Annotated in this window: 463 protein-coding genes, 8 tRNA genes and 5 pseudogenes (2 of these 476 cut by a window edge); 301 read left to right on the forward strand and 175 right to left on the reverse strand. The window is 70.7% G+C overall.

Translation table 11 applies throughout. The features are described 5' to 3' along the window. Positions 1-923: the 5' portion of a CCA tRNA nucleotidyltransferase gene (locus tag BLW76_RS07125; RefSeq protein WP_091305046.1), read on the reverse strand. The gene continues 514 nt to the left of window position 1, outside the view; 923 of the gene's 1437 nt are visible here — the first part of the coding sequence; its start codon is at positions 921-923; the stop codon falls past the left edge of the window. 101 nt (positions 924-1024) lie between these two features. Here BLW76_RS07125 and BLW76_RS07130 point away from each other — a divergent pair, with 101 nt between their 5' ends. Then, positions 1025-1579, forward strand: coding sequence for an NUDIX hydrolase (locus BLW76_RS07130; RefSeq protein WP_167384496.1), 555 nt, complete (start codon positions 1025-1027; stop codon positions 1577-1579). Beyond that, positions 1576-3732 (forward strand): DUF6049 family protein, encoded by a 2157-nt coding sequence (locus tag BLW76_RS07135; RefSeq protein ID WP_091305048.1) that lies wholly within the window; start codon positions 1576-1578, stop codon positions 3730-3732. The genes BLW76_RS07130 and BLW76_RS07135 overlap by 4 nt, the downstream gene beginning before the upstream one ends. A gap of 640 nt (positions 3733-4372) precedes the next feature. Here BLW76_RS07135 and BLW76_RS48315 read toward each other — a convergent pair. Continuing rightward, complete coding sequence (locus tag BLW76_RS48315; RefSeq protein WP_167384479.1) at positions 4373-4948, reverse strand: hypothetical protein; 576 nt, start codon at positions 4946-4948, stop codon at positions 4373-4375. A gap of 186 nt (positions 4949-5134) precedes the next feature. Between BLW76_RS48315 and murJ the strand changes: the two genes are divergently transcribed. The 7 genes from murJ to BLW76_RS07170 all read left to right on the forward strand — a co-directional run bounded on the left by murJ (position 5135) and on the right by BLW76_RS07170 (position 12923). Next, positions 5135-6952 carry a murein biosynthesis integral membrane protein MurJ gene (gene murJ, locus BLW76_RS07140; RefSeq protein ID WP_208613232.1) on the forward strand — a complete coding sequence of 606 codons (1818 nt, stop codon included), beginning with the start codon at positions 5135-5137 and terminating at the stop codon, positions 6950-6952. Between the two features lie 79 nt (positions 6953-7031). Next, positions 7032-8627: a protein kinase family protein gene (locus BLW76_RS07145; protein ID WP_091305049.1), complete on the forward strand. Its 1596-nt coding sequence runs from the start codon at positions 7032-7034 to the stop codon at positions 8625-8627. A gap of 31 nt (positions 8628-8658) precedes the next feature. Then, positions 8659-9282 (forward strand): RNA polymerase sigma factor SigM, encoded by a 624-nt coding sequence (sigM, locus tag BLW76_RS07150; RefSeq protein WP_086841008.1) that lies wholly within the window; start codon positions 8659-8661, stop codon positions 9280-9282. Next, complete coding sequence (locus tag BLW76_RS07155) at positions 9279-10061, forward strand: hypothetical protein (RefSeq protein ID WP_091305050.1); 783 nt, start codon at positions 9279-9281, stop codon at positions 10059-10061. Before sigM ends, BLW76_RS07155 begins: the two co-directional genes overlap by 4 nt. Positions 10062-10140: 79 nt before the next feature. Continuing rightward, the gene (gene trxB, locus BLW76_RS07160; RefSeq protein WP_091305051.1) at positions 10141-11133 is read left to right on the forward strand and encodes a thioredoxin-disulfide reductase; all 993 of its coding nucleotides are present in this window, start codon (positions 10141-10143) and stop codon (positions 11131-11133) included. 34 nt (positions 11134-11167) lie between these two features. Next, positions 11168-11491: a thioredoxin gene (gene trxA, locus BLW76_RS07165; protein ID WP_003082899.1), complete on the forward strand. Its 324-nt coding sequence runs from the start codon at positions 11168-11170 to the stop codon at positions 11489-11491. Positions 11492-11774: 283 nt separating this feature from the next. After that, entirely contained in the window at positions 11775-12923 is a 1149-nt protein-coding gene (locus BLW76_RS07170) for an N-acetylmuramoyl-L-alanine amidase (RefSeq protein ID WP_091305052.1), read from the forward strand. A gap of 210 nt (positions 12924-13133) precedes the next feature. Here BLW76_RS07170 and BLW76_RS07175 read toward each other — a convergent pair whose 3' ends face one another. Then, complete coding sequence (locus BLW76_RS07175; RefSeq protein WP_091305053.1) at positions 13134-13778, reverse strand: GNAT family N-acetyltransferase; 645 nt, start codon at positions 13776-13778, stop codon at positions 13134-13136. A gap of 211 nt (positions 13779-13989) precedes the next feature. Between BLW76_RS07175 and BLW76_RS07180 the strand changes: the two genes are divergently transcribed. Both BLW76_RS07180 and BLW76_RS07185 read left to right on the forward strand, forming a co-directional pair. After that, complete coding sequence (locus BLW76_RS07180) at positions 13990-15309, forward strand: aminotransferase-like domain-containing protein (RefSeq protein WP_091305054.1); 1320 nt, start codon at positions 13990-13992, stop codon at positions 15307-15309. A gap of 28 nt (positions 15310-15337) precedes the next feature. After that, entirely contained in the window at positions 15338-16282 is a 945-nt protein-coding gene (locus tag BLW76_RS07185) for a D-alanine--D-alanine ligase family protein (RefSeq protein WP_091305055.1), read from the forward strand. On the opposite strand, the gene BLW76_RS07190 is transcribed toward BLW76_RS07185, so the two are convergent. The 9 genes from BLW76_RS07190 to rpmH form a co-directional block, all read right to left on the reverse strand. Then, the gene (locus BLW76_RS07190) at positions 16279-16899 is read right to left on the reverse strand and encodes a hypothetical protein (protein ID WP_208613233.1); all 621 of its coding nucleotides are present in this window, start codon (positions 16897-16899) and stop codon (positions 16279-16281) included. The two genes, BLW76_RS07185 and BLW76_RS07190, sit on opposite strands and share 4 nt — an antisense overlap. A 79-nt stretch (positions 16900-16978) precedes the next feature. After that, entirely contained in the window at positions 16979-17983 is a 1005-nt protein-coding gene (locus tag BLW76_RS07195) for a ParB/RepB/Spo0J family partition protein (protein ID WP_091305056.1), read from the reverse strand. After that, positions 17980-18906 (reverse strand): ParA family protein, encoded by a 927-nt coding sequence (locus tag BLW76_RS07200; RefSeq protein WP_091305830.1) that lies wholly within the window; start codon positions 18904-18906, stop codon positions 17980-17982. The genes BLW76_RS07195 and BLW76_RS07200 overlap by 4 nt, the downstream gene beginning before the upstream one ends. Before the next feature lie 77 nt (positions 18907-18983). Continuing rightward, on the reverse strand, positions 18984-19667 hold the full coding sequence (rsmG, locus tag BLW76_RS07205) for a 16S rRNA (guanine(527)-N(7))-methyltransferase RsmG (RefSeq protein WP_091305057.1): 684 nt from the start codon (positions 19665-19667) through the stop codon (positions 18984-18986). Between the two features lie 367 nt (positions 19668-20034). Continuing rightward, entirely contained in the window at positions 20035-20607 is a 573-nt protein-coding gene (locus BLW76_RS07210; RefSeq protein WP_167384498.1) for a Jag family protein, read from the reverse strand. Between the two features lie 30 nt (positions 20608-20637). After that, a complete protein-coding gene (gene yidC / locus BLW76_RS07215) occupies positions 20638-21759 on the reverse strand; it encodes a membrane protein insertase YidC (protein ID WP_091305059.1) in 1122 nt (373 codons plus the stop codon). A gap of 5 nt (positions 21760-21764) precedes the next feature. Beyond that, positions 21765-22088, reverse strand: coding sequence for a membrane protein insertion efficiency factor YidD (gene yidD / locus BLW76_RS07220; RefSeq protein ID WP_091305831.1), 324 nt, complete (start codon positions 22086-22088; stop codon positions 21765-21767). 5 nt (positions 22089-22093) lie between these two features. Continuing rightward, positions 22094-22546, reverse strand: a complete 453-nt coding sequence (rnpA, locus tag BLW76_RS07225; protein WP_091305060.1) for a ribonuclease P protein component — start codon at positions 22544-22546, stop codon at positions 22094-22096. Between the two features lie 22 nt (positions 22547-22568). After that, positions 22569-22712 carry a 50S ribosomal protein L34 gene (gene rpmH, locus BLW76_RS07230; RefSeq protein WP_037363527.1) on the reverse strand — a complete coding sequence of 48 codons (144 nt, stop codon included), beginning with the start codon at positions 22710-22712 and terminating at the stop codon, positions 22569-22571. Positions 22713-23260: 548 nt separating this feature from the next. Here rpmH and dnaA point away from each other — a divergent pair. The 9 genes from dnaA (at position 23261) to BLW76_RS07275 (ending at position 35298) form a co-directional block, all read left to right on the forward strand. Beyond that, positions 23261-24922, forward strand: coding sequence for a chromosomal replication initiator protein DnaA (dnaA, locus tag BLW76_RS07235; RefSeq protein WP_091305061.1), 1662 nt, complete (start codon positions 23261-23263; stop codon positions 24920-24922). Between the two features lie 856 nt (positions 24923-25778). Continuing rightward, positions 25779-26912, forward strand: coding sequence for a DNA polymerase III subunit beta (gene dnaN / locus BLW76_RS07240; RefSeq protein ID WP_072475326.1), 1134 nt, complete (start codon positions 25779-25781; stop codon positions 26910-26912). A 32-nt stretch (positions 26913-26944) separates the two neighbouring features. After that, positions 26945-27835 carry a phosphogluconate dehydrogenase (NAD(+)-dependent, decarboxylating) gene (gene gnd / locus BLW76_RS07245; protein ID WP_091305062.1) on the forward strand — a complete coding sequence of 297 codons (891 nt, stop codon included), beginning with the start codon at positions 26945-26947 and terminating at the stop codon, positions 27833-27835. Positions 27836-27845: 10 nt separating this feature from the next. Beyond that, positions 27846-29000 carry a DNA replication/repair protein RecF gene (gene recF / locus BLW76_RS07250; protein ID WP_091305063.1) on the forward strand — a complete coding sequence of 385 codons (1155 nt, stop codon included), beginning with the start codon at positions 27846-27848 and terminating at the stop codon, positions 28998-29000. A gap of 208 nt (positions 29001-29208) precedes the next feature. Beyond that, positions 29209-29712 carry a DciA family protein gene (locus BLW76_RS07255; RefSeq protein WP_091305833.1) on the forward strand — a complete coding sequence of 168 codons (504 nt, stop codon included), beginning with the start codon at positions 29209-29211 and terminating at the stop codon, positions 29710-29712. 197 nt (positions 29713-29909) lie between these two features. After that, positions 29910-31877: a DNA topoisomerase (ATP-hydrolyzing) subunit B gene (gene gyrB, locus BLW76_RS07260; protein WP_091305064.1), complete on the forward strand. Its 1968-nt coding sequence runs from the start codon at positions 29910-29912 to the stop codon at positions 31875-31877. A gap of 51 nt (positions 31878-31928) precedes the next feature. After that, on the forward strand, positions 31929-34475 hold the full coding sequence (gene gyrA / locus BLW76_RS07265; RefSeq protein ID WP_091305065.1) for a DNA gyrase subunit A: 2547 nt from the start codon (positions 31929-31931) through the stop codon (positions 34473-34475). 49 nt (positions 34476-34524) lie between these two features. Continuing rightward, the gene (locus BLW76_RS07270) at positions 34525-35175 is read left to right on the forward strand and encodes a DUF3566 domain-containing protein (RefSeq protein ID WP_091305066.1); all 651 of its coding nucleotides are present in this window, start codon (positions 34525-34527) and stop codon (positions 35173-35175) included. Positions 35176-35224: 49 nt separating this feature from the next. Beyond that, positions 35225-35298 (forward strand) — tRNA-Ile (locus BLW76_RS07275). Positions 35299-35354: 56 nt separating this feature from the next. Here BLW76_RS07275 and BLW76_RS07280 read toward each other — a convergent pair. Next, on the reverse strand, positions 35355-35942 hold the full coding sequence (locus BLW76_RS07280) for a DinB family protein (protein WP_091305067.1): 588 nt from the start codon (positions 35940-35942) through the stop codon (positions 35355-35357). Between the two features lie 90 nt (positions 35943-36032). Between BLW76_RS07280 and BLW76_RS07285 the strand changes: the two genes are divergently transcribed. Beyond that, positions 36033-37007, forward strand: a complete 975-nt coding sequence (locus tag BLW76_RS07285; RefSeq protein WP_091305068.1) for a helix-turn-helix domain-containing protein — start codon at positions 36033-36035, stop codon at positions 37005-37007. Here the strand turns inward: BLW76_RS07285 and BLW76_RS07290 are convergent. Then, a complete protein-coding gene (locus BLW76_RS07290) occupies positions 36950-37294 on the reverse strand; it encodes an ArsR/SmtB family transcription factor (RefSeq protein WP_091305069.1) in 345 nt (114 codons plus the stop codon). The genes BLW76_RS07285 and BLW76_RS07290 overlap by 58 nt on opposite strands. Positions 37295-37377: 83 nt before the next feature. Here BLW76_RS07290 and BLW76_RS07295 point away from each other — a divergent pair, with 83 nt between their 5' ends. Continuing rightward, positions 37378-37857, forward strand: coding sequence for an ArsI/CadI family heavy metal resistance metalloenzyme (locus tag BLW76_RS07295; RefSeq protein ID WP_091305070.1), 480 nt, complete (start codon positions 37378-37380; stop codon positions 37855-37857). A gap of 99 nt (positions 37858-37956) precedes the next feature. Next, positions 37957-38538: a VOC family protein gene (locus BLW76_RS07300; RefSeq protein WP_091305071.1), complete on the forward strand. Its 582-nt coding sequence runs from the start codon at positions 37957-37959 to the stop codon at positions 38536-38538. On the opposite strand, the gene BLW76_RS07305 is transcribed toward BLW76_RS07300, so the two are convergent. Continuing rightward, positions 38522-39454, reverse strand: a complete 933-nt coding sequence (locus BLW76_RS07305; RefSeq protein WP_244170076.1) for an alpha/beta hydrolase — start codon at positions 39452-39454, stop codon at positions 38522-38524. The two genes, BLW76_RS07300 and BLW76_RS07305, sit on opposite strands and share 17 nt — an antisense overlap. A gap of 102 nt (positions 39455-39556) precedes the next feature. Between BLW76_RS07305 and BLW76_RS07310 the strand changes: the two genes are divergently transcribed. The 5 genes from BLW76_RS07310 to BLW76_RS07330 all read left to right on the forward strand — a co-directional run bounded on the left by BLW76_RS07310 (position 39557) and on the right by BLW76_RS07330 (position 42677). Next, the gene (locus BLW76_RS07310; RefSeq protein ID WP_244170077.1) at positions 39557-40522 is read left to right on the forward strand and encodes a helix-turn-helix domain-containing protein; all 966 of its coding nucleotides are present in this window, start codon (positions 39557-39559) and stop codon (positions 40520-40522) included. A gap of 96 nt (positions 40523-40618) precedes the next feature. After that, complete coding sequence (locus BLW76_RS07315; RefSeq protein WP_003100602.1) at positions 40619-40786, forward strand: DLW-39 family protein; 168 nt, start codon at positions 40619-40621, stop codon at positions 40784-40786. A 32-nt stretch (positions 40787-40818) separates the two neighbouring features. Then, a tRNA-Ala gene (locus BLW76_RS07320) sits at positions 40819-40891 on the forward strand. A gap of 104 nt (positions 40892-40995) precedes the next feature. Further along, a complete protein-coding gene (locus BLW76_RS07325; RefSeq protein ID WP_091305072.1) occupies positions 40996-41931 on the forward strand; it encodes an ATP-binding cassette domain-containing protein in 936 nt (311 codons plus the stop codon). Continuing rightward, the gene (locus BLW76_RS07330) at positions 41928-42677 is read left to right on the forward strand and encodes an ABC transporter permease (protein WP_091305073.1); all 750 of its coding nucleotides are present in this window, start codon (positions 41928-41930) and stop codon (positions 42675-42677) included. Before BLW76_RS07325 ends, BLW76_RS07330 begins: the two co-directional genes overlap by 4 nt. Here BLW76_RS07330 and BLW76_RS07335 read toward each other — a convergent pair. Next, positions 42661-45759: an ATP-binding protein gene (locus BLW76_RS07335; RefSeq protein WP_091305074.1), complete on the reverse strand. Its 3099-nt coding sequence runs from the start codon at positions 45757-45759 to the stop codon at positions 42661-42663. The genes BLW76_RS07330 and BLW76_RS07335 overlap by 17 nt on opposite strands. A gap of 99 nt (positions 45760-45858) precedes the next feature. On the opposite strand from BLW76_RS07335, the gene BLW76_RS07340 reads away from it, so the two are divergent. Both BLW76_RS07340 and lipB read left to right on the forward strand, forming a co-directional pair. Next, positions 45859-47079, forward strand: coding sequence for a cytochrome P450 (locus tag BLW76_RS07340; RefSeq protein WP_091305075.1), 1221 nt, complete (start codon positions 45859-45861; stop codon positions 47077-47079). Between the two features lie 9 nt (positions 47080-47088). Next, positions 47089-47724: a lipoyl(octanoyl) transferase LipB gene (gene lipB / locus BLW76_RS07345; protein WP_091305076.1), complete on the forward strand. Its 636-nt coding sequence runs from the start codon at positions 47089-47091 to the stop codon at positions 47722-47724. Here lipB and BLW76_RS07350 read toward each other — a convergent pair. Genes BLW76_RS07350 through BLW76_RS07365 form a run of 4 tightly spaced genes read right to left on the reverse strand, consistent with a single transcriptional unit; the run spans position 47708 to position 51631 of the window. Beyond that, positions 47708-49099, reverse strand: coding sequence for an alpha/beta fold hydrolase (locus BLW76_RS07350; protein WP_091305077.1), 1392 nt, complete (start codon positions 49097-49099; stop codon positions 47708-47710). The two genes, lipB and BLW76_RS07350, sit on opposite strands and share 17 nt — an antisense overlap. 44 nt (positions 49100-49143) lie before the next feature. Continuing rightward, positions 49144-50271, reverse strand: coding sequence for an SMP-30/gluconolactonase/LRE family protein (locus tag BLW76_RS07355; protein WP_091305078.1), 1128 nt, complete (start codon positions 50269-50271; stop codon positions 49144-49146). Positions 50272-50322: 51 nt separating this feature from the next. Then, a complete protein-coding gene (locus tag BLW76_RS07360) occupies positions 50323-50961 on the reverse strand; it encodes a pyridoxine/pyridoxamine 5'-phosphate oxidase (RefSeq protein ID WP_091305079.1) in 639 nt (212 codons plus the stop codon). 1 nt (position 50962) lies between these two features. After that, positions 50963-51631, reverse strand: a complete 669-nt coding sequence (locus tag BLW76_RS07365; RefSeq protein ID WP_091305080.1) for a hypothetical protein — start codon at positions 51629-51631, stop codon at positions 50963-50965. Between the two features lie 82 nt (positions 51632-51713). Here BLW76_RS07365 and BLW76_RS07370 point away from each other — a divergent pair, with 82 nt between their 5' ends. Together BLW76_RS07370 and BLW76_RS07375 are read left to right on the forward strand one after the other, a co-directional pair. Beyond that, the gene (locus BLW76_RS07370) at positions 51714-52247 is read left to right on the forward strand and encodes a DUF2020 domain-containing protein (RefSeq protein ID WP_208613234.1); all 534 of its coding nucleotides are present in this window, start codon (positions 51714-51716) and stop codon (positions 52245-52247) included. 146 nt (positions 52248-52393) lie between these two features. Then, entirely contained in the window at positions 52394-52846 is a 453-nt protein-coding gene (locus BLW76_RS07375) for a DUF6918 family protein (RefSeq protein ID WP_091305081.1), read from the forward strand. Positions 52847-52910: 64 nt separating this feature from the next. On the opposite strand, the gene BLW76_RS07380 is transcribed toward BLW76_RS07375, so the two are convergent. Beyond that, positions 52911-53447 (reverse strand): hypothetical protein, encoded by a 537-nt coding sequence (locus BLW76_RS07380; protein ID WP_091305082.1) that lies wholly within the window; start codon positions 53445-53447, stop codon positions 52911-52913. Positions 53448-53537: 90 nt separating this feature from the next. On the opposite strand from BLW76_RS07380, the gene BLW76_RS07385 reads away from it, so the two are divergent. Together BLW76_RS07385 and BLW76_RS07390 are read left to right on the forward strand one after the other, a co-directional pair. Then, a complete protein-coding gene (locus BLW76_RS07385) occupies positions 53538-54056 on the forward strand; it encodes a peptidylprolyl isomerase (RefSeq protein WP_167384499.1) in 519 nt (172 codons plus the stop codon). Between the two features lie 38 nt (positions 54057-54094). Next, on the forward strand, positions 54095-55054 hold the full coding sequence (locus BLW76_RS07390) for a rhomboid family intramembrane serine protease (protein WP_167384500.1): 960 nt from the start codon (positions 54095-54097) through the stop codon (positions 55052-55054). On the opposite strand, the gene BLW76_RS07395 is transcribed toward BLW76_RS07390, so the two are convergent. Together BLW76_RS07395 and crgA are read right to left on the reverse strand one after the other, a co-directional pair. After that, positions 55051-55464: a PH domain-containing protein gene (locus BLW76_RS07395; RefSeq protein WP_244170078.1), complete on the reverse strand. Its 414-nt coding sequence runs from the start codon at positions 55462-55464 to the stop codon at positions 55051-55053. The genes BLW76_RS07390 and BLW76_RS07395 overlap by 4 nt on opposite strands. Before the next feature lie 70 nt (positions 55465-55534). Beyond that, complete coding sequence (crgA, locus tag BLW76_RS07400) at positions 55535-55801, reverse strand: cell division protein CrgA (RefSeq protein WP_091305085.1); 267 nt, start codon at positions 55799-55801, stop codon at positions 55535-55537. Positions 55802-56078: 277 nt separating this feature from the next. Here crgA and BLW76_RS07405 point away from each other — a divergent pair, with 277 nt between their 5' ends. The 4 genes from BLW76_RS07405 to BLW76_RS07420 are packed head-to-tail and all read left to right on the forward strand — an operon-like array spanning position 56079 to position 58889. Continuing rightward, positions 56079-57191: a class E sortase gene (locus BLW76_RS07405; RefSeq protein WP_091305086.1), complete on the forward strand. Its 1113-nt coding sequence runs from the start codon at positions 56079-56081 to the stop codon at positions 57189-57191. Then, on the forward strand, positions 57191-57346 hold the full coding sequence (locus BLW76_RS07410; protein WP_091305087.1) for a hypothetical protein: 156 nt from the start codon (positions 57191-57193) through the stop codon (positions 57344-57346). The genes BLW76_RS07405 and BLW76_RS07410 overlap by 1 nt, the downstream gene beginning before the upstream one ends. Before the next feature lie 53 nt (positions 57347-57399). After that, positions 57400-57903, forward strand: a complete 504-nt coding sequence (locus BLW76_RS07415; protein ID WP_091305088.1) for a protein-tyrosine phosphatase family protein — start codon at positions 57400-57402, stop codon at positions 57901-57903. Next, positions 57900-58889 carry an LLM class flavin-dependent oxidoreductase gene (locus BLW76_RS07420; RefSeq protein ID WP_091305089.1) on the forward strand — a complete coding sequence of 330 codons (990 nt, stop codon included), beginning with the start codon at positions 57900-57902 and terminating at the stop codon, positions 58887-58889. The genes BLW76_RS07415 and BLW76_RS07420 overlap by 4 nt, the downstream gene beginning before the upstream one ends. Here the strand turns inward: BLW76_RS07420 and BLW76_RS07425 are convergent. The 3 genes from BLW76_RS07425 to BLW76_RS07435 all read right to left on the reverse strand — a co-directional run bounded on the left by BLW76_RS07425 (position 58858) and on the right by BLW76_RS07435 (position 60803). Continuing rightward, positions 58858-59259, reverse strand: coding sequence for an SCO5389 family protein (locus tag BLW76_RS07425; protein ID WP_091305090.1), 402 nt, complete (start codon positions 59257-59259; stop codon positions 58858-58860). The genes BLW76_RS07420 and BLW76_RS07425 overlap by 32 nt on opposite strands. A 99-nt stretch (positions 59260-59358) precedes the next feature. Further along, on the reverse strand, positions 59359-60093 hold the full coding sequence (locus BLW76_RS07430; RefSeq protein ID WP_091305091.1) for an ABC transporter permease: 735 nt from the start codon (positions 60091-60093) through the stop codon (positions 59359-59361). After that, positions 60090-60803, reverse strand: a complete 714-nt coding sequence (locus BLW76_RS07435) for an ABC transporter ATP-binding protein (protein WP_091305092.1) — start codon at positions 60801-60803, stop codon at positions 60090-60092. The genes BLW76_RS07430 and BLW76_RS07435 overlap by 4 nt, the downstream gene beginning before the upstream one ends. A gap of 169 nt (positions 60804-60972) precedes the next feature. On the opposite strand from BLW76_RS07435, the gene BLW76_RS07440 reads away from it, so the two are divergent. Both BLW76_RS07440 and BLW76_RS07445 read left to right on the forward strand, forming a co-directional pair. Next, a complete protein-coding gene (locus BLW76_RS07440; RefSeq protein WP_091305093.1) occupies positions 60973-62793 on the forward strand; it encodes a sensor histidine kinase in 1821 nt (606 codons plus the stop codon). Further along, positions 62733-63386: a response regulator gene (locus tag BLW76_RS07445; protein WP_091305094.1), complete on the forward strand. Its 654-nt coding sequence runs from the start codon at positions 62733-62735 to the stop codon at positions 63384-63386. The genes BLW76_RS07440 and BLW76_RS07445 overlap by 61 nt, the downstream gene beginning before the upstream one ends. Here the strand turns inward: BLW76_RS07445 and BLW76_RS07450 are convergent. Next, on the reverse strand, positions 63383-64729 hold the full coding sequence (locus BLW76_RS07450; protein WP_244170079.1) for an FAD-dependent oxidoreductase: 1347 nt from the start codon (positions 64727-64729) through the stop codon (positions 63383-63385). The genes BLW76_RS07445 and BLW76_RS07450 overlap by 4 nt on opposite strands. An 85-nt stretch (positions 64730-64814) precedes the next feature. Here BLW76_RS07450 and BLW76_RS07455 point away from each other — a divergent pair, with 85 nt between their 5' ends. From BLW76_RS07455 to BLW76_RS07470, 4 genes are all read left to right on the forward strand, one after another. Next, on the forward strand, positions 64815-65459 hold the full coding sequence (locus BLW76_RS07455; RefSeq protein WP_091305096.1) for an aminodeoxychorismate/anthranilate synthase component II: 645 nt from the start codon (positions 64815-64817) through the stop codon (positions 65457-65459). Next, positions 65456-66247 (forward strand): ABC transporter ATP-binding protein, encoded by a 792-nt coding sequence (locus BLW76_RS07460; protein WP_091305097.1) that lies wholly within the window; start codon positions 65456-65458, stop codon positions 66245-66247. The genes BLW76_RS07455 and BLW76_RS07460 overlap by 4 nt, the downstream gene beginning before the upstream one ends. Further along, positions 66235-66876, forward strand: a complete 642-nt coding sequence (locus BLW76_RS07465) for a hypothetical protein (protein WP_091305098.1) — start codon at positions 66235-66237, stop codon at positions 66874-66876. Before BLW76_RS07460 ends, BLW76_RS07465 begins: the two co-directional genes overlap by 13 nt. A gap of 100 nt (positions 66877-66976) precedes the next feature. Continuing rightward, on the forward strand, positions 66977-67294 hold the full coding sequence (locus BLW76_RS07470; protein ID WP_091305099.1) for an effector-associated constant component EACC1: 318 nt from the start codon (positions 66977-66979) through the stop codon (positions 67292-67294). Between the two features lie 55 nt (positions 67295-67349). On the opposite strand, the gene pknB is transcribed toward BLW76_RS07470, so the two are convergent. The 7 genes from pknB to BLW76_RS07505 all read right to left on the reverse strand — a co-directional run bounded on the left by pknB (position 67350) and on the right by BLW76_RS07505 (position 76805). Then, positions 67350-69317: a Stk1 family PASTA domain-containing Ser/Thr kinase gene (gene pknB, locus BLW76_RS07475; RefSeq protein ID WP_091305100.1), complete on the reverse strand. Its 1968-nt coding sequence runs from the start codon at positions 69315-69317 to the stop codon at positions 67350-67352. Beyond that, on the reverse strand, positions 69314-70660 hold the full coding sequence (locus tag BLW76_RS07480; protein ID WP_091305101.1) for a serine/threonine-protein kinase: 1347 nt from the start codon (positions 70658-70660) through the stop codon (positions 69314-69316). The genes pknB and BLW76_RS07480 overlap by 4 nt, the downstream gene beginning before the upstream one ends. 3 nt (positions 70661-70663) lie before the next feature. Beyond that, positions 70664-72133 (reverse strand): peptidoglycan D,D-transpeptidase FtsI family protein, encoded by a 1470-nt coding sequence (locus tag BLW76_RS07485; RefSeq protein ID WP_091305102.1) that lies wholly within the window; start codon positions 72131-72133, stop codon positions 70664-70666. Then, a complete protein-coding gene (locus BLW76_RS07490; protein WP_091305103.1) occupies positions 72130-73617 on the reverse strand; it encodes an FtsW/RodA/SpoVE family cell cycle protein in 1488 nt (495 codons plus the stop codon). The genes BLW76_RS07485 and BLW76_RS07490 overlap by 4 nt, the downstream gene beginning before the upstream one ends. Next, positions 73617-75014 (reverse strand): PP2C family protein-serine/threonine phosphatase, encoded by a 1398-nt coding sequence (locus tag BLW76_RS07495; RefSeq protein WP_091305104.1) that lies wholly within the window; start codon positions 75012-75014, stop codon positions 73617-73619. The genes BLW76_RS07490 and BLW76_RS07495 overlap by 1 nt, the downstream gene beginning before the upstream one ends. Further along, complete coding sequence (locus BLW76_RS07500) at positions 75011-75472, reverse strand: FHA domain-containing protein FhaB/FipA (RefSeq protein WP_091305105.1); 462 nt, start codon at positions 75470-75472, stop codon at positions 75011-75013. Before BLW76_RS07500 ends, BLW76_RS07495 begins: the two co-directional genes overlap by 4 nt. Before the next feature lie 100 nt (positions 75473-75572). Further along, positions 75573-76805 (reverse strand): DUF3662 and FHA domain-containing protein, encoded by a 1233-nt coding sequence (locus tag BLW76_RS07505; protein WP_091305106.1) that lies wholly within the window; start codon positions 76803-76805, stop codon positions 75573-75575. A gap of 130 nt (positions 76806-76935) precedes the next feature. Between BLW76_RS07505 and BLW76_RS07510 the strand changes: the two genes are divergently transcribed. Then, positions 76936-77018 (forward strand) — tRNA-Leu (locus BLW76_RS07510). A gap of 94 nt (positions 77019-77112) precedes the next feature. Here BLW76_RS07510 and BLW76_RS07515 read toward each other — a convergent pair. Next, positions 77113-77844 carry a S1 family peptidase gene (locus BLW76_RS07515; RefSeq protein ID WP_091305107.1) on the reverse strand — a complete coding sequence of 244 codons (732 nt, stop codon included), beginning with the start codon at positions 77842-77844 and terminating at the stop codon, positions 77113-77115. Positions 77845-77961: 117 nt separating this feature from the next. Further along, complete coding sequence (locus BLW76_RS07520) at positions 77962-78336, reverse strand: FKBP-type peptidyl-prolyl cis-trans isomerase (RefSeq protein ID WP_091305108.1); 375 nt, start codon at positions 78334-78336, stop codon at positions 77962-77964. A 141-nt stretch (positions 78337-78477) separates the two neighbouring features. On the opposite strand from BLW76_RS07520, the gene BLW76_RS07525 reads away from it, so the two are divergent. The 6 genes from BLW76_RS07525 to BLW76_RS07550 all read left to right on the forward strand — a co-directional run bounded on the left by BLW76_RS07525 (position 78478) and on the right by BLW76_RS07550 (position 85684). Then, positions 78478-81696 (forward strand): penicillin acylase family protein, encoded by a 3219-nt coding sequence (locus BLW76_RS07525; RefSeq protein WP_208613235.1) that lies wholly within the window; start codon positions 78478-78480, stop codon positions 81694-81696. Between the two features lie 60 nt (positions 81697-81756). Continuing rightward, on the forward strand, positions 81757-82797 hold the full coding sequence (locus BLW76_RS07530; protein WP_091305109.1) for a trans-sulfuration enzyme family protein: 1041 nt from the start codon (positions 81757-81759) through the stop codon (positions 82795-82797). A 60-nt stretch (positions 82798-82857) separates the two neighbouring features. Then, complete coding sequence (locus BLW76_RS07535; RefSeq protein ID WP_244170080.1) at positions 82858-83610, forward strand: hypothetical protein; 753 nt, start codon at positions 82858-82860, stop codon at positions 83608-83610. Continuing rightward, complete coding sequence (locus BLW76_RS07540; RefSeq protein ID WP_091305110.1) at positions 83607-84191, forward strand: class F sortase; 585 nt, start codon at positions 83607-83609, stop codon at positions 84189-84191. The genes BLW76_RS07535 and BLW76_RS07540 overlap by 4 nt, the downstream gene beginning before the upstream one ends. Before the next feature lie 214 nt (positions 84192-84405). Further along, complete coding sequence (locus BLW76_RS07545; RefSeq protein WP_091305111.1) at positions 84406-85074, forward strand: hypothetical protein; 669 nt, start codon at positions 84406-84408, stop codon at positions 85072-85074. A 4-nt stretch (positions 85075-85078) separates the two neighbouring features. Continuing rightward, positions 85079-85684: a class F sortase gene (locus tag BLW76_RS07550; RefSeq protein ID WP_091305112.1), complete on the forward strand. Its 606-nt coding sequence runs from the start codon at positions 85079-85081 to the stop codon at positions 85682-85684. Here BLW76_RS07550 and BLW76_RS07555 read toward each other — a convergent pair. Together BLW76_RS07555 and BLW76_RS07560 are read right to left on the reverse strand one after the other, a co-directional pair. Continuing rightward, positions 85670-86710 (reverse strand): patatin-like phospholipase family protein, encoded by a 1041-nt coding sequence (locus BLW76_RS07555; RefSeq protein ID WP_091305113.1) that lies wholly within the window; start codon positions 86708-86710, stop codon positions 85670-85672. The genes BLW76_RS07550 and BLW76_RS07555 overlap by 15 nt on opposite strands. A gap of 10 nt (positions 86711-86720) precedes the next feature. Beyond that, on the reverse strand, positions 86721-87467 hold the full coding sequence (locus tag BLW76_RS07560) for a FadR/GntR family transcriptional regulator (RefSeq protein ID WP_091305114.1): 747 nt from the start codon (positions 87465-87467) through the stop codon (positions 86721-86723). A 66-nt stretch (positions 87468-87533) separates the two neighbouring features. Here BLW76_RS07560 and BLW76_RS07565 point away from each other — a divergent pair, with 66 nt between their 5' ends. Genes BLW76_RS07565 through BLW76_RS07600 form a run of 8 tightly spaced genes read left to right on the forward strand, consistent with a single transcriptional unit; the run spans position 87534 to position 95821 of the window. Beyond that, positions 87534-89024: an ABC transporter substrate-binding protein gene (locus BLW76_RS07565; protein WP_208613236.1), complete on the forward strand. Its 1491-nt coding sequence runs from the start codon at positions 87534-87536 to the stop codon at positions 89022-89024. Then, on the forward strand, positions 89021-89965 hold the full coding sequence (locus tag BLW76_RS07570) for an ABC transporter permease (RefSeq protein ID WP_091305115.1): 945 nt from the start codon (positions 89021-89023) through the stop codon (positions 89963-89965). The genes BLW76_RS07565 and BLW76_RS07570 overlap by 4 nt, the downstream gene beginning before the upstream one ends. Continuing rightward, positions 89965-90771, forward strand: coding sequence for an ABC transporter permease (locus BLW76_RS07575; RefSeq protein ID WP_167384501.1), 807 nt, complete (start codon positions 89965-89967; stop codon positions 90769-90771). The genes BLW76_RS07570 and BLW76_RS07575 overlap by 1 nt, the downstream gene beginning before the upstream one ends. Beyond that, entirely contained in the window at positions 90768-91499 is a 732-nt protein-coding gene (locus BLW76_RS07580; protein ID WP_091305117.1) for an ABC transporter ATP-binding protein, read from the forward strand. Before BLW76_RS07575 ends, BLW76_RS07580 begins: the two co-directional genes overlap by 4 nt. Beyond that, positions 91496-92269 carry an ABC transporter ATP-binding protein gene (locus BLW76_RS07585; RefSeq protein ID WP_091305118.1) on the forward strand — a complete coding sequence of 258 codons (774 nt, stop codon included), beginning with the start codon at positions 91496-91498 and terminating at the stop codon, positions 92267-92269. Before BLW76_RS07580 ends, BLW76_RS07585 begins: the two co-directional genes overlap by 4 nt. Next, positions 92262-93674, forward strand: a complete 1413-nt coding sequence (locus BLW76_RS07590; protein WP_091305119.1) for an aldehyde dehydrogenase family protein — start codon at positions 92262-92264, stop codon at positions 93672-93674. Before BLW76_RS07585 ends, BLW76_RS07590 begins: the two co-directional genes overlap by 8 nt. After that, on the forward strand, positions 93671-94426 hold the full coding sequence (locus tag BLW76_RS07595; protein WP_091305120.1) for an SDR family NAD(P)-dependent oxidoreductase: 756 nt from the start codon (positions 93671-93673) through the stop codon (positions 94424-94426). Before BLW76_RS07590 ends, BLW76_RS07595 begins: the two co-directional genes overlap by 4 nt. Before the next feature lie 9 nt (positions 94427-94435). Continuing rightward, complete coding sequence (locus BLW76_RS07600) at positions 94436-95821, forward strand: amidase (protein WP_091305121.1); 1386 nt, start codon at positions 94436-94438, stop codon at positions 95819-95821. Positions 95822-95852: 31 nt separating this feature from the next. On the opposite strand, the gene BLW76_RS07605 is transcribed toward BLW76_RS07600, so the two are convergent. Together BLW76_RS07605 and BLW76_RS07610 are read right to left on the reverse strand one after the other, a co-directional pair. After that, the gene (locus BLW76_RS07605) at positions 95853-96704 is read right to left on the reverse strand and encodes an HpcH/HpaI aldolase/citrate lyase family protein (RefSeq protein ID WP_091305122.1); all 852 of its coding nucleotides are present in this window, start codon (positions 96702-96704) and stop codon (positions 95853-95855) included. Beyond that, positions 96701-97771, reverse strand: coding sequence for an HpcH/HpaI aldolase/citrate lyase family protein (locus tag BLW76_RS07610; RefSeq protein ID WP_091305123.1), 1071 nt, complete (start codon positions 97769-97771; stop codon positions 96701-96703). Before BLW76_RS07610 ends, BLW76_RS07605 begins: the two co-directional genes overlap by 4 nt. Before the next feature lie 422 nt (positions 97772-98193). On the opposite strand from BLW76_RS07610, the gene BLW76_RS07615 reads away from it, so the two are divergent. The 3 genes from BLW76_RS07615 to BLW76_RS07625 are packed head-to-tail and all read left to right on the forward strand — an operon-like array spanning position 98194 to position 100449. Further along, complete coding sequence (locus BLW76_RS07615; protein WP_091305124.1) at positions 98194-98844, forward strand: hypothetical protein; 651 nt, start codon at positions 98194-98196, stop codon at positions 98842-98844. Between the two features lie 10 nt (positions 98845-98854). After that, a complete protein-coding gene (locus tag BLW76_RS07620) occupies positions 98855-99505 on the forward strand; it encodes an SDR family oxidoreductase (protein WP_091305125.1) in 651 nt (216 codons plus the stop codon). Further along, complete coding sequence (locus BLW76_RS07625; RefSeq protein ID WP_091305126.1) at positions 99502-100449, forward strand: ribose-phosphate diphosphokinase; 948 nt, start codon at positions 99502-99504, stop codon at positions 100447-100449. Before BLW76_RS07620 ends, BLW76_RS07625 begins: the two co-directional genes overlap by 4 nt. Here BLW76_RS07625 and BLW76_RS07630 read toward each other — a convergent pair. Continuing rightward, positions 100446-101741, reverse strand: a complete 1296-nt coding sequence (locus tag BLW76_RS07630; RefSeq protein ID WP_091305127.1) for a D-arabinono-1,4-lactone oxidase — start codon at positions 101739-101741, stop codon at positions 100446-100448. The two genes, BLW76_RS07625 and BLW76_RS07630, sit on opposite strands and share 4 nt — an antisense overlap. An 86-nt stretch (positions 101742-101827) precedes the next feature. On the opposite strand from BLW76_RS07630, the gene BLW76_RS07635 reads away from it, so the two are divergent. Next, positions 101828-103012, forward strand: a complete 1185-nt coding sequence (locus tag BLW76_RS07635; protein ID WP_091305128.1) for an amino acid deaminase/aldolase — start codon at positions 101828-101830, stop codon at positions 103010-103012. A gap of 233 nt (positions 103013-103245) precedes the next feature. Here the strand turns inward: BLW76_RS07635 and BLW76_RS07640 are convergent, their stop codons facing one another. After that, complete coding sequence (locus BLW76_RS07640) at positions 103246-103893, reverse strand: TetR/AcrR family transcriptional regulator (RefSeq protein ID WP_091305129.1); 648 nt, start codon at positions 103891-103893, stop codon at positions 103246-103248. A gap of 130 nt (positions 103894-104023) precedes the next feature. Between BLW76_RS07640 and BLW76_RS07645 the strand changes: the two genes are divergently transcribed. The 3 genes and pseudogenes from BLW76_RS07645 (at position 104024) to BLW76_RS07655 (ending at position 107659) form a co-directional block, all read left to right on the forward strand. Then, positions 104024-105340, forward strand: a complete 1317-nt coding sequence (locus BLW76_RS07645) for a GH1 family beta-glucosidase (protein ID WP_091305130.1) — start codon at positions 104024-104026, stop codon at positions 105338-105340. Beyond that, positions 105333-106625, forward strand: coding sequence for an MFS transporter (locus tag BLW76_RS07650; protein WP_091305131.1), 1293 nt, complete (start codon positions 105333-105335; stop codon positions 106623-106625). Before BLW76_RS07645 ends, BLW76_RS07650 begins: the two co-directional genes overlap by 8 nt. A gap of 192 nt (positions 106626-106817) precedes the next feature. Further along, positions 106818-107659, forward strand: a pseudogene (locus tag BLW76_RS07655) (transposase family protein). 408 nt (positions 107660-108067) lie between these two features. Here BLW76_RS07655 and BLW76_RS07660 read toward each other — a convergent pair. Both BLW76_RS07660 and BLW76_RS07665 read right to left on the reverse strand, forming a co-directional pair. Then, positions 108068-108481, reverse strand: a complete 414-nt coding sequence (locus tag BLW76_RS07660; RefSeq protein WP_091305132.1) for a hypothetical protein — start codon at positions 108479-108481, stop codon at positions 108068-108070. Between the two features lie 12 nt (positions 108482-108493). Further along, positions 108494-108832 (reverse strand): hypothetical protein, encoded by a 339-nt coding sequence (locus BLW76_RS07665; protein ID WP_091305133.1) that lies wholly within the window; start codon positions 108830-108832, stop codon positions 108494-108496. Positions 108833-109150: 318 nt separating this feature from the next. Here BLW76_RS07665 and BLW76_RS07670 point away from each other — a divergent pair, with 318 nt between their 5' ends. Both BLW76_RS07670 and BLW76_RS07675 read left to right on the forward strand, forming a co-directional pair. Then, entirely contained in the window at positions 109151-110536 is a 1386-nt protein-coding gene (locus BLW76_RS07670; RefSeq protein ID WP_091305134.1) for a helix-turn-helix transcriptional regulator, read from the forward strand. Between the two features lie 22 nt (positions 110537-110558). Further along, positions 110559-111446: a phosphotransferase family protein gene (locus BLW76_RS07675; RefSeq protein ID WP_091305135.1), complete on the forward strand. Its 888-nt coding sequence runs from the start codon at positions 110559-110561 to the stop codon at positions 111444-111446. Between the two features lie 211 nt (positions 111447-111657). On the opposite strand, the gene BLW76_RS07680 is transcribed toward BLW76_RS07675, so the two are convergent. The 4 genes from BLW76_RS07680 to BLW76_RS07695 form a co-directional block, all read right to left on the reverse strand. Next, positions 111658-112686 (reverse strand): copper resistance D family protein, encoded by a 1029-nt coding sequence (locus BLW76_RS07680; protein ID WP_091305136.1) that lies wholly within the window; start codon positions 112684-112686, stop codon positions 111658-111660. A gap of 5 nt (positions 112687-112691) precedes the next feature. Further along, a complete protein-coding gene (locus BLW76_RS07685) occupies positions 112692-113258 on the reverse strand; it encodes a copper resistance CopC family protein (protein ID WP_167384502.1) in 567 nt (188 codons plus the stop codon). Continuing rightward, positions 113259-114020: a YcnI family copper-binding membrane protein gene (locus BLW76_RS07690; RefSeq protein WP_091305137.1), complete on the reverse strand. Its 762-nt coding sequence runs from the start codon at positions 114018-114020 to the stop codon at positions 113259-113261. It lies immediately after the preceding gene. Positions 114021-114091: 71 nt separating this feature from the next. Then, entirely contained in the window at positions 114092-114592 is a 501-nt protein-coding gene (locus BLW76_RS07695) for a hypothetical protein (RefSeq protein ID WP_091305845.1), read from the reverse strand. A 292-nt stretch (positions 114593-114884) separates the two neighbouring features. On the opposite strand from BLW76_RS07695, the gene BLW76_RS07700 reads away from it, so the two are divergent. From BLW76_RS07700 to BLW76_RS07715, 4 genes are read left to right on the forward strand one after another with little or no spacing between them, the layout of a single operon-like run. Continuing rightward, positions 114885-115532: an ABC transporter permease gene (locus tag BLW76_RS07700; RefSeq protein WP_091305138.1), complete on the forward strand. Its 648-nt coding sequence runs from the start codon at positions 114885-114887 to the stop codon at positions 115530-115532. Beyond that, positions 115525-116691: an ABC transporter ATP-binding protein gene (locus tag BLW76_RS07705; RefSeq protein ID WP_091305139.1), complete on the forward strand. Its 1167-nt coding sequence runs from the start codon at positions 115525-115527 to the stop codon at positions 116689-116691. Before BLW76_RS07700 ends, BLW76_RS07705 begins: the two co-directional genes overlap by 8 nt. After that, positions 116688-117467, forward strand: coding sequence for an ABC transporter permease (locus BLW76_RS07710; protein ID WP_091305140.1), 780 nt, complete (start codon positions 116688-116690; stop codon positions 117465-117467). Before BLW76_RS07705 ends, BLW76_RS07710 begins: the two co-directional genes overlap by 4 nt. After that, positions 117464-118423, forward strand: coding sequence for a glycine betaine ABC transporter substrate-binding protein (locus tag BLW76_RS07715; RefSeq protein WP_091305141.1), 960 nt, complete (start codon positions 117464-117466; stop codon positions 118421-118423). Before BLW76_RS07710 ends, BLW76_RS07715 begins: the two co-directional genes overlap by 4 nt. Before the next feature lie 146 nt (positions 118424-118569). On the opposite strand, the gene BLW76_RS07720 is transcribed toward BLW76_RS07715, so the two are convergent. After that, a complete protein-coding gene (locus BLW76_RS07720) occupies positions 118570-119031 on the reverse strand; it encodes a DUF6474 family protein (RefSeq protein WP_091305846.1) in 462 nt (153 codons plus the stop codon). A 91-nt stretch (positions 119032-119122) separates the two neighbouring features. On the opposite strand from BLW76_RS07720, the gene BLW76_RS07725 reads away from it, so the two are divergent. The 3 genes from BLW76_RS07725 (at position 119123) to BLW76_RS07735 (ending at position 122136) form a co-directional block, all read left to right on the forward strand. Beyond that, complete coding sequence (locus BLW76_RS07725) at positions 119123-120763, forward strand: TM0106 family RecB-like putative nuclease (RefSeq protein ID WP_167384503.1); 1641 nt, start codon at positions 119123-119125, stop codon at positions 120761-120763. 83 nt (positions 120764-120846) lie between these two features. Then, the gene (locus BLW76_RS07730; RefSeq protein ID WP_091305143.1) at positions 120847-121476 is read left to right on the forward strand and encodes a PadR family transcriptional regulator; all 630 of its coding nucleotides are present in this window, start codon (positions 120847-120849) and stop codon (positions 121474-121476) included. Positions 121477-121482: 6 nt separating this feature from the next. Next, positions 121483-122136, forward strand: a complete 654-nt coding sequence (locus BLW76_RS07735; RefSeq protein WP_091305144.1) for a class I SAM-dependent methyltransferase — start codon at positions 121483-121485, stop codon at positions 122134-122136. Between the two features lie 45 nt (positions 122137-122181). On the opposite strand, the gene BLW76_RS07740 is transcribed toward BLW76_RS07735, so the two are convergent. After that, positions 122182-122940, reverse strand: coding sequence for an SDR family NAD(P)-dependent oxidoreductase (locus tag BLW76_RS07740; protein WP_091305145.1), 759 nt, complete (start codon positions 122938-122940; stop codon positions 122182-122184). A gap of 143 nt (positions 122941-123083) precedes the next feature. On the opposite strand from BLW76_RS07740, the gene BLW76_RS07745 reads away from it, so the two are divergent. The 3 genes from BLW76_RS07745 (at position 123084) to BLW76_RS07755 (ending at position 126729) form a co-directional block, all read left to right on the forward strand. Then, positions 123084-124388, forward strand: coding sequence for a UDP-glucose dehydrogenase family protein (locus tag BLW76_RS07745; protein WP_091305146.1), 1305 nt, complete (start codon positions 123084-123086; stop codon positions 124386-124388). Positions 124389-124520: 132 nt separating this feature from the next. Next, positions 124521-124904 (forward strand): VOC family protein, encoded by a 384-nt coding sequence (locus tag BLW76_RS07750; RefSeq protein ID WP_244170081.1) that lies wholly within the window; start codon positions 124521-124523, stop codon positions 124902-124904. A gap of 58 nt (positions 124905-124962) precedes the next feature. Further along, the gene (locus BLW76_RS07755) at positions 124963-126729 is read left to right on the forward strand and encodes a gamma-glutamyltransferase family protein (protein ID WP_091305148.1); all 1767 of its coding nucleotides are present in this window, start codon (positions 124963-124965) and stop codon (positions 126727-126729) included. On the opposite strand, the gene BLW76_RS07760 is transcribed toward BLW76_RS07755, so the two are convergent. From BLW76_RS07760 to BLW76_RS07770, 3 genes are read right to left on the reverse strand one after another with little or no spacing between them, the layout of a single operon-like run. Then, positions 126726-127604, reverse strand: coding sequence for a VOC family protein (locus BLW76_RS07760; RefSeq protein WP_091305149.1), 879 nt, complete (start codon positions 127602-127604; stop codon positions 126726-126728). The two genes, BLW76_RS07755 and BLW76_RS07760, sit on opposite strands and share 4 nt — an antisense overlap. Beyond that, complete coding sequence (locus tag BLW76_RS07765) at positions 127597-128121, reverse strand: RNA polymerase sigma factor (protein WP_091305150.1); 525 nt, start codon at positions 128119-128121, stop codon at positions 127597-127599. Before BLW76_RS07765 ends, BLW76_RS07760 begins: the two co-directional genes overlap by 8 nt. A 52-nt stretch (positions 128122-128173) precedes the next feature. Next, complete coding sequence (locus BLW76_RS07770) at positions 128174-129598, reverse strand: MFS transporter (RefSeq protein ID WP_091305151.1); 1425 nt, start codon at positions 129596-129598, stop codon at positions 128174-128176. A 102-nt stretch (positions 129599-129700) separates the two neighbouring features. Between BLW76_RS07770 and BLW76_RS07775 the strand changes: the two genes are divergently transcribed. From BLW76_RS07775 to BLW76_RS07785, 3 genes are all read left to right on the forward strand, one after another. Further along, positions 129701-130534, forward strand: coding sequence for a helix-turn-helix transcriptional regulator (locus tag BLW76_RS07775; RefSeq protein ID WP_091305152.1), 834 nt, complete (start codon positions 129701-129703; stop codon positions 130532-130534). A gap of 67 nt (positions 130535-130601) precedes the next feature. Then, entirely contained in the window at positions 130602-131708 is a 1107-nt protein-coding gene (locus tag BLW76_RS07780; protein ID WP_208613237.1) for a sensor histidine kinase, read from the forward strand. Continuing rightward, positions 131705-132373 carry a response regulator gene (locus BLW76_RS07785; RefSeq protein ID WP_091305154.1) on the forward strand — a complete coding sequence of 223 codons (669 nt, stop codon included), beginning with the start codon at positions 131705-131707 and terminating at the stop codon, positions 132371-132373. The genes BLW76_RS07780 and BLW76_RS07785 overlap by 4 nt, the downstream gene beginning before the upstream one ends. A 168-nt stretch (positions 132374-132541) precedes the next feature. Here the strand turns inward: BLW76_RS07785 and BLW76_RS07790 are convergent, their stop codons facing one another. Both BLW76_RS07790 and BLW76_RS07795 read right to left on the reverse strand, forming a co-directional pair. Then, positions 132542-133789 (reverse strand): SHOCT domain-containing protein, encoded by a 1248-nt coding sequence (locus BLW76_RS07790; RefSeq protein ID WP_091305155.1) that lies wholly within the window; start codon positions 133787-133789, stop codon positions 132542-132544. A 154-nt stretch (positions 133790-133943) separates the two neighbouring features. After that, positions 133944-135260: an alginate O-acetyltransferase AlgX-related protein gene (locus BLW76_RS07795; RefSeq protein WP_341866469.1), complete on the reverse strand. Its 1317-nt coding sequence runs from the start codon at positions 135258-135260 to the stop codon at positions 133944-133946. A 66-nt stretch (positions 135261-135326) separates the two neighbouring features. On the opposite strand from BLW76_RS07795, the gene BLW76_RS07800 reads away from it, so the two are divergent. Both BLW76_RS07800 and BLW76_RS07805 read left to right on the forward strand, forming a co-directional pair. Then, positions 135327-136727 carry an SAM-dependent methyltransferase gene (locus BLW76_RS07800; protein ID WP_091305156.1) on the forward strand — a complete coding sequence of 467 codons (1401 nt, stop codon included), beginning with the start codon at positions 135327-135329 and terminating at the stop codon, positions 136725-136727. 10 nt (positions 136728-136737) lie between these two features. Next, entirely contained in the window at positions 136738-139917 is a 3180-nt protein-coding gene (locus BLW76_RS07805; RefSeq protein WP_091305157.1) for a glycosyltransferase, read from the forward strand. Here the strand turns inward: BLW76_RS07805 and BLW76_RS07810 are convergent, their stop codons facing one another. Beyond that, the gene (locus BLW76_RS07810) at positions 139918-141096 is read right to left on the reverse strand and encodes a hypothetical protein (RefSeq protein WP_091305158.1); all 1179 of its coding nucleotides are present in this window, start codon (positions 141094-141096) and stop codon (positions 139918-139920) included. Positions 141097-141321: 225 nt separating this feature from the next. Between BLW76_RS07810 and BLW76_RS07815 the strand changes: the two genes are divergently transcribed. The 4 genes and pseudogenes from BLW76_RS07815 (at position 141322) to BLW76_RS07830 (ending at position 144914) form a co-directional block, all read left to right on the forward strand. Further along, entirely contained in the window at positions 141322-141945 is a 624-nt protein-coding gene (locus tag BLW76_RS07815; protein WP_244170082.1) for a hypothetical protein, read from the forward strand. A 68-nt stretch (positions 141946-142013) separates the two neighbouring features. Next, positions 142014-143600, forward strand: a complete 1587-nt coding sequence (locus BLW76_RS07820) for a serine/threonine-protein kinase (protein ID WP_091305160.1) — start codon at positions 142014-142016, stop codon at positions 143598-143600. Between the two features lie 150 nt (positions 143601-143750). After that, positions 143751-144275: pseudogene (locus BLW76_RS07825) on the forward strand (DUF2716 domain-containing protein); the annotation flags it as partial. A gap of 237 nt (positions 144276-144512) precedes the next feature. Further along, on the forward strand, positions 144513-144914 hold the full coding sequence (locus BLW76_RS07830; RefSeq protein ID WP_091305162.1) for an immunity 7 family protein: 402 nt from the start codon (positions 144513-144515) through the stop codon (positions 144912-144914). A gap of 93 nt (positions 144915-145007) precedes the next feature. Here BLW76_RS07830 and BLW76_RS07835 read toward each other — a convergent pair. After that, positions 145008-145080, reverse strand: a tRNA-Gly gene (locus BLW76_RS07835). Between the two features lie 187 nt (positions 145081-145267). Between BLW76_RS07835 and BLW76_RS07840 the strand changes: the two genes are divergently transcribed. From BLW76_RS07840 to BLW76_RS07895, 12 genes are all read left to right on the forward strand, one after another. Further along, complete coding sequence (locus BLW76_RS07840; protein WP_091305163.1) at positions 145268-146824, forward strand: sigma-70 family RNA polymerase sigma factor; 1557 nt, start codon at positions 145268-145270, stop codon at positions 146822-146824. Between the two features lie 114 nt (positions 146825-146938). Beyond that, the gene (locus BLW76_RS07845; protein ID WP_091305164.1) at positions 146939-147379 is read left to right on the forward strand and encodes a DUF983 domain-containing protein; all 441 of its coding nucleotides are present in this window, start codon (positions 146939-146941) and stop codon (positions 147377-147379) included. 12 nt (positions 147380-147391) lie between these two features. Further along, entirely contained in the window at positions 147392-148252 is an 861-nt protein-coding gene (locus BLW76_RS07850) for an Fpg/Nei family DNA glycosylase (RefSeq protein WP_091305165.1), read from the forward strand. A gap of 99 nt (positions 148253-148351) precedes the next feature. Next, on the forward strand, positions 148352-149668 hold the full coding sequence (locus tag BLW76_RS07855; RefSeq protein WP_091305166.1) for a histidine kinase: 1317 nt from the start codon (positions 148352-148354) through the stop codon (positions 149666-149668). A 19-nt stretch (positions 149669-149687) separates the two neighbouring features. After that, positions 149688-150533 (forward strand): S49 family peptidase, encoded by an 846-nt coding sequence (locus BLW76_RS07860; protein WP_091305167.1) that lies wholly within the window; start codon positions 149688-149690, stop codon positions 150531-150533. Positions 150534-150599: 66 nt separating this feature from the next. Continuing rightward, complete coding sequence (locus BLW76_RS07865) at positions 150600-151061, forward strand: hypothetical protein (protein WP_091305168.1); 462 nt, start codon at positions 150600-150602, stop codon at positions 151059-151061. A gap of 335 nt (positions 151062-151396) precedes the next feature. After that, the gene (locus BLW76_RS07870; protein WP_091305169.1) at positions 151397-152782 is read left to right on the forward strand and encodes a carbohydrate-binding protein; all 1386 of its coding nucleotides are present in this window, start codon (positions 151397-151399) and stop codon (positions 152780-152782) included. A gap of 83 nt (positions 152783-152865) precedes the next feature. Then, on the forward strand, positions 152866-153699 hold the full coding sequence (locus tag BLW76_RS07875; protein WP_167384504.1) for a LytR/AlgR family response regulator transcription factor: 834 nt from the start codon (positions 152866-152868) through the stop codon (positions 153697-153699). 13 nt (positions 153700-153712) lie between these two features. Then, on the forward strand, positions 153713-154243 hold the full coding sequence (locus BLW76_RS07880) for a DUF485 domain-containing protein (RefSeq protein ID WP_091305171.1): 531 nt from the start codon (positions 153713-153715) through the stop codon (positions 154241-154243). A 30-nt stretch (positions 154244-154273) separates the two neighbouring features. Then, complete coding sequence (locus BLW76_RS07885) at positions 154274-156064, forward strand: sodium/solute symporter (protein WP_091305172.1); 1791 nt, start codon at positions 154274-154276, stop codon at positions 156062-156064. Between the two features lie 130 nt (positions 156065-156194). Next, on the forward strand, positions 156195-156554 hold the full coding sequence (locus BLW76_RS07890; RefSeq protein WP_086847539.1) for a rhodanese-like domain-containing protein: 360 nt from the start codon (positions 156195-156197) through the stop codon (positions 156552-156554). 2 nt (positions 156555-156556) lie between these two features. Continuing rightward, positions 156557-157594 (forward strand): DUF4328 domain-containing protein, encoded by a 1038-nt coding sequence (locus tag BLW76_RS07895; protein WP_091305173.1) that lies wholly within the window; start codon positions 156557-156559, stop codon positions 157592-157594. Here BLW76_RS07895 and BLW76_RS07900 read toward each other — a convergent pair. Then, a complete protein-coding gene (locus BLW76_RS07900) occupies positions 157591-158181 on the reverse strand; it encodes a TetR/AcrR family transcriptional regulator (RefSeq protein ID WP_091305174.1) in 591 nt (196 codons plus the stop codon). The two genes, BLW76_RS07895 and BLW76_RS07900, sit on opposite strands and share 4 nt — an antisense overlap. A 96-nt stretch (positions 158182-158277) precedes the next feature. On the opposite strand from BLW76_RS07900, the gene BLW76_RS07905 reads away from it, so the two are divergent. Then, positions 158278-159627, forward strand: coding sequence for a DHA2 family efflux MFS transporter permease subunit (locus BLW76_RS07905; RefSeq protein WP_244170083.1), 1350 nt, complete (start codon positions 158278-158280; stop codon positions 159625-159627). Continuing rightward, positions 159624-160463 carry a mycothiol conjugate amidase Mca gene (mca, locus tag BLW76_RS07910; RefSeq protein ID WP_091305176.1) on the forward strand — a complete coding sequence of 280 codons (840 nt, stop codon included), beginning with the start codon at positions 159624-159626 and terminating at the stop codon, positions 160461-160463. Before BLW76_RS07905 ends, mca begins: the two co-directional genes overlap by 4 nt. A gap of 200 nt (positions 160464-160663) precedes the next feature. Here the strand turns inward: mca and BLW76_RS07915 are convergent, their stop codons facing one another. After that, on the reverse strand, positions 160664-161830 hold the full coding sequence (locus BLW76_RS07915) for a cytochrome P450 (protein WP_091305177.1): 1167 nt from the start codon (positions 161828-161830) through the stop codon (positions 160664-160666). A 53-nt stretch (positions 161831-161883) separates the two neighbouring features. Here BLW76_RS07915 and BLW76_RS07920 point away from each other — a divergent pair, with 53 nt between their 5' ends. From BLW76_RS07920 to BLW76_RS07935, 4 genes are all read left to right on the forward strand, one after another. Continuing rightward, entirely contained in the window at positions 161884-162765 is an 882-nt protein-coding gene (locus BLW76_RS07920; protein ID WP_091305178.1) for a DUF5926 family protein, read from the forward strand. Positions 162766-162894: 129 nt separating this feature from the next. Further along, the gene (locus BLW76_RS07925; protein ID WP_167384505.1) at positions 162895-163248 is read left to right on the forward strand and encodes a DUF952 domain-containing protein; all 354 of its coding nucleotides are present in this window, start codon (positions 162895-162897) and stop codon (positions 163246-163248) included. A 210-nt stretch (positions 163249-163458) separates the two neighbouring features. Further along, positions 163459-163971, forward strand: coding sequence for a SigE family RNA polymerase sigma factor (locus BLW76_RS07930; protein ID WP_091305179.1), 513 nt, complete (start codon positions 163459-163461; stop codon positions 163969-163971). Then, positions 163968-164792 carry a hypothetical protein gene (locus BLW76_RS07935; RefSeq protein WP_091305180.1) on the forward strand — a complete coding sequence of 275 codons (825 nt, stop codon included), beginning with the start codon at positions 163968-163970 and terminating at the stop codon, positions 164790-164792. Before BLW76_RS07930 ends, BLW76_RS07935 begins: the two co-directional genes overlap by 4 nt. A gap of 86 nt (positions 164793-164878) precedes the next feature. On the opposite strand, the gene BLW76_RS07940 is transcribed toward BLW76_RS07935, so the two are convergent. The 3 genes from BLW76_RS07940 to BLW76_RS07950 form a co-directional block, all read right to left on the reverse strand. Then, on the reverse strand, positions 164879-165433 hold the full coding sequence (locus BLW76_RS07940) for a ferritin (RefSeq protein ID WP_167384506.1): 555 nt from the start codon (positions 165431-165433) through the stop codon (positions 164879-164881). Between the two features lie 150 nt (positions 165434-165583). Continuing rightward, entirely contained in the window at positions 165584-166768 is a 1185-nt protein-coding gene (locus BLW76_RS07945; protein ID WP_167384562.1) for an arginine deiminase, read from the reverse strand. Between the two features lie 40 nt (positions 166769-166808). Continuing rightward, a complete protein-coding gene (locus tag BLW76_RS07950; RefSeq protein WP_091305183.1) occupies positions 166809-167621 on the reverse strand; it encodes a CPBP family intramembrane glutamic endopeptidase in 813 nt (270 codons plus the stop codon). 22 nt (positions 167622-167643) lie between these two features. Here BLW76_RS07950 and BLW76_RS07955 point away from each other — a divergent pair, with 22 nt between their 5' ends. Then, positions 167644-168105: a PPOX class F420-dependent oxidoreductase gene (locus tag BLW76_RS07955; protein ID WP_091305184.1), complete on the forward strand. Its 462-nt coding sequence runs from the start codon at positions 167644-167646 to the stop codon at positions 168103-168105. Here BLW76_RS07955 and BLW76_RS07960 read toward each other — a convergent pair. Continuing rightward, positions 168097-168891 (reverse strand): DUF2470 domain-containing protein, encoded by a 795-nt coding sequence (locus BLW76_RS07960; RefSeq protein WP_091305185.1) that lies wholly within the window; start codon positions 168889-168891, stop codon positions 168097-168099. The two genes, BLW76_RS07955 and BLW76_RS07960, sit on opposite strands and share 9 nt — an antisense overlap. A 151-nt stretch (positions 168892-169042) precedes the next feature. Here BLW76_RS07960 and BLW76_RS07965 point away from each other — a divergent pair, with 151 nt between their 5' ends. Further along, positions 169043-170068, forward strand: a complete 1026-nt coding sequence (locus BLW76_RS07965) for a hypothetical protein (protein ID WP_091305186.1) — start codon at positions 169043-169045, stop codon at positions 170066-170068. On the opposite strand, the gene BLW76_RS07970 is transcribed toward BLW76_RS07965, so the two are convergent. Beyond that, positions 170035-171276 (reverse strand): MFS transporter, encoded by a 1242-nt coding sequence (locus tag BLW76_RS07970; protein WP_091305852.1) that lies wholly within the window; start codon positions 171274-171276, stop codon positions 170035-170037. The genes BLW76_RS07965 and BLW76_RS07970 overlap by 34 nt on opposite strands. 93 nt (positions 171277-171369) lie before the next feature. Between BLW76_RS07970 and BLW76_RS07975 the strand changes: the two genes are divergently transcribed. Next, on the forward strand, positions 171370-172266 hold the full coding sequence (locus tag BLW76_RS07975; RefSeq protein ID WP_091305187.1) for a LysR family transcriptional regulator: 897 nt from the start codon (positions 171370-171372) through the stop codon (positions 172264-172266). Here BLW76_RS07975 and BLW76_RS07980 read toward each other — a convergent pair. From BLW76_RS07980 to BLW76_RS07990, 3 genes are all read right to left on the reverse strand, one after another. Further along, positions 172263-173000 (reverse strand): hypothetical protein, encoded by a 738-nt coding sequence (locus BLW76_RS07980; RefSeq protein ID WP_091305188.1) that lies wholly within the window; start codon positions 172998-173000, stop codon positions 172263-172265. The two genes, BLW76_RS07975 and BLW76_RS07980, sit on opposite strands and share 4 nt — an antisense overlap. Position 173001: 1 nt before the next feature. After that, positions 173002-174810, reverse strand: coding sequence for a substrate-binding and vWA domain-containing protein (locus BLW76_RS07985; RefSeq protein ID WP_091305189.1), 1809 nt, complete (start codon positions 174808-174810; stop codon positions 173002-173004). A gap of 80 nt (positions 174811-174890) precedes the next feature. Then, positions 174891-176063 carry a homogentisate 1,2-dioxygenase gene (locus BLW76_RS07990; RefSeq protein WP_091305190.1) on the reverse strand — a complete coding sequence of 391 codons (1173 nt, stop codon included), beginning with the start codon at positions 176061-176063 and terminating at the stop codon, positions 174891-174893. An 85-nt stretch (positions 176064-176148) separates the two neighbouring features. On the opposite strand from BLW76_RS07990, the gene BLW76_RS07995 reads away from it, so the two are divergent. Both BLW76_RS07995 and BLW76_RS08000 read left to right on the forward strand, forming a co-directional pair. Beyond that, positions 176149-177003 carry a hypothetical protein gene (locus BLW76_RS07995; protein WP_279627673.1) on the forward strand — a complete coding sequence of 285 codons (855 nt, stop codon included), beginning with the start codon at positions 176149-176151 and terminating at the stop codon, positions 177001-177003. Next, positions 177000-177641 (forward strand): IclR family transcriptional regulator, encoded by a 642-nt coding sequence (locus BLW76_RS08000; RefSeq protein WP_091305192.1) that lies wholly within the window; start codon positions 177000-177002, stop codon positions 177639-177641. The genes BLW76_RS07995 and BLW76_RS08000 overlap by 4 nt, the downstream gene beginning before the upstream one ends. Here the strand turns inward: BLW76_RS08000 and BLW76_RS08005 are convergent. Next, positions 177625-178260 (reverse strand): DUF998 domain-containing protein, encoded by a 636-nt coding sequence (locus BLW76_RS08005; protein WP_091305193.1) that lies wholly within the window; start codon positions 178258-178260, stop codon positions 177625-177627. The genes BLW76_RS08000 and BLW76_RS08005 overlap by 17 nt on opposite strands. 56 nt (positions 178261-178316) lie before the next feature. Continuing rightward, positions 178317-178904, reverse strand: a complete 588-nt coding sequence (locus BLW76_RS08010; RefSeq protein WP_091305194.1) for a TMEM165/GDT1 family protein — start codon at positions 178902-178904, stop codon at positions 178317-178319. A gap of 187 nt (positions 178905-179091) precedes the next feature. On the opposite strand from BLW76_RS08010, the gene BLW76_RS08015 reads away from it, so the two are divergent. The 5 genes from BLW76_RS08015 to BLW76_RS08035 all read left to right on the forward strand — a co-directional run bounded on the left by BLW76_RS08015 (position 179092) and on the right by BLW76_RS08035 (position 187504). Next, positions 179092-180051, forward strand: coding sequence for a S41 family peptidase (locus BLW76_RS08015; RefSeq protein WP_091305195.1), 960 nt, complete (start codon positions 179092-179094; stop codon positions 180049-180051). Positions 180052-180122: 71 nt separating this feature from the next. Beyond that, positions 180123-181598 carry a cytochrome ubiquinol oxidase subunit I gene (locus BLW76_RS08020; RefSeq protein ID WP_091305854.1) on the forward strand — a complete coding sequence of 492 codons (1476 nt, stop codon included), beginning with the start codon at positions 180123-180125 and terminating at the stop codon, positions 181596-181598. Between the two features lie 409 nt (positions 181599-182007). Further along, a complete protein-coding gene (cydB, locus tag BLW76_RS08025) occupies positions 182008-183015 on the forward strand; it encodes a cytochrome d ubiquinol oxidase subunit II (protein ID WP_091305196.1) in 1008 nt (335 codons plus the stop codon). After that, a complete protein-coding gene (gene cydD / locus BLW76_RS08030) occupies positions 183012-186230 on the forward strand; it encodes a thiol reductant ABC exporter subunit CydD (protein WP_208613238.1) in 3219 nt (1072 codons plus the stop codon). Before cydB ends, cydD begins: the two co-directional genes overlap by 4 nt. Before the next feature lie 59 nt (positions 186231-186289). Then, the gene (locus BLW76_RS08035) at positions 186290-187504 is read left to right on the forward strand and encodes a GAF domain-containing sensor histidine kinase (RefSeq protein ID WP_091305198.1); all 1215 of its coding nucleotides are present in this window, start codon (positions 186290-186292) and stop codon (positions 187502-187504) included. Positions 187505-187694: 190 nt separating this feature from the next. On the opposite strand, the gene BLW76_RS08040 is transcribed toward BLW76_RS08035, so the two are convergent. After that, on the reverse strand, positions 187695-188321 hold the full coding sequence (locus BLW76_RS08040; RefSeq protein WP_043788689.1) for a response regulator: 627 nt from the start codon (positions 188319-188321) through the stop codon (positions 187695-187697). A gap of 285 nt (positions 188322-188606) precedes the next feature. On the opposite strand from BLW76_RS08040, the gene BLW76_RS08045 reads away from it, so the two are divergent. Both BLW76_RS08045 and BLW76_RS08050 read left to right on the forward strand, forming a co-directional pair. Further along, the gene (locus BLW76_RS08045; RefSeq protein WP_091305199.1) at positions 188607-189071 is read left to right on the forward strand and encodes an excalibur calcium-binding domain-containing protein; all 465 of its coding nucleotides are present in this window, start codon (positions 188607-188609) and stop codon (positions 189069-189071) included. Continuing rightward, positions 189068-189718, forward strand: coding sequence for a class F sortase (locus BLW76_RS08050; protein ID WP_091305200.1), 651 nt, complete (start codon positions 189068-189070; stop codon positions 189716-189718). The genes BLW76_RS08045 and BLW76_RS08050 overlap by 4 nt, the downstream gene beginning before the upstream one ends. Here the strand turns inward: BLW76_RS08050 and BLW76_RS08055 are convergent. Then, positions 189688-191961 carry a helicase-associated domain-containing protein gene (locus BLW76_RS08055; protein ID WP_091305201.1) on the reverse strand — a complete coding sequence of 758 codons (2274 nt, stop codon included), beginning with the start codon at positions 191959-191961 and terminating at the stop codon, positions 189688-189690. The genes BLW76_RS08050 and BLW76_RS08055 overlap by 31 nt on opposite strands. Positions 191962-191975: 14 nt before the next feature. Continuing rightward, a complete protein-coding gene (locus BLW76_RS08060) occupies positions 191976-192767 on the reverse strand; it encodes an excalibur calcium-binding domain-containing protein (RefSeq protein ID WP_091305202.1) in 792 nt (263 codons plus the stop codon). A 191-nt stretch (positions 192768-192958) separates the two neighbouring features. On the opposite strand from BLW76_RS08060, the gene BLW76_RS08065 reads away from it, so the two are divergent. Next, a complete protein-coding gene (locus BLW76_RS08065; RefSeq protein WP_091305203.1) occupies positions 192959-194344 on the forward strand; it encodes a 3'-5' exonuclease in 1386 nt (461 codons plus the stop codon). Positions 194345-194422: 78 nt separating this feature from the next. Then, positions 194423-194758: a DUF3024 domain-containing protein gene (locus BLW76_RS08070; protein ID WP_091305204.1), complete on the forward strand. Its 336-nt coding sequence runs from the start codon at positions 194423-194425 to the stop codon at positions 194756-194758. On the opposite strand, the gene BLW76_RS08075 is transcribed toward BLW76_RS08070, so the two are convergent. Beyond that, complete coding sequence (locus BLW76_RS08075; RefSeq protein ID WP_091305205.1) at positions 194755-195072, reverse strand: nucleotide pyrophosphohydrolase; 318 nt, start codon at positions 195070-195072, stop codon at positions 194755-194757. The genes BLW76_RS08070 and BLW76_RS08075 overlap by 4 nt on opposite strands. A 134-nt stretch (positions 195073-195206) precedes the next feature. Between BLW76_RS08075 and BLW76_RS08080 the strand changes: the two genes are divergently transcribed. The 3 genes from BLW76_RS08080 to BLW76_RS08090 all read left to right on the forward strand — a co-directional run bounded on the left by BLW76_RS08080 (position 195207) and on the right by BLW76_RS08090 (position 199205). After that, complete coding sequence (locus tag BLW76_RS08080; RefSeq protein ID WP_091305855.1) at positions 195207-196127, forward strand: nitrate- and nitrite sensing domain-containing protein; 921 nt, start codon at positions 195207-195209, stop codon at positions 196125-196127. 88 nt (positions 196128-196215) lie between these two features. After that, positions 196216-197532, forward strand: a complete 1317-nt coding sequence (locus BLW76_RS08085) for a hypothetical protein (RefSeq protein WP_341866470.1) — start codon at positions 196216-196218, stop codon at positions 197530-197532. A 164-nt stretch (positions 197533-197696) separates the two neighbouring features. Next, the gene (locus BLW76_RS08090) at positions 197697-199205 is read left to right on the forward strand and encodes a hypothetical protein (protein WP_091305207.1); all 1509 of its coding nucleotides are present in this window, start codon (positions 197697-197699) and stop codon (positions 199203-199205) included. Between the two features lie 3 nt (positions 199206-199208). Here BLW76_RS08090 and BLW76_RS48320 read toward each other — a convergent pair whose 3' ends face one another. The 3 genes from BLW76_RS48320 to BLW76_RS08100 form a co-directional block, all read right to left on the reverse strand. After that, positions 199209-199364, reverse strand: a complete 156-nt coding sequence (locus BLW76_RS48320; protein WP_167384507.1) for a hypothetical protein — start codon at positions 199362-199364, stop codon at positions 199209-199211. Between the two features lie 219 nt (positions 199365-199583). Further along, a complete protein-coding gene (coaA, locus tag BLW76_RS08095; RefSeq protein ID WP_004558577.1) occupies positions 199584-200516 on the reverse strand; it encodes a type I pantothenate kinase in 933 nt (310 codons plus the stop codon). Between the two features lie 114 nt (positions 200517-200630). Continuing rightward, complete coding sequence (locus BLW76_RS08100) at positions 200631-201251, reverse strand: macro domain-containing protein (protein ID WP_091305208.1); 621 nt, start codon at positions 201249-201251, stop codon at positions 200631-200633. A gap of 98 nt (positions 201252-201349) precedes the next feature. On the opposite strand from BLW76_RS08100, the gene pheA reads away from it, so the two are divergent. From pheA to BLW76_RS08115, 3 genes are all read left to right on the forward strand, one after another. After that, the gene (pheA, locus tag BLW76_RS08105; RefSeq protein ID WP_091305209.1) at positions 201350-202258 is read left to right on the forward strand and encodes a prephenate dehydratase; all 909 of its coding nucleotides are present in this window, start codon (positions 201350-201352) and stop codon (positions 202256-202258) included. Further along, the gene (locus tag BLW76_RS08110) at positions 202255-202872 is read left to right on the forward strand and encodes a histidine phosphatase family protein (RefSeq protein WP_091305210.1); all 618 of its coding nucleotides are present in this window, start codon (positions 202255-202257) and stop codon (positions 202870-202872) included. Before pheA ends, BLW76_RS08110 begins: the two co-directional genes overlap by 4 nt. A 118-nt stretch (positions 202873-202990) precedes the next feature. Further along, the gene (locus BLW76_RS08115; protein ID WP_091305211.1) at positions 202991-203629 is read left to right on the forward strand and encodes a DUF4232 domain-containing protein; all 639 of its coding nucleotides are present in this window, start codon (positions 202991-202993) and stop codon (positions 203627-203629) included. On the opposite strand, the gene BLW76_RS08120 is transcribed toward BLW76_RS08115, so the two are convergent. The 4 genes from BLW76_RS08120 to BLW76_RS08135 all read right to left on the reverse strand — a co-directional run bounded on the left by BLW76_RS08120 (position 203626) and on the right by BLW76_RS08135 (position 206956). Next, positions 203626-204102: a hypothetical protein gene (locus tag BLW76_RS08120; RefSeq protein WP_091305212.1), complete on the reverse strand. Its 477-nt coding sequence runs from the start codon at positions 204100-204102 to the stop codon at positions 203626-203628. The two genes, BLW76_RS08115 and BLW76_RS08120, sit on opposite strands and share 4 nt — an antisense overlap. A 39-nt stretch (positions 204103-204141) precedes the next feature. Further along, positions 204142-205407 (reverse strand): MFS transporter, encoded by a 1266-nt coding sequence (locus BLW76_RS08125; RefSeq protein WP_091305213.1) that lies wholly within the window; start codon positions 205405-205407, stop codon positions 204142-204144. A gap of 170 nt (positions 205408-205577) precedes the next feature. Continuing rightward, the gene (locus BLW76_RS08130) at positions 205578-205928 is read right to left on the reverse strand and encodes a metallopeptidase family protein (RefSeq protein WP_091305214.1); all 351 of its coding nucleotides are present in this window, start codon (positions 205926-205928) and stop codon (positions 205578-205580) included. Next, positions 205928-206956 (reverse strand): septum formation family protein, encoded by a 1029-nt coding sequence (locus BLW76_RS08135; RefSeq protein WP_091305215.1) that lies wholly within the window; start codon positions 206954-206956, stop codon positions 205928-205930. Before BLW76_RS08135 ends, BLW76_RS08130 begins: the two co-directional genes overlap by 1 nt. Positions 206957-207050: 94 nt before the next feature. On the opposite strand from BLW76_RS08135, the gene BLW76_RS08140 reads away from it, so the two are divergent. The 4 genes from BLW76_RS08140 to BLW76_RS08155 are packed head-to-tail and all read left to right on the forward strand — an operon-like array spanning position 207051 to position 210235. After that, a complete protein-coding gene (locus tag BLW76_RS08140) occupies positions 207051-207650 on the forward strand; it encodes a hypothetical protein (protein ID WP_244170085.1) in 600 nt (199 codons plus the stop codon). Beyond that, on the forward strand, positions 207651-208817 hold the full coding sequence (locus tag BLW76_RS08145) for a glutathionylspermidine synthase family protein (RefSeq protein ID WP_091305216.1): 1167 nt from the start codon (positions 207651-207653) through the stop codon (positions 208815-208817). 37 nt (positions 208818-208854) lie between these two features. Further along, positions 208855-209307 carry a DUF350 domain-containing protein gene (locus BLW76_RS08150; RefSeq protein ID WP_091305217.1) on the forward strand — a complete coding sequence of 151 codons (453 nt, stop codon included), beginning with the start codon at positions 208855-208857 and terminating at the stop codon, positions 209305-209307. 22 nt (positions 209308-209329) lie between these two features. Next, positions 209330-210235, forward strand: a complete 906-nt coding sequence (locus BLW76_RS08155) for a haloalkane dehalogenase (protein WP_091305218.1) — start codon at positions 209330-209332, stop codon at positions 210233-210235. 83 nt (positions 210236-210318) lie between these two features. On the opposite strand, the pseudogene BLW76_RS49480 reads toward BLW76_RS08155, so the two are convergent. The 4 genes and pseudogenes from BLW76_RS49480 to BLW76_RS08170 form a co-directional block, all read right to left on the reverse strand. After that, positions 210319-210519 (reverse strand): annotated as a pseudogene (locus tag BLW76_RS49480) (HNH endonuclease signature motif containing protein); the annotation flags it as partial. A gap of 109 nt (positions 210520-210628) precedes the next feature. Next, positions 210629-212086, reverse strand: coding sequence for a group II intron reverse transcriptase/maturase (gene ltrA / locus BLW76_RS08160; RefSeq protein WP_167384508.1), 1458 nt, complete (start codon positions 212084-212086; stop codon positions 210629-210631). A 587-nt stretch (positions 212087-212673) separates the two neighbouring features. Continuing rightward, positions 212674-213634, reverse strand: a pseudogene (locus tag BLW76_RS50665) (HNH endonuclease signature motif containing protein); the annotation flags it as partial. Positions 213635-214080: 446 nt separating this feature from the next. After that, positions 214081-215370 (reverse strand): aspartate aminotransferase family protein, encoded by a 1290-nt coding sequence (locus BLW76_RS08170; protein ID WP_091305220.1) that lies wholly within the window; start codon positions 215368-215370, stop codon positions 214081-214083. 118 nt (positions 215371-215488) lie between these two features. On the opposite strand from BLW76_RS08170, the gene serS reads away from it, so the two are divergent. Further along, positions 215489-216748: a serine--tRNA ligase gene (gene serS, locus BLW76_RS08175; protein WP_091305221.1), complete on the forward strand. Its 1260-nt coding sequence runs from the start codon at positions 215489-215491 to the stop codon at positions 216746-216748. A gap of 66 nt (positions 216749-216814) precedes the next feature. Next, complete coding sequence (locus BLW76_RS08180) at positions 216815-217816, forward strand: DUF3558 family protein (RefSeq protein ID WP_091305222.1); 1002 nt, start codon at positions 216815-216817, stop codon at positions 217814-217816. Here BLW76_RS08180 and lhgO read toward each other — a convergent pair. Next, positions 217813-219000 (reverse strand): L-2-hydroxyglutarate oxidase, encoded by a 1188-nt coding sequence (gene lhgO, locus BLW76_RS08185; protein ID WP_091305223.1) that lies wholly within the window; start codon positions 218998-219000, stop codon positions 217813-217815. The genes BLW76_RS08180 and lhgO overlap by 4 nt on opposite strands. A gap of 79 nt (positions 219001-219079) precedes the next feature. Here lhgO and BLW76_RS08190 point away from each other — a divergent pair, with 79 nt between their 5' ends. Then, positions 219080-219688 (forward strand): TetR/AcrR family transcriptional regulator, encoded by a 609-nt coding sequence (locus BLW76_RS08190; RefSeq protein ID WP_091305224.1) that lies wholly within the window; start codon positions 219080-219082, stop codon positions 219686-219688. Then, positions 219685-220161 (forward strand): nuclear transport factor 2 family protein, encoded by a 477-nt coding sequence (locus BLW76_RS08195; RefSeq protein ID WP_091305225.1) that lies wholly within the window; start codon positions 219685-219687, stop codon positions 220159-220161. The genes BLW76_RS08190 and BLW76_RS08195 overlap by 4 nt, the downstream gene beginning before the upstream one ends. On the opposite strand, the gene BLW76_RS08200 is transcribed toward BLW76_RS08195, so the two are convergent. After that, a complete protein-coding gene (locus BLW76_RS08200; RefSeq protein WP_091305226.1) occupies positions 220151-223243 on the reverse strand; it encodes an AfsR/SARP family transcriptional regulator in 3093 nt (1030 codons plus the stop codon). The two genes, BLW76_RS08195 and BLW76_RS08200, sit on opposite strands and share 11 nt — an antisense overlap. A 127-nt stretch (positions 223244-223370) precedes the next feature. Between BLW76_RS08200 and BLW76_RS08205 the strand changes: the two genes are divergently transcribed. From BLW76_RS08205 to BLW76_RS08225, 5 genes are read left to right on the forward strand one after another with little or no spacing between them, the layout of a single operon-like run. Continuing rightward, entirely contained in the window at positions 223371-224504 is a 1134-nt protein-coding gene (locus BLW76_RS08205) for a DegT/DnrJ/EryC1/StrS family aminotransferase (RefSeq protein ID WP_091305227.1), read from the forward strand. 23 nt (positions 224505-224527) lie between these two features. Next, positions 224528-225457 carry an NAD-dependent epimerase/dehydratase family protein gene (locus BLW76_RS08210; RefSeq protein WP_091305228.1) on the forward strand — a complete coding sequence of 310 codons (930 nt, stop codon included), beginning with the start codon at positions 224528-224530 and terminating at the stop codon, positions 225455-225457. A gap of 32 nt (positions 225458-225489) precedes the next feature. Then, a complete protein-coding gene (locus BLW76_RS08215) occupies positions 225490-226686 on the forward strand; it encodes a glycosyltransferase family 4 protein (protein WP_091305229.1) in 1197 nt (398 codons plus the stop codon). After that, the gene (locus BLW76_RS08220; protein WP_091305230.1) at positions 226673-227302 is read left to right on the forward strand and encodes an acyltransferase; all 630 of its coding nucleotides are present in this window, start codon (positions 226673-226675) and stop codon (positions 227300-227302) included. The genes BLW76_RS08215 and BLW76_RS08220 overlap by 14 nt, the downstream gene beginning before the upstream one ends. A gap of 60 nt (positions 227303-227362) precedes the next feature. After that, positions 227363-227938 (forward strand): Uma2 family endonuclease, encoded by a 576-nt coding sequence (locus BLW76_RS08225; protein ID WP_167384509.1) that lies wholly within the window; start codon positions 227363-227365, stop codon positions 227936-227938. Positions 227939-228085: 147 nt separating this feature from the next. On the opposite strand, the gene BLW76_RS08230 is transcribed toward BLW76_RS08225, so the two are convergent. Beyond that, complete coding sequence (locus tag BLW76_RS08230; RefSeq protein WP_091305231.1) at positions 228086-228634, reverse strand: hypothetical protein; 549 nt, start codon at positions 228632-228634, stop codon at positions 228086-228088. Between the two features lie 141 nt (positions 228635-228775). Between BLW76_RS08230 and BLW76_RS08235 the strand changes: the two genes are divergently transcribed. From BLW76_RS08235 to BLW76_RS08245, 3 genes are read left to right on the forward strand one after another with little or no spacing between them, the layout of a single operon-like run. Further along, on the forward strand, positions 228776-229285 hold the full coding sequence (locus BLW76_RS08235; protein ID WP_091305232.1) for a SigE family RNA polymerase sigma factor: 510 nt from the start codon (positions 228776-228778) through the stop codon (positions 229283-229285). Further along, positions 229282-229992 (forward strand): hypothetical protein, encoded by a 711-nt coding sequence (locus BLW76_RS08240; RefSeq protein WP_091305233.1) that lies wholly within the window; start codon positions 229282-229284, stop codon positions 229990-229992. Before BLW76_RS08235 ends, BLW76_RS08240 begins: the two co-directional genes overlap by 4 nt. A gap of 40 nt (positions 229993-230032) precedes the next feature. Beyond that, the gene (locus BLW76_RS08245; protein ID WP_091305234.1) at positions 230033-231421 is read left to right on the forward strand and encodes a M20/M25/M40 family metallo-hydrolase; all 1389 of its coding nucleotides are present in this window, start codon (positions 230033-230035) and stop codon (positions 231419-231421) included. Here the strand turns inward: BLW76_RS08245 and BLW76_RS08250 are convergent. Together BLW76_RS08250 and BLW76_RS08255 are read right to left on the reverse strand one after the other, a co-directional pair. Further along, the gene (locus tag BLW76_RS08250; RefSeq protein ID WP_091305235.1) at positions 231418-232374 is read right to left on the reverse strand and encodes a Gfo/Idh/MocA family protein; all 957 of its coding nucleotides are present in this window, start codon (positions 232372-232374) and stop codon (positions 231418-231420) included. The genes BLW76_RS08245 and BLW76_RS08250 overlap by 4 nt on opposite strands. Next, positions 232371-233477: a DegT/DnrJ/EryC1/StrS family aminotransferase gene (locus tag BLW76_RS08255; RefSeq protein ID WP_091305236.1), complete on the reverse strand. Its 1107-nt coding sequence runs from the start codon at positions 233475-233477 to the stop codon at positions 232371-232373. The genes BLW76_RS08250 and BLW76_RS08255 overlap by 4 nt, the downstream gene beginning before the upstream one ends. A 149-nt stretch (positions 233478-233626) precedes the next feature. Here BLW76_RS08255 and BLW76_RS08260 point away from each other — a divergent pair, with 149 nt between their 5' ends. From BLW76_RS08260 to BLW76_RS08290, 7 genes are read left to right on the forward strand one after another with little or no spacing between them, the layout of a single operon-like run. Then, complete coding sequence (locus BLW76_RS08260; RefSeq protein ID WP_091305237.1) at positions 233627-234346, forward strand: acyl-ACP--UDP-N-acetylglucosamine O-acyltransferase family protein; 720 nt, start codon at positions 233627-233629, stop codon at positions 234344-234346. Between the two features lie 11 nt (positions 234347-234357). Beyond that, complete coding sequence (locus tag BLW76_RS08265; protein ID WP_003096467.1) at positions 234358-234603, forward strand: acyl carrier protein; 246 nt, start codon at positions 234358-234360, stop codon at positions 234601-234603. Beyond that, entirely contained in the window at positions 234596-235324 is a 729-nt protein-coding gene (locus tag BLW76_RS08270) for an SDR family NAD(P)-dependent oxidoreductase (protein ID WP_091305238.1), read from the forward strand. The genes BLW76_RS08265 and BLW76_RS08270 overlap by 8 nt, the downstream gene beginning before the upstream one ends. After that, entirely contained in the window at positions 235321-236715 is a 1395-nt protein-coding gene (locus BLW76_RS08275; protein ID WP_091305239.1) for an AMP-binding protein, read from the forward strand. The genes BLW76_RS08270 and BLW76_RS08275 overlap by 4 nt, the downstream gene beginning before the upstream one ends. Beyond that, positions 236712-237764, forward strand: coding sequence for a LuxE/PaaK family acyltransferase (locus BLW76_RS08280; RefSeq protein WP_091305240.1), 1053 nt, complete (start codon positions 236712-236714; stop codon positions 237762-237764). Before BLW76_RS08275 ends, BLW76_RS08280 begins: the two co-directional genes overlap by 4 nt. Further along, a complete protein-coding gene (locus tag BLW76_RS08285) occupies positions 237761-239005 on the forward strand; it encodes an acyl-CoA reductase (protein WP_091305241.1) in 1245 nt (414 codons plus the stop codon). Before BLW76_RS08280 ends, BLW76_RS08285 begins: the two co-directional genes overlap by 4 nt. A 12-nt stretch (positions 239006-239017) precedes the next feature. After that, a complete protein-coding gene (locus BLW76_RS08290; protein WP_091305242.1) occupies positions 239018-239983 on the forward strand; it encodes a lysylphosphatidylglycerol synthase transmembrane domain-containing protein in 966 nt (321 codons plus the stop codon). 167 nt (positions 239984-240150) lie between these two features. Here BLW76_RS08290 and BLW76_RS48325 read toward each other — a convergent pair whose 3' ends face one another. Continuing rightward, complete coding sequence (locus tag BLW76_RS48325; protein ID WP_167384510.1) at positions 240151-242028, reverse strand: DUF2339 domain-containing protein; 1878 nt, start codon at positions 242026-242028, stop codon at positions 240151-240153. Between the two features lie 269 nt (positions 242029-242297). On the opposite strand from BLW76_RS48325, the gene BLW76_RS08305 reads away from it, so the two are divergent. Together BLW76_RS08305 and wsfD are read left to right on the forward strand one after the other, a co-directional pair. Next, a complete protein-coding gene (locus BLW76_RS08305; protein ID WP_091305243.1) occupies positions 242298-244019 on the forward strand; it encodes a hypothetical protein in 1722 nt (573 codons plus the stop codon). Next, positions 244016-245455: a glycan biosynthesis hexose transferase WsfD gene (wsfD, locus tag BLW76_RS08310; RefSeq protein WP_091305244.1), complete on the forward strand. Its 1440-nt coding sequence runs from the start codon at positions 244016-244018 to the stop codon at positions 245453-245455. Before BLW76_RS08305 ends, wsfD begins: the two co-directional genes overlap by 4 nt. Here wsfD and BLW76_RS08315 read toward each other — a convergent pair. Further along, the gene (locus BLW76_RS08315; protein WP_167384511.1) at positions 245442-245738 is read right to left on the reverse strand and encodes a helix-turn-helix domain-containing protein; all 297 of its coding nucleotides are present in this window, start codon (positions 245736-245738) and stop codon (positions 245442-245444) included. The genes wsfD and BLW76_RS08315 overlap by 14 nt on opposite strands. A gap of 132 nt (positions 245739-245870) precedes the next feature. On the opposite strand from BLW76_RS08315, the gene BLW76_RS08320 reads away from it, so the two are divergent. From BLW76_RS08320 to BLW76_RS08545, 49 genes are all read left to right on the forward strand, one after another. Beyond that, complete coding sequence (locus tag BLW76_RS08320; RefSeq protein ID WP_091305246.1) at positions 245871-246104, forward strand: hypothetical protein; 234 nt, start codon at positions 245871-245873, stop codon at positions 246102-246104. Next, the gene (locus BLW76_RS50370; protein ID WP_279627662.1) at positions 246101-246235 is read left to right on the forward strand and encodes a hypothetical protein; all 135 of its coding nucleotides are present in this window, start codon (positions 246101-246103) and stop codon (positions 246233-246235) included. The genes BLW76_RS08320 and BLW76_RS50370 overlap by 4 nt, the downstream gene beginning before the upstream one ends. A 76-nt stretch (positions 246236-246311) precedes the next feature. Continuing rightward, on the forward strand, positions 246312-247121 hold the full coding sequence (locus BLW76_RS08325; protein WP_143060545.1) for a hypothetical protein: 810 nt from the start codon (positions 246312-246314) through the stop codon (positions 247119-247121). Further along, on the forward strand, positions 247118-247591 hold the full coding sequence (locus BLW76_RS08330) for a hypothetical protein (protein ID WP_091305248.1): 474 nt from the start codon (positions 247118-247120) through the stop codon (positions 247589-247591). The genes BLW76_RS08325 and BLW76_RS08330 overlap by 4 nt, the downstream gene beginning before the upstream one ends. Beyond that, positions 247591-247884, forward strand: a complete 294-nt coding sequence (locus tag BLW76_RS08335) for a hypothetical protein (protein WP_091305249.1) — start codon at positions 247591-247593, stop codon at positions 247882-247884. The genes BLW76_RS08330 and BLW76_RS08335 overlap by 1 nt, the downstream gene beginning before the upstream one ends. Further along, a complete protein-coding gene (locus BLW76_RS08340; RefSeq protein ID WP_091305250.1) occupies positions 247884-248543 on the forward strand; it encodes a hypothetical protein in 660 nt (219 codons plus the stop codon). Before BLW76_RS08335 ends, BLW76_RS08340 begins: the two co-directional genes overlap by 1 nt. Beyond that, a complete protein-coding gene (locus BLW76_RS08345) occupies positions 248543-248929 on the forward strand; it encodes a hypothetical protein (RefSeq protein WP_091305251.1) in 387 nt (128 codons plus the stop codon). Before BLW76_RS08340 ends, BLW76_RS08345 begins: the two co-directional genes overlap by 1 nt. Further along, positions 248926-249465 carry a hypothetical protein gene (locus tag BLW76_RS08350; protein ID WP_143060546.1) on the forward strand — a complete coding sequence of 180 codons (540 nt, stop codon included), beginning with the start codon at positions 248926-248928 and terminating at the stop codon, positions 249463-249465. Before BLW76_RS08345 ends, BLW76_RS08350 begins: the two co-directional genes overlap by 4 nt. Further along, positions 249462-249953 (forward strand): SsgA family sporulation/cell division regulator, encoded by a 492-nt coding sequence (locus tag BLW76_RS08355; RefSeq protein WP_091305253.1) that lies wholly within the window; start codon positions 249462-249464, stop codon positions 249951-249953. Before BLW76_RS08350 ends, BLW76_RS08355 begins: the two co-directional genes overlap by 4 nt. Then, the gene (locus BLW76_RS08360) at positions 249950-250420 is read left to right on the forward strand and encodes a hypothetical protein (protein ID WP_091305254.1); all 471 of its coding nucleotides are present in this window, start codon (positions 249950-249952) and stop codon (positions 250418-250420) included. Before BLW76_RS08355 ends, BLW76_RS08360 begins: the two co-directional genes overlap by 4 nt. Further along, complete coding sequence (locus BLW76_RS48330) at positions 250417-250593, forward strand: hypothetical protein (protein WP_167384512.1); 177 nt, start codon at positions 250417-250419, stop codon at positions 250591-250593. Before BLW76_RS08360 ends, BLW76_RS48330 begins: the two co-directional genes overlap by 4 nt. Then, the gene (locus tag BLW76_RS08365) at positions 250590-250922 is read left to right on the forward strand and encodes a hypothetical protein (protein ID WP_091305255.1); all 333 of its coding nucleotides are present in this window, start codon (positions 250590-250592) and stop codon (positions 250920-250922) included. The genes BLW76_RS48330 and BLW76_RS08365 overlap by 4 nt, the downstream gene beginning before the upstream one ends. Then, positions 250919-251203: a hypothetical protein gene (locus tag BLW76_RS08370; RefSeq protein ID WP_091305256.1), complete on the forward strand. Its 285-nt coding sequence runs from the start codon at positions 250919-250921 to the stop codon at positions 251201-251203. The genes BLW76_RS08365 and BLW76_RS08370 overlap by 4 nt, the downstream gene beginning before the upstream one ends. After that, positions 251200-251505: a hypothetical protein gene (locus BLW76_RS08375; RefSeq protein ID WP_091305257.1), complete on the forward strand. Its 306-nt coding sequence runs from the start codon at positions 251200-251202 to the stop codon at positions 251503-251505. Before BLW76_RS08370 ends, BLW76_RS08375 begins: the two co-directional genes overlap by 4 nt. Next, positions 251505-252635 carry a DNA translocase FtsK gene (locus tag BLW76_RS08380; protein WP_091305258.1) on the forward strand — a complete coding sequence of 377 codons (1131 nt, stop codon included), beginning with the start codon at positions 251505-251507 and terminating at the stop codon, positions 252633-252635. The genes BLW76_RS08375 and BLW76_RS08380 overlap by 1 nt, the downstream gene beginning before the upstream one ends. Further along, the gene (locus tag BLW76_RS08385) at positions 252632-253213 is read left to right on the forward strand and encodes a hypothetical protein (protein ID WP_091305259.1); all 582 of its coding nucleotides are present in this window, start codon (positions 252632-252634) and stop codon (positions 253211-253213) included. The genes BLW76_RS08380 and BLW76_RS08385 overlap by 4 nt, the downstream gene beginning before the upstream one ends. Positions 253214-253216: 3 nt before the next feature. Next, a complete protein-coding gene (locus tag BLW76_RS08390) occupies positions 253217-253432 on the forward strand; it encodes a hypothetical protein (protein ID WP_091305260.1) in 216 nt (71 codons plus the stop codon). Then, positions 253429-253800, forward strand: coding sequence for a hypothetical protein (locus BLW76_RS08395; protein ID WP_091305261.1), 372 nt, complete (start codon positions 253429-253431; stop codon positions 253798-253800). The genes BLW76_RS08390 and BLW76_RS08395 overlap by 4 nt, the downstream gene beginning before the upstream one ends. A gap of 20 nt (positions 253801-253820) precedes the next feature. Next, the gene (locus tag BLW76_RS08400; RefSeq protein WP_091305262.1) at positions 253821-254315 is read left to right on the forward strand and encodes a hypothetical protein; all 495 of its coding nucleotides are present in this window, start codon (positions 253821-253823) and stop codon (positions 254313-254315) included. A gap of 20 nt (positions 254316-254335) precedes the next feature. Then, positions 254336-254653 carry a hypothetical protein gene (locus BLW76_RS08405; RefSeq protein WP_091305263.1) on the forward strand — a complete coding sequence of 106 codons (318 nt, stop codon included), beginning with the start codon at positions 254336-254338 and terminating at the stop codon, positions 254651-254653. 83 nt (positions 254654-254736) lie between these two features. After that, positions 254737-255819: an HNH endonuclease gene (locus BLW76_RS08410; RefSeq protein ID WP_091305264.1), complete on the forward strand. Its 1083-nt coding sequence runs from the start codon at positions 254737-254739 to the stop codon at positions 255817-255819. Continuing rightward, positions 255816-256043, forward strand: coding sequence for a zinc finger domain-containing protein (locus BLW76_RS08415; RefSeq protein WP_091305265.1), 228 nt, complete (start codon positions 255816-255818; stop codon positions 256041-256043). The genes BLW76_RS08410 and BLW76_RS08415 overlap by 4 nt, the downstream gene beginning before the upstream one ends. After that, positions 256040-256981 (forward strand): hypothetical protein, encoded by a 942-nt coding sequence (locus BLW76_RS48335; protein ID WP_091305266.1) that lies wholly within the window; start codon positions 256040-256042, stop codon positions 256979-256981. The genes BLW76_RS08415 and BLW76_RS48335 overlap by 4 nt, the downstream gene beginning before the upstream one ends. Before the next feature lie 209 nt (positions 256982-257190). Further along, positions 257191-257397: a hypothetical protein gene (locus BLW76_RS08425; RefSeq protein ID WP_091305267.1), complete on the forward strand. Its 207-nt coding sequence runs from the start codon at positions 257191-257193 to the stop codon at positions 257395-257397. A 37-nt stretch (positions 257398-257434) separates the two neighbouring features. Continuing rightward, positions 257435-257770: a hypothetical protein gene (locus BLW76_RS08430; RefSeq protein WP_091305268.1), complete on the forward strand. Its 336-nt coding sequence runs from the start codon at positions 257435-257437 to the stop codon at positions 257768-257770. Next, positions 257767-257892, forward strand: coding sequence for a hypothetical protein (locus BLW76_RS50375; protein WP_279627663.1), 126 nt, complete (start codon positions 257767-257769; stop codon positions 257890-257892). The genes BLW76_RS08430 and BLW76_RS50375 overlap by 4 nt, the downstream gene beginning before the upstream one ends. Before the next feature lie 220 nt (positions 257893-258112). Continuing rightward, positions 258113-258394, forward strand: a complete 282-nt coding sequence (locus BLW76_RS08435; protein ID WP_091305269.1) for an HNH endonuclease — start codon at positions 258113-258115, stop codon at positions 258392-258394. After that, positions 258391-258858 carry an AAA family ATPase gene (locus BLW76_RS08440; RefSeq protein WP_091305270.1) on the forward strand — a complete coding sequence of 156 codons (468 nt, stop codon included), beginning with the start codon at positions 258391-258393 and terminating at the stop codon, positions 258856-258858. The genes BLW76_RS08435 and BLW76_RS08440 overlap by 4 nt, the downstream gene beginning before the upstream one ends. Positions 258859-259036: 178 nt before the next feature. Beyond that, positions 259037-259669, forward strand: a complete 633-nt coding sequence (locus tag BLW76_RS08445) for a hypothetical protein (protein ID WP_143060549.1) — start codon at positions 259037-259039, stop codon at positions 259667-259669. Between the two features lie 103 nt (positions 259670-259772). Beyond that, positions 259773-261239, forward strand: coding sequence for a hypothetical protein (locus BLW76_RS08450; protein WP_091305272.1), 1467 nt, complete (start codon positions 259773-259775; stop codon positions 261237-261239). Between the two features lie 13 nt (positions 261240-261252). Beyond that, positions 261253-261528, forward strand: coding sequence for a hypothetical protein (locus BLW76_RS48340; RefSeq protein WP_091305273.1), 276 nt, complete (start codon positions 261253-261255; stop codon positions 261526-261528). Beyond that, positions 261528-263009, forward strand: a complete 1482-nt coding sequence (locus BLW76_RS08460) for a hypothetical protein (protein WP_091305274.1) — start codon at positions 261528-261530, stop codon at positions 263007-263009. The genes BLW76_RS48340 and BLW76_RS08460 overlap by 1 nt, the downstream gene beginning before the upstream one ends. A 17-nt stretch (positions 263010-263026) precedes the next feature. After that, the gene (locus tag BLW76_RS08465) at positions 263027-263581 is read left to right on the forward strand and encodes a hypothetical protein (protein ID WP_091305275.1); all 555 of its coding nucleotides are present in this window, start codon (positions 263027-263029) and stop codon (positions 263579-263581) included. Beyond that, on the forward strand, positions 263578-266373 hold the full coding sequence (locus tag BLW76_RS08470; RefSeq protein WP_091305276.1) for a phage major capsid protein: 2796 nt from the start codon (positions 263578-263580) through the stop codon (positions 266371-266373). The genes BLW76_RS08465 and BLW76_RS08470 overlap by 4 nt, the downstream gene beginning before the upstream one ends. 139 nt (positions 266374-266512) lie before the next feature. Next, on the forward strand, positions 266513-266923 hold the full coding sequence (locus tag BLW76_RS08475; RefSeq protein WP_091305277.1) for a hypothetical protein: 411 nt from the start codon (positions 266513-266515) through the stop codon (positions 266921-266923). After that, entirely contained in the window at positions 266920-267201 is a 282-nt protein-coding gene (locus tag BLW76_RS08480) for a hypothetical protein (RefSeq protein ID WP_091305278.1), read from the forward strand. Before BLW76_RS08475 ends, BLW76_RS08480 begins: the two co-directional genes overlap by 4 nt. A gap of 4 nt (positions 267202-267205) precedes the next feature. Continuing rightward, a complete protein-coding gene (locus tag BLW76_RS08485) occupies positions 267206-268171 on the forward strand; it encodes a hypothetical protein (RefSeq protein ID WP_143060550.1) in 966 nt (321 codons plus the stop codon). Then, entirely contained in the window at positions 268171-268620 is a 450-nt protein-coding gene (locus BLW76_RS08490) for a hypothetical protein (RefSeq protein WP_091305280.1), read from the forward strand. The genes BLW76_RS08485 and BLW76_RS08490 overlap by 1 nt, the downstream gene beginning before the upstream one ends. Before the next feature lie 15 nt (positions 268621-268635). After that, positions 268636-269379, forward strand: a complete 744-nt coding sequence (locus tag BLW76_RS08495; protein ID WP_091305281.1) for a hypothetical protein — start codon at positions 268636-268638, stop codon at positions 269377-269379. A 9-nt stretch (positions 269380-269388) separates the two neighbouring features. Next, positions 269389-269802 carry a hypothetical protein gene (locus BLW76_RS08500; protein WP_091305282.1) on the forward strand — a complete coding sequence of 138 codons (414 nt, stop codon included), beginning with the start codon at positions 269389-269391 and terminating at the stop codon, positions 269800-269802. Continuing rightward, positions 269802-270305: a hypothetical protein gene (locus BLW76_RS08505; RefSeq protein WP_244170087.1), complete on the forward strand. Its 504-nt coding sequence runs from the start codon at positions 269802-269804 to the stop codon at positions 270303-270305. The genes BLW76_RS08500 and BLW76_RS08505 overlap by 1 nt, the downstream gene beginning before the upstream one ends. Continuing rightward, on the forward strand, positions 270305-270736 hold the full coding sequence (locus BLW76_RS08510) for a hypothetical protein (RefSeq protein ID WP_091305283.1): 432 nt from the start codon (positions 270305-270307) through the stop codon (positions 270734-270736). Before BLW76_RS08505 ends, BLW76_RS08510 begins: the two co-directional genes overlap by 1 nt. Positions 270737-270905: 169 nt before the next feature. Continuing rightward, positions 270906-273062 carry a phage tail protein gene (locus BLW76_RS08515; protein ID WP_091305284.1) on the forward strand — a complete coding sequence of 719 codons (2157 nt, stop codon included), beginning with the start codon at positions 270906-270908 and terminating at the stop codon, positions 273060-273062. Then, on the forward strand, positions 273059-276256 hold the full coding sequence (locus BLW76_RS08520; protein WP_091305285.1) for a carbohydrate binding domain-containing protein: 3198 nt from the start codon (positions 273059-273061) through the stop codon (positions 276254-276256). The genes BLW76_RS08515 and BLW76_RS08520 overlap by 4 nt, the downstream gene beginning before the upstream one ends. Before the next feature lie 10 nt (positions 276257-276266). Next, the gene (locus BLW76_RS08525; RefSeq protein ID WP_091305286.1) at positions 276267-276743 is read left to right on the forward strand and encodes a hypothetical protein; all 477 of its coding nucleotides are present in this window, start codon (positions 276267-276269) and stop codon (positions 276741-276743) included. 36 nt (positions 276744-276779) lie between these two features. Continuing rightward, positions 276780-277118, forward strand: a complete 339-nt coding sequence (locus BLW76_RS08530) for a hypothetical protein (RefSeq protein WP_143060551.1) — start codon at positions 276780-276782, stop codon at positions 277116-277118. Further along, positions 277115-277948, forward strand: coding sequence for a collagen-like triple helix repeat-containing protein (locus tag BLW76_RS08535; RefSeq protein WP_091305288.1), 834 nt, complete (start codon positions 277115-277117; stop codon positions 277946-277948). Before BLW76_RS08530 ends, BLW76_RS08535 begins: the two co-directional genes overlap by 4 nt. Positions 277949-277956: 8 nt before the next feature. Continuing rightward, on the forward strand, positions 277957-278817 hold the full coding sequence (locus tag BLW76_RS49495; protein ID WP_244170088.1) for a glycoside hydrolase family 25 domain-containing protein: 861 nt from the start codon (positions 277957-277959) through the stop codon (positions 278815-278817). Between the two features lie 21 nt (positions 278818-278838). Next, on the forward strand, positions 278839-279132 hold the full coding sequence (locus BLW76_RS08545; RefSeq protein WP_091305289.1) for a hypothetical protein: 294 nt from the start codon (positions 278839-278841) through the stop codon (positions 279130-279132). Positions 279133-279265: 133 nt separating this feature from the next. Here BLW76_RS08545 and BLW76_RS08550 read toward each other — a convergent pair whose 3' ends face one another. After that, positions 279266-279562 (reverse strand): hypothetical protein, encoded by a 297-nt coding sequence (locus tag BLW76_RS08550; protein ID WP_091305290.1) that lies wholly within the window; start codon positions 279560-279562, stop codon positions 279266-279268. A gap of 122 nt (positions 279563-279684) precedes the next feature. Between BLW76_RS08550 and BLW76_RS08555 the strand changes: the two genes are divergently transcribed. Then, a complete protein-coding gene (locus BLW76_RS08555) occupies positions 279685-280005 on the forward strand; it encodes a hypothetical protein (RefSeq protein ID WP_091305291.1) in 321 nt (106 codons plus the stop codon). Further along, positions 279998-280252 (forward strand): hypothetical protein, encoded by a 255-nt coding sequence (locus tag BLW76_RS08560; protein ID WP_091305292.1) that lies wholly within the window; start codon positions 279998-280000, stop codon positions 280250-280252. The genes BLW76_RS08555 and BLW76_RS08560 overlap by 8 nt, the downstream gene beginning before the upstream one ends. 308 nt (positions 280253-280560) lie before the next feature. Here BLW76_RS08560 and BLW76_RS08565 read toward each other — a convergent pair whose 3' ends face one another. From BLW76_RS08565 to BLW76_RS48350, 5 genes are all read right to left on the reverse strand, one after another. Next, positions 280561-280902: a hypothetical protein gene (locus tag BLW76_RS08565; RefSeq protein ID WP_091305293.1), complete on the reverse strand. Its 342-nt coding sequence runs from the start codon at positions 280900-280902 to the stop codon at positions 280561-280563. A gap of 59 nt (positions 280903-280961) precedes the next feature. After that, positions 280962-281279, reverse strand: a complete 318-nt coding sequence (locus BLW76_RS08570) for a hypothetical protein (RefSeq protein ID WP_091305294.1) — start codon at positions 281277-281279, stop codon at positions 280962-280964. Between the two features lie 315 nt (positions 281280-281594). After that, positions 281595-281762, reverse strand: coding sequence for a hypothetical protein (locus BLW76_RS48345; protein ID WP_167384513.1), 168 nt, complete (start codon positions 281760-281762; stop codon positions 281595-281597). After that, a complete protein-coding gene (locus tag BLW76_RS08575; RefSeq protein WP_091305295.1) occupies positions 281759-282010 on the reverse strand; it encodes an HC3 family zinc finger protein in 252 nt (83 codons plus the stop codon). Before BLW76_RS08575 ends, BLW76_RS48345 begins: the two co-directional genes overlap by 4 nt. Next, positions 282010-282183 carry a hypothetical protein gene (locus BLW76_RS48350; RefSeq protein ID WP_167384514.1) on the reverse strand — a complete coding sequence of 58 codons (174 nt, stop codon included), beginning with the start codon at positions 282181-282183 and terminating at the stop codon, positions 282010-282012. Before BLW76_RS48350 ends, BLW76_RS08575 begins: the two co-directional genes overlap by 1 nt. A 231-nt stretch (positions 282184-282414) precedes the next feature. Here BLW76_RS48350 and BLW76_RS08580 point away from each other — a divergent pair, with 231 nt between their 5' ends. Together BLW76_RS08580 and BLW76_RS08585 are read left to right on the forward strand one after the other, a co-directional pair. Further along, entirely contained in the window at positions 282415-283317 is a 903-nt protein-coding gene (locus BLW76_RS08580; RefSeq protein WP_167384515.1) for a helix-turn-helix domain-containing protein, read from the forward strand. A gap of 11 nt (positions 283318-283328) precedes the next feature. Further along, positions 283329-283520, forward strand: coding sequence for a DUF397 domain-containing protein (locus tag BLW76_RS08585; RefSeq protein WP_091305297.1), 192 nt, complete (start codon positions 283329-283331; stop codon positions 283518-283520). Between the two features lie 45 nt (positions 283521-283565). Here BLW76_RS08585 and BLW76_RS08590 read toward each other — a convergent pair whose 3' ends face one another. The 4 genes from BLW76_RS08590 to BLW76_RS08605 all read right to left on the reverse strand — a co-directional run bounded on the left by BLW76_RS08590 (position 283566) and on the right by BLW76_RS08605 (position 285875). Then, positions 283566-283826 (reverse strand): hypothetical protein, encoded by a 261-nt coding sequence (locus BLW76_RS08590; RefSeq protein ID WP_091305298.1) that lies wholly within the window; start codon positions 283824-283826, stop codon positions 283566-283568. Next, on the reverse strand, positions 283823-284137 hold the full coding sequence (locus BLW76_RS08595) for a hypothetical protein (protein WP_091305299.1): 315 nt from the start codon (positions 284135-284137) through the stop codon (positions 283823-283825). Before BLW76_RS08595 ends, BLW76_RS08590 begins: the two co-directional genes overlap by 4 nt. Beyond that, positions 284134-284811 (reverse strand): zinc finger domain-containing protein, encoded by a 678-nt coding sequence (locus BLW76_RS08600; RefSeq protein WP_091305300.1) that lies wholly within the window; start codon positions 284809-284811, stop codon positions 284134-284136. The genes BLW76_RS08595 and BLW76_RS08600 overlap by 4 nt, the downstream gene beginning before the upstream one ends. Before the next feature lie 137 nt (positions 284812-284948). Further along, positions 284949-285875, reverse strand: coding sequence for a tyrosine-type recombinase/integrase (locus tag BLW76_RS08605; RefSeq protein ID WP_091305301.1), 927 nt, complete (start codon positions 285873-285875; stop codon positions 284949-284951). Positions 285876-286070: 195 nt separating this feature from the next. Here BLW76_RS08605 and BLW76_RS08610 point away from each other — a divergent pair, with 195 nt between their 5' ends. The 3 genes from BLW76_RS08610 to BLW76_RS08620 all read left to right on the forward strand — a co-directional run bounded on the left by BLW76_RS08610 (position 286071) and on the right by BLW76_RS08620 (position 288056). After that, on the forward strand, positions 286071-286799 hold the full coding sequence (locus tag BLW76_RS08610; protein ID WP_091305302.1) for a lysophospholipid acyltransferase family protein: 729 nt from the start codon (positions 286071-286073) through the stop codon (positions 286797-286799). Positions 286800-286884: 85 nt separating this feature from the next. After that, positions 286885-287508, forward strand: coding sequence for a TetR/AcrR family transcriptional regulator (locus BLW76_RS08615; protein ID WP_091305303.1), 624 nt, complete (start codon positions 286885-286887; stop codon positions 287506-287508). Then, on the forward strand, positions 287505-288056 hold the full coding sequence (locus BLW76_RS08620; protein WP_091305304.1) for an SRPBCC domain-containing protein: 552 nt from the start codon (positions 287505-287507) through the stop codon (positions 288054-288056). The genes BLW76_RS08615 and BLW76_RS08620 overlap by 4 nt, the downstream gene beginning before the upstream one ends. Here BLW76_RS08620 and BLW76_RS08625 read toward each other — a convergent pair. Further along, positions 288053-288859 carry an HAD family hydrolase gene (locus BLW76_RS08625; RefSeq protein ID WP_091305305.1) on the reverse strand — a complete coding sequence of 269 codons (807 nt, stop codon included), beginning with the start codon at positions 288857-288859 and terminating at the stop codon, positions 288053-288055. The two genes, BLW76_RS08620 and BLW76_RS08625, sit on opposite strands and share 4 nt — an antisense overlap. Before the next feature lie 96 nt (positions 288860-288955). On the opposite strand from BLW76_RS08625, the gene BLW76_RS08630 reads away from it, so the two are divergent. After that, positions 288956-289837 (forward strand): LLM class flavin-dependent oxidoreductase, encoded by an 882-nt coding sequence (locus tag BLW76_RS08630; protein WP_091305306.1) that lies wholly within the window; start codon positions 288956-288958, stop codon positions 289835-289837. Positions 289838-289839: 2 nt separating this feature from the next. Here BLW76_RS08630 and BLW76_RS08635 read toward each other — a convergent pair whose 3' ends face one another. Then, positions 289840-291849, reverse strand: coding sequence for a DUF6541 family protein (locus BLW76_RS08635; protein ID WP_091305307.1), 2010 nt, complete (start codon positions 291847-291849; stop codon positions 289840-289842). A 79-nt stretch (positions 291850-291928) separates the two neighbouring features. Here BLW76_RS08635 and glf point away from each other — a divergent pair, with 79 nt between their 5' ends. From glf to BLW76_RS08660, 5 genes are all read left to right on the forward strand, one after another. Beyond that, positions 291929-293152, forward strand: coding sequence for a UDP-galactopyranose mutase (gene glf, locus BLW76_RS08640; RefSeq protein WP_091305308.1), 1224 nt, complete (start codon positions 291929-291931; stop codon positions 293150-293152). Beyond that, a complete protein-coding gene (locus BLW76_RS08645) occupies positions 293145-293663 on the forward strand; it encodes a phosphatase PAP2 family protein (RefSeq protein WP_091305309.1) in 519 nt (172 codons plus the stop codon). The genes glf and BLW76_RS08645 overlap by 8 nt, the downstream gene beginning before the upstream one ends. Continuing rightward, positions 293660-294622 (forward strand): decaprenyl-phosphate phosphoribosyltransferase, encoded by a 963-nt coding sequence (locus BLW76_RS08650; RefSeq protein WP_091305310.1) that lies wholly within the window; start codon positions 293660-293662, stop codon positions 294620-294622. Before BLW76_RS08645 ends, BLW76_RS08650 begins: the two co-directional genes overlap by 4 nt. A 107-nt stretch (positions 294623-294729) precedes the next feature. Beyond that, complete coding sequence (locus BLW76_RS49500; RefSeq protein WP_244170089.1) at positions 294730-295473, forward strand: hypothetical protein; 744 nt, start codon at positions 294730-294732, stop codon at positions 295471-295473. 73 nt (positions 295474-295546) lie between these two features. Beyond that, on the forward strand, positions 295547-297064 hold the full coding sequence (locus BLW76_RS08660; RefSeq protein WP_091305311.1) for a hypothetical protein: 1518 nt from the start codon (positions 295547-295549) through the stop codon (positions 297062-297064). Positions 297065-297069: 5 nt separating this feature from the next. Here the strand turns inward: BLW76_RS08660 and BLW76_RS49505 are convergent, their stop codons facing one another. From BLW76_RS49505 to dprE1, 3 genes are read right to left on the reverse strand one after another with little or no spacing between them, the layout of a single operon-like run. Further along, a complete protein-coding gene (locus tag BLW76_RS49505; protein WP_244170090.1) occupies positions 297070-298419 on the reverse strand; it encodes a hypothetical protein in 1350 nt (449 codons plus the stop codon). Then, entirely contained in the window at positions 298338-299093 is a 756-nt protein-coding gene (dprE2, locus tag BLW76_RS08675) for a decaprenylphospho-beta-D-erythro-pentofuranosid-2-ulose 2-reductase (protein ID WP_091305312.1), read from the reverse strand. The genes BLW76_RS49505 and dprE2 overlap by 82 nt, the downstream gene beginning before the upstream one ends. Continuing rightward, positions 299090-300424, reverse strand: coding sequence for a decaprenylphosphoryl-beta-D-ribose oxidase (dprE1, locus tag BLW76_RS08680; RefSeq protein ID WP_208613258.1), 1335 nt, complete (start codon positions 300422-300424; stop codon positions 299090-299092). Before dprE1 ends, dprE2 begins: the two co-directional genes overlap by 4 nt. 161 nt (positions 300425-300585) lie before the next feature. Between dprE1 and BLW76_RS08685 the strand changes: the two genes are divergently transcribed. Next, on the forward strand, positions 300586-301053 hold the full coding sequence (locus BLW76_RS08685) for a GtrA family protein (protein ID WP_167384516.1): 468 nt from the start codon (positions 300586-300588) through the stop codon (positions 301051-301053). 6 nt (positions 301054-301059) lie between these two features. Further along, positions 301060-302979 carry a glycosyltransferase gene (locus tag BLW76_RS08690; protein ID WP_091305314.1) on the forward strand — a complete coding sequence of 640 codons (1920 nt, stop codon included), beginning with the start codon at positions 301060-301062 and terminating at the stop codon, positions 302977-302979. 52 nt (positions 302980-303031) lie between these two features. Here the strand turns inward: BLW76_RS08690 and BLW76_RS08695 are convergent, their stop codons facing one another. Beyond that, entirely contained in the window at positions 303032-303277 is a 246-nt protein-coding gene (locus BLW76_RS08695; protein ID WP_091305315.1) for a hypothetical protein, read from the reverse strand. A gap of 105 nt (positions 303278-303382) precedes the next feature. On the opposite strand from BLW76_RS08695, the gene BLW76_RS08700 reads away from it, so the two are divergent. The 4 genes from BLW76_RS08700 to BLW76_RS08715 all read left to right on the forward strand — a co-directional run bounded on the left by BLW76_RS08700 (position 303383) and on the right by BLW76_RS08715 (position 306788). Further along, a complete protein-coding gene (locus BLW76_RS08700; RefSeq protein WP_091305316.1) occupies positions 303383-304147 on the forward strand; it encodes an ESX secretion-associated protein EspG in 765 nt (254 codons plus the stop codon). A 129-nt stretch (positions 304148-304276) separates the two neighbouring features. Next, positions 304277-304723 (forward strand): hypothetical protein, encoded by a 447-nt coding sequence (locus tag BLW76_RS08705; protein WP_091305317.1) that lies wholly within the window; start codon positions 304277-304279, stop codon positions 304721-304723. 31 nt (positions 304724-304754) lie between these two features. Next, positions 304755-305297: a DUF3558 family protein gene (locus BLW76_RS08710; RefSeq protein ID WP_244170091.1), complete on the forward strand. Its 543-nt coding sequence runs from the start codon at positions 304755-304757 to the stop codon at positions 305295-305297. Between the two features lie 9 nt (positions 305298-305306). Then, a complete protein-coding gene (locus BLW76_RS08715) occupies positions 305307-306788 on the forward strand; it encodes a hypothetical protein (protein WP_091305319.1) in 1482 nt (493 codons plus the stop codon). Positions 306789-306822: 34 nt separating this feature from the next. On the opposite strand, the gene glfT1 is transcribed toward BLW76_RS08715, so the two are convergent. Genes glfT1 through wzm form a run of 3 tightly spaced genes read right to left on the reverse strand, consistent with a single transcriptional unit; the run spans position 306823 to position 309506 of the window. Beyond that, positions 306823-307731 (reverse strand): galactofuranosyltransferase GlfT1, encoded by a 909-nt coding sequence (glfT1, locus tag BLW76_RS08720; RefSeq protein WP_167384517.1) that lies wholly within the window; start codon positions 307729-307731, stop codon positions 306823-306825. Then, complete coding sequence (gene wzt, locus BLW76_RS08725) at positions 307731-308546, reverse strand: galactan export ABC transporter ATP-binding subunit Wzt/RfbE (protein WP_091305321.1); 816 nt, start codon at positions 308544-308546, stop codon at positions 307731-307733. The genes glfT1 and wzt overlap by 1 nt, the downstream gene beginning before the upstream one ends. A 6-nt stretch (positions 308547-308552) precedes the next feature. Beyond that, positions 308553-309506, reverse strand: a complete 954-nt coding sequence (gene wzm / locus BLW76_RS08730) for a galactan export ABC transporter permease subunit Wzm/RfbD (RefSeq protein WP_167384518.1) — start codon at positions 309504-309506, stop codon at positions 308553-308555. 129 nt (positions 309507-309635) lie between these two features. On the opposite strand from wzm, the gene BLW76_RS08735 reads away from it, so the two are divergent. Then, positions 309636-310661, forward strand: a complete 1026-nt coding sequence (locus BLW76_RS08735) for an N-acetylneuraminate synthase family protein (RefSeq protein WP_091305323.1) — start codon at positions 309636-309638, stop codon at positions 310659-310661. Then, complete coding sequence (gene neuC, locus BLW76_RS08740; RefSeq protein WP_091305324.1) at positions 310654-311784, forward strand: UDP-N-acetylglucosamine 2-epimerase; 1131 nt, start codon at positions 310654-310656, stop codon at positions 311782-311784. The genes BLW76_RS08735 and neuC overlap by 8 nt, the downstream gene beginning before the upstream one ends. On the opposite strand, the gene BLW76_RS48355 is transcribed toward neuC, so the two are convergent. Continuing rightward, positions 311781-312455, reverse strand: a complete 675-nt coding sequence (locus tag BLW76_RS48355) for an acylneuraminate cytidylyltransferase family protein (RefSeq protein ID WP_167384519.1) — start codon at positions 312453-312455, stop codon at positions 311781-311783. The genes neuC and BLW76_RS48355 overlap by 4 nt on opposite strands. A 102-nt stretch (positions 312456-312557) precedes the next feature. Here BLW76_RS48355 and BLW76_RS08750 point away from each other — a divergent pair, with 102 nt between their 5' ends. The 3 genes from BLW76_RS08750 to BLW76_RS08760 are packed head-to-tail and all read left to right on the forward strand — an operon-like array spanning position 312558 to position 315363. Beyond that, a complete protein-coding gene (locus tag BLW76_RS08750) occupies positions 312558-313250 on the forward strand; it encodes a hypothetical protein (RefSeq protein WP_208613239.1) in 693 nt (230 codons plus the stop codon). A gap of 47 nt (positions 313251-313297) precedes the next feature. Beyond that, positions 313298-313702 carry a hypothetical protein gene (locus tag BLW76_RS08755; protein ID WP_091305327.1) on the forward strand — a complete coding sequence of 135 codons (405 nt, stop codon included), beginning with the start codon at positions 313298-313300 and terminating at the stop codon, positions 313700-313702. Between the two features lie 26 nt (positions 313703-313728). Then, positions 313729-315363 carry a hypothetical protein gene (locus tag BLW76_RS08760; protein ID WP_091305328.1) on the forward strand — a complete coding sequence of 545 codons (1635 nt, stop codon included), beginning with the start codon at positions 313729-313731 and terminating at the stop codon, positions 315361-315363. Positions 315364-315422: 59 nt separating this feature from the next. On the opposite strand, the gene BLW76_RS08765 is transcribed toward BLW76_RS08760, so the two are convergent. After that, the gene (locus tag BLW76_RS08765) at positions 315423-315995 is read right to left on the reverse strand and encodes a bacterial proteasome activator family protein (RefSeq protein WP_091305329.1); all 573 of its coding nucleotides are present in this window, start codon (positions 315993-315995) and stop codon (positions 315423-315425) included. A 134-nt stretch (positions 315996-316129) separates the two neighbouring features. On the opposite strand from BLW76_RS08765, the gene BLW76_RS08770 reads away from it, so the two are divergent. Then, positions 316130-317329 (forward strand): cysteine desulfurase-like protein, encoded by a 1200-nt coding sequence (locus tag BLW76_RS08770; protein ID WP_004558816.1) that lies wholly within the window; start codon positions 316130-316132, stop codon positions 317327-317329. On the opposite strand, the gene BLW76_RS08775 is transcribed toward BLW76_RS08770, so the two are convergent. Beyond that, positions 317326-318303, reverse strand: a complete 978-nt coding sequence (locus tag BLW76_RS08775; protein WP_091305330.1) for an NAD(P)H-quinone oxidoreductase — start codon at positions 318301-318303, stop codon at positions 317326-317328. The genes BLW76_RS08770 and BLW76_RS08775 overlap by 4 nt on opposite strands. A gap of 81 nt (positions 318304-318384) precedes the next feature. On the opposite strand from BLW76_RS08775, the gene BLW76_RS08780 reads away from it, so the two are divergent. Next, the gene (locus BLW76_RS08780; protein ID WP_208613240.1) at positions 318385-319926 is read left to right on the forward strand and encodes a M28 family metallopeptidase; all 1542 of its coding nucleotides are present in this window, start codon (positions 318385-318387) and stop codon (positions 319924-319926) included. A gap of 93 nt (positions 319927-320019) precedes the next feature. Here the strand turns inward: BLW76_RS08780 and ypfJ are convergent, their stop codons facing one another. Then, entirely contained in the window at positions 320020-320949 is a 930-nt protein-coding gene (ypfJ, locus tag BLW76_RS08785; RefSeq protein ID WP_091305331.1) for a KPN_02809 family neutral zinc metallopeptidase, read from the reverse strand. A 526-nt stretch (positions 320950-321475) separates the two neighbouring features. Here ypfJ and BLW76_RS08790 point away from each other — a divergent pair. From BLW76_RS08790 to BLW76_RS47600, 5 genes are all read left to right on the forward strand, one after another. Continuing rightward, complete coding sequence (locus tag BLW76_RS08790) at positions 321476-321931, forward strand: MarR family winged helix-turn-helix transcriptional regulator (protein WP_091305332.1); 456 nt, start codon at positions 321476-321478, stop codon at positions 321929-321931. A gap of 437 nt (positions 321932-322368) precedes the next feature. Beyond that, positions 322369-322656 (forward strand): hypothetical protein, encoded by a 288-nt coding sequence (locus BLW76_RS47595; RefSeq protein WP_143060552.1) that lies wholly within the window; start codon positions 322369-322371, stop codon positions 322654-322656. Between the two features lie 382 nt (positions 322657-323038). Continuing rightward, positions 323039-323125: transfer RNA gene (locus BLW76_RS48360), tRNA-Ser, on the forward strand. 342 nt (positions 323126-323467) lie between these two features. Then, entirely contained in the window at positions 323468-323941 is a 474-nt protein-coding gene (locus BLW76_RS08795) for a hypothetical protein (RefSeq protein ID WP_091305333.1), read from the forward strand. 77 nt (positions 323942-324018) lie between these two features. After that, positions 324019-324540, forward strand: coding sequence for a glycine-rich domain-containing protein (locus tag BLW76_RS47600; protein ID WP_143060553.1), 522 nt, complete (start codon positions 324019-324021; stop codon positions 324538-324540). Here BLW76_RS47600 and BLW76_RS08805 read toward each other — a convergent pair. The 3 genes from BLW76_RS08805 to BLW76_RS08815 form a co-directional block, all read right to left on the reverse strand. After that, positions 324537-324722: a hypothetical protein gene (locus BLW76_RS08805; protein ID WP_091305335.1), complete on the reverse strand. Its 186-nt coding sequence runs from the start codon at positions 324720-324722 to the stop codon at positions 324537-324539. The two genes, BLW76_RS47600 and BLW76_RS08805, sit on opposite strands and share 4 nt — an antisense overlap. A 28-nt stretch (positions 324723-324750) precedes the next feature. After that, on the reverse strand, positions 324751-325677 hold the full coding sequence (locus tag BLW76_RS08810) for a hypothetical protein (protein ID WP_143060554.1): 927 nt from the start codon (positions 325675-325677) through the stop codon (positions 324751-324753). 185 nt (positions 325678-325862) lie between these two features. Next, positions 325863-326702 (reverse strand): patatin-like phospholipase family protein, encoded by an 840-nt coding sequence (locus BLW76_RS08815; RefSeq protein WP_167384520.1) that lies wholly within the window; start codon positions 326700-326702, stop codon positions 325863-325865. Between the two features lie 75 nt (positions 326703-326777). Between BLW76_RS08815 and BLW76_RS08820 the strand changes: the two genes are divergently transcribed. Further along, the gene (locus tag BLW76_RS08820; protein WP_091305337.1) at positions 326778-327212 is read left to right on the forward strand and encodes a VOC family protein; all 435 of its coding nucleotides are present in this window, start codon (positions 326778-326780) and stop codon (positions 327210-327212) included. A 1-nt stretch (position 327213) separates the two neighbouring features. On the opposite strand, the gene BLW76_RS08825 is transcribed toward BLW76_RS08820, so the two are convergent. Next, positions 327214-327495 carry a DUF2277 domain-containing protein gene (locus tag BLW76_RS08825; RefSeq protein ID WP_091305338.1) on the reverse strand — a complete coding sequence of 94 codons (282 nt, stop codon included), beginning with the start codon at positions 327493-327495 and terminating at the stop codon, positions 327214-327216. 101 nt (positions 327496-327596) lie between these two features. On the opposite strand from BLW76_RS08825, the gene BLW76_RS08830 reads away from it, so the two are divergent. Then, complete coding sequence (locus BLW76_RS08830; RefSeq protein ID WP_244170092.1) at positions 327597-328538, forward strand: Ldh family oxidoreductase; 942 nt, start codon at positions 327597-327599, stop codon at positions 328536-328538. 103 nt (positions 328539-328641) lie between these two features. Here BLW76_RS08830 and BLW76_RS08835 read toward each other — a convergent pair whose 3' ends face one another. Together BLW76_RS08835 and BLW76_RS08840 are read right to left on the reverse strand one after the other, a co-directional pair. Beyond that, complete coding sequence (locus BLW76_RS08835) at positions 328642-328866, reverse strand: RNA-binding S4 domain-containing protein (RefSeq protein WP_091305339.1); 225 nt, start codon at positions 328864-328866, stop codon at positions 328642-328644. Positions 328867-328883: 17 nt separating this feature from the next. Then, the gene (locus BLW76_RS08840; RefSeq protein ID WP_091305340.1) at positions 328884-329684 is read right to left on the reverse strand and encodes a trypsin-like serine peptidase; all 801 of its coding nucleotides are present in this window, start codon (positions 329682-329684) and stop codon (positions 328884-328886) included. 153 nt (positions 329685-329837) lie between these two features. Between BLW76_RS08840 and BLW76_RS08845 the strand changes: the two genes are divergently transcribed. Continuing rightward, positions 329838-330647 (forward strand): SDR family NAD(P)-dependent oxidoreductase, encoded by an 810-nt coding sequence (locus BLW76_RS08845; protein ID WP_091305341.1) that lies wholly within the window; start codon positions 329838-329840, stop codon positions 330645-330647. Between the two features lie 142 nt (positions 330648-330789). Continuing rightward, positions 330790-331416, forward strand: a complete 627-nt coding sequence (locus BLW76_RS08850; RefSeq protein ID WP_091305342.1) for a hypothetical protein — start codon at positions 330790-330792, stop codon at positions 331414-331416. A 1-nt stretch (position 331417) separates the two neighbouring features. Here BLW76_RS08850 and BLW76_RS08855 read toward each other — a convergent pair whose 3' ends face one another. Together BLW76_RS08855 and BLW76_RS08860 are read right to left on the reverse strand one after the other, a co-directional pair. Further along, complete coding sequence (locus tag BLW76_RS08855) at positions 331418-332077, reverse strand: response regulator (protein ID WP_091305343.1); 660 nt, start codon at positions 332075-332077, stop codon at positions 331418-331420. Next, positions 332074-333651: a sensor histidine kinase gene (locus BLW76_RS08860; RefSeq protein WP_091305874.1), complete on the reverse strand. Its 1578-nt coding sequence runs from the start codon at positions 333649-333651 to the stop codon at positions 332074-332076. The genes BLW76_RS08855 and BLW76_RS08860 overlap by 4 nt, the downstream gene beginning before the upstream one ends. 192 nt (positions 333652-333843) lie before the next feature. Here BLW76_RS08860 and BLW76_RS08865 point away from each other — a divergent pair, with 192 nt between their 5' ends. From BLW76_RS08865 to BLW76_RS08880, 4 genes are all read left to right on the forward strand, one after another. Beyond that, on the forward strand, positions 333844-334650 hold the full coding sequence (locus BLW76_RS08865) for an ABC transporter ATP-binding protein (RefSeq protein WP_091305344.1): 807 nt from the start codon (positions 333844-333846) through the stop codon (positions 334648-334650). Further along, entirely contained in the window at positions 334640-335554 is a 915-nt protein-coding gene (locus BLW76_RS08870; RefSeq protein ID WP_091305345.1) for an ABC transporter permease, read from the forward strand. The genes BLW76_RS08865 and BLW76_RS08870 overlap by 11 nt, the downstream gene beginning before the upstream one ends. A gap of 1 nt (position 335555) precedes the next feature. Then, a complete protein-coding gene (locus BLW76_RS08875; protein WP_208613242.1) occupies positions 335556-336611 on the forward strand; it encodes an ABC transporter substrate-binding protein in 1056 nt (351 codons plus the stop codon). Between the two features lie 186 nt (positions 336612-336797). Beyond that, a complete protein-coding gene (locus BLW76_RS08880; protein WP_091305347.1) occupies positions 336798-337490 on the forward strand; it encodes a G1 family glutamic endopeptidase in 693 nt (230 codons plus the stop codon). A gap of 1 nt (position 337491) precedes the next feature. Here the strand turns inward: BLW76_RS08880 and BLW76_RS08885 are convergent, their stop codons facing one another. Together BLW76_RS08885 and BLW76_RS08890 are read right to left on the reverse strand one after the other, a co-directional pair. After that, entirely contained in the window at positions 337492-338100 is a 609-nt protein-coding gene (locus BLW76_RS08885; RefSeq protein ID WP_091305348.1) for a DUF1345 domain-containing protein, read from the reverse strand. Between the two features lie 160 nt (positions 338101-338260). Next, the gene (locus BLW76_RS08890; protein WP_091305349.1) at positions 338261-341170 is read right to left on the reverse strand and encodes an ATP-binding protein; all 2910 of its coding nucleotides are present in this window, start codon (positions 341168-341170) and stop codon (positions 338261-338263) included. Between the two features lie 449 nt (positions 341171-341619). On the opposite strand from BLW76_RS08890, the gene BLW76_RS08895 reads away from it, so the two are divergent. Beyond that, positions 341620-342723 (forward strand): S1 family peptidase, encoded by a 1104-nt coding sequence (locus BLW76_RS08895; RefSeq protein ID WP_091305350.1) that lies wholly within the window; start codon positions 341620-341622, stop codon positions 342721-342723. Between the two features lie 97 nt (positions 342724-342820). On the opposite strand, the gene BLW76_RS08900 is transcribed toward BLW76_RS08895, so the two are convergent. The 3 genes from BLW76_RS08900 to BLW76_RS08910 form a co-directional block, all read right to left on the reverse strand. Next, the gene (locus BLW76_RS08900) at positions 342821-343225 is read right to left on the reverse strand and encodes an SsgA family sporulation/cell division regulator (protein WP_091305351.1); all 405 of its coding nucleotides are present in this window, start codon (positions 343223-343225) and stop codon (positions 342821-342823) included. 155 nt (positions 343226-343380) lie between these two features. Further along, positions 343381-344616 (reverse strand): MFS transporter, encoded by a 1236-nt coding sequence (locus BLW76_RS08905; RefSeq protein ID WP_091305352.1) that lies wholly within the window; start codon positions 344614-344616, stop codon positions 343381-343383. Further along, positions 344613-345086, reverse strand: coding sequence for an Lrp/AsnC family transcriptional regulator (locus BLW76_RS08910; RefSeq protein ID WP_091305353.1), 474 nt, complete (start codon positions 345084-345086; stop codon positions 344613-344615). Before BLW76_RS08910 ends, BLW76_RS08905 begins: the two co-directional genes overlap by 4 nt. A gap of 201 nt (positions 345087-345287) precedes the next feature. Between BLW76_RS08910 and BLW76_RS08915 the strand changes: the two genes are divergently transcribed. Continuing rightward, positions 345288-346274, forward strand: a complete 987-nt coding sequence (locus BLW76_RS08915; RefSeq protein ID WP_091305354.1) for a beta-ketoacyl-ACP synthase III — start codon at positions 345288-345290, stop codon at positions 346272-346274. Here BLW76_RS08915 and BLW76_RS08920 read toward each other — a convergent pair. Beyond that, complete coding sequence (locus BLW76_RS08920; protein WP_091305355.1) at positions 346265-347755, reverse strand: adenylate/guanylate cyclase domain-containing protein; 1491 nt, start codon at positions 347753-347755, stop codon at positions 346265-346267. The two genes, BLW76_RS08915 and BLW76_RS08920, sit on opposite strands and share 10 nt — an antisense overlap. Before the next feature lie 63 nt (positions 347756-347818). Between BLW76_RS08920 and BLW76_RS08925 the strand changes: the two genes are divergently transcribed. Then, on the forward strand, positions 347819-348316 hold the full coding sequence (locus BLW76_RS08925; RefSeq protein WP_091305356.1) for an FBP domain-containing protein: 498 nt from the start codon (positions 347819-347821) through the stop codon (positions 348314-348316). Here BLW76_RS08925 and BLW76_RS08930 read toward each other — a convergent pair. Further along, positions 348313-349125, reverse strand: a complete 813-nt coding sequence (locus tag BLW76_RS08930; protein ID WP_167384563.1) for a class I SAM-dependent methyltransferase — start codon at positions 349123-349125, stop codon at positions 348313-348315. The two genes, BLW76_RS08925 and BLW76_RS08930, sit on opposite strands and share 4 nt — an antisense overlap. Positions 349126-349161: 36 nt before the next feature. Next, positions 349162-349851 carry a FadR/GntR family transcriptional regulator gene (locus tag BLW76_RS08935; protein WP_091305357.1) on the reverse strand — a complete coding sequence of 230 codons (690 nt, stop codon included), beginning with the start codon at positions 349849-349851 and terminating at the stop codon, positions 349162-349164. Positions 349852-349933: 82 nt separating this feature from the next. Between BLW76_RS08935 and BLW76_RS08940 the strand changes: the two genes are divergently transcribed. From BLW76_RS08940 to BLW76_RS08950, 3 genes are read left to right on the forward strand one after another with little or no spacing between them, the layout of a single operon-like run. Beyond that, entirely contained in the window at positions 349934-350428 is a 495-nt protein-coding gene (locus tag BLW76_RS08940) for a hypothetical protein (RefSeq protein ID WP_091305358.1), read from the forward strand. A 35-nt stretch (positions 350429-350463) separates the two neighbouring features. Beyond that, a complete protein-coding gene (locus tag BLW76_RS08945) occupies positions 350464-351087 on the forward strand; it encodes a GNAT family N-acetyltransferase (RefSeq protein WP_091305359.1) in 624 nt (207 codons plus the stop codon). After that, a complete protein-coding gene (locus BLW76_RS08950) occupies positions 351084-351437 on the forward strand; it encodes a VOC family protein (protein WP_091305360.1) in 354 nt (117 codons plus the stop codon). Before BLW76_RS08945 ends, BLW76_RS08950 begins: the two co-directional genes overlap by 4 nt. Positions 351438-351447: 10 nt before the next feature. Here BLW76_RS08950 and BLW76_RS08955 read toward each other — a convergent pair whose 3' ends face one another. Beyond that, positions 351448-352254, reverse strand: coding sequence for a hypothetical protein (locus BLW76_RS08955; protein ID WP_091305361.1), 807 nt, complete (start codon positions 352252-352254; stop codon positions 351448-351450). Then, positions 352254-352778 (reverse strand): RNA polymerase sigma factor, encoded by a 525-nt coding sequence (locus tag BLW76_RS08960; protein ID WP_091305362.1) that lies wholly within the window; start codon positions 352776-352778, stop codon positions 352254-352256. Before BLW76_RS08960 ends, BLW76_RS08955 begins: the two co-directional genes overlap by 1 nt. Positions 352779-352913: 135 nt before the next feature. On the opposite strand from BLW76_RS08960, the gene BLW76_RS08965 reads away from it, so the two are divergent. Next, positions 352914-353687: a sulfite exporter TauE/SafE family protein gene (locus tag BLW76_RS08965; protein WP_091305363.1), complete on the forward strand. Its 774-nt coding sequence runs from the start codon at positions 352914-352916 to the stop codon at positions 353685-353687. On the opposite strand, the gene hisC is transcribed toward BLW76_RS08965, so the two are convergent. Then, positions 353668-354732: a histidinol-phosphate transaminase gene (gene hisC / locus BLW76_RS08970; protein WP_091305364.1), complete on the reverse strand. Its 1065-nt coding sequence runs from the start codon at positions 354730-354732 to the stop codon at positions 353668-353670. The two genes, BLW76_RS08965 and hisC, sit on opposite strands and share 20 nt — an antisense overlap. Before the next feature lie 146 nt (positions 354733-354878). Here hisC and BLW76_RS08975 point away from each other — a divergent pair, with 146 nt between their 5' ends. The 5 genes from BLW76_RS08975 to BLW76_RS08995 all read left to right on the forward strand — a co-directional run bounded on the left by BLW76_RS08975 (position 354879) and on the right by BLW76_RS08995 (position 359596). Next, on the forward strand, positions 354879-355508 hold the full coding sequence (locus BLW76_RS08975; RefSeq protein ID WP_091305365.1) for a dienelactone hydrolase family protein: 630 nt from the start codon (positions 354879-354881) through the stop codon (positions 355506-355508). Positions 355509-355593: 85 nt separating this feature from the next. Further along, the gene (locus BLW76_RS08980; RefSeq protein WP_091305367.1) at positions 355594-357573 is read left to right on the forward strand and encodes an acetoacetate--CoA ligase; all 1980 of its coding nucleotides are present in this window, start codon (positions 355594-355596) and stop codon (positions 357571-357573) included. A 37-nt stretch (positions 357574-357610) separates the two neighbouring features. Beyond that, positions 357611-359326 carry a phosphatidylglycerol lysyltransferase domain-containing protein gene (locus BLW76_RS08985; RefSeq protein WP_091305368.1) on the forward strand — a complete coding sequence of 572 codons (1716 nt, stop codon included), beginning with the start codon at positions 357611-357613 and terminating at the stop codon, positions 359324-359326. A gap of 65 nt (positions 359327-359391) precedes the next feature. Continuing rightward, positions 359392-359481 (forward strand) — tRNA-Ser (locus BLW76_RS08990). Positions 359482-359522: 41 nt separating this feature from the next. Beyond that, a tRNA-Arg gene (locus tag BLW76_RS08995) sits at positions 359523-359596 on the forward strand. A 96-nt stretch (positions 359597-359692) separates the two neighbouring features. Here BLW76_RS08995 and BLW76_RS09000 read toward each other — a convergent pair. Next, entirely contained in the window at positions 359693-362293 is a 2601-nt protein-coding gene (locus BLW76_RS09000) for a CHAT domain-containing protein (protein ID WP_143060555.1), read from the reverse strand. Between the two features lie 83 nt (positions 362294-362376). Between BLW76_RS09000 and BLW76_RS09005 the strand changes: the two genes are divergently transcribed. The 6 genes from BLW76_RS09005 (at position 362377) to BLW76_RS09030 (ending at position 368170) form a co-directional block, all read left to right on the forward strand. Next, complete coding sequence (locus tag BLW76_RS09005; protein WP_167384521.1) at positions 362377-363576, forward strand: S8 family peptidase; 1200 nt, start codon at positions 362377-362379, stop codon at positions 363574-363576. A gap of 1 nt (position 363577) precedes the next feature. After that, a complete protein-coding gene (locus tag BLW76_RS09010) occupies positions 363578-364150 on the forward strand; it encodes an RNA polymerase sigma factor (protein WP_091305372.1) in 573 nt (190 codons plus the stop codon). Between the two features lie 5 nt (positions 364151-364155). After that, positions 364156-364596 carry a hypothetical protein gene (locus BLW76_RS09015; protein ID WP_091305373.1) on the forward strand — a complete coding sequence of 147 codons (441 nt, stop codon included), beginning with the start codon at positions 364156-364158 and terminating at the stop codon, positions 364594-364596. A gap of 79 nt (positions 364597-364675) precedes the next feature. Further along, positions 364676-364966 (forward strand): hypothetical protein, encoded by a 291-nt coding sequence (locus BLW76_RS09020; RefSeq protein WP_091305375.1) that lies wholly within the window; start codon positions 364676-364678, stop codon positions 364964-364966. Between the two features lie 226 nt (positions 364967-365192). Then, a complete protein-coding gene (locus BLW76_RS09025; RefSeq protein ID WP_091305376.1) occupies positions 365193-366824 on the forward strand; it encodes a glycosyl hydrolase family 18 protein in 1632 nt (543 codons plus the stop codon). Then, complete coding sequence (locus BLW76_RS09030; RefSeq protein WP_091305377.1) at positions 366821-368170, forward strand: cellulose binding domain-containing protein; 1350 nt, start codon at positions 366821-366823, stop codon at positions 368168-368170. The genes BLW76_RS09025 and BLW76_RS09030 overlap by 4 nt, the downstream gene beginning before the upstream one ends. 53 nt (positions 368171-368223) lie before the next feature. On the opposite strand, the gene BLW76_RS09035 is transcribed toward BLW76_RS09030, so the two are convergent. Beyond that, positions 368224-369525 carry an aspartate aminotransferase family protein gene (locus BLW76_RS09035; RefSeq protein ID WP_091305379.1) on the reverse strand — a complete coding sequence of 434 codons (1302 nt, stop codon included), beginning with the start codon at positions 369523-369525 and terminating at the stop codon, positions 368224-368226. An 83-nt stretch (positions 369526-369608) separates the two neighbouring features. Between BLW76_RS09035 and BLW76_RS09040 the strand changes: the two genes are divergently transcribed. The 3 genes from BLW76_RS09040 to BLW76_RS09050 all read left to right on the forward strand — a co-directional run bounded on the left by BLW76_RS09040 (position 369609) and on the right by BLW76_RS09050 (position 372393). Then, complete coding sequence (locus tag BLW76_RS09040) at positions 369609-370547, forward strand: LysR family transcriptional regulator (protein WP_091305380.1); 939 nt, start codon at positions 369609-369611, stop codon at positions 370545-370547. A gap of 110 nt (positions 370548-370657) precedes the next feature. Then, positions 370658-371371: an HNH endonuclease gene (locus BLW76_RS09045; protein WP_091305381.1), complete on the forward strand. Its 714-nt coding sequence runs from the start codon at positions 370658-370660 to the stop codon at positions 371369-371371. A gap of 38 nt (positions 371372-371409) precedes the next feature. Next, the gene (locus BLW76_RS09050) at positions 371410-372393 is read left to right on the forward strand and encodes a NaeI family type II restriction endonuclease (protein ID WP_091305383.1); all 984 of its coding nucleotides are present in this window, start codon (positions 371410-371412) and stop codon (positions 372391-372393) included. Positions 372394-372447: 54 nt separating this feature from the next. On the opposite strand, the gene BLW76_RS09055 is transcribed toward BLW76_RS09050, so the two are convergent. After that, on the reverse strand, positions 372448-373707 hold the full coding sequence (locus tag BLW76_RS09055) for a DNA cytosine methyltransferase (RefSeq protein WP_091305385.1): 1260 nt from the start codon (positions 373705-373707) through the stop codon (positions 372448-372450). 101 nt (positions 373708-373808) lie between these two features. Between BLW76_RS09055 and BLW76_RS09060 the strand changes: the two genes are divergently transcribed. After that, positions 373809-374297: a very short patch repair endonuclease gene (locus BLW76_RS09060; protein ID WP_091305878.1), complete on the forward strand. Its 489-nt coding sequence runs from the start codon at positions 373809-373811 to the stop codon at positions 374295-374297. Between the two features lie 56 nt (positions 374298-374353). Here the strand turns inward: BLW76_RS09060 and BLW76_RS09065 are convergent, their stop codons facing one another. Both BLW76_RS09065 and BLW76_RS50380 read right to left on the reverse strand, forming a co-directional pair. After that, positions 374354-374821 carry a hydrogenase maturation protease gene (locus BLW76_RS09065; protein ID WP_091305386.1) on the reverse strand — a complete coding sequence of 156 codons (468 nt, stop codon included), beginning with the start codon at positions 374819-374821 and terminating at the stop codon, positions 374354-374356. Between the two features lie 38 nt (positions 374822-374859). After that, on the reverse strand, positions 374860-375891 hold the full coding sequence (locus tag BLW76_RS50380; RefSeq protein WP_091305388.1) for a tetratricopeptide repeat protein: 1032 nt from the start codon (positions 375889-375891) through the stop codon (positions 374860-374862). A gap of 178 nt (positions 375892-376069) precedes the next feature. On the opposite strand from BLW76_RS50380, the gene BLW76_RS09075 reads away from it, so the two are divergent. The 3 genes from BLW76_RS09075 (at position 376070) to BLW76_RS09085 (ending at position 378253) form a co-directional block, all read left to right on the forward strand. Next, positions 376070-376747, forward strand: a complete 678-nt coding sequence (locus BLW76_RS09075; RefSeq protein WP_091305389.1) for an HNH endonuclease family protein — start codon at positions 376070-376072, stop codon at positions 376745-376747. Positions 376748-376757: 10 nt separating this feature from the next. Continuing rightward, on the forward strand, positions 376758-377396 hold the full coding sequence (locus BLW76_RS09080) for an alpha/beta fold hydrolase (RefSeq protein WP_091305391.1): 639 nt from the start codon (positions 376758-376760) through the stop codon (positions 377394-377396). A 122-nt stretch (positions 377397-377518) separates the two neighbouring features. Continuing rightward, positions 377519-378253, forward strand: coding sequence for a 3D domain-containing protein (locus BLW76_RS09085; protein WP_091305392.1), 735 nt, complete (start codon positions 377519-377521; stop codon positions 378251-378253). Between the two features lie 43 nt (positions 378254-378296). On the opposite strand, the gene BLW76_RS09090 is transcribed toward BLW76_RS09085, so the two are convergent. Beyond that, positions 378297-378935 (reverse strand): nitroreductase family protein, encoded by a 639-nt coding sequence (locus tag BLW76_RS09090; RefSeq protein ID WP_091305393.1) that lies wholly within the window; start codon positions 378933-378935, stop codon positions 378297-378299. An 18-nt stretch (positions 378936-378953) separates the two neighbouring features. Then, positions 378954-379931 (reverse strand): aldo/keto reductase, encoded by a 978-nt coding sequence (locus tag BLW76_RS09095; protein WP_091305395.1) that lies wholly within the window; start codon positions 379929-379931, stop codon positions 378954-378956. A gap of 48 nt (positions 379932-379979) precedes the next feature. Between BLW76_RS09095 and BLW76_RS09100 the strand changes: the two genes are divergently transcribed. Next, positions 379980-380459: a MarR family winged helix-turn-helix transcriptional regulator gene (locus tag BLW76_RS09100; RefSeq protein WP_425266002.1), complete on the forward strand. Its 480-nt coding sequence runs from the start codon at positions 379980-379982 to the stop codon at positions 380457-380459. On the opposite strand, the gene BLW76_RS09105 is transcribed toward BLW76_RS09100, so the two are convergent. The 3 genes from BLW76_RS09105 to BLW76_RS09115 form a co-directional block, all read right to left on the reverse strand. After that, positions 380460-380879: an ATP-binding protein gene (locus BLW76_RS09105; protein WP_091305398.1), complete on the reverse strand. Its 420-nt coding sequence runs from the start codon at positions 380877-380879 to the stop codon at positions 380460-380462. A 62-nt stretch (positions 380880-380941) separates the two neighbouring features. Continuing rightward, on the reverse strand, positions 380942-381721 hold the full coding sequence (locus BLW76_RS09110) for a SigB/SigF/SigG family RNA polymerase sigma factor (protein ID WP_091305400.1): 780 nt from the start codon (positions 381719-381721) through the stop codon (positions 380942-380944). Continuing rightward, positions 381718-382134 (reverse strand): ATP-binding protein, encoded by a 417-nt coding sequence (locus BLW76_RS09115; RefSeq protein WP_091305401.1) that lies wholly within the window; start codon positions 382132-382134, stop codon positions 381718-381720. The genes BLW76_RS09110 and BLW76_RS09115 overlap by 4 nt, the downstream gene beginning before the upstream one ends. 165 nt (positions 382135-382299) lie before the next feature. On the opposite strand from BLW76_RS09115, the gene BLW76_RS09120 reads away from it, so the two are divergent. The 3 genes from BLW76_RS09120 (at position 382300) to BLW76_RS09130 (ending at position 384027) form a co-directional block, all read left to right on the forward strand. Further along, positions 382300-382608: a WhiB family transcriptional regulator gene (locus BLW76_RS09120; RefSeq protein WP_091305403.1), complete on the forward strand. Its 309-nt coding sequence runs from the start codon at positions 382300-382302 to the stop codon at positions 382606-382608. A gap of 218 nt (positions 382609-382826) precedes the next feature. Then, positions 382827-383180, forward strand: coding sequence for an STAS domain-containing protein (locus BLW76_RS09125; RefSeq protein ID WP_091305405.1), 354 nt, complete (start codon positions 382827-382829; stop codon positions 383178-383180). A 58-nt stretch (positions 383181-383238) separates the two neighbouring features. Further along, positions 383239-384027, forward strand: a complete 789-nt coding sequence (locus tag BLW76_RS09130) for a metal-dependent hydrolase (RefSeq protein ID WP_091305880.1) — start codon at positions 383239-383241, stop codon at positions 384025-384027. Here the strand turns inward: BLW76_RS09130 and BLW76_RS09135 are convergent. After that, complete coding sequence (locus BLW76_RS09135; RefSeq protein WP_091305406.1) at positions 383990-384421, reverse strand: nuclear transport factor 2 family protein; 432 nt, start codon at positions 384419-384421, stop codon at positions 383990-383992. The two genes, BLW76_RS09130 and BLW76_RS09135, sit on opposite strands and share 38 nt — an antisense overlap. 96 nt (positions 384422-384517) lie before the next feature. Between BLW76_RS09135 and BLW76_RS09140 the strand changes: the two genes are divergently transcribed. After that, on the forward strand, positions 384518-385090 hold the full coding sequence (locus tag BLW76_RS09140; protein ID WP_091305408.1) for a TetR/AcrR family transcriptional regulator: 573 nt from the start codon (positions 384518-384520) through the stop codon (positions 385088-385090). 197 nt (positions 385091-385287) lie between these two features. Here BLW76_RS09140 and BLW76_RS09145 read toward each other — a convergent pair. Then, positions 385288-386259, reverse strand: a pseudogene (locus BLW76_RS09145) (MFS transporter); the annotation flags it as partial. Between the two features lie 128 nt (positions 386260-386387). Here BLW76_RS09145 and BLW76_RS48365 point away from each other — a divergent pair. Continuing rightward, positions 386388-386711 (forward strand): hypothetical protein, encoded by a 324-nt coding sequence (locus tag BLW76_RS48365; protein ID WP_167384522.1) that lies wholly within the window; start codon positions 386388-386390, stop codon positions 386709-386711. Between the two features lie 38 nt (positions 386712-386749). Then, on the forward strand, positions 386750-387229 hold the full coding sequence (locus tag BLW76_RS09155) for a hypothetical protein (RefSeq protein ID WP_244170094.1): 480 nt from the start codon (positions 386750-386752) through the stop codon (positions 387227-387229). Positions 387230-387249: 20 nt separating this feature from the next. On the opposite strand, the gene BLW76_RS09160 is transcribed toward BLW76_RS09155, so the two are convergent. From BLW76_RS09160 to BLW76_RS09170, 3 genes are all read right to left on the reverse strand, one after another. Continuing rightward, positions 387250-388143 carry an IS982 family transposase gene (locus BLW76_RS09160; RefSeq protein WP_091304040.1) on the reverse strand — a complete coding sequence of 298 codons (894 nt, stop codon included), beginning with the start codon at positions 388141-388143 and terminating at the stop codon, positions 387250-387252. Positions 388144-388205: 62 nt separating this feature from the next. Then, a complete protein-coding gene (locus BLW76_RS09165; protein WP_091305411.1) occupies positions 388206-389843 on the reverse strand; it encodes an ABC transporter permease in 1638 nt (545 codons plus the stop codon). Beyond that, the gene (locus BLW76_RS09170) at positions 389840-390736 is read right to left on the reverse strand and encodes an ABC transporter ATP-binding protein (protein ID WP_091305413.1); all 897 of its coding nucleotides are present in this window, start codon (positions 390734-390736) and stop codon (positions 389840-389842) included. The genes BLW76_RS09165 and BLW76_RS09170 overlap by 4 nt, the downstream gene beginning before the upstream one ends. A 93-nt stretch (positions 390737-390829) precedes the next feature. Between BLW76_RS09170 and BLW76_RS09175 the strand changes: the two genes are divergently transcribed. Beyond that, positions 390830-391318, forward strand: a complete 489-nt coding sequence (locus BLW76_RS09175; protein WP_091305415.1) for a GbsR/MarR family transcriptional regulator — start codon at positions 390830-390832, stop codon at positions 391316-391318. Here BLW76_RS09175 and BLW76_RS09180 read toward each other — a convergent pair. Both BLW76_RS09180 and BLW76_RS09185 read right to left on the reverse strand, forming a co-directional pair. Further along, positions 391315-391893 carry an RICIN domain-containing protein gene (locus BLW76_RS09180; RefSeq protein WP_091305417.1) on the reverse strand — a complete coding sequence of 193 codons (579 nt, stop codon included), beginning with the start codon at positions 391891-391893 and terminating at the stop codon, positions 391315-391317. The genes BLW76_RS09175 and BLW76_RS09180 overlap by 4 nt on opposite strands. 98 nt (positions 391894-391991) lie before the next feature. Further along, positions 391992-392555: a TetR/AcrR family transcriptional regulator gene (locus BLW76_RS09185; RefSeq protein ID WP_091305418.1), complete on the reverse strand. Its 564-nt coding sequence runs from the start codon at positions 392553-392555 to the stop codon at positions 391992-391994. An 80-nt stretch (positions 392556-392635) separates the two neighbouring features. Between BLW76_RS09185 and BLW76_RS09190 the strand changes: the two genes are divergently transcribed. The 4 genes from BLW76_RS09190 (at position 392636) to BLW76_RS09205 (ending at position 395421) form a co-directional block, all read left to right on the forward strand. After that, positions 392636-393247, forward strand: coding sequence for an NAD(P)-dependent oxidoreductase (locus tag BLW76_RS09190; RefSeq protein WP_091305420.1), 612 nt, complete (start codon positions 392636-392638; stop codon positions 393245-393247). A 9-nt stretch (positions 393248-393256) separates the two neighbouring features. Next, entirely contained in the window at positions 393257-393922 is a 666-nt protein-coding gene (locus BLW76_RS09195; protein WP_091305422.1) for an SGNH/GDSL hydrolase family protein, read from the forward strand. Between the two features lie 423 nt (positions 393923-394345). Further along, positions 394346-394951, forward strand: a complete 606-nt coding sequence (locus tag BLW76_RS09200; RefSeq protein WP_091305423.1) for an RNA polymerase sigma factor — start codon at positions 394346-394348, stop codon at positions 394949-394951. Next, a complete protein-coding gene (locus BLW76_RS09205) occupies positions 394948-395421 on the forward strand; it encodes a hypothetical protein (protein ID WP_091305425.1) in 474 nt (157 codons plus the stop codon). The genes BLW76_RS09200 and BLW76_RS09205 overlap by 4 nt, the downstream gene beginning before the upstream one ends. On the opposite strand, the gene BLW76_RS09210 is transcribed toward BLW76_RS09205, so the two are convergent. Both BLW76_RS09210 and BLW76_RS09215 read right to left on the reverse strand, forming a co-directional pair. After that, positions 395418-396173 carry a polysaccharide deacetylase family protein gene (locus BLW76_RS09210; RefSeq protein ID WP_167384523.1) on the reverse strand — a complete coding sequence of 252 codons (756 nt, stop codon included), beginning with the start codon at positions 396171-396173 and terminating at the stop codon, positions 395418-395420. The genes BLW76_RS09205 and BLW76_RS09210 overlap by 4 nt on opposite strands. A gap of 116 nt (positions 396174-396289) precedes the next feature. Further along, positions 396290-396739, reverse strand: a complete 450-nt coding sequence (locus tag BLW76_RS09215) for an SRPBCC family protein (RefSeq protein WP_091305426.1) — start codon at positions 396737-396739, stop codon at positions 396290-396292. A 68-nt stretch (positions 396740-396807) separates the two neighbouring features. Here BLW76_RS09215 and BLW76_RS09220 point away from each other — a divergent pair, with 68 nt between their 5' ends. Beyond that, a complete protein-coding gene (locus BLW76_RS09220) occupies positions 396808-398775 on the forward strand; it encodes an FUSC family protein (RefSeq protein ID WP_091305428.1) in 1968 nt (655 codons plus the stop codon). Between the two features lie 23 nt (positions 398776-398798). After that, the gene (locus BLW76_RS09225) at positions 398799-399005 is read left to right on the forward strand and encodes an antitoxin (RefSeq protein WP_091305430.1); all 207 of its coding nucleotides are present in this window, start codon (positions 398799-398801) and stop codon (positions 399003-399005) included. On the opposite strand, the gene BLW76_RS09230 is transcribed toward BLW76_RS09225, so the two are convergent. From BLW76_RS09230 to BLW76_RS09240, 3 genes are read right to left on the reverse strand one after another with little or no spacing between them, the layout of a single operon-like run. After that, complete coding sequence (locus BLW76_RS09230) at positions 399006-399959, reverse strand: prephenate dehydrogenase (RefSeq protein WP_091305432.1); 954 nt, start codon at positions 399957-399959, stop codon at positions 399006-399008. Positions 399960-400009: 50 nt separating this feature from the next. After that, positions 400010-402022: an NADPH-dependent 2,4-dienoyl-CoA reductase gene (locus BLW76_RS09235; protein ID WP_091305434.1), complete on the reverse strand. Its 2013-nt coding sequence runs from the start codon at positions 402020-402022 to the stop codon at positions 400010-400012. After that, entirely contained in the window at positions 402019-402564 is a 546-nt protein-coding gene (locus BLW76_RS09240; RefSeq protein WP_091305436.1) for a PadR family transcriptional regulator, read from the reverse strand. The genes BLW76_RS09235 and BLW76_RS09240 overlap by 4 nt, the downstream gene beginning before the upstream one ends. A gap of 125 nt (positions 402565-402689) precedes the next feature. Between BLW76_RS09240 and BLW76_RS09245 the strand changes: the two genes are divergently transcribed. After that, positions 402690-403619, forward strand: a complete 930-nt coding sequence (locus BLW76_RS09245; RefSeq protein WP_091305437.1) for a patatin-like phospholipase family protein — start codon at positions 402690-402692, stop codon at positions 403617-403619. Here BLW76_RS09245 and BLW76_RS09250 read toward each other — a convergent pair. Together BLW76_RS09250 and BLW76_RS09255 are read right to left on the reverse strand one after the other, a co-directional pair. Beyond that, positions 403616-404458 (reverse strand): SAM-dependent methyltransferase, encoded by an 843-nt coding sequence (locus BLW76_RS09250; RefSeq protein ID WP_091305438.1) that lies wholly within the window; start codon positions 404456-404458, stop codon positions 403616-403618. The two genes, BLW76_RS09245 and BLW76_RS09250, sit on opposite strands and share 4 nt — an antisense overlap. Beyond that, the gene (locus BLW76_RS09255; protein WP_091305440.1) at positions 404455-404904 is read right to left on the reverse strand and encodes a MarR family winged helix-turn-helix transcriptional regulator; all 450 of its coding nucleotides are present in this window, start codon (positions 404902-404904) and stop codon (positions 404455-404457) included. The genes BLW76_RS09250 and BLW76_RS09255 overlap by 4 nt, the downstream gene beginning before the upstream one ends. 151 nt (positions 404905-405055) lie before the next feature. Between BLW76_RS09255 and BLW76_RS09260 the strand changes: the two genes are divergently transcribed. Continuing rightward, the gene (locus BLW76_RS09260) at positions 405056-406018 is read left to right on the forward strand and encodes an alpha/beta hydrolase (RefSeq protein ID WP_091305442.1); all 963 of its coding nucleotides are present in this window, start codon (positions 405056-405058) and stop codon (positions 406016-406018) included. A gap of 147 nt (positions 406019-406165) precedes the next feature. Beyond that, positions 406166-407374: an alpha/beta hydrolase gene (locus BLW76_RS09265; protein ID WP_091305443.1), complete on the forward strand. Its 1209-nt coding sequence runs from the start codon at positions 406166-406168 to the stop codon at positions 407372-407374. Between the two features lie 5 nt (positions 407375-407379). On the opposite strand, the gene BLW76_RS09270 is transcribed toward BLW76_RS09265, so the two are convergent. Further along, the gene (locus tag BLW76_RS09270) at positions 407380-408279 is read right to left on the reverse strand and encodes a serine hydrolase (RefSeq protein ID WP_091305444.1); all 900 of its coding nucleotides are present in this window, start codon (positions 408277-408279) and stop codon (positions 407380-407382) included. Positions 408280-408469: 190 nt separating this feature from the next. On the opposite strand from BLW76_RS09270, the gene BLW76_RS09275 reads away from it, so the two are divergent. Next, positions 408470-409102 carry a DUF4383 domain-containing protein gene (locus BLW76_RS09275; RefSeq protein ID WP_091305446.1) on the forward strand — a complete coding sequence of 211 codons (633 nt, stop codon included), beginning with the start codon at positions 408470-408472 and terminating at the stop codon, positions 409100-409102. Between the two features lie 15 nt (positions 409103-409117). On the opposite strand, the gene BLW76_RS09280 is transcribed toward BLW76_RS09275, so the two are convergent. Continuing rightward, the gene (locus BLW76_RS09280; protein ID WP_091305447.1) at positions 409118-410128 is read right to left on the reverse strand and encodes an SCO0930 family lipoprotein; all 1011 of its coding nucleotides are present in this window, start codon (positions 410126-410128) and stop codon (positions 409118-409120) included. 503 nt (positions 410129-410631) lie between these two features. Then, positions 410632-412056: a nitrosuccinate lyase gene (locus BLW76_RS09285; RefSeq protein WP_167384524.1), complete on the reverse strand. Its 1425-nt coding sequence runs from the start codon at positions 412054-412056 to the stop codon at positions 410632-410634. A 68-nt stretch (positions 412057-412124) separates the two neighbouring features. Between BLW76_RS09285 and BLW76_RS09290 the strand changes: the two genes are divergently transcribed. Next, positions 412125-412766, forward strand: coding sequence for a TMEM175 family protein (locus tag BLW76_RS09290; protein ID WP_091305450.1), 642 nt, complete (start codon positions 412125-412127; stop codon positions 412764-412766). 4 nt (positions 412767-412770) lie between these two features. Here BLW76_RS09290 and BLW76_RS09295 read toward each other — a convergent pair whose 3' ends face one another. Next, positions 412771-413313 (reverse strand): DinB family protein, encoded by a 543-nt coding sequence (locus BLW76_RS09295; protein WP_091305451.1) that lies wholly within the window; start codon positions 413311-413313, stop codon positions 412771-412773. A gap of 211 nt (positions 413314-413524) precedes the next feature. Here BLW76_RS09295 and BLW76_RS09300 point away from each other — a divergent pair, with 211 nt between their 5' ends. Beyond that, complete coding sequence (locus BLW76_RS09300; RefSeq protein ID WP_208613244.1) at positions 413525-414373, forward strand: COG1361 family protein; 849 nt, start codon at positions 413525-413527, stop codon at positions 414371-414373. A gap of 61 nt (positions 414374-414434) precedes the next feature. Here the strand turns inward: BLW76_RS09300 and BLW76_RS50390 are convergent, their stop codons facing one another. Together BLW76_RS50390 and BLW76_RS49520 are read right to left on the reverse strand one after the other, a co-directional pair. Next, positions 414435-414569, reverse strand: coding sequence for a hypothetical protein (locus BLW76_RS50390; RefSeq protein ID WP_279627666.1), 135 nt, complete (start codon positions 414567-414569; stop codon positions 414435-414437). Between the two features lie 38 nt (positions 414570-414607). After that, positions 414608-414913 carry a phosphotransferase-like protein gene (locus tag BLW76_RS49520; protein ID WP_244170095.1) on the reverse strand — a complete coding sequence of 102 codons (306 nt, stop codon included), beginning with the start codon at positions 414911-414913 and terminating at the stop codon, positions 414608-414610. 102 nt (positions 414914-415015) lie between these two features. On the opposite strand from BLW76_RS49520, the gene BLW76_RS09310 reads away from it, so the two are divergent. Then, positions 415016-415088 (forward strand) — tRNA-Lys (locus BLW76_RS09310). Between the two features lie 273 nt (positions 415089-415361). On the opposite strand, the gene BLW76_RS09315 is transcribed toward BLW76_RS09310, so the two are convergent. Next, entirely contained in the window at positions 415362-416459 is a 1098-nt protein-coding gene (locus tag BLW76_RS09315; RefSeq protein WP_244170096.1) for a hypothetical protein, read from the reverse strand. Next, positions 416452-416925, reverse strand: coding sequence for an RNA polymerase sigma factor (locus BLW76_RS09320; protein ID WP_167384525.1), 474 nt, complete (start codon positions 416923-416925; stop codon positions 416452-416454). The genes BLW76_RS09315 and BLW76_RS09320 overlap by 8 nt, the downstream gene beginning before the upstream one ends. Before the next feature lie 486 nt (positions 416926-417411). Between BLW76_RS09320 and BLW76_RS09325 the strand changes: the two genes are divergently transcribed. Beyond that, a complete protein-coding gene (locus BLW76_RS09325) occupies positions 417412-417648 on the forward strand; it encodes a hypothetical protein (protein ID WP_143060557.1) in 237 nt (78 codons plus the stop codon). Positions 417649-417655: 7 nt separating this feature from the next. Here BLW76_RS09325 and BLW76_RS09330 read toward each other — a convergent pair whose 3' ends face one another. Continuing rightward, positions 417656-418048 (reverse strand): hypothetical protein, encoded by a 393-nt coding sequence (locus tag BLW76_RS09330; RefSeq protein ID WP_143060558.1) that lies wholly within the window; start codon positions 418046-418048, stop codon positions 417656-417658. Between the two features lie 263 nt (positions 418049-418311). Here BLW76_RS09330 and BLW76_RS50395 point away from each other — a divergent pair, with 263 nt between their 5' ends. Continuing rightward, a complete protein-coding gene (locus BLW76_RS50395; RefSeq protein WP_279627667.1) occupies positions 418312-418443 on the forward strand; it encodes a hypothetical protein in 132 nt (43 codons plus the stop codon). A gap of 171 nt (positions 418444-418614) precedes the next feature. Here the strand turns inward: BLW76_RS50395 and BLW76_RS09335 are convergent, their stop codons facing one another. Further along, entirely contained in the window at positions 418615-419007 is a 393-nt protein-coding gene (locus tag BLW76_RS09335) for a hypothetical protein (protein ID WP_143060559.1), read from the reverse strand. 169 nt (positions 419008-419176) lie between these two features. Next, a complete protein-coding gene (locus BLW76_RS09340; RefSeq protein ID WP_091305459.1) occupies positions 419177-421744 on the reverse strand; it encodes a tetratricopeptide repeat protein in 2568 nt (855 codons plus the stop codon). Between the two features lie 230 nt (positions 421745-421974). On the opposite strand from BLW76_RS09340, the gene BLW76_RS09345 reads away from it, so the two are divergent. The 4 genes from BLW76_RS09345 to BLW76_RS09360 all read left to right on the forward strand — a co-directional run bounded on the left by BLW76_RS09345 (position 421975) and on the right by BLW76_RS09360 (position 424799). Then, complete coding sequence (locus tag BLW76_RS09345; protein ID WP_091305460.1) at positions 421975-422589, forward strand: hypothetical protein; 615 nt, start codon at positions 421975-421977, stop codon at positions 422587-422589. Between the two features lie 527 nt (positions 422590-423116). After that, a complete protein-coding gene (locus tag BLW76_RS47605; RefSeq protein WP_143060560.1) occupies positions 423117-423551 on the forward strand; it encodes an SAV_915 family protein in 435 nt (144 codons plus the stop codon). Beyond that, positions 423544-423846, forward strand: coding sequence for a hypothetical protein (locus BLW76_RS09355; RefSeq protein ID WP_091305464.1), 303 nt, complete (start codon positions 423544-423546; stop codon positions 423844-423846). Before BLW76_RS47605 ends, BLW76_RS09355 begins: the two co-directional genes overlap by 8 nt. Next, complete coding sequence (locus tag BLW76_RS09360) at positions 423843-424799, forward strand: hypothetical protein (protein WP_091305465.1); 957 nt, start codon at positions 423843-423845, stop codon at positions 424797-424799. The genes BLW76_RS09355 and BLW76_RS09360 overlap by 4 nt, the downstream gene beginning before the upstream one ends. Before the next feature lie 166 nt (positions 424800-424965). On the opposite strand, the gene BLW76_RS09365 is transcribed toward BLW76_RS09360, so the two are convergent. After that, positions 424966-425898 carry a hypothetical protein gene (locus BLW76_RS09365; protein WP_143060561.1) on the reverse strand — a complete coding sequence of 311 codons (933 nt, stop codon included), beginning with the start codon at positions 425896-425898 and terminating at the stop codon, positions 424966-424968. Between the two features lie 226 nt (positions 425899-426124). On the opposite strand from BLW76_RS09365, the gene BLW76_RS09370 reads away from it, so the two are divergent. After that, positions 426125-426619, forward strand: a complete 495-nt coding sequence (locus BLW76_RS09370; RefSeq protein WP_167384526.1) for a DUF2690 domain-containing protein — start codon at positions 426125-426127, stop codon at positions 426617-426619. Between the two features lie 242 nt (positions 426620-426861). Here the strand turns inward: BLW76_RS09370 and BLW76_RS09375 are convergent, their stop codons facing one another. Both BLW76_RS09375 and BLW76_RS09380 read right to left on the reverse strand, forming a co-directional pair. Next, the gene (locus BLW76_RS09375; protein WP_091305470.1) at positions 426862-427518 is read right to left on the reverse strand and encodes a hypothetical protein; all 657 of its coding nucleotides are present in this window, start codon (positions 427516-427518) and stop codon (positions 426862-426864) included. Between the two features lie 248 nt (positions 427519-427766). Then, positions 427767-428198, reverse strand: coding sequence for a hypothetical protein (locus BLW76_RS09380; RefSeq protein WP_167384527.1), 432 nt, complete (start codon positions 428196-428198; stop codon positions 427767-427769). Positions 428199-428337: 139 nt separating this feature from the next. Between BLW76_RS09380 and BLW76_RS09385 the strand changes: the two genes are divergently transcribed. Beyond that, on the forward strand, positions 428338-429816 hold the full coding sequence (locus BLW76_RS09385; protein ID WP_167384528.1) for a helix-turn-helix domain-containing protein: 1479 nt from the start codon (positions 428338-428340) through the stop codon (positions 429814-429816). 283 nt (positions 429817-430099) lie between these two features. Here the strand turns inward: BLW76_RS09385 and BLW76_RS48370 are convergent, their stop codons facing one another. After that, positions 430100-430237, reverse strand: a complete 138-nt coding sequence (locus BLW76_RS48370; protein ID WP_167384529.1) for a hypothetical protein — start codon at positions 430235-430237, stop codon at positions 430100-430102. 76 nt (positions 430238-430313) lie between these two features. Between BLW76_RS48370 and BLW76_RS47610 the strand changes: the two genes are divergently transcribed. After that, a complete protein-coding gene (locus BLW76_RS47610; protein ID WP_143060563.1) occupies positions 430314-430691 on the forward strand; it encodes a hypothetical protein in 378 nt (125 codons plus the stop codon). Positions 430692-430906: 215 nt separating this feature from the next. Here BLW76_RS47610 and BLW76_RS50400 read toward each other — a convergent pair whose 3' ends face one another. Beyond that, entirely contained in the window at positions 430907-431035 is a 129-nt protein-coding gene (locus BLW76_RS50400) for a hypothetical protein (RefSeq protein WP_279627668.1), read from the reverse strand. A 310-nt stretch (positions 431036-431345) separates the two neighbouring features. Here BLW76_RS50400 and BLW76_RS09395 point away from each other — a divergent pair, with 310 nt between their 5' ends. The 8 genes from BLW76_RS09395 to BLW76_RS09425 all read left to right on the forward strand — a co-directional run bounded on the left by BLW76_RS09395 (position 431346) and on the right by BLW76_RS09425 (position 446256). Then, positions 431346-433376, forward strand: coding sequence for a type I restriction-modification system subunit M (locus BLW76_RS09395; RefSeq protein ID WP_091305474.1), 2031 nt, complete (start codon positions 431346-431348; stop codon positions 433374-433376). Then, positions 433373-434743, forward strand: a complete 1371-nt coding sequence (locus BLW76_RS47615; RefSeq protein WP_143060564.1) for a restriction endonuclease subunit S domain-containing protein — start codon at positions 433373-433375, stop codon at positions 434741-434743. The genes BLW76_RS09395 and BLW76_RS47615 overlap by 4 nt, the downstream gene beginning before the upstream one ends. Positions 434744-435023: 280 nt before the next feature. Next, positions 435024-435227 (forward strand): hypothetical protein, encoded by a 204-nt coding sequence (locus BLW76_RS47620; RefSeq protein WP_143060565.1) that lies wholly within the window; start codon positions 435024-435026, stop codon positions 435225-435227. A 911-nt stretch (positions 435228-436138) separates the two neighbouring features. Continuing rightward, the gene (locus BLW76_RS09400) at positions 436139-437632 is read left to right on the forward strand and encodes a PD-(D/E)XK nuclease family protein (RefSeq protein ID WP_208613245.1); all 1494 of its coding nucleotides are present in this window, start codon (positions 436139-436141) and stop codon (positions 437630-437632) included. 31 nt (positions 437633-437663) lie between these two features. After that, complete coding sequence (locus BLW76_RS09405) at positions 437664-438776, forward strand: pPIWI_RE_Y domain-containing protein (RefSeq protein WP_167384564.1); 1113 nt, start codon at positions 437664-437666, stop codon at positions 438774-438776. Continuing rightward, positions 438769-442209: a pPIWI_RE_Z domain-containing protein gene (locus BLW76_RS09410; protein ID WP_091305479.1), complete on the forward strand. Its 3441-nt coding sequence runs from the start codon at positions 438769-438771 to the stop codon at positions 442207-442209. Before BLW76_RS09405 ends, BLW76_RS09410 begins: the two co-directional genes overlap by 8 nt. 24 nt (positions 442210-442233) lie before the next feature. Continuing rightward, the gene (locus BLW76_RS09415) at positions 442234-445008 is read left to right on the forward strand and encodes a pPIWI_RE module domain-containing protein (protein WP_091305481.1); all 2775 of its coding nucleotides are present in this window, start codon (positions 442234-442236) and stop codon (positions 445006-445008) included. A gap of 987 nt (positions 445009-445995) precedes the next feature. Next, on the forward strand, positions 445996-446256 hold the full coding sequence (locus BLW76_RS09425) for a hypothetical protein (RefSeq protein ID WP_143060566.1): 261 nt from the start codon (positions 445996-445998) through the stop codon (positions 446254-446256). 440 nt (positions 446257-446696) lie between these two features. Here the strand turns inward: BLW76_RS09425 and BLW76_RS09435 are convergent, their stop codons facing one another. After that, positions 446697-447419: a hypothetical protein gene (locus tag BLW76_RS09435; protein ID WP_143060567.1), complete on the reverse strand. Its 723-nt coding sequence runs from the start codon at positions 447417-447419 to the stop codon at positions 446697-446699. Between the two features lie 36 nt (positions 447420-447455). Continuing rightward, a protein-coding gene (locus BLW76_RS47625; protein WP_143060568.1) for a hypothetical protein crosses the window boundary here: on the reverse strand, positions 447456-447464 show its 3' end. The gene runs 198 nt beyond the window's last position; the window shows 9 of its 207 coding nt (coding positions 199-207); the start codon falls outside the window, past its right edge; it ends in the stop codon at positions 447456-447458.

Below are 447464 nucleotides of genomic sequence, written 5' to 3' on the forward strand. Positions count from 1 at the left end.
CCGCCCGGCTGGAACTCCCGGGTCGCCGGCTTGCCGACGTCGTGCAGCAGCGCGGCCAGCCGCAGGATCAGGTCCGGCTCCGACGTCGGCTCGTGCGTCTTCTCCAGGTCGATCGCCTGGGCGAGCACGGTCAGCGAGTGCTGGTAGACGTCCTTGTGCTGGTGGTGCTCGTCGATCGCCAGCCGCATCCCGGGCACCTCGGGCAGGATCCGGTCGCCCAGCCCGGTGTCGACCAGCAGCTCCAGGCCGGGCCGCGGGTCGGCGGCCAGCAGCAGCTTCGACAGCTCGGCCTGCACCCGCTCGGCGGTGATCCGGTCGATCTCCTCCGCCATCGACGTCATCGCGTCGACCACCCGCGGCGCGGCGGTGAAGCCGAGCTGCGCGGCGAACCGGGCGGCGCGCAGCATCCGCAGCGGGTCGTCGGCGAACGACTCCTGCGGCGTCGCCGGGGTGTCGAGGACCTTCTCCCGCAGCGCGCTCAGCCCGTCGTGCGGGTCGATGAACGTCCCGGAGGCCAGCTCGACGGCCATCGCGTTGACCGTGAAGTCGCGGCGCAGCAGGTCACCCTCGATGCTGTCGCCGAAGGTGACCTCGGGGTTGCGGCCGACGCGGTCGTAGCTGTCGGCGCGGAACGTCGTGATCTCGAGCTGCATGCCCTTCTTCGTCACGCCGACCGTGCCGAAGGCGATCCCGACGTCCCAGACCGCGTCGCCCCAGCCGCTGACGATCTTCAGCACCCGGTCGGGCCGTGCGTCGGTGGTGAAGTCGAGGTCACCGGAGTCGCGGCCGAGCAGCGCGTCGCGCACGCTGCCGCCCACGAGGTACAGGCGGTGGCCCGCCCGGGCGAACCGTTCCGCCAGCTCCGCCGCCAGTGGGGGAACCCGCATCAGCTCCACCACCTGCTCCTCGACCACGTCGTTCACGAAAATCCCACTACGTTCCAGGTGCGATAGCTGCAGGCACCGCCGGACACGGACACGGAGAGCCAGCCTACCGGGGCAACCGTTTGCTCTAGCATCGCAGCATGTCTGGATCAGCCGGCCGCCCCGGCGCCCCGAAGCCGCGCAGGCGGCGCAGGCGGCAACGCGGCAGGCGGCTGACCACGGTCGACGAGACGTCGGCCGGTGGTCTCGTGGTGGACCCGGAGCGCGAACAGGCGGTGCTGATCGGCCGGCTCGACCGGCACGGCAGACTGCTGTGGTCGCTGCCCAAGGGCCACATCGAGGACGGTGAAACGGTGGAAGAGACGGCCGTGCGCGAGGTGAAGGAGGAAACCGGCATCTCCGCGCGCGTCATGCGGCCACTCGGCACCATCGACTACTGGTTCGTGGCCGAGAAGCGGCGCATCCACAAGACCGTGCACCACTTCCTGCTCGAATCGCTCGGCGGTGAGCTTTCCGACGAAGACGTCGAGGTCACCGAGGTGGCCTGGGTCCCGCTGGCCGAGCTGGAGTCCAAACTCGCCTACTCCGACGAGCGCAAGCTCGTCCGGAAGGCCAGCCAGATGCTCACAGAACTTTTCGCGCGCCCGGACGTCCACGGACGAGACGAGCACGCCCCTGAGGGAGCCCCCGAGTGAAGCGGTTCGCCGCAGCCTTCCTGTCCGTCCTCTTCCTGGCCGTCCCCGCCCTCGCCGGAGCCGCGGCGGCCCAGGCGCAGGAGGGCGGCGCGCGCCTGCGCATCGACCTCGCCGAGCTCGCCCCGCGCGTGGTCACGAGCTCGACGACGACGCTGACCGTCACCGGCACGGTGACCAACACCGGCGACCGCAAGGTCACCAAGCCGCAGGTCCGGCTGCAGGTCGGGGACCGGGCGACGACCGAGCGCGGGGTCGGCGACGTGCTGTCCGGCGCCGTCATCAAGGACACCCCGCTGACCGAGTTCACCCCGGTCGCCGACGTGCTCGAGCCGGGCCAGAGCGCGCCGCTGAACATCAGCGTGCCGCTGACCGGGGCGCGGGCGAACCGGTTCAGCCTCCCCGGCGTCTACCCGCTGCTGGTCAACGTCAACGGCACGCCGGAGTTCGGCGGGCCGGCGCGGCTCGGGGCGGTCAGCATGCTGATGCCGGTGCTGGCCGGGCCGGGCAAGCAGGCCTCGAACCGGGGCGGCGCGCCGAGCATGACCCTGCTCTGGCCGCTGACCGGCAACATCCCGCACGTCTACGCGGCGCCGTACGGCAGCCCGATGGTCATGGCCGACGACCGGCTCGCCGCCGAGATCAGCGGCGACGGGCGGCTGAACGCGCTGGTGACGGCGGCGACGTCGGCCGTGCGGAGCAGCTCGAACCTCGCGAAGTCGATGTGCTTCGCGCTCGACCCGGACCTGCTCGCCACGGTCGACGCGATGAGCCGCGGCTACCTCGTCCACACCGAAACCGGGAACGTCGACGGCAAGGGCGTCGACGCCGCGAAGGGCTGGCTGGCCGCGGTGCGCTCGCTCGTCGGCACCCGCTGCGTGGTCGCGCTGCCGTTCGCCGACGCCGACCTCGACGCGCTCACCCGCATCCGGCCGGGCGACACCAGCTTGGTCACCCGGGCGGCCGGCGGTGCCGCGACCATCGAGCAGCTGACCGGCGCCACGCCGCTGACCGGCGTGCTCTGGCCGGGCGGCACGCCCGGCGAGCCGGTGCTCGGCGCGCTCACCGAGGCCGGCGTGCGGACCGTGCTCGCCGACGCGGGCAAGCTCGCGCCCGCCGCGGCCGGCGGCGGCGTCACCGTGCAGGGCAGCAGCGTCCGCGTGCAGCCGATCGACTCGCTGATCTCGGCCGCGATGACCGGGGTCCCGAGCGTGCCGGACTCGGTCACGGTGGCCGCCACGACCGAGCGGGCCGTCGCGAGCCAGAACGGCCTCGGCGCCCTCGCCTTCCGCGCCGGGCTCGGCCAGCCGGCCGGCCAGCAGCGGCCGGACCACCTGCTGGTGGCGCCGCCGCGGCGCTGGGACGCCTCGCCCGAGGAGTACGGCACGTACCTGCAGCAGGTCACCGCGTTCATCGACGCGGGCCTGGTCACCTCGACCGGCCTGTCGGCCCTGCTCGCCGACGGCCCGGCGACGTCCGGCTCGGTCGGCGACGGCGGCCAGAACCCGGCCGGCGGCATCGACCCCGGCGTCGTCTCGACGCTGGCCGGGCTCGACGCCCAGGCCACCGGGCTCGCGTCCGCGATGCAGATCGACCCGACCAAACGGGTGAAACCCGACGACGTGGTCGAGCCGGTCCGGCTGGCCGAGCTGCGCGGGGCCTCGCTGGCGTGGCGCGGCCTGCCCGCGGAGGCGGCGACCACGAACGCCCAGGCCGAGCTGGCGGCGATCAGCGGGCGGGTGACCGTCTCGCAGCCGAAGCAGACCATCGCGCTGGCGTCCGGCAACTCGCCGTTGCCGGTGTACGTCAGCAACGACCTGCCGGTCGGGATCAACGCCCGGTTCGCCCTCGACAACAACACCGGCCTGCGCCCGGAGGACGCGAAGGACTGGTTCTTCCCGGCGAGCGGCGGCAAGAACTACTTCTTGCCGGTGGAGGCGCTGCGGGCCGGCCGGTTCAGCGTCGATGTGTCGTTGCGCACGCCGACCGGTACCCCGCTCGGGTCATCCGCGCGGTTCGAGCTGACGTCCACGGAGTACGGCGCGATCACCATCATCGCGACCGTCGCCGCAGGTGTGGCCCTGCTTCTGCTCGCTTCCCGGCGCATCTACCGGAGGGTGAAGGACGCCCGCGCGGGCCGCGACGTCGTGAGCTGATCGCGCGGGCTTTGAGTGTTCCGAGCGGTTCGCGATTACCCTTGGTCCGCACGTGCGCGGCACCCGGCCGCGGCACCGGAGACGAGCACCGAGGATTGGGCACGCGTTGGAGAGAGAGCCGGGCTTACCACCCGAGCGTGCGGGTCGTCCTCGGCGCGAAGGCCCCCCGCCCCCACAACGGGGCGACGGGCCGCCGCCGGTCCGCCGCCAGCCGCCGCCTCCACCCCAGGAGCGCGGCCACCGCCAGCCGTCCCGCAACGGCCAGACGCGCGCGATGCCGACCCCACCGCAGGACGAGACGGTCCGCGACCAGCGCCCGATCCGCGAGGACGCGCCGGTCCGCGACGGCCGCCCCCGCCGTGGCGACCAGCCACCGCCGGACGGCCGCGGCCCCCGAGGCGAACGCCCGGTCAAGGACGACCGCCCGATCCGCGGCGAACGTGCGCCGGGTGACGACCGCCCGGCCCGGCGCGAGCGCGACCCCCGAGGGGAACGTCCGCTTGGCGACGACCGCCCGATCCGCGGCGAACGTGCGCCGGGTGAGGACCGCCCGGCCCGGCGCGAGCGCGACCCCCGAGGAGAACGTCCGCTTGGCGACGACCGCCCGATCCGCGGCGATCGCGATCCGCGCGGCGACCGTTCACCGGGTGAGGACCGCCCGATCCGAGGCGAGCGCGACCCCCGCGGTGGCCGCCCAGCTCGAGAACGCGCGTCCCGCGGCGACCGCCCGGTCAAGGACGACCGGCCTGCCCGCGGCGAACGCCCGGTCCCGAACGACCGGCCCGCCCGCGGCGAACGCCCGCGCGACGACTGGCCCCGCGACGACCGCGGCCCGCACGACGACCGCGCCCTCCGCGAGGACCAGCCGCCGCGCCGGGTGCCGCCGCCGCAGGGTGGCCGGCCGCCGCGCAACGCCGGTCCGGCGCCGACGCGGGTCCAGCCCGTGCCGCCGGGCGGTGCCCAGCCGGCCGGACCGCAGGGCAACCCGCAGCAAGGCCCGCAGCCGGGTGGTCCTCAGCCGGGTCTGCCGCTGCAGAGCGGCCCGCAGCCCGTCGTGCCGCCGCCAGGCCAACCCCTGAGCGGCGCCCAACCGGTCGGACCGCAAGGCAACCCACAGCAGGCCCCGCCGCCGGGCAACCCGCCGCCGGGCCTGCCGCAGCAAAGCGGCCCGCAGCCCGTCGTACCGCCGCCAGGCCAACCCCTGAGCGGCGCCCAACCGGTCGTCTCACCAGGCCACCCGCAGCAAGGCGGCCCACAGCCGATCCCGCCGGGCCCGCACCAGGGGCGGCTCCCGCAACCCAACCCGCCGCTGACCCCGCCCCCCGGCAACCCGGCCCTCGGCACCCCGCCGCCGGGCACTCCCGTCCCGCCGCGCGGGCGCGGGTCCCGGCGTCCGGCGCCCGTGCGGCCGTGGCAGGAGGAGGCCACCCAGGTCCAGCGGCCGCCCGATCCGGAGGCGACTCGGTTCATCCCGCGCACCGCCGGGGTGCCGATGAACTCGCGCTGGCCGGTCGCCGACCCCGATGTCATGCGGCCCTACGACGCGCTGGCCACCCAGGTCATGCCGGCGCTCAAGGGGCCGCTGGTCAAGCCGCGGCCGGACGGGGAAGCGCCGGAGGAGGCTCCGGCCAAGGCGCCGTCGCTGGCGAAGGCGTCCGGGCGGATGGCCATTGCGTCGCTGATCAGCCGGATCACCGGCTTCCTGTGGAAGCTGCTGCTGGTCGCGGCCATCGGCCAGGGCATCGCGAACGACTCGTTCAACGTCGCCAACACGATGCCGAACATCATCTTCGAGCTGCTGATGGGTGGCGTGCTCGCCAGCGTGGTGGTGCCGCTGCTGGTGCGCTCGCAGGACGACCCCGACGGCGGCACCGCCTACACGCAACGCCTGATCACGGTGGCGTTCTCGCTGCTGCTGGTCGGCACGATCGTCGCGGTGATCGCGGCACCGGCGTTCACGAGTCTCTATGTCGACTCGTCCGGCAAGGCGAGCGCGGACCTCACCACCGCGTTCGCCTACCTGCTGCTGCCGGAGATCTTCTTCTACGGCGTGTTCGCGCTGCTCTCGGCCGTGCTCAACGCCAAGCAGATCTTCGGGCCGACGGCCTGGGCGCCGGTGATCAACAACCTGGTCGTCATCTTCACGATCCTGGTCGTCTGGGTCATGCCCGGCGACATCGACACCGAAAACGTGTCGATCACCGACCCCAAGGTGCTGACGCTGGGCATCGGCGTCACGGGCGGCATCGTCGCCCAGGCGCTGCTGCTGGTCCCGCCGCTGCTGCGGTCCGGCTTCCGGTTCAAGTGGCGCTGGGGCATCGACAAGCAGATGAAGGAGTTCGGCGGCCTCGCGCTGTGGATCCTCGGGTACGTCGCCGTCAGCCAGATCGGCTACACGATCAACACCCGCGTGCTGACCAGCGGTTCACCCGGTGGTGTGACGGCCTACAGCAACGCCTGGCTGCTCTTCCAGCTGCCGTACGGCGTCATCGGCGTCTCGCTGCTGACGGCGATCATGCCGCGGATGAGCCGCGCGGCCGCCGACGGCGACCACAAGAAGCTGATCGGCGACCTGTCCTACGCGTCCCGGATCTCGACGGTGATGCTCGTCCCGATCTCCGCGGTGATGACCGTGGTCGGCGGCTCGATCGGCATCGCGCTGTTCACCTTCGGCAAGGGCACGCTCGAAACGGCCGAGCGGCTCGGCGACGCGCTCGCGATCTCGGCCTTCGCCCTGCTGCCGTACGCGCTGGTCATGCTGCAGATGCGCGTGTTCTACGCGATGAAGGACGCCCGCACGCCGACGCTGATCATGATCGTGATGACGCTGGTCAAGGTGCCGCTGCTGTACCTGTGCCCGGTGCTGCTGGCGCCGGACAACGTCGTGCTCGGCGTGATGATGGTCAACGCGCTCACGTTCGTGGTCGGCGCGATCCTCGGCCAGGTTTGGCTGTGGGTGACGCTGGGCAACTTGCGCAGCAAGCGGGTGATCGGCGTGATTCTCTTCACGGTGGTGGCGAGCGTCCTCGGGGTGGCCGCGGCGTGGGTCGCCGGCAAGCTCGTGCCGGACTTCTTCGGCCCCCGGCTGGGTGCCTGGGTGAAGCTGTTGCTGCAGAGCATCGTCGGCATCGTCGTCTCGTTCGGCGTGCTCATGGCGCTGAAGGTCGAGGAGCTGAAGCCGGCCACTTCGAGGTTCACCCGGTTGATCAAGCGCGGGTAACGATTGTGGTACGGAAAGCGACGACTCCCGCGTCGTATTCTGGGTAACCTTGGAGCGGGGAGCTAGCGGGAGAGTGCGGGTGGACACGAGGCGGAGCGAACAGGCGGGGGGTGCGAACCACGTGGGCAAGGCCCAGGTCGGATCGCTGGCCCCCGGGCGTGTGGTCGGCGACGGCCGCTACCGCCTCCTCGCGCAGTTCGGCGTGGACGAGCGGGGCGACGCGCACCTTTGGCGTGCCCGCGACGGGCAGCTCAAGCGGGACGTCGCGCTGACACTGCTGGTCGGCGACCCGGCGGATCCCGAAGCCGCCCGGCTGGCCCGGCGGACGCTGGAGCGCGCCACGCACGCGTCGAAGTTCGGCCACGGCGGTGTCGCCCGCGTGCTGGACGTGCTCGCCCTCGGCAGCGGCATCACCTCGAGCGAAGGCCTGCTCGGTGTCGTCGTCGCGGAGTGGACCAAGGGCAGTGACCTGGTCGACCTCGTCGCGCAGCGGCCGGTGGCGCCCGCCGCGGCCGCGCGGATGGTGCAGGCGCTGGCCGAAGCCGTCGAGCAGGCGCACCAGAACGGCCTCGTGCTCGGCCTCGATCACCCCCAGCGACTGCGGCTGACGCCGAACGGCGCGCTCAAGCTCGCGTTCCCCGGCCCGCTGCCGGAGTCGACGCTGCGCGACGACGTCAAGGCGCTCGGCGCGGTCCTCTACCTGCTGCTGACCGGCCGCTGGGCACTGCCCGGCGGCCCGCCCGCGATCCCGGCGGCGCCGATGACGCCGCAGGGCCGGGTGGTCCCGCCGCGCCAGCTGGTGCCGACGGTCCCGGCCGACCTGTCGTCGCTGGCCGTGCGCACGATCGAGGACGGCGGCAACGGTGGCATCCGCACCAGCGCGGCCATCCTCCGCATGCTCGAGCAGGTGGCCGAGGAAGAGGAGCGCACCCAGCTGATCAAGGCCGTCGGCGGCGACCCGGCCGAGAGCGAAGGCACCGTCTGGACCACGAAGAAGCCGGTCAAGGACGTCGCCCGGCGGCGCAAGCTCGCGCTCGGCGTCACCGTGCTGGTGGTCGCGACCGTCGTCATCCTCGCCTGGGGCGGGCTGATGCTGATCAACGTCTTCCAGGGCGATTCGAAGGCGAGCGGGCCGACGATCAACGTCGCCGCGCCGCCGGCGTCGAGCCAGCAGAACGGCACCCAGCCGCCCGCGTCGTCGTCGGCTCCGGCACCGCCGCCCACGCCGGCCGTGGGCGCCCCGGTGGCCCCGCAGTCGGCGGCCGTCTACAACCCCGAAGGCTCGGGTGACAACACCGGGCGGGCGAAGAACGCGATCGACGGCAAGCCCGAGACCGAGTGGCGCACCGAGAAGTACAAGCAGCAGTTCCCGGTCATCAAGCCGGGCGTGGGGCTGGTCGTCACCTTCAAGGACCCGATCAACCTCAGCCAGGTGAAGATCACCGGCGGCACCCCGGGCACCAAGGTCGAGATCCGCTCGGCGACCGGGAAGAACCCCGACCTGGCCGACACGAAGGTGGTCGGCAACGGCGACCTGAAGGACGGCGAGACGACGATCCCGCTGGCCCAGCCGACCCAGGGTGAGTACTTCATCGTCTGGATCACCCAGCTGGGCGGCGCCGACGGGCAGTTCATGACCGAAATAGGTGACCTGTCCTTCCTGCCTGCGGGGTGACGCACCCGACAGGGTCAGTAGGCTCTGCCGGGTGACAGCTGCAGCTCCCACGGATGCGGATCTGATAGCGGCTCACGCCGCGGGGGACCCTCATGCGTTCAGCGAACTCGTCCAGCGACATCGCGACCGGATGTGGGCGGTGGCCCTGCGCACGGTCCGCGACCCGGAAGAGGCCGCCGATGCCTTGCAGGACGCGTTCATCTCGGCGTTCCGCGCGGCCGGGAACTTCAGAGCGGAGTCGCAGGTCACGACGTGGCTGCACCGGATCGTGGTGAACGCCTGCCTCGACCGGATCCGCCGCCGCCAGGCGCGCCCGACCGTGCCGCTGCCGGAAACCGGGTTCAACGAGCCCGCCACGCCCCGCGACTCGATGGCCGAGCGGGAGACCAGCCTGCTCGTGCGCGAGGCGCTCGACCAGCTGCCCGAGGAGCAACGTGCCCCGATCGTGCTGGTCGACGTCGAGGGCTACTCCGTGGCCGAGACGGCGAAGATGCTCGGCATCGCCGAAGGCACGGTGAAGAGCCGGTGCGCCCGGGGCCGCGGGAAACTCGCGAAGGTTCTCGGGCACCTGCGGAACCCCGATGCGATTGCGAACGTCCCAACTCACGAAAGCAAACGGGCCGGGCGTCAGCCGGGTAGCGGGGAGGGACGATGACGGACGAAAGCCGGGGGATCGGGGGGACCATCGGTCCGCCCTGGTCTGTCGACGTGCTCGCCGACCTCCACGCCGGTGTCCTGGACGACACGCGGGCGGCGGAGCTGTGGCCGCTGGTCAACGCCGATCCCGAAGCCCGGGCGATCCTGGACGCCCTCGACGCCACGCAGGCCGACCTGGCCGCCCTCGCCGACGCGCCGGCCCCGCCGATGCCCGCGGAGTTCGCCGCCCGGCTGGACGCGGCGCTGGCCGCCGAAGCGGCCGCCGCCTTTCCCGGACAAGCGCAGGCGGCACCGCGGCAGGCCGGGCCCGGGAACGCCCCGGTGGTGGACCTCGCGGCGGCCCGGCGGCGCCGGAACAAGCGGCTCGGCTGGGCCGCCGGCGTCCTGACCGCGGCCGCGGCGGCGGTCGTCGCCGTGACCGTCGCGATCCCGAACACTTCGCAGCAGACAGGCACCCCGAACGTCGCCGCGCCCACGGGCCCGTCGGTCGGCAACGACGGCGCCGGCGCGCAAGCGCTGGTCGGCAAGGCGATCGGCGTCCGCGACTTCGGCCCGTTGCAGAACGAAGACCGCCTGGACGCGTGCATCGCGGCCGCCGGGCTCGACCCGAAGGTGCGGCCCGAGGGCATCCGCCCGGTGAACGTCGGCGGCAAGGCCGGGGTGATGATCATCCTGACCACCGGCAAGCTGGCCCAGTTCCGGCTGGTGGCCTTCGGCGCCGACTGCGGACCGGGAAATCCGGCTGTGCTCTTCGACAAGGTCGTCGGGGAGAAGTAGCGGCTGTCACGGCTGGGAACATGGCCACCTACGATCGTGTTGAGCCTGGTACACGGGTCACTACGAGCGGAGGTCACGGGTGGCTGCCGAGGAAATCAGGAACCTGATCATCGTCGGGTCGGGTCCTGCCGGATACACCGCTGCCGTTTACGCGGCGCGGGCCCAGCTTGAACCGCTGGTGTTCGAGGGCACGCAGTTCGGCGGCGCGCTGATGACGACGACCGAGGTCGAGAACTTCCCCGGGTTCCGCGACGGCATCATGGGTCCGGACCTGATGGAGGAGATGCGCAAGCAGGCCGAGCGCTTCGGCGCCGAGCTGCGCGCGGAGGACGTCGAGTCGCTGGAGCTGACCGGGGACGTCAAGTACGTCCACGCGAACGGCAAGCGCTACGCCGCCCGCGCGGTCATCCTCGCCATGGGTGCCGCGGCGCGGTACCTGAACGTGCCGGGCGAGCAGGAGCTGCTCGGCCGCGGTGTGTCGGCCTGTGCGACCTGTGACGGCTTCTTCTTCCGCGACCACGACATCGTGGTCGCCGGCGGTGGCGACTCGGCGATGGAGGAGGCGACCTTCCTGACGAAGTTCGCGAAGTCCGTCACGATCGTCCACCGGCGCGACGAGTTCCGCGCGTCCAAGATCATGCTCGAGCGCGCCCGCGCGAACGAGAAGATCAAGTGGCAGCTGAACTCGCAGATCACCGGGGTGCTCGGCGACGGCAAGGTCGAGGGCCTGCAGCTGAAGGACACCAAGGACGGCTCCGAGTCGACGCTCGACGTGTCGGGCTTCTTCGTCGCGATCGGCCACGACCCCCGCAGCCAGCTGGTGAAGGGGCAGGTCGACCTGGACGAGGACGGCTACGTCGTCACGAAGGGCAAGACGTCCTTCACGAACCTCGACGGCGTCTTCGCGGCCGGCGACCTGGTGGACCGCACCTACCGGCAGGCGATCACCGCCGCGGGCTCCGGGTGCAGCGCGGCGATCGACGCGGAACGATGGCTCGCGGAGCACGGCGAGGCCGACGCCCACGAGGCGGCCGAGCTGGTCGGCGGCGGCTACGGCGCGGGCACCAACTGACTTTCCGGCGTTCAACCCACTCGAAGGAGAAACCATGGCCAACACCGTCAAGGTGACCGACGCGACGTTCGTCGACGAGGTCCTGACCAGCGAGAAGCCGGTCCTCGTCGACTTCTGGGCCACCTGGTGCGGCCCGTGCAAGATGGTCGCCCCGGTGCTCGAGGAGATCGCGGCCGAGAACGGCGAGAAGCTGACCATCGCCAAGATCGACATCGACGAGAACCCGAACACGCCGCGTGACTACCAGGTGATGTCCATCCCGACGCTGATCCTGTTCCAGGGCGGCAAGCCGGTGAAGCAGATCGTGGGCGCGAAGCCGAAGGCCGCGCTGCTGTCGGACCTCGCCGACGTCCTCTGAACCGAACCAGCCCGGCGAACCCGGGGCCTGCGGGAATCCTCCTGCGGCCCCGGGTTCGTCTTCGTTCGGGCGAATCTGCCGCCGGTGGGTCAATCAGTGCGTGATCGCGACCACGCCGGGTACTCCACTAACGGGTTCTTGACGCACCTACCGGGCCTGCGCTGTCACCCAGAGTTGGCAAGGCACAATAGAGGGCCTGGGCTCATCCCAGCGAAGGTTTTCCGAAAGTCCTGCCACGCACCGAGCCCCCGAATTCGGTGCCTGAGGAAAGAGCGAGGAGTGCATGCGGGTACTCCGCCGCGGTGACGCCGGTCCGGACGTCGCCGAGATCAGGTCCATCCTGGCCGGGATGGACCTGCTCCCGCCGGTCACCGGTACCGACGGCTACGACGCGTTCGACGTCGCCGTCGAGCACGCCGTCCGTGCCTTCCAGCAGCGTCGTGGGCTGATGACCGACGGCATCGTGGGTCCGGCGACGTTCCAGGCGCTCAAGGGCGCCAGCTACCACCTGGGCAGCCGCCCGCTGTCGTACATGATCGCGTCGCCCGTCCACGGCGACGACGTCTTCACGCTGCAGGAGCGGCTCACCGAGCTCGGCTTCGACGCCGGCCGCCCCGACGGCTACTTCGGCCCCGCCACCGAGCGCGCGCTCAAGACGTTCCAGCGCGACATGCGCCTGACCCCGGACGGCATGTGCGGCCCGGCGACCATCCGCGAGCTGCACCGCCTGTCCTCGCCGCGGGCCCGGGGCGGACGCCCCGTGTTCCTGCGCGAGCAGGAGCAGGTGCGCCAGGCCGGTCCGCGCCTGCGCGGCAAGCGCATCGTGATCGACCCTGGCCACGGCGGCGAAGACCTCGGTGTGGTCGCCGGCGGGCTGCGCGAGGCCGACATCGCGTGGGACCTCGCCCGCCGCCTCGAAGGCCGGATGAAGGCCACCGGCATGGAGGCGCTGATCTCCCGCGGCCCGAACCACAGCCCCACCGAGCTGGAGCGCGCCAAGTTCGCCAACGACGCCGGCGCCGACCTGTTCCTGTCCCTGCACAGCGACAAGAACCCGTCGCCGCGCGCGCAGGGGGTCGCGAGCTTCCACTTCGGCAACGGCAACGGCACGACGTCGACGGTCGGCGAGCTGCTGGCCGGCTTCATCCAGCGCGAGGTCGCGGCCCGCACGGGCATGCTCGACTGCCGCACGCACTACAAGTCGTGGGACATCTTCACCCGCACCCGCTGCCCGGCGGTCCGGGTCGAGATCGGCTACCTGACGAACCCGGACGACGCCCGCAAGCTCGGCGACCCGGCGTTCCGCGACATCGTCGCGGAGGGCATCCTGATCGCCGTCAAGCGCCTGTACCTGCTCGGCGAGGGCGACCAGCCGACGGGCACGTTCACGTTCGCGGACGTCCTGGCGCACGAGCTCGCCAAGGCCGAATAGGGCCGACCACAACCCCTAGCGGCTCTCCTTCACCTGCCCCACCACACCTGGGGACGCGAAGCGCGCGTCCCCAGGTTCACGGGCAGTTCTCCACAGCTTTTCCACCGCTCCTAGCAGCGCTCTGTGGATAACTCGGCACTTCTTCCACAGTTGTGCACACCTCGGTTCCAGGCATGCCGAAGCACCGGCGCAAACGTTTGCGGTGAGGGTTCAGGCGCGGCCGAGGCTCGGCTCGGCGGTGGTGATCGTCACCTGGCCGAGCAGCCGTTCCAGGGCCGCCTCGACGTCTTCCTTCCAGGTGATCGCCGAGCGCAGCTCGAGGCGCAGCCGGGGCCACTTGGGGTGCGGGCGGACCGTCTTGAAGCCCACGCTCTGCAGGAAGCCGGCGGGCAGCACGCAGCTGTGGCCGCCGTCCGGGTCCGGCTCGTCGGGCTTCGCGTCGCCGAACGCCTCGATGGCGCGGACGCCGCGCTTGGTGAGGTCCTTGGCGACCGCCTGGACGAGCATCCGGCCGAGCCCGCCGCCGCGGAACTCCGGGAGCACCTGGAACGAGGTCAGCAGGACGGCGTCCGCGCTCGGCGGCGACGTCGGGAAGGCCAGCGCGCGCGGGACGGCGTTCGGCGGGGCGTACAGCACGAACCCGACCGGCAGCGTGTCGCTGTAGACGATGCGGCCGCAGGAACCCCACTCGAGCAGCACGCTCGAGACCCAGGCTTCCTTCTCGACCTCGGTCGCGCCGAACTCCTCGGCCTGGTGCTTCAGGTGGGGGGCGAGCTCCCAGTACACGCACCTGCGGCAGCTCTTCGGCAGGTGCTCCAGGTTGTCCAGTGTGACGCCCACGACGCGACGCGACACCCGCGACCTCCCTGACCTGCGCTCCCGACGGGCTGCCCGCCCGTCAAGCCGCGCGAGATCCACGGCACGAACACGGGAGCCAGGGTCGAGGATAGGCCGATGTGACGAGCACCGAAAGGCCAGGGGGTCCTGATGGGTGCCCGGTTACACTCGATGGGATCTACAGCTCCCGCGGGAGTGACCGTGTCCACCGAGCCCCGGGTGAACGTCGATGACCGAGAACCGCCCCAGCCAGCGCCCCAGCGGCCGCCAGAACCTCGACCCGCACCTCGAGCGGTACGCCGCGCGCACCGCGGGGATGACCGCCTCGGAGATCCGGGCGCTGTTCGCGGTGGCCAGCAGGCCCGAGGTGGTTTCGCTCGCCGGCGGCATGCCGAACCTGGCGGCGCTGCCGCTCGACACGCTGTCGGCGCAGGTGGCCGAGATCATCGCCGAAGACGGCATGGTGGCCCTGCAGTACGGCTCGGCGCACGGCGTCCCGGTGCTGCGCGAGCAGATCTGCGAAATCATGGCCCTGGAAGGCATCAAGGCGCACCCGGACGACGTCGTGGTGACCGTCGGCTCGCAGATGGGCCTGGACATGGTCACGCGGTTGTTCTGCGACCCGGGTGACGTCGTGATCGCCGAAGGTCCCTCGTACGTCGGCGCACTGGGCTCGTTCGCCGCGTACCAGGCGCAGGTCGTGCACGTGGAGATGGACGACCGCGGCCTGGTGCCTTCGTTGCTGCGGGAAGCGCTCGACCAGACCAAGAAGGCCGGCCGCCGGGTCAAGTTCCTCTACACGATCCCGAACTTCCACAACCCCGCCGGCGTCACGCTGGCCGTCGAGCGCCGCGCGGAGATCCTCGAGATCTGCCGCGAGCACAATGTCCTGGTCGTCGAAGACAACCCGTACGGGTTGCTCGGCTTCGACGGGCAGACGTACCCGGCGCTGCGGTCGACCGACCCCGACAACGTCGTGTACCTCGGCTCGTTCTCGAAGACGTTCGCCTCCGGCCTGCGCGTCGGCTGGGTGCTCGCGCCGCACGCCGTGCGCGAGAAGCTCGTGCTCGCCGCGGAGTCGGCGACGCTCTGCCCGCCGACGTTCAACCAGATGATCGTGTCGCGCTACCTGGCCACGCACGACTGGAAGGGCCAGATCAAGAAGTTCCGCGAGAACTACCGCGAGCGGCGGGACGCGATCCTGTCCGCGCTCGACCAGTACCTGCCCCCGGGCTGCTCGTGGACCAAGCCGGACGGCGGCTTCTACGTCTGGGTGACCGTGCCGGAAGGCGTCGACACGAAGGCGATGCTGCCGCGCGCGGTGACGGCACGGGTGGCGTACGCGTCCGGAACCGGCTTCTACGCCGACGGGTTCGGCAGCCGCCAGATGCGGCTCTCCTACTGCTACCCGACCCCGGAGCGCATCCGTGAGGGCGTGCGGCGGCTGGCGGTCGTGCTGGAGTCCGAAATGGACCTCGCCCGCACCTTCGGTAGCGTGAGCGCGCGCCGGATCCAGGGGCCGCAGAACCCGTCCCCGGACACGCTCTGAGATTCGTTCCAGCTAAGGAGTTTCCACGGTGGTCGACCGTACCGTTGCCGTGCTCGCCGGCGGGCTCTCGCACGAACGCGACGTCTCGCTGAGGTCCGGGCGACGGCTGTCCGCGGCCTTGAAGTCCGAGAGCTTCGGCATCGAGGAGTGGGACACCGACGGCGGGCTGCTGGAGCGGCTGCGCACCCACCGGCCGGACGCCGTGGTCGTCGCGCTGCACGGTGGTGAGGGCGAGAACGGTTCGGTGCAGACGGTGCTGGAGATGCTGGACGTGCCGTTCGTCGGCACCGGCTCCCAGGGCTGCCGCCGCGCGTGGGACAAGCCGACCGCGAAGGCGCTGCTGCAGAACGCCGGGTTCGTGACGCCGGAGTGGGTGGTGCTGCCGCACAGCACGTTCCGCGAGCTCGGTGCCCAGGCGGTGCTCGACGCGATGGTGGAGCGCCTCGGCCTGCCGCTGATCCTCAAGCCCGACCAGGGCGGCTCCGCGCTCGGCACCCAGGTGGTGCGCGAGGCGGCCGAACTGCCGGCGGCGATGGTCGGCTGCTTCGCCTACGGCGACACGGTCCTCGCCGAGCGCTTCGTGGACGGCGTCGAGGTGGCCGTGACGGTCATCGAGGGCGAGGACGGGCCCGAGGCCCTCCCCGCGGTCGAGATCGTCCCGGAGAGCGGCGTGTACGACTACACGGCCCGCTACACGGCCGGCCTGACCGACTTCTTCACCCCGGCCCGGCTCGACGACGCCGCGGCCAAGGCGGTGGCCGAGCTGGCCGTCGCCGCGCACCGCGTGCTCGGCCTGCGCGACATCTCCCGCACGGACGCGGTCGTGACGCCGGACGGCACCGTGCACTTCCTGGAGGTGAACCCGTCGCCGGGCCTCACCGAGACGTCGACGGTGCCGATGGCGATCGAGGCGGCGGGCAAGTCGCTCGGCGCGGTGTTCGCCGAACTGATCGCGCGGGCGATCACCCGCTAGTCCAGGCCGAAGTGGCCGGCCACGGTGTCGGCCACTTCTTCGGCGTCCGTCGTCCCGTCGATCTCCAGCACCCGGATGCCGTGTTCGCGCGCGCTGCGGACGGCGTCCTCGGCGAGCAGGCGGTCTCTCGCGATCCGGTTCTGCTGCGCCCGGACGGGATCGCTGACGCGCGGGGAGATCATTCCCGCGCGCGGCAGGGTGGCCAGCTGGTGCTGCCGGAACTCCTCGGTCGGCACCATGACCACCATCCGGCGCGGTGAGTCGAGCAGGGGCGCCACGAACTCCGGCCGCAGCCCCCAGCCCTCCGCGATGATCGGGCGGCCCGAGACGAGCGCGCGCAAGTCATCGAGCGCCCACTCGAACCGCAACGCGAAAACCTCGCGCGTCGCGGCCGCCATCTCCGCCGGCGTCGAGCGCACCCACAGCCGTTCGGGATCACGCGCGGGCGCGCCGCCGGCGAGCAGGCGGTCGTTGTGGGCCCGCGCGTCGTGGAAGTCGTAGTGGTACGCCGTCAGCCCGTGCCGGAGCGCGAGCAGCCGGGCGACGGTCGACTTCCCCGCCCACTGCGCACCGCCGATCCAGAGCGCGCGGCCGATCGAGCCCGTCGGATCCCACACGTTTCCCCCTGTTGCTCAGCGTCGCGGCGGAGTGATCCCTCCGCAATCATCACCGTGACGAAACACCCCGGGGTGATCCCTAATCGGTTTTCGGTGTCTGATTCGTCCCATTCGCGTCGATGATCGCGACGATCCGCTCGAGGTCGTCGACCGAGCCGAACTCGAGCGTGATCCGGCCCTTGCGGCGGCCGAGGTCGACCTTCACCCGGGTGTCGAAGCGGTCCGAGAGCCGGTTCGCGAGCTCCTGCAACCCCGGCGTCTGGATCGGCTTGCGCGGCGCGGGCTTCGGCTTGGCCGGCTTCTCGCTCTTCTTGAGCGTGACGGCTTCCTCGGTCGCCCGGACCGACATGCCCTCCGCGACGATGCGCGCGGCGAGCTCCTCCTGGCTCTCGGCGTCCTCCAGCGACAGCAGCGCACGCGCGTGCCCGGCGGACAGGACGCCCGCCGCGACCCGGCGCTGCACCGGCAGGGGGAGCTTGAGGAGCCGGATCGTGTTGGTGATGACCGGGCGGCTGCGGCCGATCCGGCTCGCCAGCTCCTCGTGGGTGACCGCGAACTCGTCGAGCAGCTGCTGGTACGCCGCCGCCTCTTCGAGCGGGTTCAGCTGGACGCGGTGGATGTTCTCCAGGAGCGCGTCCCGCAGCATCGACTCGTCGGCGGTCTGCCGGACGATCGCCGGGATCGCCTCGAGCTCCGCCTGCTGCGAAGCACGCAGCCGCCGCTCGCCCATGACGAGCTCGTACTCGTCGTTGCCGAGTTCGCGGACGACGATGGGCTGCATGAGCCCGAACTCGCGGATCGAGTGCTCGAGTTCGGCGAGCGCGTCTTCGTCGAAGACCTGGCGCGGCTGCTTCGGGTTCGGCTTGATCGAGCTGACGGGGATCTCGCGGTAGACGGCGCCGGCGACCTCGCCGCCGTGCTGCGGCGTCGCCTGGCCGTTCGCCGCGAACCAGCCCTTGTCCTCGGCCGCCTTCTTGTCCGCCGCCGTGCCGTCGGCCGGCGCGGGCAGCGGACCACCGCCGGTGGGGCCGGTCGGGATCAGGGCGGCGAGGCCGCGCCCCAGCCCTCCTCGACGCTCGGTCATGTCGAACTACCCTTCTCCATCTGTGCGCCGCGCTCGGCGATCTCCTTGGCCGCGTCGACGTAGCTCATCGCGCCGCGCGAACCGGGGTCGTAGGCGAGCACGGTCTGGCCGTACCCGGGCGCCTCGGACACCTTCACGCTGCGGGGGATGACCGTCTTGAGGACGGTGTCGCCGAAGTGGTTCCGCACCTCGTTCGTCACCTGGTCGGCCAGCTTGGTCCGGCCGTCGTACATGGTGAGCAGGATCGTCGAGACGCGGAGTTCGCGGTTGAGGTGCTGCTGCACGAGCTCGATGTTGCTCAGCAGCTGCCCGAGCCCTTCGAGCGCGTAGTACTCGCACTGGATCGGGATGAGCACCTCCTGCGCGGCGACCATCGCGTTGACGGTCAGCAGGCCCAGCGACGGCGGGCAGTCGATGAGGACGTAGTCGACGCCGATCTCGTCGAGGATCTCCGAGGAGATGGCCTCCTTGAGCCGGGACTCGCGGGACGCCATCGAGACCAGCTCGATCTCGGCGCCGGCGAGGTCGATCGTCGCGGGGACGCAGAAGAGGTTGGGGGACTGCTCGGTCGGCTGGGCCGCCTCGGCCAGCGTCACCTCACCGATGAGCACCTCGTAGATGGAGGGCGTCCCGGACCGGTGGTCGACGTCGAGCGCGGTGCTGGCGTTGCCCTGCGGGTCGAGGTCGACGACGAGCGTCTTGAGCCCGTGGAGCGCGAGGGCGGCCGCGAGGTTGACCGTGCTCGTGGTCTTGCCGACGCCGCCCTTCTGGTTGGCGACGGTCATCACGCGGCGACGTGCAGGCCGGGGAAGCGACCCTTCCTTCGGGTGCAGCAGACGCGCGGCGCGGGCGGCTTCTTCGGCGATCGGGGTCCAGCCCACGTCGTGGCTGGTCTCCGTGGAGTCGGACGGCGGGGGATTCACCGGTCTCGACACCTCCTCCATCTAGACGTCTGGTCGGTGGTCGAGTCGCTTCGTTTCACGTGGAACATCGCGGCTCGTTAGCGCTTCCTGCTCCGCGCCTTCGGCTTGCTGGCCGTCGGTAGGCGACGGATCTTCACAACCGTGCTGGGGACCTCGAGCACTGACACACCGCACTCGACGATCAGCGGATCGGCCCCGCCGGCCTTCCGGATGGCGGCACCGTCCCGCTCGATCTCGTCCGCCGCGCTGGCGCCCTTGAGGGCGACCAGGAAGCCATCGGGACGGACCAGCGGCAGGCACCAGTCCGCGAGACGAGCGAGCGGGGCGACCGCGCGAGCGGTGACGATGTCGGCACCACCGAGCTGCTCACGCACAGGCCGCTCCTCCGCGCGTCCACGGACGACGGTGATCGGGAGTTCCAGCTTCTCGGCCACCTCGGCCAGCCAGTCCACCCGGCGGGCCATCGGTTCGAGCAGAACGATATCGAGGTCCGGTCGCGCGATCGCCAGCGGTACACCCGGAAGCCCCGCGCCGGACCCGACGTCGACGACGCGGGCGCCCTCGGGCATCTGCTCGCCGATCACCGCCGAGTTGAGCACGTGCCGCTCCCACAGCCGCTCGACTTCCCGCGGGCCGATCAGCCCCCGCTCGACCCCGTGGCGCTCCAGGAGTTCGACGTACCCAGCCGCTTGGTCGACGTGCTCACCGAACACCCGCCCCGCCGCGGCCCGCACCGCCCCCGCGGCCTGCTCCAAGCTCACTCCGTCTACTCCTCGTCCGCCGGTTTCACGTGAAACCGCGCTCGCTCGATTGTCCCCGATGAACCGGAGAAGACGAGCCGACAGTCCGAAGATGTGGACAACTCCACTCAGCCGGCCGCCGTTGTGGAGAGTTCCACGTGAAACATCACGCGTGTAATTCGTTCGGCCGGGGCGCCGCGTTGCCTAAGCGGATCCCGCTGAAGCCGGTGCGCGAACAGCGGGCCGCCCGCATCACCTTGACCCGCACCGGACCCGATGATGGCGGGCAATCGCCGCTGCGCTTCCCGCCACCGCCGGGCGCATGGACACAAAGAAGCGGCCCCACCTGACCGAGTCAAGTGGGGCCGCTCTCAAGGCGAACCGGGTCTCACGCCTCCGGGAAGATCACCACACGGCGCTTCGGGTCCTCGCCCTCGCTCTCGCTCGTGACGCCCGAGACCGTCGCCACCGCGTCGTGGACCACCTTGCGCTCGAACGGGCTCATCGGCTGCAGCCGCACGCGCTCGCCGCTCTTCAGGACCGACTCCGCCGTCGAACGGCCGAGCTCCTTCAGTTCCTCGCGGCGGTCCGCGCGCCAGCCCGCGATGTCCAGCATCAGGCGGCTGCGGGAGCCCGTCTCCTGCTGGACCGCCAGGCGGGTCAGCTCCTGCAGCGCCTCGAGCACCGTGCCGCGCGGGCCGACGAGCTTCTCGAGGTCCTCGCCGCCGTCGATGCTCACGATCGCGCGGCCGGCTTCCACGTCGAGGTCGATGTCACCGTCGTAGTCGAGCAGGTCGAGCAGGCGCTCGAGGTAGTCGCCGGCGATGTCACCCTCCTGGACGAGGATGTCGTCACCGCCCGCCTTCCGCTCGTCCGCCGTCTCCGCTGCCTCCGCGGGAGCGGCGGTCTCCGGGGTCACGTCGTCCTTATCGGCGTCGATCGTGTCGATCGTCTCCGACATCATTCGTCTCCTCTCCGAACCGGTCGCGCCTCAGCGGCGCTTCCGGCCCGACTTCCTGGTCGAGTCTTTGAGAAGGCCCGGCACGCCCGTACCGTTGTCCTTCGAACCGTTCTGGCCGCTCGTGTCGGCCGGGGTCTGGGTGCCGTCGCCGTCGCCGGCGGCGGCCGCCGGAGAAGTCTGCGCGAAGCCGTGGGCCGAGCCGGCCTTCGTGACCTTCTTCTGGGAGCCGGTCTGGGCGGGCTGGTTCTTCTTCTGCTGGACCGGCTTCTGACCGACCTTCGGCGCGGTCGGCTTCTGGCCCGGCTTCGGCCCGAGCGTCGAGCGCTTCTCCGCGGCCTCCGCCTTGCGGGCCGCCTCTTCCTTGTCGATCTTCGTGTAGACGAGGCGCTGCTGCATCAGGGTCCAGCCGTTGTTCGCCAGCCAGTAGAAGAGGAGGCCGAGCGGGAACAGCGCACCGAAGACGAGCACACCGAGCGGGAAGATGTACATCGTCAGCTTGTTCATGATCGCGGTCTGCGGGGTGGCCGACGCGGCGTTCTGCCGGGCCACCGAGTGCCGCGCGGTGAGGTGCGTGGCGATCGACGCGACGATCATCAGCGGCAGCGCCACCGGGAGCACGCTCCAGTGCCAGCCGATGTTCGTCGCGCCGCCGCTGACGACGCCGACGCCGTTGTAGACGGCCTCACCGAGGTTGACGCCGAACAGCTTCGCGTTGACGTAGGACTCGACGTCGTGCTGGCTGAAGAAGTAGTTCTCGGTCTTCGGCCCGCCACCGGGCGGCGGCATGGTGAACGCGCGGAGGACGTGGTTCAGGCCGATGAACACCGGGATCTGAAGCAGCATCGGCAGGCAGCTGCCCAGCGGGTTGACGCCGTGCTCGCGCTGGAGCTTCTGCATCTCCGCGGCCTGACGCTGCCGGTCGTTCGCGTACTTCTTCTGGATCTTCTTCATCTCCGGCGCGAAGTCCTGCATCTTCTTCATCGACCGGACCTGGTTCACGAACGGCTTGAACATGATGCCGCGGACCGTGAACGTCAGGAAGATGATGCCGAGGATCCACGCGACCGCGGTCGATTCCCCGAAGACGAACCCGAAGACCTTGTGCCAACACCAGAGGATGAAGGACACGGGGTAGTAGATGAAATCGAGCACTGCTGCTACTCCTCGATCGGTGTATCAGGTCGTCGGTGGCGCCACGAGAACGTCTCGGGCACGGGGTCGCGGCCGGGTGGCGTCCAGGGGCCGCAGCGCAGCAGCCGGCGCAGCGCGAGGTAGGAGCCGCGACCGGCACCGTGCCGGGTGAGGGCTTCGACTGCGTACGCGCTGCAGCTCGGGTAGAACCGGCAAGCCGGGGGGAGGAAGGGCGAGATCGCCTTGCGGTAGAGCTTGACGGGAAGCAGCAAGACCCAGGCGACGGGGCCGGGCTTCGGGGGCTCGGGCGCTACATCGTGCTCGTGGTCGTGCTCGGGGGTGGCTCGCATGCCGGTCACACCGCTGATCCGTGGTCGGGGGCCGCGTCCGCGGGACGCGTCGGGCTGGGGACATCCCCGGCCGGACGGCGCGACGACAGAAGCCCCAGCCGACGCAACGCAGCATCGAGATCGGACCCGAGCTCGGCGCTGGACGCGGTCGACGACGGCGGCAATGCCCGTACGACCAACGCAGTACCGGCGGGCAGTGTTCCGAGCCTGGCCGAAACGAGATGACGCAACCGGCGGCTGACGCGGTGGCGGACCACCGAATTGCCGACGGCCTTGCTCACCACAAAACCCGCCCTGGCCGCCGGCGGTGCAGTGGTGGACTGCACGGCGTCGGCGGCCGCGGACGGGTCCGTGGTCAGCGCGTGGACGACGAGGCGGCGCCTGCCTGCCCGGGACCCGCGACGGAGAACCACGCGGAAATCCTCACTCCGCCGCAGGCGTGCGGCAGCCGGCAGCACGGCGCGCCTCGATCGGGTGCGATCAGGCGGACAGCTCAGCGCGGCCCTTGCGACGGCGGGCCGCCAGGATGGCCCGGCCGGCGCGGGTCCGCATGCGCAGGCGGAACCCGTGGGTCTTCGCGCGGCGGCGGTTGTTCGGCTGGAAGGTGCGCTTACCCTTGCTCACTGCTTCTCCTGTGTGTCGCGTCCGACGCGGGAATTCCTCCCCGTCGCCTGGCGTGTCGTGCGGGCGCACGGCAGTCTCTGGTGTCTCCTACCAACGTGTGGCCTCGTCACGACGAGCAACGACAACGTGGGCACGCGAAACGCACCCGTCGCATACGGGAGACCTTACGAGGGTACGCACCCCGCTCGGGCGGCTCGTAGGCACCCCCTCGGCCACGGTCCGCGACCGGCGCGCGCGGCCGTGGCGGTCGACGCCGGGACACCGAATGGCCACGTCCTGTACACCGTGAAATGCTGGCCGCCGAGGATGCCTTGTGGCGGCGGACGGGGCTTGTTAGCGTGCCTCTTCCGGGTCACCGGTCGCGGTGCCCAGTCTCCGAGTGGTGGAGTGCCCACCGGCGTACGACGAGCCCGCAGGTGGCGGCGCCGCGGGTCGCCGTACATTAGTGCACAGCTGTGGACAACTATGTGGATATCCGCTGTGCCGACGCGCACGCAGGTCGCCGGGGTTCGGCCGTCCACGCCGACGAGGGGAGGGGAGCCAGACAGGTGTCGGATCACCAGCACAATCTGGGTGTCATCTGGGAACAGGTGGTACGCGAACTGTCCGACGGGACCCTGTCCCCGCAGCAGCGCGCCTGGATGCGCGTGACCCGGCCCATCGGCCTCCTCGACGGCACGGCCCTCCTCGCGGCGCCCAGCGACTTCGCCAAGGAAGCGATCGAACGCGGGCTGCGCGGCGCGATCACCGACGCGCTCTCGCGGCGGCTCGGCCGCGCCATCTCCCTCGCGGTGAAGGTCGACAGCGCCGAAGCCGTCGCCCCGTCGCCCGCGCCGCGCTACGCGCCGTCACCCGGTCGAGTGGAAAACGGCGCCAGCCCCGAACCCGGCCCGCCGATGCCGGGCAACGGCGCGCCGATGATGCCGCCGCCGCGCCCCGCCGAACCGGCCCAGCCGATGCCGGCCCAGATGCCGACACAGCTGCCTCCCCAAATGCCGCCGCCGATGCCGGCGCACCAGGCCGTCGCGCCGAAGCCGGACGACGGCGACGACACCGACGAGGAAGTCGACGAAGAGGGCGAGGCGCTCGCCGCGGTCCACGAGATCTGGCCGACGTTCTCCGGCCAGCCGATCGCCGGCCAGCCGTACACCGCGCCGGCGCAGCCGCAGACGTCGAAGACGAAGCTGAACGAGAAGTACACCTTCGACACGTTCGTCATCGGCGCGTCCAACCGCTTCGCGCACGCGGCCGCGGTCGCCGTCGCCGAAGCGCCCGCCCGCGCGTACAACCCGCTCTTCATCTGGGGCGAGTCCGGGCTCGGCAAGACGCACCTGCTGCACGCGGTCGGCCACTACGCGCAACGGCTCTTCCCGGGCATGCGCGTCCGGTACGTCTCGACCGAAGAGTTCACGAACGACTTCATCAACTCGCTGCGCGACGACCGCAAGGTCGCCTTCCAGCGGCGCTACCGCGACATCGACATCCTGCTCGTCGACGACATCCAGTTCCTGGAGGGCAAGGAAGGCACGCAGGAAGAGTTCTTCCACACCTTCAACACCCTCCACAACGCGAACAAGCAGATCGTCGTCAGCTCCGACCGCCCGCCGAAGCGCCTCGAAACGCTGGAGGACAGGCTGCGGACGCGGTTCGAGTGGGGCCTCATCACCGACATCCAGCCGCCCGAGCTCGAGACGCGCATCGCGATCCTCCGCAAGAAGGCGGCGCAGGACAGGCTGGCGGTGCCGGGCGAGGTCCTCGAGTTCATCGCGTCGCGCGTCGAGGCGAACATCCGCGAACTGGAAGGCGCGCTCATCCGCGTCACCGCGTTCGCGTCGCTGAACCAGCAGCCGGTCGACAGCGCGCTCGCCGAGATCGTGCTGCGCGACCTGATCCCCGACTCGCACGCGCCGGAGATCACCGCCCCGACCATCATGGGCGTCACGTCCGAGTTCTTCGACGTCACGCTCGACGACCTGTGCGGCCCCGGCAAGACGAAGGCGCTCGCCACGGCCCGCCAGATCGCGATGTACCTCTGCCGCGAGCTCACCGACATGTCGCTGCCGAAGATCGGGCAGACGTTCGGCGGCCGCGACCACACGACCGTCATGCACGCGGACAAGAAGATCCGCAAGGAGATGGCCGAGCGCCGGCGCATCTACGACCAGGTGCAGGAGCTGACGTCGCGCATCAAGCAGCGCGCCCGCCAGTAGCACATCCCTTACCTCCCAACGACTTCGGGGCGTCCGCTCAATGTGGACGCCCCTTTCTCATGGGCACAGTCGTCTGTGGACCCCTGAAGCACGTGTACGCGCGCGAAGCAGCGAAGGCGCGTACGCGTGCTTCGCCAAACTCGCGAAAATTGTTTGTACACAAGGGGTTTTCCCCACCGTGTGGGCGGATTGCCCACAGTGCCAACGGATCTCCCACCAGCGCAGACACGAATTCCCTCCACACCCCGCCCACAGGCGATCCACAGCGCATCCACACCCTTGTCCACGCTGATTCCACAGGTTGCCCACATGCTGTGCACAGGAGGAGCCGATCACTCGGAAGAGGGGTTCGGACCCCGTCCGGCACCCCCAGACCCTGGGTACAAATCGCCCCACACCTGGGGACAACCGTGGGGACAACTGGGGACAACTGTGGATGGATCCGGGGACAGCCGAAACCATCCACGGACCGCCCGAACTACCCACAGGTCTGCCACCACGGTTCTCCACACGCCGCCGCGCCGTCCGACCTGCGCGAACGAGCTCGATCCACACAATCCACAGCACCTACTACTGCTACTGCCTTTAGATCTCTTCTAAGAGAGAAAAAGATAAAAACAGGCGGCGGACGAATCTGGGGACAGCCGCGAGATCGAGTCGTCATGTCGACAAAGTCAAGGGGAGGCCGAGGTGACGGCGGCGCCCGCGACGGCCTAACGTGGACGCCTGCACCTGGTCCGCGCTCCGGCCGCTCACGCGGAGGGCGGACCGGCCGGAGGGGGCAGCCGGTCACTGTCCTGCGAGAAGAGGCCTGGCCCGAGCCCGCACGGGGCTCGATCGTCGAAAGGATGCGCGCATGAAGATCCGCGTCGAGCGTGACGGGCTCGCCGACGCCGTCGCGTGGGTGGCCAGAAGCCTCCCCTCCCGGCCGCCGGTGCCGGTGCTGGGCGGAGTCCTGCTCGACGCCGGTTCGGACGGCGACACCGACGCGCTGACGGTCTCCGGCTTCGACTACGAGGTCTCGGCCACGGTCGGGGTCCCGGCGACGATCGCCGACGGCGGCCGCCTCCTCGTGTCCGGGCGCCTGCTCGCCGACATCACCAAGGCGCTGCCCGCGCAGCCGGTCGAGATCTCCGTCGACGGCGCCCGCGCCACCATCACGTGCGGCAGCGCGCGGTTCTCCCTGCCGACCATGCCGGTCGAGGACTACCCGCAGCTGCCGTCCCAGCCCGCCTTCGCAGGCGAGCTCGCCGGCGACGCGTTCGGCCAGGCCGTCACCCAGGTCGTCGTCGCCGCGGGCAAGGACGACACGCTCCCGATGCTCACCGGCATGCGGCTCGAGATCTCCGGCAGCTCGCTGACCCTGGTCGCGACCGACCGCTTCCGGCTCGCCATGCGCGAGTTCACCTGGCAGCCGGCCGAGGGCCTCGCCGACGCCGCGGTGCTCGTCCCGGCGCGCACCCTCGCCGAGGCGGCCAAGACGCTCGGCGCGAGTGGTGCCACGATCCGCCTCGCCCTCGCCAGCGGCGAAGGCCTGCTCGGCCTGTCCGGTTCCGGGCGCTACACGACGACCCGCCTGCTCGACGCGGAGTTCCCGCCGTACCGGCAGCTGCTGCCCGCGTCGCACACCTCGCGCGCGGTCATCGACGTGTCGGCTCTCACCGAGTCCATCAAGCGCGTTTCGCTGGTGGCGGAGCGGGGGACTCAGGTACGACTGGAGTTCGGGGACAACACGCTGCGGTTGTCCGCGGGCGGCGACGACGAGGGCAGCGCCGAAGAGGAGCTGCAGGTCGAGTACGAAGGTGAGCCGGTGACGATCGCGTTCAACCCGGGTTACCTCGTCGACGGCCTCGGCGCGCTCCACAGCGACCGGGCGGAGCTGACGTTCACCACGCCGAACCGCCCCGCGCTCATCAAGCCCGCCGACGCCGAGGGCAACGTCGTCCCCGGCTACCTGTACCTCCTGATGCCGGTCCGCCTGCCGGGCTGACCCGCATTTTCTTCAGCACGTAAGGGGATCTCATGGTTCAGCTCGGTCTGATCGGCCTGGGCAAGATGGGCTTCAACATGCGTGAGCGGCTGCGTGCGGCCGGTCACGAGGTGGTCGGCTACGACCGCAACCCGGACGTCAGCGACACGACCTCGCTCGAGGACCTGGTGTCCAAACTGGACGGCCCGCGGATCGTCTGGATCATGGTGCCCGCCGGCGAGCCGACCCGGGCGACCGTCACCGAGCTGGGCAACCTGCTCTCCGCCGGCGACATGGTGATCGACGGTGGCAACTCGAAGTACACCGACGACAAGCTGAACGCCGACCTGCTCGCGGCGAAGAGCATCGGCTACCTCGACTGCGGCGTGTCCGGTGGCGTGTGGGGCAAGGAGAACGGCTACGGCCTGATGGTCGGCGGCGCCGCCGCCGACGTCGAGAAGGCGATGCCGATCTTCGACGCGCTGCGCCCGGACGGCCCGCGTGAAGAAGGCTTCTCGCACGCCGGCGACGTCGGCGCGGGCCACTACGCGAAGATGATCCACAACGGCATCGAGTACGGCATGATGCAGGCCTTCGCGGAGGGCTTCGAGCTGCTCGAGGCCGCGAAGGTCGTCAAGGACGTGCCCGCGGTGATCAAGGGCTGGCAGCGCGGCACCGTCGTCCGGTCGTGGCTGCTCGACCTGCTCGTGCGCGCGCTCGACGAGGACCCGGAGCTGGACGACCTCGAGGGCTACGTCGAGGATTCGGGCGAGGGCCGCTGGACGCTGGAAGAGGCGATCAACAACGCGGTGCCGGCGCCGGTCATCTCGGCGGCGCTGTTCGCGCGGTTCGCTTCGCGGCAGGAGCACTCGGCCGCGATGCGCGCGGTCGCCGCGCTGCGCAACCAGTTCGGCGGGCACGCCGTGAAGAAGGCCGGCGGATAAGGAGCAGCTGGTGTATCTGCGACACCTGCAGGTCACCGACTTCCGCTCCTGGCCGCAGGCCGATCTCGCGCTCGAACCGGGGCCGGCCGTGCTGGTCGGCCAGAACGGCCGCGGCAAGACCAACTTGCTGGAGGCGATCGGGTACGTCGCGACGCTGGGTTCGCACCGAGTCGCGACGGACGCGCCGCTGATCCGGCACGGCTGCGAGCGTGCGCTGGTGCGGGTCGCGGTGGTCAACGACGACCGCGAGCTGACCGTCGAGCTGGAGATCACCGCGGGCCGGGCGAACCGCGCCCGGGTCAACCGCGGTGCGGTCGGCCGTCCGCGTGACGTGCTCGGGATCCTGCGCACGGTGCTGTTCTCCCCGGAGGACCTCGCGCTCGTGCGGGGCGACCCCGGCGAGCGAAGACGGTTCCTCGACGAGCTCCTGGTGCTGCGCGCGCCGCGGTACGCCGGGGTTCGGGCGGACTACGAGAAGGTGCTGAAGCAGCGGAACGCCCTGCTCAAGACGGCCGGGAAACGGCGTACGGGCCGCGAAGACCCGTACGCGCTGTCGACGCTCGAGGTCTGGGACGACCACCTGGCAGTGGCCGGCGCGGAGCTGCTGGCCGCGCGCCTGAACCTCGTCGCCGACCTCGCGCCGTACGCGGCCGCGGCGTACATGGGGGTCGCGCCGGACTCGCGGCCGGCGAAGATCGCCTACCGGTCGTCGCTGGGCGCGGCCCTGCCGGAGACGTACGGCGTACCGGATGGCGAACGGGCGCAACCCGAGGTCCTCAAGGACGTCCTGCTGAAGGCGCTGGGTGAAGCCCGCAAGGCGGAGCTCGAGCGCGGCATCAGCCTGGTCGGCCCGCACCGGGACGAGCTGGAGCTGATCCTGGGCCAGGCGCCGGCCAAGGGGTACGCGAGCCACGGCGAGTCGTGGTCGTTCGCCCTCGCGCTCCGGCTCGGCAGCTACGAGCTGCTGCGGGCGGAGGCGGGCGAGCCGGTGCTGCTGCTCGACGACGTGTTCGCCGAGCTGGACCGCAAGCGCCGGGCCCGGCTGGCCGAGGTGGCCGCGAGCGCCGAACAGGTGCTGGTGACCGCCGCGGTCGACGAAGACGTGCCCGGCGAGCTGGCCGGGCACCGGTTCGTGGTGGCGGACGGTGAGATCACGCGTGGCTGAGCAAGGCGACCGGGCACCCCGTGTGACGGGCAGCACAAACCGCACCCGATCTGGGGACAAACCTGTGGACAGTGTGGATAACACGGTGAATGAGTTATCGCTGCCTGTGACCTTGCGGCCGGATGGGTGGCACAAAGCGCCCAAAAACGGCGCCAAGCCTCCGGCGGACACCGAACGTGATGGCGACGCTGGGCCGAACGAGGCTCCGCTGACCGGGCGCGACCTGGCGCACGCCGCCCTCGAGGCCGCGAAGGCCAAGGCGAAGGAGCGGGGCGTGCCGCCCGGGCGCCGTCGTACCGCGGTCGGCGGGGGGCAGAACCCCCGGCGTCGCCGCTGGTCGGGGCCGGGTGCGGACCCGCGCGACCCGCAGCCGCTCGGCCGCCTCGTCTCGCGGCTGGTCAGCGACCGCGGGTGGAACGAGAGCGTCACGAGCGCCCGCGTCTTCGCGCAGTGGGCGCGGCTGGTCGGCGAAGACGTCGCCGAGCACGCGCAGCCGGTCGCGCTGAAGGACGGCGAGCTCACCGTCCGCGCCAGCTCCACGGCGTGGGCGACCCAGCTGCGGTTGCTGCAGGGAAAGCTGCTGGCCAAGATCGCGGCGGGGGTCGGCAACGGCGTCGTCAAGCGGATGCGGATCCAGGGCCCGACCGCCCCGAGCTGGCGGAAAGGACCCCGGCACGTGCCGGGCCGCGGCCCGCGTGACACGTACGGCTGACCCGGGTTGCGCGATGCTCGGTTGAATGCCCCGAGAACGCATCCAGACCTCCCGAGATACGTCAAGAGTCGGCTCGAACCGATTTCGTTCGTCTGTGACGCGTTCAGGGGTGTCCTTGCCGCATGTCAGCGGACGCGGCCAAGTACACTGGGAGGGAGCGAGCGTCCGCTCGGGCGAGACGAGGAGAAACAACGCCGGTGACCGAGAACAAGAGCGAGTACAACGCGTCGTCGATCACGGTGCTCGAAGGCCTCGAAGCGGTCCGCAAGCGCCCCGGCATGTACATCGGTTCCACCGGTGAACGCGGGCTGCACCACCTCGTCCAGGAGGTCGTCGACAACTCCGTCGACGAGGCGATGGCGGGGTACGCCACCAAGGTCGAGGTTACCCTGCTCGCCGACGGTGGGGTGCGCGTCGTCGACGACGGCCGTGGCATCCCGGTCGACATGCACCCCAAGGAGAACAAGCCGACCATCGAGGTCGTGCTCACCCAGCTGCACGCGGGCGGCAAGTTCGACAGCGACTCCTACGCGGTGTCCGGCGGCCTGCACGGCGTCGGCATCTCCGTGGTGAACGCGCTCTCGACGAAGCTGCTGGCCGAGGTCAAGTACGGCGGCCGCAGCTGGCGCCAGGAGTACACGAACCAGGTGCCCGGCCCGCTCGAGGACCTCGGCCCGGCGACCGAGACCGGCACGACGATGACGTTCTGGGCCGACGGCGACATCTTCGAGACCACGACGTACAACTTCGAGACCATCTCGCGCCGGCTCCAGGAGATGGCGTTCCTCAACAAGGGGCTGACGCTGTCCCTGCGCGACGAGCGCGTCGCCGACGAGGAGACCGAGGAGGACGCGGAGGGCAAGGTCGCCCGCGTCAAGGAGAAGGTCTACTGCTACCCGGGCGGGCTCGAGGACTTCGTCAAGCACATCAACGGCAGCAAGGACCCGATCCACCCCAGCGTGATCTCCTTCGACGCCAAGGGCACCGGCCTCGAGGTCGAGGTCGCGATGCAGTGGAACACCGGGTTCACGCCGTCGGTGTACACGTTCGCCAACACGATCAACACCCACGAGGGCGGCACCCACGAAGAGGGCTTCCGCGCCGCGCTGACCCGCGTCGTCAACGCGTACGCGCGCGACAAGAAGCTGCTCAAGGAGAAGGACGCCAACCTGACCGGTGACGACGTGCGCGAGGGGCTCGCCGCGATCGTCTCGATCAAGCTGGGCGAGCCGCAGTTCGAGGGCCAGACCAAGACCAAGCTGGGCAACAGCGAGGCCAAGACGTTCGTGCAGCAGCAGTCGAACGAGTGGCTGGCCGACTGGTTCGAGCGCAACCCCACCGAGGCGAAGACGATCATCAACAAGTCGATCTCCTCGGCGCAGGCCCGGATGGCCGCGCGCAAGGCGCGTGACCTGGTCCGCCGCAAGGGCGCGCTGGAGATCGGCGGCCTGCCCGGCAAGCTCAAGGACTGCCGCTCGACCAACCCGGCGGAGTGCGAGCTCTACATCGTCGAGGGTGACTCGGCAGGCGGCTCGGCCAAGGAAGGCCGCGACTCGATGTACCAGGCGATCCTGCCGATCCGCGGCAAGATCATCAACGTCGAGAAGGCCCGCATCGACCGCGTCCTCAAGAACACCGAGGTCCAGTCGCTGATCACCGCGCTGGGCACCGGCATCCACGACGAGTTCGACATCGAGAAGCTGCGCTACCACAAGATCGTGCTGATGGCCGACGCCGACGTCGACGGCCAGCACATCACCACGCTGCTGCTCACCCTGCTGTTCCGGTTCATGACCCCGCTGATCGAGCACGGCCACGTCTTCCTGTCGCGGCCGCCGCTGTACAAGATCAAGTGGCCGCGGACGGAACCGGAGTACGCGTACTCCGACCGCGAGCGCGACGCCGTCATCAAGGCGGGTGTCGAAGCAGGCAAGAAGCTGCCGAAGGACGACGCGATCCAGCGCTACAAGGGTCTCGGCGAGATGAACGCCGAAGAGCTGTGGGAGACCACGATGGACCCGGCGAACCGCCTGCTGGGCCGGGTCACCATGGACGACGCCGCCCAGGCCGACGACCTGTTCTCGGTGCTGATGGGCGAGGACGTCGAGGCCCGCCGCTCGTTCATCACGCGCAACGCGAAAGACGTGCGCTTCCTGGACGTGTAGGCGTCCCCCGCTCTTGTCCCGCCTGGACCACCCGCACCCGAGAAGGACCTCATGACGGAAACCCTGCCGCCGGCTCCGGAGAACGACCGGATCGAACCGGTCGACATCCAGCAGGAGATGCAGCGCTCCTACATCGACTACGCGATGAGCGTGATCGTGTCGCGCGCGCTGCCGGACGTGCGCGACGGCCTCAAGCCGGTCGCCCGCCGCATCCTGTACTCGATGTTCGACTCCGGCTTCCGGCCGGAGCGCGGGTACAACAAGTGCTCCCGCGTCGTCGGCGACGTCATGGGCAACTACCACCCGCACGGCGACTCGGCGATCTACGACGCGCTGGTGCGGCTCGCCCAGCCGTGGTCGCTGCGCTACCCGCTGATCGACGGCCAGGGCAACTTCGGTTCGTCGGGCAACGACCCCGCGGCCGCCATGCGGTACACCGAGTCCCGGCTCGCGCCGCTGGCCATGCAGATGCTGGCCGACATCGAAGAAGACACCGTCGACTTCTCCGACAACTACGACGGCCGCACGCAGGAGCCCGACGTCCTGCCGTCGCGGTTCCCGAACCTGCTGGTCAACGGCGGTTCCGGGATCGCGGTCGGGATGGCGACCAACATCCCGCCGCACAACCTGCGCGAGGTCTCCGAGGGCGTCGTCTGGGCGCTGGAGAACCCCGACGCGACCGACGACGAGCTGCTGGCCGCGCTGCTGGTCCGGATCAAGGGCCCGGACTTCCCGACCAAGGCGATGATCCTCGGCACCTCCGGCATCGAGGACGCCTACCGCACCGGCCGCGGCTCGATCCGCATGCGCGCGGTCGTCGAGGTCGAAGAGGACGCGAAGGGCCGCACGATCCTGGTCGTGTCGGAGCTGCCGTACCAGGTCAACCCGGACAACCTGGTCGAGAACATCGCGAACCTGGTCCGCGACGGCAAGCTCACCGGAATCGCGGACATCGCCGACGAGTCCAACAGCCGCTCGGGCATGCGGATCGTCGTCACGATCAAGCGCGACGCGGTCGCGAAGGTCGTGCTGAACAACCTGTTCAAGCACACCCAGCTGCAGCAGAACTTCGGCGTCAACATGCTGGCGCTGGTCGACGGCGTGCCGCGCACGCTGCGGCTCGACCAGATCATCCGCCACTACGTGAAGCACCAGGTCGAGGTCATCGTCCGGCGGACCAGGTACCGCCTGAAGAAGGCCGAGGAGCGGGCCCACATCCTGCGTGGGTACGTCAAGGCACTCGACATGCTCGACGAGGTCATCGCCCTCATCCGGCGGTCGCCCTCGGCGGACGAGGCCCGGCCGGCCCTGATGGAGCTGCTGGACGTCGACGAGATCCAGGCCACCGCGATCCTCGACATGCAGCTGCGGCGCCTCGCCGCACTGGAGCGCCAGCGGATCATCGACCAGCTGGCCGAGATCGAACTCGAGATCGCCGACCTCAAGGACATCCTCGAGAAGCCGGAGCGGCAGCGCGCGCTGATCCGCGACGAGCTGATGGCGATCGTCGAGAAGTACGGCGACGACCGGCGCACGAAGATCATCGGCTTCAGCGGCGACGTCACCGACGAAGAGCTCATCGCGGTCGAGGACGTCGTCGTCACCATCACCCGCACGGGGTACGCCAAGCGGACGAAAACGGACCTGTACCGCTCGCAGAAGCGCGGCGGCAAGGGCGTGCAGGGCGCGACGCTGAAGCAGGACGACATCGTCCAGCACTTCTTCGTCTGCTCGACGCACGACTGGATCCTGTTCTTCACGAACAAGGGCCGCGTCTACCGGACCAAGGCGTACGAGCTGCCCGAGGCCAACCGCAACGCGCGCGGCCAGCACGTGGCGAACCTGATGGCGTTCCAGCCGGACGAGCAGATCGCCCAGGTCATCGAGATCAAGAACTACGAGGTCGCGCCGTACCTGGTGCTCGCCACCAAGCGCGGCCTGGTGAAGAAGACCAAGCTCACCGACTTCGACTCCAACCGCTCCGGCGGCCTCATCGCCATCAACCTGCGCGAAGGTGACGAGCTGGTCGGCGCGGTGCTGGCCGGCGCCGAGGACGACCTGCTGCTGGTGTCGGCCGAGGGCCAGTCCATCCGCTTCCACGCCACGGACGAGGCGCTGCGGCCGATGGGCCGCCCGACGTCCGGCGTCATGGGCATGCGCTTCAACGACGGCGACGAGCTGCTCGGCATCAGCGTCGTCAAGGAGGGCAAGTTCCTGCTGGTCGCCACGGACGGCGGCTACTCCAAGCGCACGCCGATCGAGGACTACCCGGTCCAGGGCCGCGGCGGCAAGGGCGTGCTCACCATTCAGCACGACCGCAAACGTGGCAGGCTGGTGGGTGCGCTCATCGTCGACGCCGAGGACGAGCTCTACGCGATCACCTCGAGCGGCGGCGTGATCCGCACGCCGGCGGGCGACGTCCGCAAGGCGGGACGGCAGACGAAGGGGGTCCGGCTGATGAATCTCGGCGAAGGCACCACTCTTCTCGCGGTCGCACGCAACGCGGACGAGCCCTCGGACGTCGCCAATGGTGACACCCCCGAGGACGCTCCGGCTCCCGAAGCACCTGAGACGGGTGAAGAAACGACGGCGCAGTAAGTTCGGCTACGGACAGCGCCCCCACGGCACGGGTAAGGACTGACTCTTCGTGACACCATCCGAGAATCCCGAGGCAGCGGGTTCGAACGGGACTCCGGCGAGCCCACCCTGGCAGCGGGTCGACAAGGAAGGCGACTCCGAAGCGACGGTCAAGCTGGCCACGGAGGAAGCGCAGCCCGCCGCCACCACCGCGACCGAGCGTCCGGTGGTGACGGGCAGCGCGGCCCCCCGCCTGTTCGGAGCGGGCGACACCCCGCCGGCGCCCACCAGCGAGGTCCCTTCGGCATCGACGCAGCGCGCTCGCCCGAGCGCCCTGCGCCGCCCGGGCCGCGGCCCGCGCCGGGCGTCCCTGCAGGTGAAGCGCTTCGACCCGTGGTCGGTCCTCAAGCTGTCCCTGGTCCTGGGCGTCGCGATGTTCTTCGTCTGGCTGGTGGCGGTCGGAGTCCTGTACACGGTGCTCGACGGAATGGGCGTCTGGGACAAGCTGAACGGAACGTACTCCTCCCTGGTCGGCGGCGAGGGCGCGAACGCGTCGGCAGAACCCCTGATCAGCGCGGGCCGGGTGTTCGGCATCGCGGCCATCCTGGGCGCGATCAACATCGTCCTGGTCTCGGCACTGGCCACGGTGAGCGCGTTCATCTACAACGTCTCGGCCGACCTGGCCGGAGGCCTGGAGGTCACCCTGTCCGAACGGGAGTGACCCGGTTGCAGGGCCCCTTCGGGGGTCCTGTAAAGTTCTCCTCGTTCAAGGGCCTATAGCTCAGGCGGTTAGAGCGCTTCGCTGATAACGAAGAGGTCCCAGGTTCAAGTCCTGGTAGGCCCACGCAAGTCAAGCCCGGTTCGCGTCTCGCGAGCCGGGCTTTTGCGTGACCTTGGTGACTACGTGGGTGGCTGTCGGTCGCCGGGAATGCGGGCTGCCTCGCGGGCCGCGGTCTCGACTCGATCGTGGAACTCGGACCACCTGTCGGGCAGGTTGCTCACCGTGGGGTGGTAGCCGGCGTGGCCGTCGATGAGCTCGCGGATGATGTCGGCGTGACCGGCGTGGCGGTTGGTCTCCGTGATCATGTGGACGAGCATCCAGTGCAACGTCACGTCACACATGCCTTCGGGGAAGTGGGGCACCTTGCCGGGTGAGTCGAGGTCGAGTGCCGCGATGGTGGCGTTCGCGTGCTCCCACGATCTTTTGTACTGCGCGATGATGTCCTCGCGCGTCTCCTCGGGGCGGGCTAGGAAATCCTCTGCTTGCGTGCGGTCGACCAGCCACTCTCCCGCGTGGGCCGGTCGGTCGAACACTTCGCCGAAGTAGCCGAACTCGTTGCCCGTCAGGTGTTTCACCAGTCCGAGGAGATTGGTTCCGGTCGGGGTGAGCGGGCGGCGCGCGTCGTACTCGGACAGGCCGTCGAGTTTCCACACCAGGACTTCGCGCACCTGCTGCAAGTACAGGTGCAAATAGGTTTTCGGATCCACGTTCCGACCCTAGGAATCCGGTGCCGCCGCGGTCTTGGACACGCGTGCCGTCTCGATCGACGATGCGTGCCAGCGTGGTTGGATGGCTCGATGGACTCGGTGCGCGGCTCGGTTCGGCTCGACACCGAACAGGCCGGCGTCGACGCCTTCCGCGACGGCTGGGAAGCGCAGATCGGCGACGGTTTCACGTTGCCCGCGTTCAACCACGAAGCCACCGCCGGAGCCGTTGTTCGTGGTCTTGCCTCCCGCGTCGGGGACTCAGTCGTCACAGACTTCGAAACCGCCACGCGGGTACGGGTCGATTCCGCGTTTCCCGACACTGGCGAACTGCGGCTCTACGTGGTGCATCGCGGCGCCTACATCCTCAAGCGTGAACGCGACTCGATAGCTGTCGACGCCGGCCAATTCCTGCTGGGCCGCTCGACCGGGGTCACCGGCTACGAAGTCGCCGCGGGCACCTCCGCCCAGGTGATCGGGCTGCCCGCCGAGGCGCTGGGCCTGTTCGCCGACGGCACGCAGGCGACCGGCCCGGCCGCCGCCGCGGAGGTTCGTCTGCTGCTGGCACACACGCGTGTCGTCCACGCGACGCTCGGCGACCTCAGCGATGGCGGCGTCCAAGCCGGCCGCAACGCACTGGTGGAGCTGGTCCGCGGGGTTCTGCACGGGTATGTCGACGGCACCGAACCCGGCCTCGCTGGCCCGCTGGTCCACGCGGCAGGCAACCTCGCCGATCAACTGCTCACCGATCCGGACCTGACACCGGCGCTGCTGGCGCGCCACCTCAAGGTCTCGCTGCGAACGTTGCACCGGGCCTTCGCGTCAACCGGCGAGCCCGTCGCGGCGTACATCCGCCGACGTCGCCTCGAGCAGGCGCGCCGCGCGCTCCTCGCGCCGTCCCGCCCCACGGTTTCGGAGGTCGCGGCGCACTGGCAGTTCGCCGACAGCAGCCACTTCATCCGGATGTTTCGTCGCCAGTACGGCCGGACGCCGGCCCAGTACGCCCGCGATCACCAGGTGTCGCCCGGGACCAGCACCGCCGACAGGCGGGCCAGCACCTCGGGGTGAACGCGGTAGTAGACCCAGGTCCCACGCCGCTCGCCGGTGATCAGGCCGGATTCGCGCAGCACCTTGAGGTGGTGGGAGATGGTCGGGCCGGTCAGGTCGAACGCGTCGGTCAGGTCGCACACGCACGCCTCGCCGCCGCCGTGGGACGCGATCAGTGACAGCAACCGCAGGCGCACCGGGTCGGCCATCGCCTTGAACAGCTTCGACAGCTCGATGGCCTGGTCCTCGTTCAACGGCTCGCGGGTGAGCGGGGAGCAGCAGGTGGCGATCGGCAGCTGGTGAGCCATACCTCTATCTTGACAGTCTTCTAAGTAGAGAGCAATCTAAGTCTCGTCGCTGATTAGACAAACGTCTATCCAAGGAGGATGAGATGTCACGGGTGCAGCTGGCGTTGCGGGTCGGGGATCTCGAAGGCTCGATCGACTTCTACTCGAAGCTGTTCGGCACGGAACCGGCCAAGCTCCGCCCCGGGTACGCGAACTTCGCCATCGCCGAACCGGCGCTCAAGCTCGTGCTCCTGGAAGGCGAGCCGGGGCAGGCGACGGTGATGGACCACCTCGGCGTCGAGGTCGAGTCGACCGACCAGGTCAGCGAGGCGAGCAAGCGCCTCACCGGCGAAGGGCTCGAGACGCTGACCGAGGACAACACCACCTGCTGCTACGCGGTCCAGGACAAGGTGTGGGTGCACGGCCCCGGCCAGGAGCCGTGGGAGGTCTACACCGTCAAGGCCGACTCCTCGACCTTCGGCGCCGACAGCGCGGCACTCGCCACCCCGGCCGACTGTTGCACGCCCGACGCGGAAACCGGCCAGGTCGACAAGGCCGCTCAGCCCGAGGGCTGCTGTTCCTGACCACGGCGGAGCGGGTGGCCGGCCGGCCGCCCGCTCCTGCCGTTCGCACGAGCAAATAGCTCCGTGTCGTTTCGGCCGGTTCGGGCTTAGCTTCAGGCAATGGCGAACGAGCTGACCATTCCGCTGCTGCCCTGTCCTTCGATCGACGAGATCGCGTCGTTCTACGAAATGCTCGGCTTCGAGATCACCTATCGGCAGACGCGGCCGAACCCGCACGTCGCCGTGCGGCGGGAAGACATCAACCTGCACTTCTTCGGGATGGACGGCTACGACCCGGCGCAGTCGTACAGCACGTGCCTGGTCATCGTGGAGGACACCGGCGAGCTGTTCGAGGCCTTCGCCGCCGGAATGCGGTCCGTGCACGGGAAACTGCTCGTCTCCGGCATCCCGCGGATGACCCGGCCGCGGCTGCGCAACGACCGGTACACCGGGTTCACCGTCGTCGATCCGGGCGGCAACTGGATCCGGATCAACAAGGCCACCCAGGACCCCGAGGCGCGGACCAAGCTCGCCAAAGCCATGGAAAACGCCGCGCGGCAGGCGGATGCGCGCGGCGACGTGCGTCAGGCGCTGAAGATCCTGGAAGGCGCGTTGACGCGGGCGGCCGGCGACGAACCGGAGTTCCCGGCGGCGCGGGAGTACCGCGACGAGCTCGTCGAACGCCTCACTTCGCCAAGCTGACCGCGAAGTACTCGCTGAGCTTCTCGACCGCCGGGTCGATGTACTCGCGCTTGTCGTAGAGGTCGACGTGGCCGGCGCCCTTGATCCAGTGGACCTCGGCAGGCCCGGTCGCACGCCGGTGGGCTTCCAAGCCCATCCAGGCCGTGACCGCGTGCTCGCCGAGGACCTGCAGGATCGGGCGCGGCCCGATCAACGGCACCGCGTGGAACACGTCGCCGGCCGCCATCCGGTCGACGCTCTCCCACGCGAGGAACTTCGCCGAACGCTCGTGGCGGCCGCGCGGGCCGCAGTAGTACTCCCAGCCCTCGAGGCCGTGCTGACCGCCCAGGGCGGCGGCTTCCGCGGCGGTGTCCGGGAACATCGTCAGGACGCCGGGGTCTTCGCCGCGGGCGGCCGCCGTGCGGGCCTGCGCGGCCGCCGCCAAAAGACCCTGGAAGACCGCCGGGTCCTGGGTGCCGTCGGCGCCGTAGCGGAACTGGCGGGCCGGCTCCGCGGTGCAGACCGTGGCCACGGCCTTGACGCGGTGGTCGCCGGCGGTGGCGGCGAGGGAGTAGCCGCCCGAGGCGCACACGCCCAGGAGGCCGATCCGGTCGGCGTCGACCTCCGGGCGGGTCGTCAGGTACGAGACCGCGGCCTTGAAGTCCTCCACCCGCTGGGCCGGGTCCTCCAGACCGCGGGGCAGGCCGCCGGATTCGCCCTGGTAGGCGGCGTCGAAAGCCAACGTCACGAACCCGCGCGAAGCCATCAGCTGCGCGTACGTGCCCGACGTCTGCTCCTTCACCCCCGTGCCGGGGTGCCCGACGACCAGCGCCGGGAGCGGGCCGGCCGGCTCGGCGGGGAGGTAGAGGTGCGCGGCGATCTCGATGCCCGCGCTGTCGAAAGTGACGGTGGTCCTGGTCATGGGGTTCTCGGTCATGCCTCCACCATTGCCGTGGCCGGCCGGGGGCAGAAGGGAAAGTCCTTGCCTGGGAAAGATCCTGCCCCCGCACGGCCGCGGCGGAAACCGCACACTGGAGCCATGAACTCCGCGACCCCGTCCCACCTCGGCGCGTTCCTGAAGGCGCGCCGGGCGCAGCTGGCTCCGGGAGACTGCGGTCTGCCCGGCACGGACTCGGCGCGCCGGGTCGCCGGGCTGCGCCGGGAGGAGGTCGCCCAGCTCGCCGCGATCAGCGTCGACTACTACACGCGCCTCGAACAGGGCCGCGTCCGGGCTTCCGCGTCCGTGCTCGCCACCCTCGTCCGGGCCCTGCGCCTCGACGACGACCAGGAGCGCTACCTCTACGAGCTCGCCGGCCGCGGTGACGACCGGCCGCGGCGGCGCCGCGCGCCCCAGCGGGTGCGGCCCGCCATGCGCCGCCTGCTCGGCCAGCTCACCCACACGCCCGCCCTGGTCCTCGGCAAGCACCTCGACGTCCTGGACTGGAACCCGGCGGCGGTCGCGCTCTACGTCGACTTCGCGACGCTCGCGCGCCGCAACTACGTGCACCTGCTGTTCACGCACCCCGTTTTCCGCGAGCTGCACCGGAACTGGCAGCACGACGCCCGGGAAGCCGTCGCCGCGCTGCGGATGGAGGCCGACCCCGAAGATCCGGAACTGGCCCGGCTCGTCGGGGAACTGTCGGTGCGGGACGCGGACTTCCGCACCTGGTGGGCCGAACACCGCGTCAGCAACGCCGGCTACGGCACGAAGCACTACCGGCACCACCTCGTGGGCGACCTCACCCTCGACTGCGACACCTGGGCCAGCTCGGACGGCTCCGGCCAGCGCCTGATGGTGCTGACCGCCGAGGCCGGCAGCCCCGTCGCACGACGCCCTGCGGATCCTGACGTCGTGGAGCGCCGCCGGAAACGAGTCAGCCCTGCCGGGAAGAGAAGGCCGGCAGGGCTGAGCCGTCACGGCCGGGGCGTCCACCGGCCACTCGGTACAACGACCCGCCCGCGCCGGCTATTTCCCGCCGCGTGTGACGTCGCTTACCTGCGTTGATCGTGGTTCCACGTGGAACCACCGGCACCCGACACCGCCCGGCGCCGGTGCAGTAACATCACGGGGTAAGGGAAGCAAGCTGAGAAGGGGGCTTCGGTGAAGAAGCTGCTGGCACTCGCGGTCATCGCGGGCGGCGTCCTGTTCGTCGTCAAGCGCAACAAGGCGGCCAAGGCCGAAGCCGACCTCTGGCGCGAGGCGACCGCGCCGGTCCCCTCCACCAACGGCACCACCCCCGCCAAGCCGGCGGGCGCTTCCCACAACTGAGGTTTCCCGCGGGCGGCTCGCCGCCCGCGTCCGGGGCTGTAGCTCAATTGGTAGAGCACCGCCTTTGCAAGGCGGGGGTCAGGGGTTCGATTCCCCTCAGCTCCACACACCACCCCCTCGCTCGGGTTCCGAGCGAGGGGGTTTTGCTGTCAGCGGCCGTGTCAGGTCGGGGTCAGGTCGGTGTCAGGCCGTCCGAACACAGTGTTCCCATGACCGAAACCGCGATCACCGCCTCCGGGCTCCGGAAGGCCTACCAGGACAAAGTCGTGCTGGACGGCATCGACCTGGACGTCCCGAACGGGACGATCTTCTCCCTCCTCGGCCCGAACGGGGCCGGCAAGACGACCATGGTCAACGTCCTGACCACGCTGCTCAAGGCCGACGGCGGCACGGTTCGCGTCGCCGGGTACGACATCGCGACCGAGACCAGGAAAGTCCGGTCCGCGATCGGCGTCACCGGGCAGTTCGCGGCCGTCGACGAGCTGCTCACCGGTGAGGAAAACCTCCAGCTCATGGTCGACCTCGGCGGCGCGAAGGACGGCAAGCGCGTCGTCGGCGGCCTGCTGGAGCGGTTCGAACTCACCGAGGCGGCGAAGAAGCCCGCGTCGACCTACTCCGGGGGCATGCGGCGGAAGCTCGACCTGGCGATGACGCTGGTCGGCCGCCCGCGGATCATCTTCCTCGACGAGCCGACGACCGGTCTCGACCCGCGCAGCCGGCGGACCATGTGGGCGATCATCCGCGACCTCGTCGCCGACGGTGTCACCATCTTCCTCACCACCCAGTACCTCGAGGAAGCCGACCAGCTCGCCGACCGGATCGCCGTGCTCGACCAGGGCCGGCTGGTCGCCGAGGGCACCGCGGACGAGCTCAAGCGCCGGATTCCCGGCACCCACGTCCGGCTCCGGTTCGCCACCGCCGCCGAGCTCGACGCCGCCGCGCGCGTGCTCACCGACGCCACGCGCGACGACGAAACGCTCGCACTGCGCGTGCCCGGTGACGGCGGTTCGAAATCGCTGCGCCTGCTGCTCGACCGGCTCGACGAATACGCGCTCAGCGCCGAAGAGTTCTCCGTCCACACCCCCGACCTCGACGACGTCTTCCTCGCCCTCACGGGCCACACCACGGAGGTGGCTGCGAAATGAGCACCAAATCCCACTCGACCGTCATGCTGCGCCGCAACTTCAAGCACATCGCGCGCAATCCGACCTCGGTCTTCAACGCCGTCCTGATGCCGATCGTGCTCATGCTGATGTTCGTGTACATGCTCGGAGACGCTTTCGACGTCGGCGTCGATTACGTCGACTACGCGACGCCCGGCCTGATGCTGCTCGCCGTCTGCTACGGCCTCGGCGCCACGGCGACGTCGGTCAACTCCGACATGACCAAGGGCATCATCAACCGCTTCAAGGTCATGGACGTCTCGCGGGGCGCTGTCCTCATCGGACACGTCGTCGCGAGCGTGCTGACCAACGTCGTCGCCATCGCGGCTCTCGTCGGCGTCGCTTTCCTGCTCGGCTTCAGCCCTTCGGCGGGATTCCTCGACTGGCTCGGCGTCGTCGGCATGGTCCTGCTGCTCGCTTTCGCGGCCGGCTGGTTCACCGTCGCACTGGGCCTGGCCGCGAAATCGCCGGAAACGGCAGGGATGGGCGCGGTGCCGCTGGTGATGCTGCCGTTCTTCAGCAGCGCGATCGTGCCCGCCGACAAAATGGGCCCCGGTCTCCGGGAATTCGCCGAGTACCAGCCGTTCACGCCGATCATCGAAACCGTGCGCGGGCTGCTCAACGGCGCGCCGTCCACCGGCTACGCGATCGCCGCGATCGCCTGGTGCGCCGGGATCGCGGTGATCGGTTACGTCTGGGCGCGGGCGAAGTTCACGAAGCGAGCGTGACCTCGACCAGCTCCTGCCAGTTCCCTTCCGTCCCTTCCCGCGTCGCCTCGGTGAACCGCGTGTCACCGAGGCGACGTCGTGCGGTTTCGGCGATCCGGGTCGCGTCCGGGTGGGACCGGTCCGGCAGGCCCCGCAGGACGGCGCTCGCCGCGAGCAGCCGGGCGGCCTGCTCGGCTTCGCCGGTCCGCAGTGCGAGATCCGCGATCCCCACGATGACCTGGGCGAGCGTCAGCGGGTGGCCAGCCTCGACCGCAGCGCGGAAGGCCGCGACGCGGTGGCCACGGGACTCGCCGAGGTCGTCGGCGACGTAGCCGAGCAGGTCTTCGGCCACCGCGCGGACGTTCGCCGTCTTGGCCTCGTCGCCGAGCATCGCGGTCGCGATGTCGAGCTGGCGGCGGGCCTGCTCCGCGTCGCCGCGCCAGCGGGCGAGTTCGGCCTTCGACAGCGCCAGATCGGCCAGCGCGTTCGGCCAGGCGACCCGCTCCGCGGACCGGTGCGCGTCGGCCAGCGCGGCCGCACTGGCGGCTTCGTCGCCGAGCAGCCAGTACAGCTGGGCCTGGCGCATCCGCATCCGCACGACGTCCTCGATCGCCCCGACCTCGGTGACGATCGCGACCGCTTCCTCGTAGTGCGCGCAGGCCCGGCCGAACTCGCCGCGCACGGCGAGGTGGTCGGCCAGCTCGGTCAGCGCGAACGACGTCCCCCACCGCTCGCCGGTGGCGCGGAACTCGGCGAGCGCCGTTTCGAGGTGGGCGTCCACCTCTTCGCCGCCGCGGCCGAGCTGGATCCGCATCTTGCCGAGCTGCAGCCGGGCCACCGCGCGGACCCACGAATCTTCGTCGGCGAGCAGCGGCTCGAACGCGGTGAGCGCCTCGTCCGATCCGTGCAGCAGGCGTTCCAGCGCCGGGGCGAACCTCAGCTCCACGCCGGGGTCCGGCACCCGCAGGCTGATCTCGTAGGACTTGCGGATCCAGTCCACCGCCCGTGACTCGTCGCTCTGCTGCCCGGAAGTCACGAACTGCACGACGAACGAGTACACGATGCCGCGGATCTCCTCCGGCACCTCGCCGGGGACGGCGGTGGCCGCCAGGACCAGCTCGTTGCCCTCCGCGCGGTGGCCGCCGAGCCACCAGTACCAGGCGGCGCCCGCCGCGAGCCGCATCGCGTTCGCGGCTTCGCCTGCCGCGAGGGCCCCGCGCATCGCGGCGGCGATGTTCTCGTGCTCGGTCTCCAGCCTGGCCAGCCACTCCAGCTGCTCGGCCCGGCGGAGGTGCGGCTTCGCCGTTTCCGTCAGCTCGGTGAAGTACGCGAGGTGCGCGTGCCGCGCCTGCTCCGTCTCCCCGGCTTCCGCGAGGCGCTGCGCGGCGTACTCCTTGATCGTGCCGAGCATCCGGTACCGCGGCGCGCCGTCGCCGTCGATGACCACCACCAGCGACTTCTCGGTCAGCGCCGTCAGCAGGTCGAGGGCTTCCTCGCCGCAGACGCGCTCGGCCGCCGCCAGGCTCGCCCCGCCGGCGAAGACCGCGAGGCGGCGCAGGACCACGCGTTCGGCGTCGGTCAGCAGCTCCCAGCTCCAGTCGATGACCGCGCGCAGCGTCCGGTGCCGCGGCAGCGCGGTCCGGCTGCCGCCGGTCAGCAGGCGGAAGCGGTTGTCGAGGCCGTGGGCGAGCTGGTCGAGCGACATCGTGCGCAGCCGCGCCGCCGCGAGCTCGATGGCCAGCGGCATCCCGTCCAGTGCCCGGCAGACGCGCGCGAGCGTCGGCAACGCGCCGGCGTCGGCCGCGAGTTCCTTGCGCACCGCGCCGGCCCTGTCCCGCAGCAGCCGGACGGCCGGAGCCGCCTCGATCTCGGCGGGATCGGCGCCTTCCGGCGGCAGGGACAGCGGCGCGAGCTGCCACAGCGCCTCGCCGGTGATGCCGAGCGGTTCCCGGCTGGTCGCGAGGATCCGCAGCCGGCGGCACTCGCCGAGCACCCGGTGCGCGAACGCCGCCGCGGACTCGATGACGTGCTCGCAATTGTCCAGGACCAGGAGCATCTCGCGCTCGCGCAGGGCCGCGATGACGCGTTCCGTCGGTTCGGCGTCCGGTGCCTCGCCGAGCAGCGCGTCCCGCAGCTTGAGCGCGCCGAGCGTCGCCTGGGCGACGTCGCCGTCCGCGCCGATGCCGGCGAGTTCCACCACCCAGGCCCCGTCCGGCCGGCCGTCGAGCAGCCGGCGCGCGGTCTCCGTGGCCAGCCGGGTCTTGCCGGAGCCGCCCGGGCCGATCACGGTGGTGAGCCGGTGCTCGGTGATGAGCTCGCGGACCGCGGCGACGTCGGCGTCCTTGCCGACGTAGCTGGTCAGCTCGGCCCGCAGGTTGGTCTTACGGTCCGCCTCGGGCCGCGCCAGCTCGCCCCGCAGCAGCGCGACGTGCAGGGCCGAGAGTTCCGGTGAGGGGTCGACGCCCAGCGAATCGGCGAGTGCGTCCTTCGCGCGCTGGTACACGAGCAGTGCCTCGGTGTCGCGGCCGCTCGCGACGAGGGCCCGCATCAACGCGGCGACCAGCCGTTCGCGCATCGGGTTCGCGGCGACCAGATCGGTCAGCTCGGTGACCACCTTCGCGCCGTTTCCGAGGTTGAGCTCCGCGTCGAAGTACTCCTCCGTGGCCGTCAGGCGCAGGGCTTCGAGGCGGGTCACCGCCGCTTCGAGCGCCGCGCTTTCCGGCAGGTCGACGTCTTGCAGGGCCGAACCGCGCCACAGTTCGAGCGCTTCCCGGAGCCGGTTCGGATCGCCGGCGAGGCGTTCGAACCGCACGGCGTCGACGTCGTCGGGCGCCACCACGAGCCGGTAGCCGGTCGGCCGTCCGTCGACCGATCCATCGGGCAGGGCCTTGCGCAGCCGGGAAACCAGGCGCTGCAAGGCGTTCGCCGCTTCGGCGGGCGGCTGCTCGCCCCAGATCCAGTCGACGAGGGTGCTCTTCGGGACCACCTGACCCGGTTCGAGCGCGAGGGCGACCAGCAGGCCGCGCAACCGGGCACCCGGCACATCGGCGAGCGCGCCGTCGTCCGTGCGCACTTCGAAGGGCCCCAGGATCCCGATCTGCACCCGGCCGATCTTGCCACGGACCGCGCTGTCCGAGGCGTGTCAGGCCCGTGTCAGCCGGGTCGGCGATCGTCGTCGGCACACACCACGAAAGGAAAGCCGATGACCCAGGTCGACGTCCCGCACGGACTCCCCATGGACCGCGACGCCGGGCCCTTCGACCCGCCGCGGGCGATCACGCGGCTGCGTGCCGCCCGCCCGGTCAGCCCGCTCGTGTTCCCCGACGGTCACGAAGGCTGGCTCGTCACCGGCTACGAAGAGGTCCGGCAGATGATGGCCGACACGCGCTTCAGTTCCCGCCTCGACCTCGACATCGTCCACGTGCCGTACGAGACGGGCATGCCCGCCCCCACCGAGCCGTCCCCGCAGATGCCCGGCATGTTCATCGCCATGGACCCGCCGGACCACGGCCGGCTGCGCCGCAAGCTCACCGGCGCCTTCACCGTCAAGCGGATGAAGCAGCTCGAGGAGCACATCGCCGACATCGTCGAGCGGCAGCTGGACCACCTGGCGCGGCTGACCCCGCCGGTCGACCTGGTGCAGGAGTTCGCGCTCCCGGTGCCGTCGCTGGTGATCTGCGAGCTGCTCGGCGTGCCGTACGCGGATCGGGGCACGTTCCAGGCCAACTCCGCGCAGTTCATGCTCCGCGAGCAGACGCTCGAGGAGAAGATGGGCGCGTACATCGCGGTGAACACGTACCTGACCGAGCTGGTCACGAGCAAGCGCGCCGAGCCCGGCGACGACATCCTGTCCGACCTGGCCCGGCACGAAGAACTGACCGTCGAAGAGCTGACGGGAGCGGCCTTCCTGCTGCTGCTCGCCGGCCACGAGACGACGGCCAACATGCTGTCGCTGGGCACGTTCGCGCTGCTGGAGCACCCGTCGCAGGCGGCCGAGCTGCGCGCCGACGCGGAGCTGCTGCCGGGCGCGGTCGAGGAACTGCTGCGCTACCTGTCCGTGGCCGACATCTTCTTCCGCTACGCCACGGAGGACCTCGAGCTCGGCGGCGAGACGATCACCAAGGGCTCGACGGTGGTGGTCTCCCTGCTGGCCGCCAACCGCGACCCCCGCCGCTTCGAGAACCCGGACACCCTCGACATCCACCGCAACGCCCGCGGCCTCCTGTCCTTCGGCCACGGCGTGCACCAGTGCCTCGGCCAGCAACTGGCCCGCATCGAGATGCGCGCCGGGTTCGAGGGGCTGCTGCGGCGTTTCCCGACGCTGGCGCTGGCGGTCCCGGCGGAGGAGGTGAAGCTGCGGACCGACATGAACATCTACGGCGTCCACGAGCTGCCGGTCACGTGGACGGAACCGGCGGCGTAGCTTGGCACCGTGGGATGGCCGATCAAGCGGGTCGACCTCGGGGAGGTCGAGTACCACCAGGCTCTCGCCGACATGCGCACCTGGGTGGAAGAACGTCAGCAGGGCCTGGCCGAAGACCGGCTCTTCCTGCTGAGCCACCCGGCGATCGTCACCTACGGGCCGCGCACCGATCCCGCGGACCTGCCCGCCGATCTCCCGGCCGTCCAGGTCGACCGCGGTGGGTTCGCCACCTACCACGGGCCCGGCCAGCTCGTCGGCTACCTCGTTGCCGACGTCAAGGCGCGCGGGCCGGTCGACATCGTGCGGTGGCTGGAAAACGGTCTGGTCGAAGCCCTCGCGAGCCTCGGCTTTCCCGCGATCCGGCGGGATACGCCGAAAGGCGCGTCCAGCCTCGCCGGCGTCTGGACGCCCGACCTCCGCAAGGTCGCGTCGATCGGCATGCGGATCCGCCGGGGTGTCACCAGCCACGGCTTCGCGCTCAACGTCGACCCGGACATGGCAGCCTTCCACCGCTTCACGGCCTGTGGGCTCGCCGACGTCACGATGGCGTCCCTCGCCGAGCTCGCCGCCGAACAGCGGCGAGGGACTCCGTCCGGCTCCGAGGTACGAGACGCGGCTTTCGCCTCCCTCACCGCAGGAAGCTGATCACCGCGTCCCTCCCCGCGTGGCCGCGCTCGCGGTTCTGGATCGAGTGCGACTCGCCCGGCACGATCACCAGCTGCCCGCGCGGGGCCTGGGCCGCCTCCTCACGGGCCCACTCCAGCGGCGTCGACAGGTCGCGGTCGCCGTTGAGCAGCAGGACCGGGACGTCCGGCAGCGAGCCGGCCGGGTTCGAGCCCGGGCGTTCCGCCGGCCACGGCAGGCACGTCTGGACGAATCCCTGCTGCGTCGCCACTCCCGTCGTGTACGGCCAGGTCGCCGACTCCGGGAGCAGGCGGGACGTCAGGGACAGCAACGGCCTGCGGAGGGCGAGCGGGGTGGCCGCCGAACCCCACGGGAACCGGCCGTCCGCGCACAGCGTTGCCGCGTGGAGGCCGGAGCTGAACGCTGCCGGGTCGTCGCCGCCCGACTTGTACGCCTCCAGCAGGCCGTCCAAGCGGGCCGGGGCGCCGCCGCGGGCTTCGTGCAGGGCGCCGATGATGTCGCCCGCCGCCGGGTTGCGGTACGTCGGATCCACGAACTCGTACGTCACGATCGTGTCGAAGACGCGCACTCCGTCCGCCGTGCCGCGGTGGCGGACCACCCACGCCAGGTCCTCGGCCGGGTCGTAGCCGCAGGCCGGGGCCACCGCGCACGCCTCGCGCAGCACGCGCGCCTCCGCCGTCAAGCCCGTCAGGTACAGCGACGCCGAGGCGGAAGTGTGGTGGGGCAGCACCGAATCGAGGATCACCTTGCTGACGCGGTCCGGGTGCGCGATCGCGTACCGGGCCGCCGTGAAGGAGCCGTACGAGACGCCGTCGACGACCAGCTTCGGCACGCCCAGTGCCTGCCGGAGCCGGTCGAAGTCCGCCACGCTCTGGTCGGTCGAGTACAGCGGAGCCGTGTCGCCGAGGATGCGCGCGCACTCCTGCACCGCGGCCACCGACGGCGTCGCGATGTCCGAGCTGCCCATCTCCGCCTGCAGTCCGGGACACCGCAACGCCCCCGACGGCCCGGTGCCGCGCTGGTCGAGCATCACGATCCGGTAGTCCTTCGCGACTTCCGGCAGCCGTTGCCTGGCGATCCGCGTGATGGTGCCGACGCCGCCCTGGCCGGGGCCGCCGGTGAGGAACAGCAGGACGCCCTTGGGCGCGTCGGCGTTGTCCGCGGTCGCCACCGGCAGGGCGAGCGTGCCCGGCACGCGGCCGGTGTGGTCGAACGGCACGGTCAGGGTCGAGCACGTGAAGCCCGGCTGGCCCGGGCACGGGTGCGGATCCGCCAGCTTCGGTCGTCCCCCAGGACGCGCGTCGGCCGGGGCCGCACCCCCGAGTGCGGCGGTCAGCGCCAGGACCAGCCCGGCGGTCAGCATCTTCGAGCGCATGCCTGCATCATGCGCACAGCCGCCCGCGCGCGGGCTACCCCCGATCAGGGCTTGACGCAGGAAACCTTCGCCCGCACTGCGCCCGCGGGAGCGGCTTCGCCCGCGGTGTTCGGGGCGTTGTCGCGGCGGTTGCCGTCGGACTGCGTGACGCACAGGCGGCCGTCCGGCAGCAGCACCGGGCTGGTCGGGAACTCCAGCGGCCCGCCGTTGCGCAGCTTCGACGTCGTGTCGGCCGGGTTGCGGAAGTACTCCGTCACGCGGCCGTCGCGGCGGGCCACGACGATCGCGTTGCGCTCGTTCACCGCCGTCCAGACGCCGCCGGCGCGGTCGAGGACGATCCCGTCGGCGCCTTCGAGGTACGGGTGCTGCACGCCGAGGTTGTCGAGGCAGAGCGTGTTCGGCGGGAAGGCGACGTCGCAGCCGGTCGTCGCGCGCGGGCGGCCCGCGCGGTCCATCGGCACGCGCCACAGCGCGCCCCGGGCGGTGTCCGCGACCAGCAGCGTGCCGTCCGCGGTGAAGGCGAGGCCGTTCGCGACGATGTGCTGGGAGCCCGCGGTGTCCGCCGCCGTCCGGCCGTTGGGAGTGATCGTCACCGTCCCCGGCGGCAGGCCGCGCACGTCCCGGCCGACCCCGCCGGGGATCACGTCGCTGACCATCGGCTGCACGCGGAACGCCTCGGCGGCCACGCCGTCCGCGCCCGCGCGCCACACCCGGCCCTGCCCGGTGGTGCCGTCGGAGATCCACAGCGCGCCCGCGGAGTCGAAGGCCAGGCCGTTCGCGCCGGGGACGCCGCTGGTGAACACGGTCGCGGACGGCGGGTTCGCCGCGTCCGGCACGAACGACACCACGGTGTCGCCGTTCGCCACGTACAGCCGGCCACGGCGGTCGAACGCCAGCCCGGCGGGGTTGCACGGCACCGGGATCGTGCCGACGACGGCCGCGGGACCACCGGCGGCCGCGACCCGGAAGACCGGGCAGGGATCGGCGCCGCGGGCCGGCGTGTAGAGGTTGTCGCGCCCGTCGGTGGTCAGCCCTTCCAGGCCGAGCGGGGACGCGAACACCGTCTCGAAGACGGCGGGCCGCGGTGGCGGGGCGAATTCACCGGCGGAAGCGCCGGACAGCAACCCGGCGGACAGCGCGGCAGTGACGGCGAGGACGACGATCCGGCGCATCAGGGCCTCCGTTTTGTCGGATTTCCTGCCTACGCCGCCGCGTCCGGGCCGTCAAGGCCAGAGGCGCTCGCGGACCCAGCCGCCGCCGGCCTTCCGGTACCGCAGCCGCACGTGCCGCCGGTCGTGACTGGCCTGCCAGAACTCGACCTCGTCCGGGTCCACGAAGTACCGCGTCCAGGTCTCCGGGGCGACGTCCGGGTTCGCCTCGACCCAGCGCTCCGCCTCCGCGGCCGCCGCGTCGAGCTCGGCCGGGTCGGTCAGCACCTGCGACTGGTGCCCGATGAACGCCTCGACGCGGGACGCCGGCGGCCGGGCGAGGAAGTCCGCCGCCGACACCTCGGGCGCGGCGGGGGAGACCGGGCCGCGCAGCCGGACCTGACGGCCGCGGCCGGGCCAGAAGAACGTCAACGCCGCGCGCGGGTCCTTACCGAGCTGTACGCCTTTCGGGCTCTCCGAGCTGGTCGCGACCGCCCAGCCCGCCGGGCCGACGTCCTTGAGGATCACCACCCGCGCGTCGGGCGCGCCGTCGGCATCCACTGTGGACAGTGTGACGGCGTGCGGGGCCAGCACGTGCTCGCCGGCTTCGGCCAGCCACTCCAGGAACAGCGCCTGCGGGCCCGGCGGCGCCGTCTCCGGCGTGAACACGGGAAGCTCTTCGGGGAACGACGGCCAGCCGCGCAACTGCACCATGTCAGTAACCGTACGGACCCTGCTGGGGCGCGTGCCCGGGCGGTGGGTAGACCGGCGGCTGCGGACCGGCCGGGCCGCCGGCGTACGGCGGGGGCGGCACCTGCGGCGCGGGCGGGACCATCGGCGGCTGCTGCTGCGCGGGGTACTGCTGCTGCTGCGCCTGCTGCCACTGCAGCTGCTGGTAGACCTCGGCGGGCTGCGGGAAGCAGTACGTCAGCTTGGCGTTGACCGAGCCCTGGACAGCGGCGCCCCAGAGCTTGCCGCCGACGAACGCGTACATCTGGCCTGCCGAGAGGTCGACGGCGACCATCCGCGTCTCGCCGCCGAACTGGTTGCCCGACTTCGCCGACGCGGCCTGCGCGGCGTCCGGGTACACGCGGCCGCCGACGAGCCCGGCGATCACGACCGACGCCGCCGTCCAGCCCATGGTGCCGACCAGGTTCGCGCGGGCGTGCTGGGTGGCGCGGCCGGTGAAGTCGTACAGCGCGGCCGCGCTGACCTCGGGCACGGCGGCCGCGATCACGCAGTAGTTCATCGTCGACAGCAGCACCGATTCGGTGAACAGCCCGACGACGGCCGTGGCGGGGCCGATCTGCACGGTGTTCAGCCGGCCGCCGGCCCGCTGGATGCGCTCGGCCATCGCGCCGAGGTACTGCTCGGGGGTGAGCATGGGGTCATCGTCGCACGTCCGGTGGTCACGCCGTCGTCAGCCAGCGGTTTTCACACATGCTTCGTGGTTGACTGTCCGCGCTATGCGACGACTCGTACTTCTCGCGCCCGCCGTGGCCCTGCTGGCCGGCTGCGGCGCCACCATCGTGACCGGCACCGCGGTGCCCGGCCCGCCGTCGGCGTCCGCGAACTCGAGCAACGCCGGCGGCCTGCCCCCGGACCCGCAACCGGGGGCGACGGAGGACTGCCCGTACCTCGGCAGCGAGTTCGTGGCCGAGTCGAACGGCCAGCACGTGTCGAAGGTGCGCGTGTCCGCCGACCAGCCGCACCCGGCGTGCTTCTTCTATCGCCCGGACGGGAAGATCCAGCTCACCGTCCGTGTGTACGTCGGCGACGCGCAGACCGCGACGGCGCTGGTCAACAAGGCGGCGCCGCTCGACTCGTCCAACCCGGCGAGCGACCCTTCCGGCTGGAAGGGGGGCTATTTGTCGTCCGACGACGGCGCTGTCTACGCGGTCGCCAAGGGGGCGACGGCGGTCATCGCGTCCACCAACCAGAAACAGAGCGTCAAGGCACGCACAGTGGTCAAGAAGGCTATCGCTGCCCTGAAGCTCTAGGTAGTGACCTCCACACGGGTGAGTGATGTTGATCTTGTATTACCCTGTGCGTCACGCGCAGGCTTCGTGGACTCGCGCACCGCAGCCACCGGGGACCCCCACCCCGGGGCGGGGCACCAACTCTGCAAGGACAAAGGACAAGATTCGTGGCTGACACCCTCAAGGAAATCCTGCTCGACTCCAGCCGTCGCCCGGCGGTCGTGACCGACTTCGAGACCCTCGTCGACGCCGAGGTCTCGGACAAGGGCGGCGTTTCGGGTGCCGTTGTGAAGACCGGCTTCGCCGCGGTCAAGAAGATCAAGCCGGGCATCATCCCCTCGGCCGTCGACACGCTGCTGCCGGACTTCGCGTCCGCGCTCGAGCCGTTCTACGGCGACTACAAGGCCCAGGGCGGCAACGACTTCGGCGCCTACCTGACCAGCCGCTCGGACGAGGCTTCCGACGCGCTGCTGAGCGTCACCGACTCGCGCGCGGAGAAGAGCAGCCGCGACAGCATCAAGAAGGTCTACTCGAAGCTGCGCCCGAACGGCAAGAAGAACGTCGAGGAGGCGCTGCCGCGTCTCGGCCAGCTGATCGACAAGCACGCCGCGGCCGTCTGATCGGTTCCCGAGCAACACTGAAGAGGCCCCCGGTTGCACCCCCGGGGGCCTCTTCGTGTGCTGTTCAGTTCTTCTTTTCGGCCGGCGCCGCGGAGGGCGCCTTGCCGTTCGCCTGCGGGGCCGGCTTCGCGGCTTCAGGCTTCGGCGGGGCCGGCGGGGTGGCCTTCGGCGGCGCGGGCGCGACCGGCGGCTCCTGCTTCGAGCGGAGGGCGTAGGCGGCACCAGCGCCGACCACGACCAGGCCCAGCAGCCACGGCCACTTGCGACGGCTGCGCGTGCCCTTGGCGGCCGACTTGGCCTCGGAGAGCGCGGCGTAGAAGTCCTTCTTCGCCGCCTTGAAGTCCTTCTTGCCGCGGCGCTTCGACTCGCCGGCCGCCTTCGCGGCCTTGATGGCGGCCTTCTTCGCCTTGCGACCCGGCTTGCGCAGCTCGGACAAGCGCGCGAGCGCCTCCTGGCGAGCGGCCTTCGAGCTCTTCTTGAGCTCCTTGCGGGTCAGTTCCGTCTTCTTCGCGAGCTTCTTCTGCGCGCGCCGCCCCTGCTTGACACCCTCGGTGACGAGTTTGTCGGCGGTCTCGACGGCCTGGGCTGTCGCCCGGGACATGGGCTTCACCTCATCATTCGTTTTGACACTGCTCTGTTACCCGTAACCTATCGTGCCCCTTTTCCGCGCCGCCCGCCCGCAGATGGCACGATGAGGTCTGTGAAAGCTACGCTGCACACCAATCAGGGTGACATCCACCTCAACCTGTTCCCGGACCACGCGCCGAAGACGGTCGCGAACTTCGTCGGGCTCGCCGAGGGCACCAAGGAGTACACCCAGCCCAACGCGGCGGGGACGAACTCCGGCCCGTTCTACGACGGGTCGATCTTCCACCGGGTCATCGACGGTTTCATGCTGCAGGGCGGCGACCCGACCGGCACCGGTCGCGGCGGCCCCGGCTACAAGTTCGGCGACGAGTTCCACCCGGAGCTGCAGTTCAGCAAGCCGTACCTGCTGGCCATGGCGAACGCCGGGCCGGGCACCAACGGCTCGCAGTTCTTCATCACCGTCGCGCCGACCACCCACCTGAACTTCCGGCACACGATCTTCGGCGAGGTGGCCGACCAGGAGTCGCGCACCGTCGTCGACGCGATCGCCCGGACGTCGACCGGCCCGGCGGACCGCCCGCTGACCGACATCGTCATCGAGAAGGTCAGCGTCGAGCACTGACGGCCTCTTCAGGTGGGTTTCGGTAGGTTGGTGCCATCGTGAACCAACCGCCGAACCCCGCCGCCGAACAAGCCGCGCTGCCCGGGTGCTGGTGGCACCCCAACCGCCCGACCGGACTGAGCTGTTCCCGGTGCGGGCGTCCGGCGTGCCCGGACTGCCTCCGCGAAGCCCCGGTCGGCTTCCACTGCACCGACTGCGTCCACTCCGGTGGCCAGGAGCAGCGCCGGCAGCACCGCGGGTACCAGGACGCCGGCTTCGGCCAGCGCACCGTCTTCGGCGCGCGGCTCTCGCAGTCCGTGCTCGTCACCCAGGTCATCCTCGCGGTGAACGTCCTGGTCTTCCTGGCCACGGTGCTCCAAGCGCAGAGCCTCAACGACAACGACCTGTCGTCGCTCTTCCAGTACGGCGCCCTCTACGGCGACGCGACCATGGGCCACGGCGAGTGGTGGCGGGTCCTGACCAACGGCTTCCTGCACTACGGGCCGATCCACATCGCGGTCAACATGTTCTCGCTGTGGATGATGGGCCGGTCGCTCGAGCAGGTGACCGGCCGCGGCCGCTACCTCGCGCTCTACTTCGTCTCCATGCTCGGCGCGTCCACCGCCGTGCTGCTGTTCGGCAACCCGGCAGGCTTCCCGGGCACGGCGGGCGCGTCCGGGGCGCTGTTCGGCCTGATGGGCGCGTACGGCGTCACGGTGCTGAAGCTGCGCCTGAACCCCACCGGCCTGATCATCACGCTCGCGCTGAACGCGTTCATCACCTTCGGCATCCCGGGCATCTCGATCTTCGGGCACCTCGGCGGGCTGGTGACCGGCGCGCTGGTGACCATCGCGCTGCTCTACGCCCCGCAGGTCAAGCAGGCGCGGTGGCAGGCGATCGGCATCGGGATCATCGTCGTCGCGCTGCTCGGCCTGCTGGTCTACCGCGGTGCGCAGGCCTCGCCGACGACCTGCGACTTCGTCCAGTACCGCGAGGGCCTGTACTACACCTGTCGCTAGCCGCGCAGCGTGCTGAGGACGTCCAGGACGTCCCGCGGGTCCTCGCCGAGGTCGAGCCACCCGAAGACGTACAGCTGCTCGTCGTGCTCGATCTCCAGCGTGACGCCGTCGCGGCCCATCCGCCGGGTGGTGCGCAGCCGGGTGCGCGTCTGCGCCCACGGCAGCCGGTGCGTGCCGCCGAGCGTCCGGGCCACCAGGCCTTCGGCGTCGGCGGCCAGCCGCGGCCGGACGACGGTGGCGTGGCCGGCGAACGCGCCGACGGCGACGGCCGCCAGTGCGAACAGCACCAGCCCGCCGCGGTCGCCGGTCAGCGCGTCGACGACGACACCGACCAGCAGCAGCGCGGTGACCGCCCACGCCGATACCACAACGGCCGGGCGGGGCGCCCAGGAGGTGGGGTAGTTATCCACAGGGGTTATCCACACTGGGGATGAGTCACACCGCTGTAATTCGACGTCAAGCCGCCATTTGGAGTAATAATCAGCGCCAGCGCATGGTCATGAGCAGACCCGCGATCATCAGCGCGAACCCACCGGCGAAGTTCCAGTTGCCCAGGTCGGCCATCCAGGAGATCTTGTCCCCGGCGATGTAGTTGACCAGCAGCCAGATCAGGCCGAGGATCATCAGCCCGAACATCGGGATCTTCCAGGCGAGGCCCGTCGGGCCTGCGGCCCGCACCTTCACCGGCGTGCGCCGGTCGGCGGGCGGGGTGTACGCGGTCTTCTTGCGGACCTTGGACTTGGGCATCGTGTGTTCCTCGCGGTGCTCTTCGGGCTCGTCTGGTGGCGATGTCCCGCTGAGGGTGCGCAACCGGCGCCACGTGCACACGTTAACGTAAACGACCGCAGGAAAGCAGCGGCCAGGAGTGGTCGGATTTCCCGGACCGTGACAACGGGGTCACCCAGGTGAACCTTATTCAGCCGTCGGCCGGCGCGAGGGTCACCACAGGTGGCAACGTGCGGTCCGCGGCGCCGTCCTAACCAGAATAAGGTTCAGGGTTCGACGCGGCTTGAGAGGAGCTTGCGTGGCTACGCGCGAAGGACCGGACGACGACCGGCGCAGATACCCCGGTCAGCCGCCGATTCCCCCACGTCGTCCCGCCACGCCCCCACGCGGCCAGGTGCCGCCCCAGCAGCCCCACCCGCAGCCCCGGCAGCCTCAGCGCGGCCCACAGGGCGGCCCCCAGGGCCAGCCGCCGCGGCGCCCGCAAGGCCCGCCGCCCCGCCGCTACACCAGCCCGCCCCCGCCGCCCGGCTCGAGCGAGGAGACCGTCGTCTTCGCGCCGGTCGGGAAGGGTGGCGCGGCGACCAAGGAGAAGCCCGCCCCGGCACCGCTCGGCAAGGGCGGCGTCGCGATCCGGACCGCCGGCGAAGTCCTCATCACGCTGGGCCTGGTCGTGCTGCTGTTCATGGTCTACGAGCTCTACGTGACCGACCTGTTCTCGGCGGGCAAGCAGTCGGAGGCGAGCGACCAGCTCGACGGCGAGTGGGCGCACGACCGCACGTTGCACCCCGAGCTGATCGACGGCAAGGCGTTCGCCCGCATCCACATCCCCAGCTTCGGCGTCGACTACAACTTCACCATCCAGGAGGGCACCGACGACGCCGCCCTCGAAGTCGGCCCCGGCCACTACAAGGGCACGGCGCTGCCCGGCGAGCCCGGCAACTTCGCCGTCGCAGGCCACCGCGTCGGCAAGGGTGCCCCGTTCAACGACCTGGACAACCTCTCCTCCTGTGACCAGATCGTGATCGAGACCTCGACGGACTTCTACATCTACAAGGTCCTGCCCTACGACGACGAGATGAAGGACTGGGCGGCGGGCAAGGGCGCCGACCCGAAGTGCAAGGGCGTCTCGACCCTGCGCGACGGCGGTGCCGAGGACGGCGGCGCCTACAGCGAGACCTTCGGCCGCAAGGTCGTGCTGCCCAGCCAGGGCACCGCGGTGAACCCGGTCCCGTACAAGGACGCCGACGTGCTGCCGAAGGCCCAGCAGGCCGCGCTGCTCACGCTCACCACCTGCCACCCCCAGTTCTCCGCCCGCGAGCGGCTCATCATCACCTCGGTGCTGACCCAGCAGGTGCCGAAGAACCAGGTCAAGGACTACGGCGACCTGCTGCAGAAGATCGGGGAGGCCTGATGTACGCCTGGCTCTGGCGGAAGTTCCCCGGCCCGTTCGCGGTGAAGCTGACGATCGCGGTCGTCCTGGTGCTCGGCGTGATCGCGCTGCTGATGTTCGTGGTGTTCCCGTGGCTGGAGCCGCGGCTGTGGTTCAACGAGGTCGCGGTCAACTGAGCCGGAACCCGCCGGGCGTGCGAACCGTTGCCCCTCTCGGGAGAGGGGTCGCCGTGAAGACACGCCAGAAGGATCGGCACAACCCGCCGCCGGAAGACCCGTGGAACGAGGTCGGGCCGCGGCTGTGGATGGGCGGGCACATCCGGGTCGGCGCCGACGGCGAGGAGCCGGTCGTCGTCGGGCGCGAGTTCGACCTCGTGCTGAGCCTGTACCAGCGCGAGGGCCACGGGCCGGCGCCCGGCGTCGAGCACCACTTCGCCGAGATGCCCGACGGGCCGCTGACCGAAGCGCAGCTCGCCGACGTCGAACGCTTCGTAGGGCTCGCGGTCGCGGCGGTCCGCGCGGGCCGGACCACCCTCGTCCGCTGCCACGCCGGGCAGAACCGGTCCGGCCTGGTTGTCGCGCAGGCGCTGGTCGAACTCGGGCTCGGCGTGCCCGCCGCGATCGAGCGGGTCCGGCAGCGCCGCTCGCCGGGCGCCCTGAGCAACCAGCTCTTCGTGCAGTACCTCGAGAGCGGCCTGCCGACGGCCCGGCTGCTGGCGGGGCTCGGTTCGTGAGGTTCGGCGTCTTCCTGGTCAGCGGCCGCTTCCCCGGCCAGTCGGACGGCGACGTGCTGCGCCGCTCCGTCCGCGCCGCGGAGCTGGCCGAAGAAGCCGGCTTCGACGACGTCTGGTTCGCCGAACACCACTTCATGCCCTACGGCGTCTGCCCGTCCGCCATCACCCTCGCCGCGCACGTGCTCGGGCGGACGTCGCGGATCGGGGTCGGGACCGCCGTCAGCGTCCTGTCGACCACGCACCCCGTCGCGCTCGCGGAACAGTGGGCGATGCTGGACGCCGTCTCCGGGGGACGGCTGCGGCTCGGGGTCGGCCGGGGCGGGCCGTGGCAGGACCTCGAGGTCTTCGGGACCGGGCTGGACCGGTTCGAGACCGGCTTCGAAGAGACCCTCGACGTCTTCCTGCGCGCCACCGCCGGCCGCGTCGAAGCGCACGGGCGGCACTTCGCCTTCCGCGAGGTGCCCGTGGTGCCCGCGCCGGAACGGCGGCCGGACGTCGTCGTGGCGTGCGGGGGACCGCGGTCGGCCGCCGTCCGGCAGGCCGCCGACCGGGACTTGCCGTTGCTGCTCGGCCTGCACGCCGATGACGAAGAGAAGGCGAACACGGTCGCCGCCTACGGGAAACCCGCGAACCACGTCTCGACCGTGCTCTGCCAAGTGGGTGACGCCGATGTGGTGCGGAAGGCCCTGCCGGGCTGGCTGAAGGACGGGCTCGGCGCCCACATCACGGTCGACGGACGGCCTGGACCGCAAAAGGACCCTGGCGAGTACACCGAACGGCTGTGCGCCATCCACCCGGTCGGCGACGCGGCCCACTGCGTCCGGACGCTGGAAACGAGCCTCCGGCGCACCGGCGTCTCCCACGTGCTGATGCTCGTGGAGGCGTCGGGTACGCCGGAGGGCACGTTCGAGAACATCGCGCGGATCGGCACCGAGGTGCTGCCGGCGCTGCGGGCTAGCAGTCCCGCAGTTCCGGGCTCTGGTTGAGCAGCTGGCCGCGCGGCGAGACGAACGCGCGGTAGCGGTCACCGTCCACTGTGCCGTCTTCGGACTGCTTGAACACGGCGACCCGGTGGCAGTTCTGGAACGCCAGCTTGACGCCGAAGTGGCGCTCGAGGCCGCCGCGGATCGCGTCGGAGGCCAGCGCCCGCAGCAGCTGCCCGCGGGCGGCCTCGCTCGGCGGCGGGGTCTCGTTGTCGGCGAAGCCGTCCGCCGCGCCCTCGGCGTCGGCGATGACGCCGGTGATGACCTCCCAGGCGTACGGCAGGGATTCCTTGACGCAGGTGACGAACTCGGCGTCGGTGACCTCCCCGCGCTCGGCCTTCTCCAGCAACGCGGGTGACACGTCCAGGGACATCGAACCTCCAGTTTGAGCAGGGCCACCTTCTTGGCTACCTGCCGGGTGGCCCCGCCACAAGAGAAAACGATGATCATCACCACTTTGGCGGAAGGCCCGTCACTCCCAGCGAAAGAGCCTCGCCGCCAGAACCGTTCCGAACACCGCAAAGGCGGCGAGGGCGGCCAGCTGCAGCGGCTGCACGCCGGTGCCGACCCAGGCGTCCTGCAGTGCCTGCGAACCCGGCGGCACGTAGTCGCCGATCCGGCGGAGGACCTCCGGCAGGAACGGCCGCGGCAGGTAGACGCCGCCGAAGAACATGATCGGGAGGAAAGCGATCATCGCGACCCCGGACGCGGCCTTGGACGTGCGGGCGACCGCGGCCGCGATCAGGCCGAGCGCGAACGTCGCGACGACCCCGAGCACCAGCGTCAGCGCGAACGACAGCGGGTGTTGCGGCAGCGGGACGTCGTAGACGGCGTTGCCCAGCCCCAGCACGAGCGCGATGCCCGCCAGCGACACGGCGACGTGGATGAGCAGCTGCGCGCCGAGCAGGTTGGCCGGGTGCACCGGCGTCGTGGCCAGCCGGCGCAGCACGCCCTGCTCGCGGTAGGTGGCGACGGCGGCCGGGATCGACTGCAGCGCGAGCATCGCCAGGCTGATCACGACCAGCGACGGCACCCAGGCGTCGATGAGCCGGTACCCGCCGGCGGCTTCGTGGGGCTCGCGCATGCCGGGGATGGCGCCGATGGCGAGCAGCAGGATCGACGGCAGCAGCAGGCCGCCGAGCGCCATGAAGGGCGAGCGCAGGAAGAGTTTCGTTTCGGTGCTGGTGATCTTGGCGAAGGTGTTCACCGGGCGCTCCTGGTCAGCGAGACGAACGCATCGTCCAAAGTGGATGCTCCGGCCGCGGCGCGGAGCTCGGTCGGGGTGCCGGTGGCGACCACGCGCCCGGCGTCGAAGATCGCCACGCGGTCGCAGAGCCGCTCGGCTTCGTCCATGAAGTGGGTGACGAGCAGGACCGTGACGCCGGTGGCGCGGACGTCTTCGACGAGCCGCCACGTTTCGCGGCGGGCGTGCGGGTCGAGCCCGGTGGTCAGCTCGTCGAGGATCGCCAGCTCCGGCCGGCCCACCAGGGCCAGCGCGATCGAGACGCGTTGCTTCTGGCCGCCGGAGAGCTTTCCGAAGTAGCTGCGGGCGTGGTCGCGCAGGTCGAGCTGGTCGAGCAGGACGTCGATGTCAGCCGGCTCGGCGTAGAAGGAGGCGAACAGCTCCAGCGCCTCGCGCACCCGCAGCGTCGCGGGCAGCTGGCTCTCCTGCAGCTGAACCCCGACGCGGCGGGTGAGCGCCGCGTGCTCGGTCGCCGGGTCGAGGCCGAGCACGGAGATCGTGCCGCCGTCGGCCCGGCGGAGTCCCTGGAGGCATTCGACGGTGGTGGTCTTCCCGGCGCCGTTCGTGCCGAGGATGCCGAAGATTTCGCCGCGCTCGACGGTGAACGAAACGCCGTCGACCGCGACCCGGGTGCCGTAGCGCTTGCGGAGGTCGGTGACTTCGATGAGTGGCATGGGAATCAAGCTACGAACCGGCGGCCGCCGCGGTAATGACGCTGAAACCCCAGCTCAGGTAGCGTTTTGCTGAGGCGGGGGTGGGGCTGGACCCACCCCGTTCGGGGGGCTTCGGGCAGTGCGCGGCCCGGTGCCGGTCGGCGAGGATCTCGGGGGAAGGAGGTGCCGGATGAGGTACCTGCGTGCGGTCGGCCGGGCACTGGCGCTGGCCGCGTACTCGTTGCTCAGCTGGCTCGACGTGCTCGTTCAGCTGATCGCGTTCGTGCTGCTCTGCGGCGGGCTCTTCTTCTTCCTCGGCCCCGCGGTCGAATGGGCACGCAGGCGGTCGGCGGTGGCCAGGACGCTGGCCGCGCGCTGGTGCGGCGTCGAGGTCGCAACGCCGTACCGGCCGGAGCCACCCGAGCCGGTGCGCGAGGACGACGGCTGGTACCGGGACGGCAAGCTGCTCTACAAGCGGGCGTTCTGGATCCGCTGGCAGCGCCGTCTCACTTGGGCGCTGGAGGACCCGGCGGCGAACCGCGAATTCACCTGGCAGCTGGTGAACCCGCTGGTGACGCTGCTGCTGCCGGTGGCCGTCCTGCTCGGCGGGCCGCGGGTGCTGCGCGGCTACGGCCGGTGGACGCGCTGGTGGCTCGGACCGCGCCCGCCCGCCGAACGGCCCCGGAACCGGGTGCACCGGCACCTCGAAGCGCTGGGCCACCAGTTCGGCATCCTCGCGCTTTCCGTGGTGCAGCTGGTCTTTTCGGCGGTCCAGCTGGTGGTCGTCGCCGTCGCCACGCCGCTGGCGCCCCCGGTCGTGCTGAAGAGCCGCTCGATCACCGACACCCTGCGCCGCGAAACCGAAAACTGGACCGGGGTGCGGATCGCCCGGCCGTACCGGCCGCCGCCCGGGGTGCCGCTGCCCCGCGCCGACGGGCTCTACCAAGTCGGCCGGCAGCTGTACGAAGAAATGTTCTGGCCGCTCCAGAACGCCCGCACGCGGTGGATCCTGGGTGACCGGGCCACCTGGCGGGACATGGCAGGCGGCGCACTGAGCACCCTCGTGTCGCTCGCTTGCTCGTTGCCGGCGCTCGTGTTGTTCGGCTGGGGCATGACCGGCGTCTGGCTGCTCTGGGTGTGGCGGCCGTTCGTGTCGTCACGTGTCCAGTGGTCCCCGCTGCCCGAGGTGTCGACGCACCTCGGTGCGCTCGCGCAGACGCCGTTGATCCTGCTCGCGTTGGCGGCGGCATTGGCGCCGGCACCGTGGCTCGCCCGGCTGCAGGGGCGCTTCGCGCGGGTGTGGTTCGGGCCGACCGAGTCGGCCCGGCTGGCCCAGCGCGTCGAACGGCTCAAGCAGACGCGTTCCGACGTCACGGTCACGCAGGCGGCGGAACTGCGCCGGATCGAGCGCGACCTGCACGACGGCGTCCAGTCGCGGCTGGTCGCCATGGGCATGAAGCTGGGCGCGGTCGAGGCTTTGGTGGACTCCGACCCGGAGGCGGCGAAGCAGCTCACGGCGGAGCTGCGCGCGGCGACGTCGGAGGCGCTCACCGAGCTGCGGGCGCTGATCCGCGGGATCCACCCGCCGGTGCTGTCCGAACGCGGGCTGCTGGACGCCGTCCGCGCGCTGGCGCTGGACAGCCCGCTGAAGGCGCAGGTCACCGGCTCACTGCCGGGACGCGTCGAGGAGCCGGTGGAGGCGTGCACGTACTTCGCGGTGTCCGAACTGCTGGGCAACGCGGCGAAGCACGGCGCGAAGCGGGTGACGATCGAGGTGGGGTTCGCCGACGATCTTTTGACAGTGGTGGTGACCGACGACGGCCCGGGCGGCGCGAACCCGGCTCGTGGTTCGGGACTGCGGGGAATCGAGCGCCGGTTGGGTGGCTTCGACGGTAGGTTGACGCTGACCAGCCCGATCGGCGGCCCGACGAAGGCGACCCTGGAGATCCCGTGTCAGATCGACCAAGAACCCTCGTCGCCGAGGACCAGTACCTCCTCCGAGACGGCCTGACGCATCTCCTGACCGCACACGGCTTCGACGTCGTCGCGGCGGTCGCCACCGGCCCCGAACTGGTGGCCGCGTTGCGCGCGCACCGCCCCGAGGTGTCCATTGTGGACGTCCGGATGCCGCCGACGAACACCGACGAAGGGCTGCAGGCCGCGCTGGCCGCCCGCCGGGAAGTGCCTGGCCTGCCGATTCTTGTGTTGTCCCAGCACGTCGAGCAGCTGTACGCGCGCGAACTGCTGGCCGACGGCACCGGCGCGATCGGCTACCTGCTGAAGGACCGCGTGTTCAACGCGGAGCAGTTCATCGACGCCGTCCGCCGGGTCGCGGCCGGCGGCACCGTGATGGACCCCGAGGTGATCGCCAAACTGGTGGCGGGCAACGCTTCCGACCCGCTCTCCGCGTTGACCCCGCGCGAGCGCGAGGTCCTGTCGCTGATGGCGGAAGGCTGCTCGAACGCGGCGATCGCGTCCCGGCTGCACTTCAGCGAAGGAGCGGTCGGCAAGCACACGGCGAACATCTTCGCGAAGCTCGGCATCTCGGCTTCGGACGACACGAACCGCCGCGTGCTCGCCGTGCTGGCGTACCTGGGTTCCTAGCCGCGCGAAATCCGGGTCATCTCGTCGCGCTCGACGACCTTCACCCGCTCGCGGCCCGCCGCCGAGCCCAGCGCCTTCTCGTGGGCGTCGAGCCGGCCCCAGCCGTCCCAGTTGGTGAACGGGATGCCGCGGGTCTCGAGGAAGTCGAGGATCGCGTCCGGCGAGGCGAACTTCGGGGCGGTGAGGGTGTCCGCGTCCGCCAGGAGGCTGGCGATCGTCTCCGCCGCGTCGCCCTTCGTGTGGCCGATCAGGCCCACCGGGCCGCGCTTGATCCAGCCCGTCACGTACACGCCCGGCAGCTGGTTCTCGTCCAGGTCGAGCACGCGCCCGGCCTGGTTCGGGACGACGCCCGCCACGTGGTCGAACGGCAGTTCCGGCAGGTGCGACGACAGGTAGCCGACCGCGCGGTACACGGCCTGGACGTCCCAGTCGTGGAACTCGCCCGTGCCGCGGACGTTCCCGTCGCCGGTCAGCTCCGTGCGCTCGGTGCGCAGGCCCGTCACGCGACCGTCCTCGCCGAGGACCTCGGCCGGCGAGTGGAAGAAGTGCAGGTGCAGCCGCCGCGGCCGGGTGCCCGGCTCGCGGATGGCCCACTCCTGCAGCGTCTTCACCACCATGTCGATCTGCTTCGACGCGCGCAGGGCCGCGATGCTGCCGTCGTCGAACTCGATGTCCTCCGGGTACACGATGACCTCGACGTTCGGCGAGTGGTCCAGCTCGCGCAGCTCCAGCGGCGTGAACTTCGCCTGGGCCGGCCCGCGGCGGCCGAACACGTGCACGTCGGTGACCGGGCTGGCCTTGAGGCCCTGGTAGACGTTGTCCGGGATGTCGGTGGTCAGCAGCTCGTCGGCCGTCTTCGCCAGGACCCGCGCCACGTCCAGCGCGACGTTCCCGACGCCGAGCACCGCGACCGAAGACGCGGTCAGCGGCCACGTGCGCGGCACGTCGGGGTGGCCGTCGTACCAGGACACGAAGTCGGCGGCGCCGTAGCTGCCGTCCAGGTCGATGCCCGGGATGTCGAGCGCGCGGTCGGCGGACGCGCCGGTCGAGAAGATCACCGCGTCGTAGAACTCGCGCAGCTCGTCGAGCTTGATGTCGGTGCCGTAGTCGATGTTGCCGAGCAGCCGGATGTTCGGCTTCGAGAGCACCTTCTCCAGCGCCGTCACGATGCCCTTGATGCGCGGGTGGTCGGGCGCGACGCCGTACCGGATCAGCCCGAACGGCGCGGGCATGCGCTCGAACAGGTCGATCTGCACATCGGCGTCGGACTTGTCCAGGATGTCGGCGGCGTAGATACCGGCGGGACCGGCACCGACCACGGCTGCGCGAAGAGAACGGCTCACTCGCTCCACGGTAAGTTAGGGTCGCCTTACTTGAAATGTGATTTGGCGTACGGTCCACGGACTGGGAGCCGGTAAGCTCGGCGCCATGCGCGTTCTCGTCGTCGACAACTACGACAGCTTCGTCTACAACCTGGTCCAGTACCTGGCCCAGCTCGGCGCCGACTGCACGGTCTGGCGCAACGACGTCGTCGACCTCGACCGCGTGCCCGAGTTCGACGCCGTGCTCGTCTCACCCGGCCCGGGCACCCCCGAACGCGCCGGCCAGAGCATGGACGTCATCCGCAAGTGCGCCGAGACGCGCACGCCGATGCTGGGCGTCTGCCTCGGCCACCAGGCGCTCGGCGTCGTCTACGGCGCCACCGTCGACCGCGCGCCCGAGCTGCTCCACGGCAAGACGAGCCAGGTGCGCCACACCGGCGCCGGCATCCTGGGCGACCTGCCCGAGGAGTTCACGGCCACCCGCTACCACTCGCTGACCGTGGTGCCCGAGACGATCTCCGACGCCGTTTTCGAGATCACCGGCCGCACCGAGTCGGGCATCGTGATGGGCATGCGCCACCGCGAGCTGCCGCTGGAAGGCGTCCAGTTCCACCCGGAGTCCGTGCTCACCGAGGGCGGCCACCGGATGCTCGCGAACTGGCTGGCCACCGCGGGCCACCCCGTCGACCCAGCCCGGGTCGACGAGCTCGAGCGCGCGACCAAGGCGCTCCAGAAGGCCGCTGTTGCGTGATCCGGCTCGCGGGGGTCGGCAAGCGGTACGGGCGCGGTGACTTCGTCCTGCGCGACGTCGACCTGACCGTCGAGCCCGGGCACGTCGTCGGCGTCCTCGGCAGCAACGGCTCCGGGAAGTCGACGCTGCTGCGGATCATGGCCGGCGTCTCGCACGCCACCACCGGCACGGTGCACGGCACCCCGCGGATCGGCTACCTGCCGGACCGCTTCCCGGCAGGCCAGCGCATGGGCGCCCGCGCCTACCTGCGGCACATGGCGCGCATCCACGGGCTCGCCGACCTCTCGGTGATCGACCCGCTGCTCGAACGGCTCGCCCTCGTCGGCGGCCCGGCCGCCCCGCTGCGGACGCTCTCCAAGGGCAACGCGCAGAAGGTCGGGCTCGCGCAGGCCGTCATGGTCCGCCCCGACCTGCTGATCCTCGACGAGCCGTGGTCCGGCCTCGACGTCGGCACGCACACGATCCTCGGCGAGCTCGTCGCCGAGACGCGGGCGCGCGGGGCGAGCGTCGTGTTCACCGACCACCGGCCGCAGGTGGTGCACGACCACGCCGACGTCGTCCACCTCATGCACGAAGGCCGGCTCACGGCGGAAAGCGCGGAGCCGACCACCCGGATCGTGCTGCGCGGCGGCGGCACCGGCTGGGCGGACGAGCCCGGCGTGCGGCACGCCGTCACCGAGGGCGCCCACGTCGTGCTCACGGTCGAGCTCGCCCGCGTCGACGCCGTCCTGCGGCGCGCCCTCGACGACGGCTGGTCGGTGCGGGAGGTGGCGCCGTGCTCGCCCTGACCCGCTACTACCTGGCGTTGCTCGGTCATTCGCAGCGGTACCTGCCGGCGCTGCTGGCCTACCTCGCGCTGTGCGTGATCCTCTACGCCGACCCGCATTCGCCGCCGCTGCCGCTGTTCGGCATCAGCGCCGGCGGGCTGCTGGTCGTCTCGTGCTGGCTGACGATCGCACTGCTCGACATCGAAGATCCGGTGCAGCGCCTGGTGACACTGAGCCACGCGCGGCAGTGGCGCCGGATGATCACCGGCGCGATCCTCACCGTGCTGGCCTGCTCGCTGGTCCTCACCGCGATCACCGAGGTGTGGTCGGCGCTCAAGTCGTTCAAGGTCCAGCCGGCCGCGCTCGGCATCGGGCTGCTGGCGCACCTGGCGTGCGCGCTGCTGGGCATCGCGATCGCGCTGCCGTGTTCGCGGCTGCTGGTCCACCGCATCGGCTGGACCGTGCTCGCCGCCGTGGTCACCCTCGTCGTCGTCCTGCTGGCGAAGATCCCGCTGGTCCACCCGCTGCTGCACGCCCTGACCGACGAGGAACCGGTCGGCGGTCCGCTGGTCCTGGCCCTGGTGACGGCGGTGGCGATGCTGGCCGTCAGCTTCTACGCCGTCTCGGCGCTCGTGCACCGGCGCTCCTGACTGCAAATTGCCATCTTCAATATCCGGCCCGGGCTTCCAGCCGGACCACGCGGGCGGCTAAGGTTCGGGGCCTCTCCGATTCTGGGTGAAGGGAGATCGGGTGACGGCTGGGATCGTCGCGATCACCGTCCCAAACTCCGCCGACGAGCTTCCGGAGCTCGCCGCCTGGCTGCGTGGCGAAGACGAGCTCCGCGGCCGCGTCCAGGTCTTCGACGCCGTCGTGGTCGGCGTTTCGAGTTCCTCGGCCGCAGTCTTCTGCCGCTCGCTCTTCGCGTGGTTGACGCGGGGGCGGGAAGCCCGCGTCTCCCTGAAGGTCAAACGCTCGGGCGCCGCCGAAGAGCTCGAGCTCGACTTCGGGGCCGCGAGCGACGCCGACCAGGTTCTCGGTGCCGTGCAAGGGTTCCTCGACAAGTCCTGAACAACGGAGAAGGCCCGCACGGCGAACCGTGCGGGCCTTCTCCGTTGGCTAGGGATCAGCCGGATGTCTTCGTCGTCGTCGGGAACAAGCTCTCCGCGACGCTGACGGTGACCTGCTGGTCGGGATCGATCTGGCTGCCCGCCTTCGGGTTCTGGCCGGTGATCGTGCCTTCCGGCTGCCCGCTGGTCCGGTCCGACCGCTGGCTGAGGTTTCCGGTCCAGCCCATGCTCTGCAGCTTCTGCTGCGCCTCGTCGGCGGTCATGCCGATCAGGCTCGGCATCTGGATCTTGGTCGGCTGGGTCTGGCTCGGCCCGGTCGACACGGTCAGCGTGATCTGGCTGCCGACCGCCAGCTGGCCGCCGTTCGGGTTCTGGGTGATGACCGAGTCCTTCGGCACCGTGTCCGAAGCCTGGTCGACCCGCTTCGTCGTGAAGCCCGCGCCTTCCAGCGACGACTTGGCCTGCGAGTACGGCTTGCCGGTGAAGTCGGTGACCGTCTTGAGCTGCTTCGACTTGCCCACCGTGATCTTCACCGGCTGCCCCTGCGCGAGCTCGGACCCCGCGGGCGGGTTCTGGCTCTGCACCAGGCCGGCCTGGTTCGGGTCGTCGACCTCGACGTAGTCGACGGTCGGGTCCAGTGCCAGTTTCACCTCGGCGAGCGCCTGCCCGGCCTCGGTGGGCGTCTTGCTCTTGAGGTCCGGCACGATGGCCTTGCCCGGGGAGGCGCCGACGTACAGCGTGATCTTCGTGTTGGACGCGACCGAGATCCCGGCCGACGGGTCGGTCTTGATCACCTTGTTGATGTCGTCCGGGCCGCACTCCGGAGTGCCGTCGGTCGGCTGCACCCCGCAGGGGATCGACTTCGGCTCGATGGTTCCGTCGAAGCCCTTGCTCTTCAACGTCTCCCGGGCCTGGGGCACCGTCTGGTGCAGCACGTCCGGGACCGCCACCAGCGTGGCGTTGTCGTTGCCCTTGAACGAGCCCGACAGCCACATGATCAGCAGCACCGCACCCAGCACGAACACCGCGGCGACCGCGGCGAGGATCGTGCGACGACGGCGCTTCGCCTTCGGGTCTTCGTCGTCCGGCTCGCTGTACTCGTCGTAGCGCTGCGGCTGCCGCCGGTCGGCGTTCATCACCTGCGTGCGCTCGTCCTCGGACATCACCATCGGCGCCACCGGGCGCTGGCCCGAGAGGGTGCGCACCAGGTCCGAGCGCATCTCCGCCGCCGACTGGTAGCGGTTCGCCGGGCCCTTGGCCAGCGCCTTCAGCACGACCGCGTCGAGTTCCGGGGCCACCGCCGGGTTGACCGACGACGGCGGGTTCGGGTCTTCGCGCACGTGCTGGTAGGCCACCGCGACCGGGGAGTCGCCGGTGAACGGCGGCTCGCCGGTGATCAGCTCGTAGAGCACGCAGCCGGCGGCGTAGACGTCCGACCGCGCGTCGACCGACTCACCGCGGGCCTGCTCCGGCGAGAGGTACTGCGCCGTGCCGATCACCGCGGCCGTCTGGGTCATCGAGGCCTGGCCGTCGTGCATCGCCCGCGCGATGCCGAAGTCCATCACCTTGACCGCGCCGTTCTTCGTGATCATCACGTTGGCCGGCTTGACGTCGCGGTGCACGATGCCGTGGCGGTGCGAGAAGTCCAGCGCCGCGCAGACGTCGGCCATGACCTCCATCGCCCGCTTCTGCGACATCGGGCCCTCGGTCTTGACGATGTCGCGCAGCGTCCGGCCTTCGACGTACTCCATGACGATGTACGGCAGCGGCCCGAACTCGGTGTTCGCCTCACCGGTGTCGTAGACCGCGACGATCGCCGGGTGGTTCAGCGCGGCGGCGTTCTGCGCCTCCCGGCGGAAGCGCTCCTGGAACTGCGGGTCCCTGGCGAGGTCGGCACGGAGGATCTTGATCGCGACTTCCCGGCCGAGACGCACGTCGTGGCCGTGATGGACCTCGGACATGCCTCCGTAGCCGAGCGTTTCGCCCAGCTCGTACCGGTTGGAGAGCAGTCTGGGTGTGCTCATCTCTGGATGCCGTTCCATTCCGTCCAAGGTGTGGTCATGAGGCCTTGCCGGCCGTCGTCGGTCCTGCCGGGGGCGCCAGCCGAGAAGCTCGAAGGCTGTTCCGCGGGCACCTGTCTGCCCGGGACCACCTGGCTCTGCGGCTGGCCGTTCTGCGACGGCGAGCCGGTGCCACCGCCCAGCATCTTCGCCACCAGGACGATGCCCGCCACCAGGACAACGAGCAGGATCGCCGCGAGAAGCGCCCACCAGCCCCATTGGGTCTTCTTCCTGGCGGCCGGCAGCATGACCTGCCGCGGGGCGGGCCGGGACGGCGGGCCGATGGCGACCATCGGGTTCATGGCGGGGGACGGCGGGCCGCCCGGCAGCTGCTGCTGTGGCGGGGGGAACTGCTGCTGCGGCGGGATCGGCACCGGCATCGACGGCGGCGGCTGCTGCTGCACCTGCGGCGGCACCACCGGCTGCTGGCCCGTCGTGTAGGTGGCGTTGACCAGCCCGGACGGTGTCGGCAGCGGCATCCCGGCGCGGACCGCGGCGACGGCGGAGGCGAACTCGCCGCCGTTGTTGTAGCGCTGCCGCGGGTCCTTGACCAGGGTCGCCTCGATCACCGCGCGCGCCGCGGGCGGCACGTCCGGCGGCAGCGGCGGCGGGATGTCGCGGATGTGCATCATCGCGACCGTCACGGCGTTCTCGGACAGGAACGGCCGGTGCCCGGCGAGGCACTCGTAGCCGCACACCGCCAGCGAGTAGACGTCGGACGCCGGCTCGGCCGGTTGCCCGAGCGCCTGCTCCGGAGCGATGTAGTGCGCGGTGCCCATGACCATGCCGGATCGGGTGACCGGGGCCGCGTCGGCCGCCTTCGCGACCCCGAAGTCGGTGATCTTCACCTGCCCGGCCGAGGTCACCAGGATGTTGCCCGGCTTGACGTCGCGGTGGACGAGGCCGTGGGAGTGTGCGGCCTGCAGCGCGTTGCCCGCCTGCTCGAGCATGTCGAGCGTGAACTCCGCCGACAGCCGCCCGTGCTTGGCCAGCAGGCCGGCCAGCGGGTCGCCGTCGACGAGCTCCATCACCAGGTACGCGATCGACAGGTCGCCGTCGAGGATGGTCTCGCCGTAGTCGTGCACCGCGGCGATGCCGGGGTGGTTCAGCGACGCCGTCATCCGCGCTTCGGTGCGGAAGCGGTGGAGGAACTCGGCGTCGCCGGACAGTTCGGTCTTGAGGATCTTGACGGCAACGGTCCGGTCGAGCCGGGTGTCGCTGGCCTGCCAGACCTCGCCCATCCCGCCGACGGCGATCCGGCTCGTCAGCTTGTAGCGGTCGGCCAGCAGCTGACCGGAGGACAGCATGCGCTATCCACCCCCGAGCTTCGCGTTGATGGCCGCGCGGCCGATTTCCGCCGCGACCGTGCCGCCGGTGGCCGCGAGGCCGCGGTTGCCGCCGTCCTCGACGATCACGGCGACCGCGATCTGCGGGTTGTCGACCGGGGCGAAGGCGGTGTACCAGGCGTGCGGTGCGGTGTTCTTGGAGTCCGTGCCGTGCTCGGCGGTGCCGGTCTTCGACGCGATCTTGACGTCGTCGCGCTTCCCGCCGCCCTTGGTGAAGCTTTCGGAAGCGACCATCATGTCCTTGAGGATCGCGGCGTTCGACGCCGACAGCGCCGGGGTGCCGGTGAGTTCGGTGGGGCTGTAGTCCTCGATGGTCGACAGGTCCGGCGCCAGCACCGACTGCACCAGCTGCGGCTTCATCGCCATCCCGCCGTTGGCCACGGTGGCCGCGAGGATGCAGTCCTGGAGCGGCGTGAGCCGGACGTCGCGCTGGCCGATGCCGCTCTGGTAGAGCGCGCCCTGCGAGTCGAGCGGGCCGACGGTCGACGCGGCGACCTTCATCGGCACGGTCAGATCGGTCTGCCCGATGCCGAAGTTCGCCGCCGTCTTCTTCAGCTTGTCCGCGCCCAGCTGGCCGGCGAACTCCGCGAACGGCACGTTGCAGGAGTGCGCGAGCGCGTCCTTGAACGTGTTGCCAGGGCAGGTTGCCCCGCCGTAGTTCTCCAGCGTCGTGTTCGTGCCGGGGAGCTTGGTGTTCGCCGCCTGGCTGACCTGGGTGTCCGGGCCCTTGCCGTCTTCGAGCACGGCCGCCGCGGTGACGAGCTTCATCGTCGACCCCGGCGGGTAGGTCTCGGAGATCGCCCGGTTCAGCATGGGCTTCTTCGGGTCCTTGTTGTTCGCGTTCCAGGCGTCGGTCTGCGCCTTCGACGTGTGCGAGGCGAGCGCGTTCGGGTCGTACGACGGCGTCGAGACCATCGCCAGGATCCGCCCGGTGCTGGGCTCCATCGCGACGACGGCGCCGGTGTAGCCCTTCTGCGTCATCAGGTCGTAGGCGGCCTTCTGGACGGCCGGGTCGATGGTCAGCCGGACGTTGCCGCCGCTGGGGTCGCGGCCGGTGACCATGTCCGAGAGCCGCCGCACGAACAGCCGCGGGTCGGAGCCGTTGAGCACGTCGTCCTCGGCGCGCTCCAGGCCGCCGGCGCCGTAGTTGATCGAGTAGTAGCCGGTGACCGGCGCGTACATCGGGCCGTCGGCGTAGGTCCGGATGTACTTGTACTTGTCGTTCGACGGCGTGATGCTCGCCAGCACCTCGCCGTTGGCCTGCGACACGATCTTGCCGCGCTGGCGGGCGAACTCGTCGTAGAGCACGCGCGCGTTGCGCGGGTCGGTGCGGTAGTCGTCGGCCTTCACGACCTGGATGTAGGTGGCGTTGGCCAGCAGCAGGACGACCATCACGAGCATCGCCATGCCGACCTTGCGGAGCGGGGTGTTCATGCCTGCGCGCCCCCGTCCGCCGGCGGGCGCTGCACGAGCACGGTGTGCGCTTCCGCGATCGGGGCCTGCGGCTGCTGCTGCGGCTTCGGGCGGGCGGCGGGCTTGCGGGCCGCGTCGGAGATGCGGAGCAGCAGCGCGACCAGGATGTAGTTCGCGAGCAGCGACGAACCACCCTTGGACAGGAAGGGGGCGGTGATACCGGTCTCCGGGATGAGTTTCGTGACCCCGCCGACGACGACGAAGATCTGCATGACCATGGTGAACGCGAGCCCGCCGCCCAGCAGCTTGCCGAACGTGTCGCGCACGGCCAGCGCGCTGCGCATGCCGCGCATCGCCACCAGCAGGTAGAGCATCAGCACCGCGGCCAGGCCGATGAAGCCGAGCTCCTCGCCGATCGCCGCGGTGATGAAGTCGGTGGCCGCCTCGGGCACCATGTCCGGCCGGCCCGCCCCGAGGCCGGTGCCGCCGACGCCGCCGGTACCGAGCCCGAACAGGCCCTGGGCGAGCTGGTAGCCGCCGCCGGCGTCGTCGTAGGTGGCCAGCGGGTCCAGCCAGTTGGCCACGCGCTGCTGGACGTGCGTGAAGAGGTTGTAGGCGATGATGCAGCCGACGGCGAAAAAGCTGAGGCCGAGGACGACCCAGATGATCCGCTCGGTCGCGACGTACAGCATCACGAGGATGACGCTGAAGAACAGCAGCGACGTGCCGAGGTCCTTCTCGAACACCAGGATGCCGATGCAGGCGAACGCGGCGATCAGGATCGGGCCGAGGTCGCGGGCGCGCGGCAGCTCGACGCCGACGAGCTTCTTGCCCGCCACCATGAACAGGTCGCGCTTCGACACCAGGAACGAGGCGAAGAAGATCATCAGCAGGATCTTCGCGAACTCGCCCGGCTGGATCGAGAAGAACGGCAGCTTCAGCCAGACCTTCGCGCCGTTGACCTCGGACAGGCTCGACGGCAGCAGGGCGGGCAGGGCCAGCGCGAAGATCCCGACCAGGCCGGCGGTGTAGCCGTAGCGGGTCAGCGTCCGGTGGTCGTTCACCACGATCAGGACCACGACGAAGAACACGAGCGAGATCACCGTGAAGAGCACCTGCGCGGTGACGGCCGGCGTGTAGTCCTTGCCGTTCTGCGTGGCGCGCTCGGCCAGTGCCAGGTCGATCCGGTGGATCATCACCAGCCCGATGCCGTTCAGCAGCGCGACGCAGGGGAGCAGCACGGGGTCGGCGTAGGGCGCCCACTTGCGGACGGCCAGGTGCGCGCCGGTCAGCACGCCGAGGTACGCCAGGCCGAGCCAGATGATCGACGCGGTGAGCTCCTGCTCCTGGTTCGCCTCCACCAGGACCAGCGCGATGGTGACGATGAACGTCGCGAACCCCAGCAGCACCAGCTCGGTGTTGCGGCGGGTCGGGACCTCGCGCGGCGGGTTCGTCTGGAACTGCGCGGCGAGCGGTTCGGCGGAACGCGCGACGGGCTGGCCCATCAGTTACCGCCTCCCGTCGTCGGTGCCGTCGAACTCGGCGTCGAGCAGTCCCTCCCCGCTGGCTGGTTCGCCGACGACGGAGCGGTTGAGCCGGCCGGAGCCGACGGAGTCGTCGTCGGCGTGACCGGAGGGGTCGGCGTCGAGGACGGCTGACCGCCCGCCGGCGCGCAGTTGTTCAGGCGCTTGCGCAGCTGGAGGAAGTCGTCGATGTACTTCCTGGCTTCGTCGAGGCTGTCCTTCTTGACGCCGTTCTGCACCGCCAGCCGGGCGTCCTCCTGGAGCTGGGTGACGCGGAGCTTGTCCGTGCACACCTGGCTCGGCGGGCAGGACCCCTGCTCGTAGGCGTGCAGGTCGATGCCGAGAATGCTGCCGGGGACGCCGCGGTAGATCACGACCTCCCCGTCCGTTCCCTCGCCGACATAGTACTGACTCAGCACGAAGTAGCGGGTCGCGATGGCGGCCGCGGCCAGCACCACGAGGACCACCAGGGCGCCCGCCAGCCAGCGGAACCGCTTCCGGCGTTTGGCCTTCGGGTCTTCCTGGGGCTGCGGCAGCTCCTGGCGCGGCGGCGGTGGCGGCTGGGTCAGCGCCCTGGCCCGGGCCGCAGGGGAGTCGCCCTGGTGCCGCTCGTCGCTGCCGTCCCCGGCGGCGCCGCCCACGATGGGCGCGTCATCGCCGAAGTCGACGTCGACGACGTCGGCGATGATCACCGTGACGTTGTCGGTGCCGCCGCCCTTGAGCGCCAGCTCGATCATCCGGTCCGCGCACTGCTGCGGGTCGGGGATCTGCACGGCCTCGGCCAGCGTCTCGTCGCTGACCATGCCGGACAGGCCGTCGGAGCAGATCAGGTACCGGTCGCCGGGGCGGGCTTCGCGCACGGTGAGGCTCGGCTCGACCTCGTGCCCGGTGAGCGCCTTCAGCAGCAGCGACCGCTGCGGGTGCACCGCCGCCTCTTCGGGCGTGATCCGGCCCTGCTCGAGGAGTTCGTTGACGAAGCTGTCGTCGCGGGTGATCTGCGCGAACTGGCCGCCGCGCAGCAGGTACGCGCGTGAGTCGCCGACGTGCACCAGCCCCAGCCTGGTGCCGGCGAACAGGACGGCGGTGAGCGTGGTGCCCATGCCGTCCAGGTCGGGGTCCTGGGAAACCAGCTCGGCGATCGCGGCGTTGCCGTTGGCCACCGCCTCGCGCAGCTGGGCGAGCAGGTCGTCGCCCGGCTCGTCGTCGTCGAGCGGGGCGAGGGAGGCGATGACGACCTTGCTGGCGACTTCGCCCGCCGCGTGCCCACCCATGCCGTCGGCGAGCGCGAGCAGGCGAGGGCCGGCGTACACGGAGTCCTGGTTGCTCGAACGCACCAGGCCCCGGTCGCTGCGGGCTGCGTAGCGGAGGACGAGAGTCATGGGCGAAGCTCGATCACCGTCTTGCCGATCCGGATGGGGACTCCGAGCGGGACCCGGAGGGGTGCAGTGACCTTAGCCCGGTCGAGATACGTGCCGTTCGTCGAGCCCAGATCTTCCACGTACCAGTCCTCACCGCGCTGCGCGATCCGCGCGTGGCGGGTCGACGCGTAGTCGTCGTCGAGGACCAGCGTGGAGTCGTCGGCCCGGCCGATCAGGATCGGCCGGCCGTCCAGCGCGATGCGCGTCCCGGCGAGCGCGCCGTGGGTCACCAGCAGCTGCTGCGGCGACTTGCTGTTGCGCGGCTTCTTTTCCTTCTTGCGGCCGAAGGACGGCACCTGGACGCGCATGCCGGACGCCGCGTAGAGGTCCGAACGGACGACTCTGAGCGCGGCGAACACGAAGAGCCAGAGCAGCACGAGGAAGCCCACCCTGGTGAGTTGTACGACCAGCTCTGGCACTTGGTGTGTCCGCTCCCGACTCTTCCGCGCAGCCGCGACGCGGGTACGCCGCGGTCCCCCCGCACGTCAATTCTGCGGGAACAGTATTCCGTGTCCCGAGTCAGCCCTGTGTACGGAACACGAGGGACGAATGACCCACCCGGATGACGTCGCCGTCGGCGAGCTGCCAGGTCTGGACCGGGGTGCCGTTCACGGTCGTGCCGTTGGTCGAGCCGATGTCCGCGAGCGTCGCGCTCTGGCCGTCCCAGGTGATCTCCAGGTGGCGGCGCGAGACCCCGGTGTCCGGCAGGCGGAAGTCGGCGTCCTGGCCGCGGCCCACGACGTTCCCGCCCTGCTTCAGCGAGTACGTGCGGTTGGAGCCGTCGTCCAGCTGCAGGCTCGCCGCGAGCTGGCGGCCGGCCGCGGGCTGGCCGTAGCCGCCCTGCTGGCCGTACGGGTCGCCGGCCGGCTGGCCGTACGCCTGCTGCTGGCCGTACTGGTCGTAACCGCCCTGCTGCTGGCCGCCGTACTGGTCGTACCCACCCTGCTGGTAGCCGCCCTGGTCGTAGCCGCCGCCCTGCGGCTGCGCGTAGCCGCCCTGGTCGTACCCGCCGCCCTGCGGCTGCGCGTAACCACCCTGGTCGTAGCCACCGCCCTGCGGCTGGCCGTAGCCCTGGTCGTAGCCGCCCTGCTGGGGCTGCGCGTAGCCGCCCTGGTCGTAGCCGCCCTGCTGCTGCTGGCCGTACTGGTCGTAGCCGCCGCCGGGCTGCTGCTGGCCGTACTGGTCGTATCCGCCCTGCTGGCCGTAACCCTGGTCGTACCCGGGCTGCTGGCCACCCTGCTGTCCGTAGCCGTACTGGCCCTGCTGGCCGTACGGGTCACCCTGGTCGTATTGGCCGTAGCCGGGGGGCTGGCTCATTGCTGGGTCTCCTGCGTTGCTGGGTCGTGCCGACCGCGGTGTACCGGCGCCTGAGGGGCGGGCGTCGGGATCGACGGACGAACGGGTCTTGAACTGTCCAGTATGCAGCGCCTCGTTGCGCTCGAGTGATACGACGACGTCACCATAGGTGTCCAGGCCCTCCGCGGCGAGGTGTTCGGCCACCGCCTTGGCGAGTACCTGGGTGACGCGTTGCTCGTCACCGGCCATGCGTTCGTGGTCAGCCGCTCCCAGTGACACGATGTAGTGATTGGGGGCGAGCTGCCGACCGCCTGCCAGCTCACGAACGTTCTCCTCACTCTCCCGCTCGAGGGCGATCGCCACTTCCTGCGTGACGACGTTGCCACCGAACATGCGCGCGAAAGTGTTCCCCACCAGGTTCTCGAGTCGCCTGTCGAATCTCTCGGCGCGGCCCACCGGGGAAAACCTCCTCACGCTCGTGCTTCCGCATCGATCCTATCCGGGTGAGCCAGCCTCTACACGGCCCCCGGTGAAAGCCGTTAAAACGACCTGCTAGTCTTCTCCTCGCTGCTTGAGAGAAGCGCTCGGGCGAGTGGCGGAATGGCAGACGCGCACGGTTCAGGTCCGTGTGTCCGAAAGGACGTGAGGGTTCAACTCCCTCCTCGCCCACAGCGAAAGGGCCCCGGCTGGTTGCCGGGGCCCTTTTTCATGCCTTGGACCAGGTCGTGGGGTATGTCACGAGCGCTGTTCGCCCTGGGCGAAGTTACGCCGTGTGGGTGGCGATCCAGTCCGCTATGACGTCCGCGCGGCTGGTCGTTTCGATGCCCGCGTGGGGGCAGCCCGGGCCCGTTGCCTCCAGGGAGACCAGCTGGGTGCCCGTGAAGTACGGGGCTCCCGAGTCGTACGTGCAGGCGCTCGTCGTGATCTCCGGGGCCGCGCCGCGGACGCCCAGTGTCGTCGGGTCCACCTTCGCCACCGCCACCGTGCCCTGCTGGAGGCGGGTGGCCGGCTTGGGGTTCGCGCCCGTCAGGCTGCCCCAGCCCGCCAGCGTCAGCTGCTGGCCGACCTTCGGGGTCGCGCGGCTCACCGACAGCGGCGTCACCGTGGTCACCGGGGAGTCGAGGCGGATCAGGGCCACGTCGTTCTCCTTGGCCTGCCGGACCTCGGTCGCCTTGCGGGCGATGCCCGACTCCGTTTCCTCGTCGGTCAGGCCCAGCGTCACCGTCGTCGGGTACGGGACCTTGCCCGAGACGCGCTCGCGGTGGGCGTCGTGGAAGCAGTGGCCGGTCGTGATGACCCAGGCGGGCGCGATGAGCGCGCCCGTGCAGTAGCTGCTGTACGTCGAGCCGTCCGGGCGGGGGACCTTCGTCATCGCGAGCTTCGCGACGAACCCGTACTGGCCCGGTGGGACGTCGGAGCCGTGGGCGACGGCCCCGGCGGCGGGAGCGGTGGAGACGGTCAAAACGGCAGCGGCGAGCAGGGCGCGCAGGCGCATTCTTCCCCTTCGTCGAGTCGGTGGTCGACGTTCGACGTTAGGGCCGCCGCCGCGGGCGGGGAATTCCCTGGCCGGGCGTCACCCGGTGGTCCATCGGGTGACGCCCGGCCCGCGAAGTCAGTTCACGCCGACCAGGTCGACGACGAAGACGAGGGTCTCGCCCGGCTTGATCACGCCGCCCGCGCCGCGGTCGCCGTAGGCCAGGTGGGGCGGGATCACCAGCTTGCGGCGGCCGCCGATCTTCATGCCCGCGACACCCCGGTCCCAGCCGGAGATGACCTGGCCGGCGCCGAGGCCGAAGCGCAGCGGCTCGCCGCGGTCCCAGGACGCGTCGAACTGCTCGCCCGTCGAATGCGAGACGCCGACGTAGTGCACGGTGACGGTCTTGCCGTTCGTGGCCTCCGCGCCGTCACCGACCGTGATGTCGGTGATCTCGAGGTCGGCCGGGGCAGGTCCGTCCGGGGGGTCGATGAGGGGCTTTTCCAAGGTCATGGGCCTCACCGTACCGACGCCGTTCCGGCTGCGCCGAACGGACTACGCCCAAGGAGGGGAAAAACGCGAAAACTCTTCACACTTAGCCTACTGCTCGGTAGCGTGCGCTTCGTCACTTTTCTGGACTGAGGGGAGCCCGGCATGCGACGTCGCATCCGCGCCCTGACCGTAACGGCTGTGGGGGCCCTCGTGGCCGGTCTCACCCAGGTCGCCGTCACCGCACCGGCCGCGCACGCGGCCCTGTCTCCCGACGACTACTGCGGCGGGCAGTGCAGCGACATCCTCCCGCCCGGTGAGCAGGGCAGTGCCACCCTCGCGGAAATCCTGGCACACAAGCTGCTCGGCACCCGGCCGGCGCACTCCGCGGACCAGCTCGGGAAGTACGCCTCGCTGGCCGGCGGCTACAAGACGCTGACCACCAGCGCGATCAACCAGTACTTCAACGACGCCTCCTTCGGCGTCCCGGCCGACCAGGTGGCGAGCACGATCAAGCCGCGCGCCGACGTCACGATCGTGCGGGACAAGGCCCTCGGCGTCCCGCACATCACCGGGACCACCCGCGCCGGCACCGAGTTCGGCGCCGGGTACGCGGCCGCGCAGGACCGGCTGTGGCTGATGGACGTGCTGCGCCACGCCGCCCGCGGCCAGGTCAGCTCGTTCGCCGGTGGCGCGGAAGCCAACCGCGAGCTCGAGCAGACGTTCTTCGCGAACGCGCCGTACACGGAAGCCGAGCTGCAGCAGCAGATCGACCGCACGGCCGCCAGCGGCCCGCGCGGCGCGCAGGGCCTCGCCGACGCGCAGGCCTACATCGAAGGCATCAACAAGTACATCAGCGACGCCTACAACGGCCGGTACTTCCCCGGCGAGTACGTGCTCACCGGGCACGTCGACTCGATCACCAACGCGGGCACCATCGAGCCGTTCAAGCTGACCGACCTGGTGGCGCTCGCCGCGCTGGTCGGCGCCCAGTTCGGCGCGGGCGGCGGCGGCGAGGTGCAGAACGCCATCGCGAAGCTCGCGCTGCAGGAGAAGTACGGCGTCGTGCAGGGCGAAAAGGTGTGGCAGAGCCTGCGCTCGGAGGACGACCCCGAAGCGGTCAAGACGCTGCACGACGGCCAGACCTTCCCGTACGGCAAGACGCCGGCCAACGCGGCCGGGCGGGCGATGCCGGACAAGGGCTCGGTGACCCCGCAGCAACTGGTGTTCGACAAGACCGGCTCGGCCGCCGCCGCCACGCCGTCCACTGTGGACGTCGCCGCGCCCGCCGAGCTGGAACCGGCCCGCGGGATGTTCGAGAACGGTGTGCTGCCGGGGAACCTGGTGAGCGAGAAGCACGGCATGTCCAACGCGCTGCTCGTCTCCGGCGCGAAGACCGCCAGCGGCCACCCGGTCGCGGTGTTCGGCCCGCAGACCGGCTACTTCGCGCCGCAGCTGCTGCTCCTGCAGGAACTGCAGGGCCCGGGCATCAGCTCGCGCGGCGCGGCCTTCGCCGGGCTGAGCATGTACACGCTCCTCGGCCGCGGCCAGGACTACTCGTGGAGCGCGACGACGTCGGCGCAGGACATCATCGACACCTACGCGCTGCAGCTGTGCGAGCCGAGTGGCGCGGCGCCGACGAAGGACTCGAACTACTACACCTACCAGGGCAAGTGCGTCCCGATGGAGACCGTGGAGGTCAAGAACGCCTGGAAGCCGACGGTGGCCGACGGCACCGCGGCCGGCTCCTACACACTGCGCAGCTACCGGACCAAGTACGGGCCGGTGCAGAGCCGGGCGACCGTGGGCGGCAAGCCGGTGGCGTACGCGGCCTTGCGGTCGTCCTACTTCCACGAGGTCGATTCGCTCATCGGCTTCCAGGAGCTGAACGACCCGGGCTTCATCAAGTCCGCGGCCGACTTCCAGAAGGCCGCGGCCGACATCAACTACACGTTCAACTGGTTCTACGCCGACTCCAAGGACATCGCCTACTTCAACTCGGGTGCCAACCCGGTCCGGCAGTCCGATGTGGACCCGAACATGCCGGTGTGGGGCGACCAGGGCCACGACTGGGCAGGCTGGAACCCGGCCGGCAACCTGGCGAACTACACGCCGGCGTCGCAGCACCCGCAGTCGATCAACCAGGACTACTACGTCAGCTGGAACAACGCGCAGGCGAACGGGTACGCCGCGGCCGGCGCGGACAAGTCCGCCGTGCACCGCGTCGATCTGCTCGACTCGCGGGTGAAGAAGCTGATCACCAGCGGCACCAAGGTCACCCGGGTCAACCTGACCCAGGCCATGTCGGAGGCCGCGCTGGCGGATCTCCGCGCGGAACGCGTGCTGCCGCTGCTGCTGCAGGTGCTCGACAAGGCGCCGACCACCGGTGCGGCGGGTGACGCCGTGGCGAAGTTCAAGACGTGGCTCTCCCACGGCCAGCTGCGCACGGAGACCTCGCCCGGCAGCAAGGTGTACGCGGACGCCGACGCGATCCGCATCTTCGACGCCTGGTGGCCGCTGCTGGTCCAGGCCGAGTTCAAGCCGGGCATGGGCGACGCCGCGTACAACGCCATGACGTCGGTGCTGGGCATCAACGAGAGCCCGTCGGGCTGGCAGAACGGCAACGGGCAGCACGCCGGCCAGCCGCACAAGGGCTCCTCGTTCCAGTACGGCTGGTGGGGTTACGTCAGCAAGGACATCCGGCAGGTGCTCGGCCAGCCGGTGGCCGGCCCGCTCGCGCAGACGTTCTGCGGCGGCGGCAACGTCACCGCGTGCCGCCAGGCGCTCGTCGACTCGCTGACCACAGCCGCCGGCCAGGCCGCGAACACCGTCTACCCCGGTGACGCGAACTGCTCGGCCGGTGACCAGTGGTGCGCCGACTCGATCGTCCACACCCCGCTCGGCGGCATCACGCAGGACAAGATCAGCTGGCAGAACCGCCCGACGTTCCAGCAGGTCGTCGAGTACGCCGCGCACCGCGGGGACAACATCGCGAACCTGGCGGCGACGAAGACGGTCAGCGCCACCAGCGCCGAGACCGGGGCGTACAACTCGCCGGCGTCGAACGCGATCGACGGCAACGCCTCGACCCGCTGGGCCAGCGACTGGAGCGACAACCAGGCGATCACCGTCGACCTCGGTTCGGTCCAGCAGGTCTCGCGGGTGCTGCTCAACTGGGAAGCCGCCTACGGCAAGAGCTACAAGATCCAGCTCTCGCCGGACGCGGTCCACTGGACGGACGCGGCCGTGGTGACCGACGGCGACGGCGGGCAGGACAACGTCTCGTTCGCCGCGACCCAGGCCCGGTTCGTGAAGATGCAGGGCGTCCAGCGCGGCACCAGGTACGGCTACTCGCTGTACGAGTTCGAGGTGTACGCGCACTGAGCCCGGGCCGGGGCACCCGCGGACGCGTGGGTGCCCCGGCACCGGGGTTACCGTGGGCGGATGGATCACTGGACGCCCCGCACCAAGGCCATCGCCGCCGGCCGGCCGCACGGTCCCGGCGAGCCGTTGAACACCCCGCTCGTCGCCACCAGCACGTACCAGGCCGGTGGCGACTTCGTGTACGCCCGCGGTGACGGGACGCCGACCTGGCACGCGCTCGAAGAAGCCGTCGGGGCGCTCGAAGGCGGGCACGCGACGGCGTTCGCCTCCGGCGTCGCCACCCTCTCCGCCGTGCTGGACCTGCTGCCGGTCGGCTCGCGGGTCGCCGTCCCGACGTTCAGCTACGCCGTGACGCGCGGGGTGCTGGCCCACGCGCAGAAGCTCGGCAAGCTCGCCGTCACCGAGCTGGCGCCGACGGACACCGACGCCTGGGTCGCCGAGGCGGCGACGGCCGACCTGGTCTGGCTGGAGTCGCCGACCAACCCGACCCTCGACGTGATGGCCATCGAGCCGATCGCCGCCGCCGCGCGCGGCCGGGTCGTCGTCGACAACACCTTCGCGACGCCGCTGCAGCAGCGGCCGCTGGAGCTGGGCGCGGACGTCGTCGTGCACAGCGCGACCAAGCTCATCGGCGGCCACAGCGACCTGCTGCTGGGCATCACCGTGGCCAAGGACCCGGCCGTCGCCGAGGAGCTGCGGGGCGCGCGGACGCGGGTCGGGTCGACACCGGGCGCCCTCGAAGCCTGGCTCGCCCTCCGGGGGCTGCGGACCATGCCCGTCCGGCTCGCCGAGCAGTCCCGCACGGCGGCGCTGCTGGCGGAGCGGCTCGCCGGGCACCCCGCCGTGCGGCGCGTGCGCTACCCGGGCTTCGGGATGATGGTCGCCTTCGACCTCGCCGACGCCGGAACGGCGGACCGCTTCTGCGCGTCGGTCCGGCTGATCCGGTCGGCGACCAGCCTCGGCGGCGTCGAGAGCCTGGTCGAGCGGCGGGCGTGGCTGGCGGGCGAAGAGCGCGTCCCGCCCGGGCTGATCCGGTTCAGCGTCGGCCTCGAAGATCCGGACGACCTGTGGGCGGACCTGAAGTTCGCCCTCACGGAGTAACGCGGGCCGCCGAATCGTCGATAGTCGCGACATCGCAGGTCAACGCGTTGGGAGTGCATCGTGGGCAGAACGCTGAGCCGGGTCGCCGGGGTCGTTTTCGCGGGTGCGCTCGCCACCTTCGCCGCCGCGCCCGCCGCGCTGGCACAGAGCGAAACCAGCACGTCACCCACGGAAACCTCGACGTCCCCGATGTCCACTTCGGAGACCCCGACGACCACCACGGTGCCGACCACGCCGGAGACCACCACGCCGGCCACGACCACCACGAGCCCGAAGACCACTTCGGCCGCCGCGAAGACCGGGACCACCTCCACCACGAGCCCGAAGACCACCTCCTCGGCGCCGGAAGCGGCCGAGCCACCCAAGGACGACTACCAGGACAACGTCGGCCACGGCTTCGTCGGCCTCGGCGGCGAGGGTGTCCTCGTCATCGCCTGCGCGGCCGGAGCACCCGGGAACGTGGCGACCCAGTACCTGAGTGTGACCGGTGGCCCGGATCAGGACGAGTCCGACGGCCGCTACTGGAACTACTCGGTGCGCGTGGTCGACGCCCCGGCCGGCACCACCACCGCCAAGTTCAGCTGGACCTGCGCCGGCGTCGAAGGCAACGGGATCGTCGAGTTCGAGCAGGACGAGCCGCCGACGAGCACGACCACGAGCAGCGCCTCGCCATCGAGCACCGCGCCGGTCACCACCGCGCCGGTCACCACGGCGACCAGCTCCGCGCCCGCCGGCAACGCCGCGCCGAAGGCCCAGGTCAAGGTCGCGCCCAAGGGTGGGGTCGAGACCGGCTTCGGCGGCACGGCCCGGTGACGCTCCGCCGGGCGGGCGCGGCGCTCGCCCTGGTGCTGGCCCTCGCCGGGTGCGGTACCGCCGAGCCGCCGCCCCCGGCCGCGGCGCCCGCTCCGGTGCCGTCCTCGGTGCCGGTGACCGTGCCGTTCAAGGGCCTGCGCCCCACCTCGGTGAAGATCCCGAAGATCGGCGCGGAATCGAGCCTGCTCGCGGTCGCCGTGAAACCCGACGGCTCGATCTCCGTCCCGTCGGTGCACACGCCGATGCAGGCGGCCTGGTACAAACTCTCGCCCGTGCCCGGCGACATCGGCCCGGCGATCGTGCTCGGGCACGTGGACGGCGACAAAAAACCGGGTATCTTCTTCAAGCTGAAGGACCTCGTGCCTGGCGACGAAGTCGACATCGACCGCAGTGACGGCAAGAAGCTGAAGTTCGTCGTCGACCGCGTCACCCAGGTCCCGAAGGACACGTTCCCGCGGGACGCCGTGTACGGGAACAGCGCAAAGCCGGAACTGCGGCTGATCACGTGCGGTGGAGCGTTCGACCACGCAGAGCACAGCTACCGGGACAACATCATCGTTTACGCGAACCTGGCCGGGTGAGCCACACCGAAACCGTCGCGTTCGACACTGTCCGATGTGGATTTCGCGGGCCCCGAACGTTACCGGTTTCCGCAGTGGTTTTCTTCACGTCGAATTCGTTTCCGGTATATACCAGTTCTAGGGCAGGATGTCGGAGTCGCCCGATCTTGTGCTTCTCGCACCGGGCGGCTCGCGTAGTGGGGGTCATTGCGCGTTTCCTTCCCTGGGAGTCACCTTGAAGATCACCCTGGGCCGTCTCGCGGGCGCTGTGCTCGCGGGGGCCCTGCTCACGCTCACCGTCGCCCCGGCCGCGCTCGCGCAGGAGGCTCCGGCCACCTCGACCGAGGCCGCGCCGACCTCCGAGGCGCCGCCGACGACGAACCTGCCCACGACCACCCCGGCCACGAGCACGTCGCAGCAGCCCACGTCGCAGCAGCCGACCTCGACGCAGCCGACGACGCAGCCGACCGGCACCGGCACGCCCACCTCGGGCAAGCCGACCCACACCAGCAGCACGCCGACCACCGAGCCGACGGACCCGTTCCCGCACGGCGACGACTACATCGACGACTACGCGTACGCGTGGGAGTTCGACGACGGCACCGGCATCCTCGTCATCGCCTGCGCGGCGGGCGAGCCGACGAACATCGTCGCCAACGACTTCACCGTGGCCGGCGGCCCGTTCCAGGACGGCGCGGACGGCCGCTACTGGGGCTTCGACATCCAGCTCAACGAGGGCAAGCACCTGACCGACGACACGAAGGTCTCGTGGACCTGCGAGGGCAAGCCGGTCACCCGCCCGGTCGGCCACGGCGGCGGCTCGGCCACGGCCGGCGGCCAGGTCAAGGTCACCCCGAAGGCCGGCGGTGTCGAGACCGGCGGCGGCGCGACGGCCCGGTCCTGACCGCATGACCACGCAGTTCCGCCGCGGCGGCCGCGTTCTCGCGGCCGTCCTGGCGCTCTCCTTCGCCCTGACCGCCTGCGGGCCTTCCGGCCCGGAGGCGGCCCCGGGCCCGTCCTCGTCGGCGCCCGCCCCGCCGCCGGTGACCAAGCCGTTCGCCGGCCTGCGCCCGACGCAGCTGAACATCCCGAAGATCGGCGCGCAGTCCTCGCTGGTCTCGGTGCTGCCGAAGGCCGACGGCGGGATCTCGGTCCCGTCGGTGCACACGCCGATGCAGGCGGCCTGGTACAAGATGTCGCCGGTGCCCGGCGAGACCGGCCCGGCGGTCGTGCTCGGCCACGTCGACGGCGACAAGAAACCCGGCATCTTCTTCAAGCTGAAGGAGCTCGTGCCGGGTGACGAGGTGGACGTCGACCGCAGCGACGGCAAGAAGCTGAAGTTCGTCGTCGAGCGCGTGGAGCAGGTCCCGAAGGAGACGTTCCCCCGGGACGCCGTCTACGGCAACAGTGACAAGCCGCAGCTGCGGCTGATCACCTGCGGTGGCGCGTTCGACCACGCCGAGCACAGCTACAAGGACAACGTCATCGTCTACGCGAAGCTAGCCGACGCCTGAGTCCGGATACGGGAACCGCGGGCTCAGCTCGGTTCCCGGGCACACCCAGCGGCGCATACCCGCGTCGCAGACGGCATACCCCCAGTTGATCAGGTTGTCCTGCACCTTCTCGGGCAACCTGGTCAGCCGGGTCTTCGTCTCGGCGAGCTTCCTGGTCCGCGCCACCGGCGCCGGCAGGGCGTCGGGCAGTTCGAAGTTTTCGATGTCGCTGTAGGTCGCCCAGTACGTCCCGGCGAACGTCTTGTCCTCATAGGACTTCAGCAGCGAGCCGGTGCGCAGCTCGCGGACCTGGTTGTCCATCACGGTCAGCACGCGCAGCAGCTGCATCGGCCAGTTGTGCCGCGGCTTGGCCTCGTGCTTCATCTTCTTGCCGGCGTCGCTGACCAGAACCGTCGCCCGCTGGTTCTCGATCGGGTCGAGGCCGAGGTTGTCGTAGACGCCCGCGTCGCTGAGCACGATCTTGCGGCCGGGCGCGTGCGGATCCGGGATCACGACCGGCGAGAGCATCGGCGGGAACGCCGACGACGCGGCGACCGCAGTGGCCAGCGGGATCTGCCCGTGCGCGCCGGGCTGCCGGAAGAACCACCACAGCGAGCCGTCCTGCAGGCTGGTCGCGGTGAACACGAAGTTCGGCCCCGCCGGGTCGAGGTCCGCGAGCCGGCAGTCGCCGAAGAGGTGCTTCGCGTAGCGCAGGGCCAGTTCCTCGCCCGCGCTGCGCCACGGGATCACCATCGCCTTCAGCGTGACCGGGATGTCGAGGTTGGTGCGCGCCAGCTTCCGGATCGGCTGCACGACCTCCTTGCCGAAGTTCTCCGCGACGCCGTCCTCGCCGAACCACAGCTTGTTCCACGCGTGTGCCAGCACGCCCGCCGCGATCGAGCCGCCGGAGACGCTGGAGACCGTGGTCAGCTTCGGCAGCCAGCCGAGTTCGTTGAGCCGCCAGAGCGCCCCCGCGTGGAAGAGCATCGCCCGGTAGCCACCGCCGGAAAGCGCGAGCCCGACACCGTCCCGTTTCGCCGCGTCCACCTCGCCGAGTTTAGGGCCGCAGCAACGGAGCGAGCAGCGGGCGTTGCCCGGCCGGCACGTATTCGGCGTAGTTGTCGTACAACGCCTGCTTCGCCAGGTGTGCCGCGGCTGTGCCGTCGGCCGCGCGGATCGCGTCCAGGACCTCCGCGTGGTGGGCGAGCCAGGCGCGCATCAGCGACGTCCGGTTGCTCGCGTGTTCCAGCTTGTCCTCGATCAGTTCGAGCACGACCCCGCGCACGACTTCTTCGCTGACCACCAGCAACGGGTTGCGGGAGATGCGCGCGATCACCTCGTGGAAGGCGACGTCGGCGCGGCTGAACTCGGCATACCCGCGGGAGACGCCTTCGCGCATCGACTCCAGGGCCGCGTCGAGGCCGGTGAGGTCGTCTTCGGTGCGGAGCTCGGCGGCGAGCAGGTGGGCCGAGCCGTCGAGGATCATCCGGAACTGCAGCAGCTCGGCGAGCCCGACGTGGTCGGCGCGCGCGAGCCGGTGCATCGAGCGGTGCAGCGCGGCGGGCGAGGCGGCCAGGACCTCCGGGCCGCGCGGGTCGCCGGGCCGCGACCGGATCATCTCGGCCGCCTGCAACACGCGCAGGGCTTCGCGGATCGTCGAGCGGCCGACGCCGAACTGCGTCATCAGCTCGCGCTCGCTGGGCAGGCGTTCCCCCGGCTTGAGCTCGCCGCTGATCACGGCCTGCTCGATCTGCTCGACGACCCGCTCGTACGCGCGGACCGGAGCCACCGGTTCGAACCGCATCCCTTGACCTCGTCGTCCGCTCGGTGCAGGCTACTGGTCAGACCAGTGTACTTACCTGGAGGCCGAATGAAAGCCCGGATTCCCCTGGTGGCAGCGGCGCTGCTGCTCGTGGTGTCCGGCTGCTCGGCCGGCTCGTCGGCCAGTGTTTCCGCAGGTCCGGACACGCTTTCCGTCGGCTTCACGGCGGAGCCGGCGAACTTCGACTTCACCCGCACCGACGGCGCCGCCATCCCGCAGGCGCTGCTCTACAACGTCTACGAAGGCCTGGTGAAGCTCGACGCGCAGGGCCGGATCGTGCCGCTGCTCGCGCAGTCGTGGACGATCAGCCCGGACCGTCGCACCTACGACTTCCAGCTGCGGCAAGGCGTCAAGTTCAGCAACGGCGCCCCCTTCACCGCCGAGGACGTCAAGTTCTCGCTCCTGCGCGTCAAGAAGGACTGGACGATCTCGATCAAGTCCACGATGGACGTCGTCGACCACGTCGACGTCGTGGCGCCGGACCACGCGCGGGTGGTGCTGTCGAAGCCGTCGAACGGCTGGCTGTTCAGCCTCACCAGCAGGCTTGGCGCGATGTTCAGCCCCACCGGCGTCGCCGATCTGGCGAACAAGCCGGTCGGCACCGGGCCGTACGTCGTTTCGGCGCGCAAGCGCGGCGACTCCGTGGTGCTCAAGGCGAATCCCGGGTACTGGGGCCGGAAGCCGGCGTACTCGACGGTGGTCCTCAAGTACATCAAGGACCCGACCGCGCTGAACAACGCGTTGTTCAGCAACGGCATCGACGTCATCGCCGCGATCACCGCGCCCGACTCGATCCCGCAGTTCCAGGCCGACGACCGGTTCCAGGTCGTCCAGGGCACGACGAACAGCGAGGTCACGCTGGCCATGAACAACGCGCGGCCGCCGCTCAACGACGTCCGCGTGCGCCAGGCCCTGACCTACGCGATCGACCGGAAGGCGTTGCTGGATACGGCGTGGGCCGGCCGCGGCACGCTGATCGGCAGCATGGTCCCGCCGACGGACCCCTGGTACGAGGACCTGTCGAAGGTCTACCCGTTCGATCCCGCGCGAGCCGAGGCGCTGCTGTCCGAAGCCGGCGTGACGAACCTGAACCTGCGGCTGCGGATCCCGAACCTGCCGTACGCGGTGTCGGCCGCGCAGGTCGTGCAGTCGCAGCTCGCCGACGTCGGCGTGCGGACCACGATCGAGCCGCTCGACTTCCCGGCGGTGTGGCTGAAGCAGGTGTTCACCGACCACGACTACGACCTGTCGATCATCCAGCACGTCGAAGCCCGCGACATCACGACGTTCGGGAAGCCCAAGTACTACTGGGGGTACGACAACAAGCGCGTCCAGCAGCTGCTCGCCGAGGCCGACAGCGGGACGCCGGAGCAGCAGGTCGCGGACATGAAGCAGGTGGCGCGGCAGCTGAACGCCGACGCCGTGGCGGACTGGCTCTTCCTGTTCCCCAACGTGATCGCCGCGAAGACGAAGGTCGGCGGCATCGCGGGGAACCAGGTCAGCGAGTCGTTCGACCTCACCGGGCTGGCGCCGCGATGACGGCCAAGGTGCTGCGCCGGGTGGCGATCTTCGTGGTCAGCGTGCTGGCCGCGTCGATCGTGGTGTTCCTGTTCATGGCCGTGCTGCCGGGCGACCCGGCGCAGGTCGCGCTCGGCGTCAACGCGACGCCGGAGCTGCTGGCCAAGACGCGCACGGAGTTCGGCATCGACCGCCCGCTCCTCACGCAGTACTTCGACTGGATCGGTGGCGTGCTGCACGGCGACTTCGGCCGTTCGTACGTCACGCGGGACGCGATCGGCCCGCAGCTGCTCGACCGCCTCGGGGTGACGCTGTGGCTGGTCGGCGCGGGCATGCTGGTGGCGCTGGTGATCGCCGTGCCGGCCGGGACGTTCGCCGCGGTCAAGCACCGGAAGGCGTCGGGCGCGGGCGTCTCGGGCCTGTCGCAGATCGGGGTCGCGATCCCCGCGTTCCTGGCCGGGATCATCCTCGTGCAGATCTTCGCCGTGCAGCTGCGCTGGCTGCCGTCGGGCGGGTGGACACCGCCGGACCAGGACTTCGGCGAGTTCTTCCGGGGCCTCGTACTTCCAGCTTTGTCGCTCGGTCTGGTGCAGGGCGCGGTGTTGACGCGCTATGTGCGGTCCGCCGTGCTCGACACGCTCGGCCAGGACTACCTGCGCACCGCGCGGTCGAAGGGCCTGCGGCCGGGGCAGGCGCTGGTGCGGCACGGCCTGCGCAACGCGTCGGTGCCCGTGGTCACCGTGCTGGGCCTGCAGCTGGCCACGCTGCTGATCGGCGCGGTCGTCGTCGAGCGCGTCTTCGTGCTGCCGGGCCTCGGCTCGATGCTGCTGGACGCCGTCTCCGCGCGTGACCTGCTGACCGTGCAGGGGATCGTCCTGGTCCTGGTGGTCGGCGTGCTGCTGGTCAACTTCGTCGTCGACGTCCTCTACACCGTGCTCGACCCGAGATTGCGGGGTTCGTGATGCGCAATCTCGTCATCGGCGGAGTGCTCGTCGGCTTGGTCGTGCTGGCCGCGCTGCTGTCGTTCGCGTGGACGCCGTTCGACCCGGTGAAGGTCGACGCGGCCCACCGGCTGCTCGGCTTCTCCGGCTCCCACTGGTTCGGCACCGACAAGTTCGGCCGCGACCTGCTGAGCCAGCTCATGGTCGGCGCCCGGACGACGTTGTACGTCGGGGTCGTCGCGGTCGGCATCGCCGCGGTGATCGGCACGCCGCTGGGCATCCTCGCCGGTATGTCGCCGCGGTGGCTGGGCGAATTCGTCATGCGGGTCAACGACCTCGTGCTCGCGTTCCCCGCGCTGCTGCTGGCCATCATGTTCGGCGCGGTGTTCGGCGCGGACACGCTGACCGCGATGGTCGCGATCGGCATCGCCACCATCCCGTCGTTCGCGCGGATCGCCCGGTCCGGGACGTTGCAGGTGATGAGCGCCGAGTTCGTGCTCGCGGCCCGCGCGGGCGGCCGGTCGCGGCTGAACATCGCCGTGCGGCACGTGCTGCCGAACATCTCCGGGCTGCTCATCGTGCAGGCTTCGGTGTCGTTCGCGATCGCCGTGCTCGCCGAAGCGGCGCTGTCGTTCCTCGGCTTCGGCACGCGGCCGCCGACGCCGTCGTGGGGCCGGATGCTGCAGGAATCCCAGGAACTCCTGACCGTACAGCCGCGGCTGGCGCTGGTCCCGGGCATCGCGATCGCCGTCGCCGTCCTCGGCTTCAACCTCCTCGGCGACGGCCTCCGCGACCGCCTCGACCCCCGATTGGCGGCGCGCGTATGACGCTTTCGGTGCGTGGCCTCAGCGTTTCGTCTCTCGTTCGGGACGTGTCCTTCGAGATCGGCGCGGGCGAGCGCGTCGGCCTGATCGGCGAGTCCGGGTCCGGGAAGTCGCTGACGGCCTTGTCGATCATGGGCCTGCTGCCCGAGGACCTGCCCGCGTCCGGCTCGATCACGCTGCACGGCCGCGAGCTAGTCGGAATGTCCGAAAAGGACCTATCGCGGCTGCGCGGCGACGAGCTGGCCATGGTGTTCCAGGAGCCGATGACGGCGTTGAACCCGGCCATGCGCGTCGGCCGCCAGGTCACCGAGCCCGGCCGCATCCACGGCCGCCGCCACCGCGCGGAAGACCTCCTCGACGCGGTGGGCCTGCCGGGCACCGCCCGCGCGTACCCGCACCAGCTCTCCGGCGGCCAGCGGCAGCGGGTGGTGCTCGCGATGGCACTGGCCAACGAGCCGTCGCTGCTGATCTGCGACGAGCCGACGACCGCCCTCGACGTCACCGTGCAGGCCCAGATCCTCACCCTCATCAAGAGGGCACTTTCACGTGAAAGTGCCCTCCTCTTCATCACGCACGACCTCGCCGTGGTGGCTTCGGTGTGTGAACGCGTGCTGGTGATGCTGGACGGCGAGATCGTCGAAGCTGGCTCGACACGCGAAGTGCTGACGCAGCCTTCGCATGCCTACACGCGGAAGCTGCTGGCCGCCTCGGACCTGGAGGCCCGGCGATGACGATCATCGAAGTCCGCGACCTCGAACGCCGGTACGCCCGCCGGGACGTCCACGCGTTGCGAGGGGTCAGCTTCGACGTCGAGGCGGGGCAGCGGTTCGGCATCGTCGGCGAGTCCGGTTCCGGGAAGTCCACGCTGGTCCGGCTGCTCGCCGCGCTCGACAAGCCGACCGCGGGCACGGTGTCGTTCCAGGGTCGCCGGATCGACAACCTGCCGGAACGCCGGCTCGGCTTCCTGCGCTCGGAACTGCAGATCGTCTTCCAGGACCCGATGGGCTCGCTCGACCCGCGGATGCGGGTCCTCGACATCGTGTCCGAGCCGATCGGCCGCCGGGAGCCCGACCGCGTCGCCGAGCTGCTCGCCGCCGTCGGCCTGCCCGCGGACGCCGCGGGGCGGTACCCGCACCAGTTCTCCGGCGGCCAGCGGCAGCGGATCTCGATCGCCCGCGCGCTGGCGCCGAACCCGAGCGTGCTGATCGCCGACGAGCCGGTCAGCGCCCTCGACGTCTCCGTGCGCGGCCAGATCCTCGACCTGCTCGGCTCGCTGGTGGACCAGTTCGCGCTCACGCTGGTCTTCGTGTCGCACGACCTCGGCGTCGTCCGGCACCTCTGCGACCGGGTCGCGGTGCTGCGCCGCGGCGAGCTCGTCGAACTCGGTGACGTGGCGCAGGTCTACGACGCGCCGCAGCACGAGTACACGCGGGAACTCCTGAAAGCCGCGCCGAACCTGCGCGCGGAACTGGCCCGGCTGCGCGGAGGTGACGATGCCTGACTACCCCGAGGGCCTGCCGGTCGGCGCCGGCTGGGTGTCCACTGTGGATGCCGAAGAAATCGTTTTCCCGTACGACGGGAGCGTCATCGGGACCGCGCCCGTCGGCACGCCTGCGCTGGCTACTCGCGCAGTCGACGAGGCTGTCGCGGTGGCCCGCGAAGTGGCTTCGCTGCCTTCGCGGGTTCGGCGTTCGCTGCTCAACGACGTCGCTGCCGCGGTGCGCGCTCGCCGCGAGGAGTTCGAGAACCTGCTCGTGCTGGAGACCGGCAAGCCCCTGATCGATTGCCGCGTCGAGGTGGCGCGCACGATCGTCACCTGGGAAGCCGCGGCCGAAGAGGTGTCGCGGCTGCACGGCGAAACCGTGCCCCTCGACCTGCTGCCGTCCGGCGACGGCCTGGTCGGGTTCTGGAAGCGCAAGCCGATCGGGGTGGTCGTCGGCATCGCGGGCTTCAACTACCCGCTGCTGCTGGCGTCGCACAAGATCGCGCCCGCGATCGCCGCGGGGTGCCCGGTGATCGTCAAGCCCGCGCCGCAGACGCCGCTGGCCACGCTGTGGCTGGTGCACCTCGTGCGCTCGCACGCGCCCGTGCCCGCGATGGTTCAGTTGATCACCGGGGACGCCGCGGTGGGTGCCGCGTTGACGACCGACCGCCGGATCGGCGCGGTCTCGTTCACCGGCTCGGCCGCGGTCGGCCACCGCATCGCCCGCGACGCGGCGCCGACGAAGACGTTGCTGGAGCTGGGCTCGAACGCGGCACTCGTGGTGGCCGAAGACGCCGACCTCGACGCCGCCGTGGACGCCGTGCTGCGCGGCGGGTTCTACGCGTCCGGCCAGGCGTGCATCTCGGTGCAGCGGGTCCTGGTCGTCGCGTCGGTCGCCGCGGACTTCACCGAACGGCTGCTGGCGCGGCTCGACGAGGTCGTCGTCGGCGATCCGCGGGACGAGAAGACGCGGGTGTCCGCGCTGATCGACCCGGCTTCCACCGAGCGCGTGGCCGGGTGGATCGAAAAGTCCGGCGCCCGCCAGTTCGGCGGCGGTGTCGACGGCACGATCCTGCGGCCGACCGTCCTCCTCGACGTCCCGGACGGCGTCGAAGCCTGGGACGAGGAGATCTTCGGCCCGGTGGTCTGCGTGCGCACGGTGTCCGATGTGGACGAAGCCTTCGCCGCGGTGAACGCGTCCCGGTACGGCCTCCACGCGAGCGTCTACAGCAAGTCCCTGAACACGGCGTTCCGCGCGCTGGACGAGCTCGAAGTGGGCGGGGTCGTCGTCAACGAGGTGCCCGGCTTCCGCTCGGACACCATGCCCTACGGCGGCGTGAAGGACTCCGGCATCGGCCGCGAAGGGCCGCGGTTCGCCGTCGAGGAACTGACCGTGACGAGGATGGCGGTGCTGCGTCCGTGAACTACGAAAACCTGTTCCGGCTCGACGGACGGCGGGCCGTCGTGCTCGGCGCGGGCGGCATCGGCCGCGAAGCCGCGCGGGCGCTGGCCGCGCACGGCGCCGACGTGGTGTGCGCGGATCGCGATCTCGAAGCCGCGCGCGAGGCGGGCGTCGGCGAGGCGTACGAACTCGACCTCCTCGCGCCGGGCGCGATCGACCGGGCCGCGAGCGATCTCGGCCCGCTCGACGTCGTCGTGCTGACCGCCGCGACGAACGTCCGCAAACGGCTGCTCGACTACACGCGCGAGGAGTTCGACCGCGTCCTCGCGCTGAACCTCGGCGTGACGTTCGAGGTCGTGCGGGTCTTCGGCGCCGGCATGGTCGCGCGCGGACGGGGCAGCATCATCGGCTTCTCGTCGATCCGCGGCACGACCGTCGAGCCCGGCCAGGGCCCGTACGCGGCGACGAAAGCGGGTCTCGTCCAGCTGTTCCGGACGGCCGCCGCGGAGTTCGGACCGGCCGGCGTCCGGGTCAACGCGATCGCCCCCGGCGTTGTCGAGACCCCGCTGACCGCCCAGATCAAGGCGAACCCCGAGTGGTACGACGCGTACGCGGCGAAGGGCGCGTTGGGTCGCTGGGCGCGTCCCGACGAACTCGCCGGAGCGGTCGTGTACCTCGCTTCGGACGCTTCGTCGTTCGTAACCGGCTCAGTGCTGGCCGTGGACGGTGGCTGGACCGCCGTCGACGGCCGCTTCGACCCGCCTGCCTCGTGAGGAGCGCGCATGACCGAGCTGCCTGACCTGACCGCCGTCGAGCTCGTCGCGCAGTACCGCGCGAAGACGCTCTCGCCGGTCGAGGTGACCGAAGCCGTTCTCGCCCGTATCGAAGCGCGAGAGCCGGAGCTGCACGCGTTGTACGCGTACGACCCTTCGGGTGCGCGTGACGACGCGAAGGCGTCCGAAGCGCGCTGGGCGGCCGGCGAACCGCTGGGCCCGATCGACGGCGTCCCGCTCACCCTGAAGGAGAACATCGCGACCCGCGGCACGCCGGTGCCGCTGGGCACCGCGGCGACCGCGCTGGTCCCGGCCGCCGAGGACGCCCCGGCGGCGGCGCGGGTCCGCGAGTCCGGCGCCGTCCTGCTGGCCAAGACGACCATGCCGGACTACGGGATGCTGACGTCCGGGCTGTCGAGCTTCCACCCCACGGCCCGCAACCCGTGGCTGCTTTCGGCCACGCCCGGCGGCTCCAGCGCGGGCGCGGGCGCCGCGGCCGCCGCGGGCTACGGCCCGCTGCACGTCGGCACGGACATCGGCGGCTCGATCCGGCTGCCCGCGGGCTGGTGCGGCTTGACCGGGCTGAAGCCGAGCTTCGGCCGGGTGCCGGTCGACCCGCCGTTCCTCGGCCGCGTCGCCGGCCCGATGACCCGCACGGTCGCGGACACGGCATTGCTGATGAGCGTGCTCTCGCGCCCGGACCCGCGTGACCACCTGTGCCTGCCGCCGTCGGACCTCGACTGGGCCTCGCTGGATCTGCCGGTCGCCGGGCTGCGCGTCGGCCTGCAGCTCGACGCCGGCGTCGGCCTCCCGGTGGACCCGGCGATCCGCGACGCCGTCACCACGGCGGCCCGGGCGTTCGAGGCGGCGGGTGCGGTCGTCGAGCCGGTCGAGCCGTTCCTCACCCGCGGCATGCTCGAAGGCCTCGACGTCTTCTGGCGCACGCGGGCCTGGTCGGACATGGCGGCCCTGCCGCCGGAGCGCCGGGCGAAGGTCCTGCCCTACATCGCGGACTGGGCAGCGGGCGGCGCGAACGCGTCCGGGGTGGACGTCTACCGCGGCTTCGCCCAGATCGACGTGATGAGCGTGGCGGCCCTGCGTGCGACCTCGGCGTTCGACGTCGTCCTGTCGCCGGCCTGCCCGGTCGCGGCGCCGCCGGCGGAGTGGGCGTCCCCGACGAACGACCCGGCCCGGCCGTTCGAGCACATCGCGTTCACCGTGCCGTACAACATGTCCGGCCAGCCCGCGGTGTCGCTGAACTGCGGCTACACCGACGACGGCCGCCCGATCGGCCTCCAGCTCGCCGGCCGCCGCTTCGACGACCTGGGTGTGCTCCGCGTCGCGGCGGCGTACGAGCGGCTCCGCCCGCCGCAGCGGCCCTGGCCGATCGGGTAGGGAAGGAGTTCCGGTCCTTCGTCGCCGGGGCTCAGCCCTTGACGGCCTCCGCCAGCGCCAGCACCCGCCGCGCGTTGTCGACGTGCAGGTTCTCGATCATCCGGCCGTCCACGGTCACCACGCCGCGGCCGTCCTTCTGCGCTGCCTCGAACGCCTCGATGATCCGCCGCGACCGGTCGATCTCCGCTTCGGACGGCGCGAAGATCCGGTTGCACGGCTCGACCTGCGCCGGGTGGATCAGCGTCTTGCCGTCGAACCCGTACTGGCGGCCCTGCTCGCACTCCGCCTCGAAACCAGGAATGTCCTTCACGTCGTTGTAGACGCCGTCCAGGATCACGCGACCGGTCGCCCGTGCCGCCAGCAGGCACAGCGAGAGCCCGCCCAGCAGCGGGCCGCGGCCCGGGACGAACTCCGCGTGCAGCTCCTTGGCCAGGTCGTTCGTGCCCATCACCAGCACGGTCAGCCGCTCGGACGCCGCCGCGATCTCCTCGGCGTGCAGCATCGCGACCGGTGTCTCCAGCATCGCCCAGATCTTCGTGTGGTCCGGTGCCCCGCCGAGTTCCAGCGCGCGCTCGATGTTGTGCACTTCGGCCGCCGAGTTCACCTTCGGGACGACCACCGCGGCCGGGCCGGCCGACGCGGCCGCGCGCAGGTCGGCGTCGTGCCACTCGGTGTCCAGGCCGTTGACCCGGATCGTCACCTCGCGCGAACCGTACGAACCCACCGCCGCGCACACGCGCTCGCGAGCGGCTTCCTTGGCGTCGGGGGAGACGGCGTCCTCGAGGTCGAGGATCAGCGCGTCCGCCGGGATCGTCTTGGCCTTCTCCAGCGCGCGCTCGTTCGCGCCGGGCATGTAGAGGACCGAGCGTCGGGGAGTGGTCATCCGAGGGCCTCCTTGGTGGCCGCGTCGTAGGCCGCGGCGAGTTCGGGGTCGTCCGCCGCGAGGGCGTCGGCCAGTTCGGCGACCACGCGGCACTGCTTCACCGACGCGTCGTCCTGCATCTTCCCGTCGATCATCACCGCGCCCGTGCCGTCGCCCATCTCGGCGATCACCCGGCGCGCCCAGGCCACATCGGACGGCGACGGCGAGAACACCTTCTTCGCGATGTCGATCTGCACCGGGTGCAGGCTCCACGCGCCGACGCAGCCGAGCAGGAACGCGTTGCGGAACTGGTCCTCGCACGCGACGACGTCGCGGATGTCCCCGAACGGCCCGTAGTACGGCAGGATCCCGTGCATCGCGCACGCGTCCACCATCCTCGCCACCGTGTAGTGCCAGAGGTCCTGCTGGTAGGTCGTCCGGCCGGCGGTCAGGTCGTCGCCGGTCGGGTCGGTGCGCACCAGGTAGCCGGGGTGCCCGCCGCCGACGCGCGTCGTCTTCATGCGACGGCTCGCGGCCAGGTCGGCCGGGCCGAGCGAGATGCCCTGCATGCGCGGGCTGGCGCCGGCGATCTCCTCCACATTGGCCACGCCGCTCGCCGTCTCGAGGATGGCGTGCACCAGCAGCGGCTTCGTCAGCCCGGCGCGCGCCTCGAGCTGGGCCAGCAGCCGGTCGACGTAGTGGATGTCCTGCGCGCCTTCGACCTTCGGCACCATGATCACGTCGAGCTTGTCGCCGATCTCGGTGACCAGCGTGACGAGGTCGTCGAGCACCCACGGCGAGTCCAGGCTGTTGACCCGCGTCCACAGCTGCGTCTTCCCGAAGTCGTTCGCCTTGGCGATCGCGACCAGCCCGGCCCGCGCGGCCTCCTTGCGGTCGGCGCGGACGGCGTCCTCGAGGTTCCCGAGCAGGACGTCGACCTTCTTCGCGATGTCCGGCACCTTGGCCGCCATCTTCTCGTTGCCGGGGTCGAAGAAGTGGATCATCCGGGACGGCGTCACCGGGATCTCCCGCACGGGGGCGGGCGCGCCCAGGGCGAGCGGGGCGAAGAAGTCCTTCGGGGAGCGCATCGGTCCTCCACGGCGGCGGCTAAGTGACTGGTCGGTAACTTTAGTCCCGCACGCGCGTGACCGCTGCGGCGCAAGTCACCGCCATGTGGGTGACGGCGGACCTTCGCAGCTCAGCGGCCCTCGTCCACTGTGGATTTCGGCCCTGTTGCGCCGAACGGGCTAGTCGCCGCGGGTTTGGCCGGTTCTGCCCCGGGTAACCGGCCGTTGCCGGTCCGTAATGCCACTCACCCCGCGATCACTCGGTTGGCCGCACCGTTCGACCGAAGTCCGATGACCGCCTACCGACCGGTCATCGACCGCTGGGCGCCGCCGATCGCAGCCACTCGCACTACCCGGCGACGCCGCGCCGCCGCGCTGTTAGACAGATGAGGTGCCGGTTTCCCCCGGTCACGAAGCGGTGCAGGGTTGAAGGAGGCGGACTCGTGGCGGCTACACCTCAGAACACCGAGCGCTCGACGGTCGCCGGTGGCGCGAAGCGCAGCCGGTCGATGCCGAGCCGCGTGGTGCCGCCGATCGAGCTCCCCGCGAGCGTCGACGAGCTCGCCCGCGCCGCCGCCGCCCAGCTGGGCTGGAACGGCGTCGTCCTCCCCGAGACCACGATCCTCGGCCGCAAGGTCTGCGTGGTCGCCAAGCTCCGCACCGACGTGCACGCCGAACGCATCGCGATGGGTGCCGGCCCGGTGGCCGACCGCGCCACCGTCGACACCTGGACCTGGCCGGAGCTGGCCGGAACCGCCCCCGCCCCGGCCGCCGAGATCGTCGGCGTCCTGGCCGTCGCGCGCCACTGGCGCACCGCGATGGCCTCCGCGGTTCCGTTCGCCCGCTACGGCGAGGCCGCGATGGTGCTGCCGTCGCCGGCGATCCTCACCGAGGACTACGTCGGCAACTGCCTGCCGCGGGCCCGCGCGTACGGCCTCGCCGTCGTGACCGCCGACCCGAACGCGGTCGTCGACCTCGACCTCGAGGGCCGCACCGAGCGCGTCGTGCTGGCCGAGGACCCGGTCTCCCGCCTGGTCAACGAGCTGGTCTACGACCACCTGCTGCGCACAGCCGAGGCGCCCGCTTCCCACTAAGGTCGGCTCCATGCGAGTCGTCATTGCTGGTGGACACGGTCAGATCGCGCTGCGGCTGGAGCGGCTGCTCACCGCGCGCGGTGACGAAGCGGTCGGCATCATCCGTAACCCCGCCCACGTGGCGGACCTCGAAGCCGCCGGCGCCCAGGCCGCCGTGCTCGACCTGGAGAACTCCGATGTGGACGCCGTCGCCGAAGTGCTGAAGGGCGCCGACGCCGCGGTGTTCTCCGCCGGCGCGGGCCCGGGCAGCGGCACGGCCCGCAAGGACACTGTGGACCGTGGTGCCGCGGCGCTGTTCGCCGAAGCGGCCGAGCGCGCCGGCGTCCGCCGCCACGTCCAGGTCGGTTCGATCGGCGCCGACAACCCGGACAACCCCGACGTCACCGAGGAATTCCGGCACTACCTGCGCGCCAAGCGCGCGGCGGAAGACGACCTCAAGGCCCGCGACCTCGACTGGACGATCCTCCGGCCCGGCTCGCTGACCGACGACCCCGGCACCGGCCTGGTCCTGCTGGCCGAGAACACCGGCCGCGGCCCGATCCCGCGTGACGACGTCGCCGCCGTGCTCGTCGGCCTGCTCGACACCCCGGCGTCCATCGGCCGCACCTTGACCCTGATCTCGGGTGAGGCCGCCATCGGCGAGGCGATCGCCGCGCTGTGAACGACACGTCGAGAGAGATCGCCGTCTTCAGCGGCAGCGCGCACCCCGAGCTGGCCGAGGAGATCTGCCAGCACCTCGGCGTGCCGCTGCAGCCGGCCGAGGTGCGCCGGTTCGCCAACGACTGCCTCGAGGTGCAGTTGCAGGCGAACTGCCGCGAGCGAGACGTCTTCATCATCCAGCCGCTGATCAAGCCGGTGCAGGAGCACCTCGTCGAGCTGCTGCTGATGCTCGACGCGGCCCGCGGCGCGTCGGCGTCCCGCATCACCGCCGTCATGCCGCACTACTCGTACGCGCGATCGGACAAAAAGGACGCGCCGCGCATCTCGATCGGCGGCCGCCTGGTCGCCGACCTGCTGGTGACCGCCGGGGCGAGCCGCGTGCTCGCGATGACCCTGCACTCGCCGCAGGTGCACGGCTTCTTCAGCGTCCCGGTCGACCACCTGCACGCCCTGCAGGAGCTGGCCAAGCACTTCCGCCAGTACGACCTTTCGCGCGCCACCGTCGTCTCGCCCGACCTGGGCAACGCGAAGGAGGCGTCGCACTTCGCGCGGCTCCTCGGCGTCCAGGTCGCGGCCGGGGCGAAGGAGCGTTTCCCCGACGACCGCGTCCAGATCACCTCGGTCATCGGCGAGATCACCGGGCGGGACGTGATCGTCCTCGACGACGAGATCGCCAAGGGCAGCACGGTGCTCGAACTGCTGGACCGGCTCGCCGAGCTGGAGCCGCGTTCGATCCGCGTCGCCTGCACGCACGGCCTGTTCGCGGCGAAGGCCATCGAGCGCATCGGCAGCCGGCCGGAGGTGCTGGAGATCGTCTGCACCAACACCGTCCCGGTGCCCGAGGAAGAGCGCACCGAAAAGCTGAAGATCCTCTCGATCGCGCCGGCGATGGCCGAGGCGATCCGCCGGATCCACAACGGCGAATCGGTGTCGGCGCTGTTCTAAGCCGGGCCGAGCACCCGGTCCAGGTAGGTGTTGGCGAAGACCCCGTTCGGGTCGGTTTCCTTGCGCACGCGCAGGAAGTCGTCGAAGTGCGGGTAGCGCGAACGGAGGACGCCGGCGTCGAGGTCGTGCATCTTGCCCCAGTGCGGGCGGCCGCCGACCGCGCCGGCGATCTTCTCGAACGCGCCGAAGTACTCGCGGTAGGGCATGCCGACGAACTGGTGGATGGCGATGTAGGCGGAGTCGCGGCCCTGCGCGGTCGACAGCCAGATGTCGTCGGCCGCGGCGACCCGCACCTCGACCGGGAACATCACCGGGTCCTTCAGCTTCGGCACCAGCGCGCGCAGCTCGGCGAGCACGTCGAGGACGGATTCGCGGGGCACCGCGTACTCGGTCTCGGTGAAGCGGACGTTCCGCGCGGTGACGAAGACGCGGTGCGAGAGGTCGCTGTACTCGCGGGCGCTCAGGACGTTGGAGGCGAAGCTGCCGAGCGACGGCACGAGCCTGGGCATCAGCCGCCCGGTCCGGCAGAGGCCGCCGAACGCGACGTTCTCCATGATCCGGTAGTCGACGAACTCGCGGACCTTGCTCAGCGGCTGCGCCGCCTCGGTGCGGTTGTTGCGCTTGACCAGGGCGTTCTTGCCGTAGGGGAACCAGTAGAACTCGAAGTGCTCGTTTTCGTCGGCGAAGTCGTGGAAGCCCTCGAGGACCTGCTCCAGCGGCTCCGGGCGTTCCTGCGCGCGCAGCACGAAGGACGGCTCGCACTTGAGTGTCACCGTGGTGATCACGCCGATCGCGCCGAGCCCGACGCGGGCGGCGGCGAAGAGGTCGGGCTTGTCCTCGGCCGAGCAGGTGACGAGCGAACCGTCGGCGAGGACGAGCTCGAGCGCGGCGATCTGCGTCGCGATGCCGCCGAGCTTCGCGCCGGTGCCGTGCGTCCCGGTGGAAATCGCGCCGGCGATGGTCTGTGCATCGATGTCGCCGAGGTTGGTCATGGCCAGCCCGAGCGCGTCGAGGGCGGCGTTGAGCTCCCGGATCGTCGTGCCCGAGCGGACGGTGACGTGCCCGGTCTCGAGGTCGGCGCGCTCGATGCCGGTCCAGTGCCGCAGGTCGAGCGCATCGGAGTCGGCGGCGGCGATGGCGGTGAAGGAGTGCCCGCTGCCCCAGGGCCGCACGGTCCGGCCGGCCGTGGCGACGCGCTCGACGGCCGCCGCGATCTCAGCCGCGGTGCGCGGCTGGTGAACGTGCTGGGGCGAGGCGGACGCCGTGCCCGCCCAGTTGGTCCACCGGGTCATCCGCGCGCACCCTTCATAGTCGAGTGCCCGAAACAGTAAGTGAATAGTATTCGCGTTTCAAGCCTTCGTGTCGTACTTTAGACCTCGTGACCAGTGCGACGGTGTACGACTTGGCGACCAAGGACCTCGATCCCCCCTTGGCCGTGGTCGACTTGGCGGCGTTCGACGCGAACGCCGCCGACCTCCGGCGCCGCGCGAAGGGCAAGCCCATCCGCGTCGTCAGCAAGTCGGTGCGCTGCCGCGCGCTGCTGGAGCGGGCGCTGACGATGCCGGGCTTCGAGGGCCTGATGTGCTACTCGCTGGCGGAAGCGATCTGGCACGTCGAGCAGGGCACGACGGACGACATCGTCGTCGCCTACCCGACGGCCGACCACGAAGCCCTCCGCCGCCTGGCCGCGTCCGAGCGTGCCCGCGCGGCGATCGCGATCATGGTGGATTCGCCCGCGCACCTCGACCTGGTGGACGCGGCCCTCGGCCACGGCCACGAGGAGATCCGCGTGTGCCTGGAGCTGGACGCGTCCTGGCGCCCGCTGCCGGGCATCCACGTCGGCACCCGCCGATCCCCGGTGTTCACCCCGAAGCAGGCGGCGGCGTTCGCCCGCCAGATCGTCGACCGCCCGGGGTTCCGCCTGGTGGGCGTGATGGCGTACGAAGGCCAGATAGCGGGCCTCGGCGACGCGGCGGGCCACCGCGTCAAGCGGGCACTGGTGGGCTGGATGCAACGCCGATCGGCGGCCGAGCTGGCCCGCCGCCGCGGCGAAGCGGTCCGGGCGGTCCAGGAGGTGACGCCCCTGGAGTTCGTCAACGGAGGCGGAACGGGCAGCCTCGAGTCAACGGGCGCGGACGCGGTGGTCACGGAGATAGCGGCCGGGTCGGGCTTGATCGGCCCCACGCTCTTCGACGGCTACACCCGGTTCCACCCCCGCCCGGCGGCGTTGTTCGCCCTGCCCGTGGTCCGCCGCCCGACCCGCAACATAGCGACGCTCTTTTCGGGCGGCTACATCGCCTCGGGCCCCACGGGCCCGTCCCGCCAGCCGGCGCCGTACTTGCCGAGGGGCTTGAAGTTCCTCGGCTTCGAGGGAGCGGGCGAAGTCCAGACACCGGTCACCGGCCGGGCGGCGCGGAACCTCAAGCTGGGCGACCGGGTGTGGTTGCGCCACGCCAAGGCGGGCGAGCTGGCGGAGCGGTTCACGCACTACCACCTGGTGCTGGGCGACCGGGTGGAACGAACCGTCCCGACCTACCGGGGCGAGCACCAGAACTTCGGCTGACCCGGGCCCCCGGCTGCGCAGTCCGCCGCCCTGGAAAATCGGCGGCGTTCCGAAGAGGTGGGCTGCTTCGGTCCTGCACCGGCGGCCGATGCACTGAAAGAGTCGTTCATGACGTCTGACGCCATGAAAGAGTCGTTCATGACGTTCGGACCTCGGCCCCCACCGACAACCCACCCCGAAACCACAGCGTTGTCCACAGCTGTGCATACCTGTGGACAACTTCTGTGGACAACCTACGACCGCTCCCCGAACCGGGCCGCCAGGTACCCCTTCACCACATACTTGGCCTCGGCCACGATCTTCTCGTCCCCGCTCGGCTCCCGCCGGAACGCCAGCTTCATCAGCGCGTCGGCCACCTCGTTGGCGATCGTGATCGCGAACTGCAGGTCCTCCACCGGCCGGTCGACCTGCTTGGCCACCAGCTCCGTCAGCGAGTCGACGATCACCGCGTTGTTGTCGCGTGTCTCGTCGAGCAGCTGGCGGTCGATGATGTCGCCGAAGTGGACCTTCGAAAATCCCGGGACCGTCCGGTGCATCTCCAGGTAGATGTCGAGGATCGAGTCCACGACGTCCCACCAGTGCTCCGGCCCCAGCTGCTTCAGGCGCTCGTTGACCGCGCCCACGAAACGCTCCAGGTTGCGGGCGGTCAACGCTTGCACCACCGCCCGCTTGTCCGGGAAGAACTGGTACAGCGAACCCACCGCGACGCCCGCCCGCTTGGCGATCAACGTCGTGGTCAGGGCGTCGTAGCCGAGCTCGTCGATCAACGCCGCGCTCGCGTCGAGCATCTGCTCGACCCGCTTCGCACTACGCTGCTGAACCGGTTGGCGGCGTAAGGGGGTGGCTTCTGCCGGCACCTTCGCGGCCTGGATGTCGGACACGGCGCTCCTCCTCGTCTGATCTGGGACTTTATCGTGCCGACGGGCTTCCCCACGGACGAGTGAAGACCTAGTATATGAGAACTTTTCATGTTCACCCGTACGGGTGCCCTGACGAAGGGGTCAGCAGCCGGTGCAGAACCCGACCTTCCCGTCCGACTTCCTCTGGGGTGTTTCGACATCGGCGTTCCAGATCGAAGGTGCCACCAGCGAAGGTGGGCGCGGACCGTCCATCTGGGACACGTTCACCGCGACCGAAGGCAAGATCGCGCGCGGTGAACATGCCAACGTAGCCGCCGACCACTACCACCGCTACCCCGAAGACATCGCGCTGATGGCGGAACTCGGCGTGGGCGCCTACCGGATGTCCGTTGCCTGGCCACGGATCCAGCCCGAGGGCAAGGGCGCGCCCAACCCCGAAGGCCTCGGCTTCTACGACAAGCTCATCGACGCCGTCTGCGAAGCCGGCATCGCGCCCGCCGTCACGCTCTACCACTGGGACACCCCCCAAGCCATCGAAGACGACGGCGGCTGGCTCTCCCGGGCGACCGCTGAGCGCTTCGCCGAATACGCCCAGATCCTCGGAGAGCGCTTCGCCGATCGGGTGAAACTGTGGATTCCGCTCAACGAGCCCATGGTCATGTCGATCTTCGGCTACGGCATCGGCGAGTACGCGCCCGGCCAGGTGCTCCTGCTCGACGCCATCCCGACCGCGCACCACCAGAACCTCGCGCACGGCCTCGCCGTCCAGGCCCTCCGCGCGGCGGGTGCCACCACCATCGGCACCGCCAACAACCACTCGCCCATCTGGCCCGCGGACGACGACGCCCAGGACGCGGCGGAATACCTGGACGCCCTGCTCAACCGGCTCTACGCCGACCCCATGCTGCTCGGCAGCTACCCCGAGCAGCTCCACCCCCACCTGCCCGCCGGGTTCGCCGACGACCTGCCGACCATCGCGCAGCCGCTCGACTTCTACGGCATCAACTACTACGAACCGCAGGGCGTCGCGATGCCCGGCCCGGGCAACCCGCTGCCCTTCGAGCTGCGCGACATCCAGGGCTACCCGATGACGACGAACGCCTCGCCGATCGTCCCGCACGCCCTGCGCGAACTGCTGCTCGACTTCCACCACCGCTACCGCGAGCAGCTGCCGCCGATCCAGATCACCGAAAACGGGTGCAGCTTCGCCGACGAGGTCGCCGAGGACGGCGGCGTGCACGACCCCGAACGCATCGACTTCTTGCACGGCCACCTGGTCGCGCTGCGCGAGGCGATGGACGCCGGCGTCGACGTCCGCGGCTACTTCTGCTGGTCGCTGCTGGACAACTTCGAGTGGTCCAAGGGTTATGCGCCGCGCTTCGGCCTGGTGCACGTCGACTACGAGACCCTGCGGCGGACGCCGAAGGACTCGTTCCACTGGTACCGGAAGCTGGTGCGGCATGAGTGAGCTTGCGAACGAATCAGGCCGGCGCACGAGTGAAACGACCCAGGCGCTCCCCGAGGCGCTCGCCGAACCCACCGTGCGGGTGCGGCCCGGCTGGATGAGCCTGCTGTTCTTCGCGAACATCGCGCTCTGGCTGGGCATCTACGCGCCGATCCAGGTGCTGTTGCCGCAGCAGGCCGAACTCCTCGACCAGGTGAACAAGGAGTTCGTGCTCGGCCTGGTGATGGGCGTCGGCGCGGTCGTGGCGCTGGTCGTCAACCCGGCCGTCGGGCTGCTGTCGGACCGGACGACCTCGCGGTTCGGCCGTCGCCACCCGTGGACGGTGGCCGGTGCGGCCGTCGCCACCGTCGGGCTGCTCGTGCTGGCGTTCGCGCCGAACGTCGCGCTGATGATCACCGGCTGGTGCCTCGTGCAGGCCGGGCTCAACGGCATGCTCGCGACGCTGATGTCCGCCATCGCCGACCGCGTCCCGGTCGGCCAGCGCGCGCAGGTCGGCGGGCTCGTCGGCATCGCGCAGATGCTCGGCACCGTGCTCGGCGCGGTCGTGGTCGTCGTCATGCTCGGCATCGCCGGGCTGCCGCTGGCCTATGCCAGCTGCGCCGGGATCGTCTTGGTCGGCGCCGCGTTCTTCGTCCTGCGGACGCCGGACGCGCGGCTGCCGGTCGAGTTCCGGCCGTCGTCGCAGGCCGGCGAGGTCATCCGCAACCTGTGGGTCTCGCCGCGGCGGTTCCCGGACTTCGCGTGGGCGTGGTCGTGCCACTTCATGATCAACCTCGGCAACGCGTTCGGGACGCTCTACCTGCTGTTCTTCCTCAAGGACGCGGTGCACTACCCGGACCCGGACACCGGGCTGCTCATCATGATGGCGCTCTACGGCGTCGCCCTCGTGGTGGGCGCGCTGCTCGCGGGGCACTTCTCCGACAAGTCCGGACGGCGCAAGCCGTACGTCCTCGTGGCGTCCGGGGTGATGGCTCTGGCCGCCTTGCTGCTGGTCGTCTGGCAGAGCTGGCCGGTCGCGCTCGCGGCGTCCCCGCTGCTCGGCGTGGGTTTCGGGGCGTACATGGCGGTCGCGCTGGCGATGCTGACGCAGGTGCTGCCGACGGCGCAGGACCGCGCGAAGGACCTGGGCGTCATCAACATCGCGAACTCGCTGCCGCAGGTGGTCGCCCCGCTGGTGACGCCGCTGGTGCTGACGTACCTCGGCGGCTACTCGGGGCTTTTCGCGGCTTCGGCGGTCGCGACGCTGCTGGCCGCGGTGCTCGTGCTGCGCGTGAAGGCGGTTCGCTAGCGCCCCAATGTGGCGTTCGGTGCATCTGACGCACCGAACGCCACATTGGGTGCATCTGACGCACCGAACGCCACATTGAGGTTTTCTCAGTAGGGCTGGGCTCGGGTGGGCGTGTTGGCGTGGGATGAGGCGTGGGGCCCCTGGTAGGACTGGATTTGCGAAGATCGAATCCTAGAGTTCCAGAGGCCCCACGTGATCCATTATGGTGCCACGCTCGACGTGGCGCGTGAGCTGGTCTGCTTCGTTGCCCGTGTCCTGCGGGCCGAGCGCCGACGCTGTGGCACCCGCCGGGACCGGCGTGCGTTGACCCCGTACTGGCAGGCGGTGCTGGTGCTGCGCTGGTTCCGCGATGCCACCCCGGTGCACCGGCTGGCCACCGACCATCGCATCAGCGTCGCCACCGCCTACCGCTACCTGCACGAAGCGATCACCGCCCTCGCCGCCTGCGCCCCGGACCTGCACCATGTCCTGGCCGACCGGCGCACCCGGGGTGACACGCACGTGATCCTGGCCGGTTCCCTGATCCCCTGTGACCGGGTCGCGGCGACCACGATCAAAACCAAAGGTAAGAACCGTGGCCGGATCGTGCACCTGTGGTACTCGGGCAAGCACCGCGCCTTCGGCGGGAACATCCAGTTCCTGGCCAGCTCCGATGGGTTCCCGTTGTGGGTGTCGGCGGTGCTGCCGGGCTCCCGCAACGATCTCTCCGCCGCCCGCGACCACGGGATTGTCGGTGCGTTGACCGCCGCCGCGGGCCAGGGCCTGAAACTCTGGCCGACAAGGCCTACCACGCAGCCGGGATCAGGATCCTTACCCCGTTCAAGAAAACCGCAGGTCAACCACCCCTCGGCCCGCGCCAGCGGGTCCACAACCTGCTGCATGCCCGAGCCCGGGCACTCGGCGAACGCGCCATGGCCATCCTCAAAACCCGCTGGCGAGCACTCCGCCACATCAGCCTCTGCCCCCACCGCATCGGCACCATCGTCCAAGCCGCCCTCGTCCTCACCCACCACGAACACCACGGACGCTACTGAGAAAACCTCATTGGGTGCATCTGACGCACCGAACGCCACATTGGGTGCATCTGACGCACCGAACGCCACATTGGGGCGGATGCGGACGTGGAACCGCGGGCCGGTGCCGGTCGGGGGAGGGGAGTGCAACGGCACCGGCCCGCGGAATTCGAGGGCCGCTCAAAGCGGGGCACGAGCGCGATCTCCTGCGTGATCGCTGCTTCGCGTGTTGATCAATCTAGCGGGGGATTACCGCCTGGGCTAGGCCTAACGCGGAAATTTTTCGATTAATCGCGGTGGGGACCGGGGTGTTGGCCGAGGACTGGTTCGCGCTGCTCGGGGGTGCGGGCGAAACAGTCCTCGGCCGGGGCGAGTGCCGGCGCGGGTCCGATGGGGCGATCGGCCGGCCGCGGCTCGCCGGTCTGGGGGTCAGGCAGTGACCGCTCGGCGCGGATTCACCAGCGCGTGGCGACCGGTGGTCTCGGCCGCGGTGGGCGCCGGGTGCGGCGTGACCGGGCTCTTGCGGCGGCCCTGCAGACGGCTGTCCGTCGCGGACTGTTGCTGCGGGGCGAGTCCGCCGGCTACCAGGTGTTCGTGCGCGACCTGCCAGACCGAGCACGGCGCCTTGCAGCGGTGCCACCGGGTCGAGCAGGTCGGGCAGTCGCCGCGCTCGTCGGGCTCGTGCATCTTCAGCATCGCGCGCCACGCCTCGGTCAACCGGGGCAGTTCGGAGCGCGCGACCGAGACGAGCGACTGGGCGTCGGCGCGGTTCGCCAGGTCGGTCAGCATGTCGAGGCGCTCCCAGACCGCGTTGCGGAGGACCTGCCCGAGTACCTGATCCATGTCAGCTCACCGTTACCTTTCCGCCATCTTGGCGGCTTCGTTGAGCGCGGCGCGCAGCTGTCCGAGCTGGCCGGACGTCAGCCGCGCGGTCTCACCGGGAGGCGAGACCAGTACCACCTGGTTGTCTTCGACGAACACCGTCACCGCACGCTCGCGGCTGATGAGGTCGCCGCACTGCACGCGCCACACGAGCTGGCCGCCCTCGTAGTGACGGACGCTCGCGGTGCGGGGGTCGACCGCCGCGGCGGGCGTGACGGGGCGGACGGCGGGGGCGGGGGAGACCATCGCCGGCCGCACGGCGCGGGTCGCCGTGCCGGCATGTCCCCCTGCGAACGAGTCCACGAACTCCACGCCCTTCTCCGCTCTGTCGAAAGTCTCCGAAGATGCCTTCTGCAACATTGCTTCGGCGCAACGCTGCGGTTTCCGTAGCTCTCCGTGATCGCAACCGGTGTGCGGCCGGTGACGGAGATCTGACAACTACAGTGAGGTGAAACCGAGTGCGATAGAAGGTGGAATCGGCGTCATAGCGGTGACTGGGCTCGGTTCCACGGTAAGCGGTCAGCGGACTTCGCCCGGACCGATCAGGGCACCAGTTCGGCTGTTCACACGGTTCCACAGGTTTGCCTACGCTGTTTCACAGACGCCCGACCGGACAGTGGAGGGGGCGCGATGGACGCCAGTAACGGTGGCAGTGCCGACGCCCGGCAGAGCCACGCAGTTCCCGCTGACGCGTGGGAGCAGCCGGAGATGAGAACGGCTCTCGCGTCGCGCGAGATCAGCGCCGTGTACCGGCTCCTGCGCAAGCACGGTGTCTCGCAGCGCCAGATCGCCGCGATGACCGGCCAGTCCCAGTCCGAGGTGTCGGAGATCCTCAAGGGTCGCCAGGTCATGGCCTACGACGTGCTCACGAGGATCGCCGACGGCCTGGGTGTCCCCCGTGGATACATGGGCCTCGCCTACGACGAGGCCACGGCGATACGGGTCGTCGGCTCCGCCGACGGCCAGCAGGCTGAGGAGGACGAGTCCGTGAAGCGACGGAGGTTCCTCGCGCACGCTGCCCAGGTCACGATGGGTGCGGCGGTGTTCGGTCCGGAATCGGGCACCTGGTCGGCCGGGCCGGCCAGGACGCCGGCGCCCGGGCGCATCGGCATGACCGACGTCCGCCAGGTCGAAGCCGCGACGCGCGCGCTCCGGGCGCTGGACTACCAGTACGGCGGCGGGTTCTGCCGCGACGCCGTCGTGGCGCAGCTGTCCTGGGGACAGCAGATGCTCGAGGCGCACGGCACCGACATGGTGAAGAACCGGCTGTACGTCGCCCTCGCCGACCTGCACTCCCTCGCCGGCTGGACCTCCTTCGACACCGGGCTGATGGACTCCGCGCGCGGCCACTTCGCGAACGCGCTGGACCTGGCCAAACAGGGGGACAACCACCCGCTGGTGGCCAACGTGCTCTACCGCATGGGCCGCGTCTACCTGCACCAGGACGCCCCGAACGACGCGCTGAAGCTCTTCCAGCTGGGCCAGATCGCCGCCCAGAAAAGCGGCTCCGAGCTGGCGGTCTCCGTGCTCTGCGCGAACGAGGCCTGGGCCTACGCGATGATGGGCAACGAGGAGCAGGCGGTGAAGCTGCTCGGCCGGAGCAAGGACGAGTTCGAGCGCGCCAACCTCGCCGAAGCCGAGTCGTGGGTCAAGTTCTTCACCGAGACCGACGTCTACGCCATGGTCGGCACCGTCCACACGGTCCTCGCGCAGAAGAACGCCGAGCACACCAAGTACGCCATCCCGGCGCTGACCAAGGCCGTCGAGTCCTACGACGACGAAATGGCCCGCTCCAAGACGTTCATGCTCAGCGCGCTCGCCACCAACCACCTGCTCGACGGCGACCTCGACCACGGCGCCAAGGTCGGCGGCAAGGCCATCGACTGCGCCGAGGGCATCAAGTCCGAGCGGGTCAAGGACCGGATGCGGCCCCTGCAGGAAGAGGCCGAGCGCCGCCGCAACAACGCCGACGCCCGTGACCTCGCCGACCGCCTCCACGCTTTCTACGCCGCATAACCCCGAAGGCGCCGGCGCGGTTTTGGACGGCCGGTTCACCTCCGGGAAGCTGCGAGGCGTGCTGGCCGAAACCTGCGCGCTGCTGGGGCTCGACCCGGCGGGCGCGCGGCTGCTGCGGTTCACCAACAACGCGGTGTACGCGCTGGTCACGGCCCCTTTTGTGGTCCGGATCGTCGGCTCGACGCAGCTGCGGCACCGCGTCGGCACGGTCGTGCGCGTGGCCCGGCACTTCGAGCGCCACGGCGTCCCCGCGATCCGGCTCCTCGGCGACGTCGAGCAGCCCCTGGAGGTCGGCGGGCACCTGGTGACCGTGTGGCACCAGGTGCCGAGCATCGGCCGGGCGGCGACGTCGGTCGACCTGGCCCGGCTGCTGCGCCAGGTCCACGCGCTGCCCCCGCCGCCCGGCCTCGCCGAGTGGGCGCCGTTCGCCGCCGTGCGAGCCAGGGTGTCCGACGCCGAGGAGATCAGCGACGCCGACCGGGAGTTCCTCCTCGACCGCTGCGCCGAACTCGAAGCCGAACTCGCCGGGCTGACGTTTCCCCTGCCCAGGGGCCTGGTCCACGGCGACGCGTACCCCGGCAACGTCATCCCCGGCCCGGACGGCCCGGTGCTCTGCGACTTCGATTCCTCGTGCGTCGGCCCGCCGGAGTGGGACCTGACGCCGCTGGCGGTCGGCCGCGAGCGGTTCGGCGACCCGCCGGTGCGCTACCGGACGTTCGCCGCGGAATACGGCTTCGACGTGACGTCGTGGTCCGGGTTCGCCGTCCTCCGTGGCATCCGCGAGCTGAAGCTGACGACCAGCGTGCTGCCCATCCTGCGCAGCCGGCCGCAGGTCCGGCCGGAGCTCTTCCGCCGCCTGGACGATCTCCGGAGCGGCCGGACGGGCGCACGCTGGACGCGTTACCGCTGACCGTCATCTGTCACTTGGTGTGATCGGCGACACATGCTGCACGTGCATTCGCCGACTGCAAATGACCGTTCGTCGCATCAGAAAGGCGGTCCGCTCTGGGTAGAAAGTTCTGCCCGACCAGTCACCCCCAATGGATTACCGGTCAGCCCAATGCGCAATTTGCAGCTACTCGCGGTGACTTCGCACCCGGTCCTACCTGCGAGGACAGCGATCAGGAGGCGACAACCGGCGCCCGCGTCAGCACGACGGCGAACCCGAACGCCAGGCCCATGACCGTCAGTTCGAGCGTGGCCCACGCGGCGAGCGCCGTGCGGTCGTGCCGGACGATCCGCGGCATCAGCCGCCAGCGGACGTTCGCCCCGAGCAGCGCGATGACACCGGTGCACACGAGCTTCAGGACCAGCAGCTGCCCGTACGGCGTCGTGAAGATCGCCGCCCAGAACCCGATGGTCGGGTTGAGCGAGATCTCGACGAGGCCGTTGAACAGCCCGGTCGCCGCGGAGAGCACCAGGCAGAGCGTCGCCAGCTTCGAGAACCGGGGCAGCGCGTGCGCCAGCAGCGTCCGGTTCGCCACCAGGAGCACGGTCATCGCGCCGAGGCCGCCGGTCCAGGCGACGGCGCTCATGACGTGCAGCTCCATCGAGATCATCGTGTAGTCGTGGTAGTTCCAGTTCGACGCGTGCCCGGTGACCGGCAGGGGCAGCAGCGCGAACAGGCCGAGCCCGACGCGGACCTCGGCGGGCACCTTCTCGCCGAACCGCAGCGACAGCGCGCCGATGCCGGCGTGCACGAGCGCGAGCACGGCGACGATGACGAGCGCCTTCCCGGCGCCGACGTTCGCGATGTAGTCGCCGATGTCGGACGGTGAGAGCGTCGCCGAACCCGGCTTGTACTCCGCGGTCTGCAGGACCAGCGCGACGACGGCGGCCGTGGCCCAGACGAGCGCGGCCGCGACGCCGGCCGGGCGGGCCAGCCGCATGACCGGTTCGGTCAGCTTCGGCCGGTCGTAACCGACGAGCACGGAAAGCAGCGCGAGGCCGATCGTGGTGACCGCGGCGAGGTCGAGCAGGACCCGCACGACCGGGATGCCGGCCGAGACCACCGCGCTGGGCTCCACGACGCCGGGTACCGGCGCGGTGGACATGAGCGCGACGCCGATCAGGGCGCCGAGCAGGCCCGCCGTCACGACGCAGAGCAGCGTCGAATAGCGGGGTTTCGCGGTGGTCTCGGCCTGGGGCATCTGAGTTACTGCTTCTTCTCTGCTGTGTTTTCTTGACTGACGTTGCTGCCCGAACGCAGGGCCACGGTGAGCCCGATCGCCAGCAGCACGACGGCGCCGGCGATCCAGACCCAGATCGGCACCCCGGTCGACGACGACTCCGGTGCCGCCTGCGCCGAGCCGCCCGGCGAGCGGGCCGCGTCGACGGTCGCCGGCGTGCCGGTGCCCGCGGTCGTCAGGGTGAAGGTGAGCTCACCGGTCACCGGGTGGCCGTCGGCGGACAGCACCCGGTAGCCGACGGTGTACTTCCCGGCCGGGCCGAGCGGCCGCAGGGGCGCGCTGATGACGTTGTTCACCACGGTGATCGGTCCTTCGGCCCACTGGCCGCCGCCGGGGCCGGTCACCGCGATCTGGTTGACGTCCGCGCCCTGCACGTACTGGTCGAACGTCAGGCTGAGCTTCGCCGGGCCGGCGGCGACGGACGAGCCGTTCGCCGGGTCCGAGGAGATCAGCACGTTGTGCGCCAGCGCCGGGGTGGCCGTGCCGAGCACGGCCACCGCGGTCAACGCCAGCGCGACGAGCACACCGCGCATTTAGCTGTTGCCTCCCGACTTGGCCGTGGCCTTGCGGGCCCGGATGGTCGCGCCGGCCCCGACACCGAGGCCAACGGCGCCGACGAGCAGGCCGGCCCCGCCGAGCCAGCGGGCGGTGCTGTCCGACGTCGCGGCCGCGGCCTGGGTCTGGTCGCCGGTGGCCGAGGCCGTGTCCGCCATGTTGCCGTGCGCGTCGCCGTCCGCCGCCTTCGCGGCCAGCTTCACGACCGGCGCCGGGTGCTCCGGCTCCTCGCCACCGGCCGGCGTCGGCTGGTTCCAGTCGACGACCTTGCCGTCGCTGTAGGTCTGGTGCGCCGGGAACTCCACCTGGTCCACATTGGTCGGCAGCGGGCCGAAGCTCACCGAGAACTCCTGGTAGTCGGTGGCCTTGAGCTCGCTGCCCGCCTGCGCGGTCCACGTCACCGCGGTGACGGCTTCGGTGATCTGGGTGCCGTTGTCCTTGGTGATCGGGGCGGGCAGCTTGGACTTCGTCACCTGGGCTGTCCAGCCGGGGACCGGCTTGGTCCGCACCGAGCCGATGCCGTAGTCGGGCTTGAAGTCGACGGTGACCTTCGTGGTGGTGACGGGGTCCTTCTCCTCGCTCGGCACGCGGAAGACGATCGCCGCGTAGCCGCCCTTCGTGGGCTGCGGGCCGTAGACGTTGGCCGTGACGTGCGCGGACGCGATGCCGGCACCGAGCAGGCCGGCGGCACCGACGGCGGCGGCGAGGAAACCGGCGCGCTGGAAGACGTGCTGGGACATGGGTTCACTCCTGATGAACGCAAGAAGGGACAGCGGACTCGGGGGGCCGCTGGTTCGGGGAAAAGCTGGGTTCAGGAGTGAACGGGCGGCCCGCGCCGCCCGCGGATCCGGCGCAGGTCGACGCCGACGAGGTGGTCCGGACCGCCGACGCGGGCCGGGATGAGCGCGGGCGCCGCCGCGGGCACCGGCAGGGGCGTGAGCAGCCGCGGCAGGATCGCGCGCAGCACGGCCAGCACGGTGAGGAGCATCGTGTCGGCGCGGGCGAGCAGCAGGGCGGTGAGCACGGTCGCGACGACGTGCGCGGCCGTCATGCCGAGCCCGGTGGGTCCGGGTGCCGCGGCCATTTCGTGCGCGCCGTGGCCGGCGAGCGTGGTGAGCAGCAGGTGCATCACCAGCTGGGCGGTCCCCAGCAGGACGAGCGTGGCGAGCGGCCCGCGGGCCCGGCGGGCGAGCGCGGCCGCCGTCCAGCCGAACAGGGTGGTCAGCAGCACGGTCATCGCCGGGTCCGGCAGCCCGCCGTCGGCGAGCCGGTGTGCTGTCACGGAAAGTGCGCCGCAGCTCACGGCGAGCAACACCCCACGGGTAGCGCCGAGCACGGCGGGACGCCGTGCCGGATCGCTCATGCAGAGCAGCCTAAGGGACCTGCTCCCCCGTGAGCGTGTGATCCCGTGAAGTGAGCACACACCAGGTTCACGTCCGGCTCCCGTCGCCGGTTCAGGCAATTTGTTGCCGATCTCCGCCAGGTGGGCCACGGTGGCCGGAAGACGGGGGGTTTGGACCGGCCGTGTCGTGGGTACTGAGCCGCTGGTCAGGAACTAGCCCGTTCGGGTGAAGGCCGGCGCGAAGGGCGGGAGAACGACACGGATGAACCTCTTCGACTACATCTCCGACCGGGCGAGCAAGCTGTGGCTGGAGGCCTACCTGCACACCAGCATGGTGGTGCAGTGCACGATCATCGCCGCGGTCCTCGGCGTGCTGATCGGGGTCGCGGTCTACCGCAGCCCGATCGGTTCGGCGGTGGCCACGGCGCTGGCGAGCACGATCCTGACGGTGCCGTCGTTCGCCCTCCTGGGCCTGCTGATCCCCCTCTCGGGGCTCGGTCCGACGACCGCCGTGATCGCGCTGGTGCTCTACGGCCTGCTGCCGATCGTCCGGAACACGATCGTCGGGCTCGACGGCGTCGACCCGGCCGTCACCGACGCCGCCCGCGGCATCGGGATGAGCTGCTTCGGCGTGCTCACCCGGGTCGAGCTGCGGCTGGCCTGGCCGGCGATCCTCACCGGCATGCGGGTGGCCACGCAGATGCTGATGGGCATCGCCGTGATCGCCGCCTACGCGAAGGGCCCTGGCTTCGGCGCCGAGGTCTTCTCCGGGCTCACGAACGCGGGGAGCACGAACTCCCTGAACCAAGCCGTCACCGGCACGGTCGGGGTGGTCATCCTCGCCCTGCTGCTCGACGGCGTCTACGTCCTGATCAAGCGCTTCACCGTCTCGAGGGGTGTCCGTGGCTGAGAACGAGGAAGTCTCCGGCGTCGAAATCGAGCTGGAGCACGTGACCAAGCGGTACCCCGGCACCCGCGAAGCGGCGGTCGACGACTTCTCGATGGTCGTGCCCGCGGGCAAGATCGTGGTCTTCGTCGGCCCGTCCGGCTGCGGCAAGACCACGACCATGCGGATGATCAACCGCCTGGTCCAGCCGACGTCCGGCAAGATCACCATCGGCGGCGAGGACGCGCTCAAGCTCGACGTCGACACGCTGCGCCGTCGGATCGGCTACGCCATCCAGCAGGCCGGGCTGTTCCCGCACTTCACCGTCGCGCAGAACATCGCGGTGGTGCCGGGCCTGCTCGGCTGGGACAAGAAGAAGGTCAACGACCGGGTCGAGGAGATGATGGACCTGGTCGGGCTCGACCCGGCCGACTTCCGCGACCGGTTCCCGCGCCAGCTGTCGGGCGGGCAGCAGCAGCGCGTCGGCGTGGCACGGGCGCTCGCCGCGGATCCGCCGGTGCTGCTGATGGACGAGCCGTTCGGCGCGGTCGACCCGATCACCCGCGGCAACCTGCAGGACGAGCTGCTGCGGCTGCAGAGCGAGCTGAAGAAGACGATCGTGTTCGTCACGCACGACTTCGACGAGGCCGTGAAGCTGGGCGACAAGATCGCGGTGCTCGGCAACCAGTCGTCGATCCTGCAGTACGACACCCCCGAGGCCATCCTGGCGAACCCGGCGGACGACACGGTCGCGGGCTTCGTGGGCGCGGGCGCGTCGCTGAAGCAGCTGACCCTGCTGCGAGTCCGGGACGTCGAGCTCCAGCAGGACGCGCTCACCGTGACCGTCGACGAGTCGCCCGCGTCGGTGCGCGAGATGCTGCAGTCCTCGCGCAAGCACTTCGCGCTGGTGCTCGACGCGCGCCGCCGTCCGACGCGGTGGGTGCACGTCCGCGAGCTGACGTCGGCGACTTCGCTGGCCAACCTCGGGAAGCCGCTGCGCGACGTCGTCAGCCTGCAGTCGACCCTGCAGGACGCGCTCGAGGCGATGCTCGCCGAGGGCGGCTCGGTGCCGGTCACCGGCGCGCGCGGCGAGTACGCGGGCACGATCCAGCTGGACACCGTGATCGCGACCATCCAGCAGCTGCGCGAGGAGCACACGAACGACGAAGAGGTGCCGGCATGACGGCGGTCGTCGACACCGGCTTCAGCACCGAGTCGGGCTCCAAACGCGCGGAACGCGTCCGGCTGTTCGCCCAGCCGATCGCGGTGCTGGTGATCGTCGCCGTGACGCTGGCCGCGGTGTTCTCCAGCGGCCTGACCGCCACGGAGAAGGAGACCCTCAACGCGCCGACGCTGCTCACGGCGTTGTGGGACCACCTGCTGATGACGCTCGTGGTGACGGCGATCGTCGTCCTGGTCGCGGTGCCGCTCGGGGTGCTGGTGACGCGGCCGTGGGCGCGGTTCCTGGCGCCGCTCTTCCTGGCGATCGCGAACATCGGGCAGGCCGCGCCCGCGCTGGGCGTGCTGGTGCTGTGGTTCATCATCACCGGCGCGACCGGCGGCATCTGGGTGGCGGCGCTGCCGCTGGCGTTCTACTCGCTGCTGCCGGTGCTGCGGAACACGATGGTCGGCATCCAGCAGGTCGACCCGGCCCTGATCGACGCCGGCCGCGGCATCGGGATGTCGGCGGGCGCGGTGCTCTGGCGCGTCGAACTGCCGCTGGCCGTCCCGCTGATCCTGGCCGGCCTGCGCACGTCGCTGGTACTGGCGGTGGGCACGGCGACGTTCGGCATGTTCGTCAACGCCGGCGGCTTCGGGCTGCTCATCGACACCGGCTACAAGCTCAACCTGACCCCGGTGCTGGTCACCGGCTCGGTGCTGGCGGTCGCGCTGGCGCTGCTGGTCGACTGGGTCGGCGCGGTCGCCGAACAGTACTTCGGACCGAAGGGGCTGCGATGAAACTCCGGCGACTGGCCGTCGTGGCGCTGCTGGGGGTGACGCTGTCGTCCTGCGGCCTGACGGTCAACCAGGCGGTGCCGTACGACATCAAGCCGGGCTCGATCCAGCCGATCCCGGCGCTGCAGGGCGTGAAGATCACGGTGGGGTCGAAGGACTTCACCGAGAACATCATCCTGGCGTACATGGCCGAAATGGCGCTGACGGCCGCGGGCGCAGACGTCGTGGACCTCTCGGACATCAAGGGGTCGAACTCGTCGCGGCAGGCGCTGCTGTCCGGCCAGACGGACGTGACGTGGGAGTACACGGGCACGGGCTGGATCAACTACCAGGGCAACGAGCTCCCCGTCCCGGGCGGCGAGCAGGCCCAGTACGAGGCGACGGCCAAGGCGGACGAGGAGAAGTTCGGCGTCACGTGGCTGAACTATTCGCCGCTGAACGACCAGTACGCGTTCGCGGTGACGGAGGCGTACGGCGCGGCCAACAACCTGAAGACGACGTCCGATTTGGCGGCGTTCATCAAGCAGCGGCCGGACCAGGCGGTGTTCTGCCTGGAGACGGAGTTCACCAGCCGCCAGGACGGCTTCCCGGCCGCGGTGAAGGCGTACGGCTTCCAGAACCCGACGGTGAAGAACTTCGGCATCGGCACGATCTATTCGGCGGTGGCGAGCGGAACCTGCCCGGTGGGCGAGGTCTTCACCACGGACGGCCGCATCTCGGGGTTGAACCTGCGGGTGCTGGAGGACGACAAGAAGGCGTTCCCCCAGTACAACGCGGTGGCGACGCTGCGCACGGAGTGGCTGAAGCAGCACCCGGAGGTGCGTGGGCCACTGGAGAAGGTCAGCGCGGCGATCGACAACGAGCAGATGATCGAGCTGTGCAAGCAGGTCGACGTCGACGGTGAGGACGCCGGCAAGGTGGCCCACGACTGGATGGTCAAGAAGGGCTTCATCCAGTAGCCCGCCGGGGCGCCCCCCGTTTTCGACACTACCGGCCGGCACCGACAGTTTCGCGGTGCCGGCCAGGTGCCGCTGTCATGAACGAGTCGTTCATGACATCCGACGTCATGAACGACTCGTTCATGACATTTCGAGTCCCGCTGCCGTCAGAGGCCGAGCCGGTGCAGCAGCTGCCCTTCGAGCCGTTCCAGCTCCCCGGCCACCGCCCGGTGCACCGACTTCCGCCGCGCCGCCGGCATCCGCTCCGCCGCGCGCACCGACGCCGACAGCTGCTCCAACGTCCCCAGCGCCTCCGCCGCGAACTCGCGGTCCGCGGCGGACGCCTTCTCCGACTTCCGCAGGTCCTGGCAGCCCTCGGCCACCCCCGCGATCCGGGCGTGCAACGCCGCGCCGCGGCCGGTGTACTCGCCCAGCCTGTCGACCGAGACTCCCAGCTTGCGTGCCTGGTAGCGGTCGTACGCCTCGCGGGCCGCGCCCGCCGCGCGGACCGCCAGTGGTGCCACCACCGGGAGCACCGCCGGGCCGACCACCTTCGCCACCGCGATCGCGTTCTTCGCCCTCTTAGGGGTGAACCGGGCTTCACCCACGACCTTGGCCTTGCGCGCCATGGCACCTCCCTGCGACGTGTCGAGGTCGAACTTACTGGTCGCCTGGGTGGCGGGCATGTCGGCTCGGCGGTGGGAATCTAGAGTGATCTCCATGAACACCGAGGTGGTACTCGACGCGGGCGCGGTCAGCCGCTGCCGTCGGCGCGTGCACCTCGAACACGACCCCGCCATGCGGGAGGTGCCGCTTTCCCCGCCCGACCCCACCGCGCAGCAGCGGATCGACGATGCCACCGCGCACCGCGAAGACATCGTCACCCGGCTGATGGCCGCCAACGACGACCACTGGGTGAAGATCGGCCGCGACCTGCCCGCCCACGAGCGCGTCGAACAGACGCTGCAGGCCTTCGCCGACGGGGCGCGCTACATCTGGGGTGCGCTGCTGCCGGTCGACCCGGCCGGGCACCGGCGTGGCGGCATCGACCTGCTCGTCCGCACCGGCCGCGGCTACGTCCCGGTGCTCGTCGTGCGGCACCGCATCACCGACCGCGGCGCCGGGGCGATCGTCACCGAACTGACCGACCTCGACCCGGCGCACCGGAAAGCCGACGAAGGCCGCAAGGTCCGGTCGCAGCCGCGTGACCAGTTCCGGCTCGTGCACGTCCGCCGCATGCTGCAGACGCTCGGGCAGGCCGACGAGAGCAACACCCTCGGCGGCGTCATCGGGCTCGACGCCGACGTCGTCGTCTGGCACGACCTCACCGCGGGCACCTGGCCGGGCGGCCGCAACGCGCTCACCGAGTACCAGGCCCGGTTCGCCGACCGGCTCGCCATCGCCACCGCCGCCGCGAACGGCGAGGAGCCGCTCGCCGAACCGTCGCGCGTGCTGGAGTGCCGTCGCTGCCCGTGGTGGCCGACGTGCGAGGCCGTGCTCACCGAAACCCGCGACGTCAGCCTCGTCGTCCGCGGCGAGGACGCCGTCGAGCTGCGCCGGGCCGGCGTGTCCACTGTGGACAAGCTGGCCGCGCTCGACCCGGCGGGCGAGTCGCCGGAGGTCAACTGGACCGGCGTCACCTTCCCGGACGCCGTCGTGCTCGCCCGCGCCTGGCTGGCCGACCTGACGCTGGTGCGCCGCGTCGACACTGTCGAGGTGCCGCGTGCCGACGTCGAGGTCGACGTCGACATGGAGAGCTTCGGCGACGCCGGCGCGTACCTCTGGGGCTGCCTGCTCAGCGGCGCCGACATCGGCGTCCCGCAGGGCTACCGCGCCTTCGCGACGTGGGACCCGCTGCCCACCGACGACGAGGCCCGGTCCTTCGCCGAGTTCTGGGCCTGGCTGACCGACGTCCGCGAGCGCACCGAAGCGGCGGGCCTGACCTTCCGCGCCTACTGCTACAACGCGCTCGCCGAGAACCGCTGGCTCTTCGGGTCCGTCGAGCGCTTCGGCGACCACCCCGGCGTTCCCACGAAGAAGGACATCCAGTCCTTTGTGGATTCCGAGCAGTGGGTCGACCTCTTCCGCAGCGTCACCGACCAGTTCCTGTGCTCCCACGGCAAGGGCCTGAAGGTGATCGCCCCGGTGGCCGGCTTCTCCTGGCGCGACCCGGAGGCGGGCGGCGAGGCGTCGATGCGCTGGTACCGCGACGCCGTGGGCATGGACGGCGAGAAGCCGGACGACGACCAGCGCGAGCGGCTCCTGCGCTACAACGAGGACGACGTCCTCGCGACCCGGGCGCTGCGGGAGTGGATCGACGCCCGGGCGCAGGCCGAAGTGCCGTACATGTTCGATCTCTGAGTTGTTCAGCGACTAAGACACTTGCCTACTGACGCGTCCTGCGTAATACTCGTGCACGAGTACTCGTAGACGAGGAGTTCGAGATGAAGCGGCGGAAGGTCGCCAACGTCCTGGGGTTGGCCGTGCTGTCCGTCGTGCAGGAACGCCCCATGCACCCGTACGAGATGGCGGCCGTGCTCAAGCAGCGCGGCAAGGACGCCGACATGCCGATCAAGTGGGGCTCGCTCTACACGGTCGTCGCGAACCTCGAGAAACACGGGTTCGTCGAGGCGGTCGAGAGCGTGAAGGACGGCGGGCGGCCCGAGCGGACCGTCTACCGGATCACGCCGGCCGGGCGCGAAGAGTTCGAGGACTGGGTCCGCGAGCTCGTCGGCACGGTCGACCGGGAACCGCCGCGGTTCAAGGCGGGGCTGTCGATGATCGGCGTCCTGGGTCCGGACCAGGCGATCAGCCGGCTGCGGGAGCGGCTCGAGCAACTCGAACAACGCGCGGCGGCGCACCGCGCGGCGCTCGACCAGCTGCGGCCGCTCATGCCGCGGCTGTTCCTGGTGGAGGTCGAGTACGACCTCGCGATGACGGAAGCCGAAGCGCGCTGGGTGCGCGGCTTCCTCGAAGAACTGACCACCGGCGCCCTGCCCGGCCTCGACGCCTGGCGGCGCTACCACGAAACCGGCGAATTCCCGGACGACCTGGGGGAGTTCGTGGAGAGGTAGGAACCGATGGAGACGATCCGCAAGCACAAGGTGCCCGAGATGGAGGGCCTCCAGGCCCGCTGGTACGCCAAGAACCGCGGCACCGAAGCCCAGCTCGTGCAGTACCGGCGGCAGGCGGCCGAGGTCACGGCGGGCTGGCCCGAAGGCGCCGAAGTCCTGGAGGTCGCGCCCGGCCCGGGCTTCTTCGCCGTGGAGCTGGCGAAGCGCGGCTTCCGCGTCACCGGGCTCGACATCAGCCACACCATGGTCGAGATCGCCCGGGAAAACGGCGCGGGCCTCGACATCGACTTCCGGCAGGGCGACATCACGCACGCGCCGTTCGAGCCGGAGTCGTTCGACTACCTGGTCTGCCAGGCCGCGTTCAAGAACTTCCGGCAGCCGGTGGCGGCGCTGAACGAGATGCACCGCGTGCTGCGCCCGGGCGGGTCCGCGCTGATCCACGACCTGAACCACGAGGCCACCGCCGGCGACATCCGGCGCGATGTCGCCGGGATGAACCTCGGCGCGGTCGGCAGCTTCACGATCCGGCAGACCCTGGCGTGGCTGCGGCGGCGGGCGTTCACCCGGGAGCAGTTCGAGGCGCTGGCCGCGGAAAGCGCCTTCGGCGGCTGCTCGGTGACGACCGACGGCATCGGCATCGAGGTCCGCCTCACCCGCTGACCACTGGGGGCGGCACTTTCACGTGAAAGTGCCGCCCTCTCGGGGTCAGCGCGGGGCCATGCGGAGCGAGCCGTCCATCCGGACGACCTCGCCGTTCAGGTAGTCGTGGTCGATGAGCGACAGCGCGAGCTGCGCGTACTCGTCCGGCCGCGCGAGCCGCTTCGGGAACGGGACACCGGAGGCGAGCGACGCGCGGAACTCGTCGCTGACCGTGGCGAGCATCGGGGTGTCGACGATGCCCGGCGCGATGGTCAGCACGCGGATGCCGTGCGAGGCCAGGTCGCGGGCCGCGGGGAGCGTCATGCCGACGACGCCGCCCTTGGACGACGAGTAGGCGACCTGCCCGATCTGGCCGTCGAAGGCCGCGATGGAGGCCGTGTTGATGATGACGCCGCGGGCGTCGTCTTCGAGCGGCTCGGTCTTGGCGATCGCCTCGGCCGCGATCGTCAGCACGTTGAACGTACCGACGAGGTTGATCTGGATGACCTTCGCGTACAGCGCGAGGTCGTGGCGGCCCTTCTTGGACAGGATCCGGGCGGACGGCCCGATGCCCGCGCAGTTCACGACGGTCCGCAGCGGCACGCCGGAGCCCGCGGCCGTCGCGACGGCGGCCTCGACCTGCTCGACGTCGGTGACGTCGGCTTCGACGTAGGTGATGCCGTCGATCTGCTCGGCCTTCTCGATGGACGACGCCAGGTCCAGCGCGAACACCCGCGCGCCCTGGGCCGCGAGGGCCTTCGCCGTCGCCCCGCCGAGGCCGGACGCGCCGCCGGTGACGAGCGCCGCGGTGCCGTTGATCTGCATCTCTGCCGTTCCCTTCGCTGCTCCGATTCGCCGACCCAGGTTAACGCTCGTTCGCATCGCTGGTTCGTGTCTTCGCTCACCGCTCTCGGGCCCGACCGTTTCCGTTAGCGTCGTGGTCAACTCCGGCTGTCACCTTCAGCGGCATGACGCCAGCTCGGATCGTGGTGGTAGGAACCGGATACGTCGGCTTGACCACGGGGGCCTGCCTGGCCAGTCTCGGGCATTTCGTCACTTGCGTGGACGTCGACCGCGCGAAGGTCTCGCGGCTGGCCGCGGGACGCGTCGACATCCTCGAACCCGGCCTCGAAGACCTGGTCCACCGCGGGCTCGCGGCCGGGCGCCTGCAGTTCGTCGTCGGCGCGCGGGACGCGGTCCGCCACGCGCAGGCGGTGTTCCTCTGCGTGCCGACGCCGATGGGCGCCGGTGGCTCCGCCGACCTGCGTGCGGTCGAGGCGGTGACGGCCGAGATCGGCGACGTCCTGCCGCGCGGCTGCGCGCTGGTCACCAAGTCGACCGTGCCGGTCGGCACGTCGAAGCGGATCCGGGAGCTGGTCGGCCGGGCCGACGTGCCGGTGGTGTCGAACCCCGAGTTCCTCCGCGAAGGCACCGCGGTCGCCGACTTCCTGGGCCCGGACCGGATCGTCGTCGGTTCGGACGACCTCGCCGCCGCGCGCTGGGTCGGCGAGCTGTACGCCGAGCTCGATGCGCCGGTCGTCGTCGCCGACGCGGCCAGCGCGGAGCTGGTCAAGTACGCCGCGAACTGCTACCTCGCGCTGAAGCTGTCCTACGTCAACTCGATCGCCGAGCTGTGCGAACGGCTCGGGGCGGACATCTCCCTGGTCACCGAGGGGATGGGCCACGACAAGCGGATCGGCCGGACGTTCCTCAAGCCCGGCCCCGGCTGGGGCGGTTCCTGCCTGCCGAAGGACACCAGCGCGCTGGTCAAGGTGGCCGAGTCGGTGAACTACGACTTCACGATGCTGACGTCGGCGATCGACGAGAACCTCGCCCAGCGCGACCGGATCGTCGCGAAGATCGCGGGCGCGGTCGGCGGGACACTGGCCGGCGCCCGGATCGGCGTGCTGGGCCTGGCGTTCAAGGCCGGCACCAACGACCTGCGCGACTCGCCAGCGCTCGCCGTCTGCTCGGTGCTGTGCGCGCTGGGCGCCGAGCTGATCGCCTACGACCCGGCCGTCGACGGCGAGATCGCCGGGATGACCGTCGTCGACGACGCCTACCAGGTCGCCAAGGACGCGGACGCCGTCGTCGTGCTGACCGAGTGGGCCGAGTTCAAGCACCTCGACTGGGCCGCGATGGCCGAGCTCATGGACGGCATCGACGTCGTCGACACGCGCAACCTGCTCGACCCGCGGGTGATCGTGGAGGCGGGGTTGTCCTGGCAGGGCGTCGGGCGGCCGCGGGCGGCGGCGAGGATCAAGGTTCCCTGAGGCCCGGATCTTGGTTAGGCTGGCCGCACGGCATCGCGTGTCGGTCACCGGCTGGGTGAGACATGGAGGTGGCGGGAGTGCCCCGGAGGCATTTCAACCGTGTCAGTTTCTGTATCCGTTGAATTGAACCATTTGATCGTCCCGTCCCGGAACAACCGGGAATCCGCCGAATTCCTGGCGAACCTGCTCGGCCTCGAAGTCGGGGAGGAATGGGGTCCGTTCATCCCCGTCGAGACGCGCAACGGCGTCCGGCTGGACTTCGCGACCATCCCCGAAGAGGACCTGCGCCTGCAGCACTACTGCTTCCTGATCCCGGAGGACGACTTCGACGCCGTCTTCGCGCGGCTCGTCGAAACCGGCGTGACCTACCACGCCGACCCGATGGGAAAGCAGTTCGGCGAAATCAACCACAACCACGGCGGCCGTGGCGTCTATTTCCTCGATCCCGGCGGCAACGGGATGGAAATCATCACGCAGCCGTACGAGCCGGACCGCCGCCGTCCGGCGTCCTGGTAGCCCCAGGAGGGCACTTTCACGTGAAAGTGCCCTCCTTAGCAATGCGTACTATCGGGGCATGTTCACGACGAGGCCGGAGCTGACCGGCACCTTCGGGATGGTGGCATCGACGCACTGGCTGGCTTCGGCCACCGGGATGGCGGTGCTGGAGGACGGCGGCAACGCGTTCGACGCGGCGGTCGCCGCCGGCTTCGTCCTGCAGGTCGCCGAGCCGCACCTGTGCGGTCCGGCCGGCCAGGTGCCCGGCCTCTTCGTGACGGCGGACGATCCGACCCCGCGGGCGCTGGCCGGACAGGGCCCGTCGCCCGCGGGGGCCACGCCGGAGCACTTCGCGTCGCTCGGGCTCGACCTGATCCCGGGCAGCGGCCTGCTCCCGGCGACGGTGCCGGGTGCGTGGGACGCCTGGCTCCTGCTGCTTCGCGACTACGGCACGAAGCCGCTTCGCGAGGTGCTGAAGTACGCCATCGGCTACGCGCGCAACGGCGTCCCGCTGGTGTCGCGGGTCGGCGACACGATCCGCGCCGTCTCGCGGCTGTTCACCGAGCACTGGCCGACGTCGGCCGCGCTGTGGATGCCGGACGGCAAGCCGGCTTCGGGCCTGCACCGCAACCCGGCGCTGGCCGACACGTGGGAGCGGCTGCTGCGGGAGGCGGAGTCCGTCTCAGGCCGCGGAGCGCAGCTCGAGGCGGGCCGTCGGGCCTGGTCACAGGGCTTCGTCGCGGAGGCGATCGAGCAGTTCAGCCGCCAGGCCTTCCGCGACGACTCCGGTCGCGCCCACGCGGGCCTGCTGACCGGCGACGACCTGGCGTCGTGGTCAGCGTCGTACGAGGACCCGGCGTTCGCCGACGTCGGCGACTGGCGCCTGGTGAAGATGGGTGGCTGGACGCAGGGACCCGCGCTGCTGCAGCAGGCGTTGCTGCTGCACGGCCTCCGCGACGAGCTGTCCTATGTGGACGGCGTGCCGTCGGAGCGCACGGTCCACCTGGCGACCGAAGCGGCGAAGCTGGCCTTCGCGGATCGCGAGGCCTGGTACGGCGACACCGACGTGCCCCTGGACGTGCTGCTGTCGCCGTCGTACACCGACGCCCGGCGCGCGCTGATCACCGAGACGGCGTCCTCTGAGCTGCGCCCGGGCGACGCCCGCGGCCCGGCCCGCCTCCCGGCGATCCTGGACTCCCTGCAGGGCATCGAGGCGGGCGACGGCGCCACGGGCGAGCCCACGGTCGGCCCCCAGGGCCAGACCCGCGGCGACACGGTCCACCTCGACGTCGTCGACGCGGCGGGCAACCTGGTCTCGTTGACGCCGTCCGGCGGCTGGCTGCAGTCCAGCCCGACGATTCCATCGCTGGGTTTCTGCCTGGATTCCCGCGGGCAGATGTTCTGGCTGGAGCAGGGCCTGCCGAATTCGCTGGCCCCGCGCAAGCGCCCGCGCATCACGCTGTCCCCGTCGCTGGCTCTGCGCGACGGAGTCCCGACGCTGGCCTTCGGCACCCCGGGCGGCGACCAGCAGGACCAGTGGCAGCTGTGTTTCTGGCTGGCTCACGTCTACGGCGGCCTGAACCTCCAGGAGTCGATCGACAGCCCGGCCTGGCACACGAACGCGTTCCCCAGCTCGTTCTACCCGCGGTCGTGGAGCCCGCGCGAGCTGGTGGCGGAGTCGCGGCTGGGAGCGTCCACATTGGACGCACTGCGCGCCCGCGGCCACCAGCTCCTGGACGCGGGCGACTGGGCACTGGGCCGCCTGTCGGCGGTCTCCCGCACCGACGGCGTCCTCCGCGCGGCGGCCAACGCCCGCGGGATGCAGGGTTACGCGGCGGGCCGCTAGGGCTTCTCCCACAGCCAGAACTCGATGCCCTGGTTGTCGGTGCAGTCCGCGGTCGTCCCGTACGGGTGGCGCTCCACCTCGCCCGCCCGGCCGCCCTGCGCCCGCACCCGCGCCAGCGCCGACTCCAGGTCGTCGACCGCGTACATCAGCTTCCAGCCCACCTGCCGGTCGCCGGCCCACAGCCCGCCTTCGAGACCCGGCCCCGCGAACCCCCACGCGTCCGCCGTCGAGCCCGGCGTGAACTGCCAGCCCAGCACCGCCCCGTAGAACTCCTTCGCCGGCGCGGCTTCCGGGACCTGGAACGTGAAGTACATGGCCTCGCCGTGGCGGGCCGGCTGCGGGCCCGCGGCCGGGGTGGCCGCCTGGGACACCAGCCAGCGCTGGCCGAACGGGTCGCGGAACGAGCCGCCGCGGCCGTACGGCGAGTCGGTCACCTCGCGGATCAGCGTCGCGCCCAGCTCCAGCGCCCGCGCCACCGAAACGTCGACGTCCGGCACCTCCACCCGCACCGACGCGCCCCCCTCGCGCGGTGCCACGTGGCCGATCTCCGGGTACTCCTCGGCGAGCATCAGCACGGCGTCGCCGATGGCCAGCTCCGCGTGCCCGACGCGGCCGTCGTCCATCAGCATCGGCTCGCCGCGGCGGACCGCGCCGAACACCTCGACGTAGAAGTCGAGGGCGGCGCGGGCGTCGGAAACCGCGAGGTAGGGCGTCAGCGAACGCAGTGCGGCGGCAGCCGCGGGGGCCTCGGTGGTTGTCATTTCGGCTCCGTTCAAGATCAGGCGACGTAGGTTGTCGCGCAGTTCGGCGACGAACTCCGGGTCCGGCGCCACCCGCTCGGAGGGACGGCGAAGCGCGTCGAAAGGCTCAGGCATCGCGACCCTCCTTCTCCTCATAAGCCCGCCGGAACGCGGCGCGGGCCCGCACCAGCAACGCCTCGGTGGCGTGCACGCTGCGCCCCAGGTGGCCGGCGACCTCGGGGACGCCGAGGCCGTCGACGTACCGCAGCGTCAACGCGGCCCGGTGGTGCGGGCCGAGCGAGTCGAGCACCTGTCTCGCGCGCAGGGCGTCGAGCTGCTCGTCCCACGGGTCGTCGACGTCGGGCTCGCTGTCGTGCACGAGCCGCAGGCCGCGTTCCTCGCGTTCGAGCCGTCGCCAGTGGTCGGCGAGCTTGTGCCGGGCCACGCCGATCAGCCACCCGGTGCTCACCGCGGGCGCGTACTCCTTGCGACAGGCGGCGACCGCCCCGAGGAACGTCTCGGACGTCAGCTCCTCGGCGAGCGTGCGGTCGCCGCACCGGGACAGCAGGTACCCGTAGACCTCCGGCAGGGCCGTCTCGTACAGCCCGAGCAGCGCGAAGGCCGGGTCCGGTCGTACCCGAGGTTCCGTCACACCTTCATAGTCGTCCGGCGGCCGGATTTTCCGACGGGTGAATCCCGGATTTCTACGCCCGCGGGTCCGGCAGCCGCCGTCCGGTGACGGCGACGATCGCCGCCAGCACCGCCACCACGCCGATCACCAGCGCAAACGCGTCCCGGCTCCCCAGCGAGCCCGACAGCGTCGCGTACAAACTCCCCAGCGTCGCCACGCCCAGCGCCAGCGACGTCTGCTGGTTCGTCGTCATCACACCCGATCCCACGCCGGCCAGGTCCGTCGGCACGTGGGACAGCACGATCCGGAACAACGTCGTCATCGCCAGCGCGTTGCCGACGCCGATCGCCACCATCGACGGCGCCAGGTCGAGGATCGTCACGTGCGGCCACGCCGACAGCACCGTGCACAGCAGCGCCACCATGCCCATCGCCGTGATCGCGCCGCCGACCGGCACGACCTTCGGCCCGTAGCGCGCCACCAGGCGGCTGCTCAGCATCGACACCGTGAAGTACGCGACGGCCAGCGGCGTCAGCGCGCCACCCGCGCCCAGCGGGCCGAAGTGCAGGCCTTCCTGCAGCGTCATCGCGAACACGAACATGAACGACCCGAACGCGCCGAAGAACGGCACCGCCACCATCAGCCCGCGTCGCACGCTCGGCAGCCGCAGCACCGACGGCGGCAGCAGCGGCGTTCCGCCCTGGCGCTCCAACCGCCGTTCGACGTGCACGAGCGCCGCCGCCGCGAACGGGAACAGGACCAGCAGCGCGATCGTCCACAGAGGCCAGCCCAGCGCCCGGCCTTCCATCAGCGGCACCAGCAACGACAACAGCGTCACGGCCAGCAGTGCGGTGCCCAGCCGGTCGACGCCCAGCGGGTTGTGCGCGCGGCTCTCCGGCAGCCGCCGGGCCATGACCAGCACCACCAGGCCGATCGGGACGTTCACCAGGAAGATCGGCCGCCAGCCGGTGCCCCACAGGTCGGCCGCCACCAGCCCGCCGCCGAGCAGCTGGCCGACCACCGTCGAGATGCCGCCCGTCGCGCCGAACAGGCCGAGCGCGCGCGACCGCTGCTCGCCCGACGTCGTCGCCTGGATGATCGAGAGCACCTGCGGCAGCAGGAGGGCCGACGCCGCACCCTGCGCGGCGCGGGCCACCACCAGCGTGCCGGCCGTCGGGGCGATGCCGCAGGCCAGCGACGTCAGCGTGAACAGCCAGAGGCCCGCGAAGAACAGCCGCCGCCTGCCGAACGAGTCGCCGAGGCGGCCGCCGACCACCAGCAGCACCGCGTACGCGATGCCGTAGGCCGCCACCACCAGCTCCAGGGTGGCGGTGGACGCGTGGAGGTCGGCATCGATCGTCGGCAGCGCGACGTTGACGATGAAGAAGTCGATGATCGGCAGTGCCGCCCCCAGCAGCACCGTGACCAGGCCGGCGGGGGTCAGTCCCGGCCGGCCGGGGGCGCCGGTGGTCTCCGGCGCAAGGGAGGTCGTGGTCATGAGTACTACGATCAACCCGCTCGGAAACTGGTACCAGTTGTTGTTTATCCAGGTACCAGCCACTACCTGGTACCAGTTTCGGGAGCGTGTCATCCTGGCACCATGACCACCGCCGTCGAATCCGGCCTCCGCCGCCAGGAGCTGGCGCGGTTCCTGCGCAGCCGTCGCGAGCGGATCACGCCCGAGCAGGTCGGCCTGCCGATCGTGGGCCGCCGCCGGACGCCGGGGCTGCGCCGCGAAGAGGTCGCGCAGCTCGCCGGCGTCGGGGTCACCTGGTACACCTGGCTCGAGCAGGGCCGCGACATCAACGCGTCCGAGCAGGTCCTGCAGGCGATCGCCCGCACCCTGCGGCTCGACCCGCACGAGCACGTCCACCTCTTCCGCCTGGCCGGCGCGCCCGAGCCGGAGCGCGAGAAGGACTGCCAGGTCATCACGCCCGCGATGGAGCTCATGCTGAAGAAGCTCGAGCCGTACCCGGTCGCGATCCGCAACGCCCGCTGCGACCTGCTCGGCTATAACCGCGGCTACACCTGGCTGATGGGCGACGTCGACGCCATCCCGTTCGGCGACCGGAACACCCTGGTCCAGTGCCTGCTCAACCCGGAGTGGCGCAAGCGGATGCTCGACTGGGACGCGAACATCCCGCGCGTGATCGCCTCCTTCCGCGCGGCGATGGCCGACCACGTCGCCGAGCCGGCGTGGAAGCAGCTGGTCAAGCGCCTGAAGGCCGAGTCGCCGCTGTTCGCCGAGCTGTGGCCGCACCACGACGTCAACTCGGAACCGATCCGCACCAAGCGCTACCTGCACCCGGACGTCGGGCTGCTGCAGTTCAACTTCACCTACCTCTACTACGGCCGCCGGTCGGAGATCACCATGTCGACCTACACCCCGGCCGACGAGGAGACGGCGGCGAAGCTGCCGCTCGCGTTCGACTGACGACGTACGCCGGCGGTGCGCTCCGAGACGGACGCGCGGCCCGCCCGCGCCCGGTAGCTTTCGCGGCATGAGATGGCCGCCCTGGGTGGGACGCGTGGTGCGCACCGTCGTCGTCACCGTGTTCGTGCTCGGGGCGACCAGCGGTTCCTCGCGCTGGCAGCCCGGCGCCGCACCGATGACGCCGCTCGCGGCCGCGTGGCTGGCCGCCATCGGCCTGACGCTGCTGGCCGTCCACCGCTTCCCGCTGACGATCTTCCTGGTCACGACCGCGTCCGCGTTCGGCTACTACGCCTCGGGGCTGCCCGGCGGCCCGATCATCGTCGTCCCGACCGTCGCGCTGTTCCTGCTCACCCGGCAGCGCGGCCCGCTCACCGCGGGCATCACCGGCACCGCCGCGCTCGCCGTCCTCTACCTCGCGCACGTCGTGACGTCGGGGTCGTTCACGCTGGCGGTCGGCGCCGGGTTCCTCGTGGTCTGGCTGACCGCCGTCATCGGCGTCGGCACGGCCGTCCGGTACCAGCTCGACGCGCTCGCCGCCCGCCGCGCCCAGGCCGACGAGCACCGCCACCGGCTCGCCGAGCAGGAACGGCTCCGCATCGCCCGCGAGGTCCACGACGTCGTCGCGCACAGCCTCGCGATGATCAACGTCCAGGCCGGTGTCGCCGCGCACGTCGCCGACCGGCGGCCCGAGCAGGCGAAGGAAGCCCTGCTCAACATCAAGGCGGCCAGCGCGTCCGCGTTGAACGACCTGCGCGCGACCGTGGCGGTGCTGCGCTCCGGCGAAGGCAAGGCGCCCGCGCCCAGCCTCGCCCAGGCCGGCGAGCTGCTGGACCATGCCAGGGACGCCGGGCTCACGGTCGACGTCCACGGCGAGCCCGGCGACCTGCCCGCCCCCGTCGACGCGGCCGCCTACCGGATCCTGCAGGAGTCGCTGACGAACGTCGTCCGGCACGCCGACCAGCCGGAACACGTCGACGTCCGGTTCGAACGCCGGACCGGGACACTCACCATGAAGGTGCGGGACGACGGCCGCGGCACCGCTCAGCCGACGCCGGGTCACGGCCTCCGGGGCATGTGCGAGCGCGCCGCGGCGCTCGGCGGGCGCTGCACCGCCGGGCCGGTCGACGGCGGGTTCGAAGTGAGCGTCGAGCTACCGATCGAGGGGGAAGCATGATCCGCGTCCTGCTGGCCGACGACCAGGTCCTGGTCCGCGCCGGGTTCCGCGTGCTGCTGGAGACCGAAGACGGCTTCGAGGTCGTCGGTGAGGCCGGTGACGGCGAGCAGGCGGTCGCCGGCGCGCTCGAGCACCAGCCCGACATCGTCGTGATGGACGTCCGCATGCCGGGCGTCGACGGCCTGGAGGCGACCCGCCGGATCACCGCGAACCCCGAGCTCGCCGGGACGAAGGTGCTGGTCCTGACCACGTTCGACGTCGACGAGTACGTCTACGAGGCCCTGCGCGCGGGGGCGAGCGGGTTCCTGCTGAAGGACACCGAGCCGGTGGAACTGCTGCGCGCGCTGCGGGTCGTCGCGAGCGGGGAGGCGCTGCTGGCGCCGACGGTCACCCGCCGGCTGATCCAGGAGTTCGTCGGCCGGCCGGAGAACCGGCGCATCGACACCAGCGCCGTCCGCGAGATCACCGACCGCGAACGCGAGGTGCTCGGCCTGGTCGCCGGCGGGATGTCGAACGACGAAATCGCCGCCCACCTGGTGATCTCGACGGCGACCGCGCGCACCCACGTCAGCCGCATCATGACGAAGATCGGCGCGCGCGACCGAGCCCAGCTGGTGGTGCTGGCCTACGAGTCCGGGCTCGTCACACCGCGTCGCCCCGCCTGACCCGGCGCACCACGCGGACCGCGCGCACCAGGAACACCACGGCGAGGACACCGACCAGGCAGATCCAGATCACGGCGCCTCCTCTCCCGGCCGATGCTCTGCTCACTGGGCGGCCGGGCGGGGGACGACGTTCACCGACACGGCGAAAGTCACACTTTCGGGGTCAGGTCAGTTGTTGGTGCGCTCCGTCGGCGGCGCCTTCTGGACCTGCGCGGTCAGCAGCGTCTTGAACGAGCTGAGCGTCGCGTCCTTGGACGGGCCGAACGAGTCGATGATGATGACCCGGTTGTAGAGCACGTAGACCGCGCGGTACACCTGCTGGGTGCTGTCCGCCGCCGAGTAGACCGGCACCCCGTGCAGCGACAGGTTCCGGTTGACGGTCAGGCCGCCTTCCTGCTCGGCGTTGCCGTACTCGGCGGCCACCGCGGCCGCGGCCTGCGCGTTCGGCATCTCTAGCGCGAACAGGCCCAGCGTGACGTCGCCGTCCTTGGTCGTCTTGAGCAGGCCCTCGGTCATGCCGCCCGACTTGGCCTTCTCGATGACCGTGGTCGGCAGGTACTTGGCCGACTCCAGCTTGTCCATGTCGAACTCGCCGCCGCCGGCGCGGGTGGTGCCCGCCGGGGTGACCAGCGCCGACGAGTTGTCGCCCGGCTCCGGCTTGGGCGCGGGCGGCTCGGGGAGCGGCTTGACGGTCGGCGCGGGCGGCGGCTGCGGGCTGGAGCTCTGCGCCACCGGCGGCGCCGACCCGGTGCCGCCGTCCTTGATGAACAGCGCCCAGACGCCGAAACCGAGGCCCGCCACCACGAGCACCGCGACCACGGCGAAGGCGATCTTCTTGCCCTTGCCCGACGACGGCTGCGTCTGGAAGCTCTCCGGGCCCTGGCTGATCCAGTCCGCGTTGTTCGACGGCGGCGCCAGCGGCGGGAACTCCGAGCCACCCCACGGCGGGCTGGCGTCCTGCTGCGGCGCGCCCCACGGGTTCTGCTGCTGCTGCTGCATCGGCTGGGCGAACCCGCCGGCCGGCGAGTGCTGCGCGTACGGCGGCTGCTGCATCGGCTGCGGGAACCCGCCCGAGGGCGAGTTCGGGTGCTGCTGCTGCTGCTGTTGCTGCCACTGCGGGACCACCTGGGTCCGCTCGGCCCCCGCGGCGTCGGCCGCCGAGACGACCTGGGTCGCCTCGGCCGAGCCCGCCTGCTGGTCCGGCTGAGCAGGCGGGGACACCGGCGCGATGATCTGCGTGTCGGCCGCGGTGCTCGGCGCCTGCGGCTGCGCGGGCTGGGCCGCGGCCTGCGACTGGTCGCCGGTCGAGACGGCCATGGACAGCACCCGATCACGTCGCGCCCGGTATTCGTCGGCCGTCAGGTTGCCTGCCGCCAGCTCCTCGTCGAGCTTGCGCAGCTCTTCCTGCCAGGTCACCCCGGTACCCCCTTGGGTATATCGCCTGCGAATGCGAACGTGTCGGTGCTGCTCACGCCGAGCGTGGCCGCACGGAGTCATTGTGCACGGGTGTGCTCACCTGTTCGTCGCCCACCACCCCGTCGTTACCTTCGCGTGGCGGACGGCTCGCGGGTCAGCGGGGGTGGGCGGCCAGCACCTGGCCGAGCAGGTCGATGGTCTGGTCGCGCAGCAGTGCCGTCGACCCGCCGATCACGCTGCGTTCGACCAGTTCGAAAGTGACGATGTCGCGGTCGGCGAACAGGCTCGTCATCTCCTGCGCGGTGCTCTGCGCAACCGTTTCGGCGTGCACGATGGTGACGTCCTGGCAGGCGGCGGCCAGGAACGGGCTGGCGAACTGGGTGAACGAGTCGGCCACGACCGCCATGTTCGGGGCGATCGAACCGGCAGGCTTGGCGCCGTCGGGCTGGCTCAGCTGCAACGGGCTCTTGAAGTCGCTGGCGATGTAGCGGGTGCGGTCGGCCCCGCCGTCGGTGGACAGGCTGTACGTCGTCAGCTGCCGCTGCTCGTCGCGGCCGAGCACCCTGGCCAGGTCCGCGGGCCACGGCCGGACGCCGGTGGGCGCCGCCTGCCAGCCCGCGGTGCTGCCGGGCGCGATCGCCGCACCCAGCGCGTACGTCATGACCAGGCCGCCGTCGAACGACCAGTGCGTGTCGTTCTTGTCGTACAGCGGGTGCCCGACGCGCTTCTCCGCGTCGGCGAGCGCGGGCCGCAGGTCGATCGCGCCGGTCTCGCGCGGCACGCGGTTCCAGAACTCGGCCGTGCGCGCCTGGGCGCACGGCTTGCCGACGTAGGTGTCGGGCAGGTGCGCGGGCTCTTCGCTGTACTTGTCCGGCGCGAAGACCAGCTCGAACTTCCGCCCGGAGCGCTCCACGGCGGCCCGCAGCTTCCGCAGCGCGGCGATGACCTGGTCGGTGCTCATCACCGGGCGGCACCGGGCGTTGACGTCTTCGCCGAGGTACAGCCAGCCGTCCTTGCCCGGCAGCACGGTGGGGTAGACGTACCCCGGGATGTCGCCGTTGTCGGGCTTGCCCTGGTCGACGCCGACCGTGCCGCCGTCGTGGGCCGTGCCCTGCCCCGAGCCGGGCGGGTCGCCGAAGACGCCGGTGCTGACGGCGTCGGCGGCCTGGACCCCGGCCTGCCGCAGCGGCAGGTGGTCGGTCGCCCAGCCGGACATGCCGGTGAAGAAGCCCCAGCCGTCGGCCAGGCTGGGGAACTCGCGCAGCGGCCGGTTTTCGAAGGCGGTGGCGCGCACGCCGACCACCGAAAGCAGCAGCGGCGTGACGAAGAAGACGGCCGCGCAGGCCAGTGCCGTGCGCTGGCGCTTGCTGTGCCGGGGCCGGTAGAGGTTGTGCTCCTTCGGCAGGAACGACTCCGGGGTCCTCGGCAGGCCCTGCTCGGCGGGCAACTGCGACGGAGGACGGAACGACACAGCCGTATCCTAGCGCCGGGCCGGTGACGGACGGTCCCGAACGGGTGAACGCGAGGGGGACTGGCGATGAGCGGTGGCCGAGGACTTGGCTACGACCAGCGGCTGGCCAGGGAGCGCGAAACCTTCGCCGGCCAGGAGGAGATCCACGGCAACCTGCCGCCGTCGGCGCACCGGTGGTCCAACCGGCACGTGCGCCCGAAGCTCGAAGCGCTCGGCGTCCCCGGCCTCGACGAGCTGATCGTCGGGCAGATCGCCGAGCGCGCGCGGCAGCTTTCCCGCGACGCCGTCGTGCTTTCGCTGGGCAGCGGCAACGGCGACCAGGAGCTCGGCTGGCTGCGCGGGCTCGCCGCCGAAGGCCTGGCCAACGTGCGGCTGCGGCTGCTGGAGCTGAACCCCGAGATGCAGGCGCGCGCCGAGGCGTCGGCCCGCGAGCAGGGCGTGGCCGACCGCGTCGAGCTGATCACCGCCGACTTCAACACCTGGCGCGCCGACGCCGAACACGACGTCGTCGTCGGCTTCCAGGCCCTGCACCACGTGCTGGACCTCGAACACCTCTACGCGCAGATCAAGGACAGCCTCACCGCCGACGGCGTCCTGGTCGTGCACGACATGATCGGCCGCAACGGGCACCGCCGGTGGCCCGAGGCCCACGAGGTCGTCGACCGGATCTGGGCGACGCTGCCGCCGGAGCTGCGCCGCAACGGCCTCACCGGCGAGATCGACGCGCAGTTCGTCGACGTCGACTGCGCCGCGGACGGCTTCGAGGGCATCCGCGCGCAGGACGTCCTGCCGGTGCTCCTCGACTTCCTGCACCCGAGCCTGTTCCTGCCCTACGGCAACGTGATCGACCCGTTCGTCGACCGCATCTACGGCCACAACTTCGACATGGACGACCCGGCTCACGTCGCGTTGATCGACGAGATCGGCGTCCTCGACGACAGCCTGCTCGATCTCGGGCTCGTCACGGGCACCCGGCTGACCGCGCTCTTCCACCCCACACCGCAGCCGCTGCGCGTCCACGGCACCCGCACGCCCGAGCGGTCGGTGCGCGACACCCGGGTCGTCGACCCGGCCGGGCGTGTCTCCTTCCGGCCCGGCGGCACCAACGGCGAACGGCTGGTGCGCGGCGCCGGCCTGGTCACCGGCCGGATGAACGGCATCGCCCACGACGACTGGGCGGCGCCGTCGATCGAGTTCCCGGTGCTCACCACGGCCGAGGTCGACGCGCTCGAGTTCAAGACCTACCTGCCCGACGACGCCACCGAGTACGGCACCGTCACCGTGTCCGTCGACGGCGTCCCGGTCGCGAAGGCCGACGTCGGTCCGGGCCTGACCGAGCTGGTGCTGCCCGTCCGGCTGGCCGCGCACCGGCAGGTGCGGCTCTCGTTCGACGCGGACTGGTCGGTGACGGCGGGCGGAGATCGCCGCACCCTGGCGTACGTCCTGGTCGGACTGGGCCTCCGCTAATCTGCCCGCCATGGGCAAGGGGACGAGCGGTGACCGGCTGATCGAGTGGACCGGCGAGCGGTGCGTGCCGTGGACCGACGATCTCCAGGTGATCTACGAGCACTACCACCGCTACGCGTTCGCGAGCCGGTTCACCGCGGGCAAGCGCGTCCTCGACCTGGCCAGCGGCGAGGGCTACGGCGCCGCGCTGGTCGCCGCGTCGGCCGCCGAGGTCGTCGGGCTGGAGATCGACCCGCGGACCGTCGAGCACGCCCGCACCCGCTACCCGCGCGTCCGCTTCGAGGTCGGCTCGATCACCGACCCGGCCGCGCTCGACGGCGAGGTCTTCGACGTCATCACGTGCTTCGAGGCCATCGAGCACGTCGACGAGCAGGACCGGCTGATGGAGCTGGTCCGCAACCGGCTCGCGCCGGGCGGGGTGTTCCTCTGCAGCACCCCGGACATCGAGGTCTACACGCACGACCACGGCAACGAGAACCCGTACCACGTGCACGAGCTCACCGAGTCCGCGTTCCGCGAGCTGCTGGCGGGCAGCTTCGAGCACGTCGTCGTGCTGCGCCAGAACGTCGCCGTCGGCTCGCTGATCCACGACAACGGCGCGGGGACCGGCGCGGAGGTCTTCGCGCTCCAGGCCGACGACGCCGACGGCTGGGTCATCGAGCCCGGCGCGCCGCACACGTACTTCGTCTCCGTCGCGTCGGCCGAGCCGATCGACGTGCCCTCGACGTCGGCGATGATCGACCCGAAGCTGACCCTCGTGGCCCGCGCCGCCGCCGAAGCGGGCCGCCTGCGCGACGGGCTGGGCCGCGCCGAAGCCGAGCGGGACCAGGCGAAGACGGCGGTCACCCGGCTCACCGGCGAACTCGCCCAGGTCACCGCCGCCGAACGGCGGGCCGCGGCCGAGCGCGACGAGGCGCTCCGGCAGGCCGAACGCGCCCGCGAAGACCGGCAGCGCGCGGCCGACGAGCTGAACCGGCTGCAGCGCAAGGCGGGCTACGACCGCGAACGGCTGGAGTGGCTGGCCGGCAACAACACCAGCCTCAGCGAGACCATCGGCAGGCTCGCCGCCGAGAACGAGAAGCTGCGCGCCGAGACGTCCGCCCTGGTCCAGCGGGCGATCGGGAAGTACCGCGGCACCATCGAGAAGTACGCACCGCGCGGCACCCGCCGCCGCGACTTCTACGAGACGGCGCTCGGCCGGCCCGCCGGGGTGCTGCCCGGCGACCCGGTCGCGGTGCCCGGACCGGTCGCGGTGACCACCAGCGACCAGCCGATCGTCAGCGTCGTCATCCCGGTCTACGGCAACTGGCGGTTCACCCGCGGCTGCCTCGACTCGATCCAGCGCCACCTGCCGTCGACGCCGTTCGAGGTGATCGTCGTCGACGACGCCTCGCCGGACGACTCCGCCGACCGCGTCGCCGGCTGTGCCGGGGTCCGGCAGGTCCGCGCGCCGAAGAACCTGGGGTTCGTCGGCGCCTGCAACCTCGGCGCCGAGCACGCGCGCGGCGACTTCGTCATGTTCCTCAACAACGACACCGAGGTCACCGCGGGCTGGCTCGACGAGCTGGTCGCCGTCGTCGAGACGCGGCCGGACGTCGGGCTCGTCGGGTCCAAGCTGGTCTACCCGGACGGCCGCCTGCAGGAGTGCGGCGGCATCATCTGGGCCGACGGCACCGGCTGGAACTACGGCAGGCTGCAGAACCCGGACGCCCCCTGGTACCAGGCGCTGCGGGACGTCGACTACTGCTCGGGCGCGGCCCTGCTCGTCCGGCGGGAGCTGTTCGAGCGGATCGGCGGCTTCGACAAGCGCTTCGCCCCCGCGTACTACGAAGACACCGACCTCGCGTTCGCCGTGCGGGCGGCGGGGTACCGGACGATGGTCCAGCCCGCGTCGGTCGTCGTGCACCACGAAGGCATCACCAACGGCACGGACGTCTCCTCCGGCGTGAAGCGCCACCAGGAGCTCAACCGCGGCATCTTCGTCGACAAGTGGAGCGTCCAGCTGCGCGACCACTTCCCCGAGGCGAGCCCGCGCGCGGTGTGGGCCGGGCGGCAGCGCACGAAGGACGGCCACCGCGGCGGCACCGTGCTCGTCGCCGACCACCAGGTGCCGATGCCGGACAAGGACTCCGGCTCGGTGCGGATGTTCCGCATCCTCGAACTGCTCGTCGGCCTCGGCCACCGGGTCGTGTTCATGCCGCTCAACAACGCGCTCCACGAACCGTACGTCGATGCGCTGTACCGCGCGGGCGTCACGGTGATCACCGGGCTCGGCGAACAGCTGGAGTTCCTGCGCGACGCCGGCCCCGACCTGAGCCTGGCCGTGCTGTCGCGGCCGCACGTCGCCTGGCAGCTGCTGGAGCAGGTCCGCGAGCACGCGCCGGACTGCGTCATCGCCTACGACACGGTCGACCTGCACTTCGTCCGGCTCAACCGCCAGGCCGACCTGGCCGCGCAGCTGGGCAACACGCGCGAAGAGCTGACGCTGCGGCGGCGTGCCGAAGTGCTGCGGGAGTCCGAGCTCGGCCTCACCCGCGCCACCGACGTCACGTTCGTGGTGTCCGATGTGGAGCGTGCGTTGCTGCGGGAGCTCGTGCCGTCGGCGCGCGTCGAGGTGCTGTCCAACGTGCACTACGCCGACGGCTCGGTGGCGGTCCCGGAAGGACGGTCGGGCGTGCTGTTCGTCGGCAGCTTCGACCACCTGCCCAACCGGGACGCGGCGCGCTGGCTGGCGGAGGAGATCATGCCGCTGGTGCGGCGCCGCCGCCCGGACGCGGTCGCCCAGATCGTCGGCAGCAACCCGCCGCAGGAGATGTTCGACCTCGCCCGCGACGGCGTCGTCGTCCGCGGCTGGGTGCCGAACCTCGACAGCGCCTACGGCGAGGCCCGCGTGGTCGTCGCGCCGCTGCGCTTCGGCGCGGGCGTGAAGGGCAAGCTGGGGGAGAGCCTCGGCTACGGCGTCCCGGTCGTCGCCACCCCGCTGGCCGCCGAGGGCATGCACCTGACGCACGGCCGGGACGTCCTCGTCGGCGGCACGGCGCAGGAGCTCGCCGACGAGATCGTCACCGTGCTCGAGGACGACAAGCTGTGGCAGCGGCTGTCCGAAGAGGGCAAGACCGTCGTCGACCGCCTCTTCGGCGCCGACGTCGCCAGGGAGACGCTGGCCGGGGTGCTCGACCGGCGCGGGTGATCAGCTGGGCGGCAAAGCCTTCTTGAACACCGCCACGGCGTTGTCGAGGCTGGTCTTGAGCTGGTTCTTGTCCTTGGCGAAGGGCTGGGACGCCCAGAGGACGATCGCGACCTTGCCCGAGGTGTACCAGGTGCCGTCCATGCGCAGGTCGCCGTTGCGGCCGGTGACCGTGCCCGGGTCGGCCGGGATCGGGGAGTACCCGCCCGCCGCGGCGGCCTCGCGCAGGTAGTCGATGATCGCCTTCGCGCCTTCCTCGTTCTCGGCGGGGATGGCGTAGCCGAGGAAGCCGGTGTCCCCGGCCGAGGAGGCGCGGTACACGAACTGCGTGACACCGTGCTGCGAGAAGACCTGGGCGGCTTCCTTCGGGTACAGCTTCAGGTCGAGGCCGCGGGCCAGCGACATCGCGGAGCTCTCTGGGTGCGGCATCCCGGGCAGCGGCGGCACCTGGTCCTCCAGCTGCGGCTGGGCGGCGGCGGCAGGCGGCTGCGTCACGACGGGCGTGAACGTCGACAGCGCGTTGGGCTTGTCGTCGTCGCTGCCCAGCCACATCGTCGCGCCGATGATCATGCCGACCACCACGAGCACGCCGAGCACGACGAACGGCCAGGTCGCGCCGGAACGCCCGGACGGCTCGCCGTCGGTGGCCCACCGGTGCTTGCCTGCCGGCTCCTCCGGTTCGGGCACGGGCCGCGATTCGCCGCCGGGCGGCGTGATGGGCGGGAACCGGCTGCCCGGTCCCTGCTCGGCCGGGCCGTCGACGCGCAGGTAGCGGGTCGGCGTGATGTCGGCCGGGCTCGGCGCGGTCGTCATGTGGTCCGGGATGGCGGGCACGTGGCTGGTGGCCAGCGACGTCGGCAGCCCGGTGCGCTGCCAGGGCGGCGGCGGCACCGCGGGCCGCGGCGATTCGACGCGCTGCGGCGGCAGCATCGGCGGCCCGGGCTGGACGTGCTGGACCGGCTGGACCGGTTGGGTCGGCTGGGCGGGCGCCGGGTGGTTCGCCGGGTTGGTGCTCCGCCAGGTCTCGCCCGGACGGCGCAGCGGCGACGGCACCGGTGACGGCACCGTCGAACCGGAGGCCTGCGCGAGCAGCTCGTCCCGCTGTTTGCGGTGGTCAGCCGGCTCGATGCGACCTTCGGCAAGCTCCGCGTCAAGACGCCGGAGCTCTTCCTGCCAGCTCATCCTCTGGACCCCCATCCACCGTTCGGGGCATCAGTCTGGCACGCACGGCCGACCTGCAAGGTTGCGGTTTGAGGTTGATCGGCAACGTAGCGCAAGTCCGGCGTTTGCGGGAGACCCGTTTTCCCGGCCGGCCGGGTCACCCGTCAGGCCCCGGAAACTGTCGTACGTATGTTCTAAAATTGGCGTTGTCCAGGGGAGATGCCGCCCGCACCCGCGGGTGGCGTGATGGAGGAAGGCAGGGCCATGGCCTACATCACCCTGTCCACGTTCGTGGGCTACAGCGCGAGTTCCGGGCCGTCGCGGTCGTCGTTCGTACGGCGGCAGCGCCGTCAGTACCTCGATCCGGCGCGCGCGGCGTTCAACTACTACCGGCGGGCGGCCAACGCGGTGCGGTCCGGGCGGGCGGCGAACCAGGACGAGGTCGCGTTGCGCGCGCTCGTCAACGCCGCCGACGAGCGCACGAAACCGCACTACGCGGCGATCGCCGAGGGCTGGCTGCGCTACCTCGGCCGCAAGTCGCCACGGCTGGTCGAGGTCGGCCGCGGCCGGTGCGCGATCGGCGAACTCGAGATCGGCGTCAGCCCGCAGCTCGGGCTCCGCAAGAGCGACGGCCGCCGCTACGCGACCTGGCTCTACTTCAAGGAGGAACCGCTGACGAGGTCCTCGGCGCAGCTCGCGCTCTGGGTGCTGGAGCAGGCGATGCCCGACATCCTGCCGGGCGGCGAGGCACTGGTGATCGACGTTCGCCGGGCGAAGGAGTACCAGCTCTCCGCCCGCGACCGCGAACGGCTGCGGCTCTGGGCCCGCAGCGAGGCGTCGGCGTTCCTCACCCTCTGGGACGCGGCCTGACCAGGGGAGGCGCCGGGGCTCCCCGGCGCCTCCCTTAGCATCGCCCCGAGGGTTCTGGGGGTGGGGCGATGAGACTGGTCGCGGGGCGGTACGCGATCTCGGCCGAGCTGGGCCGCGGCGGGATGGGCGTCGTCTGGCGCGCCGAAGACACGGTGCTCGGGCGCCCGGTCGCGCTGAAGGAGCTGGCCACGCCGCCGGGGACCAACCTCGAACGCGTCATGCGGGAAGCCCGCACGGCCGGCCGGCTCAACGACCCCGGTGTCGTCACGGTGTACGACGTCGTCCGCGAGCAGGGCGCCACGTTCATCGTCATGGAGCTGGTGGTGGCGCCGACGCTCGCCGACGTCATCGGGCGCGAAGGCCCGCTGGCCAACGACCGCGTCGCCGCGCTCGGCCTGCAGGTGCTCGGCGCGCTGGAGAGCGCGCACCGGGCCGGGATCGTGCACCGGGACGTCAAGCCCAGCAACATCATGGTGCTGCCCGGCGACCGGGTGAAGCTCGCCGACTTCGGCATCGCGCGGGCCATGGACGACCCGGGACTGACGCAGACCGGCGGGGTCATGGGCTCGCCCGGCTACATGGCGCCCGAGCTGTTCGCCGGCGCGGGGCCGTCGCCCGCGTCCGATCTCTGGTCGCTCGGCGCGACGCTGTTCCACGCCGCGGAAGGCCGGGCGCCGTTCCAGCGCACCACCACGGCCGCGACCCTGCACGCGATCATGTACGACCAGCCGGTGCTGGAACGCTGTCGCGGTCCGCTCGCCGAAGCCGTGCGCGGGCTGCTCACGCAGGCCACCCCGGACCGCCTCGACGCGTCCGGCCTGCGGCGGTGGCTGGAGACGGCGCGCACCGCGATCACCGACGCGCCGACACAGGCGGTCGACCCGGCCGAGCTGCCGACCATCGTCTTCGAACCGGTCACGTCGAAGGTCGCCGCACCCACGCCCACCACGGCGGACTGGGATCCGCCCCGGAAGAAGCGCCTGCCACTGGTGCTGGCCGGGGCGGCGGTCGCGGTCGTCGCCGCGCTGGCCGCGATCTTCCTCCTCAAGCCCGGCGGGACGACCCCGGTGGCGGACGCAGGCGCGCCCCCGGCGTCCGCGGCACCGGTGGCCGAGCCGCTGCCCGGCCCGACCGCCGCGCCGAGCACCAGCGCAAGCCCGACGCCGGCCAGTGCGTCCTCGGCGCCGCCGGCCACGAGCCTTTCGGTGCTGCCCGGCGCGAGCACGGTCACGCCGCCCAGCACGTCCGCGAGCGGCGAGCCCGAGCAGCCGAAGCCGGCGATGGTGCCGCTGACCCGCTACCACCACCCGGACGGCGCGCACTTCAGCGCCACGAAGAAGATCGGCCCGCCACCCGGGTTCACGAGCGAGGGGGTGTTCGGCTCGCTCGTGGCCACGGCCGAGCCCGGGACGCGCAAGTTCTACGCCTGCAAGGTGACGGGCCAGAACGACTGGTTCACCTCGACCGACCAGAGCGGCAACTGCGAAGGGCAGCAGACGATCGGTCTGCTCGGGTACGCGTACGCGAACCCTCCGACGTGGGCGTCGGCGCGGGCGATCTACCGGTGCAACGCCGGTGGAAGCCACTTCGACTCGCTCTCCGCCGGCTGCGAGGGCAAGACGAAGGAGTTCCTGATGGGCTACCTCGTGTTCTGAAGCCGGCGGATCCGCGTGGTGACAACTTGGCAGGATCCACCCGGATGAGTGACACCGTTCGCAGTGAGCGGACGGGGACTGGACAAACCGGAGAGCGAACACGAAGCTTTCGCGTGTTCTTCCGTGCCTGGCCAACATGAGGTCGTAACAGTGAATGCTGCCTGGGAAGCCGTCTCCCGTGTCGTCGACGAGCCCGCCTGGTACTGGGTGTACGACAAGCTGGCGTTCTGGCCGAGCACGTACGCCCACGCCTGGCCGGGGTTCCGCGAGCCTGCGCCGTCGCGGACGTGGGACCTTTCGCCCGGGAACCTGGACCGCGCCTCGGCAGAGTTCCGGCTGGGCCCGTACGCGGTCGAGGAGCACCAGGTCGGGACGATCGCGCTGGCCGCGTTCCGCGAGGTCTGCGGCCCGGACGACTGGATGTGGGCGCTGCACTGGCAGCACCAGTCCTACCGCGTCCGCCCGCACCTGATGTCCGGCAGCGCCCGGTGGCCGGTCCCGGTGTTCCCGCGCGCGGACTACCACCTGTTCCTGGCCTCGGACTTCTCCTTCGGCACGCTCGGCCACCCGTGGGAGCGCACGCTGTGCGTGTTCGGCGAAAAGCTGGTGCCGGCGTTCGAGCGGCTGGGCGAAGGGGTGCTGACGAACGTGCTCCGCCAGGACGGGAAGCCCTCGGAGACAACCGGGGCTTCGTCCCGGGCCGGGGGCTCCGCCACCCGGACCCCCGAACAGCCCTCGGAGACAACCGGGGCTTCGCCCCGGGCCGGGGGCTCCGCCACCCGGACCCCCGAACAGCCCTCCGAGACAACCGGGGCTTCGCCCCGGGCCGGGGGCTCCGCCACCCGGACCCCCGAACAGCCCTCCGAGCTGGCCCGCTGAACCGCTGGTTGATCTCTTGCTACCGTCTTGCGGGTGTTCGAATATCACGGCTGGGTGACCATCCAGGCGACCGCGAGCGGCGACGACGACGCGGCGCTCCTGGAGCGCTTGGTCGACCGCGTCCACCGGGCCATCCGCGACGCGGCCGACTTCGACCTGGTCGACCTCCGCTGGAGCGCGGGAATCCCCATGCTCCACTTCGGCGGCTTCGACAAGCACGGCGGCCACCTGGGCCCCGAACTCCTGACGTTGTTCACCCGAGCGGGCGAGCTGGCCCCCGGCTCCTACGGCCTCCTGTACACATGGGACGACCAGGACACGGAGAACGACAACAACTTCCGCGTCTACCGGATGGCCCGCGGCCAGGTGACCGAGCGCGAAGACCCCCACCTGACCCCGGTGGCCCCCACGGTCCTCGACACCTACGAGCTCTGAAGAAGCCAGCCGCGACCCGGGAGCTCAACCTCCCGGGTGAAATAGCAAAAGGGCTGTATCGGCACTTCCTGCCGATACAGCCCTTTAACCGCGAGCGGATGACGGGATTCGAACCCGCGACCCTCACCTTGGCAAGGTGATGCGCTACCAGCTGCGCTACATCCGCGTTGTCTTGCTGATGGAAGGAACTCTATACCCTCCGTGTGGGGGGCTCTTCACCGGGTCCCCCCTCGCTCTGACCGGTGCTTCGGTGTCACAGCTGGCGTACAAGGGGTGACGACGGCTGATTCCCTCCGTATGGTGTCTCCATTCGACCGAATGGGGAGACCTTCGGGGAGGAGGTGCCGGGCCGGATGACCGAGCTGGGCACGGTGCCGCCACAAGCGGCCTCGGAATCCGACGAACAGGCACTGCTGCAACGGCTGCGCAACGGCGAGGACGCCGCGTTCGGGGAGCTGTTCGAGCTGCACGCCGCCGCCGTCCGGCGGCTGGCGCAGAGCCTGGCGGCGGACCGGTCGGAGGCCGAGGACATCACCGCGGAGACGTTCTTCCGCGTGTTGCAGGCTCTCCGCCGTGGTGCCGGCCCCCGCGACTACGTCCGGGCCTACCTGCTGACCGTCGCGCGCCGGGTGTCGTGGGAGTGGCACGGTGCCCGCCGGGACGTCCCGGTTTCGGACGACGAACTGACTTTCCGCGCCGGTGCGGGTGCCGACACGCACGCCCGCACGGCCGAGCACACGCTGATCACGACCGCGTTCACCAGCCTGCCGGAGCGGTGGCGGACGGTGCTGTGGCAGACCGAGGTCGAGGGCGAGCAGCCCGCCATGGTCGCGCCGCACTTCGGGTTGAGCGCGAACGCGACGGCGGCGCTGGCCCGCCGGGCCCGGCAGGGCCTGCGTGCGGCGTACCTGCAGGCACACCTTTCGGTGAACCGCGGCCCGGATTCGTGCCGCGCGGTCGTCGAAAAGCTCGGCGGGTTCACCGCGGGCAGCGTGACCGGGGCCGAGGCGGAGCGGATCAAGGCGCACCTGCTCGGCTGCCCGTCGTGCCGGGGCACCCAGGACGAGCTGCGTGACGTCTGCTCGTCGCTGCGGGCGCACGCCGGGGTGCTGGTGCTGCTGGTGCCGGCCGCCGCGTCGCTGGGCGGCAGCGGGGTGCTGGCCGGGCTCGGCGCGACGATCAAGGGCGTGCTGGTCGGGTCGAAGGTCAAGATCGGGCTGGCGCTGGCGTCGACCGCCGCCGTGGGCGCGGTCGGCGTGGCGGCCGGGCCGGTGCTGTTCTCGACCGGGCCGGTGCAGGACATCGGGCTGCCCGGCGGGGCGCCCGAGCTCGTCGTGGTCCCGCCTTCGGAGACGCACCACCAGCCGCCGCCGCAGGCGCAGCCGGAGCCGCGGATCGGCATCGGCGTGCTCAACGGCCGCGGCACCGGGGTCGCCGTCCCGGCTCGCGCGCGGGGCGGGGAGCGGCAGGTCGCCGTCAACGAGGTACCGCAGCTTCCCGTCGCCGGGGAGGTCCCGGTCGCGGCCGTGGGCGGTGCAGCCGAGCAGCCGGAGCCGCGCGAAGACCTCACTTCGTCGACCTTGATGGCGCCCGACCACCAGTCGACGTCGCCGCGGCTGGACACGACGTCGAGGCCCGACATGACGATGACCACCGAATCCACCGACGCGACCGCGCCGGAGGACGTCGACGCGCCGGAGCTGTCGCCGACCGGACGGCCCGGCAAGCCGGTCCCGTCGTCGGACGAGCCCGCACCGAAGGACGACGAGACCACGGACACGGACACCTCGGCCGAGCCGTCGACGACGGTGACGCCGACGTCGGGCAAGCCGTGCCCGGGCAGCGCGTCGGCCGTCACCGGGTCGGGCGAACCGGCGGACCCGGCACCGAGCGCTCCGACGGGTTCCTGATCAGCGGTGATCGGTTCCGGCGGGCGAGATGTCCGGATTCCTCCCTCGCGCGGGTGAGCCCGGGCACGGTACCGTTGTGATGCTCACCCTGCGGGCGCCCTGGGAGGCAACTGAATGAACCGGCTGGTACGCGGCGAAGACGGCCGCGACTGGGTGGTCCGTGCCCAGATGGAATGGCGCGCACCGGCAACGGCCGACGACTTCGAGCACGACGTCGCCGGCAGCTACGGGCCCGGCATCGCGATGATCGTCGTGACGGCGCTGCTGGCCGTGATCCTGATCGTGTGGACGCCCGACCAGGTCAACATCCCGGCGTGGGTGCTGCTGGCCTTGCTGCTCGTGGTGCTGTTCTTCCCGCTGCGGTGGATCCTGCGCCGTCCGTGGACAGTGGTCGCGGAGACCGAGGGCGACGTCACGGGCGACAGGCCGTCCGAGCGCTGGGTCGGCACCATCCGCGGCATGTTCACCGTGCAGGGCGAGGTCAAGAAGATCTCCAAGACCATCCAGCGGCACTCGCTGCCGGACTTCGACGGGCCGCTGCACCCGGTCGAGTAGGACACTGGAGCCATGCCCGAGCTACCCGAGGTCGAAGCACTGGCTCACCACCTGCGCGAGAACGCCGTCGGCCGGACGATCTTCCGCATCGATGTCGCATCGCTGAGCGTGCTGAAGACGGCGACACCGCCGTGGACCGAACTGCACGGCCGCGAGATCACCGCCGCGACCCGGCACGGCAAGCACCTCGACGTCGTGGCCGGCGACCTGCACCTGGTCGTCCACCTGGCCCGCGCGGGCTGGCTGCGCTGGTCCGACGGCCTCGCCGCGGCGCCGCTGAAGCCGGGCAAGGGCCCGATCTCGCTGCGGGTGCACCTCGAGTCCGCCACCGGGCCGGGCTTCGACCTCACCGAAGCGGGCACGAAGAAGGGCCTCGCGGTGTGGGTCGTGAAGGACCCGCAGGAGATCGCGAGCGTGGCGCGGCTGGGCCCGGACGCGCTCGCCGTCGACGCCGCCCAGCTGCGGGCGCTCTTCGCCGGCAAGAACACCCGGCTGAAGTGGGCGTTGACCGACCAGTCGCTGCTCGCCGGGATCGGCAACGCCTACTCCGACGAGATCATGCACCGCGCGAAGCTCTCGCCGTACGCGACGATCGGCAAGCTCGACGAAGGCGCGCTGGAGACCCTCGCCGAGGCGATCCACGAGATCGAGACCGACGCCGTCGAGCGGTCGGTGGGGCAGAAGGCGGCCCGGCTGAAGGGCGAGAAGCGGTCGGGCCTGCGGGTCCACGCGCGGACCGGGCTGCCGTGCCCCGTCTGCGCCGACACGATCCGCGAAATATCCTTCGCCGACAAGTCGTTCCAGTACTGCCCGACCTGCCAGACGGGCGGCAAGCCGCTCGCCGACCGCCGGATGTCGCGCCTCCTGAAGTAGGCGTTCGCCGACGCTGGGTAGGGTCTCGTCTACCCTCGGTCAGCGCAGTTGGACAGAAAGTGGGATCAGGCCTTGCACCCGGTCGGTCGAGCGCAGAGCATGGACGCCGTGTCCGGGTTCCCGCTTGCGCAGATCGTCCCGTGGGCTCTTGTGGTGCTGCTCGGCATCACGGTGATCGTGCTGGTCGTCAAACTGCGCAAACCCGGCAGCGTGGTCGAGGACGCCATGCTGCAGGCGGTGCACCGGATGTCGAAGGCGGCGCCCAACCTGCGTTCCGGCCTCGACGAGGACGCCGCCGACAAGATCACCACCCAGCTGCTGCAGATGCTCGACTGCGTCGCCGTCGGCATCACCGACAGCGAAGGCACGCTGCTGTCCTGGGACGGCGAGGCGAACGAGCACTACGTCGACCTCGTCGAGGCGGTCAGCGCGGCGATCCGCAAGCACCGGCGCGAGGTCGTCGCGCACGACCGGATGCCGTGCAACCACCGCGGCACCTGCCGGATGAAGACCGCGGTCATCGTGCCGCTGCTGGTGGAGGGCGAGACCGAGGCGGCGCTGATCGTCGTCGGCCGGACCCGCGGCCGGCTGGTGCAGATGGCCGACGCCGTCGCCCAGTTCGTCTGCACCCAGTTCGAGCTGGCCCGGCTCGACGAGTCCAAGCACCAGCTCCAGCAGGCCGAGATCAAGGCGCTGCGCGCGCAGATCTCGCCGCACTTCGTCTACAACGCGCTCAACACGATCTCCGCGCTGATCCGCACGGACCCCGAAGAGGCGCGAGAGCTGCTTCAGGACTTCGCCGACTTCACGCGCTACTCGTTCCGGACGTCGGGCATGTTCACCTCGCTGGCCGAGGAGCTGCGCAACATCGACCGCTACCTGACGATCGAGAACGCGCGCTTCGGCGGCCGGCTCGAGGTGCGGATGAAGATCGCGCCCGAGGTGCTCAGCGTGGTCGTGCCGTTCCTGATCATCCAGCCGCTGGTGGAGAACGCGGTCAAGCACGGACTGGCCAGCAAGCCCAGTGGCGGCTGCGTCACGGTGATCGCCCAGGACTACGGCACCGAGGCGCTGATCAGCGTCGAGGACGACGGCATCGGCATGGACCCGCGGCGGCTCAACGACCTCAAGAGCGCCCACCGCACCGGCGCGCACGTCGGGCTGGGCAACATCAACCAGCGCATGCAGCAGGTGTTCGGCAGCGACTACGCGGTGATGGTCGAGACGGCGCCCGGCGCCGGCATGAAGGTGACGCTGCGGGTGCCAAAGTTCGTCCCGGGCGTCCGGCCGAACATGCCGGACTACAGCTCGGACGCCGAAGCCGAGGTCCCGGCCCAGGGCGGCCCCGCCCAGCTGAACGGCGCCGAGGTGAACGGCGTCAACGGCACCCGCTCCGGCATCCTCCCCATGGGCTGAATCCGGCTAGCCTGGCTTCATGAGCGTTACGGACAAACTGGCTTCGCGGATCCCGGTGCTCGCCGACCGCGTCGAGCGCAAGGACGTCGTGGCCGTGGTGAAGCTGCACGGCGTGATCACGCCGTCGCCGTCACCGCTGGCCAGGGGCGCGATCAACCTGGCAGCCGTGGAATCGGCGCTGACCAGGGCGTTCGGCCACGAGCGGCTCAAGGCGGTCGCGCTGCTGGTGAACTCCCCCGGCGGCGCGCCGACGCAGTCGGGCCTGGTCGCCGAGCGGATCCGGCAGCTGGCCGACGAGAAGAACGTGCCGGTGCTGGCGTTCTGCGAGGACGTCGCCGCCTCGGGCGGCTACTGGCTGGCCTGCGCGGCGGACGAGATCTACGCCCACCGCACGTCGATGGTCGGCTCGATCGGCGTGATCAGCGGCGGCTTCGGCTTCACGGGCCTGCTGGAGCGCTTCGGCATCGAGCGCCGCCTGCACACGGCGGGCGCGAACAAGTCGCGGCTCGACCCGTTCTCGCCGGAGAAGCCCGAAGACGTCGAGTGGCTGAAGAAGATGCACACCCAGCTCCACGAGCTGTTCGTGAACTGGGTCAAGGAGCGCCGCGGCGACCGCCTGACGGAGTCCGAGGACCTGTTCACCGGCGATGTCTGGCTGGGCGCCAAGGCGGTCGAGCTGGGCCTGGTCGACGGCCTCGGCACGCTTCGCCAGGTCATCACCGAGCGCTACCCGGACGCGGAGATCTCGGTGGCGGAGCCGAAGAAGCCCTTGCTGGCACGCCTGGGCATCGGGGCGCCCGCGGCGGCGTCGGCGGTCCTGGACGCGGTGACGCAGAAGGCGGCCTGGTCCCGCTTCGGCCTCTGAGCCGTTGGTCGCTCAACAGGCCGGACAGGGCTTGCGGAAACTTCTGAAAAAGTTCAGAATTAACGTATGGTCACCACTGAAGTGCAGTGGAGCGAGCTGCAGCGCGATCCCAAGAGCGTCGCTGCGCTCGCTGACGAAGGCGACGTACGGGTCCGTCGCCGCGACGGCGCCGCGCTCCTGCTGACCAGGGAAGATCGAGCGCATTCGGCTTCGGAAGGCTCTGTGGCGGCGGCGCGGGCGCTGCGCAATGTGCTGGCCCGTCTTCCGCACGACGTGGCGGCGGCGGCGCTCCTCGACGAGTTCCCGTGGGTTGATGTCCTGCCCGACGCCGAGCAGGTCCAGTTCGTCAGGGACTTCGCGCGCGCCTTCCAGGCTTCGGCGGAGCTGGGGCATTGGTCGGTGCTCGCCCGGACGATCACGGAATGGCGCAGCACCGCTGCCATTCACGCCGACCCGGCACTCGCCGCCAAGCTCACCGCACCGATCGCCGAAGACATCGGCCCCGTGCCGGGACCCGGGGAAGCTTGAAGATGCCGGCAAAACGCGGTGACCGGGTGGCGCCACCGGCGGCCGGGTGGCTGGGAGGCGCGCTTTGCGACCTCCGAGGCGGCCAAGGGTTGGGAAGCTCTGTGCCAGGCGGCGAGGTCGAACACCTGGGAAGCGTGGATCGTCCTCGCTGAGCGGCCCACGGCTCCGGAGAACCACCCTCGACCTCTGACGCGGTGGCCTTCCGGGCAGACTTTGTGACCGGGATCACCCTTCCCGTGTAACGCCTCTGGAATCGGTGCAGGGCGTCAGTTCTCCTTGTCGACGGGCTTTGTTGTGAACGGCAACAAATCCGGTCGACAAGGAGGTCGTCCCCGATGCCCCGACTCCGGTTCACCGTCGGCGCCGTGCTCGGCGCCGCGCTCATCGCCATCCCGCTGACCCTCCCCGCCGCCGCGTCCATCCCGCCGCCCGAGAGCGGCTGGACCACGGTGTTCGCCGACGACTTCACCGGCGGATCCGGAACCCTGCCGAACAGCGCGAACTGGATCATCGACACCGGCCACGGCTACCCCGGCGGCCCCGGCAACTGGGGCACCGGCGAGATCCAGAACTACACGGCGAGCACGGCCAACCTCGCCCAGGACGGCGCCGGCAACCTCCGCATCACGCCGTTGCGCGACGGCGCGGGCAACTGGACGTCGGCGCGGATCGAGACCCAGCGCACCGACTTCAAGCCCCCGGCGGGCGGCGTCATGCGGATCGAAAGCCGGCTCCAGATGCCGAACGTCACCGGCGCGGCCGCGCTCGGCTACTGGCCCGCCTTCTGGGCCCTCGGCGGCCCGTACCGCGGCAACTACTGGAACTGGCCCGCCATCGGCGAGTTCGACATCATGGAGAACGTCAACGGGATCAACTCCGTCTGGGGCGTCCTGCACTGCGGCGTCAACCCGGGCGGCCCGTGCAACGAGACCACCGGCCTGCCGAACAACCGCGCGTGCCCCGGCAGCAGCTGCCAGTCGGCCTTCCACACCTACCGCTTCGAATGGGACGCGAGCACCAGCCCGCAGGTCTTCCGCTGGTTCGTCGACGGGCAGCAGTTCCACTCGGTGAGCCAGAACCAGCTCGACGCGACGACGTGGGCCAACATGACCAGCCACGCCGGCTACTTCGTGCTGCTGAACGTCGCGATCGGCGGCGCGTTCCCCAACAACAACTCCGGCACCACGACGCCGGGGCCGGGGATCGTGCCCGGCCGTCCGATGGTCGTCGACTACGTCACGGTGTCCACCCGCGGCGGCGGTGGCGGCACGACGACCCCGCCGACCACGACCACGCCACCGAGCGGGGGCGGCAGCGCGTACGGCACGATCCAGGCCGAGTCGTTCAGCCAGCAGTCCGGGATGATCACCGAGACCACCACGGACACCGGCGGCGGGCAGAACGTCGGCGCGGTGGCCAACGGCGACTGGGCGCTCTACCCGAACGTCGACTTCGGCAGCTCCGCGGCCACGAACTTCCAGGCCCGCGTCGCTTCCGGCGCCGCGTCCGGCGTGAGCGGTCTCGTCGAGGTGCGGCTCGACAGCCGTTCCAATGCCCCCATCGGCAGCTTCGCGGTGGGCAACACCGGCGGCTGGCAGAGCTGGCGGACCGTGCCGGCGAACATCAGCGCGGTGACCGGCGTGCACAACGTGTATCTGACGTTCACGAGCGGCCAGCCTGCCGATTTCGTGAACCTCAACTGGTTCACCTTCGTGCACTGAGAGGAGGGGCCCGCGGCCCCGGGCCGCGGGTCTTCCCACATCAGGCAGACGGGGGCTGGACATTGCACTCGGCAATGGGCAGGATGCGTTTCACTGTGAGTGCTCACGATGACACCCGGAAGCTCGTGGTCCTGGCCGTGGACGACGAGCCGAACGGTCTTGACGAACTCGTCCACTGCCTGCGCAACAGCCCGCACGTGGCGAAGGTGTTCCCGGCGATCGACGCCTCCGAGGCGCTGCGGTTGCTGTCCACCGACGACCCGCGGCTGCGCGAGCGCAAGGACCGCGGCCTGCCGATCGTCGACGCCGTCTTCGCGGACATCGACATGCCCGGCCTCTCCGGCATGGAGATGTCGCGGGTGTTCGCCGCGCTGCGGCCGTCGCCGTGCCTGGTGTTCGTCACCGGCCACGCCGAGGAGGCGGTCAACGCCTTCGACCTCGGCGCGCTCGACTACGTGCTCAAGCCGTACCAGCAGGACCGCCTCGACCGCGCGATCTCGCGCGTGCTGGACAAGCTGGCCGCCGCCGCGGCACCGCCGCCCGGGGCGATGGGCGGCGAGCCGGTCAAGAACGACGACGAGGTCATCCCGGTCGAGCTGGCCGGCACCACCAAACTCATCCCGCGCTCCTCGGTCCGCTGGGTCGAGGCGCAGGGCGACTACGCGCGGCTGTTCACCACCGAAGGCAGCCACCTCGTCCGCATCCCGCTGGCCCAGCTCGAAGAGCGCTGGGAAAAGGCCGGCTTCGTCCGGATCCACCGGTCGTTCCTGGTCGCGCTGCCGCTGATCACCGAGCTGCGGATGGGCCAGGGCGGCTACCAGGTCGTCATCGGCAACGAGGAGAAGGTGCTGCCGGTGAGCAGGCGGCACACCCGCGCGCTGAAGGACCGGCTGGTCGGTTCGGGCCGGAACGGCTGAGCCGGGCCCGGCCATGACCGACGACTTCTACGAGCGCCGCGCGAACGGCGTCCGCGAACCGGATCCGACCCTCGGCAGGCGCGCCCGGCAGCGGCCGCTGCCGCAGCCGACCGACCGCGCCGTCGTCGAGTCGCTGCCCGCCGCGCCCGAACCCGAACAGCCGCCGAAGCCGGAACACCACGCGAAACCCAAGCGGGAACGGGTGATCCTCAACGATCCCCGCCGCGGCGCCGGCACCCTGCGCGCCCGCGTCGAGCTGGAGGAGCAGACCAGCTGGGGGAAGCTGCTCGTGCGCGACCACCTGGTGAAGGTGCAGTTGCGGACGGCGGTGCTGCTCGCGCTGCTCGTCATCGGCGTGCTGGGCTCGCTGCCGGTGCTGTTCTACCTGCTCCCCGGATTCTCCAGAGCCAGCCTGCTGGGCATCCCGGTGGCGTGGCTGATCCTCGGGGTGCTGCCGTTCCCGTTCCTGTTCGGCGTCGGAATCTGGTACAACCGGCTGGCCGAACGCAACGAACGAGCGTTCGTGGACATGATCGAGAACTAGTTTCGCACCCCTCGTGCGAGGATTCCTCCCGTGCAGCTGAACCCGTGGGCCTTGACCGGCATAGTGCTGGTCGCCGTGGTGACGCCCTACCTCGGTCACCGCTCCTCGCGGTCGGCGACGAGCACGCACGACTTCCTGGTCGCGCGGCGCACCGTGCGGTCCCGCCGCAACGCCGCCGCGATCTCCGGCGAGTACCTTTCCGCGGCGTCGTTCCTCGGCATCGCCGGCATCGTGCTCAAGGACGGCGCCGACGCGCTGTGGTTCCCGATCGGCTTCACCGCGGGCTACCTCGCGCTGATGCTCTTCGTGGCGGCGCCGCTGCGCCGCTCCGGCGCGTACACGCTGCCGGACTTCGTCGAAATGCGGCTCGGTTCGCAGGGGCTGCGCCGCTTCTCCACGGCGTTCGTCGTGTTCATCGGCGTCCTCTACATGGTCCCGCAGCTGCAGGGCGCGGGGTTGACGCTGGCGACGATCCTCCCGGTGCCGGTGTGGGCGGGCGCCGTCGCGGTCATGGTCCTGGTGGCCTTCAACGTGATCTCCGGCGGCATGCGGGCGATCACCGTGGTGCAGGCGCTCCAGTACTGGATCAAGCTGTTCGCGATCTCGGTGCCCGCGTTCCTGCTGTGCATGGTCTTCTTCACCGGCGGCAGCCCGGACGGGTTCCGGCCGCTCGGTTCGCCCGCACCGCCGGTGTTCGTCAACGACACCACGGTGGACGTGCAGACCGACGTCACCCTGCACGTCACCACGGACACCTACCTCTACGCCTACGGCCGCACCGACAACGGCCCGGCGGCCGGTCCGACGCACTGGACGCCGCTGGCGCCGCACACCGTTTCCGAAGGCACGAAGCTGAAGTTCATGGCGGGCACGCCGGTGCCGGTGGTCAGCGACTCGGTCGCGGACAACGCCGACTGGCTGCACCCGGGCTCGGGCAGCCTCACCGACCTGCTGCAGACGTACTCGCTGATGTTCGCGACGTTCCTCGGCACGATGGGCCTGCCCCACGTGCTGGTCCGCTTCTACACCAACCCCGACGGCAAGGCCGCCCGCCGCACCACCGTGCACGTCCTGCTGCTGCTCGGCCTCTTCTACCTCTTCCCGACGCTGCTGGGCGCGCTCTCCCGGATGTACGTCCCCGAGCTGCTGGTGACCGGCAAGACGGACGCGGCGATCCTGCAGCTGCCGTCGGCGATCCTGCCGGGGCTCGGCGGCCAGATCCTCGGCGCGGTGACCGCGGCCGGCGCGTTCTCCGCGTTCCTGTCCAGCACGTCCGGGCTGCTGGTGAGCGTCGCCGGGGTGGTCTCGACCGACGTCCTGCCCGGCCGGGTGCGGGACTTCCGCGTGGCCGCCGGGCTGGTCGCGCTGTTCCCGATCGCGCTGGCGGTCGTCCTGCGGCCGGAGGACATCTCGCTGTCGATCGGGCTGACGTTCGCGCTCGCCGCGTCGACGTTCAGCCCGCTGCTGGTGCTGGGCATCTGGTGGCGCAAGCTGTCCTGGCCGGGCGCGCTGGCCGGGATGTTCGTCGGCGGCGGCCTGGTGCTGGCCGCGCTGGTGGTCAACGTCGTGAGCGGCTACACCGGCGGCTGGGCGCCGTGGTTCGCCGGCCAGCCCGCGCTGATCACCGTCCCGGCCGCCTTCGTGACGACGTACCTGGTCAGCCGCGTCACCGGCTACGGCCGCCCGGAGCACGTCCACGACATCATGCTGCGCCTGCACGCCCCCGACCCGCTCGGCTTCATGCGCGACCGGGCCGTCGCCCGGTTCGGCCAGGCCGAGGAGAAGACCCGAGTCCCCGGCCGCGGCCGCCACCGCAAGTAACCCGTGTCGACCCGCCAATCACGCGTGTCGACCTCCCAATCACGCGTGATGCCTCCCGGATCACGTGCGAAGCCCGAATCCGGTCCGCACACCTCGACCTCACGCGCGGGCAACGCCTCCGCATGGCAGCATGGGAATCGTGGTGAGCCCTGCTGAACTGCCGACCGCCGAGGTCCGCGATCTGCCCAAGGACGGCCTCGTGCTGCTCGACGTCCGCGAAGACGACGAGTGGGCCGCCGGGCACGCGCCCGGCGCCGTGCACATCCCGATGGGGGAGCTGCCCGCCCGCGTCGGCGAGCTGGCCGACCTGCCCGACGACCAGCCCATCCACGTGATCTGCCGCAGCGGCGGCCGGTCCGCGCGGGCGGCAGCGTGGCTCAACCAGAGCGGCTGGGACGCGGTGAACGTGGCCGGCGGCATGGGCGCGTGGCAGCGCGAAGGCCGTCCGATGGTCGGCGAGCACCCCGGCATCGAACCCGAAGTGATCTAGCCTTGCACCCGGGTCAGCCTCCTGCCGGGCAGCCGTACCCGCCCGGGTACTGGCCGCGCCAGGCGCCGCCCCCGACGGCGCAGCAGTTGCAGGGCCGGACGCTGGCCGCCCAGCCGGAGCCGTACCCCTTCCACCGGCGCCCGGTGCACCGGCCGAAGCTGCGCTGGGTGGCCACTCCGCCGCCCGGCGCGTGGCCACGCCGCCGTGTCTCGCCGCCCGAGCCGTACCTCGGCCCGCCGTCGTACCCGGTGCCGCCGCGCTGGGGTTTCCCGAACCTGGTCTGGCGGCGCCCGACGTCGGTGCCGGGCACGGCCTCCGACGAGCTCCGCCCGATCGACCGGGTGCCGGTGCTCGGCCGCAGCGTGGTCGCCGTCCTCTTCGGCTTCGCCGTGCTCGCCCTCACCGCCGCCGGCGCCGAGATCTGGCGCTACGTGCTGCTGGCACAGGGCCGCGAATCCGCGCTGTCCCGTTCGGTGGTGGCGTTCTCCGACGGCTTCGTGCTCGCCGCGGGCCTGCTCGCGTCGATCCTCGCGCTGCTGCCCGCCGGGCTGTCGCTCTGGTGGCTGCTGGTCGCGCGCCAGGCGGCGGCGGACCTGTCGGGTGACGCCCCGCCGCGGCCGGTGTGGCAGGTCCTCGTCGGCGTTCTCGTGCCGGTGGCGAACCTGCCACTGGCCCTGTCGGTCGTCGGCGAGCTGGAGCACGCCGTGCTGGGCCGCTCGCGTGACGCCCGGCCGAAGCCGTCGCGCCAGGTGCTCGTGTGGTGGGGCGCCTGGCTGCTGAACTGGATCCTGCTCGGCGTCTCGATCGGCTGGCGGTTCCGCGACGACGTGCAGTCGATGGCCGACAGCGTCCTCCTCGTCGCGCTGACCGACCTTTCCGCGGCCGCGCTCGCCGTGCTGACGGCCCTGGTGGTGCAGCGGTTCACCGCGCTGCTGGTGCCGTCGGACGCGCTGGACGTGCGCGAGATGCGCGTGCTGAAGGTGCAGGGCGCGCCCGAGCCGGAGCTGCGGGCTTCGCGGCCGGCCGGCGCCGCTCGCTAGTAGCGGCCGTAGACCGGTTCGAGCTGGTCGAAGGCCTGTTCCGCGAGGGGCCACAGCTCCTCGACGATCGCCTTTTCGTCCTCCAGGGTCCGGTCGAAGACCTCCTGGAAGAGCACCCGCAGGACCGTGGCGAGGTGCGCGGCGGCGAGCGTCGGCCCCAGGTCTTCTTCGGGGTGGCGGCGGACCAGGAGGTGGGTGAGCGCCGCTTCGCGCTCGCGGTGCAGCTCGTGCAGCGCGTTCGTCAGGACCGGGCTTTCCTTGATCATCCGCACGAAGCCGGGGCCCGAGAAGCCGACCAGCGCGTGCTCGGCGCCGAGCGCTTCGAAGTACAGCTCGCGCGTGTCGTGGAAGACGCTGTCGCGGATGAGGGCCGTGGGCCAGGAGACGAAGTCCTCGCGGATGTCGAAGACCAGGTCTTCCTTGCGCGGGAAGTGGTTCGTCACGGTCATCTTGGCGACCCGCGCCTCGGCGGCGATGTCCGCGATCGTCACGTCCTCGAAGCCGTTGCGGATGAACAGCCGCGTGGCGACGTCGGAGATGTTTTTCCTGGTCTCGTGCTTCTTCTGGGCTCGAAGTCCCTCGCTCATGCCGTCACTCTACTGGGTCGAACCCAAGATTGTGCTTGACCCAACGAGTGGGTCGGACCTAATCTGAGGTTCGACCTAGTCACCTGGGAGGTGAGCATGACAACGGCAGTGCGGCCCGATGCGGCGCTGTGGCGGCTCGGCGGGGTGCTGATCATGGGCGCGGTGCTGTCGATCCTCGACGCGACGATCGTGACCGTCGGGATCGACGCGATCGCCCGTGACCTGGCCAGCCCGCTGACCACGGTGCAGTGGGTGGCGAGCGCGTACCTGCTCGCGGCCTCGGCCGCCATCCCGCTGTCGGGCTGGCTGACCGACCGGTTCGGCGGCCGCGCGGTCTGGCTGACGGCGGTGGCGATCTTCACCGCGGGCACGCTGCTGTGCGGTTTCGCGTGGTCCGCGCCTGCCCTGGTGGCCTTCCGGGTGCTCCACGGGCTGGGCGGCGGGCTGATGCAGCCGGTGGGGCAGGCGGTGTTCGCACAGGCGGCGGGCCCGGCACTGGGCCGGATGATCGGGGTGATCACCCTGCCGGCCACGGTGGCCCCGGTGCTGGGCCCGATGCTCGGCGGCGCGCTGGTGGCCGACCTGGGGTGGCGCTGGATGTTCTTCGGGATCGTCCCGCTCGGCGTGGCGACGTTCCTCTTCGCGCGCCGGCTCCTCCCGGCTCCGCGGCCGTCCGGCGTCCGTGAACCCTTGGACGTCCGCGGCATCGCCTTGCTCTCGCCGGGGCTCGCCGCGCTCGTGTACGGCCTGGCCGAGGGCGTGCTCGTCGTCTGGGTGGCCGGGGCCGCGCTGCTGCTGGCGTACGGCGTCCACGCTTCCCGCGTGCCGTCGCCGGTGCTCGACCTGGGGCTGTTCCGCACCAGGGGGTTCGCGGTCGCCAGTGCGAGCACGTTCTTGCTGGGGGCGTCGCTGTACAGCTCGATGCTGCTGCTTCCGCTGTACTACCAGCAGGTGGAGCACGCGAGCCCGCTGCGGGCCGGTCTGCTGCTGGCGCCCCAGGCACTCGGCTCGGCAGCGGTCCTGCTGGCGAGCGGCCGGCTCCTGGCCCGCTTCGGCGCCCGGCGGATGCTGCTGGCCGGCATCGCCTTGTCCCTGCTGGGCACGATCGCGTTCACCCAGCTCGGTTCGGCACCCGGCGGCGTCCTGCTGACGCTGTCCCTCCTCGTCCGCGGCGCCGGCCTGGGCGCGGCGACGGCCCCGGGCATGACCACGCTGTACGGCTCCCTGGAGCGGTCCCGCATCCCCCGCGCGGCGAGCGCGTTCAACGTGGTCAACCGCATCGGCGGCGCGTTGGGCACGGCCCTGCTGGCCGCGATCCTCCACGCCTCGCTCACGGCGGCCGTCCCGGCCCCGGCGGCGTTCGGCACCACGTTCGCCTGGGCACTGGCGCTGTCGGCGCTGACCCTCATCCCCGCATTTTTCTTCCCCGCAAGGAGCATCCGGTGACTTTCCGCCTGTTGAGCGTCCACGCCCACCCCGACGACGAGTCCAGCAAGGGAGCGGCCACCCTGGCCCGCTACGCGGCCGAAGGCGTCGACGTCCTGGTGGCCACCTGCACCGGCGGCGAACGCGGCGACGTCCTGAACCCCGCCCTCGACACGGCCGAGACGTGGGCAGACCTCCCAGCGATCCGCCGCCGCGAGATGGCGGCGGCGGCCGAGATCCTGGGCGTCCGCCAGCGCTTCCTCGGCCTGGTCGACTCCGGCATCCCCGGCCCCGGCGAGCCGTTGCCCGAAGGCTGTTTCGCGGCCCTGCCCCTCCCCGAGGCGGCGGCCCCGCTGGTGGCCCTGATCCGCGAGTTCCGCCCGCACGTGGTGATCACGTACGACGAAACGGGCGGCTACCCGCACCCGGACCACATCCGCACCCATGAGGTGACGCTCGAAGCGTTCACGGCGGCAGCCGACCCCACCCGCTACCCCGGCTGTGGCTCGCCGTGGCGTCCCCAAAAGCTGTACTACCAGGCCACCTTGAGCCGAGCCTGGTTCCAGGCCATCCACGAAGCCACCCTGGCGGCCGGCCAGGAGTCGTCAATGACCGAAGTCCTGGCCGAACTCCCACCCGACAAGCTCCCGATCACCACCAGAGTCCGCTGCGAGGCCTACTTCGCCACCCGCGACCGAGCCCTCCTGGCCCACGCCACCCAGGTAGACCCGGCCCACCCGTTTTTCGCCCATTCCCGCGAAATCGAGCGCCAGGTCTGGCCCCACGAGGACTACCACCTGGCCCACCCCACCCCAACCACCCCCGAAGCCGACCTCTTCACCGGAGTAACCCCATGACCCACCCCGCCGTGTCGACCCCCCAATCACACGTGATGCCTCCCCAATCACGCGAGATACCCCTCCAGACACACGAGATGCCCGCCCAATCACGCAAGTCCCGCCCGGAATCACGCGAGTCCCGCCTCCAATCACGCGAGATCCGCCCCCAATCACGCGAGTCCCGCCCGGAATCACGCGAGTTCCGGCGGGCACTCCGGTCACGCGGTGACCCGCAGCTCCCGCAACCCCCGAATCACGAACTCCGGCCGTCGCGGCGGCACCTCCACCAACCGCAACCCCGGCAGCTTCTCCGCCAGCGCACTCAACGCGGCGGCGATCTCCACCCGCGCGAGAGGAGCACCCACGCAGTAGTGAATCCCGAGCCCGAACCCGAGGTGGGCGTTCGGCGTCCGCCCGATGTCCAGGCGGTCCGGCTCGTCGAACACCTCCGGGTCCCGTGCCGCGGCGCCCAGCAGTGCGCCGATCTTCTCGCCACGCGGGACGACATACCCGCAGATCGACACGTCCTCGGTCGCCGTTCGCTCGAACAGCTGCAGGGGCGCGTCGAAGCGGATCAGCTCCTCGACACACGAATCCAGAAGGGCAGGTGAGGCCAGCAGACGCTCCCACTGATCGCGGTGCGTGAGCAGGGCCGTGATGCCGTTGCCGAGCACGTTGACAGTCGCCTCGTGGCCGGCCATCAGGAGCAACACCGCGGTGGCCACCAGCTCGTCGGGCGTCAGCTCGCTGCGCAACAGGTCGCTGATGATGTCGTCGCCCGGTGCCTCGGCGCGGGCCGCGGCGACCGAGCGGACGTACGAGACGAACTCGGCGGACGCCCGCTCGGCCGCGTCGCGTCCCTCGGACGAAACTCCGTACTCGTACATCTTCACGATCGCGTTGGACAGCTCGACCATGCGCGGCCCGTCCGTCACGGGGACGCCCAGCAGCTCGGCGATCACCGCGACCGGCAGCGGCTGGGCGAGGTGCTCGAGCAGGTCGGCACTTCCGTCCGCGGCGATGGCCGCCGCCAGGTCGTCGACCATGCGGGCGGCGAGCGTCGCGACCATCGGACGCAGCCGTTGCACGTGGCCGCGGCCGAAGGCGCCCGCGATCAGGCGGCGGAGCCGCGTGTGGGCCGGCGGCTCGTTCTCCAGGAGCGAGTTGCGGTGCAGCAGGTTGAACGAGGCGAACCGCTCGAGCGGCTGGGCGTCCTGCCAGATTCGGCCCAGGCCGCGGTGCCGCAGCACCGCCGACGACGCCGCGTGCGACACCGCGACGGCGATGCCGAGCCCTTCGTGGAAATGGACATCGCCTCGTGCGCGCAGGGCGGCGAACGCCGGGTACGGGTCTTCCAGGAACAGAGGATCGCGGGGGTCGAACACGTCGCGAGACTAACCCTTCGATAGCGTCTGAACCCGAGCCAGAGGAGGCAGCAGTGGGCAAGGGCGCGCGCAAGAAGGGTCCCAAGCAGGCGTCGGACCGCAAGCCGAAGGTGCGCGACGTCTTCGTCGGCCAGCCGTTCGAAGGGCTGGCGGCGGAGCCCGAGCTGATCGCGCTGCGCGAGTTCGTGCCGTCCGCGACGGCTCAGCTCACCCTCGCCGACGGCGGTGACGTCACCCTCGGCACCGTGCTGCCGATGGCGGCGGCCGCGTTCGTCCGCTCCGACGGCCGGCGGTACCTCGGGCTGCAGGTGCAGACGCGCTCGTCCGACATCAGCCGTGACCTCGGCCGGTCGCTGAAGTGGCTGCTGGACGCCAAGGAGGGCGACGTCCTCGGCGTGCCGGACACCACCACGCCGCCGTCCGCCGACGAGCACGCGCGGCTCCAGGACCTTTTGACCCCCGGTGCCGAGCTCGACGTCACGCTGCACACCGACTTCGGCTGGTGGCTGCCCGAGGACGCCGACGCGACCGGTGACGTCGCCGTCTCGCTCGAGCGCGCGAACGCCGCGATCATGCCCACCGAACGGCTCGGCTCGGGTGCCTACTGGGTCCTCGCCGGCGAGAAGGCGCACCTGCGCTGGGTCCGTCCGGAGCCGGAAAACCTGCTGCTCCAGGCCCTGGCCCGGCTGTCCGCGGCCGGCGAGCTGGGCCTCGGCGAAGGCTCGCGCTACGCGGGCTCGTTCCGGGCGCACGGCCTGCTCGTCCCGGTCTGGGACCTCGACCCCGAAGCCCACGCCCGCGAGTGGGCCGACGCGAAGGACGCCCTCGGCGCCCGGCTCGAGACGGCGTTGAAGTCGCTCGACGACGAGCCGCTGAACGCGACCGAGCGCCGGGCGCGGGACGGCCTCATCGGACGGCAGCTGACCCTGCGCTGACCCCCGTCGGCGGGTGCCGGACCGTCGGTACGAACCGGCGGTCCTCCACCGCTCGATGAGCGTTCAACCAGGCATTATGTGGCGCACGAGACACCCCCGCCGGATCGCGGCGGTGGGACGATTCTCGGCGTGATACTCCACATCTGCGGGGCGGCCGAGTGGGCCGAAGTGGGCGAGGGCGGCGAGTACCGGCCGTCTTCACTGGGGGAAGTCGGGTTCATCCACTGTTCCGACTTCGGCACGGCGCACCTGCCGGCCGACCTTCTTTTCCGGGGACGCACCGACCTCGTGCTGCTCGAAATCGACCCGGCGAAGGTCGGGGCACCGGTCCGCTGGGAGGACGGCGAGCCGCCGCATCCGGCCGGGATCTGGTTCCCGCACGTCTACGGCCCGATACCGCGGGCGGCGGTCGTCGGCGTGCACGAGTTCCGCGAATCCGAGGGCGGCGGTTTCCGGCTGCCCGACTCGCTCGCCCGCCGCTGACGTGGGCAGACCATCACCCGGCCGAACGAACACGAATTCGGCCGGGAACGCGGGCAACCTGAGGGGGCTGTGATGCGTGTTGGGGAGGAAAGCGACTCGGCTTCTGGCTACCCGACCCCGATGGGAGGCGATACGGTGACCGCTGCGGCACCCGTCTTCACCGGGGGAGATACGTGGGTGACCAGCGCAGGCCGAGGGAGGGCCGCGACGTTGCCTGGCGATTTCGTCGACTTCGGCGAGTTCGTGCAGGCCACCTTGCCCGGCTTGCTGCGCTACGGCCACGCGCTCACCGGCAACCCGCACGACGCCGCCGACCTGGTGCAGACCGTGCTGGAAAAGATGGGTTCGCGCTGGTCGTACGTCCACGAAAAGACGGGCGACCCGCTGGCCTACGTCCGCCGGTCGATGGCGAACGCGCACGTGAGCCGCTGGCGGCGGACGCGGCGGGAGAACCTCGTCGCCGACCTGCCGGACACCAGCCCGCACGTTCCGGCCGACCCGTTCGAGCACGAGCCGCTGTGGCGTGCGTTACGAACGCTGCCGCCGAGACAACGGGCCGTCATGGTGCTGCGTTACTACGAAGGTCTCTCCGAAGCGGAGATCGCCCGGGCCCTCGGGATCACCCAGGGCACGGTCAAGAGCCAGGCCAGCAAGGCGATCGCGTCCCTGCGGACGCGACTGAAGTCGGCTGACGGCGAAAGCGAAGGGAGTGGTGCGGGTTGAACATCTCCGAGGACGAACTGGAGCAGCGCCTGCGCGCCCTGTTCGCCGACGAGCGGCTGGACCTGCCTCCGCCACCCGATGCGGAGACGGCGATCGTCGTCGGGGCGCGACGTCGTCGCCGTCGCCGGCACGTCGCGCAGGCCGTGACCGGGGTCGCGGCCGCCGTGGTCGCCGTCGCCGGGGGGCTGACCATGGTCCGGCTCCACACCGAGGACAGCACCGCGGCGATGTCGCCCGGCAGCCTCGGCACCAGCGGCAAACCGCCCGAGAACCTCACACCGGGATGGTCACCGGAGCCGACGACGCCGGGGCCGACCGCCACCCGCAGCATCCAGGATTCCGCGCGGCCGGACGAGCCGACGTCGGCCCCGCCGCGGACGCCGCCTTCCCAGAAAGCCACCGTGCTTCCCGGGGCGGCGAGCGGGCCGCTGCTGGCAGCCGACGGCTTCGGCAAGCTCAAGCTCGGCATGTCCGAGGCCGACGTGGCCGCGCAGGCCGTCACGCTCAGCGACCCGCAGGCGGGCGCGAGCTGCACCGCCTACAGGGCACAGGGCGACGGGGTCCCCGTGTCCGCCAGCGTTGTCATTTCGAAGACGGCCGGGGTCGTCGTCGTCACGCCGGACGTGGCCGCGCACACCGCCGAGGGCATCGGCGCCGGGTCCACGAAAGACCAGATCCTCGCCGCCTACCCCGCGGCCAAGGAAGAGGCCGGCGGCGTGGTCGCGCCCGTCGGGGCCGCCGCCGAATACCGCTTCCGGCTCGGCGACAACGGCGTTGTGCAGACGAGTCTGACCAGCGCCACCCAGGACTGCGCCGGCTGAACGCCGGACGCATGCGAAAACCCGGGCTGTCCACAGGGGGAGAGCCCGGGTTTCTCATTCACCGCCCTCAGTGGGGGCGCGCAACGTCAGAGCGCGCCGCCGGCCACCGGGGGCATCTGCGAGTCGGTGCCGCCGTCGCCGACGGACTCGCGGTACAGGTGGTTCTCGACCTCGAACAGGTTGCCGTTCGCGCGCTTGACGACGTTCAGCAGCGTGTTCATCTGCGAGATCTCTTCGACCTGCTCCTTGAGGAACCACTGCGTGAACTGCTCGCCGATGTAGTCCTCTTCGGCCCGCGCGGCCTTCGCCATCGCGGAGATGTCGGTGGCGACCTCCTTCTCCTGCTCGAGCGCGAGCTCGATGAGCTCGGTGACGCCGGAGAAGTCGTTGCGCACCTCCCCGGTGCCGGGGATCTCGACGTGGTGGTCGCGGTCGAGCATGTACTGCACGAGCGCCATCGCGTGGTTGCGCTCTTCGACCGACTGCTTGTAGAAGTGCTTCGCCAGCTGCGGGAGGTCCTCGGCGTCGAACCACACCGCGAGCGCGATGTACTGCTGGGACGCGTTGAACTCGTTGTGGATCTGCGCCTGCAGCAGTTCGTAGAACTTGGAGCGCGGTTCTTTCTTCTTGGTGAGGGCCATGCAGACCAGAATAGATCAAGATTGGCGTCAATGCCACTCGGTACTGGTGATCTGCCCCCTATTAGGGTTACCATTCCTAAAGAAGACGAACCTTATTTAAGTAAGCCTTCCCTAAATTGTTGCGCACATTTAGGGAAGGCTTACTTCATTTCAGAGAGGATCGCGGCGGACCGGGCAGGACATGCACCGCGGCCCGCCCCGGCCCGAGCCCAGCTCCGAGCCCGCGATCGGCAGCACCTCGATGCCGGCCGCCTCCAGGCGCTCGTTCGTCTCGACGTTCCGCTCGTAGCCCACGACCACGCCGGGCGCCAGGGCGAGGGTGTTGTTGCCGTCGTCCCACTGCTCGCGTTCGGCCGTCACCGGGTCGAGGCCGGTGTCGATGACGCGCAGCCGGTCGATCTCCATCGCCTCGGCCGCCGCCACCAGGAACGGTGCCGGGCCGGCCACCTTGACGCCGCCGTCGCCGGTCGGGCGCAGCGTGAACGCCGTCAGCGAGTCGCGGGCGAGCGGGTACATCACCACCGCGTCCGCGTCGACCATCGTGCACACCGTGTCCAGGTGCATGGTCGCGCGGGACTGCTCGATCGGCACCGCCAGCACGGTGTGCGCGATGCCGTCGGCGAACACCGACCGGGCGAGTGACTCCGCGCCGGCCGCGGTCGTCCGCTCGCCGACGCCGATGGCGAGCACGCCCGGGGCCAGCAGCATCACGTCGCCGCCCTCGATCGGCGCCGAATGCGCGCCGTACGCGCGGGCCGCGTGGCGGAACTGCGGGTGGTAGGCGTAGATCAGGTCGAGCACCGCGGTTTCGCGGCGGCGCGCGGGCATGGTCAGCGACGAAATCGCCACCCGGTCGGCGATCCACACCGACGAGTCGCGGGTGAACAGCAGGTTCGGCAGCGGATCGACGGCGAAGTCGTGCGGGTGGTTCATCATCCGCACCAGCGACGCGCCCTCGGCCGACGGCAGCTCCTCGAACGTCATCCCGGCCATCAGCACCTCGGCCAGCCCGGCCGAGGAGACGCCCGAGAGGTGCGAACGCAGCGAGTCGGCCAGGTCGCCGCCGAGCCGCCGGTCGTCGACCGCCGCGTGCACGCCCGCCGCGTGGGCGCGGTCGTCCTCGAGAGCCGTCCGGAGCGCGTCGGCCAGCAGCAGGACGTCGACGCCGCGGCCGCGCAGCACCTCGGCGAACGCGTCGTGCTCGTCCTGGGCCCGGTCGACCCACGGGATGGAGTCGAACAGGAGCTGGTCGTTGTTGCGGGGCGTCAGCCTTTTGAGCTCGTTGCCGGGCCGGTGCAGCAGCACCGCGCGCAGGGGTCCGACTTCGCTGTCCACCCGGGGAGGTGTCGTTTCGTCGATCACCTGCCGAGCGTACTCAGGGCAACCAGGAAACGTGACCTTTGAGCAGCGAATATCCGACGAACGACACGAAGTCGAACAGTGTGTGCGCGGCGACCAGCGGCCACAGCCGGTTGGTCTTCTGCCACAGCCGTCCGAACACCAGCCCCATGATGAAGTTGCCGACGAACCCGCCGAACCCCTGGTACAGGTGGTACGAGCCGCGCAGCACGGCCGCGCCGAACAGCGCGCTGTTCTCCCGGACGCCGAGCTGGCGCAGCCGCGTCAGCAGGTAGCCGATGACCAGGACCTCCTCGGCGAAGGCGTTGCCGAACGCCGACAGCGTCAACGAGATCGGCCGCCACCACGTATCGCCCAAAGTGGACGGTTGCACCGCCAGGCTGAAGCCGAGGTGGTAGGAGAGGAAGTACAGCCCCAGGCCCGGGATCCCGATCAGCGCCGCGAGCGCCACGGTCAGCAGCGCGTCCCGGCCCGGCGACCGGCGGTCGAGGCCGAGCTGCGCGACCTTGATGCCCGCGCGCCACAGCAGGTAGAGCCCGAGCGCGCCCCAGCCGACGAGCTGCGCCGCCGACAGCAGCTGCTTGAGCAGGTCGATCAGGCTCGCCGCGGCCTGCGGCACGTTCAGCTGCGTCTGCTGCTGGGCCAGCGGCACCGGCTGCAGCAGCGAGTCCACAAGGGACAGCAGGCTGCGCACACCGGACAGGCCCAGCGTGATCCCGAAGACGATGAGCAGCTCGAGCTTGATCGCGCGGCGCTCGGCCGGGTCCTCGATCGTCCCGGGGAACTCGGGGCGGGCCGGAGCCAGCCACGATCGCGCGGTGAACGTCATGGACGCACGCTACCTTCGGGGTATGCCGAGGAGCATCGCCACCAACGAAACCGTCGACCGCGCCGCCCTGGTCGAGTTCCTGTCGACCCGCCACCGCGCCATCCTGCTGACCACCAAGGCCGACGGCGGCCCGCAGCTCTCGCCGGTCACGTGCGGCGTCGACGCCGAGGGCAGGCTGGTCGTCTCGACCTACCCGAAACGCGCGAAGGTCGTGAACATCAAGCGCAACCCGAAGGTCTCCGCCTGCATCCTCTCCGACGAATGGAACGACCAGTGGGTGCAGCTGAACGGCACCGCCGAGGTGCTGGACATCCCGGATTCGGTCGAGCCGCTCGTGGAGTACTTCCGCGCCATTTCCGGCGAACACCCGGACTGGGCCGAATACCGCGAGGCCATGGTCAAGCAGGGCAAGAGCATCATCCGCGTCACGATCGAGAGCTGGGGCCCGATCGCGAAGGGCGGCTTCCCCGCCGAACTAGCCTGACCGCCCGCGCAGGAACGGGCAGCCGACCAGCCGGCGCAGCTCCGACGCGAGCTGCGCCGGGTCGTCGACGGACTTCGAGAACGCCAGCCGCACGTCGTGGTCGCCCGTGTCGGACTCGACGCGCAGCCGCAGCCCGAACCGGTCGAGCCCGAGCGGGCGGATCCGGCCGCCGCGCAGCGTCGCCGGCAGGTGCTTCGCCAGCTGTTCGACGACGTCGGAGTGGTCGCTCTCCAGGTGCCGCAGCCACCGGGCCTCGTAGTCGTGGAACGGGTCGGGCGGCGCCGCGCTGAACATGTGCGGGCGCAGCGAGTGCGTGCCTTCGGCGTCGGCGAGGACGAGCGACGCCGGGGTGAGCCGCAGCAGCGTGACGCCGTGGCCGACGTCGAGAAGCCGTTCGTCCGGTCGCGTCTCGGCGATCGCGATCGCCCGCGCGCGGGCCGAAACCGGCGAGAGCGGCCGCAGCCAGCCGGTGATCCACAGCAGCCCGCGGATCGGCTCCCGCAGGTCGACCGGGGCCTGGTCGGCGAGCTCGACCATCACGGCCAGCTCACCGCGCTGGGTCTGCTTCGCCGCGCGGACCATCGGGTGGTCGTCGGCCAGCAGCACGCTGACACTGCCGCTGTGGTGCACGTGGTGCAGGAGCGGCACGACGCGCTGCCCGTCGAGGTCCGTGCGATCGCAGGTGGGCAGCAACGACGCGGGGCCGTTGCGGGTCGCGATCGTCTTGGCGCGCTCGGCGGGGTTCGGCGCCGGCGGGCGGCGGACGGATGTGGGTGCCTCGGTCACGGCTCACCTCCTACTTAGGTGAGCCTAACCTGAATTAGACGGTCTGGGTAGTCGTGGCGATCACGTCCCACCCACTGATCGGCACATCCGGTAACGCCGGTGCCCACTTTGCCGAAAAGGGGGTGACAACCCGAGCCCCTGGGGGTTCCGCGTGCCGATCGTCCCGGTCCCCGAGCGCGTCCGCGCTTTCGAGCTCGACCCCGCCATGCCGTCCGGGGCCCTGCCGATCTTCGGCGAGTACCTCGACCGCCTCGGCGACACGGCGAACCGCTGGCTGGTGGCCGGGTTCTTCGTGGTGTTCGGCGTCGCCCAGTTCCTGGCCGGCGCCGGCGTGGCGCTGCCGGTCGGCACGTTCGCGCTGGCCGGGGCGATCGAGGCGCGCTGGCTCTACCGCGCCCGCGCCCACGTGCCCGAGACGCGGCTGAAGCGGGAGGCGTTCCGGCAGGTCGACATCACCGCCGGCGGCCTGGTCGCGGCCGGCCGGACGGTCGGCGTGCGGCTGCCGGACGGCCGCTGGCTGCGCGTCCGGCTCGACGAAGCACACCGGTTGCTGGTGGCCGGGCACCGGCGGGTCTGGCTGCTGGGCCGCGGCCCGAAGGTGTTCGTCGGCTTCGCCGGCGTGGTGCGGGTCCGCCGCGCCGGGATCCACGACACGCCGCCGCCGGGCGCGCTGCCGGTGCCGCAGCCGGCCGGGTCCGGGTCGCCGCGGCTCGACCCCGTGCTGACCGCGCACCGCCGCCAGCTGGCCCGCGACCTGCGCGCGACGGCGGCGTTCCTGCTGCTGCTGTCCGGGTTCGCGGTCTGGGTCGGCCTCGACGTCCCGGTGGTGCGGTGGGTCGCCTGGACGTTCGGCGCCGGCGCGCTGCTGGGTGCGCTCGCGGCCGTGCTGCGGTCGGTCGCCTGCGACCGGCCCCTCCCGGCCGACCACTGGACGGAGCTGCGCGCGGTGCTCGACGGCCCGGTCCGGATGGGCCGCCGCGGATCCGCCCGGTTGAGCGGCCTGACGATGCTCGCCGACGGCCGGGTGATCCCGTTCCGCCTGCCCAAGGTGGACCCGTCGATGGCAGCCAACATCGCGGCGACGGGCCGGCTGTGGATCGCGGGGGCGCCCGCGCCCGGGGCCGTGCAGACGGGCGTGCCCGGCTACCCGGTGCTGGGCACCGTCTGGCTCGGCTGAGCGGGCGTCCGGTCTCGGCGGGGCAGCAGCAGCGGCGTCGCCAGCACGAGGACGCCGGCGATCCCGATGGCCCAGCGCGGGCCGGTGAGCCCGGCCAGCACGCCCCAGATCGCGGTCAGCGTGGCGATGGCCGCCTTGGTGCTGACCGACCACGCCGAGAGCGTCCGCGCGACGCGGTCCGCCGGGAGCTGCTCGAGCCGGTAGGTCGCGAGCACCGGGTTGAAGACGCTGCAGCTGACGATCAGGCCGAGTTCGACGACCATCACGTACACCAGCCCGCCGTCGCCGGCCGCCGGGACGAAGGCCAGTGCGAGCAGCCAGCACGCCCGGATCGCGCCCGCCGTGACCAGGACCGGGTGGCGCCCGAACCTCTCGACGAGCCGCGGGGTCAGCCGCGAGCCCGCCAGCCCGCCGAGGCACGGGACGGCGAACGCGAGCCCGTACTGCCACGGCGCGAACCCCAGGTGGTTGAGCATCAGCACGGCGAGCAGCGGCTCGGTGCCCATGACCAGGCCGTTGAACACCATCGCGTTGAAGAGCAGCGGCCGCAGTCCCCGGTGCGCCAGCAGGAAGCGCCAGCCGTCGGCCAGGTCGCGCGGGCGCGGCCGGGTGGCGGTGCGCGGGTGCGGCTCGCCGCCGCCGATCGCGCGGATCCCGAGTGCGGAGAGCAGGAAGCTGACGGCGTTGGCGACCACCGACGTCACCGGCCCGAACAGGGCGAACGCCGCCCCGCCGAGCGGCGGGCCGAGGGCGGTGGCGGTCCAGTTCGTGGACTCGAACCGGCCGTTCGCGACGAGCAGGTCTTCCGGTGGCACCAGTCCCTTGAGGAAGGCGCCGCTCGCCGAGGTGAAGGTGATGTCCGCCGCGGCGACGACCACCGAGACGGCCAGCAGCTGGACGAAGCTCAGCACCCCCAGGGCGTAGGCGGCAGGCACGGTGATCAGCGCGCCGAACCGGACGAGGTCCATGGCGATCATCACCGGCCGCTTCCGGCGGTGGTCGACCCACGGGCCCAGCGGCACGGCCACGAGCGCCCCGACGGCCGGCCCGACCGCGGCCAGCGCCGAGACGGCCGTGGGCCCGGCGTGCAACACGAGGATCGCCAGCATCGGGAAGGCCCCGAAGCCGAGCCACGTCCCGAACGCGCTCACCGCGTAAGCCGACCAGAGCCACCTGAACCGCGGCCCCATCGACCGCCCGCGCATCACGCCGGAGATCAAAGCCCGGAACGGCCGCGCCCGGCAAACAACCGACGCGGCGGCGAGCCACAACGCCGCGTTGTGAATCTAGAGTCGGTCGTCGTGGACCTCGACGCCGTGCGCACCTTCGTCGCCGCCGTGGAGGCGGGCCGGTTCCAGGACGCCGCCACCGACCTGGCGATCACGCAGCAAGCCGTCTCCAAACGCATTGCCGCGCTGGAGAAGTCGCTCGCGGTGCGGCTGTTCACCCGCACCGCCCGCGGCGCGGTGCTCACCGGGGAGGGCGCGGCTTTCCTGCCGCACGCCCGCGAGCTGCTGGCGGCCGAGCTGCGGGCGCTGGCATCGGTGCGCGGCGGCCCGCTGCGGGTCGACGTCATCGGCAGGCGGCTGTGCCCGGCCACGTTGCTGCGCGGGTTCCACGAGGCGCACCCGGACGTCGCACTGGAGGTCGCGACGCTCCTGGACACCGCGGTCGCCGCGCTGCGGGACGGCTCGATCGACGCGTCGTTCCGCGCGCTCGTCGCGCTGCCCGAAGACCTCGACGCGCAGTGGGTGTGCGACGAGCCGATCCAGCTGTTGTGCGGCCCCGCGCACCCGCTGGCCGGCTCGGCTTCGGTGGCTCCGGCCGAGCTGGCCGGGCGGCGGATCCGGCTGCCCGGCGTGGTGCCCGGGACCGAGTGGGGCGCGTACTACGCCGAGTTCGCGGCCGCGTTCGGGCTGTGGATCGACGCGACCGGACCGAACTTCGGGATCGAGGTGGTGCTGGACACGATCGCGGAGTCCGGGGAGGTGGCGACCCTGGTCGGCGCGGGAAGCCGGGTGTGGTGGCCGGCCGGGCACGGCTTGCGGCGGGTGCCGATCGAAGCGCCCGTGCCGGTGTACCCGCATTCGCTCGTGTGGCGGCGGGGCAACGCGCACCCCGGGCTCGCCGCGCTCCGACGTCACCTCGCGCAGGGCGAGCGCGCCGCCGGTGCGTGGCGGCCGGGCTGGGCCGCCTAGCCCAGCGACCGCCGCGTCGCCTGCTCGGTCTCCAGGACGCCCTGCCGGATGCCCTCCAGCTGGTCGCTCAGCTCGCGCACCGCGCCCGTGTCCACGGCGACGTCCGTCGTTGCCGCGGTCAGCTCGGCCACCCGGGCCACCAGGCTGTCCAGGCCGAGTGCGCCGGACTGCAGCTGGGCCAGCAGCTTGTCGCGGGCCCCGGACAGCCGGGCGTGCACGTCCGCCTGGGCCTGGACGGCCGTCAGCGCCTGTTCGAGGTCGCCGCGGAGTTCCGGGCGGGCCGTGCGCAGCTCGCCTTCCAGCCGTCGCCGTTCGTGCGCGACGGCGTCGAGGTCGACGCGGGACAGGGCCAGTCCGGTCGCCGACGCGCGGCCCGCCAGGCGTTCGAGCGTGGCCAGCGTTTCCCGGACCACCGGCTCCATGTCCGCGACGCGCTCGGCGAGCGGGCCGGCGCCGAGGGACCCGCTGAGCGAGTCGAACCCGTCCGCCGCGGCCGAAGCCCGGCGCAGCCAGTTCGCCTCGGGCGACCCGGGCGCAACGTCGAGCACCCGGGCTTCCCGTGGCGGAGGCTCCCTCTCGCGGGTTGCCACGGCCACGCCGGCCCGCGCGGCGAGCACCGCCACCCCGACGCCGACGGCCGCGACGACCGGCAGCTGCACGGCCCACGCCATGCCCGCCGAAGTGGCGGCGAGCAGCAGCCCCCACGGTTCGGCGAGCTCACGGGCGAACTTCATGTCAGAAATTGGAGATCACGGAGGTGAACACCTGGTTGATCGAGTCCGGTTTGGACGAATCGTACTCCGATCCGCCGGTCGCTTCCGCGATCTGCTTCAGCACGTCCTGGTCGGCGTCCGCGCCGTAGGCGATGGTGAACAGCCGCACCGCCTCCGCGTTGCCCTCCGGCCGCAGCTCCGCCACCAGGTGCGGGAGGTCGATGCTGCCGGAGTCCTCGTTGCGGCCGTCGGTGAGCACGACGACGGCGTTGATCGCCGTCGGGTCGAGGTGGGCGTTCATGTACTCGTACGCCGCCAGCGACGAGTCGTACAGCCCGGTGCCCGAATGCGGGGTCAGCCCGCTCAGCCGCGTCGCGAGCGTCTCCTTGCCGCTGGTGCCGAGGGCCTGGACCGGGAGCAGTTCCTGGTAGTCCTTGTCGCCGTCGAGCTTGGTCGAGAACTGCCACAACCCGACCTGGTCCCGCGGCACGAACTGGCCGAGCGAGTCGATCGCGGCCTGTTTCGCCAGGTCGATCTTGCTCTTGCCGGTACCCTTCGCCTCCGCGCTCATCGACCCGGAGACGTCCACGACGAGCAGCACGTTCGCCTTCTTGCGCAGGTCGGTCCACGAAGCCAGCAGCTTCGACAGCACCGTGGGCGCCGGCGGGCGCAGGAAGCTGATCTTCGTGTCCGGCTGGACGCCGTTGGCCGGCGTCGCCTGCGGGCCCGGCTTGCCGTCGAACGACCGGAAGCCGAGCGCGGCGAACTTCGCCTGCGTCTCGTCCTGGCGCAGGTAGCCCAGGAAGTCGGCGGCGATCTGCTTGCGCGTCGGGTCCGCCCAGTTGAGCGTGACGAACGGGTGGTCGGAGTTCAGCGTCCCGTCGCCCGGGTAGATCGCCACCAGCGGCACCTTCGGCGGCCCGTGCTGCCCGACCTTGGCGGGGTCGTTCGTCGGGTTGCCCTGGTTGTAGCCGATCAGCGAGTTCTCCTCGACCGTGACGGCCGAGATGTACGACAGCGCCGTGCCGTTGTCGTCGGCCTTCTGCAGGTTGGTCAGGAAGGTGAGGGTGTTGTCGCCGTAGTGCACGATCGCCTGCTCGATGTTCGTGACGAACTGCCTCGCCTCCGGCTTCGCGAGCGCGGCCTCGGTGAGGTCGGACGACGTGCCGGTGGCGGCGTAGTAGGCGCCGATGGTGGCGTTCAGCCCCGACGTCGAGATGTTGGGGTTCGTCTTGCCGAGCCGGAACTTGCCCCACTCCGGGTGGCCGTACTTCGCCCAGCCGGCCGGGTCGGTGGCCAGCGCCGCGAGGTCCGTCCAGCCGATCGCCTTGCCGGGCCAGCCGAGCGCCTCGGCCATCGGCTTCGGCATGGCGACGACCAGCGGCGCGTTCGCGACCGACTGCGGATCACCGTCGGGCACGATCGACCCCGTGTCGCCCTTCGCGTTGACGCGCAGCAGGTTGACCCAGCCGCTCGCGGCCGGCGTCCAGACGTCCGGGCGCGGCCCGTCGGTGGCTTCGTTCCAGCCGTTCGCCAGCGCCTGCATCGCCACCCCGGACGACTTCGATTTCACGACGACGTCGACGCAGTGCCCGCCGACCGACCGTCCGGAGTAGGCCTTTGCGGCCTCTTGGACCACTCCGGCCTTTTCCGGTGACGACGCGATGGTGAGTGCGACGGCGTCCGCGCCCGTGCATTTCGGCGCGTCGGCGTCGTCGCTCGAGCCGCTGGTCCAGTACCGGATTCCGATGATCAGGGCGATGGCGACCACGATGGCGGCCAAAAACGGGAGAGCTTTTCCTCGGCGCCGCGTTGGTTGGGAATTGATCATCGAATCCTCCCCGTTCCGCCACTCGGAGTTTCATTATCCGGGCGGCGGAACGGGGAGGGGACGGTATTTCCGAATCTTGACTAGGATTTAGGTCCGCGGCGCGACCACGTCCACGCGTAGCCGGGGTCTTCGGACGCGTCGGCGGCCTCACCGAGCTCCAGCGGCGCGAACGTGTCGACCATGACCGCCGTCTCGTCGAAGAACTCCGCGCCGATCGACGCCTCCGCCGCGCCCGGCTGCGGGCCGTGCGTGAAGCCGGACGGGTGCAGCGACAGCGAGCCGATGCCGATCCCCGAGCCCTTCCGGGCCTCGTAGTTGCCGCGCACGTAGAACATCAGCTCGTCGGAGTCGACGTTCGCGTGGTTGTACGGCACCGGGATCGCGCCCTCGTGGTAGTCGACCTTCCGCGGGCAGAAGGAGCAGACGACGAAGTTCGGGCCCTCGAACGTCTGGTGCACAGGCGGCGGCTGGTGCACGCGGCCGGTGATCGGCTCGAAGTCGTCGATGTTGAACACCCACGGGTAGAGGCAGCCGTCCCAGCCGACGACGTCGAAGGGGTGCGTCGCGTAGGTGTAGCGGGTCAGCCCGGCGCGGTGCCGCACGAGCACCTCGACGTCCTCGCCGTCCTCCAGCAGCGGCTCCGCCGGCCCGCGGATGTCGCGCTCGCAGTACGGCGAGTGCTCCAGGAACTGCCCCTTCGCCGACAGGTAGCGCTTCGGCGGCCCGATGTGGCCGCGCGCCTCGAGGGTGAAGAGGTTGACCTCGCCGTGCGGGACGACCCGGTAGGTGCACGACGTCGGGATCACGACGTAGTCGCCGTCGCCGACCTCGAGGCGGCCGTAGATGGTCTCGAAGGTCGCCGAGCCGCCGTGGACGTAGAACAGCTCGTCGCCGGCCGCGTTGCGGTACAGCGGGCTGGGCGCGGTCGCCGTGACGAACCCGATGGTGACGTCGTTGTTGCCGAACAGCCGTCGCCGGTCGGTCACCGCGTCGGCCTCGCCGCCGAACTTGAGGTCCTGCGTCCGGAACGCCCGCGGCTTGAGCGGGTGGTTGGGGGTGAGCGACCCGCGGTCCTCTTCGACCGCGACGGCGTCGACGATCGCCGTCGGCAGGCCGCGGTGGTAGAGCAGCGCGGAGTCGGCGGAGAAGCCCTCGACGCCCATCAGCTCTTCGGCGTAGAGGCCGCCGTCCGGCTTCCGGAACGCGGTGTGCCGCTTGTGCGGGAGCTCGCCTACTCGCCGGTAGTAAGGCATCGACGTCCCCTTCTGACGTGTTCGTTGTGCGAACGATTTTGTCCTGATGTCGTACGCTACTAGCGTGTCAGTCGTGTCAAGCGCTGTGGAACTCACGCCCCCCGGCCCCCGTGGAATTCCTCCCCTGTTCGCGAGGCTCGTCGACGACTCGGCGCTCTTCCCTCCGGGCGACGCGGCCATGCCCGAAGCGCTGCGTGCGCACTTCGCCAGCCGAGGCTCCGAACACGCCGGTGTGCTGGGGGTTTTCCTCTGCCAGGCGTCGCGGCTGCCCGAGCTCATCACCGAGCTGATCAAGATCAAACCGAAGCAGCCGCTGCCGCTTTCGCTGATCATCGACACCGGTCTGGGCGGCGTCCCGAAGGCCATCTCGATCGTCGAGTCGCGCAGTGAGCTGCTCGCGCTCCGGATGGTCGAGATGCCCGCGCCGTCGGACGTCGACGAGGTCTGGCTGGAGCGCGTCTCGGAGTTCGTGCCCGAGGACGTCATCCGGGTGGTCGAGCCGCGGCGCGGCGTCGGCTGGCTCGACGGCGTCCGCAAGGTGATCGAGCACGGCAGCTGGCCGAAGATCCGCTGCGGCGGGCAGGCGGGCGAGAACTTCCCCAGCGTCGACGAGGTGGCCGACTTCCTCGCCGTCGTCAGCGGGTCGACGGGAGCGTCGTTCAAGGCGACGAACAGCCTGCACCGCGCGGTCCGGCACACCGACCCCGGCACCGGGTTCGTGCACCACGGCTTCCTGAACCTGCTCGTGGCCTCCGCCCGCAGCCTCGCCGGCGGCGACGTCCGGGCGGCCCTGGAGTCGACCGACGCCCAGGCGCTGGCCGACGAGGCCCGTGCGCTGTCCGAGCCGGCCGCGAAGGCCGTGCGGGCGCTCTTCGCCTCCTACGCGGCGGCGTCGTTCGAGGAGCCGGTCGCCGACCTGGGCGAACTCGGCTTGCTGTGACCAGCCGGGAGGGGTCGCTGACGCTCGACCGGGGCTTGGCGCTGCTGCAGGCAGTGGCCGACGCCGGGGGCGACGCGGCGACCATCTCCGAGCTGGCGGTGGCCATCGGGGCCAGCCGCGCGGCCGTTTACCGGCTCCTCGTGCCGCTGTCCGAGCGCGGGCTGGTCTGGCGCGACGGCACCAAGGTCCGGCTCGGCGTCGGCCTGCTCCGGCTGGCCGGGCAGGTGCTGCCGCAGCTGCGGGACGCCGCCGGCCCGGTGCTGCGCGAGCTGGCCGAGAAGGTCGGCGCGACCGCGCACCTGTCGGTCGCGCAGGGGACGCAAGCGCTTGCGGTGGCCGTCGTCGAGCCGTCCTGGACCAACTTCCACGTCGCCTACCGCGTGGGCAGCAGGCACGCGCTGACCGCCGGCGCGGCCGGCAAGGCGATGTCGCTGCGCCCCGGCGGCGACGGCTGGGTGACGTCGACGGGCGAGCTCGAGGCGGGCGCGTCCGGCGTCGCGGCGCCGGTTCGTGGCGTGCCGGGGCTGCGGGCGAGCGTCGGCGTCATCTCGATGGAGCCGCTGAAGGCCGCCGAGGTGGGCCCGCAGGTCGTCGTGGCCGCCACCCGGCTGGCGGACATCCTCAGGACGGACGGCTGAGCAGCGGCCGGACCATCGTCAGCAGCAGGGCGACGTCGACGGTGAACAGCAGGCGCTCGAACAGGCCGAGCGTCAGCGTGAAGACGAACCCGCCGAGCACCACGCCGACGGCGGCGAAGCTCGCCGTGGCCAGCCGCCGGATCGTCGTCCGCCGCGGCTCCCACGGGCAGCGCTCGCGGCCCTTCTTCGTCAGCACGAACGCGGCCGCGGGCAGCGCGACGAACGCCGTCAGCGCGGCGATGTTGTGGACCTGCCCGGCGAGCGACCGCGCCTGGCCGTCCGGGTCGACCGGGACGAGCCCGCACACGAACAGCCCGGCCGACCAGACGCCGAGCAGCACGCAGACGGCCGTGGTGCCCGGGCGGTGGGCCTTCGCGATGCCGGCGAGCAGCGCCACCGAGCCGAGGGACAGCGCCAGGCACATGACGCTGAACAGGGGAGCGGCCGAAGCCGTGCCGAGCTTGCCGTAGACGTACTCCGACAGCGTCTGCCAGATCGGGCTGACCTGGCCGGACAGGCGCAGGTGCAGGTCGATCGAGATCGTCACGGCGAGGCCGATGCCGCCGAGCGCGATCCGGCCGTGCAGCGGCGAGACCGCGTGCGTCTTCGGCGAGTTCACCTGGTGCTCTCCCTTTCGTTTCCGAAAGGTTACCCGGCGAACCTGTGAGGGAAGGGTCAGAAAGCGAGCTGGAGCAGCGCGAACGCCGCGAATCCGGCGAACGCGAACCCGGCGCAGCGCTGAATCAGCTTCGGCCGGATCCGGCTGCGGAGCTTCGCGCCGATGAACACGGCGAGCCCGGCGACGACGACGAGGGCGCTGAAGGCACCGACGCCGACGGCGAAGGGGTTGCCGATCCTGGCCGTGAGACTCGCCGTGGCGAGCTGGGACGCGTCGCCCCACTCGGCGGCGAAGAGCACGCCGAACGACGTCATCGCGGAGCGCGTGAAGGACAGCGCCGAGGGGCCGGAGCGCGAAGCGTCTTCACCGGCTTCGTCGGCTTCGCTGAATCCCTCGCGAAGGAGCATGAAGGCGCCGAGGCCGAACATCGCGGCGACGACCAGCGAAAGGACCACGTCCGGCAACAGCGTCAACACGCTGCCGAACGCGACGGCTATGACGCATTGCACGGCGAACGCGGCGCACACCCCGGCGAAAACCGGCCAGCCGCGGAAACGGGTGGTCAGCACCAGGGTGGCGACCAGCGTCTTGTCCGGCAGCTCCACGGCGAGGACCAGGCCGAACGCGCTGATCAGCGCCACCATAGCGGCAGTCATGAGTATTCTTTCGCCCCTTTCACTGCAACGATAAAGGGGCGCTCGGGAAAGCTGCAAGCAGATGGCTTCCGCGAATTTGCTCGATCGGCGGCCATGAATTTGACATACCGGGGTGTCGCACAATTTTCTTCGGCATGCCGAATTTTGGGTTGTGGCCTGCGGTAGGTTCACCGGCATGGGGTCACTGGCGCGTGCCGCGCAGGTCGAAGAGGTCATCCGCCGGGTGGAAGCCCACTACGTCTTCCCGGACGTCGCCGCGAAGCTCGCGAAGGTGCTTCGCGCGCGCCTCGACGAAGGCGCGTACGCAGACCTCGACGACCCGGAATTCGCGACGGTCGTCACAGCGGACCTCCAGTCCGTGAACGACGACCGGCACCTGCGCCTGCGCCACCACGTCGACCCGGTGGCCGAGGACGGTGACGCCGACCACGTCTCGGACGACTTCCGGCAGGCCGCCGCGCTGGAGAACTTCGGGGTCGCGTCGGCGCGGCGGCTCCCGGGCAACGTCGGCTACGTCGACACGACCCTGCTCTACCCCCTCGACCTCGCGGCGCCGGCGTTCTCGGCGGCGATGACGCTGGTCGCGCCGGCCGACGCGCTGCTGATCGACGTCCGGCACAACCGCGGCGGCGCCCCGGAGGCCAGCGCGTTCCTGCAGAGCTACCTCGTCGACGAGCCGACGCACTACCTCGACATCTACGAGCGCGACGGCGACCGCGTCACCCAGATGTGGACGCTGCCGTACGTCCCGGGCCCGAAGTTCGGCGGCACGAAGCCGATCTGGGTGCTCACCGGCCCGGCGACGTTCTCCGGCGGCGAGGACCTCGCCTTCTCCCTGCAACGGCAGGGGCGCGCGAAGACGGTGGGCGAGGCGACGCGCGGCGGCGCCCACCCGCGTGAACAGTACAAAGTGGACACCTACCTGGACGTGACGGTGTCGATCGCCCGGGCGTACGACCCGAAGACGGGGGAGAACTGGGAGGGCGCCGGCGTGCCGCCGGACGTCCCGGTCGCGGCGGACAAGGCGTTCGACACGGCGTATGAGCTGGCCCTGCGGCACGTCCTCGAGCTGGGCGACCAGGGCCCGCGGCGGGTCGTGGCGGACGAGGCGCGGAAGGCACTCGATCGGCTGTAGGACGTTGGTCCCGTGGTGAACGGGACCAGTTGATCTGGCTGCGTCACCAGGCCCGGAGCACGCTGGACCACGTGGAGGTCCTTGAGCTAGCGCGGTGGCAGTTCGGCATCACCACCGTCTACCACTTCCTGATGGTCCCGCTGACCATCGGGCTGTCGATCCTGGTCGCGGCGATGCAGACCATGTGGGTCCGCACCGGCGAGCTGCGGCACCTGAAGATGACGAAGTTCTGGGGCAAGCTGCTGCTGGTCAACTTCGCGATGGGCGTGGTGACCGGCATCGTGCAGGAGTTCCAGTTCGGGATGAACTGGAGCGCGTACTCCCGCTTCGTCGGCGACGTCTTCGGCGCGCCGCTGGCGATGGAGGGGCTCGTCGCGTTCTTCGTCGAATCGACGTTCCTCGGCCTGTGGATCTTCGGCTGGGACCGGCTGCCGAAGAAGGTGCACCTGGCGTGCGCCTGGGCGTTTTCGCTGGCCACGATGGCGTCGGCGTACTTCATCCTGGCCGCGAACTCGTGGATGCAGCACCCGGTGGGCGTGACGTTCGAGAACGGCAAGCCGACCATGAACTCGATCTGGGCGGTGCTGACGAACAACACGGCGCTCGCCGCGATCCCGCACACCTTGGCCGGCGCGTTCTCGGTGGCGGCGGCGTTCCTGGTGGGCGTCGCGGGCTGGCACCTGTGGCGGCGCGGCGACCATCTTGACGTGTGGCGCTCGTCGCTGCGCCTCGGCGGCTGGGTCGGCGTGGCCGCGTTCGCGGTCCTCGCGATCACGGGCGACGCCCAGGGCAAGCTGATGTTCGAGCAGCAGCCGATGAAGATGGCATCGGCGGAAGCGCTGTGCCACACGGAAAAACCGGCCAGCTTCTCGATCATCGCGATCGGCGACGTCTCGGGCGCGAACTGCGAGGACGTGAAGACGTTCAACGTGCCCGCGCTGCTTAGTTTCCTGGCGCACAACGACTTCACGACCGAGGTCAAGGGCGTGGAGAACCTGGTTGCCGAGTACCAGGCCAAGTACGGCACGAACTACCCGGACGACCCGGCCCTGGGTTCACTGGCGGGCAAACCGATCGACTACGTGCCGAACCTCCCGGTGACGTACTGGGGCTTCCGCATGATGATCGGCTTCGGCGCGATCTCGGCGGGCATCGGAGTACTGGCCCTCTGGCTGACCCGCCGCGGCCGAACCCCCACCGGCCGCTGGTTCCCCTGGCTGGTCCTGGGCGGCATCGCAACGCCGTTCCTCGGCAACAGCGCGGGCTGGATCTTCACCGAGATGGGCCGCCAGCCGTTCGTGGTGGTCCCCAACCCCACCGGCGTGGACGGCGTGTGGATGTTCACCGCCCAGGCGGTGTCGAGGCTGACCACCGGTGAGGTGTGGACGTCGTTGATCGCGCTGACCACGGTGTACGCGGCCCTCGGGGTGGTGGAGGTGTACCTGATGCGCAAGTACATCCGCGGCGGCGTCGACGCGGTGATGCCGCCGGCGAAGCCGAAGGACTCGGACAAACCGGGCGAGGACACCCTCGCCTTCGCGTACTGAGGCGGACGAAGATGCCAAAACCCCAGCTCAGCGACTATGTGGCGGCCCCTCCCGCACCCACGGCAGCCCCCGCCCTTCCCGGCAGGGTTCCGGCAAAGTTGTCCGAGCAGCCGCGCTGCTGGGCTCAGCCGGGCGTGGCAGCGGGTTCGAACGTCATGAAAGTGTCTTTCATGACGTCTGGCGCAGTGAACGAGTCGTTCACTGCATCGGCGACAGCTCCACCGGCCTTCGGCCACCCGGTGAAGGGTCACTCAGCGATCGACTTTGCCGGAACCCCCGCCCTTCCCGGGGGGCGTCCCCGAACCCAGTGTATCGGCGTGGTCACTCTCCAGGGTTACCCACAGCAAATCTGTGGACAACTCGACCCGTTGTGGATAACTCACCGCGACCAGCCGGCCGGAGGTGCCCGATGACCCTCGCCATCGTCTGGTTCGTCGCCATTGCCTTCTTCTGGCTCGGCTACCTCTTCCTCGAGGGCTTCGACTTCGGCGTCGGCATGCTGCTGCCCGTGCTCGCCAAGAACAACACCGAGCGGCGCGTCATGGTCAACACCATCGGGCCTGTCTGGGACGGCAACGAAGTCTGGCTCATCGTCGCCGGCGGGGCCATGTTCGCCGCCTTTCCCGCCTGGTACGCCGGGCTTTTCTCGGCCGCCTACCTGCCGCTCCTGGTCGTGCTGCTCGCCCTCATCGGCCGTGGTGTCGCCTTCGAATACCGCGGGAAGGTCGACTCCGAACGCTGGCGGCGCAACTGGGACCGCGTCATCGTGCTCGGCTCGTGGGTTCCGCCGCTGGGCGTCGGCCTCATCCTCGCCACCACCGTCCTGGGCCTGCCCCTCGACGCCGAGGGCAACCGCGTCGGGTCCGCGTTCGCCGCCGTCCGCTGGGACACGCTGCTCGGCGCGGTCGCCATCGCCGCCTTCTCGATCGCCCACGGTGCTGCCTTCCTCGCCCTCAAGACCAGCGGTGACCTGCGGGAACGAGCCAAGAACTTCGCCGTGAAGGCGCTGCCGGTCGCCATGGTGCCGATGGTTGCCTTCCTCTCGGTCGTCCAGTGGCGCGCCGGCACGTTGTGGACGCTGCTCTCGTTTGGGATCAGTGCTCTCGCCGCCGTCATCGCCTGGCTGCGGCTGCGCGCCGGCCGTGACGGGCAGGCCTTCGCCGCGCTCGGCGTCGTCATCGCCGGGGCCGCGGTCGTCATGTTCGGCTCGCTCTTCCCGAACGTCCTGCCGTCGACCCTCGACGCGGCCAACACGCTGACCATCGAAGGCGCCGCGTCCAGCCCGTACACGCTGACCGTCATGACCTGGGTCGCCGTCTTCGGTGCCCCGGCCGTGCTGATCTACCAGGGCTGGACGTACTGGGTGTTCCGCAAGCGCATCGGCACCCAGCACATCCCGGCGGTCCACGCACCATGAGCAAGCTTCCCGGGCGCGCACCCCTTCTCGCCTCGGAGTCCACAGTGGACTCAGCGCGGCCGGGAAAGGGCCCGCTCGGCGCGCTGCCGGCCCTCGTGCCGGCCGTGCGCCGAGCGCTGGCCCTGGTGGGCCTCCTGTCGTTCGTCCACGCCGCCGCGCTGGTGGCACAGGCATTCCTGCTCGCCGACGTCCTCGCGGCGATCGTCGGAGCAGGTTCCGGGGGACGCACCGCCCAGCTGGCCGCGCTGCTCGCGCTCGTCGCGACGCGCGCGTTGACCGGCTGGGCGGTGCGCACGGTCTCGGCCCGCGCCGCCGCGACCGCGCAACGCGAGCTGCGCGCCCAAGCCGTCGACCACGCGCTGCGCCTGGGCCCCGAGTGGATCGCCCGGCGTGGACACGGCGAGCTCACCGCCCTCACCACTCGCGGCCTCGACGCGCTCGACGCCTACTTCCGCGAATACCTGCCCGCGCTGGTGACGGCGGCCGTCGTGCCCCTCGGCGCCGGCGCGGCCATCCTGTTCGCCGACTGGCCGTCCGGCGTGATCGTCGCGCTGACCGTGCCGCTGCTGCCGATGTTCGCCATCCTCGTCGGGAAGTACACGGCCGACCGCGTCGCCGGCGCGACCGACGCGACGCACCGGATGTCGGAACGGCTCCTCGAACTGGTGCGCGTCCTGCCGGTGCTGACCGCGTTCCGCCGGGCCGCGGCGCAGGGCGAGACCGTCCGGCGGCTGTCCGAACGTCATCGCCGCGCGACGCTCAAGACGTTGAAGGTCGCCTTTTCCTCGGCGTTCGTGCTCGAACTGGTCGCGACGCTGTCGGTGGCGCTCGTCGCCGTCGTCATCGGCGTCCGGCTCGCCGGCGGCAACCTGCCGCTGGCCGTCGGGCTCGGCGTGCTGATCCTCGCGCCCGAGTGCTACCAGCCGCTGCGCGCGGTCGGCGCCGCGTTCCACGCCAGCGAGGACGGCGTCGAAGCCGTCCGGCGCGTCGCCGACCTGCTGGCTCTCCCCGTGCCGGCGCCGGGGACCGCGATCCCGGCGCCGGGCGAGCTGCGGGTGACGTCCCTGCGCGTCGCGCGCCGCGGCGGCTTCGCGCCGGACGGCGAGTCGTTCGCGGTCCGCCCCGGCGAGACGGTCTGGCTCCGCGCCCCGAGCGGCGGCGGCAAATCGACGACGCTCTCGGCGCTCCTCGGCTTCGTCCCGGCCCACGACGGCACCATCACGGTCGGCTCGACGAACCTCGCCGACGCCGACCTCGCGCGCTGGCGCGAGCAGGTCGCGTGGGTGCCGCAGTCGCCGGTGTTCGCCGGAGGCACGGTCCGCGAGGAGGCCGGCTCGGACGCGGCGCTGGCGGAACTCGGCTTGGCCGGCCTCGAGGACCGGCCGGTTGCGCAGCTGTCGCAGGGCCAGCGACAGCGCGTCGCCGTCGCCAGGGCGCTGCACCGGGTGCGCACCGGTGCCTGGCTGCTCCTGCTCGACGAACCGACCGCCCACCTCGACGAAGCGAGCGCGCGCCTGGTACTCGACGCGGTGCGGCGCGCCGTCGACAACGGCGCGGCGGCCGTCATCGCGGCCCACGAACGCACCGCGGCGGTCGACCTGCCGCCCGAGGCGGTCGAGGCCACCGAGACGTCCACTGTGGACACCTCGGCCGCGCCGCTGCGGTGGCGCGCGCTCCTCGACGGACGGCTCTTCGGCGGCGCCGCGCTGGGCGCGCTGGCGCTGCTGGCCGGCGTGGCGCTGACGGCGACGTCCGGCTGGCTCATCGCCAAGGCGTCACAGCAGCCGCCGATCCTGACGTTGACGGTCGCGGTGGTCGGCGTTCGCGCGTTCGGGCTCGGCCGCGCGGGGCTGCGGTACGTCGAACGGCTGGTCACGCACGACGCCGCGTTCCGCATCGCCGGCCGTGTCCGGGTGCGGTTGTGGAACTCGCTGGTCCGGCTCGGGCCCGCGCGGAGCCTGCGCGCGGGCGAGGGGCAGCGCCGGCTCGTCGGCGACGTCGACACCGTGCGCGACCTGCTGCCGCGGGTGGTTTCGCCGCCGCTGGTGGTGGCGCTGGTCGCGGCCGGGGCCGTCGTCGTGCAGACGTTTGTGCTGCCCGCGGCCGGCGCGACGCTCGCGGCGGCGGTCGCGCTCGGGCTGTGCGCGCCGTGGGTGGCGCTGCGCGCCGAGCGCCGGGCGACGTCGGCCCTGGCGGACGGCCGCCGCACGGTGGCCGCGCGGGTGCTGGTCGTCTTCGAGGCGGCGGCCGAGCTGCTCGCGTTCGGGACGGCGGAACACCACCGCCGCGCCCTCTCGGACGCGGACACGCGCCTGGTGACGCAAGCCCGCAGGCAGGCGTTCGGCGTGGGCGCGGCCGAAGCGCTGGTGACGCTGGTCTGCGGAGCGGCCGCGGTGGTCAGCACGGCGTTGGCAGCCCAGGCCGTCGCGGCCGGTCGGCTCGACCCGGTGCTGGCGCCGCTGCTGGCCTTGGTACCGCTCGCGCTGGCGGAAGTTCTCTCGCTGCTGCCACCGGTGGCGCAGCACTGGGACACGCTGCAGCGCGCTCGCCGCCGTCTCGCCGACGTGCCGGAGCCCGTTGTGCCGGCTCGGGGTGACAACGGCGTCGAGCTGCGGGGCGCGGACCTGGGCTGGCCGGGCGGACCGGTCGTGCTCCACGACGTCGACCTCGAGCTGGCACCGGGCACGAACGCGGCGGTGGTCGGCCCGAGCGGCGCCGGCAAGTCGACGCTCGTCGCGGCGCTGCTCGGGTTCCTCGAGCCGCGGCGCGGCGTGGTGGCCGTGCCGGAAGCGGTGGCGTGGGCCCCGCAGGAGCCGATGCTCGCGGCGACGACGATCGCCGAGAACCTGCGCCTGGCCCGCCCGACCGCGACGGAGGACGAGCTGCGCGCGGCTCTGCACGGCGCAGCACTGACCGACGTCCCACCGGAGACCCTGCTCGGCAGCGGCGGCACCGGGCTCTCCGGCGGCCAGGCCCAGCGGGTGGCGCTGGCGCGGGCGCTGCTGGGCGCACCGTCGGCCGGGCTGGTGCTGCTCGACGAGCCGACGGCACACCTGGACGAGGCGACGGCCCAGGCCGTGCGCGCGCACCTGCGGGAGGCGCTGGCGGGCCGGACGGTGGTGCACGTGACGCACGCCGCCGAGGAAGCAGCGGGAGCCGACGTGGTTCTCGAGATCCGCGACGGCCGGGTCGTGAGCCGGGTACGGGTGACGTGATCGATTTCCCCGGCGTCCTTGCCGTGCCGCCACCGCGCCGCGCGATAATGACGGAACTCATGGACCCGACACTTGCCGCGCGGGCACTGTCCGCGGCCACCGAGATCACGAGCACCGCCCTGTCCGGCGACGACCCGGGCGCGGTGCTGGACACGGTCGTGGCCCGAGCCGCCGAACTGGCCGACGCCGACCTGGGCCTCGCGATGGTGAGCACCGAGGACGGCCAGGTGGTGGTCGAGGCAGCCCACTACGCCACCGGCGAGCCGGCCGCCGACGAGCACGCCGAGCGCGACAAGCACGTCGAGCCTGGCGGGGCGGCAGCCGACAGCAGTTCGGCCGAGTCCTTACGCGGCCTCACCCTTCCCGCCGACTCCGCGGCCGGGCAGGTGGCCCGGGGTGGCGAGCCCGTCTCCAGTGCGGACTTCACCGTCGACCCGCGGACTGCGCCCTACGTGCCCGCCGAACTTCACGGCTATGGTGCCTTCGCCGCCGCGCCTTTCGGTTCGGGAGGGCGGGTTCTTGGGTCGCTCACCGTCTACCGGAAGCGGGGGCGTGAGCCCTTCTCCGCCGGGACCGTCGAGATGCTCGTTGCCTTCGCCGCTCAAGCCGGCGTTGTCCTCGCGCTCGCCGAAGGCGCCAACGCCCGTCACCGGGTCGCCCTCTACGAAGAGCGCGAACGCATCGCGCGCGAACTCCACGACGTCATCGTCCAGCGGCTCTACGGCGCAGGGATGCAGCTCGACCGCGTCCGGCGCAACATGCGCAAGCGCTTCGCCCAGGCCGACGGCGCCCGGCTTTCCGACGCCATCGACCAGCTCGACCAGACCATCGAGGAAATCCGTGGCACCGTGCGCGCGCTGCGGTCACCGGAACCTCGCCACGACACCGGTACGCCCACCGATCTCGCCGAGTCGGCTCGCGGTGAGGTGCGCATCGCCGGTGAGCTGCTCGGCTATCCGCCCACCCTGGAGCTGTCCGGGGAATTCGCCGACATCCCGGCGGAACGCGCCGACCACATCCGGGCCGCGCTGCGCGAAGCGCTGTCCAATGTGGTCAGACACTCCGGCGCGAGCGAAACCCGCGTGACACTGACCAGGGACTCCGGCGGGGTGAAACTCCGCGTTCGCGACAACGGTTCCGGCGTGCCCCAAGGCGTCGCCACCCGCGGTCTGCGCCATCTCGCCGAACGCGCGGACGCCGCCGGCGGGAAGTTCTTCCTGAACTCCTCGCCCAGCCTCGGCACGCTCGTGGCCTTCGATCTTCCGCTCGACTGAGCCCTTCTCATCCTTCTCGGGTCATCCTGCCTCCCTTCCACGCCCTCGCCAATGATCTTACCGACCCGTCGAACATATATTCGACTCACGTTCGAGTGAATCTCTTGCGGTAAATACCGTGATCGACATGGCGGACCGTGACGGGACGCGGAAAAGCTCCCAGCGAACGGCGGATTGCGGACGAGAGCGGTTACTTCTCGCGACGGGCGATCCACGCGGCCGCCTGCGTGCGGCGTTGCATGCCGAGCTTCGCCAGCACCGACGTGACGTAGTTCTTGACCGTCTTCTCCGCGAGGAACAACCGCTCGGCGATTTCGCGGTTCGACAGGCCCTGGCCGATCAGCTCCAGCACGTCGCGCTCGCGCTCGGTGAGCGTCGCCAGCTCGTCCGTCGGCGGGTGCCGCATCTTGTCCAGCACCCGCGCCGTGCTCACCGGGTCCAGCAGCGACCGCCCGGCCGCCACCTCGCGGACCGCGTTGACGACGTCCTGCCCCCGCACCTGCTTCAGCAGATAGCCCGCGGCCCCGGCCATGATCGCGCCGACCATCGCTTCTTCGTCGTCGAACGCCGTGAGCATCAGGCAGGCCGGCGGGTTCGGCTTCGACCGCAGCTCGCGGCACAGCGTGATGCCGTCGCCGTCGCCGAGGCGGACGTCGACCACCGCGACCTCCGGCTCGACGTGCATCGCCACCGCCAGTGCCTCTTCGACGCTGCTCGCCTCGGCGACGACCTCGATGTCGGGCTCGTCGCCGAGGAGGTCGCGGAGCCCGCGGCGGACCAGTTCGTGGTCGTCGACGAGCAGTACCTGGATCGGCATACCCCGAGGTTACGGGGTGCGCGGGCGCCGCGGTGGCGGCCGGTCGGCACCGTCACACGTGAATTACCTCAAAGGTGTGACCGCGGACCCCGTAACATTCCGTCCGCCAAGCATTCCTGCACGGTGAATCCGCAGGTCGAAGCGGAAACGGCAGAGAATCACCAGTCGGGCCGCTGTTCGTGGGAGGCTGGCATTTCCGGAATTCCGGAATGGTCCGTAACGGCGTCGCCGAGGTCGCGATAGTAACCACGCAATCGCCCCAGAATCCGTTCGGAAGGAATTCCGTTGTCCCTGTTTCGCCGTGCCCTGACGACGGCCGCCGCCGTCACCGGGCTCGCTCTCCTCGGCCCCGTTCCCTTCGCCTCCGCGCAGCTCGCGACGCCCCTGACCGGTGACGTGGACTGCAAGAACTTCCAGTACCAGGAGGAAGCCCAGGACGTCCTCGACGCCACGCCGGGCGATCCTTACAACCTGGACGGCGACAACAACGGAATCGCCTGCGAATCGCTCCCGCACCGGCCGAAACAGCCAAGCACTACGACGTCGACGGTGAAACAGCCCGCGCCGAAGACGAGCACCAAGAAGCCCGCCACCGGCAACCAGGTGAAGGTCAAGCCGGTCGGCGGCGTCGCGACCGGCGGTGGTGAGCCGGACGGCGAAGTCCCCGGTTTCCTGGTGCTGAGCGGCACCCTGCTCGCCGCGACGGTGTCCGGCGGCATGGTGCTCTACCTGCGCCGGCGCCCGAGTTGAGGCACCCGCGCCTGTGGCCCGCGGTCACGGCGGTCGCCGCCGCGCTCGGCGTGGTACTGGCCGTGGCTCTCGTCCTCGTCCTGTCACCGAAGGCGCCGCAGGAGATCGCCCCGCCGAGCCCGGCCGCCACGGACCCGGTGGGCAGCTCGAGCCGCACGCACACCGCGGCAACGACCGCCGACGGCCTCCCCGCGGCGAAACCGGCGTCCCTGACCATCCCGGCGATCGGCGTGCGGGCCGACGGGATCACGGACCTCGGGCTGGCACCGGACGGCGCACTGGAAGTCCCGGGCGACGCGACGACGGTCGGCTGGTTCACCGGCGCGCCGTCGCCCGGGGAGACCGGCCCGGCCGTGCTGGCCGCGCACGTCGACTACAAGCACGTGCCGGGCGCCTTCTCACGCCTGAAGGAACTTCGTCCCGGCGAGCAGGCCAAGGTCGGGCGCGCGGACGGCCGGACCGCCGTGTTCACCGTCTACCGCGTCGAGCGCTACCCGAAGGCCGCGTTCCCGACCGACGAGGTCTACGGCGACACACCGGACCCCGAACTGCGGCTCATCACCTGCGGCGGCGCGTTCGACCGGGCGAGCGGCAACTACCTCGACAACGTCGTCGCCTACGCGCGGCTCACCGGCGTCGAAGCCTGAGCCAGGTCGATGCGCGTCAGTTCGAGCCGCCGGTAGGTGCGCTCGCCGAGGGACCAGACGTCCAGGATGTCGCCGTCGAGCTCGGGATACGCGATGACGAGGTGCTCGTCGCCGTATGCGATGTCGACCGGCAGCCCGGCTTCGAGCTGCCAGCAGAGCTGTTGCTGCTTCGGCGTGAGCCGGCCCGCGTAGCGGTCGCTCATCGCCCGCGCGAGCTGGCCGCGCAGCAGGGCCGGACCGGTCGCCGGAGTGGTCAGCAGCCGCTCGGCGTGCGCCGCGGGATCGGGCGGCAGCTCGCCGGGTTCGGGGTCGCGGACGGCGACCGTCGGCGACGGCTGGTCACGGGCGGGCAGCACGATGCTGCCGTCCGCGGCGTGCCGGGTCGGTGCGTAACCCGCTTCGCGCAACGCCTCCAGTGTGCGCGCTGCGTCCACAGTGGACGTCAGGACGGTCGGCGCCACCGCGCGCAGGCCGAGTTTGGCGAGTTTCCGGTGCGCGGCGAGCTCGGCCAGCACGGCGGGCTCGCCGACGACGACGCTGGCGACTTCGATCACCTGCGCCTCGCCGTGCCTCCGCGCGACGTCGTTCAGCAGGTACACCAGCGGCTGCGGCAGGTCGCCGGCGGCGACGGCACGCAGGTCGTCGAGCAGCTCGGCGGTCGTCGCGCCCTGGTCGAACGCCCGCCGCACCGATGCCGGGGAGAACCGCCAGCTGGTCGCGGTGCCCTGGTTTTCGCGGTCGGCGACGCGGTCCAGCAGCGCGGCGAGGCGGGCGTCGGGCGAGCCGGGCACGATCGCGGTGAGGTCGGTGCCGAACAACGCCGTCGTCCGTGCCCGGGAGACCAGCTCGTCGGTGACTTTGACAAGCGTGTGCGGCGCGAGCAGGGCGCGTCCGGCCGCGGTCACGGCGCCGTGCGCGACGACGCCGAGCAGTTCGGCCTCGGCGAGGGCGCCCTCGACGTGCCCGGCGAGGTCGTCGGTGGGCAGCAGCGGCGCGTGCCACGCGGCGAGCCGGGTCAGCGCGCCGACGTCCGTGACGGCGTCACCGGGATCGAGCCGCGCCAGCAGCCGCACGACCAGCCGCCGCACGAGCGCCTCGACGTCGGTCTCGAACTCCGGCGGCGCCGGGTCCCACCAGGTCGTGAGCAGGAGGCGGTACAGCAACGCCGGCGCGGGCCGCGCGAGGTCCGGATCGGGCGCGAGCGTGGGCGCGGCGGCCTTCCGGCCGCGGCCCGGCGGCGGTGGCTCGTCGGCCACCAGCAGCCCGGCCTGCGCGGCGAGGTCGATGGCCAGCTCGATCTCCGCGGGGGTGCCCCCGGTGTCCTTGGCGATCTTCTTGACCAGCCGCGCCCCGATCGTGCCGTCCTTGAGCAGCGGCAACGGTTCGGCGGCGGCCAGGTCGAGGATCGCCGACACCCGGTCGAGCAACCGCAGCGCCGCGGCCGACGACGCGGCTTCGGCGGCTTCGGCCCCGGTGTGGGTGACAGGCAGCGGCGGTTCCTCGGGCGTGAACGGCAGCTGGTGGTCCGGCCCGCGCAGGGCGAGCGAAACCTCGATCGGCATGGCGACGGTGCCGAAGTAGGTCGCGAACAGGAAGCCGTGGTCGAACGCCCAGCCCGCCGGGGCCAGCCCTTCGACCTCGGGCACGCCGTCGGCCATGTCCAGCAGCAGTTTCCGCGTTTCCTCCGGCGCGTCGGCGAACAGCTCGCGCACGGCGTCGCCGTCCCGGAAGAACCGGACGAGCCCGAGCAGGAGTTGCGGCTTCCGCTCGGTGTCGGGCAGGCCGAGCGCCCGCGACAGCTTCGCCAGCCGGCTCGTGCCGAGCTCCCCGAGCAGGTTCGCCACGGGCTGGCCGAGCCCTTCGGGACCGAAACTGTTGCGGTGCAGGGGTTCCGGCAGCGTGATGCCGTCGGTGTCCCGCCAGAGCAGGGCGCGTTCGGCGAGTTCGTCCACATAGGAATCCACGTCGGCGGCGCCGAGCAGCCGGGCGACCTCCTCGACGGGCGCCGGCCGCCGCCCCAGCGCGTAACACAACTGGACGGTCCGCATGACCTGCACCAGCGGCATCGGCAGGGCGAGCAGCGCGGCGTCGATGGACGGCGGCGCCGCCAGCCGCGCGGCGACGACGTCCAGCCGTCGCGGCCACGGCTCTTCGAGCACGTCCGGCCGGTGGGCCAGCACCTTCGCGAGGGCGTCCGCGTCCAGGCCCGAAAGGCGGCCGAGCAGTTCGTCGGCGGTGGTCATCGGCCCAGGCTAGATCACCGTTCGCAGGCGACGCCGTCGCCGTCGCGGTCGAGCGCGGACCGGTAGCCCGGTTCGCCGCGGTACAGCGGCGCCGCACCGGCGGCCTTCGCGGCCGAGCAGTTCGCGTAGTAGGCGGCCGGGGCTTCTTCGGTCGTCTCCACGGGCGGCGGCGGGGGAGCCGCCTTGGTGGCCGGGGCCGGCTTCGGCGCCGGGGTGGGCGTCACGACCGGTGCAGGTGCGGGCGCGGGTGCGTCGATGGTCCCGTGGCACGGCGCGCCCCACAGCCCGCTGACGGCGGCCTTCGCCGCGGATTCGGTGGCGGCGAGCGCGGACGAACCGGCGGTGGCCGCGTACTTGAGATAACCCTGCTGAATCGCCAAAGTCGCGTAGTCCTGCCCGCCGGCCAGCGTCAAGGCGACTCCCTGCGCCGTTTCCGCGCCAAGGGTGACGGTTTTGCCGGAAAGCGTCGCGGTGGCCCAGCCGAGCGATTCCGCGGCGTAGCAACCGGTGCCGGCGAGCGGGGCGAGGACGCCGAGAACGTGCACCGTTCTGCTGGTGCCGTCGCTGCCGTTGACCACGACGGTCGCGCCGTCGGTCACGCTCCCGACGGTGTACGTGACGGCCGCCGGAGTCGGCGTCGGCGACGAAGTCGTGCTGGTGGGCGGGGGTGTCGAGGACGCCGGAGCGGCGGTCGTCGCAGGCGTCGGCACGGGTGCTTCGCCGAAGACGGCGCCGAGCACGAACAGGACGGCGAACGCGGCCAGGACGATCTTCAGCCAGTTCGGAAAGCGCTTCTTCGGCTGCATGCGGGATTTCCTCGTTCCTCGAGCGACGTGCCGACGGTGTACTCGGGAAATCTCCCTTCCTTGTTACGCCCCGGCTCGTGATCGACCACCAGTCGTTATCCGCCGGAATGTTGCCGTCACGATCACGTCACGAACCACGGCCGCGCGCCGAAAAGGTGTCACAACGGCCGGGCGGGAAACGACCTGCGGACGTGATCGAATCCCTCCCGCTGCTCGGCGCCGGCGGCCACTCCGCCCACGGCCTCGAGTTCACCGCACTGGAAATCCGGACCACCGGCCTGCGGCCGGGGCACGTCGTGGAGCTCGCCGCGGTGCGGGTGCACGCCGGCGGGTCGGTCGCCGCCGAGCTGTCGACGCTGGTGGATCCCGGGCCCGGGGTGCCGCCCGGCCCGGCGCTCGTGCACGGCATCACGCGCGGCGAACTCGACGGCGCGCCGTCCTTCGGCGCCGTGCTGGGTTCGCTGCTGAACTTCTGCCGCGGCAGTGTCGTCGTGGCCCACGACCTGCCGTTCGTCGCCGCGTTCCTGAACCACGAGTCCGCGCGGCTGGGCACCGGGATGCCGGTGCTGCCGGGCGTCGGAACCCTCGAAGCCGCGCGGACCGCCGTCCCGCTGCCCAACTACCGGCTCGCCACCGTGGCGCACGCCCTCGGGGTGCCGGCGCGGCCCGGGCGGTCGGCCCTGTCGGGCGCGCGCACGGTCGCGCAGCTGGTCGTCGCCCTCTTCGGGCGGCACGGCGTCACCTTCGCGACCCCTCCGGCCCTGCCGGCGGTGCCGCGGTTCGCCGCCGGTCCGCTGCACCCCCGCGAAGAGCCGGAGCCGGCCGAGCCGGGCTGGATGGCGGAGGCGGCCGAACGCGTGGTGACCGGCCCGGGCGGCGACGCCTACCTGGATCTGCTCGCGGAAGTCGTGGCCGACCAGCACCTCGCGCCCGGCGAGGTGGCGGCGCTGGCCGCGCTGGCTGCCGAAGCCGGGTGGCCGGCGGACCGGGTGCGGGCGACGCACCAGCGGTTCGTGACCGCGCTGCGGGAGATCGCGGAACGGGACGGCGTGGTGACCGCGGCGGAGGCGCGCGAGCTGCGGCAGGTGGCGACGGCGCTCGGCGTCGCCGACGCCGGTGACCTGCGGCCTGCCGCGGGCGGGAAGCCGACCCGGGTGCTGGTGCTGGGCACGACGGTGGCGGCGGACCGGTTGCGGGCCCGGGTCCTCGCCGAGGGTGTCCAGCTGGCCAAGAAGCTCACGGCCAGCGTCACCCATCTCGTGGCCGACTCGTCCGTGCCCGCGACCGAGCCGCGGCTGACGCGGGCCGCCGAGCTGGGTGCCGTCGTGCTCGACGCCGGTGCCGCTCCGGTGGCCCTCGGGTTCGAGCCGCCGCCCGCGCGGCCGGCAGTCCGGCCCGCCACCGCGCCGAGGCTCGTCGGCGGGCGGATCCTGATGGGGATCGGGTTGCTGCTGATGGTCTTCGTCGTCCTCGCGATGTTCGGGGGGACGCCGGTGGCCGCCGGGCTCTTCTTCGCCGTGTTCGGGGTCGGGGCGCTGCTCGGTGGTTGGTGGCTCGCCGAGCCCGCGCCGCGCTAGCCGGCCGTTCGAACGGGTCCACGACCGGCTCGCTCGCCCACCTGCGCGCCGGCTGGGGCGGTCCGGTTCACTGGGCCCATGGCAATTCCGGAGCTCGCGCTGCGGCAGATCGAACGGTGGTGCGCGCAGCGCGTGCCCGAGCACCTCCAGGACCGGATCCGGGTCGAGTGCCGGACGCGGGGGCGCGCGGTCACCATCGTCGAACGCCGGGCGCCGTGGTCGCCGCAGGTCGGGCCTGACTGGAGCGAACAGAAGATCGCGCAGTTGCGGCTCGACGAGTTCGGGATCTGGACCGTGTGGTGGGCCGACCGGAACGGGCGGTGGCTGAGCTACCCGGACGCGCCCGTCGCCAGCACGCCGCCCGCCCTGCTCGACGAGATCGACCGGAATCCCGGCGGGGTGTTCTGGGGCTAGGCAGGCGGCGGGAAGCGGACCTCGTTGCGGTCGATCTTCGCGTGGGCCGCCGCGGGCAGGTCGACGCCGAGGCGGTCCGCCAGCTGCAGCAGGTACAGCGTGACGTCCGCGATCTCGTCCAGCACCTTCGCCTCGAGCGCCGGATCCTCGCGCCAGGCGTCGGACTCCTCCGGGGTCAGCCACTGGAACAGCGAGGTCAGCTCGCCGACCTCGCCGGAAAGGGCCATCACGAGGTTCTTCGGGGTGTGGTACGGCTCCCAGGCTCGGGCCGCCGCGAAGCCGCGCAGCCGCTGGGTCACGTCGTCGAAAGTCACGGGCGTGATTCTGCCCGTCGTCACCCTGCGCTAACGGCCGTATGGCGGATTGGCGTTGACCGGTAAATCTCTCACTCAATAGGTTGAACTTCGTCGGGATGCTTGCGGGGACCAAGGCCGGGGAAGGGAACGTCTTGAAGTACCTGCGATCCGTCCGCGGCCGCATGCTGGGCATCGCGTTCATCCCCGGCGGCGCGCTCGTCGCCGTGGCTGTCGTGATCGCGATTCTCCTGATCCACCAAGCGGTTCGGACCCGGGACATGGCCGTGGAGACGGCCGCGGCCGCCGACCGGACGGCCCGCTCCGTGGTGGCGCTGCAGGCCGAGCGCAACGCGGCGATGGCCGCGCCCGAACAGCGAAGCGCCGCGTACGCGACGTACACCCAGCGGATCGAGTCCGCGATCGCCGGGCTGCGCGACTACGCCCGCTACGCGCCGGACGCCGAGTCCGCCTACCAGCAGACGACCGCCGCCGAGCTGCTTTCCGTCGCCGAAGGCATGGATCGCTCCGATTCCCTCGCCCTGGCCGGGCTCGACGACGTGACGCGGGGGTCGTTCACCTCCGCCGTCGCCTCCTACCGGGCCGATCTCGCCCGGGTCGTCCCGCAGCTCACCGAGAGTGGCCGGATGGCGTACGAAACGCTTACGCGTAGCGCCGAATGGAGCAGGCTGGCCGCCGCCGAGAACGCGTTCACCGCGGCCGAACCGCTGCCGCTGCCGCTGCCCACCTGGCGCAACGCCGCCTACACCGTTTCCGCGCAGCTGGGCGCGTTGTACACGCAGCAGAACCAGTACGCCGTGCAGCTGACGCTCGACGACGGCCGCCGCACCCTCGCCGGCGCCCTCGCGGCGGGCACCGCGCTCCTGCTGTTCGCCGGGCTGCTGATGGTGGTCGTGCGGCGGCTGGTGGCCCGGGTGCCGGTGCCGGTCGTCCCGATCATGGTGCCGACCGTCCGGGCCGCGATCCCGCGGCCCCGCCACGTACGGTCACCACGGCCGCGGCTCCCGGAACCCTGGCCACTGAAAGCCGTGCTCGACGACTTGCGGCGTCGATGAGGCGCTCACCCAAAGTCACTGATTACTCCGAAAAGAGCACTGGGTTGGCCCACACTCGTGTCCGCGGCCGTCGGGCAGACTGGTGCGCGTGAGTCCCCCCTCGGATCTTCGCCCCTACCTGCGCACTTTGGACGCGGAGACGCTGGCGGACCTGCTGCACGCCCAAGCCGAGCGCGATCCCGAGCTCCGGCACACGCTGGAGTTGCGCGCCGCCACCCAATCCGGTGACGTCAGCGAGGCGCACCGGCTGCTGGACACCGCGGTCACCGACGGGAACGTCGAGTACACCGCGAAGATCGGCGCGGTCCTCGACACGCTGCAGCGGATGCTCGACGCCGGCAGCCGCGCCGACCTGGCCCCGCTGGCCCGGCGCACGGTCGACGACATCAGCGAGGTGCTGGAGCAGTCCGGCGACCACGCCGGCGACCTGGCCGACCGGCTCGACCGGGCCGTCGAGCTGTACGCGCGCGCCTGCGCCGCCCGGCCGCCGGACCCGGAGAAGCTGGCCGACTGGATCCTCGAGGTCGAGTTCGACGGCCCCGGCCGCCCGGTGATCGACCTCGCCGAGTTCGCGACGGCGCTGGGCGAGCCCGGCCTCCGGCGGATCAAGTCCACTGTGGACGACATCCTCGCGGCGAACGGGCCCGGCCACCGCCGTGACGTGGCCGAACGGCTGCGGGAGCAGCTGGCCGAGGTGCTCGGCGACGTCGACGAGCTGGTGGCGATCCTGTCGGCCAAGCCGCCGCGGGTGGATGTCAGCCTCAAGATCGTCCGGGTGCTGCGGGCCGCCGGGCGGCACAGCGAGGCCATCGCGCACGCCGCCCGCGCGCTGACCCACGACAAGCAGCCACCACCCGAAGACGAGACTTCACGGCGACGCAAGGAGTTCGACGCCGAGCCGGGACGGGAGACGTACGCCGCGCTGCGCGAGGCCGCGACGAAGGACGGCAAGTGGACGGTCCAGCGCCGGGAGGCCCTGGCGAGCCTGCGCGAACGGGCCGCCGAAGGGATCGAGCGGGCCGACGAGCTCGTCCGCGTCCTGCTCGACGACGGCCGTCCCGACGAAGCCTGGCGGGCCTGTGTCCGGTTCGGCGCGTCCGCGGAACTCAAGCTGGAACTGGCCGAACAGCGGGCGGCAGAGCACCCGGCCGAGACGATCCCCGTCTTCCGCGAGCACGTCGACGAACTCATCGAACGCAAGGACCCGGCGGCCTACCAGGAAGCCGCCCGGCGGCTGAAGCTGTTGCGCACCTTGCACAAGCGCGCCGAGACGCCCGACGAATTCACCGCTTACCTGGCCGTGCTGGTGGAAAACCACCGGCGGAAAACCCGGCTGATCACGGAAATCCGGGCCGCCAGAATCGCCATGCCGAAGCCCGTAACCTCGCCGCGCACCTCTCGTTGACCCGGGAGAACCGGTGATTCACGTGCACCGGGACATCGTGAGCGCGCCAGGCGTCGCGGTGGCCCAGTTCCGTCGCCCAGGCTCGGCGCCTCCCCGTCGAGCACCGGCGGGACCCGCGCCAGGGCCACCGCGACCCGCTCGCGGTGAAGTGAAACCATGAGGCCATGAGCCCGGTCAGTCGCGCCCGCAAGAGGCAGCCGCAGCCCGTCACGCACAGCGTGACCGGCCTGTTCAAGGACGTCCTGAACGACTTCTCGGCGCTGGGCGCCGACCCCGCGCCGGTCGACGTCGAACTGCTCGCCTCCGAGGTGCTCGGCCAGTTCCGCGACCTGCCCGTCGAGGCGGGCGAGGAGCCGCTCGGCCTGGAGCTCATCGGCTTCGCCCAGCGCAAGATCACGCCGGGTGCCGCCGCGCTGCTGGCCGCGCTGAAGGTCGTCGCCGAGACCGACGTCGAGCGCAAGGCCGCCGACGCCGGGCTGCAGGTCGTCCTCGGCCGCGGCATCCCCGAGCCCGCCTTCGCCGCCGGGCTGGGCCAGGTCACCGCCGGCGAGTGCCGGCGCACCGGTGACGTCTACGGCGACGAGTCGTCCCTGCTCTGCGTCTTCTCCCACGGCGACCAGGCGTACGGCCTGCTGGCGCTGCTCGACTTCACCGAGGGCGGCCGGGTGCGCGACCTCGTCGTGATCGACCAGCCCGCCGACGTCCTCGCGGAGATGCGGGAGCAGTCCGACGCCGACCCGGAGCTGGTCCTCTTCGAGGCCGTCGACCCCGCCGAAGCCCACCGCCTGATCGCGGACGGCCTCACCGCCACCGACCACCTCGACGAGGCCGACGTCAGCGAGGACTACGCCCGCTTCCATGCGGTCGCGCTCACCTGGTGCCGCGCGCTGCCGGAGCCCGCGCTCGTGCCCGAGGTGGCCGAGTGGTCCGACGCCGAACGCGCCGCCGTCGTCGAGCAGTTCGTCGCGGCGAGCGGGGAGGACGCCGACGCCGCCCGCGCGATCGGCGGCCTGCTGCTGGAGCACGGCCTGCGCACCGACCCGGGCAACCCGCTGCGTGTCGGGCCGGAGAAGATCGCGCGGTTCCTCGAGGGCCTGCTGGGCGAGGAGTACGAGCTGGACGCCGACCACGAGGACGCCGTCGAGCCGGTCGTGCTGGCCTGGGTGCAGTGGACGGGGGAGCGGGCGCACCTGACCGAGACCGCGATCGCCGCGCTCGACGAGGCCGTCCAGGACTACCTGAGCGAGTACGCCGACGAGGACGACTCCCCGCTGGAGCGCTACTTCGCCGACACGAGCGAACTGTCGCCGACCGAGCTGGCCGACGCGCTGGAGCGCCGGATGTTCGCCGTGCCGACGCTGACCACGGAGATCGACGAGGAAGAGGTCGACCTCGACCCGACCGACGCCGACCAGCGCCGGGCGCTCGTCATCGCCGAGGCCGACGAGGACGAGGACGAGCAGCGGCTGATCCTGCGCGCGACCATCGTCGACCAGCTGTGGGACAACGAGCCCGCCGAGGTCTGGCAGGCCGCCGAGAAGCTGCAGGAGGGCGAGCTCGACCGCGACGAGATCTTCGAGCAGCTGATCGACGCGCTGGAAAACAGCCTGCTGGAAGGCGAAAACCTCGAGTACGACGCCGACGCCTACGTCGAGGCGCTCGCCGAGCTCTGAGCGCTACGGGAGGGGGCCTGCCGGTTCGGCGGGCTTCGCCTTGCTGCGTCGCTCCTGGAGCCGGTCGTCGAAGTCGACGACGAACGTTCCGGCGGCCATCGCGATCAGCAAGGCCAGACCGAGCACCGCACCGACCCACGTGAGGATCATCGTGAACATCGTGGGCCTCCTCCCCAGCTCAGAGCCGTTTTCCTGACTCCTTCAGGGTCGCTTTCACAGCCCACGCCCGGTATCGGCCAACCGGTTACGGCTGAACGGCCCGCCTCGGCCGATCGGCCGGATTCCGGCGCGGAGAGTCGCGGGACGGCAACGTGAAGTGGCCGCGCATTCGCTCAGCGTGCGAATGCGACGCATGTGGGTGACGGCGTGCGTGACGGGTCAGAGCTTGCGCAGCCGCACCCGGTTGATGGTGTGGTCGCAGTCCTTGCGGAGCACCAGCGTCGCGCGCGGCCGGGTCGGCTTGATGTTCTCCATCAGGTTCGGCTCGTTGATCGAGTGCCACAGGTGGCGCGCCTCGGCGCGGGCCTCGTCGTCGGGCAGGCCGGCGAAGTGGTGGAAGTGCGACGCCGGGTCCGCGAACGCCGTGTGCCGCAGCTCCAGGAACCGCTCGATGTACCAGCGCTGGATGTCGTCGGTGTGCGCGTCGACGTAGATCGAGAAGTCGAACAGGTCGGACACCATCAGCCGCGGCCCCGGCTGCAGCACGTTCAAGCCCTCGACGATGAGGATGTCCGGCTGCTGCACCACCTGCTCCTGGCCGGGCAGGATGTCGTAGGCCAGGTGCGAGTACACCGGCGCGGCGACGCGCTCGGCGCCCGACTTGACCTCCGTGACGAACCGCAGCAGCGCGCGACGGTCGTAGCTCTCCGGGAAGCCCTTGCGGTGCATGATCCCGCGCCGCATCAGCTCGGCGCGCGGGTACAGGAAGCCGTCGGTGGTGACCAGGTCGACGCGGGGGTGGTCCGGCCAGCGGGCGAGCAGCGTGCGCAGGATGCGGGCGGTGGTCGACTTGCCGACCGCCACGCTCCCGGCGATGCCGATCACGAACGGGACCTTCGTGCCGCGGGAGTCGTCACCGAGGAACGTCGTCGTCGCTTCGTAGAGCCGCTGGCGCGCGGCCACCTGCAGGTTGATCAGGCGGGACAGCGGCAGGTAGACGTCGGCCACCTCGGCCAGGTCGACCTGCTCGCCCAGGCCGCGCAGCCGCAGCAGCTCGGCCGCCGTCAGCGGCAGCGGCGTCGAACTCCGCAGTTCTTTCCATTGTTCCCGGTGCAGCTCGACATACGGGCTGAGTTCGCGGACCCGGGTCATCGCACACTCCTCCGGCCGTCGCCTGCACTGGCGGACGTTCACCTGCCTGCTCAACGGTAGGGCTTGGGGCCGGTTAAAGCGCTGTGATGTAGTCCACCCTCGACCAGGGCTTGATCACCGAACGTCACGATTGCCGAAGACTTCGTCCCACGCGGCGGCCACCTGCCGGGCACAGGTCGCGGGGGCGACGCCGCCGACGCCGGTGCCGAGCCCCGGCATCGCGATCGTGTCGACGAACTCCCGCACCGGGCCGTGGTCGAGCCGGCCGTCGCGCCAGGTCAGGAACACCGCGCGGGCGGCGAGGTACGGGTGGACGGTGTCGGCGGGCAGCCGTTCGCCGGGTTCGCGCATGGTCGGCGCGCTGATCAGCCAGGCCGGCTGGACCTCGCCGGTCGGCACCACCACGGCGTCGCCGATCGGCAGCTCCCCGCCGTGGAAGGCCAGGACAGCGCTGCGGACGCTCTGCTCCACGCCCGGGAACGCCCGCGCGTACACGGCGTCGATCCCGCCGCGCATCCAGCCGAAGGAGTTGGCCGGGCTGACCACTGCCTGGGCGACGACGTCGAGCACCGAGCCGCGGTGCACCCGGACCCGGCCGGCCAGCTTCTCCGCGGCGGCGGTCCAGGCGTGGGCGAGTGGTTCATCGACGGCGCACAGCACCAGCTCCGGCGCGCGAGGGGCGACCGGCGGCTTGGCGCCCTCACGTCCGGTGTGCGTGCCCGATTCGGCGGTCACGCCCTCAGCATCGCAAAAAATGCCACCCGGCGTAACCGGTTCCCGTACCGGCTGTCCGAGTGAATGTCGCCACGGCCGGGCCCCGTAGCCTGGTTCCTGTGTCACGGATCGCATACTTCGGCCCCCGGGGGACCTTCACCGAACAGGCCGCGCGGCTGCTCGCCGCCGGCGAAGAGCTGGTTCCGGTCGAGACCGTCCGGCTGGCGATGACGGCCGTCCGCGAGGGCGAGGCGGACGCGGCGTGCGTCCCCATCGAGAACTCGGTCGAGGGCGTGGTGCCCGCCACGCTCGACGCGCTCAGCGAGGCGAGCCCGCTGGTCGCCGTCGCGGAGACCATCCTGCCCATCCACTTCAGCGTGCTGACCCGGCCCGGGACCGCCCAGATCCGGACCGTCGCCAGCCACCCGCACGCGCTGGCCCAGGTCCGGGAGTGGCTCGAGGCGAACCTGCCGGGGGTGCACACGGTGGCGTCGTCGTCGACGTCCGCCGCCGCGGTCGGCGTGCTGGAGGGCGACTTCGACGCGGCGGTCTGCGCGCCGGTCGCGAACGAGCACTACCACCTCGAGGTACTGGCCACCGAGGTCGCCGACGTCACCGACGCGGCGACGCGGTTCCTGCTGGTCCGCCGTCCGGGCGAGCTGCCGGAGCCGACGGGGGCCGACCGGACGTCCGTGGTCGCCGCGGCCGCGAACCGCACCGGCACCCTCGCCGAGCTGCTCACCGAGCTGGCCGGCCGCGGTATCAACCTGACCCGGCTCGACGCCCGGCCGACGCGCAGCAACTTCGGCGAGTACCGCTTCTTCATCGACTTCGAGGGGCACGTGGCCGAGCCGCGGGTCCTCGACGCGCTGACGGCGTTGCGCCGGCACTGCCGCACCCTGCGGTTCCTGGGCTCGCACCCGCGTGCCGACGGCACCCGCAACACGATCGAGGCCGGCTTCGGCAACGACGACTTCGTCGAAGCGGCCGTGTGGGCCGACGCGGTCCGCAAGGGGGACATGGCGTGAGGCTGCTGCTCATCCGCCACGGGCAGACCGAGGGGAACGTCCGCGGCGCGCTCGACACCGCCCTGCCCGGCCCGCCGCTGACCGACCTCGGCCGCCGGCAGGCGGACGCGCTCGCGGCGCGGCTGGCGGAGGAGCCGCTGGTCGCCGTGTACGCGTCCCAGGCCACGCGCGCCCAGCAGACGGCGGCGCCGCTGGCCGCGCGGTTCTCCCTGGACGTGCAGGTCGTCGACGGGGTGCACGAGGTCGGCGCGGGTGACCTGGAGGGGGCGACCGACCACGCGTCGATCCGGACGTACATGGACACGGTCCGCCGCTGGACGCTCGGCGAGCTGGCCCCGGCCATGCCCGGCGGCGAGAGCGGCACGAACGTGCGCACCCGGATGCTGGACGCGGTCGGCAGGCTGCGCGCCAAGCACGAGCAGGCCGACCCGGACGGAGTGATCGCCCTGGTCAGCCACGGTGGCGCGATCCGGCTGACCGGGGAGTGGCTGGCGCCGAACGTCCACGCGGACGTCGCCAACGCGGCGCTGATCCCGAACACCGGCCTGGTCGAGCTGGTGGCCCGGACGGACGGCCAGTGGCACTGCCTCACCTGGGTGGACACGCCGATCTGAAGGTCTCTAAAGTGTGATCCTGTCACGTTTAGAACACGTTCGGTGGGGAATTTACGAAAGCAGCCAACCCGCCCGCGGCCCGGTACGTCTACGCCAGTAGCACCACACCAGGGAGGCGATTGACATGAAGCTTTCACGGTTGTTCCCGGTCGTCGCGGCTTCGGCGGGCGTCCTCGTGCTCTCCGCCTGCGGCGGTGGCGGCACCACGAACGCGGCGAGCAGCTCGACGCCGTCGAACTCGGCGTCGCCCACCGCCACCACCACGGTCACCACGGCCACGCCGAGCCCCACCTCGACCCCCGCCGCGCCACCGGCCGCCCAGCCCGCCGACAACGGGCTCTGCAAGGCCGGGGACGTCAAGCTCGCGCTCGGCCAGGGCGACGCGGGCGCCGGCTCGGTCTACCGGCCGCTGCTCATCACGAACTCCAGCGGGAAGCCCTGCACCATCCAGGGTTTCCCCGGCGTGTCCTATGTGGCCGGTGCGGACGGGCACCAGGTCGGCAAGGACGCCTTCCGCGAAGGCACCAAGGGCAACGCCGTCAAGCTGAACCCGGGCCAGACCGCGGCCGCCGACATCCAGTTCGTCAACGTGCGGAACTTCGACCCGGCCACCTGCCAGCCGACGCCGGTCAAGGGCCTGCGCATCTACCTGCCGCAGGAGACCGCGTCGAACTTCGTGCCGAGCGACGGCACGGGCTGCGCCGGCACGAAGATCCCCGGCAACCAGCTCGCGGTGAAGACGGTCCACCCCGCCTAGATGCGGCCGCAGATCTCCCTGGCTTCGGTGAGGTGCCGCTGCCCGGAGATGTCGCTGAAGTGCAGGCTCAGCACCATCCGGCTGACGCCGTCGATGTGGTCGGCCAGCGGCTGGTAGTTCGCGTTGATCTGCGCGGCGGCCGCGGACAGCTCGCGCGCCGCCACCATCCGGTGCAGCCGCTCCGGGCTGAGGCCGGGCGTCAGCGCGGGGTGCGCTTCGCGGCTCGTGTCGGGCAGCTCGCCCACGCGGTCGAGCGCCTGGCACGCCGCGACGGCGTCGTCGAGCGCGCCGGCGTGCACCCCGGACAGTCCCCACAGGAGCCCGAGCACGCTGCCACCCAGCACGAACCCGGCCACCCCGCACAGCACGAGCAACCGCCGCGACGGCGGCGGCGATGGAGACTCCGACTCGGGCGAAGGCGCGTCGAAGTCGGGATCGGCGTCGGTGCCGGTCCCCGGGTCCACGGTGCGCATGACTGCCTCCTCACCACCTGGGTGAGGAGCTATTTCAGCTCACATTCCGGGATCGTGGTGCGTCAGCGCCGCGGCTGAGTCCGATTTGTCACCGAGGGAGAACCGCCGCAGCGCGCCGAACGCGAACGCGGCGACCACCAGCATCGCCACGCCGGACACCGCGAACGTCCGCGCAGCCGAGCCGAGCCGCTCGGTCAGCACCCCGCCCAGCAGCGCACCCGGCGGGATCGCGCCCCAGACGACCGTGCGCCAGACCCCGAGCACCCGGCCGAGCAGCTCGCCGGGCACGAGCGTGTGCCGGGCCGTCGCGAGCACGACGTTCACCGCCACCACCGCGGCCGCGAACAGGCCGAACAGCGCCGCGCCCGCGACCGGCGAGCGCACCAGGCCCATCCCGCCGAAGCCGAGGCCGCAGCAGACGATCCCGCCGACGACGACCGGGAGCCTGCCGGTCGCCCGCACCAGCCGCGGGGCGAGGCCCGCGCCGGCCAGTCCGCCGATCCCGCCGACGAACGCGAAGAACCCGAAGGTCGCGTCGGACAGGTGGAGGTCTTCGAGCGCGTACAGCACCAGCTGCGCCTGGGCGAGCTCGCTGACCAGGCTGAGCAGCCCGGCGACGACGACCAGCCGCAGCAGCAGCGGGTGCCCGCGCAGCCAGCGCAGGCCGTCGGCGAGCTCGGTGCGCAGTTTCGCCGGCTCGACCGGCGTCTCGGCTTTCGCGCGGTAGGTGCCCGCGAGGCCGAGCAGCACCGCGGCCGCGATCGCGAAGCCCGCGGAGTTGAGGATGAACGGGAAGGCGGCGAAGAGCGCGAAGGTCAAGCTGCCGACCGGGCCGCCGAGGAACGTCTGGCCGACGATCTCGCAGGCCTGCAGCTTGCTGTTGGCGGCGTCGAGCGAGCCGTTGCCGACGACCGCCGGGATCAGCGCGTTCGCCGCGCTGTCCGCGATCGTCTCGGCCGTCCCGATGATCAGGGCGGTCAGGTAGACCAGCCAGATCGTCATGCCGCCGGTGGCGACCAGCACGGCCAGTGCGCCGACGGCGGCGGCGCGGACGGTGTTCGCGACGATCATCGCGCGCCGCCGGTCGATCCGGTCGACCAGCGCGCCGGCGACCGCGGCGAACAGCAGCCAGGGCAGGAACTGGGTGGCGGAGAGCCCGGCGATGAGCACCGGGTCGCGGGTCAGCGTCGTGGCCAGCAGGGGCAGGGCCACCTTGCCGATGCCGTCCCCCAGGTGGGATGCCGCGCTCGACGTCAGCAGCCACCCGAGTCTTCGGCCGCCGCCGTCGTTCCGGGCTTCGTTCACTGTGCCTCCCCGCACGAATCGAAGTCACCCAACGACTTGCGTAGAGGATAACGGCGGTGATGGCAGCGCGTGGTCACGGTGTCACTACTGGTGAAAACTGTGACAGTTTCCGGTGGTAGGTGCGGAAATCGGTGGAAAGCCGGGTCGTGGCGGGCGAAATCCGCGCCCGGTCAGCCCCAGCCGAGCTCGTGCAGCCGGGCGTCGTCGATGCCGAAGTGGTGGCCCAGCTCGTGCACGACGGTGATCAGGACCTCCTCGACGACCTCGTCCTCGTCCTCGCACATGGCCAGGATCGGCTGCCGGTAGATCGAGATCCGGTCCGGCAGCACCCCGCCGTACGACGACGTCCGCTCGGTCAGCGCGACGCCGTGGTAGAGCCCGAGGATGTCCGGCGCCTCGTCGTTGAACTCCTCGACGAGCACGACGACGTTGTCCATCGCGCGCGCGAACTCGGGCGGCACCTCGTCGAGGGCTTCGGAGACGAGCTCTTCGAACCGCTCCCGGCTCATCTCGACCGGCATCAGCCGCCCTGCTTCGCCGTCGTCGGGGCCGGGCCCGAGGTGGCCGGGCCACCACCGCCGTCCGACGGCGGGCCGCCGTCCTGGGGCTGGCCGCCGTCCGGGCCGGCCGGGGCGACCTTGATGCTGCCGGTCACGGCCTGCAGGCCGCTCTTGTCGGGCAGCAGGGAGGCCACCTTGCAGTTGACCTTGGTCGAGCCGGCGTCCCAGCTCTCCTGCTCCCGCAGGTCCCAGGTCAGGATCAGCTTCTTCGCGTCGAGGTCGGCGCCGCCGGTGTAGTCGGCCACCGCCTTGTTGCACTCGGTGTCGAGCCAGGTCTTCTGGTCGTCCTGCGAGGGGTAGGCGTCCTTGAACTTCGACTTGAGGTCCAGGGTGGCGACGATCTCGTACGAGTGCGGCTGCGTGCAGTCGATCGGGTCGCCGACGCCCTTGCCGAGCAGCGCCAGGCAGGTGCCCGGCTCGAAGACCAGCGACTGGTCCTGCTCCTTCGCCGGCCCGGTCGTCGGCAGCAGCTTGCCGCCGGCGCCCGCCCACTGCAGGCCGCACCGCAGCTGGCGGTCGCCGTCCTCCCACTGCGACGGCGTCGGGCGGAGCAGGTTCGTCGTGAGCTTGCCATACGGGTCGAGGTTGTGCCCGAGGTACGGCTTCACGTCCGAGGTGCACTTCTGCTGCGCGATCTGCTGCCACTGGTCCAGCGACGGGACGGGCGCGCCCTCCGGATACTGGGGGCCGATGTCCACCAGCGCCGTCACCTCGAACAGGTGCGGCTGGGTGCAGGCCACCTTGCGCGCGTCGCTCGCGTCCGGGTTGTCCCAGGTCAGGCAGCTGCCCGGCGGGGAGTGGAAGGCCTCCTGGGCCGCCGCGGACAGCTTGCCCGCGCCGCCGCCGGACCCGCCGGTGACGCCGTCGCTCCACGAGAAGACGACGCTGAGCGCGAGCGCGATGAGCGCGCCCGCGAAGATCCCGCCCATCACGACGCGCGTGCGCAGCGTCTGCGTGGCGGTGGGGAACCGATCGGCGCTGGGAGACATCGCAGTCCATGATGCCCGCGCCGCGCATGACGTGCGCGGTCCGGGTGGTTAGGGTGGTCACGGTTTCGCGGTGGCCGGTGATTACGGAGCGCACATGACGCAGGACAACAATACTGGGGACCAGCCGCCCCCCGAGCCGCCGAAGCGCGGCTCGATGAGGTTCCAGGACTCGAACACCCAGCCTCGTCAGCCTTCGCTGGCCGAGCAGCGGGCCCGGCAGCAGGCGCTGGCCCAGGAGGAGCGCAACGAGGAGCTGGCCCGCCAAGCCGACGCCAAGGCGGCGACGCGGCGCAAGATCCTGATCGGCAGCGGCGTCACGGTCGGGCTCGTCGGCCTGGTCGCGACGTACTACACGGTCGCGAAGACCGAGAACGTCACGGCCGTCTGCACGGACAAGGACGGCGTCGTCGTCCAGAACGACGACTACTGCGACGACAACTACGTCACCAGCCACGGCGGCTACCACAGCGGTGGCTTCCTGTTCCTGCCGATCCCGGGCGGCGGCTACAACAGCTACCGCTACAACTACGGCGGCACGGGCGTGGTCGGCCAGCGGGTGACCGGTGGCTCGTACGACGCGCCGTCGTCGCGCGCCAACGTCACGACGAAGAGCGGCAAGTCCGTCCAGCGCGGCGGGTTCGGCATCAGCGGCAAGAGCGGCAGCGGCGGCAGCGGCAAGAGCGGGGGATCGTAGGTGTACCGGGACCGGCGTGAGCCGCGGCGCGACTGGCAGCGGATCGTCGAAGAGCAGGGGCTCGTCTACGGCACGCCGGCCCGCGACAGCAGCGGCCGGGTGCGGCCGTACTGGGACGAGTCCGTGCACTACGTCTTCGACATGGACGAGGTCCTCTCCCTGGAGGCCGACGTCGAGCTGCTGCACTCGATGTGCCTGGAGGCCGTCGACAACGTCGTGACGACCGAGGGCTACCAGCGGTTCGGCATCCCCGAGTGGGTCTGGCCGCACATCGCCGAGTCGTGGAAGCGGCAGGACCCGCACGTCTACGGCCGGTTCGACCTGCGCTACGACGGCAAGTCGCCGGCCAAGCTGCTCGAGTACAACGCGGACACGCCGACGACGCTGCTGGAGGCGTCGCTGCTGCAGTGGCACTGGAAGACCGACGTCTTCCCGGACGACGACCAGTGGAACTCGATCCACGAGAAGCTCGTCGAGCGATGGACACAGCTCCAGGACAAGCTGCCGTCCAACGAGCTGCACTTCACCTGGTCGGCGGCCGATCCGTCCGGTGAGGACAACGTCACGACGGCGTACCTGCAGGAGACCGCGGCCGAGGCCGGCCTCGACACGGTGGGCCTGGCGATCGAGGAGATCGGCTGGGACCCGGTGCTCAAGCGGTTCGTCGACCTCGAAGAGGCGCAGATGGCGACCGTGCTGAAGCTGTACCCGTGGGAGTGGGTGGTCGACGAGGAGTTCGGCCGCCACGCCGTCGAGTCGCTGCCGCGGACGCTGTGGATCGAGCCGCTCTGGAAGATGATCCTCTCCAACAAGACGCTGCTGGCGATCCTGTGGGAGAACTACCCGGGCCACCCGAACCTGCTGCCGGCGTTCGCCGACGACCCCGGCATCCTCACCGAGTACGTCCGCAAGCCGAAGCTGGGCCGCGAGGGCGCGAACGTCCAGATCGTGGCGACCGGCTACGAGACCCAGACCGACGGCGTGTACGGCGCCGAAGGCTTCGTCTACCAGGCCTTCGACCCCCTGCCCGAGTTCGACGGCTACCGGCCGGCCCTCGGCGCGTGGATCGTCGGCGACAGCTCCGCCGGGCTGGGCATCCGCGAAACCGGCGGCCTGGTCACCGACGACGGTGCGGCGTTCGTCCCACACCGCATCGTCGAGTCGTGATAAAACACCCCATCGCTGACCTTTCAGGAGAAAACTCGTGACCTCGACGCTTGCGCTGTCCGACACGTTCGGCTCCGACCTCGTGCGGGGGATCGGCGCGATCCTGCTGTACGGCGTCGTCGGCCTGCTGCTGATGTTCGCCGGCTTCTACGCGATCGACTGGACCACGCCCGGCAAGCTGTCGAAGCTGGTGACGCAGGGCCTGCCGAACGCCGTGATCGTGACGGCGTCCGGGATGCTCTCGATGGCGTTCATCGTGGTCGTGGCGATCTTCAACTCGGCGAGCGACCTGACGGAAGGCCTGATCACGTCCCTGGTCTACGGCCTGCTCGGGATCGTCGTCCAGGTGATCGCGGTCCGGCTCCTGGAGTGGGCAACCCGCATCGACGTGGCATCGACGATCGAGAGCGAGAAGTTCGCCCCGGTGAGCATCGTCGTCGCGGCGGCGCACCTCGGTCTCGGCCTCGTGGTGGCGGTGGGCATCTCCTGAGGTTCGCCACTAGCTTGGGTGTGTGCGCCTACTGAGGACACCGGACGACCGGTTCACGGACCTGCCCGACTTTTCGTACTTGCCTCGCTACGTCGAGCTGCCGGATCCCCACGGCGGCCGGATCAGAGTGGGGTACGTCGAGGCAGGTCCGGCGGACGGCCCGGTGGTGTTGCTGCTGCACGGCGAGCCGAGCTGGTCGTTCCTGTACCGCAAGATGCTGCCGGTGCTGGCAGACGCGGGGCTCCGGGCGATCGCGCCGGACCTCGTGGGGTTCGGGCGGTCCGACAAGCCGGGTGACCTGGTGGATCATTCGTACGCCCGGCACGTGGAGTGGATGCGCGGGTTCGCGTTCGACGCGCTCGATTTGCGGGACGTGACGCTGGTCGGCCAGGACTGGGGCGGGCTGATCGGGCTGCGGATGGTGGCTTCGTCGCCGTCCCGGTTTGCGCGGGTGGTGGCCTCGAACACGGGGCTGCCGACGGGCGACGTCGACATGCCGGCGGCGTGGCACGCATTTCGCTCGGCCGTGGAGAAGGCACCGGTCCTCGACGTGGGACGGTTCGTGCAGTCGGGGTGCCGGACACCGCTGTCCTCCGAGGTCCGGGCGGCGTACGACGCACCGTTCCCGAACGAGACGTACAAGGCGGGACCGCGCGCAATGCCCGGTCTGGTGCCCTACCGCCCGGACGACCCGGCTTCGGAAGCGAACCGGGCGGCCTGGAAGACCCTGACGGAACTGGAGATCCCGTTCCTGGCAGCCTTTTCGGACGGCGACCCGATCACGGGCGGCATGGCCCCGATCCTGAAGCGCGCGATGCGCGGGGCACAGGGGCTGGAGCACCCGGTGATCGCGGGAGCAGGGCACTTCCTGCAGGAGGACAAGGGCGAGGAGCTGGCCGAGCACGTGGCGAGGTTCGTGCGCGGCTGACTGAGCAGCCCCGACTTCCTGGCCAAGACCTGTGCGCGTGGGTGTAGGCCCGTAGCCGTGTGGCTGCGGGCCTTTCCCGTGGTTCAGGCTGCGAATGGCAGGGGTTCGTGGAGGTTGTTGCGTCTCGGTTTTCGGCGCCGGTCGATGAACACCGGTGGCAGGAACTCCGGGAGGCCATCAGGGGCGATGCGGACTTCCCAACCCGAGCGGTGCAGCAGCCGGTGGTGGTGAGCGCACATCAGCACCAGGTTGTTCAAGTTTGTGGGGCCGCCGTCTGCCCAGTGAGAGTCGGCAGGGGGCGCGGTGTCCGGATTTCGCCGGGTCGTTTCCCCCTGCCGCTCTCCCGAACCCGGCGTACCCGTTTCCGAGTACCGGGCTCTCCACGAGTCGCCGTCAGGCAGGCGAGACGCCTGGTTTGTCCCATGGTGTCGGTATCCGGTGGCCCCGGTAGCGATAACGCTGAATGGTCATCGTGGCGGGTTGCCAGAGTGCGACACTGTTGTATTCCGGCCACCACCGGTTGTAGTAGCGGCGGATGATCCACCGTCTGCTGGTGCGGGGGTGTTTGTTCTTCAGCCATTCCCAGACCCGCCACCACAGGTAGTGCTGGAGATGGTGGTAGGCCTTGCTGGAGGAACTGTGCCGGAAGTACTGGGCCCATCCGCGGGTCATCGTCCCGAGTTGCCGGAACAGTCGGTCCGCGTCCTGATGGGTGATCCGCTTGGTCGCTGCCTTCACCTTCCGTTTGATGGAAGTCATCGACTTCTTCGACGGATAGGTGTAGATCAGTTTCCGGTCGCTTCCGTATTGAGTGTGCCGCTGGATGCGGAATCCCAGGAAGTCGAATCCCTCGTCGATGTGCACGATCTGTGTCTTTTCCGGGGCGAGCCGAAGCCCGATCCGGTCCAGGATCGCACCGATCTCATCCCATAGTTTCTCCGCGTGGTCTCGGGTTCCGTTGACCAGGACGACGAAGTCGTCGGCATAACGGGTCAGCCGGAATGTTGCGCCGCCGCGTTGGCGATGGCGCGCCCGGGTCCAGGAGTTCCTGTGGTTCTCCCAGATCTGGTGGAAATAGTCGTCCAGTTCGGAGAGAGTGATGTTGGCCAGCAGCGGCGACAGAATGCCGCCCTGAGGGGTTCCGGAATGGGTGTCCCGGTCGGCGCCGTCCTCGCTGAGGATTCCCGCGCGCAGGAACGCCTTGATCAGCTCCAGGATCCGCTTGTCCTTGATCCGTTTCCGCACCAGCCCGAGCAGGGCGGTGTGGTCGATCTCGTCGAAACAGGCGGCGATGTCGCCCTCGAAGACCCACTCATAGCCCTGCTGGGCATAGTGGCGGATCTCCTCGACGGCGTCCTGGGCCCGGCGTCTGGGCCGGAAACCATAACTGGAGTCCCGGAACCCGGTCTCGAAGATCGGTTCCAGGACCAGCTTCAGCGAGGCTTGAACGACCCGATCGGTCACGGTCGGTATCCCCAGCCGGCGCGTCTTCCCGCCGGTTCTGGGAATGTGCCGTTCCCGGACCGGGAGCGGACGGAACGCCCGAGCCTTCAGATCAGCCCGGATTTCCTCCAACAACCCGACAACACCCAGCTTCGATTCGGTGATCGAGCGGACAGTCCGCCGATCGACACCCGCGCTGCGTGCTCCGGTGTTCCCCGACACCCGTTCCCACGCCGTGACGAGGAATGCGGGGTCGGCCACGAGGTTATAGAGATCATCAAACCGGCGGCCGGGATCGGCCGCCGCCCAACGGTGCAGCTTCGTTTGCATTCCCAGTACCCGCTGCCCTGCGGTGAACGGCACCAACAGCAGATCACCGATGTTCACCGGTGAGGCTTCTTCTGGCATTACCTCAACTTCCCTGCTTCGTCTCGCTGCCGCCCTTCCCCATGTGGACGGCTTTCCCATCCTCGGAGTACTACGGCGACTCCGCCCCATCGCAAGCCTCTCGGCAGGCAATGCGCCTATCCGTCATCAAGCCACCGGCTGTGACCCGTTTATGGAAGGCTTGCGGTGGTTCCCATGTTCACGTGTTCCCGATCGACGAGTGAGGCACCCAGCTTTACCCCGGCAGTCCCTGTGAATACGCCACAGACTTTCTCCACAGGCTGCCCGAGAACAATTCCCGGGCGGACGCTACCCCTACCACTTGGTTCACGCGCACTGCACTACCGACCCATATCCGCCAGGTTCGAGTCGGCTCCACATAACGAGGCTTCAGACACTGATTCCTATTCGTATACCTTCTCGTCTCGCTCACCGAGCCCGCACCATCTGGCGATACTGGCACGACTCGACTTTGTCAGGGCCGCTTGCCACCTCAACCTGCCCATTCCCGCAGGTCAGGCTGCCCTCAGCTTCACCGAACCGCTGTGACGATCCAGCGTCGGAGGTCTTGCACCTCCGATCGGATAAACACGCGCCTCATGGCGCACGTGGCGAATGTGGTGACCTTGACAGTGCCTGGGTGGCCGATGACAGCCGGGGAAAGCGCAACCCCGATCCCGGAGGAAGAGGGCTCGGCGTAGTCCCGCGGAGATCAGGCGGCGGAGGCGGCCGAGGTTGAGCGGTTCGCTCTTCTCACCCAGAACGGCGGGGATGATCATGGCGTCGCAGGCGTGCACCCGCGCTTCGGCGGCCGTCATGGTGCCGGTGTCGCCGAGGGTGGCCTTGCCGACTCCGGACTTCAGATCGTCCAGGGAGACCGCGACCATCACGTGCGCTCGTTCACCGGCCTGCATGGGCAGGTTCGGGGAGTTGAGGGCGAGGTCGACGGCATCGGAGAAGGCGTCGCCGTAGCGCTGCGGGGTGGTGCGGAAGTCGGGGCCGTCGTCGCCGGTGCGGCGTTCGGCCAGCGCATCGAGCACTGCGCTGGCACGCGTACCGGTCTCGTCGTCGAACCGGCCACTCACCTCCCATATCCCGGTTCTTTTGCGGCGCAGGAACAACTCGCGGGTCGGAGTGACGGGTTCGGGGTCGTCTGGCTCGGCACCATCGGGAGCCAGATGGGCGAGAATGCGGGCACCGAGGGCGGCGACCTGCTTGTGGCCCGGCCTCCTCGGCGAAAGTCAGCAGGTTGGCCTCGGCGCTCAGCCGATGTTCGGGCGGAACCTGGATGAGGACATCGGTGATCACGTCGATCATCGTGTTGCTCAGCCGCCCCGCCCGGGCAGCAACGCCGGTCGCGGGCGCCAGGGCGGGGATCGGGCTGCCATCGAGGTTCCGCCCGGGATTCACCAAGCGAGCGCGTTTCACCATCCGCTCCGCTGCCGGCTTCGGCACATCACCGAGATGCTCCAGAAGCCTTGCCGCAGAACGATATCCGAAGGTCTCCATTATTCCGCGCTGCTCGATTTCCACCAGCAGGGCACCAAGTTCGGCTTCGGCAGACCGCATACACGCGAGCAGCTCACTGATGCGGTCGGCAAAAGCCGCCGCGTCGGGTGAGGAGGTCGCGTTGCTGGTCACACCTCCAAGTTACCGACCATCGAACACGAGTTCATCACTCGATCGGGCAAAAAATTAAACGGCCGACAACGAAACCGGCGGCCGGCAACGCAAGCCGGCCAACGAGGTCGGACCCGCAGCCTGCCGCGGCAGAAAGAAAAAGCTGTCCTCGCCGGACGGGCAGGCTCCGGGATGACCACCCTTCCCGCTGCCACCTCACGTTCGAGAGGTGGGCCGCTGGGTGGGCATCCCGTCGCCTGAACGAGGCCTATCACTTTGAGCCGGGCCCGCAAGCTTGCGCTGTCAACCCCCTCTGCGCTGTGTGTTGCGGGCCCGGCTCAAAGTGATTTCACGGCCTCAGGCGACGGGATGACCACCCTGCTCCTTCTTTGTTGTCACGGTGCCGCGTGGGTTGCTTCCAGTGCGTCCGTCAGGATTTGCAAGCCCTCCTGGGCCTCTTCTGCCGTCAGGGTCATTGGGGGGCCCAGCCTCAGCACGTTTCCGTGGAGGCCGCCCTTGCCGATCAGCAAGCCTCGCTTCTTCGTCTCCTCCAGCATGCGGGCCGCCGCCGGGACGTTCGGCTCCGTTGTTCCCGGCTTGATCAGCTCCACCCCGATCATCAGGCCCTTGCCGCGGACCTCCGCCACCAGCGGGCTGTCAAAAGCACGCAAGCCGGACAGCAGCTGTGCTCCGCGGGCTGCGCAGTTGGCCTGGAGGTCGTGGTCCTTGATGTAGTCCAGGACCGCCGTTGCCCCGGCCATCGACACCGGGTTGCCGCCGAACGTCGAGAACGATTGGGCCTGGAAACAGTCCAACACATCTCCGCGGGCCACCACGCCGCCGACCGCGAGGCCGTTCCCGAGGCCCTTGGCGAACGTCATCATGTCCGGTGTCACGCCGTGGGCCTCGATGCCCCAGAAGTGCTCGCCCGTCCTTCCCCAGCCCGTCTGGACCTCGTCCGAGATGAACAGGACCCCATAAGAATCGAGCACCTCCTTCATCGCCCGGAACAGGCCGTCCGGGGGGAGGCTGAATCCGCCGACACCCTGGATCGGCTCCGCGATGAGGCAGGCCACGTCGCCCGCCGTTGCCGTGTTCAGGACGTCCACCAGGTCCGCCACGCACGCGTCGATGTAGTCCGCGTCCGACATGTCCCTGAACGGGCTTCGATAGCGGTAGCCGCCGTGGACGTAGTTGACCTTCACCGGGCTCAGGGCCGAGGCCGACCAGCCGCGGTTGCCCGTGATCGCCACCGTTCCGAATGACCGGCCGTGGTAGCTGTTGCGCATCGCCAGTACCTGGTTGCTGCGGCGGTACTGCGTTGCCAGCATCAGCGCCGTGTCGTTGGCCTCGCTGCCCGAGTTCGTGAAGAACACCTTCGCGTCCGGGATGCCGGACAACGCAGCTATGCGCTCCGCCAGCTCGACCTGGGACCTGATCAGGTACAGCGTCGACGTGTGGAGGATGCCCGTGTCGAGCTGCTTGCGGACCGCGTCGCCGATCTCGGCGACGTCGTAGCCCATCGAGTTGGTCAGCACGCCCGCGAAGAAGTCCAGGTACGTGCGGCCCTGGGAATCCGTCATCCGGCGGTCGTGCGCGTGCACGATCTCGATGGGCTCCTCGTACAACAGCGACATCCAGGACGGCATGACTGCGCGGTGCCGGGCGAGCAGCTCATCGGTCATCGAACGCCTCCTCGGGGTCTCAAGCGAGTATGAGGAGGCCGTGAACAGCGCTTCAACGATCAGACTGTCGGGATAACCCAGTAGGGACGCACAGTCTGTACGGACTACCCTCTGACCCGTGATTGACCCCAGGACTCTGCGCGATGACCCGGAAGCCGTGCGCGCGTCGCAGCGCGCCCGTGGTGAAGACGAGGGAGTGGTCGACAAGCTGCTCTCCCTCGACACCCGGCGCCGGTCTTCGATCGCGGCCGCCGACAAGCTGCGCAACGAGCAGAAGCTCCTGGGCAAGCAGATCCCGAAGGCGCCGCCCGAGGAAAAACAGCAGCTGCTGGCCACAGCCAAGGAGCTCGCCGCGCAGGTCAAGGCCGCCGAGGCTGAGCAGAACACCGCGTCGGAAGAGTTCGACACGCTCTTCCGCACCCTGCCGAACCTCGTCCACCCGAGCGCGCCCGTCGGCGGCGAGGACGACTACACGGTCGTCAAGCACGTCGGCGAGCCCACCAAGCTCGGCTTCGCCCCGAAGGACCACCTCGAGCTGCTCGAAGGCCTCGGCGGCGTCGACATGGAACGTGGCGCGAAGGTCTCCGGCTCGCGGTTCTACTTCCTCACCGGCGTCGGTGCGCAGCTGCAGCTCGGCCTGCTCAACATGGCCATCGCGCAGGCCCTCGAGAACGGCTTCACGCCGATGATCACGCCGTCGCTGGTCCGCCCCGAGATCATGGCCGGCACCGGCTTCCTCGGGCAGCACTCGAGCGAGATCTACCACCTCGAAGACGACGACCTCTACCTCGTCGGCACGTCGGAGGTGCCGCTCGCCGGCTTCCACTCCGACGAGATCCTCGACCTCACCGAGGCCAAGCGGTACGCGGGCTGGTCGTCCTGCTACCGCCGCGAGGCCGGCTCCTACGGCAAGGACACCCGCGGCATCATCCGCGTCCACCAGTTCGACAAGGTGGAGATGTTCGTCTACGCCAAGCCGGAGGACGCCGAGGCCGAACACGAGCGGCTGCTCGGCTGGGAAGAGCAGATGCTCGCCAAGATCGAGGTGCCCTACCGGGTGATCGACACCGCGACCGGCGACCTCGGCACGTCCGCGCACCGCAAGTTCGACTGCGAGGCGTGGATCCCCACCCAGGAGACCTACCGCGAGCTGACCTCGACGTCCAACTGCACGACGTTCCAGGCCCGCCGCCTGGCGATCCGCTACCGCGACGACAACGGCAAGCCGCAGGTCGCCGCCACGCTCAACGGCACGCTGGCCACTACCCGGTGGATCGTCGCGATCGTCGAGAACCACCAGCAGGAAGACGGCTCGGTGCGCGTGCCGGAGGCGCTGCGCCCGTTCGTCGGCGGCAAGGAAGTCCTCGAGCCCCGCTGAATCGGGCGGATCCGCGGTGCTGCTCCGTTCGTCCCAGTAGTGTCCGGGCCGAACGGGAGGACTCGTATGCGCAACAAGTGGCAGGTCGCGGCCGCGCTCGCGGCCGTGACCGTGGTGACCGGCTGCACGGTGACCGTCGGCGGTTCGGCGTCGCCGGTACCCGGGCAGGGGCCGGTCGTCACCGCCGTCGACGCCTGCACGCTGCTCGACCAGGCGCAGGTCGACGCCCTCGGCTACCGGTCGCCGGGTCGCTCGGTCAAGGAGAACAAGGACCGGCTCCAGCCGCCGATGTGCCTGTGGAACTCCAAGGACGACGTCGAGCCGTCGGCGGTCCTCAACGTCGGCGTCGCCTCGGACATGGACTTCAACGAGTACATCTCCGGTGCCGTCAAGAAGTCCGAGCCGCAGCCGATCGGCGGGCTCAACTGGACGCAGTACGCCTCGATCCTGCCCGACGACTGCCCGTTCTACGCCCTGCTCGGCGCCAAGTCCTTCGCCTTCGTCAGCGTCTCGACCAACAAGCTCGACAAGTCCTGTGAGCTGGCGAAGCAGGTGATCCCGCAGGTCGCCGCGCACCTGCCGGGCGGGCAGGACGCCCCGCCGGTCACGGCGTCGACGTCGGCGAAGCCCGAGCCGGGCGGCCCGCTGCTGGCGGCCGACCCGTGCGCGACGCTGAAGCCGGACCAGGTGGCCCAGCTGAAGAACATCTCGCCGGACGGGAAGAAGGACAACTCGTCCACCGTCCCGAACGCGTCCTACTGCCTCTGGGACGACACCGACGGCGACGGCGGCCAGAAGGCGTTCGAGGTCTGGTTCGGGCCCAGCACGCCGGCCGGGGAGTGGCCGGGGGTGAAGGACGTCGCCCCGACCGAAACCCTCGACGTCGGCGGCCGGAAGTGGGGCCTGTTCCCGAACATGAGCGGCCTGCGGGTGACCTGCGGCGCCACGCTGGCGATCACCGAAACGTCGTCCGTGCGGGTGGTCAGCGGCTTCATCGGCGACGACACGAAGACCTGCGACCTCGTGAAGCAGGGCCTGCCGCTGGTGACCGCGAACCTGCCGGGCTAGCCCTCGGACACCTGGTCCGCGATGTGGCGGGCGATCTCCAGCGCGCTCGTCGCGGCCGGCGACGGCGCGTTCAGGACGTGCACCTGGTTGCGGGTGGTCTCGATGAGGAAGTCGTCGACGAGCGAGCCGTCGCGGCGCATCGCCTGGGCGCGCACGCCGGAGCCGTGGCGGACGATGTCGGCCTCGGTGACGGCCGGGACGAGCCGGGCGAGGCTCGCGGCGAACCGCTTCTTCGAGAACGAGCGGCGGACCTCGTCGAGCCCGGTCGGGAACGCGTACTTCTTCGCGAGCCGCCAGGCGCCGGGGAAGGCCGCGACCTCGGCGACGTCCTTCGGGGAGAAGTCGCGCCAGCGGTAGCCCTCGCGGCGCAGCGCGAGCACGGCGTTCGGGCCGGCGTGGACGCTGCCGTCGAGCATGCGCGTGAGGTGCACGCCGAGGAACGGCAGCGTCGGGTCCGGCACCGGGTAGATCAGGCCCTTGACCAGGTGCCGCCGGTCCGGCTTGAGCTCGTAGTACTCGCCGCGGAACGGCACGATCTTCGCCGACGGCGTCAGCCCGGCCAGGCGCGCGACGCGGTCGGAGTGCAGGCCGGCGCAGTTCACGAGGGCGTCGGCCTGGACGACGTCGTCGCCGGTCGCGACCTCGACGCCGCCGGTGCTCCCGGTCCGGATGGCCAGCGCGGGCGAGTTCAGCCGCAGGTCGACGCCGGCTTCGTCGAGCAGCCGGACGAGCGCGTGGCAGACGGCGGGGAAGTCGATGATCCCGGTGGATTCGACGCGCAGGGCGGCGACGCAGGCGACTTCGGGCTCGTACTCGCGGGCTTCGGCGGGCGAGATCTGCTTGGCCGGGACGCCGTTGGCCTCGGCGCGCTCGGCGAGCGTGGTGAGCGCGGGAACTTCACTCTCCCGGGTGGCGACGACGAGCTTCCCGCACACCTCGACGGGCACGCCGTACTGCCGCGCGAAGTCCACGATGGACCGATTGCCGGCGACGGACATCCGCGCCTTGAAGGAACCGGGCTTGTAGTAGAGCCCGGCGTGCACGACGTTCGAGTTGTGCCCGGTCTGGTGTGCCGCCCAGCGGGATTCCTTTTCCAGCACGGTGACGTCCAGCCCGCGCCTGGTCAGCTCCCAGGCCACGGCCAGACCGACGATCCCGCCCCCGACGACTACGACGTTGCGCACGGTCGATCAGGCTACGCGAGTCTTCGCAGGTGATGTTCCCTGGCGTTACCTAACGATTGTCAGGTACAGTACCTAACCGATGTCAGGTAAGCGGTTGACGCGGGAAGCGCGACGCGAGCGGATCCTCGCCGCGGCGGGGCAAGTGTTCGCTTCGGCGGGCTATGACGCGGCCGGGATGCGGGAGGTCGCGGCGGCCGCCGGGATCAGCACACCGGTGCTGTACGACCACTTCCCGGCGAAGGCGCAGCTGTACGCGGCGCTGCTGGAGTCCGAAGTGGACGGACTGCTGGCCGGCTGGGCGGCGCTGCCGGGGTCGGACGACCCGGAGGTGCTGCTGCGCAGCCGCGTCTCGGCCATCTTCGGCTGGATCGAGGCCAACGAGCGCGGCTGGCGGATGATCTTCGCCGAAGCCCCGTCGGACCCGGCGGTGGCGGCGGTGCACCGCAGCGGCCAGGCCCGCGCGACGGCGAACCTGACGTCGCTGTTCCACGGGGTGCCGCTCGATCTGACGTCCGGCATCCCGCGCCCGCTGGCCGACGAGGTGCTGGCGGAGGCGTGCAAGAGCGCGCTCAACTCGATCGCGACGTGGTGGTGGGACCACCGCGAAATCCCCCGCGACGAGGTGGTGGCGCTGACGGTCGACCTGCTGTGGCGCGGGCTCGCCACGCTGATCAAGGGGGCACGATGAGCACGGAAACCTACCGCCGGGCCATGGAAACCCGCGACGTCGAGCTGGCGCTGACGGCGTTCGCGCCGGACGCGGTGCTGCATTCGCCGCTGACGTCCCGGGTGCGCTTCACCGGCCACGCCGAGCTGCGGCCGCTGATCGAGGTGGCGTACCGGCACCTGAAGGACATCAGCTTCCACACGGACACCGGCGACGCGCGGACCCGCGTGGTGGTCTACACCGCGCGGATCGGCGGCGAGCCGATCGAGGAAGCGGCGCTGCTGCGGCTGAACGACGACGGCCTGGTCGAGGAGGCGACGCTGTTCGTGCGGACGCTGCCGGGGCTGGTGGCGCTGATGGACCGGTTCGGCCCGGACATCGCCCGCGCGAACGGCAGGCCGGTGGTGGCGCGCGTGTTGCGCGTGCTGGTGAAGCCGTTGCTGGCGATGGTGCGGTCGGGCGACCGGCGGGCGGTGCCGCTGGTCAGCCGGTGAGGTGCTCCAGTGCCTTCTGGGCCGTCATCCCCAGCCCGGCCCGGTAGGCCCGCTCGAACCCGGCCACGCCCAGCGACTCCACGAGCCGCCTCCGGACGGCGGACACGTCCGGGTCGCCGCTGATCGCCGTTCCCCGCACGGCGGCCGCGGCACCCAGCAGGACCGCCGCCTGCGGGGGCTGGGCCGCTTCCGCCAAGCCCTCCAGTGCGAACGCGACCACGTCGCTCGCGTTCCACTGCTTCCCGATCAGCAACGCCGAGCGGTGCAACGAGACGGCCGAGGACCGGTCGCCCTCCGCCAACGCCAGCCGGCCCAGCGAAATCGACGCCGTCGCGCGGACCGACTCCGCCGCGAACGAGCCGCCCGCGCACTCCGTCAGCGCCCGCTCGCCCAGTTCCCGGGCCGCCACCAGATCTCCCGACAGCCGGGCCAGGTTGGCCAATCCGACGTACGCCGCCGCGCGGGATTCCGGCATGCCCGAGCGGCTCGCCGTGGCCGCCGCCAGCTCGTAGTCCGCGTGGGCCCGGGCGTGGTCGCCCGCCAGCAGGTGCGTCCACGCGCGGCGGCAGATCAGGTCCGCGACGTCGTCCGTCGCGCCGATCTCGTGCATCAGCCCCAGCGCTTCGTCCATCAGCGGCACCGCGGCCGCGTACTCGCCGCGCCAGGTCAGCAGCTGGGACAGGTGGTCCAGGGCCATCGACAGGCCCCACCGCTCGCCCAGCGCGCGGAACTGCGCCGCACCCTCGCGCAGCCCGTCCTCGGCACCCGCCAGGTCGCCCGACATCATCGACCGCAGGCCCAGCCCCATCGGCAGCAGCGCCCAGCCCCACGCGTCGCCGGCCGCCAGCAGGCTCTTGCCGCGGCCGAGCAGCTCGGCGTCGTCGCCCGGCGGGCCGGCCACCACCCCCAGCAGCATCACCAGCATCGGGTTGCGGGGCGTCCAGTCCTCGTCCGTCGCGTACCGGCGGACCAGCGGCAGGTACTGCTCCAGCGACTCGTGCGGCTGCCCGGCCAGCGCGCCGAGCACGCACACCAGGAACTCCTCGACGTACTCCTCGCGCAGCTCGGGCGGGCACCGCGCCACCACCGCCAGCGACAGCCCGGCGCCCTCGAACCGCCGTCCGCGCATCCACCAGTACATCGCCAGCAGCGGCACCAGCCGCAGCGCCAGCGTGACGTCGTGCTCGGTCGACCAGCGCAGTGCCGCCAGGAGGTTGTCGTAGTCGGCGTCGATCCGCGCCAGCCACTCCAGCTGCTCCGCCGTCCGCAGTTTCGGGTCTGCTTCTTCCGCGAACCGCAGGAAGTACTCGGCGTGGGCGCGGTGGAACTTCTCCGCCTCGCCCGCTTCGGCCAGCTTCTCGCCGCCGAACGCGCGGATCGTCTCCAGCATCCGGAACCGCCCGCCGACGGCCTCGACCAGGGACTTGTCGGCCAGGTCCGGCAGCAGGTCGGCGTCCGCGCCACACACCTCGGCGGCGGCCGCGGCCGTGGCGCCGCCGGAGAACACGGTCAGGCGGCGCGCCAGCGCACGTTCCTCGTCGGTCAGCAGGGCCCAGCTCCACTCGACGACCCCGCGCAGCGAGCGGTGCCGGGCCTCGGCCGTCCGGCTGCCGCGGGCCAGCAGCCGGAACCGGTCGTCGAGCCGGGCCGCGATCCCACCGAGCCGCAGGGTCCGGACGCGGGCCGCCGCCAGCTCGAGGGCCAGCGGGAGGCCGTCGAGGGCCGCGCAGACGTGCTGGACGTCGCCGATCGTCGACTCGTCGAGCGCGAACGCGGGATCGCTCGCGGCCGCGCGCTCGGCGAACAACCGGACGGCCGCGAACTCCCGGGCCCGGATCACCGGCGTCCCGGGCGGCGGGACGGCCAGCCGCGGCACCGGCGCGAGCTGCTCGCCGGTGATGCCGAGCGGCTCCCGGCTGGTGGCCAGCACCCGCAGTCCCGGGCACGCGGCGAGCAGGCGCGCGGCCAGCCGGGCCGTCACGTCGACGACGTGCTCGCAGTTGTCGAGCACCAGCAGCACCGGGCGCTCGCGCAAGGCCGAGACCAGCCGCTCGACCGGGTCCTGCGGGCCGCCGCGCGAACTCTCGCGCAGGCCGAGCGCGGCCAGCACCGCGCCCGCGACGTCGGCGCTGCCGTGCGGGGCGAGCTCGACGAACGCGACCGGACCGGCCTGGGCCGCCGCGGCCGCGGCAGCTTCGATGGCCAGCCGGGTCTTGCCGGTGCCGCCCGGGCCGGTCAGCGTCACGAGCCGGGCACGCGCCAGCAGCTCCGCGACCTGCCGCAGCTCGCCGTCCCGGCCGACGAAGCTGGTCAGCTGCGCGGGCAACGCCGGGAGAACCGGCTTCTCGGTTTCACCGCGAAGCACCGCGAGGTGCGCCTCGGCGAGTTCGGGGCCGGGGTCGGCACCCAGCTCCTCGGCCAGCGTGCGGCGGGCGTCCTCGAACGCGGCCAGCGCGTCGGCCGGCCGTCCGGCCGCGGCCAGCGCCCGGACCAGCTGCGCGCGCGGCCGTTCCCGCAGCGGCTGCGCGGCGACGGTGCCGCGCAGGCCGGCGAGGACGTCCTCGGCCTGCCCGAGCGCCAGCCGGGCCTCGACGTGCTCGGCCACGGCGTCCGCGCGCAGCTCGGCGAGCCGCGTCGCCTGCGCGGCGGCGAACGGCGCGTCCGCCAGGTCGGTGAACGCGGGTCCGCGCCACAACGCCAGCGCCTCGCCCAGCGTCTCCGCGGCTCGCGCGTGTTCACCGTTCTTCAGCAGCGTGCGGCCTTCCCGGGTGAGCCGTTCGAAGGCGTGGACGTCCACTTCGTCCGGGGCGACGGCCAGCCGGTACCCGGCCGCGGTGAACTCGACCGGGGCGAGGTCACGCAGCGCCGTCCGCAGCCGCGACACCTGCGACTGGAGGGCGTTCGCGGCGCCGTCCGGCGGGTGCTCGCCGTACATGCCGTCGATCAGCCGCTCCGCGGGCACGAACCGCCCGGCCTCGAGCGCGAGCAGGGCCAGCAGCGTCCGCGACCGCGGGCCGCCCACCGCCACCTGCGTGCCGTCGGGGTGCCACGCGGCGACGGCCCCCAGCACCCCGAATCGCATGGTGCCCAGCCTAAGACGTCTCCGACCTGCGGCGGGCGTCACTCGAAAGGTCAGTTCGGCGTGGTCCTGTGAATCACCTGAGTGTGCGTCTATACACTTCGCCGGGTCCCCACGCAATGGGAGAGGTATGTCGTCCGACAGCATTGCCCTCGGTCAGCCGACCGTCGGCGAAGAGGAGCTCGCGGCCGTCGCCGAAGTCTTCCGGTCCGGCTGGCTGGCCGGCGCCGGACCGGCGTGCCGCCGCTTCGAGGAGCGGTTCGCCCAGGTCACCGGCACCGCGCACGCTTTGACGACCGCGAACTGCGGCTCGGCGCTCTTCCTCGGCCTCAAGGTACTCGGCGTCCAGCCGGGCGACGAGGTGATCGTCGGCGACTACACGTTCCCGGCGACCGGCCACGCCGTCGTGCAGGCCGGGGCGAAGCCGGTGTTCGCCGACATCCGCCCGGACGTCTTCAGCGCGGACCCGGCGCACGTCGAAGCCCTGGTCACGCCGAAGACGGTCGGCATCCTCGCCGTCGACGTCGCCGGCCAGCCCGGTGACTTCGACGAGTACCGCGCGATCGCCGACAAGCACGGCCTTTGGCTCTTCGAGGACGCCGCCTGCGCCGCGGGGGCGACGTACCGGACGCGCCCGGCCGGCAGCCTCGCCGACCTCGCCGCGTTCTCCTTCCACGGCCGCAAGGGCATCACCGCGGGCGAGGGCGGCGCGCTGGTCTCCGACCGCGAAGACCTCATCGCCCGCGCCCGCAAGCTGCACACCTACGGCATCGAGCCGGCCATCAGCCGGGAAGGCTCGGACACGCTGCCCATCCCGGAGTTCCACGAGCTCGGCTACAACTTCCGGCTGTCGGACGTCCAGGCCGCGATCATGAACGTCCAGCTCGACCGGCTCCCGGACCTCCTCGCCGCCCGCAGGTCGGTCGCGAAGCGCTATCACGAGGCTTTCGCCGACGTAGACGCCCTGACCGTGCCGGTGGAGCTGCCCGACCGCGAGCACCCGTGGCAGGCGTACCTGCTCACGGTCGCGCCCGAGGTCAGCCGCGACACGCTCGCCCTGCGCATCCGCTCGCAGGGCGTCCAGTGCAACTTCGGCACGTACGCGTCGCACCTGCAGCCGATCTACGGGCCTCAGGCCCCGCTGCCCGTCTCGGCCGACGCGTTCGCGCGTCAGCTCGCCATCCCGATGCACGCCAACCTCACCGACGCCGAAGTCACGCGCGTCGGCGAGGTCGTGCGCGAAGCCGTGCAGTCCCTGTCCTGAAGCCGCCGACCGAGGAGAAATTGGTGTCCGACAAGAAGGTGCTCTTCACCGGGGGCGGTGGCTTCATCGCCGCGCACGTCATCCCGCTCCTCATCGAGGGCGGCTACACGGTCCGGATCTTCGACAACATGACCCGCGGCGACCGCGCCCGCGTCAACGAGTTCGTCGCCACCGGCAAGGTCGAGCTGGTCGAGAAGGACGTCCGGTACGGCGGTGCGGTGCGCGAGGCCATGCGCGGCTGCACGCACGTCATCCACTTCGCGACGGTGTCGATCAACAAGTCGATCGCCGACCCGCACGAGTCGATCGACATCAACATGATCGGCAACCACAACGTCTTCGCGGCGGCCGCGGACGAGGGCGTCGAGCGGCTGGTGTTCGCCTCGACGGCGTCGGTGTACGGCGACCCGAAGCGGCTGCCGATGCACGAGGACGACGAGCTGCGCCCGCTCACGCCGTACTGCATCTCCAAGCGCGCCGGCGAGGACCTGCTCGGCTTCTACGAGCGGCAGAAGGGCCTCTCGTGGAACGCCCTGCGGTTCTTCAACGTGTACGGCCCGGGCCAGAAGATCGAGGCCTACTACACCTCGGTGATCAACCACTTCATCCAGCGCCTGCGCAACGGCCAGCCGCCGATCATCGACGGCCGCGGCGACCAGTCGATGGACTTCGTGCACGTCACCGACCTCGCGCACGCCGTCGTCGCGGCGCTGGAGTCGGAGCAGGCGAACGTGCCGATCAACATCGGCACCGGCATCGACACCTCGATCGCGGCGCTGGCCAAGATCCTCATCGAGGCCGTCGGCGTCGACGTCGAGCCGCTGTTCAACGAGCGTGACGTGCTGGTCTCCAGGCGCGCCGCAGACATCTCCCGGGCCCGCGAAGTGCTCGGCTGGGAGCCGCGGATCACCGTCGAAGACGGCATGCGGGACTTGGTCAAGGAAACCGAGTGAGTACCACCGCCGGGCCCGCCCGAGGACGTGCGATGCGCATCGCGGTGGTGAACAACTTCTTCCCGCCGCGGGTGGGCGGCAGCGCGCACATGGCGGCGTCGCTGGCAGCGCAGTTCGTGGCGGCCGGCCACGACGTGCTCGCCATCACGGCCGCGTACGGCGAGGCCCCGGCGGAGGAGGAGCGCGACGGCTACCGCGTCGTGCGGCTCCCGGCGGTGAAGATGCCGCAGATCGGCCTGTCGATCGACTTCGACATGAGCTTCGCGTCGCTGCGGCCGGGCAACTGGCGGCGGCTGTGGAAGCTGCTGAACGAGTTCAAGCCGGACGCGATCCACCTGCACGGCCAGTTCTTCGACCTGTCGTGGCTGGCCGGGATCTGGGCGCGCCGCCACGGCGTCCCCACGCTGCTGACGATCCACACGCTGCTGATCAGCGACAACAAGCTGTACGGCGGCGTGTTCCGGCTGCTCGACGCCGTGCTGGTCCGGCCGATCCTGGCGTACCTGAAGCCGCGGTACGTCATCCTCGACAAGCTGGGCGTCGACTACTGCGTCGACCGCTACGGCACGAGCGACGCGAACTCGGAGTACTTCCCGATCGCGGTGGACACCGGGCACTTCGCGAAGCCGGTGACGAAGGACGTCCGCGCGGAGCACGGGATCGGCGACGCCCCGCTGATCGTGTCGCTCGGCCACGTCATCCCGCTGCGCAACCGCCTGCCGCTGATCGAAGCCCTGCCGTCCATTTTGGACAAGCACCCCGGCGTCCGGGTGGTCGTCGTCGGCCGGGTGTACCACGACGCGTTCCTGAAGCGGGCCGCCGAGCTGGGGGTGTCGGACGCGCTGGTCGTGACGGGCGCGGTGCCGAAGGAGGACGTCCCGGCGTACTTCGCGGCGGCGGACATCGTGACGCACGACCTCAACGGCGGCTGCGGCACGGCGTCCCTCGAGGCGATGCTGTCGGGCACGGCGACGATCGCGTCGGTGACCGAGGACAACTACCCGGGCATCGAGCTGCGCAACGGCGAGAACGTGCTGCTGGTCCGCCCGGACGACGCGGAAGCGGTGGCCCGCACGGTGATCGAGCTCCTCGACGACCCGTCGCGGCGGGCGTTGATCGCCCAGCGCGAGAGCGAGCTGGTGCGGTCGAACTTCGGCCTCGACGTCGTCGCGGAAGAGCACCTCAGGACCTTCGAGAAGCTGGTGTCGGAAGCCGATGTTCTTCGATGACGAGCGCAGCCACCGGCTGCGCCCGCAGATCCTGACCGAGCTGGTCTCGCAGTACATGAACGACGCCGAGCGCGCGGCCTTCTACGGGCTGCCGTCGACGTGCCGGGTCCGCGAGCGCGTGAAGATCATCAGCCCGGAGAACCTGAAGATGGGCGACCACTGCTGGATCGGCGAGGGCGCGGCCCTGGACGCCAGCGGCGGCCTGGAGATCGGCGAGCACACCAGCATCGGGCTGAACACGCTGATCTTCACGCATTCGAGCTGGCTGGCGAACATGACGCTGCAGAACCATTCGGGCAGCGACCTGATCGAGCGCAAGCCGGTGAAGATCGGCAAGGGCTGCTTCATCGGCGGCCTGGTGGTGATCATGGCCGGCGTGACGATCGGCGACTTCGCGACGGTGCAGCCGAACTCGGTGGTGGCGAAGGACGTGCCGCCGCGGACGCTGGTGGCGGGCAATCCGGCCCGGGTGTTCCAGCGGTACGACGAGGAGTACATCCAGTCCGAAGTGGACCGGGTACGCGCGGAGAACGCGCGGCGGCGGGAGATCGCGGAGTCACAAGGGCAGAACACTTCGGGCTGGGGAGCCCCATCGGGCGACTACTCAGCGGAGTAGCGATCCGGCAAGCTGGCGTGAGAAGATGACGTCCAGTAACCGATGGTGGGGAGAAGGCGGATGAGCGTCATGGAGTGGCCTCACGATCTTCTGTCCCTCGACGACTGGATCAACCTGCCGGAGACACCGGAGTACCAGGTCGAAGTGGTCGAAGGGGTTCTCCTCGTGGCGCCGCGTCCGATGCCGTTGCACCAGCGTGTTGTCGCACGGTTGGCCTTCCTGATCGACGAGCTGGCAGCGGACGGCTACTCCGCGCTTCCCGAGGTCGAGATGGTCGTTTCCGCGACGCCGCTCACGGTTCGCGTGCCCGACGTGCTCGTCGCCCCCGGTTCCGTGGTGGATGCCAATCCACCACGGATCGATGCCGGTGACGTCCGGCTGGTGATCGAGGTGCTGTCCGAGGGCACCCGGCGCACCGACCAGGTCACCAAGTTCTCCGAGTATGCCGAAGCCGGGATCGAGCACTACTGGATCGTCGACCTCGACTCCCCGGTCAGCATGATCACCTACCGGCTGATCGACGGGGAGTACGAGAATTTCGGCGAGTTCTCCGGGGTCGCCGAAGTCGAGTTCGCCGGCAGCCCGCTCACCATCGACCTGAACGCCCTCACCACCCGCCGCGCCCAGCGGCCCTGACGTGGATGACGGCGGCACCGGCGCCGAACGCCGGCGCCGCCGTCGTGAAACCGCCCGGTCCTCCCGGCGGTGAAGTCCTGCGCACGGAACCGCACGCAGGACTCTAGTACTCAGTGACCGAGCGCGAGATATCGGTTACGCAACGTTTCAGCCATGGCCGACGCCGGTGTTGCCCGCCGGCAGCTCCGCGCCCGCCGCGTCGAAGGCCTGGAGGTTCTCCGGGTCGGCCACGCCCGGGTCGAACCAGAACACCACCACGTTCGGGTCCTCGCTCCAGCGGGCCTGGTGCGCCACCCCGGTTGTGCCCCAGATGCGGCCGGTGATCTTCGCCGCCGGGCCGTAGTAGTAGCCGAACGTCGGGACGTCGTGGCCGTCGACCTCCATGCCGCTCGCCACCGCGTGGAAACCGGGCGCCTTGTCCGAGCCCGCCGTCTCGTTCGTCGCCACCAGGTTCGTCAGGCCGCCCGCCGCGTCGCGAGCGCCGGCCATGATGCCGAACGTCGTCTCCGGCAGCTGCGGGATCCGCACCGGGACGCCGTAGAACACCACGTCGCCGAAGCCCGACGGGATGACGTCGCCCAGCACGGGGGACGTGGCGACGGCGGACACCGGGGCCGCGTCGGCCGTGGCCGGGACGGCGGTCAACAGCATCGCCGCGGCCGCCGTCGCCGCCGCCGCCAGAATGCGCTTGCTCATGGGCTCTCTCCCTCGGTCGGCTCCCGGCGCGGGCCGGGAGCAAGATCATCCACCGCCCAATACGCGCGTAACCTCGAAAAGGTTGAGAAGCAACCTTCCGGGCTTTCGGCCGTCGCTGGGAACGACGAAACGAGGTGACGCATGGCGCGTGGCGACGAGGAGTTCGCGGAGTTCGTCCGCGCGTCTTCGGGCCGGCTCACCCACGCCGCGTTCCTGCTCACCGGCGACCGCCACCAGGCCGAGGACGCCGCCCAGACCGCCTTCACCCGCACCTACGCCGCCTGGTCGCGGGTCCGGCACAAGGACGCCTACGGCTACGCCCGCACGGTCCTGGTCAACCACGTCATCGACGGCTGGCGGCGGCCCATCCGCGAGTACGCCACCGAAACCCTGCCCGAGCAGCAGGACCGCGCCGACGTCGGCAAGGCCGTCACCCAGCGGGCCTGGCTCACCGCGGTGCTCAAGACGCTGACCGACCGCGAACGCGCCGTCGTCGTGCTGCGCCACTTCTTCGACCTGCCGGAAGCCGACGTGGCCCGTGAGCTCGGCGTTTCACTGGGTACCGTGAAGAGCACGAACTCGCGGGCGCTGGCCAAGCTGCGCCTCGAGGCGGACCCGGAGGACACGCTGATCGGGAGGAGCGGGCGGTGAACGACCTCGACGACTTCCGCGCCGCGCTCCGGCAGCCGCCCGAAGAGCCCTTCGCCGAACCCGACCTGGCCAAGATCATGGCGGGCGGCCGGCGCATCCGGCGTCGCCGCCGCGTGCTGACCGGCACCGCCGGGGTCGCCGCCGCGGCCGCCGTCGTGCTCGTCGTGGTGTTCGCGACCCAGCTCCGGCAGCCCGCGCCCGCGCCGGTCGCGCAGCCGCCGTCGCCGTCGCTGTCGGTCTCGGCGACGTCTCCGGCGCCGGCCGCCGAGCGGCCGATCGGCAACGTCGTCGGCACCGGGATCCGGACCCCGGCCGGCGAGATCGTCATCTACGCGCGGGCCGTCGACCTGCCGGAACTGCCGGGCACCCGCTTCGGCCTGGTGGCCGGCTACCGGTCCGGGACGTCGCTGCAGTCCGTGCTGGCGACGAACGAGACCCGCGGCTCCGACCGGTCGTTCGGCTTCCACGCCACCGACGGCGGCGACGTGATCGGCAACCAGGTCATCCCGGTCTTCGGCTACTTCGCGGGCCCGGCGGCGAGGATCACGACCACGGTGCACGGCCAGACGGTCGAGGCGAACCTGGCCAGGTGGACCGAGGATCCGAACGTGGTCATCTTCTGGTTCCACCCCGACACCGTCCCGGACTCCGCCGTCCTGACGCCCCTGATCGCCTACGACGCCAACGGCAAGCGGCTCACCAAGTAGGCGGTACCCGGCCACGCGATGCGGGCGTAAGACGTGAATCGTGACCTCTCGACGAGCGTTCCTCACCGCCACGGCCGCGCTCGGCGTGGTGGCCGCCGGTACACCGGCCGGAGCCGCCGAACTCGGTGACCGCGGGCCCGGCGTCCCGGTCCGGCCCCAGCGTCCGGACGCGGAGCTGCGGGTCCTGCTCCGCCAGGTCGACGAACGGAGGATCGAAGCGACCGTGCGGCGGCTGGCCGCGTTCGGCACCCGGCACACGCTGTCCGCCCAAGACGATCCGACGCGGGGCATCGGCGCCGCGCGTGACTGGCTCTTCGCGCAGTTCCAGCAGATCGCGGCGGCTTCCGGCGGACGGCTGAGCGTCGAGTTGCAGTCGTACGTCCAGCCGCCCGCCGACCGGATCCCGGTGCCGACGAAGATCACCAACGTCGTCGCGACCCTGCGCGGCTCAACCGATCCCGGCCGCGTGTACGTCGTTTCGGGGCACTATGACTCGCGCCGCAGCGACGTCATGGACTTCACCGGTGACGCGCCGGGCGCCGACGACGACGCGTCGGGCGTCGCCGTCGCCCTGGAGCTGGCCCGGGTGCTCTCGACGCGGCAGCCGGCCGCGACGATCGTCTTCGCCGCCGTCGCGGGCGAAGAGCAGGGCCTGTACGGCTCGCGGTACATGGCGCAGCAGTTCAAGGCGGCCGGCACCGACGTCCAGGCGATGTTCACCGACGACATCGTGGGCTCCAGCCGCGCCGACGACGGCACGCGCGATCCCTTCACGATCCGCCTCTTCGCCGAGGGCGTCCCGACTGCGGAAACCCCGGCGGAGGCGAGCCTGCGCCGCAGTATCGGCGGCGAGAACGACTCGCCGCCGCGTCAGCTGGCCCGGTTCGTGAAGTCCGTGGCGGAGAACGACGCGACCGGCATGACGGTCCGGGTGGTCTACCGCCGCGACCGCTACCTGCGCGGCGGCGACCACATCGGCTTCCTCGAACAGGGCTACCCGGCGGCGCGGTTCACCGAACCGAACGAGGACTTCGCGCACCAGCACCAGGACGTCCGCGTCGAAAACGGCGTCCAGTACGGCGACCTGCCGGAGTTCTGCGACTTCCCGTTCGTCGCGCGGGTCGCCCGGGTGAACGGCGCCGCGCTGTGGTCGCTGGCCACGGCACCGGGCACGCCGAAGGGCGTCAAGATCCGCACGGCGGCGCTGACGAACGACTCGGAGCTGCTCTGGACGGCCACGCCCGGAGCCACGAGCCACGAGGTCGTCTGGCGCGAGACGACGGCCCCGGACTGGACGCACGCCATCGACGTCGGCCCGGCGCTGACGGCGAAGATCGACCTGTCCAAGGACAACGTCTTCTTCGGCGTCCGCGCGGTGGGCCCGGGCGGACGCCGGAGCCCGGCCACGTTCCCGGCGCCGGTGAGCTAGGCCGCGGCCTGCGTCAGCACCTGCTCGACGACGTGGTGCGAAGGCAGGATCAGGTCGCGCTCGGTGTCGGCGTCGATCTTGCCCTCGAGGAGGTCGCAGAACCGGTCGAGCTGGGTGGCCAGCGGCTCGCGCGCGGTCACCAGCTCCGGGATCTCGATGACCGTCTGCTGCCGGTAGCCGAGGCCGTCCGGGGTGACGGAGTCGTGCGAGACGTGGCGGTAGATCGTGACGTCGCGGCGCAGCAGGTCGATCTCGATCAGCCGGTCGAGCTCGGACACCACCAGCGAACGGACCTTCTTCTGCCCGAGCCGGGACGCCGACACCGTGGCCAGGCCGGTCGGGAACGACAGCACCGTCTCGATGGTGTCCTCGGCGCCCTCGACCGACTGCGGGTGGAAGTAGCCCGCGCCGGACGTCACGCGCGACGGCGTCGCGCCGCCGAAGAACTGGATCGCCAGGTCGACGTCGTGCACCAGCAGGTCCCACGCCACGCCGGTCTTGATGCGGGGCGCGTACGGGCCGTGGCGGCGGGCCATCAGGTGCACCGGCTCGTTGACCAGCGCCCGCGCGGTCATCACAGCCGGGTTGTAGCGCTCGAGCAGCCCGCACATCAGCGGGATGTCGTTCTTCGCCGACAGCGAAACGATTTCCTGCGACTTCTCGAAGCTGTTGCAGACCGGCTTCTCGACCAGCATCGGCTTGCCCTGGCGGAAGATCTCCTGCGCCAGGTCGTAGTGCACCTCGGTGGCCGAGGCCAGCACCACGGCGTCCACATCGGACAGTTCGCCGATCTCCGGCGTCCACCGGGTTTCGTACCGGTCGGCGACGGCCTTGCCCGCTTCCTCACGCGGATCGATCACGCGGACCAGGTCGACGCGCTCGTTGCCGGCGAGCACGCGGGCGTGGAGGGAACCCATGTTCCCGGTACCGACAAGAGCGATCCGATGCGTCATGCGCCCAGTACCTCGCGAACGGTTTCGATGATGGTGTCCAGGTCGGACTCGGTCAGGTGCGGGTGCACCGGCAGCGACAGCGCCTGCTCGGCGACCGATTTCGCGACCGGGAAGTCCTCGACGCGCGCGCCCGGGATCAGGTCGTGACCCGCGTAGCAGTCGTAGTCGAAGACGATCTTGGGGTAGTAGATGCCGTTGCCGATGCCGCGCTCGGTGAGCGCCGCGGCCAGCTCGTCGCGCGAGAGGAACGCGTGCGGGCCGACCAGCACGGTGTACTGGTGCCACACGTGCTCGCGGCCCGGCAGCACCTGCGGGACGTCGAGGCCCGGCGTGCCGGCGAGGCCCTCCGAGAGGCGCTTCGCGTTCGCCTGGCGGGCCGCGGTCAGCTGGTCGAGCTTCGCCAGCTGCGGGATGCCGACGGCCGCGTGCAGGTCGGTCATCCGGTAGTTGTGCCCGGCGACCTCGTACTGGTAGCGGGCGCGCATGCCCTGGTTGCGCAGCACGCGCAGCTTGTCGGCCAGCGCGTCGTCGTCCGTGGTGATGACGCCGCCCTCGGCGGTGGTGATGTTCTTCGTCGCGTACAGCGAGAAGCAGCCGATGCCGAACGAACCGGCCGGCTTGCCCTCGAACGACGCGCCGACGGCCTGCGCCGAGTCCTCGATCACCTGCAGGCCGCGCTCGGCGGCCAGCGGCGCGAGCTTGCCCATGTCGGCCGTCTGGCCGTAGAGGTGCACCGGCATGAGCACCTTGGTGCGGTCGGTGACCGCGGCCGCGACGGCGTCCGGGTCGATCGCGAAGTCGTCGCGCCGGATGTCGGCGAAGCGGACGGTCGCGCCGGCCTCGAGGATCGCGTTCAGCGTCGCCACGAAGGTGAACGGCGAGGTGATGACCTCGTCACCCGGCTTCAGGTCCAGCACCTGGAGCGCGGCGACCAGCGCGGTGGTCCCGTTGTTGACCGCGATCGCGTGCTTCGTCCCGGAGACGGCCGCGAAGGCGTCTTCGAAGCGCTTGACCATCGGTCCCTGTGCGATGGCGCCGGAGCGCAGCACCTCGACGACGAGGTCCTCCGCGTCGCGGACGTCGACCACAGTGATGGGGATCATGGGCAGTCTCTCTCGGCAGGCGATTTCGGCGCGTCCGGTACAGTGAGCCGCCGGTTCTGCGCCCGGCCGCCCTGCAGCAACGCGGGCCACACGTTACCGGGCGCGGCCGCGCGCCCAGTACCCAGCCGCCGACGAACGGATACCCGCCCGTGGCCAACCGCATCCACCCGACCGCCGTCATCGGCGAAGGCGTCGAGCTCGGCGAGGACAACGTGATCGGGCCGTTCACGGTGATCGCGGGGCCTGCCCGGATCGGCGACGGCAACTGGATCGGCCCGCACGTGACGATCGGCACGCCCGGCGAGGACCGTAGCCGTCCCCATCCCGCCGCCTGGGCAGACGCGCCGACCGGTGACCCGGATCACGACGGCCACGGGGTCGTCATCGGCAGCCGCAACCGGATCCGCGAGTACGTGAGTGTCCACCAAGGGACCTGGCGGACAACGACCGTCGGCAGCGACAGCTACTTCCTCCGCAACTCCCACATCGCGCACGACTGCCTGGTCGGCGACGGCGTCACCATCGCCTCCAACGCCGTGACGGGTGGCCACTGCCACATCTGGGACGGCGCGAACCTCGGCATGGGCGCGATCCTGCACCAGAAGGTCGTGATCGGCCCCGGCGCGATGATCGGGATGGGCTCGGCGGTGCGGCGCGAGATCGGCGCGTTCACCATCGCCGTCGGCAACCCGGCCCGCGTCACCGGCGTCAACGTGGTGGGCCTGTCCCGCCGCGGTCTCGACGAGGAGACGATCGAGGCCCTCGGGCCGTGGCTGAAGGGCAAGGAAGGTCTCCCGGACGTCACGCTGCCCGGCGACCTCTCTACCTTGGTAAAGGCGTGGGACGCTCGCCCGCGCGACGAGCACTAGGAGCTATCACCATGTCGGAAGTCGCCCCCAAGCTGCGCGAGGTCTTCGTCGAGGCGCTGGACCTCGACGGCGGTGTGGACGTCGAGAACCTGAAGTACCGCGACATCGAGGCGTGGGACTCGGTCGGCCACATGGCGCTGGTCGCGGCCATCGAGGACGAGTTCGACGTCGAGTTCGACACCGACCAGGTCATCGACATGTCGAGCTTCAAGGTCGCCGTCGACATGGTCACCGAGCTCCAGTCGAAGAATGACTGATTTGTCCGGTCGCGTCGCGCTTGTCACGGGCGGGACGCGGGGGATCGGCCTGGCCACCGCCCGCGCGCTCGTCGAGGCGGGCGCGACGGTGGTGCTGACCGGCCGTGACGAAGCTCGCGCCAAGGAGGCGGCCGCGTCCGTGGGTGCCTCCGGGCTCGCCCTCGACGTCACCGACGCGAAGGCAGTGTCTTCGCTGGTCAGGGGCGTCGCGAAGGAGCACGGGAAGCTCGACATCGTCGTCGCGAACGCCGGGATCATGGAGGACGCGCTCCTCGGGATGATCAAGGAAGAGCTCGTCGACACGACGCTGAGCACGAATGTCGCCGGCACGCTGCACACCGTCCAGGCCGCGGCCCGGGCGATGATGCGGAAGAAGTCCGGCTCGATCGTCGTGCTCGCCTCGATCGTCGGCGAGTACGGAAGCGCCGGTCAGACGGTGTACGCGGCGTCGAAGGCGGCGGTGTCGAACATCGCGCGGTCGGCGGCGAAGGAGCTCGGCCGGTCCGGCATCCGCGTCAACGCGGTCGCGCCGGGCGTCATCGAGACGGATCTCACCTCGGGCCTGAGCGAAGACGCGAAGGCCGAGAACGCCGGCAAGACGCCGCTGGGACGTCTGGGCCGGCCCGAAGAAGTGGCGAACGCGATCCGGTTCCTGGTGAGCGACGAAGCGTCGTTCATCACCGGCCAGGTGCTGGGGATCGACGGAGGCTTGGTGCTGTGACGTTGCTGGGTGCGGGAGCTCGGCTGGTGGACGTGGCCGGGGGCCGCACGCTGGCGGGCGCGGAACTGTCGGCCGAGGTCGGCCGCCGGATGGAAGAGCTGGCGGCGCTGCCCACCGGCGTGGTGTTCGCGCGGATGTCGGTCGACCTGCCGAGCGTGCTGACCTACCTGGGCGCGTTCGAGTCCGGGCGGGCGATCGCGCTGATCGATCCGGCGCTGGACGCCGACGTGCTGGCCGGGCTGATCTCGCGCTTCCGCCCGGCCGCGGTGCTTTCGGCGTCCGGCGACGCGCCTGACGGGTACACCGTGGAGGGTGCCGACTGGGTCCGCTCGTCGGCCGACGGCGTCATCCCGCACCCGGACCTGGCCGTCCTGCTGCCGACCAGCGGGTCGACCGGCAACCCCAAGCTTGTCCGGCTCTCGCGGCAGGCGATCCTCTCGAACGCCGACGCCATCGCGCAGGTGCTGCACATCGACGCCGACGAAGTCGCGCCGACCTGCCTGCCGCTGCACTACAGCTACGGCCTTTCGGTGCTGAACTCGCACCTGGTGCGGGACGCGACCATCGTGATCGAGCCGTCCGGCGTGCTCGGCCGCGGCTTCTGGGACGCGGTGAACACCTACGGCGTCACGTCGCTCTCGGGTGTCCCGTACCACTACGAAATGCTGCGGCGGCTCAAGTTCGACCCCGCGAAGTACCCGACGCTGCGCACGCTGACGCAGGCCGGCGGGAAGCTGCGCGACGAACTGGTCGCCGAGTTCAACGACAAGATGCTCGCCGTCGGCGGCCGGATGTACGTCATGTACGGCCAGACCGAGGCGGCACCGCGGATGACGACGGTGCCCGCCGAGAAGTTGGCCGAAAAGCTCGGTTCCGCCGGGCCGGCGCTGCCGGGCGGCCGGTTCTCGGTCCGTCGCGACGACGGCTCGGAGACCACGCACCCGAAAATTGTCGGTGAGGTCGTCTACCGTGGGCCCAACGTGATGATGGGCTATGCGGACGACGAGTCCGGACTGGCCAAGGGCGACGAACACGGTGGCGTGCTGGCCACCGGTGACCTCGGGTACCTCGACGAAGAGGGCTACCTGTTCATCACCGGCCGGCTCAAGCGCATCGGCAAGGTCTTCGGCAACCGCGTCAGCCTCGACGATCTCGAGCAGGCCGTGCGCACGGCGGCGGTCGGGATCGACGTGGTGGCCGCGGTGGCCGCCGGGGACAAGGTCGTGCTGTTCGCCGAAGGGGCGGACTCCGGCATCTGCAAGGACGCGTCACGGGCGCTGTCCGAGCGGTTGCACCTGCACGCCAGCGGGTTCGACGTCCGCCCGATCGACACCGTGCCGCTGCTGGCCAGCGGCAAGATCGACTACCGGACCTTGGAGGGGCGGGTATGAGTGTGTTCACGCGGTCGCAGGCCGACCGGGAAGCCTTGCTGCTGCCCGAGCTCGTCGACTTGACGGCCCACCACCGGGCTCATTCCGAAGGCTACGACCGGATTTTGTCGTCGCTGGGAATCGCGTCCGACGTGGCTTTCGGCTCGATCGCGGACCTGCCGTGGCTGCCGGTGCGGATGTTCAAGACGCACGACCTCAAGTCCGTCCCGGACAGCGAGGTCTTCAAGACGCTGACGTCGTCGGGCACCACCGGCGCCGGTGCGTCCCGCATCTACCTCGACAAGGAGGCGGCGGGCGCGCAGACCAAGCAGCTGGGCGCCACGCTGCAGGAGGTGCTCGGCAACGAGCGGCTGCCGATGCTGATGGTCGACACGATCGGCATCATCAAGAACCGCCGGTCGTTCTCCGCGCGCGGCGCGGGTGTGCTGGGCATGGCGAACTTCGGCCGCAAGCACACGTACGTGCTCGACGAAAACGACCAGCCGGACGTCGAGGCGGTCAAGAAGTTCCTGGCCGAGTACGGCGACAAGCCGTTCCTGATCTTCGGCTTCACGTTCATGGTGTGGCTGTACCTGTACGAGGTCGCGCGGGACAACGACCTGGACCTGTCGAACGGCATCCTGATCCACAGCGGCGGCTGGAAGAAGCTGATCGACCGCGCGGTCGACAACACCGAGTTCCGGCGGCGGTTCAAAGAGGACACCGGCCTCACCCGGATCCACAACTACTACGGGATGATCGAGCAGATCGGCACGGTGTTCCTCGAGGGCCCGTCCGGGAACTCGCTCTACTGCCCGGACTTCGCCGACGTGGTCATCCGGAACCCGGAGACGTGGGAAGAGCAGCCGGTGGGGGAGCCGGGCGTGATCGAGGTCGTCTCGACGCTGCCGCGGTCCTACCCGGGGCACGTGCTGCTGACCGAAGACCTGGGCGTCTACAACGGCATCGACGACGGCGACTGGCCGGGCAAGCACTTCTCCGTGCTCGGGCGGCTGCCGAAGGCGGAGGCCCGCGGGTGCTCCGACACGTTCTCGGGAGCGGCGGCGTGACTTCCCTGACCCAGCGTTTCCCTGCTGCTCCTCCGGTCTCCGTGACCGACCTGGCCGACGAGCTGCGCGCTTCGCCGCCGGGCGGCCGCCTGCGGGTCGGCGACCCGCGGATCGTCGAGTTCGTCACGAAGTTCGCCCGCAAGCTGCTGGCCCCGGCCACCGCGCGCCGGTTCCCGGAGCTGGCGTCGCTCGGGTTCTTCCTGCGCAAGGGCGAAATCGCCAAGGCGCTGTCCACACTGGACACTTCGGGCAACGCCCTGCGGTTCCCGCGCGGGCTGGTGTTCCACGTGCCACCGGCGAACGTCGACACGATCTTCGTCTACTCGTGGGCGCTGTCCGCGCTGGCGGGCAACCACAACGTCGTGCGCGTGTCGTCGCGGTCGGCCGGTGCCGCGGAGGCGGTGCTGGAGGCGCTGAACGCGGCTCTGTCCGAAGTGGACTCCTCGGTGTCCGACGTGGTGCGCGCGACGCAGCGGATGGTCACGTACGACCGCAGCGACGAGGTGAGCGGCGCCCTGTCGCTGGCCGCCGACCTGCGCGTCATCTGGGGCGGCGACGGCTCGGTCGCGGCCCTGCGGAAGTACCCGCTGGCCCCGCATGCGCGTGATCTGACGTTCCCGGACCGCTCGTCCTTCGCCGTCGCCTCGGTGGCGGGGTGGCAGCGGGCGTCGGAAGCCGAGCGGCGCGCGGCCGCCGAGGGCTTCTACAACGACTCGTACTGGTTCGACCAGGCCGCCTGCTCGTCCCCGCGTGCGGTGTTCTGGGTCGGCGACTCGGCGGGTGCGTCTGCGGCGGGTCAGGAGTTCCGCACGCTGCTGGCTTCGGTGCTCGCGGCGAAGCAGCACGTCACCGAGCCGGCGATGGCGGTCCAGAAGCGCGTCTCGGCGTACGGCGCCGCGGTCGACGGCCTGGTGCGCGGTATCGAGTTCCAGGGCAACGGCCTGGCCACGCTCGAACTCGCCGACCCGGCGGTGCTGCCGCGCGAGTGGCTGGGCGCGGGCACGTTCGCGAACGCCCAGGTGTCCTCGTTGTCCGATCTGGTGCCGATCGTGCTCCGGAAGGACCAGACGGTCAGCCAGTTCGGCTTCACGGCCGAGGAGCTCACGGCTTTCGCGCACGAGCTCGCGGGCCGCGGCGTCGACCGGATCGTGCCGTTCGGGTCCGCCCTGACCTTCTCCGCGGTGTGGGACGGCTACGATCTGCTCTCCGAGTTCAGCCGCCTGGTCACGGTGCAGGCCTGAGGAGAGCCGTCGATGACGACAGTTGAGGACCTGCCGGCTGCCGGTAAGCAGCCGAAGTCCACGCGAGCGAAGATCCTCGACGTCGTCCGATGGGTCGCGATCCTGCTGGTCATCGGCTTCGCGGCGAAGCAACTCGCGTCGAACTGGGGCGAGTTCTGGCACACCCTGCGCGATGTCGCCTGGGAGTCGTCCCTGCTGAGCCTGGTCGCCCTGGTCGCGGCGATCCTGGTGTCGACCTGGGGCTGGCAGGCGATGGTCGACGACCTGGGCAAGCCGATCGGCTACGCCCGCGGCGCGCAGATCTGCCTGGTCGGCTCGCTCGGCAAGTACGTGCCGGGCTCGGTCTGGGCGTACCTGCTGCAGATGGAGCTGGGCCGCAAGGCGGGCCTGGCCCGCGCCAGGATTTTCACGGGCTCGCTGATCCAGCTCGGCGTGGGCGTGGTGTCGGCGCTGGTGGTGTCGCTGCTGGCGGCGCCGGCGGTGTTCAGCAACAGCCCGCGCGCGCTGTGGCTGTTCGTGCTCATCCCGCTCGGCCTGGCGATGCTGCACCCGAAGATCCTCACCTGGGGCACCTCCCTGGTGCTGCGGATCCTCCGCCGCCCGCCGCTGGCCCACCCGCTGGGCTGGGCGGTGGTCGGCAAGGTCTTCGGCGCCTCGACGGCGGCCTGGTGCCTGCAGGGCGTCCACCTCTGGCTGCTGGCCAACTCGGTGGGCACGCCGGGCTGGAGCGGTTTCGTGCTGTGCGTGGGCGCGATGGCCGTGGCGATGACGGTGGGCACGTTCGCGTTCATCCTCCCCAGCGGGGTGGGCGTCCGCGAGGTGGCCCAGGTCGCGGTCCTGACGGCCAGCGGCCTCACGGTCGGCCAGGCCACGGCCTTCGCGGTCGCCTCCCGCGTGATGTTCACGGTCGCCGACCTCCTGACGGCCGGCTTCGCCGCGGTCGCGGCCCGCTCGGCCCGCCCCTCGGTCCCCGCCTGACCCTCCCGCCGTGTCGTCCCCCCAATCACGCGTGTCGACTCCCCAATCACGCGTGTCGTCCGTCTGAGCACGCGACCCGACCCTCCAGACCCGCGAGCCGACCCCCTCCGGCCGCAGTTGTCCCCCGGTTGTCCACAGGCGTTGCGCACATGTGGACAACCCGCGGGTCAGGGCGTCAGCCGGTAGATGACCGCGTCGGGGTTGCGGTAGACCTCCCGCAGGAACGGCTCGCCCGCCAATCCCACCAGTCCCGGCTGATAGGGCTTGCCCGGTTCGGTCGACGGCTTTCCGAGAATCACCCAATGAATGTTCAACCGGCGTACCGCGGCTCGCACCGCCGGGTCCGTCGAATAGTTTCGAAAGCGATCCGCGAGCAACACCGCGTCCCGCGGTGGTGAAGTTTCGTCGAAATGCGCGGCGACCGTTCGAATTCCCGTCAGGGCGTAGGTCCACGCGGTTCCGTCGAACCGGTCGTTCATCGCCCACTCGCCCGGCGCGGCCCGTGCGCCGAGCTCTGCCATCGCCGTCTGCTCGCCGGGGGTGACACGCAAGGCCGATGGGTCCGCCGCCTGATAACCCTGGTAGACCCAGGCGCCGTTGGTCCGGACGTACAGCCCGTTCGACAGCAGCACGAACGCGCCCAGCAGCACCGCCGCCAGTACCGCCGGTGGCACCCGGGACGGCAGCCGGTCGCGCAGCCAGGCCTGCGCCGAGGCCAGGCCGTGGGCCGCCAGGAGCGACAGCGGGACCGCCGCCATCGAAAAGAACCGGTACGGGTCGTCCCACCACGGCCGCGACAGCGCCATCACGATCGGCGTGTTCGACGACGCCACCGCCACGTAGGCCAGGCCCGTCACGCCCGCCGTCAGGCCGATCCAGCGCAGCTCGCTCGCCCGCGCGAAGAACACGATCCCCAGGAACAACGCCACCGACAGCCACACCTGCGGGTGCGGCTCGAAGTGCTGGAACCCCAGCAACGCACCCAACGCCGTCGACGCACGGTACTCGCTCGGCCAGCCGTAGTACGGCAGAGCCAGCCCCAGGGCGCCGAACAGCTGCAGCCACGCCACCAGCAGTGACACCACCGCGATCGGCAGCAACGCGAGCAGGTCGCGGCCGATCCGGCGCCACCCGGTGAGCCAGCGCTGGACCAGCAGCGGCCCGGCGAACAGGATCCCGCCGAACAACGTCGACGAGTGGATGCACAGCAGTCCCACCGCGGCCAGCACCAGCACCAGCCCGGTGTCCGGGGCGGCCCGCTCCAGGTACCGCCGCAGCGCCACCGCGGCCAGGGGCGTCAGCGCGACGCCCAGCGCGAACGGCAGCAGGGGCCCGCGCGCCATCGACTCGTAGACCCCCGTCACCGCCGCCACGGCCGTCAGCGCCGCCGCGCCCGCCAGCACGGCCCGGCCGCGGAACTCCCGCACCAGCGTCACCAGTGACAACGCCAGGAGACCCGGCAGCAGCAGGGTGTTCGCGTCCAGCGTCTCCGGGATCGACGCCCCGCTCAGCCGGTACGTCACCGCCGCCAGCAGGTGGTAGGCGTTGGGGTAGAACACCGGTGCCGCGTCGCCGTACCAGTTGACGTGGCCCGTGCCGAACAGGCTGCCGTCGCCGGTGTCGGCGATGTAGCGGACGGCGTTGCCGTGGTAGACCGCGTCGAACCCCTGGGGCAGCGCGCCGACGCGGCCCAGCCCGAGCAGCGTCGCCCAGCCGCCGATCGCCGCCGCCGCGAGCAGGCAGGCCAGCACGGCGATAGTGCCGCGCCTCGCCCACCACCCCGGCTCCGCTGTCGGCAACGCGCGGCGCACCGAGAACTTCCGGACACCGAAGGCGATCGCGGCGAACACGACAGTCGCACCCGCGAGGGTGAGCGGGGTGAACGGCAGCCCGGCGGCGGCGGCCCACGGGCCGGTCAGCCCGCCGGCGGCGTAACTCAGCAAGGGCGCCATCCCGGCCAGTACCCAGCCGCGCAAACCCGCGGCGAGACCGATCAGGAGGCCGGGCCCGGCGATGACGACAATGGCGATGCTGGCGGAGAGCACGCTGGAGACTAAGCCGGAAATGACCGGTGCGACGCGTGGGGCCGGTACCACGATCGGCGTTTTTTCAAGTCGTCACTTCGGCCCGCCGAGGCAACACCCGATCGGGTTATTCTGGGAGATGATTTTCCCTGCTTGACTGTCGCCGGCGACGTGATCCACCCCCATTCGGGCCGAGTGACCGGTCCACGGGAAACGCCTCGCCGCCGACGATCGATAACCTGCCCGGGAAGCCGGCCGGGCAGGCGCGGCGACGAGCTGGAGGGGGCCGGGTGGTCTACGCGGTCGTGGTGGCGTGGCTGGTCGTCGCCGCGGTCGTGGTGCTGACCTGGCACCGCCTCGACGCCGACCGCGGCTGGCGCGCCTTCGTCCTCACCCTCACGCTCGGCCTGTCGCTGCTGCACCAGCTGCTGTTCGCGACCGTCACCGAAGACGCCCTCGTCACCTTCCGCTACGCGCAGAACATCGCCGACGGCAACGGCCCGGTCTTCAACCCCGGCGAACGCGTCGAGGGCTACACGAACTTCCTCTGGCTGGTGCTGATCGCCCTGCCGCGAGCCGCGTTCGGCGCCGACATCCGCACGGCGGCCGTCGTCCTCGGGGTGCTCGCCGCGCTCGGCACCGTGCTCCTGGCCTGTTTCCTGGTCAACCGGCTCGTGGTCGCGGCCGGCGCCCAGCCACGGCCCGCGATCGGGGTGGCCGCCGCGGTACTCACGGCGAGCGCCGGTGGTCTCGCCGTCTACGGGGCGTCGGGCTCCGAAGTCCCGCTGTTCGTGCTGCTGATCCTCGCCGTCGGTTACGCGCTCGCCGCTCGACGCCCGGTGGTCGCCGGGGTGCTCGTCGCGTTCGTCGTGATGACGAGCCCGGAAGGCCTGGTGGTCGCCGTGCTGGCCGGCCTGTGGCTCGTCGGCGCGGCGGTCAAGGAGAAGCACAGCTGGTGGGCGCCGGTCGGGTACGCGCTGGGCGCGCTGGTCTTCCTGATCCCGCGACTGGCCTGGCGGGCGACGTTCTACCAGCACTTCCTGCCCGCACCGCTGGCCGCGAAGCTCGGCGGGCCGCTGAGCGCGCACGTGGCCGCGGGCTGGCCGTACCTGGCCGGGTTCGCGCTGGCGCACCAGGGTTTCCTGCTGCTCGGCCTGGTCGCCGCGGTCGCGCTGCTGCTGCGCCGGCCCGAGACCGCCTCGCGATTGGGGCGGGTGGCCCCGGGGGGACGGGCGGGGGAGCCGGTGGCAGGCGACACCCCATCCGGCACAGCCCTCGAGACCAGAGCCCTCCTCTGGCTGCTGTTCGCGATCGCCGCCGGGCTGGCCGTGGGCGCAGTGCTCATCGGCGGCGATCCCGGTCCGTCGTGGCGGCTGCTGGCTCCCGTGCCGCCGCTGCTCGCCGTGGCCGCCGCCGGGGTTTACGGCGTGCTCGCCGCCGATCTCGTGGCGAAGCCGTCGCCGCGGCCGAAAACGCTTGCGTCGCGGCTCGTTCCGGTGGTCGCCTGTGGGCTGGCCGGTATCGCCGTCTTCGTCTCGGTGTTCAGCCCGGAAATGCTCGACCGCGTGCGCAACTGGCACGCGCACGGCAGCGAGCTCGCCGAGATCGGCGGCTGGCTGGGCGACTACCTGCCGCCCGGGTCGGTGGTCAGCGCGGCCGCGCCCGGCGCGCTCGCCGCCCACGGTGGGCAGCTGCTCATCATCGACGTCCTCGGCCGCACCGATGACCACATCGCCCGGGAGGGACGGCACGTCGGTGGCGTCGCGATCGACTACGACTACGTCGTCAACGGCCGCCGTCCGACCGTTGCCGTGCCCGCCGACGGCGGCTACGACGACCGCCAGCACTGCGCGATCGATCCCGTGTACGCGGGCAAGTACGAGGTCGCGACCTTCCGCCGCGTCGGCACGCCGTACTGGGTCTCCGTGTACCCGCGGGCGGAACAGGCGGAGTCCCTGGTCGCCGACCTCGACAAGGGGCCGGACTTCCGCTACGTACCCTGTCCTTCGTGAAGCTCGAGGCCCCGAACCGGCAGCTGGGCGCCGAAGCGCGGCTCGGGCTCGGGGTGTTCGGCACGTCGCTCGCGCTGTTCGTGGTGCGGTTCCTGGTGCCGCGCCCGATCGCGATGTCCAACAACGGCGACGGCGGCCGCGTGCTGTGCGGGGCCGGGATCACCTGGAAGGGCCTGCCCGAGCCGTTCGTCCACCTCGCCTACACGCCCGCCCCGGGCGCGCCGCCGTGCCGGCCGACGTACCTGCTCACGCAGAGCTGGCTCGCCGAGCTGGCCGTCGGGATCGGACGGCTGATCGGTCTCCCCGGCACGCTGAGCCTCGTCATCCTGGGCCTGCTCGGCAGCGTCATCGCCGCGGCGGCGGTCACCGCGATCGTGCTCGGCCTGCCGCATCCGCGCCGGACCCGGCTGTTCGTGGCGGCCGGGCTCGTGCTGGTCGTCGCGGACTCGGCGTTCTTCGGCTACTTCGCCGCCATCCTCGGCGAAGGCACAGCCTTCCTCGGCCTGCTGCTCGCCGCCGGCGGCCTGCTGCTGACCGCGCGCGAAGGCCGCTGGAGCCACGCGGGCATGGCCGTGACGTTCGCGGGCGGCGTCCTGGCGGTCAACGCCAAGGTCCAGACGCTGACCATCCTGCCGATCCTCGCGCTGGCGATCCTGCTGGTCCGGCCGGGTGCGGTCCGCGGGGCCAAGCGGTGGGCGTCGGCCGTGCTGGTCATCGGCGCGATCGGCGCCGTCACGCTCTTCGCGCAGCAGAGCGTCGAGCCGGCGCAGGCGCCCGACGGCACGTACAGCGAGTTCCCGGGTGACGACTCGCGCGAGATCAACGTCTTCAACTCGATCTTCCTCAACATCGTCGACGGCAGGCACGACACCCAGGCCGACCTGGCCGCGCTCGGGCTGCCGCCGTCGTTCGCGCAGTACGCGGGCAACGGCTGGTGGCACCCGCACCCGGCGACGCTGGATCCGCGGTACCCGCAGTACCGCGACAAGATCAGCCGCCGGAACGTCGTGACGTACTTCGCGGCCCACCCCGGCCGCACCCTCGAGGTGCTCGACCGCGCCGCCACCGACCAGCTCACCGCCCGGCCGGACTACCTCGGCAGCTTCGACGCCGAGGCCGGGTTCCCGCCGCACGCGCAGGAGTACCGCGTGCCGGTGGTGTCGTGGCTGACCGGCCTGATCGCCCCGCTCGGGCTGTTCGCGCTGCTGCCGATCTGGCTTTTCGTGCTGGTCAGGGCCTGGTGGCACCGGCGGACCGCGCTCGGGGTCCCGGTGGCGTTCCTGCTCGCCGTCTCGGTGACGCAGTTCGGGACCGCGGCGCTCGGCGACGGCATCGAAGGCGTCAAGCACCAGTCCGTCGCCCTGTTCGCGCTCCTGGTCGCGCTCGTTCTGTGTTCTTCCCCGCTGAACCGCCGTTCCGAACCTACGGTCCCGTAGGTGAACTGCCCCCCGAGCCACCAGCGGCTTTAGCTGGCCCCACGGCACCGACGAGCTGCGCGGTGTCGCCGAGTAGGGCCGCCGGCGTGACGTTGAAGACCCGGCCGAGGTCGGCCAGCTCTTCCAGCTTCCAGCCGGCCTTTCCGCTGAACCGGCCCGCGAGGGTCGTACGGTCCAGACCGAGTGCGGCCGCGAGTTGCACCTGAGTTCGGATTTCGCCTATGGCCATGAGCACGCGCACGTTGCGGGTCACGTGCTCCTGCAGGCCTCCCACCTCTGTCATGGCACCAATTGTGCCGCGTCGCGACGTCAGTTGGCAACAAATGTGCGAGCCCTGCCACTGAGTTGGCCTACATTTGTCACGAAGTGGCATAGCTCCTGGACATGTGGATTATCTCCACATAGTGTAGCGATCATGCAACACCAGACCACTTCCTCCCCCTCGGCGCGGCTGGCCAGCGTTCTGCTTGAGCAGGACCTTGGCGACTGGGTCCGTGCGCACCGGGCCGACGACAGGTCCTGGGCGTACATCGCGCGTCTGCTGCACGAAAAGACCGATCAGCAGGTGTCCCTGTCCGGCGAACACCTGCGGCGGCTTTACGGCCCGACGCCGGGCGACGCCGCGGCAAAGCTCCCGGTCGCCGGGTGACCGAGCGAACCGACTGGCTCGACCGGCGGATCGACCCGAAGACGGTCAGCGAAGAGACGGTGACGTCGGCGACGCCAGCACATGACGACCCGATGGTCGTGCCGGGCCACATGCCCGAACCGCCTCGCTAATCCCCCAACGCAAAGTGCCCGGCCACGTGGCTGCACACGGGCCGGGCAGTGATCAACGAGAAGAAAGGGCTCCACCGTGATCGATACGCAGAATACCGAGGGCCAGCAGGCTGGGCCCAGCCACGCACGGAAGGCGGGTGACACGCCCGCGCTCGGCCTGGCCGTGGTGCCCGGCTCGGGCGGCCGCCGCTACGCACCCGAACCCGAGCGACAGCCGGCCGCCCCGCCCGACGGCGGCCTGGCCGTCGATGAGCCGGTCACTTACCACGGCCGGGTCGCGTGGGTGGCCGCGCTGTACCCGGCGTCGGCGCAGTGGACACGCCCGATGTGCAAGATCCGGTTCGAAGACGGCGGCAAGCCGGTCGTGGTTGGGGTCGACGAGGTCGACCGCTGCATCACCCCCGACGACCTCGCCGCCCACCAGCAGGCGCGCGCCCTCGTGGACACCGCGCCGCTGCCGTCGCCGGTGTCGCGGATCCTGACCGCCGCGCAGGTCCGCGCCGAACTGGCCGACGCGATCGAAGCCCTCGACGAGCAGCCGACCGAGGCCCTCCCGGCCGCCGAGGTTCTCCTCGAGGAGAAGCCGGCCGAAGACGACCGGCCGACCGAGCGCCTGGCCGCGGTCGGCACGCAGGTCGGCCTGCTCGACGTGCTCCGCATCCTCGGCGCGATCCTGTCCTGGCCGGTCCGCCGCGACGGCGGCCGCGCCCTGCTCGGCCGGATCGTCGGCGGCGTCGCCGACGGCGTCGACGAGGCCACCGACCGGCTGCACGACTGGCTGCACGCGCACGCCCTGCTGCTCGCCAAGGTCATCGTCGCCGCGCTGTCGGTCGCCGTCCTCGGCGCCGCCGGCGTGGCGTGGCTGCTCACGGTGGTGGCCCGATGAGCGCGCGGATCCTCGACCTCAACACCGGCGGCAGCCGCATCGCCCGGATGTGCACCGCGGCGTTCAGCTGGGCCCGCCGCGGCCCGGTCACCATCCCCGACCGGGCCGCGGCCGGGCTCGGCCCGGACGACCTCATGCCCGAGCTCGCCGCCCGGGTCCGGTTGCTCGAGCAGACCGCCGCCCGCTGGCCCGGCCGCCGGTTCGAGATCGCCACCGACCCTGCGTTCGCGCCGATCGAGTGTTCGTGGTGCCGTCCCGAGCGGGAGCGCATCACGTCGGTGCGGGTGTGGGGCGACCCGGACCTGCGCCGGCCGGACGTCTTCCGCCCGCTGGACGTGGTCGCGGTGTGCCTGCAGTGCGCCCTCGGCACCCCCGGCTGCGGCGGCCGCGGCCCGCGGCTCGGCGCCCTCGGTCAGGCCCTGGCCGAGCTGCGCCTGGGCGGCCTTGTCCGGATCGAGGTGTGCGAGTGATGGCCCGACGCAGGCGGTGGATCGAACAGCGGGACGGCTCGGCGAAGCTGAGCGCGCTCGGACTACGGGAGATGCTGGCCGAGTTGACGGCCAAGATCGTCAACCGTCGCGCGGAAGCGGCCCGGCTGGGCGAGACAGCTGGTCTTGCCGGCGACTTCCACCACGGCCAGGCCATGGCCTACGCCGACGTGCTGAGCTGGCTGGACACGCTGACGCTCGGCGAGTTCGGCGAGGAGCGCCCCGAGCTGTACGGCGGCCCGGCGCCTGAGGCCACCGCGGGTGGTGAGGCGTGATGGCCGAGCTGCAGCTGCGCAAGGACCACAACGACGACGCCCTGTATTCCGGCGGCAACGTCACCTACCGCGTGCACGACGGCGACTGCTGGATCGGCTGGGTCGGCGACGGCCGGAAGTGGCTGGGCCACAAGTACGGCGCCCGGAAGTGGTGGGCGTGCTGGCGCGAGGACGGCGACGCCGCGGCCCGCTGGTCAACCGGTCTCCGCTACGACTCCCGGCAGGCCGCCCTCGACGGGCTCGCCGCGCACCGCGCTGGCGCGGTCGACCTGCTGCCCGAGTTCGAGCCGACCCGGGCCGCGGGCACCGTGCCGGACGGGGTGCACACGCACACCACCGGTGGCTACGAGTACGCGCGGTGGGGTCAGGTCCCCGTTGTCGAGGCCGGGGCGCCGATCGATCCGGTGCCGACGGTCTACAGCAACCGCACCCACGTCGAGGTCGACGAGCTGCAGCTGACCCACGCCGAGGCTTGGCAGCTGATCGTGCGGCTGCGCAACGCGATTGCGTGGGAGCGCGCCCGTGCGGGCCACGCGCCTCTGCTCGCCGTCGGCGCGGACTGCCCGGGGTGCGGTCACCCCGGACGGACTCTCGACCCCGTCGCCGGTGTCTTCGGCTGCACGGAGTGCGCCTACACGTCGAACGAACGGAACGCGTGATGTCCAAGCACAGCACGGACCCGAAGCCGGCGGGCCCGATCCGGCGCGCGGTGCGCACGGTGGCCCGGCACACCAACGTCCGCGCCGCCGAGCGCACCCGTCAGCGGATCCTCGCCGAGGAGCTCGACCAGCCGCCCGTCGACGAGCCGCGCGCCGAGCTGGCGCGCGTCGCCGTGCCGCCGACCGCCCCGGCGTGCCTGGCGCGGCTCGGCGCGCTGCTCGGCATCGCCGGCGTCCTGGCCGCCACCGCGGCCGCGGCGTTCGTCGGCGTGCTCGACGCGCGCCTGGACGTCGTCCGGCCGACCTCGACCCCGGCGGCCGCTGACCCGCCGGTGTCGGCGACGTGCGCCGAGCCGGCCAGCTGGTGCGGCGGAGCGTCCCGGTGAGCCGCGGGACCCGCGGCCGCCGCGGCTTCCGCGCCGAGCTGATCGCGTTCGACGAAGCGTTCACGCTCGCCCCACCTTCGCCCGCCTGGCGCGCGATGGTCGATCACGTCCGGAGCACACTGCCGCCCGAGCTGCGGCAGCTGCCGGACTGGGCCGCCACGACGGTCGGCCAGGGCGCACCGAACCCGTTGGTGCGCCCGGTCGGCCGGGTGTGGCAGGGCCTGCAGGCGCCCCCGGACGGCACGGAGCCGTGCCTCGCCGAGCGGCTGCGCGCCCGGCAACACCCGGTCGTGCTCGGCAACGGCCGCCGCAACGGGCGCAGCTACCGGCGCCGCCAGCTGCGCGAGTCCCCAGACGGCGTCCTGGCGATCTACGACCCGGCCCGCGGCGGCGACCGGCACCGCCCCTGGCTCGTGATCGACGTCCCCGCCGGCCACCTCAGCCACCACCGAGACCAACCCCTGACCGACCGCGACGTGCAGGACTGGGACGTCCTCATCCGCGCGACCGGCTGGACCCGAACGGAGCAGCCATGACCGCATCCGACCACCCGGTCAGCTACTTCACCACCGCCGTCCTCCTGGAGCGACGCCAGGCCGACGGGCAGCGGACGCGCCTCGGCGAGCGCGTCGGGGTCGAGCTGCGCTACCTGCGCAACGACCCGTTCGCCGTCACGCTCCTGATCGACTACGCCCACGCCAGCCCCGGCGACCAGGCGGAATGGCGGTTCGCCCGTCGCATGCTGGCCGCCGCGCGCACCGTCCTGGTCGGCGGCCCCGGCAGCGACGTCGCGATCGCGCCCTGCCCGTGCCGCCGGCACGTCGAGTTCGGCTTGGCCGACCGGGCCGCCGGCCACGGATACCGGCTGGGGATGACGGCGGTCGACGTCAACGCCGCGCTGCTGGTGTTCGACCAGATCGTCGCGCTCGACGCAGAACCGCACATCGCGCCGAACCTCGACGAGATCGGCGCCGAGCTGCGCGCGATGCTCGCCGCCGAGACCGGCCGCGGTGGCGACCGGTGACCGCCGAGGACGGCGGCCGCCACCTGTCCGCGGTGCCCGCCCCGGGGGTGCCCGCGTCGCCAAAGCCGGCACCCCCGCGCGGCGGCCCGTACACCCGCAACCCGCTGCTGAACTACAAGCTCGGCCCCGACGTCGACTGCGTCTGCCCGGCCTGCCACTGGGTGAAAGCCCACCAGGGCAACGAGTACTGCCCGTACCACGTGGCGTGGCGCGACATGAAGGCCTTCGCCGTCGACCGCGTCGGCGACCTCGACGGCTCCCCGCTCGTCTACCCCACCGACGAACCGAAGTACAGCCGCGGCCAGAAGATCTGGTTCCAGGGGAAGCTGCCGGTCCGCGTGACCCAGCGGTACTGGGGAACCGACGGCCGTTGGCGCTACGTCTGCAAGGCCCTCACCGGCGGCTCGGCGGTCGACAGCTACGAGCACCTGTTCACCCCCGAGTTCGACGCCCGGTGGGGAACGTGACCGCCCCGCCCCAGCCCCCGCCGCGGCCGCGCATCCGGATCGAGTGCGGCCTGTGCGGCCAGCACACCGCCTACCTGTCCGGCGGCTTCGTCGTGTGCCCGTGCACCGCGCCCGCCGAGCACGCCGCCCACCTTGCCCGCCGCCACAACCAGCGAGGAGACCACTACCGATGACCGAAGCACCCAGCACACCGTTCGAACTGCCCGAGGTGCCTGCCGGGCCCACGCAGGGCGCCTCGCCGCACCCGGACGTGCACGCCGACGCCGTCGACCCCGCTCCGGAGCTCGACGACAGCCTGCTGATCGGCGCGTCGATCTTCGAGGGCAGCACCAGCGTGAACCGCCACGTCAACATCAGCGTGCCGGCCGACGCGGACGACATGACGATCGCCGAGCAACTGCTGCTGTCGACCTTGGCCGTCGCGACCGCGTACCGCCCCGGCGTCGCCCACGCCCTCACCGCGGTGCTGGGGACCCCTGAGGTGCTGGAGTCGCTGCGGTGACCGCCCCCGCCCCCGCCACTCCGGCCGAGGTCCCGGACGGCGCCGAGTTCGTCACCCGCCAGCGCGCGCTGCACGTCTGCGCGGACGGCGACCCGTGGTGCTCCTGCGGGCTTAGGCACTGCGGCATGCGGGTGCTGCTGGATCACCTCGACCACGCCGAAGCCACGATCGCCGCCGCGCTGGCCGCGCTGCTGCGCGGCGGCCAGGCGCACGGCGACGTCCGGCGCGCCGCGATCGCCGTGCTGCAGGGCAAGCCGATCCCGATCGGTGAGGTCCGATGACCGACCAGTGGAAGTCCTACACCGAGCCCGACGGGACGGAGGTGCTGCAGCACGTCGACGCACCGACGACGGTCGCCGAGTTGCTGGAGCGCCGCCACCTGCACCCCGCGCAGATCGTGCAGAACGCGGCCGGCACCGAGCACTACTTGATCGCCGACCTGATCGGCGAGGCCTGGCAGCTGGCCGACTTCGCCGCGCGGCACGACCTGGTGCCGCGCCTGGCCGCGCTGCAGGCCGAGCGTGACCAGCTGCAGGCGCAGCTCCGCGCCCGGGAGCTCTACGGACCGAGGGACAACGACTGATGACGTCGGCGATCACGGTCGGGACGGCGGACCTGCTGCGGCTGCTGGCCGCGCTGCAGCAGACCGCCGTGCACAAGGAGGACGGCAACGGCTCGCCGTGGTGCGGGATCCTGCTGCACTGCGCCCGCGACACCGACGCCCCGCCTGGGCAGCGGGAGATCCTCGCCGGCACCGCCGGTGACGGCTGGGTCCTCGGGCACACCCACATCCGGTGCCAGGGCCAGTGGACCCGGCCGACCCTGTGGAGCATCGACGACGTCCGCGCGCTGATCGCGGCGTTCCATCCGAAGCTCAAGGGCAACAAGCACCACGTCACCGCGGTCGAGCTCGGCCCGGCCGGGCAGGTCGTGGTCGCCGAGGCCGAGCAGGACCTGCTGTCGCGCTCGGGGTTCCGGCTGCAGTTCACCGAGAAGCCGCTGGGCGACTACCCGCGCCAGGCGTGGCGGCTGCTGTCGGACGTCCCGCTGGACACCCGCCCGGTCGACCGCACGTCCGGGGTGCCGCTGCAGCCGCGGCCGCGCACGGACCTGGCCGGCGCGACGCTCGGCGCGTTCGCCGCGGTATCGAAGATCATCGGCGCGCCGGTCGAGGTGTACCGCTACCACCAGCGTGAGCCGCTGCTGATCCAGATCGGCGGCGTCTACCGGGGCTACGCCGCCCCCGCGCACTACGAGGAGACCCGCGACGTCGCGCGCTGGCCGCACGCCACCGTCCACGACCCGGACCTGCCCCCGCCGCCACCCCGCGACGGCGGCGGCTCGGTCCTCAAGACCGGCAGCGGCGTGATCATCAAGGACGGCCGCGCCGACGCCGCGTTCATCGACCTCGACGAGCCGATCAGCGACTTCCCGGCCGTCGAGCACGACTTCGAGCCGCTGTGCCAGGCCGCGACCATCGTGATCGAAACCCAGTTCGGCGGCTCCTCCGCACTCGCCAAGGCGATGAAGATCGCCTACCCCCGGGCCGCCCGGTTGCTCGAGCAGTTGGAGGACCACGGCGTCGTCGGCCCCAGCCGGGGCTCCAAAGCCCGCAAGGTCCTGGCGGCCCCGCCGGACCTGCCCGCCGTGCTCGCCGCGATCCGCGGCCCCGAACAGCCCGCCGCCCCCGACACGGAAGCGAACCCGACATGACCACACCACCGTCCACGCCGGACACCACCGCCGGGCTGTCCCTCGACGACGCGGCCGCCCAGCGCGAGTTCATCACCGGGCTGCAGGATGAGGTCAACCGAGCGACCGCGGCCGTCGACGCGTTCCAGGCCCTGGGCGACGAGGCCGCCCACAAGAGGGTGCACACCCCGAACGTCACCGTGGCGGAGCACCCCGCGTGGGAAGACGTCATGGAGCGCTCGCCCGTGCCGATCGACGCCGCCTACGTCGACCGGCTAGTGGCCGAGATCCGCTCGGCGGGCAACCGTGCGTACGTGATCGCCGGGCACTACCGGCGGATCGCGGCGAACCTGCAGCGCGCTCTCGACCGCGAGCTCAAGGGTGTGCGGGACCAGCCGGACTCCGCCGATGTCAACGCGGAGTACACGGTGCTGGCCTGGGCAGCGCTCGATCGCCTCGGCTACCTCCGCCCGCACGACGAGTGGACCGCCGACGGCGAGCCGATGGACGACCAGCACCAGGCCGCCGCGCACCGGCTGCAGCGCGCCGGGCTGCTGCCCGAGTTCGGCCACCACTTCGCCTTCGCCTGCGAGGCCTGAGCCATGACCATCGTCCACGGCGGCGACTGCGCGGCCTGCGACGCCGCCCGCGCGGTCGTCGCCGAGCTGCGCACCGAGTTCGACCCGCTCGACAACTGGGACGAAACCGAAGTCGGCAACGGACAGACCACCGCCGACTGCGCGGTCACCCTCGCCGCGATCGCCTTGCATCGCTTCCCGATCCCGGGCGCCAAGCGTCCACAAAGGAGCAACCTATGAACGAAAAGCTCGCAGTCCTAATCCCACCGGAGCCGCCGGAACTCAGCGTGTTTCTCGACCGGGCCCGCCGGGCGTGGCAGCGCATCGGGCCGGGGTGGTACATGGCGGGCGCCGTCCGTCCGCTGCTCGGCCCCGGGTCGTCGTCGGTGCGGTGGGGGCAGCTGCTGCTCGACTTTGGCGAAGGTGAGGTGATCTGGCAGCCCACCCGCCAGCAGGTCGCCGAGCGGGCTACCGAGGAGACCGCTGCGGCCGAGCAGCCGCCGCTGGCGGCGAGCGCCTTCCTGGGTACCACCCGGCACGGCCACCCGATCGGCTCGGAGACGGTCCCGCCCGGTCACCCGGTGCCGAACGTGAAGAGAGGGCGCTGATCGAGCGGGCCGCCGAGGCGATGTGCGACGCATCCGCGAACGGCTCGCGATGGGCCGACCTGAACGAGCTTGGCCGCCGGATCTACCGCAACCGGATCCAGGCCATGCGCCGCCAGGGTTTCATCGCCGTACCCGGCCAGCAGGCCGAGCTCGACGACGTCCGTCAGGCGCTGATGGACATGCAGGCGCAGCTGCGCGGCATCCGCTCGGCCGCGCGCGCGGGCGACGATCTCGGCCGCGTGGCCTACGAGCGGTACTCGGGACAGGTGCAGGCCCGGTCGGTGTCGGGCGATCCGCTGCCGTCGTGGGCCGAGCTGCGCCGCGACAAGCCGAACATCGCGAACGCGTGGGTGTGGGCGGCGGCCGCGGTGTCCGACGTCGTGCTGCGCGGCGCCCGCAACGGCGCCCACGCGGTCGCCGAAGAAGTCGCCGCCAACCCGACCCAGGCGGCCGCGCGCGAGCGTGAGGCGCGCGCACAGGCCGAGGCCCATCCCGACGCCGGCGGCCCGCGATGACGCGGCGACCGTGGCCGGCCATGGACGCGGCGCTGGCGCGGATCGACGCGGTACTTGCCGAGCCCGACCCGCAGCTGCTGGCCGACGCTCGCTGGCTCATCGCCGCCAATCCCAGCCTCGGGCAGGCCCCGGCTGAGCGCGTCGTGCTCGCCTGGGACGGCAGCCGGGGCACCGACGCGATCGTCGCGGCCGCGCTCGCCCACCACGCATACAGGGGCCTCACCCTGCCGCCAGCCGCCACGCCTGCCGCCCGCAAGTACGTCGCACCGCCGGTCGACACCCGTCCTGGGTTCCTCGGCCGGCTCCGCCGCCGACTGTTCGGAGAACCACCACAGTGATCAACCTGCAGGGTGCCCGAGGCCCGGAGATGCAAGATCATCTCCGGGCCTCGGCATGCCCGCAGTCAGGCAGGCGGTGAGCCGTGCCGTACTACCTGACCGACGACACCGCGGACCTCGACCCGCGCTGGATGGTCCTCGCCGGCGGCCGCGTGGCCGTGGCTGACCAGCTGTTCGCGTTCTGGCACCGCATGTACGGCGAGTCGTCCCGACACACCCACGACGGCTACCTGACCCACCACGAGGCCCTGACCGCGTGCCGTGGCCGCAAGCAGCTGCTCGAGCTGCTGCTTACTCCCGTGCTGGGGGAACCGCCGCTGGTGCACCGCCGCGGCGACACGTGCGTGGTGAAGAACTGCATCGACGCGTCCCCGCCATGGGTCGATGGGTTCGAGTACCGGATCTGCGGCTTCTCGAAGAAGAACCCCACCCGCGCGGAGAAGGCCCGCAACGACGCCCAGAAGCGCGACAGTGAGGACTCCCGGCTGCGGCGGTTGGTCTACACCCGCGACGGCGCCTGCTGCCGATACTGCCGCTCTGGGCCGATGCCGTACAAGGGCACCGGCAACGTCAAGGACCGCCGGCGTGCGCTGCAGTACGACCACGTCGATCCCGACCGCGCGGCCGGCCCGGACGGCGTGAACTACGTCGTGGCGTGCGGCCGCTGCAACGAGTTCAAGGGACGCCGCACGCCCGACGAGGCGGACATGGTGCTGCTGCCCGTTCCGACCCAGGCCCAGCGCGACGCCTGGGCCGCGCGCGGGCAGCGGCTGTTCGACCCCGGCGACCCGGCCGCCGACGACGTCGAGGACGGCAACGAACAACCGCCGCGACAACCACCCGAACAACCGCCGGACAACCAGCCGGACAAGCAACCGGCGGTTGTTGGTGGGGTTGTCGATCTGGTTGTGCCCACAGGCGGCCTTGGGGCTGTTTCCACAGGTGAAGTGCGCCTGCAGGTAGGCCAGCTGGGACAAGGACAACCCGCGAATCCGGGCTCGGAAGGGTCCGGGTCGGGTCGGGTCGGGCAGCCGCCTGTGCCACTAGTCCGGCCGTTCTCCGCCCAGCCCGCCCGCGACCCGAGCGCACCGGACATCTACCACGGCCGTTCCCGCGCACCCGCCCCCGAGCACGACCTGCCCCCGCCACCCGGGGGTGGCCCGTGACCGGGCAGCACCGCGCGCACGAGCTCGCCGAGCTCGACGCCCTCGCCGACTTCGAGTCCGCCGTCGAGCACGCCCTGACCGTCGCGTGCCCCTGGTGCTGGCAGCCACCCGGCGCGCGCTGCGTCTACCCCGGCACCGACGAACCGCTGCACCGCGCCCCGGCGCACTGGCAGCGCATCCGCGCCGCCGACCACGAACCGACGACCGAAGGAGCAGGCCCGTGAACCTCTGCAGCTGCGGCAAGCCCGCGCACGCCACCCTCTGCCCCGAGTGCACCCGCAAGGTCGTCACCCAGCTGCGCGAGCTCGCCACCGGCGGCGTGCTCCGGATGCGGATCCACCAGCGCCGCGTCCACGTCCCCGCGGTGACCACGCCACTGCCGGTCGCCGCGGTGATCACCCCGGCGACCGTCCGGTACGAGCAGGACCTGCGGGCCGACACCCGGCCGAGCCTCTACGAGCTGCTGATCGACACCCTGGCCCGCCGCGACCACACCGGCAGCGACTCGATCGGCGCCGTCTCCGGGCACTCCCGCTTCGAGATCGACTTCCACGCGAAGGCCGCCGAGCTCAAGGTCACCATCGACGGCCTGCTGATCACCTGGGCCGTCGACGTCGCCCGCCGCAACGGCCGCGAGCTCGCCGCGACGACCGTCCGCGGCGCGGCGGCATGGCTGGCGAAGGAGCCGGCGCTGATCGCCGCGCACCCGGACGCGGCGAAGCTGGCCGACCAGCTGCGCAAGGTCGTCCGCTCCGCCTGGCGGGTGGTCGACCGCGACCCCGACGCCGTCTACCTCGGCCAGTGCGGCAACCTGCTGCCGTCGGAGGACGGCGAGCCGGTCGTGTGCCCGGCGGACATGTACGTCCCGCCCGGCCTGGAGGTCGTGCAGTGCCGGGCCTGCGGCGCCGTGTGGGACGTCCGGCCGCGCCGCGACCACCTGCTGTCGCATGTGGACGACCAGCTGGCCACCCCGCCCGAGATCGCCCGCGCGCTCTCGGCCGTCGGGCAGCCGGTCACCGTCGACCAGATCTACGGCCACATCCACCGCCAGCACCTGACCCGCCACCCGCCCCACCCGCTCGACAAGCGGGCCCGCCCCCGCTACCGCGTCGGCGACGTCCGCGCGATCCTCGACACCACCACCGACCGGGAAGCCAGCTGATGACCAAGGACCCGCTTAGCCAGACCTGCCCCAACGGGCACACCGCCAACTCCGACGGCAACTGCTTCGAGCAATCCTGCCCCTACCACGTGAGCAAGCGGCACGACGGAATCGGCCGCTGACACCACCTCCGAACAGGACAGAAAACGTGACAACCTACCGAGTCACCCAGTACCGCGAAGAAAGTCGTCGAGCCGATCAAGAAGTTCATGCGCGCCCACGGCATCGACCCGAACAACGTCCCGCTCTACGGGGACATCGAAATCGACGAGGGCGCGCGCAAGCTCACCGTCGACAGCTACGTCCGCGACGAGGCAGGCCAAATCGTGGACGTCGGCGGTGACGGCAAGCGCGAGCAGGTGACCGTCGACCTCATCGCGCCATGGCCGTTCCCTCCCGAGATAACCGAGCTGTGACCGACTGGCCCCCAGCGCACCGAAAGGGACCCCTCCGATGACCGAGCCCGAAGGCGACCTGCCGACCACCTGGCCTGACTGGGTCGCGCTCACCACCGACCGCCGACCATTGCCCGACCCGCCCCCCGACGTCGACGAGGCGTGGACGTTTGTCTACGACGGCGAGTGCCTCAGCTGCCGCAAGGCGACCGAGGGCGACCGCGCTACGGTGATCCGCTGGGCGCAGGACCACTTCGGCTGCGCGCCGCTGGCGCCGCCCGAGCCCGCCGCGCCGCCCGGCGTGGTCGGCCGGATCGAGGACCTGCCCCGCAACCCCGACGGCACCGTCACCATTCCGCTCGCTGGCACGTGGACGTGGGGCGATCCGTCATGACGCACCCTGACCGCGTCGTGCACGTCCGCCCGCTGCCGCCGACGGGCGGAACCAGCAGCCTGCTTGCGGGCCGGCAAACCAAGTCGATCGACCAGTACCGACACGACCTCTTCGGCGACTGAGCACCAGCGCCGTATAACGCCGTGCACGGCCGTCTGGACACGCCGCGTGGCTACCCGGTGTTGTGGCTGACCTGGGCGACGGGCTACATTCCTCACAGTGGGTGAACTGTCCGAAGGGGACGGCACCCGCTCACCAGCTACACCTGCCACGGCCCCGGGATCGGCTCCGGGGGGCGAAGCCCCGGCTACGGCCGGGGCTTCGTCATGCCGGGGGTGAGCGATGGTCGCCAAGCACCAGGGCCGGTCCGGCCGCCCGTGGGCAAGGATCAAGGCGCAGTGGAAGGCGACCACCCGGATCTGCTACCTCTGCGGGACCTGGATCCCGGAGGACGTCCCGCCCAACGACCCGCTGGAGTACACCGTCGACCATATCGACGCACGCTCCCGCGGTGGGCCGCCCACGATGGAGAACACCGCGCCGGCGCACCGCCGGTGCAACTCCCGCAAGGGCACCAAGCCGCTGTCCGAGCTCGAGCTGCTGAAGACGTCGAGGGCGTGGTGAGCGTGCGGCACGTGGTGCTGATCGCCGGGCCACCGTGCGCGGGCAAGTCCACATTGGCCGGCCAGCTGGCGCAGACCCGCCCGGGCATCGTGCTCGACCGGGACGTCATCGCCCGCGGGCTGGGCTCGACACGGGGGTGGCTGCACGAGGCGGCCCTCACCGAGCGGGCCGAGCAGATCATGGTGGGGGAGATGGCCCGGATCGGGGCGGCCGACGACGTGGTCGCCTACGTCGTGCGCTCGGTGCCCACGCCGGGCGCGCGGGCCGAGCTCGCGCACCAGCTGCGGGCCGACGTCGTGTACGTGGTGAACCCGGGCATGGGCGAGTGCCTGCGCCGCGCGACGGCCGGCGGTCGACCCCAGGGCACCCACGCTGGGGTACGGGAGTGGTACCGCCGGTACGGCCCGGCCGGGGTGGACAGGCAGCCGGAGGCGCCGCGGCTGAGCACGTCGCGGGCGTGGTGATCGTGGATCTTCGGTGATCAACTGAAGATCCACAAAAAAGTCCGTTTCGATCAACGCGGTCGACTCCGCGCCCACCTGACCCGCCCTCCCCCCGGACGGATTTTCGACCAGAACGCTGCACGTGTTTGCGCAGGTCAGGGGCTTTTGCTGCGCCTGCGTTGCAGGGGAGTTGTTGATCATGGCGGACACGTCTACCGAGCGCGCTCGACGCTCCCGCGCACACGCTCGCGGCGACCATTCGCTGTGCCGGGCGCAGCGCTGCGGGGTGGCCCGGGCACACGAGAAGGGCGAGCACTCGCGCTGCTCGGGCAGCTGGTGCGAGGCCGCGGCGAAGGCCTCGCTCGCCGCGGGATCGGCGCCGCCGCCTTCGGCCGGCGACGGGTACCGGGTGCGGTCCTCGCTGATCGACGGCGACGGCGAGTTCGGCCCGGAGGGCCAGGAGCTTTGGGACGCGGTCAACCCGAACGGTGACCTGAAGCCGCTGCAGGCCGCGCTGCTGCGCGAGGCGTGCCGGATCACCGACCGGCTCGGCGCGCTGGACCGGCACCTGAAGGGCGACGGTCCCTGGCTGGAGCTGTCCACCGAGGACGGCGTGGTCTGGCACGTCGACGTGACCGACGTGCTGAAGGAAGCCCGATCGCAGGCTGGCGCCTTCCGCGGCCTTGTCACCGAGCTGCGCCAGTCGAGCTCGACCAGCCGCGCGTTCGCGCCGCCGGCGCCTGACGCGCCCGAGGGCGAAGGGGGTGCGTCAGTTGTCGACCTTGGCGCCGCCATCCGCGCCCGTTTCGCAGCCGCGCAGACCGAGGGTTAACCAGGTCCCGCCCTACTCGTTCAGTCTCGGCCCCGAGGCCATCGCGTTCGCGCTTCGTGCCGGGCTGCGCGCAGACGACTGGCAGGAAGAGTCGGTCACGCACATGCTCGGCGTGGGCGACGACGGCCGGTGGGCGTGCCCGGAGTACTGCGAGTTCGTCGCTCGCCAGAACGGCAAGGGCGCGATCTTGGAGATCCGGGTCCTGTTCGGGTTCTTCCTGCTCGGCGAGAAAGAGATCGTCTGGTCGGCACACCAGTACGACACGTCGATGAAGGCCTTCAAGCGGCTGAAAGCGCTGATCAAACGGCTTGGCCGTCAGGTCGGCGACAACGAAAGCCTGATCGTCGTCGACGGCATCCTGGTCAAGATCTCCGGATCGCACGGGCAGGAAGGCTTCACCCGGCTGGACACTGGCGCGGAGATCCAGTTCGTCGCCCGCCACGCTGGCACCTCCCGCGGCTTCACCGGCGACCTGCTGATCGTCGACGAGGCGTTCGCGTTCAACGACGAGCAGCAGGAGGCGATGATCCCGACGCTGTCGGCCCGGTCGATGGAGATCCCCGGGCCGCAGGTGATCTTCACATCGTCGCCGCCCCTGAAGTCCGACCCGACGATCGTCGTTTTCCGGCACAAGAAGCAGTCCGACTCCGGCGACGTCGACGGCTTGTGCTTCCGGGATTGGGGCCTGGCCGGCGACCTGGAGAACCTCGACGGGATCGACCTCAGCGACCGGGACCTGTGGTACCAGACCAACCCCGCACTCGGGCGGCGGATCAGCGAAAGCTTCGTCGAGAAGCGCGAGTTCAAGCGGTTCAGCGAGCGCGGGTTCGCTCGTGAGCGGCTCGGCATCTGGCCGGCGCCGCCCGAGGACGTCGACCAGGTGATCAAGTTCGAGGACTGGCGCGACCTCGGCGATCCGGACTCCGAAGCCGGCGTCGACGTCGCGTTCGCCGTGGACATCACCCCCGACCGGCGCTGGGCGTCGATCGCCGTCTACGGCGTCCGTGCCGACGGGCTGGGCCACGCCGAGGTGATCGAGCACCTGGAAGGCACCGGCTGGATCGCGGCGCGCATGGCGGAGCTCAAGGAGCGCTGGAACCCGGTGGCGTTCACCCTCGACACGAAGGGCCCGGCGGGCAGCCTGCTGCCGGAGCTCGACGACGTCGGCATCCGGCTGCCGCGCCGCGGCGAGGACGGCAAGCGCGTCGAGCCGCACCGCGGTGACCTGATCATCCCGACCGCCAACGACTACGCCGGCGCGTGCGGCGCGCTGGTCGACGCGATCACCCAGGGGAAGCTGCGGCACCGCAACCAGACCCACCTGAACAGCGCGGTCGGCGGGGTGGCGAAGCGGCCGCTGGGCGACGCGTACGCCTGGGGCCGCAAGACGAGCTCGGCGAACATCGCGCCGCTGGTCGCCGTCACCCTCGCCCGCTGGGCCTTCCTAGCCCGACTCAACGCCCTCGCGGCCCCGGCCCCACCGCCGGCCACCGCGCCCGTCCCCGAGCACGCCGGCGCGCCCGTCGGCGGCAACGAGCTGTGGCGCCCGACGTCGCGGCTCAACATCTGAAGGGAGCTCGCCCATGGTGATCCGGATCCGGATCCCGGCGCCGTCGAGCATGCTGCTGGCGAACCTGCTGGCCGTGCTGAGCCTGGCGGGGATCGTGACAGCGGTCGGCGGCCTGGCGGGAGTGTGGTGGGCGGTGCTCACCGGCGGCGTGCTCGGGCTGGTCGTGGCGTACGCGGCGATGATGAACGCCGCGGCGGCCGAGCAGGCCGGCCCGGCCGCGGCCGGCGTCGAGGACCAGGCGCACGTCGACGGGCGCCTGGTGCGCGCGGTTGAGGAGCCGGCCGCCTGATGAGGTCGATCCTGCCGCTGCCCGCGCGCGTCCGCGAAGCCGCGCCTGCGCCCGCCCAGCGCGCGGTCGAGGCGACGCCGCAGCAGGTCGCCGCGACCGGTGCCGCGCTCGGTTCCTACGGCCAGGTGGATCCGATCGACGGCGATGCCGGGTGGCGGCCGGCCGGGTCGCAGGGGCGGCAGGTTCCCGAGTGGACGCTGGAGAAGGCGCGGATGTACTCCGTCGCCGCGTACCGCTCGAACCCGATGGCCAAGGCCATCGTGGACACCTACACCTCGTTCTGCGTCGGGGACTCCGGGGTGTCGGTGACGGTCACCAACCCGGACGTCCGCGAGGTCGTCGACGAGTTCTGGACCGACCCGCGCAACCGGATGGCGGCGCTGCAGGAGCTGTGGCTGCGCGACCAGCTGCTGGTCGGTGAGTCCCTGATCGAGCTGATGACCGGGCCGATCAGCGGCTCGACCCGGTTCTCCCCGATCGACCCGTCGATCATCGTCGACGTCGTGCTGCACAAGCGGAACCCGCTGTGGGTCGACCACGTCGTGTTCCAGGACTCGGCCGACCGCGAGAATCTGCTGATCGCCGACGTCGACGACCACACCGGCCTGATGTCCGGACAGGCGATGTTCTGGACCCCGTTCAAGGCGCTGATCACCGACCGGCGCGGATCCCCGTTCCTGTCCACGGTGCTGGACTGGCTCGACTCCTACGACCAGGTGCTGGGCAACCTCATCGACCGCACGGCGCTGGCGCGTTACCTGGTGTGGGACGTGACCGTCGACGGCGACCAGAAGGACGTCGACAACTTCGTCAAGCAGCGCGGCGGCCTGCACGTGCCGCGCTCCGGGTCGGTCGAGGTGCACAACAAGTCGGTGGAGTGGGAGCCGAAGACGGCCCAGACCGGCGCCTACGAGGACACCACCGCGGCGCGCAGCGTTCTGACGCTGGCGGCCGCGGGGTCGGGCCTGTCGAAGACGTGGCTGGCCGAGCCGGAGGACTCGAACCGGGCGACGTCGCTGACGATGGCCGAGCCGGTGCGCCGGCGGATCTCCGGCGTGCAGCGGGTGTGGATGGGCTACCAGACCGACCTGCTGCACTACGTCGTCGACCAGGCCGTCGCAGCCAAGCGGCTGCAGCCGACGGTCGAGGGGTCGGATCCGAAGACGGGCGAGAAGTCGCAGGTCCGCGCCCGCGACACGGTGATGGTGACCGGCCCGGAGGTCGCCGCGGCTGACGCGCAGATCTCCGCGCAGGTGCTGATGAACCTCTCGGTCGGCCTGGACAAGCTGATGAGCCGCGGTGTGCTGAGCCAGGAAGCCGCCGCGATGGCCGCGCGGAAAGCCTGGGAGGACTTCGTTGGGGTCCCGTATCGGGCCGAGCTCAACGACCCCAACAAGGCGAACGTCGACGACGTCGCCACGCACGTCGACGACAACGCCGACGGCAAACCGGTGGGCGGCCGGCTTCACGCACTGCCCTGATTCCGTTGGAGGAACACATGTCCTGGTCCATCGACGAGGCCGCCCAGGTGATGGGGATGGCCCCGCACGAGGTGCTGGCCGTGGCCGAGGTCGGCGACTACCACGTCGTCACCACCCACGACGGGCAGCACACGCTCGTCACCGAGGAGGGTGAGGCGAAGCTGCTGACCGCCGAGGATGCCGCGAAGCTGGGTGTCGACGAGGGCGGCGAGCTCGAGGAGCTGGCCGACGCGGCCGAGGACGCGGATCCGGCGAAGACGGCCGAGGGCAGCGACCTGGACCCGAACGCCGCCGAGATCGCCGAGCGCGCCCGCCAGGCGCTGGAGAACGGCGGCCAGGGCCCGACGCCGTCGGCGCCGGTGCCGAACCCCGAAGCGGGCGGCCTGCCGCCGAACGAGAACAGCAGCGACGGCGACGAGGACCCGGTGCCGGACGCGAACAAGGACGACCTGCTGGCGTGGGTCGGCGACGACTCCGACCGCGCGGCCCGCGCGCTGGAGGCCGAGAAGGAGCGCTCCGGTGGTCCGCGGTCGACGGTCGTCGCGGCGCTGGAGAAGGTCGCGCAGGCGTGAACGAGCACCCGCCGCCGGTGTGCTCGGACCCGGGATGCGGTGCGTGCGCGCAGGCGCGCGCGACGGCCGCGTTCCGGGGCGAGCCGATCAACGAGGAAGGGGCCGCCGTGAAGTCGGTGACGTGCCCGCAGTGCCAGCACGTGTTCGTGCCCGGGCAGCCGGAGCGGGTGACCGAAGCGACTGCAGCGCCGGCGAAGGCGACCGGTGACGTCGAGTACGCCGACCCGGGCTGGCAGAAGGACGGGAAGAAGCGCTACCCGCTCGACACCACCCGGCGCGTGAAGGCGGCGTGGTCGTACATCAACGACCCCGACAACGCCGCGCCGTACAAGGCGAAGCAGCTGCAGCAGATCAAGGCGAAGATCAAGGCCGCGGCGAAGAAGCTGGGGATCGAGATCAGCGACAAGGCCGCCGAGGCCTGGATCTCCGGCACTATGTCGTTCACCGACCTGCAGGAGCGCGTGCGCGCCGCGGTGCGCGCGCGGGTCAGTGCCGATTCCGACGACGGGTTCTACCGCTGGGTGTGGATCGCGGACATGTCCGCGGCCGAGGTCGTGTACTCGATCGAGGGCCCGAGCGGTTCGGAGTGCGCGCTGTTCCAGTGCACGTACACCGTCAACGGCACCGAGGTCGAGCTCGGCGAGCCGGCCGAGGTCGTGCGCACGTACGCGCCGGCCACGTCCGTCGACGGCGGCGCCGAGGACGACGACGCCGCGCAGGGGGCGGCGACGGCGGTCACCGAGTCGGTGCCCGGGCGGCTGCTGGAGGCCAAGGGGACCGACGCGGCCGGGAACCGGATCTTCCGGATCCGGGTGATCAACACCGGCGACAGCCGCAACGGGACCCGCTACCCGCAGTCGGTGCTGGAGGCGGCGGCGCCGCTCTACGACGGGGCGAAGGTCTACGACCACCACCGCACCGAGGAGGAGCTGCGCACGTCGACGACGGCCGGGCTGATCGGCTACTGCCGGGCCCCGGAGGCCGTCGACGGCGGGATCGACTCCGACCTGTACCTGCTGCCCTCGGCGAAGGCCGCGGCCGAAGCGCTCGACGCGAGTCTGGCGCTGCAGGCCGAGGGCCTGGCCCCGCTGGTCGGGTTCAGCCACGACGTCGTCGGCTACTTCAAGTCGGTCACCGAGGGCGCGACGCGCGTCCGTGAGGCGACGTCGATCGAGAAGGTCAACTCGGCGGACCTGGTCGCCGACCCCGCCGCCGGCGGCCACGCGACGCGCATGGTCGCCGGCGGAATCACGAACGACCCGGCGGGCACGGTGCCTGCGGGGGAGAGCACGAAGGAGAGCACCGTGGGCACCACGACTGCTGATGTGCTCGCCGCGCTCAAGGACGCGACTCCGGAGATGCTCTCCGCGGTCGGCCTGCGCAAGGCGGACACCACCACCCAGACCGAAGCCGCGACGACCGCGGCCGCGGGCACCGAGCAGGCGACCGAAGCCGTCGAGGCGCAGCCGAAGTCCTCGTTCCTCGGCAAGCTGCTGATCCGCCAGAAGGTCGCCGACGCGTTCCCGGCCACCATGGTCGACCAGGTCGTCGAGTCGGTCACCGGCACGCTGCCGGACCGGATCACCGAGTCGGCCGTCGACGGCGCGATCGCGTCGATCAAGTCCGCCGCGGCGATCTTCGAGCGGGCCGACCTGGCGCCGTCGCACTCGGTCGAGGTCACCCAGGAGTCGCGGCAGAAGAAGATCGACGCGCTCGACGCGTTCTTCGCCGGCGACACCCAGAAGGGCTACCGGTCCTTCCGGGAGGCCTTCGTGGACTTCACCGGCGCCCGGCCGCGGGCGTTCGACGAGGAGTTCGCCCGCACGATCCTGCGCGAGTCGTTCGGCGGGATGAACGGCGGCTACGACTCGGCGGTGCGCCGCACCGAGTCGATGGACTCCACGACGTGGAACCTGGTGCTGGGTGACTCGATCACCCGGCGCATGGTCGCCGAGTACGCGCAGCCGTCGCTGCAGACCTGGCGCGCCATCGTGTCGATCATGACGGTGAACGACTTCCGCACCCAGCGGATCGAGCGGATCGGCGGGTACGGCGTGCTGCCGACCGTCGCCCAGGGCGCGCCGTACCAGCCGCTGACCTCGCCCACGAACGAAGAGGCGAACTACGCCGTCACCAAGCGCGGTGGCACCGAGGACGTCACGCTGGAGATGATCGCCAACGACGACATCCGGGCGATCCAGCGGATCCCGTCGAAGCTCGGCCTGGCCGCGGCGCAGACGCTCTACCGGTTCGTCTGGGACTTCTTCGTCAACAACGCGGCCACCTCCTACGACGCGGTCGCGCTGTTCCACGCCACCCACGCGAACACCGACGCGAACGCGCTGTCGCAGACGAACCTGTCGGTGGGGCGGCGCAAGATGCGCAAGCAGGCCGCCTACGGCGACAGCTCGAACGTGCTCTCGATCGTGCCCAAGACGCTGATCGTGCCGAGCGACCTCGAGGAACTGGCGTTCCAGCTGTGCACCTCGGCGGTCGCGATCCCGGCGACGCCGGCGGGCCCGACCGACACCCCGAACATCCACCAGGGCCTGCAGCCGATCGTCATCGACTACTGGACCTCGGCGACGGGGTGGTTCCTCTCGGCCGACCCGAACATGGTCCCGACGATCGAGATCGGGTTTTACAACGGCAAGCAGGACCCGGAGCTGTTCACCCAGGCCGACCAGACGGTCGGCAGCATGTTCAACGCGGACAAGCTGACGTACAAGGTGAGGCACATCTACTCCGGCGCCGTGCTCGACCACCGCGGCCTCTACCGCGGCAACAGCTGAGCACCGTCCCTCCTTTCTGGACGCACCCACCGAGTGAATCGCGGCCGCACCAGGCCCCTACGCAGCCGGCACCGCAGCAGGTGCCTGGACGGGGCCGGGTGCGGCCGCACCCTTACCACCCTTGAGCAGGGAGAAACCCATGCAGTACAAGGAACTGAGCGGCGATCTCGTCTTCACGTTCGAGATCCCGCCCACCGCGGCCGGTACGGCGCTGGAGCAGCCGTGCCTGATCGTGCCGTTCGCCGCGACCATCACGTCTGTGCGGTGGGTGCCCGGCGCCGCGGTCACGGCCAACGCCACGAACTTCGCCACGCTGGCGTTCCGCAACCGCGGCGCGGCCGGCGCCGGGGCGGTGCAGCCGGCGACCGCGCGGTCCTACGCCGCGACCAACAGCGTCGCCAACGTCCCGGAGACGATGGCGCTGTCCTCGACGGCGTCGGACCTGCAGCCGGCCGCGGGTGACGTGCTCACCGCGACCATCGCGCACTCGGGCACGGGCCTGGCGATCCCGGCCGGGCTGCTGCAGGTGGCCCTGCGAGTGCGCGGATGAGCACGGCCCAGGCGTCGGCCCGGAGTGTCACGGCGTCCGGCGCGGTGTCGCCGACGCCGTGCACGCTTCGCGGCCTGTCGCTGCGCGACACCTCCGGCGCGGCGAACATCGTCGACCTGTTCGACAACGCGTCCGCGGCGTCCGGCACGGTCGTGGCCACGGTGGTGCTCGCCGCGAACGGCAGCGGCCACGTCAGCGCGCCGGACGGGGTGCGCTGCGCGAACGGCCTGTACCTGCAGGCGACCGGCGCCGTTGTCGGCGCGGTGTGGGTGGGCTGAGCTGGTGGACCAGACAACCCGGGTGACGGTCGGCCAGGCGGTCACGCTGCAGCACGTGTTCCTGGTCAACGAGGACACCCCGACCGACGCGGCCGGGGACGTCACCGTCACGGTCAAGGACCCGGCCGGCGCGACGGTCGTCAGCGGCACCGCGGTGCACGGCAGCACGGGCACCTACACGTTCGTGCTGCCGCCGCAGTCCGCGGTGACGCGGCTGACCGTCACCTGGGCGGCCACCGTCGGCGGCTTCGCCACGTCCGCGGCCGAGCTGGTCGAGGTCGCCGGCGGGGTGTTCTTCACCATCCCCTACATCCGCGCGGCCGACTCCCAGCTGGCCGACACCGAGAAGTACCCGACCCCGGTCCTGGTTGCGGCGCGGCTGGAAACCGAGATCGAGTGTGAGGACATCTGCGGCCGCGCGTTCGTGCCGCGGTACTGGCAGGAGACCCTCGACGGCACGGGCACCAGCGACGTCCTGCTGGGCCGTCCGGATGTCCGGACGATCCTGTCGGCCGCGGCGTCCCAGCGTGCCGGGCTGCCGCGGGTGCCCTTCACCGAAGCCGAGCTCGCCGCGCTGGCCGTGACGTCGGACGGCATGCTGCGCCGCACCGACGTGGCGTTCTGGCCCGAAGGCGTCGGCAACGTCGACCTCGGCTACGTCTACGGGCTCGACGCCCCGCCGCAGCCACTGCGCGAGGCCGCGCTGGTGCGGCTGCGTGCCCTGGCGAACAAGCACCGGACGATGGTCCCGGACCGCGCGACGTCGTTCACGTCGGTGGACGGCGGCACCTACCGGCTGACCCTGCCGAAGCGACGCTCGACCGGGATCCCGGACGTCGACGCGGTGTACGCCCGGTACGGGCTCGGCGCCGAGGACGGCAGCCCGGGCGGCTCGGGCGGTGCGCCGGCGTCGCGGCAGCTGAACTACGACCCGCAGTACCTGAGCATGTTTCACGGCGGGGTGCGCTGATGGCCGGCACCGCCGCGGTCGCGGCGAAGAAGGCGCTGTTCGACCTGCTCGCAGGACAGGCAGGCGCCGGCGAACCGCTCGCAGGCGTGCAGGTGAGCTACCAGTTCCCGCGGCAACTGGAGCGCGACCACGTCTACTTCGGACGGGTGCGGTTCGACCACGACTACTCGACCTTCCGCGTGGCCGGCGGGCGGCAGCCGCGGACCGAAATCGCCACGGTGTCGCTGTACGTCGGGGCCAAGCGGATCGACAGCGACCAGCACGCCGCGGACACGCGGGCCGTCGAGATCGGCGGTGTGCTCGAGGACCTCATCGCCGCGGATCCGACCCTCGGTGGGGCGTTCCAGGTCGTGTTCGTCGAGTCGGGCGAGCTGGAACCCAACCTCGACGACGACGGCGTGTGGGCGATCCTCACCTACTCCGTGACCGTCCAGTCCGAGCTGAGCTGAAAGGCGGCCTGGCACATGGGCAACAAACTCGTGCTGACGAACGCACGGATCTTCACCGGCGGCGCGGACCTCACCAGCGCCAGTAACAAGATCTCCATCGACCCGGAGGTCGCCGCCGAGGACGTCACCAACTTCGGCTCCGGCGGCTGGACCGAAGTCACCGCCGGGCTGGCCAGCTCGGAGATCAGCGGCGAAGGCCAGTGGGAAGCCGGCGACCCGTCCAAGGTGGACGACAACCGCTGGGCCGCGCTCGGCGGCCTGTCCGCCTGGTCGATCACGCCGGGCGGCGCGACGCCGGGCACGGTGGCCTACTTCACCAAGGCGTTCGACGGCGAGTACTCCGTCCTGGGTGCCGACGTCGGCAAGGTCGTGCCGTGGTCGGCGAAGGCGAAGGGGGCCTGGCCCGTCGTGCGCGGGCAGATCGGCCACGACCCCGGCACCGCGCGCACCGCGACGGGCACCGGCGCCGGGGCGCAGCTCGGCGCCGTCGCGGCGGGCAAGCAGCTGTACGCCGCGTTGCACGTGCTCTCGATCGCCGGCACCGCGACGCCCACGATCACCGTGGCGATCGAGTCCGCCCCGGACAACACGTTCGGTGCGCCGACGACCCGGCTGACGTTCGCGGCCGCGACGGCGCTGGGCGGGCAGATCCTGCGGGTGCCGGGCCCGTTCACGGACACCTGGTGGCGTCCGAAGTGGACGATCTCCGGCACCACACCGAGCTTTCTGTTCGTCGTCGCTTTCGGCATTGCCGCGTAAGGAGAAACCATGGGTACCAAAACCGTTCTGCTGGCGGCGTACGTGAACGTCAACAGCACAGACCTCTCGCAGTACGGCTGCACCGCCGAGCTCCCGATCGAGGTCGCCGCCGAAGACGGCACCACCTTCGGGTCCGGCGGCTGGGAGGAGAACGTCGGCGGGCTGAAGTCCGGCTCGATGAAGGTGAAGTTCAAGCAGAGCGTCACCGCCACGGAGCTGGATTCGATCATGTGGCCGCTGCTGGGCACGGTGGTGCCGTTCGAGCTGCGGGTGTCCCAGGCCGCGGTCGGCGCGTCGAACCCGAAGTACACCGGCAGCGTCCTGATTTCCAAGTGGACGCCCATCTCCGGTGACGTCGGCAAGATCCTCGAAGTCGACGTCGAGTGGCCGACCTCGGGCGCGGTGGCGCGCGCGGTGGTCTAGTGACCGGCGTCGCGCTGGACCTGTCTCAGCCCGAGCGCAAGCTGCTGGAGATGGCGCGGGCGCTGCGCTCGGTCGAGGACGGCAAGGAGATCAAGCGCGACATCGTCAAGCAGCTGCGCCGCGCCGCGGGACCGGTGCGGCAGCAGGTGCGCGGCGCGATCCGGCAGGCGCCCAGCAGCGGCCGCGGCCACCCCGGCCGCAGCATCCGCTCGGCGATCTCGCAGAAGGTGCAGGTCGTCGCGAAGCTCAACGGCAAGGCCGTCGGCGCGCGGATCGTCGCGAAGGAAACCAGCTCGACGCGCGGCTTCACGCACGCGCCGCGCCGGTTCAATTCGGCGGCGGGCTGGCACCACCAGACGTTCGGGGAAGAGCCCGAGCAGTTCCAGCTCGGCAAGCCGGGCTGGTTCGACGACACCATCGCCGCGCGGAAGAAGGAGTTCCGCTCGGCGATGGAGGACGTGGTCAAAGAGGCCGCCCGTCGGGTGGCGAGGAGGGTGCACTAGTGAAGATCATCTACACGCCGGCCGACGGCGACGAGCAGACGTGGGACTGGGACCCGAAGCTGGTCCGGGCCCGGGATGCCGAGCTGATCGAGGGCCGGGCCGACGCGACCTGGGACGAATTCCAGATGCAGCTGCTGGCCGGCCGGATGCGGGCGCGGCGGGTGCTGCTGTGGTTCCTGCTCCGCAAGGACCACCCCACGCTGCGGCTCGACGACGTCGACTTCGCCGCCGGGGAGATGAAGGCCGAGCACACCGTCGACGAGCTGGTCGAGCTGCGCGAGGGCCTGGAGGACGCGCCCAACATCCCCGACGACCGGCGCGAGGCGGCCCGGGACTTCCTGGACCAGCGGATCGCCAAGCTGCGTGAGGACGGCGAAGAGCCGGCGGGAAAAGCCCGCTCCAAGCCGAGCGCGAAGAGTTCTGCCTCCTGATTTCCGAGCTGCTCCACATCAGACCGTGGGAGCAGCGGGAGCTGCTCACCGTTCCTGAGCTGCGCGCGGCGATCCAGTACGTCAAGGAAACGCTTGAGGCGCGGAAGCAGCAATAGCTGCGCCGCGCTGAATTCGGGAAAACAAATGAATAGCGGGGGAGGTGTTTCGCGTGTCTGACACCTCCCTGCTTTTCAACATCCTCGGCCGAGAGAACGTCAGCAAAGTCTTCGCCGAGATCCGCCGCGACGCGGTCGCGACCGCGGCGGTGCTGCGCGCGGTCGGTGACGCGACGGCGAACCAGGCGAGGGACAACCTGGCGGGAATTGCTTCCCTGACCAAGGGTTTTGCGATGTTCGGCGGTGTTGCCTCGGCGGCGTCGCTGGCGGCCGGCGGCGGGCTGGCGGCGCTGCCGCTGGTGTTCGCGGGGATCGGCGCGAAACTGCTGGCCGAGAACGCGGCCGTGAAGAATTCGTTCACCTCGCTCGGTACGCACGTCACGGACACGCTGACGAAAGCGGCGCAGCCGCTGGTGTCCACGTTCGTCGGGATCGCCGGTGAGCTGCGCAAGACGTTCGACCAGATCGCCCCGCAGATCGGGCAGATCTTCTCCACCATCGGCCCCTACCTGACCACCCTGACCGAGGGGGTCACGGGGTTCGCGGTCAACGCGATGCCCGGTTTCCTCACCGCGGTCAAGGCCGCCGGGCCGGTGTTCGACGGCCTGGCCGACCTGCTCGCCGGAGCGGGCGAAGGCATCGGGCAGCTGTTCGCGAACCTGTCGGTCGCGGCCGACGCGGCCGGTGCGGCGTTCTCGGCGCTCGGGCCGTTCCTGGCCGACACCCTCGGCACGGTCGGCGCGGTGCTGGCCACCCTGGCCCAGGCCGGCGGCCCGATCCTGCAGGCGATCCTGCCGGTGATCTCCACCCTGATCGACGGGCTGGCGGGCGCGCTGATCCCGGTGATCCAGTCCCTGGCCCCGGTGCTGGTGTCGGTCGCGCAGGCCGTGCAGCCACTGGCCGATGCGCTGGTCGGCGCGTTCGCCGCGGCCGGCCCGGCCTTGACTGACCTGTTCAGCCAGCTCGGCGGGCTGCTGACCGGCAGCCTGCTGCCCGCCCTGACCCAGATCCTCGGCGCCGTGACGCCGTTGATCCCCGCGTTCATCAGCCTGCTCTCGCCGATCATGCCGCTGGTGCCGGTGATCGCCGACGTCGCCGCGCAGCTGGCCGGCGCCCTGGCCCCGATCCTGCTGCAGCTGCTGCCGATCGTCAGCCAGATCGCCGGGCTGATCTCCTCGGCGCTGGGCGACGCGCTGCGCCAGCTGGCCGCGGCGATCATGCCGCTGCTGCCCACCCTCGGCCAGCTCGCCGCCACCCTGGGCACGGCGATCCTGCAGATCCTCACCGCCCTGCAGCCCGTCTTCTCCGCGTTGATCGGCGTGCTGGTGCAGCTGCTGCCGCCCATCGTGAGCCTGCTGCCACCGATCGTGCAGCTGGTCGTCGCGCTGACCCCGATCCTCACCCTGGTGGCCCAGCTGGCGGCGTGGCTGCTCAACCTCCTGGCGCCGGCCATCGGGTGGATCGCGCAGCGGATCGCCGATCTGGCGACCATCCAGACGAGCACCCTGGGTGCGGCGATCAACTGGCTGACCGCGCACGTGGGGCCGGCCTGGGAGGCGGTGAAGGCCGCGATCGGCTGGGCGGTCGACGCCATCAAGGGCATCCTCGCGTGGTTCGGTTCCCTGCCGGGCAAGTTCTCCGCCTGGTTCCAGTCCGTGAAGGACTGGATCGCGATCAAACTCAACGACGCCGTCGGGTTCGTGCGGTCCATCCCGGGCCGGATCACCGACGCTCTCGGCGATCTCGGCGGCCTGCTGGTGCGCGCGGGCCGGGCCATCATCGACGGCTTCCTACGCGGCCTGAAAGCCGCCTGGGGCGCCGTGACCGACTTCGTCGGCGGAATCGGGTCCTGGATCGCCGCGCACAAGGGCCCGCTGTCCTACGACCGCACGCTGCTGCAGCCCGCCGGGCAGGCCATCATGGGCGGCTTCCACGCCTCCCTGGTCGACGGGTTCGGCGCGGTGCGCGGGTTCATCGGCGGCATCGGCGGCGAGATCGCCAGCGCGGCCGGCGGCGCGCTCGGCGGCACCATCGGCGTGACCGGCGCCGGCGGGAGCGGCGGCTTCGGCGGCGCCGCGGGCGGCGGCCGCCAGGTCGTCGAGGTCCGGTTCGTCTCCGAGAGCGGCACGGTCGGCGGCAAGCTGCTGGAGATCCTCCAGGAGGAAGTCCGCGCCCGCGGCGGTGACGTGGTGGCGGTGTTCAGCGGATGACCGCGCCGGTGTTCCCCCTCGCGCCGCGCGACGTGACGGTCGAGGCCTTCGCGCTCGGCGGCTGGATCGACATCTTCCCGGACGTCCAGGTCGCCGAGAAAACCGACATCGTGATCACGCGCGGCCGGCCGAACGAGAGCGGCGACCCGCCGCCGCAGACGTGCACGCTGCGGCTGAACAACCGGGACGGCAAGTACAGCCCCCGCAACCCCATGTCGCCGTACTACGGGCCGAACGGGCTGGGCCGCAACACGCCGCTGCGAGTCGCGGTGCGTACCGCCAAGGACAGCACCGCACGCACCGTGTCCAACGGATGGGGTGCCGCCGACGTCGGCGGCACCTACACGACCGTGGGTGTCACCGACCTGCTTGCCTCGGACTTCAACGTCGGCGGCGGCGTGGCCACGATGGCGGTGCCGCCCAACGGCTACCGGCTGGCGTACCTGGGTTCGCAGGCCTACAACGACGTCGACGTCTCCGAGACCGTCAGCGTCGGGTTCGCCACCGTCACCGGCGACTCCATCGATCTGTCGGTCATCGCGCTGAGTGCTCTGTCCACAACGGACTACATCAAGGTCGTCACCCGGGTCACGGCTACCCAGTCGGTCGTGATGAGCATCGTGTACACCGACGGCGCCGTGGTCGTCGCCGACACGACGGTGCCGGGCCTGACGTTCTCCGGGCAGGCGCTGCGGGTGCGCGCGCAGGTGGACGCGCAGAACATCCGCGCGAAGGTGTGGGTCGCCGGGCAGCCGGAGCCCTACGGCTGGGCCGTCGACGGCCGGTCCGATCGCCTGTTCCGGCGGGCGCCCGGCTGGGTCGGTGTGCGCTCCGGAGTCAGTGCGGGCAACACCAACGGCGCGCGGCCGGTGATCTCGCACTCGGCGATCGAGGTGCGGGTACCGCGCTTCGCCGGCGAGGTGTCCAAGTGGCCGCCGAAGTGGGACCTGTCCGGGAAGAACATCTGGACGACGGTCACCGCGTCCGGGATCCGCCGCCGCCTCGGGCAGGGGCAGACCCCGCTGCGCTCGCCCTACCGGCGCGGCAACCAGACGATCAGCCCGCCGCACCTGGCGTACTACCCGGTCGAGGAAGGCGCCAACGCGCAGCAGATCGCCTCCGGCATCGGCGGCGCGCCGATGCTCATCTCGAACGCCGCCGGTCAGTTCGCGTCGGACTCCTCGTTCCCCGGCTCGGCGCCGATCGGCAAGCCGGCCACCGGCCGGTGGACCGGGCCACCGATTGCAGGTGCCGCGGCGACCGGGCAGATCCAGCTGATGTTCCTGCTGTCGGTGCCAGGCAGCGGCGAAACCGACCAGGCGACGTTCGCGCAGATCCAGATGACCGGCACCGCCGGGTTCCTCGACGTGTCCTACATCGCAGCCTCAGGCGGCGTGCAGTACAAGTTCTACGACCAGGCCCGTGTTCTGGTCCACACGAGCGGGGTCTTGGGCGCCGGCGTGCTGCCAGGGCAGCCGCTGCTGGCGTCGGTGCAACTGACCCAGGCCGGCGCGGACATCAACTACGAGTTCGCGTGGTGGGTTGTCGGCGCCCCCGGCGGCTTCGTGCTGGGCGGGACAGCGGCCGGCCGGACGATCGGTGCGCCGCTGCGGGTGACGATCTCGCCCTACACGCAGGTGGCATCGTCGGCGATCGGGCATGTGGCGCTGCGCAACAACATTACGTCGATCTTCACCCTCGGCGGACAGTTCACCGCCTACACCGGCGAAACCGCCGGAGCACGGATCGGGCGGCTGTGCGCGGAGAACAGCATCCCGATTCAGGACACCCGCAACCCGCAGATTGCGAGTGCGCAGCTGGGTGTGCAAGCGCAGTCGAACCTGACCGACGTGATGGACGAGGCGGTCGCCGCGGACATGGGCAGCTTGTACGAGTCCCGCAGCGTGCTGGGGTTGTGGCGCCGCGGCCGCGGCTCGCTGTACAACCAGCCCGTCGTCCTCGCCCTCGACTACCCGACGGCCGGGCACGTCGCGCCGCCGTTCGCGCCGATCGAGGACGACCAGTTCACCCGCAACGACGTCACCGTCACCCGCAAGAACGGCAGCTCGTACGAGGTGATCCAGACCACCGGCCCGATGGCGGTCACCGCCCCCTCAGACGGCGCCGGTGCCGGCCGCTACGACGACGCGGTCACGCTGAACCTGGCCAACGACACCCAGACCCCGGACGCCGCGGCGTGGCTGGTGCACCTGGGCACCGTCGACGAAGCCCGCTACGCGTCGCTGACGGTCGACCTGGCCGCGCTGGCCCGGGTCGACCAGGCGCGCGCGCTGGCGGCGCTGGCGGTCAACCTCGACGACCGGATCACGATCACGAACCCCAAGATCGAGATCAGCCCCGACACCCTGTCGCTGCTGGCCCGCGGCTACACCGAACGGATCGGCCAGTACCGCCACCAGATCACGTTCAACTGCGCCCCGGAAAGCCCGTACCAGGTGCTGCGGTTCGACACGGCGGGGTCCAAGTGGGACAGCGGCGACAGCGTCCTGGCGGCCGCGGCGACCTCGAGCGCGACCAGCCTGGTGGTCGCCTCCCCGTCGGGGCAGCAGTGGACCACCAACCCGGCCGCGATGCCGATCACGCTCGAGGTCGGCGGCGAGCAGGTCTCGGCCACCGCGGTCGCCAACGAGATGCTGTCCAACACCGGCTTTGAAACGGGGCTCGGGCCGTGGGGCAGCTCGGGGACGTCGTCGTTCACCCAGTCCGGCACCCAGAAACACAGCGGCTCGTTCGCGGCCCGGCTGGTGCCGACCGGCGCGGCCGGCACCGTCAGCATGGGCAGCGAGCTGATCCCGGTGGTGGCCGGCATGCCGCTGACGGTGTCCGGCTGGGCCTGGTTCACCAACGCCGTCGTCGGCAACTTCGCCCTCGCGGTGAACTGGCTGACCTCGACGGGCGGGTTCATCTCCACGTCACTGGTCGCCGGGAGCGCCTCGGCGGCGACCTGGACCCAGTTCACCAACACCTACACCGCCCCGGCCGGGGCGGCGCAGGCGCAGCTGATCCCGCTGCTGTCCGGCACGCCGGCCGCCGGGCAGATCTTCTACCTCGACGACCTGTCCGTCACCGGCCCGCAGCGCTTCACCGTCACCCGCAGCGTGAACCGGGTCGTCAAGGCACAAGCCGCCGGCACCGCGATCGGGCTGGCCCGTCCCGCGACTTTGGCTCTGTAGAGGGGGAATTGTGGGTTTTCTCGCCGGTGACGACGCGACCGCGGACCTGATCAACAGGGCCTGCGGCGGGTACGAACAGGGCAAGTGGACGATCAGCGCGGACCTCGCGCTGGGCACCCCGACGCTGATCAACAACTGGACGCCGTACACCGGCACGTCCGGGCAGATCAACTCCGGGATCTCGGTGGCGGCCGGGGTGTTCACCGTCGGCATCGGCGGCGAGTACCTGATCACGCTGGCGCTGCGGCTCTCCGCCACCGCGGCCGGCGGGCACTACTGCTTCGTCGCCGGGTCCGGCACCACCCAGACGTGGACCAAGTCCAGCGACCCTGGCGGCTCGCTGAACATCACGTGCACGGTGTCGATGAAGCTGGGTGCGGGCGGGAACTTCCGCTGCTACGGCTATTCCAGCCCCGGCGCGAACGCCACCCGGGAGGGTGCCTCCGACCTGGTGAGCGGTGTTTCGGTGTACCGGCTGGGGAACTGACCGGGTTGTGTCCGATGTGGACTCGAAGGGGGTGCGGTGTCCCTTGCTGCTGACGCGCCGACGCCTCCGCCCGGGTCGCCGTGGTGGGTCTATGTCGCGGGATTCCTGGTCACCGTGCTGGTCGCGTACGTGGCCGCGCGCGGGCCGGTGTGGGTCGAGAAAGCCAAGGGCCGCATCAGCGGGAGCGGGAAGCCGGCCGATCCGGCGCCCGCCCTGGAGAAGGCCTCGGCCGGTGAAGCGATCCTGCGGGAGTGGCGCGCCGCGACGCAGGCCGACCTCGACGAAGCCGAACAGGAACTGGTCCGGCTGCGGAAGCGAATGGGCAAGCTCGAAGCCGAGCTCTACCGGCGGGGCTGGGACGGGAGACTGCCATGACCCGTGAGCGTGACGAGCAGCTCGACGAGGGCCTGGCCCTCGTGCGCGAAGGTGCCGCCGAGACCGCGGCCGCCGAAGCGCGCAGCGTCGTGATGCACCGGTACTGGCCGCGGCTGGTCGCGGCGATGGCCGCGGTATCGCTGGCGGTGTCGCTGTTCGTCGTGTGGGCGGTGTCCGGGCTGTCGGACCAGCAGGCCGCGACCGACGCCGCGGTCAGCGTGCTGAGCACCCAGGCCCGGGAGGCGAAGGCCTCCGGCGACAAGGCGAACCAGCAGCTCGCGGCGCGCGGGCAGGCGACCGTGCCGATCCCTCAGCCGGGCCAGGCCGCCGACACCGAGGTCATCGTCTCGGCCGCGACCGCGCGGGTGCTCGCGTCGCTGCCCAACCTGCACCCGACCGCCGCCGAGCTCGGCCAGGCCGTCGCCCGCTACGTCGCCGCCAACCCGATCCAGGCGCCCGGCCCGACGCCGCTGCAGATCAGCACCGCCCTGGCCGGCTACCTGGCCACCAACCCGCCGCCGCCCGGCCCGAAGGGCGAGACCGGCCAGACCGGTGAGCCCGGCAAGGACGGCGAGCAGGGCCCGAAGGGCGACAAGGGCGACCGCGGCGAGGACGGGCACACCCCGACCACCGAGGAGATCCAGCAGGCCTTCGCCGACTACCTGCGCGACCACCCCGACGCCCTCTGCCCGCGCGGCGGGACCTTCGCCCAGCTGACCGTCCGCACCGAGGACGGCGGCACCGCCGACGTCTACAGCTGCGTCGTCGCGACCTACCCGACCACCCCGCCGCCGAGCACCACGCCGGCGCCGCCCATCCCCCTGAAATGAGGTGAGCCATGCGCACCATGTACGACGCGGTCACGGCCCGGAACATCCTGAACCACGACCGGACGCCGGAGATGGTGGCCGGCTACGTCGACCGGATCAAGCTCGCGCCCTGGAGCCCGAACGACTGGGCCCTGTTCCCGGACGCGGTCAAGGTCGAGATCGTCAAGAAGGCGTCGAGCAACTTCGGGCACGTCCTCGACGTCGAGCCCGGCGACGCCACCCCGGCCGAGGCGCCCGGCTGGGTCCGGATGCGGCGCGCGGCCGGCGCGGACCCGACCGTCTACATGAACCTCTCGACGTGGCCCGCGGTGCGCGCGGAATTCGTGCGCCAGGGCGTCGCGCAGCCGCACTACTGGGTGGCCCGGTACGACAACGACCCGGACTGGGGCGCCGGGTGGGCTGAGCTCGGCTGCGTCGCCAAGCAGCACACCGCGAACTACCGCGGCGTGGACATCAACAGCGTGGCCGACCACTGGCCCGGTGTGGACACCAACAACGCGCAGGAGGAAGACGTGCAGGAGAAGGACGTCCGCGACATCTGGACGATGCCGGCGATCGTGCAGGACGAGATCAACCCGAAGGACTGGCTCGCGCCGGGGAAGATGCTCGCCTACGTCAAGTTCGACACCTTTCAGCTGGTCAAGAAGCTCGACGCGCTCACGGCCACCGTCACCCAGCTCACGCAGCTGGTGCTCAAGGGCGGCGACGTCGACGAAGCCGCGCTGGCGAAGGCCCTCGACCCCACCATCACCGCGGCCATCACCACGGCGCTGGCGGGCAGCGCGCCCGGCACACCGGAGGAGAACGCCCAGGCCACCATCGACGCGCTGCGCGCTGTGCTCGGCAGCGCGCCGGCCGCGGGCGCCTGACGAAGGAAAGAGGACAGAACCATGACAAATCCTGACGGCACCGCGCCGGTCGAGACGAAAGTGAAGGCCGGCACGGCGGCGGCCACGCTGACCGCCGGCGTGCTGTCCCTGCTGGCCCTGTACGTCTTCCACGGCGTCGTCCCGGACTGGGTGTCCGCCATCGTCGAAACGGCCGTCACCGGCCTGCTGACGTTCGCCGCGGCCTGGTGGGCGAAGCACACCCCGCGCCCGCTCGGGCCGGCGGTGCCGCCGCCGGTGGTGTCCGGGCCTGGTGTGCTGCCCGACGACCACCCGCCGGCGGACTACGCCGGCTAAGCCGGCGCGCACAGGCAGCCGTCCCCTCACCCCCTCGGGACGGCGGAAGGCCCCCGCACCCTGACCGGGTGCGGGGGCCTTCGTGCGTGCGGGCCCGGTGGGTGCCCCGGCCGGGTGGTCGGGGCCGTCCGGGTCAGAGGCAGATCGGGCAGCCCCAGCCGCCGTGCGACCTGTCCAGGTAGTAGGGGTGTCTCGGGCAGCGGGGGCCCGGCGCCGTGGCCATGTCGAGCTGGACACCGGCGGCGGCGGCCTCGGCGACCGCGTCGAGGTACAGGTTGCCGATCGAGTTCTCGTACTGGGCCAGCGTGTCGGCGGCCATCTCGTCGTGCCCGTAGTTCACCGCGGCGTTGTGGATCAGCAGGGCGTCATCGGCCAGCTGGCCGTCGGCTCGGGCGGTGACGGTTCGGGCGATGATGTGGCGGTCGTTCATGGTGTTCCTCCCTGATTGGTGTAAAGCCACTTTACATCCCGGAATGGGCAGACGTAAAGCGGCTTTACAGGTTCACCTGTTGGATGTAAAGTCGGTTTACGTCCGAGTCGAGGGAGTAAGCCGTGGGTACCGAAACTGACGCGTACAGCGAGAACGACATCATCCAGCTGCTGCAGCACGCCGCTCGGCGGGTCACGAAGGCCAAGAAAGAACTGCTTCTCGCCGAGCGGGCGCGCCGCATCGACGCGGCGATCGCCACACGGCTCGGCCTCGAGAAGACGGCCACCGCGGCCGAGCTCGGCATCACCCGGCCCACGCTCGACGCCTGGCTGGTCCGGGTCGCACAGACGGCCGACGAACAGAAAGAGGTCGACCAGCACTTCGCCCTCATGGCCCGCCGCGACGCGAAGGCCGTCGAGCGGAAGGCGGCTCGCCGTGGCTGACCGCAACCCGACACCCGAGGAACTGCAGGACCTGGCCGACCACATGCGGGCGTTCGGGATGCGGCGTAGGGCGGCCCTTCTGCAGCTGCAGACCTCGATCGTCACGGCAGCCATCGCTGCCCGTGGGTTCGCTCGGGCCGTCCGCTCGGCCGAGCTCAAGCAGTTCGACGAGCTGCGCCAGCACCCCGACGTCCTGGAAATCGAGATCGCCACCGGCGCCTGGTACCCGGAAGCCGGCCGATCGTGAGCGGGACGAACCGACTCCCTGTCGGCACGAAGCTGCGCTCCCAGCTGACCGGCACGATCTCGGAGATCGTCGCCGACCACCACTTCCACCCCAACGTCATGAAGACCGCGCAGATCACCGACGACCGCTACTACATCGTCGAGACCAACGGCCACCGAACCGTGGCGTACCACGGCCTCCTCACCGACTACAACGACGTGATCTACCGCCCCCGGCGACGACGACGGCCAGGCGGACAGCGAGCCGCCGCCGGCCCCATGACGAAGGCCTCCGCACCCAGGGTGCGGAGGCCTTCGTCATCGCCGTGCCTACTGCTGGTGGCCGCACGCCCACTTCCACGTCGCGTCGCCGTAGGCGGCCGCGGCCTGGTCCGGGTCCTTCCCGCGCGCCGGCATCGCCGTCGTGTCGGCCTGCTCGGGGTTCAGCACAGTGCGCGCCAGGCCGGTGATCGTCAACGCCGAGCCGGCGCCGCAGAACTGCTTCGCTGCCTCGAACATCTCGTCGTAGGTGTGCGGTGCGTTCGGCACGAAGCCGGCCTGCTTCATCGCGCCCGTCCACTCCGTCTTCGGATCGGGCGGTGTGTCGCTGCTGCAGCTGGCCGCGGCGACGGCGCAGAGCGCGGCGAGGACGGGCAGAACGATTCGGCGCATGGGTCCCCCTCGGGATGGGTGCGGGTGCGGGTCAGGAGTCGCTCCGGCCGGCGCGGCTGTTACGGCCCTTCCGTGGCCGGGCGCGACTCCGGCTCGGGCTGCTCGGCGCCGAAGTTCTCGACCACGGCGCCGGGCACGGTCGGCGTGGCGTAGTTGAGCAGCCGCAGCAACTGGTCGTCCGGCACCTCGATATCGACGATCGCAGCGCGGTACGTGGCGTTGGACTCGTACGTGGCGGTGCCGGCCATGAGTACGTCGGTGAGCGCCTGGCGCACGGCCTCGATGTTGCCCTTGGCGGCTTCGTAGTCCCAGGCCTGATCGAGCTGGGGCTTGTCCTTGGCATTCACGGTGGTGAACACGATGGCTCGGATGCGCACAGCAGCGCCTTCCTTTCGTGGTCGGTGCGCCGGGCCCCGGTCCCGCCGGGGCCCGGCTCCGCGCCGGCGTCACTCGGGCGCGGTCTGAGGCCCGCCCGCCGCCCAATGGTGGGAACCTGGGGAGAGGCGGCGGGCGGTGCTAGGCCTGCCGGAGCCCTCGAGGGCGGGGGCCCCGGCAGGGGTGGCCGCCCCCTGGCGGGCGGCCTCCGCGATCACCCAGCTGCCCCCGCCTGAGAGAGCTGAGTCCGCGGAGTGGGGACCTGGCCGCCGCGTCCCGTCAGGTCAACGCGGCGGCCAGGCTGTCTAGGGGTCCGGTTACTCCGGCGGAGGTCCGGGCGGTAGCGGTTCGGGCTTGGGTGCTCGGCTCGGGTCGTAGGCGATCAGGTCGTCGTCGGTCAGCTCGGTCAGCCGGCGCCCGCCCGGCGTGTACCGGAAGCGGTCCTCGTAGTAGCGCGCGGGGCGGCGCTCCTCAGGCTCGGTCATCGCTGCCTCGAGGTTCGGCTCGGGATGCCCTGCTGGCGCCGGTATTCGGCGTCGCAGCCCCAGCAGAGGGTCTGCACGCCGTGGGTGTTGCGTTTGGCTGCGTCGGCGTACTCGGCGACCGCGACCAGGCCGCACAACATCCGCACCTCGGTGCCGGGGTCAGGCACTCGAGCGAAGATGCTCCGGTGTCGGACGCCCTGCACGACGGGGAACATGTGCTCAAGGTCGAGGTAGAGCAGAGCGGTCATCAGGAGCCGCCTCGCTTGAGCAGGTCGCCGACGGCGTAGTGCAGCTGGCTCATGAGTTCGATCGCGGTGGCGCCGAGGCCGAAGCTCACGCTGAGCAGGGCGGTGGGGCCGTCGCCGATGCCGAGCGCGAGCCTCAACCGGCCGTGCTGGTCGTGTACGAATCCCACGCTCACCTCGACGTCCTTGCCGATCGGGTCGGTTGCCCTGATCGGCCTTCTCTCGTACGGCCACCCTCGCGTCATGCTGACCCCCAGCCGGTCGATGGTGCCGACCGCAGCAGAGGGAGTGTGTCCGAGTGTGGTCGGTGTTGACGTCCACAGAGTCTACGTCGGTCACAGTTCACCGCAATGGCCTGATCGAGTGACCCTCCTTTCGGCTTGTTAGTCCCCCCTATGCTCTGTGGCATGGTGAGCAGCCCACGTCGCATAGCCGGTACTCCGAAGGCCCGCACCTTCGGCAGCGCGGTCCGTGAAGCACGCGAGGCCCTGGAGAAGAAGCCGTCGTTGCGCGCCGTTGCCGCTCAATTGGGCATGGATCCGAGCCGCCTCTCGAAGATCGAGACGGGCAAGGCGGTACCGAGCGCCGAGGTGGCCGAGCGGATCCTCGATCACCTCGGCATGACCGGCGACCACAAGGCTGAAGTCCTCGCGTTGCTCGAAGGCGCCGAGACCGAGCAGCCGTGGTACGCCAACACGCTGCCGGAGCAGCGCCAGCACACCACCATGATCGTCGAGGCGGAGGACGCCGCACGGGAGATCTTCGCGTACACCATCGGTGTCGTCCCCGGCCTGCTGCAGACGAAGCGCTATGCCCGCGCGATCATGGTGGGCGGCGGCGATCCCCTGCCTCCCAGCGAAGTCACGATCCGCGTCATGACCCGGATGGGTCGCCAGGGCGTCCTGAGTCCTGAGCGCGAGCACCCGGTCAACCTGATCGCCCTGATCGCCCTGATCCACGAAACGGCGCTACGCCAGATGATCGGCGGCCGCGTCGTGATGGTCGAACAGCTCGAGTTCTTGCTGAAGATCATGCGACGGGACAACATCGACGTGCGGATCGTACCCAATGGCCTGGACTGGCACGAGGGTCTGGAGGGCAGTTTCAGTCTGATTTCGCCGCGTGAGGACACGGACCTGTACCCGCTGGTTTTCTTGGAAAACCGTAGATCGGGGCAGATTCTGCACGCGGATGAGGACGTAGCGGCCTACCGCGACGCGGTGGATTCGTTGCTACGGCTGGCGATGACCTCCGCCGCCACAGAGGAGGCCATCGCCGGTGCCATCACGGCGCTCAAAGCGCCACAGTAAAAGGGGACTGGATGATCGTACCTAATAGGACCGGCAGGAAGTGGAGGAAATCGAGTCACAGCGGCGAAAACAACCAGTGCGTCGAGGTCGCCCTCGAACCATCACCGGGTGTCGGTGTGCGCGACAGCAAAGCGCCGACGTCGGGCGAGCTGAACGTCCCAATGGCATCGTGGGCGGCGTTGCTCGAACACCTGCGGCGGTGACCTGGCGCCCCGGCACACGTCACTTGTGCCGGGGCGCTGGCCACATCAGGATGCCTGCCATTCGACAGTTTCGGCATCCGAGAGCGTGCGAAGTGTGGTCGGTGTCCCGTCGGATCCGGTGGCGAACGCCCACGTCAGCGGCGTGGGCGTTCGCTCCTTCTTCGAGTTGTCGAGCTGGCGCTTGCTGTTCACCCAGACCCAGCCGTGCTGCAGGCGGGCGAGGTACCGGGTCTGGCCGGCCTGCTCGTTGACGAGCACGCTGACGTCCGGTCCCGGCTCGGGGTCGCCGGTCGTGAAGGAATTCACCGGGTCACCGCCGTCGCTGCGCGTCGAGCGCGGCGCAGTGTCGTGACGTGGCGGTCCCAGGTGTGCAGCATCTTCGTGATGACGCCCCACCACACCAGCAGGACCCCGATGGCGGGGAACACGAACCAGGGGTCACGCATCCCGCGCCCGTAGTACTCCACGGGCAGGACCAGCAGCACGTAGACGGTCAGGGCCACGCAGGCCATCGCCCACCACCGGTACTCGGCGAGCAGCTGGTCCGCCGTCTTCGCGCGGTGCCGGCCGCGCTCGGCACGAGGGACCGCGGGCGCACGGTGAGTACCGGTCGTCACGCCGCACCGTCCTGGTCGATTGTGGCGACCGCCGATTGGCGGCGTCCCTGGTGTGGCATCTCGGCGAGCCGGCCGGTGCGTGTCTGGCAATCCCGGCCGGGCTGGGCGCCGCACGTCGTGCAGGACTCGTTGCGTGTCTGCTCGCGGATGCGCTGCTCTCGCTCCGCCGCGCGGCGTTCCGCAGCGCGCTTCGACTCCCACGTGCCGAGGCCGGGAAGCCCATCGAGGCCGTCGAGGTACGAGACGCCGGGTTCGGCGTGGTCGGCCCGCCAGGGCGCGTCCGATCGCGTGAGGGCCTTGATCTGGTGGTGGGTGAGCACCGTGGACAGCCGCTTGCCGTACTTCGTCTGGGTGGGGTCGACCCCGTAGGCGGCGAACCCCCACGGCTCGGTCCCGCCGAATGTGCGGGCGAGCGGACGTTCTTCGGTGATGATCGCGTCGACCTCGGCCACGGTCTCGGCGAGGCCGGCCAGGCGGTTGCCCACGGTGCCGAGCTCCTCGCAGAGCTGGTTGAACTCGACCGGAACTGCCGGCCGCTCGGCGGCAATGCCGAGCTGACGTAGCCAGACCGCGGCGGCTGACAGGTGCGTGGCGAGCTCTTCGAGCGTAATCCGGTCGCCGGCATGCAGGTGGGCGGTGTCGGCCGGGTCGGTGCTGTGCTGGTGGGTGGTCATTCGGTGAAGATCCATTCGCTGGTTGGGTCGTGGTTTACGGTTGTGAGGCGGCCGGGCGCCTACTCTGCGCCCGGCCGCCCGGCCGTCCCTTGCGAAGTCGGTGGCGGGTGGTGGTCCACGGTTGCGGCGGCCGTCGCTCATGCGGAGCGCTTCCGGCGGTAGTCGGACGGTTCGTCGGGTACGACCGTCCGAAGGTCTGCGCCAGGCACGGGGAGCGTCTTGCCCAGATGGTTGACCGTCGTGACGGCCGTTCGCTGCGCGAGTTCGACGTAGAGCGCGGTGGTTGACGGGTTCGAGTGCCCGAGCAACTCTTGAGTCGCGCGGATGTCCTTGCATAACCGGTAGTGCTGAGTGCCGAACCTGTGCCGACACCAGTGGAGCGTGTACGGCATTCCGATGCCGGTGAAGAACTGGGAAGCCGTGGTGCTGACGTAGTTGCCGGTGGCCAGCAACCCGGTAGCCGTTCGGAACCAGCGTCCGCGGCACGCGACGCTGCGAATCATCAGGTGCATCGCTTCGGGGATCGGCACGATGCGTTCCTTGCCTCCCTTGCCATCGACGCGCAGGAGAAGCGTGTTCGTGGGGTCACCGTCCTCGTCGACGTCCACCTCGACCAGCGAGGTGTCGTTGAGACCAGCGATCTCGCCGGCGCGCAGTCCGCACCATCCGGCGAGACCCAGCCACACCTGCATCCGTGCGTCGGCGCAGCGGAACGCCAACGCGAGATCCTTTTCAGGGATCGGATGGGGTTTCCGCCGAGGCAGCCGGGGCATCGGGAGATCGGCAGCCGGATCGTCGTCACGATGGTGGGCGCTGCGCAGCCATCTGTAGAAGGCTCGCGTGTGGCCGGTGTACGTCTGCACGCTCGACGTGCTCACGGTCAGGCCGCTCTGCCACCGAGTCAGGTCGCGCGATGTGGCGGCCAGCAGGCCCCCTGTCACGCGCAACAGCTCGAGCTGCCGAGCCAGGCGGCGCACGTTGTCGCGTCGATGGTCGATCGTCTTCTGTCTCATGCCGCATCGGCGCAAGTAGTCGAGATGCTCCTCAATCAGTCCGTCATCCATAAGACGAACGTCGCATTCCTGATTGGCCCGTTTAGCCGACACGGCGCACCATCGCTTGAGTGGGCGCGTCCGGTCGGGCGACGCCCGAATCAACGTGCGCACGACGAGCGAGCCGGTCGGTCAGGTCGATGACGTGCGCAAACTCACCTACGGGCGACAGACTCCGGAACACATAAGGTCCCGTAACCTTGCCGGATGGCTGACCTGGTTTACCCGCCCGTGATCGCGGCGGCCCGGACGATGTTCCGGGTACTCGACAACCGCATCCGGGTCGAGGGCGCGGAGCACATCCCGCGTCGTGGTGGCGCGGTCATCGCGTGCAACCACATCAGCTACCTGGACTTCATCTTCTGCGGCCTCGGCGCGCGCCCGGCCAAGCGGCTGACGCGGTTCATGGCGAAGAAGGAGATCTTCGACAACCGGATCGCCGGGCCGCTGATGCGCGGGATGCACCACATCTCCGTCGACCGGTCCGCCGGGCTGGCCTCCTACCGCGAGGCGCTCGGGAAGCTGCAGGCCGGCGAGGTCGTCGGCGTGTTCCCCGAGGCCACGATCAGCCGCTCGTTCACGGTCAAGGAGATCAAGTCGGGCGCGGTCCGGATGGCCGCGGCGGCCGACGTCCCGGTGGTCCCGATGGCGCTGTGGGGCACCCAGCGGCTCTGGACGAAGGGCCGTCCGAAGGACCTGACCCGGCGGCACGTGCCCATCTCGATCCTCATCGGCGAGCCGATGCACCCGGCCAAGGGTGACGACTGGGACGTCGTCACGAAGGAGCTGCGCACCCGGATGAGCGCGCTGCTCGACCGCGCCCAGGCCGAGTACCCCGACCAGCCGGCGTCCGACGAGGAACGCTGGTGGCTGCCCGCGCACCTCGGCGGCACCGCGCCGACCCCGGCCGAAGCGGCCGAGTTCGACCGCCACTAGCGGACTTCCGAAACCGGAGTTGCGTAAATCCGCGACATCCGGCTAACCTATATACGAAACGCAAGTATCGTATATAGGGGAACCCATGGACACCTCCCGCGGCCGGCCCCGCGACAGCGACGCGGACCGGCGTATCCTCCAGGCCGCCCGGCAGGCGCTGCTCACCGCCGGCTACGCCGGACTGGCCATCGACGAGGTGGCCCGGCACGCCGGGGTGGCCAAGACCACGCTCTACCGGCGCTGGCCGACCAAGGACCACCTCGCCATCGCTGTGTACGCCGACATGCTCGACCAGGAAGTGCCGGTCACCGACACCGGTGACGTGCGTGCCGACCTGAGCGCCTACCTCAAGCAGATCGCCGGCGCGCTCGACAGCGTGCGCCGCGCCGGGCGGCCGGCGCACGACACCGACCCGTCGGCCGGCATCGTCGCGGAGCTCGTGGCGGCCGCGGCCCGGCACCCCGACGTCGGGGAGGTCATGCGCGGCCTGTACCGGCGGCGGATCCGGCTCGCCGTCGAACTCGTCGAACGCGCCACCGAGCGCGGCGAACTGCGGGCGGGCACCGACCCGGTGCTGCTGCTCGACCAGCTGGCCGGCGCCCTCTACTACCGCGTGCTCATCACCGGCGCGCCGGTCGGCGACAACTACCTCGAACGCCTCGTCGGCGCCGCCCTCGACGGCGCCCTGTCCACAAAGGAGCAGAGATGACCCTCACCGAGCACCCGGCCCGGGAAAGCAAGAAGCCGAGACGGAAGCGCCTGCTCGTGGTGGCGGCCCTGGTGCTGGCCACCCTCGCCGGGTACGCGGTCTGGACCAACGTCGTTCCGTACACCCTCAGCGCCTCGATCGAGATCGACGCCACGCCGGACGAGGTGTGGGCGGTGCTGGCCGACCTGGACGCGTACGACGAATGGAACCCCTTCATCGTCGCCTCCAGCGGCACGGTCGCGGCCGGCGCCACCCTGACCAACACCATGCGCGACGCCACCGGGGAAACCACGTTCACGCCCACCGTGCTGGCCGCGACGCCCGGCCGTGAACTGCGCTGGCTGGGCAAGCTCGGCCCGGGCGGGGTGTTCGACGGCGAGCACGCGTTCCTGATCGACCAGGTGCGGCCCGGCCGGGTCCGGCTCGTCCAGACCGAACGCTTCTCGGGCGTCCTGGTGCCGTTCTTCCGGGGCCAGCTGCACGACAACACGCTGCCGCAGTTCGGCGCCATGAACGAGGCGCTGGCCCAGCGGGTCGACCGGGGCTAGAACCAGCGCTCGAGAACCTGTGCCACACCGTCCTCGCCGGCCGGGCCGGTGACCTCGTCGGCGACCGCGAGCAGCTGCGGGTGCCCGTTCTGCATCGCGACGCCGTGGCCCGCCCAGCGGAGCATCTCGACGTCGTTGGGCATGTCGCCGAACGCGATGACCTGGCCGGGGTCGACGTCCAGCCGGGCGGCGACGTCGGCCAGGCCGGTCGCCTTGGTGATCCCGTGCGCGGACACCTCGACCAGCCCGCCCGACGACGAGTACGTGACGTCGACGTCCCGGTCGAACAGCGCGTTCACCGCGTCGGCCATCTCCTCGGACGACATGCCGCGGTGGCTGACCAGCAGCTTGATCGCCGGGTGGCCGAGGACCTCGGCGCGCGGCGCGGTGCGGCCTTCGCCGTCGCCCCACGGGTTGTGGTAGTCCGGCTCGATCACGAAGTTGCGCATCGCGTGGTCGGCGCCGTCCTTTCCGACGCTGACGCGCTCGGTGGCCAGCCGGCAGCCGGGCAGGGCCTTGTCCAGCGCGTGCGCGATGTCGTGGAGCAGCTCCGGCGGCAGCAGGCCGTGCACCGCCACGACCTCCTCGCGGCCGCAGTCGTAGAGGACGGCGCCGTTCGCGCACACCGCGTACCCGGTCAGCTCGAGCGGCCCGGCCACGGGCGCGATCCAGCGCGGCGGCCGTCCGGTGGCCAGCACGAACGGGACGCCCCCGTCGATCGCCCGGCGGACGGCGGCGATCGTGCGGCCGGTCAGGGATTCGGAGGGGCCGAGCAGGGTGCCGTCGACGTCGGACGCGATCAACTGGGGTCTCTCCACCCGGCCATTGTCCCTGACTCGTTCGGGGGAATGCTTCCCCGTCCGTGCGACGGCCGGTCGTTGCCGATAGCGTCCGGAATCGTGCGAGCAGGAATCGTCATTCTTCCGGAAGATCGTTGGTGGGCCGCCGAGCCGAAGTGGCGCGCCGCCGAGGAGTACGGCTTCGACCACGCTTGGACGTACGACCACCTGGGCTGGAGAAACCTGGTCGACGGCCCGTGGTTCGCCGCGGTCCCGACCCTGACCGCGGCGGCGATGGTGACGTCCCGCATCCGGCTGGGCACGTTCGTGGCGTCCCCGGTGGCCCGGCACCCCGTGCCGTTCATGCGCGAGCTGAACACCCTCGACGACGTCTCGGACGGCCGGTTCGTCCTCGGCGTCGGCGCGGGTGTCGACCACACCCGCTACGACGGCGCGGTGCTCGACGCCCCCGAGCTGACGCCCAAGCAGCGCGTCGACCGCTTCACCGAGTTCGTCGAGGCGCTCGACGGGCTGCTCATGACCGACAAGTTCGACTTCGACGGCGAGTACTACCGGGCCCGCGAGGCCCGCAACCTGCCCGGCCCGGTCCAGCGGCCGCGGCTGCCGTTCGTCGTCGCGGCGAACGGCCCGCGCACGATGACGCTCGCCGCGCGCTTCGGCGCCGGCTGGGTCACGACCGGCAAGGGCGGCGAGACCGCCGACGAGTGGTGGCGCGGCATCAAGGAGCTGTGCGAGGTCTTCGACCGGCGGCTGGACGCGGCGGGCCGCGACCGGCCGAGCATCCAGCGGTTCCTCAGCCTGGACGCGTCGCCGGTGTATTCGCTGACCAGCGTGGAGGCGTTCCGCGACGCCGTGGGCCGCGCGCAGGAGCTGGGCTTCACCGACGTCATCTCGCACTGGCCGCGGTCGTCGTCGCCGTACGAGGGCCGGGAAGCCGTCCTGGAGCAGATCGCGAGCGACGTCCTGCCCGAGCTGCGATAGCGCTACTTCACGATCCGGTAGATGACCGCGCCCGGGTTCCGGTACACGACCTGCAGGAAGTCGCGCCCGTCCAGGTGCTGCAGGCCCCCCGCGATGGGCGTGTCACGGCGGATGGTGCCGCTGCCGATCAGCACGTAGTGGATGTTCAGCCGGTGCACGGCGGCCCGCACTTGCGCGTCGCTGTCGTAGTCGGCGAAGTGCTGGGCCAGGTAGAGCGCGTCCGGCGGGGCCACGCCGGCGTCGTAGTGGCCGGCGACCGGGTGCACGCCGGTCAGGGCGTACATCCAGGCCGTGCCGTCGAGCCGGTCGTTGAGCACCTTCTGGTCGGCGGGGATGCCGAGCGTGCCGAGGTGGTCCATCGCGTCGATCTCGTCGCGGCTGACCGGCGGGACGACCTCGCCGGGCAGGCCGTTGTAGTAGAGCAGCGACACGGTCTTGGCGTTGGCCGCGCGGTAGAACCCGCCGGTCAGCACGCCCATGGCCACGACCAGCAGCACCGCCGTCGCGAGGCCGACGCGGCCGGTCAGCCACGGCCGGGCGCGCACCCACGCGCGGCCGCTCGCGAGCTTCGCCAGCCACGCTTGCGTCTCGCTCATGCCGTGCGCGGCGAGCAGGCACAGCGGGATCGACGCCAGCGCCATCAGCCGGAACCGGTCGTTCCACCAGGGCCGCGACAGGCTGATCACCCAGTCTTCGCCGCCGAAGCACGCCACGACGACGAACAGCGCCGACAGCCCGAGCGCCGAGAGCCCCAGCCAGCGCATCCGCCGCAGCGCGACGAGCGTCAGCACGCCGATCACCAGGAACACGGTCAGCCAGATCTGCGGGACCGGCAGCACCTGCTTGAACGTCGCCAGCATGGCCAGCGCCTTCCACACCGGCATGTGCGAGCCCCAGGCGTGGTACGGGTACGAGCCGGAGGTGAAGCCGATCGCGCCGAGGATCATCGGCGCGGCCAGCACCCCGGCCACCACCATCACCGGCAGCATCCGCAGGACGTCGCCGACGGCCACCCGCCAGGCGGGCGTGTCTTCGGGGACGCCGTCGACGCGGCGGCCGCGCACCGCCCGGTACCAGCGCTGCACGACCAGCGGGAACGCGAACAGGATGGCCCCGAACAGCGCGCTCGAGTGCGCGGCGAGCAGGCCGGCCGCGCTCAGCGCGAGCACCGCGCCGGTGTCGACGCCCGGCCGCGCGAGGAACCGCTGCAGGGCGACCACCGCCAGCGGCGTCAGCACGATGCCGAGCGCGAACGGCAGCAACCCGCTCGACACGGACTCGTACGCGCCGGTCGTCGCGCCGCCGGCGACCAGCGCGGCGCTGCCCGCGAACACCGCGCGGCCGCCGAGCTGCCGGACCAGCGCGGCCATGGCCAGCGCGAACAGCCCGGCGATCGGCATCGTGATCGCGTTGAGCGTGACCGGGATCGACGTCCCGGACAGCTCGTAGACCAGGGCGCCGACCAGGTGGTAGGCGTTCGGGTAGAAGGAGCCGTCCGGGTACCAGTTGATGGTGCCCATGCCGGTCAGCGAGCCGTCGCCGGTCTCGGCGATGTAGCGGATGCCGTTCGCGTGGAACACGGTGTCCCAGCGCTGGAACACCGCGGTCGTGCCGCCGCGGCCGGTGACGACCACGGCGATGGACACGGCGACGGCGATCGCGACGCAGGCCCCGACGGCCAGGTGCGCCCGGCGCGTCCACGGCAGCAGCCCCGGCACCTCGCCGGGGGTGAGCCAGCCTCGCGCGGTCGCCAGCCGGCGCAGGCCGTAGAGCACGGCGGCGAGCAGCAGGGTGACCGCGGCCACGCTGAGCGAGCCGTACGGGACGTGCGCGATGGCCAGCCAGGGGCCGGCGAGGCCGGTGATGGCGTAGCTGAGCAGCGGCGCGAGGCCGGCCAGGGCCCACCCGCGCAGGCCGGCGGCCCACCCGGCGACCCCGCCGGGGACCGCCAGCACGGCCAGGTAGGTGGCCACCGCGCCGAAGTAGCTCCAGAAGTCCTCGGGTGCAGGCACTGCTTTCCAGGTGTGTCGTAGGCCGAAATGTGATAGTCGGGTGCGGGCCGGGTGACCGACCCCCGTACCCTCGACGCCCGTGAGCGCGCACACGAACCCCGCCAAGATTACTGAAGACGATTTCGCAGGTTACGACCTCATCGTCGTCGGGTCCGGTTTCTTCGGCCTGACCGTCGCCGAACGGGCCGCGGCCGAGCTGGGCAAGAAGGTCCTCGTCCTCGAGCGACGCAGCCACCTCGGCGGCAACGCGTACTCGGAGCCCGACCCGGAGACGGGCATCGAGGTGCACAAGTACGGGGCGCACCTGTTCCACACCTCGAACAAGCGCGTCTGGGAGTACGTCAACCGGTTCACCGAGTTCACGAACTACCAGCACCGCGTCTTCGCGCGGGTCAAGGACCAGGTCTACTCGTTCCCGATGAACCTGGCGCTGATCAACCAGTTCTTCGGCAAGTCGCACACCCCGGACGAAGCGCGCGAGCTGATCGCGAAGCAGTCGTCGGAGTTCGAGACGGCCAACGCGCAGAACCTCGAGGAGAAGGCGATCTCGCTGATCGGCCGCCCGCTCTACGAGGCGTTCATCAAGGGTTACACCGCGAAGCAGTGGGAGAACGACCCCAAGAACCTGGGCGAGAACATCATCACGCGCCTGCCGGTCCGCTACAACTTCGACAACCGGTACTTCAACGACACCTACGAGGGCCTGCCCGTCAACGGGTACACCGCGTGGCTCGAGAAGATGGCCGAGCACGAGAACATCGAGATCCGGCTGAACGTCGACTACTTCGACGTCCGCGAGCACATCCCGGCGGGCACCCCGACCGTCTACACCGGGCCGCTGGACCGCTACTTCGGCTACTCGGCCGGCAAGTTCACCTGGCGCACGGTCGACTTCGAGTCCGAGGTCGCGCCGACCGGCGACTTCCAGGGCACCTCGGTCGTCAACTACAACGACCAGGAAGTTCCCTACACCCGGATCATCGAGTTCCGGCACTTCCACCCGGAGCGGGACTACCCCAAGGACAAGACGGTCATCTTCCGCGAGTACTCGCGCTTCGCGGGCGAGGACGACGAGCCGTACTACCCGATCAACACGCCGGAGAACCGCGAGAAGCTCGAGGCCTACCGCGAGCTGGCCAAGGCCGAGGCCCGCGAGAAGAACGTGCTGTTCGGCGGCCGGCTGGGCACGTACAAGTACCTCGACATGCACATGGCCATCGGCTCGGCGCTGTCGGCGTTCGACAACAAGATCGCCCCGCACCTGACCGACGGCGCGCCGCTCGACGGGTCCCTCGATGCTTGAGAAGGGGCAGCCCACCGGTGAGGTGGCGGTCCTGGCGAAGGCCCAGGGCTTTCTGAAGAGTGAAGCTTCGGTGAAGGCTGCGCGCGGCATGTCGCACTTCGGCGAGCACGCGATCGGCTGGTTCGGCCTGGGCGTTCTCGGCGCCGTCGTCGACAAGAAGCGGCGCAAGGACTGGCTGGTCGCCTCGGCCGGTGTGGTCGGTGCGCACGCCGCGTCGATCGCGGTGAAACGCGTGGTCAGGCGGCCCCGACCGGACCACCCGAGCGTCGAGGTACTGGTCGGCACGCCGAGCAAGCTGAGCTTCCCGTCGTCGCACGCGACCTCCACTACGGCGGCGGCGGTGCTCTACTCCGGATTGACCGGGCGTAACCTGGTGCCCGCCCTGGTACCGCCGATGCTGGCCTCGAGGCTCGTGCTCGGCGTTCACTATCCGACTGACGTTCTGGCCGGTGCAGCTCTCGGGGGGCTCGTCGGTGGACTCATACGACGGAAGCTGAAGAAGAACCCATGAGCGAGACGACCGAGCAGCGCAACAGCGACGAAACTGCCGTGACGCCTGAGGCTGTTGTCGAGCCGACGGCGGCACGTGGCCCGTTGGGCCTGGTCGGCGGCGTCATCAAGACGGCGCGGCCGCGGCAGTGGGTGAAGAACGTCCTGGTCTTCGCGGCCCCGTTCTTCGCGTTCTCGAAGTCGACCGACCGCACCGGTCTGCTGATCGACGCGATCATCGCCTTCGTGGCATTCTCGCTGGTGGCGAGCTCGGTCTACCTCATCAACGACGCCATCGACGTCGAGGCCGACCGCGCCCACCCGACCAAGCGCAACCGGCCCATCGCGGCCGGGATCGTGCCGGTCCCCGTCGCGTACGGGGCCGCGGTCGTGTTCTTCCTGGCCGGCCTCGGCGTGTCGTTCCTCGCCAGCTGGCAGCTGGCGGTCGTGCTGGGGGTCTACGAGGCCGTCCAGCTCGGCTACTGCTTCGGCCTGAAGCACCAGCCGGTGGTCGACCTGGCCATCGTCGGCTCGGGCTTCCTGATGCGCTCCATCGCCGGTGGCGTGGCGGGCGGCATCGCGCTGTCCCAGTGGTTCCTGCTGGTCACGGCGTTCGGCTCGCTGTTCATGGTGGCGGGCAAGCGCTACGCGGAGATCATGCTGTTCGAGCGGACGGGCGCGAAGATCCGCTCGTCGCTGAAGAAGTATTCGGCCAGCTACCTGCGGTTCGTCTGGGCGACGTCGGCGGCGATCCTGATCATGTCGTACTGCCTGTGGGCGTTCGAGATCCGCCAGACCGAGCACAACTCGGTGTGGGCGCTGATTTCGATGGTCCCGTTCCTGGTGGCGGTGCTCCGGTACGCGGTCGACGTCGACGGCGGCATCGCGGGCGAGCCCGAGGAGATCGCGCTCAAGGACCGCATCCTGCAGGTGCTGGGCGCGACCTGGGTCATCACGCTGTTCCTGTCGTTCTACCTGTGACCCATTGCGGATCGACAGGTTCGCTACAGGTCACGCACAGCTGAGCGGCGCACCCTGAGGTGGTGGGGGCGGGCACTGCGCCCGTCCCCGTGACCACAGGAGCGACCATGAACGACCAGCCGCGCGAGGAGAAGGCCCCGGACCGGGCCGAGCAGCCGACTGTCGAGCAGCCCACACCGGCCGCCGAGCCGACAGCGATGCACGAGACCCCGGCCGCGGCCGCTGCTTCCGGCCAAGGGGATGCCGCCACCGCGCCTGCCGCAGGTGAGCCGGGTTCGCCGGCCGCCACCCCTGCCGCGGGAGCGCCGGGTTCGCCGGCAATTGGCCCCGCCGCAGGCCCGGCCGAACCCGCCGCCTCCGCCCCTGCTGCGGGAGCGGCCGCCGGGCCGGGTTCGCCAACCGCCGCGTCCGGCCAGGGGGATGCCGCCACCGCGCCTGCCGCAGGCCCGGCCGCCGGGCCGGGTGCCGCCGCGGCCGGGCCCGCCGCCTCCGGTGCCACCCCGGCCGCCCAGAGCGCCGCGCACGGGCAGCAGCCGCCGCCCGCCCCCGGCCAGCCCTACGGCGCCTGGAACCCACCTCCCGCCGCCCCGCGGCCGCCCGGTGGCTTCCGGCGGTTCGTTGGCCACCGCGCCACCCAGCTCGTCGGCGTCGGCGTGCTCGGCATGCTGGTCGGCGCCGGGATCGTCGGCGGGATCGCGGCCGCGAGCCACCACGGTCCCCGGGACGGCCGGCCCGGCATCCACCGCCAGTACAACGGCCCCAACCAGGGCTTCGACGGCCGCGGCCCCGGCTTCGGCGGCCGCGGCAACGCCGGCTCGAACAACGGCTCCGGAGCCGGCGACGGCATCTGACCCCACTGTGGCCTAGGCCACCCGTACCCCGCTCAGATCACAGAAGCATCACGAGCGGGGTACGGTGGCCGGGATGCGAAGCGCCTCCGCAGAACTCCCCAACGCCGTCCGCGCGCTGCCGACGGCCGTTCCCGTCGCCCGTTCGTGGGCCCTGCCGGTGGGCGCCGCGGCGGCCTCCGTGCTGGTGTTCGCCCTGGTCAGCGGGCATCTCATCGATGACACCTACATCACGCTGTCCTACGCGAAGAACCTCGCCTTCCACGGGCACTGGGGCCTGATCGAACAGGGGACGGCGAACACCGCGACGTCCCCGCTGAACGTCCTGGCCCTCGGCGCGGTCACGTTCGTCGTGCGCGACGCCGTGCTGGCCGCCGGCGTCGTGTTCGTCGCCGCGCAGGTGCTGCTCGTGCTGGGCCTGCGCCGCCTGGGCGAGCGCACCGGCCTGCCGGCCGCGTTCGCGCCGCTGACGTTCGCGTTGCTGCTGCTCAACCCGCTGCTGCTGTCCTCGATCGGCCTGGAGGTGGCGCTCGGCGCGACCGGCGTCGTGTGGACGCTGGTCTACGCGGGGGAGCGCCACGCGGGCCGGCTGGGCGTCGTGATCGGGCTGCTCGCGCTCGTCCGGATCGACCTGCTGCTGATCGCCGGAGTGCTGTTCGCCGCCCGCCGGGAGTTCTGGACCGGCATCTGGCGAACCGCGTTCGCCGCGCTCGCGGTGACGCTGCCGTGGTTCGGGTTCAGCTGGGTCGTGCTCGGCTCGGCCGTGCCGGACACGCTCGTCATCAAGATCAGCCAGCAGTCGTGGGGACCGTTCACCTTCACCAACGGCCCGCTGCTGTACTGGCACAACTTCCCGGCCGCGGCGGCGCTGTCGTTCCTGCCGCTGCTGCTCGGCGGCCTCGCCGGAATCGCCTGGATCGTCCAGTACCGCCGCGGCTCCGCGACGGCCCGCCGCCTGACGCCGTTCGCGGCGCTCGCCGTCGCCGGCGCCCTGCACTACCTGGCCTACAGCCGGCTCGGCGTGCCGCCCTACCACTGGTACTACGCGCCGAGCATCATCGGCGCCACGATCTTCCTGGCCGCCTGCGCGTCGGCGGTCCCGGAGCGCGTGCGCCGCGCGACCTGGACGGCGGCCGGCGCGGCGCTCGTGGCGAGCGCCGCCGTGTACGCGCTGCCGGGCCTGCCCCGCCAGTTCGCGCCGATCACGAGCAACCACGCGTCGACGACGGAGTACCGCGAGATCGGCCACGAGCTGGCGGCCATCGCCCACGGCCGCAAGGTCGAGACGGCGGGCGAGGTCGGCGCGCTGGCGTACGCGTGCGACTGCGAGCTGGTCGACGAGTTCTCCGACCGCGGCGCGGTCGACCCGGCCATCACCGAGACGAAGCGCCGCAGCGGCGACCTCGGCCGGGCGCTGCTGGAGGCCAACTTCCACAACTTCGACCACAGCGTGGCCCCGATCAGCCCGGACCTGGTCCTGGCGACCACCCGCCGCACCCCGCCGCGGACGGCGCTGGCGAGCTGGCACATCGACTCACCGTGGGTGGGCAGCCAGAACCTCTACCTGGTCCCCGCCCATGCCGTCGGCGGCTGAGAGCCTCAGGCCCGTGACAGGGCGCGTGCCACCTTCATGGCCGCGAGCGCCTCGCGCAGGAACACCGCCGAGCCGTCCGCGAACCCGAACCGGATCGAGGGCGACGGCGGGAAGCTGGGGCCGCCGGGTACCGCGTCCAGCCGGGTGACCACCCGCGGATCGAACTCCTCCGCCGTGGTGAACGGCCCGCCGGTGCCGCCGGCCAAGCGGCTCGTCGGGTAGACGATGGCGAGCCGCTGGTGCGTCCAGGTCAGCCGCGCGTGGCCGCCGCTGCCGGCGAAGTGGTCGGCCAGCCGGACGGCGACCTGGCCCGGGTCGTCGGCGATGGCCCAGTAACCGAGCGCCGGGTCGTCGGCCCAGTGCTCGTCCGAGACGGCGTCGGTGGGCAACGGCCAGCGTGGCGTTCCGTCGGTGACCGCCGGTACCTCGCGCGCGGGCACGTACGGCGCGTGCCGGACGCCGCCGAGCCGCAGCCCGACGTGCGCGTGGTACGGCGGGCAGCCCAGCCGCAGCACCTCGCCGGAGCGCAGCCAGTGCCCGTGGTACTCGCGCTCGATGATTTCGTCGACCTTTTCGGCGGTTCTCACCTCGAGGTCCGCCCCCGTCCGCTCCTCGAGGAAGTCGAGCCCGGAACCGTCCACAAGAGACACGCGCAGCACCGGCTTGCGGCCGCGCTTCGCCCGGTCCACCCGCGCGATCCGCGCGCCGGGGAGCTCGGCGACGGGGACGAACTCCCGCAGCCCGATCGGTTCGCCTTCGCGGTTCTCGCCGTAGGTCTTCGTGCGGTCGGTGAGGATCTCGGCGACGTCCTTGCCGAACTTCGCGACGCCGCGGCCGAAGCCGATCGCCTTGCCCAGCAACGACTTCTCCGCCTCGGGTGCCGGTTCCGGCGGGGGCACCGGCGCGTCGAGCACCAGCAGCCGCGCTCGCGTCAGCACCCAGAGCCGCTGGATCGCGGCGCGCGCCGGGAGGCCGCGCAGGAACTCGTGCGCGAGCACGCCCGCACGGTCGCCGAACGCGATCACCTGCGGGGGCGGCGGCTTGTCGGACCCGCTGTCGTCCCCGCCCGCGATCGCTTCGAGCACGAAGTCGCCCGCGAACCCGGCCGCGCCGGAGCCGAGCTTGCGCAGCAGGCTCTTGTCCGGCTGGCCGAGCGCGGTCAGGCCGCGCACGTCGTAGTTGAGCACCCGGCCGTACGCCGCCCACTGCGGCGGTTCGCCGGGGCGGAGGTACGGCCGGGCCTGGGTGGCCGCGCCGAGGGGGTCGGAGAGGTTCAGATCGGCAGCTTGCGGAAGATCGGCCGCGGCACGTGCCGCAGCACCGACATCACCAACCGGAACGGCGCCGGCGCCCACACGAGCTCCTTGCCCGCCCGGGCGGCGCCGACCGCGATCTCGGCCACCTGCTCGGCCGTCTGCGCCAGCGGCGCGTCCTTCAGGCCCTCGGTCATCTTCGTCTTCACGTGACCCGGGCGGACGACCGTCACCTGCACCCCGAACGGCGCCAGAGCCTCGCCGAGGCCCAGGTAGAACCCGTCGAAACCGGCCTTCGTCGAGCCGTACACGAAGTTGGACCGGCGGACGCGCTCGCCCGCCACCGACGACAGCGCGATCACCGTGCCGTGGCCCTGCGCCTTCAGCTTCTCCGACAGCGCCACCCCGACCGACACCGCCGCCGTGTAGTTCACCGTCGCCAGCTCGACGGCCTTCGCGTGGTCCTGCCAGACCTCTTCCGGGTCGCCGAGCAGCCCGAACGCCACGACCGCCACGTCGATGTCGCCGCCCTCGAACGCCTTGGCCAGCACACCGGGGTGCGAGGCCGTGTCCGCAGCGTCGAATTCCACTGTGGACACCTCGGCGCCGCGGTCCTTCAGGCGCTGGGCGGCCGCCTCCAGCCGGGGCGACGGCCGGGCGGCCAGCACGACCCGCAGCGGCTTCTCGGCGAGGTACTTCTCGGCGATCGCCAGCGCGATGTCGGACGTGCCGCCGAGCAGGAGCAGGGACTGGGGGTTGCCCACCGCGTCGATCACAGTTCGAGCCTCCGGCTCATGTCAGAGGCGAAAACGCCTTCGGGGTCGATGGAAGCGCGCACCTTGCGCCACTCTTCGAGGCGCGGGTACATCTTCGCGAACGTCTCGGGCGAGGTGCGCGAGTCCTTCGCCGTGTACAGCCGGCCGCCCAGTTCCAGGACGTCTTCGTCGAGTTCCTGGCAGAACCGGCTCAGGCCGTCCTTGATCGGGAAGTCGACGCAGACCATCCAGCCCGGGTGCGGGAACGACAGCGGCGCCGCGTTGCCCTCGCCCATCCGCTTGAAGACGTTGAGGAAGGACACGTGTCCCGACTCGGCGATCTTCCGGACGATGTTCCGCAGCGGCTCGTGCGCGTTCAGCGGCGTCGAGAACTGGTACTGCAGGAAACCCTTCGAGCCGTAGGCCCGGTTCCACTCGCCGAACATGTCGAGCGGGTGGTAGAAGGCCGTCAGGTTCTGGATCACGCCGCGGGCTTCCTTCGGCGTCTTCCGGTAGTACAGCTCGCCGATGGTGCCGAAGGTCAGCTTGTTGGCCAGGCCGTTCGGGAAGACGTCCGGCAGGGTCGCCAGCTGCGGGGCGTCGAACTTCAGCGGGTTCGCGCGCAGCTTGGGCGGCAGTTCGTCCAGCTTGGCGAGCGAGCCGCGGCCGAAGGCGGCGCGGCCGAGCTTCGAGCCGGTGGAGATCGTGTCGAACCACGCCGACGAGTACGTGTAGTTGTCGTCGGAGCCGTTGCTGACCAGTTCGAGCGTCTCGTCGAGGTTGTTCGTGCGCTCGTTGTCCGCGAGGAAGTACGCGGTCTCCGTCTTGGTCATCCGGATCTTCGCCCGGACGATGATGCCGGTCAGGCCGATGCCGGCCACGGTCGCCCAGAACAGCTCGGCGTCCGGGCCCTCCGGGGTCAGCGTGCGGATCTGCCCGTCGGCGGTGATCAGGTCCATCGACACGACGTGGTTGCCGAAGCTGCCCGCGCTGTGGTGGTTCTTGCCGTGGATGTCGTTGGCGATCGCGCCGCCGATCGTCACCTGGCGCGTGCCCGGCAGCACCGGGACCCACAGGCCGTACGGCAGCGCCTCGCGCATCAGCTGGTCGAGGCTGACACCGGCGTCGAGGTCGACGAGCGCGGTGTCCGGGTCGATCGAGTGGATCCGGTTGAGCGCCGTCATGTCGACGACGAGGCCGCCGGCGTTCTGCGCCGGGTCGCCGTAGGACCGGCCGAGGCCGCGCGCGATCACGCCGCGTGCACCGGCCTGGGCCACGGCGCGCGCGATGGTCTCTACGTCCGGCGTGGTCAAGACGTCGGCGATGGTCGGTGCGGTCCGCGCCCAGCCCATGAGCGTGCGACGCTGTGTGTTGGGTACGTGGGTCACTCGACCAGGGTAGCCACGCCCAACCACGCCCGGAACGTGACCCTGAAGTGCCCATCTCTACACTTTGCGCATCAAGGCACAAGCGCCCGCGCGGGTGACCATGACTCAGGTGACGAGGTAATGCAGTGGTGGCGACCGATCCGCAAGCCGACATAGCGGCTGCGCAGTCCTCCCCAGGACTGCTGGGCCAGCTCATCCGCTTCGCCCTGATCGGGGGCTTCTGCGCCCTCGTCGACCTGGGCACCTACACGCTGCTGACGCAGGTGGCCGGGATGGCCACCTCACCGTGGGTCGACATCGCCCGCGCTATCTCTTTCATCGTGGGCACGACCACGGCGTTCTTCCTGAACCGGAAGTTCACCTTCGCCGGCGGGCGCCGCGACGGGAAGGCGCAGATCGGCTCGTTCGTCCTGCTCTACACCGTGACGTTCTTCGTCGCGGTCGGGGTGAACCAGCTGGCCCTGCAGGTGCTGCCCGAGTCCGCGTGGCAGCACACCCTGTGCTGGGCCGTGTCGCAGGCCACCGCCACCGTGATCAATTTCGTGATGCTCAAGTGGGTCGTTTTCCGCGAGCCGTCGACCAAGGAGAACTGAGGAACCATGCCCGGTAAGACAGCCACCCCGGCGCCGGCCACCGAAGCCGGCGCGGCCGCCGAGACGCGGTTCACCGAGCACACTCCGCAGGGCCGCCTGACGGCGCAGCGCGGGCTCTACGCCGGCCCCGCGCCGATCGTCAGCAAGGACCTGTACGCCGAGCTCGAGTGGGGTTCGGCCGTGCGGGAACGTGCGTCGATCACCCTCGAGCCCGCCTCCAAGGTGTCGGGCAACACGTACTTCGGCCGGTTCCCGGCCAGCTACTGGCAGCGCTGGACGACGGTGACCGAGGTCTCGGTCGAGGCGGTCGTCACCGGCACCGGCCTGCTGTCCATGGGCGCTTCCGACGTCGAGGGCGAGCCCCGCGTGGTGGCCGCCGAGCAGGTCAAGGACGCCAAGCAGGCGAAGGTGGCGCTGACCGGCAAGCTGGACAAGTTCTACGACGGCGGCGCGCTCTGGCTCGACCTCGAGACCGAGGGCGGCCAGACGCTGCGCGTCGAGCAGGTCCGCTGGACGGTCGAGGCCCCGGAGAAGATCCGCCCGACCGCGGTGACCATCTGCACGATGAACCGCGCCGACGACTGCCTCAAGAACCTCCAGGCCCTCGCCGCGGACGTCTCCTCGCTGGACACCCTGGACGCGATCTACGTCGCCGACCAGGGCACCGACCTCGTCGAGTCGCGCGACGGCTTCGAGCAGGCCGCCAAGGACCTCGGCGAGAAGCTGCACTACATCAAGCAGCCGAACCTCGGCGGCGCCGGCGGCTTCACCCGCGGCCTCTTCGAGGTGGCCGGGCACACCGCGACCGAGCACGCGAACGTCCTGTTCATGGACGACGACGTGCTGCTCGAGCCGGACCTGGTGATCCGGATGACGGCGTTCTCCAACCGCGCCGCCAACCCGATCATCGTCGGCGGCCAGATGCTGAACCTGTTCCACCCGAACCAGCTGCACGTCGGCGCCGAGTACGCGCGGCTCAACACGCTGGAGCCGGGCCAGCCGGTCGAGCACTCGCTGTCCACCGCCGACCTGCTCGGCGTGGACGAGGAGACGCTGAAGCCGAACCGCCAGGAGCGCCGTCTCGACGCCGGCTACAACGGCTGGTGGTCGTGCCTGATCCCCTACGAGGTCGTCCAGGCCACCGGCTACCCGCTGCCGTTCTTCTTCCAGTGGGACGACGCCGAGTACTCCTACCGGGCCCGCGCGCACGGCTTCCCGACCGTCACCCTGCCGGGTGCGGGCGTGTGGCACGCCGACTTCCACATGAAGGACTGGGACGAGTGGCACCGGTACTTCAACCTGCGCAACTCGATCATCACCGCGGCGCTGCACTCGCCGTTCAACCTGAACCTGCTTTCGCGGGTGCTCATCGCGCAGCTGGTCCGCTACCTGCTCGGCATGCAGTACGGCCTGTCGGCCACGCTGATCAAGGCCGTCGAGGACTTCCTGAAGGGCCCCGAGGTCCTGCGTGACGGCGGTGTCGAGGCGATGCAGGAGATCCGCCGCATCCGCGACAACTACCCGGAGACCAAGCGCCACAAGGCGACCGACGTCCCGGGCATCGCGTCCAACGACATCGGCATCATCAACAGCGCGCCGCGGCCCAGCATGCAGCGCCTGGTGCTGATCAAGCGGGTCCTCGACCGGGTGCTCGGCCGCAGCCGCTTCGGGCTCGGCGCGGTGCCGATCGACGAGGCCAACTGGTGGCACATCGCGCTGTTCGACACCGCGGTCGTCACCGACGCCAGCCAGGAAGGCGTCCGCGTCCGGTCCTACGACCGGGTGAAGATGTTCGCGCTGGCCAAGCAGGGCGCGCGGGTCATCCAGCGGCTCCGCAAGGAAGGCGCGGCGGTGCAGGAGCAGTACAAGCGGGCCATGCCGGAGCTCACCTCGCGTGAGAACTGGAAGCGCCTGTACAAGCTCTGATCGTGCTTCGCGAAGGCCGTCTCACGTACGTCGTGAGGCGGCCTTCGCCGTGCTAGGAGTGCATGCCGAAGACCGTGCTCTTCCGGGCGAGGTCGTCGACGTACGCGGCGGCGACGTGGGCGAAGTTGATCGCGACCGGCGAGTGGTCCTTGGTGGTCACCGTTTCGACGGCGCCGTCCTCGACGAGCTGGGCGAGCCTGCCCGTCAGCCGTGCGGACTCTTCGGTGGTCAGCGCGAACAGCAGCGGTTCGCCGCCGGTCGCCAGGTGCAGGACGAGAGCGGGTTTCGGGTCAGCCATGCGTCCATCGGACCAGCGCCGATCTTGCCCCGGCAAGCAGGTTCGCTGAGGGCGGAGCTACGGTTTTCGCGAACGCCGGACTCATCCGCGGGGGGTTGGAAGCGAATGCCGCACTCGTTCTCGCTGTCACTGGCAGCGGTGGACATCCTGCTGGAACAGCTCGGTCTCGGCCGCGCGCCGACACCGTTCGAGGTCCCGCACGTGGGGACGACGGTCGAGCAGCGCGCGATGATCCGCGACGCCGTCGTCCGCGACCTGACCGGCCGCGGGCTGTGGAGCCGAGGCCGCCTCGACCCGGACGCCGAGCTGGCGCTGGCGACGTTCGTCCGCGGCAGCGTGACGATCAGCGCGGCCGCCGAGCTGGGCGACCGCCACCTGTTCGCGCGGGTGGCGTCCGACGGCCAGTTCGCGGTGCTCGCCCGCCAGGAGGAGAACCTCATCGTCTTCGAGGAGGTCCGCCCCACGGGCATCGTCCCGGCGATCGTCGACCTCCTCCCGCTGACCCCGGCGGCGCCCGGCCAGTCGGTGACGATTTCGCGGCCGGTCCAGCAGCCCCGCCACCAGCGCCGCGACGAGGCGTACGACCCGTTCGCCGGCGTAACCGGCCCGCGGTCCCAGAGCGCGGGCGGCGGCCCGCAGGTCCGCATGATCGAGCGGGTCTTCCAGGAGCCGAAGAAGCGCGTGGGCCAGTTCACCGCCCAGACCCGCGGCGGCACGCTCCCCCCACTGGCCTGGTTCGACACCCCGAGCGGCCGCTGGCTGATGTCCTCCCGGTCGGCCGCGGACGGCCAGCGCTGGATCACCTACGCCCCGGCCGACAACGCCCGGCTGGCCCAGCAGCTGTACGCCCAGCTCGAAGGCCAGTTCTGAGCGGTGCGGAACCGGCTGAGCGGCCGGTGCGTCCGAACTGAAGATCGGTGAACGGCCGTGGCGGAGGGTGCCCGGCTAGTAGACTCCCGGGTGCACACGCACGGGCGAAGCGATTCGGGGTGGAAAGCGATGTTGATTGCCGACGGTGGTGGAGGCTCGGTCAGGGACATCACCAACCCGCTTTCGACGGCAAGCATGGGCGCCGCGGTGCAGGCGGTTACCGCCGAGACCCAGAAGCTGGTCGACGCGGCCAAGGGCGGCGGCTTCAAGATCACGCCGGAGGGCGTCAAACCGCTCCGGGACGCCCTGACCGAGCTGGTCAACGACCTCACCAGCCTCAGGGCCGAGACCTATGCGCTCGACCAGGCGCCCCAGCTCGGCAGTCACCCGTACGGGCAGACAGTCGCGTCGCACGACCAGAAGAGCGCCACCGAGGCCGAAGGCTCGGCCACGGCCGTGCTGACCCAGCTCCAGCAGGTCGCGAAACAGGCCGACGAAGCACTGGCGAGGGCTGCGGGCCTGTACAAGGAAACCGAGAGTGGAGCCTTCGCCGCGCTCCAGACCAAGCAGGCCTGAGGTAATGACAAAACTGTTTTTCGTTCGTGCCGTGCTCCCGCTCGTGGCCGGTGGCGCGCTCCTGGCCGGCTGCACCAGCACGCAGCCGGGAACCGCGTCGCCCGCTCAGTCCTCTTCGGCGTCCGCCGCGCCCACGGAGAGCTCGTCCGCCGGCGGGAGCGGCACGCAGTCGATCACCGATCCGTGCTCGCTCCTCGAGATGAGTGACCTCAGCAGCTACGGCCAGTTCAACCAGCCCGAGAGCAAGACGCTCGGCGGCGCCCGCACGTGCAAGTACCAGAAGAAGATCGCCTCGGCCAGCGACGCCACCATGGTCATCGGGGTGAACGTCCGCGACGATGCTTCGGTCGACCAGGTGCGGGACACGGGCGGGGGTGTGGCCGACAAGGACATCAACGGCCGGCGGGCGAAGGAAGCGCCGGACGGGGCCGCGGTGGGATGCACGCTCGGACTGGCCGTCGGTGCTTCGTCGCGGGTGGACGTGGCGGTGCTCCTGGACAGCTCGTCGAACGAGGCCTGCCAGGTCGCCGAGGCGGTCGCGAAGTCCGTCGAGCCGAAGCTGCCGAAGGGATAGGGGAACCCCATGAGCACGCGACAGAGCCCGCCGCCGCCGAAGACTCCGGACAAGACGCCCCAGGAAGTCCAGAACATGGCGCCCGCCGAGCGGGATGCCTACCTGCAGCAGAAGGCCGAAGAGGGCGTCGACCCCAGCAACTGGCTGTTCGGCCCGCTCCAGCAGTGGATGGCGCAGGCCAGGGCGAAGGACCAGGCCCAGCAGATGGGCGACAAGAACGTCGAGGCGGCCACCAAGGGCCGCGACGTCCAGTACGTCTCGGGGCTGCACGCGCCGAACGCGGACTACAAGGGCACCGACCACACCCAGCTGCAGGCGTTCCTCCAGAGCAACCTGAACGTCGACCAGGTGTCCGAGGTGTCGACCGCCTACCACCAGGTCCACCAGGTCTTCGACAAGTTCGCCCAGTCGATGAACACCGCCGTCAACGCCTCCAAGGGCACCTGGGAAGGCGCCGCGGCCGAGAACGCGCAGCAGTACTTCACCAGCCTGAGCAAGTGGTCCGACGCCAACTCGCAGAACGCCAAGCTGGCCTCGGAAACCATCTACGACCAGGGGCAGGCCGCCGCCACGGCGAAGAACTCCATGCCTGCGCCCATTCCGTTCAGCTGGACCGACGAGTTCAAGGGCTGGGCGACCTCGAACCCCTTCAGCCTGCCCGACAACGTCGACAAGTCGCTCCAGAAGCAGAAGGACAGCCAGGCGGCGCACGACGAGGCCGCCGGCGTCATGTCGACGTACGACAAGAACCTCTACGAGGCCGCCTCCAAGCAGCCTGCCTTTGCGCCGCCGCCGAGTTTCAGCACCGGGGGCGGCAGTGGTGACTCCGACGGCACCGGTGACCAGAACGGCATCAACCGGCCGTCCGGGGTGAACATGCCCGGCGGCAACTCGGGCACCACGCCCGGTAGCCACGCGCAGGGCTTCACGTCCGGGCCGGTCCCGGGCATGGGCGGGCCGGGCGCGCAGATCTCCGGGCCCGGCTCGACCACCGGCGCGGGGCTCATGCCCGCGGGCACGACCACGCCGTCCGGCTTCACGCCCGGCTCGGTGCCGGCGGCCTCGACGCAGAACCCGAACCAGCAGTTCGGCGGGATGCCGCCGATGAGCCCGATGCCGATGGGCGGGATGAACCTCGGCGGCGACGAGGCCTACAACTCCAAGGTCGGCAGCGGACGCGGGGGCGGCGGCGGGTTCGGCCCCGGTGGCTCCGGCGCCGGCAACGCGACGGGCGCGGGCGCCGCGTCGGGTGCCGCGCGGCCGGGTGGGATCGGGGCCGCGGAAGCCGCCGCGGGACGCGGGATGGGCGGCCTCGGTGCCGGTGCCGCCGGTCGCGGGGGCATGGGGCCCGGTGGTGGTCTCGGCCGCGGCCAGAAGGGCGAGGGCGACGAGGACACCGAGCACTCGCGGCCGACCTACCTGGTCGAGGGTGACCCCGACGAGGTCTTCGGCACCGACATGCGCACCGCGCCGCCGGTCATCGGCGAATAGAACGAAGAAGGGGCCCCTGCGAAGGGGCCCCTTTTCAGTAGCGGTAGAACTTTTCGGCGCGGCCCTGCCGCACCAGCTTCAGCCATTGCAGGAACGCCTTCGGGTCCCGCTTCACGCCCACGAAGTACAGTCCGAACCGGACGATCTCCAGCGCGCCGATCTTCCGCATCCCCGGCTGCGACAGCAGGTACCCGCGGTTGCGGTACGTGTAGTAGCGCTTGACCTCGTTTTCCGGGTCCTGCGCGTGGAACTTGCCGCCCAGCATCGGCTTGAACTCGTCCGAGCCGTCCGGGTGCAGGTACTTCGTCTTCAGCGACGTGCCGAACGGCAGCCCCGAGCGGGCCAGCCGCCGGTGCAGCTCGACCTCGTCGCCGCGGAAGAACAGGCGCAGGTCCGGCACGCCGACGACGTCCAAAGTGGACGCACGGAACAGGGCGCCGTTCATCAGGGACGCGATACCGGGCAGGAAGTCCGCGCCCAGCTCGGACTGCGACCGCTTCCAGGTCAGCCCGCGGCGCAGCGGGAACGCCAGCTTGTCCGGGGCGTCGATGTTGGACACCACCGGCGAAATCTCCGCCAGGCCCCGCTTTTCCGCTTCCTCCAGCAGGATGGCGAGCACGTTCTCGTCGGCCGGGCGGCCGTCGTCGTCGGCCAGCCAGATCCAGTCCGCGCCCAGCGACAGCGCGTGCAGCATGCCCAGCGCGAACCCGCCGGCGCCGCCGAGGTTGCGGTGGGACGGCAGGTACGTGTGCGGCAGCGGGTAGTTCTCGACGACCTCGCGCGCGGAGTCGTCCGGCCCGTTGTCCACCACGACCAGGTGGTCGACCGGCCGGGTCTGGGCCGCGATGATCTTCAGTGAGTCCGCGAGCAGCTCGCGCCGGTGCCGCGTGACGACCACACCGACGACAGCGCCGTCGGGCAGCTGCCGGGTCTCGCTGGTCATCATTCCCCGCCGTTCGTCGTCGCCACCGGCTCGATGCCCAGGCGCTGCAGCGTTTCCTTGCTCATGTCCTGGAACGGGTCGCGGCCCTTGTACCCGGTGAGGACGTCCCGCAGCGAGCCCTGCTGCTTGATGTGCCCCTCGTCCATCCAGAGCGCCGAGTCGCAGAGCTCGAAGAGGAATTCGTCGGCGTGGCTGGCGAACACCAGGATGCCCGAACGCTTGACCAGGTCCTTGAGGCGGTCGCGCGCCTTGTTGAGGAACGCCGCGTCGACCGCGCCGATGCCCTCGTCGAGGATGAGGATCTCCGGGTCGATCGACGTGACGACACCCAGCGCCAGCCGCACGCGCATACCGGTGGAGTACGTCCGCAGCGGCATCTTCAGGTAGTCGCCGAGCTCGGTGAACTCCGCGATGTCGTCGACCCGCTTCTCCATCTCCTTCGCGGTCATGCCGAGGAAGAGGCCGCGGATGATGATGTTCTCTTCGCCGGAGATCTCCGGGTCCATGCCGACGCCGAGGTCGAAGACCGGCGCGATCTTGCCATCGATCCGGGCCGACCCGCGGGTCGGCTCGTAGATCCCGGCGAGCAGCCGCAGCAGCGTGGACTTGCCGGCACCGTTGTGCCCGACCAGGCCGACGCGGTCACCCTCGCGGAGGTTCAGGGTCACGTCGTGCAGGGCCTCGATGATCGGCACCTTGGTGTCGGTGCCGATCTTGCCGCCGACCTTGCCGAGGACCTTCTTCTTCATCGACCGGGTCTTCGCGTCGAAGATCGGGAAGTCGACGAAGGCGTTCTGGACGTCAATGCTGACCATTTTGTGTCACACCCAGTAGGAGACGCGGGCACGGTAGTTGCGCATCGCGACGAGCGCGAGCGCCCAGCCGACGACGGTGATGGAGCCGACCACGATCCAGTTGCCGGGGGTGAACGACTGGCCGATCAGCGGCGCCCGGACCACCTGCATGAAGTGGTACAGCGGGTTCGCCTGGATGATCGGGAGCACCCAGGAAATGCCCGACCGCACCCCGCCGCCCATCAGCTGGTCGACCGGCCACACGATCGGCGTGCCGTAGAAGAGCAGCTGGATCAGCGAGTTGATGACCTGCGGGATGTCGCGGAAGCGGGTCGAGATGATGCCCAGCAGCAGCGTCACCCAGCCCGCGTTCAGCGCGAGCAGGAAGAAGCCCGGGATAGCCAGCAGGATGTTCCAGCTCAGGCCGGGGTGGCAGTACAGGCCCGCGTGGCAGAGGCCGTCCGGCGAGCCCAGCGAGTACTGGTTGTCCAGCGCCGAGAAGAAGATCACGAGGATCACGACGTAGACGATCATGTTGTGCGCCAGCAGCAGCGTCTGCCGCCACACCGTGCGCAGCATGTACACGCTCAGTGGTGCCGGGAGCTGCTTGATCAGCCCCTCGTTGGAGATGAACGTCTCCATGCCCTCGGCGAGGCAGCCGCTGATGAAGCCCCACAGGATGAACCCGGTGGACAGGTAGGGCAGGAACACCTCGATCGGCGCGTTGAACAGCTGCGAGTACAGCAGCCCGAGCCCGAGCGCGATGACGGCCTGGCTGATGGTGATCCAGAAGGGCCCGATCACCGAGCGGCGGTAGCGCTGCTTGATGTCCTGCCAGCCGAGGTGACCCCAGAGCTCGCGGGCGCGGAAACCGGCCTTGATGTCGGCGAAGGCACGCGAGAACGTCTTGCTGTCCGACGCCGGCGGAGCGGGCGTCGCCACGGGGGAGTCTGCGGCCTGAACCGTGCTGGTGGCATGCACGTGGACGAGGGTACCGATGGGATCCGCGGCACCCTGGGCAGGGCACTGGCGTCGGGCGGGACCAGGCCCGGCGGCCCACGGGATAAGGTCGGGGACGGACCGCAGCCACGCAGCGACCCGGAGGTCTCCATGTTCATGCTCGGCGAGCACCCGGTCGGTGCCGACCACCCCCCTCTCGTGATCGCCGAGATCGGGATCAACCACGAAGGCGACCCCAAGAAGGCGCACAAGATGGTCGACGACGCCGCGGACGCCGGCGTCCAGGTCGTCAAGATCCAGACCCACGTGGTCGACGACGAGATGATCCCGAACGACGTCGTGCCCGGCAACGCCGACGAGCCGATCTGGGACATGATGAACCGCGTCGCGCTCACCGCCGAGGACGAGCGCGAGATCAAGGCGCACGCCGAGGAGCGCGGGCTCGTCTTCCTGTCGACGCCGTTCTCGCGCGCCGCCGCCGACCGCCTGGCCGAGCTGGGGGTCGAGGGCTTCAAGATCGGCTCGGGGGAGTGCAACAACTACCCGCTGATCCGCCACGTGGCCTCGTTCGGCAAGCCGGTCATCCTCTCGACCGGGATGAACGACATCGCGTCCATCACCCCGGCCGTCGAGATCCTGCGGGCCGCGGGGGTCGGGTTCGCCCTGCTGCACTGCACGTCGCTGTACCCGACGCCGCCGGAGCAGGTGCGGCTCGGCGCGATCGCGGAGCTGCACGCCGCGTTCCCGGACGCCGAACTCGGGCTTTCCGACCACACCACCACGATCTACCCGTGCCTGGGCGCGGTCGCGCTCGGCGCTTCGGTGCTCGAGCGGCACTTCACGTCGGACATGAGCTGGCCGGGCCCGGACATCCCGGTCTCGTCGACCCCCGCCGAGTTCAAGCAGCTCGTCGAGGGCTCGCGGCTGATCCACGCCTCGCGCGGCGGGTCGAAGCAGATCCTGGCCGAGGAACAGCCGACGATCGACTTCGCCTACGCCTGCGTCGTCACCACCAAGGACGTCGCCGAGGGTGAGGCCCTGACCACGGACAACATCTGGGTCAAGCGCCCGGGCACCGGCGAGATCAAGGCGAAGGACTACGACAGCCTGCTCGGCCGCACCGTCAGCAAGGCGCTGCCGGCGAACACGCAGGTGAGCTGGGCGGACCTTGGCTGAGACCGGGCGGCGTGAGGTCCTCTTCCTCACCGGGACCCGCGCCGACTTCGGGAAGCTGCGGGACGTCATGCTCGCCGTGCAGCAGAGCTCGGTGCTGTCCGCCCGCATCGTCGTCACCGGCATGCACATGCTGCGCAGCTACGGCTACACGGTGCGCGAGATCGAGCTGGCCGGCCTGCAGCGGCTGCACCTCATCCCGAACCAGATCGAGGACGAGCCGATGGCGCTCGTGCTGGCCAACACCGTCCAGGCGCTGGCCAGGCTGGTGCACGAGGAGCAGCCCGCCGCGATCGTCGTGCACGGCGACCGGGTGGAGGCCCTCGCCGGCGCGATCGTCGGCTCGCTGGCGAACGTGCGGGTCGTCCACATCGAGGGCGGCGAGGTCAGCGGCACGATCGACGACGTCATCCGGCACTCGCTGTCGAAGCACGCCCACGTGCACCTGGTCGCCAACGAGACGGCCAGGCGTCGTCTCCTGCAGCTCGGCGAGGAGGAGGACCGGATCTTCGTCGTGGGCAGTCCCGAGGTGGACGTCCTGACGTCGGCGCGGCTGCCCGACCTCGACGAGGTCCGGCGCCACTACGAGATCCCGTTCACCGACTACGGCCTGCTGGCCCTGCACCCGGTGACGACCGAGCGCGACCAGAACCGGCGCAACGCGGCGGCCGTCGTCGACGCGGTGCTCACCGAGGGCAACTGGGTGGTCATCGACCCGAACAACGACGAAGGCTGCCGCGAGATCAGGAGCGAGCTCGACCGGCTCGAAGGCCCGCGGTTCGTGCGGCTGCCGTCGATGCGGTTCGAGTACTTCGTCACGTTGATGAAGAACGCGGCCGTCGTGCTGGGCAACTCGAGCGCCGGCGTGCGCGAGGCGCCCGTGCTGGGCACGCCGTCGGTCACCGTCGGCACCCGGCAGCGCAACCGGGCGATGGCGCCCAGCGTGCTGTCGGTCGAGCCCACCGCCGAAGCCGTCACGGCCGGGATCGGCAAGGCCCGCGCCATGGGCCGCTGCGAGCCGCACACCGAGTTCGGCGAGCCGGGCGCGCACCGCCGGATCATCGACCTCCTCGAAGGCGAGGAGATCTGGCGGCCCTCGCTGTACAAGGCCTTCGTGGACCGCTAACCGGCCGCGTGCTGCTCGGCGAGGACGAGGTCCGCGGCCGAATCGATGTCGATCGCGCGCTCGACCGGCACGAACTGGGGCCGCACCTCGGGGATGAAGAACCGCTCGTGGCGGCGGAGGTCGCCGGCGCGGACGAGGTAGATGCCGCCGGTGGGCCGCAGCACGACCGGCAGCGTCTGCCGGGGGGCTTCGAGGTCGGCCCAGTCGCGGACCGGGGCGATCCCGCCGTCCGGTGTCTCCAGGCACACCTTCAGCGGGTGGTGCTCGGTGGCGCGGCACATCTGCACGACCGAGCCGGTGGGCCGGTCCGCGTGGATGTCGAGGCACTCGGCGACGTCCCCGGCCGTGCGCAGCGGCGAAGTGGGCTGGAGCAGCAGGACGAGCGTCGAATCGGGGACGCCGAGCGTGTCGATCGCGTGGGTGACCGCGGGCAGGGTCCGGCTCGTCGCGTCCGCGAGGTGGGCGGGCCGCCGGACGGTCCGGGCACCTTCGGCCTCGGCCGCGGCGGCGATCTCGGCGTCGTCCGTGGTGACGACGACGTCCGCGATCCCGGCCGTGACGGCCGTGTGCACGGTGTGCGCGACCAGCGGACGGCCCCGGAAGAGCGCCAGGTTCTTGCCCGGCAGCCCGACGGAGCCGCCCCTCGCCGGGACGATGGCCAGCGCGGTCACAGAGGACCCCTTCCGGGTAACGACAGTGGTCTGTCGGCTATTGTCCGTCTGCTCGGCTGCCCCCTGACGGCGGCCCCGGACACCGTTGCCAATGGGGGAGCGATGAATCGGACTCAGTTCGCGGGCGAAGCGTCCGAGCAGCTCGACGAAGGTGACACCGGCCGCATGCTCCGTGAGCTCCTCACCGCCTACGCCCGTGGCCAGCGCGTCGAGACGATCGCCGTGGTCGGGAACGCGCCGATGGCGCCCGACGCCGAACGGGCCGCGCTGATCGACGGCAGCGACCTCGTCTTCCGCATGACGACCTTCGCGCTGGACGAGCCGGACGCCGAGCCGACCTACGGCCGCCGCACGGACGTCGTGGTGATCCACCGCGGGGTCATGGTCTCGCCCTACACGTTCGCCGACTACACCTCCCGCCTCTACCTGCTCGCCGAGCCGGGCCGGCTGTTCTGGGAACCCGAGACGCTGCCCGACTGGTGGCCCGCCGACCTGGGGTTCGTGCCGATTTCGAACCGGGAGTTCGTGCTGCCGCTGTCCCGGCTGCTCGGCCTTTCGGCGGACGAGAACGTCTGGGCCACGACCGGCACCCTGGTGACGTACCTGTGCCGGCAGCTGTTCCCGAAGGCGCTGGTGCGCCTCACCGGGGTGTCGATCGTGGAACGGCCGGACCAGACCGACTTCGAGCACGCCTGGGGCGGCAAGGTCGGGGTGACGGCGGAGCACCGGCTGCACGCGGAATCGAAGCTGCTGAGCACTTGGCGTGACTCCGGAAGAATCGAGATTATACAGTGAGTGACATTCGCGGAGTGGTGGTTCCCCGGGCGAAGGCGCTCGTAGGCATGGCCTGGCGACCGGTGATGGCGAGGCTGCGGCCGCGGATCGAGCAGATCGCGACCGACCGGATGCAGCCCGAGCTCGACCGGCTGCACGCGGACATCGCCGTGCTGCGCGAGGACCTCGGGCGGGCCACGCAGGACCTCGACGGCCATGTGAAGTGGCTCTACGACGAGCAGCGCCGGCTGGCGCCGCACCTGGCCGCCCTCGAAACGCGGGTCGCCGCCTTCGAACGACCGGGCGCGGTGGCCCGGCCCGACGGACGGCTCGAGTACGCCCCGGACGAGGCCGAGGAGGTCCGCGCCGAGCACGCGCGCATCCGCGCGCGCCTGGCCGCGATCTCCAAGTACGAAGAGCGCCTGGCCCGCCTGGAAGCGGACCTCGCGGCCACCCGCGAGGTGGCCGGCTGAGCCTCGTCGACACCAGGAGGCCCGGCGTGCTCCGGCGGGCCTCCTGGGCATGGCTGCTGCTCCTGGTCCCGCTGGCGCTGACGATCGCCTGGACCGGGCTCAACCACGACGTCCGGTTCGTCCTCGGCACGCTCCAGACGGCCGGTCGGGCGGGGCTGTCGCCGTCCGAGGTCTTCGTCCACCGGCCGATGGCCTACCGGCTGGTGCTGGCGGCCGGTGACGCCGGGAGCGCGCTGCCGCTGCCCGTCCGGGAAGCCGTCGTGCGGGTCCTGGCACTGGGCGCCGTCCTGCTGGTTTCGCTGCTGCTGCGCGCCGGCCTCCGGCGGTACCGCCCGGCCCAGGAGGCGACGGCCGTCGCCGCGGCCACGGGCGTCGCGCTGGCGCTGGCCCCGAACTGGGACTTCCTGCAGCCCGAGTGGCTGGCCGCGGTGTTCGCGGCCGGCGGGGTGGGCGCGGCCCTGCGGATCCCGCGGCTGGTCCCCGCCACGGTGGCCGGTGGGGTGTTCCTGGCCCTCGCCGTGCTGGTCAAGTACACGACGGCGCCGACCGCGCTGGTCGCTCTGGGAGTCGTCGCGGTGCTCGACCGGCGGCGCGCGCTGCTCACCGGTGTGCTCGGCGTGCCGATCTGCCTCGGCCTGTTCGGGCTGACGGTGCTGGTCGAGCCGCGCGAGTGGCGGTGGCTCGGCGAGCTGTCCTCCCTCAACGGCGGAAGCCCGCTCAGCCGCGGCTGGGCGCTGAGCGACGTGCAGGCGCTCGCCGGGACGGTGCTGAACGAGGCCGTGGGGGTCCCGGCGGTGGCCCTGCTCCCGGTGAGCGTCGCCGTGCTGGTGCGGCTGGCGCCGGGGCGGCGGGCGCGCCTGGCGTGGCTCCTCCTGCCCGCGGCCGCGGTTCTCGTCGTGCTCGCGGCGGTCGTGCTGCAGGGACAGTGGTTCCAGTACCACCTGGCGGCCCTGGTGCCCTTCGCGGCCGCGCTCGGCGCACTCGCCGTGGCGCGGTGGTCAGCCGAGCACGGCGGTCCTTCCCGGGCGCTGGTGCTGGTCGCGATCGTGCTCGGCGCCGGGGTACCGATCGTCTCGGCGGCGACGACGGAGTGGCGCCTGGCGCACGGGACGCCCGTGTACGCGGCGCTGACGGGGCTGGTCGTCGCGGGCGTGCTGTTCGCGGCGAGGGATCGTGGCCGGACCTGGCCGGTGGTGGCGGTGCTCGCCGCGTCGGCGGTGTTCGCGGTCCCGGTGTGGCCGAGCGCGCCCTACTCGTTCGACGGGATCCACCCGGACTACACGAACTCCGAGCGGGTCGCGGCCGCCGAGCTCGACGAGCGCCTGATCGCGCCGGTCCGCGCCCGCATCGGGGCGGACACGCCCGTGGTGTACCTGGCGTTCGGCGACATGGCGTACTTCTTCGGCAACCCGGAGAACTGCCGGTACCCGGCGCCCGTGTTCGTGCAGCGCGGCACGTACATCCCGGCCGTGCGCGGGCTGGAGAGCTACCGGGAGAACCTGGCCTGCTTCGAGCACCCGGACGCCCGGTACCTCGTGGTGCAGCCGTCCTGGCTGGCCCTGGACCGCCTGCCGGCCGAGGTCGCCGCCGGCGTGCGCAGCCGCTTCGACTGTGATCGCCCTTTGCCCGCGGGCCAGCTGACGGTCTGTCCGCGGCGCTGAGTTGTCCACAGGTGTTGTCCACAGGCCCTCCGGTCTGTGGACAACTCCCGCGGCGAACGTCAGAGGTACTGGCCGGTGCCGGAAATGCCCGGTCCGTGCTCGTGCCCGTGGCCGGCGGCGGCCGCCCCCGACGGACCCGCCGGGAGGCCGCGGCGCATCTGCTCCAGCTGGACCCGGGCCGCCATCTGCTGGGCGAACAACGCCGTCTGGATCCCGCTGAACAGGCCCTCCAGCCAGCCCACCAGCTGGGCCTGGGCGATCCGCAGCTCCGCGTCCGACGGCGTCGAGTCGTCCGTGAACGGGCGGACCAGGCGCTCCAGCTCGTCCTGCAGCTCCGGGGCCAGCGCCTTCTCCAGCTCGCGGATCGACGTCTGGTGGATCTCGCGGACCCGCGTGCGGGACGCGTCGTCCAGCGGGGCCGCGCGGACCTCCTCCAGGAGCTGCTTGATCATCGTGCCGATGCGCATCACCTTCGCCGGCTCTTCGACGAGGTCGCCCACCGACTCCGGGTGGTCGCCGTCGACGGGGGCGCTGCCCACCGGTGTGCCGTCCGGTCCGACGACCACCACGTGGGGTGAAGATTCGTGCCCCGGGTCACCCGCTGTGAAGTTCGGCTCGGTCATGTGCTCCATCCTGGCTTGCGTTCGACACGCTCCGCGACACCCACGGGGTGTCCGTCTCCGAGCGTAGCCGCAAACCGGGTTCCCGGTGGCTCTCCACCCAACCCCGGACGCACGGCGAAACCGCACGTCCGTACGGTGTCCCCATGGCGTTCGACGTCGCTCGTATCCGTGGGCTCTTTCCCGCGCTGGGTGACGGCTGGATTCACTTCGACGGCGCCGCCGGAATGCTGGTCCCGGAACAGGTCGCTTCGGCCGTGTCCACGGCGATGCGCGCCCCGGTGTCCGGGCCGGGCGGAGCGTTTCCGGCCTCACAGCGCGCGGAAAGCATCGTGACCGCGGCCCGCCGGGCCGTGGCCGACCTGGTCGGTGCCGACCCGGCTGCCGTCGTGCTCGGGCCGAGCGCGCCGGTCATGCTGCGCCGGCTCGTCGACGCGCTCGCCGAGCGCTGGACCATCGGCGACGAAGTCGTCGTGTCCCGGCTCGACGAACAGGCGAACCTGGCGCCCTGGCAGCGCGCCGCCAAGCGCGTCGGCGCCGTCGTGCGCTGGGGCGAAATCGACATCGAGACCTGCGAGCTGCCCGCGTGGCAGTACGAGCAGCTCGTGTCCGCGCGCACCAAGGCCGTCGCCGTCACGCTCGCGTCCGGCTCCGTCGGCACCCGGCCGGACGTGCCGACGATCATCGAGTTCGCCAAGCGGGTCGGCGCGCTCGTCGTCGTCGACGCCACCTACGCCGCGCCGTTCCTGCCGCTCGACATCAACGCCCTCGGCGCCGACGTCATGGTCGTGTCCGCGCAGGCCTGGGGCGGCCCGTCGGTGGGCGCCCTCGTCTTCCGCGACCCCGAGCTCATCGAGCGGATCCCGTCGGCCTCGCTCGACCCGATGGCCCGCGGCGCCGCCCGCCTGGAGCTCGGCCCGCACGCCTATCCGCTGCTCGCCGGGCTGATCGCGTCGATCGACTACCTCTCGGGCCTCGACGACGCCGCCACCGGCTCCCGCCGCGAGCGCCTGGTCACCTCGCTCGGCTCGGCGAAGTCCTACCACGCCGGGTTGCTCGCGCAGCTGTCCACGGAACTGCTGTCGCTGCGGCACATCATGGTCATCGGCAACGCCATGCGCCGGATCCCCGCGCTCGCCTTCGCCGTCGCCGGCAAGAAGGCGCCCGAGGTCGCCGAGTACCTGGCGACGCAGGGGTTGTGCGCCTTCGCCGACGACGGCACCAGCGGCGTCTTCGCGTCACTCGGCGTCGGAGAAGTGGGCGGTGCCGTGCGGATCGGGCTCGCCCACTACTCCAACGTCTTCGAGATCAACCAGCTCGTGCGGGTCCTCGAAGAGCTGCGTTAGGACTTCGCCGCCAGCAGGACCTTGCCGAACACGCTGCCCTCTTCGAGGACGCGGTGCGCGGTCGAGGCCTCGGCCATCGGCACGACCTGGCCGACGATCGGCTTGACCAGACCGTCGGAAACCAGGGGCCACAGCCGCTCGCGGACGTCGGCGACGATCGCCGCCTTCTGGTCCAGTGGCCGGAAGCGCAGGCCCGCCGCGAACACCGAGGCCCGCTTGCCGAGCAGGGCGCCGACGTTCAGCTCGCCCTTGACCCCGCCCTGCATGCCGATGACGACCAGCCGGCCGTCCTGCCGCAGCGCGTCGACGTTGCGGCCGAGGTAGGACGCGCCCATGTTGTCGAGGATGACGTCCGCGCCGCCGGTCTCCTCGCGGAGCACCTCGACGAAGTCGGCCGTCTTGTAGTTGATCGTGATGTCGGCGCCGAGCTGGCGGCAGCTTTCGAGCCGGTCCGGCGAGCCCGCGGTGACGGCGACGGTGGCGCCCAGCGCCTTGCCGACCTGGATGGCGTGCGTGCCGATGCCGCCCGCGCCGCCGTGGACCAGCAGCACCTCGCCCTCGCCGAGCTTCGCGTGCATCACGACGTTCGCCCACACCGTGCAGGCCACCTCGGGCAGCGCGGCCGCGGTGATCAGGTCGACCTCGCCCGGCACCGGCAGCAGCTGAGCCGCCGGGACGACGGCCTTCTCCGCGTAGCCGCCGCCGGCCAGCAGCGCGCAGACCTCGTCGCCGACGGCCCAGCCCTCGACGCCTTCGCCGAGTTCCGCGATCGTGCCGGAGCACTCGAGGCCGAGGGTTTCGCTCACCCCGGGTGGCGGCGGGTAGTGGCCCTGGCGCTGCAGCAGGTCCGCGCGGTTCACCGCGCTCGCCGCGACCTCCAGCAGAACCTCGCCGGGACCGGGCCGCGGGTCCGCGACCTCCGCCCACTCGAGAACGTCCGGGTCACCTGGTTCACGGATGGTGATCGCGTACATGTGTCGACTGTATACCGCGGCGAAAGGACCCGCCGAAAGGCGCATTGACGGACTTCGCAAATCGAACAAAGGTGAGCAACCATGTCACTCTTTCGAAGTAGATTTCTCCCGCCGGTGGCCATCGCCGCCGGCGCGACCCTGGTGCTCGGCCTGACCCCGGCCGCCGCCGCGAACACCCTCCCCGACGGTCCCGCCCTGGCGAAGCAGCTCGTCAACAAGGTCGGCGTGAACGGTGTCAACCGGCACCTGATCGCGCTCCAGCGGATCGCCGACAGCAACGGCGGCAACCGGGCGGCGAGCTCCGCGGGCCACGCGAAGTCCGCCGAGTACATCGCGACCAAGCTCGAGGCGGCCGGCTTCCAGGTCACCCGCCAGGAGTTCCCCTTCACCTTCTCCGAGACGCTCGCCGAGCGGCTGACCGCGGGCGGCGCGGACGTCCCGATCATCGCCATGTCGTACACGACGTCGACGCCGGTCGGCAGCATCACCGCGCCGCTCGCCGTGATCGCCGTGGACGACACCAGCGGCTGCGAGGCCACCGACTACACCGCGGACGTCGCGGGCAAGATCGCGCTGATCAAGCGCGGCGGCTGCTCGTTCGCGCAGAAGCAGCAGACCGCCGCGGCGGCGGGCGCGGTCGGTGCGGTCATCTACAACAACACCGACGGGCCGGTGAACGGGACGCTGGGCGGCCCGGAGAACGCGCGGATCCCGACCGGGGGCGTGACGGCGGCCGCGGGGGCGCAGCTGGCCGCGCTCGGCGGGCAGAACGTGACGCTGGAGCTGCGCACCATCCAGGAAGCGCGGACCAGCTACAACGTCATCGCCGAGACCAAGACCGGCCGCAAGGACAACGTCGTGATGCTGGGGTCGCACCTCGACAGCGTCACGGACGGCCCGGGCATCAACGACAACGGCACCGGCTCGGCCGCCCTGCTCGAGACGGCGCTGCAGCTGGGGAGCACCCCGAAGGCCAACAACGCCGTCCGCTTCGGCTTCTGGAGTGCGGAGGAGTTCGGCCTGGTCGGCTCGACCTACTACGTCGACCAGCTGAGCTTCGAGCAGCAGCTCGACATCGCGCTGTACCTGAACTTCGACATGATCGGCTCGCCGAACGCCGGCTACTTCGCCTATGACGGCGACAACTCCGACGGCGTCGGCGCGGGTGCCGGCCCGTACGGCTCGGCGCAGATCGAGAAGACCTTCGTCGACTTCATGCAGGCCGCGAAGGGTGTTGCGCTCGAGGGTTCCGACTTCACCGGCCGTTCCGACTACGGCGAGTTCATCGCCGTCGGCATCCCGGCGGGTGGCCTGTTCACCGGGGCCGAGGTCCTGAAGACCCCGGCGCAGGCGGCGAAGTGGGGCGGCACGGCAGGCGTCGCGTACGACCCCTGCTACCACCAGCCCTGCGACAACCTCGGCAACGTCGACCGGGTCGCGCTGGAGCGCAACTCCGACGGCGTCGCCTGGGCCCTCGGCGTCTACGCGACGAGCACCGAGAGCATCAACGGCGTGAAGCCCGGCCAGGCCGCGGCGAAGTCGCTGACGGCGAAGAAGCGCTCCGCGCAGCGCTCGTTCACGGCGCACGCCGTGGCGGGTGACCCGCACGCGCTGGCTTCCTGACCCAAGCGCCCCAATGTGGCGTTCGGTGCGTCAGACGCACCGAACGCCACATTGGGTGCGCTGGACGCAACCAACGCCACATTGGGGCGCTTGCTAGCCGAGGTTGTTCGTCCCGAACGTGTCGCAGCGGGCGGGCTCGCCGGTCTGGAAGCCGGTGGTGAACCACTTCTTGCGTTGCGCGGACGTGCCGTGGGTGAACTTCGAGCGGTCGACCTGGCCGCCCCCGAGCTTCTCCTGGATGTAGTCGTCGCCGATGCGGGACGCGGTGTCCAGCGCGGAGTCGATGTCGTCCTGGGTGACGTCGGTGATCAGCGGTTTGCCGCTCTCGGTCGGCGTCGTCGAGGCGTGGTTGGCCCAGACGCCGGCGTAGCAGTCGGCCTGCAGCTCCAGGCGCACCGAGCCGGACGTCGGGCCGGTGCCGGTGCCCTTGCGGGACGTGCCGAGCAGGTTCTGCACGTGGTGCCCGTACTCGTGGGCGAGCACGTACGCCTCGGTGAAGAGACCGCCCTGCGCGCCGAAGCGGGTCTTCAGCTCGTCGAAGAAGGTCAGGTCGATGTAGACCTCGGAGTCGGCCGGGCAGTAGAACGGCCCGGTGTCGGAGGTCGCGCTGCCGCAGCCGGTGCGCACGCCGCCGTTGAAGAAGTTCGTCGGCGCCTTCCGGTAGGTCGAGCCGGAGCGCGCGAACTGCTGCGTCCAGTAGTCCTGGACGGAGTTGACGACCGCGACGATGGCGCAGTCGTGGTTCTTGTTGGCGTCCGCGCCGGTCTTGCACTCACTGGCCAGCTTCGAGTTGTCGACCGCCTGGCCAGACCCGACGCTGCCCAGCCCGCCGCCCAGGTCGCTGCCGCTCGGCACGCTGACCCCGCCCAGCTGGGACAGCACGAAGTAGATGATCACGCCGACGATCCCGAGCCCACCGCCGCCGAGCGCCACGCGGCCGCCGATCCCGCCGCCGCCTCCACCGCTTCCGCGCAGGTCCTGGACTTCGGAGGCGTCCAGGCCGGCGTCGTCGTCGAATCTCACCCGGAAAATACTAACGAGCCTGGGTGCGGCCGTCGCGCTGACGGGCGCACCCAGGCTTGTACCGAGGTATGTCATTGGTCGAGCGGTTGGCCGCTTCCGGGGCCGGCGTTCAGGCGCTGTCGTCACGGCTTCCGAGGCCGTGACCGGAGCCAGACCCGACCGACGCCGTATGCGTGATGCGCATGGAAGCCCGCTCTCGGCTGTTCACAATCGCGGCCGACCCGGTAGGTTTCCGTTCCGGTCGCGGGGACGCAGCTGGCGGTCAACCGCGAGAATCACCCGCCACACAACCACCTGACCTCTCCTGGCGGGGAGCCAAGCCGGCACGTCGCCGTCGCCGCGCCGCCTACCCTGGCCGACCATCCGCCACAAGCAGAATGCGCCTTTGCGGACCGAGTCTCAACCTTTTCGTAACCCCACCTTCGGGCGATGTTGCGCCGGGGTTTTCAACGGCCGACGGATCGGCGTCGAAGCGCGCGGTTCGTTGATCAGCGTTCTACGCTGCCTTATGACCGAGGAGCGTGCGGTGCGGTGGTTGAACGATGCCGAGATGGCGGCGTGGCGCTCCTACGTCGTGTCGACGCTCCTGCTGCGGCAGCGGCTGCACCGGGAGCTGGCCGAACGGCACGACGTGTCGCTGACCGACTACGAGGTGCTCGTCTGCCTGCAGTCCCAGCCCGGCCGGCGGATGCGGATGTCCGAGCTGGCGATGTACATGGGGTCGACGAAGAGCAAGCTCTCGCACCAGGTGGCCAAGCTGGAGGAGGCGGGCCTGGTCCGGCGGGCGCGTGACCCGGAGGACAAGCGCGGCGTGATCACGGAGGCGACCGACGAGGGCCTGGCGCTGCTGGAGAAGGCCGCGCCGACGCACGTGGAAGGCGTGCGCGAGCACCTCATCGACCTGCTGAGCCCGCAGGAGCAGGCGACGATCGCCGCGGCGTTCGAGCGCGTGCAGGCGCACCTGCTGGAGGCGGAAAGCTGAGCCCGGGCGCTCAGAGCGGTAGCGGTGGGATTCGAACCCACGGAGAGGTTGCCCCCCCCGCCTGCGCCCGGAGCAGGTGCGACGCGTAGTCGCCGACCGGTCGCGGCGGCGGTGCTGGGCGAGAGACAGCCGTCGAACTGCGCTCCGGGGTTCGCCGCCCGCCGTGCCGACGTCGTCGTTCGCGGGCTACGGCGCGCGGCGCCGGGTTGTTGTTCGTGGACGTCATCGTGGCTCATGGACCCGTCCGGCGTGAGAGTCCGGGTTTGGCCTGGCGGGATGATCAGCATGATGCTAACCTCCCCAGGCGTATTCGATCCTGACTGGGGAAGGCTGGATTCTATTTCGCGTTTTGCCATGCATTGAAATCGGCAACTCATGCGTTATCTGCTTGAATGAGCAGATAACGAATTCCATCTGCAATTCTCAAGGGGGGAATTGTGAAGAATCTTGTGAAGACATTCATTGTGGCCGGGGCCGCAGTGGGGGCGTTGGCTGTTCCGGGTGTCGCGATGGCTGCTCAGGGCGGCACCGCGGCGCCGTCGACCGGTGTCGGCGTAGCGGATGTCAACAGCAAATGGTGCGGCCACAACTACAACAGCTGTGTCATTGAGCGGAGCCAATTCGCCCGATACTACAATGTTGGGCCGCTCGAGTACTTTCCTTATGACCCCAGTTGCGCGGGTATCTGCTACAGCGGCTACAGGTTCTATTACTGGCCTAAGTGATTGAGGCGGCGGTGGGACGCTTCGGCGTCCCACCGTGTTTCACGCGCTGGGCCGGCTGAACCCCTGTCGGGATCTGCGGAAACCGAGTCGGCGCCAGTCCGCACGGTCAGGGGTGCGCGGCCCATCGGCACCGGCTGTGCTCAGGTGCTCGCCGAGGGCGACCACCTCGCACACATGTTCGAAGTTGTCCCCAAGTTGTCCCCACCTGTGGATAAACGCATGTCCGATCGCTTCATCTCGTGGCTACGCACGAGTGGCTCACCCGCGTACTGCTCGGCTTGGCGCAGCTGCCGACCTGCCGCAGGCCAGACGGCTACCCCGCCGTAGGCGACGCCGGTTGGCATAACGACTTCGGCGCTCGGATACCCTGATCGGCAAGCCGGGTAGCGTGTCCGAGCGGCCTAAGGAGTGCGTCTTGAAAACGCATGAGGGTTGATCCCCTCCGTGGGTTCGAATCCCACCGCTACCGCACGGAACGAAGGTGCCCCGCATCCAACCCGGGTGCGGGGCACCTTGTCGTTCAGGCAAAGACACGCGGTCGGGCGTGCGGTTCCCACCCGAGCAGGACGAACCCGACGCCGTCGCGGTAGGCCGGATACCTGCCGGCGGGTACGGGATGACGTTGTCCGGCAGGCTGTCGAACGGAAACCACTCGACCCCCTGAGCACGTGTCGGCTCACGGTTGACCGGCCCGGAGCCGTGCACGGTGTGCACGTGGCGCAGGTCCGTCGGTTCGATCAGCACGCTGACCTCCACGAGCGTAGCCGACGGCCCGAGGCAACCCCGGCCGTGGCTCCGGCGTGCTCACGGCATGCGGACGCGATGGGACCCGGACGGCCCCGGCCGGCGGCAGGCGGCCCCTGGCCCGCCGGTGACGGTGTTCTCGGTGCTCTGCCTGGCGATCGTGCTGGTGTCGTTCGGTGGCCTGATCTTCCTCGGGGTCACGTTCAAGGAGCGGGCCGGCTCGCTCGTGGCGCCGGCGACCGTGGAGCGCGTGCTCAGCGTGGGCCGGGTCGCCGCGCGCCTCGACGACGGGCGGCGGCTGGACGTGGTGACCGACACCAGGTTCAACCGCCGCACGCGCACGACGTCCGGCCCCGGCTACGTGCCGGGCCGCCGCATCGAGGTGCGCTACTGGCCGGGGAAGGCCGAGCCGCCGGCCGACACCGCCGGTGAAGTCCGGGTGCCGGGACCGTGGATCTTCGCCGTGCCGGCTGCCGGGCTGCTGCTCGGGATCGCCGGCCTGCTGGTGCCGAACCGGCCGCTCAGGTCCAGGTCAACGTGAGTGCCGCACCCGTCTCGATTCGAATAGTCGGCCCCGTCACCCCCTGTCGCTTCGGAGAGTGTTCGGACCGTGGTAGCTTGCGCGTCTACTTTGGACGTTGGGAGCGCCTGATGGGTGTGTCGGCACTGCTGGACCCTGCTTGTGTCGAACTACCGCATCAGCACCTGGTCGACCGGCAACTGTGGTCTCGGCTCGTGCGCAGAATCCACGCTGACCTGGAGTTTCAGCACGCGTTCGGCAAGGAGCGGCCGGACGCTGCCGTCCGCTGGGCTGAGCGCGTACTCGATCAAGCGCTGGCTTTTCTCGTATTGTGCGCAGATGGTCAAAACGGACCTTACGCTCCGTCAGCATTGGTGGACATCGGCTGGCACAACTTCCTCATGTACACGGCCGAGTACGCAGAGTTCTGCGCGCGCCATGCTGGTCGGTTCATTCACCACCGGCCCAACGATGACGAGGCGGGCTCCGAAGTGCCGCTTGTGGCGCACACGGCCGCGAGCATGCGGGCTCTCGGGCTGGTTGTCGATGACGAGCTGTGGCCATCGGAGGCGCTGGGGGAGAAGTGCTACGCCTGCTCGGATGGCGGTTGTCGCAGCTAGTCGGTGAGCGCTTCGTCCAAGTCCTTGAACAGTGTTCGGCGCGGTATGCGGTAGCTGACATGGTCTCCGTTGCAGGTGGTGAGGCTGACCTCGGCCCACTCCCCGTCGATGTTCTTGCGGTGCTCGAACCAAGAGCCTTCTGTGCTCTCCCCGGAGTCTGCCTGCTCGGTTGAATGGTCCACGGTGGCTTCCTTTCGGCTTTTGGAAGAGTTACTGTTTGGTGCGGAACTGGGTAAGTGCGAGTTGCAGCGCTTGGGCGAACGCGCCGCCGATGGCGACATCATAGGTTTGGTGGAACACTTCTGTCTCCAGTGAATCCACGCAGAGAAACCCGATGATCTCCAGGTCGCTCTTGTGCCCCGTGGACACGTCGCCCGCGCGCCCGATAGGCCAGACGATCGTCGATCGGTAATCGAACTCGCCTGCTTCTATCGTCTTCTCGTCCCAGTGGGAGTTGCGGTAACCCTTGCTGATCGCGGCAACGAGATCGTTGCAGAAGAACTTGGGTTCATTGTGCAGGAATATGTGTTTGAAGTCGGTGTTGTCGCTGATTCGGTCCGGTCGGTTGCTTGGTTCCGGGGAGTTGTGATCTCGGCAAAGCGTCGAAACCGTGAGGTCGCCAGTTGGTCCGTTCGGGGCTGCGACCAGTTTGATCGACGATCTGCACGTGACTCCGGTGATCAGGGTGAACGCCTCCGAGAAGTAGCGGAGAGACTCCTGTAGGTGCAGTCGAAATGCTTCTGGTGAGGTGTCGCCCCGAAGGTGATTCCAAGATGCCTCGGCCACATCAGAGTACGCTCGTCTGAGGGGGAGCATGGCTGGTCCGTACCGCATCTCGCGCTGCGCGGCTTCGATCTGCTCCTGGTGTTTCTTTGCCTCGTTGAGGTAGTCGTCCTGGTATTTTTTCACCTGAGCGATGTAGCGATTCTCCTGGCGGATCATGAGAATGATCAAGGTAGTGCAGAGTACGCAAATGTAGACTGATAGGACCGCAGCTGGTGTCGACAACGAACCAGTGATCACGAAAGCGACGATCGAGGCGATCGGGAAGACCAAGCCGGTGATGGCGGCGAGCCGCGCCATCACTGACCAGAGTCGCGACTCCTGGTTGCCGAGCCAGTCCGGTACTCGGTTCACGAGCGGCTCCTGATGCGTCGGTCTCCCTGGAAAGCCATGCTCCGACCTAAGTCGTGCCTGGTCATTGCCGGGTTACACAGTCATCCGGGTGGGCTGCCTTCACTCCTCTGCGTGACAAAGAGAACCTCGTAGGTTACCTGCCGCGATCGGCTTCGCGTACCTCCGATGGAGTCAACAGACCGCCTTCAAGTCCAGGTCAACGTGAGTGCCGCACCCTGGGCACGGCCCGCTTCGGCGGCCGGCGTGCGGGTGGCCGGGTCCAGCGGGTTGTCGCCGACCGCGGCCTGCGAGGCCTCGTCCGGGGTGATCAGCGCGACCTCCGCGCCCGCCGCGCGCAGGTCGTCCAGCACCTGTGGCAGTGGCTTCTCCATCGGCAGCGGGTTGTCGACGCCCAGCGGTGCGATCACCGTCACGCGCCGGTGGCCCGCCGCGTAGTCGGCGTTCTCGGCCGAGCGGACGCCGCCGTCGACGTACCGGCGGCCGTCGATGGTCACCGCCGGCCAGACGCCCGGGACCGCGCAGCTCGCCGCCACCGCGTCGACCAGGGGAACGCCGGACTCGCCGTCGAAGCGGCGGGGCTCGCCGGTCTCCGCGTCCACGGCCACGATCACGAGGCGCTGCCTCGGCCACTCGTGCACCGGCAGCCTCCCCTCGATCACCGCGCGCCTTTTCGCTTCGGACACCGTTTCGGCCGCCAGCGCGAGCTTGCCGACCGCCCGCCGCACCTCGGCCGGGTCGGTCGTGCCGGTGACCGCGCCGCCGAAGTCGGCGGCGAACTTCTCGAAGTCGATGTCGGCCGGGATCTCCGGTGCCTGCCGCGCCGGGTCGGCCTGGCGCGCGTACAGCTCGTCCAGCGAAAGACCGCTGGTGACCTGGGCCGCGACGACCGAGCCCGCCGACGTGCCGACGAGCAGGTCTGCACCCGTCAGGTCCTGGCCGTGGCCGGCCAAGCCCGCCAGCAGCCCCGTTGTCCACGCGATCCCGGCGACCCCGCCGCCGCCCAGCACCAAAGCCTGTCCGTTCATCCGGGCAGCCTAACGACGGGGTCCGACAGTTTCCGGCCGCCGGGTTTACCCTCCAGGTCGACGAGAGGGGCGGCGATGACCGCGAGGATCGAAGGCTTCCACCACGTCAAGTTCCCCGTGCGCGACCTGGCGCGCAGCCGCGAGTGGTACGAGCGCGTGCTGGGCCTCGACGTCACCCACGAGTTCCCGGACGCCGACGGCGTCGTGCGCGGGGTGGCCGGGAGCGTCGACGGCGTGCCGGTGGCTTTGCGCGTGCAGGAGAAGGCCGCGGCGGGGCTCGCCGGGTTCGACCCGGTCTGCTTCTCGATCGCCGACCGCGCGGCCGCCGAGGCGTGGATCGCCCGGCTCGACGAGCTCGGCGTCGAGCACCCGCCGCTGTTCGAAGCCACCACCGGCTGGATGGTCCGCTTCACCGACCCCGACGGCACCGAAATCCGGCTCTACAGCCTGTCCGCGGACGACGGCGTCGACCACACCGGAGAGCAGGGCTACGCGCAGCGCCTGCCATGACTCAGGGCCGGCGCAGGGCCTTCGCGGCGATCCGCGCCTGCACCTCCGGCCGGCGCAGCGGCGGCACGGTCGCCGGCGGCTGGCGGCGCTCGGGCAGCTGCGCCAGCAGCCGGGCGGTGATCTCGGTGATTTCGGCGACCGCCGCCTCGAACGGCTCGCGCGTGGCGTCCGACAGGGACTGCACGCCGGTGACCTTGCGGACGTACTGGCGGGCCGCGGCCTCGATCTCCTCGCCCGTCGCGGCCGGCTGGAGCCCCCGCAGGGTGGTGATGTTTCGGCACATGCCGCCCAGGGTAATGCTTTTCGCGGCCTTCGATCACACGGTCGGGTAGGCCCGGCCCGGTGTCGTTGACGCCCGATCCGGCGCTGGGCAAGGTCGGGGAAGTGCCTCTCAGACCGCGCCCGTTCCGCTCCGCCCGCCCCGAACCCGGCATCCTCGAAGAAGAACCGCCGGAAACCCCGATCCCGGAACAGGCCTGGCCCCGCGTGCGGGCCGACGAACTGGTCACCCTCGTCGCACACGTCTTCGCCGCGCACGGTCTCCCCGAAGCGCGCGCCCGGACGGCCGCCGAAGCGCTCTGCCACGGCGATCTCACCGGCTCGCCGGAGACGGGGGTCGCCGAGCTGACCCGCGTGCACCTGCCGCTGCTGAAGAACGGCCTGGTCGTGCCGCACGCCCAGCCGCTGATGATCGCCGACCGCGGGGCCGCCGCGCTGATCGACTACCGCCGCGCGCCGGGCCTGTGGGCGGTCGGCGACGCGATGGACAGGGCGGTGGCGCGGGCCGGCCGGTTCGGCGTCGGGCTCGTGTCGCTGCGCGGGATCGGGCCGTTCGGCCGGGCCGGGCACCACGCCGCGCGGGCCCTGCCGCACGCCATGATCGGGCTGGTGCTCGCCGCCGGCGGGGAGCCCGGCCAGCCGATGAACCCGCTGGGCATGGCGGCGCCGGGTGGCGCGTATCCCGAGTTCGTCTTCGACATGGACCGGCCCGGTGCCGAAGCGGCCGGGTTGACTCTGCTGGTCGAGGTGCTTGCCGGGGTGCTCTGCGGCGTTGCCGACCATGAGCACGACACCGGGCTGCTGGTGCTGGCGATCGCGCCGACGACGTTGCGCAGTGCCGATGGGTTTTATCGGGCGGCGAGTGCGTTGTTCGGCAGCATGCTCGGGTGGGAGGGGGGTGCGCCGATTCGGTATCCGGGGTGGCGGGAGGCTCAGCATCTTGAGCAGTGCCGGGCCTTGGGGGTGCCGCTGGCCGGGCCGGTGCGGCGGGAGCTGGACGCGCTCGCCGCCGCGCTCGGCCTGCCGTCCCTGACCAGCGTGGGGTGACCCAAGCGCCCCAATGTGGCGTTCGGTGCGTCCAGCGCACCCAATGTGGCGTTCGGTGCGTTGGACGCAACCAACGCCACATTGGGGCGCTTGGGGCCGTGGGTCAGTGGACCAGCACGACCTTGCCGCTGTCCGGGCCCACCGTCACTATGTCGCCGTTCGTCAGCTGGCGGCCTCGGCGGGTCTCTGTCTCTCCGTTGACCCTTACCTCCTCCGCGTCGAGGAGGTCCTTGGCGTGGGAGCCGTCCTCGGCGAGGCCGGCCAGCTTGAGGAACTGGCCCAGCCGGATCGGCTCTCCGGTGATGGGTACGTCGACGGGGTCGCTCATGCCCGCATCATGCCGCCTCAGGTGCGGGCCGTTGTCTGGCGGTAGAGGGCCAGGACGTCCGTGTCGAAGTAGCTCGAGTACGACGTGTCGGCGTCGGCGCCGCCGAACTCGAAGCCGCCTATCACGCCGATCACCGTGCCCAGGCGGGTCTGGGGGTTCTGCTCCGTCACCCACGGGCCGCCGCTGGTGCCCGTCGGGAAGCCCGCGCAGTCCACCCGGAGCTGGAACGTGTCCTGCTTGGTCGTGGTGTTCTGGCAGACCGCGGGGACCTCGGAGTCGTCCGGGTAGCCGGTGAGGGTGATGGGCTGCTCGAACGGCGTGCCGGTGGCCAGCAGGTTCGCGCCGACCAGGCTTTCCAAGGACTTCGTCGTGCCTGCCTGGTGCGCGGTGGCGAAGCCGACGTCGAGGTCCGGGTCGGACGAGGAGCTCCAGCCCGGCGCGACGAGCTCGTCCGACACCGTCCAGTAGCCGAACGGGGCGATCCCGTCGTGGTAGCCGGGGGCGAAGGTGAGGCCGGTGAGGTAGCCGCCGCCCTCGCCGTTGTGGATGCAGTGGGCCGCCGTCAGCAGGACGTCGCCGCGCTCGCTGTGGACCACGCTGGCCGTGCAGAAGTGGCCCCCTTCGGCGAACAGCGGGCCGACCGCGGGGCTCGACACCGCCGGCAGGGTGGCCACCGGGGCCGCCTCGACGGTGGCGGGCTCCGGTGGCAGCGCGACGGCGGGCTCCGGTTGCCGGGCCTTGACGACCGCGACAGCGGTTGCGCCGAGCAGGGCGATCGAGGCGAGGGTGAGCAGGACGGCCGGCCGCCGCACGGTCATCGCCTCCTCGTCTCGCGCTGTCTTGATCTTGCCGGGGTGCTGCCGACCAGACCACCATAGGGCGACGCACCGGCACAATCAGCACACCCACAGCAAGCTCACAGCCGCTAACATTCCCTACTCGGGAGTAGCAACGCACGGTCTGGAGGGCCGATGAAGCAGTTCGCGGACAAGGTCGTGGTGATCACCGGAGCGGGCTCGGGCATCGGCCGCGCGCTCGCGTGCGAGTTCGCCCGGCGCGGGGCCAGGGTCGCGCTCTCCGACGTCGTCACCGCGAACGCGGAGGAGACGGCGAAGCTGGCCGGCGACAACGCCCGTGCGTACACCCTCGACGTCGCCGACCGCAGCGCCGTGCTCGCCCACGCCGAAGAGGTCGCCGACGAGTTCGGCGCGGTCAACGTCGTGGTGAACAACGCGGGCGTGGCGCTCGGCGCCACCGTCGAGGAGATGACGTTCGAGGACTACGACTGGCTGATGGGGATCAACCTCGGCGGCGTCGTGAACGGCACGAAGGCATTCCTGCCGCACCTGATCGCCTCCGGCGACGGGCACGTCGTCAACATTTCCAGCGTCTTCGGTTTCGTCGGCGTGCCGACGCAGAGCGCCTACAACGCGGCGAAGTTCGCGGTTCGCGGATTCACCGAAGCGCTGCGCGAAGAAATGCTGATCGCCCGGCACCCGGTCGCGGTGAGCTGTGTGCACCCGGGCGGGATCAAGACGAACATCGTGCGCAACTCCCGTAGTGCCGCCGACGACCAGGAGAAGGCCGCGCAGGGCTTCGAGAAGATCGCCCGCACGACACCGGAGAAGGCGGCGCAGACGATCCTGCGCGGGATCGAGCGGAAGTCGGCGCGGATCCTCATCGGGCCGGACGCCTACGTGATCGACGCCATTCCCCGCGTGCTCGGTTCGGCCTACCAGCGGCCGCTGGCGGCGCTTGCGCGGCTCGGGCTCAAGTCGTAGCGCCGAAGCCGAATCCGTTTCACGCCGTAACGCAATGGAGTTACGCGCCGTTCTATCACTCAATGGAGTTGCGTTTCGGACAGCACCGTCCGAAATGGTCCAGAATGCGTGGGGTCCGCCAGCCCCGTCCCGGAGGTCCCCGATGCTTCGCGCCGCCCCGCGCAGTGCGACCCGTTCGTCCAGCGACCGCGCCGCGGTGGAGCTGCTGGACCGCACCGGCATCGTCGCGGCGAGCCTGCCCCGGCGCCGCCGCACCGACGACGAAGCGGCCCGGGCGGACACCCCGATCTTCACCCGGCCGCCGGTGTGCGACCAGGACCTGCGCCCGAAGTCGGTGGTGATCCGGCGCCGCGCCCGCGCGTGGCTCGGCGGCGGCGCAGCGGTACTGCTCGTCGGGGCCGGCTGGCTGGGCGGCGGGCTGTTCACCGGCGGCCTGTTCGCCCCGGCGCCGGAACGTGACGTCGCCCAGCTCGACGCGCGCCCCGCCGTCGCCGCGGCTCCCGCGCCGGAACCACTGCCGGTGGCTCCGCAGGCGCCGGTCGTCGTCACGCCCGCGCCGAAGACCGTGTACGTGCCGGTGCCCGCGAAGCCGGCTCCGAAGCAGGTGCAGGCGCAGGCGAAACCGCAGCCGAAGAAGCCGCCGGTGCCGGTCGAGGAAGCCGAGGCGCGGGCCGACCTGCCGCCGTCGGCCGCACCGTCGACCACCAACCCGATCCAGGCGTGGTTCGACGTCGCCGAGAGCATGGCGCAGCGCTACGGCGGCCGCTGAATCAGGCCCCCGACCAGCGGTATTCGTGCTCGGGGCGGCCGGTCGCGCCGTAGCGCAGCCGCATCTGGACCGTCCCCGACTCCGCCAGCGCGGTGAGGTACCGCTGCGCCGTGGCCCGTGCCATGCCCAGCTCGCCCGCGACCTCCGCGGCCGACAGCGGCCGCCCGGCCCGCCGCAGCTGTTCCGAGACCAGCCGGGACGTCGCCGTCGACTGGCCCTTCGGCGCGGTCGTGCGGTCCTGGTCGTGCAGCACGCGGTACGCGCGGTCGACGTCGTCCTGGGCCATCGGCCGGTCTTCGGCGAGCAGGCCGCGGAAGCGCGCGTACGACGTCAGCCGTTCCGCGAGCTGGCGGGTGGTGAACGGCTTGATCAGGTAGTTCAGCGCGCCGGCCCGGATCGCCGCGGCCACCGACGCGCTGTCGGTCGCCGCGGACAGCACGATCGTGTCCGTCTGCAGCTCGGGGAGCACAGCGAGGCCGGACTCGTCGGGCAGGTAGACGTCGAGCAGGACCAGGTCCGGCGAGAGCTCCCGGACGCGGGCGCGCGCCTCGGCGGCGGTGTGCGCGGTGCCGACCACCGCGAACCCCGCGACCTCCTCGACGAACCCGGCGTGCACCCCGGCGACCCGGAAGTCGTCGTCGACGATCAGCGTGCGGATCATCCGTCCTCCGTCAGCATTCCGGGCAGTTTGGCGACGAACAGGGCACCCGTCTCGCCTTCGCCGGGGTCGGCCAGCCATACGTCGCCGCCGCGGGCGCGGGCGGCCTGCCGGGCGAGCGCGAGGCCGAGGCCGTGCCCGGGCGCGATCTTCGTCGAGACGCCTTCGTCGAACAACGTCCGCCGCAGGTCTTCGGGCACGCCCGGCCCACTGTCCACAACGGACACGTGCAGCGTGGTGCTCTCGGCGAGCAGGCTGACCTCCACGGTCGCCGGCCGCCGCGGGCCCATCCGGGCGGCGTGCAGGGCGTTGTCGACGAGGTTGCCGATCACGGTGTTCGCGGCGATCGGGTCGGTCACCGTCGTCGGCACCCAGGTGTCTTCGGCGAGCTTGAGCGCGAGCCCCTTTTCCTGCGCCTGCTCGGTTTTCGCGACGAGCAGCGCCTGCAGGTAGGGGTCGGCGACGGCGTCGCCCAGCTCGCTCGGCCGTGCCGACGACGAGTCCGTCAGCGTCTGCAGGTACTCGACGGCCTCGGTGTGGTGGCCGAGCTGGAGCAGCCCGTAGAGCGTGTGCAGCCGGTTCGCGAACTCGTGCCGCTGCGCGCGCAGGCCGTCGGACAACGCACGGATGCCGTCGAGCTCGCGGGTGAGCGTGTCGAGGTCGGTGCGGTCGCGGAAGGTGAGCACGGTGCCGATCGGCCGGTCGTCCAGGCGCACGGCCCGGCTGTTGATCACCAGCACCCGGTTCCCGGCCACCGCGAGGAGGTTGTCGACCGGGCGCCCCTCTTCGACGGCCTTGTGGACCCGGGGGGAAAGCGGCAGTTCGGACATCGCGGCGCCGAGCGGGAGCTCGGTGCCGAGGAGGCGTTCGGCCTCGTCGTTGCGGACCGAGACGCGGTTCGCCTCGTCGACCGCGAGCACGCCTTCGCCGATCCCGTGCAGGACGGCTTCACGTTCGTAGAGCAGCTCGGTGAGTTCGTGCGGTTCGAGGCCGTGGGTGACGCGCCGGAGCCGCCGGTTCAGCAGCGCCGACGCCCCCGCGCCGAGCAGCAGCGCGCCGCCGGCGAACAGCAGCGTGTACACCAGCAGCTGGTTGAACGCACTGATCGGCTGGGCCACCTCGAACCCGACGCTCACCTCGCCGACCACGCGCGGGCCCTGCCGGATCGGGGTCTTGCTGCGCACGGACAACCCGAGCGTGCCGCTCTGCACCGCGCTGATCTCGTCGAACCCGGCGAGCGCCCGCTCCGGGGACGTGCTGACCGGCTTGCCGATCTCGGACAGCGTCGGGTGGGCGAGCCGGATGCCCTTGTCGTCGGTGATCACGACGAAGAGCGCGTCGTTGGCTTCCGTGACGGCGAGGACGCGTTCTTCCAGGGGGCCGCCGGGGATCTTCGCGGCCGCGTTCGCGACGACGACCGGGTCCGCGGCGACGGACTTCGCGATGGCCAGCGCGCGGCGGCCGTACTGGTCGGTCAGGGTGCTCCGCAGGAGAACGCTGACCAGTGCGACGCCGAGCCCGACGACCAAGGCGACCACGCCGATCTGCAGCAGCAGGACCTGCCTGCTGAACCGCATCCGCGGGAAGAGCGCCCACTTTGGCATGGCGGGGACCATACCCCCAGGTCACGGCAGTGCGCTAAATGAGCAAAACATTCAGAACGCACAGCTCGCGCGGAGAACGTCGACAAGCTTCACCTCGGCGCCACACGTACTTAACGTCCCTTCCCAACGTGAGCCCCACCACGTGACGAAGGAGTCACCTCCACCATGGTTCCCCCACTGATCGAACTCACCGGAGCCACCAAGCGGTTCCCGAGCGGGTCCGGTTCCGTGCACACGGCCGTCCGCGATCTGACCATGACCGTCCAGCCCGGCGAGTTCGTCGCCGTCGTCGGCCCCACCGGCTGCGGCAAGTCGACGACGCTTTCGCTGGTCTCCGGCCTGCAGCCGCCGTCGGCCGGCCGGGTGCGGGTGAACGGCGAGGACGTGAAGTCCATTCCGGACGGGGTCGGCTACATGTTCCAGACCGACGCCGTGATGCCGTGGCGCTCGGTGCTGGAGAACGTCGCCTCCGGCCCGCGGTTCCGCGGGGTGCCCAAGGCCGAGGCCCGCGCGCAGGCCGTCGACTGGATCGCCCGCGTCGGGCTCGCCGGGTTCGAGAAGTACTACCCGCACCAGCTCTCCGGCGGCATGCGCAAGCGCGTCGCGCTGGCCCAGACACTCGTCACCCGGCCGAAGATCCTGCTGATGGACGAGCCGTTCTCGGCGCTCGACGTCCAGACGCGGGCGCTGATGCAGGACGAGCTGCTGCGGCTGTGGTCCGGGTCCGGTGCCGCGGTGATCTTCGTGACGCACGACCTCGACGAGGCGATCGCGCTGGCGGACAAGGTCGTCGTGCTGACGACTTCGCCGGCCACCGTGAAGGACGTCTTCGAGATTCCGCTGGAGCGGCCGCGGAAGGTGGAGGAGCTGCGGCTGACCGAGGAGTTCCGCAAGCTGTACGCCGACATCTGGGAATCACTGCGCAGCGAGGTCGACAAGGCCCGTGAGAAGGGAGCGAGCAATGTCGCTTGAGACCCCCGCGGCCCCGGCCGCGCCAGGTGGGGCGGGTGGGCAGGAGAAAATACTGCCGGTACTGGAGACCGAGCAGGACATCCTGGCCCGCGCGAAGCAGGCCACCGCGCGCCGCAAGCGCAACATCTGGCTGCTGCGCCTGGCGATCGTCGTCGTCTGGCTGGGCAGCTGGGAGCTGACCGCCACCTACTGGATCGACCCGTTCTTCTACTCGAAGCCGTCGAAGATCTGGGAGCGGCTGGTCGAGTGGTTCAGCACCGGCACCGACTTCGGTTCGATCTGGTACCAGATCCTGGTGACCGTCGAGGAGGCCGCGATCGGCTTCGTCATCGGCGCCATCGCCGGTGTCGTCCTCGGCGTGATCCTCGGCCGCAGCGCGTACCTCGCGCAGGTGCTGGCGCCGTTCATCAAGGCCGCCAACGCCCTGCCGCGCATCGTGCTCGCCGCATTGTTCGTCATCTGGTTCGGGCTCGGGCTGTCGTCGAAGGTCGCGACCGTCGTCGTGCTCGTGTTCTTCGCGGTGTTCTTCAACGCCTTCACCGGCGCCCGCGAGGTCGACCGCAACCTGATCGACAACGCCCGCATCCTCGGCGCGACCCGCGGCCAGGTGCTCAAGTCGATCGTGCTGCCCAGCGCGACGTCGTGGATCCTGTCGTCGCTGCACGTGGCGTTCGGCTTCGCGCTGATCGGCGCGGTCGTCGGCGAGTACACCGGCGCCAAGGCCGGCATGGGCTTCCTGATCGCCAACGCACAGGGCACGTTCGACACCGCCGGCGTGTACGCCGGGATGCTGATCATCACCGTCGTCGCGCTGCTGGCGGAGTGGGGGATCAGCACGCTGGAAGGCAGGCTGCTGCGGTGGCGCCCGCCGTCCGCCTCCGAAGCCGCGATCAAGGCGGTCTGACATGCGTCTCAAAAGGACAGTCGGGGTGGTGGCCGCGCTCGCGGTCACCCTGGCCGGGGTCACCGCGTGCCGCGACTCGCGGGAGATCGCCCTGGGCACCACCGGCAAGCCGCACATCAAGATCATGGTCGGCGGCCTGTCGAAGGTGATCTACCTGCCCGGGCAGCTCGCCCAGCAGATCGGCGCGTACCAGCGGCAGGGCCTGGACGTCGAGCTCTTCGACCAGCCGTCCGGCGCGAACGCCGAGACGTCGCTGCTGGCCGGCGAGGTGCAGGCGGTCGTCGGGTTCTACGACCACACGATCGACCTGCAGGCCAAGGAACAGTGCATCGAGAGCGTGGTGCAGTTCGCGAACGTGCCGGGCGAGGCCGAGATGGTCGCGACGGCCAAGGCGGGCGAGGTCAAGTCGGGTGCGGACTTCAAGGGCCGCAACCTCGGCGTGACGTCGCTGGGTTCGTCGACGGACTTCCTCACGAAGGCGCTGGCCCTGCGCGGCGGCGTCACGTCGAAGGAGTACACGCCGGTGAAGGTCGGCGCCGGGCAGACGTTCATCTCGGCGATGAACCAGGGTTCGATCGACGCCGGCATGACGACCGACCCGACGATCGCGCAGCTGACGAACACGGGTCAGGCGAAGGTGCTTTACGACATGCGCACGGTCGAAGGCACGAAAGCCGCTTTGGGTGGTTTGTACCCGGCGAGCTCGTTGTACATGGGCTGCGAAATCGTGAAACGCTATCCGGACATCGTGCAGAAACTGGCCAATGCGTACGTCGAGACCCTGAAATGGATTTCGACGCACACACCGGAACAGGTCGCCGCGATGATGCCGCCGTCGTTCGCCGGCGGGGACAAGGCGCTGTACGTGAAGTCGCTCGAGGACAGCCTCCCGATGTTCACCAAGGACGGCCGGATGGACCCGGCGGGCGCGCAGAACGTGCTCAAGGTGCTCGGCGAGTCGTCCAGCAACGTGAAGCCGAAGAAGGACAAAATCGACCTGTCGAAGACGTACACGACCCAGTTCGTGGACGCCGCGCACGCGCAGGCACAGCAGTAGCCCCGCTCACCTGACCGGGCGGTTGGTGAGCGATATGGACCCGTAAAGGCCTCTTTCCCCCGCGGAGGCCTTTACGGGTCTTTTCGGACAATGGAAGACCATGCGAAAGTAGCTACCTTCTTGTCGGTGGGAAACCAACACTTGGACACACGCTTTTCCGGTCCCCATCGGTGAATGGAGTCCCGCATGTCCAAAACCCTTCGCGTCCTCACGGTGGTCGCCGCCGCGGCGGCTTCGCTGGCCGTCTCGGGCACCGCGCACGCTGCCGTCTTCGGTGCACACTTCCACGGTCACCAGTTCTCGGGCGGCAACTGGGGCGGGTACGTCAGCTTCGGCAGCTTCACCACGGCGACGGCGAGCTGGACCGAGCCGTCGGTGAGCTGCACGTCCACCAACGACCTCTTCGCGCCGTGGGTCGGCATCGACGGCGACGGATCGTCCACTGTGGAACAGACCGGCGTGGCCACCGACTGCTCGAGCGGCCGCCCGGTTTACCAGGCCTGGTACGAAATGTACCCGGCCGCACCGGTGTACTACTCGAACACGGTCAGCGCCGGCGACCACATCACCGCCACGGTGACCCGGACGGCGACGAACACCTACCGCCTCGACATCAGCGACACGACCAAGGGCTGGTCGAAGTCGATCACCAAGTCGCTGACCTCGAGCCACGCGTCGGCGGAGGCGATCATCGAGTCGCCGACGGACTCGTACCCGTCGATCTCCGGCGGCATCAAGTTCACCGGCGTCAAGTTCAACGGCACGAACCTGGCCTCGACGAGCCCGTCCGGCCTGGACGCCGACGACAAGGGCAGCTACACCTGGAGCCCGAGCGCGATCGGCTCCGACGGCCAGAGCTTCACGATGACCCGCCACTGAGTCACTTCAGGTTGTTGATCGCCCAGGCGACGACCATCACCGCCAGCACCAGCGACACGGCGGCCTGCAGCATCATCGTCAGCTTCGCCCAGATCCGCAGGGGCATGACGTCGGTGGGGCTGAAGGCCGCCGCGTTCGTGAACGAGAAGTACAGGTAGTCCAGATAGGACGGTTCCCAGTCCTGGTGCGCCAGGCCCGGGTCGGCCATCTGCGGGAACTGCAGGTCGGGGTACTCGGCCCGGCCCGCGGCCCGCCGGCCCGGGCCGCCGCGGTCGAACTCCCAGTACCAGAGGGAGAAGGCGACGATGTTCGTCCAGTAGACGATCCCGCCGGTCACCAGCACGGCGCCGGCCCGGTCCCCGGCCGAGCCGGTCGCGATGCCGTAGACGAGCGACACCGCGGACCAGGCGTTGACCGCGGTGACGAGGCCGACGATGAGCAGCGAGATGGTCCGCTCGACGGCGCTGAACTGCGTCATCCGCCCCGGGTTGACCAGCAGCAGCGCCACGACGAGCAGCACGGAGACGCCGGGCAGCAGCCACCACGGCCGCAGCGCCATGTCATCGGGCAGGGCGACCTGCAGGACGAGCGTCGCGACGACGACGCCCATCGCGGGCCACCGGGTCTCGCCGGAAGTCCGCCGCCGCCACGCGGGAAGTGCCTCTTCAGTCACCGGCCCAAGGTAACGCGGGCCGCCAGCGAGCGTCCTGAACGACTCTTTCATTACGCCAGACGTCATGAACGACTCTTTCATGACGTTTCGGGCGGGGTCAGCCGGCCGGTGCCGTCGTCACCTCGCCGGGGAGCTTGCGGGCCACGTCCGTCCGGGAGCGGGCCCCGAGTTTTCGCAGCACCTTCGCCACGTGCTGTTCCACCGTGCGGGGCGAGAGGAACAGCCCGTCGGCGATCTCGCGGTTCGTCCGGCCCTCCGCGAGCATCCGCGCCACCTCGCGCTCCCGTGGCGAAAGTTCGCTGCCGTACCCCCGCCGTCCGCGTTGCGAGGGTGCCCAGGCGCCGTGCTCGCGCAGCTGGTGACGGCAGCGTCCCGCATCCCGGGTCGCCCCCAGCTGTTCGTACGCCTCGGCTGCCGAAGTCAGCTCGTCGACCGCCGACCGGTTGCCCGCGGCCAGGCGGCACATCGACGCGCGTTCGCGCATGGCCGTCGCGGGGTAGGGCATCGGCAGGGCGGTGTAGCCGGACGCCGCTTCGTCGAACAACGTCGCCGCGGCCAGGTGCTTTCCCCGCGCCTCGAGCAGCACCGCGCGGCCGGCCACCAGCGCGGCCGCGGCCACCGGCGCGTCGCGGCCCTCGATGCCGCGCGCGAACGCCTCGACCACGTTGTCGGCCTCCGGCCAGCGCCCGGCGCGCGCGTACGCCTGCGCCGCCGCCGGAACCAGCGCGGCCGCCCAGATCCAGACGCCCTTGCGCCCGGCCGCGGCCACCGCCGTGTCGGCCGCCGCGCAGGCGCCGTCGACGTCGTCGGTCGCCAGCAGCACGGAGATCAGCACCCCGGCGGCCGAGAGCACCACCGGGATCGGCCCGCGGTCCGGCGCGTGGACGCTCGCGGCCGCCAGGTGACGCTGGGCGGCGGCGAACTCGCCGCGCACGGCCGCGAGCCCGCCGAGCACCAGGGAGGACTCCATGACGATGGGGCCGAGCTCCGGGTAGCTGTCCCGCAGCTGCTCGGCGGCCTCGGCCAGGCCGGTCCACCGCCCGCGCACCCAGTCCAGCCGGACGCGGGTGCCCTGGATCAGGCCGATCGCGTACAACGCGCCCGCGTCGGTCGCGCGCCGGACGCCCTCGGTCACCAGCCGTTCGGCGCGGTCGAGGTGCCCGGCCCACGACTGGCCGTCGGCCAGGTTGCACCACAGCCGGGCCAGCTGGACGCGCTCGGCGACCGTGCCGACGGTGTCCGACAGCGCTTCGAACTCGGTCCACGCCGAGCCGTCGCCGACGTGCGAGGCGGCCGCGATCCGGTCGGCGGTCAGCGCGAGCCGCAGTTCGGGGTCGTCGAGCCGCTCGTACACCTCGCCCGCGCGGGCGCGCCAGGATTCGTGCCACGACAACGGCGTCAGCCCGTCGATCGGCTGGGCGAGCAGGGTGATCCCGCGGGCGGCGAGGTCCGGCCGGTCGGTCAGCTCGCCGATCGCCCGCTCGACCTCGAGCCGGCCGCGGCCGAGCCCGCCGATGGTCCGGACCAGCAGCATGCCGAGGCTCAGCCGGATCGACCCGCGGACCGACGGCGGCAGCGTCACCTCTTCGAGGACGCGCTCCAGCGTGCCGATGACATCGGGGCGGAATCCCCGCAGCGCGACCTGGCTCAGCTTGCCCGCCACGCGCCCGACGTCGGACTGCGCGGGACCGGGCTCGGCGAGCACCGACTGCAGGAGGTCGATGGCGCGGGACGTCTCGCCGCGGGTGATCGCCTCGTCCGCGGCCGCTTCGGCGTAGTGGCGCCACTGGTCGACGCGGCCGGCCGCGCGGCTGTGCCGGGCCAGCAGGGTGAGCGGGGGCGACGGCTGCGCGGCGAGCACCCGGATCGCCTGCGCGTGCAGCAACGCGCGTTCGGGCCCGCTCACCGTGTCGTAGACCGCTTTGCGTGCCAGCGGGTGCCGGAAGCCGTACTTGCCGTCGCCGGCTTCGCCGAGCACCCCGCCGGTGAGAGCGGCGAGCAGCGCCGAGCGGAGGGTGTCGTCGGCGAGCCCGGCCAGCTCGCCGAGCACGGCGGCTTCGGCGCCGACGCCGAGCACCGCGGCCGCGCCGGCGAGCCGGACCGCGTGCTCGGGCAGCGCGGCGAGCCGTTCGGTGACGGCTTCGCGCAGCAGCACCGGGACTTCGAGGTTTTCGAGCAGGCGGTCGGACAGGACTTCGCCGACCGGGAGCCGTTCGGCCGCTTCCTTCAGCGCACGCAGCGTTTCCTCGGCGACGAACGGGATCCCGGCGGTGCACTCGTGCAGCTTCGCCGCGAACTCGTCGGTGACCCGGGGCAGCTCGAGGATGTCGGCGGCCAGCCTGCGCACGGCCGCGACGTCGAGCGCGCCGAGCGCGACGCGGGCGGAGTGCACGGCCGGATCGGCGCGAAAGGGGCTGCCGAGCGGGCCGGGCCGGACGTCGGTGGCCGACCGGTAGGTGGCGACCACGGCCAGCTCCGGCGGCATCGCGCCGGCGAGGAACCGCATGAGGTCGCGGGTGTCCTCGTCGGCCCACTGGAGGTCGTCGATGAGCACGAGCGTCGGGCCGCAGGCCTGGAGGAGCTCCCGCACCGCGCGGAAGACGCGGTGGCGTTCGGCGACCGGGTCGGCGAGGGGTTCGGGCCGCGGGGGAAGCGCTTCCGCGAGTTCCGGCAGCAACGGCCGCAGGACGCCGGCGACCGGGCTGAGCGGCCCGAGCGGGGTGTCGCCCACCGCGCGAAGCGCTTCCAGAACGGGCCCGTAGGGGAAGGGCTCCCGCAGTGGCTGGCACGCGCCGGTGAGGACGCGGCCGCCGTCGAACTCCCGGCGCCTGCCGATCTCCGCGAGCAGCCGGGTGCGGCCCATGCCCGGCTCGCCCTCGATGAGGACCGCGGCCGGGCGCTTTCTCAGCACGGCGACGATGGCGTCGAGCTCGGCGTCGCGGCCGGTCAGCCGGGCGGGTCCGGACCGGACGGATACCGAGGTGGGGCGGGGGGTGGTCAGCCACATATGACCTCCTCGACGCGCACCGGGCACTGTGCGCGGGAGCCTAAGCAGCGCTGATCCGTCCGTAAACCTTTCACCGAATACGTAGCCGGTGCTGTTGTCACACGTCCGCCTACCGACCGTCACCGGTTTGCTGCGGGAAGCGGCGGGATCGGGTCACCCTGCGTGCGAAACGCGGGCCGATCGCACGTTCGAACGTCGCTTCACGCGTTCGAGTGCTGCCTGTGGCTACTCAAAGTAGTTCACGGAAACCCTACTTACGGACCTGTCCGACCGGGTGACGTCGGCCGCTTGAGCCCGGCTGGAGCAGGGGATTCGTCCGCGGTGAATGCGTATACCCATTCGCCGCCCGCCCGGATTGCACCGTAATGCCCCCTGCGGGGACGCTCACCCGGGGGAGTACCACTGCGTGGCCGGTGCGGAGCCGCGCGTAACCACACCTAGGGAGAAGCATGAAGATCGCGAGACTTCTCGGTGCCGCTGCCACCGCGGTGATGGCGACGGGCGCGCTGGCCGCGACCGCCGTCCCCGCGTCGGGCCAGGACCTGCTGAACCCGGACATCGTGCCCGCCATGCAGCGGGACCTTGGCCTGACCCACGACCAGGCGCTCGCGCGGCTCAAGAGCGAGGACGTCGCGAACAAGGTCACCGCATCGCTCACCGCGGCGCTGGGCGACGCGTTCGGCGGCGCGACCTACAACGCCGTCACGGGCAAGGCGCACGTCACCACGACGAACGCCGCCCTGGCCGGCAAGATCCGCGAAGCCGGCGCGGAAGCGGAAGTCGTGCGGTTCAGCGCCCGCCAGCTCAACTCCACTGTGGACACGCTCAACGCCGCGGACAAGGCGGCCCCCGCCGCGGTCACCGGCTGGGGCGTCGACGACGTCACCAACCGCGTCACCCTCGACGTGCTGCAGGGCCAGCGCGCCGCCGCGGAGGCGTTCCTCGTCAAGTCCGGTGTGGACAAAGCTGTCGTGACGATCCGCGAGACGGCGTCGAAGCCGACGACCTACGCCAACATCCGCGGTGGCGACGCCTACTACATCGGTGGTTCGTCGCGCTGCTCGGTCGGCTTCTCGACGACCACCGGCTTCGTGACCGCCGGGCACTGCGCCGCGCTCACCGGTGGCGGCAGGCTGACCGGCTCCAACGGCGCCGCGCTCGGCTCGTGGGGCACGTACCGGTTCCCGGGCGGCGACTACGCGCGGGTCAACACCAGCAGCGGCTGGACTCCGCTCGCTTCGATGAACAACGGGACCGCGGTGCGCGGCCAGTCGAACGCCGCGACCGGCACGTCGGTCTGCAAGGCCGGCTCGACCACCGGCTGGACCTGCGGCACCATCGGCGCCAAGAACCAGAGCGTCCGCTACGCCGAGGGCACGGTCAACGGCATGACCGCGACCAACGTCCGCTCGGCCGCGGGTGACTCGGGCGGCGGCTTCATCGCCGGCAACTCGGCGCAGGGCATCCTGTCCGGCGGCAACACGTCCGTGACGTACTTCTACCCGATCGGCGCGGCCCTTTCGGCCACCGGCGCCACGCTGAAGACCAGCTGAGTCTTCGCGAGAACCGCGAAAGGGCGGGTTTCGGGCGCCTCCAGCGCGCCCGAAACCCGCCCTTCGTTCCTCGCCGCGGGAATGGGAGGTCTGCGGGTCAGACGTTGCTGATCTCCTCGATCAGCCCGTCGACGTCGAAGTGCGCGCTCTCTTCGCCGAGCGGCACCAGTTCGATGGAGGCGTCCAGGAAGGTCCGGACGTCTTCGACTTCGAGCTCGAACGACGCATAGCCGTCCGGTGACTCGATTTCCAGGGTGAGGAAGTCTTCGTCTTCGGAGAGGTCCGGGCGGATCCGGACGTCACCGAGGCCGGCCGGCTCGTCGAGGCCGGCGACCAGGAGGTCACGCGCGAAGGTCCACTCGATCCACCGGCCGCGTTCGGTCCGGAAGGCCACGGTCACCGCGAAGGGTTCGTGGGAGTGGTAGGACAGGCGCGACAGGACGGGCGTGGTGCTCTCGTTCAGCAGCACGAACTGGCTCTGGTGTACGGCGTCGGTGTGCACGGCCCCTCCTGGAGTCTCGCGGTCGGTTCGCGCGGCGCGAACTGTTCGGCAAGGAGATGACCAGGGCGGACGGTCATGACGGAGAAAGTCTCACGTTCACTTGATCGGTTGCATCCGTCCATTGTGGTGTAACACCGGGCACATACCCCTTGCGCTCACGCGGCCACGGGTGGTGACGGTTCGCGCAGCGCGTGGGGCAGTTTCCGGCGCAGCGCGAGCAGCGCGGGGACCGCGGATGCGCAGGTCAGGGCCAGAATCGACCAGGTGAGGGCGTTGCTCGCGCTGAGCAGCGCGGCCAGCAGGCCGGGCGCGAGCGCGATGGGCAGGCCCCACGAGAGCTGGAAGATCGAGCTGGCCCGCCCTTCGGCCCCGGGCGGCGCGGCCGCGGCGGCCGCGGCGGTGGCGGTCGGCCCGAAGAGCGCTTCGGCGATCGAGAAGCCGAGGCTGGTGAGCAGGATCAGCGCGGTGGCCACGGACAGCGGCACGGCTTCCAGCGGGATCAGCAGCGCGAAGCAGAGGGAGAAGAGAACGGCGGACCCGACGAGCCCGGCGGTCCGGCTCCGCCCGGCGAGCAGGGCGACGATCGGCCGCTGCGCGGTGACGACGACCACGGTCCCGAGCGTGATGGCGGTCCCGGCGATCCACTGTGGACCGTGAAGGAGATCCCGGACGACGAGCGGGAGTACGGAGAACTTGCTCGCGCTGGCGAGGGTGAACGCCATGTGGGTGACGCAGAACCCGGTGAAGGCCCGGTCGCCGAGGACGGCCCGCCAGCTCCCCGCAGGCACTTTCACGTGAAAGTGCCCCTTCCGGCTGGGGGTGGCGGCACTTTCACGTGAAAGTGCCCTGGGGAGGAGGCGGATCAGGAGCGCTGCCGCCGCGAAGCTCGCCGCGTTCACGTACGCCAGCAGGTGGAAGGCCCATGGGCTCGTGATCGTCGGCAGCACCGCCGTCGCCGCCGCGCCGAGGCCCGCTCCCGCGAACCGGCCCACCGTCTGCGTCGCCAGCACCCGGTCCGTGTCCGCCCCGGCTGTGAGCCGGGCCACCATCGGCGCGTTGCACGTCCAGAACAGGCGGTCGCCGAAACCCGCCACCGCCGAGACCGCGATCACCTGCCAGCTCGTGTGCGCCAGCGGGTAGGCCGCGAAGGCCGCGAGGCGCACCAGGTTGCCCGCTATGAGCAGCGCCCGGGGGCCGAAGCGGTCCATCGCCACCCCGGTCGCCGGGCCCGTCACGAGGGCCAGCAGGGCGCCGATCGTCAACGACGTCCCCGCGTCGACCAGGTCCATGCCCTGCCCGTGCACCAGGAACAACAGGGCGAAGGGGACCCACAGCCCGCTGCCCAGCGCGTCGATCAGCGTCGCGGCCAGGAAGATCCGGCGCGTGCTCACTGGTCGAGCGGCAGGCCGAGCCCCACTTTCACGCGGTCCATCGCCACGCTCGTCGTGAAGTGCCGGACGTTCGGGTTGTCGAAGAACATGCGCCGGGTGAACGCCTCGAAGCCCGCCATGTCCGGGCACGTGACGATCAGCACGAAGTCCGCCGCGCCGGTGACGTAGTAGCACTGCTGGACGGCGTCCTCGGCGAGCACCTGACGGCGGAAGCCGTCGAGGACCGCGAGGTTCTCCCGCTCCATCTCGACCGTCACCACGAACGTCATGCTCAGCCCGAGCGCCTCCGGCGACAGCACCGCCACCTCGCGCTCGATCACCCCCGCCTCGCGCAGCCGCTTGATCCGCCGCTGGACCGCCGCGGCCGAAAGCCCGACCTTGGCGCCGATCGTTTCGGCGATCGTGCGGGCGTCCGCCTGGAGGCAGGCGAGGATGGCGATGTCCAGCTGGTCGAGGTCGGGTGTCCGCACCCCAGCAGGCTATCCGGCACCCCCGACAGTTCGCCGCCTTTCACTCCTCCGTGACGTCGCTCACTACTCCGTCCGAGGCGAAGATGAAACAACTTTCTGAGTGAGGTGGAACACAACTGACCGGTCTACCAGGGGGTAGCCCATAGAAGTGGAAGACCAGCCGGTCGCTCCGCCAACCCGCCGGCGTGGGGAGGCTATCCCGTGCCCGCACCTGCCGCCGTGCTGACCGGTCTCGGCTCGTGGTTGCCGACGAAAGTCCTGGACAACCACGAGATCGCCGCCCGGCTCGACACCTCGGACGAGTGGATCCGGACCCGCACCGGGATCCGCGAACGCCGCGTCGCCGGGCCGGACGAGTCCACTGTGGACCTCGCCGTCGGGGCGGGCCGCGAAGCGCTCGCGGGCGGCACGGCCGACGCCGTCGTCCTCGCCACCTCCACCCCCGACCAGCCCTGCCCGGCCAGCGCGCCGCAGGTCGCCGCCCGGCTCGGGCTCGGCACGGCCGCGGCGTTCGACGTCAACGCCGTCTGCAGCGGCTTCGTCTACGCCCTCGCCACGGCGGCCGGCTTCATCGCGGGCGGGCTGGCCGAGCGCGTGCTCGTGATCGGCGCCGACACCTTCACCACGCTCGTCGACCCCGGCGACCGCACCACCGTCCCGATCTTCGGCGACGGCGCCGGAGCCGTCCTCCTCCGCGCCGGTGACGCCGATGAGCCCGGCGCGTTCGGCCCGTTCGACCTGCACAGCGAGGGCGAGCACGCCGAGCTGCTGTGGGTCGAGGCCGGCGGCGCCCGGCGGCGGCTCTCGGAGACCCCGGCCGACCGCTTCCTCGCCATGCAGGGCACGGCCGTGTTCCGGCACGCCTGCGCGCGGATGGCGGAGTCGTCGCGCACGGTCCTGGACCGCGCGGGCTGGATGGTCGGCGACGTCGACCGCTTCGTCGGGCACCAGGCGAACATCCGGATCCTCCAGGCGACGGCGAAGCAGCTCGGCATGCCCGCCGACGCCGTGGTCGCCAACATCGACCGGGTCGGCAACACCAGCGCCGCGTCCATCCCGCTCGCGCTGGCCGACGCCCGCGCCGACGGCACCCTCGCCCCGGGCCACCGCGTCCTGCTCAGCGCGTTCGGCGCGGGCCTGACCTGGGGTTCGACCGTGCTGCGCTGGCCGGACCTGGGTCAGCTCTGAGCGGCCGCCGTCCAGGTCGGCGTCGCCTCCTGGCGGCCGCGGAGCTCCAGTTCGCCGTGCTTCTCCCAGTGCGCGGCCTCGCCCGGCAGCGCCGCGGAGACGACGGCGTCGCTGGCCAGCACCCGTGACGGCACGCCCTTGGCGAGCTCGGTGAGCCGTGCGGCCTCGTTGACCGCGTCACCGATCACGGTGTACTCGAGCCGGCTGCTGGACCCCAGCTGCCCGGCGAACACCGGGCCGCTGGAGACGCCGATGCCGAGGTCGAGCTCGCCGGTCTCGCGCACCGCGTCGCGGATCGCCCGGGCGGCGGCCAAGGCGGCCGTCGGGGCGTCCGAGAGCCGCGTCGGCGCGCCGAAGATGCACAGGGCGGCGTCGCCCTGGAACTTGTTGACCAGCCCGCCGCGCGCGTTGACCGCGGAGACGACCGCGGCGAACAGCCGGTTCAGCTTCCCGACCAGTTCCTCCGGCGGGGTGCGGTAGGCCAGCGCGGTCGAGTCGACGACGTCGACGAACAGCGCCGTGACCTCGCGGACGTCACCCGAGAGGGAGGCGCCGTACTCCAGGGCGTGGCGGGCGACGTCGGCGCCGACGTGCCTGCCGAACAGGTCCCGCATCCGCGCCTGCTCGCGCAGGCCGGCGGCGAGCTGGTTGACCGACGTCTGGAGCCTGCCGATCTCGCTGGAGTCGTCGACGTCCACGGCCACGTCGTTGTTGCCGCGCGCGATCTCGTCGAGCGCCACGCGCAGCCGGTGCAGCGGTGCCGCGACCGCCCTGGCCAGCAGTGCCGTGCTGATCGCGCCGACGCCGAGGCCGATCACGGACAGCATGATCAGGCTCGCCGTGTGGTCGCCCGAGCCCAGCTCCGGCGGGGTGGCGATGAGCAGCACCCCCACCAGCGGGACGCCGCCGGCCAGCGCCCAGGTGACGACCAGCCGGGTCAGCACGGTGACCGGCAGCGAGCCGCGCGGCGGCAGGACGTCCAGCGCGATCGTCATCACCGGCCGCGCCACCCACTCGGCCGCCAGGTAGGTGAGGCCGACGGTGGTGAGCCCGCCGAGCCCGATCACCGTGGCCATGCCGACGGCGTCGTCGGCCGAGCCGAGCACCCCGGCGAGCACGGTGAGGACGACGGTGCCGATCAGCCAGAGCGTGCCGCTGACCACGGCCATGTCGACCGGCAGCCGCAGCGCCCGGCGCGCCTCGCTCTCCGACGGCGGGCGGCCGAGCACGAACCAGACGGCGGTGCGGCGCTGCAGCCACGCCGTCCACAGCGTCCCGGCGAGCAGGGCCGCGGCGACGATCCCGGCCGCGGTCAGGCCGAGCACCCAGCCGCGGTCGCCGACGTCGCCCGGCAGGCCCTGCAGCACCAGCAGCAGCGCGACCACGCCGGACCCGGCGACGCTCGAGCCCAGGCCCAGCGCGGCGAAGCCCAGGCTGGTGCGCAACACCACGCGGACGTTCTTCACGGCGATCTTGCGCACGGCGTCGATCGTACGGCCGAAAATGCGTGGCCACCGCCGGTGGCAGCTGGTTACCGTCCGGGCATGGAGCCACTCGGCCAGGACGAGGTCCGGGCCTCGTTCGTCAACTGCACCCGCGGCGAAGCCAAGGGCGTGACGCTGCCCGCCCGGCCCGAGGAGATCCCCTGGGCGCAGCGGGAGTTCCTCGGCTGGCGCGACCCGAAGGCACCCGCTCGCGCCTACCTGGTGCTGCCGTACGGCGGGGAGGTCGTCGGGCTGGCCCTGCGCGCGGCGCCGCCCCCGAAGACGCGCCTGCGCAGCAACATCTGCGGCTTCTGCACCACCACGCACGGCCTCGCCGACATCACGCTGTTCTCCGGCAAGCGCGCCGGGAAGGCCGGGCGCGACGGCAACACGCTGGGCATCTACGCCTGCGGCAACCTGGCGTGCAGCCAGTACGTCCGCGGTCAGCTCAAGTCCGACGTGCCCCAGCCGTTCGAGACCCTCACGCTCGAGGAGCGCATCGCGCGGCTGGAGGAGAAGCTGCACAAGTTCGTGGCGCGGGTGCTGGAGTCGCGTTAGAAGCGGTACCGGACGATGTGCGCCGTGCGGGCCAGCGCCGGGAAGACCTTGAGCATCCGCAGCTGGAACCGGGTGATCGGGCCCATCTTGGCCAGCACGTCCGGGGTCGCCCAGTGGCCGGCGTCCAATGCGGACTCGAGGGTGAGGCCGCAGCGTTCCAGCTCGCGCGGGTCGTCGACGCCCCAGTACAGCGTCGCGCCCGCCTTGCGCACCGGCGCGTTGAGCTTCTGGATCCTGATGGCCGTCCGGTTGAACAGGTCGCAGATCACCTCGCCGGAGGGGAACTTCGCGGCCAGCCGGCGGAACAGCTCGATGCCGGTCTCGGGCTTCAGGTACATCGTGAGGCCTTCGGCGACGATCAGCGCCGGCCGGTCCGACGGCACCTGGTCGAGCCACCCGAAGTCGGTGACCGACGAGCCGATGTGCGTGTGGTTCGGCGCCGGGGCGTAGAGCTTTTCGCGCAGCTCGACGACCTCGGGGTAGTCGATGTCGTACCAGTGGACCGTCTCCGGCGGGGCGAGGCGCTGGAACCGCGTGTCCATGCCGCAGCCGAGGTGCAGCACGATCGCGTCCGGGTGGGCGCGCAGGTACCCGGCGGCCCAGTCGTCGATCGGCTTCGCCCGCAGGACGACCGACACCGCGCGGTCCGGGGTGATGCCGATCTTCGTGAAGTCGTAGTCGATCCGGCGGACGGCGTCGTCGGCCGCCTGGTCGCCGAGGATCGGGTGGGCGCTGCGGTAGTCGAGCGCGCGGCCGTACAGCGTGGCCAGGTTGGTGGCTTTTTCTTCGGTGAAGTGGACCTTCTCCATCACGACCCCCAGAAGTTTCACAATGTTGTGAAAAGTCTAGCGCGTTTCGGGGTGGGCGGCGTAGTCGTGCGCGTAGGTCTTGGCGTCCACCAGGTGCTTGAGGGTCAGCTCGCGGGCGGCGGCCGGGTCGGACCGGCGGATGGCGTCGAGGATCGCGCGGTGGTCGGCGACGGCCTTGCGGATCTGCCCGGGCAGCCGCAGCGCCGCCCGCCGTTCCTCGCCGACCAGCGCGAGCACCGACCGCAGCAGCCCGGCGACGTCGTCGTTGCCCGCGTTCTGGGCGATCACCCGGTGGAACTCGGCGTCGGCGGCGATGACGTGCAGCATGTCCCCGTCTTCGGCGGCCCGCGCCATCTCGGCGACGTTGTCCTCGAGCCGGCTCACGGTCTTCGCGGTCGCGTGCCGGGCCAGCCGTTCGGCGAGGGTGGGCTCGACCGTCGCCCGCAGGTCGAAGAGCTTCTCGACGAGCTGGTCGTGCTCGGTGAACCACGTCCGCAGCGGCTGTTCCTGCTGTTCGCGGACGTAGGTGCCGGAGCCGGCGCGGATCTGGACGTACCCGATGGAGGCGAGGACGCGCAGGGCCTGGCGCAGCGATCCGCGGCTGATGCCGAGCTCCTCGCACAGGACGCGTTCGGCGGGCAGCCGGGAGCCGGGCGGCAGGTCACCGGAGTCGATCCGGGCCCGCAGCCGGTCGACGGTCGCGCTCCAGACCTGCTCGGTGTCCACGCCGCTCATCCTCTCAGCCGCGGGACCGGTCCCCGTGGCCCGGACGTAGCGTTGCGGCTCGCCGACCGAGGGGGATAGCGACATGACCACGCTGCGCCTTGCCGGGATCGGGGCACTCGGCCTCCTGCTCACCGCCTGCGGCAGCGCGGTGCCGCCGACCACGCCACCGACCACGACCGCGTCGCGGACCTCGGCAACGCCCACGCCCACTCCCACGACCGCGACGGCGCACTCCTTGTCGACCGTGCTCGGGGAGGCGGTGGTCACCAAGCTGGACGCGATCGGCAGCGTGCTGGCTTCCTGCGTGCCGGATCTGCCGCGCTGTTATCCCACGGTCGCCGTCCTGCGGTCGGGAATCGCCGAGGCGCAGGCCAGGATCAAGGCCGACCCGGACGCCCCGCGCTACGCGGACGCGCTCCGGACGCTCGACGAGACCGGGCGGCGGGCGGAAACCCTGCAGGGGTGCGAGGCGTGGTTCGCCGGCAACGGTGCCGTCCGCGGCCGGAAGAACGCCGGCTGCTCCGGCGCCTTCGACGAGGCCATGGCACTCCTCGGGCAGTTCCGGGCCATGTACTGAGCCGCGACCCGCGGAAACTGTCGGTGGTGGCTGCCATGATCACCGGCATGGACATCTTGACGGCGTGGGTCCGCGGCTGGGCGGTGTCGCGGGCGACGGCACCGCCGGTCGCCGAGCCCGACGGCTACCGCGTCGACGTCGGCCTGCCGGGGCACCGGGTGCGCTACCTGCTGCGCTCGGCGTCGGCGGTGCCCGCGCGGGCCCGCACGGCGGCGGCCCCGGGCACCTGGCTGAAGACGTGCGGCGCGCGTTCCGCCGTGCTGGCGGGCCTGACCGAGGTGTGGCGGGCGGGGGAGACGGAGTACCTGATGGCGTTCGAAGGGCCGCTGCCGCCGGCGGAGGTGCCACCGCCGTACTCGGTCGCGGTGTCCGGCGAGGGGCCGGTTTGGGAGGTGGCCGTGTCTTCCGGCGACGCTCCGGCGGCCCGCGGTCAGGTCGCGGTGGCCGGCGGAGTGGCCGTGTTCGACAAGATCGAGACCGAGCCGGAGCACCGCCGCCGCGGCCTGGGCCGGGTGGTGATGCACCGGCTCGCGGCGGCGGCCGGCACGCCGTCGAGCGTGCTGCTGGCGTCGGCGGCGGGGCGCGGGCTGTACACCTCGCTGGGCTGGCGTGTGGTGTCCGACGTCGTCCCGGCGCACGTCCCGGAAGCAGCGGCATGACAGCACGGTTCAAAGACCTCGCCCTGGACGCGAACGACCACCAGGCACTGGCGGACTGGTGGTGCCGCGCGCTCGGCTACGTCCGCCGCGACGCGCTGACGGGCGACACCCGCCCGGACGACTGGCCGGTCCCGATCGTCGACCCGGCGGGCGAGGGGCCGCTGATCTGGCTCAACCCGGTGCCGGAGCGGAAGACCGTGAAGAACCGGATGCACCTGGACGTCTTCGGCGACCGGGCCGAGCTGCTCGCACTGGGCGCGACCCTGATCCGCGCGCGAGGTGGTGATGTGGACTGGGACCAGCTGGCGGACCCCGAGGGCAACGAGTTCTGCGTCTTCACCCCACGATGACGGCCCGGCACTACAAGGTCAGCCCCGGATCCCTGGCCACGGTCGCGAGCTCTTCGGCGGTCATCGCCAACGGAGCGATGACCCCGACCGTGCCCCCCAAGCTGACCAGGACGTAGCTGCCGTCCGCCCGGTAGTCGGTCACCGTGATGCCGCGCTGCAGCGTGCCCTCCCGGTCGAACGTGTCCGCCTCCGACGTCATCAGGATCCCGCCGGCGCCGACGGCGGCGTAGCGGCAGGTCGTCGAGGGGCTGATCTGCACCTTCAGCTCCGCGCACAGCTGCTGGGGCTGGAACCGCTGCACCGGGTTGGTCGGCACGAACACCTCCACCGTGAGGGAGTAGGCGGTGGCTTCCGGCCCGCCGCGCTCGGTGATGCTCACCCCGCGCTGGCTGGTCGGCATGATGCCGCCGAAGTGGGCGGACGTGAGTGAATCGCGCCGGATCGGTTCGCCCGGCGGCCGCATCTTCCGCAGGAGCGCTTCGAGGTGCTCCGCGATGCGGGGGGCCCGGGCGCTGATCCGCGCGTCGGTCGGCTGGGCGATCTCGCCGGTGCCCGGCGGCCACCACCGTTCCCCGGCGGAGGGGGCAGGCCGGGGCGGTGCCGCCGGCCGGGGCGGGACGTCCGCCGCGGGCCTGGTGACCGGGATGGCGACGGCGGCCGCGGCGGCCACGACGACACCCGCGCAGGCCAGCAGGACGGCCCGACGGCGGTGCCGCCGCCGGGCGACCCGGGTGACGACCTCGTCGGGGTCGAAGCCCAGCGGCGGTTCGGCGCGCACGGCCGCGGTGAACTCGCGGGCCAGCATCTGCTCGTCCATCACAGCTCGCTTTCTGCCAGTGAATCCGGGAAGGCGCCGCGGAGGGTCCGCAGCGCCCGGGTGGCCTGACTCCGGACCGTGGCCTCGGAACACCGCAGTTCCCGTGCGGTTTCGGCGACCGGCAGCTCGCAGAAGTACCGCAGCACCAGCACCGCCCGCTGCCGGGGCGCGAGCGTCGCCAGCGCCGTGGCGAGCTCGGCGCGCAGGCCCGCGTGCTGCTGGAGCACGGCCGGGTCCGCGGCCGCGTCCGCGACCTCCGGCAGCGCGTCGGTGTGGCGTTCGGACCGCCGCCACGGCCGCCGCCGTTCGTCGAGCCAGCAGCGGGTCAGCGTCTGCCGCGCGTAGCTCACCGGCCGGTCGGTGCCGCGGATCCTCGGCCAGGCTCCGTACAGCTTGTGAAGCGTGGCCTGGACGAGGTCTTCGGCCAGGTGCCAGTCGCCGCACAGCAGGTAGCCGTAGCGACGCAGCGGCACGGCGTTGTCCCTGGCGAACTCGCGAAACCGATCCTCGTCGGCTGCCCGCATGGGGCCTCCTTCATGTCAGGTACGGCTTCTTACGCGGTGGGCGACCGAAACGCTGCACCGTCGTGAGTGTCTGACCTGACACATCTGCCGCGCGGGAGCGGCCCACGATGCTTAGGCTCCGCACGTGAATGCTTCATGACGTGGTGGCACGCGCTGATCGTCGTGGTCGCCGGGATCTGGGCGGGGACCATCAACGCCGTCGTCGGGTCGGGGACGCTCGTGACCTTCCCCGTGCTCGTCGCGCTCGGCTACCCGCCGGTGACGGCGACGACGTCCAACGCCATCGGCCTGGCCCCCGGCACGCTCAGCGGCGCTTGGGGGTACCGGCACGAGCTGAAGGGCTACTGGCCGCAGACGGCCAAGTTCGCCGTCGCGTCCTTCCTCGGTGCCATCGGCGGCACCATCCTGCTGCTCTCGCTGCCGAAGGACGCCTTCGAAGCCGTCGTCCCCGTGCTGGTCGGACTGGCCGTGGTCCTCGTGATCATCCAGCCGAAGGTGTCGAAGTGGGTCGCCGAGCGGCGCGAGCAGAACGGGACCGAGCACAAACCCGGTCCGCTGCTGATGTTCTTCATCTTCCTCATCGGCATCTACGGCGGGTACTTCACCGCCGCGCAGGGCGTGATGCTGATGGCCGTGATGGGCATGCTGCTGTCGGAGCCGCTGCAGAAGCTCAACGGCGTCAAGAACGTCCTCGCCGCCGTCGTCAACCTCGTCGCCGGGGTCATCTACGCGTTCGTCGCGCCGGTCAGCTGGGCCGTGGTGCTGTGGCTCGCCGTCGGCAGCACCGCCGGCGGCTTCCTCGGCGCGAAGATCGGCCGGAAGCTGTCGCCGGCGGTGCTGCGCGGCGTGATCGTGGTGATCGGCGTCGCCGCCGTCATCCAGCTGGTGGTCAAGCAGTTCGCGAGCTGAATTCGCGGGCCGCGGCGAGGAACAGGTCGTTCTCCTCGCGGGTCCCGATGGTCACGCGGACGCCGTCGCCGGCGAACGGGCGCACCACCAGCTTGCGGTCCAGCGCGTGCTCGGCGAACGGGACGGCCTGGTCACCCAGCGGCAGCCAGACGAAGTTCGCCTGCGTTTCCGGCACCTGGTACCCCGCCGCCAGCAACGCTTCGCGCACCCGCCCGCGCTCGACGACGATGTCCTGGCAGCGGGCCAGCAGCTCGTCGGCCGCGTCGAGCGACGCCAGCGCGGCCACCTGGGCCAGCATGTTCACCGAGAAAGCCACGTACACCTGGCGAAGCGCGTCCGCGATCGGCTCGGGCGCCACGGCGTAACCCACGCGAAGACCCGCGAGGCCGTACGCCTTCGAGAACGTGCGCAGCACCATGACGTTGGACCGGCTGCGGGTGTACTCGACGCCGTCGGGCACCTCGGGGTCGGTGACGAACTCCTTGTACGCCTCGTCCAGCACGACCAGCACGTGCTCCGGGACGGCCTCGAGGAACCGCTCCAGCTCGGCGCGGCGCACCGCCGTCCCGGTGGGGTTGTTCGGGTTGCAGACGAAGACCACGCGCGTCCGGTCGGTGATCGCCGCGAGCATCGCGTCGAGGTCGAGCTCCTGGCCCTCGGTGATCGGGACCTTCACCGACACGGCGTTCGCGACCTGCGTGACGATCGGGTACGCCTCGAAGGAGCGCCAGCCGAAGATGACCTCGTCGCCGGGCGAGCACACCGCCTGGATCGTCTGCTGGCACAGCGAAACCGAGCCGCAGCCGATCGCGACGCGCTCCACCGGCACGTCCAGCTCGCGCGCCAGCCGCTCGCGCAGCGCCTGCGAGCCGGTGTCCGGGTAGCGGTTGACCCCGGCCGCGGCGTCGGCGATCGCCTGCGCGACGCTCGGCAGGGCGCCGCCGGGCACCTCGTTGCTCGCCAGCTTGATCGCGCCTTCGATCGTCCGGCCGGGGACGTATTTCGGCAACGATTCGAGATCGGCACGCGGGGACACGGACGGCATCTTCGGCGCTCCTGGAAGTCGACGGGACGACCCGCTCACCGTATCTTTTCCGCCCGGCGCCCCGCGACTCCCTTCAAGCGGTAGCCGGAGCAGTGACCTGCGACACTGAGTGCCTTCCGTTCACCTCGAAGTGATTGGGTGACGCAATGACGTCGACCAGCACCGTGGACTACCAGCGCACCGACGGCCGCACCCTCCGCCTGACCTTTTCGGAACCCGAAGGCGCGCTACGCGGCGGCTTGGTGGTGCTGCACGAGGCCGACGGCGTCACCGACGGCGTGAAACTGCTGCTCGCCGGCCTGGCCACGGAAGGCTGGCTGACCGTCACCCCGCACCTGGAGAACGACGAGCTCACGCAGCAGGACCTGCTCGACGCGACCGACCTGACACTGGCCTGGCTGGTCGAGCGGGGTGTCCAGGCCGACCTGCTCGGCGTGATGGGCTTCGACCTCGGCGGCACCGCGGCGCTCGTCGTCGCGTCGCACCGCAGGCTGGGTGCCGCGGTCAGCGTCGGCGGGCAGCGGGCCGCCGAGCTGCCCGCGCTGGTCGAGATCGCCGGGCGGCTCACCAGCCCGTGGCTCGGCATGTACGGCGACGCCGGCGACGAGGCGGGCGGCGCCGACGTCGAGCGCCTGCGCGACGCCGCCGCGTCGGCCCGGGTCGCCACGAACGTCGTGCACTACCCGGGCGCGAACCACCGCTTCGACGCCGACCCGGGCGCGGCCGCGGAGGCCTGGCAGCGCACGCTCGACTGGTTCGACGCGCACCTCCGGTAGGTGTGGGCGGTCACCACCGCCAACCGCCTTTCCGTGTCGGTTGCGACCACGGTGACTTCCCGATCGGAAGGATTAGGCTCGGGGCGTGACGCACACCGCCGACGCCCCCGAAGTGCTCTGGCGCCCCGAGCCGGGCCACGTTGCCGACACCAAGATCGATGCCTTCCGCCGGTGGCTGCGCGCCGAGCGCGGCGTCGAGGTGGACGACTACCGCTCGCTGCACGAGTTCTCCGTCGAGCGCGGCCCGGACTTCTGGGCGGCGGTCGCGGACTTCCTCGGCGTCCGCTGGCACGACCAGCCCGGCGAAGTGCTCTCGGGCGAGATGCCCGACGCCGTCTGGTTCGAGGGCGGCACCCTGAACTACGCCGAGCACGCGCTCACCCCCGGCGTCGCGGGCGCGGCGAAGGCCGACGACGAGACGGCCGTGATCTTCCACCGCGAAGACGGCTTCGCGAGCCATCTGACGTACGGCCGGCTTCGCGCGCAGGTCGCCGCGGCCCGGGCCGCGTTCCTCGAACTGGGCGTCGGCAAGGGCGACCGGGTCGTCGCGCTGGCGCCGAACTGCCCGCAGACGCTGGTCGCGTTCCTCGCCGCGGCGAGCATCGGGGCGATCTGGTCGTCGTGCTCGCCGGACTTCGGCGTCCGCGCGGTCGCGGACCGGTTCGTCCAGATCGAGCCGAAGGTGCTCTTCGCGGTCAACGCCTACGCGTACAACGGCCGCCAGTTCGACATCCGGACGACGATCGCCGACCTCCAGGCGCAGCTGCCGTCGCTCGCCGCGACCGTGCTCGTCGAGTACGTCGGCGAAGGCCGGATGGACGGCACCCTCGACTGGGACGAACTGCTGGCGAAGCACGAAGGCGCGCCGCTGCTGTTCGAGCCGGTCGAGTTCGCGCACCCGCTGTGGGTGCTCTATTCGTCGGGCACCACCGGCCTGCCCAAGGGCATCGTGCACGGCCACGGCGGCATCACGCTCGAACACCTCAAGGCCCTCGCCCTGCAGACCGACCTCGGGCCCGGCGACCGGTTCTTCTGGTTCAGCACCACCGGCTGGATGATGTGGAACTTCCTCATCTCCGGCCTGCTGGTCGGCACCACGATCGTGCTCTACGACGGCAGCCCGGGCTTCCCGGACCTCAACGCGCTGTGGCACCTGGCCGAGCAGCACCGCGTCACCTACTTCGGCACGTCGGCGCCGTTCATCCAGAGCTGCCTCAAGGCCGGGATCAAGCCCGCCGAGCGCTACGACCTCACCGGGTTGCGCGCGCTGGGCTCCACCGGCGCGCCGCTGAGCGTCGAGGGCTTCCGGTGGATCGTGAACGAGATCGGGAAGAACGTCCAGATCTGCTCGGTCTCCGGCGGCACCGACCTGTGCGCGGCGTTCGTCGCGTCCGCGCCGGACGTGCCGGTCTGGCTGGGGGAGCTGTCCTGCCCGGCGCTCGGGGCCGCGGTGAACGCCTTCGACGAGGCCGGCAACGCGGTCGTCGAGGAGGTCGGCGAGCTGGTCATCACGAAGCCGATGCCGTCGATGCCGGTGTTCTTCTGGAACGACCCCGACGGCTCGCGGCTGCGGGAGGCGTACTTCGAGATGTACCCCGGGCTGTGGCGCCACGGCGACTGGATCCGCGTCACGAACCGCGGCTCGGCGGTGATCTACGGCCGCAGCGACTCGACGCTCAACCGCGGCGGCGTCCGGATGGGCACGGCGGAGTTCTACCGGGTCGTCGAGGGCTACGACGAAATCGCGGACTCGCTGGTCGTGGACACGTCGGCGGCCGGGAACGAGGACGGCCAGCTGATTTGTTTCGTGGTGCTCGCCGGCGGTGTCGCGCTCGAAGACGTCGAACCGCGCCTGCGCAAGGAGCTTCGTAGCGCGCTGTCACCACGGCATGTACCCGATCGGTTCGTCGTGGTTTCCGAGATTCCTCGTACCTTGAACGGTAAGAAGTGTGAGGTACCGGTGAAGAAGATCCTCGCCGGTGTGGCTCCCGACCGGGCCGTCAGCCGCGACGCGCTGGCCAACCCGGCGGCGTTGGCGCCGTTCGTGGAGCTCGCCGGGGGGTAGACGGGGGAAGCATGATCATCCACGGTGGGTTGTACGGGTGGTGACGGGGACACGCACGCAGATCACCTGGAAGGTGGCCGGTGCCACCACCGTGGGGGTGATCACCTGGGTGACCCGCCTCGCCGGGCTGCTGACGCTGGGGTCGATCCTGATCCCGGCCGGGCGGCGCAGCCTGCGCGGGCACCTGGCCGAATGGCTGGAGCTGCCGCAGGAGGCCACGGTCGCCGCCGCGACCGTGGCGCTGGTCATGGGCGTGCTGCTGGTGCTGCTGGCCGCGGGCCTGCGCCGCCGCAAGCGCCGGGCCTGGCAGCTGGCGGTGGGGGCGACGGTGCTGCTCACGGTGTCGCACCTCGGGCTCAAGCACGTCTTCGCCGCGGGCCTGGTGTCGGTGCTGCTGCTGGTGGGCCTGATCGCCAACCGGCGCTACTTCGTCGCGAAGCCGGACCCGGTGGTCGGGCGCTGGCGGGCGGTGCGCGTGTTCGCCCAGCTGGCGCTGGCCGGGTTCGTGATCAACGTCATCCTCCTGTCGGTGGTCCCGCGGGCGGCACTGGAGCCGCTGGGCTTCGGCGGCAGGCTCACGGAGTCCGCGCTCGCGCTGGTCGGGGTGAGCGGGCCTGCGGTGTTCCACCAGATGTGGCTGGAGGACCTGGTGGCCGCCGTCGGCCTGCTGTTCGGCCTGGCCGCGGTGCTGGTGTCGGCGTACTTCCTGCTGCGCTCGGCCGAACCGGCGCCGCGGCTGACCGACGAGGAGGTCGACCGCCTGCGCCGGCTGCTCGACGAACACGGCGACCGTGACTCGCTGGGGTACTTCGCGCTGCGGCGGGACAAGTTCGCGGTGTTCTCGAAGACGGGCAAGGCCGCCGTGACGTACCGCGTGATCGCCGGGGTCGCGCTCTGCTCGGCCGACCCGCTGGGCGACCACGAGGCCTGGCCCGGCGCGATCGAGGAGTACCTGGAGGTCTGCCGCCGCGGCGGCTGGGTCCCGGCGGCGATGGGTGTCTCCGAGCTGGGCGCGACGGTCTGGGCCCGGTTCGGCCTGGAGGTGCTGGAGATCGGCGACGAAGCCGTCGTCGACGCGGCCGGCTTCACCCTGGACGGCCGGATCATGCGCGGCGTCCGCCAGGCCGCGGCCCGCACGAAGCGCGCGGGCTACAAGGTGCTGGTGCGCCGCACCGAGGACCTGCGCCCCGGCGAACTGGCCGAGCTGGAGGTCCTGGCGGCCACCTGGCGCGGCACGGACACCGAGCGCGGCTTCTCGATGGCGCTGGGCCGCATGGGCGACCCCCGGTCGGTCCTGGTGACGGCCGAGCAGGGCGGCCGCGTCCGCGGGGTGCTGCAGTTCGTGCCGTGGGGTGCGAAGGGCCTGTCGCTGGACGTGATGCGCCGCGACCGCACGGCCGACAACGGCGTCAACGAGCTGATGATCTCGGAGTTGCTGCTCGCGGCCCGCCGCCACGGCGTCGAGCGGGTGTCGTTGAACTTCGCGGCGTTCCGCGCCCTGATGGAACAGGGCCAGCGCATCGGCGCGGGACCGGTCGCCCGCATGTCGGCGAAGGTGCTGCACTTCTTCTCGCGCTGGATCCAGATCGAGACGCTGTACCGCTTCAACGCGAAGTTCCAGCCGCGCTGGGTGCCCAGGTACCTGGTGTACCCGGGCGTGCGCGAACTCCCGCGCGTCGGCATCGCGACGTTCGAAGCCGAAGGACTCGGCGGCCGCTCTCCGCGCCTGCTCAGGCTGCTGCAGCGGGCATAAGGGGGGCCGCGTTCGGGGGTGATCGAGGGGTGTGTAACCTATCTGAGCAGTGGTCGTTGGGCCCAGGAGGCTTCGCCTAGTCTGGTCTATGGCGCCGCACTGCTAATGCGGTTGGGGGTAACCCCCCCTCCCGGGTTCAAATCCCGGAGCCTCCGCTGGTACCCGGTTCGCCGGGTGCTAGGTTACAACTGAACACGCGCCCGTAGCTCAGCTGGATAGAGCATCTGACTACGGATCAGAAGGTCAGGGGTTCGAATCCCTTCGGGCGCACGTCTGGTTGAGACAGCAGTACGCAGGTCCGGTTCCTCTTTCGAGAGGCACCGGACCTGTTTGCGTTGGACCGCATCCCCGCTGAAACAACAGCCGTCATTCGCCGCCGATGCTGACGAAGCCGGCTGCGGCGGCGAGGTCGGCCAGGCTTCGGTCCCGCATCTCCTGCTGGGCCTCGGCCAGCGCCACCGGTGCCGGCCGGCCGGCGGCGATTCCGCGGTGCAGGGCGATCATCAGCGGTGCGGTCTCCGCGTCCGGAATCGGCACCACCGAAGCGATCAGCTGGGCGGCGCTCCGGCCCATGAACGTCGTGCTCAGCCCCAGCAGCTCGTCACCGGTCCGCACCACCGAACGGCCGCCGTCGCAGCACGCGAGGATCACTGTGTGCGGTACCCGGGGGAGCCGTTCGAGGTCGTACGCGATCAGGGGGCCGTCGGCCAGCCGCAACGAGGAAAACAACGGGTTGTCGGTGACCAGGCTGCCGTGCGTCGCCAGGTGCGCCACCTCTGCGCCGGCCAGCGCGGCGAGGACCCCGTCGACCGTTGCGGTGCCGTCCACCATGGGCGCGCAGCCGTGGATGGCGGCCACCGCGAGCGCTTCGTCCCTGGCGCCGGGCAGGCCGGGGCCGGCCGCCACCACGACCGTCCTTCCAGGACGGACCGGCGCGCCGGACACAGCGCACCACAAGGTCGCCGACGGCGAGACTGTCACCGGACGGCCGAGACACGAGGGCAGCACCGACCACGGCATGCTGTGCAGGACACCGGTCGGCACGAGCACCAGCGGCCGGTCGCCCAGCTCGGGAAGTTGCCCGAGCAGCAGGTCGTCGAGCCGCCGGGCCGCGTCGGCGAGCAGCGCGGCTGCCGCCGGCTGGGCCGGCCCCTTCCTCGGCAGCCGGTGCAGCGCGAACAGCAGTCGTTCGATCAAGCCGTCGATCGGCGACACCGGCCCCAGTGGACGCCACCGCAGCCGTCGGTCGACCAGCGTGAGCGCGTGCATGATTCCGTCCCACTGCACGAACTCCACGAGTGACCGGTCGCCCAGGGCCGCACCGAGCTGGTGCGGCCGGACCGGCTCGACCGGCGGTCCGCCGGACTGGGGCGGGTGCAGCCGGCAGTGGTCCCGGATCTGCCGCTCGAGGGTCAGCTGGCGGTGCGCCGGGCTCGGCCGGCCCAGGCTGATCTCCGCCGCCACGGACCGGAGCTGCGCGAGCAGCCCGGCCAGCACGGGATCCTCCGCGGGCAGCACCGGCCGGTGCAGCAGCCTGCTGGCCCGGCCCCGCTCGGCCCACTCCAGCACGCCGGCGGGCCGGCCGTCGCGGAGCGCGGTCCGCAGTCCCAGCTCGGTGAGCTCGACCCGGTGGGCCGCGGAGTGCACCCGCAGATCGGTCGCCCCCAACGCCGTCGCGTGCTCGTCGAGCACCCGCAGACCCGCTCGTGCCGCCCCCGCGGCACCGCGCGGGTCGCCGTTCTCCTCGCGCAGCCTCGCCTCGGCGAACCAGCCGCGCGCCCGGATCGCCGCCGGGCCGCGGCTGCGGGCCAGGGCCGCCTGACGCAGCTGCTCGCCGCCCTGACCGCGCCGGCCGCGGAGGAACGACACCTGGGCGGCCACCACCCGCCCCTCGACTTCGGCCGCGGGCCAGCCGCTGCCGGCCAGGGTGCCGACCATGGTCGCCACGAGCGCGAGACTGATGCGCTCTCCCTGTCCCAAGGCGATTTTGGCGCGATACCGGGCGAGCCGCGCCAGCGCCGTCCATTCCGCACGTTGCTGGCGGCTGAAGCCGCGCAGGGCGAGGTCGGCCTGCCGGAGCGAACGCTGCCAGTCGCCGTCCAGGAACGCGATCTGCGCCAGGAGCAGCCGCAGCTCCGGGATCTTGAGCCGGCGTTGTTCCTCCTGGCAGGCGCCGATGGCGCGTTCGGCGAACTCGCGTGCCTCCGAGGTCAGTCCCACCGACAACAGCAGCTCGCCGTGGTCCTGCAGCACCGCGGCGAGCTGGCCGCCGTGCTCGGCGATGGTCTGCTCGGCCCTGGCCAGGTGGTCCAGCGCGGCCGGCACGTGGCCACGCAGTGCGGCGACGAAACCGAGGTTCTGCTCGACGATCCCGACGGCCAGGCCGCGTCCCAGTGCGCTCGACACCTGCCCCGATTCGCGGAGATCACGGACCGCGGCCGCGAAGTCGTGCAGCCAGCCGTGCACGATCCCGCGATTGACCAGCGCGCGGGCGAGACCGACCCGGTCATCGATCCGGCGCAGGTACGGCACCGCGCAGTCGAGGTCGGCCAGCGCCTCGTCGAGCCGGCCGATCTCCACCAGAATCGCGCCTCGTTGCGCCCGTATCCGCGGCAGCGCGTCACCCCGAACGCTGTTCAGGGCAATATCGATCTCGGCGAGAGCCGGTTTCGGCCTGCCCCGCAGAATCAACGCGTAGGCCAGCCTGATGCGCGCTTCGCTGACCAGTTCGTCCGAATCGGCGGCCAATCCGTGGTCGACGGCTTTGCGCAGATGCCGGATGGCTGTGTCCAGTTCACCGCATTGGACGAGTGAATGGCCCCACGCTCGTTCGGCTATCGACGCTGCCGCGCTGTCGCCGTCCCGTTCGGCCCGGCGGACTGCCTCGGAAGCCGCGCTCACCGCGGTGCTCGGGTTCAGATCCGCCAGCCGCGCGGCATTCTCGGCGATATCGAGCACAACAGTCACGTATCAACCTCGCCGTCCGCGGCTCCAGAGAGGTGCAGTGGTGTGATTGTACCCAGGGAAAGGGGAGATCGATGAGTGGTGAATTGATCATCGACGCGCAGCATTGGCAGATGGTCGCCGACTTCATGGGCAAACATCTTCACCTTCCGGGGGCGCATCTGATCGAGCTCGACGAGCGCCTCGGTCTCGCTCTGGTCGGCGTGCCAGGGGTGGCGGACTGCGCCGCCGGGATCTCGGCGGCACAGCCCAAGGTGGTCGAGGCACTGACCGAGTCGGCGGCCGGCGACCCGATCGACCTGCTCGACCCGATCGACATCGTGCTCGGCGAACTGCGGGCCCAGCTTGCCCGCGCCTTCGGTGGCTGGTCGCCGGACATGGACAAGAACAGGCAGGTGGCCAACGTCGTGACCTGGCCCGGCACGAAGGGCGCCGCGAACGAGCCGAAAGTACCGAACGGGCCGGCGACCTGGCAGCAGGTCCTGCTCGAGGCGCTTCCCGGCGGTGTGGCCGACCCGGCCGCGGGCCGGGACGTCAAGATCGGCATTCTGGACACGCAGATGTTCGCCCATCCAAACCTGGCGGGCGCGTACCTCTCGGCCGAGCAGGGGCTTCTTCAGGCCGGGACGACCCTGTCGGCGGGAAACGGCCACGCCACGTTCGTCGCCGGTCTCGTGCACGCGCACGCGCCGGCGGCGATTCTGATCACCGATTTTTTCCTCAACCAGAACGAGTCTTCCGCACTGACCTGGGACGTGGCCAAGAAACTCGTCTCGTTCGTCGGTCGCGGTTTCGACATGGTGAACTTTTCGTTCGGATCACGGACCGGCGACGGAAAGGCCCCCTTCGCGATGCGCCGGGCGATCGAGAAGTTGTCGGCCGACACGCTCGTGATCGCGGCGGCCGGAAACCACGGCGAGACCGACCACGCGAAAGCACCCATGTGGCCGGCGGCGCTCCCGGGCGTCATCGCGGTGGGCGCGACCGACGGGAAGGGGCACCGTGCCTCCTTCAGTCCCGATCTGCCCTGGGTCAGGTGCGCGGCACCGGCGATCAACGTGCTGTCCACCTACCTGTCCGGCGAGGTGATCCAGTACTCCGAAGAGCACGTGAAGTTCCCCGGCTTCGCCCGGTGGAGCGGTACCTCGTTCGCCGCCGCGAAGGTGACCGGGATGGTCGCGGCCCGGACCGTGCCCGGGGTCGTGAGCGCGAAGGACGCGTTCAACCTGCTGCTGGCCGAAACGGATCCGGTGGTGAAGCCCTACGAATGGCGGCAGAATCCCTAGCATGCGGGACGACCCGGCAGTGGTGGACCTGGTCGAGCGCGCCCGAGGTGGTGACCAGGGCGCGTGGGACCAGGTCGTCGACCGGTACGCGGCGCTGGTCTTCTCGGTGTGCCGGCGGTTCCGCCTCACCGGCGCGGACACCGAGGACGTCACCGCCACTGTCTGGCTCCGGCTGGTCGAACGGATCGACGCGATCCGCGAGCCCGCAGCGTTGCCCGGCTGGATCGCCACGACCGCCCGGCGAGAGTGCCTTCGCGTGCTGCGGGGGCACGAGCGCCAGGTGCCGGTCGACGACGACGGGCTCTGGGGGGAGACGCCGGCGGCGTCCGACGAGTGGCTGATCGAGCAGGAACGGCAACTCGCGCTGCGGATCGCCTTCGCCGGACTGCCGGTGCAGTGCAGGCGGCTGCTGGCGCTGCTGTTCACCGATCCGCCGACGCCGTACCGGGAGATCGCGGACGAACTCGGGATGCCCATCGGCGGGGTGGGCCCCAACCGGGCCCGCTGCCTGGACAGGCTGCGGGACAATCCCGCGGTGGTGGCCCTGATGGACGTCAGCCCGACCGGGAGGTGACAACGATGCCGACGCACTGGAACGACGACGACTCCCTCGTTGCGGACCTGGGGAAGGCGCTGCGCGCTCGCACGGAGGTACCGGACCGGCTGGTGGAGATCGGCAAGGGGGCGTTCGCCATGCGGACGGTCGACGCCGAGCTCGCCACGCTGACCACCGCCGGCCTCGCGGGCGCGCGGGCGGAACCGGCGCGGTTGCGGACGATGACCTTCACCGCCCGGGACGCCGGCATCGAGCTCGAAGTGACCGAGGACGCCCTGCTCGGCCAGGTGGTGCCCCCGCGGGCCGGCGAGGTCGAGGTGCAGACCCGCGACGGTGCCGCCACGACCGTGACCGTGGACGACGTCGGGTGGTTCGTGATCCGGCCCCGGCCTGCCGGCCTGTTCCGGCTGCTGAGCCGCAGCGTGGACGGCACGAAGATCGTCACCGAATGGACCACCGCGTAGCCGGGTATCAACGGGCCGCCCGGCTCCTCCGCCTTCACGCACCCGCCGGACGACGGGTGCGCAGGCGAGGAGGGGTCTCATGGCACAGGCAACCGTTTCCCGGAAGCGTCCCTGCCGGAACTGCGGCGGACGCTACTTCGCCGCGACGATCTCGGTGTCCTGGGCGCTGCTCGCCATCGCCATCGCGCTCGGGGGCATCGCGAAGGCCGTCACCGTCAGTGGCGTGCCGGCCGCGGCGCACGGCGACATCCCGGACCCGGCCGTCATCGTCGCGGCCGGGTGCTGGGCGGTCGGCGGGGTCGTCGTCGCCGGGCTGGTGACGTTGGTCGGCCGCCGCTACCGCTGCATCGCCTGCGACAGCCGGCGGTGATCGCGCCGGCGCCCAGCGGGTGCGATCGGCTGCGCTGCGTAATCGGTCTGGACCACTCCGGTGGCGTCACCGAGGACTGGTCTTGACCACTGGCCACGCTCCGTGGTGACTCTTCCCTCATTGGTCTGGACCACGTAACGTTTGCGCAAACGGCGCAAAAACACCGCCCTGGTCCCCGCCGGCGGTGCCGGTTTCCGCCGTCCTGAACCTGGCTCAAGGGAGAGCGATGTCCAGAAAGAGATGGCACCTCCTCGGTCTCTTCACCGCGGTCGGCGCGCTCGCGGTCGGTCTCGTCACCGTGCCGGCCAACGCCGCCGGTGGCGTCGGCGCCGCCTTCACCAAGGGCTCCGACTGGGGCACCGGGTACGAGGGCAAGTACACGATCAGCAACGGCTCGGGCTCGACGCTCCCGTCGTGGACCGTCGAGTTCGACCTGCCCAGCGGCGCGAAGATCTCGTCGCTGTGGGACGGCAGCTACACCGCGTCCGGCCAGCACGTCACCGTCAAGAACTCCTGGAACGGCAACGTCGGCAACGGCTCGACCGCCAGCTTCGGCTTCAACGTCAGCTACTCCGGCACCTACTCGGCGCCGGCGAACTGCAAGCTGAACGGCGGCTCCTGCGAACCCGGCGGCGGCACCCCGACCACCACGCCGACGACCCCGACACAGCCGACCACCACCCCGACGACGCCGACCACGCCCACCACCCCGCCGACGACCACCACGCCGCCGCAGCCGGGCGCGCTGAAGAACGTCGGCTACTTCGTGCAGTGGGGCGTCTACGGCCGCAACTACCACGTCAAGAACATCGAGACGTCGGGCTCGGCGAGCAAGCTGACGCACATCAACTACGCGTTCGGCAACGTCAAGAACGGCCAGTGCACGGCGAACGACGACCCGTACGCCGACTACCAGAAGACCTACGACGCCGCGGGCAGCGTCGACGGCGTCGCCGACACCTGGGACCAGCCCGTCGCCGGCAACTTCAACCAGCTGCGCAAGCTGAAGAAGCTGCACCCGGGCCTCAAGGTGATCTGGTCGTTCGGCGGCTGGACCTACTCGGGCGGCTTCGGCCAGGCGGCGCAGAACGCGGCCGCGTTCGCGCAGTCCTGCTACAACCTGCTCAAGGACCCGCGCTGGGCGGACGTCTGGGACGGCATCGACATCGACTGGGAGTACCCCAACGCGTGCGGCCTGTCCTGTGACACCAGCGGGGCCGCGGCCTACAAGAACCTGATGGCCGCGCTGCGGGCCAAGTTCGGGTCGTCCTTCCTGGTCACCTCGGCCATCTCCGCGGACGGCAGCAACGGCGGCAAGCTCGACGTCGCCGACTACGCCGGTGCGGCGCCGTACGTCGACTGGTTCAACGTGATGACGTACGACTACTTCGGCGCCTGGGCCGCGCAGGGCCCGACGGCTCCGCACTCGCCGCTCACGTCGTACTCCGGCATCCCCACCGCCGGGTTCTACTCCGACGCGGCGATCCAGAAGCTCAAGAGCAAGGGCGTCCCGTCGAGCAAGCTGCTGCTGGGCATCGGCTTCTACGGCCGCGGCTGGACCGGCGTCACGCAGAGCACGCCGGGTGGCACCGCGACCGGCGCCGCGCCGGGCACGTACGAGGCAGGCATCGAGGACTACAAGGTCCTCAAGAACACCTGCCCGGCGACCGGCACCATCGCCGGCACCGCGTACGCCAAGTGCGGCAGCAACTGGTGGAGCTACGACACCCCGGCGACCATCGGCGGCAAGATGTCCTACGCCAAGCAGCAGGGTCTCGGCGGCGCGTTCTTCTGGGAGCTGACCGGTGACACCACCGGCGGCGAGCTCATCACCGCGATGAAGAACGGCCTGTCATGAGGCGCCGGTGGATGCCCGCACTCGGGCTGGCGGCCGCGGCCGCCACGATCGGCGCGATGTTCGTGATCGCGCCCGCGAACGCGGCGGGCGGCGTGTCCGCGACCTTCTCGAAGGGCTCCGACTGGGGCACCGGGTACGAGGGCAAGTACACGATCGCCAACGGCTCGGGCTCGACGCTCCCGTCGTGGACCGTCGAGTTCGACCTGCCCAGCGGCGCGAAGATCTCGTCGCTGTGGGACGGCAGCTACACCGCGTCCGGTCAGCACGTCACGGTGAAGAACACGTGGAACGGCAACGTCGCCAACGGCGGTAGCGCGAGCTTCGGCTTCAACGTGACGTACTCCGGTTCGTACGTCGCGCCGTCGAACTGCAAGCTGAACGGGGGTTCGTGCTCCGCCGGGGGCACACCCCCCACGACCACGACGCCACCTACGACGACGACCCCGCCGACGACGACCACGCCGCCCCCGCCGGGTGGCCGCGGCGCGCCGTACCTCTACATGGGCTGGGGCAGCCCGCCGAACCCGCAGACGGTGATGAACGCGACCGGGATCAAGTGGTTCACCATGGCGTTCATCAACGCCAGCGGTGGCTGCAACCCGGCGTGGGACAGCAGCCGTCCGCTGCAGGGCAGCGCGGACGCGACCGCGATCGCGCAGATCAAGGCGGCGGGCGGCCAGATCGTCCCGTCGTTCGGCGGCTGGAGCGGGAACAAGCTGGGCCCGAACTGCTCGACGCCTGCCGCGCTGGCCGGCGCCTACCAGCAGGTGATCAACGCCTACGGGCTGAAGGCGATCGACATCGACATCGAGAACTCCGACGAGTTCGAGAACGAGGCCGTGCAGGACCGCATCCTGAACGCGCTGAAGATCGTCAAGCAGAACAACCCGGGGATCCAGACGATCCTGACGTTCGGCACGTCGACGACCGGCCCCAACTACTACGGGAACCGGCTCATCGACCAGTCGAAGGCCCTCGGCGCGAACGTGGACGTGTTCACGATCATGCCGTTCGACTTCGGCGGCGGCGCGAACATGTACAACAGCACCGTGAGCGCGGCGAACGGCCTGCGCGACAAGCTGAAGTCGACGTTCGGGTGGAACGACGCCACGGCGTACGCCCACCTCGGCATCTCGGGCATGAACGGCCTGTCCGACCAGCAGGAGCTGACCGATCTGTCGACGTGGACCCAGATCACCAACTGGGCCAAGTCGAACAAGATCGCGCGCCTGGCGTTCTGGTCGGTCAACCGCGACCGCGGCTGCCCCGGCGGCGGCGTCCAGTCGGCGTGCAGCGGCATCGCCCAGAACGACTGGGACTTCACGAAGGTGACAGCGGGCTTCTGACGCTGTCGTGAACGGCCTCCTTGCCGGCTCCCCGGGCCGGCAAGGAGGCCTTTTCACATCATCTTGACGGCGTCGCCGATGGCCTGGTCCAAAATGGACACACCAAGCGCGATTTCCTCTTCGGACGCCGTCAGCGGCGGCGCGATCCGGAACACCCCGCCCATCCCGGGCAGCTGCACGATGTTCATGTGCAGCCCGAGTTCGAGACACCGCTGCGTGACACGCGCGCCGAGTTCGTCGGAACTCCGCTTGGTTTCCCGGTCCACCACGAGTTCGACGCCCGCGAGCAGCCCGCGGCCGCGGATGTCGCCGACGACCTCGTGGCGCCCGGCGATCTCTTCCAGGCCGCGGCGCAGCACCGAGCCCAGTTCGAGGGCCCGTGCGTCGAGGCGGTCGCGGGTCAGCACGTCCAGCACCGTGTTGCCGACTGCCGCCGGGAGCGGGTCCGACACGTGCGTCGTGAAGAACAGGAACCCGCGGTCGTGCGCCTCCTGCTCGATCTCCGCGCTGGTCAGCACCGCGGCCAGCGGCAGGCCCGCCCCGAGCGTCTTGGACAGCGTCAGGATGTCGGGGACGACGCCGTCGCGCTCGAACGCGTACCAGTTTCCGGTGCGGCACAAGCCGGTCTGGGCTTCGTCGAGGATCAGCAGCATCCCGCGTTCGCGGCACTTCTCGGCCAGTGCGGCGAAGTAGCCGGGCGGCGGTTCGATGATGCCGCCGGAACTGAGGATGGGCTCGACCAGGCAGGCGGCCAGGCTGCCGACGGACTGCGCGTCGATCATCTCGAACCCGAAGTCCAGCTGGCGACGCCAATCCAGCTCGCCGGACGCGTCGGTGAAGTCCGGGCGGTACGCGTTGGGCGCCGGGATGGCGAAGTTGCCGGGCGCGGCCGGGCCGTAGCCCTTCCGGCCGGCGCTGTACGTCGCGCTCGCCGCGGCCTGCGTCATGCCGTGCCAGGAGCGGGCGAACGAGACGATCTCGTGCTTGCCGGTGACGAGCTTGGCCATCCGGACGGCGGCCTCGTTGGACTCGGCGCCGGTGGTCAGCAGCAGCGCCTTGTCGAGCGGTGCCGGCAGCGTCTCGGCCAGCCGCCGCGCCAGGTCGACGACCGGGCGGCTCAGCATGCCGCTGAAGAGGTGGTCGAGCTTGCGCACCTGGCGCTGAACGGTCTCGACGATCTCCGGGTGCGCGTGCCCGAGGATCGCGCTCATCTGGCCGGAGGTGAAGTCGAGGATCCGGCGGCCGTCCTCGGTGAAGACGAAACTGCCCTCGGCGTGGTCGATGATCTCGCGGGTGAAGGCGCCGCCGTAACGCACGAGGTGCCGGTCGACGTCGCCCCAGAAGCTGTCAGCCATGCGTCGACGGTAAGTCCGCGGCGAGCGACACGTCCATCTCACGATTCCGGCTTTCGTGTTCGGTTTTGCTTCACAATCGGTGGATGCTGAACCCGTGGCGCCTGCGGCTGCTGAGCAGGCTCGACACCCTGGGCACGGTCCGCGCGGTGGCGCAGGACGCCAACCTGAGCGCGTCGAGCGTGTCGCAGCAGCTGGCCGTGCTCGAAGCGGAAACCCGCACCCAGCTGCTGGAACGCACCGGCCGCCGGGTCCGGCTCACCCCGGCGGGGCTGATGCTGGCCCGCCGGGCGCGGGTGATCCTCGACCACATGGACACGGTCGAGGCGGAGCTGCGCAGCCTCGGCGAGGAGCCGGTGGGCCTGGTCCGGCTCGGGGCGTTCCAGAGCGCGATCCACACCCTGGCCGTCCCGGCGGTGACGCGGCTGGCGCACCCGCACCTGGAGGTCCAGCTCCTGGAGCTGGAGCCACACGAGAGCATCCCGGCCCTGCGCGGCGGCGACGCCGACGTCATCATCACCACGACCGACTTCGTCGAGCTCCCGCTCGGCCCCGACCTCGACATCGTCCCGCTGGCGACGGACCCGATCGTCCTGGTGACACCGCCGGACGCACCCCGCGGCCCGGCGGTCCTGTCGGCCTACGCGGACGCGGCCTGGGCGCTGGACATGCCGCAGTCGTACATGGCGAACCTGACGCTGCGCCTGTGCCGCGAGTCGGGCTTCGAGCCGCGGGTGGTGTGCCGGTTCAGCAACTACCTGATGACGCTGCAGCACGTCGAGGCCGGCCTGTCGATCGCCCTGCTGCCGGGCCTGGCGGTGGACCGCCGGTACCGGGTGGCAACGCGCGAGCTGGCGACCCCGGTGACCCGCACGATCGTGGCGGCCACCCGCCGGGGGACGCCGTTGCGCGCGGGGGTGAACGTGGTGCTGGAGGCGCTGCGGCAGCCGCCGGACCTGCCCGACCTGGCGGAGTGGCACGCGCTGACTACCCGTCGTGGGAGCCCGACTTCAGAAAGTGATTGAGCGTGATACTTAGCCGCGTAGCTGGTAGATCTCTATGGGTGGAGGGGAGTCAACGTTCTTATCCCGCCGAGGCTTACGCCCCGGACGGGCGTCTCTGGTGGCAGCTGAGTGTGGCGCCGGGAACGAAGCAGCCGTTCGGCGACGAGCAAAAACTCGCTGCATGGCTTGCTTTCAACTGTGAGCTGGGCGATGTCATCACCATGCGTCAATTGCGTGCCGCTATCGGCGGTGAGGATGGCCCAAACGAGGCTGAGCACCTCAACCGGCGTCTTCGGATGCTGAGGCAGCGTGACGGCTGGCAGATTCCATCGGCAAGAGACGATGCCTCGCTCGGGCACGACGAGTACCGCTTGGATGCCAAGGGCTGGTACCCCGGGTCGGGAAAGGCCCGGCCGAGGCTAGACACTCCTTCGGACAGCGTGCGCCGCCAAGTTTTCGAGAGGGATGGGCGGGCTTGTGTCGTTTGCGGGGTCGCGGCTGGCGAGATGTATGACGACCGGCCCGGTAGACGTGTGCGCTTGACTTTGGGACATCGCGTACCGGGAAAGCGTCTTGATCGCGAAGTTTCCGTGAACGAGCTGCAGACCGAGTGCGCACGGTGCAACGAGACGGTGCGAGACGAGCTGCCAGACCCGGTGACATTGCCGGAGCTCCTTCCGAGGATCCGGAAACTGCCTCGGGCCGACAAGCGGACTCTGCTGGAGTGGGTTCGTGCTGGCGAGCGCACGAAGTCCAAGGTTGATTTGTTGTACGTGGAAATAAGACGCTTGTCCGCTGCTGAACGATCGCTGATGATCGAGAACCTCGAGAAGGGCGCTGGATAGCGCGCTGGACTCGGGCCGTGAGGGGATGTTCTTTACCGGTGACTGACGATAGTGATGAAGCCTTTTTCCTTGTTGCCGGACCGCCGGCTAGGGGAGACGATCCAGACCTGGACGCAGTGGAAGACCACCTCGTCCGAGCCGATCCCACGGGGAGCCGGGTGGCGGAAGTCCTCCGCGACACCTATGACCAGCTTCTCGACGGGCGCCGGAGAGGGCGATGGAATTACGAGGAACTCCGTAAGACCGAGAAGACATACATGGGCACGCTCGTCGAAATCAATCTCCATCGGGAGTTCGAGTTCGAGGATGGAGGTGTCACCGACTACAAGATCGCCGGTGTGGAAGTGGACTGCAAGTTCTCGCAGAAGATAGGTGGCTGGGAGGTCGGGCCTGAGCTCATCGGGCAGATATGCCTAGTTATCTGGGCTGATGATTTCAAGAGCGAGTGGCGCGCCGGTCTGGTCCGGATGACTCAAGACCGGCTTCGAACTAGTACCAACCGGGACGCCAAAAAGACCCTCAGCCTGCGCGGCCGGGAAAGCATTCGCTGGTTGTGGACGGACGCCGGGAACTTGCCGCCCAACATACTGTTGCACATGGAGCCGGATAAGCGGCAGAGGATAATGAACGCCCGCGCCGGGCGGGGTAATCGTCATGGGCAGGCGAGGTTGTTTCAGATGTGCCGCGAGCTGCACAACCAGGTCATCAGCCGGACGACGGTGGAGACTGTTGGCTGGGGGCTCGACGACCCGATGAAGCGGATGCGGAGCAATGGCGGTGCTCGCGAAAATCTTCGCAAGGAGGGCTTGCTGGTGCTCGGGCATCAGGATAACGATCCCGCCGTTATCGCCGCCCTCGGGTTGCCGCAACCGAGGAAAGGCCAGTTCGTCGTAACCCGAGTCGTGCCCGCTGAACCAGGTGATGTTCGGCCTGCGGCTGAGATCGAGGGTAAGCGCTGGCGTCGAGCCGAGGAATCTGATCCCCTCGTTACTGCTCCCCTTGTTCCGCGAAACTCCAGGTAAGGTGAATTGCGTCACCGGTGATCCGATACTTTCGAATCGGATCACCGGTGAAGGTCAACTGATTCGGGTGCGGTTTTTCAAGAAGACCTCGTGGCGTTCGTGGTCATCTTGTCCAGTGAAAGCCTTGAACTCGCCGAGTTCGTAACGGGGTACGTTATTCTTCACTTCGATCTTGATCTCGAAGTCTGCACTGAGCATCGTGATCCGCTTCTCCACCTCGCCGAGGTCGAGCGGCTCGCCTTGCCCATTCAAGATCTGATCGGCGCGGATGGATCCCTTTGCGCCCTTCAAAGCCTTATAGACAGGGTCGTGCTCGACCGTTTCGCGAGTGACTGGTTCGCCCTTGTGGTCGAGTGCGGCATGGATGGCTCTGCCCACGGCCTCTGCTACCGGCGGCGGGAACGCATTGCCGATCTGCCGGTACCGCGAGGTCTTCCTGCCTTCGAAGTCCCATTTCCCTTCGCCGGGGAAGCCTTGAATGCGTGCCACCATCTCGGTAGTCAGTTTCGGGCCTACGGCGAACTTGTCGCCGGGGCCGGGTGGCTCGTTGGCCACGCCGAGCGCGTCCACGCCTAGCTGGGCCCAAGCTCGCTTAGCACGGGTGGGCCCAAGATCAGCTCCTCCGTGCTTCTTGGAGCCGCCGACGATCGTGGGGGCGATCTTGTTGGCGCCTGCAGCCCACTCGTCGGCGTGCTCCCAGCCGTTCGACGCCATAAGGTCTCGCAGGGTCGTGCCCACTGTCGGTGCTTCACCCCCCTGCGGTTCCGGCCAGTGGAAGTAGGCGGCGTCTTCCGGCTTGAGGGCAACCAGGACGAATCGAGGGCGCAGTTGGGGAACCCCGAAATCCGATGCGTGAAGCAGGCGCCATTCTCCGATGTACCCGGACTCTGCCAGCTGGTCGAGCACGTGCTGCCGATAGCCGGCGAATCTCGGCAGGCTGAGTCCTCGAACGTTCTCGAGGAGCAGGGCACGGGGCTGGACTACCTCGACCTGCTTGATGGCCCACGCGAAAAGATCACGCTCGTCGTTGGCGCCGAGCTGCTTGCCCGCGATGGTGAAAGGGGGACACGGAACCCCGCCCGCCAGAAGGTCGACATTGCCCGCGTAGTGCCTCGGCTCCCAGACGGCTGGGTCCGCGACGTCGCCGACCGCGACCTTCGCATCCACCTCGAGGATCTTGTCGAAGTTGGTCTCGAGCGTCTTGGCGGCTGTTGCGTCGAGCTCAACAGCGAGTTTGTGCTCGAAGCCGGCGCGATGGAGGCCGAGGGCTTGGCCGCCAGCTCCTGCGCAGATCTCGACGACGGTGTACTTCATTTGCTGCCTTCCGGGTGGAGCGAGCTCACGCGCAGTCCTCGTCGGGTATCTTCCCCCACGGACTGGTGGCTCGGCTTGATTGGGTCGTGTGAGTGGTGAGCGTGTCGTCACGTGACAGCGGGAATGCCCGGGAACGTGCGCATGCCAGAGGTCTGTATCCGGCGGCCTCCAGCGAGGGAAGATCCCGGAACATGCGGGCGAACCGGCGGGCCGACACGAAGCCCGAGGTCGCGTTGCGTAGCGCGCTGCACCGGCTTGGTTACCGGTATCGCAAAGATTTCCGGCTCGACTTGCCAGAGGGTGTCCGGGTCCGGCCTGACATCGTCTTCACGGCCAGGAAAGTCGCTGTCTTCGTCGACGGGTGCTTCTGGCACGTGTGTCCGGAGCACGGCAGGGAGCCGACGTCGAACGAGTGGTACTGGACGCCCAAGCTGCGCCGGAACGTCGAGCGCGACCAAGCCGCCAACGAAGCTCTGGTGCGAGCGGGCTGGCGCGTGGTGCGAGTTTGGGAGCACTTGCCCATAGGGGAGGCTGTCGCCGTCGTGACAGCGATGATCGAACATGTGAACGACGGTAGCGCTGAGGGCTGACAGAAAGCTTGATCGCTTGCCTTGGAGTCACCGGAAGGAGTGACAGCGGCAGCTGGTCACACTTCGGTCTTCTCCTTGACCGGCAGCTCCGGGCTCGCGCCCCAAGCCAGCTCGGTGACCACCCGCACCGCGGCCGGCACCGCGGCCCGGACCGCCGCCGACAGCCCGAGGCCGCCGTCGACGCACGCCGGTTCGCAGCTCAGGACCAGGACTCGGCCCGCGTCGCCGCCCAATAGCCGCAGGAGGCGGATGACCGCGTCGCCGTGCAGGTCGTGGGTGTCCGTTGCCGACGTCAACGACAGTGTGCCCGGTGTGACGCCGTGCGGCGTTGCGTCCAGGAGGATCGTCGTGTCGTAGCCGCCCGTCAGGTCGTACGCGAGGTGGACCGTGGCGATGTCGTAGTCCGCTATCTGCACCCACGGTGGCAGGCCGGCCCGGTCGAGTTCCCTGATCACTTCGACGCCGAAGCCGTCATCGCTCAGGAAGATGTTGCCGATGCCCGCGACCAGGACTCGTGGCCTCATCCGTCCAGGCTAGAACTGTGAGTTCGATCACACAATAGTCAGAATTGGTCCTGCGAAGTCTCCGCCCGCGCGAGCCACAGCTCGGCCTCGTGGGCGGCACCCCGGACCCGCAGCATGCGCGCCAGGCTGAGCATGCCCTGGATGTCGCCGGTCTCGGCGGCGCGGCGGAACCACTGCTCCGCCGCCGTCAGGTCCTCGCGGTGCTCGGCGAGGTGGCCGAGGTTGGTCAGCGCGGGGACGCTGCCGTGCTCGGCGGCCTTGCGGTACCAGGCGGCGGCTTCGCCCTCGTCGCCGCGGTTGCGGGCCAGCACGCCGAGGTTGGTCATCGCGGCCGGGTCGCCCAGCTCGGCGGCGTCGAGGTACCAGCGCTCGGCCTCTTCGAGGTCGCCGCGGCGGTGCAGCAGCAGCCCGAGCCGGACGATCGCCTCGCTGTGGCCGCCGGCCGCGCCCTCGCGGTACCACGACTCCGCGTCGGACGGCCGGCCCAGGCGCTCCGCCTGCCTGCCGAGCTGGCAGGTGGCCGCGAGGTCGCCCGCCTGCACGGCCGACCGCCACCAGCGGGCCGCCTCGGCGGCCTGGCCGCGGTCGCGCAGCACGATGCCGAGGTCGATCATCGCGCCGGTGAAGCCCGCCTCCGCGGCCTGGCGCAACCACGACTCGGCCTCTTCGCCGCTGCCGTCTTCGCGCAGGAGCCTGCCGACCGCGGCCATCGACGGCAGGTCGCCGGCGCGGGCCGCCTCGCCGTACCAGTGCCGGGCGTCGTCGCGCTTGCCGCGCCGCTCGTAGGACTTGGCGAGGTACTGCATCCCGTGCGGCTCGCCGGCCAGCGCGGCCTCGTGGTACCAGCGCTCGGCCTCCTCGTGCGCGCCGCGGTCGGCGAGGAGGTGGGCCAGCGCCGTCATCGAGACGCGGTCGCCGCCCATCGCGGCCTTGCGGTACCACGACTCGGCCTCGGGCAGCTCGCCGCGTTCGCGCATCGCCGCGCCCATCCGGGCCATGGCGACGACGTTGCCGCCCTCGGCGGCCTTGCGCTGGAAGAACTCGTCGACTTTCTTGAGCCGGCCGGGCATCGGCTGCTCCCTCCGGATGGGTCCTGCTCCGGTAGTCGCAGAAGATCGGCTCCGTGTGACAGCTCCGCCGTGGGTGGGCGACGTCACATTCGCGCCAGGTCGTCGTGTCGGCGCGGTTGTCCCGCGTCGGCAGAGGCGACACTACGCCGCGCGACGGCGCAGGTGAGAGGAGAAAATCGTGGCGGCCCGGAGTTTTCGGCTGAGCGTGACGCAGCGAACCCTGCTGGTAATCGCGGTTCTGGCCGTCGCGCTCTTCGGGTACTGGGCGACGAGAGGCGCGGGCGCGGCCCCGCCTGCTTCGTCCTCGTCGGCGCCGGTACCGGTCAGCGCGGCCGACGCCCAGAAGCAGCTCGGCGAGCTGACCATCGCCGACCGGACGTCCATGGACGGCTACTCGCGCGAGAAGTTCCCGCACTGGGACAGCCAGGGATCCGGCTGCGACACCCGCGAGGTCGTCCTCAAGCGCGACGGCAAGGACGTCAAGACCGACAAGGACTGCAAGGCCACGTCCGGGACGTGGACCAGCATCTACGACGGCGAGACCTGGACCAAGGCGACCGACCTCGACATCGACCACATGGTCCCGCTCGGCCAGGCGTGGGCGAGCGGCGCGAAGTCGTGGACGACCGAGAAGCGCGAGCAGTTCGCCAACGACCTGACCCGGCCGCAGCTGTTCGCCGTCACCGACAACGTCAACCAGCAGAAGAGCGACAAGGCGCCCGACCAGTGGAAGCCGCCGCTGGTGTCGTTCTGGTGCACCTACGCGACGGACTGGATCGTCGTGAAGCACTACTACGGGCTGACCGTCACGCAGGCCGAGAAGACCGCCTTGACCGACATGCTGCGCCGCTGCTGAGCTGGCCGGCGTGACGACTTTCGCGCTGATCCACGGAGGCGGCGGCAGCGGCTGGGACTTCCACCTGCTCATCCCGGAGCTCGAAGCCCGCGGGCACGACGCGGTCGCCCCGGACCTGCCGATCACGGACCGCTCGGCCGGGCTGGCCGAGTTCACCGAGACGGTGCTGGCCGCGCTCGGCGACCGCACGGACGTCGCCGTCGTCGGCCACTCGTACGGCGGGTTCACCGCGCCGCTGGTCGCGGCGAAGGTCCGCGCCCGGCTGCTGGTGTACCTGACCGGGATGATCCCGGCGCCGGGCGAGCCGCCGGGGCAGTGGTGGGGCAACACGGGTTTCGCGGCGCCGACGGGGCTGAGCGAGACCGAGCAGTTCTTCAACGGCGTCCCGGCGGCGCTCGCCGAGGCGTGCCAGGCACGCGGGCGCGAACAGGTCAGCAAGGAGTGGGACGAGCCGTGGCCGCTCCCGGCGCACCCGGACGTCCCGACCCGCGTGCTCCTGGCGCGTGACGACCGGTTCTTCGTCCCGGACTTCCAGCGCCGCGTGGCGCGCGAGCGGCTCGGCATCGAGCCGGACGAAATCGACGGCCCGCACTGCGTACCGCTCAGCCACCCCGGTCCGCTGGCCGACCGACTGGTGAGCTACCTCTGACTGGGCCGTTCGACGGGTAAAGGTCTAGACCTATTGACTGCTTGGTCCAGGCCACTTACGGTCTTGACCAGCGGCGAACCCGCTGTGCGTCACCTCCACCCGGTCCCCACCACGGAGGTTTCATGCGTCTCGTGCTCGCGCTGGCGGCCCTCGCCAGCAGCCTCCTCGTCGCCCCCGCCGCCGAGGCCGCGACCCTGCCCGCCTGCCGGCACTTCTACCCCGGCCCGATCCCCGACCGCCCGGTCACCGGCGGGCACGGCCCCGGCACGCTCGTCGGCGCCGTGGACGTGAGCAACCGCCTGCCCGCGCCCGGCTCGGTCGGCGGGGGACTGGGCGGCGACGGGAAGGTCACCTTCACGTTCGCCCGGGTCCCCGGGGCGAAGGCCTACCGGGCTTTCCGCAACGGTCAAGCCCTCCAGTGGATCAGCGACTGGGGCCAGCCGACGCTCACGGTCACCGACGCGAGCCCCTGCCAGAACGCGAACTACCAGCTCTACGCGATGACCGCGGAGGACAACTCCCCGGGCTCGCTCGGCCAGATCTCGACCGCCTACCGCCTCGACGGCGCGAACCGGCTCGCCGCCTACCGCATCCCGGCGGGCACGACGCTGAACTACCGCGTCACCGCCTACAACGACGTCGCCCAGACCGCGCTCGGCTACCAGGCCGGCCCGGGCTTCTGCGCCGTCGACGCCCGGCTCGTCCCGTGGGGCACGCGGTTCTCCGTGCCCGGCTACGGCGAGTGCTACGCGGCCGACATCGGGAGCTGGATCAAAGACGACATCGTCGACGTCTGGCTGCCCGGCCCCCAGGCGGACGCCTGGGGGATCCAGAGTCTGACCCTCACCATCCGCTAGCCGCCCCAAGGGGCACTTTCACGTGAAAGTGCCCCTTGGGCGATTACCAGCGGTCGAGGTGCAGGACCTCCTCGAGGGGCTGCCGCGCGGCCGGCTTGAACGTGTCGCCCGTGTAGAACGCCGTCGGGATCAACGCCGCCTGGTGCACGTTCTTCGGCAGGCCCAGCACCTCCGCCGCTTCCTGCTCGTACTTCAGGTGCAGCGTCGTCCACGCCGTGCCCAGCGTCACCGACCGGGCCGCCAGCATGTAGTTCCACACCGCGGGCAGCAGCGACGCCCACAGCCCCGCCTGGTTGCCGGACGGCAGTTCCGAGGACGCCGTCTCCAGGCAGGGGACCACGAGCACCGGGACGTCACCCATCCGGTCGGCCAGGTAGGCGACGCTGTCCCCGACCCGCTGCTGGACCGCGGCCCGTGCCGGGTCGTCGGCGAACAGCTTGCCCGCCGCGTTCGGGGACGCCAGGTACTCGTGGCACGCCCGGCGGTAGATCCCGCCGAGCGCCGCCCGCTGGGCCGCGTCGGTGACGACCAGCCACTGCCACCGCTGCGTGTTCGACCCGCTCGGCGCCTGCAGCGCCACCTGCACGCAGTGCTTGACCAGGTCGAGTGGCACCGGGCGCTCGAGGTCGAGGCGCTTGCGGACGGTCCTGGTCGTGGTCAGCAGCTCTTCGGGCGTCATCATCGGCCCATCATGCCGGGCTCACCAGCGGTCGTGCACCAGCGGACGGATCAGCTCGTCGTAGGTTTCGCGGACGGCCGCGAGCGCCTCGGACGACAACGGCGGAAGCGAAGCCGCCGCGGTGTTGGCCGCAGCCTGCTCGGCGTTCCGCGCGCCCGGGATGACCGTGCTGACGCCCGGCTGGTCGATGATCCAGCGCAGCGCGAACTGGGCGAGGGTCTGACCGGACGGCACGAGCCCGCGCAGCCGCTCCACGGCCTGCAGCCCGACGTCGTACGGCACGCCGGAGAAGGTCTCGCCGACGTCGAACGCCTCGCCGTGGCGGTTGTAGTTGCGGTGGTCGTTCTCCGCGAACGTCGTCTGCGCGGTGTAGCGGCCGGAGAGCAGGCCGGACGCCAGCGGAACCCGCGCGATGATCCCGGCGCCCGCCTCCGCCGCCGCGGGCAGCACGCGCTCCAGCGGCTTGAGGCGCAGGCAGTTCAGGATGATCTGGACGGAAGCCACGTTCGGCCGCGCCAGCGCGGTCAGCGCCTCTTCGCAGGTCTCGACGCTCACGCCGTACGCCTTGATGCGGCCTTCCTCGACCATCGCGTCGAGCGCGTCGTACACCGCGTCGGAGGAGTACACCGGCGTCGGCGGGCAGTGCAGCTGGACCAGGTCGAGCGTGTCGACGCCGAGGTTGCGGCGCGACCGGTCGTTCCACTCGCGGAAGTTCGCGGCGACGTAGTTCTCCGGCACCTGCTCGACCCGGCGGCCCATCTTCGTCGCCACGAAGACGTCCCCGCGCTCGGCCAGGAACCGGCCGACCAGCCGCTCGCTGCGGCCGTCGCCGTAGACGTCCGCGGTGTCGAAGAAGGTGACACCGTTGTCGGCGGCCGCGTGCAGCACGGCCAGCGCGTCGTTCTCGTCGACCTCGCCCCAGTCCGCCCCGAGCTGCCAGCAGCCGAGCCCGACGACGGACACCTCGCGGCCCAGGCGGGCGATCTTCCGGTTCTCCATGTCGCGATCCAAGCACACGCCCGGCGCCTATGATCGGCCGTCATGGCGATGACTGCGGGTCCGGAAGGGCTGGGGACCCGGATGCGGCACGTCCTCGAGATCCTCGACGGCGACATCGCGCGGTTCCTCGCCGACATCGGCCTCGACGACTACCGGCCGCGGTACTCGCCGGTGGTGCGGGCGCTGCTCGCACGCGGCCCGCTCGCCATCCGCGACCTCGCGGAAGAGATGCGCGTGACGCACTCGGCGGCCAGCCAGACCGTCGCGCAGATGAACCGGGCCGGGTTCGTGACGCTCGAGCCGGGCGCCGACGCCCGGCAGCGGATCGTGTCGCTCACCGAGAAGACGCGCGGCCTGCTGCCGCTGATCGAGGCGGAGTGGACGGCGACGACCGAGGCGACGGAAGCGCTGGAAGCCGAGCTGCCGTACTCGCTGCGCGCCCTGCTCGACGCGATCATGGAGGCGCTGGAGCGCAAGCCGTTCCGGCAGCGGATCGGGGAGACCGGCGCCGCCCGGGGACTGAGCTGATCAGGCGTCCGGCAGCTGGAAGACCGCCCAGACGTACTTGCCGCCGGGGCAGCGTTCGAAGCCCCAGTCCAGCGACAGGGCCTGGACCAGCACGAGGCCGCGGCTGCGGGCCTCGGCCGGGGACGGCGCACGCAGCTCGGGCAGCAGCCGGCCGGTGTCGTGCACCCGCAGCGTCAGCCGCCCGCCGTCGAAGTCCATCTCCAGCCGCTGGGGCCGCTCACCGTGCTCGAAGGCGTTGGTGACCAGCTCCGACGTCGCCAGCAGGACGTCGTCGAGCTGCCGCTCCCGGACGCCGAACCGCAGCAGCGCCGCCCGGACCTCGTGCCGGGCCAGCGCCGGGGCCGTCACGTCGGCCGGGAGGAGCACCCTCAGCGGGACGGCGGCCGCGGCTGCGCGCTGCGGCATTCTCGACGTCGTCATCCGGTCCCCCTCCCAGTGAGTTCGGTCCCGCCCGCCAAGTACCCAAGCGGCCGAACGGCTAATCAGGTGCCGTCGGCCAGCTCGGATTCGTCCAGGCCGGACCGCAGTTTCTTCAGTGTCGCGGCCAGCAGCCGCGACACCTGCATCTGGGACACCCCGACGCGGCGGGCGATGTCCGACTGGCTCATCCCCGAGCCGAACCGCAGCGCGACGATCTTGCGCTCCCGCTCCGGCAGGCTCTCCAGCATCGGGCGCAGCGCCTCGCGCAGCTCGGCCTGGCCCAGCTCGGCGTCCGGCGCCCCGAAGCGGGTGTGCGCCGCGTTCTCCAGCAGGTGGTCCAGGGACGCGCCGTAGCGGCCCTGCCCGGCGCGGAGTCCTTCGTAGACGTCCTCGATGGGCACCCCGAGCCGCGCGGCGATCTCACTCGGCTTCGGCGCGCGCGAGAGCTGCACGGTGAGCTCCTCGCGCGCGGCGGAGATGTTCGCGTTCAGCTCCTTGAGCCGCCGCGGCACCCGCACCGACCAGCTGTTGTCCCGGAAGTGGTGCCGCAGCTCCCCGGAGATGGTGGGGACGGCGAACGCCAGGAAGTCGGTCCCCTGCTCGGGGTCGAACCGGTCGACGGCGTGGATCAGCCCGACCGTGGCGATCTGGACCAGGTCCTCCATCGCCTCGTCGCGGTTGCGGAACTTCCGGGCCAGGTTCCGCGCCAGCTCCAGGTGCGCGCGCACGAGGGTGTCGCGGATGCGTTCCCGCTCCGGCGAGTCCGGCGGCGAGGCGGCGAGTTGCACGAACAGCGCGCCGACGTCGAGGTCGTCCCCGCTGCTCCCGGCGGGATCGGTCACGAGTCCGCCGCCTGGCTCTCCCGGACGAGGTCCACCCGGGACACGTAGCGGCCGTTCTCCGGGGTGATGGTGCGTTCCGCCGTCGTCGCGAGGGCGGTCAGCAGCTGCCACGACAGGCCGGCGTCGTCCTCGTGGTCGGCGCTGTCGGCCAGCACCGACACGGAGACCTCGATGCGCGGCCCGTTCCAGGAGAAGACGCACGTCAGCCTGCCGTCCGAGCTGGCGGGCAGCAGCAGCGAGCAGGCTTCGTCCACCGCCATCCGGAGGTCCTCGACGGCGTCGAGGTCGAAGTCCTGGCGCATCGCGATGTCGGCCACGATGGTGCGCAGCGTGGGTACGACGTGCGGGATCGCGGCCGTCCGCACCTCGATGACCTGCGCGCCTTCGGGGACGAGCGGGGCGTTGTCCTCCACGTTTGTTCCTTTCTCCGCACTCGCGCTGCCGGGGATCGGCGGTCTCTGCCACGCCCGGTCAGCGAGATGCCCGTGGTGTGAGCAAACCAAACCCGGGTTTGATCCGCTCCACCGGCGGGCATGTAGGTCCTCGACACGGGACATCCGGGGAAAGGCAGGGACGACATGGCTGACGTGAGCCGGCTGCCCAACGTGGTTGCTGAAGAGTGGGAATGGCAGCTGCGCGGCTCGTGCCGGGGTGCGGACAGCAGCCTTTTCTTCCACACGGACAACGAGCGGGGTTCGGCGCGGGAGCGGCGTGAGTCGCGGGCCAAGGCCATCTGCCAGACCTGCCCGGTGCTGGCCCAGTGCCGGCAGCACGCGATGACCGTCCAGGAGCCCTACGGCATCTGGGGCGGCCTCGGGGAGATCGAGCGACGGCAGCTCTTCCTGCGCCAGCGCAGGGCGGCGCGGAAGGCGATGAGTGCGCACTGAGAAGCGCGCTGAGCAGGCAGGATTTGATCGCTGGTGAGCAGTACACGCGAAAGGGCGGCGGCCGTGGCGGGCGCGGTCGCTTCCTGGGTTAGGGTTGGCCCCGGAGTTGCCTTGACCGTGCCCGGCGCGAGCTTTGGGAAGGCACGGTGACACGGTTGCCGCTTGAGACAACAGGCGCGTACCCGGCGCAGGAGCAGCGCCTGACGAGGAGAAACTGCATGCCCGCAGCCGACCAGAACGCCACCCCGCCCGGGTTCGGCATCACGCTGGACACCGACGGGACGGAACCCCGGGTGGTGGTCACCGGCGAGCTCGACCTGCTGACCAGCCCGCAGCTGCAAGAAGCCCTGGCGGGGCTGATCGCGGACAAGCGCGCGCAGCGGGTCGTGGCCGATCTGACCGGGGTGACCTTCTTCGATTCCTCCGCGCTGAACGTGGTGCTCCGCGCACAACGCCAGGCCGGCGAGCAGGACGTCGAACTCGCGGTCGTCCCGAGCCCCGCGGTGAGCCGGGTGATCGAGCTCACCGGCGTGGCCGAACACCTGAGCGTGTCGGAGGACCCCCAAGCCTGACCGCCCGCTACGGTTCCGCGGACTGATTTTTCCGCGCGGACCTGGGGACGGCACGATGATGGGGCGGACGCACGCCCTGACCGGCTGGTGCGCGGGCTTGGCCATCGCGCCCGCGGTCGGGGCCGGTTCGGTGCACCAGGCGGTCGTCTTCGCGGCGACCACGGCGGGGTTCGCTCTGCTGCCCGACCTCGACCACCCCGGAGCGAGCGCGTCCCGGCTGCTGGGCTGGCTGACCGGCGCGCTGTCGTGGGTGCTGCGCCGCGTCTCGGCGGGGTTCTACGCCCTGACGAAGGGCCCACGCGACGAGAAGGTCTCCGGCAAGCACCGCCACCTGTCCCACACGGTCCTCTTCGCGGCCGGCCTCGGCCTGCTGACGTCGTGGGGCACGACGCAGGGCGGTCCGTGGGCGGTGGTCGGCGTGGTGGTCTTCGGCCTGATGCTGGCCGAGGGCGCACTGGGCGACTGGCTGCTCCCGGTGAGCGGCGCGGCGGTGGCCTGGTGGTTCTTCACGGCACCACCCGACCGAGCGGGCGAACTGGCGGCGATTTCGGGCTGGCTCGGCATCGCGGTGGCGGCGGGCTGCGTGACCCACTGCCTCGGCGACGCCCTCACCGAGTCCGGCTGCCCGTTCCTGTTCCCGATCCCGATCGCCGGCGAGACCTGGTACGAGATCCGCCCGCCCCGGGTGTTGCGCTTCCGGACGGGCAAGAAGGTCGAGAAGCGGCTGATCTTCCCGGTGTTCGCGCTGCTGGGAGTGCTCCTGGTCCCGGGGGTGTGGGACTACACGGTGAGCACGTTCGAGCGGCTGTTCATCCCGCCGTCGAGCCAGCAGGCGACCACGCCTTGAGCCGCTCGGCCGCGGCGGCGGTGTCCGTGTAGTCACGCGAGTGGGCGATCTGTCCGTTTCGGACGGTCAGAACCATGACGTAAGAAACGACGAACGGCTCGCCCCGAACCTCCTGTCGCAGGTCGAACTCCGCCACCACCACCGCGGGGTCGGTCGTCTCGTGAACCACGACGTTCTCAACCCTCGTGATCCGCCGTGACCCGGCCGCCGCGTGGAAGCGGCGCCGCAGCTCTTCGCGGCCCTTCGTCACTCGGGGTGCGCCCGGCGGGGTGAAGGGCATCTCCAGGGTGACGTCCTCGGCGTAGAGGTCGGCGAGGTCGTCCCAGCGGTTCTCCACCGAGGCGGCGAGGAACCGGTCGAACACGGCGCGGGCGGAAGCCTGGCTGGGCGGCATCGGAATTCTCCTGCCAAACTGGACGTTGAATCGGAACGGTGGGCCCGCTTAGGACGATACGGAGCGCGCGTTCCGGTTGTCAACGAGGAGAACGTGATGGAGAAGATGCGCGCCGACGCCCGGCGCAACCGGGCCAAGGTGCTGGCCGCGGCCGAAGAGGCCTTCGCCCTCGACGGCCTGGCCGTGCCGCTCGACGACATCGCGCGGCTCGCCGGCGTCGGGGCGGGCACCGTCTACCGGCACTTCCCCAGCAAGGAGGCGTTGTTCCAGGCCGTCGTGCTCGAACGCATCCAGCAGTTCGCCGAGGAGGCCCGCGCGCTTGCCGCCGCCGAAGAACCCGGGAAGGTCTTCCTCGACTACTTCGTCCGCGTCATCCGGCAGGCGTCGCTCAACCGGGCGATCTGCGACGCCCTCGCCGAGTCGGGCGGCCACGCCTTCAAGGCCGGTGCGGGCGCCGAGTTCCGCGCGGCGCTGAGCGAGCTGCTCGCCCGCGCCCAGGCCGAAGGCGCGGTCCGCACGGACATCGACGGCGACGACCTGCGCGCCCTCATCGCCGGCTGCCTCGCGGCCGAGCGGTACGCGCCGGGCAGCGGGCACCTGATCCGCGTGGTCATCGACGGCCTGCGGGCGTCAGGTCCCGCAGCCTCCGCAGCGGCGACCACACCATGATCGCCGCCGACGCCAGCACGCCGGCCGCCGCGATGTGGAGCGTCGCCCGCATCCCGAGGGTGCTCGCCAGCGCGCCGCCGAGCAGGCTGCCGAGCGGGACGGCGCCGAAGATGAGCGTGTGGGTGATCGAGTTGACCCCGGCCGAGCAGCTCGGCCGGTGCGGCGGCCTGCCGGAAGCTCATGGCGAACACATTGAGCACGATGACGCCGTAGGCCGTGAAGATCCCGGCGACGACGTAGCAGGTGAGCGCCCAGCCTGGGCCGGTGAACGGGTAGAGCTGGTAAGCGAGGCCGTACAGCACCGCCGCGCCCACCAGTGCGCGCGCCCCGCCGATCCGCGCACCGATCCACCGCGCGGTGAGGCCGCCGGCGAGGGCGCCGGTCAGCGTCACCGTGCCGAGCAGCCCGATCGCCCACGGCGAAAGGCCGACATCACGGGCGAGGAACACGACGACAATGGCCAGGTGCACGGACTGGAAGAAACTCGACACGGCACCGTGCAGGCTGATGGCCAGCAGGATCCGGTCGTCGCGGACCGCGCGGAGGCCGTCGCCGATCTCCCGGAGCAGCCGGCGGGGCCGGGGTTCGGGACGCACGTCGGGCGTTTCGATCCGCCGCAGCCACAGCGCCGACCACAGGTAGGTGACCGCGTCGACGGCCAGCGCCGCGGTGGTGCCGAGCGCCTGCACGACCAGCCCGGCCAGGCCTGGGCCCGCGACCGCGGCCATCGACAGGTTCGTCTGGAGCCGGGAGTTCGCGTCCGGCAGCTGCTCGCGCGTGACCAGCCGGGGGACGTAAGTCTGGTGCGCGATGTCGAAGAACACGCCCAGCAGCCCGGTCCCGAGCACCACGACCAGCAGGTGTGCCAGCTCGAGCACGCCGAACAGCGCGGCGACCGGGATCGACGCGATCAGCGCCGCCCGGCCGAGGTCGGCGGCGATCAGCACCGGGCGGTGGCGCATCCGGTCGCACCAGGCGCCGACCTGCAGGCCGAGCACCAGGTACGGCAGGCTTTCCGCCGTCCGCAGGAGCGACACCTCGAAGACCGATGCGCCGAGCGCGGTGACCGCGAGCAGCGGCACCGCCAGCACGTCGACCCGGCTGCCGAGCTGGCTCACCAGATCGGCGAGCCACAGCCGGCGGAAGTCGCGATTCGCCAGTGCCCCCATGTCTTACATCTGACACGCTCAATAAAGTTGAGTCAAGGAGACTCAAGTGGCACTGTCGGTAACAAGACGTAAGATCAACGCGAGTTAGTCCTCGAACCTGCGCTGAGCGTGGCGAGGGGGGTGCCCGGATGAGTGGTCGTCCTACCTGGGGTTCCGCCGCGGTCACCGGGCTGGCGGGATTCGCCACCGGGCTGCTCGTGGCCGCGCTGCTCGTCGCCGGGCGGAGCACGCCGCGCCCCGTCGACACCGTCACCTCGCCGCCGACCCGGACAGTGGCCGCGGTGCCCGTCACCGTCACCTCGTCCGTGCCGCCGTCCACCGTCACGTCCGTCGAGACGTCCCCGCCGACGACCACCACCAGCTTCGTCGAGGTCACCGTCCAGCCGACGACGTCCGTTACGCCCACCTCGCAGACCCCGTCGTTGCCGTTCACCACGGGATGGCGCGACTGACGATGCAACCCCGCGGCCGCCTGCTCCGTCTGGTCGGCATGCGGTACCTCGTGGGATTCGCCGTGCTCGCCGCCGTGACGACCGGGTGTGCCGGGGCGGGCGCCGGGCCGGAACAGGCCTGCACGGCCATCGGCATGCCGGTCGGCATCAGCCTGTCGATCCCGTCGCCGGACGGCGTCACGAAGGCGACGCTCGAAGCCTGCTGGCGCGGCCAGTGCGTCACGCGCGACCTCGGCCTCTACCCCGAGACGTCGGCGGGCGCGACGACCTGCACGGGCACCGGCCCGGACGACTCGTGCGGCACCTCGGCGCGCCCGACCGGCGGGCTCCACGGCTTCGCCGACATCCCGGGCCTGCCCGCCGAGCCGGTCAAGGTCACCGTCCGGTTCGACGACGGGAAACCGCACACCGTCGAGGTGACGCCGGCCTTCGGCGAGCCGAACGGGCCCGGCTGCGGAACGGGCGGCCCGCAGGCGCAGCTCGTGGCCGGGGAAGGCCACGAGCTGCGGGTGCGCTAGACGAGTAATGCGTAACTCGGTCAGTGGTCGTAGGCGGTCAGTGATCGGGTGATGGGTTGGCCGGTGGCGCGGTTGTGCCAGATGGCGGCGGTGAGGGCCAGGAGGCGTTGGGCGACGCGGACGCCGACGCCTTCGATGGTGCGTCCACCGTGCTGTTCCAGGTTCAGCTGGCCCTTGAGGGTGTCGTTGACCGACTCGATGAGCTGGCGGATGGACTTGAGCAGCGGCTCACCGGGATGCGGCTTGCGGTTGCGGTAGGACGGCCGGATCAGCCGGACCCCGCGCTCGGCCAGGAAGCGGTCCAGTTCCGCGGAGACGTAGCCCTTGTCGGCGATGATCAGCAGCCCCGGACGTTCGGTGAGCAGGTGGGGTTCGTGGTCGCAGATGGCCATGAGCACCTGCCGCTCGTCGACCTTCGGGTCGGCCAGCGCCCAGGCGACCGGGAGTCCGGCCGGGGTGCAGACCAGATGCAGCCGCAGTCCCCAGAACCAGCGCGAGTGTGAGCGGCAGAAGCCATACTTTGCCCAGCCGGCCAGCTCCGAACGCTGGACCGTGGGTCGGGAGCGACCGCATTCGACCGGGGTGGAGTCCACGATCCAGGTGGTGTCGGTCCACAGGTCGGTGTCCGCCGCCAGCCAGCGCATGACCTGCTTGACCAGCGGCAACGCGGCACGCAGCCGACGGTTGTAGCCGGACTGGCCAGGCAGATAGCGGAACGCGCCGGGCATCCGGGCGGGCAGGAACCGCAGCCAGCGGGCCTCGGAGGTGAACCCCAGCAACGCCTGGGCCACGGCCAAGGTCACCAGCTCCGCGTCGGTCAGCTTCGGCGGCCTGCCCACCCGCCGCCTGCCGGCGAGGTGGTCGTCGATCTTGACGTAGAGTGCGGTGAGAAGGGTGTTCAGGTCTGTCGTCACAAACCGATCTTGAACACCCTTCGCCCATCTCCAGCCACCACCCAGACTTACGCATTACTCGTCTAGCCGACGTCCCGGCGCTTCCAGCCGGCCAGGCCCGCGACCAGTGCGACGGCGGCGACCGCCACGAGCCACGCGAGCGGCGTCGCCGTGAACTCCTGGCCGGGGATCTTCGGCGGGTGCTGGAACGGCGAGACGTCCAGCACCGCCTGCGGCAGGTCGACGACCGGGCCGAACAGGCTCAGCAGCAGCGCCAGCGCGCCGGCCGCCCACGCCGCCGCGGAAAAGCCCGGCAGCAGCCCGAAGATCGTCACCGCCAGCGCGACCACCACCCAGGCGGCGGGCAGCTGGACGAGCATCCCGGCGAGGCTGTCGGCGAGCGAGCCGCCGACGTCCCCGGTGCGGAGCCCGTTGGCCAGGCCCATGAAGACCCCGCCGGACAGCAGCAGCGCCGCCGTGCCGAAGAAGGCGAACACCAGGTGGCCTGCCGCCCAGCGCAGCCTGCCGACGCTGGTGGCGAGCACCGGCTCGAGCCGGATCGCGGTCTCCTCGCCGCGCATCCGCAGCACCGCCTGGACGCCGTACAGCGACGCCACCATGGCGAACATCCCGGCCATCGCGGCGAGGAACGCCTGGGTGAGCGCGTGGCTGCCGCCCAGCCGCGCCATGATCTGCTGCGCCTGCGGGCTCGAGCCGACGAGGTCGCCGATCCCGCTGGCGATCGAGCCGAACACCGCGCCGACCACGGCCGTGCCGATCGTCCAGCCGAGCAGGGGACCCCGGTGCAGCCGCCAGGCGAGGGCGAGCGGCGAGCGCAGGCCCGGCGCGGCCGTCGCCGGCCCCGGGCGCGGCGGCAGGATCCCGACGCCGACGTCGCGGCGGGGCAGCAGCCAGTACCCGAGCCCGCCGACGACCAGCGCGCAGGCCACCGGGAGCAGGAGCGCCCACCAGCGTTCCCCGGCGAACGCCCTGACCTGCTGCACCCAGCCGATGGGCGACAGCCACGACAGCCAGCGAGCGTCCACAGTGGAGTCTCCGGCCCCGCGGAGCAGGAAGGCGGCACCGACCACCGCGGTACCGATGCCGTTGGCCGTCCGGGAGTACTCGGCCAGCTGGACGGCGACCGCCGCGACCGCGGTGAACACCAGGCCCACCAGCGCTTCCGCCGCGCCGAAGGCGAGCGAACCGGCCGCGGGCAGGCCGGCGCCGATCATCGTGACCGCCTGGACCAGCCCGGTCAGCACGCTCGCGCCACCGGCCACCAGCAGCGCCGCCGTCAGTGCCGCGTACCGGCCGACCACCGCGGACGCGAGCAGTTCCGCGCGCCCGGTGTCCTCCTCGGCGCGGGTGTGCCGGGTGACCGTGAAGACCACCATCAGCCCGGTGAGCAGCGCCAGGAACCCGCACATGCGCCAGGCGATGAACCCGCCGGCCGTGGTCAGGTCGAACGGCGGCCCGTAGAGCAGCGCGTACGACGGGTTGGCGTTCGCGCCGGCCTGCAGGGCGAGCCGGTCGGCGACCGTCGGGTAGAACTGCGTGAACGTGTTGACCGTGCTCGCCGGGACGATGCTGAGCAGCACGATCCAGATCGGCAGGATCACGCGGTCACGGCGCAGCGCGAGCCGGGTGAGGTGCCAGGTGCCGGCCAGTTCGTGCGCGGGCGCGACCGCGGCTTCGGCGCGGGAGAGCGTCGCCGTCATTTCGCGCTCGCCTCGGTCGTGTAGTGGCGCAGGAACAGCTCCTCCAGCGTCGGCGGCTGGCTGACCAGGCTGCGGACGCCGACCTCGGTCAGCTGCCGCAGGGCTTCGTCGAGCGAGCGCGTCTCGACGTCGAAGCGGACGCGGTTGCCCTCCACCTTGAGGTCGTGGATGTTCGCCAGCTTGGTGAGCCCGTTCGGCGGCCCGGCCAGCTCGGCGGTGATCGACGTCCGGGTCAGGTGGCGCAGCTCGGCCAGCGTGCCGGACTCCACCGTGCGGCCGTTGCGGATGATGCTGACCTTGTCGCACAGCGCCTCGACCTCGGCGAGGATGTGGCTGGAGAGCAGCACGGTCCGGCCCTGCTCGCGCTCCTCCTGGATGGCGTACTGGAACGTCGCCTCCATCAGCGGGTCGAGGCCGGACGTCGGCTCGTCGAGGATCAGCAGGTCAACCCGCGACGCGAGGGCGGCGACGATGGCGACCTTCTGCCGGTTGCCCTTCGAGTACGTGCGCCCCTTCTTCTTCGGGTCGAGGTCGAACCGCTCGATCAGGTCGTTGCGGCGCTTCTGGTCGAGCCCGCCGCGCAGGCGGCCGAGCAGGTCGATGACCTCGCCGCCGGAGAGGTTGGGCCAGAGGTTGACGTCGCCGGGCACGTAGGCCAGGCGGCGGTGCAGGCTCGCCGCGTCCTTCCAGGGGTCGCCGCCGAGCAGCCGGACGTCCCCCGAATCCGCGTGGAGCAGGCCGAGCAGGACCCGGACGGTGGTCGACTTCCCGGCGCCGTTCGGGCCCAGGAAGCCGTGCACCTCCCCAGTGGGCACCTGCAGATCGAGGCCGTCGAGGGCCTTCGTCCGGCCGAACGACTTGTGCAGGTCGATGACCGAAATGGCGTTTTCCATGCTTCGGAAGTTACGCTGGCTTCATGAAGTTGTGAAGTTAAGAAAATGTCTAGATCGAGTGATCATGGGGGCCGGGTGCGAAAGGATGGGCCGATGACGACGCCTGACACGAAGCGAGATGAAGACGCCGTCCGCCGGTACGTCGAGAGCCTCGGGCTCGTGCTTTCGCAGATCGGCATGCAGCGCATGCCCGCGCGGGTGTTCGCCGCGCTGATGACCACCGACGAGGGCAGGCTGACCGCCGCCGACCTGGCCGCCCAGCTGTCGGTCAGCCCGGCGGCCGTCTCGGGTGCGGTGCGCTACCTCGAGCAGGTCGGCCTGGTCGCCAAGGAGCGCGAGCCCGGCGAGCGCCGCGACCACTACCGCCTCTACGACGACCTCTGGTACGCCACGTTCCTCAAGCGCGACCGCATGATCATCATGTGGCGCGACGCGGCCGAGAACGGCATCGAAGCCCTCGGCGAGGACACGCCGTCGGGCAAGCGGCTGGCCGAGATGCGGGACTTCCTGTCGTTCATGCTGGTGGAGCTCAACGGCATGTACGAGCGCTGGCACAAGCTCCGCGAGGAGAAGAACGCCTAGCCGCGCCGGGCCGCCGCGACGCACCGGGTGCAGCCGGATTCCTTGAGGTGCTGCCGCCACACCTGGTGCGGGTTCGCGCTGTCGCAGGTCTGCTGGAACAGCTGGACGCCGCTGCCGGTGCCGGTGATGCACTTCTGGCTGGTCGCGTTGCGGAACAGGACGTTGAACGAGCCGTTCGGGTTCTCGGAGACGTTCGACACCTGCCACTCCTGGGCGAACCAGTTGGTCCCCGGCGCCGGGCAGCCGGTCAGGAAGATCGCGGCTCCGTCGTTCGGCGAGCCCGAGGCGACACCGACGCACAGGTTGCCGGCCACCCCGGACAGGATCCACACGTTTCCGTTGCTCTGCGGTACGAGCTGGTACACCTGGTCGGCGGCGCCGCTGCCGACCGGTGTCTTGCAGGCTGCCTCGGTGACCGCCCAGTACGCGGTGTTGGCGTGGTAGTCGGCGTCGAGGCACAGCCGGGTGCTCGTGTCCGAGTACTGCAGCCACCAGCCGGCGGCACCGGCGGGGCTCACGGACAGGGCAACCAGGGCCAGGATGCCGACGAAGATCGGCGCGAAACGAATGCGCATGGTTCCGTCCCCTCCGGAGTCCGGGCGCCCGCCAGGGCGTCACGAAAAAGGCTGGCAGCGCGGCCTGATCCACTCCAGCCACCATCCGGCGGCAGCCGCTACATCGCGGCGAGCAACGTGTCCGCGAGCCGCTCGGCGTGGTCGGCAGGCTCGGCCTCTTCGAACGTGGCCAGGAACGCCAGCTGGAAGCACGCGCCCAGGAGCAGAGCCGCGGCCGCCTCGACGTCGGTGTCCGGCTTGATCCGGCCCAGCTCCCGCTCGGCGCGCAGGTAGTCCGCGACTCCCTTCAGGGGCAGGCGCGGGCCGTGTCCGTGCAGGCGTTCCCGGTGTGAGCGCAGCAGCTCCCGCGACGAGAACATCGAGACGGCGATCGGGAAGCTGTCGACGTAGAACGCCAGGCTGACCCGGGCCACGCGGACCAGGTTGTCCCGCAGTGGCGCTCGCCCGGGGTCCGCGGTCAGTTCGGCGAGGGTGGCGCCCAGTGCGGGCAGCTCCTCGGCCAGCACGCTGCGGAACAGGTCGGTCTTGTCGCGGAAGTGCTTGTAGAGCATCGCCTCCGAGTAGCCCGCGGTCTGCGCGATGACCTTCGTCGTCGCGTGGGCGTAGCCCTGCTCGCGCATCACCTTCGCCGCCGCGGCGACGATCTCTTCGCGGCTTCCCATGACGGCTCCCTGAGTGCGCTCTCAGCCGGGTTAGTGAACACTCACCTTACTGGTGAGTGTTCACTAACCAAGGAGGAGACATGCGGATCACCGTGCTGGGGGCGACCGGCGGCGTCGGAAGCGAGGTCGTCAAGCAGGCCCTGGACCGTGGCTGGGACGTCACGGCCGTCGTGCGCGACCCGGCCAAGCTGCGGCTGCCGGCCAGGGTCGTGGTCGCCGAACTGAAGCACCACGACAAGCTGGCGGCCGCCGTCGAAGGGCGTGACGCGGTCGTCTCCGCGCTGGGTTCGCGCGACCGCAAGCCGACGACGGTCTGCACCGACGGCGCCCGTGCGGCGCTCGCGGCCGGGGCCAAGCGCCTGCTGGTGGTCAGCGCCAGCGGGCTGGACGGTGACGGCGACGGCATCTTCACCCGCACGCTCGTGAAACCGCTGCTCGAAGCGGTCCTCAAGCACGGCTACGCGGACATGCGCGCGATGGAGGACCTGGTCATGGCCAGCGCCGTGGACTGGACCGTGGTCCGCCCGCCGATGCTGCTGAACGGACCGCGAACCGGCGTCGTGAAGAGCCGGCTGGACGGCAACGTGCGCGGCAGCTACACGATTCGCCGCGCCGACGTCGCCGCGTACCTGCTCGACGCCGTGGCGGACCCCACGCTGATCAGGCGGAAGGTTTCGATCGCCCACGGCTAGGTTCCAGGAATGGTGCTCCTCGCTCAAGCCGTCTACGTCAAGCGCAAGACCCCGCGGCTCCCGGGCGCGGCCGGTCCCACCAAAGGGCTCGTCCCCGGCCAGGGCGAACCGTTCCGGCTGGCCGTCCTCGGCGAATCCACAGTGGACGGCGTCGGCGCGGTGGACCACGAGGAAGCGCTCACCGGCTGCCTCGCCCGCGAGCTGGCCCGCGACGGCCGGGCGGTCCGCTGGCAGGCGGTCGGCCGCACCGGCGCCAACGCCCGGGTCGCCCGCGCCGAGCTGGTCCCGCTCGTTCGCCCGGCCGACCTGGTCGTGGTCGCCCTCGGCGTCAACGACACCATCGAGCTCCGGACGGCCGGCGCCTACCGCCGCGACCTCCTGCGCCTGGTGCTCGACCTGCGCCGGCGCCTCGGCCCGGTCGACGTCCTCCTGGCCGGGGTGCCGCCCATGTCCCGCTTCCCCGCCCTGCCACGCCCGCTGCGTGACGTCCTGGCCGCCCGCTCCGCCGCGCTCGACCACGCGGCCGCGACGCTCGGGAGGATTCCCGGTGTCCGGCACCTCCCGATGGACCCCGCGCTGCTCGACCCGGGCGCCTTCGCGAGCGACCGGTTCCACCCGGGCCCGGCCGGCTACGCCCGCTGGGCGGGAACGCTGGCACAGGCCGTGATCAGTTAGCAGCTCTGCGTCGATCTTCAAAAAAAGTCGCCGGTTCGTGTATCTGGCGGCGTCCCCACTGCGTCCTGTGGAGCAGCCAAGCACGGAGGAACACGACGGGGGGTGTCGCGTTCGCGGTGAACGCGGTGGCCGGGAGCCGAGGGGGCTGCCGGCCGCCGTCGGCCGGGTGCCCTTCGGGGGAGGGGACATCCGGCGGGGGCCCGTTGGGGAGCGGGTCCTTGAGGGAGGGGAGTACCGGTCGGCGCGGGTCCACCCGCTCGCGTCGGCCGGTACCTCCCGCAAGCGCCAGTTGTCCGGTAGTGCACGACCGACGAAGTAAGTGACTTGATGTATCCGAGATCCACCTGCACGCTCCTTCCCCCCGAAGGACCCGCGATACTGCCAGCACCGACTCGAAGACTCTTCCGAAGAGGGGCAGATACGGTGACCGACGTGCAAACCACAGAGGTAGATCCGCCTTGGGAGGGCCTGACCGGCGCCGAGCTGCACGCTGCGTGCATGCAGGCCGCCAGAGACGGCGACCGCCGGGCGATGGCCCGCCTCGTCGAAGAGCTGACCCCGCTCGTGTGGCACGTCGCCCGGGCCAACGGCCTCGACCGCGCGGTGGCCGAAGACGTGGTCCAGACCGTGTGGCTCGCCCTCTTCAGCCAGCTCGGCAAGCTGCGTGACCCCAAGGCCCTGGCGGCCTGGCTGATCACCACCACCCGCCGCGAGGCCACCCATCCGTTCGGCCGCCGCGTGCAGCCCGTGCCGCTGAGCGACGAAGTCGCCGAAGCGATGCCGAGCACCCAACCGGCACCCGAAGACGAAGCCGTCCGCGCCGACCGCGACCGCCGGGTCTGGCGCGCCTTCGTCCGGCTGCCCCACCGCTGTCAGGAACTGCTCCGGCTGACCGTGCTCGCGGGTCGCGCGGAGTACCAGCTCGTCGCCGAGGCCCTGCGCATGCCGCGCGGCAGTGTCGGCCCGACCAGGGGGCGCTGCCTCGACCAGATGCGCGATCTCCTCGCCAGTGAAGGGGGAAGCCGATGAACGACCTCGGAACGCCGGGCGAGGCCTTTTCCGATGAGCTGATCCTGGCCGACGTCGGCCGCTTCCTCGACGAGCTGGATCCGCCGCCGGGTGACCTGGTGCAGCGGGTCCAGTTCGCGCTCGCCCTCGAGGACCTCGACGTCGAGGTCGCCCGCTGGGAGCGCCTGGACAACCTCGCCGGCGTCCGCGGCGGCGGCACCGGCACGATCACGTTCACGGTCAGCGACCTGACGGTGATGATCAACCTGACCAAGATGGGCAAGCTCCACCGCATCGACGGCTGGCTGGTCCCGGCCGGTCAGTACGGCGTCGAGGTGCGGGTCGCCGAGCACGGAACGTCGTCCACGACGGCCGACGAAGGGGGCCGGTTCGTGCTGGACAACGTCCCGCGCGGGACGACCCAGATCCTCGTGCACCTGGGTGACGTGTCGTGCCGGCGGACCGTCGTGACGCCGACGGTCGTGCTCTAACCGAGGAAGTCGGCCAGGGGGACGGGGATCAGCCCGTCCCTCTTGGCCCGCTCCACGAACGCCGTGTAGTCCTCTTTGAACGTCTTCCGGAAGTGCATCAGCACGATGTCGCCCGGCCTGAGCTTGTCGCCCATCTGGAACTGGACCACGCCGTCGTTGACCGCGGCCGTCCAGAGCACCGCCGCGCGCATGCCGCACGCCGCCGCCGCCTTCAGCGTGTTCTGGTCGTAGTTGCCGAACGGGGGACGGAACAGCGTCGGCCGGATCCCGAGCCCGCGCTGGAAGTCGTCCGCGTCGTCGCAGATCTCCTTGCGCTGGAACTCGTACGGCTTGCCCTTGAGGTTCGGGTGGTTCACCGTGTGGTCGCCGAGCGTGGCGCCCGTCGCGTCGAGGATCTGCTTGAAGTAGGCCTCGTGGCCCTTCACGTACTTCTGGTTCAGGAACAGCACCGGGTGGGTGCCGTTCTCCTGCATCAGCTTCAGCGCGTCGGGGTCCTGCACCGCGCCGTCGTCCATGGTCAGGAACACGTACGGCTTGTCGGTGGTGATGCGGCGGACGAGCGGCACCTGGCCGTTCTCGATCGGCGGCACCTTCTGCTGGACCGTGCCGAACGGGTACGGCCCGGCCACCTTGACATCGGGAGCGGCCTGGGGCGCCGGGTTCGGCTGGCTCGTGGCCGGCTCGGGCTCGTCCGTGTTGTGTGTCGAACACGCCGTGAGCGCTAACACCGCCACGGCCAGTCCCGCCACCACTCACTTCATCCCGCGTCCCCTCTCTCGCGGTGATCACGAAGACCACCCGAAAGAGTGACGTCGGGGGAGTGGGTGAAGTTGCGCCGGACGATCTTCTGTGGTCCGGCACACGCAGGTCAGCGCCCGGTTTCGGCAGCCTTGACCAACATGCCGGAGATCAGCCGGATCACGGCCCGGAGCGTCGCGGCCAGTGCCGGACCGCTGCCGCGAACCGGTTCGGTGAACGTGCCCGTCCAGCGCAGGTGCGTGCCGCCGCCGGGGGCCGGCGTGAAGAGCACCTCGGCGCGGTAGTCCTTCAGCGGCTTGCCGCCGGCGAACGCGTAGACGTGCTTGCGGCCGGGCTCGTACTCGAGCGTCTCCTCGCGGAGCAGCACCGGCCACAGCCCGACCTCGCGGACCGCGCCGACGCCCTCCGGGAGATCGGTGCCCCGCCGCGCCCAGCGGGCCTGGACGATCAGTGGCTTTGCCCACTCCGCCCAGCGCGGGCCGTCCGCCTCGAGCGCGAACAGCGCCTCCGGCGGCGCGGTGCTCGTGCGGTTGACCTCGAAAGAGAACCTGCGGCCCACCGGAACCTCCCGCGTTGTTGACGAACGGATAATTAATCGTCTCCGGGAGCGTAGGTCAAGATGAAGGGGTGAGCACGCCGCGCCCCGACCTCGCCGCGCCGCACTGGCTCGTGCAGCTCCTGCGCAGCTCGCCGGTGCCGGTGCCGTGGAACATGGTCGCCAGGGCCGTGGTCGCGCTGGCCGTGCCGCTCGCGATCGCCTACGCGGCCGGGGACATCGCCGTCGGCGCGCTCATCTCGACCGGCGCGCTGCCCGCCGTGCTGTCCGAATCGGCAGGCCCCTACCGCTACCGCGCCCGCCGGCTCGGCGGGGCGACGCTCGCCGCGACCGCGGGCTACCTCGTCGGCCTGCTCACCGGCGGCACCCCGGCGCTGTCCGTGCCCGCGGTCATCCTGATCGCCGCGGTGTCCGCGGTGATCAGCGCGGCCGGCAGCAACGCCTCGGTCGCCGGCCTGCAGATGCTCGTCTTCGGCGTGCTCGCCACCGGGCAGCACGCGACCGGCGTCCGCGTCGAAGTCCTCTTCGGCTGCTTCTGCCTCGGCGCCGCCTGGAGCTTCGTGGTCGCGCTCGTCACCTGGACGGTCCGGGCGACCAGCCCCGAACGCACCGCCGTCGCGCACGTCTACGTCGAGCTGGCGGCGATGCTGTCGGCGACCGACGAAGCCGTCTCGCGGGTGGCCCGCCACCGGCTGACCACGGCGATGAACACCGCCTACGACCAGCTGCTGACCGCGCGGTCCTGGCTTTCCGGCCGTGACGCCGCCTACCGCCACCTGCTCAACCTGCTCTCGGCCACGACCCCCGCGGTCGAGGCGTCGGTGGCGATGGTCAACGCCGGCCGCCGTCCGGATCAGGAGGTCATCGACCACTTCGTCGCGCTGTCCGCGGCGGTGCTGGCCGGCCAGCCGCTGCCGCCTCCGCCGCCGATGCCGCCCGGCGATCCCGACCCGGTCCTCGCCGCGCTCTACGCGGGCCTGGTCCGGATCGGCAGGGGCGACGACCGCAAGCGCCGGGAGCCGACGCCGTGGTACCGCCGCCTGCGGGAGTGGGCGGGCTCGCTCGCGTCCGGCCCGCTGACCTGGATCGCCGCGCTGCGGCTGACGTTGTGCGTCGCGATCGCCGAGGTCGTCGGCCTGCTCGTGCCGGTGGAGCGGTCGTACTGGATCACCCTGACCGTCGGGATCGTGCTCAAGCCCGACTTCGGGTCCGTGTTCGGCCGCGCGGTGCTGCGCGGGATCGGCACGGTCATCGGCGTCGGGATCGGCGCCGCCGTGCTCGGCCTCGGCGCTCAGGGGTGGGTGCTGGTGGCGCTCAGCGCGGTCTTCGCCGGCGGCATCGCGGTGGGGAAGGTGCGCAACTACGGCATCCAGAGCGCCTTCGTGACGCCGCTGATCATCCTGCAGATGGGCCTGGCCCACACCGGGAACTGGAGCGTGGTGCTGGCGCGGCTGGTCGACACCGTGCTGGGCTGCGTGATCGTGCTCGTCTTCGGCTACCTGCTGTGGCCGGGCAGCCGGCGCCCGCAGGTGGGCGGGCGGCTGGCCGACGGGCTGGACGCCGTCGCGAAGTACGTCTCCCACGCGCTGGTCGAGGCCGCTTCGGGCGAGGCGCGGCTGGCGCGCTCGCGGGCGCGGCGCGGGGCGTACCGGGCCCTGGCCGACCTGCGGACGGCGTTCCAGCAGGCCGTCGTCGAGCCGTCCGCGAACGGCCGCCAGGCCGTGGCGTGGTGGCCGGTGATCGCCGCGCAGGAGCGGGTCGCGGACGCCGTCACCGAGGTCGGCGTGACGATCGGCCGCGGGGTGCCGCCGCCGGAACCCGCCGACGTCGAGCTGCTCACGGCCGCGCTGGGCGAGCTCGCGGCGGCCGTCCGGGAGCAGCGGGAGCCGCGGTCGATGCCGCTGCCGGACGCCGGGCAGCTGTCCGGGGTGGTCGACCAGCTGGAGTCGGCGTTCGACGCCGTCCGCGGCCCTGACCTGGCGGAACGCGCGCCGCTGCGGCTCGTCCGGCGGTTCCTGCCCTACCACAGGCGCACGTGAGCTTCGTGCGGTTCAATGCACCCATGGGAATCGACTTCGAAGCGTTGAAGGGCAAGGCCGAAGAGGCCCTGCGCGAGCACAACGACAAGATCGAGGAAGGCCTCGACAAGGCCGCTGACTTCGCGAAGTCGAAGTTCGGGCACGAGGGCCAGATCGACACCGGCGTCGAGAAGGCGAAGGACTTCCTCAACAAGTTCGACGACACGCCGGACAACCCGCCGGCGCAGTAGCTACTGCACTTCGCCGGTCGCGATCCCGTCCGTGAGGCCGGTGATCCGGCCGCCGCGTTCCCCGAGGGCGATCAGGCCTTGCCGCGCGTCCGGCGCGGCCAGGCTGATCCGCACCCCGGCCCGTTCGACGTCCAGGCCGGCGGCCAGCGCTTGCGCGCCTTCGTAACCGGCGTTGATCGTCGCCGCGAGCCCCCCGGTCGAGGCGAGCGAGCCGCGGGCGGCGCCGAGCCGGCCGAGCGCCTCGTCGACGATCGGCAGCAGCGCGTCCCGGTTGCCTTCGGTCATCGCGCGCACGAGCTGCGGGTTCGAGCCGGCGACGCGCGTGCCGTCGCGGTAGGACCCGGCGGCGAGCGACATCGCCAGCGGGCCGCCCTCGGCGCCGATGGTGGCCAGGATCGCCGCCAGCAGGTGCGGCAGGTGCGAAATCCGGGCGACGGCCTCGTCGTGCGACTCCGCGGGCAGCGGGACGACGTGCGCGCCGATGTCCAGCACGAGCTTCGCCACCTCGGCCCAGGCTTCGAGGTCGGTGTCCTCCTCGACGGCGACCACCCACGCGGCCCCCTGGAACAGCGCCGCGTCCCCGGCCAGCCAGCCCGAGTTCGACGTCCCGGCCATCGGGTGCCCGCCGACGTACCGCGTGTAGGGCACGCGACGGCGGACCGCGTCCAGTACCGGCGCTTTCACGCTGGTCACGTCGGTGAGCAGGCAGTGCGAAGCGTGCTGGTTGACCAGCCGCAGCAGGTCTTCGACGGCCGGGAGCGGCACGGCGAGCACGACCATCGCGTCCTCGGCCGCGGCCCGGTGCAGGGCCGCTTCGACGTCGGTCGTGACGTCGTAGCCCGCTCTGCTCGCCGCGTCGGCGTCCACTTCGGAAACGGCGGCACCCCACGCGGTGCGGCCGCTGGCGGCCGCCGCGCGCAGCAGCGACCCGCCGATCAGCCCGAGCCCGATCACGCATACGTCTCGCACGGGCCCCATCCTGCCAGTGCCGGACGCTTCTCGGGCTACAGCGCGGCCGCGAGCCGCGTCCCCTGGTCGATCGCGCGCTTGGCGTCGAGCTCCGCGGCCACGTCGGCGCCGCCGATCAAGTGCACCGGCAGCCCCGCCGCTCGCAGGTCGTCGGCGAGGTCCCGCACCGGCTCCTGGCCCGCGCAGACGACGACCGTGTCGACCGCCAGCAGCCGGGGCACGCCGTCGACGGTGATGTGCAGCCCCTCGTCGTCGATCCGCTCGTAGGTGACGCCGGGCAGCTGCTCGACGCGCTTGGCCTTGAGCGCGGCCCGGTGCACCCAGCCGGACGTCTTGCCGAGCCCGGCGCCGATCCCGGACTTCTTGCGCTGCAACAGGTACACCTGCCGCGGCGACGGCTCCGGCTGCGGCGTGCCGAGCCCGCCCGCGGCCTGCTCGGGGTCGGTGACACCCCATTCGGCCATCCACGCGTCGCGGTCGAGCGCCGGGGACGTGGGGTGCGTGAGGAACTCGCTGACGTCGACGCCGATGCCGCCGGCCCCGATCACCGCGACCCGCGCGCCGACCGGCTTGCCGTGCTTCACGACGTCCACATAGGACAGTACCTTCGGGTGCCCGATCCCGGGCAGCGACGGCACGCGCGGCGCGACCCCGGTGGCCAGCACGACCTCGTCGAACCCGGTCAGCTCGGCCGCGGACACGCGCTTTCCGAGGTGCAGCTTCACGCCGGTCACCTCGAGCCGCCGCCGGTAGTAGCGGATGGTCTCGGCGAACTCCTCCTTGCCGGGGATCTTCCGCGCGATGCCGAACTGGCCGCCGATCTCGTCGTCGGCTTCGAACAGTTCGACGCTGTGCCCGCGTTCGGCCAGCGCGGTCGCGGCGGAGAGACCGGCGGGGCCGGCGCCGACGACCGCGATGTGCTTGGCCCGCCGTGCCGGGGCCAGCGTCAACGTCGTCTCGTGGCCGGCGCGCGGGTTCACCATGCAGGACACGAGCTTGCGCTTGAAGGCGTGGTCGAGGCAGGCCTGGTTGCACGCGATGCAGGTGTTGATCTCGTCTTCGCGGCCGGTCTCGGCCTTCCGGATCCACTCGGGGTCGGCGAGGAACGGCCGTGCCATCGACACGAGGTCGGCGTCACCGCTGCTCAGCGCTTCCTCGGCGACCTGCGGCATGTTGATCCGGTTCGACGTGACGACCGGGATGCCCACGTGCGGCTTGAGCTTCCCGGTGACCCAGGTGAACGCGGCGCGCGGCACCGACGTCACGATCGTCGGCACCCGGGCTTCGTGCCAGCCGATGCCGGTGTTGATGATCGTGGCCCCGGCGGCTTCGACCTCCTGGGCGAGCGCGACGACGTCCTCCCAGCGCTGGCCGTCCGGGACGAGGTCGAGCATCGAGAGCCGGTAGACGATGATGAAGTCGTCGCCGACCTTTTCCCTGGTGCGCTTGACGATCTCGACCGCGAACCGGCGCCGCTTCTCCGGCGAGCCGCCCCAGGCGTCGGTGCGCTTGTTGGTGCGCTCGGCCAGGAACTGGTTGATCAGGTAGCCCTCGGAGCCCATGATCTCAACGCCGTCGTAGCCCGCGTCGCGCGCGAGAGCGGCACAGTTCGCGAAGGCGTCGATCTGCTTGCGGACGCCGAAGCCGGTCAGCGCGCGCGGCCGGAACGGGTTGATCGGCGCCTTGACGCTCGACGCCGACACGCTCAGCGGGTGGTAGGCGTACCGGCCCGCGTGCAGGACCTGCAGCGCGATCTTGCCGCCGGCGTCGTGCACCGGCGCGGTGAGCTGCCGATGTGCTTTCGCCTCGGCGGACGTCGTCAGCTTCGAGGCGAGCGGCAGCAGCCACCCGGTCTTGTTCGGCGCGAAGCCGCCGGTGACGATCAGCCCGACGCCGCCGCGGGCACGTTCGGCGTAGTACTCGGCCAGCGCGGGGAAGTGCGCGGCCTTGTCCTCGAGGCCGGTGTGCATCGACCCCATCAGGACGCGGTTGCGCAGCGTCGTGAAGCCGAGGTCGAGCGGGCTGAGCAGGTGCGGGTACGGGCTCATCGGGCGTCCTTCGGGTGGGGGAGGGCGGCCAGGACTTCGTCGAACCACTCGACCTGGCCCTCTTCGACGCGGATGCCGCCGCGCAGGACCAGGTACTGGTGCAGGTGCCGGCCGGTCAGCGCGCCCGGCGCGGGGAAGTCGCGCTTCTCGATCTGGCGGTAGACGTCGAGGCGTTCGGCGTGCTTCGCGCGGTGCCGGACGATCTCCTCGGCCACCTTCGCCGGATCGCCGAAGGTGGCGCCGCGGATCTTGACGGCCAGCTCGACCGGCCCGGCGGACGGATCGGGCTCGGCCAGCCAGCGCACGAGCTCGGCGTGGCCGGTGGCGCTGACGGTGTAGACCTTCTTGTCCGGCCGCCCCGACTGCGCGACGACGTCGACGGCCACCCAGCCGGCCTCTTCCATCCGCTTCAGCACGCGGTAGATCTGCTGGTGGGAGGCGCTCCAGAAGAGCCCGATCGACTTCTCGAACCGGCGCGTGAGCTCGTAGCCCGAACCGGCGCGCTCGGACAGCGAGACGAGGATCGCGTGCTCCAGTGCCATGCACCCAGTTTCATATGCACCCAGTTGCACGGCAAGGAGGGGCCCGTCACTTTCACGTGAAAGTGCCCACCGGGGGGCGTCACTTTCACGTGAAAGCGGCGCCCCGGGGGGAGCAGGATGGAGGAGTGCACCCGGTACTCGAACTGATCTCCGAACGGATGGCGGCGGGCAGTGTCCCGGGCGAACGCACCGACGGCCGTCGCCTCGCGCTGGCCATCGAAGGCGGCAGCAGCCGTGGCACCTACTCCAGCGGCATGGTGCTGGCCCTCGACGAACTCGGGGTCACGCCTGCGTTCGACGCCGTCTACGGCTCGTCGGCCGGCGCGCTGAACGGCGCCTGGCTGCTCTGCGGCCGCTCCTCGACCGGCGTCCGGACCTGGTGGAACCCGGTCGTCATGCGCCGGATCATCAACCCGCTGCACACCCTGCGCGGTCGCGCGGTGATCGACCTCGAATACCTCGTCCACCAGGTCTACTCGGTGCTGGAGCCGATGGACTTCCCGGCGATCCTGGCCAACCCGGTGACGTTCCACCCGCTGGCCACCGACGCCGACACCGGCGAGTCGACCGACCTGCGCCCCTTCCTCGACGACGTCGACGCGATCAAGGTCGCGCTCGCGGCGTCGTCCTGCATGCCCGTGCTGGCCGGGCCGCCGATCCCGATGGCAGGCCGCCGGTTCGTCGACGCGGGCGTCGCCGAGCCGATCCCGTACCGCACCGCGCTCGCCCAGGGCGCGACCGACGTCCTGGTGCTGCGCACCCGCCGCGCCGACGAGCTGCCGCTGCCGCCGCCGCGCGTGCACGACGTCGTCGTCCCGCGGTTCCTCCGCCGCCAGGCACCCGGCGCGATCCCGGCCTGGCAGGACACCTACCGGCGGGACGTCGAGGACGAAGAAACCCTGGCGGCCGACCCGCGGATCCTGACCGTCCGCCCGCCGTCCGGCGCGCCGGACGTGGCGGTGCTGGAGCGCGACCCCGACGTCCTGCGCAAGGCTGTCGACCTGGGCAAGGAAGCCGTCATCGACGTGCTGGACAGCTTGCGCGAAGCGTCCTAGGGCTTGCGCGCGATGCCACCGATCACGCGTGACTCCGACGGCGAGCCGGCGAACACGGTGTGCTCGTCCGGGTGCCACGCGGGGGCGTAGACGAGCCCCGGCTCCAGCATCGGCCAGCCGCCGAAGAAGCGCTCGAACTCGGCCATCGTGCGCAGGAAACCCGGGTTCGTCGTGGTCTCGTAGTACTCGAGCAGGTCGAGCAGCGCCTGCCGCTCGTCCTCGTTCACCGGGTTCTCGTTGGTCATCTGCGACAGCACCAGCAGCGACCCGGGGGCGAGCCGGGAGCGGTAGAACTCGAGCAGCCGGTCCGGGTTCTGCTCGTCCTTGACGAAGTGCATGACCGCGTTGATCACCAGGGCGATCGGCTGGCGGACGTCGATGATCTCCGACGCCTTCACCCGTTCCCAGAGGTCGTCCGGCTGCAGGAAGTCCGCGGCGATGGCGTGGTGGCGCTCGGGGTCGGCGGTGTCGGCGAGCAGCAGCGTCGAGTGGGCCAGCGCGATGGGCTCGTTGTCGATGTAGAGCACCCGCGTGTCGAGTTCGGGGCGTGCTTCGTCGGCGACCTCGTGCACGTTGCCCGCCGTCGGCAGGCCGGAGCCGACGTCGACGAACTGCCGGATGCCTTCGCGGACGCACTGCCGGATGGTGCGGCCGAGGAACTGCCGGCTCGTCAGGCAGTACTCGCCCATGAGCGGCAGCCGGGCGCGGACCTTCTCGGCGAAGTCGCGGTCGATCGCGTAGTGGGTGTTGCCGCCGATGAAGTAGTCGTAGATCCGCGCGGCCGACGGCCGGTCGAGGCTGCTTGCGACGGCCTTGAGCGCGTCGTCGTGGTTGATCATGCCGGTGCCATGCCCTCCCGGTAGGCGTTCACCGACTCTGTCAGGCGGTCGAGCTCGGTCCGCATCCGGGCCACCCCGGCGTCGTCGAGGCTCATGGCCGTGCCGATCACGTCGGGGATGCCGCGCGCCTTCTCGCGCAGCGCCTTGCCGGTTTCCGTCAGGCTGATCCGGACCGAGCGCTCGTCGTCGGCCTGCCGGTTCCGGACCACCAGTCCGGCCGTCTGCAGGCGCTTGAGCAGCGGCGACAGCGTCCCGGAATCGAGGTTCAGCTCGGCGCCGAGCTCCTTGACCATGCGGTGGTCCCGCTCCCAGAGCGCCAGCATGACCAGGTACTGCGGATAGGTCAGATCGAGGTCTTCCAGGACGGCCCGGTACAGCGACGTCACGGCCCGAGACGCCGCGTACAGCCCGAAGCAGAGCTGGTCGTCCAGCCGTAGCGATGCCATGGCGTCCTCCTCTCTCGTGACTTCCATGGTCCTCGGCCTGGCCGCGGGAGGCAACTCAAGTGCCCTGCATCTCATTGAGCTCAAATTAGTTGTGCACAACTGAGTTGCGAGCTACCTTCGTGGCATCAGCTTCCAGTCCGAGGAGGACGAGATGACCGCCAACCCGCACAACCTGGCCCTCGAACCGGCCGCGCAGGCGTTCGCCGAGGCCACCGACCAGCCGCCGTACCTGTTCCAGCTGCCGCCGGAGGAGGGCCGCAAGGCCGTCGACGGCGTCCAGGACGGCGACGTCGCCATGGCGCCGGCCGAGATCGAGGTGCTGCGCGTCCCGGGCGGCCCGAACGGCGACGTCGAGACGCGGATCGTCCGCCCGGCAGGCGTTTCCGGCCCGCTGCCGGTGATCGTCTACATCCACGGCGCCGGCTGGGTGTTCGGCGACTTCCACACCCACGAGCGGCTGGTGCGCGAGCTCGCCGCCGGCGTCGGCGCGGCCGTCGTCTTCCCCGAATACAGCCGTTCGCCCGAGGCGCGCTACCCGATCGCCATCGAGGAGAACTACGCCGTGGCGAAGTGGGTTGCCCAGCACGGCGCGGAGAAGGGGCTCGACACCTCGCGCATCGCGATCGCGGGCGACTCCGTCGGCGGGAACATGACCGCGGCGCTGACCATCCTGGCCAAGCAGCGCGGCGACGTCACCTTCAAGCAGCAGGTGCTGTTCTACCCGGTGACCGACGCGAACTTCGACACCGAGTCGTACCTGAAGTTCGCCGAGGGCTACTTCCTCGGCCGCGAAGGCATGAAGTGGTTCTGGGACCAGTACACGACGGATCCCGCCCAGCGCGCGGAAATCACGGCGTCGCCGCTGCGCGCGTCGCTCGACGAGCTCGCCGGGCTGCCGCCGGCGCTGGTGATCACCGGCGAAGCCGACGTGCTCCGCGACGAAGGTGAGGCGTACGCGGCGAAACTGCGTCAGGCCGGCGTTCCCGTCACCGCCGTCCGGTACCAGGGCATCATCCACGACTTCGTGATGGTGAACGCCCTGCGCGAGACGCACGCCGCCGAAGCCGCGATCACCCAGGCCGTCACGGTCCTGGCGAGGACGTTCACGAAGTAGCTGAGAGAACGCTGAGTGTGGCGCACGTTGCGGACCTATGAGGCAACTCACAGGTCCGCAACGTGCAAGCCGGGTCAAACGTGATATATACGCGAGTCCCGGGGGGTCCGGGTGCGCATTCACTGCCCGCCCGGAAGGACCTTTCCCATGCACCTCAGCCGGATCCGGCTCGATTCGCCGATCACGATGATCATCGTGATCGCGGTGACCCTGCTCGCGGTCATCGCCATCCCGCTGTTCTGGGAGCGGTGGAAGTTCAAGCTGGTGGGGCGCACCGCCACGATCCTCGTCGCGGTGGTCGGCATCGTCGTCACCACGGGCCTGACCGGCAACATGATCGGCGGCTTCTTCCCGACGGTCGGCTCGTTGCTCGGCACCGGCGTCTACGCGGCCGACACCATCGACGCCGAGACGAGCCAGAACGGTGAGAACCTCGACCTCGTCCGGGACGTCGGCGCGGCGCGGGCCAAGGAGGGCAAGGGAACCGTCGTCCACATGAAGGTGACGGGTCGGCGCACCAAGCTCACCCGGGACGTGACCGTGTACCTGCCGCCGCAGTACTTCGAAGCGGGCTACCAGGGCCTGAAGTTCCCGGCGATCGAGTGGATCCCGAACTACCCGTCCGGGCCCGAGGTCGTCACCGACGGGTACAAGCTCCCGGAACAGCTCGACACGGCGATCGCCAAGCACGCGCTGCCCCCGGTCGTCGTGATCATGCCGGACCCCACGGGCGTCCCGAAGATCGGCCACGACACCGAGTGCGTCGACGAGGTCAACGGCACCGCGAACGACACGTACCTGACGGCGGACCTGCGGGAGTGGGCGCTGCAGAAGCTGGGCGTGTCGGCGGACCGCAAGGCCTGGACGTTCGCCGGCTGGTCGTCCGGCGGCTACTGCGCGATGAACCTGGTGACCCGCCACCCCCAGTGGTACGGCCAGGCGGTGAGCGTCAGCGGCTACGACCGCGCGCAGATGGACGCCGAGACCGAAGACCTCTACAAGGGCCGCCGCGACGTGGACGACGCCAACAACGTCGGCATCACGGTCCGCCTCCACCCGTCCCCGGTGGACATCCTCGCCATCTGGGGCGAGAAGGAGAAGTTCGAGAGCGCGGCAGCCGAGCTGATCCGCGCCGGTGTCCGGTCGCCGGTCCGGTTCCAGTCCTGGCAGGTGCCGGACGCGGGCCACAACATGAACACCTTCAAGTCCCAGATCCCCGACATCCTCACCTGGATCGGCGCCCACACGACGCCGCCGGCCCCGGCGGGCCGCAAGGTCGACACCACCGGCGGGGTGCAGCCGTGGCCGCTGCCCCGGTCGGGCGCGGCCGGTGCCCTGGCGGACACCGACCAGTAGCCGGCTCAGCGGCCGCCGGCAGCTTCGCCGCTGCCCAGCAGCGTCGAGACGATTTCCGTGACCCGCCGCGAGCCGGTCGCGTAGTCCACCTTGGAGGGGTGCTCGGACAGCACCACCACGATCCTGTTGCCGACCACGCCCGAGGTGTGCAGCATCCGCGTCGGCCGGCAGCACGACCAGCCCTGCTTCACCAGCCACTCCTGTCCCTTGGCGGCGTCCGGGATGCCGAAGTACTGCCGGAAGCCGTCGGACCCGCGCTCGGTGGCGTCGCGCAGGGCGTTCAGGATCGTCGTGGACTTGCGGTCCAGCAGGTACCGGTAGATCTTCACGACGTCCGCCGCGGTGATGCGCGTGTCGCCCCAGCGGCCGGCGTCCTCGGGCGGCCGGGTGCCGGCGAGGCCCAGGTTCCTGGCCCAGCGCGTGACGATCGCCGGCCCGCCGTAGGCCGACCAGAACCGGCTCGCGAGGTCGTCGTCGCTGCGGGACAGCATCCGCTGCACATCCGCCGCGGGACCGCCCTGTTCGAGTGCGGAAAGCGCAATCAGCAGCTTGACGATCGACGCGGAGGTGTAGCCGCGGTCCGCGCGCACCGAGACGGTCGTCTTGCCGCTGTCCCGGTCGAAGACGACGACGCTGGCGGTGCCGTCCCGCATGATCTTGTCCAGCTTTCCGGCGTCCACCTCGACCGGATCGGCCTTCGTCGACGGCGTCGGCGTCGGCGTGGCGGACGTCGCCGTCGGCTCGGTCTTGGCTGCCGGAGCCGACGTCGCGGGCGGCGTCGTCGCGATCTCCGTGACTGCGATCGGCTGGGTGGCGGCGGCGTCGCTGTGACTCGCCGTCACCACCACGGCGCCGATCGCCCCCAGGCACAGCCCCACCAGGAAGATGCCGCTCAGCTTGCGCATGACCTGGATTGCCGGGAAGGCCGCGCGCTGTTCGCCCGAACGGGTCGGTTTGTGGGATAGGTCTCGAACAGGCCCCGATCCGGGAACGCACCGGGGCCCTGCGGGCAAGCGCCTTCGTTTCGCTCACCGTGTTCGCGGGGTACCCCAGCGCGGTGACGGTCGTCACCACCCGCTGGGAAGGACTGGAGTCATGGTTCACGCGAAAGGCGCCCGCATCCGCGTCCGCGGCCTGCAGCCGGCGCAGGTGCTGGCCGGACTGGCCGGGATCGCGTTCCTCGTCGTCGGCATCATCGGTTTTTCAAGGACGGGCTTCGGCAACTTCGCCGGCCACCACGACGCCGGGTTCTGGCGGTTTTCCGCCAACCCGCTGATGAGCCTGGTCCGCGTCGTGACCGGCGTGGTCGGCCTGCTGCTGGCGTTCGGCTCGGGCCGCGCACGGACGTTCGGCTGGCTGCTGTTCATCGGCTACGGCCTGCTGTTCGTGTGGGGCCTGATGATCGACGGCCTCATTTCGACCAACCCCTTCGCCACGGCCGGCAACCCGATGGATCTCGAGCCCGCCGACACGTGGCTGCACCTCGGCGTCGCCGCGCTCGGCCTGCTGATCGCGGTCCTGCCGGCCCGCCGCACCATCCTGCTGCCCGAGGACGAGACGGCCGACGAGCCGACGGTGGTCGAGCAGCGCACCGACCGCCCGGCCGTCGACCGCACCGACGACCGGGTTGCGGATGAACCGCGCCGCCGGTCGTTCCTGCGTCGTGACCACAAAGGGCGAGGCCCGGAGGTCACTCGCGAAGAGCGTCCGCCGGGCCTCGCCCACTAGGGGGTTCGGGGTGGTTCAGTAGGTGGTGCCACCGGCACCCGAGGAGTCTTTGGTCCCCGCGCCGGCCGGCGCCTGCTGCTGCTGGCCGGACGCGGTGGCCGGGTTGCTGCCGAGCTTGCAGCCGGCGGGCTCGATGACGAACCAGGTGCCGTTGACGCCCTGACCGTTCGCATCGCCCGGCTTGGTGTCCTTCGAGAAGGTGTAGACGGGCCACCCGCCGACGGTCACCTGCTCGGTGCCGTCCTGCCGCTTGATGCTGCCGAGCAGCTTCGAGTCGATGCCCTGCAGTTCGACCTTGCCGTTCGAGAGCACCGGCGGCCAGGTCTTGGCGCAGTCACCGTTGCAGGCGGAGGCCTTCTTCTTGGTGTCCTTCTGGAACAGGTAGAGCGTCATCCCGTTCTGGTCGACGATGGCGTCCCCGAGGCCGTCGATCTTGCTGGCGCTCAGCTTCACGCCACCGGCTTCGGACCCGGCCGCGGCGGCCTGCCCGGCCTTCCCGCCCTTGGCGTTCGCCGCGTACCAGGCGCCACCGACGCCCTGGCCGGTCGCATCGCCGGGCTTGGTGTCCTTGGCGTAGCGGTAGAGCGCCCACCCACCGACGGTGATCTGCTCGGTCCCGTCGGACCGGGTCACCTTGCCGACCTCGTTCTTGTCGACACCCTGGACTTGCACATCCCCGGTGGCCAACATGGGCGGCCAGGCCTTGGCGCAGTCACCGTCGCAGTTCGACTTCGGCGGCTTCGCGGTGTCCTTGTCGAACCGGTAGAGGGTCATCCCGTTCTGGTCGGTGAGCACCTGCCCGACATCAGCCACATCGGCGACGACCAGTTTGGTTTCGTTCGAAGCCGGAGCGGCGTTGCCGACCTGGCCGTTGTTGGCGCCATTGGCGGCCTGGCCGCCCCCGGTCCCACCAGCCGCCGCAGGAGCGACAACGGGCTGAGCAGTCTCGACACCCGAGCAAGCGGTGAGCACTGCCAGCCCGGCTGCCGCCGCGGCGACGGAGACGGCGATGCGCGTGCGAAGCATGGAAGTTCTCCTTGTGTCCGTTGGGGTTTCCCGCCGCTCGGTGCGGCTGCCTGATACCCACTACACGGACCCCCGGCGGAGGCGGTTCAAAGTATTTTCGCCGGGGTTGGGGAGGGGCCGGCCGGCGCTGACGGCCTCGGCGCCGGGGCGGCCCGGACACGGGCGGGTGCTGACCGGTGCTGACACGGGCGGGCGCTGGCCGGCGCTGACCGGCCCGGTCGTGCGTGTGGCGCCAGCTCGGCCGCGCGTGCGGCGCCGACCGGCCCAGCCGTGCGTGGTCCGGCGCCGATGCTCGGCAGAGCGGAGGCCGTTCAGGCCGCGGTGCTGCGGCTCCAGCCGCGCCCGGCCATCCTGCGTCGCCGGGCCGCGTTATGTCGGTTCCGCCGCGCACGGTCGCGCGGGCCGGCGTCGACCGGCTTGGCCGAGCGCGCGCGTCGACCGAGTGTGCTGCCGGTCGCCGTGTTGCCGGCTCCAGCCGCGCCCGTCCCGACAGTGGCGTCCCGCTACGCCGAGCCGTCCGGCTCCGGGCCGCCGCCACTGCCGAGGGCGTGGTCGACCAGGTCGGCCGCCGCGCCGGTGTAGCCCGCCGGGTCGAGCAGGTCGTCCAGGGCCGTCGGCGTCAGCACGTCGGTGATGGCCGGCAGCTCGTCCAGGACGTCCCGGAGCGGCCGGTCCTCGCGCACCGCCCGCCGGGATGCCTCGCCCAGCAGCTCCTTCGCCTCGGCTTTGCCGAGCAGCGGCGCGAGCACGGCGGAGAGCCGCTCCGACACGATCAACCCGTGCGTCGACGCCACGTTCGCCCGCATCCGGCCGGGCTCCGCGGTGAGCCCGCGCGCCAGCTCGGCGGCCGTGTGCGCGGCGCCGCCGGTCAGCCGGAGGCACTCGCGGACCAGCTGCCACTCGGCGTGCCAGACCCCCGCCGACCGTTCGTCCTCGGCGAGCATCGACTGCGTGACCCCCGCGGCCAGCACCGGCACCTGCAGCGCGGCCGAGCGGATCAGCGTCGCCAGCACCGGGTTCCGCTTGTGCGGCATCGCCGACGAACCGCCCCGCCCATCGGCGGACGGCTCGGCGACCTCGCCCAGCTCGGTCCGGCTGAGCGTCGCGACGTCGACGGCCAGCTTCCCCAGCGCCCCGGCGGTGAACGCCAGCGCCCCGGCGAGGTCGGCGACCGGCGTCCGCAGCGTGTGCCACGGCAGCACCGGCACGGCCAGCCCGGTCTCCTCGGCGAACGCGGCGGTCAGCCGTTCGGCATAGTCGCCCCCGCCCCCGCCCCCGCCCGCCTCGCCGGCCAGGCGCGCGTACTCGAGGTACGCCGCCAGCGTTCCGGCCGCGCCGCCCAGCGAGACCGGCAGCCCGCCGTCGAGCACGCCGCGGATGCGGACGGCCGCGTCCAGCACCAGCTGCCGCCAGCCCGCGGCCTTGAGCCCGAACGTCGTCGGCACCGCGTGCGCCGTCAGCGTCCGGCCGGCCATGGTCGTGTGCCGGTGCGCGCGGGCCAGCCCGGACAGCGCCTCGGCCGTCGCGTCGAGGTCGGCGGCGAGCGGCCGCAGCGTCCGGTCGGCGACCAGCATCATCGCGGTGTCGAAGATGTCCTGGCTGGTCGAGCCGCGGTGGACGTACTCGGCCGCACCGGGCGCGAGCTCGCCGACGGCCGACGTCAGCGCCTTCACCAGGCCGACGACGGGGTTCGCGGTCGCCCGCGCCCCTCGTGCCAGCTCGACGACGTCGATCCGCGCGCTTCCGGCGGCCTGCGTGATCGCCTCCGCGGCCTCCGGTGGCACCGTCCCGAGCCGCGCCTGCGCTCTCGCGAGCGCCGCCTCGGCGTCGAGCATCGCGCGCAACCAGGCTTCGTCGCCGGTCGACGCTTCGGCCGGCGTACCGGCCCGTACCGGGGACAGCAATCCGGAGTCGGGGTCGACGGTCATGGCGTCAGCATCGCACGCATCCGCCCTCACCGACGGCCGGACGACCGGGTCTGGCACGCTCACGCGCCATGACCAGCGCCCCGTCCGCCGAGGACACAGCCGGCTCCGCAACCCGGGGAATCGCCGCCGAGCGGCTGACCTTCTTCTCGGACGCCGTCGTCGCCATCGCGATCACGCTGCTCGCGCTCGAGCTGCCGCTGCCGGAGGGCGCCACCAGCGCCGAACTGCTGCGGTCACTCGGTCATCACCAGTCCGAATACGTCTCCTTCCTGATCAGCTTCATCGTCATCGGCGGCCACTGGCGCGCCCACCACCGCCTGTTCAACTACGTCACCACGCTCGGCGGCGGACTCGCCCGGCTCACCTTCGGCTGGCTCCTGATGCAGGTGATCATGCCGTTCGCCACGAAGGTGATCGCCGAAGACGGAGCGTTCGAATTCCGCTTCGTCTTCTACGCCGTTGTGCAGATTGTCGCGCTGACGTTGTTCCTCCTCATGGCCTGGCAGATCCAGCGGAACCACCTGTACCGCGTGGACACCCCACCGGAGCTCTTCGGCGCGGTGTACCGCGGAATCGGCGCGATGGCCGTCGCGTTCGCCGTCTCGATTCCGGTCGCCTTCTTCACGCACTGGGCCTACGCGTGCTGGCTCGTCGTTCCGTTCGTGGTCAACCTCCGTTCCCGCGTCCGCCGCCGGACGGCCGACGCCTGAGCCGTCATTCGCCCGTCGCGCCGTCGATCCGCTCGCGGATCAGGTCGGCGTGGCCGACGTGGCGCGCGTACTCGCCGATCATCCGCAGCAGCACCCAGCGCAGGGTGAACGGTTCGCCGGTGCTGCGCCGGATCCCGGTTTGCTCGAGTGAGCCGGCCGCGACGATCTCGCGTGCGTGCTCGCATTCCGCGTGCCACAAGGCGAACGCCTCGTCGACGTCACCGTCCAGTTCGTTGAAGTCCTGCTCCGGGTCGTCGTCGGAGTAGTAGAGGATCGGGACGTCTTCGCCCGCGAACTGCATCCGGAACCACCAGCGTTCGCAGCCGGTGAGGTGCCGCAGCAGCCCGTGCAGGGTCAATGTGGACGGTGGTACCGAGCGTTCGGACAGTTGCGCCGGCTCCAGGCCGGCGCACTTCAGCTCGAAGGTGCGCCGGTAGTAGTCGAGGGTTTCGGTGAGCGCCTGGCGCTCGTCGGCGACCGGCGCCGGGTCGGTTCTGGCGCTGGTCAGGCGGGGCGTGAGCACCGCCGGGAGGGTGTGTTCGGTCATGTGCGGAGCGTGCCACAGGGGTCCGACAATTTTCGGCTCGGTGCTGCGGTCGGTGACCGGGCAACTGGGTGAAAGCCCAGTTCAGGCACGGTTTGACGAACCCGGTAACGAATTTTGAGGAGCGGCGATCTGATCTTCGTCACCCTGCTGCGCGCGCCCAGTTTCACCGGTCGGAGCGGCACCCCTCGGTTCGAACCAGGAGATCACGAATATGCAGCGAACCGGACGAAGAACCGCTCTGCTGGCCGCGCTGACGACCGCGGCCCTGTGCGCGGCCCCCGCCGTTGCGTCCGCGGCCCCGCCGGCGAGCACGGTCGACGTCAGCGCGACCACCGTGCGCGCGGGCACCACGTTCACGGTCACCGAGCAGCTGACCAACCCGACGGACTTCACGGTCACGGGCGCGAAGGCGGCGCTCTACGTGAAGGAGAAGCCGATCGCCGACGTGGTCGACCTGGTGTCCTGCACCGGGGCGATCGCGCCGTGCGCGCCGTACCTCAGCAGCTTCCGCGGCGGCGTCGGCGACGTGGGTGCGGGCGAAAGCCGGAAGGTGACGTTCACCCTGCGCGTCAAGGACGACGTCGCCCCCGGCCAGTTCACGCTCCAGCACCAGTTCGCCGGCGACAACTACGCGTTCGGCGTGGAAGACGGCCCGGCCGTCACGATCGCCCCGCCGGACGAGGCCGACGTCAAGGTCGCGCTGACCGCCACTCCGCGCGCCGGCCTGGTCGCCCGGGTCGACTACGTGATCAAGGTGTCGAACACCGGCCCGGCCACCGCGACCGGCGTCCGCGTGACGGCCAACGCGGGCACTGGCCGCACGATCGTCTCGGCAACGGGCTGCACCCGCTCCGGCACGACCCTGAACTGCGCGATCGGCACCCTGGCCCCGGGCGCGTCGGCCACGGCGAAGTTCACGTCGGAAGGCGGCCTCTTCGCATGGGGCGCGTTCACGGCGACGGCCCAGCGGTCGGCGAGCGCACCGGCCGACCCCGATGCGGCCAACGACAAGGCGTCGAAGAAGTGCACCGCTTACACGGGCTTGTTCGTGCAGTGCTGACGGCGTGACGCGCGGGGCCCGGCCGGGCTCCGCGCGTCCGTCCACGTTCGTCCACAGAGGATCAGAGCGCGAACGCCGCCGAGCGCGCGTGGCGCCGCACCGCGTCGGCGGTCTCGTCGAGGGACTGCACGGTCGTGTCCATGACGTGGCGTTCCAGCCCGCCGAACGCGCCGACCTCGGCGTAAATGCTCTTCAACGGTTCCACCTCCGTGAGTTCCGCCGGGCCGCGGGCGGTCACCCTCGCGAGGGTGACATCGAGGCTCGGCCGGAGCACGACGTAGTAGAGGTCCAGACCGTCCGCTTCGCAGCGTCTCGGAACGGCTCAAGCGCCCACGGACCGACAACACCGTCGAGCACGACGTTGTTCTGCCGGTCGGCCTCGGGCAGGTAGGGCGGCACGAGCCCTGTCCGGATCCAGGCGTAGAAGCTGTCGGTGTGCAGGTGCACGGTCGGCCGCGGCGCACCTGCGGCGATCACCCGTGCAACGCTCGACTTCCCGGCGCCGGGTGGCCCGGTGAGGATCAGCAGTGAACCAGGCATGGAGGCATCATGGCCAGCCTGCCTGCGGGAAGCCAGGCTCGGGAGCGCCAGCCGGACCCGGTGTGCAAGCGCCCGACCGGCACCTGGCTAAACTGGGGGCGCGGGCCGTTAGCTCAATTGGTAGAGCTGCGGACTTTTAATCCGTAGGTTCTGGGTTCGAGCCCCAGGCGGCCCACTACCGTTTGACCGTTTGACCTGCACGTTTGCCGAGCATGTGGGCACTTTTGCTGTTGTAAATGGGTGCTGGGGGCTCCGTTGCGTCTCCGTTCTCACTGGCGTGCTGGACGACGGTGAGCCGACGTGCCGTCCACCCCGGTTGTCCTTGTCATGTCCAACCGAACATTGCGGGTCCGGGGCTGGTTTGCGGTCGTCGACGGACGAAGCCTGCCGTGCATTGCCCTCGGCGCCGAGGGCTGATCTGGTCGCTTGTAGGCCGTCACCTGGGCATTTAGCCTTGTGGCGAATTCCCACAGCCGGACTCGTGCTGGGTGGTTGTGGAGATCTCGTTCTCCCGGCTGGTCTTGTATTTGGCCCGCCGGTGCAGCAGGTCGTACTGGCACCGCAACTCATGAGCCTGGTCCTCGTACTCACGCTTCGCCGCAAGGAACGGCCGGACGCTTTCGCTGTAGTGGCGCAGGTCGTCCTGCTCTAGCGAACCGTCGCGGAACGCCGTCCAGAACACCAGCGTCGCCGAGACGACCGTGACCAGCGCGACCAGCACCGCCAGCAACACGGCCAGGCCGTTCATCCCGGACAGCACGCCCTCGGCGTAGACCCGGACGAACATCACCACACCCCTCAATCCGGCCAGCAGCCCGATCGTGGCCAGGCTCAGCTTCGAACCGCTCGACACCTTCGCCCAGTCCAGCTGGCGCCGGTGGTTCTTGTTCTGGCGCAGGTTGTGCCCGAGGTAGTGCAACGCCGTCGCGGCGCCGCCGGTCGCGAGCACCGAGATGACAACACTGATCGCCAGTGGCAGCCCGACGGGGTTGCTCCAGTCGATGTTGAACAGCGAACTCGCCAGCCACAGCATGATCGGCAGGTCCACGACGACCACCGTGAGCAGGGTCAGCACCCGGGCCAGCCGGCCGACGCGCCGGTGGCGCAGGCTCCCGCGCAGCTGTTCCAGCTCGATCAGCCGGTCGATCAGCTCGGCGCGGGCCTGGGCCTCGCCAACGGTCAGGTTCTGGCCGTGCGGGCCCACCACGTGCCCGTCCAGCGCCCGGGCGGCTCGGTAGTCAAGCTCCTGGACCCGGGCCAGGAGCAGGTCGCCCGCCGGGGTTTCGCCGCGGGGCCGCGGCTTGGGCAGGGGCAGGTTGCGCGTTTGGTCGGTGCTGGTCATGGCCGCTTGGGGAGGAACGTCCTGGTCCGCAATGTTCTGCGGTTCGTGGTGATCGTGCACCAGGTGGAGTTCGGCGTCGTCTGTGTCGTCACTGAGCTGGGAGAGGTTGTAGGCGTCGGACACCGAGCGGTCGTAGGCGTTGTTGAGCCCCGACAGCCAGGCATCGAACTCGCTGTCGCTGGCCTTCGAAGGATCGTCAACCACGTAACTCCCCCTTTCGGCGATCGTAGATCGATTTGAGATGGGTGCGGGCGTGGCGCAGGTTCGAGCGCACAGTGTCGGTCGGGATCTTCAGCTCTTCGGCAATCTCGCTCGGAGAGAACCCATCGAATGTCCACGCCATCACTTCCCGCTGCCGGGGCGAGAGCAGCCTCAGCAACCAGTCCAGTTCCATCCGTGCCTCGAGTTCGGCGTACGGATCAGGGGCCTGCTGCGGCTGTTCGTGGCCCGCACGGACGTGACGTCGGATGCGTTCCTGCTCGCGCTCGGTGGCAGCAACCGCGAGCCGCGTCGCGACCTTACGCACCCAGGCGGCTGGCGACTGAATCCCGTCCCAGCGCTCGAGTGCCGAGATCATCGCTTGCTGCGCGGCGTCCTGGGCGACGCCGCCGGCATGGCCAAGCTTGAGCAGGAATGAGATCAACCGAGGCAGGTCTTCGCGGTAGAACACCCGGTAGTCCTCGGGAGCTTCACGTGGAAACACCGCGTTCCACTCCCTTCGCCTCGACCCGTCAGATACCCGCCTAGTGTCATGAGGGATCGACGGAGGCGAAACGTGCAACAGCACAAGCCGAATTTCGCGCGAGTCGGGACAGCCGGCGTGGCTAGCGACGACGGGAGGCGGAGTGCAGATTCCGCACACACTTTACGGTCGCCGTCGCGATCCCCATCCCGCCCGCGACCCACGGCCCCAGCGCACAGGCCATAACGGCTAGCGCACTCAAGGCCACCACGATCAGTACGACGACCCGCACGAACTGCTCTCGTTCGCTGCTCACCAGATCAACCAGGCGGAACACCAGCCGCCAGACCGGTGGATCACCGTGCGCCGCGCCCTGCGGCAAGGGAGCCGGTGGGGACTCCGCCCGAGGGGAGATCTCATCCATGTCCTGTTGAGGGCAGCAGCTGCGTTTCGCGTGCAACTGGAGTGGAAAACGTGCGGGTTCCCGAACTCGCACTCGGCTGGCGGCTGTACCAGGACGCGGTCCTGGCGACGTCGGCCGGTACCGCCAGGCTGCGCGCGGTCCGGTCGTTCACCGCGAGCAGCAAGCTTGGCCGGGTGCACCAGGTCGTCGGCGTGGACCACCGGGCCTGTCGGTCGTCCGCGGCTGGCCGCCCGCGGAGGTCGGGCGGCTACCGGACGGTGGAGAAGAGCGGGCCGAACCCTGGCTGAGCAGCAGCTAGGACAGGTTCCCGGCCTGCCCCAGGGACTCCTCGGGTCCCTCCTGCGCCAGCTTGATGATCAGCTCCGCCACCTGCTTCGGCATGCGGAAGCGGTAGGAGTCGCTGTACTTCTCCTTCTCGAAGGGGACCGCGCCCTTCAGGCGCTTCTCGGCGGCTCCGAGTACCCCGGAGCCGACCTTGCGGGTAATCCCGGCCCCGTCGCAGAGCTTCTCCCAGCCCACCCAGCCGTCTGCCGCAGTCAGCGACTCGTGAGCCATGACCTTGAGGAACGCACGCCAGTGTTCGCTCGTGCTCTCCTCGTACGCCCGGACCACAGCCTCCGGTGACAGTGGTTCCTGAGATTCCTTGGCCTGTCCTTGCGCGGCGTAGGTCGCAGCGTGCTTGCTCATGGCCGGAACACTCCAATCCGGCACAGTGGCAGTGAAAGTCACCCAGTTCGTCATCATGTCTCCCTTCATGGACCCCATCTAGTTGTGTACCTACAAGGTAGGCCCTGGGTACATAAACCGCAAGGGGATGAGGGGACGTTGGGTATCTCCGGCAGGCCGTCGAAGCCGGCCGCGTTGCGGCTGATCGACGGCAACCGCGCCAGCCGGATTGTGAAGGACGAGCCGATCCGCGCGGGGTCCCGCCGGTGTGCCCGGACGACGACGTGTCCGCCGAGGTTCGGGAGATCTGGGAGTACACGGTGCGGGAGCTGGAGCACATGGGCACCGTGTACGCCTGCGACCCGGACCCCCTGTGCTGCTACTGCGAGGCCGTGATCAGCCATCGCCGGGCCTGAGCCGTCCTGGCGAAAAGCTCCGTGCTGATCAAGGGCCTGTACGGCGGCAAGGTCCGCAACCTGCGTTGCAGGTGCAGCACGACGCCGCGCACACGATCAAGGGGTTCGCGCAGCAGTCCGGGCTCACGCCGTCCGCGCGTCCGCCGACTCGTGTTCCATCCGCAGTGTTGCTCATGGACCGTCGTGCAGGGTGATGGGTTCGTAGACGCCGCCGGTGATCAGACCTGCGGTGGCGAGGCGGTGGCGGAGTTCTTCGGCTTGGTCAGTCGCCTCGATGGCTGCATCGGAGCCTGTGGACTCGGCGATGAACCCGTGGATGACCGCTGCAGCGAGGTGGTTCCTGTCGACTTCGTGCGCCGGCAGGGTGTGGATGAGGGCGCCGCTGTCGGCGAGCCGGTGGGCGAGGTTGTCGGCCTGGTCGGTCACGGATTCGCCGGCGTCGAAGCCGGCGTTGCCGACGATGAAGTCCCGGATGATCGCCCGCGCTCGGTTGATGGCCAACGTCCGGTCATGGCTGTCCCGGGCAGGTAAGTCCGGGGCAGCACCGTGGCTGGAGTGGGTCATAAGAAAGCTCCACAAGGGCTCCAGTTGCGCCTGTTGGTTTGGGCGCAGTGGACCGCATCGTACGGGCACTCCCGGTTGGAGGGTGCTGCGGACGCGTCACCACGGAGCCTGCTCGATGTGCAGGAGCTTCGGGTGGTGCGCAGATGACGGCAGAAGGCCCTGAACGGCGCTAGGTTGAAGTCCCGACGCGCGGAGTCGGAGGCTCGGGGACTCCCATGGTGGCGATGAGGCTCCGCCCTGCCACGAGATCGGCGTGCACATCAGTCGGCTCGCGCCTAGGGATCCGCGCGAGCCCGAAGTGTGCACGTGCTTGCTCGTCGAGGCATTGGGCGGTGAGCGCGTGGTCGAGGGCGCGCGCGAAGTGAGTCGTCGCGTCTGGGAATCTCGCGGTTGCGAAGGCGATCTCTCCGAGACTGTTCTCGGCGAATGCCAACTCGACCGTGCTGCCCACGCTTGCCGCCAATTCATGAACTCGACGCATGTGCGTCAGAGCTTGCTCGACGTCGCCCAGGGCGAGGTAGGTGAGCCCGAGGTCGTGGTGAGTGTGCGCTTCGCCCAGGACGTAACCCGACTCTTCGCGCAGTGTGAGAGCGCGCGACAGGAGGGTGAGTCCGGTTGCTGGGTCGCCGGCTTTGGTGTGGGCGATGCCGAGGTTCTCGAGCACGACGGTCTCGGCGAGGCGGTCCGGGTGCAGACGGAGGATGTCCAGTGCGGAGCGGTATTCGTCGATGGCGTCGGCGATGTGCCCTCGGCGGACGTGGATGATGCCGATGTCGCTGCGGGCTTTGGCCATGCTGCGCGGGTCGTCGAGTTCGGCAGCCAGGCGGAGGACCTCGTGGTAGCAGGCCAGCGCCTGGTCAAGATCGCCGAGAAGATCATGGGTGACGCCCAGGTTGCCGAAGGCGCTCAGCGTTTCCCTGCCGGCTCCCAGTTCGGAGGCCAGTTCGGCTGCCCGGGAGTGTTGCTGCTGGGCGTCTTCGACGCGGCCCTGGGCTCGGTAAGTGAGGCCGAGCTTGTTGAGCGTGGCGACCTGGCCGGTGACATTGCGGGTTGTGGTGTAGAAGCGCAGGGCTCGCATGTGCAGGGAGATCGCGAGATCGGTCTTGCCGAGTCGGCGCTGGGCCTGGCCGAGCTGATTGAGCGACTGCGCGTGCTGATCGGTGTGTGCGCAGTCGGCGTAGGCGGGCAGTGATGCCGACAGCAAGGTGGCGACGTCTCGGTAACGGGCCTGTTGCAGCAGATGCGGCACGACGATCGCGGCGAGATCGTGCGCTGAGCAGTGCAGATCGTCGGATGCGCCGCAGCTTCGGACGAGCCTGACGATGTTGGCCAATTCTGTCTGCACCCACGCCGCTGCGACGTCGTGGTCAGGTACACCTTCGGTGCTGGGCTGTTGCCCGGAGGTGCTCAGCGCCGTGGCCGCGCTGTTCAGGTAGTGGGTCATGACGCGCTGCATAGCCTGTCGGCGGGCCGTCGGGGACACGTCGTCGATGGCACGGCGCGCTGCGAACCCGCGAACGATGTCGTGTGGCTCGTGGCGTCCGGGGACTGGGGCTGTCAGGAAGTGTGCCTCGGCGAGCTCGTTGAGTGCCGAGCGGGCGTGTTCTGCTGGCTGACCGGTCAAGGCCGCGGCGGTAGCGTCATCGAAGTCGTGTCCGGGGTGGAGGCCCGTCAGGCAGACCAAGGTCTGCGCCGGAGAGCTGAGCGTCTGGTAGGACAGCGCGAGTTGGGTCAGGATGGCCGCTTCGACCTCTGCCGGTCCGACCGCTGAGCCGGGATCTCGGCTGGCCGCGGCCGCGTTGGGCAGGAGTGTCTTCAGGCGGTCCAGGTGCTCGGTTGCGGACCAGTCGGTGTGTCCCTCGACATGGACGAGGAACGCGGCCAACGACATCGGCACATCGTGCAGCAGGGCGGCGATCTGACGCAGCGTCGAGGTGTCAGTATCCCCGAAGGGTTGCACCGAGCGCAGCAGTTGGATCGCCTCGTCGCGTCGCAGGCCGGCGATGTTCAGTCGGACGGCGTCGTTGAGGCTGCTGAGGCGGTTGCGGCTGGTGATCAGGGTGACGCATCCCGGCCCGTCGGCGATCAGCGGCTTGACCTGGTCTGCGTCCTTGGCGTTGTCGAGGAGGATCAACAGCCGGGTGCTTCGACTCAGACCTCGAAAGCGTGCGGTCTTCGAGTTGAGGTCGTGCGGGATCTTGCTGGGCGAGACGCCAAGTGAACGTAGGAACTGCTCGAGTACGGCGTTCGGCGCGACAGCGTGCAGTGATGGATCGTTGTCTACGGCGCGCAGGTTGACGAATAGCACTTTGTCGAACGTCCGCCGACGATACATCTCGTGGGCAACATGTATCGCAAGCGTGGTTTTCCCCATCCCGGCGAGGCCGGTCAGAGCGAAACAGGCAGCCGCCGTGCGGCCGTCTGGTGACACGGACTGCAACATCCGGCGTATTACGGCGCCCCGGCCAACGAATAGTTCGGATTTATCCGGGAGTGACTGCTTGACGGTGACCGTGTTCTCGGCCCCGTGGAGACCGCGGAGATACCACCAGCGCCGCATCCAGGTCTCGTGATAGCCGGGGTCCTGGCACAACGCTGCGACGATGGCCGACACAGCGTCGTCGTTGGGAAACCGCCGATCTGGATTCAGTGCGTCGGCGATTGTGCTCTTCGCAATACCGGTGCGGTCCTCCAGTTCGCGTAAGCTGACTCCTAGCCGAACGCGAAACTTACTCATTTGTAGGATCAAGTCAGCCGAAGTTTCCGCATCCAGCGGATCGGGTGGTTCCGGACGGTTGACGTGGCGGGAAATGTCGGCCTCCTTGTGCGCGTGCGTCTGGCCTTCCGCACTCGATACGCCTGAGAAGTGTCCGGGGTTGTCCGGGATTCCGTTTGCCCACGATGTCTGCGCGGATGCTCTTGCCCAGCCGGCCCGCAAAGTGTGCCGGATGGCCCGAGAGGGAGACAATGAACAACCACACCATCGAGCACGCCGGCGCCGAGGTCAAGCGCCGCTGGCGGCTGCTCGCCACGGCGGCGATCGCCGCGCTGGCCACCGTGCTGGCCGTCGCGACCACGGGACCGGCCACGCTCCGCGGCTCGGCGGCCCCCGCCCCCGTGGCGAACGCGATCCAGTCCGTCCCGATGCAGCTGACCCCCGCTGAGCTGACCGCGTGGCGGGCGCAGACCGCTACGCCGGCCGGCCGCGCCGAAGTCGTCAGGCTGATGCGGGACGCCTTCGCGGGCGTCGCCACCGTGGGCACCGGCCCCAGGGACCTGCCCGGAACCACGACCCGCGAGGGACACATCCAGACGGCCGCTTACGCCGCCGGCATCCGGCCCGCCGTGGCCACCGGCATCACCGGCGACCACTTCTGGATCATCGTGTCCTACGCCGACGTGGTCAACGGCGCCATCTGGGGCGCCGTGCGCGCGTGCCAGACCCGCCTGCCCGGCTGGCTGTGCACCAGCGCGGGCAACCTCCTCGCCAGCTGGGCCCAAGGCTGGGGCACGGCCAGCAACCACGGCCTGTGGGCCGAGATCTACTGGGCGCCGCCGCACGTCAACGCCGGGCGCTGGTAACTGGCGAAACCAGCGGCCGGGGCCTGCCGCGACGGCAGGCCCCGGCCGCCTCGGCGCCTTCGGCAGGCTGCAGTTGACCGCTCGTGCGTGAAGCGCTTGGCGGGCTTCATCCCGCACGACCAGGCGCACCACGACGTGACCTTCGCGGACGAATAACCGATGCAGTCTGCATAGACGTTTCGTCGAGGTTCCGTTCGCATCTAGTCGAACTTCTGTTGCAGACGCCGTGCGACAAAACTGCGACAAGCGCAGTGAAGAATGGCAAAGATTGACGACACGATTTCCTGGGGATCGACGTCGAAGGGTTCTCACGCGAACCTGCCGACGCCGTGCCGCTCGTCGCCTCTTGTGCTGCGGCAGGGTGTTCGACGCGGCAAAAAGTGCCACCTCAGACGCCTGACCTGAGGAGACTGCGGCCCCCCAGGTCCGTGGTAGGTGCGTTTCGCATGGTGAGGGATGCACGGTCGGATGACGCGATTGTTGCATTGAGTAGTTGGGCTTGCCTAAATGTTCCCTAAGTCCGGCACATGCAGTTGCGCAAGCCATGGTTTCTCAGCACAGTAGCGATCAACTCCCGTGCCACCGACATTCAACACAAAGGTACTGTCGTGGACCATTATCGACCTGATGTCGTCACCGAACCCGTGCTCGGTATCCACCGGCCCGAGCCTGAACCGGCCATGCTCGAGGCAGCACCGGTGTATCTGCCGGCCCAACGGGTCGTCCGCCCGGACCAGCAAGCCCCCGTCGAAACCCGTGCGCTGGCGGACGGCACGCGAGCCGTGCTGGCCTACAGCACGCTCGAGCAGCTGATCGCCTGTTGCGGAGAACACCAGCCCTGGGCGCAGGTCCGCGGGCGAGATATGCACGACATCCAGCAGCAGTGCGAGGCGGACGTCGTCCTCTGGGACCACGCGCTTCCCGACGAACTGCGCCGGACGAAGGAGGACCTCGATGGCTGAGCACGGTTTCCGGGTCCAGCCCGCCACCCTGACTGCCGCAGCTGATCGTCTGCAGCACACGGCGGCCGACCTGAAGGCCGCCTCAGTGCAGCTCGACGATCTCGGCCGCATCAACCTCGGTGCGTCGACCGACGCGGTTGCCGCGGTCATCCGCGACATTCGTGACCGGGCTTCCGGTGCGGCGCGCGCGGTGGCGACCCACGCCGACAGTCTCCGCCAGGCACACCACCGGTACACGACTTACGAGCGCGCATGCACCGCAAGCCTCCGCGGCCTAGTGAAGGACGAACCGTGATCATCACCTTCTCCACCCGCGTCGACGCCGACCCCTGTGCTAGCCGGCGGGCCGCCGACACCTTGGGCGCAGTACAGCGGCAGAGCACGACCAGCGCCACGGACATCTTCGACCAGCGCAACCGCCTCGCCCCGGACTGGGTGTGCGCCGCCGCCGACCGTTCGGCGAACACCCTGACCGCCAACGGCGGCCTCGCCGACCAGGTCGCCGACGACGCATCGACCCTCGTCACGGCGCTGATGGTCTTCGCCGACGCCATCGATGCCGTCCGTGCTCGGATGGCCGACATCAGACGCGACGCCCGAGCCGCAGGTCTGCCCGTCGTCGCCGACGTCGTCCAGGTCACCCGCCCCGAACTGTCCGGGCAGTTCAGCAGCCGCATCGCGGCCGCCAGGTCAGCCGAGCGAACGGCTCACCAAGACCTCATCCAGGCGCTGCTGCACTTCCAGTCGTTCATCGCCTACGCCGCGGCGGCTCCTTGGACGCGGACGGCCGGGTATGTGCGCGCCGCCGGCGCCAAGCTCTCCGGCGACGTCCGCCAGGTCGCCGACCTACTCAAGAACGACAGGCTGCGTACGGCAGTGACCGGGAAGGGAACCGAAGCGCTGACTGCCGCGCAAGCCTTCGCCCGGGACTCCGAGATCAGCAAGGTCGCCTCTCAGGCCAACGACGTCCTGGGAAGAGGTTTTGGCGCCGGGGCGCTGAAGGTGTCCTACATCGGAGCGGCCCTGACCGGGATCGGGGTTGTGTCGTCCATCCATGACGGAAAGCCAGCCGACAAGGCCATCGCCAGTGGCGGCGCCAGCCTCGTTGCCGGCGCGCTCGCGACCGCCGCGGTCGCGTCCGGGCCGCCCGGCTGGGTGGCGATCGGCGTGGGAGCCGCGGTCTCCATGGGCGTCGGCTACCTTGTCGATCATCACTGGGACAACTGGAAGCACGGCAAGCTCTGGTGACCGTGCTCGACGGAGATCGTCGTGGCGTCCAGCCCGATGATCTCCGTCGTGTTCGCCCGAGTCGCGATCCGCGAAACGGCTGGCGCGCGCCAGCCGGGTGACAATGCTCGACGTCAGTACGGCCGAGCGGCCCCGCGCTAACCGGCTGTGAGACTGCCCGCCTGGGTCATGCATCACGTGGACGGCGTATCCGTCCGGCGGGGAACTCCCAGCGGAACCCGACGATGCCCTGCAGGTCGTCGACGTGACGGTGGACGCACCCGTCCTGACGCAGCGTGACCGGCTCTTGGTGGACTGGCCGGGATGCGTGCAAGTCGTCCCACTCGGCCCACCACACGCGCGTAGGCAGGAGCTCCGCGTCGAACTGGACGTCGATGGTGACGTTCTCAATGGGATTGACCGCTGCCCGCCGGAACTCCGGTGGTGGAGCCTCGGTGTAGTGCAGCACGGTCCGGTACTCGAACGATTCAGTCGCGCCGGGTGCGACCGGTTCGTGGAAGTTGATGTCGACCGCGTAGATCCCGTCGTCGCCGGTCCTCGAGAGTGGCCCGGCGGTGCCGCCGCGCACCACGTCCACGGACGCGGCGCTGGTGTCGAAGCGGTAGCGGTAGCTGCGGAGTTCGTCGATGGCGCGCACGACGTGGAAGGTGCGATGCCAGGCAGGAAGGCCGTCGGGGCCGACGACGTGGAACTCATGCAGCGAGACTGTCTGATACCGCGCGCGGGACCCTGGCGTCTCAGTGGTGATCTGTGCCGGCCGAACGATCTGGACCCTGGCGGGGTGATTGCCCGCACGCAGCGCCCGCAGTGCGTCGATGTCCGCTTCGCTCATGTCGAAGGCGTCGGTGAACCACCGAAGCGTCCGGTTGGACAGCACCTTGCCGGTCAGCGCGCGGCTGATGATGTCTTTGAGCCCACGCGAAGGGGAGCTGCCGATGTCCCGCTCGAGGCTGGGATGGCCCTCCCCGAGTTGGCGCAGGTGGTCGTAGATCACGTGTGCCACAGCCGCCTGGTTGATGGCGGAACCGCGGTGCTGAACGACCTCGGCGTGGCGTTCCCAGCGCCGACGATAGCGAGCCTGACTGCTCAGCAGGTGCACGAGGTAGGCCGACGCGTCCGCGACGTGCTGTGCCCGTAGGCGCGAACTCGAGTCATCCGGTGACGACATAGCGGATATCAGCTCCCCTGAGGACGAGGCATCGACCGGTGGTGGTCGCGCAGGCGCGATCGGGGCCCGGTCGCCTGCGACAGCGCTGCGACACGACGGCGGTATGACGGAGCAAGGAGTCGGACACGTCCGGTCCACCAGCGAGAAGGAGATGCTGATGTTCACACGGATGAAGGCCGTCGGGGTCGCCGTGCTGGCCGCGGCGGGGTTGGCAGGCGTGATCCCGGCCACATCGGCCGAGGCCTCCGTCGGCTGCTACGGCGACTACTGCTCGGGACAGGACCCACAGGCCACCGGCTGCGCTGCGGACGCCCAGACGGTGGCGTTCGAAGACTTGAGCGGTGCGCGGATCGAAGTGCGCTGGTCTCCGACGTGCAAGACGAACTGGGCACGCTGGCAGCAGTACCCGGTCGGCTTCAAGTCCGACCTCGCGCTGTCGCTCGTCGCCATCCAGGACACCGGCTACAGCCAGAGCGCGTCCGGGATCGACGACGTCAACGGCACACGGGCGGGCACGTACTGGACGCCGATGATCTACTCGCCGGTACACAAGGTGAAGGCAGCCGCCAACCTCATGTGCGGCGACGCCACCCTCATCGGAGCGGCGTTCGACTGCGCCACCAACGGCAAGATCGAGACGCGAGCCGTGTGATGGCCAGGCAGCCGTAGCGCCACGCCCGGTGTGGGGTCGCCGCGATGGCGATGACCTCATACCGGGCAGTCGGCCTGGGGCGAGACAGTCGTTGACTACGGGCTGGTGCAATCCGGTCCAGCAGCTGTCCGGCCTGTGCCCGGGGGCAAGCGGGAGCGAGGGGCGCAGCCCCGACCCGGCTGCCGTAGCTAGCCTGACTTGAGGCCGAGCAAGGCGCTCCAATGGGGTGCGCGTCTCTATCTTTATCGGATTGCTCCCTGGCAGGTAGCGAGGGTGACTGCGGGGAGACCGCCATCAGGTGAGTGACCGGTGGGGTCTTCGTCGGTCGGGACGGCGCGGACGCCGGCGAACGTCACCCAGCCGGTGTTGTCGGCCAGGTGGAAGTAGACGTCGGAGTTCCACGGCGGGGTGTTCAATGGATACGCCACAGGGCCGTGGACCCAGCCATCCACGTAGATCGTCTTGTTGGGCGCGATCGGTCCGATGACGCGGGACTGCAGGTTCGGGCCCGCAAGCTGCCGAGCGCCGTAGGGCAGCCAGCGATTCTGCGCGAACACTTGGAACGGAGGGCAGCCGCCAGTCATTGCGGTGACGTCACTGGCGGCTGGTGACGCCCAGGACTTCACCCGATCAGGCCCGATCAGAACCACTGCCAATGCCACGGCGCCGATGAGGAGAACCAGGAGCCCGACTCGCAGGGCGCCACGCAGGCGCGTCGTGATGAGCCGGATCCCGGCCACGAGTGCAACAGCGCAGGTGACGACAGCGAGTGCGGTGGGACCTTGTGTGGCCAGCGTGACGATTGCCGAGACGTCCGCGACAAGACCGATCGCGCCCCACCACCCGAGACCGGCACGTGCATTCGGCGTCGGATTCGGGTTGGGGGCGGAGCTGATCATGTGCGGGTCCGTTCCTGCGGGTGCAAGTTCGACGCGGTCATGTGCCGCGGCAGCGGGCTAGCTTCATGAAGGCGTGGGGTGATCGGGCGGCTTTCGTGGCTCAAGGTCGTGACCGTAGCGCTCGGCGTTACGACATCTCGGGGTTGACGGCGACCTCGGCTGCGTGACTCGGCTGTATTCGACGATGGCTGTGTCGCCAGCGAGGGGCGTCGGACAAACGTGCTGCCGACGTTGGTGATGCCGCCCGGTTACCAGGTACCGCTGGTCGTGACGCTGCGCCAGATGTAGCGCGCTACCCAGATGCCGTGGTTGGTCAGTGCCGGGTGGCCGGCGACGAGCTGGCCGATGACCTGCCTGACGGCCCGGCTGCACGCCATCGCGACGGGGTTGGGGAAGCCGGGCTCCCCGGACGCCGCGCTGCAGAGCGCACCCGCCACGACGCCGGCGCCGAGGCGCAGGACGGTTCCGTAGCTGGCGATCGCCCAAGCGTGGTCGTGGGTCCAGCCGATCTCCACCCCAGAGACGTTCTTCGACCAGTCCGACGGGGTGTTGGCCGAGGCCGGACCGGCGAGCACCCCCGCGAGGAGCAGGGCACCGACCAGCGGCGCGAGGATGGTCCGGCCCCACCTGCTCACCCGCTGCGGCGTCAGTGTCGGGCTGGTGGCGCTGACGTTCGTCATCATGTTCACCTCACCGTCGAGGCCCGGAAGGCCTGTGGACCCTCATGGTCGGGTCAGTGGCACCGACCGCGCTCTCGGTGGGGAATTTGCGTTAACGATCCGCCTTGTACCCGACAGTGCCGGAGGCGATGCTGCCTCGATGACCGAACCCTCGTCCCGCGTCACACCCGGCCAAGTGCTGCAGGCCTGGCGTGCCTACCGAGATGTATCTGGCGCCGAGGTCGCCCGGCGCATCGGCGTCCAGCCCCCAGCGCTGTCACAGTGGGAGACCGGCAAACGGACGCCAGAACATCCGTACGCCGTGACCGCGATCGGCAAGGCCCTGCAGCTACCTGCGGACGAGGCCACCGCGATGGAGGGGATGTGGCGGACCGCGGCGTCGGTGACGGCCCTGCCTCCGCAAGGGGCCTGGTTCCACAACTTCCCGATCCCCTCTGGCCCCGTCTGGGCCTGGATGCGCAGCCACCCCGGCAGCGGCGATCACCAGGTCGTGCTGGAATTCGGTCCGTTCAATGAAAGCTTCACCATTCCCGCAGACAGCGGCGGTCTCATCGTGCACTCGCCCACCAGCCTGCCCAACCCGCCATTGAAAGTGATCTTCGACGGCGAAGGGTGGACCGACTTCGGCCGCGGCGTCATCCCGGAGCAAGTCGCGACCAAGCTGGGCATCACCATGATCGCGGCACGCGACGTCATCGGCGGCAACAGCCCCATGTTCCGGCCATTGAAGGACGACGAGAGCGCCGAATCGCGCACCATGCTCGCCAACATCCGCCACGCCGCGAGCTGGTTCAACCTCGCCTGGAGCCGCGTCTCCGCGCACTTCGGGGTCCTCAGGCCTACCGTCCCGACCGCCCGGGCCCTCGAAGCCGAAACGATCGCGACCACCCGCCGCCCCGGAACAAGCGTCACCGACACCGCCGGGCAACTGGTCAGCCAGTTGATGATGACCCCCGAGCAGATCCGCGCCATCCGCCAGGCCCGCGGCTTCACCCGCGCCGAGGCCGCGCAGGAGGCCACCAATCGCAACCCGCGCAGCCCGGTCACACCCAAGATGCTGGAGACGCTCGAAACCACCGGCCGGATTCCCGCCGCCGCACATGCGCTGGCGCGGCTGGACATGATCTACCAGACCGACGGTCGGCTCGGCATCGACCGCGTAGAGGACTTCGACACCGCCACCCGCACCCCGACCGGCGCATTCTCACCGGACTTCCCCTGGTACTGGCAGGGACACGTGTGGCTACAGGTACACGGTCCCCGACCGGACGACACCTGCGTGATGGAGCTGATCTGGGGACCATGGCGGCGGCGAGTCCGCGTCCGCTCGCTCGACGTTGTCACCACCCGCAAAGCCGTTCTCGGGCCTGACCCGGCACGACCGGCTCCGCCGCCTCCGCATCGCCCGGGCCGCCGGAAACCGCTCGAACTCAACCCTCGGCTGGTCGTCACCCTGCCCCGAGGATGGCGCCTCGGCGCTGGTATGGGTGCAGTGCCCACCGCCCTCGACATCAACGTGGGCTGGCGCCCGGTCAACCTGCGCGCCGCCGCCGAACTCGTCCGCGAAAGCGTCCGGGCTATCGAGCTAACACGGCCACGATCTCCCGACCGAAAATGACGGAGGACACGAGGCCGTGTGCGGGCCCGGCCGTTCTTCCCCAGGTCGCCGAGCAGCCACTGGAAGCGGGTTTGGCCGCGGCCCGGCTCGCCCAGGATCGTCGCACAGGTCGAGGACGTAGATCTTGTCACTGCTCGCGTGCCCATAGCGACCATCGTGCTCGCCTCCGGCACCTTCCCCGAGGCCAGGCACGGAGGCGGTGCCGGGCTCGCTGCAGGGCAGGCTAAGCGCGGGGCGAGCTCCGGCCGCTCTGCAGTGCATGGCGCGGCCGCTCCAGTGTGGCTCAGCCTGGCAGGTCGGCGAGGAAGACGGCGGGGCCGCCGCCGGCGCCGCAGCCGAGGCAGTGGAATGTGCTGTGGCGTGGCCGGACGATCAGGGCCGGGTAACCGCAGCCCGGGCAGACGCCGCCCAGCTGATGCACGTGCGCTCATACGGTCTAGCCCACCCACGACCCAAAGAACTTCCTCATCGTCGCGCCAGGTAGTGACGGATGCGACGTGGACGCCGAGCGCGACGGCGACGATCAGCCACCACAGCCTGACCGTGACCGCACCGGTCGTCACCAGCTCGGCACCGAGGGCGCCAATCCCACTGAGCAGGTGGAAGGTCAGTCAGCGCACCACCACGTTGTGCAGCAGCAGGTAAAGCCCCGCTCTGTCGGTGGCGTTGGCGGACGCCCGGGCCGTCAACTTCGTGCCGGCGAAGGTAGCCTTGTCGATTCCGCTCGCCGCTCACGCCCGTTGTCTGAGCCGAACGGCGGTTTCACGGCCGACGACGCGGAGTTCGAGCTGGACATGCTCGTAGTGGAGTTCGGCCTGTCGCGCGTCGGCCCCGACGGTGATGCAATGTCGGGGCCGAGCATGTCCGCGAGCTAGGTCACTGTGACGTGTCACGCGCGGTGGTGCCTGGGTCAGGCCTTGGTGGTGATGCAGGCGATGGATCGGCTGCCGTGACTCCAGCGGTAGGCACCGCAGATTCCGGAGTCGGCTTTGATTCACTAGTTGATCGCCCAGGTGAACCCGGTGCCCTGGCCGGTTTGCCGTTGCCGCGCTGAGATTCGGCAAGCAGCCAACCTGCTGGTTCTGGAACGTCACCGGGAGGCCGCCACCATCATCACCTCCAAGCGGGCGCCGCCGGAGATCCTCGCGATGATGGCCGACCCCCTGCTCGCGCAGTCCGCGATCGACCGGTTCCAGTCCGCCGCCTTCGAGCTCGTCATCGAAGGCGAGAGTCTATCGGAAGCCCACCACCGTCACCCTTGTCGACCAGCACGAGGACACCCCGTAGTTGACCGTTGGCACCGTCTGGCTCACCATCAACACGCGGCCCGCGACCGCCGGTCCGAGCTGGTCCCTAGCTCGCGGAAACGGTGGTCCCATGCTCGTGGCAGGCGGCAGAACGGGCGTCAGTGGCTTCGGCGCTCTTCGCGCGGATCGACAAGATAGCAGATGCCTGGCAACAAGGACGGCTTGCGCACGGCGGGTCGGATAGGCGACTGAGCTTCAAAGTACTATCTTGATCGTGGAGCCATGTATCGTCAAGTCAACTCGAAGGTGAAGACACTGAGCACGCCACAGTCGTTTGCAGCCCCAGTCACGATCGGTACGACCTCAGTGCCGGATGGCAAGGTCAGCGACTTTTTGACCGGGCGGCTATTCAAGGACACACCCGAGGAGTACGTGCGACAGAACGTCGAGAAGGCCTTGATACGCGGTTATCGCTACACGCCGAGAGACTGCGCCCCGGAGTTTCCCATCAAGGTCGGTTCGTCGCGCCGCAGGGTCGACATAGTTGTGTTCGCGCCTGGACTTGAGCACGCTCAGGAAAATGCGTGGTTGCTGGTAGAGACAAAGAAGCGTGGCACTAGTGCGAGCAACAAGACCGAGGGAGTCGAACAGCTCAAGTCGTACATGGCCGCTTGCTTGAACGTGCAGTATGGTATGTGGACCAATGGCGACGAGCAGCTCTTCTATGCCAAGAGGCAATCCGCACGCGGGTTCAAAATCGAAGAGATCATCGAAATCCCCGCCGCAGGCCAAACAGAGGCCGACGCTCAGAGGCCGAAGAGGAAAGATCTAAAGCCGGCGACGGCCGACAATCTATTGTTCGCTTTTCGGCGGTGTCACAACTATATTGCTGGAACTGAAGGAAAACAAAAATCAGACGCCTTCTGGGAGTTGCTCAAGCTCATCTTTTGCAAGATTGAAGATGAACGCTCGAAGGTGCTGGATTTTTACGCCACGGCGGCGGAGCGTAATTCGGCTACCGCCGCCATCGCGGCCAAAAAGCGTATTCAAAAGGTCTTTATCGACAAAGTCGTAAATAAGTATCCTGCTATCTTCCCCGGCTCAGATCGAGAGATCGATCTCAAGCCTGCCGTCGTTGCATTTGTCGCAACTCAATTGCAGGGGTTCTCTCTACTTGCTTCGCCTGTGGACGTTAAGGGCGTTGCCTACGAAGAGGTCGTTGGCAGCAATCTTCGGGGCGACCGCGGTGAGTTCTTTACCCCTCGGAATGCTTGCCGCATGGCAGTAACCATGCTGAACCCTCAGCCCGATGAGCGACTCATTGATCCGGCTTGCGGTACGGGTGGCTTTCTTATTACGGCCATGAATGCTGCCCTTGACCATATTGAAGCGGAAGAGCGCGCGGAATGGGTGGACCCGGCCAATGGTACAGACGCCGAGCGTCAGCAACTGTGGACTAGGCGAAACGAGTACCTGTCACGGTGCGTCCACGGCGCGGATCTAAACCCAGGTCTAGTCCGTGCGGCGAAGATGAATATGGTCATGAATAATGACGGTTCCGGCGGCCTTTTTCAGGCAAACAGTCTTGCCAATCCACACTTATGGGACCCAAAGGCAACCGACGCAATTCGCTTGGGATCATTCGACGTTGTGGTCAGTAATCCGCCGTTTGGTGCAAATATTCTCATTGATGACGAAGAGGTATTGCGGCAGTACGATTTGGCGGCCATGTGGGACCGTGACGAAGCTGGTGGATGGAAACTCCGAAAAGACTCTAGCGGGCAAGCGGTTTTGCAGAAGTCGCAGCCGCCGGAGATCCTCTTCATCGAGCGATGTGTTCAACTACTCCGTCCGGGGACCGGACGGATGGCAATGGTCATTCCTAATGGAATCTTGAATAACCCCGCACTTGGCTACGTACGCCACTGGATCATGACGAACACACAAGTGCTTGCTGTCGTCGACATGTCACGAGAACTCTTTCAGCCCAAGAATGACACGCAAACCAGCATGGTTCTGCTTCGCCGATTGTCCGACGACGAACGCCAACAGGCCGAAAACGGCGCCCTTGACTATCCAATCTTTATGGCCGTTACTCGATCGATCGGACACGACAAGCGGGGAAACGTCACATTTCGCCGCACTGAGACCGGCGAAGACGTCGTCGTGAAGCGCATTGATACGATAGCCGAGATTGACCCAGAGTCGGGAAATGAGGTTCTGCGTCAGGTCGAGACGGAAGAGCGATTGATCGACGACGAACTTCCCGATGTCGCTCGGGAATACCTTCACTGGCTGGGAGAGCAGTCGTGAAAGGGATGAAGGAATTCGGGGTATCAATACGCTCGCGTTCGATCCGAGCGTACGATCGCCTCGATGCCGCCTTTTATTCGACTGATTCGATCCTTGCGACTGAGCGTATTGCATTACTAGAGGCATCGGGGATGGCGATCAGGCAGATCGGGGCCATTGGATCTGCGTCGATGCCACCACGGACAGCGCTTGCGCGCGCGGCACCTCAGGAATCCTCGCTCCCCTACCTGCGGCCCTACGATGTGTTTGACTATTTGCCCACCGCCGCGGATCACGTTTCCGTCCCACGAAACGCCAACGTCGATACATTCCAGATTACGGCTGGCGACATCCTGCAAACGCGATCTGGTCGAAATCTCGGCCCTTGTACCATTGCTGACAACGAACTGGCGAAATTCGCACTGTCCGACGACATGATTCGAATCAAGGTCGATGACAAAAATGAGCGTTTGCTCCTGCTTGCTTACCTGAAAACATCGCTAGGGCAAGCGCTTATACGTCGAGGGCGAAGCGGATCGGTAATCGACCATCTCACAGTTCCCGATGTGGAAGCTGTTCCTGTGCCGGTATTTCCCAAAGAAGTGGTGCATACTGTCAGCGGCTTGGTTGGCAAGGCCATTGAATGCCGGGAGCGTGGCCGCAGTCTGCTAAATGAGCTCCTGCGCAGGCTCATGGATCAGTATCCTCACTCTGAAAGTCAGCGTTGGACGTGGTGGTCCATGCAGGCCCGGGACCTTGGGGAGCGCTTGGATTCAGGGCATCATCACCCGGTAGTGGCTCATGGTCGACGGCAATTGCACGCATCCAACGGTGTCGCTTTGGGCGCTATGGCGAAGGCGATACTTCCGATCCGATATAAGCGGTATTATGTCGAAGAAGGTCATGGTCGACCAATCGTCAGTGGGCGTCAACTTTTGCAACCGGAGCCAATTAATCTTCGATACGTATCTGACAGATCATTTCGCAATCCTGAGGACTATGAGATTCATGCGGGCTGTACTGTCTTCGGTGCAGTAGGTCGCGCTGAGGGGCGCCAGGCATGGCCCGCTCTCGTCACCAGTGATCGTGATGGATGGCTCGCGAGCAATGACGTAATGCGGCTCGTGCCGCGACGAGGTGTTCGCCCGGGTGCAGTATGGCTTGCGGTTGCAACACCTCAGGTTCAAGCGCAAATTAAGGCACTCTCATTCGGTAGCGTTGTCGACCACATGAACCCTTGGGATGTTGAGCAAGTGATTGTCCCCGACATAGAAGATCCGCTCGCGAAAAAGGCAGAGTCGGCGTGGGAGGACTTCGCCCGCAGCACCGAGTTGATAGGCCAGGCAGTCGCCCGGCTCGAACAGAGCCTTGAAGAATTTACACGCTGAAGTGTCGTCGTTTCGTGCTGCTGGCCTGGAATAGGGGGTACTGCTAACCTGACGTCACGCGCACGGAGTAACGGGAGTTACTCAGCATCGGAGACGCGCGTGGGCTTTCTGTCGGCGTCGGCGCGAGACCTCGTAACCCGTCTTAGCTGACCTCGTGGGTCGGTCTGAGGACTCGCTGAGCAAGATCCAGCGTGGTGAGCACGATATCCGTAGGCTGGACGTCATGGCGGGAGTTAAGGCGCTTCGTGACGCCCGGGGATCTGCTCGGTGAGCTGCCCTCATGGAAGACAAAGAACGCAACGACGACGTTCCCGCCGTCCGTGACGCGTTGATGGCTTCCCGTCGCGTGTCCCCAGACGTTGTTTGCGTCAGCGGGCGTCCTGGGCGGATCAAACCGGCCTCGGGTGTCGCGCTGGTCGAAAGTGCCTGGTTAAGCTATCAGGTCGGCGACATCGGGCACGTGATCCGGGCGGTGCGGGGCTGATCAAGACCGGTGCCGACCACGTCACCGAGCGTGCCCCGGGACCAAGCCTGGAAACGGCGCTCAGCCGGCGACGGCGCGAAAGGGCGACGGCTGACGATTGGGCAGTGGCGGCGTTGCCCGCTGGCGAACACACCCCGCCCGAGTGGACATGGTGGCCGCTCATCCGGCGCCAGATCACCACCGCGGGAAAGGAACCCGAACTCGCCTTCTACCCCTGCTGCGCCCCGAAGCCGCCACCGACGCCGAGATCGTGCGCGTCGCCGGAGCCTGCTGGTGCCATCGAGGAATGCTTCCAGAGCGCGCCAAAAATACGAGGTCGGCCTCGGCCACTTCCAAGTGCGCCACTACGACTCCTGATACCAGGACATCACCCTCGCCTCGCTTGTCCACACGTACCCCGCCGTCGACGTAGCGTTGACCCAAAAGCTCTGGCCGTGGCTTCATTTCACTCACCCTCGCCGAAATCAGCCGTCTCTTGGCACACTGACATGGCTGTCCGATCGCGTCCGCACCTGGGTCTGGTCGGGCTGGCGCCGACGTCGCCACAACCGAGCGGAACTGGCCACCATTGGCGACGACATCCCGTCATCGACAGCTGGCGATGCCTGAGGTGTGCGTTCCAGCCTGGGCCAATTGAGTGATCCGTGGCGTTGTGACTCACGAGTGGTGATCGCCTCAATATGATGTCACGTCGTGCGGATAGTCCATCACCACCCGTTCTTTTGGCGTGCCGCGCGGGGTCGTGAATGAGTGCCGAGGAGGCCCCGCCGCAGAACGAGCCGCTGCCGGTGCTCGATCTTGTTCGCGTGGCAGCTGGGGCAGGCCGTGGGGGTGAGTGGACGTGTCCGTCGTCGTTGGGATGGAAGTCGCGACCGAGAGCAGCCTCGGTAAGCCGCTTCCCCTACGAGCACTTGGACGATTTCGTTCTTCGCCCGGTGATGGCCGCCCTGGACAAGGTCGAGTTCGACAAGTCGTCGGCCGACGAGGCTCTGGCGGAGGTTCAGCGCCGGGGCAAGCCGACCCATCCTGGGGTCAGCCGGTTTGCCGAACATGCGACCCGTATGTATCTCGCGTCGCATCAGCAACGTGACGACACCATGAGGCCAGTACGCGAGTTCTGGGTCGCCCAGCGGATCACGACCTCGGTGGTGTGGGAGCTGTACGGGTGGGGACGTCGGTACGAGTCGACGGACGGCCGGCTACGGGAGTTCCGATTCCTGCGGCTCGGCGCTGTGGATTCTCGTGATCGGGACCCGGCTGAGATCGCGCTCGCGGCCTACGCTGCGGCCTTCGGCGCGCCGGCGGCCTGGCCGGATCCGTGGTCGCAACCCTTCAGCCCGAGCGGCCGCGCGGGCGCAGAGCGTGTGCGGGTGGTGGACGTCGGGTTGCTCGATGGCTCGACGGTGCAGTGCTTCGATGGCACAGCGGACGAGGTCGAGGAGTATTTCGCCGAGCACGGTCGGCGCCAGGTCAGCACGATCGTGGCGGGCAGTGACGCGGTCCCGGGCTCGGGGTGCGCCAGTTGCAAGCGAGTCACGGTGTGCGATGGACCGGTCCGGACTCCGGGGCTACTGGGTCTTGAGGCGTCGCAGGGGCCGTTGCGGACGGTGTCGATCAGTGGGCTTCGGTACTACCGTAAGTGTCCGGCGCAGGCGTACCTGCGTTCGGTTCACCTGCCGCGCGCGTACGAGTACAGCGCCGAGGCGGAGCTGGGGCAGGCGGTGCATGCGTGGCTGGAGGCGGCGCACGAGGCTCAGCTGGTCCCGTGCGGCCGGGATGATCTGCCGGCGCTCGGCTCGAGTTGGTTCGCCGGAAAGTGGTACGTCGCGGCTGGCGACCTGGCGGACGCCGGTATCCGCATGCTGGCTCACCACGTCGAGGTGTGCCCGTTTCGCGAGGCTCCGGAGATCGATTCAGTCCAGGTCGAGCCGCGGTTGACCTTTGCGGACACGACGGCGCGTGCGATCGTGCTGGCGAGGCCTGATCTGGTGTACCGGGAGGCCGGGCAGTGGGTCTGGCGCGAGCTCAAGACAACTCAGAAGGCGCCGGAGTCGTTCGGCGACCCGTTGCGGAAATTCCCTCAGCTCGCGCTCGGCGTGGCGGTGCTGGCTGCCGGTGGGCTCGGTCCCGGCGGCGCGGGCCGGGTCGAGTTGGAGATCTTGCGTCCGACGGGCGCGGAGATCGTGCTGATCGACCCCACCGACGACGAGCGGGTCGAGACGGCACGCGCGGTGCTGCGCGAATGGGCCGCCGCGTGGCGTGCGGACCACTCGTTCGAGGCACGAGCGGGCCGAAACTGTCGGTGGTGTCCGGTATCACTGTGGTGTCCGAGCTACCCCGGCCCGGACGGGAACGGGAAGGACCACCCCAGTGGTGCCGCGTCAGCAACAGCAGCCGAGAGCTGAATCCGTTTTCGAGGGCGAGCCCCTGGTGAAGATGGTGGCCAGCGCCATCGTGCGGCTCTCGCAGCAACAGGGTCCGCAGGAGCCCGTCTACGACGCCACGGTGCAGAACACCTACAACCAGCTCGTGTTGCTGTGCCTGCGGAAAGGACAGACACCGCCGGCGAGCGTGCCAGAAATGGTCAGGTGGGCGGCACAGCACCCGATCGGTGAGGACCCGTGGCCCTGGACGTTGCCGGAGGACTTCGACGGCGGCGGGGCCGTGCTGGTCGACGACCAGACGCACACCCCGACCCAGCAGTGCTGGGAGTGGCGGGTCGCGGCACGCGACGTCGCCGCCGAACAGGTCGAGAACCAGCTGATGCTGACGGCGATTGCCGAGTGCCGGGCCGCGAACGCCCCCGAGTCCTACACCGCGTTCCGTCGGCTGCTGATCCGGCAGCCGGTGCTGACCGGTGCCGAACGCGCCGCGATCGCCGACGACGACCTGGACCTGGAGCTGCTGCACGACACGATCAAGCGCTGCTACGAGCTCGCACCGGCGTCGTACCTGCGCGACGGTGCGTACGCGCTGTGCGCGCGGTGCGGGTGTCTGCTGGCGCCGATCGGCCGGGACCGCTACGTCTGCGAACTGGACCGATGCCGGCGCGACCAGCATCCCCGGGTCGGCCAGCTGGTCGAGGCGCGCCGGGGCGGTGGCCTGTACCAGCTCAACCGGCCGATGCGGATGTTCATCACCGGCCCCGGCCTGGCGGAGACCGATCTCGAAGCCGAGCTGCTTAAGCGCGGGCTCCGCCCGCAGATGTGGCCCAACTTCGACGCCTACGACCTGCGCATCACCCTGCCACGCGGGCGCGTGTGGGCGATCGACGTGAAGGACCGGGCCAATCCCGCGCTGCTCGGCCGCGGCGCTGCGCCGCTGCGGCACGACCCGCCCTACGACGAGGGTTTCCTGGTCGCGCCGCAGTACCGATTCGACGAGCGCGAGGACTACGGCCGGGTGTTCGCCCACCACCGTCCCGACGAGCTGACCGGCAAGGTCGGCCTGATCTCCGACCGCGAGCTCCTGGCCCGGGTGGATCGAGAACTTCGCCGCGCCGGCCGCAGCGCAGTCACCGCGACGATTGAGGGGGCAGCCGATGCGTGAACGGAGTGGATGGAACGCCCGTCTGCTGGGCCAGCTCACCCCGGTCTGGCCGGAGACCCTCGCGGATTTCCGGCCGGGGCAGATGCTCGACGTGGAGCTCGGGCTCTACCTGCTCTGCTCGGCGACGCCGGGACACACCGCGCAGGATGCCTGGACACTGTTCGGCGGTTACCCCTACAGCGAGGTGTTCGGCGCCCAGGCCGCCGATACACACCTTCGGGTGATGCACGGCCGGCACTACCTGTGGGACATGCGCCGCCGCCGGGAATGGATCCGCGCGGTCGAGGCCTACCTGCGCGTGCCCGAGGAACTCCGCGGCTACCGCCTCACCGGCGTCGACAGCACACCGGAGCAGCGCGAGCCCAGCCGCGCGGCGGACCGGTTCGAGGTGTACGAAGCGCTGCTGACCACCCCGCCGGCCTTCGCTCGCCAGCCGCTGCCGCTCGCGGGGCCGGGCGAGTACGAGTTTTATGTGCGTGACCGGCGCTACTCGGTCACCTTCCCGGCAGAGCTGCTCGCGGACATCCCGGCACCGATCGGGCACGACCTCGATGGGATGCCTCCGTGCGGCGGCGCGCCGGTGGAGGTCACGTGGGAAGAGCTGGAAGACGCTGCGGCCAAGATGGACGCGATCGAGCAGAACCTGCCCGGCAAGCCCAACGAGTGGGCGCGTCGCCTGCGCCGTGTGCAGCTGCTGATCCGCGACGACGCTCGCGGTAAGTTCGCCGAGCCCGAGGATGGGCGCCTGCGGGTCGATCGGCTGATGAACCTGGTCGGCATGGTGGGCGCCGGCAAATCGACGCTGCGCGACATCCTGGCCTTCTGGGCTGCCACCGAGACCGGACGGCGCATCACGATCGTCGTCGGTGACGTCGCCGAAACCCTCGCGATCGTCGACCAGTTCACCCGCCTCGGAGTCGACGCAGCCCCGGTCCTGGGCCACTCCACGCGCGAGCGCAACCTCGAACGGTTGCACCGCCGGATGGCCTCAGCCGGAGCCGACACCATGCTCGGCCACGACCACCCCAGCTTCGACTACCTCAGCAGCGCCTGCCCGCTGGACGCGCTGCGCGGAGTGGAAGCGCGCCAGCCTCTGCGGATCGCCGAAGCACCCTGCACCGCGCTCTACCCCGTCCAGCGCCCCGATCCCGACGCGGACGACTTCCTCGCCACCGCCGGCAACGACACTGCCCGTTCGACCGGAACCGGGCGCCGGAAGCGGCACGGCTGCCCGCTGTGGACGGTGTGTCCCCGCCACCACGGCGCCCGCCGCCTGGTCGATGCCCAGATTTGGGTCGCCACCCCGGCGAGCCTCGTCCACAGCGGCCTTCCGCCGACTCTGCAAGCCGAGCGTCTCCGCCACCTGGAGGCAGCGTGCCGGCTGAGCGATCTCGTCATCGTGGATGAAGCTGACCGGGTCCAGATGCAGCTCGACCGCGCCTTCGCCCCGGCCACCACGCTGGCGGGACGGTCGCCGAACTCGTGGCTGGACGAGGTCGCCGGCCACAAGGTGGCCGAGCTGGCTCGCCGCGGACGACTGCAGCTGTCGGCCCAGGACGTGGACGACTGGACCGGCGCCATCGACACCGTCTCGGCGGCCACCGACCGGCTCTACTCCCTGCTCATCGGCACCCCACCGCTGCGCAGCTGGATCACCGCGGACTACTTCAACGCGATGACGCTGCACCAGTGGCTGATCCGATCGTGGTTTCCCGACCTCATCGGGCACGCCGACGATCTCGCTGCGGCAGGCCCCGTGGCACCGGACCGCGACCAGCGGCAGGCCCGGATGGATCATGTCGAGGCCGTCCTCGACCAGTTCCGCGACGACCCGCTCGAGGAAACTGCGCCGCGTGATCAGGCCGATCGAGTCACGCCTGCAGCGAACACCCTGGTGCACCTGACCTTGCAGCTGCTGCACGCACACCGCGACTCCTTGATCCGCCAGCGGCTGCGAGAGGTCGTGCTCGAGCTCGTCGAGCACGACCCCGCCATCGCCGACGACCTGGAAACCCACGCCAAGCGCTTCGAACTCACCCTCATCCTCGCGGCCCTGCACCATCGGCTGGACCGGATGACGATCCTGTGGCCCCGGGTGGAGGCCGCGCTCAACCTGGAAGCCACGTCCAACGTGCTCTCCCGGCGCCCGCCCAAGGACTACGAGCCGGTCATACCGGAATCGCCCATGGGCAACGTCCTGGGGTTCCAGTTCCAGCTCGGTGAACGCACCGCCGACGGCGACCAGAGCGGCGAGCTGCGGTTCTTCCGCTGCAGCGGCGTCGGCCGCGAGCTGCTGCTCGGCCTGCCCGACCTGCCCATCGTCGACGACAGGCCCGGCCCGAACGTCCTGCTCATGTCAGCGACCAGCTGGGCAGGCACCTCCACCCGCTACCACGTCCACGCCCCGGTCGACGCCGTCCTGCGACCGCACGACGACGAAGTCACCGCGATCCTCGACACCACGATGCGGACCCAGTTCCTGTACTGGCCCGGCACCACGCCGCCGAGGCCCCTGCGGCTGTCCGGAAGCGGCCCGGACGATCGCGAGAAGGTCCTCGAGCAGATGCTCAATCAGCTGGCGATCCCGGACCGCAGCCTCGGCGACGCCCCGAGCATGCTCGACGCGGAACTGGCCGACATCGACGACTCGGACCGGCGCCGGATCCTGCTGCTCGTCGGCAGCTACGCCGAAGCGAAGCACGCTGCGCGGCATCTGGACAGCATCCCGGAATGGAGCGGCCGGGTCACGCAGCTCGTCTCCGATGACGCCGATCTCGACAACAGCTGGATGGTGCTGCGCCGCGGCGAGCTGACCAAGTTTCCCGACCTCGGCAGCGAAATCCTCGTGGCGCCCCTGCTGGCGGTCGAGCGCGGCCACAACATCGTCCTGCCCGGCGGCAAGGCCGCCATCGGCAGCGTCTACTTCCTCGCCCGGCCACACCCTCGACCGGACGACATCGCCCTGGCCATCCACGCGATCAACGACTGGGCCGTCCGGCAGATCCGTAACCCCGCCCGCACCTTCCATACCGACGCCCGCGCCGCCGGCACCCCCGACCAGGCGGCGCTGGCGTTCCGCAGGCGAGCACGCCAGGAGTGGAACCGGTTCCTCACCCGCCAAGTGGCATGGAGCAGCCTGACCCCGACCGAGAAGATCAGCTTCACCTGGGACCAACTGGTCGTCATGTGGCAGGTGATCGGCCGCCTGGTCCGCGGCGGTGTCCCCGCCCGGGTGGTCTGCGTCGACGCGGCCTTCGCGCCCCGCCAGGCCGGATTCCACGCCGCCGACACCCCCGACACCAGCCTGCTGGCCAGCATGCGCGCCGTCCTCCACCCGTACTTCACCGACGACCCGACGACCACCCCACTCGACCGGTCCCTCGTGCAAGCCCTCTACGAGCCGCTCTACCGGGCGCTCGGCGACCTCGACTGACCCGCGACCACAACAGGGAACCCCATGGTCTTCAACGAAATCCAACCTGCCGCGCTCATCCCCGACCCCGACAACGGGCCCTACGAGCTCGACCTGCACACCCTGGCCTTCCCCGCGGCGTGGCGCGACCCCGTCCTCGACCTGTACAAGTTCGGCAAGTCCGACGCGAAACAGGCCAAGATCAAAGAAGTGCCGATCAAGTCGCTCAACGCGCTGATCCGCACCGTCGCGCCGGACTTGGTCACCGTCGACGCCAACGCCTCCTTCGACGCCACGCAGCCCTGGCTCTACAGCCGGACCGACTACCCACCACGCATCCTCGCCCGGCTGGTACATGCGTGGCTGCGCAACCTGCAACCCACCCCCGAGGGCTTCCAACGGTTCCGGGAGACCGCGCGGATGCTCGACGTGGACTCCTTGTGCTGGCAGTCGGAGACCGTGGACCTGCTCGAGCACGAACTCTCGCCGGGCGGCACCTGCGTCCCGGCCTCACGGCTCTACCGGGTCCTGCCGGAGATCCTGGCCGACCGCATCGCCGCCCAGCCGGCCTACGAATTCTGCGGCGAACACGTGAAGTTCCACCGGGTCGCCGTCGACGCCCGCGCGAACGGCGCCGAACTGATGTCCTGGCCGCCGCTGAAGCACACCACCAAGGTCACCGACAAGGACGCCCGCAACCGCTACGGCAGCCACCGGGACTGGCGGTACTCCGCGGTGATCAGCGTCTCGCTGCGCACCGTGCCGTTCTCACCGAACCCGCGGATCTACCTGAGCACCCGGATCCGCCGATGGGTCGCCGGCCAGGTGTCGATGTCCGGCACCCAACGAGTGTCGGCCTACCTGCTCACGAAGGAACCATTCATCGAAGACGGTCAGCAGCCCGGCCGGTTCGCCGTCGCCCAGTTCGCCTGGAACCCCCGCACCCGCCAGATCGAGTGGGTCCAAGGGGGACCGGAGGGCATGCTCGCTCGCGTCGGCGCCATCGACAACCTCCCCGCCGCCGATGTGTTCGCCAAGGAACCCGACACCTGGATCGACGAACGCGACGGCATCCAAGGGGCCGCCAGCTACCACACCATGATGGGCTGGCACGGTGTCGGCGCTGGGCTCATGCCCGCCGAACGACGCCGGCTGACCGAATGGGCCGCCGCCGCGCTCGAGCCCGAACTCATCCCGGCACCGGCACTGGTGCGCAGCAAGGTCAAACAGAACCCGGCGAAGCTCCTCACTCCGAAAGTGCCTGTTCCGAAGCAGAACGCGACGGACGACGAGATCGAACAGGCCGTCGCAACGAACCGACTCATCGACTTCGACAACTCCGTGCGCCGCCGCGAGTACGCGGCACTCGCCCTCGACGACCGGGACCTCACCGCCGTCCTGCTGTACCAGTCCAGCCACATGCGGAACCAGCTCATCCAGGCCGCAGAGGCCAGCCTCGGACTCGCCGACTACCGCGAAGCAGCCGGACCGGACGTGTGGAGCTGGAACGCCCCCGACCTCCGCGTGCGCATCCACGCCCGCGAGCTCGGGGCGCTGGGAGCACCACTGGGCACCAGCGAACGAGCGCCCCGGAAAGGCCAGGAACACATCGACGCGATCGGCCACCGCCGCTCCGCCGTCGCCGCCCACCTCCGCACCCTCGCCGCCGAACTCGGCGAGGCAACCGTCATCACCTTCGTCGAGCTCGACGGGCGCGACAAGTTCAAGCCACGAACAACCGACCCGAAATTCGCCGTCCGGCTCGGCTGCGCCGACGCCGGCATGGTCAGCCAATTCTTCACCCCCGGGAACCCGAACGACCCCGATGACGATGCGGAGTTCCGTGTCGCGGCAGCCTGGGCAGACGGACTCCGCCAGCTCGGCATGCGTCTCATCCCCGAACACACCGTCGGCGACAAGATCCCTGACGGCCTCAACCAGCTCGCGTTCTGGATCGTCAAACGCCAGGCCACCGGCGAGACACATCGGCCACAATTCACCCCGGTCGCGGTCCTCATCCGCCCCGGGCAGAAGTGCATCCTCGGCCGGACACCTGAGATGACCGAGTGGGTCCCCTACCCGCAGCTGCTCATCGCCCTCACCGGCCAGGTACGGCCCCAAGACCTCTCCACAGCCGACCAGCAGACCAAGGCCGTCGCCGCCTTCGTCCAGAACACGATCTACGCCATGCGAGGCACCCCCACCCTGGTCGTCACCCACGCCCAGAACACCCGCAACCGGTGGCCCTGGCTGACCAACAGCGGCCTCATCGCCGACCGCATCAAGCTCGGCAACGGCCCGGCCCAGCGCATCCGGCTCTTCGGCTCCAACCTCCACATCGCACGTATCGCCACCAACGACCGCGACGAAACCCCTCAATGGTGGGCGCCAAAGAACGACGAATCCGGCGGCATCAGCAAGGGTCTGTGGAAGCTCACGAACATCGACAAGAACAGTCACGTCTTCTACAGCACGAGCGACAAGAGCGGAACCCACACGCTCTCCGTGGAAGCAACGAAACTCACTCACCGAATCAACCCGAAAGGGAAGGAAGAAATCCGTCCGGACAAGAACGCCTGGAACCCGGAACTCTTGGAAATCACCATGATCGGCTTCTCGGATGCTGCCGAAGCCGAACATTGGGCCATGTTCCTGCACCAGCAGCGATCTGCCGAGGACTACCGTGACGCACTCGCTCTTCCGCTGATCCAGCACATCGCCGAACTCACCTCCCAGTACGGACTGCCGCACGACGACGAACCCGACGACACGCCCGACACCCAACCCGATCAAGCCGAGGCGACCGCAGCCGGCAGTTAGGCTACGCACCCCGAGCGTCGGCCAAGTCGGGCCACGCCTGGCGCACGTCGCATGCGCCGCGCGCTCATCGCTCGTCGTGCAAGGAGATGGGTTCGTAGACGCCGCCGGCGAGCAGGCCTGCAGCGGCGAGGCGGTGGCGGAGCTGTTCTGTTTGGTCAGTCGCCTCATCGTCGATCTTGATGCCGTCAAGGCGTACTCCGAAGACGGCAAAATCACGGTCGACTTCTCTACGGAGCAGTCCGAGACCCTGATCCAAGTTTGTCATCGACTACACACGGCAGCTGGCCCAGGCGACCTCGATCGATCTGGATGAGTTACCGGAGTCGACCTCGACTTCGGTGGACGCTCCCGCCGTGGACCTGCGTCGCTACCTTGAGGTCCGGCGGAGAATCTTCAACGACGCAGCCTGATCGACCCAGCCCAGGCCGGCCGATCTACAGGTCTCAAGCATTACTCGAACTGGGCTTGTGCGTCCATGCATGTGCGCTGTGAAACTTCGGCACCCCACTGCAACGTCCACCGAAATCTTCGGTGGCGCCGACACCAGGTCACCGAGGACCGACGCCGCCGAGGCGAGAACCGGGATGCGGCGCTCCGCGATGACCATCGGGAAACCCCTGGGATGACCGGGGGCTAACCTGCGTCTGGAGCGTTGTCGCCGACGGACGAACCTGCGACGAAGGACGGGGAAGCATCGTGACGGTGGACACCGAGAAGTTGGCCTCCGTCTGCATAGAAGGCTCCATTGCGGATGAAGGTGCAAGGCAGTGGCCACGACCGCGAGTACCCTGCATCGCCGACCTTGACCACGCCGGAGCCCAGCTCCCGCAACGTCCAGCGACTCGGCCACAACCGTGGCTTGCCGCCAGGGATGCCCTAGGCAGGCGCGTCGCAGGATGGGATCCCTGGAAATTCGACAGCCACCGCGCCCACCGCATGCGGTGCGAGGACCGGTGCCAGGTCTGCGGGACGCCACGGTCCGATGTCGTGTACGTCCTGGCGCCGGTCGGGCAGGTCAACACTCTGGTCGAGATGTACGGCGGCGCCGTGTGCTCGCTGAGGTGCGCACGGCTGACAGCCGCGGTGTGCCCGCACTACACCGACACCATTGGCTCGCCGATCGCGATCCACGCCGTTCCCCGACACGAACGGGTCGACCTGGTCGGCTGCGACCTGGCCAACGACGACGAGTACGACATCGCTGACCTTGGCCCGATCACCGTGGTCGCCGCTGCCCGACGTCTGTGACGGCGTTGCGGAGGTGCGTCGTGCTGGCGGCCGGCGGACACCGCTGGCTCGGTGATTGCGGCGGCATGCATCACGGAGCGGAAGCGACATCGCGCCGTCTGCGCCCGCCGCATCTGCGGCCGCTCGACATCATCGACGGTTGCTATCCGCGGTGTTCACCCTTGGTCGCCCGCTGTCCTGGGCGGCCGTCCGGGGCGCCGACAACCGCCTCGTCGAGGACGTGAAGCTCGAATCGAGCTGTGTCGTAGCCGCCGATGTCCCAGGCAAGATCACTGTTCCCGACGCGCCACTCGTGCCCGGTGGCCCGCTCCCGCAACAACCAAGCCACGTGCCCTCCCGCTGACGGCCTGACCGCACCCGACTCCGACAACGGTATCAAAACGTGGAACATACGTTCGACCAGGGCGAGGTGGTTCGTGGCCGGAGGCGGGAGCTGTGTGTCAGCTGCCGGTGAGCATTGCGAGGGTGACGTCGGTGCCGGGGTTGGCGTTGTCCCTGGTGAGCTGATGCAGGATCTCGGCGGTGACGATGCGGGAGAGCGCGGTGCAGTGGCGTTCCCAGTCGTCGAAGGCTGCGGCCGCGGTGCTGTCGGCGACGCTCATCCGCCTCCGCAGTTCCTGATAGACGCCATAGCCGGGATCGTCCGGTCGTGGTTCGCACCCCTGCTCGATGAGGAGGAACTCCTTGAACAAGGCTCCTGCCGGGAGGTGATTGCGGGACAGGTCCGTCAACGACACGTCGGCCAGCGCCGCGGGCCCCTCCACGACTATCTCGCGGGCCCGGGGGACGATCCTGGCGGCGGTCGTCGTCGCGGTGATCGCGTACGAGAGCATCACCAGCTCTATCGCACGTTCCTTGCGGTCGACGGAGCCCTCGGGCAGCGGGCCTGGGCGCCGATCGAACCGATCGAAAAGCACCTCGGCGTGGTGATAGGCCGCGCGCCACAGACTCGTCGGCTGCACCCCGAGCGCCCCTTGTTCGGCCAACTCGGCCGGCTCTTCCGCTTGACGATCCCGCTGTTGCCCGCTCATCGATTCCTCCCCTTCCCCCGTTGCGTGTGAGTCCACCGGTCGGCATCCGACGAGCCCCTGGCGACCTGCGCGCGTGTCCCTGACCTGCGCGCCGTTCAGCCGGTCTCCGGACAGATCGGCGATCTCCAGCATGTCATCACGCACGCGCGTCCGACGGTCAATCGCTGCCTAAAGCCA

The sequence above is a fragment of the Amycolatopsis tolypomycina genome, from assembly GCF_900105945.1.
Classification (GTDB): domain Bacteria; phylum Actinomycetota; class Actinomycetes; order Mycobacteriales; family Pseudonocardiaceae; genus Amycolatopsis; species Amycolatopsis tolypomycina.

Bases quoted from the DNA above. Each gene is read 5' to 3' on its own strand.
- BLW76_RS09260 (WP_091305442.1), top strand. From the start codon at position 405,056: ATGACCGCCAACCCGCACAACCTGGCCCTCGAACCGGCCGCGCAGGCG.
- BLW76_RS09385 (WP_167384528.1), top strand. From the start codon at position 428,338: ATGACCGAACCCTCGTCCCGCGTCACACCCGGCCAAGTGCTGCAGGCC.
- BLW76_RS50380 (WP_091305388.1), bottom strand. From the start codon at position 375,891: ATGCCCGGCCGGCTCAAGAAAGTCGACGAGTTCTTCCAGCGCAAGGCC.
- BLW76_RS07940 (WP_167384506.1), bottom strand. From the start codon at position 165,433: ATGGCCCTCACCAAGAAGAAAGAACCGCGCTCCAAGTTCTACGAACTG.
- BLW76_RS09190 (WP_091305420.1), top strand. From the start codon at position 392,636: ATGCGGATCACCGTGCTGGGGGCGACCGGCGGCGTCGGAAGCGAGGTC.
- BLW76_RS07735 (WP_091305144.1), top strand. From the start codon at position 121,483: ATGGAGACGATCCGCAAGCACAAGGTGCCCGAGATGGAGGGCCTCCAG.
- BLW76_RS49520 (WP_244170095.1), bottom strand. From the start codon at position 414,913: ATGCCTGGTTCACTGCTGATCCTCACCGGGCCACCCGGCGCCGGGAAG.
- BLW76_RS09155 (WP_244170094.1), top strand. From the start codon at position 386,750: ATGCGGTACCTCGTGGGATTCGCCGTGCTCGCCGCCGTGACGACCGGG.
- BLW76_RS09020 (WP_091305375.1), top strand. From the start codon at position 364,676: ATGGCACAGGCAACCGTTTCCCGGAAGCGTCCCTGCCGGAACTGCGGC.
- BLW76_RS08200 (WP_091305226.1), bottom strand. From the start codon at position 223,243: ATGCGATTCGGGGTGCTGGGGGCCGTCGCCGCGTGGCACCCCGACGGC.
- BLW76_RS08645 (WP_091305309.1), top strand. From the start codon at position 293,145: ATGCTTGAGAAGGGGCAGCCCACCGGTGAGGTGGCGGTCCTGGCGAAG.
- BLW76_RS07715 (WP_091305141.1), top strand. From the start codon at position 117,464: ATGAAACTCCGGCGACTGGCCGTCGTGGCGCTGCTGGGGGTGACGCTG.
- BLW76_RS08320 (WP_091305246.1), top strand. From the start codon at position 245,871: ATGCAACACCAGACCACTTCCTCCCCCTCGGCGCGGCTGGCCAGCGTT.
- BLW76_RS09250 (WP_091305438.1), bottom strand. From the start codon at position 404,458: ATGATCAACCACGACGACGCGCTCAAGGCCGTCGCAAGCAGCCTCGAC.
- BLW76_RS07340 (WP_091305075.1), top strand. From the start codon at position 45,859: ATGACCCAGGTCGACGTCCCGCACGGACTCCCCATGGACCGCGACGCC.
- BLW76_RS07660 (WP_091305132.1), bottom strand. From the start codon at position 108,481: ATGGATCAGGTACTCGGGCAGGTCCTCCGCAACGCGGTCTGGGAGCGC.
- BLW76_RS08865 (WP_091305344.1), top strand. From the start codon at position 333,844: ATGGTTCCCCCACTGATCGAACTCACCGGAGCCACCAAGCGGTTCCCG.
- BLW76_RS09395 (WP_091305474.1), top strand. From the start codon at position 431,346: ATGTATCGTCAAGTCAACTCGAAGGTGAAGACACTGAGCACGCCACAG.
- BLW76_RS07800 (WP_091305156.1), top strand. From the start codon at position 135,327: ATGAGCGGTGGCCGAGGACTTGGCTACGACCAGCGGCTGGCCAGGGAG.
- BLW76_RS07875 (WP_167384504.1), top strand. From the start codon at position 152,866: ATGCGTTTCACTGTGAGTGCTCACGATGACACCCGGAAGCTCGTGGTC.
- BLW76_RS48365 (WP_167384522.1), top strand. From the start codon at position 386,388: ATGAGTGGTCGTCCTACCTGGGGTTCCGCCGCGGTCACCGGGCTGGCG.
- BLW76_RS07630 (WP_091305127.1), bottom strand. From the start codon at position 101,741: ATGACCCGGTGGACCAACTGGGCGGGCACGGCGTCCGCCTCGCCCCAG.
- BLW76_RS08960 (WP_091305362.1), bottom strand. From the start codon at position 352,778: ATGCGGGCAGCCGACGAGGATCGGTTTCGCGAGTTCGCCAGGGACAAC.
- BLW76_RS09040 (WP_091305380.1), top strand. From the start codon at position 369,609: ATGCTGAACCCGTGGCGCCTGCGGCTGCTGAGCAGGCTCGACACCCTG.
- BLW76_RS07550 (WP_091305112.1), top strand. From the start codon at position 85,079: ATGACCACGCAGTTCCGCCGCGGCGGCCGCGTTCTCGCGGCCGTCCTG.
- cydD (WP_208613238.1), top strand. From the start codon at position 183,012: ATGAGCAAGCTTCCCGGGCGCGCACCCCTTCTCGCCTCGGAGTCCACA.
- BLW76_RS07370 (WP_208613234.1), top strand. From the start codon at position 51,714: ATGCGACGACTCGTACTTCTCGCGCCCGCCGTGGCCCTGCTGGCCGGC.
- BLW76_RS08170 (WP_091305220.1), bottom strand. From the start codon at position 215,370: ATGACCGATGAGCTGCTCGCCCGGCACCGCGCAGTCATGCCGTCCTGG.
- BLW76_RS08265 (WP_003096467.1), top strand. From the start codon at position 234,358: ATGTCGGAAGTCGCCCCCAAGCTGCGCGAGGTCTTCGTCGAGGCGCTG.
- BLW76_RS08945 (WP_091305359.1), top strand. From the start codon at position 350,464: ATGATCACCGGCATGGACATCTTGACGGCGTGGGTCCGCGGCTGGGCG.
- BLW76_RS07590 (WP_091305119.1), top strand. From the start codon at position 92,262: ATGCCTGACTACCCCGAGGGCCTGCCGGTCGGCGCCGGCTGGGTGTCC.
- BLW76_RS07195 (WP_091305056.1), bottom strand. From the start codon at position 17,983: ATGACCGAGCGTCGAGGAGGGCTGGGGCGCGGCCTCGCCGCCCTGATC.
- BLW76_RS08845 (WP_091305341.1), top strand. From the start codon at position 329,838: ATGAAGCAGTTCGCGGACAAGGTCGTGGTGATCACCGGAGCGGGCTCG.
- BLW76_RS08405 (WP_091305263.1), top strand. From the start codon at position 254,336: ATGGACGCGGCGCTGGCGCGGATCGACGCGGTACTTGCCGAGCCCGAC.
- BLW76_RS09195 (WP_091305422.1), top strand. From the start codon at position 393,257: ATGGTGCTCCTCGCTCAAGCCGTCTACGTCAAGCGCAAGACCCCGCGG.
- BLW76_RS08815 (WP_167384520.1), bottom strand. From the start codon at position 326,702: ATGAACGGACAGGCTTTGGTGCTGGGCGGCGGCGGGGTCGCCGGGATC.
- yidD (WP_091305831.1), bottom strand. From the start codon at position 22,088: ATGCGAGCCACCCCCGAGCACGACCACGAGCACGATGTAGCGCCCGAG.
- BLW76_RS08330 (WP_091305248.1), top strand. From the start codon at position 247,118: ATGAGCGCGCGGATCCTCGACCTCAACACCGGCGGCAGCCGCATCGCC.
- BLW76_RS07780 (WP_208613237.1), top strand. From the start codon at position 130,602: ATGAGATGGCCGCCCTGGGTGGGACGCGTGGTGCGCACCGTCGTCGTC.
- BLW76_RS08750 (WP_208613239.1), top strand. From the start codon at position 312,558: ATGAATCGGACTCAGTTCGCGGGCGAAGCGTCCGAGCAGCTCGACGAA.
- BLW76_RS08885 (WP_091305348.1), bottom strand. From the start codon at position 338,100: ATGGGCGTCGTCGTCGCGACGCTCGTCCTGCAGGTCGCCCTGCCCGAT.
- BLW76_RS07650 (WP_091305131.1), top strand. From the start codon at position 105,333: ATGAGTGAGCTTGCGAACGAATCAGGCCGGCGCACGAGTGAAACGACC.
- BLW76_RS07290 (WP_091305069.1), bottom strand. From the start codon at position 37,294: ATGGCTCACCAGCTGCCGATCGCCACCTGCTGCTCCCCGCTCACCCGC.
- BLW76_RS08380 (WP_091305258.1), top strand. From the start codon at position 251,505: ATGACGTCGGCGATCACGGTCGGGACGGCGGACCTGCTGCGGCTGCTG.
- BLW76_RS07820 (WP_091305160.1), top strand. From the start codon at position 142,014: ATGAGACTGGTCGCGGGGCGGTACGCGATCTCGGCCGAGCTGGGCCGC.
- BLW76_RS09335 (WP_143060559.1), bottom strand. From the start codon at position 419,007: ATGACCCACTCCAGCCACGGTGCTGCCCCGGACTTACCTGCCCGGGAC.
- gnd (WP_091305062.1), top strand. From the start codon at position 26,945: ATGGTTCAGCTCGGTCTGATCGGCCTGGGCAAGATGGGCTTCAACATG.
- BLW76_RS07360 (WP_091305079.1), bottom strand. From the start codon at position 50,961: ATGGTGCAGTTGCGCGGCTGGCCGTCGTTCCCCGAAGAGCTTCCCGTG.
- BLW76_RS07525 (WP_208613235.1), top strand. From the start codon at position 78,478: ATGCGACGTCGCATCCGCGCCCTGACCGTAACGGCTGTGGGGGCCCTC.
- BLW76_RS09180 (WP_091305417.1), bottom strand. From the start codon at position 391,893: ATGCGCATTCGTTTCGCGCCGATCTTCGTCGGCATCCTGGCCCTGGTT.
- BLW76_RS08930 (WP_167384563.1), bottom strand. From the start codon at position 349,125: ATGGAGAAGGTCCACTTCACCGAAGAAAAAGCCACCAACCTGGCCACG.
- BLW76_RS09240 (WP_091305436.1), bottom strand. From the start codon at position 402,564: ATGGCACTGGAGCACGCGATCCTCGTCTCGCTGTCCGAGCGCGCCGGT.
- BLW76_RS08180 (WP_091305222.1), top strand. From the start codon at position 216,815: ATGCGCAACAAGTGGCAGGTCGCGGCCGCGCTCGCGGCCGTGACCGTG.
- BLW76_RS08840 (WP_091305340.1), bottom strand. From the start codon at position 329,684: ATGACCGTGCGGCGGCCGGCCGTCCTGCTCACCCTCGCCTCGATCGCC.
- BLW76_RS07330 (WP_091305073.1), top strand. From the start codon at position 41,928: ATGAGCACCAAATCCCACTCGACCGTCATGCTGCGCCGCAACTTCAAG.
- BLW76_RS07840 (WP_091305163.1), top strand. From the start codon at position 145,268: ATGACCGAGCTGGGCACGGTGCCGCCACAAGCGGCCTCGGAATCCGAC.
- ltrA (WP_167384508.1), bottom strand. From the start codon at position 212,086: ATGCCAGAAGAAGCCTCACCGGTGAACATCGGTGATCTGCTGTTGGTG.
- BLW76_RS08950 (WP_091305360.1), top strand. From the start codon at position 351,084: ATGACAGCACGGTTCAAAGACCTCGCCCTGGACGCGAACGACCACCAG.
- BLW76_RS08585 (WP_091305297.1), top strand. From the start codon at position 283,329: ATGATCGTACCTAATAGGACCGGCAGGAAGTGGAGGAAATCGAGTCAC.
- BLW76_RS48320 (WP_167384507.1), bottom strand. From the start codon at position 199,364: ATGTTCACGATGATCCTCACGTGGGTCGGTGCGGTGCTCGGTCTGGCC.
- BLW76_RS09415 (WP_091305481.1), top strand. From the start codon at position 442,234: ATGGTCTTCAACGAAATCCAACCTGCCGCGCTCATCCCCGACCCCGAC.
- BLW76_RS07955 (WP_091305184.1), top strand. From the start codon at position 167,644: ATGCCGAGGAGCATCGCCACCAACGAAACCGTCGACCGCGCCGCCCTG.
- BLW76_RS09290 (WP_091305450.1), top strand. From the start codon at position 412,125: ATGACCAGCGCCCCGTCCGCCGAGGACACAGCCGGCTCCGCAACCCGG.
- BLW76_RS08765 (WP_091305329.1), bottom strand. From the start codon at position 315,995: ATGGAGCACATGACCGAGCCGAACTTCACAGCGGGTGACCCGGGGCAC.
- BLW76_RS47605 (WP_143060560.1), top strand. From the start codon at position 423,117: ATGCAGTTGCGCAAGCCATGGTTTCTCAGCACAGTAGCGATCAACTCC.
- BLW76_RS08195 (WP_091305225.1), top strand. From the start codon at position 219,685: ATGAGCACGGAAACCTACCGCCGGGCCATGGAAACCCGCGACGTCGAG.
- BLW76_RS08770 (WP_004558816.1), top strand. From the start codon at position 316,130: ATGGCGTTCGACGTCGCTCGTATCCGTGGGCTCTTTCCCGCGCTGGGT.
- BLW76_RS07180 (WP_091305054.1), top strand. From the start codon at position 13,990: ATGACCGAGAACCGCCCCAGCCAGCGCCCCAGCGGCCGCCAGAACCTC.
- BLW76_RS09065 (WP_091305386.1), bottom strand. From the start codon at position 374,821: ATGAGGCCACGAGTCCTGGTCGCGGGCATCGGCAACATCTTCCTGAGC.
- BLW76_RS08695 (WP_091305315.1), bottom strand. From the start codon at position 303,277: ATGGCTGACCCGAAACCCGCTCTCGTCCTGCACCTGGCGACCGGCGGC.
- BLW76_RS07425 (WP_091305090.1), bottom strand. From the start codon at position 59,259: ATGTCCCTGGACGTGTCACCCGCGTTGCTGGAGAAGGCCGAGCGCGGG.
- glfT1 (WP_167384517.1), bottom strand. From the start codon at position 307,731: ATGACCAGCGAGACCCGGCAGCTGCCCGACGGCGCTGTCGTCGGTGTG.
- BLW76_RS08715 (WP_091305319.1), top strand. From the start codon at position 305,307: ATGAGCACGCGACAGAGCCCGCCGCCGCCGAAGACTCCGGACAAGACG.
- BLW76_RS09030 (WP_091305377.1), top strand. From the start codon at position 366,821: ATGAGGCGCCGGTGGATGCCCGCACTCGGGCTGGCGGCCGCGGCCGCC.
- dprE1 (WP_208613258.1), bottom strand. From the start codon at position 300,424: ATGGGCTGGGCGCGGACCGCACCGACCATCGCCGACGTCTTGACCACG.
- BLW76_RS08140 (WP_244170085.1), top strand. From the start codon at position 207,051: ATGACGCAGGACAACAATACTGGGGACCAGCCGCCCCCCGAGCCGCCG.
- BLW76_RS07810 (WP_091305158.1), bottom strand. From the start codon at position 141,096: ATGAGCTGGCAGGAAGAGCTCCGGCGTCTTGACGCGGAGCTTGCCGAA.
- BLW76_RS09370 (WP_167384526.1), top strand. From the start codon at position 426,125: ATGTTCACACGGATGAAGGCCGTCGGGGTCGCCGTGCTGGCCGCGGCG.
- BLW76_RS09295 (WP_091305451.1), bottom strand. From the start codon at position 413,313: ATGACCGAACACACCCTCCCGGCGGTGCTCACGCCCCGCCTGACCAGC.
- BLW76_RS07325 (WP_091305072.1), top strand. From the start codon at position 40,996: ATGACCGAAACCGCGATCACCGCCTCCGGGCTCCGGAAGGCCTACCAG.
- BLW76_RS08925 (WP_091305356.1), top strand. From the start codon at position 347,819: ATGGAGCCACTCGGCCAGGACGAGGTCCGGGCCTCGTTCGTCAACTGC.
- BLW76_RS07585 (WP_091305118.1), top strand. From the start codon at position 91,496: ATGACGATCATCGAAGTCCGCGACCTCGAACGCCGGTACGCCCGCCGG.
- BLW76_RS08055 (WP_091305201.1), bottom strand. From the start codon at position 191,961: ATGACCACCGCCGACGAACTGCTCGGCCGCCTTTCGGGCCTGGACGCG.
- BLW76_RS07285 (WP_091305068.1), top strand. From the start codon at position 36,033: ATGGACTCGGTGCGCGGCTCGGTTCGGCTCGACACCGAACAGGCCGGC.
- BLW76_RS08890 (WP_091305349.1), bottom strand. From the start codon at position 341,170: ATGTGGCTGACCACCCCCCGCCCCACCTCGGTATCCGTCCGGTCCGGA.
- gyrA (WP_091305065.1), top strand. From the start codon at position 31,929: ATGACGGAAACCCTGCCGCCGGCTCCGGAGAACGACCGGATCGAACCG.
- BLW76_RS08735 (WP_091305323.1), top strand. From the start codon at position 309,636: ATGTTCATGCTCGGCGAGCACCCGGTCGGTGCCGACCACCCCCCTCTC.
- BLW76_RS08235 (WP_091305232.1), top strand. From the start codon at position 228,776: ATGGCGCGTGGCGACGAGGAGTTCGCGGAGTTCGTCCGCGCGTCTTCG.
- BLW76_RS08795 (WP_091305333.1), top strand. From the start codon at position 323,468: ATGCGGACGCGATGGGACCCGGACGGCCCCGGCCGGCGGCAGGCGGCC.
- coaA (WP_004558577.1), bottom strand. From the start codon at position 200,516: ATGACCCGGGTCCGCGAACTCAGCCCGTATGTCGAGCTGCACCGGGAA.
- BLW76_RS07435 (WP_091305092.1), bottom strand. From the start codon at position 60,803: ATGCCACTCATCGAAGTCACCGACCTCCGCAAGCGCTACGGCACCCGG.
- BLW76_RS09255 (WP_091305440.1), bottom strand. From the start codon at position 404,904: ATGGCATCGCTACGGCTGGACGACCAGCTCTGCTTCGGGCTGTACGCG.
- BLW76_RS08660 (WP_091305311.1), top strand. From the start codon at position 295,547: ATGCGAAGCGCCTCCGCAGAACTCCCCAACGCCGTCCGCGCGCTGCCG.
- BLW76_RS09010 (WP_091305372.1), top strand. From the start codon at position 363,578: ATGCGGGACGACCCGGCAGTGGTGGACCTGGTCGAGCGCGCCCGAGGT.
- BLW76_RS08870 (WP_091305345.1), top strand. From the start codon at position 334,640: ATGTCGCTTGAGACCCCCGCGGCCCCGGCCGCGCCAGGTGGGGCGGGT.
- BLW76_RS08895 (WP_091305350.1), top strand. From the start codon at position 341,620: ATGAAGATCGCGAGACTTCTCGGTGCCGCTGCCACCGCGGTGATGGCG.
- BLW76_RS08035 (WP_091305198.1), top strand. From the start codon at position 186,290: ATGGACCCGACACTTGCCGCGCGGGCACTGTCCGCGGCCACCGAGATC.
- BLW76_RS08690 (WP_091305314.1), top strand. From the start codon at position 301,060: ATGCCCGGTAAGACAGCCACCCCGGCGCCGGCCACCGAAGCCGGCGCG.
- BLW76_RS08855 (WP_091305343.1), bottom strand. From the start codon at position 332,077: ATGATCCGCACGCTGATCGTCGACGACGACTTCCGGGTCGCCGGGGTG.
- BLW76_RS08880 (WP_091305347.1), top strand. From the start codon at position 336,798: ATGTCCAAAACCCTTCGCGTCCTCACGGTGGTCGCCGCCGCGGCGGCT.
- BLW76_RS08255 (WP_091305236.1), bottom strand. From the start codon at position 233,477: ATGATCCCCATCACTGTGGTCGACGTCCGCGACGCGGAGGACCTCGTC.
- cydB (WP_091305196.1), top strand. From the start codon at position 182,008: ATGACCCTCGCCATCGTCTGGTTCGTCGCCATTGCCTTCTTCTGGCTC.
- BLW76_RS09380 (WP_167384527.1), bottom strand. From the start codon at position 428,198: ATGACGAACGTCAGCGCCACCAGCCCGACACTGACGCCGCAGCGGGTG.
- BLW76_RS07515 (WP_091305107.1), bottom strand. From the start codon at position 77,844: ATGCGCCTGCGCGCCCTGCTCGCCGCTGCCGTTTTGACCGTCTCCACC.
- BLW76_RS08850 (WP_091305342.1), top strand. From the start codon at position 330,790: ATGCTTCGCGCCGCCCCGCGCAGTGCGACCCGTTCGTCCAGCGACCGC.
- BLW76_RS09185 (WP_091305418.1), bottom strand. From the start codon at position 392,555: ATGGGAAGCCGCGAAGAGATCGTCGCCGCGGCGGCGAAGGTGATGCGC.
- BLW76_RS07565 (WP_208613236.1), top strand. From the start codon at position 87,534: ATGAAAGCCCGGATTCCCCTGGTGGCAGCGGCGCTGCTGCTCGTGGTG.
- BLW76_RS09345 (WP_091305460.1), top strand. From the start codon at position 421,975: ATGAACAACCACACCATCGAGCACGCCGGCGCCGAGGTCAAGCGCCGC.
- BLW76_RS08550 (WP_091305290.1), bottom strand. From the start codon at position 279,562: ATGAACGACCGCCACATCATCGCCCGAACCGTCACCGCCCGAGCCGAC.
- BLW76_RS09275 (WP_091305446.1), top strand. From the start codon at position 408,470: ATGGTTCACGCGAAAGGCGCCCGCATCCGCGTCCGCGGCCTGCAGCCG.
- BLW76_RS09405 (WP_167384564.1), top strand. From the start codon at position 437,664: ATGGTGGCCAGCGCCATCGTGCGGCTCTCGCAGCAACAGGGTCCGCAG.
- hisC (WP_091305364.1), bottom strand. From the start codon at position 354,732: ATGCCGTCCGTGTCCCCGCGTGCCGATCTCGAATCGTTGCCGAAATAC.
- BLW76_RS08780 (WP_208613240.1), top strand. From the start codon at position 318,385: ATGTCACTCTTTCGAAGTAGATTTCTCCCGCCGGTGGCCATCGCCGCC.
- BLW76_RS08130 (WP_091305214.1), bottom strand. From the start codon at position 205,928: ATGCCGGTCGAGATGAGCCGGGAGCGGTTCGAAGAGCTCGTCTCCGAA.
- BLW76_RS07385 (WP_167384499.1), top strand. From the start codon at position 53,538: ATGAGGTCTGTGAAAGCTACGCTGCACACCAATCAGGGTGACATCCAC.
- BLW76_RS08580 (WP_167384515.1), top strand. From the start codon at position 282,415: ATGGTGAGCAGCCCACGTCGCATAGCCGGTACTCCGAAGGCCCGCACC.
- BLW76_RS07900 (WP_091305174.1), bottom strand. From the start codon at position 158,181: ATGAGCGAGGGACTTCGAGCCCAGAAGAAGCACGAGACCAGGAAAAAC.
- BLW76_RS08450 (WP_091305272.1), top strand. From the start codon at position 259,773: ATGCTCGGCGTGGGCGACGACGGCCGGTGGGCGTGCCCGGAGTACTGC.
- BLW76_RS07855 (WP_091305166.1), top strand. From the start codon at position 148,352: ATGGACGCCGTGTCCGGGTTCCCGCTTGCGCAGATCGTCCCGTGGGCT.
- BLW76_RS08395 (WP_091305261.1), top strand. From the start codon at position 253,429: ATGAACGAAAAGCTCGCAGTCCTAATCCCACCGGAGCCGCCGGAACTC.
- BLW76_RS09280 (WP_091305447.1), bottom strand. From the start codon at position 410,128: ATGCTTCGCACGCGCATCGCCGTCTCCGTCGCCGCGGCGGCAGCCGGG.
- BLW76_RS07560 (WP_091305114.1), bottom strand. From the start codon at position 87,467: ATGCGGTTCGAACCGGTGGCTCCGGTCCGCGCGTACGAGCGGGTCGTC.
- BLW76_RS07690 (WP_091305137.1), bottom strand. From the start codon at position 114,020: ATGTCCCAGCACGTCTTCCAGCGCGCCGGTTTCCTCGCCGCCGCCGTC.
- BLW76_RS08345 (WP_091305251.1), top strand. From the start codon at position 248,543: ATGTCCAAGCACAGCACGGACCCGAAGCCGGCGGGCCCGATCCGGCGC.
- BLW76_RS08120 (WP_091305212.1), bottom strand. From the start codon at position 204,102: ATGCGCACCGTGGACCCGGGGACCGGCACCGACGCCGATCCCGACTTC.
- BLW76_RS07815 (WP_244170082.1), top strand. From the start codon at position 141,322: ATGGAGGAAGGCAGGGCCATGGCCTACATCACCCTGTCCACGTTCGTG.
- BLW76_RS07410 (WP_091305087.1), top strand. From the start codon at position 57,191: ATGTACGCCTGGCTCTGGCGGAAGTTCCCCGGCCCGTTCGCGGTGAAG.
- BLW76_RS08535 (WP_091305288.1), top strand. From the start codon at position 277,115: ATGACCCGTGAGCGTGACGAGCAGCTCGACGAGGGCCTGGCCCTCGTG.
- BLW76_RS08600 (WP_091305300.1), bottom strand. From the start codon at position 284,811: ATGACCACCCACCAGCACAGCACCGACCCGGCCGACACCGCCCACCTG.
- BLW76_RS09125 (WP_091305405.1), top strand. From the start codon at position 382,827: ATGCCCGCAGCCGACCAGAACGCCACCCCGCCCGGGTTCGGCATCACG.
- BLW76_RS07605 (WP_091305122.1), bottom strand. From the start codon at position 96,704: ATGACCACTCCCCGACGCTCGGTCCTCTACATGCCCGGCGCGAACGAG.
- BLW76_RS08495 (WP_091305281.1), top strand. From the start codon at position 268,636: ATGGGCAACAAACTCGTGCTGACGAACGCACGGATCTTCACCGGCGGC.
- BLW76_RS07490 (WP_091305103.1), bottom strand. From the start codon at position 73,617: ATGGGCCAGCCCGTCGCGCGTTCCGCCGAACCGCTCGCCGCGCAGTTC.
- BLW76_RS09140 (WP_091305408.1), top strand. From the start codon at position 384,518: ATGGAGAAGATGCGCGCCGACGCCCGGCGCAACCGGGCCAAGGTGCTG.
- BLW76_RS08290 (WP_091305242.1), top strand. From the start codon at position 239,018: ATGACGACAGTTGAGGACCTGCCGGCTGCCGGTAAGCAGCCGAAGTCC.
- BLW76_RS07350 (WP_091305077.1), bottom strand. From the start codon at position 49,099: ATGCGCTCGAAGATGCTGACCGCCGGGCTGGTCCTGGCGCTGACCGCC.
- BLW76_RS09265 (WP_091305443.1), top strand. From the start codon at position 406,166: ATGCACCTCAGCCGGATCCGGCTCGATTCGCCGATCACGATGATCATC.
- BLW76_RS08480 (WP_091305278.1), top strand. From the start codon at position 266,920: ATGAGCACGGCCCAGGCGTCGGCCCGGAGTGTCACGGCGTCCGGCGCG.
- BLW76_RS07685 (WP_167384502.1), bottom strand. From the start codon at position 113,258: ATGCGCGGTGTGCTCGTCGCGCTGGCGTTGACCGCGGTGGCCGTGCTC.
- BLW76_RS08250 (WP_091305235.1), bottom strand. From the start codon at position 232,374: ATGACGCATCGGATCGCTCTTGTCGGTACCGGGAACATGGGTTCCCTC.
- BLW76_RS08400 (WP_091305262.1), top strand. From the start codon at position 253,821: ATGTGCGACGCATCCGCGAACGGCTCGCGATGGGCCGACCTGAACGAG.
- wzt (WP_091305321.1), bottom strand. From the start codon at position 308,546: ATGGTCAGCATTGACGTCCAGAACGCCTTCGTCGACTTCCCGATCTTC.
- BLW76_RS08465 (WP_091305275.1), top strand. From the start codon at position 263,027: ATGTCCTGGTCCATCGACGAGGCCGCCCAGGTGATGGGGATGGCCCCG.
- BLW76_RS08825 (WP_091305338.1), bottom strand. From the start codon at position 327,495: ATGTGCCGAAACATCACCACCCTGCGGGGGCTCCAGCCGGCCGCGACG.
- BLW76_RS08375 (WP_091305257.1), top strand. From the start codon at position 251,200: ATGACCGACCAGTGGAAGTCCTACACCGAGCCCGACGGGACGGAGGTG.
- BLW76_RS08705 (WP_091305317.1), top strand. From the start codon at position 304,277: ATGTTGATTGCCGACGGTGGTGGAGGCTCGGTCAGGGACATCACCAAC.
- BLW76_RS08755 (WP_091305327.1), top strand. From the start codon at position 313,298: ATGGCCTGGCGACCGGTGATGGCGAGGCTGCGGCCGCGGATCGAGCAG.
- BLW76_RS07905 (WP_244170083.1), top strand. From the start codon at position 158,278: ATGACAACGGCAGTGCGGCCCGATGCGGCGCTGTGGCGGCTCGGCGGG.
- BLW76_RS09355 (WP_091305464.1), top strand. From the start codon at position 423,544: ATGGCTGAGCACGGTTTCCGGGTCCAGCCCGCCACCCTGACTGCCGCA.
- BLW76_RS07845 (WP_091305164.1), top strand. From the start codon at position 146,939: ATGAACCGGCTGGTACGCGGCGAAGACGGCCGCGACTGGGTGGTCCGT.
- BLW76_RS07785 (WP_091305154.1), top strand. From the start codon at position 131,705: ATGATCCGCGTCCTGCTGGCCGACGACCAGGTCCTGGTCCGCGCCGGG.
- BLW76_RS08475 (WP_091305277.1), top strand. From the start codon at position 266,513: ATGCAGTACAAGGAACTGAGCGGCGATCTCGTCTTCACGTTCGAGATC.
- BLW76_RS09435 (WP_143060567.1), bottom strand. From the start codon at position 447,419: ATGCTGGAGATCGCCGATCTGTCCGGAGACCGGCTGAACGGCGCGCAG.
- crgA (WP_091305085.1), bottom strand. From the start codon at position 55,801: ATGCCCAAGTCCAAGGTCCGCAAGAAGACCGCGTACACCCCGCCCGCC.
- BLW76_RS07520 (WP_091305108.1), bottom strand. From the start codon at position 78,336: ATGACCTTGGAAAAGCCCCTCATCGACCCCCCGGACGGACCTGCCCCG.
- dnaN (WP_072475326.1), top strand. From the start codon at position 25,779: ATGAAGATCCGCGTCGAGCGTGACGGGCTCGCCGACGCCGTCGCGTGG.
- BLW76_RS47620 (WP_143060565.1), top strand. From the start codon at position 435,024: ATGGAAGACAAAGAACGCAACGACGACGTTCCCGCCGTCCGTGACGCG.
- BLW76_RS07860 (WP_091305167.1), top strand. From the start codon at position 149,688: ATGAGCGTTACGGACAAACTGGCTTCGCGGATCCCGGTGCTCGCCGAC.
- BLW76_RS09120 (WP_091305403.1), top strand. From the start codon at position 382,300: ATGGCTGACGTGAGCCGGCTGCCCAACGTGGTTGCTGAAGAGTGGGAA.
- BLW76_RS07170 (WP_091305052.1), top strand. From the start codon at position 11,775: ATGCGGGTACTCCGCCGCGGTGACGCCGGTCCGGACGTCGCCGAGATC.
- BLW76_RS07455 (WP_091305096.1), top strand. From the start codon at position 64,815: ATGCGCGTTCTCGTCGTCGACAACTACGACAGCTTCGTCTACAACCTG.
- BLW76_RS49495 (WP_244170088.1), top strand. From the start codon at position 277,957: ATGCGCACCATGTACGACGCGGTCACGGCCCGGAACATCCTGAACCAC.
- BLW76_RS07300 (WP_091305071.1), top strand. From the start codon at position 37,957: ATGGCGAACGAGCTGACCATTCCGCTGCTGCCCTGTCCTTCGATCGAC.
- BLW76_RS09090 (WP_091305393.1), bottom strand. From the start codon at position 378,935: ATGATGACGCCCGAAGAGCTGCTGACCACGACCAGGACCGTCCGCAAG.
- BLW76_RS07620 (WP_091305125.1), top strand. From the start codon at position 98,855: ATGCGAGTCGTCATTGCTGGTGGACACGGTCAGATCGCGCTGCGGCTG.
- BLW76_RS07570 (WP_091305115.1), top strand. From the start codon at position 89,021: ATGACGGCCAAGGTGCTGCGCCGGGTGGCGATCTTCGTGGTCAGCGTG.
- BLW76_RS08500 (WP_091305282.1), top strand. From the start codon at position 269,389: ATGGGTACCAAAACCGTTCTGCTGGCGGCGTACGTGAACGTCAACAGC.
- BLW76_RS09165 (WP_091305411.1), bottom strand. From the start codon at position 389,843: ATGACGGCGACGCTCTCCCGCGCCGAAGCCGCGGTCGCGCCCGCGCAC.
- BLW76_RS07580 (WP_091305117.1), top strand. From the start codon at position 90,768: ATGACGCTTTCGGTGCGTGGCCTCAGCGTTTCGTCTCTCGTTCGGGAC.
- BLW76_RS08270 (WP_091305238.1), top strand. From the start codon at position 234,596: ATGACTGATTTGTCCGGTCGCGTCGCGCTTGTCACGGGCGGGACGCGG.
- BLW76_RS08280 (WP_091305240.1), top strand. From the start codon at position 236,712: ATGAGTGTGTTCACGCGGTCGCAGGCCGACCGGGAAGCCTTGCTGCTG.
- BLW76_RS09055 (WP_091305385.1), bottom strand. From the start codon at position 373,707: ATGAAGTACACCGTCGTCGAGATCTGCGCAGGAGCTGGCGGCCAAGCC.
- BLW76_RS07295 (WP_091305070.1), top strand. From the start codon at position 37,378: ATGTCACGGGTGCAGCTGGCGTTGCGGGTCGGGGATCTCGAAGGCTCG.
- BLW76_RS48345 (WP_167384513.1), bottom strand. From the start codon at position 281,762: ATGACCGAGCCTGAGGAGCGCCGCCCCGCGCGCTACTACGAGGACCGC.
- BLW76_RS08820 (WP_091305337.1), top strand. From the start codon at position 326,778: ATGACCGCGAGGATCGAAGGCTTCCACCACGTCAAGTTCCCCGTGCGC.
- BLW76_RS07305 (WP_244170076.1), bottom strand. From the start codon at position 39,454: ATGACCGAGAACCCCATGACCAGGACCACCGTCACTTTCGACAGCGCG.
- BLW76_RS09100 (WP_425266002.1), top strand. From the start codon at position 379,980: ATGACTGCGGGTCCGGAAGGGCTGGGGACCCGGATGCGGCACGTCCTC.
- BLW76_RS09375 (WP_091305470.1), bottom strand. From the start codon at position 427,518: ATGATCAGCTCCGCCCCCAACCCGAATCCGACGCCGAATGCACGTGCC.
- BLW76_RS50375 (WP_279627663.1), top strand. From the start codon at position 257,767: ATGACGCACCCTGACCGCGTCGTGCACGTCCGCCCGCTGCCGCCGACG.
- BLW76_RS07850 (WP_091305165.1), top strand. From the start codon at position 147,392: ATGCCCGAGCTACCCGAGGTCGAAGCACTGGCTCACCACCTGCGCGAG.
- BLW76_RS08490 (WP_091305280.1), top strand. From the start codon at position 268,171: ATGGCCGGCACCGCCGCGGTCGCGGCGAAGAAGGCGCTGTTCGACCTG.
- BLW76_RS07870 (WP_091305169.1), top strand. From the start codon at position 151,397: ATGCCCCGACTCCGGTTCACCGTCGGCGCCGTGCTCGGCGCCGCGCTC.
- BLW76_RS07720 (WP_091305846.1), bottom strand. From the start codon at position 119,031: ATGGCGCGCAAGGCCAAGGTCGTGGGTGAAGCCCGGTTCACCCCTAAG.
- BLW76_RS07950 (WP_091305183.1), bottom strand. From the start codon at position 167,621: ATGACGTTCACCGCGCGATCGTGGCTGGCTCCGGCCCGCCCCGAGTTC.
- BLW76_RS09340 (WP_091305459.1), bottom strand. From the start codon at position 421,744: ATGAGTAAGTTTCGCGTTCGGCTAGGAGTCAGCTTACGCGAACTGGAG.
- trxA (WP_003082899.1), top strand. From the start codon at position 11,168: ATGGCCAACACCGTCAAGGTGACCGACGCGACGTTCGTCGACGAGGTC.
- BLW76_RS09135 (WP_091305406.1), bottom strand. From the start codon at position 384,421: ATGCCGCCCAGCCAGGCTTCCGCCCGCGCCGTGTTCGACCGGTTCCTC.
- BLW76_RS08955 (WP_091305361.1), bottom strand. From the start codon at position 352,254: ATGGACGAGCAGATGCTGGCCCGCGAGTTCACCGCGGCCGTGCGCGCC.
- BLW76_RS09085 (WP_091305392.1), top strand. From the start codon at position 377,519: ATGCGTCTCGTGCTCGCGCTGGCGGCCCTCGCCAGCAGCCTCCTCGTC.
- BLW76_RS08230 (WP_091305231.1), bottom strand. From the start codon at position 228,634: ATGAGCAAGCGCATTCTGGCGGCGGCGGCGACGGCGGCCGCGGCGATG.
- BLW76_RS08615 (WP_091305303.1), top strand. From the start codon at position 286,885: ATGGACACCTCCCGCGGCCGGCCCCGCGACAGCGACGCGGACCGGCGT.
- BLW76_RS08220 (WP_091305230.1), top strand. From the start codon at position 226,673: ATGTTCTTCGATGACGAGCGCAGCCACCGGCTGCGCCCGCAGATCCTG.
- BLW76_RS07730 (WP_091305143.1), top strand. From the start codon at position 120,847: ATGAAGCGGCGGAAGGTCGCCAACGTCCTGGGGTTGGCCGTGCTGTCC.
- BLW76_RS07365 (WP_091305080.1), bottom strand. From the start codon at position 51,631: ATGCTCACCCCCGAGCAGTACCTCGGCGCGATGGCCGAGCGCATCCAG.
- BLW76_RS08205 (WP_091305227.1), top strand. From the start codon at position 223,371: ATGTCGTCCGACAGCATTGCCCTCGGTCAGCCGACCGTCGGCGAAGAG.
- BLW76_RS07760 (WP_091305149.1), bottom strand. From the start codon at position 127,604: ATGCCTGAGCCTTTCGACGCGCTTCGCCGTCCCTCCGAGCGGGTGGCG.
- BLW76_RS07865 (WP_091305168.1), top strand. From the start codon at position 150,600: ATGGTCACCACTGAAGTGCAGTGGAGCGAGCTGCAGCGCGATCCCAAG.
- BLW76_RS08225 (WP_167384509.1), top strand. From the start codon at position 227,363: ATGAGCGTCATGGAGTGGCCTCACGATCTTCTGTCCCTCGACGACTGG.
- BLW76_RS07575 (WP_167384501.1), top strand. From the start codon at position 89,965: ATGCGCAATCTCGTCATCGGCGGAGTGCTCGTCGGCTTGGTCGTGCTG.
- BLW76_RS09235 (WP_091305434.1), bottom strand. From the start codon at position 402,022: ATGAGCCCGTACCCGCACCTGCTCAGCCCGCTCGACCTCGGCTTCACG.
- BLW76_RS07610 (WP_091305123.1), bottom strand. From the start codon at position 97,771: ATGCGCTCCCCGAAGGACTTCTTCGCCCCGCTCGCCCTGGGCGCGCCC.
- BLW76_RS08190 (WP_091305224.1), top strand. From the start codon at position 219,080: ATGTCAGGTAAGCGGTTGACGCGGGAAGCGCGACGCGAGCGGATCCTC.
- BLW76_RS08315 (WP_167384511.1), bottom strand. From the start codon at position 245,738: ATGACAGAGGTGGGAGGCCTGCAGGAGCACGTGACCCGCAACGTGCGC.
- BLW76_RS07775 (WP_091305152.1), top strand. From the start codon at position 129,701: ATGACCACCGCCGTCGAATCCGGCCTCCGCCGCCAGGAGCTGGCGCGG.
- BLW76_RS07480 (WP_091305101.1), bottom strand. From the start codon at position 70,660: ATGCTGTCCTCCGGTCAGCTGCTGGCCGACCGCTACAAGCTGACGAGC.
- BLW76_RS09035 (WP_091305379.1), bottom strand. From the start codon at position 369,525: ATGGCTGACAGCTTCTGGGGCGACGTCGACCGGCACCTCGTGCGTTAC.
- BLW76_RS49500 (WP_244170089.1), top strand. From the start codon at position 294,730: ATGAACGACCAGCCGCGCGAGGAGAAGGCCCCGGACCGGGCCGAGCAG.
- BLW76_RS09330 (WP_143060558.1), bottom strand. From the start codon at position 418,048: ATGAGCAAGCACGCTGCGACCTACGCCGCGCAAGGACAGGCCAAGGAA.
- BLW76_RS08860 (WP_091305874.1), bottom strand. From the start codon at position 333,651: ATGCGGTTCAGCAGGCAGGTCCTGCTGCTGCAGATCGGCGTGGTCGCC.
- BLW76_RS08340 (WP_091305250.1), top strand. From the start codon at position 247,884: ATGGCCGAGCTGCAGCTGCGCAAGGACCACAACGACGACGCCCTGTAT.
- BLW76_RS08060 (WP_091305202.1), bottom strand. From the start codon at position 192,767: ATGCAGCCGAAGAAGCGCTTTCCGAACTGGCTGAAGATCGTCCTGGCC.
- BLW76_RS09015 (WP_091305373.1), top strand. From the start codon at position 364,156: ATGCCGACGCACTGGAACGACGACGACTCCCTCGTTGCGGACCTGGGG.
- BLW76_RS07355 (WP_091305078.1), bottom strand. From the start codon at position 50,271: ATGCGCCGGATCGTCGTCCTCGCCGTCACTGCCGCGCTGTCCGCCGGG.
- BLW76_RS07530 (WP_091305109.1), top strand. From the start codon at position 81,757: ATGGATCACTGGACGCCCCGCACCAAGGCCATCGCCGCCGGCCGGCCG.
- BLW76_RS07495 (WP_091305104.1), bottom strand. From the start codon at position 75,014: ATGACTCTCGTCCTCCGCTACGCAGCCCGCAGCGACCGGGGCCTGGTG.
- BLW76_RS08460 (WP_091305274.1), top strand. From the start codon at position 261,528: ATGAGGTCGATCCTGCCGCTGCCCGCGCGCGTCCGCGAAGCCGCGCCT.
- BLW76_RS07600 (WP_091305121.1), top strand. From the start codon at position 94,436: ATGACCGAGCTGCCTGACCTGACCGCCGTCGAGCTCGTCGCGCAGTAC.
- BLW76_RS08335 (WP_091305249.1), top strand. From the start codon at position 247,591: ATGGCCCGACGCAGGCGGTGGATCGAACAGCGGGACGGCTCGGCGAAG.
- BLW76_RS07710 (WP_091305140.1), top strand. From the start codon at position 116,688: ATGACGGCGGTCGTCGACACCGGCTTCAGCACCGAGTCGGGCTCCAAA.
- BLW76_RS08435 (WP_091305269.1), top strand. From the start codon at position 258,113: ATGGTCGCCAAGCACCAGGGCCGGTCCGGCCGCCCGTGGGCAAGGATC.
- BLW76_RS08365 (WP_091305255.1), top strand. From the start codon at position 250,590: ATGACCGAAGCACCCAGCACACCGTTCGAACTGCCCGAGGTGCCTGCC.
- BLW76_RS08010 (WP_091305194.1), bottom strand. From the start codon at position 178,904: ATGGTGGCGCTGATCAGCGCGTTCGGCCTGGTCCTCGCCGTGGAGCTG.
- BLW76_RS08565 (WP_091305293.1), bottom strand. From the start codon at position 280,902: ATGCGCCGAATCGTTCTGCCCGTCCTCGCCGCGCTCTGCGCCGTCGCC.
- BLW76_RS48340 (WP_091305273.1), top strand. From the start codon at position 261,253: ATGGTGATCCGGATCCGGATCCCGGCGCCGTCGAGCATGCTGCTGGCG.
- BLW76_RS07880 (WP_091305171.1), top strand. From the start codon at position 153,713: ATGACCGACGACTTCTACGAGCGCCGCGCGAACGGCGTCCGCGAACCG.
- BLW76_RS07740 (WP_091305145.1), bottom strand. From the start codon at position 122,940: ATGCAGATCAACGGCACCGCGGCGCTCGTCACCGGCGGCGCGTCCGGC.
- BLW76_RS09095 (WP_091305395.1), bottom strand. From the start codon at position 379,931: ATGGAGAACCGGAAGATCGCCCGCCTGGGCCGCGAGGTGTCCGTCGTC.
- BLW76_RS07670 (WP_091305134.1), top strand. From the start codon at position 109,151: ATGGACGCCAGTAACGGTGGCAGTGCCGACGCCCGGCAGAGCCACGCA.
- BLW76_RS07130 (WP_167384496.1), top strand. From the start codon at position 1,025: ATGTCTGGATCAGCCGGCCGCCCCGGCGCCCCGAAGCCGCGCAGGCGG.
- BLW76_RS07985 (WP_091305189.1), bottom strand. From the start codon at position 174,810: ATGATCAATTCCCAACCAACGCGGCGCCGAGGAAAAGCTCTCCCGTTT.
- BLW76_RS08575 (WP_091305295.1), bottom strand. From the start codon at position 282,010: ATGACCGCTCTGCTCTACCTCGACCTTGAGCACATGTTCCCCGTCGTG.
- BLW76_RS08090 (WP_091305207.1), top strand. From the start codon at position 197,697: ATGAGCCCGGTCAGTCGCGCCCGCAAGAGGCAGCCGCAGCCCGTCACG.
- BLW76_RS08355 (WP_091305253.1), top strand. From the start codon at position 249,462: ATGACCGCATCCGACCACCCGGTCAGCTACTTCACCACCGCCGTCCTC.
- BLW76_RS08610 (WP_091305302.1), top strand. From the start codon at position 286,071: ATGGCTGACCTGGTTTACCCGCCCGTGATCGCGGCGGCCCGGACGATG.
- BLW76_RS07805 (WP_091305157.1), top strand. From the start codon at position 136,738: ATGGGCAAGGGGACGAGCGGTGACCGGCTGATCGAGTGGACCGGCGAG.
- BLW76_RS09025 (WP_091305376.1), top strand. From the start codon at position 365,193: ATGTCCAGAAAGAGATGGCACCTCCTCGGTCTCTTCACCGCGGTCGGC.
- BLW76_RS08385 (WP_091305259.1), top strand. From the start codon at position 252,632: ATGACCACACCACCGTCCACGCCGGACACCACCGCCGGGCTGTCCCTC.
- BLW76_RS08875 (WP_208613242.1), top strand. From the start codon at position 335,556: ATGCGTCTCAAAAGGACAGTCGGGGTGGTGGCCGCGCTCGCGGTCACC.
- BLW76_RS08135 (WP_091305215.1), bottom strand. From the start codon at position 206,956: ATGTCTCCCAGCGCCGATCGGTTCCCCACCGCCACGCAGACGCTGCGC.
- BLW76_RS07310 (WP_244170077.1), top strand. From the start codon at position 39,557: ATGAACTCCGCGACCCCGTCCCACCTCGGCGCGTTCCTGAAGGCGCGC.
- BLW76_RS08520 (WP_091305285.1), top strand. From the start codon at position 273,059: ATGACCGCGCCGGTGTTCCCCCTCGCGCCGCGCGACGTGACGGTCGAG.
- BLW76_RS07155 (WP_091305050.1), top strand. From the start codon at position 9,279: ATGACGGACGAAAGCCGGGGGATCGGGGGGACCATCGGTCCGCCCTGG.
- BLW76_RS08425 (WP_091305267.1), top strand. From the start codon at position 257,191: ATGCGCGCCCACGGCATCGACCCGAACAACGTCCCGCTCTACGGGGAC.
- BLW76_RS07990 (WP_091305190.1), bottom strand. From the start codon at position 176,063: ATGCCTTACTACCGGCGAGTAGGCGAGCTCCCGCACAAGCGGCACACC.
- BLW76_RS09225 (WP_091305430.1), top strand. From the start codon at position 398,799: ATGGGAATCGACTTCGAAGCGTTGAAGGGCAAGGCCGAAGAGGCCCTG.
- BLW76_RS08965 (WP_091305363.1), top strand. From the start codon at position 352,914: ATGACGTGGTGGCACGCGCTGATCGTCGTGGTCGCCGGGATCTGGGCG.
- BLW76_RS09410 (WP_091305479.1), top strand. From the start codon at position 438,769: ATGCGTGAACGGAGTGGATGGAACGCCCGTCTGCTGGGCCAGCTCACC.
- BLW76_RS09285 (WP_167384524.1), bottom strand. From the start codon at position 412,056: ATGACCGTCGACCCCGACTCCGGATTGCTGTCCCCGGTACGGGCCGGT.
- BLW76_RS08430 (WP_091305268.1), top strand. From the start codon at position 257,435: ATGACCGAGCCCGAAGGCGACCTGCCGACCACCTGGCCTGACTGGGTC.
- BLW76_RS08620 (WP_091305304.1), top strand. From the start codon at position 287,505: ATGACCCTCACCGAGCACCCGGCCCGGGAAAGCAAGAAGCCGAGACGG.
- BLW76_RS09130 (WP_091305880.1), top strand. From the start codon at position 383,239: ATGGGGCGGACGCACGCCCTGACCGGCTGGTGCGCGGGCTTGGCCATC.
- BLW76_RS08940 (WP_091305358.1), top strand. From the start codon at position 349,934: ATGACCACGCTGCGCCTTGCCGGGATCGGGGCACTCGGCCTCCTGCTC.
- BLW76_RS08605 (WP_091305301.1), bottom strand. From the start codon at position 285,875: ATGGATGACGGACTGATTGAGGAGCATCTCGACTACTTGCGCCGATGC.
- BLW76_RS09170 (WP_091305413.1), bottom strand. From the start codon at position 390,736: ATGGAAAACGCCATTTCGGTCATCGACCTGCACAAGTCGTTCGGCCGG.
- BLW76_RS09175 (WP_091305415.1), top strand. From the start codon at position 390,830: ATGACGACGCCTGACACGAAGCGAGATGAAGACGCCGTCCGCCGGTAC.
- BLW76_RS09270 (WP_091305444.1), bottom strand. From the start codon at position 408,279: ATGCGCAAGCTGAGCGGCATCTTCCTGGTGGGGCTGTGCCTGGGGGCG.
- BLW76_RS09300 (WP_208613244.1), top strand. From the start codon at position 413,525: ATGCAGCGAACCGGACGAAGAACCGCTCTGCTGGCCGCGCTGACGACC.
- BLW76_RS07980 (WP_091305188.1), bottom strand. From the start codon at position 173,000: ATGAAGTTCGCCCGTGAGCTCGCCGAACCGTGGGGGCTGCTGCTCGCC.
- BLW76_RS07770 (WP_091305151.1), bottom strand. From the start codon at position 129,598: ATGACCACGACCTCCCTTGCGCCGGAGACCACCGGCGCCCCCGGCCGG.
- BLW76_RS08015 (WP_091305195.1), top strand. From the start codon at position 179,092: ATGGGGTCACTGGCGCGTGCCGCGCAGGTCGAAGAGGTCATCCGCCGG.
- BLW76_RS07700 (WP_091305138.1), top strand. From the start codon at position 114,885: ATGAACCTCTTCGACTACATCTCCGACCGGGCGAGCAAGCTGTGGCTG.
- BLW76_RS08545 (WP_091305289.1), top strand. From the start codon at position 278,839: ATGACAAATCCTGACGGCACCGCGCCGGTCGAGACGAAAGTGAAGGCC.
- BLW76_RS07890 (WP_086847539.1), top strand. From the start codon at position 156,195: ATGGGAATCGTGGTGAGCCCTGCTGAACTGCCGACCGCCGAGGTCCGC.
- BLW76_RS08650 (WP_091305310.1), top strand. From the start codon at position 293,660: ATGAGCGAGACGACCGAGCAGCGCAACAGCGACGAAACTGCCGTGACG.
- BLW76_RS09205 (WP_091305425.1), top strand. From the start codon at position 394,948: ATGAACGACCTCGGAACGCCGGGCGAGGCCTTTTCCGATGAGCTGATC.
- BLW76_RS50400 (WP_279627668.1), bottom strand. From the start codon at position 431,035: ATGACGAGCTCGAAGGCGGCGGACTGGAACCGGTCGATCGCGGACTGC.
- BLW76_RS09105 (WP_091305398.1), bottom strand. From the start codon at position 380,879: ATGACGACGTCGAGAATGCCGCAGCGCGCAGCCGCGGCCGCCGTCCCG.
- BLW76_RS07745 (WP_091305146.1), top strand. From the start codon at position 123,084: ATGACGCCAGCTCGGATCGTGGTGGTAGGAACCGGATACGTCGGCTTG.
- BLW76_RS08070 (WP_091305204.1), top strand. From the start codon at position 194,423: ATGGCAATTCCGGAGCTCGCGCTGCGGCAGATCGAACGGTGGTGCGCG.
- pknB (WP_091305100.1), bottom strand. From the start codon at position 69,317: ATGAGCACACCCAGACTGCTCTCCAACCGGTACGAGCTGGGCGAAACG.
- BLW76_RS08700 (WP_091305316.1), top strand. From the start codon at position 303,383: ATGCCGCACTCGTTCTCGCTGTCACTGGCAGCGGTGGACATCCTGCTG.
- BLW76_RS07380 (WP_091305082.1), bottom strand. From the start codon at position 53,447: ATGTCCCGGGCGACAGCCCAGGCCGTCGAGACCGCCGACAAACTCGTC.
- BLW76_RS07485 (WP_091305102.1), bottom strand. From the start codon at position 72,133: ATGAACACCCCGCTCCGCAAGGTCGGCATGGCGATGCTCGTGATGGTC.
- BLW76_RS08215 (WP_091305229.1), top strand. From the start codon at position 225,490: ATGCGCATCGCGGTGGTGAACAACTTCTTCCCGCCGCGGGTGGGCGGC.
- BLW76_RS07725 (WP_167384503.1), top strand. From the start codon at position 119,123: ATGAACACCGAGGTGGTACTCGACGCGGGCGCGGTCAGCCGCTGCCGT.
- BLW76_RS07210 (WP_167384498.1), bottom strand. From the start codon at position 20,607: ATGTCGGAGACGATCGACACGATCGACGCCGATAAGGACGACGTGACC.
- BLW76_RS08775 (WP_091305330.1), bottom strand. From the start codon at position 318,303: ATGTACGCGATCACCATCCGTGAACCAGGTGACCCGGACGTTCTCGAG.
- BLW76_RS07755 (WP_091305148.1), top strand. From the start codon at position 124,963: ATGTTCACGACGAGGCCGGAGCTGACCGGCACCTTCGGGATGGTGGCA.
- BLW76_RS08445 (WP_143060549.1), top strand. From the start codon at position 259,037: ATGGCGGACACGTCTACCGAGCGCGCTCGACGCTCCCGCGCACACGCT.
- BLW76_RS08040 (WP_043788689.1), bottom strand. From the start codon at position 188,321: ATGCCGATCCAGGTACTGCTCGTCGACGACCACGAACTGGTCCGCCGC.
- BLW76_RS07680 (WP_091305136.1), bottom strand. From the start codon at position 112,686: ATGCCCCAGGCCGAGACCACCGCGAAACCCCGCTATTCGACGCTGCTC.
- BLW76_RS08975 (WP_091305365.1), top strand. From the start codon at position 354,879: ATGACGTCGACCAGCACCGTGGACTACCAGCGCACCGACGGCCGCACC.
- BLW76_RS08390 (WP_091305260.1), top strand. From the start codon at position 253,217: ATGACCATCGTCCACGGCGGCGACTGCGCGGCCTGCGACGCCGCCCGC.
- BLW76_RS08835 (WP_091305339.1), bottom strand. From the start codon at position 328,866: ATGAGCGACCCCGTCGACGTACCCATCACCGGAGAGCCGATCCGGCTG.
- BLW76_RS07440 (WP_091305093.1), top strand. From the start codon at position 60,973: ATGAGGTACCTGCGTGCGGTCGGCCGGGCACTGGCGCTGGCCGCGTAC.